Genomic DNA, 461,373 nt, shown 5'->3' with positions numbered 1-461,373 from the left:
CGATACCGAAGGCCGCGATGGCGCCGAAGACGGCGAAGGCCACCCCCAGAGTGGTGCCCAGACCGCCGGGCAGACCGTACTTGAGGTAGTACATCGGTCCGCCGCTCTGCTCACCCTTGGAGTCGGTGCGGCGGAACTTCACCCCCAGCAGGGCCTCGCTGTACTTCGTCGCCATGCCGAAGAAGCCGACGACCCACATCCAGAACAGGGCGCCGGGGCCGCCGAGGCCGATGGCCAGCGCGGCGCCGGCGATGTTGCCGACGCCGACCGTGGCGGCGAGCGCTGTGCTCAGTGCCTGGTAGTGGGAGATGTCGCCCTCGACCGAGGGGTCCTCCTTGCGCCGGACCAGCGCGAGCCACAGCGCGTGCGGCAGCTTGAAGAGCTGGAGCAGTTTGAGCCGGATGGTGAGGAACACGCCGACAAAGAGCAGCAGCGGGATGAGGACGAAGGGCCCCCACACGATGCTGCTGACGATGCCGGCCATCTCAAGGAGTTGATCCATGGGGGATCTCCCTATCACGATCAGGGGCCGGGGGTTGGTCGTGTACCCGCGGTCGGCGGAACAGCGTCCCTCCCAGGAGAACGGGCCCGCGGGCCGCGGGCACACTCAGGGTGCTGTCAGATTTGCAGTGAATCGTCACGGACACGTCACGTTCGCCCGACGCAAGCGTTGCGGGTCGGGTGCTCACGCGTCCTGCGAACCGTCGCCCTGGGCCAGGGCGAGCCGGCTGAGCACGGCGGCCGCGGCCTCGGGGTCCGCGCCCTGGCCCACCGCCACGCCGAGCAGGTAGGTGGTCAGGGGCGCGGCCGGTCGCGCGACGGAGTGGGCGGCGTCTCTGGCCAGGTCGAGCACCCGGTCCACATCGGCTCTGCCCAGCGGTTCCGTCCCCACCAGGTCCAGCTCCGCGCGCACGGCTTCGGCCCATTCCACGAGGGTCACCACAGGACTCCTTAGAGCAATTCATTCGTCACAGAAGGCGATCATAGTCACCGCCGGGCCACTCGGCGGCCACCCGTCCGCACCGGCCGGGTCACCGCGCGCTCCGCGAACCCACGCCTGGCCTTCGGGAACGGTTCTCTCGGGGCCTGACCGGGGTTCACCCCCCGAGCCTAGCGTCGAAGGCAGCCATCCCCCGGCGTTGGGAGCAGCCAGAATGTCCCCCACAGCAACCGACCGCACCGACCGGAGACCGTCCTCGCCTCCCCTGCGCGTGGCGATCGTGACCGAGTCCTTCCTCCCGCAGGTCAACGGGGTGACCAACTCCGTGTGCCGGGTCGCCGACCTCCTCGCGGCCCGGGGCCACCAGGCGCTCGTGCTCGCCCCCGGGCACGGCCCCACCTCCTACGCGGGCTTCCCCGTGGTCCGGATGCCCGCCCTGCCGCTGCCCTTCTACCGTGAATTCCCCGTGGGTCTCCCGGCGCGTCGCACGATGACCGCCGCCATCCGCGCGTTCGCCCCGGACGTGCTGCACCTGGCCTCCCCCGCCCTGCTCGGCCTGGCCGCGGTGGACACCGCGCGCCGCTGGGCGCTGCCGACGGTGGCCGTGTTCCAGACCGACCTGCCGGGTTTCGCGAGCCGTTACGGCCTGCCCGGGTCCGAGGCCCTGTGGTCGCTGATGCGCCGTACGCACGCGGCCGTGGACCGGACGCTGGTGCCCTCGTCGGCGAGCATGGAGGCCCTGTCGGCGCACGGCTTCCCCCGCCTGGACGTGTGGCGGCGCGGGGTGGACACCGTCCGCTTCTCGCCCGAGCACCGCAGCGAGGACCTGCGCCGCCGCCTGGCGCCCGACGGCGAGGTGATCGTGGGCTACGTGGGACGGCTCGCCAAGGACAAGCGGGTGGACATGCTGGCGCACCTGGCCAGGCTCCGCGGGATCCGGCTGGTCGTCGTGGGCGACGGCCCCGAACGGTCGCGCCTGCGGCGCCTGCTTCCGGACGCGGTCTTCACCGGGCAGCGCACCGGGGCCGACCTGTCCCGGCTGTACGCCTCCCTGGACGTGTTCGTGCACACCGGCGCCGACGAGACCTTCTGCCAGGCCGTCCAGGAGGCCCTGGCCTCGGGGGTGCCCGCGGTGGCGCCGGCCGCGGGCGGTCCGCTGGACCTGGTGGTGCCCGAGGGCAACGGTCTGCTGTTCGCGCCCGACTCGGTGCGCGAGCTGCGCGTGGCCGTGGGCCGTCTCGTCCACAACGCGGAGCTGCGCGCGGGGATGGCCGGGCGGGCGCGGCCGTCGGTGGAGCACAGGACCTGGGAGACCGTGGGAGAGCAGCTGCTCGACCACTACCGCGCCGTCATCGCGCCGAGTCCGGAGCTGGCCGCCCGTGCGGAGCGTGAGGCCTCGACCGCTTAGGGCGTGTTCCGCGGATACTCACCCTGCTGCGCGGCGCCCCGGCACGCCTCCCGCCGCGGTCTCATCAGTCGACAGCCACACCGGGACGCCTTCTTCTTCGGCCTTGCGGCAGCCGCACCGGAACGCCGCTCGCGACGGGCGGCATCCACGGAACACGCCCTAGATGCGTACGGCCCTGTGGGGCGCGGGTTCGCCGGGCCCACCTGCCCCGCCGCCTCCTGACCGGTCGGCGGCACCGGCGGCACGCGTGGATCCGGCCGCTCCCGGGCCCGGGCGGCGCGGGAGCGGCCGAACCGCGGTGTGTCCGCCCCGCCCCCTTCACGGGGCGGACACGGGGTGGGTACTGGGGTCGGGCCCGCCCGCCGCAGGTGGCGGGCGGACGGGCGTCAGCGGGACGCCGGCGCGGTCTCGGACTTCGGGTGGGGGATGACCGTGCTCGGAGTGTCGCCAACGACCGCGTCCAGGACCTCGGACAGTCGGTCGAGGTGGGCGCGGATCCAGGGCAGCGCGGTCGGGTCGGTGGCGGCGAGCGCGGCGTAGCGGCGCTCCTCGGTGTCGCCGTAGAGCAGGCTGGTGGCCACGCGCATGCGCAGGGCGTCGGCGCCCTCGCCGAACTCGACGGCGGGCAGGACGCCCATGCCGTGGCGCTCCAGTAGGAGGCCGGTGAGCCCGGCTCCGGTGGTGACCCCGTGCAGGGCCGCCAGGCGGTCGCGGAGCGGCTCGAAGTCGGGATAGAGGTAGAACGCGGCTCGCGGGGTGGCGACCGCGGCACCGGCCCGGGCGAACCGGCGGGACACGGCGGCCGCGACGATCCCGTGCAGTCGGCGGCTGCGGTCGACGTGGTCGCGCAGTTCCCGGGGTTCGGTGAAGGCGTGGGCGGCCGCCTGCTGCACGGGTGCGGCGGGGCTGGACCAGATCTCGCTGGCCACGCCGAGAAGCCCGCCCCGCAGGCGGTGGCCGATCTCGGAGTCGGGCAGGCGGATGACACCGATCCGCCAGCCCCCCAGGGCGAGGTTCTTGCTCAGACCGGTGGAGATGACAGTGCGTTCGGGCGCGTATTCCGCGGGACTGTGCACGCGGGCCTGCTCCTGGCCCTGGGCGACCGGGTGGACGAGGTCGCGGTAGATCTCGTCGGAGATGATGACGAGGTCGAGTTCGCGGGCGACCTGCGCGAGGCGCTGGACGGTCGCGGCGTCGGCCACGGTACCGGTCGGGTTGTCGGGCAGGGTCACGACGACGGCGCTGACGGTGCGGCCCTCGTCCCGGGCGGCGGTCACGGCCGCGAAGAGCAGGTCGGGCTGGGGTACGCCGCCCTGGCCGGCGGCCGTGGGGACCATGACCGGCCGCTGTCCCAGCAGGCGGCTCTGGGCCGCGTAGCTGACCCAGCTGGGCGCGGCGATGGCGGTGTCGCCGCCCACCTCCATCAGCAGGCTGTAGAGCAGCGGCTTGCTGCCGGGACCCGCGATGACCATGTCGGGGTCGGTGGGCAGACCGCGCCGCTCCCAGTACCCGGCGGCGGCGGAGCGCAGTGCGGCGGACCCGGCGACGGGCCCGTAGGCGTTGGCGCCGTTGCCCTCGCAGAGCCGGTCCCGCATGACCGGGTGGACCGGGAGCCCGGCTTCGCCGAAGCCGAGCGGCAGGACGCGCACCCCCTGGCGTCGCTTCTCTGCGAGGGCTTCGTTGACAGCGAGGGTCGCGGACACAGTGACGGTCATCGAGGACTCATCTCCGGCTCATGTTCTGGCTGTTGACCGCGCCTTGGGGCTACGGTCTGTCACCCCCAGCCTGCCCAGACCGCGACATCAGTACAAGCGAGTCTTTTCGATGCTGAGCGTAAGATGTTCTTATGCTCGATCTGCGCCGCCTGCATCTGCTCCGCGAGTTCAGCGCCCGGGGCACCATCGCCGCCACCGCGCACGCCCTGGGATACACGCCCTCGGCCGTCTCACAGCAGTTGGCCGCACTGGAGAGGGAGACGGGTGTGGCGCTCCTGGACCGCTCTCCGCGCGGGGCGGAGCTGACCGACGCCGGACGGCTGCTGGTCCTGCAGGCGGACGAGATCCTGGCGCTGGTGGAGGCCGCCGAGTCGATCATCGCCGAGCAGTCGGACGTGGCGCTCGGTGTGGTGACCGTCACAGCTTTCCCGACGGCCGCCGTGGCGTTCGCGCCGCTGCTCGCGCCCCCGCTGCGCCGTCACGAGGAGATGCAGCTGGTCCTTCGCCAGACGCTCCTGGCGACCGGGACGCAGAAGGTCCGCTCACGCGAGGTGGACGTGGCGCTGGTCGACGACTGGACGGGCCAGCACCCGGGCCGCGGCCCCGACAGCGGGCTGCGGCACGTGCACCTGCTGCGCGACCCGCTGGTGCTGGCGGTCCCCGAGGACCACGCGCTCGCCGATCCGGAGCGCCCGGTCGTGTTGGAGAACCTGTTGGGCGAGTCGTGGGTCGTGGCCCCCGAGGGAGAGCGGTCGCGCTTCGGCACCGACCGCCTGCTCGCCGAGGTGGGCGGACTACCGGGAGCGGCGTGGGAGTTCGAGGGGCTGGGCACCATCCTGAGCCTGGTCTCGCGGGGGATCGGGATCGCCGCGGTGCCCGCGCTGGCGTTGGTGGGAGCGCCCGCGGGGCTGGCCTACCGGCGCCTGCCCGCCTCCGCGCCCGAACGGCACGTGTACGCGGTCCTGCGTCCCGCCTCCCTGCGCCGCCCCGCCGTCCAGGTGACCCTCTCCGCCCTCAGGGACGCCGCGCGCCAGGTCGAGGAGCTCCTGGCCGCCATGCCCGAGGGCCCCGTGTAGGGCGCCCGGACCGCCCCGGGCCCGCGCGGCCCCGGGACACGGCGGTGGGCCCGACCGGCCGGTCGGGCCCACCGCCGTAGGGCAGGCTTCGCTCTCCGGGCGGCCCCGGGCCTGTCCGGTGGATTCCCGCGCCGCCGCGCGGCACCGCCGCGCGCACGCTCCGGTCGTTCCACCGGACACCGCTCAGTCCTCGGCCGCCCTCCGTCTGCTCCGGTCGATCCTGCGGCGCAGTCGGCGGCAGACGTGCAGTGCGCGGTCCCGGTCGTCCCGGGCGTTCCACCACCGCGCGTAGGCCTCCAGCCGCCGACGACGCAGTGCCTCCAGTTCCGCCTCCATTCGGGCCACCCTGTGCTCCAGGTCGATGCGCTCGCGCTGGAACGCCGACATGTCGCGCTCGTGGAACCCGGCCTCTCGTTCGGCTCTGACCAGCCGCTCGGTCAGCCCTTCGGCGACGTTGCCGCCCCGGGCGACTCGGCCGATCCTGGTCTGTGCACTGATGCCCTCGAACCACACAGTGTCTGGTGTTTCCCGAAGTACACCAAGCTCACCGATCGCTACGCAAAGAATACGGAAAGCGACAAAAAGGTACAGAACACCTAAGCGGCTACGACCTTCGCCTTCCGTGACCGTACGGGCTCGCGTCCCTGGAGCCGTCGGTAGACGTCCTCGAACCGCGCGAGGGAACGGTGGTGGTCGTGCCGCAGCGCGATCTCCCGGCTGGCCCGCCCCAGCGCCTCGCGCCGGGAGCCGAGCACCGTGAGCAGCCGGTCGGCCAGGTGCAGAGGGTCCCCCGCGGGGAAGAGGAACCCGTTGCGCCCCTCCTCCACCAGGTGCGGCAGGGCCATCGCGTCGGCCGCCACGACCGGCAGACCGGTCGACATCGCCTCCAGCGTGGCGATGCTCTGCAACTCGGCCACACCGGCGATGGCGAAGACGTCACCCGCCGCGTAGACCAGCGGCAGCTCAGCGTCCGGTACGAAACCGAGGAAGAACACCCGGTCGGCCACGCCCAGCTCGGCGGCCAGCGCGCGCAGCTCGTCCTCGCGCTGTCCGGTCCCCGCCAGCGCCAGCTGCACGTCGCGCTCACCGGAGACTGCGGCCAGCGCCCGGATGGTGTCGTCGATCCGCTTCTCCGCGTCCAGGCGCCCCACGAACACGACCGTGTCCCGCTCGGGCAGCCCGAACTTCGACCGCGCGGCCTCCCGGTCACCGGACCGGGGGTGGAAGCGCTCCAGGTCGATCCCGCACGAGATGTCCTCCACCGTTCCCGCGAACCCCTTCTCCCGCAGCAGCTCGGCCGCGCGCGGCGTCGGGGTGGTCACGTAGTCGGCCTCGGCGGCGACACCGACCATGTCCCGCCACGCCAGCGACCCGGCCAGACCGTGCACGGCGCCGGGCAGGTGGGCGTGCGCGTAGAGGTTGTCCGGCATGAAGTGGTTGGTCAGCACGACCGGGATCCCGGTGGCTCTGGCCCGGCGCTGGGCCGTCCGGCTGAGCGTGAAGTGGCTCTGCACGTGGACGACGTCGGGGTCCAGGCGGGCCAGCAGGCGCGCGATGTGTCCGCGCATACCCAGCGGCAGGGCCGCGCGCATGCTCTCCTGGAACGGGATCGGCGCCGAGCGCAGACGGTGCTCGGTCACCGCGCCGTCGACCGTGACGTAGGGGGCGCCGCGCTCCGACGGGCACACCACGTGCACGTGGTGGCCACGGTCGGCCATCCCCTCCGCCAGCCGGTGGGTGAAGTAGCCGGCACCGTTGACATCGGGCGGGTAGGTGTCCGTGGCGATGAGGACACGCAGTGCGCGAGTGGGCTGGGCCATGGTCGAACTCCTTGGATCCTCAGGTGTTGACGGTGCTGCCGGTGTGCTGGTGCTCTGCTTCGGGGTTGCGGTGGCGCGCCTGCGCCAGGCTCACGGTTCCGACGATGGCCAGTGCGGCGAAGGCGGCCGCCGCGAACTGGGTCGGCGGGGTCTCGGGGGCTCCCTCGCCCAGGAGGAGGGCTCCGATCCCCACGCCGACCACGGGATCGGTGATGAGCAGGGTCGCGTAGGCGGCGGCGAAGTGCCCGGTGCGGTAGGCGTTCTGCATGAGCAGGGCGCCGAAGACCGCGGTGACCAGCGCGAGGGGCGTCAGCCAGCTGAGGACACTGGTCCAGTCCTCGTGCACGCCCGCCGTGATCACCCGGGCCAGGCCCGACGTGGTGCCCATCGCGGTCCCGCCGGCCAGGGCGAGCACGATGCCGCGCGTGCCGTCCGGCATCCAGTGCGCGGTGAGGTAGACCGCCGCTCCGAGTCCGAGCGTGGCCCCGGTCAGGGCCAGCGCCACGGACGTGGGCAGCAACGGGGTGTTCGAGCCGTGCGGGAACAGCCAGAGGACGCCCACGAGGCCGACCATGACGGCCGCACCCGCGATGATCTGCCCGACGCCCACCCGCCGGCGGGTGAACACCGCCGAGAGCACGATCGCGAAGAGCAGGCCGGTCACGCCGATGGGCTGGATGATGGTGAGCGGCGCGCCGCTCAGGGCCACCAGGTGCAGGCAGGCGCCCAGGACCGCCGCGGCGCTGCCGATCACCCAGCGCGGCTGGCGGACCAGGTGCAGGAGGAAGCCGGCCCGGGCGACCCGGTGTCCGGGTGCGCGCACGGCGTCGCGCTCCTGCATGGCGGAGCCGAGTGCCAGGGTGAAGGCGCCGGCGACGGCGATCAGGACGGGCCAGACCATCAGCTCCACCTTCCGTCCGCTCGTGTGCGCGCCTCGTCCGCCTCCGGCCCCGGACGGACCACCGGTCTCCGGAGAGCGCCCGCCGGCCTGCCCGGCCAGGGGTATGCCGAGAACAGTACGGACGGGCGGTCCGTCCCTGCGATCACGCCACCCCCCGGTTCCCGGGTAGTGCTCACCCCACCCCTGCTCAGGGTTCGACCCGTCTGGACACCAGGGACACGTGCCCGTGTCCGCGGGTGCTGTTCCTACGCGTGCCACCACTGATGGGGCGATAAGTCCTTCTCCTAGTCAAATGTCAGCATTTCGGGGCCACCCGTCGGTGCACGGCGGCCAGGGTGTGCGCCGCGCGCGCTCCGTGGCACTATGGCGGGTATTGGTCTAGACCGGATAGGAGCACCTCCCCGTGCCTCACACCTCCCCTCCCTCCCTCCTGCCCCGGCCCGTGTCGGCCTCCACCGGCGAACCGGGCTCGCTGACGCTCACCCAGGCCACCCGCGTGTCCGCCGACGCCCCCGCCGCCGGAGTCCTCGCCTGGCTCCAGCGGGAGGTCGGCGCGGCCACCGGCCTGCCGCTGGCCACCGGCGACGAGGACAGCGCACAGATCCGGCTGAGCGTGGACCCCGGGGCCGGCCTGGGACACGAGGGCTACCGGCTCATCGTGGACGGGGAGGGCGCGATCATCGTCGGGCACGACCCCGCCGGCCTCTTCTACGGCGCGCAGACCCTGCGCCAACTGCTGCCGCCCGCCGCCTACCGCGGCGCCCCGCTGGGGGACACGGCCTGGACGCTGCCGCCGGTGAGCGTCACCGACGCCCCGCGGTTCCGTTGGCGCGGCGTGATGCTGGACGTGGCCCGCCACTTCCTCCCCAAACGCGAGGTCCTGCGGTTCATCGACCTGCTCGCCATGCACAAGCTCAACGTGCTGCACCTGCACCTGACCGACGACCAGGGCTGGCGCGTGCAGATCCGCCGCTACCCCAAGCTCACCGAAGCGGGCTCCTGGCGGACCGAGAGCCAGCAGGGCGCGGGGCGGCCGCCGAGGTTCGACGGGCGTCCGCACGGGGGCTTCTACACCCAGGACGACATCCGCGAGATCGTCGCCTACGCCGAGGCCCGGCACATCGGCGTCGTTCCCGAGATCGACGTGCCCGGCCACTCCCAGGCGGCCATCCACGCCTATCCCGAACTCGGCGAGAGCGGGAACATCCCCGTCGGTACCGAGTGGGGCATCTTCGACGAGGTCCTCGCGGTGACCGACCACGTCCTGGACTTCTACAAGAACGTCTTCGACGAACTCGTCGAGCTGTTCCCGAGCACGTACGTGCACGTCGGTGGCGACGAGTGCCCCAAGACGCAGTGGCGGAACAGCGCGTCGGCCCAGCAGCGCATCCGGGACGAGGGCCTGGCCGACGAGAACGAGCTCCAGAGCTGGTTCATCCGCCAGTTGGACGACCACCTGGCCAAACGCGGACGCCGACTGCTCGGCTGGGACGAGATCCTGGAGGGGTGGCTCTGGGAGGGCGGCGACACCCCCGAGGGCGGTCGGGGGCAGCGGTCGGCGGGGCTGAGTCCGAACGCGACCGTGATGTCGTGGCGCGGGGAGGAGGGCGGGATCGCCGCCGCGCGCGCCGGCCACGACGTGGTCATGAGCCCCACCCGCACCTCCTACCTCGACTACAAGCAGTCCGAGTCCGAGGACGAGCCGGTCCCGGTGGGCACCCTGCTGCGTGTCGAGGACGTCTACCTGGCCGAACCGGTCCCCGCCGGCCTCACCGAGGAGGAGGCCGAACACGTACTGGGCGCCCAGGTGAACGTCTGGACCGAGCACGTGGACACCCCGCGCAGGCTCGACTACATGGTCTTCCCTCGCCTGTCCGCCTTCGCCGAGCAGGTGTGGTCGACCGGCTCGCGCGACTACGCCGAGTTCGAACCGCGCCTGCGCGACCACCTGGACCGGTTGGCGGCACTCGGCGTGGAGTACCGCCCTCTGGACGGCCCGCACCCCTGGCAGACCCGCCCGGGCCTCGTGGGCTGGGGCTCGTAGGCGGAGCGGCCGGGACACGGCCGCCCCCGGTGTGCCCGCGCACCGGGGGCGGCTCACGCCCGTCGGGGACCGGCGCCGCATCAGAAGTAGGTCGCCACGGCGTCCACGACCGTGTCCTCGTCGTCGAGCACCGGCAGGACCCGCCAGCGGTCGAAGGCCGTGCACGGGTGCGAGATGCCGAAGGACACCAGGTCGCCCGGGCGCACACCGAGCTCCGGTGCGACCGTGAGGTAGGCGTGGTGGTCGTTGAGGCCGGTGACCTCCATCCCCGTGGCAGGGACCGTGGCACCGTCCGCGCGCCGCAGCACGCGCGGGACGGGGAACCCCTGGTCGGAGTTGGCCTCCCGGCGGCCCATCCCGGCGATGGCCAGGCCCCGCTCGGGAGTCGAGGTGATCTGCGCCCACAGTTCCAGCGCACCGGCCAGCGCGTCGGGTCCCTCGGGCAGCCTGCGGTAGGGCGTGGTCCGCCGGTACAGGCCGTCGTCGTGCGCCACGTAGGCCCCGCTGCGCAGGATCGGCAGCACGTCCGAGCGGCCGCCGACCTCCTCGGCCACGATGTCGAACCAGGCGCTGCCGCCCACGGACAGCACCGGGCGCCGCACACCGAACCCCGCGGTGATCGCGGCCGCGTCGCCGACCAGGTCGCGGACGAAGGCGCGCACGCCCTCGGCGTCCTTGACCGGACCCTCGTACCCGGCGACACCGGCCAGCTCCAGTCCCGGCGCCCCGGCCACCGCGCGCGCCACGGACAGCAGCTCCTCACGGGTACGGCATCCGGTGCGTCCGCCGGGCGTGCCGCGTTCGACCAGCACTCGCAGCGGACGGCCGCCCCGGGCGTCGGCGGCGGCCCCCGCCGCGGCGGCCACACCCTCCGCGGAGTCGGCGTAGAAGAGGAACTCGAATCCGGGGTCCCGGTCGAGTTCGGTGACGAGCAGGCGCAGCACGCGCGCGTCCAACAACTCGTTGGCCAACAGGACACGGGAGACCCCGAAGCGGCGGTAGGCCAGGACCTGGTTGGCCGTGGCGGCGGTGATCCCCCAGGCGCCGGCGTCGAGCTGGCGCTGCAGGAGCGCGGGCGCCATCGAGGTCTTGCCGTGCGGGGCGAACAGCAGCCCGTGGCGGGCGGTGAAGTCGGCGAGCGCGGCGATGTTGCGGTCCAGGGCCGAGGCCCGCAGCACCATGAGCGGCCAGGTGAACGGCCCCGTGAAGAGCCTGTCGCGCCGGGCGGCGAACTCGTCCAGGGGGATCGCTTCACCCGTCCACCACAGCCCCTTGGTCCGCCAGTCGACGAGTTCGCGGGGGATGGTCAGCCGTTCGCTCACGTGTGTGCCTCCTGAAGGGGGCCCGCCCCGGGACGGCGGTCGTCGCCGTCCCGGGCGGGCCCGTGGTCGGTCACGGGGATCATCCCACCGGAGGCGGGCGCGACCGGGGGCCGGAGGGTGTCCGGCCTCAGGCGAAGGGTCCGGCCGGCGGCACGACGATGGGCGCCCGCGGGTTCCGGTCGCCGGAGAAGTCGTCGATCGCCTCGCGGCCGACGTCCGGGGTGTTGGTGATGAACCCGTCGACGCCCATTTCCAGGACGGCGTCCATCCGGGCACGGTCGTTGATCGTGTACGGCATGATCTCGAAGCCGGAGTCGTGGAGCAGGTCCACGTAGTCGGCGTCGATGGAGTTGTGGTTGGGGTTGATCAGGTGGGCCCAGCCGAACTCGTCGAGGCGGTCCTCGGGGACGCGGCCGAGCAGGGCGTGCGGCACCGACGGCATCAGTTCCTTGGAGCGCTCGGTCACCCGCCAGTCGAAGCTCTGCACGACCAGGTGGCGCGGCTGCCACGGCGGGTTGTGCCGCAGCCACTGACGGCGGTCGGTGAACTCGTCGGCGACCAGTTCCTCCATGCCCGGGTAGAGCGCGGGCTCCTTGAGCTCCAGCAGGAGGTTGAGGTCGTGCTCCTCCAGGCGGTCCAGCGCCTCGCCCAGGGTCGGGACGGGCTCGCCCTCGAAGGAGGCGTCGAACCAGGATCCGGCGTCGAGTTCGCGGATCTCGTCCATGGTGAAGTCGGCGACGTCGTAGGGCGCCCGTCCGGGGAACCGCTCCTCGACGTCCGTGGTGCGCGCGAGCGTGGTGTCGTGCATGATCACCAGTTCGTCGTCCGCGGTCAGTTGGACGTCGATCTCCACGGTCTCCGCTCCGCGTGCGGCGGACTCGTCGATGGCCGCCAGCGTGTTCTCGGGTGCGTACGCCGAGGCGCCGCGGTGGGCGATGGCGTCCAGCGGCCGGACGGGGTTGGGGTGCTCGACTGCGACGCGGGTGCTGGCCGCGATCGTCTGGGGGTGAAGTGTGGGCGCGGCGAGCGCGCTGCTCGCGCTCGTGACGACGATGAACGAGACGGCTCCGACGATACCGATGCGGTGCACCGGACCTCCCAAGTGCGCGTGGACTGGCCAACTGCCACCTCAGGGTGAACGCGCGTGGTGACCCTGCGATGACCGTGTGCGGAGCATCCGGTGATCGGCTGCCCACCATCTGGTGGTACATGGCGTACGTGCCGAGTGACCCCACGGCCACTACCGTATGCATCTGCTTGATCACTTTATGTACGAATTTTGACGACGAATCCCCTCGATAATCACAGGCTGCCCTGAAATCATTACCCCTAGTAGTCGATGGGAAGGAACACGCATGCGCAAGCACCACAAGAGGTGGGTCGCGCTGTTCAGTGCCGCCGCCATCTCCACGACTGGGCTGATGGGCGTTAGTGGGACGGCGGTCGCCGACGACAAGGACTCGCGGTCGCTCAACTGGCCGCTGATCACCCAGGGCGTCTCGACCTACAGCCTTGACGGATACGAGATCGGCTACCTGCCGCCGGGGCTGGAGCGCTACGGCATCAGCGCCTCCTCCACGACCGACCGGCAGGGCAACCGGCAGTCCCAGATCTCCTGGACACAGGGTCCCGACCAGCTCTACGGCCGCGTGGCCGTGGTCCGCTCCGAGGCGTTCCAGGAACTGGACGACCTCCGTCAGAGCCGGTACGGGCACCTTCCCACGGGAGAACTCGACCGTCTGGAGCCGAACGAGACCTTCACCGACGGCGCCTTCCTGTCGGAGGAGTCGGGCGACCTGTTCTGGCTCGAGGAGCCGGGCGTCGCGGTCACCACGCACCTGCAGCCGGACCGGTGGAGCGGGAACGAGCTGGTCAAGTTCGCGACGTCCGTGGAGGAGTCGGAGCGCGGGAGCGAGGGCGCGGAGAACGCGAACGCGGACGCGGAGGACGCCGCCGTGGTCGAACCGGTGGCCGAGGAGCCCGCGGCCGAGGAGCCCGCGCCGGAGCCCGAGGCACCCGCCGAGGAAGCACCCGAAGCGGAGGCTCCGGCAGAGGAGGCGCCCGCACCCGAGGCACCCGAGGCACCCGCCGAGGAGCCCGCGCCGGAGCCCGCACCCGAGGCACCCGCCGAGGACCCCGCACCCGAGGCTCCGGCCGAGGACCCCGCGGCCGAGGCACCGGAGGCTCCGGCGGAGGAGGCGCCCGCCGAGGAGGCACCCGAGGCGGAGGCTCCGGCCGAGGAGGCACCCGAAGCGGAGGCCCCTGCAGAGGAGGCACCCGAGACAGAGGCACCCGCCGAGGAGCCCGCGCCGGAGCCCGCACCCGAGGCACCCGCGGAAGAAGCACCCGCGGAGGAGGCACCCGAAGCCCCGGCGGAGGTGCCCGCCGACGGGGCACCGGAGGGGGAAGCGGTCGACAGCAGCAGCTCCCGCCAGGTCAAGGAGTGCCTCATCGACCAGTTCGTGGACTTCGGTTCCGGCGAGACCGTGCTGGACGCCGAGGCCCTGACCCCGGACTCCGGAGCGTTCGTCGAACGGGCCCTCTCCAAGGGGGACCTGAACGACGCCGAGCGCGACCGCCTTCTCGCGACCGTCTGGTACTACGGCGCCGAGGAGCAGAAGACCTCCGCCACGGGCGAGTGCGCGCAGGCCAACGACATGGACAGGGCCGAGGTGGAAGAGGTGCTGGCCGAGGTGGCGCACCTGATCGCCGCCCTGGTCCAGGAGGCCGAGGACGCGATGACCGAGGGCATGGACCAGGTGTCGCAGACCGGCCAGGGCGGGGAGCTCCCCGAGGAGGCGGAGATCGACCCGGTCGACGCCCAGGAGTGGCAGGAACTGTGGGAGTCGCTGCCCTGGAGCATCCCGGCCGAGGCCGACATGAACGGTTCCTGAGCTTCACGCGGCGGCCGGAACGGAGTGGGACCGACCGGCGGGCAGCCCGAGGGCGGCGGCCCCTGAGGGCCCCATGAACCACGTCGATCCGGGGCTGGTGCCAGGCACCAGCCCCGGTTTCGCGTCTGCGGACGAGGCGACCGGCTCACCGGCCGGCTCGAAACCGCCGGAAACGTCGACCCCATATCGGACATCGCGGACTTGATGTACGGTCGCCTCCATATCCGGTCCCGGAACGTCCACGTCAGCGCGTCCCCGGCACCGGGACGTCCTGCGGCCGTAGACGGCCACGTACGGCCGTGCCCGGTCGCGCGGGCGCCGCCGCCCGCTCCGGCCCGCCGGAAACGGAAGGGCCCGCCACGCCCCGTCCCCCGGCGGCCGGCACCACCGCTCTTCCGACCGCCGCCCGGCTCCCGGCGCCCACTCCCTGGAAAGGCCCCCTCAGATGCCCGGTTTCACCACCCGCCCCCAACTGGTCGGCGACTTCGGCATGGTCGCATCGACCCACTGGCTCGCCAGCGCGGGCGGCATGTCCGTCCTGGAACGCGGCGGCAACGCCTTCGACGCCGCCGTGGCGGCGGGCTTCACCCTCCAGGTGGTCGAACCCCACCTCAACGGTCCCGGCGGCGAGGTGCCCATCATCCTGCGAGCCGCGGGTGGAAGACCCCGCGTCCTGTGCGGGCAGGGGGTCGCTCCCGCGGCGGCGACCATCGACGCCTTCACCGGCATGGACCGCATCCCCGGGGCGGGTGTCCTGGCCGCCACCGTTCCCGGCTCCTTCGACGCCTGGATGCTGCTGCTGCGCGACCACGGCACCATGACCGTCCGCCAGGTCCTGGACCACGCCGTCGGGCTCGCCGAACGCGGCTACCCCGTCCTGGAGCGGATCGCCCTCGCCGTCGAGGCCCTCGCACCCGTGTTCTCCCGTCACTGGCCCGGCTCGGCCGCGGTCTACCTCCCGCACGGCACAGCGCCCGCCGCCGGCTCCCGCCTGCGCAACCCCGCCCTGGCCGCCACCTACCGGCGGATCATCGCCGAGGCGGAAGGCGCCGGTCCCGACCGCGAGGCCCAGATCGAGGCCGCACGCCGCGCCTGGTCCCAGGGCTTCGTCGCCGACGCGGTCGGCGCGTTCCTCTCCTCCCCCGTCCCCGACGGCGCGGGCGTACCCCGGCGGGCGCTGCTGAGCGCCCAGGACATGGCGGACTGGCGGGCCCACTTCGAGGACACCGTGAGCGTGTCCTACGGCGACCACACCGTGCACAAGACGGGACCGTGGGGCCAGGGTCCGACGATGCTCCAACAGCTCCGGCTGGCCGAGGCCCTGGGCACCGGCCACGATGTCCTCGACGGGGTCAGCACGGAGTTCGTCCACCGGGTGGCCGAGTCCGCCAAGCTCGCCTTCGCCGACCGCGAGGCCTGGTACGGCGATCCCCTCCGCACCGACGTTCCGCTCGAGGAGCTGCTGAGCGCCGACTACGCCGCCCGGCGCGCCGCACTCGTGGACGACTCCACCGCGAGCCTGGAACAGCGACCGGGCCGGATCGGCGACCGCCCGCCGTTCCTGCCGCCGGAGTACCTGCCGGGCCGGACGCCGGGCGACCGCACCACAGGGGAGCCCACCGTCCGCGACGCGGCCGGGGCGGCGCCCGCCGACCTGCGCGGGGACACCTGCCACCTCGACGTCGTCGACGCCGCGGGCAACATGGTCTCCGCCACGCCCAGCGGCGGCTGGCTCAGCAGCTCCCCGGTCATCCCGGACCTGGGCTTCCCGCTGGGGACCCGCGCGCAGATGTTCTGGCTCGACCCCGCCTCTCCCAACGCCCTGGAGCCCCGCAAGCGCCCGCGCACCACACTGTCGCCCACCCTGGTCACCCGTGCGGACGGAGAGGCGGTCCTGGCCATCGGCACGCCGGGCGGCGACCAGCAGGACCAGTGGACCTTCACCGCGCTCCTGCGGGTCCTCAACGGCGTGGACGACCTCCAGGAGGCCCTGGACACGCCCATGTTCCACACCAACGCCTTCCCGAGCTCGTTCCACCCCCGCGAGACCGTCCCCGGCGACCTGGTCGTGGAGCCGGGCGTGGGCGAGGACACGATCCGTGGCCTGCGCACCCGCGGCCACCGTGTACAGGTCGCACAGCCCTGGTCCCTGGGCCGGCTGGCGGCCGTGGCACGTGATCCCGAGTCGGGGGAACTGCGTGCCGCCGCCGACGCGCGCGGCGCTCAGGGGTACGCGGCCGGGCGCTGACCAGGAAGGGCTGGGGCCGAAGGCTCTCGGTTGAGGGTGGAAGCCCCGCCTCCCGCGAAGCTCCCGGGGGGGCGATGGCGGGAGACGGGTGGAAGGAGACGAATCGCCCAGGAAGTCGTCGGTGAGATGACCGAGATGAGTGATAGGAACGGGTTGAAGGCGCTTGTTTGCCTTGATCGTGCCTCTTGCCAAATCGTCCGGTCACTGCTTATGTAGGACCTGTGCGACGACCCGCCCACTGACGGCGTGCGTTTCGTCAGAACTCAATACCACGAATAGCAGGGGACCGCTCGCTGTCTCCCCCTCCCTCAGCGGCGCCCCTGTTTCCTCCTCCTCACCGAGGCCTGCCTTCCCCTCCCGGCTGGGTTTTTCGGACAAGGAGAAACGAGTGGGCCGTGGTACCACCGAAGCGGTGGTACCACGGCCCACTCTCGTTATGCCTGTTACTCACGGGATGAATACCAGGAAACAGCGCGGAGACAATTCCGCCCCGCCCCGAGTCGGGGGCGGGGCGGATCGACGGCCTTCGCGCACCGGGGACGCGGGGCTCAGGTGTTGACGCGCACCGCGCCCGCGTAGTTGCCGGTGCGCACGGGCGTGACGCGCACGTCCAGACCGGTGCGCGGGGCTTCCAGCATCTCGCCGTCGCCGAGGTAGATGGCCACGTGGGAGATGTAGTCGGGTGCCGTCGGGTCCGCGCGCCAGAACAGCAGGTCGCCGCGCTCGATGTCGTCGAACGCCACGCGCTCGCCCGCGTTCCACTGGTCGTGCGTCACGCGCGGGATGGACACCCCGGCCTCCCGGAAGGCCCACTGCAGCAGGCCGGAGCAGTCGAAGCCGACGTTCGGCGTCGTGCCGCCCCACACGTAGGGAACGCCGAGCTGGGTCTCCGCGTGCGCGATGACCTCCTCGATCACCGAATCCGGCACCGCGTCGCCGGACACCTCCGGCTCGGGGTCGTCGGCGACCAGTTGGAGTGAGGTGTCCTCGCCGACCGCCTCGCCCAGGGCCTCGTGCAGCTCGTACAGGTCGGCGTCGGGGGCCGAGACGACCAGGGCGTTGCCCTCGGGCATGCCGAGTTCGGCGGCGCGCTCCCGGGAGACCAGGGCGTCGATTCCCGCGATACCGGAGGTGGCGTGCGTCCACACCTCCAGGGGGACGTCGCCGCGGCCGCCCTCGACGGTGACCTCGCTGCCCACGTCCAGCTCGCGTTCGGTGCCGACGGCGTTGGACAGGGCCACGCGGCCCTCGGCGACCCCCTGCCAGATCTCGTCGGACTCGGCGGAGGGCGCGGGGGCGTGGTTGCGGAAGCGGGAGGGGTTCACGCCCAGCACGGAGGTGGGCTCCCCGTCCACGCGCACACGGGCGGCGTCGACGGTCAGGACGTGCTCCACGCCCTCGATGTCGCGGACGGCGTCCACCGTCTCCCGGGGCAGGGTGGTGGGTGCCACGACGAAGTACTCGACGCTGCGCGCCTCGCGGAAGGGGGCCACGTAGGCGTCGCGGCGAAGGTCCTCGGGATCGGCGACGTCGGGGGCGTCGGACGGGGAGTCCCCGGCGTCGGCGCGGTCCCGGGGGTGGGAGCCGCTGGGGGCGCCGGGGGACAACTGCTCGGAGACGGCGGGACGGTCCTCGACCACCGGGTCGGCCCAGGCCGGGGCGGCGCCGAAGGCGGTGAAGGCGACCGCGAACGCGGCCGTGGTGCCCGCGCAAGTTCTCAAACGGCTCCGCACGGGGGGCCTCATCCTCTCCTGGACCGCCGGGGCGGGGGTCCCCGGAGGCGCGATGTCGGTGCGGTACGTTCCGGATCCAAGAATGGGCGCAGCGGCGCCGGTTGGCAAGAAGTCCACGCCGTCCGATACCGGACGTCCACCACACGGCCACGGAAGCGATACGCGCCCTTCCCCGCCCGGGACGGGACGCGGGGCACGCGGTCCTGGCCGCTACCGCTCGTCGTAGGACTCCGTGACCGAGGTGGACAGCGGGAAGCGGACCGGTGTGTCCCCGAACAGCGTCGTGCGGGTGCGGGTCTCGGCCTCGGCGACCGCGCGCACGGTCTCGTCGGCGCACTCGCGGGGCACGTGCAGTACGACCTCGTCGTGCACGAAGAAGACGATCCCCGCGCCCGCGGGCAGCTCCGGCAGGCCCTGGCGCAGCGCCGCCAGCATGACCAGCGCCCACTCGGCGGCGCTCGCCTGGACGACGAAGTTGCGGGTGAAGCGGCCGTGGGCGCGCCGTCGGCGCTCGCCGTCGGGCCCGGCCGTGCGCACCTGCCAGTCGGTCGGCGCGGGCGAGGTCCGGCCCAGCCAGGACCGCACGATGCCCCCGCCCTCCCCCACGCGCGCGGCCGCGTCCACGTACTCCAAGGCGCGCGGGTACAAGCGGCGCATCGTGGCCAGCAGCGGCGCCGCGTCACCGCCGGTCTGGCCGTACATGGCCGACAGCACACCGATCTTGGCGCGCTCGCGGTCCCCGCCCACCTGGTCGGCCAGCCGCGCGTACAGGTCGTCCTCCGCGGCCGCGGCCGCCAGGGCGGCGTCGCCGGAGACCGCGGCCAGGACGCGGGGTTCGAGCTGTCCGGCGTCGGCCCGGACCAGGACCCAGCCGGGGTCGGCGCGCACCGCGCGGCGGACCGCCTTGGGGATCTGCAGCGCCCCTCCCCCACGGGTGGCCCACCGGCCGGAGACGACTCCGCCGACGACGTAGTCGGGCTGGAAGCGGCCGAGGCGGAGCCCGTCGGGTCCGGGGCGCTCGCGGACCCAGGTCTCCAGCCACGTCCAGCCGTTGGCCGAGTGCAGGCGGGACAGCTCCTTGTACCGCAGGAGGAGGGGCACGACGGGGTGGTCGACGCGTTCCAGCTCCCAGGAGCGGGTGGAGGACACGGGGTGGCCGATCCACGCCATGGCCTTGAGGACCTGGGCGGGCGAGTCGGGGTTGACGTCGCGGCCGACGGTGTCGGAGATGCGGGCGGCGAGGTCGGCGAGGACCGCGGGCCGCTGCCCCGCCGGGGGCCGCGGGCCGAGGAGCGCGGTGAGGACCTCGTCGTGCACGTCCGGCCGCAGGGGCAGGCCGTCGTAGCTCATCTCGGCGGCGGCGAGGCCGCCCGCCGACTCCACGGCGGCCAGCAGTTCCACGCGCTCGCGGTCGGGCAGCGCGGCCAGGCGCCGCCGCTGGTCGTCGTGCACCTCCACGAGGGCGGCGAGCCGGTCGGTCCCGGGCGGCAGCGTGGAGCGGTCGGCCTCGAACAGAGCGGGTTGGGCCGCCGTGCCCTCGCCCAGGGGGCGCACGGGGTCCTCGGGCACGGGCCGGTCGTGCAGCCGGGCCCAGGCCGCGCCGAGGGAGTGCGGTTCGGCGTGGCGGACGTCGTGTCCCAGCAGGAGCGCCTCGGTCAGGGCGGCGTCGTGGCAGCGCGACACCCGCGTACCGGCCCGGACGAGGTCGGGGTAGACGTCCTCGCTCGCCGACCAGACCCATCTGGGCGGTTGCGCCCGCGCCGCACCGGCGCCGGGGGCCGTGCGCCGCGGGCGGCGGCCCTCCTCCTCGGTGCGCCGGACCGCCTCCGCGAGGTCGGAGACGCGGTGGACCGGGCCGGGGGTCCCGTCCAGTTCCTGGATCCACCCGCCGCCCTCGCCGTCGGCGACCACCGCGATCCGCATAGGACCAGTGTGGCCTGCTCCGACGACGTTCCGGCCGAGGCCGGCTGCTCAGCGGCCGGGGCGCACCACGTTGGCCAGGGGCCTGCCGGCCGCCCACCGGGCGAGCTGGTCGTCCATGAAGGCGCGGGCACGCGGGTAGAAGGCCGCAGACCCCCCGGCCACGTGCGGTGTCAGGTACACCCCGGGCCGGTCCCACAGCGGGTGCTCCGCCGGCAGCGGCTCGGGGTCGGTGACGTCCAGGGCCGCGCGGACCCGCCCGTTCTGGGCGAGCAGCGCTTCGGTGTCCAGTACCGGGCCGCGGCCCACGTTCACCACGAGCGCGTCGTCGGGCAGCAGGGCGAACTCGGCGGGACCGAACAGCCCGCGCGTGTGGTCGGTCAGCGGGGTGGCCAGGACCACGATGTCGGCGTCGGGCAGCAGGCCGTGCAGTGCGCCGATCCCGTGCACGCCCTCGTCCGGCCTGGCTCGGCCGGCCACCCGCACGACGTCGGTCTCGAACGGCACCAGGCGGCGCTCGATCGCCTGCCCGATGCTGCCGTAGCCGACGATCACCACGCGGCTGTCGGCCAGCGAGCGCTGGGGGACCGACTCCCACCGGTGGTCCCTCTGGTCCAGGGCCCAGCGGGGCAGGTCGCGCTGGGCGGCGAGGATGAGTGCCAGGGCGTGCTCGGCGGTGCTGGCGTCGTGGAGTCCGCGCCCGTTGCACAGGGTCACGTGGTCGGGGACCAGGGGCAGGACCTGCTCGTAGCCGGCCGACACCAGTTGGAGGACCTCCAGGGAGGGCAGCCGGGACAACAGGTCCAGGCGCTCGTCGACGCCCTGCGTGGAGGGCGCGTAGGGCACCTGGTAGAAGGCCACGTCCTCCAGGCCGGTCTCCGGGGCGGGTCCCCCGGCATAGGTGTCGACGTGCAGGGAGCTCGGCGCGTTGTCCCGGTTCTGCTCCCACTGCACGAGTGCTGTGCCGCCCATGAAGCCGCACCCCTCCGCTCGGCTCGGTCCGTGTCGAGGCCACCCTAACCGCACGCCGTGAGGACCCCGGATCGGTCAGCGGGCGCGCCCGGCCAGCTCGTAGCAGGCCACGGCCGCTGCGGCGGTGACGTTGAGGGAGTCGATGTCGCGGTCGGCCATGGGGATGTGGACCCTGGCGGAGGCGCGCTCCAGCCAGCGCGAGGACAGCCCGTCCCCCTCGGTGCCCAGCAGCAGGCCGACGCGGTCGTCGGGGCCGAGCGCGGCCACGGCCTCGCGCAGGGGCAGCGAGTCGGCTCCGGGGGTGAGCGCCATCAGGGAGAACCCCGCGTCGCGCAGGGTGTCCAGTCCTCCGTACCAGTCGTCCAGGCGGGTGTAGGGCAGGGTGAACACCGCGCCCATCGACACCTTGACGGCCCGCCGGTAGAGGGGGTCCGCGCAGCGCGGGGCGAGCACGACGGCGTCGACGCCGAGTCCGGCGGCGCTGCGGAAGATGGCGCCCACGTTGGTGTGGTCCACCAGGTCCTCCAGGACGACGATGCTCCGAGCACCGGCCAGGACCTCGTGCAGCGAAGGAAGGGCGCGGCGCCGGTAGGCGGCCAGCGCGCCGCGGTGCAGGTCGAAGCCGACCAGCCGCTCGGCGGTCTCCTCGCTGACCACGTACAGCGGAGCGTCCGAAGCGGCGACCAGGTCGTCCAGCGCCTCGGCGCGGCGCTCGGTGAGCAGGAAGCTGCGCGGTTCGAAGCCCGCGGCCGCCGCGCGGCGGATGACCTTGTCCCCTTCGGCCATGAACAGGCCGTGTTCGGCCTCCAGGTGGCGGCGCAGGTTCACGTCGCGCAGGCGGGTGTAGTCGGCCAGGCGCGGATCGGCGGGGTCACTGACCTTGATGACGTCCATGTCCACCCATTATCCAGCGGTGGAGCACTGCCCCGGAGGCGGGCAGGGGGGAGGCGTGCGGGGGACGGGTCAGCCGATCCGGTCGGTGACGGCGCGCAGGCGCTGCCAGCGGGCCTCCTCGCAGGAGCCCTTGCGGGAGAGGGTGGTCTCGACCTCCATGCCCTCCCAGGTCCCCACGATGGTCGCCTGCTGGGGACCGTAGACCTTGTCCGTGCAGACGGTGCCCTCGCGCACCTCGGTGAACAGCTGCTCGACGCCGGGGTCGACGGCGGTGGTCGGCTCCCCGGAGCCGTCGGCCTCCCCGTCCTCGTCCTTCGCCCCGCCTTCGGCCGCGCGTGCTCCGGCGTCATCGGCGCCGCCGATGGTGTCCACGGGGTCCGAACCGAGCTCGGCCGCGGCCTCGGCCAGCGCGGCGCAGGTCTCGGGGTCCTCCTCGGCGTCACCGGAGCAGGTCAGGGTCTGTACCCAGGCCCGGTCCCGGTCGCTGACCTGGATCCGCAGGGATCCGACGGGGGCCCGCTGTTCGACCTCCTCGGGCGCCTCCACCACCGGGCCGGACTCCACCGTCGCCGCGGAGGTGGCGGTGTGCGCCTGCTCCGGGGGCAGCATCGAGGGCCCGACCAGTACCGCGTACGCCGCCGCGCCGACGGTGCAGGCGCCGACGAGCAGGTAGGTGCCGAGCGCACCTCGGCCGCGGTGGTCACTGTGCGATGGGGACATGCCAAAACCCTCGGGGGTCGGTGGACACGTGGTCGTCAGTCCGCGCGCGACAGGGGCAGCGCATCGATCTGAAGCCAGGAGCGGGGCCCAAGTGTAACGGTGGGGTCGGTGTGCACTCGGGTGGGCACAGTAACAAAGCGATCACCTCAGCTCGACCACCGGGCGCCGCCACCGAGGGCCGACCGGCCTCTTCCGCTCCGCCATTACCAGCGAGTAAGGTCCTGGTGAAGAATCGTTCGCGACAGGCTCCCGGACGTTCGCGTTCACCCTCGTGTGATGCCTGCCTCCGCGTGAAGGTTCACACACGCCTCCGTGTGCGCCGGGCGCGGCGCCCCGTGGCACCACCGGCGCCTCCGACCGGACGCGCCCGGGAGCAGCCCAGCCAGACCCCGGAGTGCCCGTGTCCAGTGGACGCCACCGCATCGCCTCACCGGCCGTCTCGACCACCCGCCGAGTGGTCAGGTCCCCGTTGGGCTTCACCGTGATCGCCATCGCGCTCATCACGCTGGCCGCGGTCGCCGTCCCGGTCGGCCTGAACATGCTCGGCTGCGGCGACACGCGCTACCTGCGGGTGTCGGCGACCCAGAGCATGGCCCCCGTGCTCCGGGAGGCCGCCACCGAGTTCAACGGGGACCGTCCCATCTACGGCGGCGACTGCGTCTACGCACAGGTCGACGAGATCGCTCCGCACCGGATCATGGCCGCGGTCTCCGGCGGCCGCTCCGGGGACTCCACCATCGCCCCGCACGTGTGGGTGCCCGAGTCCTCCGCGTGGGTGGAGCTGGCGCGCGTGTCCGAGGGCGGCGCGCAGGGCATCGAGACCGACCCGCCGTCGCTGGCCAATTCCCCCGTGGTGCTGGCCGCGCCCGAGGGCGCCGAGGGGCTGCCCGACCCCGGGGACGCGAGCTGGACGCTGGTCCTGCCGGGAGAGCGCGAGCCCGAGCGACCCCTCGTGATGGTCGACCCCAACCGCGGTGCCGACGGCATGACGGTCATGCACGCGGTCCGCCGCCACCTGGGCACCGGCGACGACGCCGACACCGCCATGACCGACTTCGTGCGCGACGTCCAGCTCGACAGCGCCTTCGGGGAGATCGACCTGGGCACCTTCTTCACCGGTTCCCCGGCGGCGCGGGACCGGGTGGCCCCGCTCATCGCCGCACCCGAGCAGGCCGTGGTGTCCTACAACAGCACCCGTGCGCAGAACGCCCCCGCCCTGGAGTCGCTCTACCCGTCCGAGGGCACGGTCGGCCTGGACTACCCCTACGTGACCGTCACCGGCGACGCGTCCCTGCGGTCGGCCGCCGCGGACCTCTACGAGGTGCTCCGCGACGACGCCTACCGCACGCGCCTGCGGGAACTGGGCTTCCGCGACCCCGGCGGCCGGGCGGCGGCCGACCTGGCCGAGCAGCCGGGTGTGACGGCCGAGGAGCCGCCCACGCACGAGGACCTGACCGGCGACGCGCTGCTGGCGTCGGTCACCGACTGGAACCGTCTGTCCATGCCCAGCCGCGCCCTGGTGCTCGCCGACACCTCGGAGAACATGGCGGACGACCTCGACGGCGGCCCGAGCCGGATGGACGTCGCCCGGCAGGCGGCGCTGACGGGTCTGTCGCTCTTCCCCGACGAGACGGACATGGGACTGTGGCTGATGTCCGACGAACTCGGCGAGCGGGGACGCGAGGAGGCCGCCGACCTGCGCGAACTCGGGGTGGCGACCTCGGGCGCCGACATCACCCGCCGGCAGGAGCTCGTGGGCGTCGCCGAGGACATCGAGGTGGAGGGCGGCGGCCCCCGGCTCTACGACAACATCCTGGACGCCTTCGACGAGGTACAGGCCCGCTACGACGAGGACAAGATCAACAGCGTCATCCTGCTGACCGCGGGGGCCGACGACGGCTCCAGCGACCTGTCGCACGGTGAACTGGTGGCGGCGCTCCAGGACCGGTTCGACCCCGACCGGCCGGTGAGCCTGTTCGTCATCGCGTTCGGTGCCCAGGCCGAGGAGGACCGGCTGCGACGGATCACCGCGGCGACGAGTGGCTCGCTCTTCGTCACCGACGACCCGGACGAGATCGGCGACATCTTCCTCAGCTCGATCTCCCGGCGGCTCTGCGTGCCCGACTGCGACAGCTGAGACCGCACGGGCGCGGTCGCCCGGCCGGATTTCGGCTCGGAGTCGTCTCGATTAGATAACGGAACAGAATTTCGGACGAGCCGCTTCATGTTCACTTGGGCGCGAGCCAGGGTTCGGATCACCCGAGGTGACCGGTACTGCTTCGCCCCCCGATCCTCTCCGTCACCGGACGAGCACCCGAAGAACGGACGTAAGCGGCATGCGCTCCACATGACCTGTTGAGTACCGTTCCCACCAGTAACACCCCAGTGGTCGGATGCGTCCCGTTGCGGACCGGACAGATCGGCCGCTCCCCGGACCCCCGGAACACACCCCCTGTACGACTCTCCGGCCGTACACCACCCCGTGAGGAATGCTGTGGGACGTCACCGCGGAAGATACGCAGAAGAGCCCCCGAGCCGGGACAGGCGTCGGCGCGGCCGCGGCGGAGCCTTCGCCGCCCTGGCCGCCGCGATGGTCATCGTGATCGGCCTCGCCGTGGCGGGCGTCTACGTGTTCGGGCAGCCGGACGGATGCCGCGGCGCCGACGTCGGACTCGACGTCGCGGCCGCGCCGGAGATCGCCCCCGCCCTGAACGACGTCGCCTCGGACTTCAACGCCGAGGAGCGACAGGTGGACGGGGCGTGCGTGCGGGTCAGCGTGCGCGCGGTCGACTCCGCCAACGTCGCCTTCGGCATCACCGGCGCGGGCGCGACCATGGGCGACACCGACTCCGACGTCTGGGTCCCCGACTCCAGCGTGTGGACGCAGCTGGTCGAGAGCCAGTCCGGCGACGCCGTCATCACCGAGACCGGCACCTCCGTGGCCCGCTCCCCGCTGGTCCTGGCCGAGCTCGCCGAGTTCACCGAGGGCTCCGGTGAGGACGTCCAGTGGTCGGACGTGATCCCCACGAGCGCCCCCGACGAGGAGGCCGGCCACACGGTGCGCGTGGTCGACCCCGCGCGCAGCTCCACCGGTCTGGGCACGCTCTACCTGCTGCAGGGCGCCCTGGAGGAGGCCAGTCCCGACAGCGACACCTTCAACGCGTACATGACCGCGGCCCTGCAGTCCCTGCACCAGGGCGCGTCCTCCGACGAGGAGGCGGCCTTCCTGGCCATGAGCGGCGGCGGCTCCGAGGCCCCGCCGGTCATGGTCATGTCGGAGCAGGCCGTGTGGCGCTACAACGCCGCGCACGACGACGCCGCCGCCCAGGCCCGCTACCTGCAGGGCGGCACCTACTACCTCGACTACCCCTACGTGGTGCGCAGCGAGGAGAGCGAGATCACCCGCGCCGCGGACCTGTTCCGCGAGGCCGTGCGCACCCCCGGGGCGGTGGAGCGCTACCTCGCCGACGGCTTCCGCGGCTCCGAAGGCGCGGTCGACACCTCCGTGCTCACCGAGGAGGTCGGGTTCCGCGAGGAGGAGCCCGCGGAGCTCGCGGCACCGTCGGGCAGAGAGATCACCGAGCTCACCCGGACCTGGAACCAGCTGAAGATGGAGTCGCGGGTCCTGACGATCGTCGACGTGTCCGGCTCGATGCTCGCCGAGGTGCCCGGAACCGGCATGACCCGGATGCAGGTGACGACCGCCGCGGCGACGGAGGGCCTGCAGATGTTCGCCCCCACCGCCGAGCTGGGCGTGTGGCAGTTCTCCACCAACGTCAACAACAACCTCCACTACCAGGAGATCGCCCCGGTCCGCGAACTCCAGGCGACCGACGAGGCCGGCACCGCGCACCGGGACGTGATCGGCGGCGCCCTGGGACAGCTGCAGCCGCTGCCCCAGGGGGACACGGCGCTCTACGACACCTACCTGGCCGCCTACCAGGAGATGTCGCGCACCTACCAGCCGGACCGGACCAACGTCATCCTGATGCTCACCGACGGGGACAACGACAACCCCGGCGGCATGGAGCTCGACCAGCTCCTGAGCGAGATCGACGGCATCGCCAGCGCGTCGCGGCCGATCCCGATCATCACGATCGCGTTCGGCCCCGACGTGCAGAACCTGGAGCCGCTGCAGCAGATCGCCGCGGCCACGGGCGGTGCCGCCTACATGACCGAGGACCCGACGGAGATCGGCGACATCTTCCTCCAGGCGTTCTCGCTGCGCATCGCGGAGGACGAGGAGAACTGACCCCCGCGGCGGCACCGACCGCCGGCAGCGGCCGGGTCGTGGCATCGCGCCACGGCCAGGCCGTCGTCGTTGGGGCCCGAGTGACGGCCGCGCCGTGTGCGCACACGGCGAGCCGGACCCGGAGGTGACAAGAACCTGTCCCGCCCTCGCGGAGATATGGACTTCTCGCGCCCGGTGGCGTACGCAGGGAGTACGGAGCGTACCCAAGGGCTCCTCCTCGACCCACGGGGCCCATACCGACGACGGGATGAGGGAACTGCGATGGCGCAGGCGTGGATGGCGGCCGCCGAGAGGATCCAGGGCCGGGCCGCGGTGGCTCCGCCGGGACGCGGCGCTCCGCGTGCCGTGTGGAGCGTGACCGGCTCCGATCCCTCCGCCCGGTCGGCCGGCCAGGAGGCCCGGCGGCTGCTGGCGCAGCAACGGGAGACCCATCTCGTCTGGAACCCGCTGACCGGTGAGATCGTGCAGCTGCTGCCCGCTACCCGGCGCGGCCGGATCGACCTCGGCGGCACCCACCATGACGAGTGGCACGTCGACCGCGGCCTGGAGGGGCGCGTGTGCCTGGTGGTCGCCGTGGTCGCCCGCCCGGACGCACCCTTCACCGACGGCCCGATGCACGGCCTGGACCCGGTCCTGGCCTGGTTGGACTCCTGGGGGGTGGCGCGGCGCTGGAACGGCGCGCTCCCGGGTGGGGCGGAGGAGCCGGGGAGCCCCGACGAGGCGTCAGCACGTGCCTGGAGCCGCGGCGGGCACTTCGGCCAGGACCACGTACCCGGCTCCGACGCGGCCGGACCCGGCCACGTGGAGCCCGCCCGCCTGCTCGCCCCGTACCCCGGCGTCGAACGGGACACCGCCACCGACCAGGCCAAGAGTGCTTTCGAGCCTGTGACCACCCCGAACGGGCGTCAACCGTCGGCAATCGCCTAGAGGCGCACCGCACGAGGCAATTCACCCGGCACACCTGGAGCACGAGGTTTCGGGGGATCGCTGGTCAAGCACGGCTCGAAAACCCCTTAGTCTGTCGCCCATGGGTGGATCTATCGAGCCGGGTTGGTATGCGGACCCGCAGGGCGACGCGCAGACGCTCAGATGGTGGAACGGTGACGAGTGGACGCGGCATACCCGTTCACTGAGCGAGCTCCAGGGCGGCGCCGCGAGCGCCGACGACGAGGAAGCCGCCACCGCCTACCTGGGCGGACAGGGTCAGGACGGGCCCACGACCGAGGTGGACGAGGACGAGCCGGGCACGGTCCGCCTCGGCCCGTCGTCCCCCGCGCCGGCGTCCCCCGTGGACGACGAGCCCAGCACCATGCGCATCAACCCCTCCTGGTCGCAGGACACGGCCTCGGCACCACCCAGCCCTGAGCCGTCGCCCGCGCACCTGGACGACGAGCCCAGCACCATGCGCATCAGCCCCTCCTGGTCGCAGGACTCCGCCCACGCCCAGCGCCCCCAGACCCCCCTCCCCGTCGACGACGAGCCCAGCACCATGCGGATCGGCCCGTCCTCGCCCCAGCAGAACTCCTCGCCGCCCGCCCCCACCCCTGTGGACGAGGAACCGGGCACGATGCGCATCAGCCCCTCCGCCCGGGGACAGGGGGCCGAGGACGAGGAGCCCACCGCCGACATGGGCGGGGTCGGCGCCACGATGCGCGTGGACCCGGGCGACCTGCAGGGCCACGGCCACCAGGACGACGAACTGCCGACCGCCGCCTACGGCGACGACGACCTGCCCACCACCGACCTCGGCGGCGAAGCCATCGGCGACACTCCGCGCACCGCCGTGTTCGACCCCGGCACCGCCGACGCGCCCCGCACGGCGGTCTTCGATCCGGGCCAGATCGGTGACAGCCCCGGGACCGCGGTGTTGCCCCCCGGCGGCGGGGACGAGGCTCCCCGCACCGCCGTGTTCAACCCCGACGACCCGATGTTCTCCGACGGTTCCGAGACCGACGAGGACGGCCAGCGCAAGAGCGGCTTCAAGGGTCTGCTCGGCCAGCTCAAGGAGGGGTGGGCCGACCTCAGTGAGGAGCGCCGCGAGGAGCGGCTCAAGGCCGAGGAGGAGGCCGCCAAGCAGCGCGAGGAAGAGCGCGTTCGCCTGGAGGCCGAGGCCAAGCAGCGTGAGGAGGAGGCGAAGCAGCGCTGGGAGGAGGCTCAGAAGCGCGCCGAGGAACAGGGCGAGCCGGCACCCGGCCCCGTCGGCGCGCCGGGCGAGCCCCAGCAGCAGGCCGCCGCTCGGCCGGGCCAGGCCCCCGAGCATCCCGCTCCCGGGCAGCCCTCGCCCGGCCAGCCGGTCTCCGGCCATCAGCCGCCGTCAGGGCCGCAGGAGGGCTACCAGCCCCAGCCTCCGGCTCAGACGCCCCCGGGGCAGCCCGCACCCGGACCGCAGCCCCCGTCAGGGCCGCAGCAGGGCTACCAGCACCCGGGCGCGCCCGGCCAGCCCATGTCCGGACCGCAGCCGGCGTTCGGTGCTCCTCCCGGCGCCCCGCCGCAACACGGCGGGTTCCGACCCCCGGGACCGCCTCCCGGCCAACCGCAGCCTCCGACCGGCGCCCAGCAGGGACACCACCAGCCGCACCGCCCGCCCCCGGGCGGTTACCCGCCTCCCGGCGGCTATCCACCGCCCCAGCAGCACGGCGGCCCGGGCATGCCCCCCGGCCCACCGCCGCACCACCTGCAGGGTCCGGCACCCCAGCCGATGGGCCGACCGCCGCAGGGTCCACCGCCCGGCTTCCCTCCCACGCCCGGTGCCAGGAACGGCCCTCCGGGAGGGCCCCCGCACGGAGGCCCCATGGGCGGTCCCCCCGGCGGGCCGCCGCGCCCGCAGTGGGGCCGGCAGGGCCCGGGCGGCCAGCCGCCGCACGCCGCCCCGCGCCCGCAGCAGCCGCCGCCCCGGAAGAAGAAGCGCGGCTGCGGCTGCGGCTGCTTCACCCTGTTCCTGATCACGGCCGTCATCCTGGCGCTGGCCTACGTGCAGATCTGGGGGGTCTACGACTGGATGTACGAGATCCTCGCCGTCGGCTATCCCGGTCAGTACATCTGGAACTGATCCGCTCCACCCGAGGGGCGGTCGGCCCCCTGTCCGGCCGCCCTTCGGCGATCCCCAGCACTCCCCGGCACGCCTTAGGGTGACCGGTATGAACGACTGTCTGGTGTGGATCGACTGCGAGATGACGGGGCTCGACCTCGAGAACGACGCGCTGATCGAAGTGGCCTGTCTGGTCACCGACGATCAGCTCAACATCCTCGACGAGGGTGTCGACCTCGTGGTCAAGCCGCCGCAGGCGGCGCTGGACCAGATGGGCGACTTCGTCCGCGACATGCACACCTCCTCGGGGCTGTTGGAGGAACTGGACCAGGGCATCTCCCTCAAGGAGGCCGAGGACCGGGTCCTGGAGCACATCCGCCAGTACGTCACCGAGCCCCGCAAGGTTCCGCTGTGCGGCAACTCCATCGCCACGGACCGCACCTTCATCGCGCGCGACATGAAGCTCCTGGACGCCTTCCTGCACTACCGGATGGTCGACGTGTCCTCGATCAAGGAGCTGCTGCGCCGCTGGTACCCGCGCGTGTACTACGCGAGCCCGGACAAGAACGGCGGTCACCGCGCCCTCGCCGACATCACGGAGAGCATCAAGGAGCTGCGCTACTACCGCGCCGCCGCCTTCGTGGCCGAGCCCGGTCCCAGCACCACCACGGCCCGCGCGATCGCCGCCGAGGTCGTGGCCGGCGGCACCGGCCGGGAGGCCCGTGAGAAGGCCGCCACACCAGACGGACCCGAAAACTGATCGAAGCACTCCTCCGAGTCCGCTAAGCTTTCATACGTACGCAGGGCCGCGAGGCCAGGCGCACGTGGTGGGTGTAGCTCAGCCGGTAGAGCACTTGGTTGTGGTCCAAGAAGTCGCGGGTTCAAGTCCCGTCACTCACCCCACAAGCTTAAGCCCCTGACCAGCGCAAACGCGCAACGGTCAGGGGCTTTCGCGTTGCCGGGGGTGCACCAGCGGGTGCACAGGGGCAAAGACCCGCCCGGTGAGTGTGCACCACCCATCCCGTCACTCACTTCACGGGCGGGGGTGCACCCGGGTGCACGAAACGGCAACGGCTTGGCACCGAACCCCCGCATCCCGGGGCATCAGCGGCGACATGCGGATGAGCCGGACACCCCTGCTGGCCTGCGAAAAGACTGTCGAGAACCTTCGCCGATTCCCTTCGCTTCCGCCCACAACCAAGCGATGGTCCACGCATGGCAACCATCAACCAGCGCAAACTAGCCGACGGGCGCACCCGCTACTGGGTCAAATGGCGGCTCGGCGGCACCCGCACCGGGGCACCCCAGTCCGAACCCTTCGACACCCACGCCGACGCCCACACCTTCAAACTCCACGTCGAAGCCGCCGGCCACCAATGGCCCGAGAACTGGATACGACGCCAGGGCTGGGCACAAGGGTGGGTCCCCGGACACGGCTGGGTCACCACCGACGAGGACGACGAACCCGAAGCCGAACCGGTCCTGTTCGCCGACTACGCCCGCGACCTCGTCGACTCCATGACCGGCATCGCCGAACGCACCCGCGCCGACTACCACCGCGACCTGGACATCCACCTGATCCCCCGCTTCGGGAAGGTGAACCTGCGCGACCCCGCCCAGCTCAAACCCAAGGACGTACGCGCCTGGGTCAACCACCTGCGCACCGGAGTCCCCGACCCCACGGCCCCACACAGGACCAGCACGCCCAGCCGGGGCCGCAAGAAGGAACCGGGCTGGCTGCGCAAACCCCTAGCGCCCAAGTCCATCCACAACCTCCACGGGCTGCTGTTCACCGTCTGCGAGGCCGCCGTACGCGAGGACCCGCCCCTGCGGCCCTCCAACCCGGCCTCGCGCACCCGCCTGCCCCGCGTCGACGACGGCGAGGGCGAAGCCGACATGTGCTTCCTGACCCGCGAGGAGTTCACCCTGCTGCGTGACTCCATGGCCGAGGACGTACGGGACATGGTCGAGGTGTTCGTGCGCACCGGAATGCGCTACAGCGAACTCACCGCCCTGCAGGTCCGCGACATCACCCTCACGGCCGCCATCGGCTCCGACGGGCAACCGCTCACCCGGGGCCACCTGGACGTGCGGCGGGCGTGGAAACGCTGCCCCGACAACACCTTCCGACTCGGCGCACCCAAGACCCGCAGCTCACGCAGGCGCATCCCGCTCTCACCGCGCACCATCGACCTTCTCCGCCCCCGGTTGGAGGGCAAGGGCCCTGAGGAGTTCGTGTTCACCACCGACCGCGGGTCCTGGTGGCGGCACTCCTCCTTCTACGGGCGCAGGTGGGCACCCGGCGTCAAGGAGGCCCAACGCCGAGGGCTCGGTAAGAAGCCGCGCATCCACGACCTGCGCCACACCCACGTGGCCTGGCTGATCGAGAAGGACGTGCACGTGTTCAAGATCCAGCGCCGCCTGGGCCACACCTCGATCACCACGACCATGGACCGCTACGGGCACCTGGTCACCGACATCGACGACACCATGATCGAAGCCATCGACGGCCCACCCACTCCCCCGGCCCCGCGCACCGACCCCGGCGGCGAACAGCGCCTGCGCCTGATCTCCTAACACCACTGAACCTGGGCATGCCGGTGGGGCGGGCACACACCCGCCCCACCGGTTCATCGTGTCCTGCCCCCTACCGTGTGTGCGGCCACCCGCTGAAGGAGCGCCGCATGGGGGCGACCTGCTGAGCGGCCCGCTCCACGATCTTCTCCAGATCCCCAGCGCTGAACCGCACGTGCTTGCCGAGCCTGCGATGCGGCACTCGCCGCAACCGGACCCGCTCACGCAACCACGACTCCGGGACCGCCAGCACCCACGCCGCCTCAGGAATCGTCAACAACCGCTCCGGCACCGCCCCGTCAGGCCGCTCGTCCTCCGCCACGAACACCTCCCCCACGTTCGTCCCGAGAAGCGGTGCGGATCTGGCGTCGTTCGTCCTCCGAGGCCCCGCCCCACACCCCGTACACCTCGCCGCGCTTCATCGCCTCGGCCAGACAGTTGAGCTGCACCGGGCACACCCGGCACACCCGTTTGGCCGCGCGCACCGACCCGCCCTGCGCGGGAAACCACAGGTCCGGGTCCCTACCCCAACACGCGGCGTAGGCCTGCCAGCCCCCGCCCCGGGGCTCGGGCCGTGTGGGGCCACCAGACGGCCCGTCCGCGCCCGACACACCGCCCCCGCCCGTGGGGCGCGGCTGCCGCGTGCCAGCCGCCATGTGGCCCACCAGCGCCGTCTGCCGATTCACATCCCCCATGTCCGCCCTTTCACCATCCGTCCGGATCCGTCGTCGCTTCCCCCTGACGAACCCTTATGAAGACCGCCCCACCACCGATGCGACATCTGATCCGAGAACGAGGCGGCGTCCACGCAACGCCGTGAACGCTCGCACAGCAGACCGTGAAGCAAGCCACGGCCACCGAGAAAATGACGCACGAGAATACAATGCGCGCGCGATCCCTCTCACTTAGCTGCGTGATCTTGACTGCAGCATCCCTCCACAGAACACCCACAGAAGAACATCAATAAAAGGAAGGCTGTGATGAACAGGAAGGACTAGAAAGGAGGACAGATACGAATCACGGAAGCCTCACACGGGAGGGTGTGCGGGGGCGTTCACGCCCCCGCACACCCCGGGCCCCGCCCGCCCTACGTGAAGACGACTACCCACCTGGGTATACAGCCGGGGCGGCCGGTGGACCACCCAAAAGCCCGAACGACCTGCACTGTGACTGCCGCCAGGGGTGGTCCACCCAAGGCCGGACCACCACGCGGGCACCCCGCCGGACGACTTACAGGACCAGGTACAGGCCCACCGAACGGACCAGGGGTTCACCCCCACCACGGCCCCCGAGCCCGTGAAGGAACACCGTTGAGGAATGACAAGCCCCAGCGTATACCCGCGTTCAGAACAGTCCTCCCAGCAGCACCCCACAGAAGCAGTCAGTTCACCACTTCCGCTGGCTCAGGTGTCCTCTTTCTCTTTCGTCGGATAAGTGTCCGGGATTTCTTCCAACGCCACCCGTTCACGGCCGTTGGCCAGCCGCCAGATCGGCTCGGCAGCACCGTGGACGGCCAGCCGGCGGTGGGTGGTCAGGTAGATCCCCACCGTGCCGGTAAAGTCCCCGGCGAGCTTGCGGGCCGCGTTGTCCTCGCGCTGGTCGGAGTGGACCAGCACCAGCACGATCGAGGGCAACTCGCTCGCCCTGGCCAGGCGCGCGTACCCGGGCATCTTGTTCTTGAGCTGGGTGAGGGTCTCACTGCCGGTGTCGTACTCCACGAACGCGTCCAAGGACACCTCCTGGTGCTCCCAGCGGATGTAGGCGTCGGGGTGGATGTGCCGCCCCCACCTGCGCTCGCACTCGCGTTCTCCGTCCCAGTGCGCCAAAAGGGCGTCGACTTCCGAGGCGCTTTCCTGGAAGACGGCGCGGGTCTCGGCCAGGCCGAGGATGTGGTCCAGGCGGGGCGAGTGAGCCAGCGCCAAGGCCCGGTCGGAGCGGAAGTTCAAAGCGTCGGGCTCCTTGTCCTGGGCCAAGGCGACCAGCACCGCCCCGGTCGGGGACAGGATCCAATGGTCAGGGGCATTGCGATCATGGGCGTGGCGGCGGAAACGGTTGAGGACCCCGTACCGGTACAGGGTCAACAACCGGCTGCGGGCCCGGCGCGGCCCGGCCGCGGTGAAGTAGATGCGGTGCAAATGGTCGGTGGTCATCACCCGGTGCTCCCACAGCCCGATCAGGATCCGCCGGTCCCGATCGGTGATCCGGGGAGCCAACCTCATCAGTGTCTGCTCGTAGTCGTTCACGCTCGTCCTCCACGGTGGTGGCTCTACTGCGCCTATCACTCCCTAAAAGAGCCACCACGAGCACGCGATGCGACATCCAGGAGCAGAATTTCTCAGCTCGAACCGCCTGGAGGGGGATCGGAAGCGGGGTTCAGAACGGGTTCAGAGCAGGTTCAGTCCGTGGTCCGGCTTCATCCGGGGCACGACCACGGGGTGGCACCGCACCTGCGGCGCCACCCCGCTCCCAGACAGACCCGGCGCTCAGCCGCGCATCTCCAGCCAGGTCCTCACCAAACCGGCCAGCTCATCGAACTCCCCTGCACCGCCCGCAGCCGTAGTTCGCTCCCGCCGGCAAGGGACCCCGTTCGGCTCGCGGAACAGGTAGGGGCGGACTCCGCGCACACCGTCATCGTCCACGCACCAGCCCTGCTCCGAGGGGTGGGGCTTGCGAGGCGGCGGTACCCGCACCGGTCCAGGAGAGGAATCCGCGGCCCGACCCGCCACCGGAACACTCCCCGTTCGTGCCCCTTCCAGCTCAAGCCTCGCCGTCCGGCGCCGAGGCAAGGACCACACGTGCCCGGCCGAACCAGTGCCGCGAGGTGGGGCCTCCAGCCGCTCACGACGGACCCCAGCGGGGCTGCACAGCAGCGCGGCGAGCGCCGCCCTGAACAGCCATCGCATCTGCTGCGCCCACCCCTGGATGGGTTTGCGGTGCCTACCGCTAGGCTTCTCCACGATCTCCTCCTGGTCTTCTCAGGTGGGGATTCAGCCCCGGCCTGGTGCCGTGAACACCGGGCTGGGGCGCCTCCACTTCTTCCTGCTGCGTGCGTTGCGCAGTCAGACGGGTGTCACTGGCCCCGGGGTCGTACGCCACCCGGAACTGCACTTCCCACCCACACCACACAAAGGGCACAAAAGGCCCATCCCCTGCGAAAAATGCGCCATTCCCGCCGGGGTGGTCGATGTTCGCTTGGGTCAACGAGGTTCTTCAATACCTGCCGCTCAGAAACGTCACCGGAGCCGGGATCACACGGGCAGGCGGGTCCGTCCGGAACGGTCGAAGGCGGCACGTACGGTCACAGGCCCGCCCTCACCACCGGTGAAGTCCCAGTACAGGGCCATGGCATCGACCAGCGCCAGGCCGTACCCGCCCTCCGCCAAGGCGGGTTCCCGTTCCTCCGTACCGACCCCGGTGGCGACTTCGGGAACGGTGATCCTCCCGCCCGGCCGGGCACCTTCGTCGGTGACGCGGAGCATGAAGAGGAGCTTGCGGCGCTCGATCTCGATCCTCACCCGGCCGCCGAGAAGCCCCGAGGCCGAGTGCTTCAGGGCGTTGGTGTGCAGCTCTGTCAGCGACACCACCAGGGGATGGGCCAGGCACGGTGTCGTCCGCATGGCCTGCACCGCCCATCGGCGCGCGACCTGGAGGTGCTGCGGATCAGGACCGCACACAAGGCCGCTCTTGTCGGGGTCCGTGCAACGGATACGCCTGGGCAGGTCAAGGGACGGCCGGGTGAAAGACATGGAATCCACGGGTTCCTTTCGTCGTCGCTCTGATGGCTGGAGTGAGCCCGTGGCAGAAAGGATGTGGCCTGGAGAAACGAACCGGCGAGGGTGTCCGGATAACCTGCGAATCTTCCAGGAGGCTCTGGAATTTTCTGGAAAACTCCCACGGGCTTCGGCCGTATGTGGTCCGATGGTCGACATGACCCCCGACGAACGCACCTTGAAGGTTTTCGGGCGCGAAGTACGCAGGCTACGAACCGAGGCCGAGTTGACCCAGGAGGCCGTCGCACGCCGCATCGGCCAGCGCGGCACGGCGGTCAGTAACTCCCACGTGTCTGACATCGAGAAGGGCAAGGCAGTACCGCGACCGTGGCTGCGCCGGGCTCTCGACGAGATCCTGCAAGGCGGTGGACGCCTGGAACGGCTCTGGGAAGAACTCACCGGGTCCGGACGCCGCGCGTGGCTGCACGAGGTGGCCGAGCGCACCCACGGAGCCGACGCCCTGTACGAATACCAGGCCCTGGTGTTCCCGGTGTATCTCCAAACCGAGGCCTACTCGCGCGCCGTGATCCGCTACGGTGCTCCATGGCTGTCCACCAATGAACTCGCCGAACGTGCCCAGCAACGAGCCCGGCGAGCCCAGCAGATGGCCAAGGCTCTCTCCCCCGTCATCTGGCTCGTCGTGGACCAGTCCCTACTCATGCGCCGCTACGGGTCCCCCGGGGTCCAGATGGAACAGCTCCGGTACGTCGAGGACCTCGTGGAGAAGGAACGGATCAACCTCTTGGTCGTCCCCGTGGACGAACCCCGCCATGCGGGGAACAACGGCCCGTTCCGAGTCATCACCTCGGCCGACCAACCTGAAGTGGTCTACGTCGAGTCGGCCCATCAAGGCCAGATCATCACCGCGACCAACGAGGTGGGACGCTACCGCATGTGGTTCGCAGCCCTCCAGGGCGTGGCATGGGGACCAGGTGAGACCCTGAGGGCCATCCGAGACGAGATAAAGAGGATCAACGGTGACTGACTGGCACAAGTCGTCCTATAGCGGCGGCAACAACGAGTGTGTTGAAGTCCGCGAACACAGCGACGGAACAGACGTACGTGACACTCAGAACCGCGATTCGGGACACCTGTCCTTCCGCAGCCCCGAATGGAGCGCCTTCGTCAACACGCTGCGCTCCAACAGCGGATAAGCGCCTACGGTGTCGTCTCGCCGTTCTCCATGTAGATCGTCGCGCCTTCCTGACGGGCGCGTGCGCCATGGACGACCCGCCGCACGAGCCGTGGGATCGTCACCTCCGCGATCGAGGCCACGTCATGGAACTCGTACCCGGTCAGCTCAGCCGGGTCCAGGGCGATCTGGTCCAGCGACCCCTGGTCGAGCACTCCCCCGTCGAAGACGAACAACTGCTTGTCACCCTCGGAGGGGTTGGGTGCCCAGTCGACGACCAAGAGTCGCCCGATCGGCGGAGTGATGCCCAACTCCTCCTTCACCTCCCGAGCCACAGCCTGAGTGGGTGTCTCCCCGTGCTCGATGTAGCCGCCGGGGATGTCCAGGTAGTTCTTGTAGGAGGGAACCACCATCATCACCCGACCGAGGTGGTCGAAGAACAGGGCGCCGGCGGCTACCCGAGGACGGGAAAAGGATTCCGTGGGATCTGAGGCCATGCCCCGACACTAACGATCCCGGCGCCAGGGCGTTCTCCTCCAGCACCCAAGGCTCAACACGTCCAGGCTGCGGTTCATCCCTTCGCATAGAAGTCGGGCGCACCGCGGCCAGCATTCACTCCACGCCGAAGCGCAGATCGGCGATGGCGGACAGGTCGATACCGTAGCGGGCATAGACCTTGGTCGTGTTCACTCCCGTCAGGTCTGCTTCTCTGTATCCGAGCAGGGCCGCGACGCGCACCACCTCAGTGCGGCTGTTTGCCTCGATTTCCAGGTATGCGGGAATGCGCGGCCAGGAGTCGATCTCCAACTGCGCCCCGTCCAGCGAGAAGCTGTGCCTGCGGTTCTCCTGGTACGCCTTGGGTGCGTAACCGAGCTTGCCCAGCAGGGCGTTGGCGGTCTCGAAGTCACCGACTTGCGTCTCAGTCTCGCGGGTGCCGCCGATGGCGTCGGAGTCGATCTCCTTGACCGTCAGCGTGACCTGGCTACCGGTGTCGCGCAGACGTACCCATCGGGAGGCATCCCCGGGTTCGATGTCGTAGACGTAGCGGCGCTGGAGCACCTCCCCCAGATCCTCGCCGCCCTTGTCGAGAATGAGCCCGGCCACCTGGCCAGGATCGATGTCCAGCACCTTGGCCTCGTACTCGATCATGCTCATGTCGTCGGGATCCCTTCCTTGCCCTGCGTCTTCGCCAGATGAGTGGTGAGGGTGCAGCGGTCGGCCACCAGCCTGTCACGCTCGGCTTCGTGGCAATGGACGTAAGGGTCCAGGAACCAAGGAACGCTGCCCAAGGAAGGGCCACTCATCTCGTATATCTGGATCGAACACCGACGCGGGACCATCCGGGACCGTAAGAGCGCGGAGGAGGATCTTGTGGGAGACCACGAGAATTGCCCCCTGCCGATCCGCAAGGGCGATGAGCCGACCACGGATCCGTGCGGCTCGCCCGCCCAATTCTTGCGGTGACTCGCCGTCTTCGTAGCGGCTGGTCGGATCGAGAGTCCGCTTCACTCGCCACTCGGCGTAGTCCTCAGGGAAGTCCTCAGGGGAAATGCCCTGGACCGCGGTCGGACCGCGCCATTCCCGCAGGTCGGGAATGATGTCCAACAGAGAGATCCCGGAGTTCTCGGCCAGGAGTTCGGCGGTCTGGAGCGCACGAGGCAGCGGGCTGGACACGATGCCGACAGCGGGCGGCAGAAGCGGTACCGTCGCGATCGTGTCCCGTCGTCCCTGAGGGGAGAGCTCAGCGTCGTCGGGTGCGTGGTATCCCGGGCTGTGCCCGGCGTAGTGGGCATGGCGCATGAGGTGGACGTCAGCCAAGGAGCCATCCTCCGTCCACCCGCAGGGTCTGACCGGCAATGAATCCGGCTTCGTCGCTGGCGAGGAACGCCACGGCGGAGGCGACGTCCTCGGGGCGGCCGCGGCGTCGGACGCACTGCCGGGCCAGTTGGCGCTCCTCCATGGCCTCGGTATCCGGAACGACCTGGTCCTCGGCGGGTACGCGGATGGATCCCGGTGCCACACAGTTCACGGTGATCCCGTGTTCGCCGAGTTCGCGTGCGAGGGCACGGGTGAGCCCTTCGAGTCCGGCCTTCGCCGCGATGTAGTCGGCCAGGTTGTGTCTGCCGGCGGAGGCGAGCACGCTACCGATGGTGATAATGCGGCCGTGGCGTCGGGAGATCATCGCCGGTACGGCGGCCTGCGCGAGCAGATGGTGGGCGGTCAGGTTGAGGGACAGGCACTCCGACCACCGATCCCGAGTGAGGTCCGCGTGTGGTGTCCTGGGGTAGTCCCCAGCGGCGGTGACGAGGATGTCCGGCGGCCCCATCCATTCGTGCACGCGTGCGTGGAGTTCCGCTGGCGTGGTGGGCGAGCGCAGGTCCGCGTCGAAGACTTCGGCCACGCTTCCCCCATCCGCGATCTCCTGGGCGAGGTCGTTAGCATCGTCGGCGCTGTCGAAGTGGGCCAGCGCGACACGTGCCCCGGAAACCGCGAAAGCACGGGCGATGGCGGATCCGATTCCTCCAGTGGCTCCGGTCACCAGTGCTAGGCGGCCTTTCAACGAGTAGGGCATGAGGACTCCGTCAGACCGAAGAAGCGGGTGGGAGAGAAGTCGGGCACCATGCACAGAGCGAGTTTGGCAAGCAGGTACAGCCGCTGGTCCAAGGGCATCTGGGCGAGGTCGAACACACCGATGATCCGCATCGCCAGGTAGGGGCGTAGCGCCTCGGCGAGGGTGTCTCCAGGGAAATAGCGGGTTGCGAGGGGGCGGACGAACAGCTCCCAGTAACGGGACAGAGCGAGCCGTCGCGCGTGGGTCAGGCGGTCGGTGAACCGAATGTGAAGCGTGTCCGCGTACAGAAGGGAGCTGACACGCGGCGTGTTCGCGGGGACTCGGTCAAACGTGGCGGGGTGTTGGGCGAATGCCTCCGGATTGAGGAGGGGGACCAGCCAGCCTCCGAGCACGGCTGTGTAGAAGCTGAAGTTGGCGATCTCGCCCACGATGGCATTGCGTCCGGCGGTGTCGTAGTCCAGCCAGGCCAGGGGCACGGCGAGATTGACGTCGGTCGGGTCGCCCTGGCTGATCGCGCTCCAGACGGGGGTGCCGAACGCACCTCGCAGCCAGGAGATCGTTGCGTCCCAGTCGAGCCGGTAGTGGCGTCCGTTGATGTACAGGCCAGTCCGCGCCAGGTCGCTGAGTCTGGGCCCGTCCTCAGCATCGGTCAGTGGAAGGTCACGGCCGGCGTAGTAGCGGTCGAGCCGTCCGCCCGGTGCCGCCCGGTCGTGGTACAGCTTGCCGACCACCGCAGATGGAGGGCTCAGCTCGGCGGTCTCGGTGAAGACACGCAGGTAGACGGTCGTCAGTTCCCGCATGTAGGCGTCCAGGGCCGAGTGGTCACCGCCATCGGGGATGTTGAGCAGGTCCAGCAGCAGCCCGCGGTCGGGTCCAACGAGGAGCCGTTCGTACACCAAGACGGCATGGCTCAGGAGCCGGAAGTGGTGGTGCAGGACGGGCACCGGATACCACCCGCGCAGGAGCCGGTGCCCTGTTGTCTCGGCGCGAGCCTCGCCGTGGTCGGGCATGCACTTGGCGATGAGCCGCCGACGCGGGGTGTCGATCGGGTAGAGCCGGTTGTGGGTGTACCGCAGCGGCCGTCCGATCCGCAGAAGCGGTCCAGGCTTCCTCATGAGGATCTACGCTCCAGGGCGAGGACGGCGGTGTCCGCGAGGAGGGTCGGGGAGATCGCGGACAGCGGGGCCCGCTGCTCGTCTGCGGTCTCGTCCAGGCCGTCGCGTACCGGACACATGTCCCAGCGATGCATGTGTTCAGAGAAAGGCGTGGCAAGGGCGTGATGGTGGCCGAGCCCGGTCCGCCACTTGCTGTGGGAGTGCCGTCCGTACAGCCCGATGACCTCGGCCCTGTTCGAGACGAATGCGGCCAGGTGGGTCAGCCCGGTGTCGTTGCCCAGGACCACGTCGCATTGGGCGAACAGTGAGGCCAGCGTCTCCAGATCTGCTCCTGCGACCGAATCCAACCGCACGCCACCCGCGTCGGAGGGCCGGTGCGTTGTTCCATCACGGCCGGACACGAGGATAAGCCGCACACGACGGCCAAGCCGTTCTCCGATGACCCGCGCGGCCATGGTGAACCGCTCGGCTCCGTAGTCCTTGCGTCGGGGCCAACTGGTCGCGGTCACGGCGGCGATCGTCAGCGTCCGCCCGTCGGAGTCACCGGCCTCGCGGGCCAGGGACGGCAGGAACGGCGGACCACCGGGTAGACGGACACCGGCTCGCTCCTCGACTCCCAGGTAGTACCGGGAGGGCAGGAAGGTGTGGACTCGTCGACCGTCGCTGCGACAGTGGGCCTCCTCCGGACGGCAGAGCAGGACGTGGTCGTCGCCGGTCGGTTGAGCCAGCGCTATCCCCGGTTCGTCGCCGACGATGAGCCGGAGCGAGCAACCGTACGAACCGGTCATTCTTCCGGTCGGGTAGAGAGATCCGTACCGGCCGCGCGTGGTGAGAGGGACGCTCCTTCCAAGGAGAGAGAGTGCGTCGGTGATCGCGGTGACGGCGCCGAAGGCCAGGAGGGAGTCGCCCAGCTTGCCGTCGAAGGCCACCACGATCCGCGCGCACCTGTCCAGGGCACGCCGCAACTCGTGGTCAGGATGCCCGGGAAGCGTTTCGCCGACCGGTGTCGCCTCGCGGTCGTAGCCGAGGGGGAGGCTGAGCACCTGCTCTGGGGTATAGACGGTGGTGCTCCCCCAGTGGCGGGTAATCGGGAACAGGCTGTTCGTTGGACTCATTGGTCTCGCCCGATCTGGGTGAGGGAGATCAGCGGGAGACCGAGTTCCTCGATGACCGACCTCGCCTGGTAACGGGTGTCCTCGGCCAGGCATACCGCTGCCACCGGGTGTGCCCCGTGGCGGTGCAGGGCCTGGGCGAGGTTCACCAGGGTGATGCCGGTCGTCACTTCGTCGTCGACCAGGACGTAGCTGTGCCCGGGAGCGATCCCGTAGGCGAACACGTTCGGCCGGTTGGCGTGGCCTTCAACGAAGTGGACGGCGCCGGTGAGGGGAACGCGTACTTTCCACGCGAGCTTGTAGGGGAGTCCGGACGCCAGGCTGATGGCGAGGGCGGGGATGATACCGCCCGCGTCCAGGCCGAGGACCGCGTCGGCGCTGTACACGGTGGGAACCGTTCGGCACAGGTGTTCCCACAGGGTGCGACCAGCGGTGGTGAACTCGGAAGGGGGCACCGCGGATCGGGCGCCATCGAGGTCGTGGAGCACGCGCTCAGGGCGGCTGCTGGGTCCCGCGTCCAGACGAGCGACGATCTCCGCGTGGAAGCCCGCTCCTGGGGTGGCCGTTTCCATGTTTCTTCCTCTCCGGTCGGCTGTCAGGCGGCGCACTGTCGTTGGTGCCAGGTGAGCAGCCGGTCCACGGACGCTTCGATCGCGTCGAGTACTTGGGCCCGGTTCGTGCCCTCCCGGTGAGCGGCGATGATCTCGGCCAGGGGCGGGAGGTCAAGGGGGCCCAGCCCTGGCAGCAGGCGGACCGCTTCGGGAACGATGTCGTCGTTGCCGTTCACCCATACCGACTGCTCCCTGAGCAGAAGTCGGCAGAGCAGGACCAGGTGCTTGTAAAGGGGGCGGATCCGTCCACGTCCGGGGTCATGGCGGAGTCTCCGGGTGGTAGCAACGGCGTCGGCCAGGGCGGCGGGGGTCGCGCGTTCCACCTCTCGTCGGGAGATCACCGGGAGCTCCAGACCAGGGCTGGCGATGAGTGCGGGGGCACCCTCCTGGAGCATGACCAGCGCGGCGAGCACCCGGTTCGGGAGTCGGCGGGTCCGGGCCTCGGCGATGGGAAGGACCGTCGCACCCAGATGGATGTCTCCGTAGTCCAGGAGGGCGTAGCGGTATTCGCCGACAGCACGCGTCACCGCTTCGCTGTGCCCGGTTTCGGTGATGGTGAGCAGGTCGATGTCGGACCACCCCGCTTCCCAACCGCCGTTGACCGAGCTCCCCGTCAGAGCGACGAGGAGCTGTTCGTTGGGGAGCGCGGAAAGCGAGTCCACGAACCGGGAGGTCGCTGTCCGCACCGCAGCGGGCAACCCGAGTTCTTCGGGGAGAATGGTCTTGAATCGCGAGCCGACCGCCGGACTGGCCAGGCGCCGAAGTCCGCTATGCAGCCGGATCACACTGCCAGAGTTGTCCAGGACCGAGTCGGCCGGGATCCGGTCCGCTCCCCTGGCCCTCTTGGTCCGGTCCTTCTCCTCAAGAGTCCGATCGTCACCTCCCGAACGTACGAGCCGAACCGGGTGGGAAGCGTCAACGTAGACCACCCGGAGACGCCCACTCATCATCGCCTTGAGCGCCGCGATCGAATCGGCCCTGTGCACGGATTCGATGGTGATCAGGTCGACGTCCAAGTGAGCGTCGGCGAACCGGTTCAGTTCGTCCAGGAGCAGCTCAGCCTGGCGCGTCGGCGACAGAGCGTAGGGGTCGGCCAGGCCCCTACGGGCGGCGGCCTGGATCAGCAGGTAGCCGATCTTGAACCGGGCGGCGCCCACATCCCGGTTCAGGAAGATCCCCGACGTGCTCTTGCCGCACTCGCTCAGGCCACCCAGTGCGATGACCGGTGGCAAGTTGGGGCTCGGAGTGGGACGGACTTCAGTCCGCGCCGTCGCCCCGTAGAGCTTGAACCGTGCTCCGTTGGGGAGTCGTCTCCGTCCGGCCGCGACCTCCTCGGCCAAGGAGGTAAGCGCCTCGCGCAGGTCGTGTACCTGTGTCTGAATCCCGGCCACCCGAGGGCGGATACTCGGATCACTGTCGGCGGCCTGTCGTGTGTGGTGCAAACGCAGCACCGTCACCGACAACCGGTCGACCGCGGAGCTGAGCGGCTCCGTGTGGAGCGGAGCGGTCAGGGCAGGACGTGGACACGCAGTGCCGATCACCTCGTCGAGGCGCTCGGCGTGGCGGACGCGGTCCATGTTGAGCTGGTCAATGGTGCGCTTGCCATCGGCGATCCGCACCGCGTCAGCCGGGTCGCCGCGCACGCCGTCTTCGGCCAACCACAGGCGGTGGTTCGTGTGGTGGAGCCCTTCGGTGGCTTCGTCGAACCGGACGCGTTCCTTGGGCGGGAGCAGAAAGAGGAGGGCGTTGAGGGGATCGCTGAGGGAGAGGAAGGGAGGGGTCACGGGAATCGTCCGTTCTTCGCGGAATGGCGGATCGTCGGGGGAACTCCGACACCGTGTGCGATCAGGGCCTGGCGAACGAGGTCATGCGTCGCATCGATGCCGTGTGTCTGACCGGACACGACCTCGGCGAAAACGCCCTGCCGCACCATCTTCAGGAGCACGCGGTGCAGGTGCCGCTGATAGTCGAGGTAGACGCCGCTCCACGGGCGCTCCTCCCGCCGCTGGGCGATGGCGATGCTGCGTTCGGTGTCGAGCGAGGGCAGCAACAGGATGGGCAGCTCCGGTGGACGCGGCTCGCCGGTGCCCAGTAGTGAGAGGACACGGGTCCAGGCAGCGTCGAGCGGCAAGGACTCCTTCACCGTGCACGTCGCAACGGCCGTGGCGAGGAGCATGTACCAGCCGCGGTCGAGAATTCCGATCCGGTCGGGAGGACGTGCCCGAGCCCGGGTCTCGTGGCCGGAGAACAGCATGTGCGTGAGTTCCTCCGTCGTGGAGGTGGTGAACCACCAGGTGCTGTATCCCTTTCCGGAGACACGGCCCCAGGGAGCCGGGTCGTGTCGGTGGACAGGACCCAGGTCACAGAACCCCTCCCAGCCGTTCGCCAGGGCACGGACCTGCGTGGACTTGCCGCAGTTGTCCGGGCCGTTGAGGCTGACGAAGTCGGTCACGGCGCCTCGTCCCCCTCGACTGGTTCATCCGCCTGGTCCACCAGCGCCAGCAGGCCGTGAACGCTCGCTTGGGCGAACTCGGCGAGGTGGGGTGGGAGGAGGTTGAGCGCGGAGAGCGCGTCCCGCGTCGCGGGGACACTGACCACCTCGTAGGTACCGCGTCCGGGTTCGGTGAACTCGACCCCCGTGCGACCAGACAGATCCATGGAGGTCAACCGGGCAGCGAAGACGTGCTGGAGACCGATTCCGCCGGGAAGGTCGTCGGTGATGAGGAGGACCTGACGGACCCGGTCGATCCTGCCGCCGAGCTCTTCGAGGACCTCGCGGTGCAGGGCGGCCTCGGCATCGGCGTCCTCGGGTTCCAGTCCGCCTCCCACGGCAACCCAGTAGGGCTCTTGACCGGGCTTGGTGCGCTTGATGAGCACGAGTCGCCGCTCGCTGTCGAAGAGGAGGGCGCGGGCGCTCTGCTTGACGATCTCAGTCACGTTCACTCGTTCCTGATCGTGTGTTCGAGGTCGGGGAGGGATACACGGAATCCGCGATCCAGAGGAAGGCTGGAACGCGGTTCCCCCAGGGCACGCAGCATCACGCGAGGGCCCTGGAAGGAGTGGCGGCCGTGGAGCCAGCGCGCGTTATCGAGGACGAACCCCTGCCCCGGGCCCAGGCGCAGGGTCATCACGTGTCGGTCAATGACCTCCCGAAGGACCTCCATGTGCGGGATCGCGTAGGGCGCGAAGCGGACGAGTTCGTCAAGGCGCAGCCGGATCGACCACCTGCCGGTACCGGTGGGCTCAAAGATCGATCCGGCGTGGCCGGCGGCTCCCCCGAAGTAGGCGGTATACGGGCCCGACAGCACACGCCATGTCTCTGGCTCAGTGCGGACCAGGTCCTCAACGATGGCTTGGCCGTCGGTGAGGAGGGTCTGGCCTCCGTGGTCGGCCGGGGTCAGGCACATGAGCATGAGCAGGCGCGGAGGACTCGGTGTGCACGACCGTTCCGTGTGAGGGAGAAGCTCGGAGTCGGTGAACCCTCGCTTACCTGTTTCTGGGGTCCCCTCTCGTGCGTGCAGAAGGGTGAGTCCATCGGGGTCGCCGTCCGGGTGGGGGTAGAGGGCAGCCAGATCATGGGCCAGACCGGCGAAGGCGGCACGGTCGGGGATTCCGTCAAAGGTGGCCAAACCGCTCTCCATGAGGACGGAGGCCAGATGTCGGTGGAGGTAGCTTCGGCTCAGGTCAACCAGGTGTCGGCCGAAGGAGGAGTCGGCACCGGCGGTCACAGGAGGTGTTGTCTCGTACACACCGCTCAGCTTCACGGACGGTGAGCGAGAAGGCCAGTGACAATCTGTCAAGGCGCGATCCGCCCAAGGGCGGGCGGTTCCCTGCTAGCTTCGCCAGTGTCGAGCCTGTACGCCTTCGAAAGCGAGCCCTCCCGTGTCCGACACCCCCTACGTCCCGCGCACGTTCCCTATCTCGGTCAAGGGCGTCGTCATCCGCGACGACAGGGTGCTGCTGTTGCGCAACGAACGCGACGAGTGGGAGTTGCCCGGCGGCAAGATCGAGATCGGCGAGACCCCCGAGGAGTGCCTCGTCCGGGAGATCGAGGAGGAGACGGGCTGGCCCGTGCAGGTGGCCGGCATCCTCGACTCGTGGATGTACCACATCACCCAGGTGGACCGGCACGTCTTCATCGTCACCTACGGGTGCCGCGTCGGCTCCCAGGCCCCGGTCGTGGTCTCCAGCGAGCACAAGGAGGCCGGGCTGTTCGCCGAGGCGGAGGTGCCCGGCCTGCCGATGCCCGAGGGCTACAAGCGGTCGGTCCTGGCCTGGTACGCCCAGTCGCGCACGTGACCACCGCGCCCGCCGTCCGCTGGCTCTGGCTACTGCCTGAGGCACGCCAGGCCCTGGGGAGCCGGGATCTGGCGGTGATCCTCCGCTGCTACCGAAAGCTGACCGGGTTGTCCCAAGCGGCGATGGGCGAGCTCCTCGGATACGACCCCTCCTACGTCTCTCTGTTGGAGCGGCGCCAGCGCACCATCAACGACCGCCAAGGGCTCTCGCACGTCAGCCGGGTCCTGGCCATCCCACCGCACGCCCTGGGAATCACGGCCGAGGAGGACGCCGACTTCCTCGCCGCTCTCCAGTTTGGGGAGTCGACCGTGCGACTCGCGGAGATCGCCCGGCAGGCGGGCCGCGCTGTTGAGGCAGTCGAAGAGCTGTGGCCGCTGGTGGCCCGATTGGAGGCTCGTCTGAGGGAGGGGCGGGTCGACTACGGGACCGCCTCACTACTGGCTCGCGCGCGAGCAACCCTCGGCACATCGTTGGGGCACGTCCTGGCGGAGGAGCGTCTGTATCTGGCCGCGTACTGGACGGGCCAGGCCATGCGGCTCGCCCGACACCTGGACGACGGCGCCTTCCTCGGGCACGTGCTGCGGATGCACGGCAACGAACTGAGGAAGGTCGACCGCGGCGAGGCCGCCATCGCACGGCTGACCGAGGCGGCCGAACTCTCCCGGGACGAGAAGGAACGCGGTCAGACACTGATCCTGCTCGCCCGGGCAGCGGGGGAACAGGGGAACGCGGGACTGCACGATGACTCCATGGCCGCAGCCGAGCGGTTGATGGACGAGGCAGGGCCAAGCGGAATCCTCTTCACCCCCTTCTCCCTGCGCGAGGTGCGTATGAGGGGTCTGATGGGAACCGGACGCACAGGCATGGCGGCGGAGCTGGCCCAGTCGCGTCCAGGATCGGGCGAAGCTCCAGCCCCTCAATGGGCAGCCATCGAGGCGGTTACCTCAGCCGACGCTCTGTCGGCGGCCGGGGATCTTAGCAGCGCACACGCTCTGTACGACGAAGCGCTGTCGCTCGCCGCGCGCCACAGACTGCCGCACCAGGTTCAACGAATTGTACGGAGCGCGGAGGCGGTCGGGCTCGAGGGGATCCGAACCGACGCCCTGGCGAGTCTGCACGATCTTGATCAACATCGCAGACCTGCTGTTTCCCTCACTAGCAGTACACATCCGAGGCGCAGGTGACGGCAGGCGATCCCGACATTTGATGCTGAGTAGTCGACCTTCGCGAACCTCAGTACAGCCCACCATGGCGGTCTGATGCGGACTCGGTAAGCATCTCCGGCCCCAGCGTCAGGAACCGATCCTTCCCATCCACAGGCGGCGCCCCAACTCGTCGAGCTCAGCGCGGCGCTCCTTCCACTCGGGCAGTGCCCGCCCGAGCAGCCTCCAGAAGTCCGCACCATGCCCCGGCACGCGAACATGGGCTAGCTCGTGGGCGATGACGTAGTCCGCCAGAGGCATAGGGAGCTGGAACAGCGGCCAGCCCAGGCTCATTCGGCCCGTACCCCGACCCTTACTATCCGGGCGGTAGGTTCCCCAACGCCCGCCGAGGTCACGCACAGCCAGATCCGGCTCGGCGACCGCCATACGGGCCGCCCACGGTTGGAGCCGCCCCAATGCCCAGCCCCGCCCCACTCGGCAGTACCAGTCGACCAAGGCGGCTTTACCTCGGCTCGTGTTCTCCAACAAGTCCTCACCCATGACCAAGCGGCCAGCGACAAGCCGCACCGGCGTGTCCGCCGACAAGCCAGGGTCCACCGCGAGCCGGTACGTCCGCCCCAGGTAGCGGAAAATCTCGCCCTCGACCAGGCGCTTGGCCGGGTTCAACGCACGGGTTCTCTCCCGCAGCGCGATTTTGGCGTCCACCCATGACCGATGTGCCTGGACGAACTCCCTCGCCTCAGCCTCCGACCGGCCCTCAGGCACGTGGAGAGTCACGGAGGCATCCGTTTCCACGGTCAAAGCGAAGCGTGTACGGCGTGGGTTAACGCTGACGCGTAGGTCTCGGCTGTCAGTAACAAGTCTGTCGCCATCGGACAGGGGCCCGGAATCGGGATCGGTGGTCGCGGGATTCACCCGACCTATTGTCGCCGACCACTGGCCAGGAACGCCGCACGGTTCTGTGCGGCGTGCGCTGCGAGTCGTTCCGAGACACCATCCACCAGTGTCCACTCAGAAGTAGTGGGCCGCACTCCGTGCTCGACAAGCACCTCGTGGATGCCTCCCGCCAGGATCTTGACGTCCTGATGCTGCCCCTGGTACGACACCTTGCCCATGATTCTGACCGCTGTGGCGCGCACGTCGGCGACCATGTGCCTCATGGCTTCCTCTCCAGGCCTGCGTAGACCCGGGTTCTCCTCCAGCTGCGTGTCGAGCATTCGGTACAGCACCTGTTCCAGAGGGCTGAGCCCGGACAGTCGCGGATCGTCCTCGTCCTCCCGCCTGACTTGGTCCATGAGCGTTTCAAACGCCTCGATCTGGTCCTCGAACCGGTCAGGCGCCTCCCGCAGGATCTCCTCCAGCCGCTGCGAGAGCCTGGCGTACTTCTCAGGGTCCTCACGTTTGACTCGCTCCTCCAGGTGAAAGCGCAGCGCGTGCCGCATCTCAGCTGCGGCCTCCCGCGGCGGCATGTCCTTGACCCGCTCGTCGAAGAGCGGCGAGGTCAGCGACACCGGTGCGATGACCTCGTCTATCTGCGGCCCTTCCAGGTGCTCGGCGATCATCGCCCGGACCTTGCGGCCGTACAGGCGCATCGTGAACGTGCCCCCCGGCCCGTCGCGGTGCAGCGTACGGATGCGCTTCTGCAACATGGTCCAACGTCGTGCCTCGGCCGCGTAGTGGAGGCCATGCTCGTGCGGCAGAACCCGTTCCAGGACGGCTAGGAATTGATTCAGGACCTCGTCGAACCCCAGTCGCACTGCATCGTCCTCGAACTCCAGCGCTGCGGCACGCACCGCTGCTGCGTCGGTGAGCCCGGCGTCGTCCACGTCGAGCCCGGCAAGGTAGCCGCGTACGGCCTCGGCCGCGGGCGCGAGCGCGTTAATCTCCTCGGACATGCTCCGCATGGTGTCGTCGACATCGTCGCGTCGGTAGTCGGCCAGGGCGTCGGCCAGGTGCTCGAAGACACCGTAGTAGTCCACGACGTACCCAATGTCTTTGCCCGGCATCGGCCGATTGACCCGTGCGACAGCTTGGAGGAGTTCGGCGTCCCGGATGGGCCGGTCCAGGTAGAGGACCTGCTCGCGCGGCGCGTCGAAGCCGGTCAGGAGCATGGATTTGACGATGAGGAAGGCGATCGGGCTGTCGGGGTGGACTGGGCCGAAGCCGGTAGCGCTCCTCTCCGGCTGCTCCATGCCCTCCTGAGACCAGGGGTTGTCGCCGGTGGTGCCCGGATCCTGTGTCTCCTGTTCAGGAGCGGAGAAGGGAACGGCAGCAGTCCAGTCGTGATCCGGTGGCGGTGTGGGGAACGGCTGGCGGAAACGGTCGATGTAGGCCGCCTGACTCACCGAGTCGGTCCAATGCAGCCAATGGCCGTGCTTGCGCTCCGCACCCTCGGAGATGATCGGCACGAAGTCGATTTGGCTCAGCAGCGCGCGGTACTGGTACGCAACGAACAGATACCGTGTCCTCCGGGACAGGTTTTCCAACGGGATCCCCGTCACTGACTCCGGCCGGAACTCGGCGAGGTCCTCCATCAGGGCGTCCCGGGCTGCCCTGAGCGCGTGGTGGTACGCAACAGTGGCTCTCCGACTGACCGCCGCCACCTGGGCCTTGAACCCGCCACCGGGTAGGACGGTGGTCACCCAGTGCTCCAGCATGTCCTTGGCCTTGGCCTCGATCATCGACCGAGACTCGGCGACGTCGCGTTCGGTGGGCCAGCGCTTCAGCAGTTGGCGGCGCTCCTCCTCCGACCGGTCGGAGACCAGGTCGTCGAAGGAGCGGTCCAAGCCTTCCGCGTCGGAGACACTGCCCTCGCCGGTGCGGCCCTCGTAACGGATCCGCACGACCACGCCGTCGCGCTCGGCGTCCGACATCCGGTAGGTGTCGAGGAACGCCCCGTCGGGACCGCCGCTGAAGATCCGGCGGGTGTCTTCGGCCCGCTCCGTCATGATCGGTGTTCCGGTGAACCCGATCTTGGCAGCGTTGGGGATCGCCTTGCGCAGGGCCGCGTGCAGCAGGCTGGTGTGCGAGCGATGCGCCTCGTCAACGAGGACGAGGATGTCGGAGGAGGTGTTGCACACGGGCAGGTTGGGCACCGGTGCCGCAGAGCGGGCTCGCCGCTCGTTCCTGGCCTCTTCTGCGTCCTTGTACTCCTCTACCAGGTTCCGGTCGTCGCCGTTCTCCCGGCCCTCGGCGGCGAAGGAGAACCCGGCGGACCCGTACTTCTGGATCATCGCGAAGACAACCCGCCGGCCGCCGTCGCGCAGCAGGCCCTCCATCTGGGTCGCCGTCTCCGCGGTCGCTACATCGGATTCGCTGTGCTTGAGCGTGCGTGCGAGCTGAGTCTGCAGTTGCCTTCGGTCAGTGACCACGACCACCGTGAACTCACTGAGCCGGTGGTGCAGGTGCATCCGGCGCACCAGGAACGTCATCGTGAGGCTCTTGCCGGAGCCTTGGGTATGCCAGATGACCCCGCCGCGCTCGTCCTCCAGGTCGAGCCCGTCCCGTGTACGGCCCGTGAGCAGTTTGCGCACCGCCTTCTCAACGGCGCGGTACTGCTGATGCCGGGCGACGGTCTTGATCATCCGGGTCCCGCCGATCCCGGTGTCTACAGGCAGCGGAATGATGTAGTGCCGGACAAAGGTGAGCAGGCCCCTGGGACGCAGGACGACACCGACGAGTTTGTGCCGCTCGTTAAGCGGACCTGTACCTGATGGCAGCTCGGCAGTGAGCGTCGTCTCGTTCTCAGGCTCGACGCTGCGCCACGGATGGTAGTGCTCGGGTCCGGAGGTGACCGTACCGACGTAGGCGGTCTCCGCGGTGGCTGCCACCATCAACTGCACGGTGCGGAACAGCTCGGGGACCCCGGCGGGCGTTGCCAGGCCGCTGTCCCCACGGGCGTCGTCATCGAGTGGGTCCCCAGCGTAGTGCCGTAGGTCGAGTACGGCACTGTCGAGGGGGTCCGCCAGATCGGGGCGCTTGCACTCGATCACGACGAGGGGGATGCCATTAACGAAAAGGACGAGGTCGAGGACCGAGACGTCGCCGGAGCGATTCTTGACGCGGAGCTGATCAACGACGGTGAAGTCGTTGAGCTCCAAGCGTTCCTCATGCCATTCGACGAACTGCACCGTCGCCGAGGATCCGCCATGCCCGGAGGACGGGCCATGGAGATGGATGCCGCTGAGGAGGAGATTGGTGGCAGCGAAGTTGGCCTTGCTGACACCCTCACCACGGGAAACCGTTGCGAGCTCGGACAGAGAACGACTGACGTCGGACTCGTCCATCCACGGTTCGCCATCCGTCGCGCGACGATTGACACGACGCAGGGCTCTACCAGCGATTTCGGCGAGTACCGGCTGGTCAGCGCTGAGTGTACCGACCTGCTTTCCGGAGATGTGAGTCCATCCCATCGCCGTGAGCTGAGCGATGATGGGAACTTCGACCTCGTCCCGCTCGACCTGTACCCGCGCCATACCGTACGTCCCTCCATCCACTGCGGTCAGCGTACCGGCCCCGGACGGTCCGCTTTACACCACGCAGCGAAACATGCGGATGGACTCGAACCAGCTGATACGCAAGGGAAGGATCACACCTTGCCACTGAGCAAGTTGTCCACGATCCCCTGCTTCAGGCCCTCCAGTTTCTTAAGCTCCAGCTGCTCGCCCGTGATCTTCTCGTCGCACACATACAACGATTCAATGATCCTCCGCTGCTCATCCAGAGAAGTGGGCATGTCGATCTCCAGATCGCGCAGTCGAGTCGGATTAACGTTTACCTGTTGCACAGCTGGAGTTGAGACCGACCGCACCCGCTGCCGAATGAGCGGATGCATAAGCCATTCGACAAGGTATTCAGACATCAGTCGGGACGCATCTGGATTTATCCGCACTAGATAGGAGGCGAAAGACGCCTCTGGGAGCTCACCCCGCCATAGTGCGACCTTGCCAACGTGGTCAATGCTGTTCGTCCGGTTGAAGAGCACATCTCCCTGTTTCAACCGAAGCCGATCAGATACCGGAACAGGACTGTACCTCAAGTCAGACAGAGCCAGGGCACCGTTTTCGAGGTTGTTCATACGGAGGACAGGAAGACCCCGCGGGTCCCGGTCGAGAGCCTCAGAGACACCATACTCCGCCAAGGGCACAACATCGCTGAGTGGAACACGTTCCCAACCGTGCGGGGGCTTCCCTTCCCGCAAGGGAGCCATGGCAGACAAGAGTGTTCCTCGACGAACGCTCCGAAGCTTGGAGATAGATTCCCTAATAGCATGCTCCTGCACAGCAACCGCATCAATCACCTGAACGATCCGCCTCTGTTCTACGACTGACGGCAGCGGAACTTCCAGGTTACCAAACTCATTCGCCGATATCTCCAGGAAGGTGGTACCATTTGCGCGACGTGTCATCTCGCGCACTAGAGCCTTCAAGACATAGAAGTAGAACTCCGGATTAGCGATTTCCTTCTGAAATATGAGGTTTTTGAACCCCTGATTGGTCGCCATGGGAACGCCAGCAATCGCACAAGCGCCCAGGGTAGCCCTTGTCGTCACCATGAGCGCGCCGACCGGGAGCACGACGGCCCCAGAAGACCGAACTCCCCGACTAGTGATCTCTTCTGCAGTGCGCGTAACGACCCGCTCACCCAGGCCGCTCAACTCTCCCGGCGTCAACCAAGGGATCTCCCCTCCCCATAGGGAGAGATCATCACGAGATGGAGTTCCACCGGAACAAATCACAGCGATATCGCGCAGACGCACCAGAGGCCAGCTCATAGTGTCACGCATAACCAAGCTCCCTTAGGAAGCCATCCAGGGTCGCCTCGGCGTTCGCGCGCTGCGTGCGGATTTCCCGCAGCGCGACCGCGTATTTGCCCGTCCACACCTGGTAAGCGTCGATCAGTTCCCGGCGCCGACTCGCCATGTGCCCCTCCAGCTTCGTCGCCAGGTCGTCCCGCAGGAGCTCCAGCACTACCCGGCGCACCTCCTCAGGGTCCTCCACCACCTTGTCTCTTGCTTGGAACAGCCTCGGCTTCTCGTCGTCCAAGGTGGGCGGATCGCTCGGCCACGGGAACCAGAAGTCGGCTTCGAGGCGCCTGATCGCCGCCCCGGCCTTCGTTCGCTCCTTCTTGACCCTGTCCAGCTCGGCTTCCTGCTCCGCGCTCAGTCGGGTACCACTGTTCTGGGACTCGCCGACGTCACCGTCCTGTGCCCCGCCCTCCGTCTCACTGTCCCCGAACAGCTCGCCGTTGAGCTCCTTCCAGTGCGCGTCCAACTCCGCCTTGTGCGCGTCCGCCGCAGCCAATTCTTCCAGGAAGTCCGGCGCGATCACGGCGACCACCTTGTGGTCGTAGGCCTGGCGCCGGTCGGCCGCCGACCGCTTCTTCAACTTACGGGTCTTGGGATCCTGTTCCGGCGCGAGCATGGTCTCGACGTTCTCAACCCAACCCCTCAGCACCCCCTCGAACCCGTTCTCCGACAGAGCGAGCAGGTCGTACTTGGCCTCGTGCCACCACCCGGCGACAGCCCCGGCCAAGGCATAGCGGTCGAGCAGCCCGATCCCACCCAGCCGCTCCACGAACGACTCCATCAGCGACCCGCGCACCGCCATCAGCGCGGCCTTACGTTCTCCCGGGGTAAGGTCAACCAGCCGCTCCGGCGTCCCCGCCACCGACTCCAGGTGCCTGGCCTCCTCCTCCCACCACTTGGCGAACGCTACGCGCAGTGCCTCCTCGCGTGGGCGCACCAATTCGGCCATTCGAGCCGCGTCCGGCCGCTGCCCCTGCGGGAGGAAGTCCACGTACTCCGGATCCACTGGGTCGCGCTCGGTGAACAGGTCGGTGACCCGCACCCCATAGGCATCGAGCAGCTCCTGCTTCTCCTCGATCTCCGCGCGGGGCATCCCGCCCACCAGGTGCGCGCGCACGTCCTGCGGTTCCGGCGGCGGCGTGTTGTCGACGTAGCGGCGGATGTTGAGGTTGTCATCGTTGTCGCGCAGCTCCTCCCGCGTCACCACCCGTGAGAAGCCGGGCACCTCCGCGTACTCGCGAAACGTGGAGACGATCTTCTCAGCGTGCTCGGGTAGCAGCACGTTCTGGGCCCGCTCCGCGTGGAACTCGCGGTCGGCGTTGATGAACAGGACCTTCCCCGCACGCGCGGCGTCCTTCTTGCCTGGCGGGCGCAGGAGCAAGACGCATGCCGGGATGCCGGTGCCGTAGAAGAGGTTGGGCGCCAACCCGATGACCGCCTCCACCGCGTCCTCGTCCAGGAGCGCCGTGCGAATCTCCCGTTCACCGCCACCGCGAAACAGCACACCGTGCGGCATCACCGTGACGACCATGCCCCCGCGTCCGCGCCGCTTGGTGATCCAGAGCATGTGTTGGAGGAACATCAGGTCGGCCTTGCCACGCTCGCTCGTCACGCCGTACTTCGCGCGCTCGTCGGCGTAGGTGAGCTCTCCGAGCTCGTAGTCCATGGAGAACGGCGGATTGCTCAGAACCCCGTCGTAGCGCTCCGCGTCCGAGGCCGGCACGTGCATGGGAGCGGAGAGGGTATCGCCCGTCGCCAGGTCGAACCGAGTGCTCACCCCGTGAAGCACCATGTTCATCGTGGACATGATCCACGAGCCGCTGTTGGCGTCCTGTCCGGCGAAGAACATATCCGTAGAGTCGCCACCGTGCTCCTCCACGTACTCCTTGGCGTGGATGAGCATGCCCCCCGAGCCGACGCACGGGTCGTAGATCCGCGTCCCCTGCTGGGGGTTCAGCAGCTCCACCATCATGCGCACGACCGCACGGGGGGTGTAGAACTCTCCGCCCTTGCGTCCAGCCGAGTCGGCGAACTCCTTGATCAGGTACTCATAGGCGGCACCGATCAGGTCCGGGAACTCGAAGTCGTCAGTGCGGAGCCGTACCCGACCGAAGTGCTCGATCAGCAGTTTGAGCCGCTGGTCGGCCAGCTTGGCCGCCGCTGCGGTCCCCGAGCCCCCGATGCGGTTGAAGTCCAGTTGGTCGAAGAGCCCGTCAAGCTTAGGGTTCTGGCTCTCCAGAGCCTGGAGGGCGGGCCGCAGGTACCTCTCGTTGATGTTGTGGGTACCGGAGGAGATCAACCTCCATCGTGCCATCTTGGGGACGTACAGTGCACCGCGCCCCGAGTAAGGAGCTGGTAGTTCCAGGTAGTCATCCAGATCATCTCCGGTCATACCCAGCTTGTGTTCCGCGTGATGCCGGATCCGTTCCCGGGCCGCCTCGAACTCGTCGTTGGCCCGCTTCAGGAAGAGCAGGCCGAAGATGTAGTCCTTGTACTCAGCGGCGTCCATCGTCCCGCGAAGGATGTCCGCAGCGGCGAACAGATGGCGCTCCAACTGCGCGAGCGTGAGCTTAGCCACGAAGCCCTCTTCCCTACGGCCGACCGGCATGACGTGGAAACCCTATGCCGTGCGCACCCCGAGGTGATAACCGAGCTGAGAACCTCAGTAAGCAGTGATCCCCAGGCCCTCTTCGACGAACTCGTAGACGTCGGTGTACGGGTCGCGCAGGAGCTTGGATACGTGCGGACCGTACTCCTGGTTGATCTGCTTGGCCCGCTTCTTCGCTACGGCGAAGCTGCCCGCCGGGATTTGGTCCGAAAGGACCACCTTGATGTCGTTGGCCTTGCTCGCGAACGGCAGCTTCTGAGCCGCCGCTTCACAGACACCACCGAAGGTGTTCGTCACCGCCTTGTGGTGCAACAATCGCCACAGTTCGAAGCACGGGTGTGAGAAGGCGACCCTCACGCCGCCCTCCTTGGCCTGCTTCAGCGCCGCCTCGATCTTCACGTGCTCGTCCCGGTCGAACAGGCACCAAACGCTCGGCCAGTACTGCTTGGGCCGACCATCACGTTTGGCTTCCCGCGTCTTCTCCCGGCTGAGCTGTACCGCAGCCTCGACCAGCTTGAGGGGCTTGCGCTGGGATCCGGGAGCGGACTCGTTGGCGATGTGGACTTCCACGTCAGGCGCTCCGGCCCGTTTTGTGATGATGTCGATGTACTGAGGTTCGGTGACCTCGCCCTCGGTGAACACGTACACGTCCCTGCGGCGCCGTTGGCTCTTCTTCTTCGCGGGCTTGAAAGAGTCCCTGCCCCGGGTGCGTGCCATCAGCCCTGCTTCACCTCGTCCTCACTGCTCTCGAGTTCACGCCGTGCCTGGTCAAGGAGCAAGGTCCGGTAAACCGTCCCCTCTAGAACCCTAGGGACAGCACCGAAGACCCCCGCCAAGTAGGAGGACGTGAGGTCCTCGTCTTCCCCGGGCGAGGCCGCGGTCAGCGGGTAAAGCTCGCTCGCCCCGTCCTCGTCCTTCTCCGTCAGCCAGACCTGGGCGGGCTCCAGCAGTCGGCCGCCGCTCGGGGTACTGAGCACGGTGGCATCATGGGAGGTGAAAACGAGCTGCGCCCCCTTGGGGTTGGCTCCCGGATCGTGGAAGAGCCGGATGATCTCCGCTGCGAAGCGCGGGTGCAGGCTCGCATCCAGTTCGTCGACGAGCAGGACAGCTCCCTCGTCCAAAGCCAAGAGCAGCGGGCCGAGGAGCGCGAACCAGGAGCGGGTACCGAATGACTCCTGCCGCCAGTCCATGGAGACGGGTCTGGTGGAGGCGGCGTGCTGGAGCCTCACCGTGACTTTTTTCCCTTGCTCAGAGACGAGATCAGCGCCGGTGATACCAAGGTCGGCGACGCGCAAGAGTTCGAGGATGCGCGAGGCCCGGGAACCGCTGAGTTCCCTAGCGGTGAAGGCCTCACGCTGCGTACGCTCGTCCTCCGGATTGATCAGCCACAGGTTGCGGCGGAACCAGTGGAAGAGCGGTGAGAGCTGGGGATGGTTGTCCGTGCCGGCCGTGGACAGCAGGAGCGCGTTTGGACGGGTACGGCGTTCCAGGTGAGCTCGGTCCTTCACCCGACTACCTGGCCAGTCGTATTGCTTCGTCCTTGAAGCGTCCCGGTCGAGCCACACCTGACGGTGCCCACGTGGATAGCTGTGCACCCACTCCGACTCGATACGTTCCGTGCCGAGCTCGAAGCCGTAGGTCCAACGCACGTCGTCCAGGACGATGTCCACTTCGTAGAAGCTTGGCTCATCGGCTGACCTGTCGTCCAAGGCGAAGGAAACACGCTCCGTTCCGGCGAACGACGCCCACTGTGCGTAGGAGTTCAGAACCGCCTTGCGCATGTCGGTGAGTGCGGCCAGGACGTTCGACTTGCCCGATGCGTTGGCGCCGAAGATCCCCACAAGGGGAAGCACACCCACCGAGCGCTTCCCAGCGAGCTCCAGTCGGCGCGCCACCATGGCAGGTTGGTCGTCATCCACAACGAACGAGAGCTCGTGCTCGTCACGGAAGGACCGCACGTTCGCAACTCGGAACCGAAGCAGCACCTGGCCCCCTTTCTTCTCGAGCGCTACCCTAACCGGCTGGCTCTCGCGGTCCCCGCCAGGGCCACGTCGGCCGAAGCGTGCTGCATGGCCTCCCCTTCCCTAGGAAGACCCCCTTGCTCCTCCTAGCCGCCACGGTTGACCAGTATTCCCAGATCTCCGACGGCGCAACAGAAAATAACCAACGCTGTAAAGAGAGGTTCACCCTCCGTGGTGCACCCCCAGGGGTGCGCCAGGCGGGCTCGAAGCGTGCACCCGGAGGGTGCACACCTCCCAGCAGGACGCGGGGCAACCCGGCACAACCAGGGGACGACCTCCCCCACTACCTGCGGATTCTCGTGTTTCCGCAGGTCATGGCACTTCCCCACCACAGTTCAAGTCCCGTCACTCACCCCAGAGGCTTAGGCCCCTGACCAGCGGAAACGCAAAGTGGTCAGGGGCTTTTGCGTTGCCGGGGGTGCACCAGCGGGTGCACGGGGGCCGGGATCCGCCTGGTGAGTGTGCACCACCCATCCCGTCACTCACTTCGCGGGCGGGGGTGCACCCGGGTGCACGATGCAGCGACCGTAAGTCGCCGAACCTGGTCGAGCAGGAGGTCCTCGCACCATCCGGGGAACGCTACGGGCCGGACGACAGCGTTCGCATCATCGTGCCCAGTTCGGCCGCCGAGCACACTGACCTGCTGGTGCAGGGCATGACCGACATCTGGCTCGACATGTCAGGCGCACCTGACCGCAGCTTCGACATCGAAGTGCTGCCGGCGGCCGACGGACAGACGGTGTTCACCTACGGAGCCGAGCGGTCGGACGGCCCCCTCTTTCTTCCCCTGCTGCACGAACCCGTCATCATCGCCCTACCTAACGGCGAGGTCATGTCCGACAGCAGCTACGTCAATCACATGTCCGCACGGGAGACCGTATTCCCCGACCCCGACGTGGTCGAAGAGTTCCGCGCCGACAACCCACAGGCATCCCGCTACATCTCCATGGTCGAAACCCTCACCACCAGCGCTCTGAAGACCCACGCCAACACCTTGATGGCGCTGCGCAGCGAGGTGTTCAACCTGGTGGGTGCCGGCGCCGTGCTTCTCCTGACCGCGGCGGCCGCATGCATCATCCATGTGCGCGCCCGGGCTCAGGCCATCTTCGCCCGGCACATCAGCGGATGGACCTTCCTGGCCACCCATCGGCGGCTGCTCACCATCGAGGCGACGCTCGCGGCGGCCTTCATGGCCTGGGCCACATGGGACACCGCCACCACGCTGGCAGCCATGAACGATCCCAGCCGATCCATGGTCCCCGGTGCGATGACCGCGACCGGGGCCGAACCGTTCTATGCCCTGGGCATCGCTCTGGCCTCCCTCACGATCACCCTGGGCGCGCTCACCGTCTTCCATCGCCGTATCGTCCGTGAAGGCTCCTCGCAGGCCTGACCCGTCCAAGGAACACCATGATCACCCTCAAGAACCTCGCCAAGTCCTTCGGTCAGCGCCGCCTGTGGGAGAACCTGGACCTGACCGTCCACGCCGGGGAGATGCTCGCACTCGTCGGCCCTTCCGGCTCGGGCAAGACCACCCTGCTCAACTGCATCGGCCTCCTGGAGGACCCGAGCGGCGGGGACATCCTCTGTGACGGCAGACGGCTCAACCGCCTCGGCCCCTCAGGACGACGTCGCTTCCGCCGCGACCGGCTGGGATACCTGTTCCAGAACTACGCGCTGATGGAGAATGCCACGGTCAGGGAGAACCTGAGCGTGGCCTCCAAGAACCGCACGCGCCACGCCGAGGCGCTGGAGCGCGTCGGCATGGCCGGACGTGAGAAGGACAAGGTGCACTACCTGTCCGGCGGTGAGCAGCAGCGCGTCGCGCTGGCTCGGCTCATGGTCAAGAAGCCCTCCCTGGTGCTGGCCGACGAGCCCACGGGGGCACTGGACGACGAGAACGGCCGTATGGTGATCGACACCCTGCGCCAGATGGCCCGGGAGGGGTGCGCGGTGGTGATCGCCACCCACAACAACAGTGTGCGCGAGGCCTGCGACGCGGTGTTCGACGTCCAGGACCAGCGTCTCACCGCGGCCGTGTAGGGCTCTGCGCGAGCGCCCCCGTTCAGCCGCCGACCGGATCCAGTCAAGAACCGTCTCCACCGACTCCCGCATGGAGTCGTCCCTCAGGGGATCGGAGCCGCTCGACGGTCACGGACGCGGCCTGCTCCGCAGCCACGGCCGCCGGGCTCCGCACCGTGCCGGCTGCGGCTCCCATCCAGGGCGTGTCCATCCGCACGGCGGTCACACCCCCCTCCGCGAGCGCCTGGTCCACCTCCGCGAACCACCGGAACCTCACGGGGTGGAAGGGGTGCGTACGGCGCGGGCCCGTCGGGGCGCCCCGGCACTCGACCGGGGCGCCCCGACGGGCCTCCTGTTGCCTCCTGCGGACGGCTCCCGAGCGGTCAGCGCCGCCCGGAGCCGACCTCCGACTCGTCGGTGCCCTCGGCCTTGGCACCCGCCTCGCCGGCGGTCGCCGACTCGCCGGTACCGGTGCCCTCCTCGGCGCCGGACGACTCCCGCGCGTGGTCGCGCTCCAGGGCCGATCCCTCGACGTCGATGTCGGGCATGATCCGGTCCAGCCACTTGGGCAGCCACCAGGCCGCGTCGCCCGCCAGGTGCATCACCGCGGGGATCAGCAGCATGCGGACCACGAACGCGTCGATGAGCACACCGAAGGCGAGCGCGAAGCCGACCGAGCTGATCATCGTCATCTCGGAGAAGATGAACCCGCCGAACACCGAGATCATGATGATCGCCGCGGCCGTGACGACCGCGCGGCCGGCGCGGAATCCCTGCACGACGGCGAGCCGGGCCGGGCTGCCGTGCGTGTAGGCCTCCCGCATCCCCGTGCCGATGAACAGCATGTAGTCCATCGCCAGGCCGAACAGGATGCCCACCAGCAGCGTGGGCAGGAAGTTCAGGACCGGCCCCGGGTTCTGCAGGCCGATGAGCCCGCCGAGCCAGCCCCACTGGTACACGGCTACCACACCGCCGAGCGCGGCGAAGTAGGACAGGATGAAGCCCAGCGTGGCCACGATCGGCACGAAGACGGACCGGAACACCAGCAGCAGGATGACCAGGGCCAGGCCCACGACCACCGCGAGGTAGGTCGGCAGCGCCTCGCTGAGCGTCTCGGAGATGTCGATGTTGCCGCTGGCCATACCGGCCACTCCGAGCGTTCCGGTGCCGTGGATGGGCTCCAGGTCCCGCAGGGTGTGCACCAGCTCCTCGGTGGACTCGCTGGACGGGCCCTCGACCGGGACCACCTGGAAGATGGCCTGGGTCTGGTCGTCGGAGACCCCGATCGGCGCCACCGCGGCGACGCCGTCCTGGGCGTGGATCGCGTCGGCGATCTCGTACTGGTACTGCTCCGCGTTGGCCTCGGCGGCCTCGTCGGTGGGCCCGCCGGGCAGGGTGGCGGCGACCAGGAGGGTGCCGTTCTGGCCCTCCCCGAAGTTCTGCGCGATGGCGGAGTAGGCCTCGTACTGGGTGGACTCGGCGGGCTGCGAGGAGCCGTCGGGCATGCCCACCCGCAGGTCCAGGGCGGGCAGCGCGATGACGCCGAGGATCACGACGGCGAGCGCGGCACGGCCGAACGCCCCCGCGTGCGACATCGGCCGGGGACCGGCCTCGTGGGCGGCCCCGTCGACCAGACCCTCAGGAGAGCGACCCGTTCCGGCGGCGAGGCGGGCGATGCGCTCGCGGGGCGACAGGATGCGCCCGCCCACCACCGCCAGCAGCGCCGGGACCAGCGTCACGGCGATCAGCACCGCGACGGTGATGGCGATGGCGCCCACGCTGCCCATGAGGCCGAGGAAGCCGATCCCGGTCAGGTTCAGACCGAGCAGGGCGATGAGGACGGTGGAGCCGGCGAAGACCACGGCGTTGCCCGCGGTTCCGTTGGCCAGTCCGATGGACTCGGTGACTCCGTACCCTTCCATGAGCTGGCGGCGGTGCCGGTTGACGATGAACAGCGCGTAGTCGATGCCGACCGCCAGGCCGAGCATCAGCCCGAGGATCGGTGTCACGGTCGCGATCTCGATCACGCTGGACAGCGACATCGCGGCCAGGGTGGCGATCCCGACGCCGATCAGGGCGGTCGCGAGCGGGAGTCCGGCGCCGATGAGGGTGCCGAGCATGACCACCAGGACGACGCCCGCCACGATGACGCCGATCGCTTCCGCGGCGCTGACCAGGCTGGGGAGCGCCATCGCGATGTCGTCGCCGAAGTCGACCGTGGCGCCGTCCACCGGGTCGTCCTCGAAGACGTCCATCACGGCGTCCTTGGTCTCCTGGGAGACCTCCTCCTGGCTCTCGGTGAAGGCGACGCTGACCATGGCCGTGCTGCCGTCCTCGGAGACGGTGCGGATCCCGGAGGCCATCTCCATCAGGGCCTCGCCCTGGGCGAGCTGCTCGTCGCCGGCCTCCAGCTCCTCCATGCCGGCGTCGAGCTCGGCCTGCTGGGCCTCGAAGGCGGCCCCGGTCTGCTCGTCGAGCGGCCCGGCGGACTCGGCCAGGGCGCGGGCCTCGTCGAGCTGTTCCTGGCCCTCCTCGAGTTCGGCGCGGCCCTCCTCGCTCTCCTCGCGGCCTTCCTCGAGGAGTTCCGCCTGTTCGGCGCGCTCCTCCTCGGTCGCGAACGGGTCGATGACGTCCTCGACCCCGGAGACCTCGGCGGCGCTGTCGACGCGCTCACTGATCTGCGCCCGCTGTTCCTCGGTGAGGGCGGAGCCGTCCTCGCTCTGGTAGACGACGGTGCCCCGGCCGCCGCTCATGGCGGGAAACTCCTCCTTGAGGCTCTGGTTCACCTCGTCGGTGGGCGTTCCGGGGATGGAGAAGCTGTCGGCCAGCTCACCGGAGAAGGAGGAGTAGGCGATTCCCGCCGACACCAGCAGTGCCAGCCAGATCGCGATGACGGTCCGGGCGCGTCTGGCCGACGTACGCCCGAGCCGGTAGAGAAGTTCAGCCATGGTTCCCTGCAAACGGAGTGGGTGGGGTGAGCGGTGGGCTCAGGAAGCGCCGGTGCGGGGGGTCAGGGCCCCGAACCCGGCGCGGTTGACGGAGATCATGCGTTCCAGGAGCTCGTCCCAGACGCGGCGGGACTCGGCGGAGTCGACTCCCCCGGTGCTCTGCTCCCAGTGGCGGACCACGACGAGGGCTCCGCCCACCAGGGCGCCGCACATCAGGTCGACCTCCAGCGGATCGGCCGCGGGGTGGTGGCGCAGGGTGATGGCGGCGATCCGGACGCCGAGGTCGCTGACCGCACGCTCGAAGAGCACCGCCTGACGGGCGTTGAGCCGGTCACTGTCGGGTCCGAAGATCCGGGTGAGCTCGGTGGTGGTGGCGACCAGGTCGGTGGCACGCAGGGCCCCGGCCAGCTGGTCGAACATCGAGGTGTCGTCGGGATGTTCGGCCGCCGCCGCGGCGAAGTTGGCGTCGACGTTGTCCAGGACCGCGCCGAGCATCTCCTGGAAGACCTCGACGGTGATGTCGTCGACCGTCGTGAAGTGGTTGAACACCGTACGGCGGGAGACGTCGGCCCGCGCCGCGAGCTGGTCGACGGTGAAGTCCGTGCCGCCGATCTCGCTCATCAGTTCGGCCGCCGCGACGACGATGGCCCGGCGGTGCCGCGCTTTGAGCGCCTCCCGGCGATCCGGTACGGGCGGGCGCTGTTGGTCTGCCATAGCGCCAGGCTAGGCGGGTGATTGCACCCAGTGCAACGACGCACTCAGTGCAACCAGTCACATCCGCATCGGGGCGCCCCGCCCGAGCCGCTCCCCGGTGCCCGTGAGGCGGTGGGAGCGTGAACGACCGCGGGGCCCGCGGTGGTCGGCTGGACACCGCGGCCCTTGCGGCGCGGGGATCAGGGGCTCACGGACTCCGACCGGGTCCGGCGTATATGGATCGACGACGTCTCGCAGAAGGGAGGGGCGTGAAGGGCCTTCCCCTTCCCAGGCCGGATCCGGGGTCGCTGCTCCAGGAGGCCCTGGGCCTCCTGAGGAGGTCCAGAGCCTCCTGCACAGGGTCACCGCCCGCGGTGCGGGCACCGCACTGAGCGTGGAGCCGGACCACCGTCCGCCCCAACCCCGCCCCGGCGGACGCACCGGGGCGGGGTTGGGGCGGCCCACCGGACGGTCAGGGATCCGTTCCGGGGGAAGGCTCGTCGGAGAGTTCGGGGACGACCTCACGGATCCGGCGCGCGACCTCGTCGAACCCGCCCTGTGCAAGCACGTCGAGCTGCGCGCGGGCGAACTCCAGCCGCCCCGCGCCCTCGTCGACCGAGTCGATGAGGCCGCGGATGATCGCGACCTGCACGTCCCGTTCGGCGGCGTCATGGCCCGGTGTCTCGGCGGGCCACCAGTAGCTCTCGAAACCCTCGTCGTCGACGTCGTTGCCCGGCCCGGGCCCGTCCAGCCCGGCGATGTCGTCCAGATCATCGAGGTCGTCCAGATCGTCCGCCCCGTGCGGTTCCCGCGCCACGAGCCGGCCCCCGACAGCCCGCGGGTCGAACGAAACCGCGGCGCCGCCGTCCGAAGCCTCCTGTGAGGTCCCGCCGAGGTCCGGCAGGGGCGCCCCCGTGGCCGCCCCGACCCGCTCGGCCCCGACCGCGCGGACCGCGTCCCGTACCTCCCGGTCCTTGCGCAGTCCGGCCAGTGAGCGCAACCGCTCGGCGTCCTCGTCCGGCAGTCGCAGCTCCACGTCCTGCGCCCACACCATCACCCCGGTCCCCGTGACCGCCGTCTCCACGGCCAACCGTGCCGCCAGCTCGCACTCGGCGAGGCCGTGGTCGGCCGGTTCGGTGGCGCGGGCCAGTTCGGCGGCCCTGGTCACCACCGCGTACACGGCCGGGGCGAGGGGATTGCGCAGGCTCAGGTCCACGTGCCCGCTCCAGCGCCAGTGCACGACCCCGGAGAAGACCAGGTCGTAGTCCTCCACGGCACTGGGCAGCGCCACCGGCCGGATCCGTCGGCCCGCACCGGCCGCCGGCCGGTCCGGTCCGGTCGGCCCGGTCGTCTCGGGCGCCGTGTCCCCCGACCGCGTGCCGAAGGCGCCGGAGCGCGCTCTGGCCTGGGCATGGGCCCTCGCGCGCAGCACGGCGGCGGACACGGCGAGCAGCACGAGCGGGACCCACAGCAGGGTCCACCGGCCGATGATCGGGAAGAGGGCGAGGGGTACGAGGAGTACCACCACGACGCCGACGGCCACGAGGCGTGCCCTGGTGACGGGAGGGACGGGGGTGAAGGGAGTGACGGGGGCCTCCTCTCGCGGCACGGCCGACGGGGACCGGGCACAGCGGGTGACCGGACACGGTGGAGGGGGTCGCGCACGCGGCCGCGCGGGGAACGCGGCACGGCCGACCGGGTGTGTCCGTACCGACAGTGTGCCGGAGTTCCCGAGTGCGTGCGCCACGAACCGCTCGGTCCGCAGCGCTCCGCCGGATCCCGAATCGACGGGAAGGCGAACTCCCGGCCAAGGGAGCGTGACCGAAGGGATCAGACTGCGCGAACTCCGTCCGCCGAGTCGGCTTGGTGGTCGCCGCGGATCGTCCGAACACAACAGGATCAGTTCATCGCTTCCGTGGCCGACTCCCCCGCGGCCCTTCCTCTACGCCGAATCCGCTCCGGAGTCCACCGCATGCTTGCCGTACCAGCCAGGGCCGAACGCCGTTTCCGTCCCGAGGTCCAAGGCCTGCGCGCCGTCGCCGTCCTGATCGTGCTCGTCTACCACCTGGATCCGTCCCTCCTCCCGGGCGGCTACGTCGGGGTCGACGTGTTCTTCGTGATCTCGGGCTTCCTGATCACGTCGCTGCTCCACCGCGAGGTCACCGCCCACGGCCGCGTCTCGATCAGCGGCTTCTACGTGCGCCGGGTCCGCCGTCTGCTGCCCGCCTCCACGGTGGTGCTGGTGGTCACCGGCGCGGCCGCGTTCGCCGTGCTGCCCGGATCGCGCCTGACCGACACCGCCTGGCAGCTGGTGTCCTCGGCCGTCTACGTCGAGAACCTGTACCTGGCCCGCCAGGCGGTGGACTACCTGGCCGCCGAGGTGCCGCCCAGCCCGGTGCAGCATTTCTGGTCGCTGTCGGTGGAGGAGCAGTTCTACCTGGTGTGGCCGCTGCTCTTCGTCGTGTGGGCCCTCACCTGGCGGTGGCGGCAGAGCACGGGGGTGCTGGCGGCGATCCTGGGGACGGTGTTCGCGGCGTCGCTGCTCTGCTCGGTCCTGCTGACCGGCGGCGGTGACTCAGGCGCCTACTTCCTGCCGACCACGCGGGCCTGGGAACTGGCGGCGGGCGGCCTCCTGGCGGTCTTCATGGCCCACCGGGACCTGCCCGAGCACCTTCGCCGACCGCTGGGTTACGCGGGACCGGTCGCGATCGTGACCGCCGCGGTGCTGTACGACGACGCCACGCCCTTCCCCGGGTGGGCGGCCCTGCTGCCGGTCCTGGGCGCCGTGGCCGTGATCGCCGCCGGCCGGGTCCCCGCCTCGGCGCCGCTGCGCTCGGCCCCGGCCCGCTGGGTGGGCGACATCTCCTACTCGCTGTACCTGTGGCACTGGCCGGTCATCATCCTGCTGCTGGCGGTGACCGGTCAGGAGCGGCTGGGTGCCGTGGGGATCGTGGCGGCGGCCGCGGCGTCCCTGTCGCTGGCGTGGGCGACGAAGGTCTGGGTGGAGGACCCGGTCCGCGACCGGCGGCTGGTGCCGAACGTGCGCCACGCGGCCGTCGTGGTCGCGGCGAGCGTGCTGGCGGCGTCGGTGGTGGGCGGGGCCTCCCTCCTGCGCGTGGAGCGGGAGGCGACGGTCGCCTTCGACCCGGCCGTGCACACCGGGCCCGCCGCCCTCGACCTGGCGTCGGCGCCCGAATCGGCCGCCCTGTACCCGCCGCCGGTCACGGCCGAGGACGACATCCCGGTCGTGTACGACGACGACTGCCACGCCTCGCACAACGACAGCGACCCCTCCGACCCCTGCGTCTACGGCCCCGAGAACGCCGGTCGGACCGCCGCCCTGCTGGGTGACTCGCACAGCGCCCAGTGGTTCCCGGCGCTCGAACGGCTCGCGGAGGAGCGGGGCTGGCGCGTGGCGGTGTTCACCAAGTCCTCGTGCGCGTTCACGGACACACTGATCCGGCGGCCCGACGGCGGCGCGTACACGGAGTGCCGGCAGTGGAACCGTGCGGTCGTGGACGAGCTGGGCGAGCTGCGTCCGGACCTGGTCGTGACGAGTTCGTCGGTGATGAACGGCCCGGTGGAGAGCGTGTCCGAGGCAGAGGACCACCAGGTGATCGCCGCCGGGATGAGCGCGTTGTGGAAGGACGTGCTGGAGGTGAGCGGACACCTCGTGGCGGTGCGCGACACCCCGCGCACGCGCACCGACGTGACGGAGTGCCTGGAGTTGAACGGCGACGACCCGTCCGCGTGCGCGCTGCCCGCGGACGAGGCGTTCATCCGGGACGACCCCCAGGAGCGGGCCGCGGCGGACACCGGCGACGGGGTGACCCTGGTGGACCTGAGCGACCGGTTCTGCGTCGACGGGACCTGCCCAGCGGCGATCGGCAACGTGGTCGTCTACCGCGACTCCCACCACATCACCAGCACGTACGTCGGGATGCTCACCGGCGATCTCGGCGAGCACGTGGACGCGGCCCTGGCCTAGCGTGGATCGGCGTACGCGCCGACCCGCGCGGTTCGGGACGCCCGGAACCTGGCAGGGTTCAGGTGCTTCAACCCTACGACGCGTCCCGAACCCAGGCAGACGGAGAACCCTGACCGAGGCACACGAGGGCACCGCCGATCCTCGGTTGGAGGCCGAGGGCGAGCTGAGCATGGCCCGGCTCGTGCTGGACGGCGGCGACCTGCGCCACGCCACCAACCACGTCGCCACGGCCATCACCTTCGTGCCCGCCCTGCCCGAGATCCACGAGCTGTTGGCGCATCTGGCCCGTCACCCCCCAGGGCGACGCCTGCCTGTTCCCCATGAACGAGCGGGTGTACTCGGGCCCGGTCGTGCGCCACGGCCACGTGCTGCCTTCGCTCGGCGACCAGGTGGGGGCCGTCCGGCTCCTGGTCTCGGCACAGTGCCCAGCCCTGATCAGGCCTGGGCCGACGTGCCCTGGATGTACGATCCCGACCTGGGCACTATCTAGAGGACTGGGGAAAGCCCGAGATCGAGGAAATCTCCCGTTCTGTTCTTAATGAGCATCGAAAAAATGAGTGAATTCGAAGAATCTCTCGACCGCACGAGGTCAATTGAATGGGACTCCTCTTCCGACTCAAAGAGGTCCCAGGTCCGCCTTTTCCAGGAATACCTCAGGAGAGCCGCACTTTGGGCCGCTGAGTTCAAGGCGCCCGAATGGCCGTTCTACGATATCGCAAAGAGTGTAGTTCCGGATTTTCGCGCCCCCGAAACGAGAGTACAGGAAGCGCTCAGTTCCATCCCAGAAGGCGGAACTTTCTATACGTTCAAGACTATTGAGTGGTCCTTGCACTTCGCTGCCCTGCGGGACCGTGAAAGCAGGCTTTCCGATCACCGAAACCCCTTCGAGCCACTTATCTTGATCTACGAAAGGGGGAGCATGGTGAACCTGAGCCCTGCTGGATTCATCGAGATCGGGCATTACTCCCTACCCAAGAAAGATCCAGAAAAGTGCAGACAGCTGAAGCCGATGTCAAATTTGAGCGAGCAATCACTTTCCGAAATCGATAAAAATCAGCACTAATGCTGTCAGGCTTCCATGAAGGCGACATGGGTCCGGTCGAAACGGAATGTGAACCTGGGTGCTGCGCACCAAGCGCGCCGTTGGCCGAACAGGCCTTTGGCCCGGGCCCAGTGCTCGAAACCGCGCTTCGGGAAGGGCAACCGCATGCCTGACAGCCGAATGGACTCCATCAGTTCGGAGGCCTCGCCCACGGTGACTTCCCCGCGGATCTCCCGCAGCAGTCGGCGGGGGCACTCGCGCTTGAGCCAGTCGATGCTGACGATCAGGCGAGGGTAGTGCGTCCACGGGTTCGCGCAGAGCCCGCGCTCACGGCGCAGCCGACGCAGCAGGGCCGTGTCCACCACCAACCGGAACTCCAATCCGAATTTGTCCCGCATCCCGTCGTGCCACTGCGTGGTGAGCCCGGCGGGGCAGACGATGAGCATAGTGCGGGCCCGGTGGCGCAGATTCAGCGCCTGTATGACCAGACCGGCCTCGATCGTCTTGCCCAGACCGACGTCGTCGGCGATGAGCAGGTTGGTGCGCGGCATGGACAGCGCCCGGGGGAAGATCTGGATCGGGTCATCGGCGAGTTGTAGCTTCACGGCGTGGCGGCCCTTGGCGCGAGCAAGCGCTGGAGCACCTTCTACGCCGTCGGCCCGTCCACGGCCCCAAGGACAAGCCGTGGCTGTGCTCATCATCAAGGGCGAGGCGGGCACCGGCGGAGTTCCCGCAGGGCTGCCGCCCGTGGCACACGCCGCCCTGAACAAGGCCCCTCTCGGCTTCACCACCAGTGAACTCCTGCGACGACGCGATGGTCTGCACCTTCTCTGACGGCTTCCCACCTGTCTGTGCCAGCACTGGGGCGGGCGCGGCTGGGCCCATGACGAGCAGCCGGTCCCGGAACGCGGCAGGGGCCCACGCGGGTCTCGCGGGGCCCCTGACGGGTGACGGTCAGTGCCGCGGACGGTCGGCTCGGGCGTCGGCGGTCCCCGGCTCCTCGGCCCTCGGGTCCGTTGCGCCGTTCGGCCCGGCCCCGGGCGGGTTGGCCCGCTGGAAGGCCTGCTGTGCCTGGACGTCGCGCTCCCAGCGCACGAAGCGCTCGCTCTCACCGAGCACCATCGTGGTCAGCCACACCGCGACGCCGACGTCGTCGGCCAGCCCCAGGAGCGGCACGAACAGCTCGGGGACGAAGTCGATCGGCGAGACGATGTAGACCGCCAGCACGAGCATGCCCAGCAGCTTGCCCCCGCTGAGCTGCTGGTAGCGCCCGCGGAACTTGGCGCCGAGCATGCGCGGGACGGCGCCGGCCCGCTGCCACACCGAGACGGGGCTGTCGGTGTTCTGGATGACCTGCCAGGCGGCCGCACCCGCCGCGGAACGGTTTTCCTTGCGCATCGTCGCTCTCCTCAGGGGGTGTGACTTCTCAAGATATGACGCGAAGTCACTCTGATTCGTTCCCCCGGACCCACTGGTCAACCCCGCGGACAGGAGTGATCGTCGCCGCAGGCCGTCCTGTGGAAGCCGTGGAAGCCGTGGGGCGACGGACGGCTGGGGCGCGACCGCCGTCACTCGGGCCCGCTCACACTCCCGCCTTCTCCGCCAGCCGGTCCGCTGCCTCGGCGTCGGCGGCCGTCCGGGCACCCGCGGCCCGACGTCCCCGCGCCAGAAGCGGGTACAGGGCGATCAGCACGCCCGTGAGGGCGACGGCCGTGACGAAGACCAGCGCGGGCCGGAACTGGACGAGCATCTCCTCGGCCCCGCCCGCGGCGCCCTGGCCGGTGGCGTGGTCCACGGCGATGATCGCGGTGGTGACGGCCAGGACCAGCGCTCCGCCCACCTGGGCGGAGGTCTGAACCAGACCGGCCGCGAGTCCCTGCTCGTCGTCGTGGACTCCGGCGGTGGCCTGCACGTTGATCGCCGGGAAGGCGAGGGCGAAGCCGACGCCCAGCAGCAGCGCGGTGGGCAGCATCATGCCGAGGTAGGCGAACTCCGGCTCCACGCGCAGGAACAGCAGGTAGCCCGTGGACAGGGCGATCAGACCGGCGGCGATCAGCCTGGGGGTGCCGAAGCGGCTGATGAGCCGGTCGGCGAAGGGTGCGCTCAGCACCACGAGGATGCCGGCGGGCAGCAGGGACAGGGCCATCTGCAGCGGCGTCTGCCCCAGCGCCTGCTGGAGGAACAGGGTGAGCAGGAACTGGAAGCTGATGAAACTGCCCATCAGCGCGATCGCGCCGACGTTGGCCCGCACCAGGGTTCCGCTGCGCAGGATGCCCAGCCGGACCAGCGGGTGGCGGACACGGTTCTCCACCCACACGAACAGGGTCATGAGGGCGATCACCCCGGCGAAGGAGGCGATCGTGACCGGGTGCGTCCATCCGGCCTCGGGCGCGGTGACGACGGTGTAGACGAGCAGGAGCATGGTGGCGGTCAGCGCGGCCGCGCCGAGGAGGTCGTAGCCGCCGCGGACGTCGGGCCTGTCCTTGGGGATCAGGGCGAGTCCCGCGACGAGGGCCACCAGGGCGAAGGGCGCGCCGAAGAAGAACGTCCAGCGCCAGCCGAGGGACATCAGGAGGCCGCCGAAGAGCAGGCCGGAGGAGAAGCCGCTGGCACCGAACACGGTGTAGACCGACATCGCCCGGTTGCGCTGGCGGCCCTCGGCGAACGTGGTCGTGAGGATGGACAGTCCGGTCGGTGCGGTGAAGGCGGCGGCCACGCCTTTGACGAAGCGGCTGGCGATGAGCAGGGTCCCGCTGTCGACCAGCCCGCCGATCAGGGAGGCGGCGGCGAAGACGCCGAGCGCGATGAGGAAGACGCGGCGGCGGCCGAGGAGGTCGGCGGTCCGCCCGCCCAGGAGCAGGAAGCCACCGAATCCGAGCACGTAACCGCTGATCACCCATTGGAGCGCGGCGGTGGAGAGTCCGAGTTCGGCGCCGATGGAGGGGAGCGCGACGGCGACCATCGACACGTCGAGGCCGTCGAGGAACAGGGCGAGGGACAGGACGATGAGCAGGCCCCAGAGCCGGGGGGACCAGCGGGAGCCGTCGGGCTCCGGGCCGCGCGAGGTCGCGGGTCGGTTCAGTGCTGTGGACATGCCGGGGACATTACATGCACACGCATCTAATGTCCAAGCATTAAATGAGTGTGCATATGATGTCATCGCATGTTAAACTCCCCGGCATGTTCCAGATGGCGGACCCGGACCCTGACCTGGCCGGACAGTGGCGGCAGCTGCTGTCGTGCTACCACGGCACCGCGTGCGCGCTGGAGCGCGAGCTCAGCCAGCGGCACGGCTTGGGCCTGAGCGAGTTCGAGACACTGGACCTGCTGATGAAGGCACCCGAGCGCAAGCGGCTCGTCCACGAGCTGCTCGCCTCCACGCACCTGACGCAGAGCGCCCTGTCCCGCACGGTGGCGCGCCTGGAGAAGCGCGGACTGGTCATGCGCTCGATGTGCGCGGACGACCGCCGATCGGTGGCGGTGACACCCACCGAGGAGGGCCGGCGCGTCCACGCCGAGGCCTTGCCCACCCACCGGGCCGTGCTCGCCGAACACCTGGGAGCACACGGCGCCCGGGCCTGACCCGGCAACGCCCGCGCCCCGCCCTCCGAGGAAGAGCCGCAACGGGCGACCGCCCCCGAGCCCGTCGTCGGCGGCTCCCACGCCCACCCCGGGCGGACCCATCTCCCCCTGCCCCCGGGCCCTGCCGTGCTCGCCGCCCGCGGCACCTCGGGCGGCCCCGCCCACCCCTGCGCACCGAACCTCCCGCGACTGTGATGTGCCACACCCTCCCGCCGCCCCCCGGTGCCGCGCGCACCCCTGGGGCCACCGCGGCCGTGCTCCGCCCGTCCCGCCCGGGGTCCCAGGTGTCCCACCTGACTCAGAAGTCACACCAGACCACCAGTGCACCGCTCTCGCAGGCCGCGCGGCCGCGCCGCCCCCATCGAGTTGTCCACAGATTTCCTCCGCCCCTGGTGACCCGGGTGGCAGAAGGGCATCCTTAGGTGGGAACGACAACTGACGAACAAGGGACGGGAGTGCATGTGCGTGCCATCACCACACAACGAACTCAAGTACGCACAGAACACCCCAACCCCACCTTGTCCACCCCCTGGCCACATACGGCCAGCGCGAGCAGACCCCCACGATGGGTGCACACGCCAACGCGTTCGCGTTCCGAACCGGCTCGGCCAGCACCGCAGTGCCCCGCCCCTCACCGCGCCCCCGCGCACCGGACGTCCCGGCCCCCGCCCTCCGCCCGAACACCCGCCAGGTCGTGACAAACGCGAGCCCTCCCGCGCTCGGGCACACATTCGTTACGATGCGTCCGAGTGTCACATCAGCCCGCGAGGTGCCGCTCCGGTCCACAGAACCCCTCCCCAGCGCGCAGAACCGATGGAGCTTGCCCAGTGTCCACAGCCCTACCGCGGTCGGCGTCGACCGTCGCCCTGTTGGCGGACATCCCCAGCACGGGCCACGTGGGCGAGGTCCGGGCGCGGCGGTTCGCGATGCACGGTGACGGCATCGGCGAACGCAGCACCGCGTTCGTCGCCTTCGCCCGGCACGAGACCGACGCGGGTCGCAAGGTGGTCGCGCTGTATCCGGCCTGGCGGTCGAACGACGCCGAGCGGGCGATCAACTTCGCCCGCGGCTCCCTGCGCACCGACCACATCGCCGGGATCGCCCTCGACCTCTCGCCCCTCGCCCTGTCCCTGGTCGCCGACCAGCTCGCCTACCTCGCTCCCTACCTCCAGCCCGGCATGGTCGCCGCCCTGTGCGGCGAACTGCCCAGGCACCTGCTCGCCGGAGCCTGGCTGCGGACGGTCGCGGGGCTGTCCACCATCCCCACGACGCTGAAGCACCACGTGGGCTCCCTGGCACCCTCGGTGTCCTTCCTCGCCTACTGCGCGCCGACCCAGCAGGTCCAGCGCATGCGGCCCGCCGACGTCGCAGCGACCCTGCCCTTCCGGCCGGTCCAGCCGGTCCAACTGCTGTGCTCCACACCGGACCCGGCCCACACCGGCGTCTTCGACGACCACCTGCCACAGGCCATCCAGCCCGTGGCGACCCGCACCCTGCCCGTCCAACCCCTGGGCCCCGTGTACTGGGGAACATCCAAGTACGTCGAGTTCGTCGCCCTCAGCGCCCACCCCCAGGCCCTGGCCTACGCCGCCGGTTCCATCCGCGCCTCCTCCTGCTCCTGGTGCGGTGAGCCCATGTCCGGCAAACCCTGCCCGTTCTGTGCGGCCAACTCCACCCGGACGCCCGCGCGCACGTCCACCCCGCGCCCCGCGCCGGATCCGCCCCCAGGGCACCTTCCCCGCAGCGGGGGAACCGTCGACGGGCCCCCGGACGGCGGACACACCGCCGCAGCGTCGGCGGCACCGAACGGGCAACGGCCGGCACCGGCGCCGGTCCCCGAACCGGTCCCCGACCCCCTGCGCGGGCCCCGGACCGGGACCGCCGGCCCCTCCAACGGAGTCGTCGGAGCCCCACCGGCCCACCCGCCCGAATCCCCCGGCCGACCGCAGGGGACGCCTCCGCCCACGGGCCGCGCGCCCCTGCCCGAGATCCCCCGGACCTACTCCCGCTAGGGCCGCACACGGCACCACCCACCGGCCCCCACGGCCCACGACGACACTGGAAACGGATACCCCACATGAACCCCCGTCAGCGACGCGGCGTCCTGCTCATGGTCGTGGCCGCCCTCGGTGCCGTCGCCGTGTTCGCGTCCGTGTTCACCTACCTCAGCGCCCAGCAGGACCGGCTGGGCTCCTTCGCCACGGTCCTGCGCCTGGCCGAGGACGTGGACGCCTACCAGGCCGTCGACGCCGACTCGGTCGAGCGCGTGGAGGTGCCGAGCCAGTACTTCGACCCCGAGGTGTTCATCACCGACCTCAGCGAGATCGACCTGCCCGCCGACCAGCAGCTGGTCGCCTCCACCCATCTGGAGGAGGGCGTCTACCTGCAGCGCGGCATGGTGCAGCCGCAGCCGACGCTCACCGACGGGGAACGGGAGATCGCCATCATGGTGGACGCCGAGACGGGCGTGGCGGGCAAGGTCAGGCGCGGCTCGGTCGTGGACATCTACGGCACCTTCCAGCCCCGCGACCACGGCGAGGCCTGTGCCGTGCGCGTCATCACCGAGGTGGAGGTCCTGGACATCGGTGAGCTGCGCACCCAGGAGGACGAGGGCGGCGGCGTCTCCGGGGTGGTCCCGGTGACCTTCCGCCTGGAGCCGTCCTCGGCGCTCCAACTGGCCTACGCCGAGGACTTCGCGACCAAGCTCCGGCTGGCCCTGGTGAGCGCGGAGGGCGGGGGAGCGCCCGGCGACGCAGAGTTCTGCAGCGGCGACTTCGACGAGCTCTTCGACAACACCTCCGGAGGGACCGACCCGACCGACCAGCGGCCCGCGCCGCGAGAGGGGTAGACGTTGAACTTCCGAGTCCTGGCCGGCATGCCCAACTCCGAAACGGAGATGGTCCTGGCGGCGCGCTTCGAGGAGCTGGGCACCACCGACCTCGTGGCCACCCGGTCCACCACGTCGGCTCTGCTCGACGCGGCCGGGGAGTACCCGGAGATCGACGTGGTCCTCATCCACCAGGATCTGGGCCCCGCCCCGGTCTTCGACGCCATACGCGACCTCTCCCACCGCCACCCGCAGCTCGCCATCCTGCTGGTCTCGCCCACGATGGACCCCGACACCTTCACCGGCGCGATGGAGTCCGGCGCCCGCGGAGTACTCCCCGACGACTCCGGGATCGCCGAACTGGAGACCCGGATCGGCAAGGCCGCCGAATGGTCGCGCACCCTGCGCCGCCACCTGGAGTCGGCGTCGCTGGACGTGCCCGCCTCCGGTGTACGCGGCCGGATCGTCGCGCTGAGCGGCGCCAAGGGCGGTGTGGGCACCACGACCTGCGCCGTGCACCTGGCCATGGCCGCCGCGGCCGCCGGCCGCGTGGTGTGCCTGGTCGACCTGGACCTGCAGACCGGTGACCTGCCCGCCTTCCTGAACCTGCGCCACCGCCGCTCCATCAGCGACCTGGCCGACGCCGGCGACGACATCAGTCCGGGCATGCTCGCCGAGACCCTGTACGTGGACGCGCGCGGACCGCACGTGCTGCTCGCCCCCGAGCACGGGGAACGCGGCGAGGACGTCAACGCGCGCGCCACCCGCCGTGTCCTGGGGGCGCTGCGCTCCCGGTACGAGCTGGTCATCGTGGACTGCGGTTCCACCATGAACGACGCCACGGCGATGGCCGTCGAACTCGCCGACAGCACGGTCGTCACCGTCACCCCCGACGTCCCGGCGCTACGCGGCGCCCAGCGCCTGATGGCCATGTGGGAGCGCCTGCAGATCCGCGCCCACGAGGACGTGTTCTCGCTCGTCACCCGGCACAGCCGCAAGAACGAGATCCAGCCGGACTTCCTGCAGCAGCTGCTGGGCACCAAGGTGCTGCGCACGCCGGTCCCGGCCGCCTACCGCGCCCTGGAGCCCGGTGAGAACAACGGCGACCCCTCCAAGGTCACCGACGAGGGGCTGCGCAAGGCGTTCGCGCGCCTGGCCTCCGAGCTGGACCTGCTCAACGCGCCCGCCCAGCCGGGCGGCGGCGGCAAGGGCGGGTCCGGTCCCACACCGCCCGGCGGCCTGACGGCCCGGCTCGCCGCACGCGCGGAACCCCAGCCCTCCACCCGCGACGTCTCCGGTTTTCTCAACGGCTCCGGAGCACCCGCCCGGATGTCCGACAGCAGCGGGCCCGTGCCCCCGACGGGCCGCCCCGGCCCGCCGGTCCCCGGGGCCCCCGGTTCCGGCGGAGGTCCCGGTGGGTTCGGTGGCTGAGCGTCCACCGGCTCAGGGGCCGCGAGAACGTCGGCACGGGAGCGACCGCGGCGGCGTCATCGTGGAGTTCGCCGCGGCGGTGCCCTTCCTCATGTTGGCGTTGGCCCTGGTGTGGCAGGTCCTCCTGCTCGGCCTCACCTCGATGTACGCGTCGCACGGCGCGGCCGAGGCCGCCCGCCAGGCCGCGGTGACCCCCGACGATACGGCGCGTATCGACGAGGAGGCCCGCAAGAGGGTCCGCTCCCCGTGGGACGGCCAGGACGTGATGACCGTGGCGGTGGTCGAACGCGACGGGCGGCGCTACGCGCAGGTGACCCTGGCCATGCCCATATTCCTGCCCGGTGCCGCGGGGCCGTGGGACGTCACCGGTGAGGCCGGTGTGGTGCCCGAGGTCGCGCCCCGGGAAGACGTGCCCGGCCAGGACCAGCCGCCGCAGGAGTCCCCGCCCGAGGTCCGGAACCGGGAGGTGGCCCCGTGAGCGTCCTACGCGTCCGCGGGCGCGCCGCCGACCGGGGCGGCCCGTTGCTGGAGTTCGCCGCGATCTTCCCCATCCTGCTCATCACCGCGGTGGTCGCGGTCGAGGCGTTCCTGGCCTTCGTGGCGGCCGAGCGCCTGGAGTCCGCGGCGCGTGCGGGGGCCCGGGTCGCGGGCACCCAGGAACTCGGCGGTGCCGAGGCCGAGGCGCGCGCGGCCCTGCCGACCTGGTTGGACGACGCCACCGTCACCGCCGCGGCCAACGACAGCGCGGGGTTCTACGTCGAGGTCTCCCACCCGCTGCCGATCGTCTTCTCCGCGGCGGGCTTCGACCTCACACTGACCCGACGCGTGGACATGCCCGATGTGTGAGGACGGGAGGCCGCCCGCCGGCCCGCGCGACGAGGGGGTCGCGGGGGTGCCGTACGAGCGGGCGCGCACCCGACGAACACGCTCCGAGGAAGGGGGACACAGGCCATGGGTCTGAAGGATCGTCTGGAGGAGGACCGCGCCGCCGAGGGGCGGACGGACAGCAGCAGCGTGACGCACTGGCGCCGGCGCCTGCTGGAGGAGATCAACCTGGAGGACCTGACCCGGCTGACCCTGGCCCAGCGCCGGGTCCGGTTGGAGAAGGTCGTCGGGCACATCCTGACCCGCGAGGGCCCGGTGATGTCCGAACGCGAGCGCTCCCTGCTCATCCGCCGCGTCGTCGACGAGGCCCTGGGGCTGGGCGTCCTGGAGCCCCTGCTGGCCGACGAGACCGTCACCGAGATCATGGTGAACGGGCCGGACAACGTGTTCATCGAGCGCGGCGGGCGCATGCAGCGGGTGGACGCGGCGTTCAACGGCGAGGAACAGCTCTACCAGACCATCGACCGCATCGTGTCGCTGGTCAACCGCCGGGTCGACGAGTCGTCGCCGATGGTCGACGCCCGACTGCCCACCGGCGAGCGCGTCAACGTCATCATCCCGCCGCTGTCGCTGTCCGGACCGATCCTCACCATCCGGCGGTTCCCCAAGCCCTATCCCGTCGAGGAGCTCGTGCGGATGGGCAGCCTCGACCCCGCCACCGGCATCCTGCTCGCGGCGATGGTGCGGGCACGGTTCAACATCGTGGTGTCGGGCGGTACCGGCAGCGGCAAGACCACCTTCCTCAACGCCCTGTCGGCGTTCGTGCCCACCACCGAGCGGATCGTCACCATCGAGGACTCCGCCGAGCTCCAGCTCATGCAGGACCACGTGGTGCGGCTGGAGTCGCGCCCACCCAACATCGAGGGGCGCGGGGAGATCGCCATCCGCGACCTGGTGCGCAACGCCCTGCGGATGCGTCCGGACCGCATCATCGTGGGCGAGGTCCGCGGCGCCGAGACCATCGACATGCTCCAGGCGATGAACACCGGCCACGACGGCTCCCTGGTGACCGTGCACGCCAATTCCGCGGACGACGCCATCTACCGCCTGCAGACCCTGGCCACCATGAGCGAGGGCCACGTGCCCTACGACGCGATCCGCGACCAGATCAACAACGCCGTGGACGCGATCGTGCACCTGGGCCGCTGGCCGGACGGATCACGCCGGGTCAACGAGATCGCCGTGGTCTCCTCCCGCCGCCGTGAGGAGTTCCAGCTGGACCCGGTCATGCTGTTCGAGGCACTTCCCATGGCCGCCAACCGGGCCGTCGAGGGCGAGTTCCGCCACTATCCCCTGCCCCGGCACATCGCCGGGCGGATCTACCACGTGGGCGAGACCATTCCCGCGGCGTTCGGCGTGGTCAGCGACGACCGGCTGAGAGGCGGCCACTGAGGGGTGCCCCCGGATGCCCGCCCCGGTCAGCCGCCATCGCTGCGCAGGTCGCTCCGCGCGATGCGGCGCCACCACCCGAACGGCCGACAACCGCCCCCCCCCCCCCCGACCGGACGACCCACTTCCCCCCGATCCGAATGGAGTCCCCGTTGAACTGGCAGATCATGGCGATCCTCGGCGGTCTCGCCCTGGTCCTCGTCCTGGCCCTGTGGGCTCTGTGGGAGTTCGTGTCCAGTGCCGAGCAGCGGCGGCTGATCGCCTCCCGCAGTGCCCTGGCCCAGGCCGAGTACGAGGCCGCGACCCCCTCCGCGCGGCTGGACGCGGCGATCTACCGCACCCAGTGGGGCGCGCGACTGCACCGCCGGATCGCCCGCTCCGGGGCGGAGGTGCGGCTGTCCACGTTCGTGGGAGCGCTGCTGGGCGGTTCCCTGTTGGCGGTCATCGTCGTCTGGCAGGTGCTCGCCCCGTTCTTCGGGCTCCTGGCCGCGGCAGGCGTGGCGTTCCTGTTCTTCTCCTACCTCAACCGGGCCGAGTCCAAGCGGCGCGAGGAGTTCACCTCCCAGCTTCCGGACCTGGCCCGGGTCCTGGGCAACGCCACGTCGGCGGGCCTGGCCCTGCCGACGGCGATCTCGATGGCCGCCGACGAGCTGGACGGCCCCGCGGGCGAGGAGCTGGGCCGCATGGCCGAGTCGATGAAGCTGGGCGCCAGCCTGGAGGACGCCGTCAACGACCTGCGCGAGCGCATGCCCTCGCGCGAGCTCGGTGTGCTGGTGTCCACCCTGGTGGTGGCGTCCCGCTCCGGCGGCTCGCTGGTCACGGCCCTGCGCAACATCTCCGCCACCCTGGAGAACCGCAAGGAGACCAGACGCGAGGTGCAGACCATCCTCAGCGAGACCACCAGCACCGTGTGGGCCCTGGGGTTCATGTCGGTGGGTGCGCTGTTCATGATCAACGCGATCGAGCCGGGCATCATGCGCGTGATGACCACGTCCTTCGCGGGCATCGCGGTACTCCTGACCGTGGCCGCCCTGTTCACCCTCGGTTTCGTCCTGGTGTCGCGCATCACCAAGTTCAACCTGTAGTGAGGCCCTGGTGAGTGACGACCTGCTCTTCCTGTTCCCCCTCGTGGCCGCGCTGGCCGGCGCGCTCGTGGTGCTGGCCGCGTGCTACGGCCTGTACATGGTCATGTCCCACACCCGTGTGCCGGGCAGCGATCCCACCGCGCACCTGCCGCGGACCAAGAGCGAACAGACCTTCATCCTGCACCGGATCACCGAGGCCCTCGGGCGGCCGCTCGCACCCTCGATCATGGACTCCCTCGGGGAACGGCGGCGCAGGTCCATCTCCGAGCGGATCGAGGCGGCGGGCCGCCCCGACGGCCTGACCCTGGAGCGCTACCTCCAGCGCAAGGTCGGCGAGGTGGCCCTGTACGGCACGGTGGGCGTGCTGATGTTCGTCGCGGGCAACCCGTTGATCGGACTGATCGTGCTGGCCTTCGCCGGGCTGACCGATCTCAACCTCTACGTGCAGGGCCAGGAAAGAGCCGACCAGGTGCAGTCGCAGCTGCCCGACTTCCTGGACGTGCTCGCGGTGACGGTGAGTGCCGGCATGTCCTTCCGGGCCGCGGTGGCCCGGGTGTCGGAGTCCATGCCGGGCGTGCTGGCCGACGAGTTCGCGCTGGTCCTGCAACAGATGGACCTGGGCACGTCCCGCCGGGAGGCCTTCGAGACCCTGCGTCGGCGCAACCGCAACGAGGCGCTGAGCAAGTTCGTGACCGCGATCCAGCAGGCCGAGGAGTTGGGATCCCCGCTCAGCGACACACTCGTGGACATCAGCCTGGACATGAGGCGGGCCGACGCCCAGTACATGCGGCGCAAGGCCCAGCGGATGAACCCCAGGGTGACGATGGTGACCGCGGTGACCCTGTTGCCGGGCCTGCTGCTGCTCATCGTCGGATCCATGTTCCTGGGCACCGAGGTCAACATCGGCGCGATCCTCGGCGGCTAGCCGCCGCACCGGCCCGGGGCCCGGCGAACACGTGCGGCCAGGCCCCGGGTGCCGGATACCGACCCTAGGCCGGGGCTCCGGGCGGGAAGGGGATGGCGGACAGCACCGGGAACAGCTCGGCCTCCTCGTAGTCGAGGTGGGCGATCAGTTCCGCCGACATCCGGTCCAGCTCGGAACGGAACCGCTCCGGGTCAGCGGTGGCGAGGTCTGCGATGAGCGCCTCCAATTCACCCCGGAGCCGGTCGACCGTGCGGTGCTCCTCCCGCAACCGGTCCAAAGTCCGGGCCAGGTCCGGGTCGCCCTCCTCCAACCGCGGGAACATCAGCTCCTCGTTGTCGTGGTGGAAGCGCAGCGACTCGCAGAAGGCCAGGCAGTGCTGGCGCAGCTGCAGGCTGAGTCCCGGCGCCGGCGGGACGGAGCCGTCCGAGCGCTCGGCACGGTCAGCGAGGTAGGCCTCGGCCTCCGCTCTCACGTGGTCGAGCTGGCCGCGCAGCCAGGCGTGGATCTCGACGAGCTTCTCGGCGAAGTCGGTGGCGACCTGGGCGCCTTCGTCGTAGCGCTGTTCCAGTGCCACGACCGGCAGGATCCGGTCGGTCCCCTTCTGGTAGTCGCCGTATCCCGGGACCTGTCGCACGATCTCGTCGAACAGGCGATCCCGGTCCGTGCCCTCGGTGGGCACGGCGACGGCACCGAACGTCTCGGTACCCAGCTCCACGGTGACCATGGGGTGGGCGAGGACGTTGCGGTACCAGTCCGGGTGGCGGTCGGACCCCCCTGCGGACGCGACGACCAGGAGCCGGCCCTCGACGCGGACGAATCCCAGCGGGGTCGTGTACTTCGCTCCGGATCGGGCGCCGACGGTGGTGAGCAACAGCAGGTCACCGCCCTCGAAGATGCCGCCGACACGGCCGCCGTCGGCGCGGAACTCCGCCACGACGGGAGCGTTGAAGTCGCTGACGTGCGGTTCGGTCGGGGCCTGCGGGTTCTGGGTCAATGTTCTCCTTCGGGTGTGATCGCTCATGGTGCGGATGGCGCGACCGCCCCGAAGGCACCCGCGGCGACCCGGCACACAGGGGTGCGGAGCGCGGGTGAGGCGTGGGAGTCCCGGGCACACGAAGGGCCGGCAGGTCCGTGGATTCGGGGAGGCCGCGAAGGGTCGGCGCGTCAGGACGTGGTCACAGTGCACAGGTCACTGGCCACGCCACCGGCTCAGATGCGGTGCGCGGTGTGTGTACTCACAGTGCGGCTCCCCGGATGTTCATGGTGCCTCCATGCCCACCGACCGGCCCACTGCTTCTGGTCGGAGGCACGCGACACGCGAACAACGTACACGAACGCCGGCGGTGGGGCCAGACCTCACGACCACAGTCCCGCCCGTGCCATGGGTCGGGCGCTCGATCTCAGCGGCTTCGTGGACACAAGGGTCGAGAAGACCGGTGCTCCTGCCCTGCGCCGTGCGCCGGACGCCGCGGTCCGGCCGAGGCGTTGCTGCGGCGCCTCACCTACGCACGAACGCGGCATGCTCCCGCGCCGTGACCACGGGCGCCGGCTCCGGGCGGCTTCCCGATCCGGCGGGCCGACCGGCGACCCCGACCGCCGATCAGCGGCAGGGGGCGTAGGTGGTGATGAAGTTCCCCTGGCCGGAGACCTGCATCTCGCCACGCAGCCGGGAGTTCCTCGTGCTCGAGAAGTACGCCGAGGTGTAACCCCCGCTGCTCACGCTGCGCCAGGAGGACGGCATGGAGGACCAGCCGCTGTTGCCGTGCACGCGGAACCGGACCGAGATCGTGGCTCCGCTCCTCTTGGAGTAGGAGACCCGGGCCGCCGAGCAGTTCGAGGTGACGATCTTCAGGGTGCCGCTGCTGATGTAGCCCAGACCGGTTCCCAGGGTCGAGACACCCGATCCCCCGGCGTCCTCGGCCTCGTCGGCGTTCTCCTCCAGGTACGCCTCGACGTCCTCGTACTCCTCTTCGGGACCGAGTTCGAGGATCTCGTGGTCGTTGGTCACGAGGATCTCGACCTCCTCCACCGACTCCCCGGACGGCGCCGCCGCGTTCGCGGGGACCGCTGCCAGGGCTGGTAGGAGCAGTGCGGCCGTCGCTGTCACGGTCACACGGCGGGTGAGGGTCTTGATGAGGCTCATCGTCACTTCTCTCAGTCAGGGGGGAACCGCGAGTCGGGTGATCGGGGGGAAGAGCGGGTCGGCCGGTGCCGCATGGAGGATTCCGGCCGCAATCCACCCAGACCACCACGACCGTACGGCATTCGGCGCGAACTCCCCACCACCCCTCGGACCTTCCAGGCATGCCCGCGGATCCCCGCCGCCCACGACAGGGGCACGGAACGACGCAGGCCCCGTTCCCGCCGCAGCGCAAGGGAACGGGCCCGACCGGGACGACGCCCGTGGCTGTGGGCTCGCGAGAAGTCCGGTGGGTCCGGAACCGGCCAGGACGCCTCGGAGGAGGTCCGTGCCGACGTCGAGCTTTCGTCCGTGAGGACCACGGCCGGATCCGCGGGGTCGGCCAGAATTGCGGGAACGGGCAGCGGTTCAGGGCTGGTCGGCGGAATCCTCGAAGGCGTCCAACGCCGCGCGGGCACGCGCGGCGGACTCGGCGTGGCCCGACTCCGCGGCCCGGCCCCACCACGAACGGGCGGCGCCGGTGTCACCGCTGCGGAGTTCGAGCCCTGCGAGGTCGGCCATCGCCCTGGGCGCCCACTCCGCGTGCCCGGACGCGGCGGCGCGGGTGAACCACGCACGCGCCTCCTCGGCCTCGTCCTGTTCCAGTGCCAGGCGTGCGAGCAGGTACAGCGCGCGCGGAGCCGCCTCGGGGTGCCCGGTCCGGACGACGTGCCCGAACCAGGTGCGCGCGTTCTCCAACCACCCCTGGCGGTGGTCCAGCAGCCCGAGAGCCAGCAGCGATTGCGGGGCGAGATCGGCGTGTTCGGTCCTGACCGCGCGGATGTACCATCCGCGCGCCTCGTGAACCTCTCCCAGCTCCTGTTCGAGGGCGCCGATCCGGTTCATCGCCCGGGCCGCGACGTCGGGGTCACCTGACTCTGCGGCCCGGTTGAGCAGGTCTCGGGCCGTGTCCGCCTCGCCCCGCGCGGCAGCGCTCCCGCCCAGGTCGAGGAGGGCCCGCGGATCGCTCGCGACCTCCACGGAGGCGTCGGAGGCACCGGCCTCCCGCGGAGCCGCGGTGTTCCGGGCATGCCCGGAGTGCTCGGGGTTCACGGGCCGCTCGGCCGGGGCACGCGGCTCGGCGGCAGAGCCCTGAGGGCCAGGCGAACCCTCGGCGGCGTCCACCCGGCCCAGCGCATCCAGCCGCGCCCGCGCCCGAGGCGCGGCGGCGGGGTCGCCCGACCGTGCGGCCCGGGCCCACCACGTCCGCGCGCCGTCGACGTCCCCGCGTTCGCGGTCCAGCGTGCCCAGGTCGACCATCGCCTTCGCGGCCACGTCGACGACGCCGGAAGCGCTCGCGTACGTGTACCACTCCCGTGCGGCGACCAGGTCTCCCTCGCGGTGTTCCAGCACCGCGAGGTTGTACATCGCCGAGGCCGCGGCGTCCGAGGCGACCGTGTCCGGCGTCCCCGTAACGGTCCGGGGCTCCCCCTCCGGGCCGGGCCCGTGCTCGACCGCCCCGCCCCCGTCGTCCCCGACCCGCAGCTCCCCGACCCCGGCGGCGCGGGTCCACCAGTGGCGGGCGCTGTCCGTGTCCCCCTGTCGCCAGTCCAGCTCACCGAGGCTGACCATCGCTTCCGGTGCCCACTCGGGGTGCCCGGAGCCGATCGCCAGCGCCCACCACCGCCGGGCGGCCTCGGCGTCGTCGCGGGCATCCTCCAGCCCACCGAGCACGAAGTAGGCCAGCGGCACGGTGTCGGCGGCGTCCTCCCCCTGGTCGGCGACGCGGGTGAACCAGTGCCGCGCGGCGTCGAGGTCCCCCGCGTCCATGAGCACCTGGCCCAGGTAGAGCAGCGCCACCGGATCCATCCGGGTGTCCGTGTGGCTCAGCAGACGTTGGGCGGCCGTCAGCGCCTTGGCCTCGATCGCCGCGTAGCCGATGTCGCGGCGTGCGTCCCCCTCGAAACGGGTGTCGCCGTGCTCCCACATCGGATCTGCGACGGGCCACGCGCAGTCCTGCCCGGAGTCGTCGGCGACGACGGCGAGCAGGGGGTGGGGGCTGTAGTAGGTACCGCTCTCGTCGGAGCGCTCCTCCACCAGGGCGGGACGCTCGCGGGTTGGCCGGGCTGCCCACTTCAGCGCCGCCTCGCAACCGATCGCCGACACTCCCGCGCTCTGCGGCGCTCCGGTCAGCTCCTGGCGGTAGGCGCGGTACAACCGCTCCAGGTCGTCCCAGGTCAGGCGTGTGGGCGGGTCGATACGCCGCCAGTCGGTGACCGCGCGCAGCAGGGCTGTGCGGTTGGTACTGGTCCCTGGCGCCAGATCCGTTCGGAAGGGGGCCAGATCCACCAGGAGCCGGCCCAGGAGCAGGGTGCCGTCGTCGGCGTCCAGCCACGCCTGCAGCTCCGGATCGGCGTAGTCCGTGCCCGCCCGCAACCTCCGGCGCTCCGCTTCGGTGATCGGGCCCAGCTCGATCGGGGCCCCGTGTGCGCGCATGGCTCCCTTGGCCTCGGCCGGTACGCGCAGGCCTCGGACCAGTGCGCTGTCGGCGACGGCCAGGATTCTCAGGCCGTCCGGCAGGTGTCCGGTGTCGGTGCGGGCGAGTTCGGCGTACCGGCGCGCGGAGAGCCGGTCGAGCCACAGCACCGTCCCCTGCGCGGAGACGCCCGGGGGTCCGGTGGTCGCCCCCGCGGCGGCGACCATGTCGGCCAGCTCGACGTCGGGGTCGTCGAGGAACGCCACCACGAGGTGATCGCCCAGCACTTCCTGGGCCGCGTGGGCAAGAGCCCGGGTGGAGCCGGCCAGGCGCGGGCCGGAGACCACCACCACACGACGTCCGCCATCGCGCAGGGCCGCCACGATCGCCTCGTCCGCCTCCCGACGCACGTACGGGGAAGACCCTCCGGCCCCGAACCTGGACCTGTGCACTCCCAGGTCCTCCGGTGTGACCTCGGCGAACCGGCGAGGGCGTCCCTGGTCACCCCGCAGCGACAGCCACCGACGCGGCCGCGCCAGGCGCGAACGGTCGGTGCGCATGGCACTCGGGACTCCGTGGAACACACGGTTCGTTCCGGGGGTTGACACCTGAAACCTCTCAGCCTGGACCTTTCCGTCCCACTATGACGGTATTGCGCGGTTTCCAGTTCCTCGAAGGCCCTCGCGCCTACGCGCCGCTCCCACGGCTCACGACGAGTGACCGGACCGCGTACCGGGACGTGCGCACCCGCACACACAGCGCCGCGGCGCCCACCGCGCTCCTCTCGGCCGTATACCCGCTCTGGCCAGTCAGAACTCGGCGCGGACACCTACCTGAAAGAGTGCCGACGCACGTACCCCGGGCGAAAGGGAGCCGGCCGCTTCCGGCCGCCCCACCCGTGATCGGCGGCCCCCACGCGCCATGGACGCGTCGTGGATCCTGCCGTACACCGCCCTCGTCGGTGGGAGGAGGCGGCCGAGGGCGGCTTGGGCCAGAAGCTGCTCGCCCCGTCCCGCCGGGCCTTCTCCACACACCCGCGGAACCACCGCGCCTTCGGCAAACCTTGAGCCAAGGGCATCAACTCCGCGTTTCCGACACCGACCCGAGGGTGCGTTCCTTGAGCACAGACCAAGTGACGGTTCCGTCTGCGCAGGCGCCCCTGCGCCGCCTGTGGGACTACGCCCGCGCACTGGCGCGTCCTCGTGGTCGGAACCGTGTTCTCCTTCCTCGACGGCGCGACGAGCCTGGCCCAACCCCTCATCGCCCGGTACGTCCTCGACGCCCTCGGCTGCGCGAGTGGGCCCGCCTCAGACCGTCCGGTGCCCGGACGGCAGCCGGACCGTGGCGCTGGCGAGCGGTCTTTGTGCGCCCGGTGTTCCGCGAAGGGTGCCGTCGTTCCTGGCCGTCGCCTCGCCCACCGCCTACGCTGGCACGCACAGTGCCCGGTCACGGCTACCGTCCGGCTGTGACCGGGCGCTGACCTCGAATGATGCGGAGCGGACACCCCGGGCGCGCCCGCTCCCCCTCGGCCGCGCGCGGCGCCCGGGACCACACGGACGGCCCCGCCCTCGCTTGCGCGCGGGAGAGCCCGGAGAGCGGGAGAGCGGTGGCCTAAGTGTCCCGAGGGCCCTCGGGCACCAGACCGTCCCGACAGGACAGGACGGACTCCAACAGCCCGGGGAACCGGCTCTCCAGTTCGTCGTCGCGCAGCGAGATGAAGCAGCGGGTGCCCTCACTCCGGTTCTGGACGAGTCCGGCGTTGCGCAGGATCTTCAGGTGGTGGCTGAGTGTCGACTGCGCGAGGGGCAGATCGATGTCCTTCCACGCCCGCTCGCCCTCCATCGCGGCGAGCATCCGCACGATCCGCAGGCGGGTCGGTTCGGCCAGGGCGGACAGCACCGTGACCAGTTCCACGTCGCAGAGGGCGGGGTGCGCGTGCTCCCTGGGAGCCAAGGCGGTCCTCCTCGTGTCCTGACGGCCTCGTGCGATGTGCACCCGCCCGATGGGGCCCGGCCCGTCGTGCCCGGCCCGTGGATCCGGGCGGCCCGGTGGTGGCCGCCCGGGGCGCGTCGACCAGCACGGTCCCGGCCGACTCCCCGTCGGCGCCGACGGCCGTTCCGGTGCACCGAGAGATTTGGTTCGTGCTCGTGGATGAGTGTACCTTCGTAGATCGATGTTCGTCGATCATCGAACGGGAGGGGCGGTCGGATCGGGTCATCGCCACCCCGCTCCGACCGCCCACCTCACCACCGGAACCCCGTCACTCACAGAGCGGGGACTCGGATCCCGGACCGACGACCAGGAACCGTCCGGCGCCGGAACCGCTCCACGCACCCACGCAGGGGAATGAAGGCCACCATGTCCAACGTGTCCAAGGTCGCGCTGTCCGTGCTCGACCACGCCACCATCGTCGAGGGCTCCACCGCCGGCGACGCGCTCCGCTCCGCCCGGGACCTCGCCCAGCACCTGGAGCGCTGGGGATACAAGCGTTTCTGGCTCTCCGAGCACCACAACATGCGGGCCATCGCGAGCGCGGCCACGTCGGTCTCCCTCGGGTTCATCGCCGAGGGCACGTCCACCATCCGGATCGGCGCGGGCGGCGTCATGCTCCCCAACCACTCCCCCCTCGTCATCGCCGAGCAGTTCGGGACGCTGGAGTCGCTCTACCCGGGCCGTGTCGACCTGGGACTGGGCCGCGCCCCCGGCACCGACCCCCGCACGATGATGGCGCTGCGCCGTGACCAGAGCGCGGCCTCCACCTTCCCGGCCGATGTGCAGGAGCTGCAGGCCTTCTTCGAGCCGGCCGAGCCCGGACAGCCCGTCCGCGCGGTGCCCGGTGAGGGCCTGAGGGTGCCGCTGTGGATCCTGGGCTCCAGCCTCTTCGGCGCCCAGCTCGCCGCTCAACTCGGCCTGCCCTACGCCTTCGCCTCGCACTTCGCGCCCGACGCCCTCTACGAGGCGCTCAAGGCCTATCGAGCCGGATTCCGCCCCTCCGAGCAGCAGGCCGAGCCCCACGTCATGGCGGGCGTCAATGTCTTCATCGCCGACACCGACGCCGAGGCCAAGCGGCTGTTCACCTCGATGCAGCAGGCTTTCCTCGGAACCGTCCGCGGGGCGCGTGGCCTGCTGCAACCGCCCGTCGACAGCCTCGACACGATGTGGCGCCCGGGAGAGAAGGAACGACTGGACTCCATGCTTCGTTACTCCTTCGTGGGATCGCCGGAGACGGTGCGCCCGAAGCTGGAACAGTTCATCACCGACACCGGAGTCGACGAGATCATGGTGTCGTCGATGATCTACGACCAGAAGGCCCGGCTGAACTCCTACGAGGCACTGGCCGAACTGTTCGAGCTCACGGCGTCCGCACCGGAGTCGGCAACCGTCTGATCCCACACCGGTCCCGGGCCGGGAGCTGGTCAAGGGTGGTGGTGCCCCGCGGGCAGGCGAGGCGCCATCTTCTCAGTCCGGGTCAGGCGGGCGGGACCGTGGCAACGGTCCCGCCCTCCCTTGTACCCGGGCCTGCGCCCTCAGCTCTCGGCTACCGAGGACCACCGACGGCGTCAGTCGCCGCCCCCACCTCCGCCACCGTCTCCTCCGCTGGAGCCGCTGTCGCCACCACCGAAGCTCCAGCCCCCTCCACCGGTGCTGCCGCTGTCATGCGTGCTGCTGCTGTTCCCGCCGCCGGTGAACATGCCGCCCCACCCGTCACCGCCGGAACTCGTTCCGCTCCCACCGGTCCCGCCCTGGCAGACCTCGGCGAATCCGCAGAGGGACTCCAGGTGAACGGCATCGTCGTTCGAGGGTTCGACGACCCCGGTGTCCCCGATTCCTCCGGAGGGACCCGGCGCGGCCGACGTGTGCCTGGAGGCGGAGCTGGAGCGGTACGCACCGGGGACCGCCTCGCGCAGGGCGCGAAAGCCGGTCACCGCGGTGTAGCGCACCGCCAGGTCACGGTCCAGTTCCTTCGTGGACTGGGCGACGACCTTGTAGCGCTCCTCGGCCCGGGCGAGGACCGCCCTGCCCGCGGGAGTCGTCGTGAGAAGAGTGGCGCCGCCCGTGGAATCGAGGACGGCCTTGTCCACCGAGAGCATCGCCGAGGCGAAGAAGCCGCCGACCAGGAGACCGAGGGAAACAGTCCCGGGCTCGACGAAGTAGAAGCCTCCCGCGACGATGCCCACGAGCAGGCTCAGTGTCCGCATCCACGTGATGCGGGACGGCACCTTCTCCCGCGATGCCAGAAGCCTGCTCAGTCCGAGCGAGTCCGCCCGCAACCGTGACGCCTTGAGCCCGTCGGCGAGGGCGATCATGCCGCCGCTGGTGGTCGCGCGCCGGATCATCTCCTGTGCGGTCAGGCCCGACCGGTCCCGGTAGGCAAGGACGATGGTCCGCCGAATCAGCGACTTCTCGTGCACGTACGGCGTGACCGGGCCGACCAGGGTGAAGAAGCCCCGGGGGGCCTGATGACGGATTCGCCCGGAGAGGTAGAGGTCCATGATGATGGTCTCCGCCACGCGAACAGGGCCACCGGCGAGGTAGGCGAGTTCCTCGGGCTTGAGGTCGTCGGCGTCGGGCGGGCTCACGCTGGGCGTGCGCTTGACGGCGTTGTTCAGAGCCGCACGGCTGCGGATCACGGTCTGGAGCGGGATCACTCCGACCACGAGCCCCACGACCACCGCGATCACCAGGGACACCAGCGTGCTGCCGTCCAAACCTCGCCACCTTTCCTCGCACCACACGGGCGTGACCGACCATCGGCGTTCGGCCTCCCATGGGCCCATCGCCCAATTCAAGCACCGCCCGGCCCTGCACAGGAATGCGGGTGACCTGGCGTTACCCCCGCACCCATAGCGCCCGATAGGAGCTTCTGCCATCATGGTCACCCGTCGAGCACCGAACGTCACCCCCGGATGGCCTGCCCATGTGCGCCCACGCACACCAAGCCCCACCTGAACCCGGGGCCTCAGTCCGCCTGTGGACAACGTGTGCTCACCCTCGCCGGAGGGCATCATGGGAACACGTGGCCACATCCGGTCAGCCCCGAAGTCAACACAGGTGTTCGTGCCCGATAGTGGGAATCCGTGGTGCGAGTCGCCGACTCAGTGTCCCCTGCTGTCCTCATGACCTCGGTTCAGTGCCCCACGGTCCGGATGCCGCAGCAACCCGGCCACCCCAGGCCACGACGCAGTGGCACCAGGAACACCTGCCCCCAAGGAGTTGACCCGTGAAGAGCCTGACCCACCTGTGGGTAGCCCTCACCACCTACGCGACCCCCCAGTCACGGAAAGCCGACACCGGCGCCACGATGCTGGAATACGCAGCCATCGTCATCCTCGTCGCCGGAATCGTAGCCGCAATCACTGCCCTAGCCATCCCATCACAGATCAGCCAATCCATCATGACATCGATCACAACAATTCTGAGCACAGAACCCTAATGCATTTGCCAGACGATCCCTACAGAGACAGTCGTGCGAAGATTGATTCACCCATATCATCGTAGTGATTTCCCGCCGGGAAAACCATCAAAACTACTGTTTTTAACACTTATTGCAGCGCTCACAACGGGCTGCATCGTAAGTGATGACACACCCAGCCTGCAGGATCCAGGGGGAACTACTGAGTCGCCAGGTGAGACACCTTCAGAAATCCCAAACACCGGCACCGAGGCGCGCTCAATCGCAACGTCCTCAACCACCTCTACTTCCATTGGTGAAGATCTACAGATCGACATCTACGCTCTCGAGAGGCTTGAGTCAAACATACTGAGACTTCGCTTCGGCGTTACCAACAAGTCACAACAAGATTTCATCCTCAATTACGGACTAACCGTCGACCAAAAACCAAACACACCAAGCCGCGTATCACTCATTGATGCCGAGAACCAGAAGAGACTACTCAGCTACGAGAAAAACGACGGAAGCTGCTTCTGTTCAAACTGGAGCGGCCCCATCGGCAGCGGAGAAACCGAATCCATGTGGGTGGCGTTTCCAGTTCCAGAGTCCGACGACGTCGATAAACTAACAGTAACGACTCCACTAAGCCCCCCATTTATCGATATCCCAATCACGGAGAATTCTGAATCCGTCGACATCACTGGATTATCTGAACCAAAGATCCTAGACCTAACTTTCATTTCAGACAACACTGAGGACCAAACCGGAAGAACTGAAAGCGGAGACGAGGTCAGCATTCTCCTGTCTTCGGACGTTCTCTTTGAAACTGACAGCTCGGAACTAAATTCAGATGCCCAGGAAATCCTCGAACAGGTCGCTTTGGAAATCGATGATGCGACTTCTGAAGTTGTCGCTGTTGATGGGCATGCCGACAACACTGGAAATGACTCCCGAAACCAACCTCTGTCGCTTGAACGCGCCCAGGCAGTAGAATCCGTTCTGTCCGATCTCGTCACACGGGGCGGAGTGGCCTTCGATGTCCAAGGGCACGGTTCAACCGAACCTATCGCTGACAACAGCACGGAAGAAGGTCGCGAACGAAACCGGAGAGTCAGCGTCACTTTCGAGAAGTAGGTAATAATCCATGATTATACTTCGACCAATTCTTACGCTTGCCTCCGCAACCGCGCTCACACTGATCTCCACATCGGCGGGCGCCGGCGCCTTCCCTGCACCTCAAAGTCAAGATCTCGACGTACTAGGGACGGGAAATGGAAACGAGCCTAGGTCGAGCCAGCTCACCGCAGAGGTTAATGAAGCCACCAGAAATGAATCAGGGAATCTCCTATCTGTAACTTGGAGCATTACAAACAACGGAAATGAAGACGTTGTCCTTTCTTGGTTTATTGATCAATCGTACGCATACACCGGACGCACTTTCTCAGCTATCACTGCCACCAACACGGACGGCTCCATTCGATATCATCCAATAATGGATGATGAAGGATACTGCCTTTGCTCAGGAGAGTACTCAGCCCAGCTTGACGTCACAGCAAGTTCCGGACAGACCATCACATACTGGTCCACCTTTTCCGTACCAAGTAGCCTTGATTCAATAACGGTGGATATTCCAGAATTTGATCCTATCGAGGATATTCCGATTTCCTGATCCGGAGGCGGCCTTGCCCACCCCTCACCGCGCCGAACCAGCGGATACCCGACGGCCCTCCCCCACTGGGCCGCCTGGGCGCTCTGGCGAGCGCAGTGGACCCCCGCGTGTGGTCGGTTGGCTGTGCCCAGCCCGAAGAGCAGGACTCGACCGCGGAGCTTCCTTCGTCGAGTTGGCTGTTGTGACGATTCTGGCCGCGGCCGTCATGCTTGCTGTCTACGAACTCGAGCTCAGCCAGACTTTCAACAACGGTGTCCGCCAGATGGTGTGCCTGGTCCAAGGACCTGACTGCGGCGACGACACCTGGGTGGACGCCGATCGGCCGGACGAACCCGAGGAATATGAGTGGGGTAGCGGCAACTCCAATCGAGGGGACAACGAGGCGATGGCCTTGGACATGGCCGCAGCGCGGGGTTGGAAGGATGAACAGTGGACGTGTCTACAGAACCTGTGGGCCAACACGTCCAACTGGGACCACACGCTCGTGGATCCCAATACCGGAGCCTCCGGCATCCCTGGTTTCAATCCGGCGGTGCACGGCGCAATGCCCGACGGTTTCGCAGGTGACCCCCGCACCCAGATCTCCTGGGGTCTGGACTACATCGAGAACAACCACACCCTGCCTTGCCTCGCCTGGGAATCCTGGGAGAACACCAAGACGTACTGAGCTCTCCCAGTTCGCCGTGTCGGGCAGGCCTTCTGCATGCGACACGCACACCTCTGTTCGGCCATGAGCATCGATGTGCTCGGCGCTCCCGGACAACCCCGCTGCGACCTCCCCTTCTGAGTAGAGGTGCTGCGCAGGTGCCCTCGGCGAACCAGCCGCTTCCGGACTGGGACAGGGCGGCGGGTCCTACAAACCGGCAACGGTGTCGATACCGAGCAGACGGGTGACGTCGTCCCGGTCCGAGCGTGACCAGGAGCCAGCCGTCGTCGTCGCGGATTTGCAGGACGGTGGTGTCGGCCGTGCTGGTGCGGGCGCAGTTCCTGGTCGACGTCCTGGAGGGCGTCGATGACCGCTTGCTCGTCGCGCTGTCCGGCGACCAGGGCCACCACGCCGTAGCTCAACGGTTCTCCCTCGTGGGGTGGGGGGATGCGGGCGGCTCTATCGGAAACCGGTACCGGTGGCCGCCGTTCCCAGGGGGAGCCTGGCCAGCAACCGTCGCCGACCCGGCCGCGACCCCGATCCCCGGCTCCACTCGTCACCCCCGGTCAGAGCTTCAACGCGTCCAGCGCCGCGCTCTGTCTGAACACTCCGCAAAACCCTCACAAGGGGTCGCAAACCTTCGGGACGAGTAGCACAATCAGGGCTTTTTCCGGAAATCACCCCCATAGCCTGATCCTTCATCCCCGTGCCGCCCGACCACTCGGGGCATGACCGGCGCGGGCCGACGGGGCGGCCCCGTCTCGCGGGGGGCGCGGGGCGGAGCCCACGGATACGGGGGGCTCGGTGAAGATCGCCTATCTGATCAACGACATGTACGGCATCGGCGGAACCGTACGCACGGTCGCCAACCAGGCCTCGGCGCTGTCCGAACGCCACGAGGTCGAGATCGTCTCGGTGTTCCAGCACAGGGCGGAGCCAGTGCTGCCGGTGCCCGCCCAGGTGCGTCTGCGCCCGCTCGTGGACGTGCGTCGGGAGTCCAGGGGCGACGGGTTGGGGGTCGGGGGACGCCCGCTGTACGAGGGGTCGGAACGGGCCGGGCTCCCGCCGCTGCTCTTTCCCCCGGAGGATTCGCGCGGGTCCACCCACAGCCGTCTGACCGACGACCGGTTGGAGGAGTACCTGACGACCACCGACGCCGACGTGGTGGTGGGCACGCGGCCGGGACTCAACGTCGTGATCGCCCGGGCCGCGCCCCGGCACGTGGTGAAGGTCGGGCAGGAGCACCTCACCTACGAGCAGCACTCACAGGCGTTGCGCCGGGTGTTGGAGACCGAGTATCCGAACCTGGACGCGTTCGTCACGGTGACCGAGGCCGACGCGCGCACCTACGCCGACCGGATGGCACTGCCCGGCGTACGGCTGCTGTCCATCCCCAACTCGGTGCCGGCGCCGCCGTTCACCACCGAGGGGCTCGACTCGCGCACCATCGTCTCCGCGGGCCGACTGGCGCCGAGCAAGCGGCACGACCTCCTGGTGCAGGCGTTCTCCATGGTCGCGGACGAGTTCCCCGAGTGGACTCTGCGCATCTACGGGCGCGGGGACCGGCGCGGCGCTCTGGCCCGCCTGGTGGCGTCGCTGGACCTGCACGACCGGGTGTGGCTGATGGGACCCCATCCCCGGGTGGAGGAGGCGTGGGCCCAGGGGGCGTTCGCCGCGGTGACCTCCAGCGAGGAGCCGTTCGGGATGACGATCGTGGAGGCGATGCGCTCGGGCCTTCCCGTGGTGAGCACGGACTGTCCGCACGGCCCCGCGTCGATCATCCGTGATCGCGAGGACGGCCTGCTGGTGCCCAACCGCTCGGCGTCGGGCATCGCCGACGGCCTGGCGGAGCTGATGGCCGACGACGAGCTCCGTCGGAAGATGTCCCAGGCCGCGCTGTTGGACTCGGAGCGATTCGACCCGGTGAACGTCTGCCGACTGCACGAGGAGTTGTTCGCCGACCTGCTGGGCGCTCCCCTGCACCGGGCGAGCGCGCCGCCCGCCCCCAGGATCCCGGCTCCCCGGGCCGAACCGCCGGCCGCCTGCCGTGTGCGGGCCGGCACCGACGGGTACACCGTGCTGGCGTTCACCGACCCGCCCGCGCACGTCGTGCTCACCCGGCCCGGCGCGCGCGTGACTCTGACACCCGACGAGCGCGGTGAAGTCGTCGTCGATCCGGACGCGCGGCGGCTGGCGGCCCGTACCTGGGAGGTGCTGCGGGTCGACGACGGCCCCGACGGGGAGAAGGAGACGCCCGTACGTGACGTGGTGATCCACCAGCACGGGTTCCCGCTCAGCGCCGCGGACGTGGACCGGCTGGCCCTGGTGCTGCCCACCCGAACCGCGAAGGGAAGGCTGGCGCTGCATGTGCGCCGCTCGGCCCACCACGCCGAGGTCGACCACGTGGAGGTCGCCGACGGGCTGATCACCGTGCAGGGGCGTGTCCTGGGCCGCGACCTGGCCGACGCGCGGGCGCGGCTCGCGGTGCGCCTGCGCGAGTCGCCGCAGACCCTGCGGGAGTTCTCCGCGCCGGTGGCCGGCGACGGGCAGTTCACGGCCGTCGTCGACCCGCAGGAGGTCGTGCGCGGGCGCCACGGGGAGTCCGAGACGTGGGAGATCCGGCTCGTGCTCTCCGACGGGACCGAGTGCTCGGTGGGGCGGCACCTGTCGGGAGTGGTGGGCTACAAGGACATCATCGAGTACCCGGCGCAGAAGGTGCACCAGAACCGGGGGTGCGGATCCAGGATCCGCCCCTACTACACGGTCAACGACCGGCTCGGGCTGAAGACGACGCCGCTGGCGCCCACGCTGGAGGTCGAGGAGGTGCGGGTGCGCCCCGTGGGGCGCCGCCGCGACGATCTCCGTCTGGATGTTCGACTGGGCGACGCACTACCCGACGGGGTCGAGTGCGCGGTGGAGGTCGTGCGCGGCTCCGGCGCGGGTCAGCGGTACGCGCTGCGTCTGGTGCCGACCGCGGACCGCTCTCGCCTGACCGGGCGGCTGCCGCTCCTGGGTCGCGCCGAGTTCGGCGGGGTGCCCGGACTGCGGGCGACGTGGCGTTTGCGTCTTCTGGTGGGACCACCGGGTGCTCTGGGGCGTGTGGGGGCCAAGTCGGTGCCCCTGCGCACGGCGCGCCGGTGGGCGCACGGGCCGTTCGTCCGGTCGGTCACCGCCTCGTCCGTCGGATCGGGCGACATCAAGGTGACCGTGGCCGACATCCACGCGGTGGAGGCCCTGCGGCGCCGCCTGTAGCGACCCGTGTCGGGGGCGTGCGGTGGTCCTTGGCACGGCCTCTGGAAGGGGGGAAGGGATCTCGGCCCCCAGAGGCCTCCGCCGCCGTGCGAGAAACAGCCGCGCGGCCGGAGGAGGCCGTCCCGCCCCCGGACGCGCACCCGGGCGTCGATCGTCCTCGGACACCGGCTTCGCCGAGAGTCGGCTTTCCCGGTCCGACCAGCCGTCCCGGAGTCCCCGGACTGGTAATGGGACAAGGGCCGCCCACGGGCCGACCCGCAGACCCGCCCGCCCTGGTCGAACCGGCTCCGAGGCGGGCGGGGCGACCGGAGACCTGTCTCGCGGCCCCGGCCGCTCCCTCGCGTCCGTCCACAGGGCCTACCGGTCACGGACGGGCCCCGATAAGCTACGCCAAGGAACGGTTTCCGTCCCGACACCCCGCCGACCCCTGCCTCACCGCGTACGCGCGGACGACCCCCCGGAACGCGTATGGCACCGCGAAGGTCCCCACGGCGTACGGCCACGGCCGCGCGCTCCCGCCGCCGGCTCCCGTTGGGCCGTGGCGACGCCGGCCAGTCCAACGTCCTGCTCCTGTTCGGCCTGACGCTCGCCCTGCTGTCGCTGACTCTGCTCTTCGTGCGGGTGGGCGCGGCCAACGACCAGCGCAGCCAGGTGCAGACCGCCGCCGACGCCGCGGCGCTGGCCGCGGTGAGCGCGCTGCGGGACCAGGCCGCCCAGGACCTGTTCGACGGGGCCTACCCCATGCCGTGGTTCGACGAGGAGAAGGCCGAGGCGCGCGCGGAGGAATACGCGCGGGAGAACGGCGCGGTCCTCACCGACATCCGGGCCAGCGACAACGTCCAGGGCCGCAACGGCAACATCGTGCGCGTCGAGGTGCGCGGCGCGATCTGCCAGAAGGAACTGGAGGAGGACGGCTCGCTCCCCTGGAACGACGTCAACTGCGACGGCTCGGAGGAGGACGCCGACACCGTGGTGGGCAACGCCTCGGCCATCGCCATCGTGCACCCTCCCAACGAGTGCGGCCGGAGCCCGGACGGCGTCATCGAGTGTGTGAATGGTCCCGTCGACAGCCTCGAGACCGCGTTGTCCATGATCCGGGTCAACCTGGTGGACCAGGAGGGCTCCTACCGGTTCGATCCCTCACGCGTATTCGGAGGCGGCGCCATCATCGACTGTGCCTCACTCGGCCAGCTGCACCCCGTCATGTGCAGCGTCCACCAGGCCCTCCAGGACGAGTTCGGCGGCTTCTACCTCACCGCGGGCGGCTATCGCGCCGAGGCCGGCAGTGACCACTCCACCGGCGAGGCGGTCGACTACATGATGGCTCCGATCGGCCAGGTGCCCTCGGCCGAGATGGACGCCACGGCCGTGACCGTCATCAACTGGCTCATCCAGAACGCCGACCGACTCGGGATCAAGGGCATCATCTACAACCGCTTGATCTGGAACAACACCCGGTTCCCGCCGGACCCGGTGGGCCAGTGGCCCGGCGTCGCCCGCCACTACCCGCACTACGGCAACATCACGCTGGACCACGTCGACCACATCCACCTCGCGGCCGGTGACGGCGCGATGCAGTAGCGCCCGGCCCGCGGCGAGCCGCTCACCTCCGGGGAGCGGTTGTCCACAGGTCCGGGCGGGCTCTTGTCGGGCCGTCGTCCAGCGCCGAACCTGGACGTATGACCGTCAGTGAGGACACCCTCCCCGACCGTTCCCTCCTTCTGCGCACGCTCGTCCCGGTGCTCGGCCTGCTCTCCGCCGATGCCGTCGCGTGCGACGTCACCGCCGCCTACGTGTGGGGGGTGGACGCCTACCCGCACGGCACCCGGGTCACGCGCACACGGCTGCACGTGGCCGTGCCCCGGGGCGTGCGCCGCGTCGGCACCCAGGCGGTGGTGGCCCACCACGAGCTCGTCCCGCCGCACGAGCGGGTCGTGGTGGAGGGGGCACGGGTCACCGCGCCCGCCCGCACCGCCGCCGACATCGCCGCACGGGCGCCCTCGCTGTTCCTGGCCACGTCGCGGCTCGACATGTTCCTGGCCCGTGGCCTGGTGCACCGGCACGCGCTGGTCGCCGCCGCCCGGCGCCGCCGATCCCCGCGCCAGCACGCCAGGCTGCGCGACGCCGTGCGGCTGAGCTCTGGTCTGAGCCACTCCCCCGCCGAGTCGTGGGCCCGGGTCCTGGTGCGCTCGACCCGGCTGCCCGCGCCCGAGCCCCAGTGCCCCGTCCCCACCCGGGAAGGGATCTTCCACACCGACCTCGGCTGGCCGGGCTACCGGCTCGCGTTGGAGTACGACAGCAGGGAACACCACGCGGACCCGCGGGCGCGGGCGCTCGACCGGTACCGGTACGCGGCCATGGCGGACGAGGGGTGGGGGGTCGTGTCCATCGGGATCCACGACCTGTCCGCCCGTCCCGGCCGGCTGCTGCGCCGGCTCCAGCGCGAACTCACCGCGCGGGGCTGGACCTGTTCTCCGGAGGACGAGCAGGCCGTGCAACGGGACGCCCTCAGGTTCGATCGACACCCGCCCCGGCTGCGATGAGGGGGGACGGCGTGGATCGGGGCGGCGTGCTGGTGGAGTACACGGCCCTGCTCCTGGTGGTGGTGTCCCTGGCCGTGGCGGCCTTCTCCTTCGTGCCCAGGACACCGGTGGCGCTGGGTGCCGCCGTCCAACGGATCCTGGGCGGACAGGCCACCGGGACGGAACCGGTCGGGCACGGCCCGGGGCCGGGTGACGGCGGCCCGGAACCCGGCGGGTTCGAGGACGGGGACCCGGCCCGGGACCAACACGGGAACGGGGCCGGAGATGTCCCGGCCGATGGGCGCGGGGATGCCCCGGCTGACGCGGGCGACGGCGGCGGCCGTACCCCCGCAGGTGGCGGCGCGGACGCCGTGGGGCAGGACTCCGCGCCCGGGAACGGCGACGGCCCCGCCTCCGGCCCCGGCCTCGGGCCAGGCTCCGGGCCGGGCTCAGGGGCGGGCTCAGGCCAGGAGTGGACGCTGGATCCCGTGGCGGCCGCCGACGCGGTCCTCAGGTGCGCGCGGGGTCGGTTGTCGGCCGTCGGGCGGGTCGACTGCGCCCTGGCCGTCCTGGGCCTGCTGAACTCCCGGGTGCTGGAGGCGACCGTCCTGCGGTTGGAGGCCGACGAGTGGCTGGAGCTCTTCGCCAGCCGCCGATTCTCCGGCTCCCTGGCATCGCGGGTCGCGATCCGGACGCTGTGGGAGCATGCTTCGGAGGAAACGCTGCGCATACTGGCGCGAACCCGTACCTTCGAGTTCGTCGGACCTGCTCTGGACTCCCCCCACCGCGAATACGTGCTGCGTTTCGTGGCCTCCGGAGGTGAACTCCTGCGAGCGACCCTGGAACCTGCACCTGTTCGCGACCACTCCGCGCCTCCGAGCAAGTACTCTCCGGAATCAACGGATGGCTCTTCGACTCCAGCCTCCGTGCGCGCCCCGGGCCCTGCTCACACCCACGCCCCCCAGAATCGAGGTCCCACCCGTGTCGACGTCGATGCCGGACGCCTCCCCCTCCGATCACAGGCCATCACCCGCCCCGGGGCCCGACCGCCTCCGGCCGGGTTGGTTCCTGTGCCTGACCGTGGTCCTGGCCTGCCTCGGCGCGACCGCGAGCGGGTGGGGTCTGACCCGCATGGCCACGAACGAACCCCTGCCGGACCTCACGGCCTCTTCAGCGCTCACCAACCCGTTCGCCGCCACCGACGGGGGCCCCGAGAACGCCCGCGGGGCCGTACAGGCGGCGGTCGAGCTCGTGGAGGCCGCCTCCTCCTTCCACATCACGTTCACCCTGAGCGACGGTGGCCCCGTGCCCCTGGGCGCGGCGGCGGTGATGGGGAGCGCGATCCCCGTGACGCTCGCCACTCCGGCCCTGGAACACGGTCACGCGATCTACGACGACGGGGCCGACCCCGCCTTCGAGCACTACGTCGACCGCGCGGACGGCGAGGAGGTCTACCGGTACGAGATGGACGGCCAGTACATGATGACCGCGACGAACGCGGTCCCCGGCCTGCTCGTGCTGGATCCGCCCAGCGCCGCGGACCGGTACCTGTGCTCGCGGACCTTCGCGTCGGCCCGGCTGCGCGAGGTGCTCATCTCCTCGCCCGACCTGGCGTTCGCCGGTGGGGAGCAGGCACACCTGGCGTGGCCGGGGAGGAAGGCCGCTCACGCCGCGTATCGGTACACAGGCACGTTCACCGCGATGCGCGCGGACTTCGAGGACGGGGCCAACACACTCCGCGCCGTCGAGGACGCCGAGTTCGAGTTGTGGATCGACCCGCGCGGCTATCCGCGCAGGTTCGACTACAGCTCACCGGACGGGCACAGCGAACGCTACGAGTTCCACGGGTTCGGCATGCCCTGACCGGGACCCCCGCACCCGGGGTCGGGGGCATCCCACCCCGCCCGCATCGCTCACACCGCCTCAGGAGCGCGTGGGTCCCCGCCCCCGGTCCCTCAGGGCCGGGAAGCCGACCTGAGGCCCGCTCCCGCGGAGACGAGGTCGGGCACGTCCACGGTGTCGTCGATCCCGTAGGCGTAAGGGGGGTCCGGAACGTCGCCGCGCAGCTCCGGCTGCTCGGTGTCCACCAGGAGGTTGTCCCTGGTCACCACGTTTCCGGGTTCCTCGTCTCCGGCGGAGACCGACATCGCCGTGTCCTCGAAGTAGTTGCCCTCGACCAGGACCAGGGAGCCGTGTGTGGAGAGCACCCCGTAGTCGGCGTTGCCGCGGAAGTAGTTGTTGAACACGTGCACGTGCTCGGCGTTGCGCGCCCGCGGCTGGGCCCCGGCCGTGCCGTCGAAGAAGTTGTGGTGGATGCTCACCCGCAGGGCGCCGGGTTCGTCGTCCTCGCCCCCGACGACCAGGGCGGACTCGGCGTCGCTGAAGTGGTTCCAGGACAGCGTGACGTAGTCGGACCCGTCGTCCACCGTCACCAGGGGATCGCCGTCGCCTCCGGAGAACGTCGACCCGTCCACCCACACGTGGTGGCTGCCGCCCCGGACGGCCAGGGCCGTTCCGTCGGCGTCCACGCTCAGTCCGTCCAGGACGACGTTGGCCGCGCCGTCCACCACCAGGCGCCCGTCGGTGAGCTCTGCGCCGTCCTCCCCGGCGACCAGGGTCTTGTCCGAACCCACCTCCAGCGATCCGCCGAGATCGATGGTGCCGTTGACCTCGACGGTCAGGGGTTCGTCCGAGGACAGGTGCTCGGCCAGGTCGTCGGCGTCCGAAGCGGTGACCGTCTCGCCGTCCGCGCCCCCCGTCACGCCCGGGTACTCCTCACCGTCCGCCTCGGCCGGGTGGCCGGCCCAGCCCAGTGCGGTGGCCTGCTCCTCGGCCGTCTCGGAGGGAGCGGCGCTCTCCTCCTCGGGCGGGGGAGCGACGTCGGCGTTCACCGGCTCGGTGTCCAGGGGGTCGTCATCGCTGGAGCAGGAGACCAGAGCGGCGCACAGCAGTGCCGCCGCGCCTGCGGCGGCGAACGGGTGAAGTCTCATCGAGGGCTTTCCACGAGCGGGGCGAGGGGGTGTTGTCCGTCCTCCGAGATTGTCACAGCTGGGACCCGAGCCCCAAGCCGACCCCGAACGTCCCTCCCCGGGCAGCCCGGCGAGACCACGCGCCCCGGCCTCGGTTCCGCCCCGCCCGACCCGGCTCTCGGCCTCCGGGCACCGTCCGCCCGGCAGGACAGGAACCGGGGGTGCCGCCTGCGGTGAGAGGCGACGCCCCCGGAAGGTACGTCGTCGACGGAGCTGGTCCCGTCGGCTCGGCGGGCTACTCAGCGGCCCAGCCGATGTCCTCGTACACGTAGTCCGAGGCCAGACCGTACTCGCCCCAGTTGTGCAGGTCCTCGTTCACCACGTACAGGCCCGGGCGCTCGAAGAACGGGATGGTCACGACCTCCTCCCACAGCATGCGGTCGATCTCGTTGGCGATCTCGGCGTAGCGGTCCGGGTCGGTCTCGGAACGCAGCTCGGCGAACGCGTCGTCGATCTCCTGCGTGGACGTGCGCGCGAGGTTGTTGCCCCACTCGCCGTCCTCGTTCGGCATGCCGTAGTTCTCCTGGGAGTCACCCGCGTACGGGTTGGACCCGGTGAGCACGTAGGTGGCGAGTTCGTAGTTGCCCGGGATGATGTACTCCGAGAACAGGGCGTTGGACGGCACCTGCCGGACCTCGACCTCGATGCCGACCTCGGCCAGCATGTCGCGACCGATCTCGGCCTCGTCCTTGGCGATGTCCAGGTCCTCGGAGGCCACCCAGTCCAGCGTCAGCGTCTCGCCGTCCTCGTTGGTGCGGAACTCAGCGCCGTCCTCCAGGGTCCACCCGGCCTCGTCGAGCAGCGTGGCGGCCTGCTCGGGGTCGAACTCGCCGTACCCCTCGCTGTTGTCCCGGTAGCCGTACTGGCTGGAGCGCAGCAGGCGGTTGACCTCGCCCGTGATCGGCCAGTTCACCGCGCCCAGGGCCACCTCGGCCAGAGCGTTGCGGTCGATGGCCAGGGAGATGGCGTGGCGGACGTCGACGTCCTCCAGCTGCGGGCTGGCGCCGTTGAGCGAGGCGGCCCGGTGGCCGTGGTTGACGGCCTGGGTGAAATAGGCGCCGTCGCCCTCGCGGTCCTTGAGGAGCTCGTACCCGGCGGCGTCGTAGCCCAGGTAGAAGCCGTCGACCTCGCCGTTGTTGAAGGCGGCGGCCATGGCGTCGCTGCCCATGGCGTCGAAGACGATCTCGTCCAGCAGGGGTTCGGTGCCCCACCAGTCCTCGTTCTTCGTGATCGTGACGCGCTCGGCGACGTCGTCGAACTCCACGTCCCCGAACGGGCCCGCGGTGACGGGGTAGTCCTTGCGGTAGCCGTCCTTGAACTTCTGGTCGTCCGCCATGTACTCGGCCGGGTACAGGGGGGAGAACAGGGAGGGCCACTCGGCGTAGGGCTCTTCGAACTCCAGGGTGAAGGAGTACTCGTCGTCGCCGGGGACGAACTCCGACACCCGGTCGTAGCCGTCGATGCCGCCGAGTTCCCAGTCGCCGTCGCGCTCGCCGCTGAGGGTCTCGAGGTTGGCCTCGTAGTCGTCGGCGGTGACGGGCTCACCGTCGGACCACACCGCGTCGGGGTTGAGCTCGTAGTGGACCTCGAGGCCGTCGTCGCTGACACCGAAGTCGGTCACGAAGGCGGTGTTGGGAGAGGCCGTGCCCTCACCGTCGTACCGGGCCGGGCTGGGCAGCACGGCGGCGGCCACCCGGCGGACGTTGGCCAGGTTGCCGTCGACGTGGTGCATGTTGTGCTGCTCGTCGTACGCGCTGATGGCCCACACGAAGGTGCCGCCCTCCTGCAGGTCCGCACGGGGAGCGGGGTTCAGGTCCTGGGCGGAGGGAGAGGCCGCCTGGGTGTTGCCGCCGTCGCCTCCGCAGGCAGTGGCCACCAGGGCCAGGGCCGCGACGGGTGCGAGGTAGCGCACCTGCCCGATTCGCATGGGGATTCTCCTCCTGTTGGGTGATCCGGCCGGCGCGCGGGACGGCGCCGACCGTGCCTTTCCGAAACGCCGGGCTCAGACACCCGCCGGCCGCTCCGCGAAGTGACAGGCCGCCGACTGATCACCCCCGTCGACCGACGTGACCCGAGGTTCGATGACCGTGCACTGCTCCCGGTCGGGTTCGGAGAGGGTGCTGAACTTCTGGCACCTGGTCCGGAACCTGCAACCCGAGGGCGGGTCGGCGGGGCTCGGCAGGTCTCCGTCGAGGACGATGTGCGTGCGCGCGCGCTCCTTCTCCGGGTCGGGGATCGGAATGGCCGACAGCAGCGCCTGGGTGTAGGGGTGCGAGGGCCGGCCGTAGATCGATTCGGTGTCACCGATCTCCACGATGCGGCCCAGGTACATGACCGCGACCCGGTCGGCGATGTGCCGGACCACCGACAGGTCGTGCGCCACGAACAGGTAGGACAGTCCGAGCCGCGCCTGCAGTTGCTCCAGCAGGTTGACCACACCGGCCTGGATGGACACGTCCAGGGCCGACACGGGCTCGTCCAGCACGAGCACTCTGGGCTCCAGGGCCAGCGCACGGGCGATGCCGATGCGCTGGCGCTGGCCACCGGAGAACTCGGCGGGGAAGCGTGTGGCGTGCTCGGTGTCCAGACCGACCAGGTCGAGCAGGTCGTAGACCCGCGCGGTGGTCTCGGCCTGGGATGTCCCGTGGGTGCGCAGCGGTTCGGAGATGATCTCGAAGACGGTCATGCGCGGGTCGAGGGAGCTCATCGGGTCCTGGAACACGATCTGCATGTCGCGCCGGAGTCGGAACCGGTCGGTGCTGCTCAGGCTCGCCGTGTCCCGTCCCATCAGCTCGACTCTGCCCCGTTGGGGCGTGTCCAGCTCCATGATCTCCATGAGGGTGGAGGACTTCCCGCAGCCGGACTCGCCGACCAGGGCGAGCGTCTCCCCCTCGCGGATGTCGAAGTCGATGCCGTCGACCGCGTACACGGTCCCCACGCGCCGCTTGAGCACCATGCCCTTCTTCAGCGGGTGGTGCTTGGTGAGATCGGTGACCCGCAGCACCTCAGGACGGTCCTGACGCGGTGTCCGCGACGCCGGCGACTCCGGGATCTCGGGGACGGGATAGATGTCGCGCGCGGTCCACTGGTGCTCGGCGATCTCCTCGGAGCGCAGGCACGCCGATCGATGCGCCTCCCTGTGGGCCGTGTCGTCCACCGCGGGCGCACCCCCGAGGGCGGCACGAGAGTTCCGTACCTCCTCCCGGGAGGGCTGGGAGCCGATGGTCACGAGCGCCGGCTCGCCCATCTCGCACTCGGGCTCGGCGATGGGGCAGCGCGGCGCGAAGGCGCACCCGGTCGGCAGGCCGGACAGCGACGGAGGGTGGCCCTGGATGGGGACCAGCGCGCCCTGGCGTTCCACGTCCATGCGGGGCACGGAGCCCAGCAGGCCCATGGTGTAGGGCATGCGGCTGCCGTAGTAGATCCGGTCGACGCTGCCGGTCTCCACGGGCCGGCCCGCGTACATCACCAGGACGCGGTCGACGAGCCCGGCGACGACGCCGAGGTCGTGGGTGATCATCACGATGGCCGCTCCCGTCTCGCGCCGGGCCGTGCGCAGCAGGTCGAGGATCTGCGCCTGGATGGTGACGTCCAGTGCGGTGGTGGGCTCGTCGCAGATGATGACGTCGGGGTCGTTGGCCATCGCCATGGCGATCATGACGCGCTGGCGCATGCCGCCGGAGAACTCGTGGGGGAAGGAGCGGTAGCGCGACGCGGCGTTGGGGATGCCCACCAGCTCGAGCAGTTCCACCGCGCGTGCGCGTGCCCTGGCCTTGGGCTTCGTGGAGTCGTGCACCAGGACCGCCTCGGCGAGCTGGTCGCCGACGGTGTAGACGGGTGTGAGTCCCGACAGCGGGTCCTGGAAGACCATGGAGATGGCCTTGCCGCGCTTGCGCGCCATGGTGCGGTCGTCCAGGCCCAGGAGTTCCTCGCCGTGCAACCGCACCGAACCGGTGATCCGCGCGTGGTCGGGCAGCAGACCCATCACCGCCATGGAGGACACGGACTTTCCGGAACCCGACTCGCCGACGATGCCCAGCACCTCGCCGCGGGTGACGGAGTAGCCGACACCGCGGACGGCGTGGACGTCGGGACCGCCGTTCGGCCCGGGGAAGGTGACGTGCAGGTCGCAGACCTCCAGGACCGGCGCGTCGTCGGTGTTCTCGCTGTGCGCTGCCTCGTGGTCCGCGACGGTGTCAGTGCTCATGGTGGGCCTCCCCTGAGGCGTGTGCGGTGGGTGCCGCCCGTCGCGGGACGAGGCTCCGCGACGGAGGCGGCAGTGGGAGATCGTGCGGGAGTTGCGGTGGTGGCGTCGCGAGGACGAGGAAGGAGCCGGCCCGGGTTCGGCTGTCGGCTGACGTGAACACGGTGGGGGCGCAGGTGGGGCGCCGCGCGGGGGGGGGTGCGTATCCACTGACCACGCCCTAGGACCGGCGCGAAGCGGACTGCGGGTCGAGGGCGTCGCGCAGGCCGTCACCGACCATGTTCACGGCGAGCACCATCACGATCAGCAGGGTCGTGGGGAAGGCGAACACCCACGGCGCGGTGGTCGCGAACGAGGAGCCCGCCGCGATGACCATGCCGAGGCTGATGTCGGGTGACTGCACGCCCAGTCCGAAGTAGCTGAGCGCGGTCTCCCCGATGATCGCGGCGCTGACCATGATGGTGGCGTCCGCGATGAGCAGGGACGACATGTTCGGCAGGATGTGGCGCAGGATGATCGTGCGCGCGGGTACGCCCATGAAGCGCGCGGCGTGGATGTACTCGCGTTCGCGCAGCGAGATGGTCAGTCCGCGCACCATCTTGGAGGTGACCATCCAGCTGGACGCGGCCAACAGGACGACCAGGACGAGCCAGCCGCCCTCGCCGACGAAGTGCGTCGACAGGATCGCCAGGATGACGAAGTTCGGCAGGACCAGCGCCAGGTCGGCGATCCACATCAGGCCCTGGTCGGTGACTCCGCCGCAGTAGCCGGCGAAGGCGCCGACCAGGGCGGCGAAGCCGGTGGAGACGAGCGCGACGAGCAGCCCGATCAGCAGGGACTTCTGCAGACCGGCCGTGGCCTGGGTGAAGATGTCCTGGCCGGTGCGGTTGGTGCCCATCCAGTGTTCGGGAGTGGGCCCTTCGAGCATGGCGGAGAAGTCGCGTTCGCCCAGCTGCCAGGGGCTGATGAGCGGACCGAGGAAGGCGACCGCGGCCAGCAGGGCGAGGAGGACGAGCCCGACGATGACCCGTCGGGTCCTGATGAGCCGGCGGCCCAGGTCCGTGAGCCGGCTCGGTGCCGGGGGCACGGTCGGTGCCGGTTTCGGCGCCGCACTCTCTTCGGTCGTGCTCATGGCGTGCTCTCCAGCTGGGGCGCCGCTACGGGGCGCGGGGCGTTCGGAAGGCGGTGGAGGTGGGCCCGCGGTCTGTACTGCACGATCACACCCGCACCCTCGGGTCGAGCCAGGCGTAGAGGAGGTCCGAGAGGAACGACGCCGCCATGATGGTGATCGCCATGAACCACGAGACGGCGGCCACCACGTGGACGTCGTGGCGGAAGATGGAGTCGATGAGCCATGCCCCCATGCCGTGCCAGCCGTAGATCTTCTCGGTGAAGGTCGCGCCCGAGACCAGAGCACCGAAGGTGAAGGTGAAGTAGGTGATGGTGGGGATCAGCGCGGTGCGCAGCGCGTGCTTGAACAGGGCCTGGCGGCGGGTGAGCCCCTTGGCCATGGCGGTGCGCACGAAGTCCGCGCCGAGCACGTCCAGCATCATGTTGCGCTGGTAGCGGGCGAAGGCCGCGAACAGCGCGACGGCCAGGACGAAGGTGGGCAGGATCGCGTGGTGCAGGCGGTTGAGCAGGAGCTCCCACCACATGCCGTCGAAGCCCGCCGAGTACTCACCGGAGTAGCGCAGCAGCCGCAGGCCCAGGCCGTCGTTGATGAGGACCGCGATGACCTGCACGACGATCGCGATGACCACCGTGGGGATCGAGAGGACGAAGAAGGACGCGGCGGTGGCGGCCTTGTCGAAGCCGCGGTGCTGGCGCACGGCGGCGCAGGCGCCCACGGCGATGCCCATGGCGCTGCCGAGAATGGTGGCGACCGTGATCAGCCGCAGGGTGACGCCGGCCTTCATCCACATCTGGGCGGTGACGTCGCCGCCCTGGATGTTCCGGCCGAAGTCGCCGGTGAGGACACCGCCCATCCAGGTGACGTACCGCTCGGCCAAGGGAGTCCGGTCATTGAGGTTCAGCGAGTCGAGCTGGTTGTTCACCGCCTCGGGGGACGGCGGTGGCTGCATCTGTTCGAAGTACGCGCGCGGATCCAGATTGGTGGCGGCGAGCAGGTAGGCGAAACTCGTCGCGAGGAAGATGAGCACGACGTAGTTGAGCAGCCGCCTGGCCAGAAACTTACCCAAAACCATCTCCGAACCTCACAGCCGAGTCCGGCGCTTGTCCATTGGTGTGCGCGGTCGTGAGTGGGGCGTCCGTGGCCAGGGGGCCGACAGCTCAGGTGGTGGCCACCGTCAAGCATTCGAGACCCCTCGAGCAACAGGGATGGATACTCCCGGCGACTGGCGGAAAACTCTATTCCCCGATTCACGATCTGTGACCGGAATGCCACGATCTTGCGGGACCGCGGGACACTCGACGGTAACCGCTGCATCAAGAAAAGACAACGCTGAAGATTCTACCCGCCAGTACTGGTCAGAATTCCTTGATATTGACCAGAACGACCATGAAAGTCCGGTACGTCGACATGACCCCTATTTCCACATAGAAATACCCATTCGCGGCACGACAACCACGGCCGACGCCCACCTCACCGCGAAGCTAATCTCCGCGTCAGCCGAAGATAAGAAATGGCTGCAAATACACATGGAAAACAGCAAACCGGCATAGAACCTGCCGTATCTTCGCCACGCCGCGCCGCACGCGCAGGTGCACGGCACCTCCCGGTGCGCCGTCGGCACCGCCCCTCCCGGTGCGCCGTCGGCACCGCCCCTCCCGGTGGCGAGCGTCAACCCCGACCGGCCAGCAGCAGCGACACAGTCCTCACGCGGGAGTGCGATGCGGCGGACTCGTCCTGGACATCCGTCGAGGCGTTCCCCGCTCGAGCCCGTGGCCGCAGGCGCGGGAGCAGCGGCGCCACCGTCCCCGCCCGCGCCGCGCCCCACCACGTTCCGGCCGATCGCGCGGCGTCCCCCGCCATGCCCAGCACCGTCCACGTCAGGGGGCCGACCAGCACCGCGCCACGGTCCGCGCGCCAGGCGGCCAGGTGTGGAAGCACCAGCGCGGCACCGCCCACCAGGGCGATCCGCCGTGCGCCGCGTCCGCGCCGCAGGGCGCACGCCGCCACCACCGACGCGGCCACGGGCCACCAGGCCTCCCGTGCCACGCGCGCCCCCAGGCGAGCCGTGTGCGCCATGTCCCCGGCCACCAGCCGCGCGGTCTCCGGCCAGGGCGGTACCGCGCCGCCGGGTTCCTCCCGCACCGCCGCCACACCCGCGAGCGCCGCGACGACCGCTCCCGAGCCGGGGCGCCCCGACGCCGTCAACGCCAGGCCCACGGCACCCTCCGGGGAGAGCTCGGGCCCGGCTGCTCGGCGTCCGTGCCTGCGGGCCAAGGGGGCTGCCTGTGCCCCCGCGCTGAAGCAGGCGCGCAGGTAGCCGCCGAGGTCGGTCACCGGACGGGTTCGGATCCGGGAGCGGGGTTCGTAGCGAACCGCCCAGCCCTCTCCCGCCAGGCGCCATACCAGGTCCAGTTCGGCACCGGCCCCCAGTTCGGGTCGCAGTCCCCCTCCCCCGGCCGCGGTGCCCCGCCGCGACCCGTGCACGTGCGTCTCCCCAGTGGCCGCGGAACCGCGTTCCAGCGCGGAACGGCGCAGGACCAGAGCGGGCAGGGGCCGCAGGGGATCCGCCGCGGTGTGCTCGTTGCCGACGCCGGGCTGCCCCGGGCCCTGCCCCCACGGCAGTACCGGAGCGGGGTCCGCGCCACGGTCCGGACCCACCCGGCCGGCGGCGACGGCGGCCACGACCCGTCGCCAGTGGCCGGCCCTCCGAGGGCGCTCGGTCAGCACACGCGGGACGACGGCGGCCACAGCGGGGTCGGCGAAGTGTCCCAGTGCGGCGTCGAGCCACCCGGGCCCGGGACGTGATCCGGACTCCAGCAGCACCACGACCTCGGCCGCGCACACGCGCAGGGCCTCAGCGCGTGCCTCGGGGCCGCCGGCGGGGCCGGGCACGATCCGTGCGCCCCGGGCGCGCGCGATCCGGGCGCACGGGCCCGTCGCGCCCACGACCACCGGTCGCACCTCAGGGTGCAGTTCGGCGAGGCGGTCCAGCGTACGGCTCAGGCCGTGCGCGCCGGCCTGGCCCACCACGGCCACGTCCACGTCCGCGGCGGTGCGCCAGGGGAACGGCGGCAGGGGACGCGGGTGGGCGAGCCCGTCCTCGATGAGGGCACGCGCCAGGAGGCGTTCCGACCGGCCGCTGGGAGCGGAACCGCTCGACCAGCGGATCACCGAGCTGAGCTGCGAGGGCGTCAGCCGCAGCGCGCGCGGCGGACTCCCGCCCACCAGGACGTGGCCTTCGTCGGCCAGCCGCACGGCCCGGTCGATCTCGACACCGATGCCGGGCGGCAGGGGGGAGGGGGAAGCCATGCCCCATACCCTGTCTGGTCGGGCATGGGGGCGCAAGACCGGCACATGACCCGGAATTCAGGTCCACGTGATCAGATTGTTACCATATGGCGCAGGCCCCTGCGGGGGCGAAACCCCGCCGGTATCCGGTCCTGACCGGACCTATGACCCGGACAGAGATCCTCTTTAACCAGTTCAAGCGGGGTTATCCTGACCAAGCCAGGTCGGCCGGGTGCCCAGGGAGGTACGGAGCGTATGCTATGCCCGACTACGCCCTTCAGTGTCGCAGGGCTCATGCGACTGCTGTCATGACCCACGATCCCCACCTTCCCACCGGCATCACCCTTCGATGGAAAGCCCGACGGCTTCTCCCACACCGCTCGTCGCCGCCCTCGAACCGCGCACCCCGCGGCACAGCAAAGCATCCCTCCCTGCCCCAGGGGGCTCCGACCTGTGTGTCCAGTCAGCGCCGTGACCCGCACCGTGCGGGCATGGACGCCGCGAGGGCCAGGCGTTCACATGCCATGCCCTACGCGAACACACGTCACCGGGGAGTACACCCACATGTGTGAGACCGCACGACCGCGCAGCACCGTCGTCACCTGCCACGCTCACGACCCGACCTCGCGGGTCGATCCCTCCTGGCCGGACCCCGGCACGTCCGCCCGCCCCTTACAACGTCCGGCGAATTCCATGGAAGAGCGCACCCCGCACAGCACCGAGACCGTCCCCCGGACCCTGAGACGACGGTTTCCCGGGCTGCCCAGCCAGATCGCCTACGCCCGCAGGTTCGTGGCCCGGCAGCTGGCGGACTCACCGGAACTCACCACCGCGACCCTTCTGACCAGTGAGCTCGCCACGAACGCGATCACGCACAGCGCGTCGGGGATGGCCACCGGCAAGTTCGAGGTGTGCGTACATCTGTCGTCGGGATGGGCGCGGGTGGAGGTTCGGGACCTGGGCAACGTGATGGAAGCACCCCAGCCCCAGCACCGGGACCCCTATGACACCGATGAACACGGTCGGGGCCTGGATCTGGTCGAGGCGCTGGCCAGCACATGGGGATCCGAGCCCCGCGTGGACGGCATGGGCCGGATGGTCTGGTTCGAGTTGACGTGGGACGAGGACTGACGGGCCTCGCGACCCCTACTCTTCGGGCTCCTCGTCGTCACCGCCCTCGGTCGGCGTCAGCCGGAAGCGCTCGTACAGCTCGCGTGCGTAGTCCTTCGCCGCCTGCGAGGGCTCCTCACCCAGCTCGGCGCGGACAAGGTCGTCAAGGCTCTTGTTCGTGTCATCCATGAGACGCAGCCTGCCTGTAGTGCGCGGATAGCACAAATCGACGCCCCGTTGAATGTCCTCTTGCTGAACGGCCCGCCTCCACACCCCGCGCGCCGCGCGGGCGGAACGGCCCCGTGCGCAGGGATTGCGAGGGGCACACGGGGTTGTGCGGGACGAGACGGGCCTCAGGGGAAGGCGGAGCCGCAGGCGCCCGTCGGGGGCGTCGGGCGGCGGGCGGGCCCGCGCGGAGGCCGCAGGACGCACCAGGGCGCCCCGTGCTCGGCACGGGGCGCCCCACGGTGAACGGTCAGCGACCCACCGGCTCCTCGGCGCGCTCGGACGCACCGCCTCCGCCACCGGACCTCCCGGCCTCGGCGTCGGTCGCGACCGACCGCGTCCGGCCCCGGCGGGCGGCGCGGCGCTTCTCCCGCTTGGCCGCCCGGCGCTCCTTGCCCCACTCCACCAGCTGGTAGAGGACCGGGACGAGGATCAGCGTCAGCAGCGTGGAGGAGACCAGCCCGCCGATCACCACGATCGCGACCGGCGCCGAGACGAACGCACCGCCGCCGGCCAGGCCGGTGGCCATGGGCAGCAGGGCCGCGATGGTCCCCGCCGCCGTCATCAGGATCGGCCGCAGACGGTGCCTGGCACCCTCCACGATCGCCTCGCCCAGTTCCATGCCCTTGTTGCGGTTCTGGTTGATCAGATCCATCAGGACGATGGCGTTGGTGATGACGATGCCGATGAGCATCACCATGCCGATCAGTGCCGCGGCGCCGACCGGAGTGTCGGTCAGCAGCAGCAGGCCGAGCGAGCCGGTGGCCGCGAAGGGCACCGAGATCAGCAGCAGCAGCGGCTGGATCAGGCTCTTGAACGTCGCCACCATGATCAGGTAGCAGATGACGATCGCGGCGAGCAGCGCCAGTCCGAGCTGCACGAAGCCCTCGGTCTGCTCCTCGCTGACACCGCCGATGGTGGCGGAGGCGCCCGAGGGCAGGTCCAGATCGTCGACGGCCTGCGCGACCTCCGTGCTCACCGCGCCCAGGTCGGAACCGGTGACGGTGGCCGACACGCTCGCGCTGGTGACCCCGTCCACCCGGGTCAGCTCGGGTGCCTGGAGCACCTCTTCGACCTCGGCGACCTCGGACAGCTCGATCTCCTCGCCCGTCGGCGTGACGAGCGGCAGCTCCTCCAGCTCGTTCACGGTCTCCGGCGCCTCCTGGACGCGGACCACCACGTCGTGGCGGGCGTCGTCGAGCGTGGCGGTGCCCACGCGCCGGCCCTGGAAGGCGGCGGTGACCGCCTGCCCGACCATCGCCTCGGACATGCCCAGGTCGGCCGCCTCCTCGGCGTCGACGTGCACCTCCAGGGCGGCCTGGGACGCGGCGACGCCGTTGACGATGTCGGCGAGGCCGTCGATACCGTCCAGCTCCCGAGCGACCTGGTCCGTGGCGTCGGCCAGGGTGTCCTGGTCGTCGGCGGTGACCTGGACGACGATGTCGGACGCGGCGCCCATACCGCCGGACGAGTCCAGTCGCGGCTCGTGCTCGGTGTCGATCTCGGCGAACGCGTCGCGCAGCACGTCGCGGTTGCGCAGCTGGTCGGTGTCGGGGTCGGCGGTGATGGTGTAGGAGATCTCGTCGGAGCCGCCGCCCATCATGGGGTCGTTGCCGCCGACACTGACCTGGTAGGAGTCGATCCAGGCCATCCCGGCCAGGACGTCCTCGACCTTGGCGGCCTCCTCGTCCGCGGCGTCCAGGGACGTACCGGGCTCCAGCTCCTGAACCACCATGTAGGTGTTCTCCTCGGCCTGGCCGAGCCAGTCCGTCTCCGCGGTGGTGGCCATGGCGACCGTTCCACCGACGATGACGACCGCGGCGGCCAGCGTGACCGCCGTGGCGGTCCTGCGCTTGGTGGTGATCCACCGGATGACCGGGAGGTACGCGCGCTGGAGCGGGCGGCGCTTCTCGCGCTCGCTCTCCTGGTGCTCGAGCTCCTCCTGGGAGACGTCGCCGACCTCACGAGGACGCAGGAACCAGTAGCAGAGCACCGGCGTGATGGTGAGGGCCACGAGCAGCGAGGCGGCCAGCGCCAGGCTGCTGGTCACGGCGAAGGGCGTGAAGAGCTCGCCGACCATGCCGCCGACGAAGGCCAGCGGCAGGAAGACGGCGATGGTGGCGAAGGAGGACGAGGCCACGGCGGTGGCGACCTCGCGCACACCGTCCTTGACCGCGGTCATGCGCTCCTTGCCGTAGTCCATGTGGCGGCGGATGTTCTCCAGCACCACGATGGAGTCGTCCACCACGCGGCCGATGGCGATCGTGATCGCCGCCATGGTCAACATGTTGAGGGTGAACCCGAACGCCTGCATGCCCAGGAAGGACACCAGGAGCGAGGCCGGGATCGAGACCGCGATGACCAGGGTGGAGCGGATGGACAGCAGGAACACCAGGATGACGATGATCGAGGCGACCAGGCCGTAGCCGCCGGCCTCGAACATGTCGGTGATGGAGTCGTTGATGAACGGCGCCTGGTCGAAGACGACGGAGACGTTGATGTCGTCGCCGAGCACATCGGCCTGTTCGTCCAGGACGTTCTGGATGCCCTCGGAGATCTCGACGGTGTTGCCGTCGGGCATGGCCATGATCATCAGCGCGATGCTGGGGTCGCCGTCGAGGCGGGCGATGCTGCCGGAGTCCTGGGAGACGAGCTCGACCTCGGCGACGTCACCGATCTGGACGGGCTCGGGCGCCGCGGCCGGGGGTGCCCCGGGGACCGCCGCCGACTGGTCGACGCCCTGCTGGGGCTGCAGCCACACGTCCTCGACCGCTTCGAGGGAGGTGAGCTGCTCGCCCGTGGTGACGCTCAGGGAGCGGCCGTCCTCGTCGATGGAGCCGCCGGCCATGAGCAGGCCGCTGGACTCCAGGGCCTGGCTGACGTCGTTCGAGGTGACGCCGGCGTCCTCCATCTCGTCCTCGTCCAGGACGATCTCCACGTCCTCGCCGGGCACGCCGGTGAGGTTGGCGGCGCGCACGCCCTGCACGGACTCCAGCTCGGGCAGGAGCACGTTCTCGATGGTGGCGGCCATCGCCTGCTCGTCGCCGCTCTCGGTGCTAGCGGCGAGCATGACCACGGGGAACATGTCCGTGCTCATGGACATGACGTTGGTGTCGACCTCGTCGGGCAGGAACCCGGCGGCCTGGTCGACCGCGACCTGGGTCTCGCGCACGAGCGCGTCCTGGTCCTGGCCGTAGTCGAACTCCGCCATGATCTGGGCGGAGCCCGTGCTGCTGGTGGAGTTGACCGAGGTGACGCCCTCGACACCCTGGACGGCCTGCTCCAGCGGTTCGGTGACCTGGCCCTCGATGACCGTGGGGGTGGCGCCCTGGTAGGTCGCCGAGACCATGACCATGGGCAGCGAGAACTCCGGGAAGAGCTCGCGTTTGGCCGACGTGGCCGCGAGGACCCCGAAGAAGAGGATGGCCAGAGTGATGAGGAGGACCAACGCCCGGTTGCCGAGCGATACGACCGAGAGTCGGTTCATGCGGTCGCTCCCTTCGTGGTGTGGCGAGTCGTCACCGCGGGGGGACGACTCGTGCCACGGACCCTGATGGCCGATCTGGACATGAGAGTTTCTCGCTCCTAGTTCGCTGCCGTACGGACCGCTGGACCGGGCCGTGCCGTGGGTATGGTCGCCCGCGCACGCCGGTGTTCCGATCGCGTGACCGGTCCTCGAAAGTTGTGTGGGAGATGCTGGCTCCGAGCCCAGGTGCCAGGCCCGCGGTCGCGGGCGGCGCATTCGCCGGGCGCGCTTCTCACCATACTTCGCGACATATCGGAAGTTGAGCCAGCCGGGCGTGGTTCAGGGAACTCTCAGGGTCGCGTCAGCCTTCTGTCAGGGTCCACCCCGACCAAAGTCGGAGAAGCCCTCCGAAACCCCCGGATTCCCCTGCGTGACGTGGCGCTTCACCGACATCCGGCAGCGCGTCATCGTCGTGCGCGTCACAGGTGTTCTCCACCCTGGAACGCACACTCCCCGTCGCTTCGCAAACCCGAATGACACGGGTCGGAACTCTCTGTCAAAACGCCCCGAGATCGACGTGCGGAGCGAATCGCGCCCTTGGGCCGTTCGCCCGGACCGGGTGGACCGACGGCCGTCAGACCGTCTGCGCCCGCTCCTCGACCGGCGCGTGCGGCTGCGCGGTGCCCCACACCACGCGCAGCAGGTCGTCGAGCGCGTGCGCGAGGGAGTCGTCGACCAGTTCGTAGCTGACCTGGCGCCCCCTGGCGTGGGTGCGCACCAGGCCGCAGTCCCGTAGGCAGGCTAGGTGATTGGAGACGTTCTGGCGCGTCAGTCCGAGCTGGTCGGCCAGCCCGGCCGGATAGTTGGGGCCGTCGAGGAGGGCGAGGAGGAGGCGGCTGCGCGTGGGGTCCGACAGCGCGCGGCCGAGGCGGTGGATGGCGGAGAGGCGCTGCTCGGCGGTCAACATGAAAATCATTGTACATAACTTGCTGTATAGACAGCAGAGGCTGTATAAACAGCCATGACTGAACTGTCCGGGCCAACGGCACGGACACCGACACGGGCATGAGTACGGGAACACGCCCTCAGGACCGAGGCGACGGGGGAACCGATGGGTGCGGGACACGGACACGGCCACGGCATGGCGACGGCGGGGGCGGCCAACCGCTCGCGGCTGGCGATCGTCCTGGGCCTCATGCTCGCCGTCGCCGTCGCCCAGGTCCTGGGCGCCGCGTTCAGCGGCAGCCTCGCGCTGCTCGCCGACGCCGGCCACACCGTGACCGACTCCCTGGGCGTCGCGCTCGCCCTGGTGGCCGTGTGGATCGCGAGCCGCCCGGCCACCACCCAGCGCACGTTCGGCTTCCAGCGCGCGGAGATCCTCGCCGCGGCCGTCAACGCGCTGGTCCTGTTCGTCCTGTGCGGGTTCATCGTGGTGGAGGCGGTCGAACGGCTCCAGTCGCCCGCCCAGGTGTCCGGACTCGGCATGGTGGCCGTGGCCGCGCTCGGCCTGGTCGTCAACGTCATCGGGCTGTTCGTGCTGCGCGGCGGCGCCAAGGAGAGCCTCAACGTCAAGAGCGCCTACGTCGAGGTGCTGGGTGACGCGTTGGCCTCCGTCGGCGTCATCGTCGGCGGCCTGGTCGTCTGGATCACCGGCTGGGCGCAGGCCGACACCCTGGTCTCGCTGGTCATCGCCGCCATCATCGTCCCCCGCGCCTGGTCGCTCCTGCGCGAGGCCGTGCACATCCTGTTGGAGGCGGCGCCCAAGGGCATGGACCTGGACGAGGTCCGGGGCCACCTCCTCGACCACCCCGCGGTCATCGACGTCCACGACCTGCACGCCTGGACCATCACCTCCGGACTCCCGGTCATGTCGGCGCACGTGGTGGTCGCCGAGACCGACCTCAAGGACTCCGGACGGATGCTGGACGAGCTGCACGAGTGCCTGGCCGGGCACTTCGACGTCGAGCACTCCACACTCCAGTTGGAGCCGCCGGGCCACGCCGAGCACGAGGGCGCGAGCCACGCCTGATCCCTCCCGTTCCCGCCCGCGGACTCCGGACTGCCTGGTCGTGGCGTCGCGCCCCGCCCACCCGCCCGCCCGTCCGGCGGGCCCCGTGCCGTTCACCCTCCTCCAACTGGCAGAATCGATCCGGCCGGGAGTGATGACGTGGAGGTTCGGGTGGATACGGGACGATGAGGTGGGTGTCCGAAGCGACGCGCGAGCGCGCCGCACTGTGGACGGCTGTGCTCCGCCGCCGTCTGTCCGAACTACGCTCCGCGCTCCGCCTGCGCAAGCGACGGCGCCACCAGGAGGCGATGGTCCGGCCCCGGTCCGCGTGGGACAAGCCCGCGCGTGCCTTCCTCGTCATGTTCGTCGCCGTCGACGCGCTGGGCACGCTCCTGCTCATGACCCCGGCCGCGTCCACCGGCGAGGGACGGCTGACCTTCGTCGAGGCCTTCTTCACCGCGACCACCTCGCTGGCCGTGTGCGGGCTGTCGGTCATCTCCATCGGCGGCGACCTGACGACCTTCGGACACATCGTCGTCATGGCCCTCATCCAGGCCGGCGGGCTCGGCATCATGACCCTGGCCTCGCTGCTGGGCGTCGCCGTCGTGCAGCGGTTCAGCCTGCGCATGACACTGAACGTGCAGGCGGAGAACCGCGCGCTCGCGGTGGGCGACGTCGGCGGGATCGTGACCCGCGTCGTCAAGGTGTGCCTGGTGCTGGAGTCGCTGGTGTTCGTGATCATCACACCGCGCATGTGGCTGGGTCACGGCATTCCGCTCGGGGAGGCGGCCTACTCCGGCCTGTTCCACTCCATCTCCGCGTTCAACAACGCCGGACTGTCGCTCTACGACGACAGCATGACCCGCTTCTCCGGCGACGGGATCATCCTGTTCACCGTGGCCATGGCCGTCATCCTGGGCGGCATCGGGTTCCCCGTGCTCATCGAGTTGCGCCACCACTGGCGCCTGCCCGAGCACTGGAGCCTGCACACCAAGCTCACGCTCATCACCAGTGGGCTCCTCTTCGCCGTCTCGGCGGTCCTGATCATCCTCATGGAGTGGAACAACCCGGACACGCTCGGCGGGCTGCACTGGTGGGCGCGGATCACCGACGGGGTCTTCCACGGCGTCATGCCGCGCAGCGGCGGCTTCAACGCCACCGACACCGGGGAGATGAACGACTCCACCCTGCTGCTCACGATCATGATGATGTTCGTCGGCAACGGCAGCGCCGGGACCGCGGGGGGCATCAAGGTCGCCACCCTCGCCGTGCTGTTCCTGGTGGTGTGGTCCGAGGTGCGGGCGCACGCCCGGGTGCACGTGTTCTCCCGCAGGCTGGCGCCCGACGTGATCCGGCAGTCGCTGAGCCTGACCTTCCTGTCGATGACCGTGGTCGCCGTCACGACCGTGTTCTTCCTGCAGGCCACACCGTTCGGATTCATGGAGACCCTCTTCGAGGTCGTCTCAGCGGTGGGTGTGGTCGGACTGTCCACGGGCATCACCCCCGAGCTGGCCCCCTGGGCACAGGCCCTGATCGCGGTCCTGATGATGGCCGGCCGGATGGGCCCCATCACGTTCGTGACGGCACTGGCGTTCAGGGAGCGCAAGCGCCGCTACGATTTCGCCGAAGCGCGGCCGATGATCGGCTGAGAGTACGAGGAGAGGCCACGTGCCGCACAGCAAGAAGGTGTCCGACAAGCGCATCCTGGTGATCGGGCTGGGCCGGTTCGGCAGCTCCATGTCCCTGGAACTGGTCAACCACGGCTGGGAGGTCCTGGGCATGGACTCCAGCCCCCGGCTGGTCCAGATGTTCTCCGACGCCCTGACCCACACGGTCATCGCCGACGCCACCGACGACGAGGCGCTCCGCCAGATCGGCGCGGCGCAGTTCAGCCACGCCGTGGTCGCGATCGGCACGCACCTGGAGGAGAGCATCCTGGCGACCTCGCAACTGGTCGACCTGGGCGTGCCCGACATCTGGGCCAAGGCCGTCAGCCGCCGCCACGGCCGGATCCTGGAACAGGTCGGCGCCCACCACGTGGTCCTGCCCGAGCACGACATGGGTGAGCGCGTGGCCCACCTGGTGTCGGGGCGGATGTTGGACTACGTGGAGCTGGAGGAGGGGTTCTCCCTGGGCAAGACCAAGGCGCCCCGGGAACTGCTCGGCAAGTCCCTGCGCGAGACCCGGGTCCGGCACAAGTACGGCATCACGGTGGTGTCGGTCAAGCGGTTGAACGAGCAGTTCACCTACGCGACCGAGGAGACCGTGCTGCACAAGGGCGACCTGATCGTGGTCGCGGGCCGCACCGAGGACGTGGAGCGCTTCGCCGAGTCCAACTGAAGGCCGCCGGTCCGTGCCGACGCGGAGCCGACGGGAGCCGCGCGAATGCGGACAAATTGACAACCATTTTCATTTTCCCGATGATGGACCCATGCGAACTGGGACAACCTTGCGTGCGGCCGCCATCGGCGCCGCCATGATGACACTGGCGGCGTGCGCCGGCGGCGGGCAGGAGTCGTCCGGCGCCGAACCCGCCGACGCCGCCCTGACCGTGGTGACGGGCGTCTACCCCCTGGAGTGGTTGGCCACGGAGGTCGGCGGAGACCGCGCCGCCGTCGTCCAGCTCACCGAACCGGGCGTCGAACCCCACGAACTGGAGCTCACCGGCCGCCAGGTCGGCCAGGTGAGCGAGGCCGACATCGCCCTCTCCGTCTCCGGCCTCCAGCCCGCGGTGGACGAGGCCGTGGAGCAGGAGGCCGCCGACGCCTCCCTCGACGTCGCCGACATCGTCGAACTGCGCCCCGCGAACCCCGAGGAGGAGGCGCACGAGGACGAGGAGGACCACGGCCACGAGGACGAGGCCCACCACGAGGAGGAGGACCACGGCCACGAGGAGGAGGACCACCACGAGGAGGACTCCCACGGGGACGAGGCCGCACACGGAGAGGAGGGCGACGGGCACGACCACGGCGAGTTCGACCCCCACTTCTGGCTCGACGTCGACCTGATGTCCCAGACCGCCACCGCGCTCGCCGAGCGCATGGCCGAGGTCGATCCCGACGGTGCCGCCACCTACGAGGAGAACGCCGAGGCCGTGACCGCCGAACTGGCGGCGATCGGCCAGGAGTACGACGACGGCCTGGCCTCCTGCGCCCACGACGAGGTGGTCGTCGGGCACACCGCGTTCTCGTACCTGACCGACGCCTACGGGCTGGAGCAGATCGGGGTCAGCGGGGTCGACCCCGACAGCGAGCCCTCGCCCTCGCAGATCGCGGCGATCTCCGACACCGTCGAGGAGCGCGGCATCACCACGGTCTTCACCGAACCCCTGATGCCGGACGCGACCGCCGACACCATCGCCGCCGAGTCCGGCGCCGAGGTCGCGGTGCTCGACCCCCTGGAGGGAGTCACCGAGGATTCTCCCGGCGACGACTACCCCTCGATCATGCGCGGCAACCTGGCGGCTCTGACCACCGCCCTGGAGTGCTCCTGACCCATGCCGGGCGGGTCCCACCCGCCCCACGGCACCACTGGTTCCACACCTTGCACGCCCCACCGATCCGTTCGGATCGGTGGGGCTTCGTGTGTGTACGGGCCCGTGCGCTGGGCCCGGCAAGGCGGACGTTCGCGACGCGACGCCCACAGAAGCAGTGTCACCGCCAGACGCCCATCGGGTTACACCGTGCTTACATCAACCCAAAGTCAAGGACAGGTGGTGTTGGTCACGCTAAGCTTGTGAACGTGCCGGTGCTTATGCACGTGCATTTGGCAGTGCATCGGCACGCACGTTCCCCACGCATGCGAAGGAGCAGGACCATGACCGCACACAACGGCATCAGCGCCACCGAGCTCACCGGCGCTGCCTGGCAGAAGGCCAAGCGCAGCAACTCCCAGGGCGCCTGCGTCGAGATGGCCCGTCTGGCCGACGGTTCCATCGCGGTACGGAACTCCCGTTTCCCCTCGGGTCCCGCGCTCGTCTACACGCAGGAAGAGATCGACTGCCTGATCCACGGTGCGAAGGACGGCGACTTCGACAACCTGATCAGCTGAGCCGTGTCCGTTGCGTCGCCCCGCCCACCCGTCGCCCACCATCGCCCACGGGGGCGCTGAGCGCAGCGGGTGGGCTACCACCCTCAACCGACACCTACGGCGCGACCCCGCCCGACCGTCGCCCACCATCGCCCACGGGGGCGCTGAGCGCAGCGGGTGGGCTACCACCCTCGGGCACGGCCGCACCCGACCGGTACCGGGCCGGGAGCGCAGCAGGAACGACGGGCCCTCCGGCGACCCCGGCGCCGCACGCCGCGTCGTATCGGCGACCGCGCCCACGGCGACCGATCCGGAGCACACGGCGGGGGCGTGCTCCGTGCCGGCTCCCGGGAGGCCCCCACGGGCGCTGGGACAGGCACGAGCCCGGCTCGCCGGACGGTTCGGACACGGCGACGGAGGGCTCCGCCCCGAACGGGGAGCCCTCCGCCACGGCCCGAGGAACACGAAGGGCCCGCCATGGCGAGCCCGTACCCTGTGTCACATCCGTCTCCGCCCTCCCAGGGCGACGGATGTCAGTCCTTCTCCAGGTCCTCCAGCATGTCCTCGAGCATCTCCAGCGTCTCGTCCGGTGTGGCCGCGGCGACGCTCAGCCTGGTCATCGCCTTGGTGTAGGCCTCCACCACACTGCGCCGGTCCACGATCTCGCCGTCGGTGAGCTGTTCCAGGTAGAGCAGGTCAGCCAGCTCGAACTCCGAGTAGCGCAGCAGGGTGAAGGAACCCGCCTCCGCCGCGTGCGCGCCCACCTCGAAGGGGATGATCTGGAGCGTGATGTTGTCGTAGTCGCGGCAGAACTCGATGAGCCGCCGGATCTGGCCGCGCATGATCTCCCGGCCGCGGGCCTTGCCACCGATGGGGCGGCGCACGGCCGCCTCGTCGAGGATCACCCACATGCGCATCTCGTGGTCGCGGTCCAGACGTTTCTGTCTCTGCAGTCTGGCGTCGATCCGCTGCTCGGTGACCAGGTCCGTCTCGACACCGCCGGAGATGATCTCCCGCGCGTACTCCTCGGTCTGGAGCAGGCCCGGAACGAACTGCGACTCGTAGATGCGGATGTGGTCGGCGGCCTCCTCGAAGCCCACGTACCGCACGAGCCACTTGTGGAGGGAGTCCCCGTACTCCTTCCACCACCCGGGCTTGTTGGATTCGCGGGCCACTTCCAGGAATTGCTTGATCACCGCGCGGTCGGTGACCCCGTACATCTTGAGGAGGTCCTCGATATCGCGCAGCTTGAATCCGACCCGGCCCAGTTCCATCCGGCTGATCTTCGACGCCGACGCCCGAATCCGGTTCCCCGCGTCCTCGCGTGTGATGCCGCGCTGTTCGCGGTACTTCCGTAGCTCGTGCCCAAGCAGCATGCGACGCACGGTGGGGCCACTCCCCTTGCGCAATCGAGCGATATCCACGTTCGCCGCCTCTCTGTCATTGCCCACAAGAGTATCCGGAACCGCCGGATCCCCCTGCCGTGCGGTCACGACACTACATGTACTCGTTGGACGCATTGTCCCCTCCCGCCACCGCTCCGGAGGTGCGATGCGGCAAGCCGGACGACCGACCTCGGACCCCTCCATCGGTCATCGGTACGCGGCTCCGGGACGACGCCGGCGGCGACGGACCCGGATCACACGAATTGCGCCCAAACGAACTTTCCGCCCGGCGGTGTGGGAATCACACCCCACTCTCGCGCGAAAGCGCTCACCAGGGCAAGTCCCCGTCCCCCCTCGACCGCCGGATCCGGCTCCCTTCTGCTCGGCAGGCGATCTCCACCGTCACGGACGGCACAGATGAATTCGCGCCCGCTGCGCATCAGGGACAGCTGAATACCCTCGGCCCTACGCCTGGTCAAGGCCAGTGGGCCGCCGTGGCGTACGGCATTGGTGACCAATTCGGAAACGACCAGCGCGACATCCCCGGCCAAGTACTCCATGTCCCATTCACGGAGAAGGGCCTCCGAAATCTCGCGTGCGGCCCCCACTGCGTGGGCCTGGGCCTCCAGCCCCCACGTCACCGCGTCATGGCGGTCGCCGCAGACCGGTGTGTTCCAGCGGCGGGAACCGTGCGTCAGGACCTTGAGCCACCATCCCCCGGTCGGCTCCGCCACCGCCTCCGCACACTCCATGCCATCCACTCCTCACTGATGCGACGTGGCCGTCTCCGGCGCGGCGCGGCCGCCGCGGGCGTGTGCTGCTGCACGGATCGAATGCACGTGCATCTTGGTTCTGTTCGGTAATCGTAGGACACCTCCGGCCCATGTGCAGGCAAACCGCGATACCGAAACGGCAGGTTGGCCGAATCCCAGGTGGGAATGCCGAACCGGGCCACCAGGTGGAGTTGTTAGGGCACCCCCGGACGCGTACCGACCGGTAGGCATGCGGATAGGATTCGCACGCGCCCACCACGTGACTTACTGGAGGTTTCACATGTCCCCAACGCCTCGTGTGGCGATCGTGACCGGAGCGGCCCGCGGTATCGGCGCCGCCACCGCCGAGCGCCTGGCGCGTGAGGGCCGGGCCGTCGCCGTACTGGACCTGAAGGAGTCCGACGCCCAGGAGGTCGTGGACCGCATCACGGCCGACGGCGGCAAGGCCGTCGCGGTGGGCTGTGACGTCTCCGACGCCGACCAGGTGACCGCGGCCGTCGCGACCGTCGCCGAGCGGCTCGGCCCGCCCGCCATCCTGGTCAACAACGCGGGCGTCCTGCGCGACAACCTGCTGTTCAAGATGTCCCCGGACGACTGGGACACCGTGATGAACGTGCACCTGCGGGGCTCCTTCCTCATGAGCAAGGCCGCCCAGGCGCACATGACCGAGAACAGCTGGGGACGCATCGTCAACCTGTCCAGCTCCTCCGCTCTGGGCAACCGCGGCCAGGCGAACTACTCCGCGGCCAAGGCCGGTCTGCAGGGCTTCACCAAGACCCTGGCGATCGAGCTCGGCAAGTTCGGCGTGACCTGCAACGCCGTGGCCCCGGGGTTCATCGAGACCGACATGACGCGGGCGACCGCCGAGCGTATCGGGATCGACTTCGACGCCATGAAGGAGTTCAAGGCCAAGGAGATCCCCGTGCGCCGCGCGGGCGTCCCGGCCGACGTCGCCAACACGGTCGCCTTCCTGACCGGTGAGGACGCCGGTTTCGTCTCCGGCCAGGTCATCTACGTGGCCGGCGGTCCGCTCGACTAGAGGGCACGTTCTCGAACACGCCGTGCCCCGCCCGGGCCGTCCGGGCGGGGCACGCGCGCGTCGACGCGGCGACGAAGGCCCCGCGCTCAGGCGCCCCCGAGCCCCCGAGCCCCCGAGCCCCCGAGCCCCCGAGCCCCCGGCGTCAAGCATCCCCGAGCTCACCGGTGACGAGGGTGACGAGTTCCTCGACGAGGCCGACGCCGCTGACGTAGTCGCTGTTGCCGTCGGTGAGGACGGCCACCAGGTACTCGCGTTCGGGACCGGCCACGAAGCCGACGCTGTTGACGTTCCACCGCCCGCCGTTGGACTCGCGCGGCGTCCAGCCGTTTTTCAGACCCACGGTGTCCTCGGGCCCGGCCGCGGCGGACACGCCCCAGACCTGTTCGGGGGCGACCCGCTCCATCAGGCCCAGCACGAAGGCGCGGTCCTCCTCCGACAGCGGGCTGTCCTCGGTGTACAGGGCGCGCAGCAGGCGGAGCTGGTCGGCGGCGGTGGTGACGGTGGCCCCCCACACGCCGACGGGGTTGGGCTCGGTGCCGCGCAGCCCGAAGGTCCGGGTTCCGGCCACGAAGCCGTCGGTGAACCCGTTGCTCTGGTAGAAGGCGTCGGTGACGTGGTTGTCGCTGTAGCGGATCATCGCCTCGGCCTGGGCGCGCTCTCCGGGAGTGAGCTCGCGCCCCTCCTCCTCCACCCGCGCCAGGAGCATGGCCACCAGGGTGAGCTTGACGACGCTGGCGGTGTAGACCGGTTCGTGTCCGCCGTAGCTGTAGGCGGCACCGGTGCGCAGGTCCTGGACGGCGACGCCGACGTCGGTCCCGGTGGAGGCGGCGAGGGCCTCGATCCGCGCGGTGAGGTCGGCACGCTCCTCGGAGGTGAGGGGTGAGCCGCCCGTGGCCGGGGCCGTGGCGGGGGCGAAGGGGACCAGGGTGAACGCGCGCCCGGACAGCAGGCCGGCCAGGTGGCGCGGGTCCGGCTGTGGGGCGCCGGCCGAGGCCGATCCCGCACCCGACACGGTCAACACCATGACGGCGGCGAGCGCGGCGGCCGCCACGGCCAGGGGCCTGACTCGATGAGCGCCGGGAATGCGCCAGGGCACGTGATCACCGATTCGTTCACACGGCGAGGGGAGGGTGTGTGCCTGCGATTATTCACCCGAATACGGACCGGCGAACATATCCGATACTGAATCGGTACTAACCGCACATCATGCGTGTTCAGAACACCGTTCCCGCGTCACACACGGCCGTTCAGGATCGGTCGGGCTCGTCGATCCCCCGGGCGACGAGCGCCTCACCCGTCGCCTCGGCCATCCGCAGCAGCTGCACGATCACCGGTACCACGAGCAGATGGGGCCGTCCGGACAGGCCGCGCGCGACGTAGCCCTCACGGGCCGCCCGCCAGGCCGCGGCGACCATCGGGATGGAGCGGATGGTCAGCGCCAGCACCAGCGCCACCCGGTCCGGATCGGCGCCGACGCGGCGCAGGGGCCGGGCGGCACGCTCGAACAGGTCGAGCATCTCCCGCACCCGCGTGGTGAGCGTGACGACGTTGGCGAGCAGGACCAGTGCGGCCAGTTGGGCGACCAGTCGCACGGCCGTCGGCCAGTCGCCGAACAGGGTCTGGAACACGGCGATGGCCAGCAGGAACGGCCACAGCACCCGGAGCACGTGCCAGGCGCGGCGCACGCCCAGCCCGCTCAGGGGGTACAGGGCCAGGGCCGCGGCCAGGGCGCCGACGGAGACCCGCGCGTCGCCCACGACGATGATCACGACGCTCACGGCCAGGAGCGCGAGCAGTTTGGTCCCGGCGGTCAGGCGGTAGAGCGGCCCGGTGCCGGGCACGTACAGGCCCGTCACCGGTCGGCTCCGTCCCGCTCGTCGTCGAGCAGGCCGTCCGTGTAGGCCGACACGGCGGCGTCGGCAGGGCCGTCGAACACCACCCGGCCGTCGTCGACGACCAGCACCCGGTCGAAGTCGGCCAGCAGGTCGAGGTCGTGCGTGAACAGGATGAGCTGCTGGTCGAGTCCGGTGAGGGTGCGGTGGACCATGCGCGTGTTGCGCAGGTCGAGCAGGGTGGTGGGCTCGTCGCACACCAGGATCTCCGGTTCGGTCGCCATCACCGAGGCCAGGGCCAGCAGCTGCTTCTGCCCGCCGGAGAGCAGGTGCCCGGGGTGGTCGCGGTGGCCGTCGAGTCCGAACCTCTCCAGCAGGGCGTCGACCCGGCGAGCGGTCTCCTCGCGGCCGAGCCGGAGCCGGCGCAGCCCGATCTCCACGTCCTCGGCGACCGTGGGCATGATGATCTGGTTCGCGGCGTCGGAGAAGACGAACCCCACCCGGCGGCGGATCCGCCGGGCGTGGCGCCGGGTGTCCCACTCCCCCAGGGTGACCCGGCCCTCGTCGGGGACGACGAGGCCGTTGAGGGTGCGGGCGAGCGTGGACTTGCCCGATCCGTTGGCCCCGATCACGCCGATGCGGTGCTCGGCGAGGTCGAGGGTGACGTCGCGCAGGACCGCGCGGCCGTCGTAGGAGTGGGAGACACCCTCCAGTCGGAGCATCAGGCGTCCTCGGTCCGTTCCGCGGCGGGACCGACGATGACGGGGCGCCCGGCCGGCGGAACGGGGTAGGCGCGGGCGACCGTGGCGGCGATGGCAGCCGCCAGCACGGCCTTGACCAGGTCGCCGGGCAGGTAGACGGCCATGGAGTATGCGGCGGCGAGGACACCGTCGCCGAGGGCCGCGGCCAGCCACGGGACGCCGATCGCGTAGATCACCACGATGCCGCCGAGCACGTTGATGCCCAGCCCGGCCCAGAAGTTGTAGTTCCTACGGCGGACCATCCGGTCGGTGAGGTAGCCGATGACCAGGGCGGCGAAGATCCAGCTGACGATGAACCCGGCGGAGGGCCCGGCCAGGACGGCGACGCCGCCGCGGCCGCCCGCGAACAGCGGGAGCCCGGCCAGGCCCAGAGCGAGGAAGGCCGCGACGGCGAGGGTGCCGCGCTTCCAGCCCAGAAGGCTGGGCGCGAGCATGACGCCGAGGGTCTGGAGCGTGATCGGGACCGGGGAGAACGGGATCGGAATGGCGACCGTGACGCTCAGTGCGGCGATCAGCGCCGCGAAGACGGCGATGAGCGCGAGGTCGCGGGCGGTCAGGCCCTTGTACTGGACCGATGTCGACGCGAAGGCGGGCATACGTGTGTCCCCTCCGGGGAGCTCTTGGGAGATGATCGCCCCCATTGTCCGTTATGCCGACCTCTCAGCGGGAGTCCAGGGGTGACAGATCCCGGCACCCGAAGCTTGTAGGAATCGCTCCCGCCCCAGGTCACGCGCGTGCGGCGCGGCGGATGCGGGTGATGGGGACCGGGAGCACGCACACGGGGGTGGGGACCGCCAGACGGTGACCGGTGTCGGAGGGCACGCCGGTCTTCGGGTCGATGAGCAGGGCGGCCAGGGAGTCGCCGTTCTGGGCGGCGACCACCAGGTGGTCGGGTTCGTCGCGGTGTCCGCGCACGACGGTGAAGTTGCGCGGCCACGCGCCCGCGGCCGGGGTGTTCGCCAGGTGCTCCAGGCGCGCTCCGCCGTCGCGGACCGCCAGCGTGGAGACGGTGTCCGCGCCGCGGTTGGAGACGTACACGCGGTCGCGGTGGATGAGGATCTCACCGGGGAAGTTCACGCCCGCCGCCCGCTCACCGGTGGCGTGCTCGGAGCCGAGGTACTCGGCGGTGCCGGTGTCGCCGTCCCAGCGCAGGACGTGCACGCGCGAGTCCAGCTCACCCGCCACGTAGACGTACTCCCCCGCCACCGCCGCGTGCCGGGGGCCGGTGCCCGGGGGCAGCACGATGGTGCCGGTCTGTTCGCCGCCCCGGATCACGCGCAGCTCGTCGGTGCCCAGGTCGGCCACGAGCACGTGGAGCGGATCGACCGCGACGGCGCTGTGGGCGTGCGGGCCCTCCTGGCGGTCGGTGACCGGGCCGGAACCGGTGTGCGCGAAGTGCGCCGCCTCGGCGGGAAGGGCCCCGTCGTCGGCGAGGGCGAACACGGCCACCACCCCGTTGGCGTAGTTGGTGACCGTCAGCGCGGTGTCCGCGGCCAGCGCGTGGCAGGGCGAGGCGCCGCCGGTGGGGGCCTGCCCCAGCTCGGTGAGCCCGGCCTCGGCGTCGATCCGCCAGGCGGTGACCGTGCCCTTCTCGCGCTCGTTGACCGCGTACACCGTGGGCGGGTCCGCGCGGTAGGCCAGGAACGAGGGGCCCGGGGTGGGCGCGGCCACGCCCCCGTCCGCCATCTCCCCGGTCATGGGGTCGAACCAGACCCGGTGGACACCCTGCCCTCCGCCGGGCGGCTCGGAGTCGGGGGTGTAGGTGCCCACCAGCAGAAGCCGTCGTCCGTGCACCGAGTCGCCCACCGGGAACCTCGTTCTCATCGCGCATGTACCGAAAGTGGTCTACACCACCAGCGGCATGCTACCGCCTGGCCTGTCCTGTCGGGCTCGCCAGTGTCGAAAAGGCGGCATGAGCAGTCGGTCTCCGTGCCCCACGCCTCCTCGAACGCCAGGCTGGACAGCATCTGGGCTCATGAACCGCGCGATCACACGGCGGCGATTTCACCCAGACTGGCGATCGGGCTCTGATGGAGCCAGCCCGTCCGCATGCTCCACCAGGGCATCGAAACTCGCGGCGGAGAGTGTCATGGTCTGTGCTCCGAGGAGACGCGAGAATGACAGCTGAACCAATCGACCCGGGCCGAATGGCGGCCGAGCTGGCCGATGCGTTGACCGACCGTGGTCTGGTCCTGGTCTCGGCCGCCTATCAGGTTCGCGAGAGCCTCGATGATGCGTTCACGCAACGGCCCGTCGAGCTCGCGAAGCTCCTTCTCAGCCGAGGACTTGATCTCGATCGCTTAGCGGGTCACACGTAGTCCTCGAGCCGGAAAGGGACAGTCTCCTCCCAGTCCGACCGGTCGAGGAACCGGGTTCGGCCGAGCACGGACGCCGACGGCTGTGAAGACCGTGTGACGGCGCCGCCGGGGGCGGCCCGGGCGGCGCCGTCCGCAGGCTACTTCCCGGCGGCCTTGACGGCTTCCAGGGCCTTCATGATGCGCTTGTCCGAGACCGGGTAGGCCGTCCTCAGCTCCTGGGCGAACAGGCTGACCCGGTACTCCTCCAGCATCCAGCGCAGCTCCGCCACGTCGGGGGCGGCGGCCCGGCCCGCAGGCAGGGAACCCACGACCTTGCGCACGGCCTGGCGCATCTGCTCGACCTTGGCCATGTTGACCTGGTCCCGGCGCGGGTTCTCCGGCAGCTTGGTCAACCGGTACTCGATCCCGCGCAGGTACCGGTGCACGTCGTCCAGGCGGCCCGGTCCGGCGGCGGTGGCGAACCCGTCGCCCACCAGGTCGCCGAGCTGGCCCTGCACGTCGTTCAGCGAGGGCAGGACCGCCAGGGACGTGGTTCCCTTGACCTTCTTGGAGACCTTGCGCCACAGCACGAGGACCCGGGCCACCTTGTCCAGGACGTCGGCGAGGGTGTCGCCGAGGTCGGCGCGGACGCGGTCGGCGAGCTTGGCGAAGTCCTCGGCGTTCCACACCGGTCCGCCCTCGCGGGCCAGCAGGTGGTCCACCGCGGCGGTCTCGGCGTCGGCGAGCATCTTCTTGACCGACCCGTGCGGGTTGTCGGCCAGGGCGAGCTTGTCCGGGTTGTTGAGCCCCTTGCTGACCGCGAGCGCCGGGGAGGGCACGGTGAGCAGGAGCAGCCGGCGCGTGCCCGCCCACATGGCGGCGCGCTGCTCGGGACGGGTGTCGAAGATGCGCACCGCGACGCTGTCGCCCTCGTCGACCAGCGCCGGGTAGCCCTTGACCCCGGGGCCCAGCGCCTTGCGTTCGAGCGTCTGCTCCAGGGGACCGAAGTCCCAGGAGGTGATGCCCTTGCGCTCCACGCCCTTGGCCTCGGCGGAGATCGCCTCGCGCAGGCGCGGCTTGAGCTTGGCGCGCAACTGCTCCAGGTCCTTGGACTCGGCCAGGGTCCGGCCCCGGTCGTCCACGGCCCGGAAGGTGATCCGCAGGTGGTCGGGCACCCGGTCCAGTTGGAAGTCGGCGGCGCTGATCCGCTCGCCCGCCATCTGGGTGAGTTCGGCGGCCAGCGCCTCCGCGAGCCGTCCCGAGTAGGGAGTCAGGCCGCCGCGCGCACGAACGGCGTTGTCGGGGACGGGTACGAAGTTGCGCCGCAGCGGCTTGGGCAGGGAACGGATCATCGCGGTGATCAGTTCGTCGCGCAGGCCGGGGATCTGCCAGTCGAACCCGGTGTTCTCCACCTGGTTGAGGTACTTGACCGGGACGCGGGCGGTGACGCCGTCGGAGTCGCTGCCCGGCTCGAACTGGTAGCTGAGCGGGAAGACGAACTCGCCCTGGCGCCACACGTCGGGGTAGTCGTCCTCGCTGACGGTGTCGACGCCGTCGTTGATCAGCTCCTCGCGGGTGAAGTCGAGCAGCGTCGGGTCCTCGCGCCGGGCCTTCTTCCACCACGAGTCGAAGTGCGCGGCCGAGACGGCCGACTCCGGGACACGGCGGTCGTAGAAGTCGAACAGCGCCTCGTCGTCCACGACGATGTCGCGGCGGCGGGCCCGGTGTTCGAGGTCCTCGACCTCCTCCAGGAGCTTGCGGTTGTCGTGGAAGAAGTGGTGGCGCGTCTCCCAGTCGCCCTCCACGAGGGCGCGCCGGATGAACAGTTCGCGGGAGAGCGCCGGGTCGATGCGCCCGTACTGCACCTTGCGCTGCACGACGATCGGCACCCCGTACAGGGTGACGCGCTCGAAGGCCATGACGGCCCCGCGCTTGCGCTCCCAGTGCGGTTCGCTGTAGCTGCGCTTGACGATGTCCCCGGCCAGCTCCTCGGCCCACTCGGGCTCGATCCGGCCGACCATGCGGCCCCACAGCTTGGAGGTCTCCACCAACTCGGCGGCCATGACGAAGCGGGGCTGCTTCTTGAACAGCGACGACCCCGGGAAGATCGCGAAGCGCGCGCCCCGCCCGCCCAGGTACTCGTGCTTGTCGGGATCCTTCAGGCCCACGTGGGACAGCAGTCCGGCCAGCAGCGACTTGTGCACCTCGGCGGGGTCGGCCGCGGCCTCCCGCGGGGCCGGTACCTCGACGTTCATGGTGCGCAGCACCTGGCGGAGCTGGCCGTGGATGTCCTGCCACTCGCGCACACGCAGGTAGTTGAGGAACTCGTCCCGGCACATCCTGCGGAACTGGTTGCCCGACAGCTCCTTCTGCTTGTCGCGCAGGTGGTTCCAGAGGTTGAGGAAGGCCAGGAAGTCCGATTCCTTGTCCGCGAAGCGGGCGTGCATGGCCTGGGCCTGCTGCTGCTTGTCGGAGGGGCGCTCGCGCGGGTCCTGGATGGACAGCGCGGAGGTGATGACCAGGACCTCGCCCAGGCAGTCGCGCTCCTGTGCCTCCAGCACCATGCGGCCCAGCCGGGGGTCGATGGGCAGCTGGGCCAGGGTGCGCCCCCTGGGGGTGAGGCGTCGTTTGGCCCCGGAGGGGTCCGGGTGCAGGGCGCCCAGCTCGGTGAGCAGGTTGACGCCGTCCTTGATCTGGCGGTGGTCGGGCCCGTCCACGAACGGGAAGGCGGCGACGTCGCCCAGGCCCAGGGCGGCCATCTGGAGGATGACCGAGGCCAGGTTGGTGCGCAGGATCTCGGGGTCGGTGTACTCGGGGCGGGACAGGAAGTCCTCTTCGGAGTACAGCCGGATGCAGATGCCTTCCGACACGCGGCCGCAACGGCCCTTGCGCTGGTTGGCCGAGGCCTGGGAGACGGCCTCGATGGGCAGCCGCTGGACCTTGGTGCGATGGCTGTAGCGGGAGATGCGCGCGGTGCCGGGGTCGATGACGTACTTGATGCCGGGCACCGTCAGGGAGGTCTCGGCGACGTTGGTGGCGAGCACGACGCGGCGGCCGGAGTGCGAGGACCACACGCGTTTCTGTTCGGCGACCGACAGGCGGGCGTAGAGCGGCAGCACCTCGGTGCCGCGGAGTTTCTTCTTCTCCAGCGCCTCGGCGGTGTCGCGGATCTCGCGCTCTCCGCTGAGGAAGACCAGCACGTCGCCGGGCGCCTCGCGGCCCAGCTCCTCCACCGCGTCCAGGATCGCCTGCGTCTGGTCGCGGTCCTTGCTCGGCCCCTGGTCGTCGGGGTCGAGGATCTCGTCGTAGATGGGCCGGTAGCGGACCTCGACGGGGAACGTTCGTCCGGAGACCTCGACGATGGGGGCGTCGTCGAAGTGCTGGGAGAAGCGCTCGGGGTCGATGGTCGCCGAGGTGATGATGACCTTGAGGTCGGGGCGCTTGGGCAGCAGCTGCTTGAGGTAGCCGAGCAGGAAGTCGATGTTGAGGCTGCGCTCGTGCGCCTCGTCGATGATGAGCGTGTCGTAGGCGCGCAGCATGCGGTCGTGCTGGATCTCCGCCAGCAGGATGCCGTCGGTCATCAGCTTGACCAGTGTGCTCCCGCTGGAGGAGTCGGTGAAGCGCACCTTGTAGCCGACGGTCTCGCCGAGCGGGGTGCCGATCTCGTCGGCGATGCGCTCGGCGACCGTGCGCGCGGCCAGGCGGCGCGGCTGCGTGTGGCCGATGGTGCCCATGACGCCGCGCCCGAGTTCGAGGCAGATCTTGGGCAGCTGTGTGGTCTTGCCCGACCCGGTCTCACCGGCGACGATCACGACCTGGTGGTCGCGGATGGCCGCCGCGATGTCCTCGCGCCGGGCGCTGACGGGGAGCGCCTCGGGGTAGCTGAGCTCGGGCACCGACTCCCGGCGCACGTCCACGCGCAGGACCGCCTCGTCGATGTCGCGGGCGATCTGGTCGGTGACGGAGGCGCGCCGCCGCTCGTCGCGGATCTTCGCCAGACCGTCGATACGGCGACGGAGCCGGTGCCGGTCCGACGGCATGAGGTCGCGGAGCCGGGAACGGAGTGTGTCCGCGCCGGGCGCGGGCGTGGTGGTGCTCATCAGTTCTCAAGGTTATGAGGGTCGGCAACCGGTTTTTCACCCGGCTCGGGCGGTGCGTGGTCGGGGCGCGTGCCGGTGTCGGCCGCCCTGGGTGCCAACGCTTCGGGGAGGGGGGTTGTTCCGCGCCCGGGGCGGCGCGGCGGCGCACCGCCCCGGGGCGGGTATCCGCCCCACCGTACTGGGGCGCCGTGACAGAGGGTCAAGCCCACGCCCGATCTCCTGACACCCTGGCGCCCGCCGAACCGGGGATTCGCTGGCAGAGTGGCGCCCATGACGACGATCGAACAGCCCCCCGCCCCCTTCGCCCTGCACGTGCCCGACGCCGACCTGGAGCCGGAGCCGCTGGACCCCGCCCAGATCGTCTCCGGCGATCCGGTGGTGACCGGCCGGGTGCTGTGGGAGTCGGCCGACGGCACGCAGCTCCGCGGCCTGTGGCAGATCACGCCCGGCGTCGTCACCGACACCGAGGCCGACGAGTTGTTCGTGGTGGTGACCGGCCGGGCGACCATCGAGGTGGAGGGCGGCCCCGTGCTGGAGGTCGGGCCCGGGGACGCCTGTGTGCTGCGCGAGGGCGACCGGACCACCTGGACCGTGCACGAGACCCTGCGCAAGGCGTACCACATCGCCCTGCCCCGCCCGTGACGTCCTCGGGGCGGCGGCGCCCTCGGGGCTAACCGCTCTCGGGTCGGGCCCCGGACGTGTCCAGGTGGGCCGCGTCCGTGCCCCAGCTGCCCAGCAGGCGCAGGGCGTCGGCGGAGGGTGAGCCGGGCTCCGCGTGGTAGGTGACCAGGTGCTGGCCGGCGTCGTCGGGCAGGGTGAGGGTCTCGAAGGACAGGGTCAGCTCCCCCACCAGCGGGTGCTGGAGCCGTTTGACGCCGTGCCCCTTCTCCTTGACGTCGTGCTCGGCCCACAGGCGCCGGAACTCCTCGCTGTGCACCGACAGCTCGCCCACGAGCGCCGCCAACTCCGGGTCGTCGGCGTGGCACCCCGCCTCCAGGCGCAGGAAGCTGACGATGTCGGCCGCCTTGGCATCCCACTCGACGAACAGGTCGCGGGACTCCGGGTGCAGGAAGACGATGCGCGCCCAGTTGCGCTCCCTGGCCGGGATCCGGCCCCAGTCCCCGAACAGCGACGCCGCCATCCGGTTCCAGGCCAGGACGTCCGAGCGCCGTCCCACCACGTAGGCCGGGACTCCCTCCAGCGCGTCGAGCAGTTGTCTGAGGGCGGGCCGCACCCGCTGCGAGCGCACCGGCGGCTTGCGCCGGTTCCGCTTGGGCTTGGCCAGGTGCGTCAGGTGGGCGTGCTCGGCGTCGGTGAGCCGCAGGGCCCGGGCGATGGAGTCCAGCACCTCCGCGGACACGTTGCGGCCGTGGCCCTGCTCCAGCCGGGTGTAGTAGGCGACCGACACACCCGCGACCTGGGCCAGTTCCTCGCGCCGCAGGCCGGGGACCCGGCGGTAGCGGCCCAGTCGCGGCACGCCGACGTCCTCTGGCGTGAGTCTGGCCCGTCGCGTGCGCAGGAACTCGCCGAGTTCGGCGCGCCGGCGCAGGACCGCCTCCGCGTCGTGGTGTCCCGTCGTGCTCGGTGGGCCCGGTTCGTGATCCATGCACCCAGTATTCCCCGTCCTACGCCCACGAGCCTGACCCCACTGGTCGTAGGCACACCGGTCCTATGCGGCGCAGGGGTCTGGGTGACCGGGCCGGCCCCTGGCAGTGTCGTAGACGTCCCGGCCGGTTCCGGCCGGGAGTCCGCAGCCCCGCCGAGGAGAATCTCAATGACCGTGTCAAGCCGCCACAGGCCTGACCGGTGTGCTGCGCTCGAAAAGGCGACCGTCGCGCAGCAGCGCCCACAACACGTTCACGAGCCTGCGCGCCAGGGCGAGCAGCGCTTGTTTGTGCAGCATCCGCTCACCGCGTTTCTTCCGGTAGAAGGTCCGCGATGGGCCGTCGGCCTTGATCGAGGACAGCGCCGCCATGTAGAACACCCTGCGCAGCCTGCGGTTGTAGCGCTTAGGGCGTCTGAGGTTCCCACTCACCCGGCCCGAGTCCTTGCTGACCGGTGCCAGCCCGGCATAAGAAGCCAGGCGACCCGAGTGGGCAAACGCGGCCAGGTCGCCGCCGGTGACTGTGATGAACTCCGCCCCCAGGATCGGCCCCATCCCGGGCAGGGACTCGATGATCCCGGCTTGGGGGTTGGAGCGGAACACGCCGGTGATGGTCTTGTCCAGGTCCTTGCGCTCGTGGTCCAGCTCCAGCAGTTTGGCGGCCAGGCGCTTGACGAGCGCGGCGGTGCTCGCTTCACCGGGCAGCACGATGGTCTGGGCCTGGGCGGCCTCCAGCGCGGCGGCGGTGATCTTGGCCAGGCTGGGCCGGTGCGCGCCGTGCTCGCGCAGGTGGGCGAGGAGCCCGTCCTCGCCCGCGTCGCGGACTTCGGCGGGGGTGGCGAAGCCGGTGAGCAGGATCAGCGGGGACCGCTGGGTGTAGTCCAAGGCGCGTTCCAGGCCGGGGAAGACCGACCCGAGCAGGTCGCGGAGCCGGTTGACGCCGCGTACCCAGTCCGCGGCCAGGTCCGCCCGGTGGGCGGTGAGCCGGGCCAGCTCGGCCACCTGTTCCGGCGGGGTGGTGACCGTGGCCAGGTCCGGGCGCATGCGGGCGGTCTGGGCGATGACCAGGGCGTCCTTGGCGTCGGTCTTGGACTCGCCGAAGGTGGTGGTCATGGTGTTGACCATGCGGCCGGGGACGTAGACCACTGTCTGGTCGGCGGCTCCGAGCACGGCCAGGAGCAGAGCGGCGTAGCTGTTGGTCAGGTCCACCGCCCAGCGAGCCTGGACGCCGGCGGCGGTGGCCTTGGTGATGAGGGCCTCGATGGCGGCCTGGTCGTTGCGGACCTGCTTGGACCACAGCACCTCACCAGTGGTGTTGACCGCTGTGGCGTGGTGGTTGGTCTTCCCAGCGTCGATGCCGACCCACACGAGTTGACCGGTGTTCATGGGTTCTGCCCGCTCCTCGCTGTTGGTGGTCCCCGTGGACAGCCCCGCCACCAGGTCCCTAAACAGCGACTACATCGCAGATCTCAATCAGAGGTCGGGGAGTCCCGGACGGCGGGGCGGCCATTCCTCTCGAGCCTTCGAGGGCAAGCACCCCATCAGCCACACCCCACCGTCCTGGGCATCCAGAACATTCCATCCTGAACACCCACAACCTTAGGGAACACCCTGTGAGCACCGTCGCCGCCTACGCAGCGCCCGCGGCCAAGGCACCGCTGGAGCGCACGACCATCGAACGCCGACCCGTCGGCGAGTTCGACGTCCTGATCGACATCAAGTACGCGGGTATCTGCCATTCCGACATCCACCAGGTCCAGGAGGGCTGGGGCGAGGCGATCTTCCCCATGGTCCCCGGACACGAGATCGCCGGCGTGGTCGCCGAGGTCGGCCCGGGGGTGACCCGCCACGCGGTCGGCGACCGCGTCGGGGTGGGCTGCTTCGTGGACTCCTGCCGCGAGTGCGGTCCCTGCCGCGCGGGAACCGAGCAGTTCTGCGAGCGGGGCATGACCCCCACCTACAACGGCCTGGACGGCGAGGGCCGCCCGACCTACGGCGGATACTCGACCGCCATCGTGGTGGACGAGAACTACACCCTGCGCATCCCCGACGCGCTGCCCCTGGACACGGCCGCGCCCCTGCTGTGCGCGGGCATCACGTCCTACTCGCCGCTGCGGCGCTGGAAGGCCGGTCCGGGGACGAAGGTCGCCGTGCTGGGTATGGGCGGGCTCGGCCACATGGGCGTCAAGCTGGCGCACGCCATGGGCGCCGAGGTGACCGTGCTCAGCCAGTCGCTGCGCAAGAGGGACGACGGCCTGCGCCTGGGCGCGGACCACTACTACGCGACCGACGACCCGGCGACGTTCGAGGAACTGGCCGGAACCTTCGACGTGATCCTGTCGACCGTCTCGGCGCCCCTGGACTTCGGCGCCTACCTGGCGCTGCTGCGGCCCGACGGCGTGCTGGCCAACGTCGGAGCACCGGAGGAGCCCGTCTCGATCAACCTGTTCTCCCTGATCGGCGGCAACAAGGCCATCGTGGGGTCGATGATCGGCGGCATCGCCGAGACCCAGGAGATGCTGGACTTCTGCGCCGAGCACGGCATCGGCTCGGAGATCGAGGTGATCGGCGCCGGGGAGATCGGTACCGCCTATGAGCGGGTGGTCGCCAGCGACGTGCGCTACCGCTTCGTGATCGACACCGCCACCATCTGACCGGGACCGGCACGCGGTGACCGTCCCACGGCCGCGACGCGTCTCCCGTGCTCCGCGCCACCGGAGCACGGGAGACCCTGCGACTCACATCGGGCGTGCCGCGAGCCGACGGCCCCGTCTCAGACCCGGTTCCTCCTTGCGCGCATCCAGCGCCGGCCCCCGAAGCCCCTCCGTCGCTGCCTCGCGCCGCGCAGGGCCTCCAGAACCGCTTCCGCCGTGGTGTCCGCGTGCGCTTCCAGCATGGTGAGGTGGTCGCCGGGAACCTCGACGCGCTCGTGTCCGCCGGGCCACTCCCATCCCCGGCCCAGCTCCCGTCCGTCCGCCACACGGATCGGGCCGGCCGGCCGGACCTGCGTGGTCGGGCAGGGCAGCGCCGCCGGGCTCCAGTGGGCGAACATGCCCAGGTAGGCGCCCATCGCCGTGAGCCTGGCCGTGTCCATCAGTCCGAACTCCCGAGCGCGCGCGTTCACCGCCTCCGTGACGATCGGCAGCACGCCCGGTTCGTCCGGCAGAGGTGTGTCGAGCAGTACGAGTTTCGACGGTGGCCGTCCCTGGCGGCACAGCTCCTCCGCGGCCACGTGCGCCGCCCACCCTCCGGACGATCGCCCGAGCAGGACGAACGGTTCTCCGTCCGCCGCGCGTAGAGCGGCGGCGGCGAGTCCTCGGGCGACGACCGTCCGATCGGCGGGCAGCGGTTCGCCGTTGAGGAAGCCCGGCATCTCCAGGACCCGGACGCCGTGTCGGCCCCGGAACGCCTCGGAGAAGCGGGCGAACTCCTGGCTCCCCGACGTCATCACCAGTGAGGGGACACAGATCAGCACGGGACGCCGGGGACCTGAGGAGAGCGCGGTCAGCGGGGTCGGCCAGGCGTCGTCTGAGGCCAGGACCGGACGGGTCCGGGCCGCCGTCCGGGCGAGATCGATCGCGTCCTCGGCCCGGCCCGCCGCACAGGCCTCCCGGAACAGGTCCACGAGGTCTTCGGCGTCGTGAGCGGGCCCCGGCGCCGCCCCGGCGCCCGGCCCCGCCAGCGCGTCGTCCACGTGCTTCGCCAGGGTGCTCGGTGTCCGATGGGTGAAGACGACCGCGGCGGGCAGGCGGAGCCCCGTGGCCTCTCCCAGGCGGTTGCGGAGTTCGACGGCCGTCAGCGAGTCGAATCCCGATTCCAGGAAGTCCTGGTCCGGCTCCAGCCGCTGCCCGCCGGTGTGGCCGAGGATCTCGGCCGCACGCTCACCGATCAGTTCGACGAGCAGTGCCCGGCGCTTCCGGCCGGCCGGTGCGTCGCGCAACCGGTCCCCTCCCGCGGGGTCGCCGGCCGTGGCGGCCCGGGCCGGGCCGCCCACCAGCCCGCGAAGGAGGGCCGGAACCGGGCCCGTCGACGCCGATCGCGCGCGGAGCCCCGGTAGGTCGATCGCCGCCGGAAGCAGGTGCGCCCGTCCCGTGGCCGCCGCGGCGTCCATGAGGGCGCATCCCTCGTCGTCGCTCATCCCCTCCATGCCCCAGGAGCGCGCCATGCGAGCGGTCTCGGCGTCCCCGAGGCCGCCGGTCATGCCGCTCCTGCCCTCCCACCGGCCCCAGGCCAGCGACTGGGCCGGCAGGCCGAGGGAGCGGCGGTGGAGCGCGAGGGCGTCCAGGAAGGCGTTCGCCGCGGCGTATCCGGCCTGACCGGCCGAGCCGAACACCCCGGCCGCCGACGAGAACAGCACGAAGGCGTCGAGGTCGTGGTCGACCGTGGCCTCGTGCAGGTTCCACGCACCGTCGACCTTGGGCCGCAGGACCCGCTCCAGCAGATCGGGGCCGAGCCCGGCGACGGTGGCGTCGCCGACCACGCCGGCGGCGTGGACGACCGCGGTCAGGGGGTGCGCCGGAGACAGATCGCTCAGGAGCGCGCGAACCTGCTGCGGATCGGCCACGTCGCATGCCTCGACACGGACCCGCGCGCCCCATCCGGTCAACTCGTCGGCGAGCGCTGAGACACCGGGAGCGTCCGGACCGCGCCGTCCCACCAGGAGGAGGCTGGTGACACCGTGCCGGACCACGAGATGGCGTGCCACCAGTGCGCCGAGCGTCCCCGTGCCCCCCGTCACGAGAACGGTGCCGCCGGGACGGAACCGTGCGGCCATGTCGAGGACGACCTTGCCGACATTGCCGCCCCGCTGCATGAGGCGGAAGGCGTCCACGGCCCGCTCGACGGGGAAGCGGGTGACGTCGACACCGGGGAGCTCCCCCTTCTCCAGAAGGGGAACGATCGCCCCGTAGGCCCGCTGCAGGCGGTCCGCGTCCAGGGTCGAGAGGTCGAAGGTCCGGTACTCGACTCCGCCGTGGTCGGCCGCCACACGGGCCGGATCACGGACGTCGTTGCGCCCCAGCTCCACGAAGCGCCCGTCCGGCGCCATCAGCCGCAGGGACGCGTCGATCGCCTCGCCGGTGAGCGAGTTCAGGACGACGTCCACGGGCGGGGAACCCGCCCGGAGATCCTCCTCGAAATCGAGTCGGCGGGAGTGCGCGAGGTGTTCGCGCGCCACGCCCATCGACCGCAGTACGTCCCACTTCTCCGGGCTGGCGGTGGCCAGCACACGGGCCCCCAGGTGCTGGGCGATGTGCACCGCGGCCTGTCCCACACCACCGGCCGCCGAATGGATGAGTACCCGCTCGCCCGGACGGAGGCCGGCTTCCTCCACCAGGGCGAGATAGGCGGTCAGATAGGCGGCGGGAACGGCGGCCGCCGAGGCGTCGTCCCACCCCTCCGGAGCCCGTACCACTCGTTCGCGCCGGACGACGGCGCAGGGGGCGAAGGCTCCGGGGAAGATCCCCATGACCCGGTCTCCGATCGCGAGGTCGTCCACGCCCGGACCGACCTCCAGGACGGTCCCGGCACCCTCGTTGCCGATGCCGGCCGGTTCCGGGTACATCCCGACGGCCATCAGCACGTCGCGGAAGTTGATCCCGGCGCTGCGCACGGCGACCCGGATCTCGCCCGCGGCCAGAGGCCTGCCCTGTTCGCCGTCGGGCACCGCGACCAGGTCGTCGATACCTCCCGTCCCGCGGAAGTCCAGCCGCCAGTCCGTGCGGCGCTGCGGCAGCCCCAGGCCGCCGCCGTCGGCCTCGGTCTCGGTCTCGGCCAGTCGTGGAGCGTACGCGCGTCCGTCGCGCACGGCCACCCGCGGCTCGCCGGTCTCCGACATGAGGGCGACCAGAGGCTCGTCGACCCGGTCGGAGTCCACGAGAAGGAAGCGCCCCGGGTTCTCCGTCTCCGCGGAGGAGACCAGGCCCCAGACCGCCGCCCCGGCCACGTCCACGTGGCGGGCGTCGCCCGTCCGCTCCGGTCGGACCGCTCCATCGGTGAGGATCGCGATCCTCGTGGCACCGAGGCGGTCGTCGTCCAGGCAGCGGTGCACGAGGTCCAGCACGCGCAGCAGCTCGGCTCTGGTCCGCTCGGGGGCGGCCCCGTCGCCACCGCCCGCCGGCACAACGAGCAGGTCCGGTGCGGGCGCACCGGAATCCAGCGCCGACGCCAGCTCGTCCGCGGAGGCGTACCTGGTCGCGCCCGTCGGCCCGCCGTCGCCCAGCACCGCCCAGGCACCGCCGGGTGCCCGGTCGGCCGCGTCTCCGGTCCACTCCAGTTCGATCCAGTCCTGGTGGAAGAGGGCAGGGGTGGACGTCCCGTCCGGCGCCGGGGCGTGGCGCACCATGAGACTGTCGACGGACATCACCGGAGTACCGTCGGGGCCGGTGAACGCCACGGCCCATGTGTCGGGCCCGGTCCGCGCGGCGCGAACGCGCAGCCGGGACGGCGTCTCGGATGTGTGCAGGCGTACCCCGCTCCAGGAGTACGGCAGTGGCCGGTCCCGTCCACCGTTGGAGCACAGGTGACTCAGCAGGAGCGCCTGCAGTCCCGCGTCGGTCAGGACGGGGTGCGGGCCCGCCATGCGCGCGGCGCCGCGCGGGACGGCTCCCGGTTCGATCTCGGCCCCCAGCCCGGTCCCGTCCTCCCACGCGTCACGCAATGCGCGAAAGGCCGGACCGTACTCGTAACCGTGCTCGGCGAACAGCTCGTAGGCGCCGTCGGCCGGCAGTTCCACGGCACCGCCGCCCCGCGCCGTGTCGGGAGCCGGCCGCTGCCGGGTCTCCGGCACCAGGGCGCCCTCCGCGTGGAGCCTCCAGGTCTGCTCGCCGGGCTCCAGCGACCGCAGGCGCACGGCCCGCCCTCCCGTGGCGTCGGGCGTGTCGACCATGACCTGGATCCGAAGCCCGGGCGCGTTCTCCTCGGACGGGATCTCCACCGGTTCCGTGAGAGTGAGGTCGGCGATCTCGGGGCATCCGCACTCGCGTCCGACGTGCAGGAACAGTTCCACCACGGCCGTTCCGGGCAGGAGCACCCGTCCACCGATCGTGTGTTCGGCGAGCCAGCCCTCCCGGCCGGCGTCGAGCACACCCGTGAACAGCGTCTGTCCGGTGTCGGCGACGGGGACCCTGGCTCCGAGGAGCGGGTGCCCGGCCCCTTCCACCCCCAGAGCGGCGGGGTCGGCCGACGGCCGGGAGTCGGTCAGCCAGTGGCGGCGGCGCTGGAACGGGTAGGTGGGCAGTGCCGGCGCGGGCCGGCTGGCGCCCGCACCTCCGATGACCCGTGCCCAGTCGACGTCGACTCCGGCACAGTGGGCCTCGGCCAGAGCGGTCTGGAGCCGTGCGGCTCCTCCCTCACCGCGCCGCAGCGTGGAGAGCACCGCTCGATCGGTGCGGTCGGCCGACTCCAGCGTCTGCTCGATCGCCAGGGCCAGCACCGGATGCGGGCTGACCTCGACGAAGGCTCCGGGACGGCCGGAGAGCTCCTCGATCACCGGTGCGAGGAGCACCGGATGGCGAAGGTTGCGATACCAGTACTCCGCGTCGAACTCGGTCCCCTCCATCCGCTCACCGCGCGGAGAGGATCCCCGCGACCACTCCGTGGACGGTGCGACCGTCGAACGGATCGGCAGCCGTGCCCTGCGGGGCCGGATGTCCGCCAGGGCCGACAGGAGGTCGTCCCGGATCCGCTCCACGTGGGCCGAGTGCGACGCGTAGTCCACGTCCACCCGCCTGACGTGCACGCCCTCCTCGGCACAGGTGGCGACGAGTTCCGCCACGGCCTCGTCGTCCCCTGACAGGACGGTCGACGCGGGACCGTTCACCGCGGCCACGCCGATCCGCCCCTTCCAGGGAGCGATCATCTCCGCCGCACGGTCGGGTCCGACGGCGACCGCCGCCATGGCCCCGTGTCCGGCCAGGTCCCTCAGCAGTGCGCTGCGCACGGCCACGACCCGGGCGCCGTCCTCCAGCGACAGGGCGCCCGCGACGCAGGCGGCGGCGATCTCACCCTGGGAGTGGCCCACCACAGCGGTCGGAACCACTCCCGCCGATTCCCACACACGTGCGAGCGCCACCATCACCGCCCACAGCACAGGTTGCACCACGTCCACGCGGGCATCCGCGCCGACCACGTCCGGAGCGCCGGGGTCACCGCGCGCAGCACCGCCGTCAGGGACCAGTCGACGAACGGCGCCAGTGCCGCCTCGCAGGTGTCGACGGCCTCCGCGAACACGCGGCAGGACCCCAGGAGCCCGCGGGCCATGTCGGCCCACTGCCCGCCCTGGCCGGGGAACACGAACACGGTCGAGTCGACCCGCCCGGCGCTCCCCGTGACGACACCGCCGGTGGACCGCCCCTCCGACAGCGCTCGGACTCCTTCCGCCAGGGTGTCGCCGGCGGACCCGACGACCACGGCCCGATGCGCGAAGCCCGTCCGGGTCGTGGCGAGGGCGCGGGCGATTCCGGCCGGTTCCGCCTCGGACGCGGTCTCCAGGTGCCCGAGCAGGCGCACCGCCTGGTCCCTCAGGGCCGGCGCGGAACGCGCGGACAGGACCCAGGGCAGGGAACCGTCCGTGAGCGCGGGCGCCTCCGCCGACTCGTCGGGCACCTCCTGCGGAGCCTCCTCGACGATGACGTGGGCGTTGGTACCGCTGATGCCGAACGAGGACACGCCGGCCCGGCGCGTTCGCTCGCCACGGTGCCAGGCCCTCGGTTCGGAGAGCACGCGGACCCGCCCCGACGACCAGTCCACCAGCGGCGTGGCCGCCTCGGAGTGCAGGGACGCGGGGAGGAACCCGTGCTCCAGCGCCAGCACCATCTTGATGAGGCCGGCCACTCCCGCCGCGGCCTGGGTGTGCCCGATGTTCGACTTGAGCGAACCGACTCCCACCGTGCCCGTGCCGCGGTCCGGCCCGAAGACGTCGATGAGGGCCTGGGCCTCGATCGGATCACCCAGTTCCGTGCCCGTGCCGTGTGCCTCCACCGCGTCGACATCGCCCGCGGACAGACCGGCGTCGTCCAGGGCCGCGCGGACCACACGCACCTGTGCGGCCCCGTTGGGAGCCGTCAGCCCGTTGGAGGCGCCGTCCTGGTTGACCGCGCTCCCCCGGATCACCGCGAGGACGCGGTGTCCGTCCCGACGGGCGTCCGCGAGCCGTTCCAGCACCACCACACCGGCGCCCTCGGCGAACCCCGCGCCGTCCGCGTCCGCACCGAACGACTTGCAGCGGCCGTCGCCGGAGAGCCCTCCCTGCCTGGCGAACTCCGTGAACAGCGCCGGAGCCGTCATCACCGTGGCGCCACCCGCCAGGGCCATGGAGCACTCGCCCCGGCGCAGCGCGCGCACCGCGAGGTGGATGGCCACCAGGGAGGAGGAACAGGCCGTGTCGACGGTCAGCGCGGGCCCGTCCAGCCCCAGCGTGTACGCCACGCGACCGGAGGCGACACTCGGGGCGGTCCCCGTCAGCAGGTACCCCTGCGCCTCGTCGGGGACGGGGAGCGCACCCGAGGCCGCGCCTCCCGCGTAGTCGGTGGCGCTGATCCCTGTGAACACGCCCGTCGCGCTCCCGGCCAGGGAGGAGGGGTCGATGCCCGACCGCTCGATCGCCTCCCAGGACACTTCGAGCATGAGGCGCTGTTGCGGATCCATGGCCGCCGCCTCACGGGGCGAGATCCCGAAGAACTCCGCGTCGAACCCGGCCACATCGTCCAGGAAGCCGCCCGCCCGGGTCGCGCCGGGGCGGTCCACCACGGAGTCCAGGTCCCATCCCCGGTCGGCCGGCAGGTCACCGACCGCGTCGACGCGGTCCCGCAGCAGGTTCCACAGCGCTTCCGGTGTGTCCGCCCCTCCCGGGAGCCGGCAGCCCATGCCCACGATCGCGATCGGCTCGGCGTCGCGCGAACGCAGGCTGTCCAGTTCGGCCCGCGTACGGCGCAGGTCGGCGGTGACCCGCTTGAGGTAGTCGAGCAGCCGCGTGTCTTCCGTCATTGATGTCGCCTCACCGATTCGCGTGGTCCACGACCCATGACGGATCGCGGAGAGGTCAGGGGGTCGGGAACACGGTCAGTCACGCAGAGCGTCGTCGATGAAGGCGAACAGCTCTTCCCTGCTCGCGGACTCCAGATCCTTGTCGACCGCGTCCACCCGCTCCTGCCGCGGGGTGAGCCGCTCGAGCAGGTCCTGCAACCGCCGGGCGACGGCCCCGCGGTCCATGGCCGAGTCCTCGTCCTCGGTCAGGGCCTCCTCGATGCTGTCGATCCGCGTCATCACGATGTGCTGGGTATCGCCGAACAGTCGCTCCTCCAGGTGTCGGCCGAGCGCCGCACACGTCGGGTGGGAGTACGCGAGGCCGGCGGGCAGGCTGAGCCCGGTGAGCGCGGACATCCGGTTGCGCAACTCGATGGCGGTCACCGAGTCCATCCCCAGCTCCTTGTATCCGCGGTCGTCGTCCAGCACGTCCCCGGAGGCGTAGCCGAGGATGGCGGCGACCTCACGGCGCACGTGCTCGGTGAGCACCCTCCGGCGCCCGGCCCGGCCGAGCCCGGACAGCTGTTGCTCCAGGCCACCGGTGACGGCCCGGTCGGGGGTCCCGTGTTCGGCGGAGAAGGGGCCGAGGTCACGCAGCAGGGGGCTGGGCCGGTTGACGGTGAACGCCGCGCGGAACCGGGGCCAGTCGACGTCCGCGACGGCGAGCGCGGGCAGATCGCGGTCGAGCGCGCGTTCGAGCATCGTGATCGCGGTGTCCGGATCCATGGTCGGAAGCCCGTGTCGCTGCAGCAGCTCGGCCACGGCCGTGTCCTCGGCCATGCCGCCGCCGGCCCAGGCTCCCCAGGAGATCGAGGTGGCCGGGAGCCCGAGCGAGCGCCGGTGATGCACCAGTGCCTCGCAGAAGGCGTTGCCCGGCGCGTAGTTGCCCTGGCCGGTCACGCCGAAGACCGCGGAGACCGAGGAGTACACCACGAACGCCGACAGGTCCATGCCCTGGGTGAGCTCGTGAAGGTGCACCGCCGCGTCGCCCTTAGCGCGCAGCGCGCACGCCACCTGGTCAGGGGTGAGGTCGTCGATCGCGCCGTCGTCCAGGGAGGCGGCGGTGTGCACCACGGCACGCAGCGGGTACTTCTCGGGCACCCGGTCCAGGACGGCGGCGAGAGCGGCGCGGTCGGCGACGTCGCACGGGGCGATCGTGACCTCGGCCCCCGTCGAACGCAGTTCCGCTTCCAGGGCCCGGGCCCCCGGAGCCTCCGTCCCCCGCCGGCTCAGCAGGAGGAGGTGTTCCGCGCCACGCCGGGCGAGCCAGCGAGCGGTGTGCGCGCCCAGAGCCCCGGTGCCACCCGTGACCAGCACCGTGCCGGAGGGCTCCCACCGCCGGACGGCACGGGTCCGGCCGATGGGGGCCCGCACGAGTCTGCGCGCCAGGATCGCGCCGTCACGGATCGCGAGCTGGTCCTCGGCGTCACCCCTGTGCCCGGTCAGGACCGAGACGAGGGTCTCTCCCGCGTCCGGCGCGTCCGCGGACGGCAGGTCGACCATGCCGCCCCACCGGTCGCCGTGTTCCTGTGCGGCGACCCGGCCCAGCCCCCACACCAGGGCCGACGAGGGGTCGTTCACCGCGCCCCCGGCGGGGACGGCACCTCGGGTCACGCACCACAGAGGTGCCGTGAGCGCGGCGTCACCGAGGGCCTGCAGGAGCAGGACGGTGCTCTGGTGGGCGGTGGAGGCCGTGGGGCGGGTGACACCGTCGCCCCGGTCGGCCGCGTTCAGGCAGTGGAGTGCCACGACACCGGCGATCGTGTCCGTGCTCCTTCGGGCATCGACGAGGAGGTCGGCCAGACCCTCGCGGTCGACGGAGGCCGGCGCGTCCACGACCCGGGCCCGGCACCCCTCGCGCTCGAACGCCGCGACCATGTCGGTGACGACCGGGTCCGACGGCTCCGCGCCGAACAGCAGCCAGGTCCCGGAGGGCGCGACCGGTCCGTCGACCGCGTCGACCGGTACCCAGTCCTCCCGGTAGACCCAGTCCGAGGCGGGGTCGGAACCCGCTCCGCCGTCGGTGGCGGCCGGAAGGGCCCCGGCACCGGTCGCGGAGCCGTCTCCGCCTCCCGCCCTCCAGAAGCGCCGACGCCGGAAGGCGTAGGTGGGCAGGTCCACGACACGGGGGGCCTCACCGAACGCCCCGGTCCAGTCGACGTCGACACCGTGGCAGTGCGCCTCCGCGAGCGAGGCCGTGAAGCGCCGGGAGCCCCCGTCGTCACGGCGGAGCGTGCCCAGGACGACCGTGTCCGGAGCACCGTGCGACTCCGCGGTCTCCTGGACGTGCGCGGCCAGCACGGGGTGCGGGCCCACCTCCACGAACACGTCGTGCCCGTCCCGCAGCAGAACGCGGGTCACCTCGGCGAACTCGACCGGGTTCGACAGGTTCCGGTACCAGTAGTCGGCATCCAGCGCGGTCTCGTCCAGCCGCTCTCCGGTGAGGGTCGAGTACATCGGGATGTCCGGCCGACGCGGGCTGATCCCCGCGAGTTCCCTGCCCAACCGTTCGCGGATCCGGGCGACGTGCGGGGTGTGCGACGCGTAGTCGACCGCGATCGCCCGTGCCCTCACCCCCGTGGCCTCGTACTCCTCGACCAGTGAGCGCACAGCCTCCGGTTCCCCGGCGATCACCGTCGACGCCGGGCTGTTGACCGCCGCCAGATGAACGCTCGCGCCGAGGCCGGCGATGCGCTCGGCGACATCGTCCGGCCCCTGGGCGACCGCAGCCATCGCCCCGGTGCCCGACAACTCCAGCAGTGCCCTGCTGCGCAGCGCCACGACCTTCGCGGCGTCCTCCAACGAGAGTGCGCCGGCCACGCAGGCCGCAGCGATCTCTCCTTGGGAATGCCCGACCACGGCCGTCGGCCGCACTCCGTGGCCACTCCACAGTTCGGCGAGCGAGACCATGACGGCCCACAGCACCGGCTGAACGACGTCCACGCGTTCCGTCGCGGCGGTGCCCGCCCGTTGGCGCAGCACATCCGTGAGGGACCAGTCGACGAAGGGCGCCAGCGCCTCCTCGCACTCGGCCAGCCGCTGCGCGAACCCCGGGGAGGTGTCCATGAGTTCGACCGCCATGCCGGCCCACTGGCCGCCCTGGCCGGGGAAGACGAAGACGGGCCGACGATCACTGCCGGCCCGGCCGAGCAGCGTACTGGAGTCCGGGCGCCCCTCCGCCAAGGCCCGCAGTGACGCGGCGAAGGCCGCACGGTCCTCGGCGACGATGACGGCACGGTGTTCGAGTGGGGCCCGGGTTGCGGCGAGCGACCATCCTGTGTCGGCCGGATCCGTCTCCGGGTGGTCGAGGACGTGGTCCCGCAGGCGGGCCGCCTGCGCGCGCAGCGTCTCGTCGTCCCGTGCCGACAGGATCCACGGCAGGCTCCGCCGAGGAGCGGCGGCACGCACCGGACGCGGCTCCTCCGTCACCTCCGGGGCCTGTTCGACGATGACGTGGGCGTTGGTGCCGCTCATCCCGAACGACGAGATGCCGGCCCGTCTGGGGCGGTCCGTCCGCGGCCAGGTCCGCTCCCGTGTCAGCAGTCGGACCGCTCCCGACTCCCAGTCCACGTGCGGTGTGGGCTCGTCGGCGTGCAGCGTCCTGGGGAGCACCCCGTGGCGCAGGGACTCCACCACCTTGATGAGCCCCGCCACACCCGCCGCGGCCTGGGCGTGGCCGACGTTGGACTTGAGCGATCCCAGCCAGAGGGGGCGGTCGGCCGGCCTCTCCTGCCCGTAGGCGGTCAGCAGCGCCTGCGCCTCGATGGGGTCTCCGAGCGTGGTTCCCGTACCGTGCGCCTCCACCAGATCGACGTCCTCCGGCCTCAGCCCGGCGTCGGCCAGGGCCTTGCGGATCACCCGGACCTGAGAGGGCCCGTTGGGCGCGGTGAGACCGTTCGAGGCGCCGTCCTGATTGATCGCCCCTCCCCGGATGACCGCCAGGACCCGGTGTCCGTTGCGGCGTGCGTCGGACAGCCGCTCCAGGGTCACCAGGCCGACGCCTTCGGAGAAGCCCGCGCCGTCGGCGGTCGCGCCGAAGGCCTTGCAGCGGCCGTCCGCCGCCAGCCCGCCCAGATGGGTGAACTCCGTGAGCGGCCCGGGAGAGGACATCACCGTCGCCCCGCCGGCCAGGGCCAGGGTGCACTCCCCCGCCTGCAGTGCGCGCACCGCCAGTTGCACGGCCACCAGCGAGGACGAGCAGGCCGTGTCCGTGCTGATCGCCGGTCCGGTGAGGCCCAGTGCGTAGGAGATGCGGCCGGAGGCGACGCTGAGGGCGGTACCGGTCATCGCCAGACCGTCCTCCGGCGCCTGGGACAGCCGGGGCCCGTACTCCGGACTGGTCGTGCCGACGTACACCCCCGTGTCGGTCCCCCTGAGCGAGGACGGGCTGATCCCGGCACGCTCCAGGCTCTCCCACGCCACTTCCAGGAGCAGGCGCTGCTGGGGGTCCATGGCTTCGGCCTCGCGGGGGGAGATGCTGAAGAGCCCCGGGTCGAAGTCGGCCGCCGCGTCGAGGAAGGACCCCTGGGCCATCGACGACCTCGGCGCGTGGCCGCCCTCGCCTCGCAGTGCCGCCAGGTCCCACCCGCGGTCGTCGGGCAGCGGTCCCACGGTCTCCCGCCCGTGGACGACCAGATCCCACAGTGCCTCGGGAGAGCCGACGCCTCCCGGCAGACGGCACCCCATCCCCACGATGGCGATCGGCTCGGGCCGCGCGACATGGTCGAGTTCCTCTCGCAGTCGCGCGTTCTCCTTCAGAGCGGACCTGAGCGCCGCGACCAGACGGTGGTCATCGGAAGTCATGTGCTGTCTCCTGTCCACGTTCGGCTGGGGACTCGCTCTGGAGGGCCAGGTCCACGAGAGCGTCCACCCCCATGGAGTCGATGTTCCGCTCCCGCTCACCGGCGTCCGCCGGGGATGCGGAAGAGCGGGGACCGGCTTGCCCCTGCCAGAGGATCTCCTTCTCGTCGGGGGACGGCAGCCCGGTCAGGAAGCGCGCCAGGGCGCGCGGGGTCGGGTGGTCGAAGACAGCGGTGGCCGGGACCCGCACGCCCGTCGCGGCGCTCAGCCGGTTGCGCAGCTCCACACCGGTGAGCGAGTCCAGACCGAGCTCGGTGAAGGGCCGGTCCGGTGCGATCCGCGCGGGCCCGTCCTCCGGTGCGTGGCCGAGCACGACGGCGGTGTGGGCGCGCACCTCGGCGAGCAGGGCGCGTTCGCGGTCGGCCTCGGACAGCCCGGCGAACCGGTCGGCGGGCGCGGCGCCGGACCCGGCGTCCGCACTGGTTCCCGCGCCAGCGGGCGCGTCCGTGCCCGCCGGCGCGAACAGGCCGCGCAGGACCGGGATGTCGGCGGCACCGACGGGCTCCAGCAGCGCGGGGACGCCGTTCGCCAGTCCCCACAGCAGGGCCGTGTCGAACTGGGCCAGCGCGTCCTCGGGCGGCATCGGTGCGAGCCCTCCCCTGCTGAGGACGCCGAGGTCGGTGTCGTCCAGGTGCGCGGTCATCCCGCTCCCGCCCGCCCACAGGCCCCAGGCCAGAGAGGTGGCGGGGAGTCCGCGCTCGCGCCGGTGGTGGGCGAGGGCGTCGCAGAAGACGTTGGCCGCCGCGTAGTTGGCCTGCCCCGGGTTGCCCAGCACGCCCGCCGCCGACGAGTACAGGACGAAGGATCCCAGGTCGGCGTCGGCGGTGAGCTCGTGCAGATTCCACGCGGCGTCGACCTTGGGGCGCAGGACCCGGTCGATGCCCTCGGGGGTGAGGGAGGTGATGGTGGCGTCGTCGAGCACGCCGGCGGTGTGCACCACGGCCCCCAGCGGCCGGTCCTCGGGGAGTTGCGCGAGCAGCGCGCGCAGGGCGGGGCGGTCCGCGGCGTCGCACGCCACGACCTCCACCCGGGCGCCGAGCGCCTCGAGTTCGGCGGTGCGGGCGGCCTGTCCCTCGGCCTCCGGTCCGCTGCGGCTGATCAGGAGCAGGTGCCGTACGCCGTAGCCGGTGACCAGGTGGCGGGCCACCCGGTGGCCCAGGGTTCCGGTGCCGCCGGTGATCAGTGTCGTGCGCTCCTGCGGGTAGGGGGCGGGCACCGTGAGCACCAGCTTGCCGACGTTCTCGCCGCGCTGGAGCGAGCGCAGGGCGTCCTGGGCGCACCGCAGGGGGTGGACGACGGTCGGCGGCGGCGAGAGCACTCCGCTCTCGAGCAGTTCCATGACGCGCGTGAGCATCTGCCCGATGCGTTCCGGGGCGACGTCGGGCAGGTTGAACGCCTGGTATCCGCGGCCCGGGTAGGCGCCGGCGACGTCTTCTGAGGTACGGATGTCGGTCTTGCCCATCTCCACGAACCGGCCGCCGGGGCCGTCGCCGTCGCCCGGGGACCGCAGCAACCGCAGGGAGGCGTCCACGAACTCACCGCTGAGCGAGTTGAGGACGACGTCCATGCCGCGCCCGCCGTTGGCCTCGCGCAGCCGCTCCTCGAACTCCAGGTCGCGGGAGGAGGCCAGGCGCTCCTCGGCGAGTCCGTAGGCGGCGAGCCCGGCCCACTTGTGCGGGCTGGCCGTGCCGAACACGGACGCGCCCATGTGCTGGGCCAACTGCACGGCGGCCGTACCGACACCGCCGGCGGCGGCGTGCACGAGGACGCTGTCCCCGGGACGCACCGCGGCCAGGTCCACCAAGCCGTGGTAGGCGCTCAGGAAGGCCACCGGTACCGCCGCCGCCTGTTCGAACGACCAGCCCCGCGGAATGGCGGCGAGCCTGCGGGCGTCGGCGACCGCGACCGGGCCGAACGCGCCGTCGAACATTCCGGTGACGCGGTCGCCCGGGCTCAGGCCGACCACGTCCGCGCCGGTGTCCAGGACGATGCCGGCGCCCTCGATGCCCATGCCCGTCTCGTTCTCGACCAGGCCCAGCGCCACCACGACGTCGCGGAAGTTCACCCCGGCGGCACGGACGGCGAGACGCACCTCCTGCGGGCCGAGCGGACCGCCGGCCTCCAGCGCGGGCAGCAGGTCCAGGTCCTTCAGGGAGCCGGGGCGGCGGGTGTCCAGCCGCCACAGCGCGCCCGGCGGTGTCAGCCGGTCGTCGGAGTCGGCCCTGACCAGGCGGGGCACCAGGACCGTGCCGGAGCGCAGCGCGAGCTGGGGTTCGCCCAGTCCGACCGCACCCGCGACCACCCGGTGCGAGTCCTCGGACCCGTCGGAGTCCACCAGAACGAGCCGGTCGGGGTACTCGCGCTGGGCCGCCCGCAGCAGGCCCCACACGGGGGCGGCGGCGAGTCCGGTGAGCCGGGTGGCGGGGTCGGTGGCCACGGCCCGCCAGGTCACCACCACCAGGCGGGCGTGCTCGGTGCGGGGGTCGGTCAGCCAGGCGCGGATGGTCGACAGGGCCGAGTCGAGGCCCTGGCGGACGGCGTCGGGGACGTGCGTCTCGTCGGAGTAGACGGCCGCGGCGGGCAGTTCGGTGTAGACCACCGGCGGCACCGTGCCGTCCCGGTCCAGCCCCTCGAGGTCGGGCAGACCGGTGGGGATGGCCGACGATGGCGGGGGCGCGTCGACCTTCTCCCAGACCAGTTCGTACAGGCCCGGCAGTTCGGCGGGATCGCGCGGCGGAAGGACGTCCTCGTCGAGCGGGCGCAGGACGAGCTCGTCGACGGAGACGACCTCGGCCCCGGACTCGTCGGTGAGGGCGAGGCGGTACCGGTCGGGCCCGAGTTCGGTCGCGCGCACCCGCAGGCGACGGGACGCGGCGGCCTCGGCGGCGGGCCGCACGCGCACGCCCGACCAGGCGAACGGCACCAGCAGGGAGCGCTCGTCGCCGCCGTGCAGGAGGAGCACGTGCAGCGCGGCGTCGACCACGGCGGGGTGCGGCCCGTGGAAGGGGCCGCCGGCGGCGGACACCACGGGTGGTTCGACCTCGGCCAGCAGCTCGTTCTCGTGCCGCCACACGCCGCGCAGGCCCCGGAAGAGCGGTCCGTAGGAGTAGCCGCGCCGGACCAGGCGGTCGTAGTCGGGCCACACGGCCAGCGACTCGGCCGCCGTCGGCGGCCAGGGGGAGGCAGGCGCGGGGTCGCCCGCGGTGTCGGACGCGGGGGCGTCGGCCGCGGCCACCGCCCCTGACGCGTGGCGGGTCCACGGCGTGTCCGGAGCCGCGTCCACGGGACGGGCGTGCACGGCCAGTGCGCGTCGGCCCCGCTCGTCCGCGGCGTCCACGGTGACCTGGAGCCTGAGGCCCGGGCCGCGGGACAGGACCAGGGGCGCCTCCAGGACCAGGTCGGCGACGGTGGGCGCGCCCACGCGCGCGCCCGCGTGCGCGGCCAGGTCCACCAGTGCGGTGCCCGGGGCGACGACACGGCCCAGCACACCGTGGTCGCGCGCCCAGGCCTGGCCGTCCAGGTCCACGCGCCCGGTGAAGACCGTGCGCCCGTCGGCCAGGGCGAGCCCGTCGTCGATCAGCGGTTCCGCCGGCGGTGCCTGGACGGCCGCGACCGCGGCGGGCGGCGTGACCCAGTGGCGTTCGCGCCGGAAGGGGTCCTCGGGCACGGTGACGGGCGCGCCCTCGTCGGCCACGCCCTCCAACACCACGTGGGCGTTGGTCCCGCTGATTCCGAAGGAGGACACCGCGGCCCGGCGGGGGCGCCCCGTGTCCGGCCATGGCTCGGCGTCGGAGAGCACGCGTACCCCGCTGCCGTCCCAGTCGACCCGGCCGGTGGGTTCCTCCGCGTGCAGGGTCCGGGGCAGGCGCCCGTGCCGGAGGGCTTCGACGGTCTTGATCACCCCGGCCACGCCGGCGGCGGCCTGCGCGTGTCCGATGTTGGACTTGAGTGATCCCAGCCGCAGGTCCTCATGGGGACCGTCGGTCCGGGCGGCGCCGTACACCGAGATCAGCGCCTTGGCCTCGATCGGGTCACCCAGCCGGGTCCCGGTGCCGTGCGCCTCCACGGCGTCCACCTCGTCCGGCTCCAGCCCGGCCGAGGCCAGCGCCTGGCGGATCACCCGTTCCTGGGCGTCGCGGCTGGGTGCGGTCAGCCCGTTGCTGGCGCCGTCGGAGTTGACCGCGCTGCCCTTGACCAGTGCCAGGACGGGCCGGCCGGCCCGGCGGGCGTGGGAAGCGCGCTCCAGCAGGAGCATGCCCGCGCCCTCGGCCCAGGCGGTGCCGTCGGCCCCGGCACCGAAGGCGCGGCAGTGCCCGTCCGGGGACAGGCCGCGCTGGGCGGCGAACTCCAGGAACATACCGGGGGTGGCCATCACGGTGGCGCCGCCGGCCAGGGCCATCTCGCACTCGCCCCGGCGGATGGCCTGGGCCGCCTGGTGCAGGGCCACGAGCGAGGCGGAACAGGCGGTGTCGATGGTCATCGCCGGTCCGCGCAGGCCCAGGACGTAGGCGATGCGGCCCGAGGCCACGCTCAGGGTGCTGCCGGTCAGCCGGTAGCCGCCGTCGCCGCCGTCGCCCTGGTCGGCCAGGCGCGGCCCGTACTCGGTCGGCATCGCGCCGACGAACACCCCGACCTGGCGTTCACGCAGGTCGTCGGTGCTCATTCCGGCCCGTTGGACGGCCTCCCAGGAGGTCTCCAGCAGCAGCCGCTGCTGGGGGTCCATGGCGTCGGCCTCACGGGGACTGATGCCGAAGAAGTCGGCGTCGAAGAGGTCGGCGTCGTAGAGGAAGCCGCCGGAGCGCGTGTAGGTCCGGCCGGGGGTGCCGGGTTCGGGGTCGTACAGGCCCGGCAGGTCCCAGCCGCGGTTGTCGGGGAAGTCGCCGATCGCGTCCACGCCGTCCTCGACCAGCCGCCACAGCTGTTCCGGCGTGCGTACTCCACCCGGCAGCCGGCAGGCCATGGCCGTGATGGCGACCGGGTCGTCGTCGGGGACGGGTGCCGTGACAGCGGGGGCCGTGCGGCCGGGCCGGACCGTCGGGGGCCGCGCGGCCGGAGCGGAGGGATCGGGGCCCGCGTCCTCCGGGGCGGCGGACGTCAGCGGCACCCTCTCACCCAGCTCCGCGACCAGGTGGTCGGCCAGGGCCGCGGGCGTGGACAGGTCGAACAGGGTCGTCGCCTCCAGGGGCACACCCGTGCGGTCCCTGACCCTGGCCGCGAGTTCGAGCAGCATGACCGAGTCGAAGCCCAGGTCACGAAAGGCCCGTTGCTCGTCGGCGGCGGAGAGCGCGCGCTGTCCGAGCACCCGCACGACGAGCGCGGTGACCAGGTCCCTGGTGCCGTCCTCGGCGGCGTCCCGCTCCCGGGGCTCGGGCTCCGGCTCGGCTCCCGGCCAGAAGCTCCGCCGCTGGAAGGCGTAGGTGGGCAGGTCGATCCGGCGCGCCCCCGTCCCGCGGAACAGGCGTTCCCAGTCCACGTCCACACCCTCGGTGAACGCCTGAGCCGCCGCCGCGAGCAGCTGGGCCCGGTCCCCGCAGTCGCGCCGCAGGGTCTTGAGGACCGCCGCGTCGATCCCGTCCGCGGCCAGTGTGCGCTCGATACCGAACGTCAGGACGGGATGCGGGCCGACCTCGATGAACGACGTGTGCCCGGACCCGCCCGCGGCCCGCACCGCGTCGGCGAACCGGACCGTGCCGCGGAGGTTCCGGAACCAGTACTCGGCGTCCATGGGCGGGTCGTCCGGTGCCGACCGACGGCCCAGGACCGTGGAGAAGAACGGGACCCGGCCGGGCCGGGGCACGACCTCGCCGAGGCGTTCCAGGAGGTCCTGGCGGATGCGTTCGACGTGCGCGGAGTGCGAGGCGTAGTCGACGTCCACGAGCGAGCCGTGCACACCCGCGTCGGCGCAGTGCTCCACGGCGCGGCGCACCGCCTCGGGCGTCCCCGAGACCACGACCGACTCGGGGCCGTTGACGGCGGCCAGGTGCAGTTCGGGGTCGGCGGCGGCCAGCGCCTCGGCGCGGTCGGGCGACAGCCCCAGCGAGGCCATCCCCCCGCTGCCCGCGAGCGCGGTCAGAGCGCGGCTGCGCAGGGCCACCACCCGCGCCGCGTCCTCCAGCGTCAGGATCCCCGCGACGCACGCGGCGGCGATCTCCCCCTGGGAGTGGCCGATCACCGCGGCCGGTTCGACGCCCAGTTCCGCCCATGCCCTGGCCAGGGAGACCATCACCGCCCACAGCACCGGCTGGATCACGTCCACGCGGGCGTCGGTCCCGGTGAGTGGCGGGGACTGGGGCTCGCCGCGCAGCACGCGGGTCAGGGACCAGTCCACGTAGGGGTCCAGCGCCCGTTCGCACTCGCGCAGCCGTGTGGCGAAGGCCCGGGCCAGGGAGCTGTTGTCGTCCAGCAGTTCCCGGGCCATGCCCTGCCACTGCCCGCCCTGGCCGGGGAAGACCATCACGGGCCGGGCCCGTCCCGCGGAGCCGGCGGCCCGATCGGCGCGCACGGCCTCCAGTTCACGTGCCTCCGAGCCGCCGGAGGCGAAGATGACGGCCCGGTGCTCGAAGACGGCGCGGGTCCTGGCCAGGGACAGGCCCACGTCCTGGGCGAGCAGTCCGGGGCGGGCGGAGACGAAGTGGTGCAGAGCCGAGGCCTGCGCGCGCAGCGCCTCCTCCGACCGCGCCGACAGCACCCACGGAACGGGGTCCAGGGCCGTCTCCCCCGTGATGGCGCCCGAGCGGTCGGCCTTGGGCGGCGGGGGCGGTCCGAGGACCAGGTGGCAGTTGGTGCCGCCCATCCCGAAGGAGGACACACCGGCCAGCGGCGCTTCCGCGGGCCACGGTTCGCGACGCGTCTGCGGGCTCAGCCGCAGCGCCTCCAGGTCGATGTCGGGGTGGGGTTCGGCGAAGTTCCGGGTCGGCGGCAGTTGTCCGTAGGACAGGCTCAGCACGGCCTTGACCAGCCCGACGATCCCCGCGGCGCCTTCCAGGTGCCCGATGTTGGTCTTGACCGAGCCCACCCGCAGCGGCTCCTCCCGCCCCTGGGCGAACACCGCGCCGAGCGCGGCCGCCTCGACCGGGTCGCCCGCGGGGGTGCCGGTGCCGTGGAGTTCGACGTAGCCCACCTGGGAGGGGTCGGCCGCGGCCCGCCGCAGCGCGGTGGCCAGGACCTCCCGCTGGCCCTGTGCGTCGGGGTGCGCGAGGTAGGGGGTCCGGCCGGAGTTGTTGACCGCGCCGCCGCGCAGGACCGCGTACACCGGGTCGCCGTCGGCCACGGCCCGGTCCAGCGGTTTGAGGACCACCACGGCACCGCCTTCGCCCCGCGCGTAGCCGTTGGCCCGGGCGTCGAAGGTGTAGCAGTGCGCGTCGGGGGAGAGCCCGCCGAACCGGGCCGCGCTCTCCGTGCCCTCCGGGGTCAGGATCAGGTTGACGCCTCCGGCCAGCGCCGTCGAGCACTCGCCCCGGCGCAGGCTCTCCATCGCCATGTGGACGCTGACCAGGGAGGACGACTGTCCGCTGTCCACGGTCAGGCTGGGACCGGACAGGCCCAGGGCGTAGGAGACCCTGTTGGCGATCATCCCGCGCTGGTTCCCGGCCATCGAGTGGTGGGTGATGCCCGCGCCGCCTGCACTCTGCTGCAGAGCCGCGTAGTCGGAGGAGATCGCGCCGGTGAACACACCGCAGTCCGACCCGCGCAGGGAGTCCGGTGCCGTCTGGGACCGCTCCAGGGCCTCCCAGCTGAGTTCGAGCATGATGCGCTGCTGGGGATCCATGGCCAGCGCCTCACGCGGGGAGATGCCGAAGAAGGCCGCGTCGAAGTCCTCGGGGCGGTCGAGGTAGCCGCCCCAGTGGCCGTCCCGGGTGGCGGAGGAGACGCCGAGTCGCTCGGGTGGCGCGGTGATCGACTCCCGGCCCTCGCACAGGAGCCGCCAGAAGGCCTCGGGGGTCGACGCCCCCGGGAGCCGACAGGAGACTCCGACCACCGCGACGGGGGCCTCCGGGCCCCCCGGCCCGCCGGACGGATGGTCACTGGTCATCGCGTTAGCTCCGATCACGCTTCACGTTCTCGCGTTGTCCGCACGCCGACGGGGCGCCATTGTGCGCGTGCCGTGCAAATGCACGGGCGCGTCGCATATTTCCGCAGGTCAGAAGGGCTACTACTGGAATACGACACGCGGGAGGCCCACGGAACGGGGATCGCGGTCTTCAGGGGCAGGGGAAGTCACGCGGGGCAGGTGCGAGGAGAACGCGCGGGGAGACACGGGGCACCTTCCTGGTCTAGCCGGAAACACCTACCCGAAGGCAGACGCGACAAATAGCCGACATACCACACTTATGCGGGCATCAGACACATACACATCCATATGTCACTTACAGCAACAGACTTCAACACGAGGGATCGTAACCGCTGGCCACAACGCATGACAACGAAGTACCTCTTTTCGGTCAAACGACTCAGGCATTCGGTCATTGACGTAACTCTGATGCCATCCGCCCTCGGACAGCGAGAAGCCCGATGCCACAGGGACATCGGGCCTTCTCGCCGGAGCAGTGGAGGTCAGGAGCCCGACCGCGCTCGAACCTCGGCGACGAACTGCATCGCGCGGTCGGGATCAAGCAGCCAGGTCCCGTAGTCCGGCGGGTAGTCCCACCCCTGGATCCACCGGTCCCCCACTTCGGAGAAGTCCCTGGCCGCGTCGAGGAGATCGTAGAAATAGGGCGGTAGATCACCGCTATCCCACAATGTGGAATTCATTTCGGACCAGAGCTGGTTGTGCAGGCCGAACTCCCAGAAGCGGTCGAACGTCTTGACCAGGAACTCCTCATCGAACTCACGGTCACCGTGCTCGATGATGCTCTCCAGGTAGGCCTTGGCACACCTGGTGGAGTTGTTCCAGCTCTGGCCGACGTACGGGTCCATCGTGACGACCACGTCCGCCATGCCGAGCACGCGCCCGCCGGACGGCAGCACACCGACCGGGTTGCGGACCTGCGGGGTCAACTCCTCGACCAGCGTGCTGTTGCGACCGTCCGACAGGACCGCGTCCTTGGCCCGCTCGAAGTACTCCGGCGCGTACTGGCGCAGCAGGTCCTTCATCCGGCGGAGCTGCTCCTCGGGACCCGGCCGGTCGGGCCAGGCGTCCATGGGGCCGCCGCGCTTGTCCACCATGAGCAGGTTGTGGCAGGGCCCCTCCTGCGTGAGGATCGGGATGAAGATGATGTTGCCCGCGTCGGCCGCGGACGCCGCCCAGCCGATGTTCTCGTCATCGCCGTCCCAGGGCCAGACGTCGAAGATCTGGGCCTGCGCGATCGAGCGGGGCCTGGCCCCGCTGAAACGGCTCTCGTCGTAGTCGAAGAGCTGGCCGAGTTCGCCGTGGCCGACGGCCACGATGATCAGTTCGAACATGCGGGAGAAGTAGTCGAGGTCGGTGACGGTGACGCCGTGGATCACCACCTTGCCCCCGCGGTCCTCGAAGTACTCCAGCCAGTCGGCCATCTTGACACGGCGATCCACCGAGACCGTGTAGTCGTTGCCCTCTCCGGTCCTGCCGGTGAAGGTGCGGACGGCCTCGTCCCCCCTCGGGTACAGATGCACCCTCTGGTTCCTGATCTGCGGGGACAGTGCGCTCCAGAGGTCCAGGTTGTGCTCACGCTCGTAGTTCAGGGCCGTCGGGAAGGTGAGCTGCGAGACCGAGGGCTTGCCGGTCCGGATCTCCATCGAGGACTGCCCCGTGATCACCGTGACGTCATAGCCCTCGGTCAGAAGGCCATGGGCCAGGTGCAGACCGGCGTGGCCCGCGCCGACGATAAGGATTTTGCGCATCTGTCGCTTACTTTCCTGGGGGAATCAACGGTGACGAGGGGACCGGTGCTGGACCCGCTCCCCGCCCGTCAGGCAACGGGTTCGCTCGCGCGGTTGTGTTCGAGGGCGTACCGGAGCAGCGTCTTGAGCACGTCGCCGCCGGAGCTCCGGTGGCGCGCGTCGAAGTCGATGATCGGCACCTCCGGGCTGATCTCCAACGCCTCGCGGACCTGTTCGGGGCTGTACTCGAGGAGGCCCTCGAACTTGTTCAGCGCGACGATGTAGGGGATGCGCTTGGTCGTCTCGAAGTAGTCCACCGCGTCGAAGGAGTCCGCGAGCCTGCGGCAGTCGACCACGACGACGGCGCCGACCGCGCCCCGTACGAGATCGTCCCACATGAACCAGAACCGCGCCTGGCCCGGCGTTCCGAACATGTACATGATCAGTTCGTCGTCGACGGTGATGCGACCGAAGTCCATCGCGACGGTGGTGGTCGTCTTGTGCGGTGTGATCGAGTTGTCGTCGTGACCGATGCTGGCCTCGGTCATGATCGCTTCGGTCGTGACCGGCGGAATCTCCGACACCGAGCTCACCAAGGTCGTCTTGCCGGCGCCGAAGCCACCGGCGATGACGATCTTGCTCGACATCTTCTTGCGATTCGACCTGCTGTCACTGGAAAAGTCGTTCGAGACCACGAAGAGCCCTCTCCAGAACCTGGTTTTCCGATGGACTGCTGCCGGTGATGGTCGGGTGGATGTACACCAGGTCCTGTTCGGCCAGGTCGCTGATCAGGACCTGGGTGACGCCCAGGGGGATGTTCAACTCGGCCGACACCTCAGCGAGTGACCGCGTCTCTCGGCACAGTCGGTAGATGTTGATGGACTCCGGCATGAGGGTGCTCGGTGGTTCCTGGCCCGGCTCAGAGGTCGAGACCAGGGTCTGCACCATCAGCGGATGCCGCGATCGCGTCCGGCCACCTGTGAAGGTGAACGGGCGGACGCGGTTGCTCCTTCGCCTGCGGAAGCTCATTTCAGTGGCAACCTTCTCATGATCCCTGTGAACCGTTTCGGGTCGCCGTCGTCAGCTCTGGATGACTTCCCGCAGCTGCGAGCGCAGCTGCGGGGTCAGCACGTGGGCGACGTTCTCCACGAGCTTGGTCATCTGGAAGCCGACGATCTTCAACTCCGTGCCCGGCGCGGTCAGGACGGCCATGCAGGATCCGTCGCTGATCGCCATGATGAACAGGTGTCCCTGGTTGAAGCGCACCAGGAGCTGCTCGCAGTCTCCGCGCTGGAACAGGTTCGCTCCACCGACGGCGAGGCTGTGCAGTCCGCTGGCGATGGCGGCGAGCTGCTCGGCGTGCTCCTCGGGGAAGTCACTGGAGTGGGTCAGCACCAGGCCGTCGGAGGAGACGACCACGGCGTGCTCGACTCCTCGGACATCGCGGACGAACCTGTCGATGAGCCACGAGAAGTTCTCAACGCTGTCGTTTGCGGGTTCAGTCATCGCGGGTAACCTGCCTCGGCCGTGTGTCGTTGTCGCTGTTGGTCAGTGGTGCGCGTGCGTGCGGGCGTCGCGTCGGTCCGGTGGGGGCTCACGTGGTCCCGCCCTCCTTGCCGTCCGACTCCTCGCGTGCCTCGCGTTCGCCGTCGAGGAAGTCGCCGAGATCGTCGCGGATCTGCTCGGCTCTGGCCTCGCCGGACAGCTTGGGTGTGTCCGACGGCGGCCCGGGCGGAGGGACCGACTTCGGGTGCGGCATCATCCGCAGCGGCGAGCCGTGCGGGGTGGCGCTGCGCCGGGGCAGGCCCGCGGCGGTGACGGAGGAGTCTCCCCCGTTGGTGGGCTTGGAGGCCGAACTGCCGTTCACTCCGTTGGTTCCCGTCACCGGAGGGGGCGTGAGGGCTTGGGACACGGATCCGACCGAGGGACCCGACGTCGAGGGGACGGCCGAGGTCCGGGACTTGCCCGGGGTCGGCGGCGTCGCCACGCGCAACAGCTCCTTGGGGATGATCGTGTAGGCGTTCACCCCACGGAACGCGCGGGACTCCAAGCGGGTCTCCAGGCCGTGCTTGCGACCGATCCGGCTCGCGACGTACAGGCCCATGTGCCGGGGTACGTCGTCGTCGAGCCTCGGGGAGCCGCTGAGCCGGTCGTTGAGTTCACCGAGCTGGTGCTCGGGGATGCCCACTCCCTCGTCCTCGACGATCATCATCAGCCGGCCGTCGTCCATCTCCCGGGCACTGATGACGACCTGGGAGTGCTCGGGCGAGTTGGCCGTCGCGTTGTCCAGGAGTTCGGCCAGGAGGTGGCTGATGTCGTCGGCCGCCATACCGGTGATGGAGGTCTGCGGCAGCTTCCCGAGGCGGACGCGGGGGTAGTCCTTGATCTCGGAGGTCGCGGCGCGGGCGACGTCGAGGAGGGGGACGATCTCGTCGTGGGCGTCGGACTCGCCCCCGTCGTGGCCGGTCAGCACGAGGAAGTTCTCGCCGTTGCGGCGCATGCGGGTGGCGAAGTTGTCGATCTGGAAGAGCTTGTCGAGGAGGTCGGGGTCCTTGGCGTCGGTCTCCAGCTCCTCGACCATCTCCAGGAGCGCGTCCACCAACGACAGGTCGCGCATGGCCAGACCGGCGAGAGCCTCGTTGAGGATCGTCTCCGTCTGTTCGGCGACCGGGGGCGCGGGAGCGGCGGGGGCCTCGGGGGCGGGCGCGCTCCCGACCGCGGGCGCGCTCTCGTCCCCGGTCGCCTCGGGCGCGGGAGCGGGCGCACTCGGTGCCGGGGCGGACGCCTCGGGGCGCGGCAGCGCCCTGGGCTGCTCCGCCGACTCGACGCTGTCGTGCGCGGGCGCCTCGGGACGGTCCTCGCGCTCCGGGCGCTCGGCGCGGTCCTGCACCGGTTCCGCGGTGAGGACCTGCGGCGGCTGGCCGGGGGCGAGCACGATGACGTGCTGGATCGGCTGCCCGTGCGCCTGGTAGGGAACGGGGTAGACCACCGGCTGCCCGGGCAGGACGTAGCCGGGCGGCTGGAAGGGGGCCGGGTAGGCGCTCTGGTAGGTCACGATCGGGTGCGGAGCCGGGTAGGGCATCGGATACTGCGGCATCGGCTGGGGCGGCGGAGGAGGAGCCGCCTGCTGGTACGCGCCGTAGGGGTACGGCGGCGGGTAGCCGTGCTGCTGCTGGCCGTCCTGCCACGGACCGCGCGGGTCCGGGGCGGGCGGGTACTGCTGGGGGCCGTGGCCGTACCCCGCGGGGGGCTGCGGCAGGCCTGTGGGCTCCTGTGGCACCTGGTACCCCTGTCGTCCTGGTGAGGGGGGAGCGGGTTGCTGCCCGTGGGGGCCCCGCCACCCCTGCTCGTCATACGTGTGGTGGGGCCGTCCCGGGGCCGGGGGCCCCGCTGGTCCGGTCGGCCGCTGGCCCCACGCGGTGTGGTCCGCCGCCTGGTGGCTCGTGGGCGCGTCGGCGGCGTGCGGTCTGCGTCGTTCGTGCTCCCCCGGTTCGTCCGAGGTCGTGTGGGTGTGGTCGGCCATGGGCGGAGCTCCCTCCGGGGGCCGGGCCCCGTCCTGTCCGGCCGGCACCCGCGGGGAGCGGGTGCCGTGATGGCCGGAACGGTCGTGGGTGCTGGTGAGGTCGGGCGCTGCGGGCGAGGCGTCGCCCGCACGGGGGGTCGGGTCGGCCGGGGCTCCCGTGCGGTCGCCCCGCTCGGGGCGTGTACGGGTGCGGACGGGCCGAAGAGGCGGAAGAGTGGGCGCCGGTGTCCCGCGTCCGGGCTCAGGGGGGTGCGCGGCGGAGTCCGTGTCGGTCCGGCCGGTCGGAGCAGGCGCCGACGGGGCGCTCTCCTTCCCCGGAGCCGGGGACCGGTCGGCGGAAGGAGAGGGCTCGGCCGGCGTTCGAGCCGTGGGGGCGGAGGCGGCCGGAGCGCTCGGCTCCGCCGGAGCCGGGGGCCGGTCGGCGGCCTTCCGTTCGGCCTGAGCGTCAGTGGTCGGGGCACTCGCCTTCGCCGGAGCGGACTCGGAAGTCCTGGAAGCGGGAGCACTCGGCTTGCCGCCGTCAGCCGTCGGGGCCCCGGTGGCACTGTCCTTGGCCGCGGCCGGAGACCGCTCGGCGGGCTTCTTCTCCACTGGAGCGGCGCCACTCGGAGCACTCCCCTTGGCAGCGGTCGGCGCAACGGGGCCGGAAGCCGAGTCGCTGTCCTTGGCGGCGGCCGGAGACCGCTCGGCGGGCTTCTTCTCCACCCGAGCAGGGCCCGTCGAAGCACTCCCCTTCGCCACCGTCGACTCGACAGGACCGGAAGCCGAGTCGCCGTCCTTGGCCGCGGCCGGAGACCGCTCGGCGGGCTTCTTCTCCACCCGAGCAGGGCCCGTCGAAGCACTCCCCTTCGCCACCGTCGACTCGACAGGACCGGAAGCCGAGTCGCCGTCCTTGGCGGCGGCCGGAGACCGCTCGGCGGGCTTCTTCTCCACCCGAGCAGGGCCCGTCGAAGCACTCCCCTTCGCCGAACTGGGAGCAGCCGGAGCCGGGTCCGCGGCGGGAGGGCTCGGCTTGCGGTCGTCGGCGGCGGGAGCCTGGTCACCCGCGGCGCCGGCCTCGGGCGCGCGCACGGGAACCACGCGCGGCTCGGGCTCGTTGAGGCCCACCCCGCGCCACTGCCCCACCGGGTGGGCACCGGTGTCGACGTCGTCGACCTTGAGCGGCCGCGTGTAGGGGTTGGGAACGTTCACCCTGGCCGCCGGGCGGTATCCGTTCTCGGCCGGGCCGGAGAAGGGGCCGACGGGTGTGGCCGACGAGGCGTCCTCGTTCTTCACCGGCGTGGTCTGGTCCCGCTCCGACGCCGGGTCCGGGTTGTGCGGATGCACGGGCTGATGCACGGGATGTCCTTGTTCGGGCTCCGGGGGTGGGACTTCCTGGGACTTGACGATCCGGGAGATGGCCCTGCGAAACCTGCCTCGGCCCATCCCCGACTGCGCGGGACCTGGGCCGTGTCGTGGTGGCGGCTCCTCTGACACGATCTCGTCTCCTTGGAATCAGCCGGGCGGTGCGGCGCTGGCCCCGCACCTTCGGCCCGTTCGAGGAGAACAGGGGTGACGGGACCGCGCCGGGACCTGGCACTGACGACACATCCCGGGCGCAGGGGAAACGCCTCGACGTCCCCGGAGCGGCACGGGCGCGCGTTCGGATACCCCGGCCGGGGTGGTCGACACCCATCCGGCGACAAGTATCCACGTCCGGAACAATTCCTGTACTTCCACCGAGAACCGTCTTTCGGTTCGTCAGACTAACAAAGGCCGTGGAGCTTGGCAGGCGAATCGGGAAAGCACCGGGAAACACCCCAGCGGGACACGGATGACGTGCGATAACTCAGGAAAAGTCATTTTATGGCTTTTGAGTGTTATGTCTTACTTGTGTCGATCTGTCCGCTTCGCTCGCAGTGGGGAGGATCACATTCATCACTCCAGCAACTTCCGTTCCCACGCACGCCACGGGGGCGGAGGCCGATCGGCCTCCGCCCCCGTCGTACCGGGCTTCCGGTGCTCTACTCGACCGGTTCCAGGTCCCCCTGGATCAGCGACAGCATCACATGGTTGTCCTGGTACTGCTCGTTGTTGGCCGCCGGGTGGTCGGCGGCGAAGTGCTGGACGCGCACCCCCTCGACCGCGGGTGCGAGGTACCGGTAGGTCCAGATCGGAATGCGCGGGAGCAGTTCGTTGAAGATGATCGCCAGCCGTTTGAGCGCGGCGTGCTGCTCCTCCTCGGTCCCGGCCCGCTTGGCCTCCTCGATCAGCTCCTCCACGTCGACCTTCCCCTGGGAGGGGCTGTCCACGTTCAGGTCGAACGACTGGCCGGGGTTGTCCTCGTCGCCGGAGTTCTCCAGCAGGAAGTTCATCTGGAAGGCTCCCCAGTAGTCGGGGATCTCCGGGTTGCCCCAGTGCCGCACCGCGACCTCGAAGTCACCCGCGCCCCAGATGCCCCACGGGTTGTCGGACGGAACGTTGCGGGCCTCGCACCGGATCCCGAAGGAGTTCCACGCCTCCTCCACCTGCGACGCGGTGAGCTCGAAGTCGCCCCAGCCGGCGACGCCGATGATCTCGTAGCTGGCCGGCTCCCCGTCCGGCAGGTGCCAGATCCCGTCCTCCAGGGTCCACCCCGCGTCCTCCAGAAGCTCCGTCGCCCTGTCGGGGTCGTACCCGTAGTGCTCGAACCCCGCCAGCTCCTCCTCCGTCATGATCTCCTCCGCCTGGAGGTCGACCAGCCCCGCGTAGTACTCCACCCCGCTGTAGGCCTCGCCGCGCGCGACCTGGCCGATCGTCTCGGTGTCCAGCAGGTGCGCCAGCGCCTTGCGCACGCGCACGTCCTTCAACTCCGGCTTGGCCGCGTAGTTGAACATCAGCCCACAGCCGTCGTAGCCCGCGTGCTCGACCCACTTGAACCCCTCCACGCCCTGGAAGGCCAGCTGGTCGGCGGCGGAGGGGGCCTCCGTCGAGTAGTCGACCTCGCGCTGCTGGATGAGCAGCGCCGACTGGCGGTTGTCGCCCTTGTGCACGACCACCTCGTCGAAGAGCACCTCACCGCCCTGGTAGCCGTTCTCGTTGCGCACCAGGGTGATGCGGGCGTCCGACATCTGCTCGGCGTCGAACATGTACGGCCCGCTGCACACGATCTCCTCCGGCGCGAACTCCACGAAGTCGGCGACGAACGCGCTCTGCTCGTCGTCGCCGTAGCGCACCCCGGAGCGCACCAGCTCCAGGGCGCGCTCCCCGAACTCCGCGTAGGTGGACCTGGCGACGATCCGGTGCTTGATGATGCTCCGCTCGATGTTGGGGAACGGAGCGTCGAAGCCCAGCCGCACACTCAGGCCGTCGAGCCGCTCCAGCTCCGTGACCTGCGGGAAGCCCACCGTCCACGGCGCGACCTCCAAGATCGCGATCGCGTAGCTCTGGATCATGTCGTCGGCGGTGAGGTCGCTGCCGTCGCTCCACTTCAAGCCGGGGCGCAGGGTCACGACCAGGTCGTCCCCGTCCCACTCGGAGCCTTCGAGCAGCATGTAGTCCCACGTGTGCTCACGCCAGTTGTAGAACCCGCCGGTCATGAGGAACAGGTCCTTGTAGACCGAGTTCAGCAGCAGGGCGCCGTCCTCGACGGCCACGTTGCGGGTGTTGGAGTCCAGATCGAAGTCGAAGACGCCGGCGAACTGCCGGGCCCCGCCGGATCCCCGGTCCCCGCCCGCGCAGGCGCTCAGCGCACCGGTCGCCGCCGTGGCGGCGACCCCGGCCCCCACGGCGCGCAGGACGTTGCGGCGGCTCATCTCCAGGAGGTGTTCGGGGGGTGTGGAGGTCATGGGTGACGCTTCCTTTCCAGGAGGACGGTGAGCAGGCCGAGAACGACGGTCAGCAGGCCGAGACCGGCCGTGACGACGCTGATGACGAACTCGGCCGTGCCCGGGGGGTTGAGGAGTGCCGTGAGGGCGCTGGCCAGCACCAGGAAGGAGCCGACCAGGAGGCCGAAGCGGCCGATGAGCAGCACCGGTTCACCCGCCGTCGACGACGTGGCAGGCCAGCAGGCGGTCCGGTCGGGGCGCCAGCGCGGGCCGCTCGGTGTCGCAGCGGCCCGGCTCGAACATCGGGCAGCGCGGATGGAACTCGCATCCCGACGGCAGGTCCGTCAGGTCGGGGATGTCCGCGCCGCGCAGCCGGACCCGCTCCTTGGTGCGCGCCAGGTCCGGGTCCGGCTCGCACACCGCGGAGACGAGGGCCCGGGTGTAGGGGTGGCGGGGGTCGTTGACCACCCGGCGGGTGGGGCCCTGCTCCACGATCCGGCCCAGGTACATGACCGCGATCTCGCCGTCCCAGGCGAAGTACTTGGCCACGGCCAGGTCGTGGGTGATGAACAGGAAGCCGACCCCGAGGTCGTCGCGCAGCCGGCCCAGCGTGTTGAGCAGGCTGACCCGGATGGAGACGTCCAGCATCGAGGTGGACTCGTCGGCGATGATCACCTGCGGGTCCATCGCCAGGGCACGGGCGACCGCCACGCGCTGGCGCTGGCCGCCCGACATCTGGTGGGGGTACTTGTCCAGGTAGTCCTCGGCGGGGGTCAGCTCGACCCGGCGCAGCAGCGCGATGGTGGCCTCCCGGGCCTCGCGCCGGTCCTTCACGAGCCGGTGGCGGCGCAGCCCGGCGGAGACCGTGGAGTAGACGGTGCGCACCGGGTTCAGGGAGGCGTAGGGGTCCTGGTGGATGTACTGGACGGACCGGCGGAAGGCCGAGCGCTCGGCCCGGCCCATGGCCGCGACGTCCCGGCCCCGGAAGCGGACGGTGCCGGAGGTGGGCCGGGCCAGTGCCGCGGCCATGCGGGCCGTGGTGGTCTTGCCGCAGCCGGACTCCCCCACCAGGCACAGCACCCGCCCCGGGCGCACCCGCAGGTCGACCCCGGCGACGGCGGGGACCTCACCGCGCGGTGTGGAGAAGACCTGGCGGACGCCGTGCAGGCCCAGGACCGCGGTGTCGGCCGCCTCGGGGTCCCGTCCCTCGGCGGACGGATCGTGGTGCACGTACGGGTCGATCATCGGGTGGCCCCCTCGGTGAAGAGTGCGGCGTCCTCGGCGCGCAGGCACGCGGCGGCGTGGCTGAGCCCTGCGGGACGGGCCCTGAGCACGTCCAGCTCGGGGCGGATCCGCGAGCAGCGTGACTGGGCGTGGGCACAGCGCGGCGCGAAGGAGCAGCCGTCGGGCAGCGCTCCGATGCTCGGCGGTCCGCCCGGCAGTGACTCCGGAACGGTCAGGTCTCCCACGACCGGCGGCACGGAGTTGATCAGTGCCCGGGTGTAGGGGTGGCGCGAGCGGTAGAAGATGTCGCGCGTGGTGCCGGTCTCGATCATCCGGCCCGCGTACATCGTGCCGACGCGGTCGGCGAGCTCGGCCGCCAGGCCCAGGTCGTGGGTGATGAAGACCATGGCGAACCGCAGCTCCTCGCGCAGCTCGGTCAGGCGCTCGACGATGGCGCGCTGGGTGAGGATGTCCAGCGCGGTCGTCGGCTCGTCGAGGATGAGCAACTGGGGCCGCAGTGCCAGGGCCAGGGCGATCAGGGCGCGCTGGCGCATGCCGCCGGACAGCTCGTGCGGATACGCGGCCAGGACCCGGGCGGGGTCGAGCCGGACCAGTTCCAGCAGTGCGGCGGAGCGTTCGAGCAGTGCGGCGCGGCTGCGGCGGGTGCCGCGCCCCTCGTGCGCCCGGAAGGTGTCCAGGAAGTGGTCCTGCACCTTCAGCACGGGGTTGAACGCGTTCATCGCGCCCTGGAAGACCATGGCCGCCTCGTTCCAGCGGAAGCGGCGCAGGTCCTCCCTGGCCAGGGCGCGCACGTCGACGCGGCGGCCGTCCTTGCGCCGGAAGAGGATCTCCCCGGCGGAGACGACCCCGGTGCGAGGCAGGAGCCGCAGCAGGCCGAGGCCGAGCGTGGTCTTGCCGCAGCCGGATTCGCCCACCAGGGCCATGGACTGGCCGGGGTAGAGGTCGAAGCCGACGCCGCGGACCGCCGTGACCCGGCTTCTGCGTCCGGTGCGGTAGCCGATGTCGACACCGCGCACGGACAGCAGGGGGCCGTCGTCGGCGGGGTCCGGGGTGGTGGCGGGGCGGTCGTTCACGTGGCTCACCTGTCCCGGAGTCGTGGGTTGAGTGCCTGCTCCAGGGAGCGGGACATGGTGACCAGCCCGATCTGGAAGAGCATGATCATCACCATCGGGGCGATGAGGAAGGGGGCGGCGGTGGGGAGGAGGAACGCGTTGTTGTCCCAGGCCTGCTGGATCATCAGGCCCCAGTTGTCGGCGGTGCTGGGCAGCAGACCGAGCAGGTACATGCCGACGACCGCGTAGATCGCGTTGGTGATGGCGATGATGAAGTTGATGAAGACGTAGCCCGCCATGTTGGGCAGCACCTCGACGAAGAGGATCCGGGCGGTGCCCAGGTCCTGGAGCCGGGCCGCCTCGATGAACTCGCGTTCGCGCAGGCTGAGCACCTGGGCGCGGATGGAGCGCATCAGGTAGGGCCAGGTGACCAGCCCGATGATGAAGGCGACCATCAGCGGTGAGGCGGTGCGGTAGAAGGACGCGATGACCAGCATGAGCACGATGAAGGGGATGGTCATCGTGATGTCGGTCAGCTGGAGCAGGAGGTGGTCGACGCGCCCGCGCACGTAGCCGGCGATCCCGCCGAGGACGACGGCGATGGCCACGGTGATGAGCGCGGCGGCGACGCCCACCCAGATGGGTTCGCGCCCGCCGAGGACGAGTTGGACGAAGGTGTCCTTGCCCTCGTGGTTGGTGCCGAGCCAGTGCTCGGCGTTCATCGGTCCCCAGATGAGGGCGACGTCCGTCGGGTTGCGGGTGTCCACGAGCAGGGGGCCCACGAAGGAGAAGAGCAGCACGCTCAGGACGAGGCACAGTCCCAGGAAGCCGCTGGTGCTGCGGGTCAGCCCCTGCCAGATGGAGCCCCAGACGCCGGCGGGGGGCGAGGTGGTGGCGGTCATGGTGCGTCGGCCCCCTGGTCGCTGATGCGCGGGTCGAGTCGGCTGTAGAGCAGGTCGGCCACGAGGTTGGCGGCCACGACGCAGGCGGTGACGATGATGAGCAGCCCCTGCAGGAGCGGGTAGTCGCGGTAGTTGACGGCGTCCAGGAGCAGGCCGCCGACGCCCTTGTAGACCAGGACCCGCTCGACGAAGACCGCGCCGCCGACGAGGGTGCCGAAGGAGATCGCGATCTGGGCCACCAGCGGCAGCACCGCGTTGCGGCCGACGTAGGCGACGGCGATACGGCCGCCGCGCAGCCCGCGGGCCCGGGCGACGGTGACGTAGTCCTCGCTGAGCACCTCGGTGGTGGAGGCCTTCATGACGAGCATCCAGGTGCCGATGATGGCGAGGACGTAGGTGAGGATCGGCAGGCCGGCGTGGTAGAACGCGTCGCCGACGAACTCCGGGGTGAAGCCGGGTGTGACTCCGGGACTCACGGTGCCGCGCAGGGCGACGGGGTTGAACCAGCCGAGGTAGAGGCCGCCGCCGACCACGAGCAGCATCGCGATGAGGTAGTTGGGGACGGCGCCCAGGACGGAGGCGGCCACGCTCAGCACGTGGTCGAGGAACCGGTTGCGCCGGTAGGCCATCACCATGCCCAGGCTCAGTCCGAGGACGATCGAGACGACCGTGCCCACACCGATGCTGAACAGTGTCCAGGGCAGGTAGGCCGCGATGGCCTCGGCGACGCCGACCGCGGGCCGGGTGATGGTGTTGCCGAGGTCGAGGGTGACCAGGCCGACGAAGAAGTCCCACCACTGCCGCCACAGCGGCGCGTCCGGGTCGAAGGCCAGCGAGTTGGCGGCGATCACCCGCGCCTCGGCCATGCTCATGCCGCCCTGGGTCAGCCGGCCCGCCATGACGTCGATGGGGTCGCCCGGCATGGCCCGTGCGAGGAAGAAGGTCACGTTGGCGACCACGAACACCACGACGGCGGACTTGCGGACCTTGACGAACAGGTGGTGGCGCCAGACGCGCAGTAGCGGGGAGGGCGGGTCGGCGGCCGGCGCCGGGGCGTCGGATGGCGGTGGAGGGGCCGCGATGTCGGTGGCCACGTGGCTCCTTGGGGCGACGAGCGGGGGCAGGAGGGCGCAGTTTTTATTAGGAAAGTTTCCTAATAGAACAGCACGCTAACGGCGGATGTGTGGCGCACGCCACCCCTGTGACCAAACGGCGCCCTCGACGCGACCCGTTCTCCACCGGGCAAGGCTTTTCCAGGGACAAAGACGGACAAAGCTCCAACCGTTTCATGGCCGGATGCGGCCAGATCCCAGCACCCACAACTTTTGTCGGTATCGACCCGCGGCGACCGATTCGTACGGTGACGGCTCACACGCACACAGCCCGGGCTCCTCCAGGACGTGTTCCGTGGACGCGCCGCGCGACAGGGCGTGTCCGGCGGAGCACGCCCGAGCCCGGCCACGGAAGTGGAGGACACGTGCGAGGAGCACGCACGAACACCGCGGTCGCGGTCGCCCTGGCGGCGTCGCTGGCCGCCTCCCTCACGGCGGCCCCGGCCGCCGCCGACCCCCTCACTCCTCCGACCCCCGACGACGCCCTCGCCGACTTCCACGACCAGGAAGTCGACTGGACCCGCTGCGAGGAGGAGGTGCTACAGACACTGGAGTGCGCCGACATCGAGGTCCCCCTGGACTACACCGACCCCGAGGGCCCCCGCGCCACCGTCGCCATCAGCCGCCGCGTCGCCTCGGACCCCGACCGCCGCCGCGGCATCCTGCTCACCAACCCGGGCGGCCCCGGCGGGGCCGGACGCATCGTCCCCGTCTCGCCGGCCGAGGCGAACGGCTCCGGCATCCTCGGCGACGACCGGGTCGCCGAGGTCTACGACCTGATCGGCATGGACCCGCGCGGCACCGGCGCCTCCAGCCCCCGCCTGGACTGCGGGGCCGCCCTCCCCCTGGTCCCGCCCCGGCCCGACGACTCCGAGTTCTCCGGGATCACCCGCGGCACCATCGCCTACCAGCGCGCCTGCGACCAGGCCGACGGCGACCTGCGGCCCCACATGACCACCGCGAACACCGCCCGGGACATGGACGTCGTGCGCGCCGCCCTGGGCGAGGAGACGGTCAACTACCTCGGCTGGTCCTACGGCACCTACCTGGGCGCGGTCTACGGCAGCCTGTTCCCCGGGCGGCTGGACCGCAGCGTGCTGGACTCGGCCGTGCACCCCGACCGGATCTGGCGGGACGTGTTCACCCTCCAGGCCCCCGCCTACAGCCGCAACGTGGAGCGCTACACCGCCTGGGTGGCCGAGCACGACGACCTCTATGACATGGGGGCCACCCCCGAGGAGGTCGTGGCGGCCTTCGAGGAGACCTCACGGCGCCTGGAGGAGGACCCCCGCGAGGACGTCCCCGGGCTTCCCGAGGGGCAGGCCTACGACAACGACGACTGGGACTTCATCGTGGGCGTGGCCGCCCGCTACCAGGGCGACTGGGACGTGTTCACCCGGGACCTGGCCTATTTCGTCCACGACGAGCCCTTCCCCGAGGCCGCGGTGGCGGCGGCCGACGATCCCGAGCCCGCTCCCGAACCCGATCCCGCGCTGACCGGCAACACCGACCTGCTCACGGCGGTCCTGTGCGAGGCCGACTGGCCGGGCCGCCTGTCCGGGTACTACCGCGACATGCGCGGGGTCCGCGAGGACCACCCCTTCGGTATCGGCGTGCTCTGGCACGCACCTCAGCCGTGCACGTTCGACACCGGCGCACCGGTCGAACCGCTGGTGGACCTGGAGCGCGACGGGCACCCGGCCGGGCTGGTCATCGCCGCGGAGTTCGACACCCAGACGGCCTATGAGGGCGGCCCCGCCCTGGCCGACCGGCTCGACGCCCCCCTGCTCACCGTCGAAGACGAGGGCGGCCACGGATTCTACGGTGTCGCGGGGCTGGACTGCGTGACGGAGGCGGTGGACGCCTACCTGGTGGACGGTGCCGAGCCCGAGGACCTCTCATGCCAGGGGAGGCCGGTTCCCGACCCTCGGGCGGGCCACACCTTCTCCGCCCCGGACGGGGACTCCGACGCGGTCGGTGGGGCCATCGCCCGGGCCAGGGCGGAGCGGGAGGCGCCGCCGCTGGGCCTGCCGACGGTCCGCTAGCCGGGGCGTGTTCGCGCACCCCTGGGCCGGGCGGCCCGTGCCGCGGTGGTGGCGCGGGCCGCCCGGTCCCATCGGCCTCAGCGCTCGGAGTCCTCCAGGGTCCCCTCGACCGGGCCCGCCGGGTCGTAGACCAGGCAGAGGTACGCACGGTTGTCGTAGAGGTTCCAGCCCGTGGGGCAACGCCTAGTAGGCGGCGCCCTCAAGGGTGCCGGTGACCATCTCTTCGGGGTCGTACACGTAGCAGAGGATCTCGCGGTCGTCGATACGGTTCCACGAGTCCTCGGTGGGGGTCAGCGGGTAGGCGTAGAGCGCCGACTCCTCCCAGGGGACTCCGACGAACTCGGTGAAGGCATCGCCCTCGCACAGCTCCGTGGCCTCGGCGGTGACGGCCTCGTCGCCCGGGTACTCGCCCTCCGCCATCTGGTGGGACACGAAGAACTCGGAGTCGTGCGGCTCCGCGCAGTCGACCAGGGGGACCTCGGTGACCTCCTCGCCCCCGAAGGCGGCCTCCATCTCGCTGTCGATGAAGCAGTCACCGACGTTGAGGTCGAAGACGTTGTTGTCGGCAGCACCGAGGATCTGCGTGACGACACCGCAACCGCTCAGGACGACCGCCGCACCGGCGGCGAGGGCGGACAGCGAGGCGATGCGCAGAGCGGGGGAACGCGAAGACATGGGGTACTCCGGATGGATGGCAGGGAGAGTCCGCCAGAGATCAGGCGGGAATGGTCAGAATTCACCACATCAGGACCATCTGTCAATTCTGTTCCAGGAAATTGGCAAAAGGCGAAACTCGGACGACGCAGTGTGATCATGGCGCCCCGCGCGGACATCCGTGCTGGCAGCAGGGACGAACCCGCGTGGGGCCAACGCCGGGCGCCGAAATTCCCTACCGCCAAGGCATTGTGCGGGGAGGGCGGAAGGATAGCGCCGGACACCGACAGCCGGCGGCGATCTCGCAGCGACGGGGAACGACGAAGGCCCCGGTCGCGACGACCGGGGCCTTTCGTGGGTGCGCCATCAGGGACTCGAACCCCGGACCCGCTGATTAAGAGTCAGCTGCTCTGACCAACTGAGCTAATGGCGCGTGTGGCGTTGGTGGGAGCGGCACTCCCCCGCAGCGACGTTCTCAACTCTACCGGAGGTGCGGAGCACTCCGTACCGGGTGCCCTGTGTGCCGCGCCACGTGCGGCGGCACCGCCACGCCGCGGACGGCACGGACACCGAGGGCCCCGGCCGTAGCGACCGGGGCCCTCCTGGGTGCGTCATCAGGGACTCGAACCCCGGACCCGCTGATTAAGAGTCAGCTGCTCTGACCAACTGAGCTAATGACGCGCGCTGTTCGCCGGCGCCGCCCGTCGGGGCCGCGCCTCGTGGCGACGTCGATAACTCTAGCAGGGCCGCGAAGGGACCGCGAACCGGTAGCCGTCCAGGCTCAGGTGAAGGCCATCACCAGGGCGACGATCACGGCCACGGCCAGGATCACGCCGACTCCGGCCAGCACGATCGGCAGGACCGGGCGGCGCGCGGTCTCCTCCGGCTGCGGGTTCTCGTCGACGAAACGGCGGAAGTGCTGGGTGTTCCCCGCCGGGTCTTGGGAGGGCTCTTGGTTCTGTGTCATGTGTTCGACACTAGCGACTCATGAGACCCGTGAGCACCCCCCGAGGCCGATCGGGCCGCTTCCCTACGCGGTCTTTGCCGAGTCTCACCCCTCTCACCCAGGCGAAAGCCGAACGAAAGATCCGTCACCCAGACTCGGATCGGGGGGAACACGACCGGTCGGTACTTCCCCGCGACCGTGCCTGACCTCCTCGGGCCCGGCGTGCAGCACCGCGGCCATCCGGGCCGTCGGCGTCCCGCAGCGCGCCGGGTCCACCCCTTCCAGGCGCCGGACGAGATCGGAGCCCGACAGGGACGGGTGGGTGTCGAGCCAGGCCACGGCCATCCGCAGGGGCAGCGGGAGATATCCGGCGAGGTGGGCCACACGGCGCAGCGCGGCCTCGGTGCACCGGTCCTCCCTCAGCAGGGAGCGCAGTAGGACGACCGCGTCGGCCGCGGGGAGCGCACCCACCGGCAGGGCGCGCACCCCGTCGCGTACCAGCAGGTCGGTGAGCCAGTACCGGCTGGTGACCACGGCAGCGCATTCCGGGCAGCCCGGGAGCAGCGGGCGCACCTGGCGGGTGGAGGCGGCGTTGTCCAGCACCATCAGCACGCGGCGCCGGGCCAGGAGGGAGCGGGCGCGGGCGGCCGACTCGTCGACGGAGAGGTCCTCGGTGTCGTTGCGGCCCCCCGACAGGGAGCGGACCAGCCGCCGCAGGACCTCCGTGGGATCGCGCGGGGTGCCGTCGTCGCGGCGCAGGTTGACGTAGACCTGACCGTCGGGGAAGTGCGGGGCGACGGCGTGCGCCCACACCAGTGCCAGCGCACTGCTGCCGGCGCCCGCCGGGCCGCGGACCAGGACGTTCCCCGGTGCCGGTCCCGCCGGGTCGGCGAGGCGGTCCAGTTCGGCCAGGTGCGCACCGCGCCCGACCAGGACCGCGGGTGCCGCCGGGAGTTCGGCCGGTGTCGCCGAGGGCAGGGGCGTCGGCGCCGCCGGGCGAAGGGCGGGGGCGGTGGTGAGCGCCGGCTCGGCGCGCTGGCGGGGCACGCGCGCGGGCCGGTCGGGATCGACGTCGAGGTCGCCGCGCAGGATCGCGTGGAAGGTCTCCTGGAGGTCGCGGCCGGGGTCGGTTCCCAGGCGTTCGGCCAGGACGTCACGTGTGCGCGCGTACAGGCGCAGGGCCTCGCTGGGGCGGCCGGAGCGGTGGAGGGCGACCATCTGCAGGCGGATGAGGGATTCGCGCTCGGGGTGGTCGGCGACGATGGGGCCGATGTGCTCGGCGGCCCGGGCGTGATCGCCGCGGGCCAGTGCGGCACGGCATCCCGCCTCGGCGACCCGCAGGAGCTCTTCGTGCAGGGGCGGGACGTCGCGTTCGTGCAGGACGGGGCTCGCGATGTCGGCGAGGACCGGGCTGCGCCACAGGCGCAGGGCACGCAGCAACAGGTCGGCGTGGCGGACCGGATCGCCCCTGGAGTCGGCTTCGCCCGCGGCGGCGACCAGGGCGCGGAAGCAGAGCAGGTCGGACTCGCCCTCCTCCAGGTCGGCCCGGTAGCCGCCGTCGCCGCCGTGGATGAGGGGCCGACCGCAGTGGTCGTCGAAGATGGCCCGCACCCGGGCCACGTGGACCTGGAGTGCGCTGCGGTTGACCTGGCCCGCCGGTGCGCCCCAGACACGGGCGATGAGGTGGTCCGCCGGGACGGTGTGCCCGGCCCGGAGCAGGAGGGTCGCCAGGACCGTGCGTCTCTTGTCCCCCCGCAGGCGCAGGGGCGCACCGTCGACCTCGACCACGAACTGGCCGAGCAGTCCGACGTACAGCCCTCGGGGGTCCCGCCGCGCCGACGCACTCAGCGACACTTCACCCTCCCGTGCGAGGCGGGCGCGTGTTGGGGAGTGGAGCCGCCTCCGCTCTGACCCCAGAGTGCCCCTTGAGCTGGGATATCGCAATCGGGTCGCGAACACTTGCCGACACGGCCTGCCCTTGAAATCCTGGATTCTCCCGATATTTTCCGTCCCTGCGTTGACTCTGAACCGCGACCGAAAGAAACTTTCCTCCATGGCGCAAACTCCGAAGTCCTCGGGCGATCGCGCACAGCGCGGCGAGGTCTCCTCGTCCTCCGTGCCCACCACGGTCCTGCGGATCCGGTCGCTGATCCCGTCGCTGGCCCCGGCCGAGCGGCGGGTCGCCCAGTACGTCGTCGACGACCCCGAACGGGCCGCGGCCTCGTCGATCACCCAGCTCGCCAAGGACTGCGCCACCTCCGAGGCCACGGTGATCCGCTTCTGCCGCACCATCGACTTCAGCGGGTACCGCGAACTGCGGCTGGCACTGGCCACCGAGGCCGGCCAGGCCCGGGGCGCCCGGTCGGTGACGCCGGAGGTGGCCAGCGACATCGATCCGGACGACACGCTCGTCACGGTCGTGCAGAAGATCGCCTACACCGACGCCCGAGCGGTGGAGGAGACCGGGGCCGCTCTGGACGTGGACGCGCTGCGCACCGTGGTCGACGCGATGGCCGGGGCACGGCGGATCGACGTGTACGGGGTGGGGGCCAGCGCCTTCGTGGGCGCCGACCTGCAGCAGAAGCTGCACCGGATCGGCCTGACGTCCTTCGCGTGGTCGGACGCGCACGTGATGCTGACCAGCGCGGCCGTACTGGACGAGCGGGACGTGGCGATCGGGATCTCGCACAGCGGGGCCACCACCGACACGGTGCAGGCGCTCACGGAGGCCAAGCGGCGCGGCGCCCGGACCGTGGCCATCACCAACTTCCCGCGCTCCCCGATCGGTTTCGCCGACCACGTGCTCACAACGGCGGCCCGCGAGACCACGTTCAGGTCGGGCGCGACCGCCAGTCGGCTGGCCCAGCTGACCGTGGTGGACTGCCTGTTCGTGGGCCTGGCGCAGATCCGGTACACCGAGAGCCGGACGGCGCTGGAGACCACCTACGAGGCGGTGCGCGGGCTGCGGATCAACGACGACCGCCGACGCCGCCGGAGTGCGGCACCGCCGGAGGAGCCGGACGGGGCCTGAGGGGTGCTCCGCGCCGCCGGGGAAAGGTCCGGCGGCGGTTCGATCGCGACGAGCGGGACGAGCGGAAGGGAACGGCACGGGTGCGGACCGACCAGGAGGGCGCTGTGCACGCAGACACCGGAGACGGGCCGCGGGCTCGGAGCGGCGGTGAGGCCGTGATCGTGCGCGCCCCGACCGAGGCCCGCAACTCGGGGACCTACGACATCGACCTGCTCCCGGCGCTCGACGTCCTGCGGCAGATCAACGCCGAGGACACCACGGTTCCGGCCGCGGTGGGCGCGGTGCTGCCGGAGCTGGCGCGAGCCGTGGAGCTGGGGGTGGCCGCCTTGGAGAGCGGGGCGGCCATCCACTACTTCGGCGCGGGCACCTCGGGGCGCATCGCCGCGCAGGACGCCGCTGAGCTGCCGCCCACCTACGGGATCCCCCCGGAGTGGGTGGTGGCGCACCACGCGGGCGGCGGCGACGCCCTGGTCCACGCCGTGGAGGGCATCGAGGACGACTGGGAGGCCGGTCGGGCCGACGCGGCCGGCGTTCGGCCGGGCGCGCTGGCTGTGGGCCTGGCGGCCAGCGGCCGGACGCCCTACGTGGGCGGGGCGCTGGCGGCGGCCCGTGAGCAGGGGGCGACCACGGTGCTCATCAGCGCCAACCCGGACGCGCCGCTGGGGCGCGACGTGGACGTGCACGTGGGGATGAACACGGGTGCGGAGGTCATCGCGGGTTCGACCCGGATGAAGGCGGGAACGGCGCAGAAGCTCGCGCTCAACGCGTTCTCCACGGCGGTCATGGTCCGTTTCGGACGCACCTATTCCAACCTCATGGTGGGCGTGGACGCGAGCAACGCCAAGCTGCGCGGACGTGTGGTCACGATCCTCGTGCAGGCCACGGGCATGCCGGAACAGGCGTGTGCCGACGCGCTGACCGCGGCGCAGGGCGACACCCGGGTGGCGCTGGTGTCGCTGCTGGCCGATGTCGACGCGGCCGACGCGGCGCGGGCACTGAACGCGTCCCGGGGCCGGGTGCGGCCGGCGCTCGCCGACCTGGGAGTGGCCGCCGACCCGCGCTAGCAGTGCCGGCCGCAGGGGGCGCGGGCGTACCGGCGGCGGGTGAGAGCGGGCTAGAGCTTCACCGAGGCGAGGAACAGGCTCCACTCACCGGAGACGAAGGACAGGTGCCCCAACTCGGGCTGCTTGGAGTCCCGGATGAGGGCACCGGACTCCATGTCCGCCACCTCCACGCACTCCCCGCTGGCTGTGGAATGACTGCTCTTGCGCCAGCCAGCCACCTCCATACAAGCCCCAGTGTTGGAGCTGTACGACGACTTCCACCAGCTAGCCACTTCGATGCAGTTGTTCCCTGCACCGCTGTAGGACGACTTACGGAAGACCAGATCTCCGAACAGGGGAACCGCCCGCCCTCGCTACTCCTTGACCGATGTAACGAACACGTTCCACTCGCCTGAGTGGAACGTCAAGTGCCCCAGCTCAGGCTGCTTCGAGTCCCGGATGAGAGCACCGGACTCCACGTCCGCCACCTCGACGCACTCCTTGCCCGCTCCGCTGTAGCTGCTCTTACGCCAAGGCCCCTGCATGGACTCGAATGTCATCTATTCCGTCTCCTTCAACAAGCCGCGCATCAGGGTGAGACTCGCGTCCGTGTCCATCGCCACCCCGGCAGTTTTTGCGGCTGCCAGCCTATACCGCGCTACATCTGCCGAGTCCTCCACATAGACGTCGCCGAACAGGCCCTCCTGATAGACGACCGGCGCGTCTTCAGGGTCGGGGAACTCAAAGATCGTGAACTGCCCGGACTGAGCCATGTAGACGCCCGCGCCAAAGGGAACGACTCGAAGGTGAACATTGGGTCGCTCAGCCAACTCAACGAGCCTGCTCAGCTGGTCCCGCTGCACCCTGGGATCACCCACGGCCCTTCGGAGAACTCCCTCATCAAGAACCGCAATGAGTTCTGGTGGCTTCGACCGAGCAAGGATCCCCTGACGCTCTATCCTGACCGCGACCTGACGCTCAACTTCAGCATCCTGTCCCTGCGGATCCAGCGCTGCGATGACCTCCCTCGCGTATTCCTCCGTCTGGAGGAGACCCGGAAGCAGGTTCGGCGCGAAGACGCTGATCCTGGCCGCGTCGTTCTCCATCACGAAGAAGCTCTCGCCCTGGTAGAGGTCCCGGTACGCCAACCACCAGCCGCGCTTCCAGGCGTCCTTGCCCAGCTTGAAGAGCGACTCGCGTTCGGGTGAGCGCACCCCGTACAGCTCCAGCAGCTCATCCAGGTCGTCGAGGATCAGTCGGCTCTCGCCCCGCTCGATCCGGTAGAGCTTCGTCTTGTGCCAGCCGAGCTGCCCGGCCACGTCCTCGGGACTCATCCGGCGCTCGTCCCGGAGTCGGCGCAGCTCGCGCAACAGGCGTTTGCCCCGCACTGACAGGCTGAGCCGGGTCCTCATACTCACTCCACTCGGTGCGTCGTTCACTGTGCGTCGGTTCATCCTGCCAGCCTCCAGCTACCGTGCGCGAACTAAAAATGCGACGAACTATTAAAGATGCCTTGCGTTAACCCTCTGTAGTGATGATGATAGAGACCAAGCGCACGCCGCAGGGGTGACTTCTCGAAGTCCGTGACTGTCCGTGTGCAACAGAACGGCCCTGGTCAGGTGTGTCCGCACCTGGCCAGGGCCTCAGCCCTCGAACCTGATAGGAACAGGTGAGGACCTATGTACGAGCGTAGTACCACTGCGCCCGAAACCGCCCAGTGGCCGGGCATGCGGCGCTTCCTGGGGCTCTTCCCCAGCCGGCCGACTTCCGTCCGGGACGCCCGCGACTGGCTGCGTCAGCGACTCGACCTCGTCCGAGTACCCGCGTATCTGACCCACGACGCGCTGCTCATCCTCAGCGAACTCACCACGAACGCCCTGCTGCACGTCCCCGAGAGGGAGCCCAGCAGGGCGTTTCTCGTTTCGGTGTTCACCTTCCGCAACAGTCTCCGGATCAGCGTGCGCACCACCCGCAACACCGCCACCATCCCCTGTCTGGAGGTGGTACGAGCGGACCCGGAGGCCGAGCACGGGCGCGGCCTCTTCCTCGTCGACGCTCTGGCCGCCACCTGGGGCGTCGAACGCACCCGCTCCGGACCGGCCGTCTTCTTCACTCTGGAATGGGACGGCCCCGAGCCAACACCGGCAACACCAGTCCCCCGGCCCCGGTCGTCGCAGCACGACGCTCTCGGGAGGTAGGCGTGTCCGGCTACGCCCTCTATCCCAGCCGCGAGGTCGAACTCCTGCGGGCCGAGTTCCCCGACCACTTGATCTGCGAACTCCACGACGAGACCGGCCGCCCGGTCCTCACCGCGACCCTGCGTCGCCGCCGCTGCCCCTGCCCGTCCGACCTGGTCACCGCCGGAACCCCGGCCGACCTGCGCCGGTCCCTGACCGGGCCGGAACGGGAGGCACGGTGATCGTCATGGACCGGCCCCGGCGACCGGACGCCTTCCCGCGGTGGCCGAGCCGCATCACCCGACCCGAGGAGGTCCCCGGACCCGAACCCGCGACCGGGCGGCTCACCCCCGACCCGCGTGCCCGGCTCGCGGACCTGGCACGCCAGGGCTGGACGGTCTGGTTCGGTCGGCACACCCGCCAGTACTGGGCCGCGCACACCGGTCGCATGCGCCTGGTCTGCGCCGACACCCCCGAGGAACTGCTCCACACGATCCGCCGGGGCGCGGAAACGGGATAGGGAGGAGGCTGCGGTTCCGCGAGGACAGCTCACGGAACCGCCGCACGCCCTGGGCCCGGCCGGGCTCCCCCAGGAGGGCCCGGCCGGGGCCCGCTGTCACTTCCGCCAGAAGAGGTGGTGCGTCACGCCGCTCGGGCTGGGCACCACGTCCAGGTGGAACCGGTCGAGCAACTCGTCGGGCGACTCCCACAGCCGCACCCCGGATCCGAGCTTCACCGGCGCGACCGCCACATGCAGGGTGTCGACGAGGTCGGCTTCGAGGAACTGCCGGATGGTGGTGGCCCCGCCGCCGAGCCGGACGTCCTTGCCCTCCGCCGCTTCCTTCGCCTTCTCCAGAACCGTGGCCGGATCGTCGTCGACGAAGTGGAACGTGGTGTCGGAGAGCGAGAACGACGGACGCGGATAGTGGGTCATCACGAACACCGGGGTGTGGAACGGCGGCTCGTCACCCCACCAGCCCTGCCAGTCGTAGTCCGGCCAGGGCCCGCGCACGGGCCCGAACTTGTTGCGGCCCATGATCTCGGCGCCCATGTTGTGCGTGAAGTCGCGCGCGAGGTAGTCGTCCAGGCCGCGGCTCCCCCCGGGGGCGGTGCGATTGGGCCAGCTCGCCGTGGCCCCGGCCCAGGCGATCAACTCCCGGGGGTCGGCGTCTCCGAACGGTCTTTCCAGCGTCTGGTTCTCTCCCGCGGCGAAGCCGTCGCTCGACACGGTGAAGTTCTGCACCTTCAGAAGCTGTTGCACGCGGTTCCTCCGTCTGTCGTCCGTCGTCTGCCGAGGGGGTAGACCTGTCGGCCGAAGGAAACTCATCGCGGACGGCGAGGTCGGCACGGGATGCGGCTCCGTCCCCGCTCAGCCGGGCTGGTCGCTGTCCTTCATCGCGCCCCAGCCGTGCCAGCGCTCGACCTCGATCCAGGCGCTGAACCGGCCGCGCTCACGGTCGGGATAGCGACCGCCGAGGTAGTGCTGGGCGAGCCGGTCGATGTCGGTCAGGCCCTCGTCGTCGCGCCACTCCACGACGCGCCCGAGGAGGGTGACGTGGGTGTACCAGTCGTCCCGGTCGAGCACGGTGAGGGAGACGCGCGGATCGCGGCGCAGGTGCTTGATCCGCACCCGGCCCTCGTCCATGTTGATCAGCGCCCGGCCGTCCTCCCACAGGTACCAGGTGGGTGTGGACACGGGCGCGCCGTCCGAGCGCAGGGTGGTGACGGTGGCCGGATTGGGACGGCGCAGCAGGTCGACGGCCTCGGCGGGCAGGGATGGCCTGGACATGGGCTCTCCTCCATGGTGCGTCGTCGGCGCGCGGCCGACCGAGCCGGACGGCCGCCGGTCATGGCCGAGCCTACGGACTCGGGCAGCGTTGTCCTCGCCCGTGCGAGCCGTGTCCACGGCCCCGCTCGCACGGATCGATCGGAGCCCCGTCGACCTCGTCCCCACGCCGACTCGCGTCACGCACCGGCCTCGTCCTGGTCCTGGCGGCCTGTGGCGGCCCCGAGGCGCCCCTCCGGGCGGGCGGCGAGCGGTCCTCGCCCGTACCGGTCGGCGGGAGTCAGTCGGCGAGGGCGGCGGTTCCGCGCAGCCGGTTCGCGGGCCGGTCGAGCGGCCGGTAGCCCCGCACGTGGTCGACGACGAAGTGCTTGGGGTAGGCGGCGGCCGGTTCCCGGGGCTCGGTGGGGAACTCGTAGATGTTCAGCATGAGCTGCATCGGATAGTCCGGGGACTGGTCGAGGCTGCGTTGGAGGCGACCGTCGACGAAGAACGAGACGCGCTCGGGAGTCCACTCCACGGTGTAGGTGTGGAAGCGGCGGGCGTCCATGGGGACCTGGACCTGGGTGAAGTCGTCGCGCAGAGCCGGGTCGTCGAAGGGGTGGATGCCCATGCCGACCGCCGCCGACTCCGGTGTGACGTCGCGGCCGAAGATCTCGGCGACGCAGATCTCACCCGAGTGCTCGGGGACCTCCTCGTAGCCGATCAGCCACAGCGCCACCATGCAGTTCTCGTCGGCGATGGCCTTGGCGCGCATCTCGATGACGCCGAAGTGCGGCGTGTAGAGCCGCTGGTTCTCCCATTCCTCGCGAACACGGGCCTGTGCGTGGACGCCGTGCTGGCCGATGTCACTCCCGACCGGCCCGGCGAACAGGCCCGTCTGGAGGTTGGAGACGCGCATGGGGCCGTCCAGGTCGTACTCCCACGGCGCCTGGTCGGCCTCGATACGCAGGTCCAGGTGCCCGCCGCCGACCCGGTGCCGAGCCGCGGACGCGGCACGGCTCGACCACTGCGGCAGGTAGTGGGGGATCCACCGGGTCGTGTCGAGCCGGTCTCCGGCGAAGTCCTCGTCGAATTCCAGTACGTAGCCGACCTTCGTGATCGGGTCGGGTCGCGAGCCGCGTTCGGGCATGGCTGTCATCAGACACCTCTCGATCGGTGCCGACGAGCGTAGACCGCGCCTACGACAGGCGCGTGGCCCGCGGACGCGGAGCCTGGCGGTTCCCGTACGGCTATCCTCGCCCCTACGCGCCCCGTGCCCCGGACCCCTCCCACACGGACCGATCGGAGCCCCCGTTGTCCCCCCACCGACTCGCACCGCTCGCCGGCCTCCTGCTCTTCCTGGCGGCCTGCGGCAACGACCCCGCTTCTCCGCCGCCGGATGGGACCGGCGAGGGCGACCCGGAGGAGGTCCGGGAGTACGATGCGGGGTCCGTGCCCGAGGGCTCCGGCAGTGACACGGCCGACGACGTCAACGGCGACGGGTTCGCCGACCTGCTCTTCCTCACGGACTACGACGCCGAGAACCCGGACGCCGACGGCCTGGCCGCCCGGGACGAGCTCCGGCGCCTCATGATCGTCTACGGATCCGAGGACGGCCCGGACCCGGCCACGCGCACGGTCCTTCCCCCGAAGGCAGTGCTCGCCGTGTCCGCCTCCGGCCGCGGCGGTCCCCAGCGTCCTGGCACCGCCGATCTGGACGGGGACGGCTTCACCGACATCCCCGTCCGCGCCGACCTCGGCGGCGATCCGCGCGGCGGCCACGCGGTGGTCTGGGGCGGCCCGACCGGGCCCGACCCGGACGCCGCCCCCACCCCCCTGGCCCCGCCCTTGGACGAGGACTGGCTGGACTCCCTCCTCCCGGCCGTCGCGGGCGACGTCGACGGGGACGGCGCCGCCGACCTCGTAGTGGTCCAGGAATCCGTGACGGAGGCAGGCGGGTCGCTGCTGCGGGTCCTGTACGGTCCCTTCGACCGCGACGGCGTCCCGGCGCGCACCGGCCGGCGTCCGCTCGACGGGTGGGTCGGCGCCCTCATCTCGGAACCCCTCGCCATCGACGGCGGACCGACCCGGTTGCTCATCCGCTGGGGCGACGACGGGGAACAGCCCCGCAACAGCCTGCTCCGGACCGGCGCGGAAGATCCGGCGGCCTGGGAGGAGTCGGACCTGCGCGCGGGCGCCCTGGCGGCGTTCGCCGACCTGGACGGCGGCGGCGGAACCGACCTGGCGCTGGCCGACAACGGTTCCCGCAACAACGAACCCGGGTTCGGGACCGAGGCGCCCGAGGTCGACCACAGGGTGAACGTCTACCCCGGACCGTCCACCGCGGCGCCCGGCGACCCGGTCTCGGGTGACCTGCCCGTGGCGGGCGCGGAGTCCACCGGCTACTCGGCACACGGCCTGGCCGCCTGCGACCTGGACGGCGACGGGCGAGGAGAACTCGCGATCGGCATGAACGGGCTCGGCGTCGACCTGATGCACGTCGAGGACGGCCGGATCGAGGTGGACTCCGACGCGCGCCTGGTGCGTCATGGCCCCCAGGGCGGTCCGATCGGCACCGACGACGAGACCGCGCGGGCAGCCCGCCTGTTCTCCTGCGCGGACTACGACGCGGACGGCTCCGACGAGCTCGTCCTGGTCCACGGCGTCGGACCGTACGACAACTCCCCCGTGCGGTGGTGGGTCACCGACGGGGCGCAGGACGAGTCGTCCTTCGACAGCGCGGACTTCACGTCCTGACGGAGTCGCCGAGGCGCGGGGCCGAGCGGCCCTCTCCTGGGCGGGCCGCCGCGCCGTGCGCGATCGTGTCGTAGGTGTCCGTGGTGCGCTCCAGTGCGACGCCGAGCCCGTCCGCCCAGGCGTCGAGGTCGGCCTGGACGGCCGCGGCGTCGCGGTCGTCGTCGACGACGCGCTCCAGCTCCAGGAAGGCGCCCACGCCCTCCACCACGTCGACGCACACCGTGATCTCCCCGGCCGTGCCCGTGCGCCGGTGCTTGACGATGCGCACGTGCGGCACGAAGCCCATGGCCACGACGGCTCGGTGCATCTCCTCGCGGTCGGCCACGACGGTCTCGTGTTCGCGGTACTCCATGGCGTTGGCCAACGGCGTCTTCGTCGTGAACACGTGCACGCCGCCGTCCACGCTCCGCAGCCGGGCGAAGGTGTGCCCCGGCTTGCCCATGGCCGGTTCCCAGCCCGCGGGCGCGTAGGCCAGGTCGTCCTGGAAGGCCGGGCCACCGAGGTCCACTCCGGCCGCTTCGAGGGCGCCGAGGAGCGCGCCGAGGCTCCCCACCCGGTACTTGGTCTCGATCTCCCGCATCAGGCGCCCCTCGTGTCTCGGCTGGACCGTCGTCGGGAGCTTACCGAGATCGTGTCATCACGATGGGTGATACGACAGATCGGGGCGACGCGGACCACCGCCGGTGCCCGGCCCGGGGCCGGACACCGGCGCGCGACCGGTCGCGGAGGGGGGTCGCCTATCCCCGGTCCACGGCGGCGCCGATCAGGCCCAAGGGCGGCGATCCCAGGTCGAGCAGGGCCTTGTGGAACCGGGGCAGGGAGAAGTCCGCGCCCCACTCCCGCCGCGCGCGCTCGCGCAGGGCGAGGATCTCCAGCTTGCCCCACGTGTAGCGCCCGTAGGTGGGGTCGAACGTGGCCCGGCGGGCCTCGGACAGCGCCGCGGGGCCCTGGAGGGGCGTGTCCTCGGCGAACCGCGCCGCCGCCTCCTCGACGGTCATCCCGCCGGTGTGCACCCCGATGGCGGCGGACAGCCGCGTCACGCGGATGAGCGCCTCCACCCACACGCCGATCTCGTAGTGCGTCGCGGTCCACTCCGGGTCCCCGAGCCGCTCGGCGGCGAACGCGCCGAAGCCCTCCTCCAGGCACATCTCCTCGGCGTAGTGCGCCCACCCCTCGGCGAAGGTCATCGAGTGCAGCGCCTGGCGGACCTGCCCCGGCGCCCGCCGCAGGGCCCGCCCGTGCGAGAAGTGGCCGGGCGCGACCTCGTGGACGCTGATCGCGGGCAGCGTGGTGTGGCTGAACATCTCCAGCCACTCCCCCGCCTCCTCCTCGGTCCACGAGGCGTCGGGCGGGGTGACGTAGTAGAAGGACGGGGTGTCGGCCTCCCAGGGCCCCGACCAGGCCATCATCGCCGTCGCCCACCGCTGGGAGGGCGGTGAGACGTCGATGCGGCACTCGCCGTCGCCGTAGGGCACCAGCCCGCGCTCGGCGGTGAACTCCAGGGCCAGCGCGGTCCACCGTCGGGCCGCGTCCAGGACCCCGTCGGCGTCCGGGTGCAGCCGGGTCAGGCCGCGGGCGACCTCCATCGGTTCGCTCCCCGGTTCCAGCCGGGCGGTGGCCTCGGCCAGACGGGTGCGCAGGCGGTCGCGTTCGGCGTCGGCGCGGGCCGCCAGGTCCGCGAGGTCCACGTCCATGGCCTCACCGGTGCCCATGAGCGCGCTGAGGTCGGCCGCGCCCAGCGCCGCGCTCTCCGGGCCCTGCTCGGCGGCGCGTTCGACGTGGGCGAGCAGTCGCGCGTGGGCCGCCAGCGCGGCGGTGCGCACGTCCTCGGGCAGGTCCGCGGGAAGCCCGTCGGCGGCGCCCGCGATCGCTCCGGTCAGGGAGCGCGCCACCGGTGCCGGAACGCGGTCGAGGGCGGCGATCGCGTTCTCGACCAGCTCCGGCCACCGGGACAGGTGGGCGAGGCGGGCCCGGTCGCGGGCCTCCTTGGGGGCGTACTCGCGGTCGTAGCCCGACACGTCGAGTTCGCCCAGGTGGTAGATCGGGTTGGACCGGTGCAGTTCGAGTTCGCCCAGTTCCAGCCGCAGCGCCCGTTCGAACGCGGCCAGGTGGGCCTCGTCGTGGGCGTCCTCCAGTACCTGCCCGCCCAGCCGCGACAGCGCGGATCGCACGCCGTCCGGGGACAGGTCGGCCACCTCCCCGTCGTACTCGTGCAGGCCGGCGCCCTCGCGGGTCGCGCCGGGGGTGAGGTCGGTGATGGCGCGCAGCCGGGGGTGGAGTGCGTCTCTCTGTGATGGCATGCCGTGACTCTAACCAGGCCCTGCGGATGTCCGCACCCCGCTTTCCGGTCGCGTGGGTGCCCCGAATCCGGAACTCACTGGCCGCCCCGGGCGTCTTCCCGTGTGTGACGACCTCCGACCCGGCCACCCCCGGGACCGACCCCGACGACGCTCACCGCGCGGCCGACCGGCCCGGAACGGACCGGTCCAAGGCCGACCGACGCCCCCGCAGGCGTGTGCGACTGGTCGCCGCCGTGGCCGCGGCCGCCGTCGTGCTGGCCTTCCTGCCGTTCGTGTGGACGGTCGCGTCCACCGCCGGGCACCGCCACACGGCCGACACCGTGCCCGACCGGCCGGTCGCCCTCGTGCTGGGCGCCGGTGTACGCCAGGACGGACAGCCGACCCTGCTGCTGGCCCGGCGCCTGGACACCGCGGCCGATCTCTACTTCGACGATCGGGTGTCGGTCATCCTCGTCACCGGGGACAACAGCGTCGAGCACTACAACGAGACCGACACCATGGCCGACTACCTGGTGGCGGCGGGCGTGCCGGCCGACCGGATCGTGGGCGACTACGCGGGCTTCTCCACGTGGGAGTCGTGCGTGCGCGCCCGCGAGGTGTTCGGTGTGGAGGCGGCCACGGTCGTCACCCAGGACTTCCACCTTCCGCGCGCGGTACGGCTGTGCCGGTCGGCGGGGATCGACGCGGTGGGCGTGGCCGACTCCAGCCTGCGCGAGCGCACGTTCGCCACCGTCTACGGGTGGCTGCGGGAGGTGCCCGCCGCCGTCGCCGCCGCGGGCACCGTGCTGCTGCGGCCCGACCCGACGTTCCTGGGCGACGACGAGACCGGCGTCCAGGACGCCCTCGCGGACGACACCGCCGACACCGGCGGGAGGCAGGACTAGTGTTCTGATTGGTTATTTCGTTTATGGTTGCAGGATGAGTGCTCCTGGACCGAAGCTGCCCCCGCTGGAGCTGAGCGACCAAGAACGCGCCGAGCTCCAGCGGTGGGTCAGACGACGCAAGACCGCACAGGACCTGGCCCTGCGGGCCCGGATCGTGCTCGCCTGCGCCGAAGGCCTGTCCAACGCCCAGGTCCGCCGCGCGGTAGGAGTATCGGCGCCCACGGTGACCAAGTGGCGCCAGCGCTTCATCGCGCACCGCTTGGACGGCCTGACCGACGAACCCCGGCCCGGACGGCCGCGCACGATCACCGACGCCCAGGTCGAGGCGGTGGTGGCCGCCACCCTGGAGAGCACACCCGCCCCTGACACCCACTGGTCCACGCGCTCCATGGCCCAGCACACCGGCATGACCCAGAACGCGGTGTGGCGCATCTGGAACGCCTTCGGCCTGCAGCCCCACCGGCGGGAACAGTTCAAGATCTCCACCGACCCGTTCTTCATCGACAAGGTCCGCGACGTCGTCGGCCTCTACCTCGACCCGCCCGAACGGGCGGTGGCGCTGTGCGTGGACGAGAAGTCCCAGATCCAGGCGCTCAACCGCACCCAGCCGGTGCTGCCGATGATGCCCGGCACCCCCGAGCGGGCCACCCATGACTACGTGCGTGCCGGGGTGACCAGCCTGTTCGCCGCGCTGGACACCGCCACAGGGCAGGTGATCACTTCGATCCACCGCCGCCACCGCGCCATCGAGTTCAAGAAGTTCCTGGCCAAGATCGACCGCGAGGTCCCCGCGGACCTGCAGGTGCACCTGGTCCTGGACAACTACGCCACGCACAAGACCCCCGAGATCCAAAGGTGGCTACTGCGCCACCCCCGGTTCCACCTGCACTTCATCCCGACCAGTTCCTCCTGGTTGAACCTGGTCGAGCGGTGGTTCGCCGAGATCACCAACCGGCTGATCCGCCGCGGCACCCACCGCAGCGTCCAGGCCCTGGAGAAGGACATCCGCACCTGGGCCGCGTCCTGGAACGAGAATCCCCGACCCTATGTGTGGACCAAGACCGCAGAGGAGATCCTCGACAGCATCGCCTCATACTGCCAACGCATCAGCAAGTGAACTAACCAATCAGAACACTAGGGCGTGTGTGGCGGATGGCGGGCGCGCCGTGGCCGCGCGCCCGCCACCGGCGGACTCAGCGGCGCCCGCCACCGCCGCCGAACAGGCGCCCGAGCAGCCCGCCGATCTCGGGTGCGGCCGGGGCCTGCGCCTGCGCGGGGGCGTCCTCGGCCTCCTCCGCGTCGGGGTCCACGCCGACCAGGGCGCAGAACTCCTCGCGCTCACCCGGCAGCGCCCAGGCGCGCAGGGTGTCGGTGAACTCCTCGTCCGACCACGCCGGTTCCGGCAGTTCGGCGATCGCCCACAGGACCTTGAGCGTGTCCTCGTCGTACTCGGCGTTGGCGTGCTCCTCCTCGGAGTACCCCTTGGAACGCGGGCCGAGCACCATCTCCAGACCGACGCCGGTCACGAGCGCGCGCGAGTCGTCCTCGCCCTGGAGCAAACCGGGCAGGATGTCCAGGCGCAGCCGCCGGGCCCGGTCCCCGGCGCGGCCGAGCGCCAGGAAGCCCAGCACCCGCGGCGACCGGACGCCGCAGTGGGGCCAGGACTCGTTGAACAGGCCCTCGTAGCCCATGGAGGTGCCGCCGCCGCGCCCGATACGCCGGAGCCCCTCGCGCGGGGTGTTCTCACCGTGGATCAGCACCACGGCGACCGACGCGGCGAAGGAGTTGTACAGGTTGCCGCCGGCCATCTGGTGGGTGAGGGCGACGGTCGTGTCGACGTCGTGGGGGCTGGCGGTCAGGCCCAGGGCGAAGATCTCGGCGGGCAGCGGATCGCCGCCGTCGTCCAGCGCCCCGGCCATGGCGTCGCGCAGGGAGGTCGGCGCCTGCGGCGCCGGACGCAGGTCCTTGGCCAGCAGGAACTGGGACGCGCCGGTGATCTCGGCGCTGACACGCGCGGCCTCGGGGGCCAGGAAGGCCAGCAGGTAGCTCACCCACTCGCCCGCGCGGTCCAGGCCGCGCCGGTTCACCGCGCCCTTGAGCAGCCCGACCAGGTCGGGCACGCGTGCGCACACGGCCTCGAAGGTCTCCAGCTCGGCCCGCAGCACCGCGGTGCCCGCGGGACCCTCGATGGCCGTGAGACGGTTGCGCATGCGCAGGTAGTGCTGTTCGTCGGGCGCCTCCTCGGCCCAGGCCCGGTACTGCTCGCGGACCTTCTCGATGTCGTTGGAGGTCGCCCAGGCCACCTCGTCGCGCCACTGGTCGAGGTCGCGCGGCTGCGGGAAGCGGTCCTCGGCGTGCGCGGTCACCAGTTCGAGCAGGAGGCTGAGGGGCCGCCAGCGGTCCGTGGGCGGCGTCTCCTCGTCGCAGGCGATGTCGACGAGGAAGTCCACGGCCGCGGGCGCGGCCAGGTGGCCGGGCGCGGGGAACTCGATGAGGTCGTGGAGTTCGGAGAGCGCGGCGTCGCTGCCGGCGAGCTGCCCGAGCAGCTCGGGGACGCGCTCACCGCCCTCGGGGGCCAGCGCCGTCCAGTTCACTGCGGCGGCGCCGCCGTCGGCACCGTCGTTGGAGTCGTTGTCCGTGGTCGCGTTCATGGGGCGATTATCCCGCCAACGGCCGTTCGGGCGCACCCGCGCGACCGCCGGAGCCGACATCGGCCGTGTCACCGGGCCCGCGGGAACCGGTGCCGGGGCGGGCTCAGCGCTCGGTGCTGGCGGGCGCTGGACGCGCGACGACGTCGCGCAGCGCCTTGAGGGCGGCGCCGAGCTCGCGCGCGTAGCCGATGAGGGTGGAGCGGCGGCGCGCGCCCAGGCTGGCGTCCCCCACCCCGACGGCGTCGATCCCGGCGGCACGGGCGAGGGCGACCGTGCGCGGCAGGTGGAAGGACTGGGTGACCATGACGGCCGCGCGCACCCCGAACAGGTCGCGCACGCGCACGCAGGTGTCCCAGGTGCGGTAGCCGTGGCGGTCGGCGTCGATCCGGTCGGCGGGCACCCCGCGCTCGACGAGATAGGCGGTCATGACGTCGGTCTCCCGCCGTGAGACCTCGCGGTTGTCGCCGGAGACGATGACGCGGCCGACCCGGCCGTCCCCGTACAGGCGCACGGCCAGGTCCAGGCGGCGGGCCAGCAGCGGCGAGGGGCCCTCCGGCCAGGCCGCGGCGCCCAGGACGACGGCCACCGGCCGGGCGGGAACGGTCTCCACACGGCGGCGGCGTCCGGCGCTGGCCAGGTAGGGCCAGGTGAAGGGGGCCAGTGCCAGTACACAGCCGCCGACGCCCGCCGCGACGATCCAGATGCCCACACCCGCCGTCCTCTCCGTACGCCCCGTACTCGGCCGCACGGGGTCACGCGGGACACCATCATGGCCTACCGCGGGAGCGGCCGGATCCGCCCTCGGCGGGCACGGGGGCGGACGCGCGGGCGACCGCGGGGCGGGCACGGGCACGGCGGCACAGGCGGGCGGGCCCGTCGGTCAGACGTCGAACATGTCCCAGAAGGCCCCGCGACGGTAGCGGATCTTGAAGCCGCCGCCCTGGCAGGTGCCGGTGACGACGAAGTGCGGTGCGCCGGGAGTGCGGATGGTGTCGACGTCGACCTTCAGGCTGCCGAACCAGGAGCTGTCGACGTCGACCTCGGCGGTGGCGTTCTCGGGAAGGAGCAGGTCCGCCTCACCCCAGGAGGCGTCGACGAAGACCTCCACGACCGGCGCGGTGAGGGCCGCCTCGCGGAAGTCGAGCTTGGTCGACCCGTACTTGTTGGTGACCTCCACCCGGGGCGGCACCTGCCAGCGGCCGTTGCGCTTGATCGTGCCGCCCATGGCGTCGAGCACGAGGACGCCGCCGCCCGCGGGCCGTGGCGCCGCGATCGGGTCCGGTCGGACCACCGACGCCCGGGGGCCGGAGGCGGTGCCGGCGACGGACCAGCCCGGCAGGTCGGCGGTGAGGGGTTCGAGGTCGGCGTAGGTCTTGGCCGCGTAGGTGCCGTCCAGGCGCTCGTCGAGCTCATCGAGGGTGATCCGACCCTCCGCGGCCGCCTCACGGAGGATCTCGGCGACCTGGTCCCGTTCCGCGTCGGAAACGCGCATGCGGTTCATGTCATTGGGGGCCACTGTGCTCGTCCCGGTCCTTTCCGCTCTTGTCACACCCACGGTAGAGCATGGGGTCGAGACGGTCGCGGCGAGACCGAAGCCGGAACGCCCGGCCCCACCGACGTTTCGGGGGGCGGGGGCGCTTTGGGCAGGTCCGGGACTGGGTACCGCTCCTCTGGAGTGGTTGAGGACTCTGCCGGGGCAGGACGGACCCCGGCAGAGTCCTGAACCACTGTGGTGCCGTGTTCCCTCCCGCCCACGATCTCGCGTCGGGGCGCCCCTGCACAGGCCGTGTCCGCAACCGGCCAGGGCACCCGCTCCTCCCCCGCCGCGGCCCGACCCGCACCCCGCACCCCGGGACGGGTTTCGGTCGTTCCGGTCCCCTGCGAACGATGCGCCACAGGTGTCCCATGGATCCCGCTCGGAACTGGCCTTCCCGCGCGCGGGGCCGGATTTCGGGCAGTCACCTAATGCGCTTTCGGACATCGGCGTCGGCCACAGAACCGCAGGTCACGGAGACCCCCGCACCCGCCCCGAAGAATCTTCGCGAGAGGACTCGAACGCACTTCCGGAATCACCATCCTGACCTGCACAGACGCAACATTCGACCCGAGCCTGATTTCTGGCGTTCATCGCCTGTGTGACGGCGTTTGCCGGAATTACCCAGCGAGCATCTTCACCGTGCACGCGAAACCAAGCCTGGCCAGCAGCTACGCGCGCGCGACCATCCGCTCCGACCGCACAGCACCGCAGACACCACCAGGTCGAAGACCGGAGGAAACCACGACGTGTCCGCCCTCGCGATCACCCCGACCTTTCTCGACGACTTCTCCCGCCTCACGCCCGAGGTCCAGCTCAACACCCTCGCGGCGATGCGCGCCTACCAGACCGGCGACCTCGCCGACCTGGAATCCGTCGCCGACGCCGCGGATCCGCGCGTCCGCGTCGTCGCCATCGACCCCGACTGGTCCGGCGTCGTCGTCCCCGCCCCCCGCGCACCCGAGGACCGGCCCGAGCCGTCCGACGGGACCCAGTACCGCCTGATCACCGTACGGCCGCGCGACGAGGCGCTCCGCTACGCCCGCGGCCTGCGCGCGGACGCTCCCGTCGACACCGGCACCGCCGCCCGCGTCGACCCGCCCACGCCCACCGGCCCGCCCGAGCTCGCGGGTGCCCTCGACGCGCCCTTCGACCAGTGGCAGCTCACCCTGCACCCGGACCAGCACCGGATCACCGGGGCGCACTACAAGGGGGCCACGCAGATCACCGGAGGACCCGGTACCGGCAAGACCGTGATCGCTCTGCACCGCGCCGCGCACCTGGCCGAACTCGACGCCGCCGCGCACCCGGCGGACACCCGCGAGTCCGTTCTGCTCACCACCTACAACCGGGCACTCGCCCAGTCCCTGGCCGACCGGCTCGACCGGCTCCTCCCCGATCCCGCCGTCCGCTCCCGGGTCCGCGTGGTGACCATCGACAGCCTCGCCCGGTCGGTCGTCCAGGCCCACAGCAGCGTGGCGCCCCGCATGATCGGCAAGGACGAGCTGGCCCGCCGCTGGCGCGCGGTCGCCGTCGCCGACGGCCTGCCCTTCTCCGGGCGCTTCCTGGTGGACGAGTGGGAGCAGGTCATCCTCGCCCAGGGCCTGGACCTGATGCCCGCCTACATCCGCTGCGAGCGCAGCGGGCGGGTACAGCACCTGGCGCCCGAGCACCGCCGCCAGGTGTGGGAGACCGTGCGGCGCTACGTCGGAGCGATGCGGGTGGAGGGGCTGTGGGCCTACCCGCAACTGGCGGCCGAGGCCGCACGGCTGCTGGCGGCCGACGGCCCGCTGTTCCGGCACGCGGTGGTCGACGAGGCGCAGGACCTGCACCCGGCCCAGTGGCGGATGCTGCGGGCGGCCGTCCCCGAGGGCGAGGACGACCTGTTCATCGTCGGCGACCCGCACCAGCGCGTGTCCGACAACCGGGTCTCACTGGCCTCGCTCGGCATCAACGTGCGCGGGCGCGGGCACCGGCTGCGGGTCAGCTACCGGGTCACCCAGGAGATCCTGGACTGGAGCATGCCGATCCTGGGCCGCCGCTCGGCCCTGGGCATGGACGACAACGCCGACACCCTGGCCGGCTACCGCTCACTGCTGCGCGGGCCCGCGCCGGTGGTGCGCGGCTGCGCCGACCGCGCCGAGGAACTGACCGCTCTGGGCGACTGGGTCCGGGTGTGGCTGGAGGCGGGCGTACGTCCGGCCGACATCGCGGTGGCCGGACGCAACCACTGGATCGTGCGCGGGATCGCCAAGGAACTGGAGGCGCGCGGCGTGGCCACCACGCCGCTGGAGGGCGCCGGCCGGGCCGAGGCGGTACGCGTGGGGACCCTGCACCGGCTCAAGGGCCAGGAGTTCCGCTGCGTGGCCCTGGTCGGGGTCAGCGACCACCTGCTGCCGCCCAAGGCGGCCATCGAGGCGGCCGACGGCGACCAGGTCGCGCTGGAGCACGCGGTCCAGCAGGAGCGCACCCTGCTGTTCGTGGCGTGCACCCGGGCCCGCGACGCGCTGTACGTCTCGCACGTGGGGCGGCCCAGCCGCCTGATCACCGAACAGTGGTGACCGGCCGTCGGTGAGGTGGCGCCGCCCGCGGGCGGCGCCACCGCGTGTTCTCGGGGCCTCGGCCCGTCCGGGGCGCGGCCGGTTCGGGGCGCGGCCGGTTCGGGGCGCGGCCGGTTCGGGTCAGGTGCCCGCGTGCTGGGAGTTGAGGCCCGGGATGATCATGGTGTCGGTGGAGGCCAGAGGGCTGTCGACGTCCACGTCGGTGACGATCATGTACGGCAGCAGCAGCGGCGGCGGGAAGTCGGGGGTGAACGTCAGCGGAATGCCCAGGATGCGCACGTGCATGCGCGTGATGTGCATCTGGACGTCGCCGTTCATCTCCATCGTGGGCAGGCCCAGCGACATCCGGACGCCGGCGTCCTCGAACCACAGTTCGGCGTCGGTGAAGTCGGCCCGGCTCATGGTCAGCCTGAGGTAGCGCCGCGGACCGTCGGCGGTCGGGCACTCCACCACCCCGTCGTAGCTGGCGCCGCTCATGACGAGCCTCTCCGAGGTCAGACCGGACGTTCGGACCGAACCGCGGGAACAGTCGTAGGCCGCTTCGACCGGCACCTCCGGCAGCTCGCCCTCGTCGTCCGCGGCCTGGCAGGCGCGGACGGCGTCCAGGAGCTCCTCCTCGGTGTCGGCGAGCGCGCTCTGGCCGGTGAGCAGCGCGCAGTCGGCCGCCTCGGCCTCCGGCTCGCCGGTCTCCTCGACCCCGTCGTCCTCGGCTCCTTCCTCTCCTTCCTCGGCGTCCGGTTCCCCGCCGTCGGGCGCCTCCTCGTCCCCGGGCGAGGCGGACGGCTCGGGCGTCGGTCCCCCGGAAGGTGCTTCGGTGGGCTCCTCGGCGGGCTCCTCGTCACCGCCCGGGGGTGTGAACCAGTCCCACGGCCAGCCGATGGTCGTCGCGGGTGCCGCGGCCAGGAGCAGCGCCAGGGCCAGCGGGGCGGCCACGGCCGCCACGGAGTCCGGGCCCGGGCGGCGGACCGCCTCGTCCTCGTCGGCGGGCGGGTCGGCCCGCCTCCGTCCCCGGCGGCGGGAGCGGGCCGCCGACCGGGGACCCCACGCGAACACGAAAGCCCCCCCGATGATGCCGAGCAGCATCCCGATGACGAACCCACCGAAGTTGGAGGTCACGAAGGACACCAGTGCCAGCAGCAGGCCGACCAGCCCGAAGAAGCTGTTCTGCGCGGGCTGGAACCAGCTCAGCACGCCGATCGCGATCAGCAGCAGGCCGATGAGGCCGCCGGAGATCCCGGCGATGCCGGAGTAGATGATCAGGTCGATCGGCAGGACCAGGGTCTGCGCGGCCGGCGCCACCAGGATCTCGACGCCGGCCGCCAGCAGGAGGAATCCGCCCAGGAACGGTCGCCGGCTCCGCCACGTGCGGAACCGGCCCCACCAGGCGCGGATCAGGGTGAGTGCGTGGGCCATGGGATCAGAAGCACTCGTGGTTGCCGGGTTTGACCACCAGGCTCAGCCCGGACAGGCGCAGCGAGCCGGACGTGACCGCCCACGTGGTCATCTCCATGTCGGTCACGGTGATGCTGTCCGACTGCAGGCCGAAGCCGCCCGCGGGGCCCTGGCCGCCTTCGGCCTTGTCCAGGGTGCTGGCGTCGCGGCCGATCTCGATCGCGCTGAACTCGGCGTTGCCCTGGAGCTGTTCGATGTCGATGACGAGGTTGGTGCCCTCGACCGGGGTGCTCTCGCCGGCGTTGATGACCAGCGTGGCCTCGCCGATCGGCAGGTCCCACAGGGAGGACATGCACAGGTTGTCCAGCTCGGCGCTGTTGACCGTGGACAGCCCGATCGGGCGTGCGGAGCCGTCGACCGAGTTGGCGACGTCGCCGTACTGCGAGAAACCGTCGCCGACGAGCTCGTCGGCCGACATCTTGAAGTTGTCGCCGGAGACGGCGAAGGACGCGGCCAGCAGACCCTGGGTGGTCATGCCGCCCAGGACGGCCGCGGCCGCGAGTCCGGGGACCGCGACCAGGGCGAACCTGCGCCACCGCGTGCCGGCGGCGCCCGTGTTCTGCTCAGGCGCGTCCTCAGGCGGTGTGAGCGCCTCGTCGGGGGCCTTGGGCATGAGTACCTCCAGTGTTCCGCCGCTGATGGGGGTGCGGCGAGGGGGGAGTTGACTTGCGCCGATGCACGCCTCGTGTGTTACTTGTGACACACCTTACTCGGCGGTAGTGACGAACATTACAATAGTCAATGTCGCATTTCCAGATGACAGCGTGAATATTGCGGACTCGTATCCGGCGCAGTACGGGCTCCCCGCATCTGACCAGGAGAGAGACCACACCGTGGCCAACGAGCGCATCGGCACCCCCACCGCCCCGGACCCCGTTCCGGCCGAGCACGACGACGACCGGTTCGACTACGACGTGATCGTGGTCGGCTCCGGCTTCGGCGGCTCCGTCAGCGCCCTTCGCCTCACGGAGAAGGGCTACCGCGTCGGCGTCCTGGAGGCCGGCCGCCGCTTCACCCCCGACACCCTCCCCTCCACCTCCTGGGATCTCCGCAACTTCCTGTGGGCGCCTCAGCTCGGCATGTACGGCATTCAGCGCATCCACCTGCTCCGGGACGTCATGATCCTCGCGGGCGCGGGCGTCGGCGGCGGTTCCCTCAACTACGCCAACACGCTGTACCACCCGATGGACCCCTTCTTCGACGACCCCCAGTGGCGGCACATCACCGACTGGAAGTCCGAACTCGCCCCCTTCTACGACCAGGCGCGGCGCATGCTCGGCGTGCGCACCAATCCCACCGTCACCCCCTCCGACGAGCACCTGAGGTCCGTCGCCGAGGACATGGGGGTCGGCGACACGTTCCGGCTCACCCCGGTCGGCGTGTGCTTCGGGGACGGACAGGACGGCGACGGCACCAAGGCCGCTCCCGGCGAGACCGTCGGCGACCCCTACTTCGGCGGAGCCGGACCGGAGCGGAAGGCGTGCACCGAGTGCGGTGAGTGCATGACCGGCTGCCGCCACGGCGCCAAGAACACGCTGACCGAGAACTACCTGTACTTCGCCGAGCGCGACGGCGCCGAGGTCCACCCCCTGACCAGTGTCGAGCGCCTGCGCGAACTGCCCGGCGGCGGCTACGCCGTCGACACCGTCCGCACCGACGCCCCGCGCCGCCGCGAGAACGCCCGCACGTTCACCGCCCGCCAGGTCGTCGTGGCCGCGGGCACCTACAACACCCAGACGCTGCTGCACCGCATGCGCGACTCGGGTCTGCTGCCGCGGCTGTCGGAGCGGCTCGGCACGCTCACGCGCACCAACTCCGAGGCACTCGTCGGCGCGATGAGCAAGCAGGTCCCGCCGCCGGAGGACCTCACCCGGGGCGTGGCGATCACGTCCTCCATCCACCCCGACGCGAACACCCACATCGAGCCGGTCCGCTACGGCAAGGGCTCCAACGCGATGGGGCTGCTCACCGCGATGCAGGTGCCCGGCGGTGGGAAGGTCCCCCGCTGGCTGCGCTTCCTCGGCCTGGCCCTGCGCCACCCCGCGGTGTTCGCACGCAGCTTCTCCAACCGCCGCTGGTCCGAGCGCGTCATCATCGGACTGGTGATGCAGTCGCTGGACAACTCGCTGACCACGTCGGTCAGGCGCGGACTCCTCGGCGGCCGCGCGAGGCTCACCTCCCGGCAGGGCCACGGCGACCCCAACCCGACGTGGATCCCGGCGGGCCAGGAGGCGGCCACCCGGCTGGCCGAGCGCATCGACGGCCATCCCGGGGGCACCTGGGGCGACGTCTTCAACATCCCCATGACCGCGCACTTCCTGGGCGGCTGCCCGATCGGGGACAGCGCGCGGCAGGGCGTCATCGATCCCTATCACCGGCTCTACGGGTACCCGGACCTGCACGTGGTGGACGGTTCGGCGGTCACCGCGAATCTGGGGGTCAACCCGTCGCTGACGATCACCGCGCAGGCGGAGCGCGCGATGTCGATGTGGCCCAACAAGGGCGAGCCGGACACCCGCCCCGCCCAGGGCGCCGGGTACGAGCGGGTCCGGCCGGTGTTCCCGCACGCGCCCGCGGTACCGGCGGGCTCCTTCGCCGAACTGCGCCACACGACGCCGCTGCCGCTGTCGGTGGTCGAGCCCGCGGCCGACACCGGGAACCCGCCCGCCGCCCCACAGGACTCCTGAGGAGGCGTCCGGCAGCGCCGGACGCACAGGAAGGGCCCCGCCGCAGGCGTCCGTTGAGGGCGGAAGCCCCCACACCGCCGCGAAGCGACCCCCGGGGGCGATGGTGGGTGACGGGAAAAAGGGGCCCCGCCGCAGGCGTCCGTTGAGGGCGGAAGCCCCCACACCGCCGCGAAGCGACCCCCGGGGGCGATGGTGGGTGACGGGTGGGAGGGCCCGAACAGTGTTCGGGCCCTCCAGCGGGGTGCGTGTACGTGGGCCTCAGGGCGAGCCCGGTAGGCCGCCGGCTCCCCGCTGGAGGTCCTTCTCACCGCGCAGGTGCTCCATCGCCTGCGCGAAGTGCTCTCCCATGACGTCGTTGAGGTGGTCGGCCATCGCCTGGGCCAGGACGGCGTCCACCGCCTGCTGCGCGAGGGGGCGCACCCGGCGGATGAGTTCGGCGATCTCGGCCGTCTCGTCGCTCCGGACGACCGTGCCCGGAGCGTGCTCGGCGATGATGTGGTCGGCCACGAGGCGGACCATGTGCTCGGCGACGTGCCCGACCTTGTCGCGCAGGTTCTCGGCGATGTCGAGCACCGAGTCGACGCTCATGCCCAGGCGCACCAGCTCGACCCCGGCGTGCAGCAGGCGCGGGCTGGGTACCCGGAAGCGCAGGCCGTCGCGTTCGAGCACACCGAGGTCCAGGGAACGCTTTATGGTCCTGGGCGTCACCCCCTTGCCGAAGAGCTCGCGCAGGTCCCCCAGTGTGATGTAGTCGGCGATCTCGTCGGTCCAGGCGTCCCCTATCGCGGACTCGAAGCCGAGGATCTCGGAGAGGTCGCCGCCGCGCTCCCACACCTGGAACATCTCACCGATGTTGGCGAAGGTGTAGCCGCGACGCAGCAGCTGGCCGATCAGCCGAAGACGCGCCAGATGTGCCTCTGAGTAGATCCCCACGCGCCCCTGACGGCGCGGCGGCGCCAGCAGACCTCTGTCCTGGTACACCCGCACGTTGCGCACAGTCGTGTCCGCGAGCCGGGCGAGTTCGTCAATGCGGTATTCGGCCATGGACCAAGACTAGAGACCCCGCCGGACGCTACTCGTCAGTAAATTTCCGACGACAGCCCATTGCATTGTGACAATGCTCGTTGTAACGTTCCGGCAATGACTGTGGAGGAGATCACATGACGACCCCCCTGCCGCGCCACCTGCGGCGCCTGCCCGGCCAGAACGCCATCGTCACCGGCGCGTCCGGCGCCTTCGGCAGCGCCACCGTGGCCGTCCTCCGCCACCTCGGCGTGAACGTCGTCGGTATCGACCGCAAGGCCGCCCCCGGTGTCGTCGAATGCGACATCACCGACGACGCCCAGGTGCGCGCGGCGGTGGCCGAGGCGGTCGACCGGCTCGGCGGGACCCTGGACCTGCTGATCCACTACGCCGGGGTCGGCCCGGCCGTGGACGTCGGCGGCGAGCCCGACGTCCACGCGCACCAGGCCCTGGAGGTCAACCTCCTCGGCTCCTGGCGGGTCACCGCCGCCGCGATGCCCGCCCTGCTCAACAGCCGGGGCCGTATCGTCCTCACCTCGTCGCTGCTGGCCCACCTCCAACTGCCCTTCGCCGGCGCCTACACCGTGTCCAAGCGGGCCGTCGCCGCCTACGCCGACTGCCTGCGGGCCGAGTACGGCTCCCACATCGGGGTCACCACCGTTTACCCCGGCTACGTCGACACCCCCATCCACGACAGCTCCCGTGCCACGGGCGTCGCGCTGGACGGCCTCGTGCCCGCCGAACGCGAGCGCGACACCGTGATGAGCGTGGTCCGGGCGGCGGGCGCCAGGCGCGCCCCCCGTGACGTGGCCTCCACCGCCCTCGGCACGGTCGCGCTCCACCTGACCCGGCACTTCCCGGGCACCACCGAACAGATCGTGTCGCTCCAGGTCGGCCTGCTCCTCGCGGACGGGGCCTTCGGCGACGCGGAGATCGCCCAGGGACTCCACGAGCGGCACCGCGGCACCGTCCAGCGGCCCGCCGCGTCCTGAGGAGGAGAGGAACAGATGACCGTCCAGACCACGGCCAAGCCCAAGCTCACCGACCGCGAGGACATCGCCAAGCGCCTGCTGCGCGGCTCGGCGAAGGCCTCCTTCGACCCCCTCGTCGAGATCGACTGGGACGCCCCCGTCGACCCCGACATGTGGGCCATCCGCCCCGAGCGCGTGTCCCTCTACGGCACCTACCTGTGGGACCGCCTCGACGACGCCCAGCGCAAGGAGCTCTCCCGCCTGGAGGTCGCCAGCGTCGCCACCATCGGCATCTGGTTCGAGACGATCCTGATGCAGATGCTGGTCCGCCACGCCTACGACCACGACCCGACCACCAACCACGTCCAGTACGCCTACACCGAGATCGCCGACGAGTGCCGGCACACGGTCATGTTCGCCAAGATGATCGAGAAGCTCGGGTCGCACGCGCACAAGCTCGACCCGGCCGCCCACCACCTCGGGCGCCTGTTCAAGACCATCGCGCACGGTCCGCTGATCTTCGCCGGGGCCCTGTTCGTCGAGGAGGTCCTCGACCAGATCCAGCGCGAGGCCGTGCCGGACGAGCAGATCCTGCCGCTGGTGCGCTCCGTGGCCCGTATCCACGTGGTGGAGGAGGCCCGGCACATGCGCTACGCCCGCGAGGAGTTCGCCCGCGACTGGGCCGGCCGCGGCCCCATCAACCGGGCCTACAGCCGGATCATCCTCGGGCTGGTCACCTACTACTCGGCGACCCGGCTGATCAACCCGAAGGTCTACGCGCAGGTCGGCCTCGACCCCAAGGAGGCCTACCGCGTGGCCAAGGCCAACCCCCACTGGATCGACACCAAGACCTGGGCCGCCCGCAAGGTGGTCGGGACGCTGAGCACCGCCGACGCGATCACCGGCCTGGGACGGTACTTCTGGCGCAAGGCCGGACTGCTCGGCCGCTGACGCCGCCCCGGGGCGCTCCTCCCGCGCCCCGGGCACCGCACCGGCGCGCCACCACCCCGGACCGGCCTCCGCGCCGGCTCCGCACGAACTCCCCCGGAGACGAAACGCGCCACGTCTTCGGGGGGCCTCACCCCTCGGGGGCGTACGCGCCCGCCCGTCTCCCACCACCGCCCAAGGCCGCGCCGCGGCGAGGTGGGACACCCTCGACTGACGCCTACGGCGCAGTACTCCATCCCGAGGTCTCGCTCCCCGGGGGACGCAACGCGCCACGTCCCCCGGGGTCCCACTCCCCGGGGGACGGAACGCGCCACGTCCCCCGGGGTCTCACCCGCACCGGTGCCCGATCGCCGGTTCGCACGAAGGGACCTGAACTTGACCGACGCACCACCGCACTACAGAGTGGCCGTCATCGGCACCGGCTTCGCCGGTATCGGCATGGCGGTCCGGCTCCGGCAGGCGGGGCTGGCGGACTTCACCGTCCTGGAGCGGGCCCACGACCTCGGCGGCACCTGGCGGGACAACGACTACCCCGGTGCCGCGTGCGACGTCCCCTCGCACCTGTACTCGTTCTCCTTCGCGCCCAACCCCGGCTGGAGCCGCTCCTTCTCCCCGCAACCGGAGATCTGGGAGTACATGAAGCGGGTCGCCCGCGAGCACGGCGTCGACCGGCACGTGCGCTACGGCCACGACGTCACCGCCGCGCACTGGGAGCCCGACCGCAACCGGTGGCGGATCGAGACGACCGCGGGCACGGTCACCGCGCAGTTCCTCATCAGTGGCGCCGGCCCCCTGGCCGACCCCTCCTACCCCGACATCAAGGGGCTGGACACCTTCGAGGGACGGATCTTCCACTCCGCGGAATGGGACCACGGCCACGACCTCACCGGGCGCCGCGTCGCGGTCATCGGTACGGGAGCGTCGGCCATCCAGTTCGTACCGAGGATCCAGCCCGAGGTGGGCGCGCTGAAGCTCTTCCAGCGCACCGCGCCCTGGGTGATGTTCCGCCACGACCGCGACATCACGCGCGCGGAGCGCTGGCTGTACCGGAACATCCCCCTCGCCCAGCAGGTCGCCCGCAAGGGCATCTACTGGGGCCGGGAGAGCTACATCCTCGGCTTCGCGAAGCACCCGGGCCTGCTCAAGGTCGTGGAGCGGCTCGGCCGGGCCAACATCCACCGCAGCGTCAAGGACCCGGAGCTGCGCGCCAAGCTCACCCCGGACTTCCGCGCGGGCTGCAAGCGCATCCTGATGTCCAACGACTACTACCCGGCGCTGGCCCGCCCCAACGTCGACGTGGTCACCGACGGCATCGTCGAGGTCCGCCCGAACGCCGTCGTCACCCGCGACGCCGAGGGCCGCGAGACCGAGCACGGGGTCGACACGATCATCATGGGCACCGGCTTCCACGTGAGCGACCCGCCGGTGGCCCAGCGCATCCACGACGCCGACGGCGTCTCCCTCGCCGAGCACTGGGGCACGACCGCGCAGGCCTTCCGCGGCACCACCGTGGCCGGGTTCCCCAACGCGTTCATCCTGGCCGGGCCCAACACCGGTCTGGGGCACACCTCCCAGGTGTTCATGATCGAGGCCCAGATCCGGTACACGATGCAGGCCCTGAAGTACGTGTGCCGCAACCGGATGGACCGGCTGGACGCCCGGCCCGAGGCCCAGCGCGCGTACAACGAGAAGATCGCCGAGTCCATGGAGGGCACCGTGTGGGTGTCCGGCGGCTGCGACAGCTGGTACCTGAACGAGGAGGGGCGCAACACCACACTGTGGCCCACCTTCACCTGGGACTACGCGCTGCGGACCCGCTGGTTCGACCCCCACAACTACGACCTCCGCAAGAGCCGCCGCGCCGCGGGCGTCCGTTGAGGGCGGAACGCACCGAAGGCGTCGGGCGGTCCGCAGGAGTCTGAGGAGGAGCACATGAGCGGGTTCGGCGACGACGAAGAGGAGTACCGGGGACCGGTGACGGTCGTCCTGCCCGGCGACACCGGGGGTTCCGGGGACTCCGGCGGTGGCCCGCCCGGGACCGGCGGTGTCGCGGAGGGCGCGGAGGGCACGGAGAGCGCCGCCCCGGCCGCACCCGTGCCGGTCGAGGTCCAGGCGCACCTGGCGGGCCACTTCTCGCCCCTGACCGGCGACTACCGGTGGCGGGGACGGCTGTCGCCGTCCGAGGCGGTCACCGCCGCCTTCGAGGACGGCGTGCGCACCGTCCTGGTCCGCACCCCCGACGGCTTCGAGGGCAACGGTGTCCTGGACGACCCCAACCTCTGGGGCGGACACCCCGTCCGGGGTGCCGGCACCCCGCCCTTCGCCGTCCCCCGGATCGAGATCGACGACTGACCGCGGCCGCGGTTGCGACCGCCGCCCCGCCCCCGGCCGCCCGCCGCTCCGCGCCGCCCCGATCGCGCCCGGCGCCGGACGCCACCACCCCCCGCCCCCAACCCCCGAGTGAGAGGTCTTCTGCGATGGCAACCCGACACCTGGGCCGGGCCCGCGAGCTCCAGGTCCCGTCCGCCGACGGCACACTGCTGCACGTCGAGGTACGCGGCCCCGAGGACGGCCCGACCGTCCTGCTGTCCCACTGCTGGGCGACGTCACTGGCCGCGTGGGGACCGGTCGTACGCGCGCTCGACCCCGCGCTGCGCGTGGTGATGTACGACCAGCGCGGGCACGGACGCAGCCAGGCACCCCTGACCCGGGCCGGGTACGGCACGGAGAAGCTGGCGGACGATCTGTGCGCGGTCCTGGAGGCCACCGTGCCCGAAGGCGGCAAGGCGGTCGTGGCCGGGCACAGCATGGGTGGGATGTCGGTCATGGCGTCCGGGCCCCGTGCGGCGTTCGCCGAGCGCGCGGCCGCCGTCCTGCTCACCAACACCGGTTGCACGGAGCTGGTGAAGCGGTCGACCGCCATCCCGCTGCCCGGCCCGCTGGGCACCCTGGGGTCGAGGCTGTTCCTGACCGCGGCCCTGCCCCTGGGCCCGGCCAACCCGGTCACGGCCCAGCTGCTGAGATTCATCGTGCTGGGCGGCGCGGCCGACCCGCAGACGGTGCGGCTGTGCGCCAGGCTCGTCCACGACTGCCCGACCGTACCCCGTGCCCGGTGGGGCAGCGTCCTCTCCGCTCTGGAGCTGGACGACGCGGCCCGGCGGATCACGGCCCCGACCGTGGTCGTGGCGGGTGCGCAGGACAAGTTCACCCCGCCGTGGCACGCCCACCACATGGCCGAAACCATCCCGAACGCCGAGCCGGCGATCGAGGTCCCCGGGGTCGCCCACATGGGACCGCTGGAGTGCCCCGAGGTCCTCGCCGGGCACCTGGAGCGCCTGGCCGTCGACCACCTCAAGGCCGAGCTGGCGGGGGCCTGACCCGCCGTCGGGCGGGCAGGCCGGAGCGCGCCGGGAACCCGCCGAGCCCGGGGTCCGGCTCCCGGGCGGACCGCGGCTCAGGCGGGGTCGCGCAACAGCGTGGGAACCACGTGCTCGGAGACCTCCGAGTGCACCTGGTGCAGTCGCGTCTGCACCGCGCGGCGCAACTTGGCCAGGCACTCCACCAGCGTGATGTCGTCGCCGACCAGCCCGCCCTTGGCCACGATCGGGGTGCCGTCCAGCGGCCCGCCGCCGACGTGCCCGTGGACGGCGAGCGGCACGACCTCGCCACCGATGTCCACGGCGTGCACGTCCAGTTCGTCCAGCAGGCTGGCGACCAGGTCCCCGCCGGTGAGGAAGAGGCCGCTGGGCAGGGCGTGGGTGCCCGTGGTGTCGGCGACCTCGTTGACCACGTCGGCGACCAGGCTCGCCACCTTGCCGGGCAGCTCGGCACGGGTCTGGGCGGGCAGCGCGCGCACGCGCTCGGACGTGGTCACCACCCGCAGTACGCAGAAGTCCGGGAAGCCCGATGACGTGAGCTGGTGGGCCAGTTCGGCGGCCACGGTCTCGGCGTGGTCGCTGTCGGGGTCGCTCAGCAGCACCGCGTCCAGGTCGACGAACCGCACGGCGCCGGTCCGGGCCACGGTGGCCAGCTGGCGCCGGGTCAGGTCGGTGGTGCTGCCCGCCACTCCCAGCAGCGGCCCGCGCGATCCGGCCTGACCGCGCAGGCGCAGGGCGTAGGCCAGCAGCGCACCGGTGGGACCGGGGTCCACGGCGAGCCAGACGGTGCCGTCCTCGTGATGGGCCGCGGCCGCGGCGTCGGCGATGTCGGTCAGGTGCTGCTCGGTGCTGGCGTCGCACACCACGACCGGCTCGTCCCCCGCCAGGAGTTCGGCGGTGAGCATGGTCTGGGTGACTTGTCGGACGGGGACGTGCCGGACAGCGAGGGCGGTCTGCTCGGCGAGGATGTCGGCGACCACGCTGGTGGACATGGGGCAGAGGGGGTCCTGTGCGAGTTCGGTGTGCTCCAGGGGCCTGCCGTGCAGGAGCTGTACGCCGTCCTCGGTGATGCGGCCGGACCCGGGGAAGGCGGGGACGAACAGGACGCGGACCCGGGTCTCGGCGGGCACCCGTTCCCGCACGGCGTCATAGGCCGCCTCCAGTTCCGCCCCGATGTTGCCGCGCAGCGTGCTGTCGGTGCGCTTGACGACCAGCCCCACCGGCCAGACGGCCTCGATGACGTCGGTGACCAGGTCGGCGGCCTGTTCGGCGGGGACGTGGCGGCTGTCGAGGTTGGCGACGACCACGTCGTAGTCGTCGGCCACTCTGCTGACGTGCTCGGGCGTCACCGTGGCCACGCGCATCCCGGTCCGGGCGAACCTGGCACCGGTGGCGTTGGCGCCGGTGAGGTCGTCTGCCACCACGAGGACCTGGGCCACGGCACGTCTCCTTCGGTCGGTCGGCGAAACGCTGGAGTAACCTCCCTCCAACATAGGCCCAAAGGAAGGCTACGAGTGTGCCCGGAGCACGGCGAACCGGCCCGCGGGGGCCGGCCGAGGGGCCGTCCGAGGGGCCGTCCGAGGGGCGGTGGCGGGCGATGGGAGGGGTGAACCCCTCAGGGCGGTACTAGAGCTTCTGCACCGTTCCGCTCTCGGCGCCGCGCATCGCCGCCTCGATGACCTCCAGCCCGTGGATCACCTCGTGGGGGTCGACGGGCAGCGGCTCGCCCTCGCCCACGGCGTCGCGTACGCCGGCGTAGAACTCGGGGTAGGCGCCGCGCGCGCTGGGCACCGGGCGGGTGTCGCCGTCGGCCCCGAGCACGCCCCAGGAGGCCTCCGGCAGCACGCCCCAGTCATCGGCGTCCGGGCGCTCGCCCGCGACCAGGCGTTCCTCCTGCCCGTCCATGCCGTGGCTGGTGAACGCGCCCTGGTCGCCCAGGACGTGGAAGCGCGGGCCGACCTGGGCGGCGAGCGCGCTCATCCACAGGTGCGAGCGGGCTCCGCGGCGGTGCGCGAGTGCCAGGAACACGTCGTCGTCGGCGTTCGCGCCGGTGCGCCGGGAGTCGATCTCGGCGTAGACGGACTCCACGGGACCGAACAGGTTGATCGCCTGGTCGATGAGGTGCGGCCCCAGGTCGTAGAGGATCCCCGCGCCGGCGCTGACCGCGCCGCTCTCCCGCCAGGTGCCCTTGGCCCGGGGACGCCAGCGCTCGAACCGCGACTCGAAGCGGTGCACCCGCCCCAGGGCGCCCTCCTCGATCAGGCCCCACAGGGTCAGGAAGTCGGCGTCCCAACGGCGGTTCTGGTACACGGTGAGCACCTGGCCGGCGCGTTCGGCGTGGTCGGTCAGGTCCCGCGCCTCGTCCGCGGTGAGCGCGAACGGCTTGTCCACGACCACCGCCAGACCGGAGTCCAGCGCGGCCCTGGCCAGAGGGGCGTGGGTGTCGTTGGGGGTGGTGATGACGGCGATCTCGTAGCGGTCGGCGTCGGCCCACAGGTCGGCCGCGGTGGCGTAGACGGTCACTCCCGGGTAGCGGGCCTCCGCCGCGGCACGGCGCTCCGGGTTGCCCGTGACGATCGCCGCCAGTCGCAGTCCGGGGACCGCGTCGATGAGCGGGGCGTGGAAGACCTCGCCGCCCTTGCCGTAGCCCACCAGGGCGACGTGCAGTTCCGGTCCGTCGGGTGCGCCCAGGTCAGGGCGGTGCGATGCGTCAGCCATGTGCCCCAACCTACGACCTGCGTCGCAGGGCCGGTTCCACGCTCCCTCGGCCGGCGCCGGCCGTGCGGACGGCCGGGCCGCGGCCTCGTGCGGCGGCAGGGTCGGCACGGCGGTGGGACGGACCGACGGCCCGCCCCACCGGGCCTACCGGCGGTGTTCTGCCGCCGATGCCTGCAAGTTTTCGTATCGTTACGCAAGATATTGCAGAAACTCTGGACATTGAGCGGAAATCAGACTTTCATCTTCACAATGGATGACGTGGGTCACACCCCACGTCCGAACTCGCGCCTGAATCTTGGCCGGGCGAGCGATGAAAGGGCCTCCATGGGAAGAACGAACGACCGGACACCCACCCGTCACGCGATGGTCGCGGCGGCGAGCGGTCTCGCCCTCCTCGCGTCGGGTTGCGGCTACCTCAGCGGGGAAGGCGGCTCCAGCGGCGGCACGGACACCGCGGACGTGGACTGCTCCCCCTACGCCGAGTGGGAGGACATCGGCGGCACCGTCGACATCTACTCCTCGATCCGCGACGAGGAGGCCGAGCGGATGGACCGCTCCTGGGCCGACTTCGCCGCGTGCACGGGCATCACCATCGAGCACGAGGGCAGCGGCGAGTTCGAGGCCCAGCTGCCCATCCGGCTCGACGGCGGCAACGCCCCCGACCTGGCGCTGATCCCCCAGCCCGGCCTCCTGCAGCGGGTGGTCGAGGACGGTCACGCCCTGCCCGTCTCCGACGGCGTGCGCGAGAACGTCGAAGCCGGATGGGGCGAGGACTGGCAGGGCTACGCCAGCGTCGACGGGGAGATGTACGGCTCCCCCTACGGCGCCAACATGAAGTCGATGGTCTGGTACTCCCCGACGTACTTCGCCGACAACGGCCACGAGGTCCCCACGACCTGGGACGAGATGGTCGAGCTCAGCGACACCATCGCCGCGGACGGCACCAAGCCCTGGTGCGTGGGCTTCGAGTCCGGTGACGCCACCGGCTGGCCCGGCACCGACTGGATCGAGAACGCGCTGCTGCGCACCTCGGGCACCGACGTGTACCACGACTGGATCTCCCACGACATCGCCTTCGACTCCCCCGAGGTCGAGGAGGCCTTCGACCTCACCGACGGGATCATCCGCAACGAGGACTACGTCAACGGCACCTTCGGCGGAACCGACAGCATCGCCGTCACCTCCTTCCAGGAGGCCGGCCTGCCCCTGCTCGACGGCGGCTGCGCCATGTACCTGATGGGCTCGTTCTACGGCGCCCAGTTCGAGGAGGACGTCGAGATCGCCGAGGACGGCGACGTCTACGGCTTCGTCCTGCCCCCGCTGGAAGAGGGCGGCGAGGTCCCGGTCATGGGCGGCGGCGAGTTCGCGGTGCCCTTCGCCGACCGGCCCGAGGTCGTCGCGGTCCACGAGTACCTGTCCACGGCCATGTACGCCGACAGCCGCGCCTCCGAGGGCGCCTGGGTCTCGGCGCACCAGGAGCTGGACCCGGCCAACCTGGCCGACCCCACCGACCAGTTCGCGGCCGAGGTGCTCAACAACCCGGACACCGTCTTCCACTTCGACGGCAGCGACGCCATGCCCTCGTCCATCGGCACCAACGTGTTCTGGGGCGGGATGGTCGACTGGGTGACGGGCAGCTCGACCGACGAGGTGCTGGAGGGCATCGAGTCGGCCTGGTAGCCCCCGCTCCCGGCGCCCCCGCCCGCACGACCGCGTGATCGGGGCGCCGGGAGGCCGGTGTTGTCCGGTGTCGGCGGGCCCGCCCGTCGACCGTCCCCACCCCGGACGCCCGTCGCCCCGCAGAACACCGGCGCGCCCTCCGCGACCCCCCGGGGTCGCGGAGGGCGCGCCACCTCACGGTCCACGCCGCACCCGATTCCCATGACCCGACGGGGGCCCGGTTCACACCGGATTCCCGTTCCACGGCACTGACAAAGGGCTCCCCATGGAGTACTCGTTCCTCAACGACCTGCCCAAGGTCGTGTGGATGCTCATCGGTATCGCGGGCTTCCTCGCCGTCATCGGCCTGATGCTCGTGGTCATCGACATCCCGCGTACACGACGCGACCGCTGGCAGGCCGCCCTCTTCCTCGCGCCCGCGCTGATCCTGCTGGTCGGCGGAGTCGTCTACCCGGTGCTGCGCACCACGATGCTGTCCTTCTTCGACCGCTCGGGCACCGAGTTCGTCGGACTGACCAACTACCTGTGGATGTTCCAGCGCCCGGAGATCCTCCTGGTTCTGCGCAACACCCTGTTGTGGGTGGTGTTCGCCCCGGCGCTGGCCACCGCCGTCGGACTGCTCTACGCGATCCTCATCGACCGGTCGCGCTTCGAGTCGATCGCCAAGTCCCTGGTGTTCATGCCGATGGCGATCTCGTTGGTCGGCGCGAGCATCATCTGGCGGTTCGTGTTCGCCTACCGGCCCGCCGACCAGGAGCAGTACGGGCTGTTCAACCAGATCGTCGTCTGGCTGGGCGGTGAACCACAGCTGTGGTTGCTCAACCAGCCGCTCAACACCTTCCTGCTCATCCTGGTCCTGATCTGGGTCCAGGCCGGTTTCGCGATGGTCGTCATGTCCGCCGCGATCAAGGCCATCCCCTCCGAGATCATCGAGGCCGCGCGGATCGACGGCGCGGGGGCCTGGCAGCTCTTCGCACGGATCACCCTGCCGTCCGTGTGGCCGACACTGCTGGTCGTCCTCATCACCATCACGGTGCAGACCCTGAAGGTGTTCGACATCGTCCGCACGATGACCGGCGGCAACTACGGCACCAGCGTCATCGCCAACGAGATGTACAGCCAGGCCTTCCAGCAGGGCCAGGTCGGTCAGGGCTCGGCCCTGGCCGTGTTCCTCTTCGTGCTGGTGATCCCGCTGGTCATCGTGCAGATCCGACGTACGCGCAAGGCGAGGGAGCTCGCATGACCCCGACGACGACACCCACCGCGCAGGCCCCCGCGCGCACGCGGGAGCCGGACGGCGGCGCGGCCGCCCGGGTCCGGCGGCGGTTGAGCGGCTCGCCCGCCGGGATCGCGGCGATCGTCATCGCCGTGCTGTGGACCGTGCCGACGGCGGGCCTGCTGGTCTCCTCGTTCCGCCCGGCCGAACAGATCCGGACCACCGGCTGGTGGACGTTCTTCGCCTCGCCCGAGGTCACCCTGGACAACTACCGGGACGTGCTCTTCGGGTCGAGCAGCGACGGGCAGTTGGCCACCCACTTCGTGAACTCGTTCGTCATCACGCTGCCCTCCACGGTGTTCGTACTCGTCATCGCGGCCCTGGCGGCGTACGCGCTGTCGTGGATCGACTTCCGCGGCCGGGACTGGATCTTCCTGGGGATCTTCGCCCTCCAGATCGTCCCGCTGCAGATGTCGCTCGTGCCGCTGCTGAGCTTCTTCTCCCAGGGCGTGTCCCTCGGCGAGGTCCAGATCCTTCCCGCCTGGGAGCTGAACGGCGCGATGGCCTTCACCAACGTGTGGGTGGCGCACACGATCTTCGGGCTGCCGCTCGGCATCTTCCTGCTGCACAACTTCATCTCGCAGCTGCCGAGCACGCTGTTCGAGGCCGCGCGCGTGGACGGTGCCGGGCACGGCACGATCTTCCTGAGGATCGTGCTCCCGCTCATCACCCCCGCACTGGTCTCCCTGGGCATCTTCCAGTTCCTGTGGGTGTGGAACGACCTGCTGGTCGCCCTGATCTTCACCGGGGGCGACAACGCGACGGCACCCCTGACGGTGCGCCTGGCCGAACTCGCGGGCACGCGCGGCGAGGCCTGGCACCGCCTGACCGCGGGAGCCTTCGTCTCCATGGTCGTGCCGCTGATGGTGTTCTTCCTGCTGCAGCGCTACTTCGTGCGCGGCCTGCTGGCGGGCAGCGTCAAGGGCTGACGGCCCCCTGGAGGCCGTCAGCCGCCGCGTAGAGCGGTGCGGGCGGCCTCCAGGGCCGTGGTGCGGTAGGCGGCACCGAACAGGCACACGTGCACCAGCAGCGGGTGCATCTGGTGCAGGGCCACACGCGACCGCCACCCCGCGGCCAGCGGCGCCACCTCGTTGTAGGCGTCGCGGACGCGGTCGAGGTAGGGGAGCCCGAACAGCGCCAGCATGGCGAGGTCGGCCTCCCGGTGGCCGCCGTGCGCGGCGGGGTCGACCAGGACCGCGCTCCGCGACCCCCACAGCACGTTGCCGCTCCACAGGTCGCCGTGGATGCGGGCCGGCGGCTCGGGCGCGCCGGACAGGTCCTCGACACCGTCGACCACCCGCTCGATGATCCGGGCGTCGGTCGGCGTCAGGCCGCCGCTGTCCAACGCCAGGCGCAGGTAGGGGCGCAGGCGCTGCTCGGCGTAGAAGCGCGGCCAGTCCCGTGCGGGGGTGTTGTCCAGGGGCAGCGGGCCGATGAAGCCCGGCCAGGGAGCTCCGAAGGCGTCCGCTCCGGCCAGGTGCGTCCGGGCGAGGCGGCGGCCCAGCCGTTCGGCGGCCTGCGGGGTGGGTTCGCACTCGTGCACCCACGGCAGGACCACGATGCGCTCGTCCCAGGCCAGGGGTGCCAGCACCGGGGAGTCCGGGGCCTCGCCCAGCCACTCCAGACCCCGGGCCTCGGCGGTGAACACCCCGCTGGGCTCGGCCTCGCGCGGCAGCGCCTTGACGAACAGGCGGGTGCCGTCGGCCAGTTCGGCGTAGGCGATGTCCCAGTCGTGGCTCCCCCCGGCCCGCGCGGCGCGCCGGACCTCACGCCCCAGCAAGGCGGTGAGGCGTTCGGCCATGGTGCCGGTGACCGGGTCCCGGCGGCGCTCTCCCGCACCGTCGCCTCCGTCGTCCCCGCCGCCGACGGGTCGCATCGCCGGGTCCCCGTTCACCCGCGCAGCCGTGCGACGAGTTCGCCGGTCAGCCCCTTGGCGGCGGACTCCAGCATGTTCAGCACGGCCGTGAAGCCGTCGTCACCGCCGTAGTACGGGTCGGGCACCTCGGGGTTGGCGCCGCTGGCGGGCGCGAAGGAGAGGAAGAGGCGCAGACGGGAGATCTCGAAGCCGAACTCCTCGCCCCGCTCGTCGACCACCCGCCGCACGACGTCGAAGTTGTCCAGGTCCATGACCAGGACCAGGTCGCGGTCGGCCAGGTCGGTCGGTTCGAACTGGCGCGCGGTGTGCTCGGTGAGGTAGCCGTGGACGCGCAGCGTCGAGGCCGCACGGGGGTCCATGCCCCCGCCCACGTGCCAGTCACCGGTCCCGGAACTGTCCACCTCCACCAGATCGCCCACGCCCGCCCGTTCGAGATCGGCGGTGAGGACCTTCGCTGCCATCGGCGAACGGCAGATGTTTCCCAGGCACACGACGCTGACGCGGTAGGGACCTGTGGGATCACGCGGTTCCGGCAAGCTCATACCTCTTACCGTAACGAAAAACCGCGCCCGCCACCTGCTTCGAAGCCGCGAGTTCGCGCCCTGCCCGTCCCGCGGCCCGCCACGACCCAGAGGGTTCAGGGGTGCAGGGGGCACGCAGAGCCCTCACCCCGCGGGGTCGGAACGTGAGGAACGAGCGGAGGCCCAAAGCAAGCACGGCGAAGGGGCGCGCCGGGGCCCGCAGGAGGAGACGTTGCCGCCAGCGAGCTTGCGAGCCAGGCGAGTCGACGACGAAGGACCCGGCATCAAGCGCCCCGAGCACTAGCCCTTGGGCAGCCGTACCACCGTCACGAAGAAGTCGTCGATCTGCCGCACGACCCTGATGAACTGGTCGAAGTCGACCGGTTTGGGCACGTAGGCGTTGGCGTGCAGCCGGTAGCTGCGCAGTACGTCCTCTTCGGCCTCGGAGGTCGTCAGGACGACGATGGGGATGTGTGCCAGGTCGTCGTCGGCCTTGACCTCCTCCAGCACCTCACGGCCGTCCTTGCGGGGCAGGTTGAGGTCCAGCAGGATCAGGTGGGGGCGGGGGGCGTCGGCGAACTCGTCCTCGCGGCGCAGGAAACGGAGGGCCTCGACGCCGTCGGACACCACGTGCAGCCGGTTGCCCAGCTTGTGTTCCTCGAACGCCTCCTTGGTCATCAGGACGTCGCCAGGATCGTCCTCGACCAGCAGCACCTCGATGGGATGCACCAACATGACCTCGCTCAAACGTCCAGACCCCTGTCAGGGCCCCACCCGTGACCGGGGGGAACCGTACCGCCGCCGTACGCGGTCCGGGCGGAGGGCGTCCCACCGGACTCCTCGTCCGGCGCGTCGCCGTCTCCTCCCGGTACGTGCGTACCAGCGGACCGTTGTTCGGCCGTGGAGGCCGACTCCGCGGGGGCGGATCCGGCCTGCTCGGTACCCTCGACTCCACTGTCGGAGTTAACGCCGTCCTCGGGCTCGGCGGTTCCCTTGGCCGCTTCCCCCTCGGGACCGTCTTCCGACTCGGTGTCGGCGGGCAGAGCCCAGCATATGCGGGTTCCGGTCGGTCCGGAGCGCGTCGCGACCGTGGTTCCGGTCTGTTCGTCCCGCTCCGGTCCGGTGTCCAGCCAGATCCGTCCGCCGTGGAACTCGATGATCTTCTTGCACATCGCCAGGCCGATGCCGGTCCCGGTGTACTTCTCCCGCGTATGCAACCGCTGGAAGATCACGAAGATGCGCTCCGCGTACTGCGGTTCGATCCCGATCCCGTTGTCCGCGCAGCAGAACACCCACTCGTCGCCCTGGCGCTCCACGCTGATGTGGACCCTCGGGTCCTCCTCCCCGCGGAACTTCACGGCGTTGCCGACCAGGTTGAAGAACACCTGGGTGAGCAGGGTCCGGTCGCCCTGGATCGTGGGCAGGGGGTCGCCGGTCACCTCCGCCCCCGCCTCCTCCAGGCGGGTGGACAGGCTGCTCAGGGCGTCGCCGAGGGCGACGTCCAGGTCCACAGGCGCGAAGTTCTTGGTGCGCCCGACCCGGGAGAAGGCGAGCAGGTCGTTGATGAGCGTCTGCATGCGCTTGGCGCCCTCGACCGCGAAGTCGATGTAGGCGTCGGCGCGCTCGTCGAGCTGCCCCTGGTAGCGCCGCTGGAGCAGCTGGCAGAAGCTCGCCACCTTGCGCAGCGGCTCCTGGAGGTCGTGCGAGGCGACGTAGGCGAACTGCTCCAGCTCCAGATTGGACCGGCGCAGTTCCTCGGTCTGGTGTTCCAGCAGCGAGGACTGCTCCTGGAGCTTGCGCCGCGCGGAGGCGACCTCGTCGAGGTCGTGCACGATCCGTTCGCGCATGGAGTCGACGTCCTGGCCCAGGCGGACGATCTCGGGCGGCCCGTGCAGGGAGATGCGGTGGGCGTAGTAGCCCTCCGACACCTGGCGCATGTGCCCGGCGAGCTCCTCCAGGGGGCGCAGCACCCACTGTTGGAGCATCACCCACAGGAACACCGACAGGAACACCACGACCAGGCCCACCAGCACCAGGAGCGCGACGACCTGCTGGGTGGCCATGGTCAGGCCGCTGCGGGCGTCGTCGATCTCCGACTGCAGCTGCGCCGCGGCGCTGTCGCTGACCCGGTTCAGCTCCAGGAACAGCACCCGGCCGCGCTGGAGCTCCTCCTGGGTGGGTGTCTCGCCGGCGTTCACCTTCTCCAGTGCCGGCTCGGCGAAGTCCTCGGTCCACACGGTCCCGGCGGTGAGCAGCTCGTCGATGCTGTCGGCCACCTCGGGGTTGGACTCGGCGAGCGCGGTGAGCTCGGCGCGGCTCTCGGTGAGCTGCAGCCGGGCCTCGACGAAGGGCTGCAGGAAGTCGCGGTCCTCGGTGAGGATGTAGCCGCGCAGGGCGTGGTCCTGGCTGAGGTAGGCCGACCGGGTCTGTTCCACGGCGGAGACCGCCGGCGTGAGCGACTCGACCTGGAGTTCCAGGGAGTCGCGGGCGTTGAGCGCGGCGAGGGTGATGACCGAGACCGCCACCACGAGGACGACCGCGACCACGGTCAGCAGGCTGGTGACGCGGCGGCGCAGGGTCCACGACTCGTGCCCGGCACGGACGCGCCGCTGGAGGGATCCGCCGTTGACGAAGGCGTCGCCCCCGGGGGGCGCCCCGGCGGCCCGGGCGGTGCCGGTGCCGGGCACACCGGTGTCCGGGGACGGCCGCCCGGACTCTCCGCTGTCGGGCTCCATGGTCGTCCCCTCCCCCGTATGTCTCACTCCGGATCCCCGTGCGTGATGAGCAGCATGGCGACGTCGTCCTGCAGCGGTCCGCCGTTGCTGCGCTCGGCCTCGTCCACGAGGTGCTCGGGCAGCCTCGACAGGGACACGCCCTGGTCCAGGATGCCCGAGACCATGCGGCGCAGCCCGGCGACCTCCAACCGTGCGGGCGGTCCGCCGTCGTAGGCGTCGACGAGGCCGTCGGTGTAGAAGAGCATGCTGGCGCCCCGGGGGAGGACGACCTCGTCGGTGTCGGACTGCTCGACCGGGAAGACGCCCAGCGGGGGCTGCGGGGTGGCCGGGACCTCCTCGACGACGCCGTCCTGCACGATCATGGGCGGGGGGTGGCCCAGGACCCGGGTGCGGACGCGGTCGGTGCCGGTGTCCAGGCTGGCCATGCACAGCGTCGCGTACATCTCCTCCTGGGCGCGTTCACTGACGAGGATGTCCTCGAGGTTGGGCAGGACCTCGTCCTCGGCGACGCCGGCCATGATGAACGCGCGCCAGGCGATACGCAGGCTCACGCCCAGGGCGGCCTCGTCGGGCCCGTGCCCGCTGACGTCGCCGATGATGACGTGCGTGGTGCCGTTCTTCTCGACGGCGTCGTAGAAGTCGCCACCGACCACGGCGCGCTCCCGGCCGGGACGGTAGTAGGCGCGGTGGCTCAGCGGAGAGCGCTGGAGGAGGACCTGGGGCAGCAGCCCGCGCTCCAGGCGCATGTTCTCGCGGGCGTGGATCCGTGCCTCGTGGAGCTGGCGGGCGTTCTCGTCGGCGCGCCGCCGCTCCAGGGAGTAGCGGATGCTGCGGCCCAGCAGGGAGCCGTCGACCTGGCCCTTGACGAGGTAGTCCTGGGCTCCGGCGGAGACGGCGGCGATCCCCTCGTGCTCGTCGTCCAGGCCGGTGAAGACCACGACGGCGGCCAGGGGAGCGCTTTCCAGCACCTCGCGCAACAGGTCCAGGCCGTGGGCGTCGGGCAGGTTGAGGTCGAGCAGGACGCAGCCGCGGAATCCCTTGAGATGGTCCCGGGCCGCTTGGAGTGTGGGAACCCAGGTGATACGCGTGGCGAGGACGGTGTCGGCGAGCAGTTCCTCTGCGAGGAAGGCGTCACCGGGGTCGTCTTCGACCAGCAGGACGTCAACCGATTCGACGGGAGCCTCCACTCGATCGTCCGGCGCGGTGTGGTCACCCAGGGTCGTCGACCGGTGTCCGGCGTGCCCGCTGACGGGGACGGCGGCCGCCGTCTCCCCACTGATCACCGACACGGGCTCGTGCCCCGTTCGCCTGTTATCCACTCATCGCCTTTGGTCTGCCGTCCGTCAGGTGCGTTTGCCCCGCCGCGGAGCCCAGGTGGACTCCTGGGGCCTTCCCGGCGGTTCGGACCGCACGACATGCAAACGATAATCGCCCGGAAGACCTGTTGACCAGCGGGCGTAACGAGACACATCCAACGATGGCGGACGGAACCGCTACCCCTTCGCGCGCGGGAGAGCGCCCGTCCGGTCCCAACGGCCACGGCACGGTGGTCATTCCACGAACCAGACAGATCGGGCATTTGCGCATGCAGGAGCATGTGCAGCATGTGACGCGAGGCACGGGCGCGTCGCAACCGGCGGCTCGCGCCGACCGGAACCCGTCACCACTCGTAGTCGAGCGAAGACCGCGTTCCACTTTTTTCTGACATGATGTCGTAAAAGCCTTGACAGCAATGACTCTCTAAATGACATCATGTCAGAAAATGTCACGAATGGAAGGCGGACAGCGCAGATGAGCGCGACGGCCGAGGCCTCCCTCTCCCTTTCCCCCGAGCTGTTCTCCGAGCGCCTCAAGGCCGCCACCTGGGGCGACCACGAGACCGCCGAGCACCACGGCTTCACCCGGGCCCTCCTGGACGGCACCCTCTCCCTCGACGGGTACACCGCCATGGTCGCCCAGCACTACTTCGCCTACGCCGCCCTGGAGGACCTGGGCTCCCGCCTGGCCGACCACCCGGTGGCCGGCCGGTTCGTCTACCCCGAACTGCTGCGCGTGCCCGCGCTGGTCCGCGACCTGGAGCACCTGCTGGGCCCCACCTGGCGCGACCGGATCTCCCCCAGCCTCGCCACCCGTACCTACGTGGCGCGCATCGAGCAGATGGCCGACCACCCCGAGGGGTTCGTCGCCCACCACTACACGCGCTACATGGGCGACGTCTCCGGCGGCCAGTTCATCCGCCGCGTCGTCGCCGAGGCCCATGGGCTCAGCGACGACCACGGGGTCTCCTTCTACGTCTTCGACCGACTCGGCAGCCTGCCGAAGTTCCGTGCCGGGTACCGCGCCCGCCTCGACGCCCTGGAGCTGGACGAGTCCACCGCCCAGCGGCTCATCGACGAGACCCGGCTGGCCTACCAGCTCAACACCGAGGTACTCGCCGACCTCGGACGCGCCTACTGCTGACTCGGCACCGTCCGGCCGGGCACCCGGAACGCGAAGCGGTGGACGCTCTGCCGGACGGGCCCGAGCCGGACACCCGGGTTCCGGCCCCCTGGCGCCCCGCGGAGGGACGGTCCGTGCGGGCCGCCAGGGGTGTCGGTCGTGACACCATAGGAGCATGCCCAAGATCACGGCCCCCACCATCGCCGCGCACCGCGCCCAGACGCGGGAGCGCATCATGGAGGCTGTCGACGAGCTGATCAGGTCGCAGGGGATCGACCGTGTCTCCATGACCGACGTGGCCAACGCCGCGGGCATCACACGCACCGCGCTGTACAACTACTTCCCCGACAAGCCGGCACTGCTCCTGGCCTTCACCGAACAGGTCAACACGGCCTTCGTCGAGCGGTACCGGCGGGAGCTCCCCTCGGGGGTGTCGGCGGCTCGGCGGCTCTCGGCCTTCCTCCGCCTCCAGCTGGAGGGCATCGTCGCGCATCCCCACCCACCGGCGGCCGAACTCGGCGCCAGCCTCGGGCCGGACGCCTACCAGGCGCTCGCCGCCCACGTGGCGCCGATGCAGAGACTGCTCACCGAGATCCTGGAGGACGGCACCGCCGCCGGGGAGTTCGACCCGCTGCCGGCCGAGGCCACCGCCGGGCTCACACTGTCGATGGTGGGCTCCCAGCGCATCCCGCTCGTCAACGGCGACGTCGACCTCGACGGCACCCACGCCCTGGTGACGAGATTCGTGCTGCGGGCGCTCGGCGTGGCGACCGAAACCGTCGACACGGTCCTTCCCCCCTCCACCACGTACGGTGGCGCATCATAAGCTCTGCGCGATAAGGGCGCGTCCGTAACGGGCGCCCTTACGTACGCGAAGCGAGACCGACTCGATACAGCGCGGCGATGTCGGCGAGAATCGGGCAGCCCCTTCCGCCCCCTCGAACCGTGAGGTCCTCCCCGACGTGTCCCTCGTGCTGATCGTCGTCGGCGCCGCACTGGTGTCGACCGCCCTGTTCAACAAGGTGCCCCGGTACGTCCCGGGCCGACTCCCCGCCCCACGCGGCCCGGGGGTCGCGACCGCGCGGCGCACGGCCGTGCCTCCCCGCCTTCACTGGGCCTCCGCGCGGCTGACCGAACAGGGCCGGGCCCTGCTCACCACGGTCGGGGGCAGCGCACTGATCGTGGCGTTCTTCCTCACCCTGTCGGGCCTCTGAGCCCTCGGGCACGCAGGCGGCGGCCCACCCGAGGGGCGCTACGCGCCGAGCCGGGCCACCGCCCTCAACGGAGGCCTACGGCCCATCCCACCCGCCACCCGCCAACGCCCAGAGGGGCGCTTCGCGCCGGGCCGGGCTACCGCCCTCAACGGAGGCCTACGGCCCAGTTTTTGCCGAGCCTCGCGAGGAGGCCGCCCGCGACCGTGGCGGCGATGCCGCCCGTCACCGCGGCGGCGGTCGCCACACGCTCGCGCAGGCGCGTGTCCCGCTGGGCGGCCAGCTCCGCGATCGCCCGGTCGGTGGTGCCGAACGAGCCACCGCACAGCAAGGGGTCGAGTTCCAGCGCGCGCCAGCGGGCACGCCACGCGCGCAGCGGTTCGAGCCCGCCGGGCGGCGGCGCCGTGCGCGGCTTCCAGCGTGTGGGCCCGGCCGCCGGATCGGAGGGGATCGGTAGCAGCCGCGGCGCGGGCCCGGCGTAGCGCAGCTCGCCCGGGGCGTTGGCGATCATCTCCACGAGCAGCTTCGCGCAGGCCCGCGCGTCGCCCAGCGCGGTGTGCTGGCCGGTCGGCCAGTCCCCGCTCAGCTGGTAGGACGCCTTCGGCAGCGAGTAGCGGTCCAGGCTGAGCTGCGAACGCAGCGCCCGAAGCGTGCACAGTCCGGACTGACCCGCGGGCAGCCCGGCCGGCACCAGTTCCGCGGCCAGGAAGCGCTGCTCGAAGTCCAGGTTGTGGCTGACCACGACGGCTCCGGACAGCAGTCGCGCCAGGCGCGGCGCCAACTGCGCCACCGTCGGCGCACCCACCGTGTCGCTGTCCCCGATGCCGTGGAACTCCTGTCCCCGGACCTCGGCACGCGGATCGACGAGCGTGCTGAACTCCTCGACCACCTTCCCGTCGCCGCGCACCCGCACGACGGCGACCTCGACGATCCGGGCCCCCGTGCGCGGTTCCAGGCCCGTGGTCTCGGTGTCGAGCACCGCGTACTCCAGGTCCGCCGCCCGCATGCCGACCCGGCGTCGGGTCAGCGCGCCCATCCGCAGCGTTCCCATCGTGTGTCCTACTTCCCGTCTCATCCGTCCCACCAGCGCATCCAGCGCCTGCCGGGCGTCCGCATCGACCCTACTCCCCGTTCCCGACACGGCTCCCGCCCGGAAGAACAGGTCGTTATGTAACGTTCTTACGCGTGTCCGCCCCTCAACGGACACCCCCGCACAGAACGACCTCAACGGCGAGGAGAGCCCGCATGACCCAGACCGCCCTTCCCGAGTACGTCCCCCTGGCGGAGGTCATCCGGTCGGGGATGCGCGAGAGCGTCCACTACGGGGCGGTCGTCGGCCTGTCCGCGTCCGGCCGCATCACCCACGCGCGCGGCCCCGTCCACCAGCCGATGTTCCCGCGCTCGGCGGCCAAGCCCTTCCAGGCGCTGGCCATGCTCCGCGCCGGCGCTCCCCTGGAGGGCCCGTCCCTGGCGATCGCCGCGGGCAGCCACGGCGGCGAGGACATCCACGCCGCCCAGGCCGAGCGCATCCTCGCCGCCGCCGGGCTCACCCCCGACGCCCTGCGGTGCCCGGCCGACGTCCCCGGCGGCAAGGACGCGAGGCTGGCCTTCCTCCGTGCGGGGCGCGAGCCCGAGCGCCTGCTGATGAACTGCTCCGGCAAGCACGCCGGCATGCTGGCGGCCTGTGCGCACCGCGGCTGGAGCACCGAGGACTACCTCGATCCCGCCCACCCCCTCCAGGTGCTCGTCCGCGAGACGATCGAGGACGTGTGCGAGGAACCGGTCGCGCACACCGCCGTGGACGGCTGCGGAGCACCCCAGCTGGCCGTCTCCCTGGCCGGGCTGGCGCGCGGGCTGTGGCGGATGCGCACGGCGCCCCCCGGCGGCCACGAGCGCGCCGTCGTCGACGCCATGAGCTCGCACCCCGAGTACGTGTCGGGTACCGACCGGACCGACACCGAACTGATGACCCGGATGCCGGGCCTGGTCTCCAAGATCGGCGCGGACGGCGTCCTGCTGCTCGGCGCCGCCACCGGCGAGACCGTCGCGGTCAAGATCAGCGATGGCGACGCCCAGGAGCGGGCGCGTACGCTGGTCGCGCTCGACGCTTTGCGGACCCTCGGAGTGGACGTGTCCCCCGTCCAGGACCGGCTGCGCGTCGACGTCCTCGGCGGTGGCGCCCCCGTGGGCGAGGTCCGGCCGGTCTAGGGAGCCCACGGGGAACGACCCGAGATCCGGGTCCGGGCCCATCCCCGAATCCACGAGCGAAGGGAGTGCACGGTGCCGTCCACCCTGAAGGACGTCGTGATCGCCGGTGCCGGCATGGCCGGTCTGCACGCGGCCGAGGCGCTGCGCCGGAAGGGGTTCGAGGGGCGGGTGACGCTCGTCGGAGCGGAACCGCACGCGCCCTACTCACGACCGCCGCTGTCCAAAGAGGTCCTCACCGGGATCGGCATGGAGCCCTCCGGCGGCGATCCCGGCTGGCTGGTGGGCCACCGCTCGCTCCGCCTGCTCGACGACGCGGAGGTGGCCGGCCTGGAGCTGGACTTCCGGCCGGGCACGCGGGCCGTGGGCCTGGACCCCGCCGCCCGCGAGGTGGCCGTCACCGGGCCCGACGGCCGTACGGCGCCCCTGCGCTACGACGGGCTGATCATCGCGACCGGCGCCCGTGCGCGGCGCCCCGACACCGGCCTCGCGGGCGTGCACGTGCTGCGCACGCTCGACGACGCCGAGGCGGTACGAGCGGAGTTCGACTCCTCGGGCCACGTGGTGGTGGTCGGAGCCGGGTTCGTCGGCGCGGAGGTGGCCGCGAGCGCCCGCGCGGTGGGCATGGACGTCACGCTGATCGAAGCCGCGCCGACCCCGCTGACGCGGGCGATCGACCCCCGGATCGGCGGTGTGTTCACCGAACTGCACCGGGAGAACGGCGTGGACGTGCGCCTGGGCGTCGGCGTGGCCGGTTTCGAGGGCGGCGACCGGGTGGAGCGGGTCCGGTTGGCCGACGGCACCGCGATCGAGGCGTCGCTGGTGGTGGCGGGCCTGGGCGTGCGGCTGAACACCGAGTGGTTGCGCGGGTCCGGGGTCGAACTGCTGGGCGACGGCGCCGTGCGCTGCGATGAGCACTCGGAGACCTCCGTGCCCGGCGTGTACGCGGTCGGCGACCTCGCGAACTGGCCGCACCCGCGCTTCGGCGGGCGGATCCGGCTGGAGCACTGGACCAACGCGAGCGAGCAGGGCACGGCGGCCGCGCACAACCTGCTCGCCGGGCAGGGGCGCGTGCCCTTCACCCCGGTGCCCTACTTCTGGTCGGACCAATACAAGAAGAAGATCCAGCTGCTGGGACAGGGTGCCCCGGCCGATGAGGTCGCCTTCGTGCACGGTGCACCGGAGGACCGAAAGTTCGTGGCCTTCCTGGGTCGCGGCGGCATGCTCACGGGCGTGCTGGGGCTGCGGTCCACGCCCCGCACCATGCGCTACCGGGGGCTGTTGGAGAAGCCCACGACATGGGACGAGGCGCTGGAAGCGGCGGGCGTCAGTCCCGCACGGTGATGGCGCGCTTGGGGCAGAGCCGCTCCGCCTCGCGTACCCGCTCGTGCAGCTCGGCCGGGGGTTCCTCGGTCAGCAGGTAGAGGAAGTCGTCGTCACGGACCTCGAAGACCTCGGGCGCGACCCCCATGCACAGGGCGTTGCTCTCGCACTCGTCGAAGTCGACCTTGACTCGCATGGTTCTCCACTCCTCGCGCGGACTCTGTCGGCCGTTCGACCCTAGCGCGCCAGGGCCCGCGACGAACGGCACCGGCGTTCTGTGAACCGATTGCGGCCGGTTCCGGTCTTAACTGCAGTAGACGACGGCGGGCGGCCGCCGTCCGAGGAGAGGACCACGTGACCGCTACTGACGACAGCACAGGACGGCAGGACCCCGGACAGGGGTACGCCAGACCCCACGACGGGACGGGATACGACGCCTACGGGCGCCCGATCCACCCTGGGTGGGCCGGGCCACCCGCGCCCTACGACCGGCCCCGGCCACCGAGAGTGCCCCTCCCCCACGCCCCCGTGTGGCTCCCGATGGCGGTGGTGGGCGTCGGCGTGGTGGCGGCGTTCCTGGCGACGCTGAACCGTCCCGGGCTCGGCCTGGTGATCACCGGTATGGTCGCGGGCCTGACCGCCCTGGCCGCCCTCATGGTGCGCCCGGCCATCCCGGAGAGCGGTGTCGCGCCGGAGGCCTTCGAGGACGGGGTCCCTGGCGTCGGTGATCCGGGCGGGGTGCCCGCTGCCGAGGCGCCGGAGGAACCGGGCGAGACGGTCGGCTCGGCAGGGCCGGATGAGCCGGGTGAGCCGGATGAGCCGGGTGAGCCGGGTGAGCCGGATGAGCCCGAAGAACGGGGCGGGACTCCCGGCACGTCCGAGACCGACGACGCCTCCCCGGAGGACGAGGGCGCCACCGAGGACGACGCACCGGCCGACGACACCCGCCCCGAGGACCACGGAGCCGCCGCGGGCCCCGAGGCCTCAGGACCGTCGTGGAGCGGCCCGCAGCCCGCGCCGCAGTACGCCGCGTCCACCCCACAGGGCCCCGGCCACCCCGACCGCAGCCACCCGGGCCTCGCCGCACCCGCCTGGCACGGCTACGGCGGGCCGGCCCACCCGCAGCACCCCGGGTGGACGGGCCCGGCGCACACCGGCTACGCCCACCCCGGCTACGCGCGCCCTGAGCACGCCCACCCGGTCAACGCCGACCGGTTCCACCCCGACCACGCCCAGTGGGCCTCCACCGGTCCTGGACACCGGCCCCCGTACGATCCGACGCCCGCCGCGCCCGCGCGGCCCGACCGGTACGCCTACACCTGGTCGGCGCTCTTCGGCGTCCTGGCGACCGTCCTGCTGGCCACCGCGGCCCTGCGGGACGCGGGCTGGGTCCTCGTGTGGACGCTCACGGGCGCCTTCCTCCTCGCCTCGATGGCGTTCGCCACCCGCAACCCCGCCGCACGGCAGAGCGCCGTCGGCGTGGCGACCGGCGCCTTCGCACTGCTCCGCAACCTGCCCGCCACTCCGCGGTTCCTGCTCAGCCCCATGAAGACGAAGCGCACCTCCGGGCTCGCCCTGCCGATCGTCCTCACCTCGATGGTCACCGTCGGCCTCCTGCTGGTCTTCGGGCTGCTGTTCGCCCTGGCCGACCCCGTGTTCGCCGCCTATCTCGGGCAGATGTTCACCTCCGTCGGAACGGGCTCGGGCCTCCTGCGCCTGGTCGGCATGCTCGTGACCATCCTCCTCACCGGCGCGGCCGTCCTGACCGCCCGCCGTCACCACCGCCGTCCGCGGCCCCGCCCGGCCGCACCCGCCCCCGACCCGCTCTGGCCGGTGTGGGTCTGGACCGTCCCCCTCACCGCCCTGATCGCCCTGTTCGTCGCCTTCGTCGGTGTACAGGCCGCGGTGATGTTCGGCGGGGACGACTACGTTCAGCGGGTCTCCGGAGTCATCTACGCCGAGTACGCGCGACAGGGCTTCTTCCAGCTCGTGGTGGTGAGCGTGCTGGTCCTGGGCGTCATCGCGGTCGCGGTCCGGCTGCTGCCCTCGCGGATCGCCTCGACGCGGACCCTGCGCAACGCCCTGCTGGGGCTGCTGTGCGTACTCACCCTGGTCATCCTCGCCTCCGCGATGATGCGGCTGCAGCTCTACATCGACACCTTCGGCCTGACCCGCCTGCGTGTCAGCGCCGAGGCGTGGATCCTGTGGAGCGCGGGCGTGTTCGGCCTGGTCATCGTCGCCGGGATCTGCAACACCCTGGGGCGCTCGGCCGCCTGGCTGCCCCGGGTGACCGTCGCCTTCGGCGCTGTGGCACTGGCCGTGTTCGCCTACGCCAATCCCGACCTGCGCATCGCGGAGAGCCACCACGACCTCGACCTGGCCGCCGTGGACACCTGGTACCTGAGCGACCTGTCCGCCGACGCGGTCCCCGGACTGATGGGACTGCCCGAGCACGAACGCGACTGCGCCCTGGTGGGGCTGCGCGACCGGTTGGAGGACCCCGACGGCCGCGGAGTGGCCGCCTGGAACCTCTCCCGGGTCCAGGGGCGGCAACAGCTCGCCGAACTGGGCCTGTTCAACGACGTCAGCGGCCTCGACTGCGGTGTCCGCGACTACGTCGAGTGGTGACACCGCCGCAACACCGCCCGGGGGCGCGCCGCGGCGCGCCCCCGGGTGCGGTCACTTCGCGAAGCGGTCGGTGGCCTCGACGAGCCGGTCGAGGATGCCGGGCTCGCTGAACGCGTGGCCCGCGTCGTCGATGATGTGGTACTCCGCCTCCGGCCACGCCTTGTGCAGGTCATAGGAGGTACGCACCGGCGTGCACGTGTCGTAGCGGCCCTGCACGATCACCCCGGGGATGTGCCGGATCTTCTCGGCCCCGTCGATGAGCTGGTTCGGGGTGAGGAAGCCCTTGTTCGTGAAGTAGTGGTTCTCGATCCGCGCGAACGCCAGCGCGTAGTCCTCGTCCGCGTGGTGGGCGCGCAGCTCCGGGTTGGGCAGCAGCGTCACCGTCGAGCCCTCCCACACGCTCCACGCGCGGGCCGCGGCCAGGCGGACCGCACGGTCGGGGTCGTTCAGGCGCCGCGCGTAGGCGGCGATGAGGTCGCCGCGCTCCTCCTCGGGGATGGGCTCCAGGTAGGACTCCCACAGGTCCGGGAAGAGCATCGAGGCGCCCTCCTGGTAGAACCAGCGCAGCTCCTCGTCGCGCAGGGTGAAGATCCCGCGCACGATCAGTTCGCTGACCCGGTCCGGGTGCGTCTGGGCGTAGGCCAGGGCCAGGCAGCTGCCCCAGGATCCGCCGAAGACCTGCCAGGTCGAGGCGCCGATCATCTCCCGGAGCCGCTCCATGTCCTCCACCAGCGACCACGTGGTGTTCGTGGACAGGTCGGAGTCCATCTCACTGGCGTGCGGCGTCGAGCGGCCGCAGTTGCGCTGGTCGAACAGCAGGACGCGGTACTTCTCCGGGTCGAACAGCCGGCGGTGGTCGGGGGTGCAGCCGCCGCCGGGACCGCCGTGCAGGAACACCGCGGGCTTGCCCGCGGGGTTGCCGCACAGCTCCCAGTACACGCGGTGTCCGTCGCCGACGTCGAGCATGCCCGAGTCGTAGGGGTCGATGGGCGGATACAGGGTGCGCACAGCCGTGCCTTTCGTGTCGCGTCGGCCCCGGGTGTCTCCAGGGGCCTCGTCCCGGGGTGACCGGAGCGGACGGGGCCGCCGGCCCCCGGTCGGGACCGGCGGAAGCGGTTCGGGAGCCGATCCGGGTCAGAGGCGGTCCAGGAGTTCGGCCTTCTTGGCGCTGAACTCCTCGTCGGTGAGCAGGCCCTCGGCGTGCAGGCGTCCCAGCTCGCGGATCTTGGCGAAGACGGACTCCTCCTCCGCGCTGACGCCGGGGGCCGCGGACAGCGCCGGGGCGGTCTCCTCCGCGGCCGCGTCGGCGGGCGCGGTGTAGGCGTTCAGGGTCGCCGCCATCAGCAGCGTCTCCTCACTGCCCTTCGTGCCGTGGGAGGCCAGGGTGAAGAAGTCGTTCTCCAGCTCCGTCGCCTCGGGGATCGTCACGCCGCGCAGCACGATGCGCAGGTACCCCTCCGTGACGTCCACCGGCGGGTACCAGGTGGCCGACTCGATCTCCGACAGCCGGTACTCACGCGACTTCTCCCGCTCCTTGGCGGTGCTGGAGAGCCAACCGTCCCACTGCAGCCGCACACGCGTGCCGTCGAAGGAGGCCGAGCCCTCGGCCGTGCGCACCTGCACGGGCGGCCGGGCGACCAGCCCCCGGGCGACCTCGACCGAGTCCGGGGGGCGGTCCGCCAGCTCGCGGGCGTACCGGGACGCCGAGGCGAGTTGGTCGGAGAAGTACTCGGCGAGGAGTTCCCTGTCGTGCGGGCCGGTCAGCACCAGCGGTGTCGGCGCCTCGCTGCCGGGGCCGCCCAACTGCGCATAGGGGTCGGTACCGTCGGCCAGCCGCACCCGCAGGCGCCAACCGCGCTTTCGGTCGCCCTGGTCGAACTCGACGTCGGTGACGGCCGCCAGCGGAACCGCGCAGCTGCCCAGTGACTTGAACAGCGTCGGCACCTTGCGGCCGGAATCGAAACGGATGCGCACCGTCTCGTCGTCGAGCCGCCAGGTCCCGTGGTGTCCGCGCAGTTCCTCCATAGCGTCCAATCCTAGAGCCGCGCGGCCCTCGGGGGTGGAAGCGTCGGAGCCGCCCCGCGCGGGTAGGACTCGCAGAGCACACCCCACCCGCCCCACCAGGGCGGACCCGTGGACGGTGCGGTCGCCGTGCCGTCCCGAAGCGGAGGTCGCCAGCGATGTCGAAAGAGAAGGCCGCCGCGGGTGCGGCGGAGTTCCGGGCCGCGCGGGATCTGCTCCTGGAGCACCGCACGGACCAGGAGAAGGCGCACCGAGAGTTCACCTGGCCCCGGTCGGAGCATTTCAACTGGGCCCTGGACCACTTCGACGCCGTCGCGCGGACACGCCCGGACCGGACCGCCCTCTGGGTCGTCACCGAGGACGGCACGGACACCAAGTACACCTACCGCCACCTGTCCGAGCGCTCCAACCAGGTGGCGAACTGGCTGATCGGGCAGGGCGTGCACCCCGGCGACCGGATCATGCTGATGCTGGGCAACCAGGTGGAGCTGTGGGAGACCATGCTGGCCGCCATCAAGCTCGGCGCCGTGGTCGCCCCCACCGCGCCGATCCTGTCCGAGGGCGACCTGGTGGACCGCCTGGAACGCGGCGACGTCCAGCACGTGGTCTGCGGCGTCGAGGAGACCGGGAAGTTCGCCGACCTGCGCGGCCACTGGACGCGCATCTGCGCCGGGTACATGGAAGGCTGGCTCAACTACGCCGACTCCGAACACGCCGGACTGGACTTCGCCCAGCCCCACGCCACCACGCCGGACGACCCCCTGCTGCTGTACTTCACGTCGGGGACCACCGCCCGCCCCAAGATGGTCACCCACACCCAGAGCTCCTATCCCGTCGGCCACCTGTCGACCATGTACTGGCTCGGTGTGCGCCCAGGCGACATCCACCTGAACGTGTCCCAGCCCGGATGGGCCAAGCACGCCTACAGCAGCGTGTTCGCCCCCTGGAACGCCGAGGCGACGGTGCTGGCTCTGGACCAGGCCCGCTTCGACCCCGAACGGCTGCTCGACGAGGTGGTGCGCCGGGGCGTCGACACCCTGTGCGCGCCGCCCACGGTGTGGCGGATGCTCCTGCAGACCGACCTGGCGTCGTGGCGGGTGGGGCTGCGCGAGGCCCTGGCCGCGGGCGAGCCGCTCAACGCCGAGGTCGTGGACCGGGTCCGCGAGGCCTGGGGCATCACCGTCCGCGACGGCTTCGGGCAGACCGAGACCACCATGCTCGTCGGCAACGGTCCCGGGCGGCCCGTGGTGCCTGGCTCCGTGGGCCGTCCACTGCCCGGCTACGACATCGTCATCGTGGATCCGGTCACCGGGGAGCCCGCCGACACCGGGCAGATCGGCGTGGACATGACCGACGAACCCGTCGGCGTGATGCGGGGCTACGCCGACTCCGACGACGCCGGCGGAAGGGTCCGCCGACACCTGTACCTCACCGGTGACATCGCCGGCCGGGATTCCACCGGGAACATGCGCTATATCGGCCGCACCGATGACGTCTTCAAAGCCTCCGATTACCGCATCTCACCATTCGAACTCGAAAGCGTCCTCGTCGAACACGAATATGTCGCCGAGGCAGCGGTGGTCCCCTCGCCGGACCCGCTGCGACTGTCGGTCGCCAAGGCCTACGTCGCCCTCGCCGACGGGGTGGCGCCCGACGCCGCCACCGCGCGCGCGATCCTCTCCCACGCCCGCGAACGCCTCTCGCCCTACAAGCGCGTCAGACGCCTGGAGTTCGCGGACCTGCCCAAGACGGTCTCGGGTAAGATCCGCCGTGTGCAACTGCGCCGGGCCGAGGCCGAACGGGGCGCGGTCACCGATGGAGCGCGCCACCCGCGCGAGTACTGGGAGGAGGACCTCCCCGGGCTGACGGACTGATCCCGGCGGCCCGCACCCGCTCCGGAATGACCACGGAAATGCGTCTCGCATTATGAGACTATGCGCCGGGATAATCCCGGTGTGGTGTTTCCCATCGTGTGGACCCGTGCCGATTCTTCTGCGGCACTATGTCGCCCCGCCCGGCCGCGCTACTGTTTTTCGTGGCCACTGCTGGCCAGACCGGACGGATCTAGGGGAAGACCATGCCCAGCACCAACGACACCAGGGTGGCCAGTTACCAGCCGCTCATCGCCCCCGAGGACCTGCTGGCCGAGCTACCTCTGGGTCCCGAACGCAGCGCTCTGGTGGAGGACTCCCGCGCCGAGGTGACGCGGGTCCTCAACGGCGAGGACGACCGCCTGCTCGTCGTCGTCGGCCCCTGCTCCGTGCACGACACCGAGTCGGCCATGGACTACGCCGAGCGGCTCAAGGCCCTCGTGCCGTCCCTGAACGACGACCTGTGCGTGGTCATGCGCGTGTACTTCGAGAAGCCGCGCACCACGGTGGGGTGGAAGGGCCTGATCAACGACCCCGGCCTGGACGACACCTACGACGTGCACCGCGGCCTGCGCACCGCCCGCAAGCTGCTGCTCGACATCAACTCCCTGGGCCTGCCCGCCGGGACCGAGTTCCTCGACCCCATCACCCCGCAGTACATCGCCGACGTCGTCTCCTGGGGCGCGATCGGCGCGCGCACCACGGAGAGCCAGGTGCACCGCCAGCTCAGCAGCGGCCTGAGCACCCCGGTCGGCTTCAAGAACGGCACCGACGGCGACGTACAGGTCGCCGTGGACGCGGTCGGCGCGGCCGCCGCGTCCCACACGTTCTTCGGCGTGGACCCGCACGGCGCCGGCTCGGTGGTCGTCACCGACGGCAACCCCGACTGCCACGTGATCCTGCGCGGCGGCCGCAGCGGCCCCAACTACGAGGCCGGTCCGGTCGGGGACGCCCTCGACGTCATCGAGAACTCGGGGCTGCCGCGCCGCCTGATGATCGACGCCAGCCACGCCAACAGCGGCAAGGACCACACCCGCCAGCCGGGTGTGGCCGCGGCCATCGCGGCCCAGGTCGCCGAGGGCCAGAAGGGCATCATCGGCGTGATGCTGGAGAGCTTCATCGTCGAGGGCGCCCAGAAGCTCGGCGACCCGTCCGCGCTCACCTACGGCCAGTCCATCACCGACAAGTGCATGGGCTGGGAGACCACCGAGCACGTGCTGTCCGAGCTGGCCGAGGCCGTGCGCCGACGCCGCAAGACCACCGCCTGACCGGCACCGCACCGCGAACCGCCGGAGCGGCCGGGTACCCCTCGGGGGCCCGGCCGCTCCGTGTGCCGGGGTCCGCCGCCGCGCCGCGTCCGAGCACGATGTCGCCCGGGGCGCCGCCCGGTTCAGGCAGCTTCGGGCGGCAGGACCTCCAGCTCCGCCAGCAGGTCGCGGGCGAGGGGCTCGCGCAGTTCGGCGTCGGCGTCCTCCTCGATCTCCACCCGCAGCGCGAAGGTGTGCAGGTCGGAGCCGCTCTGGACCCAGCCGACCCACCAGCCGGGCGCGGGGTCGGCGTCGGCGCCCCACCCGCTCTTGGCGTACAGGCGGTAGTCCCGCGTCTCCTCCACCAGGGCGATCTCGTGCAACGCCTCCTGGTGGGCGGTGTCCACCGGCAGTTCCTTGCGGGCCAGCAGGGACAGGAACTCGGTCTGCTCCTGCGCCGAGATCTCCAGCGGGCCCTCCAGCCAGAACCGGTCGACAGCGTCGGCGCCGCCGATCTCGCGGTTGCCGTAGTCCAGGCGGTCCACCCACGCCGCCATCGGCTCGTGCCCGACGCGCCGGGCCAGCTCCTGGTAGACGGGGACGTTCGAGACGGGGAAGGCGTCGCGCAGACCCATGTCCCGCTCCCACTCCTCCACCGGCTGCGGCTCGCCCCCGTAGGGCAGCACCTCGTCCACGTCGGCCACGGCACCGGTCTGCAGCCCGATCAGCGTGTTGGGGATCTTGAACGTCGACGCCGGGACCTGGCGCACGGCCGCCTGCTCGACGTCGACCACGGTGGACACCCGCGAGTCCGCGTCGTAGAGCACGAAGGTGCCCTCCAGCCCCGCGTCGGCGAACCGGGATTCCAGGTCGTCCCGCTCGACGGTGGTCACGTCCCCCCGCACACTGCCCGAGTACTGCTCCGGCCGCGGCTCCGGCTCCTGCTCCCCGGCGCACGCGGACACGGCGGCGACCGTCAGCGCCAGAGCACAGCCCGCGGTCACCACGAGTCGGCTCCGACGACCCACCGGTCGGCCCGCACGGTCGATGTCGGTACCCACGCCAGTCCCTCCGTGTCTTCGCGTAGGGCCCCCGCCGGGCCCTGTACCGCCCACACGCTAGTCCCTCCGATCACGCCGTGGGGCGGCCTCCCGCGATCGTGTCCTCGCACACGCGTCGGGCAGCCTTGGGGGCCGACTGTGCCCGCTGCTAGGCTGAACGTGTTGCTGACCCCGTACGGGAGAGCGTCCGCGTAGCCAACACGGACCGCCGAAGGAGCAATCCCTCCCCACAGACAACCTCTCAGGCACACGGACCGTACGGGCGAGACCACTCTGGAAAGCAGGGACCGACGTCCCTCGCCGAAGGTGCAAGCCACGCCGGGCGCGCGGTGAAGCTCTCAGGCACCGATGACAGAGGGGGAGGATGGCAACGCCACGCACGTCACGACGCCCATCCTCTCGGGAGTGCCCATGTCAGAGCCCGCCTCAGTTCCGCGTGCCACCGCACTGCGCGAGATCCACGAGAAGGCCGGGGCCACCCTGGTCGACTTCGCCGGGTGGCTCATGCCGCTGCGCTACGGCAGCGAGACCGCCGAGCACAAGGCGGTCCGCGAGGCCGCCGGCCTCTTCGACCTCTCCCACATGGGCGAGATCCGCCTGAGCGGACCCCAGGCCGCCGCAGCCCTCGACTACGCGCTGGTCGGCCACCTGTCCAAGGTCAAGGTCGGCCGCGCCCGCTACACCATGATCACCGACGCCGACGGCGGCGTCCTGGACGACCTCATCGTCTACCGGCTCGGCGAGCAGGAGTACCTGGTCGTCGCCAACGCCGCCAACGCGCCCGTCGTGTCCGCCGCGCTCGCCGAGCGGGCCGAGGGCTTCGACGTCCAGGTGAGCGACGAGTCCGCCGACCACGCCCTCATCGCGATCCAGGGGCCGCGCGCCGTCGAGATCCTCGCGCCGCTCACCGACGCCGACCTCGACTCCATCCGCTACTACGCCGGCTACGAGCACACCGTCGCCGGACAGCCCGTCCTGCTCGCCCGCACCGGCTACACCGGCGAGGACGGCTTCGAGATCTTCGTCCGCCCCGCCGCCGACGCTCCCCGGGTCTGGGAGGCGCTCATGGCGGCCGGCGCCGACCACGGGCTCGTGCCCGCCGGGCTCTCGGCCCGCGACACCCTCCGCATGGAGGCCGGCATGCCGCTGTACGGCCAGGAGCTCACCGCCGAACTCACCCCCTTCGACGCCGGTCTGGGCCGCGTGGTGAAGTTCGACAAGGACGGTGACTTCGTCGGCCGCGCCGCGCTGGAGAAGGCCTCGCGCACCGCGCGCGCACGGCGCCTCATCGGCCTGGTCGCCCAGGGCCGGCGCCCGCTGCGCAGGGGCCAGGAGGTCCAGCGCGACGGCGTCACCGTCGGCACCATCACCAGCGGCGCGCCCTCCCCGACCCTGGGCCGCCCCATCGCCATGGCCTACGTGGACGGCGACCTCGACACCGCGACCGGCACGTTCACCGTGGACGTGCGGGGCCGGGGCGAGGCCGTCGACGTGGTCGAGCTGCCGTTCTACCAGCGGCAGCCGTAGGACTGGGGCCTTCACACCCCGAAGGCCTGCCCGCCCCGCCCGGTGGGATCCCCGCACAGGGACCTGCACGGACGAGGCGGCACCAGGCGTAGGCCGGGCCGGGCCGCCCGAGGGCGCGCGGCAGGAAATGGAACACCTCCAAGGAGAGTTGAAGTGAGCGTTCCCACGGAGCTGGGTTACACCGCCAAACACGAGTGGGTCGTGGTGAAGGACGGGATCGCCACGGTCGGGATCACCGCGTTCGCCGCCGAGTCCCTCGGCGACATCGTCTACGTCGAGCTGCCCGAGTCGGGCACCGAGGTGACCGCGGGCCAGGCGTGCGGCGAAGTCGAGTCCACCAAGTCCGTCAGCGACGTCTACTCGCCGGTCTCCGGCGAGGTGATCGAGGTCAACGGCGCACTGGAGGACGCGCCGGAGACCATCAACACCGCCCCCTTCGAGGACGGGTGGCTCTTCCGGGCCCGGCTCTCCGAGGAGCCCTCGGGACTGCTCTCCGCCGAGGAGTACACCAAGCTGACCGAAGGCGAGGAGTAGGCCGAGATGGCTAACGACAACACGCTCGACCAGGCACTGAGCGAACTGGACCCCGAGGTGTCGGCCGCGGTGGACGCCGAACTGGCACGCCAGCGCGACACCCTGGAAATGATCGCCTCGGAGAACTTCGCCCCCCAGGCCGTTCTCGAAGCACAGGGCACCGTCCTGACCAACAAGTACGCCGAGGGCTACCCCGGCCGCCGCTACTACGGCGGCTGCGAACACGTCGACGTCGTCGAACAGCTGGCCATCGACCGCGCCAAGGCGCTGTTCGGAGCCGAGCACGCCAACGTCCAGCCGCACTCGGGCGCCCAGGCCAACACCGCCGTGTACTTCGCGCTGCTCAAGCCCGGCGACACGATCCTGGGCCTGGACCTGGCCCACGGCGGCCACCTCACCCACGGCATGCGCATCAACTACTCCGGCAAGATCCTCAACGCCGTGGCCTACCACGTACGCGAGCACGACGGCACCGTCGACTACGACGAGGTCGCCGCCCTGGCCAAGGAGCACCAGCCCAAGATGATCGTCGCGGGCTGGTCCGCCTACCCGCGCCGGCTCGACTTCGAGCGCTTCCGCCAGATCGCCGACGAGACCGGCGCCCTGCTCATGGTCGACATGGCCCACTTCGCGGGCCTGGTCGCGGCCGGGCTGCACCCCAACCCGGTGCCGTTCGCCGACGTGGTCACCACCACCACGCACAAGACCCTGGGCGGCCCGCGCGGCGGCATGATCCTGTCCACGGCCGCCCTGGGCAAGAAGATCAACTCCGCCGTCTTCCCCGGCATGCAGGGCGGCCCCCTGGAGCACGTCATCGCCGCCAAGGCGGTCGCGTTCAAGATCGCCGCGAGCGAGGCCTTCGCCGAGCGCCAGCGCCGCACCGTGGCCGGCGCCAAGCTCCTGGCCGAGCGCCTGACCCGCCCGGACATGACCGAGGCCGGTGTGAAGGTGCTCACGGGCGGCACGGACGTGCACCTGGTCCTGGTGGACCTGGTGGACTCCCCGCTCAACGGCCAGGAGGCCGAGGACCGCCTGCACTCGGTCGGGATCACGGTCAACCGCAACGCGGTGCCCAACGACCCGCGCCCGCCGATGGTGACCTCGGGGCTGCGCATCGGCACCCCGGCCCTGGCCACCCGCGGCTTCGGCGAGGAGGACTTCACCGAGGTCTCCGACATCATCGCCGAGGCCCTCAAGCCGGACTTCGACGCCCAGGCGCTGAGCGCCCGCGTGCGGGCCCTGGCCGCGAAGCACCCGCTCTACCCCAACCTGTAGAGCCCTGCCGTGCGGGGCCCCGTGCCCCGCACGGCAGTTCTGTACCAGGGCCCTGTACTCAACGAGGAGGACAGCCATGGCCATCAGCGTGTTCGACCTGTTCAAGATCGGTATCGGACCGTCGAGTTCGCACACGGTCGGCCCGATGAAGGCCGCGCGGACCTTCGCGGGGCGCCTGAGCGAGGACGGAGTCCTGGACGCCACGGCGCACGTGCGCGCCGAACTGTACGGTTCGCTGGCGCTCACCGGCAAGGGCCACGGCAGCGACACCGCGGTCATCCTGGGACTGATGGGACACACGCCCGAGCACGTGGACGTGGACGCGGTCCCCGGCCTGGTCGGGCGGGTGCGCGAGGAGCGCGCCCTGGAACTGGGCGGGCCCCAGGGCCCGAAGGTGGCCTTCGACCCGGCCGTGGACGTGGACTTCCGCCGCAAGGAGAGCCTGCCCGACCACCCCAACGGCATGCGCTTCGTGGCGCTGGACGCCGCCGGCGTGGAGCTGGCGGCCAAGGTGTACTACTCCGTCGGCGGCGGGTTCGTCGTGGACGAGCGGGCCGCGGGCGCCGACCGGATCAAGGCCGACGACACCGAGGTCCCCCACCCCTTCAACAGCGCCGAGGAGCTGCTGTCGATCTGCGCGGACACGGGGATGTCGATCAGCGCCGTCATGCTCGCCAACGAGCAGGCCTTCGGCCGGACGGCCGACGAGATCCACGCGGAGCTGCTCACCATCTGGACCGCGATGCGCCAGTGCGTGCGCCGCGGGGTCATGACCGAGGGCAGCCTGCCCGGCGGGCTCAAGGTGCCGCGCCGCGCGCACCGGCTGTACCGCCAGCTGGGCGGGACGTGCGACGACGCGGGGCTCCTGGCGCCCACGGCCGCCGACCCCGATCCGATGCGGGGCAGCGACTGGATCACCCTGTACGCGCTGGCGGTCAACGAGGAGAACGCCGCGGGCGGGCGGGTGGTGACCGCGCCGACCAACGGCGCGGCGGGCATCGTCCCGGCGGTGCTGCACTACTACCTGCACTTCAGCCCGGGCGCCGGGGACGACGGGGTCGTGCGGTTCATGCTGACCGCCGCCGCGATCGGCCTGCTCTTCAAGCAGAACGCGTCGATCTCGGGCGCGGAGGTGGGCTGCCAGGGCGAGGTCGGCTCGGCGTCCTCGATGGCCGCCGCGGGCCTGGCCGAAGTGCTGGGCGGCACACCGGCCCAGGTGGAGAACGCGGCGGAGATCGCGATGGAGCACAACCTGGGCCTGACCTGCGACCCGATCGGGGGCCTGGTGCAGGTGCCGTGCATCGAGCGCAACGCGCTGGCCTCGGTCAAGGCCATCAGCGCCGCCCGGATCGCGCTGCGCGGCGACGGCAGCCACTTCGTGTCGCTGGACAAGGTCATCCGGACCATGCGCGACACCGGCCGCGACATGATGGACAAGTACAAGGAGACCTCGCGCGGCGGCCTCGCCGTCAACGTCATCGAGTGCTGAGGCGCCTCGGGGAACCGCGTGCGCCCCTGCCGAACAGGCCCGGATCATGCTCCACCGCCTGGCCCACGGGCAGGCGGGTGCCCGGTTCCGAACCCGCTACGGGGCGCGTCGCCCGTCCAGGCCCGCGGAGGCCCGGGTCACCCGCGCGGCGATCGCCATGACGCGGTGCTGTTGCAGACTCGACAGCACACTCTCGTGCGCCAGCTTCGTGACGCTGGTCTCCTCGGCCGCGGCGGCCTGACGGATCTGTTCCATCTCCTCTTCCGTGAACTCGATGTTCACAGCGGGCACGGGCCCTCCCCTCGTCGGTACCACTCCGGTACCTGACTACCCGAGGGCTCCGGGCCGCACCGCATTGTCACCGCATTTGGCGTGGCGGGGATGCACGCGCGTGGAGAGCCGCTGTCGGAGGGGGCGAGTCCTCTGATCCGGCACGGTGAGCCGTCAGGAGGCGTCCGCGGCGCCCATGTCCATGTGCAGGAACTCCCACAGGTGCCCGTCCGGGTCGGCGATCATGCGCGAGTACATCCCGGATTCGTCCATGGTGGACACCGCCCGTCCCCCGGCGGCCGACGCCGTCTCGGCCAGGGTGTCGGCCTCCTGTCGGCTGCCGACCGAGACCGCCGTGATCAGCTCCGATCCGGCGGCGGCGATCGAGTCCCCCTCGGGCAGGAAGCTCCGGAAGAAGGAATCCTCCAGCAGCATCACGAAGGAGGCGTCGCTCACGATCATGCACAGGGCCTTCTCGTCCGAGAACTCGGGGTTGAAGGAGAATCCCAGCGACGCCCAGAACGCGTGCGTGGCACCGATGTCGCGCACGGGCAGGTTCATGAAGGTCAGTCTCGTCATGGCGCCAACGTAACCCCGAGGTGCGCTCCCGGAGGGCCCTCCCACACCGACTTTGCCAAGCCGGTCCGATCGGCACCGCCAGGAGTCAGGCCAGGCTGCGGCGCGGGTTCTTGGCGGGGGCGGTCATCGACATCCGCACCACCGCCGGAATCCGGTCCCGTTCCAGGGCGTGGCGCAGGTTGGCCAGGGCCTCGGACCGCACGCGCCGCCACACCCCGGCCACGTCCGCGTCGTCCTCCAGTGTCAGTGCCAGGCGCAGGTGCGGCTCGTCGCTGGACTCGGTCAGCCGTGCCCGGGCCCGGCGCACGCCCGGATACCCGGCGACCTCCTGCTCCAGGGCGCCGCGCGCCACGCTCTCGCTGATCTCCACCCGGCCGTCGGACCCCTGTTCCAGGACCAGTCGGCTCAGGGTGTCGTTCATGCCCTGCACGAGCAGCCAGCGCAGAGCGAGGAAGGCCGCGACGAAGGACAGCGCAACCGCGGCGTAGGGGACCCACTGCCGGCCGAGCGTCTCCATGGCCGCGGAGCCCAGGAGGGCCCCTCCCGCCAGATCCGCGCCGAGCACCCCCCGCCCCAGCGCGAGCGCGGCCAGCCCGCCCGCCAGGAGCACACCTCCCACCAGCGCCAGACCGAGCCGGTTGCCACGCGCCGACCTGCGATTCCTGTCCCGCGCCATCGTCAACCCTCCGCGTGCCGCACGTGCGTGACGATCCGCATGCTGCGCAGCGGCGCCAACTCCTCCAGCCGCCGCTCCACCGCCGCGGTCACCTCCTCGGCCAGCCCTTCCGACGTCCGCATTCCGGTGCGGACGTGCACTCGCAGCCGGTGGCCGCGGACCACCACGTGCGCGCCCTCGACGCCGCCGACCTCCTGGGCCGCCGCGCTCACCGTCCGGCGCAGCGCGGGCCGCGTCAGGCCGACCACCAGTGCCGGATCGCCGGTGCGCAGGGCCGTCCACCGGCTCCGGCCCGGAGCGAGGGCCAGGACGATCAGTGCCAGCCCGATCAGTGCCAGGGCCGCGGAGGCGATCTGCACCGACGGCTGCGACCAGGTCGTGGTGGCGGCGAACTCCCCGGCGCGTCCGACGGGGATCAGCCGCAGCGGGCTCCCGGCCAGGGCGGAGATGACCTCGGCGGCCGACACCACGGCCGCCGTCAGGATCGCCAGCCCCGTGATCACCGCGGGCCACGACCGGCGGGGACGGAAGGTGTGGACCGCCACCCGTGTCGCCTTCCGCTCCATGCCGTGGTCCGGGCGGCCGAGCACCTCTTCGACGGTGGTCATGTCAGCGCACCAACTCCGCGATCTCGATGTCGATGTGGTGGACGGTCATGCCGGTCGTCCACTCGACCCGGTCCTTGACGTGCTCACGCACCCGGGCCGCGACCTCGCGTGTGGCCCGGGGGTAGCGCACGGCGATCCGCAGCCGCAGCAGGACGACGCGGCCGCTCGTCCTGGCGCGGACGGGTCGGGCGCGGACCGCGCTCGCCCCGTCCACCTCGCGCACGGCGCGGGCCGCCGCCTTCTCGATCACGCCCGAGGCGATGTCGGTCCGGCCGCCCGGGTCCCGGGCGGCACCGCTCTCGCGGTGCCGCCCGGCCGATCCCGGCGGCTCCGTCTCGACACGCTGGCGGGGTACCGCGTCGGTTCGTGTTCCGGCCACTGTGCCCCTCAGGCCGATCGCCGCGTGAACATCTCGGCCAGGTCGATCTCGCCCTCCATCGCCCGGCCCGCGACGAAACCGACCAGTCCGAGGACCAGGACCAGCGCGAAGGCCGTGAAACCGCCGAACGCGCCGGCCAGACCCAGTACCGTCCCGTAGGACAACCCAACGATCGGCCACATGGCTTCCCCCTCTTGTCCAGCTGTGTCCAGCACCCTGTCACCCTCAGCCGCCCGTGCGGCTACCCCCTCCGAGCCCGGCGACCACGTCCTCGACATAGACGTGGACGGCCCGGCCGACCGCCATCGGTGCCAGGGTGGCCCGGATCTCGGCGGTGATGTCCGTGATCGGGCGGCCGAAGCGCACGACCACGCCGACCTCGACGTGGTCGCCCCGGACCGCGACCCCGCGCACCCGCCCGCCGGGTACGGGCGTCTGGAGGGTTCCGAACCCTCCCGTGGACAGCGCCACGACGTCCGGGCAAGTGGCGACGGCCTCCGCCATGCCCCGGGCCACCTCGCCCGGGTCCCGGGCGTCGGCCTCCACTACTGGACCCGCGGCTCGGAGGCAGCGTCCTCGTCGCCGTCGTCGTCGGGCAGGTGGATGTCGTCCACCTTGATGTTGATCTCGGTGACCTCCAGCCCGGTCATCCGTTCGACCGCCGAGGTGACGTTGCGGCGCACCGCCGCGGCCAGGTCCTGGATGGCGGCGCCGTACTCGACGACCACGTCGATGTCGACGGCCGCCTGGCGCTCACCGACCTCGACCGCCACCCCGCGCGCGACCGAGGTGTCCCCCCTGGTCATGGCGTCTCTGACGGCACCGACCGCGCGGGCCGCCCCGCCGCCCATGGCATAGACCCCGCCGATCTCGCGGGCCGCCATGCCGGCGATCTTGGCCACGACGCCGTCGGCGATCTGGGTTCGGCCCGCGCCATTGTGCGACGCGGTGTCCCTGCGTCCGCCGGTGCGCGCTTCCGGCACTCCGGCCTCGGTCCTCGTATCCGACACTGGTTCCCCTTCCGCGGTGGTCAGACGGTCTGTGACGGTGTCAGCGGTCGAAGGTGTCCTTGATCCGCTCGGCGGCCTTGCCCTTGAGCTCCTCGGCCTTGTCCTTGACCTTGTCCGCGGCGTCCTTGGCCTGGCCCTTGGCCTGGTCGACCTTGCCCTCGGCCTCGGTGCCCTGGTCCCCCGTGACCTTGCCGAACGCTTCCTTGCCCTTGCCGACCGCGTCGTCGAAGTGCTTGCCCATGAGTGCCCCCTGCCGGGTCACACGACCCGGAATTAGCTGACCGAAACCCGCAGACCGCGTACTCCACGCGACCGCACGGGTATGGAACCATTCACACCATATACACACTCTGAGTTACAGGCAAGGTACTCTAAGCGATAATTCGCAGGTCACGAAGGTCATGTCAATACCATCTGTGCCCCAATTCCTGTCCGGAAACCCACCCGGGCCCAGAAACGACGACGGGGCGCCCGAAGGCGCCCCGATGTGTCCGAAAAAACTCCCCGGCCGCGGCCGTGTGGAGGTCAGGCGAAGATGACGGTCTTCCCACCGTTCATCAGGACGCGGCGTTGCGCATGCCAGTTCACCGCGCGCGCCAGCGCCACGGACTCCAGGTCCCGGCCGATCGCCGTCAGCCGCTCCGGGCTGTCGGTGTGAGCCACCCGGGACACCTCCTGCTCGATGATCGGCCCCTCGTCGAGATCGGCGGTGACGTAGTGGGCGGTCGCACCGATGAGCTTGACCCCGCGCGCGTGCGCCTGGTGGTAGGGACGGGCGCCCTTGAAGCTCGGCAGGAACGAGTGGTGGATGTTGATGATCCGGCCGGACATCTTGGTGCACAGCTGCTCCGAGAGCACCTGCATGTACCGGGCCAGGACGACGAGGTCCACGTCGTAGGAGTCGACCAGCTCCAGCAGCCGCGCCTCCTGCTCCGGCTTGGTCCGGGCGTTGACCGGCAGGTGGTGGAAGTCCACACCGTAGGAGTCGGCCAGGAACTCCAGGTCCGGGTGGTTGGAGACCACCGCCGCGATGTCGACGTCCAGCAGGCCGCTGCGCTGGCGGTAGAGCAGGTCGTTGAGGCAGTGCCCGAACTTGGACACCATCACGATCATGCGGGGGCGCGCGTCGGTCGCCTGCAGGCTCCACTCCACGACCGGGTCGCCGGACCCCTCGCCGAAGTCCCCGGCCAGGGCGGCGAACGCCCCTCGCAGGACGTCCTCGCCCACCACGCCGTCCGCACCTGACTCCGCGAGGAACTGCATCCGCAGGAAGAACCGGCCGGTGTAGTGGTCGCCGTACTGCTGACTCTCGGTGATGTTGCAACCGTGGTCGGACAGCAGGTTGGCCACCGCCGCGACGATGCCCCGGCTGTCGGGGCACGAAAGGGTCAGAATGTACTCGCGCTCACTCATGGAAAGGTTCCACTCCTGGGATCGGACCGGCTGATCAGCCGTGACATACCAGGGTATCGACCCCGCGCAAGCCGTGGGCCCGATCCCGCACCGCGGCGACCGGCGACCCGCTCACGGCGGCGAACGCCCCATCAAGGAGAAATCGTGCACTCCGGACAATATGAAAAACATTCACGTTCTGGCATCCTCGTGCCATGACAAGCCTGCGCGAGACCTACGACGCCGCCACACGCGACCTGGAGCCCCCCTTCGCCATGGTCGACCTCGCGGCGTTCCGCGCCAACGCCGCGGCGCTCACCCGGCGCGCGCACGGCCGACCCGTGCGCGTCGCCAGCAAGTCCGTGCGCAGCCGTGACCTGCTCCGGACCGTCCTGGAACTGCCCGGCTACGCGGGGATCATGGCCTTCACCCTCCCCGAGGCCCTCTGGCTCGCCTCCGGCGGCCCGGACGACCCCCTGGCCCAGGACATCCTCGTCGCCTACCCCACGGCCGACCGCCACGCCCTGGTCCGGCTCGCCCGCGACCCCGGCGCCGCCCGCGTCATCACCCTGATGGTGGACGACACCGCCCACCTGGACCTGATCGCCTCCGCCGTCGCCGAAGCCGCCTCCGACACCCCGCGGCCCCCGCGCATCAGGGTGTGCCTGGACATCGACACCAGCTGGCAGCCGTTCGGCTCCGCCGCGCGCATCGGCAGCTACCGCTCGCCCATCCGCACACCCGCACAGGCCTCCGCTCTCGCCCTGGCCGTCCAGCGCCGCCCGGAACTGGTCCTGGACGGCATCATGGCCTACGAGGGCCAGATCGCCGGAGTCGGCGACGCCCCGCCCGGACGGCCCCTGTACGGCCGCCTCCTGCGCGGTATCCAGCGCCGCTCCGCCATCGAGCTGGCCCGGCGACGCGCCGCGATCGTACGGGCCGTGCGCGCGGTGGCCGACCCGCGCTTCGTCAACGGCGGCGGCACCGGCAGCCTGCACACGACCGGCCGGGAGCGGGCCGTCACCGAACTCGCCGCCGGGTCCGGGCTCTTCCACCCTCACCTGTTCGACCACTACCGGTCCTTCGACGGGCGCCCCGCCGCGCTCTACGCGCTCCCCGTCGTGCGCCGCCCCGCCCGAGGGGTGGCCACGGTGCTCGGCGGCGGATACCCCGCCTCCGGCCCCGCCGACCGGTTCCGGGCACCGCTGCCGCACCTGCCCGCGGGGCTGTCCCTCACCGCCAACGAGGGCGCGGGCGAGGTCCAGACCCCCCTGCTGGGCGCGGCGGCCGACCGGCTCGGAATCGGCGACCGCGTGTGGATGCGCCACGCCAAGGCCGGGGAGCTGTGCGAGCGCTTCGACACCCTGCACCTGGTCGACTCCGACACCGGCGCCTACCTGGGCACGGCACCCACCTACCGGGGCGAGGGCCGGACCTTCCTCTGACGCGCCCGCAACGAGTACATCAGCGGGATGCGCGGATGGCTGGGCGGGAAGCGGTACAGCCCGGCCCCGTCACGCCGCAGTCCGGGGTAGCGCTGGAACAGCGTGGCGTCGTGCTCGTGCAAGAACTCGATCCGCAGCCCGGCGTCCGCCAGGGCGGTCACCACGTCCCCGAGAGGGTGGCGCCACTCGACCGTCACCGTGCTGGCGAGTTCACCGCCGCCCGTGTAGGTGAAGGGGAAGTCGCTCACCTCGGCCCCGTCGTCGAAGTAGCCCTCCTCCACGCTGAGGCCGTCGTCGCCCAGGATGTCGGTCAGGGGGTGGAACTCCGCGAGGTAGAGGAAGCCGCCGACGTCGAGCGAGGCGGCCACCACCTCCGCCCAGCGGGTGAGGTCGGGCAGCCACACCAGGGCGCCGATCCCCGTGTAGACGATGTCGAAGCGCTCACCGCCCAGGGCATCGGGCGCACCGTAGACGTCGGAGACCACGAACCGGGCCGACCTCCCGATGTCCTCGGCAGCCCCCGGGCCGTGCGGATCGCGGGTTCGGAGAAGTCCACACCGGTCACCGCCGCCCCGCGGCGCGCCCAGGACAGCGTGTCCTGGCCCATGTGGCACTGCAGGTGCAGAAGGCTGCGGCCGGAGACGTCCCCGACCTCGGCAAGCTCGAACTCCCGCAGCGTGCAGGCGCCCGCGCGGAACCCGGGCAGGTCGTAGAAGTCGCTGTCGGCGTGCACACGCGCCCGGTCGTCCCAGTTCTCCCGGTTGAGGCGGAGCCAGTCCTCGGTCATGGCCGCGACGCTACCCAGCCGCCCGAGCGCCGTACAACGGGTTTTCGCCGAACACGCCGAAGGGCCCGCGCCGGTGCACGGGCCCCTCCCAGCGATGTTCTAACCGCGCCTGCGGCGTACAGCCCAGGCAACCACGCCCACGGTGACGACCGCGCCGATGCCGGCCATCAGCAGCAGGGCCTCGGTCGACATCTTCCCGCGGGACTCATAGGTGGCCACCACCTCGTCGTCGCCCTTGAGGCGGATGCTGCCCTGTTCGGGCTCCACGAGGTGGCTCTCCACGCGGACGGTGCCGCCGACCACCAGGGCGCGTGCCTCGTCCACCAGACGGGTCCCCCGCTCCTTGGCCCTGGCGACCTGTCGGCGCGCGATGTTCGCGGGGCGGGCCTGCTCGCCGAGTTCGTCCAGGGTCTCGGCCAGTCGCCGCTGTTCGCGGTCGATCTCGGCCTGGACCTCGGCCGGGGTCTGGCGCGGTTCGGTGTCGCGTGCCGTCATGGGCAGCCTCTCTCCATCAGCGCATCGTGGTCTGGGAACCCGTGTCCGAGCCGGTGCCCCGGCCCTCATCCTCCGCGCCGTCGGACGGACCGGAGAACCTCAGCGCGCCGTCGATTCCGTCGACCACGCGGAAGAAGTCCCGCGTGGACAACCACAGTTTATAGATGATGGCGATCTCGAACGCGAGAAGCAAAACGCCCGCGACCGCAGCGATCCAGCCGACCAGCGACGGCATAGCGAAGACCGCCATCGCCAGCGGCGCGATCACGAACACCGCCATCTGGAACTCGATGCCGCCGACCAGGTGCGTGCGGATCCGACGGGCGTTCAGCGCCCCCCAGAACCGCTGGTACCAGGGGAAGCGGGTCCGGAACTCCTGGTGCAGGTCGACCTTGGGCAGGGTCAGGTCCGGCTGCTTGCCCGCCGTGCGGTGGTTGCGCGCCTCACGCTCGTTCTGGCTGTGCAGGATCTGCTCCAACACACTGATGCCGTGCCGCAGGACGGCCTGCTCGCCCCCGTCGCTCATCGGCCGCTCCCCCGCCCGGTCGTCGGGCTCCAGCATCGACAGCGTGGCACGCGCCCGCTCCAGAGCGGCGGCCAGGTGCGAGCGCATCTCGCGGCGCAGCTTGTACACCTGCAGCGCGTTCAGGTAGCGCAGCATGTCGATGAAGACCACGGCCAGGGCCAGCCACACGTAGACCACGGGCGCGGAGTCGGGGTTCTCCTCCTGGGCCAGCACGTACTGACCGCCCATCAGCGCGACCGCGCACACCAGCACGCGGAAGCGGTCGGACACGTAGTCCATCCACGCGCCGATGAGGGACTCCGACCCGGTGAGCCGCGCGAGCTTGCCGTCCACGCAGTCCACGACGAAGCACAGGAAATAGAGCACGGCGCCCAGGGCCAGCGCCTGGCGGTAGCCCAGCGCGAAGCAGACCGCGGCGCCCAGCCCGAGGAAGAGCGCGGCCACCGTGAGCTGGTTGGGCGTGACCGACGTCCGGTTCGCCACCACACGCACGAGCCGGATCGCCATCGGGTCCACGAGGAAGACCGTCCACCAGGAGTCGCGCTCCTTGAGGGTACGGGTCCTGACCTCGTCGAGTGTGAATCCAGGCATCGTCGCCAATACTCCCCAACGCGAAGCGGATGTGTTCCGGAAACCTGCTGCTGGAGGTCATCTGCAGCCAGAACATGAGTGCGGTCAACAATAGGTGATCAGAGGGCTGGTCACCGCCCCGGAGAACCAACCGAACCGGAATCGCAACAGACCGCGAGCGCCCGCTCCGACAGGATGGCTAGTGTGAGGGGCACACGACCCCGAGAGGAACGGAACACCACGTGAGCGACCCGATCCGTCTGGAGACCGGAGACCCGGCACCCGACTTCACCCTCGACGACGCCGACGGCAAGCCCGTGACCCTCAGCGAGGTCCTGGCCGAGACCGGCAAGCGTGTCGTGCTGTACTTCTACCCCGCGGCCATGACGCCCGGCTGCACCACGGAGGCCTGCGACTTCCGCGACAACCTGCGCGACTTCGACTCCGCCGGGTTCACCGTCCTGGGCGTCTCCCCCGACACCGCGGACAAACTCGCCAGGTTCCGGGACAAGGAGGGCCTCACCTTCACCCTGCTCGGCGACCCGGACAAGGAGACCCTGCGCGCCTACGGCGCCTTCGGGGAGAAGAAGAACTACGGCCGCGTCGTGCAGGGCGTGATCCGCTCCACCATCATCGTCGGTACCGACGGCAAGGTCGAGCGGGCCTTCTACAACGTGAAGGCGACCGGCCACGTCGACCGCATCAAGCGGGAACTGGGCGTCTAGCCGCCGGACTCCGGGCCGCACGCCCGAGTCGGCTCTCCGCCAGGGGACGGTAAGGTGGTCCCCGGCGGGGCCGTAGTCCAATTGGCAGGAGACGCCAGCTTTAGGTGCTGTACAGTGCGGGTTCGAGTCCCGCCGGCCCCACGTCGCACGAGGCGCGCGGACCCGGTCCGCGCGCCTCGCCGCGTTCCACCCGCCCCCGCAGGAAACGCGGGCCCCCTCCCCCACGTGACAGCCAAGGGGCGAACGTCGGCGTTGAGCCCACAGGTGCCCAGGGGGTCGAACGTCGGCGTTCAGCCCACCCCGACCCCAGGGGGGTTGATCGGGCCAAACCAGGAAGGACTGCGCCGCAGGCGTCCGTTGAGGGTGGTGGCGGGCGACGGTGTGGGCACGAGCGGAGGCCCAAGGAAAGCACGGCTGAAGGGCGCGCCGGGGCCTGCAGGAGGAGACGGGGCCGCAGCGAGCTTGCGAGCAAGGCAAGTCGACGACGAAGGACCCGGCGCGCCCTTCAGCGCCCCATCAGCGCCCACAGCACGATGGCCAGCAGCACCGCGACTCCGAGGACCACGGCGGCCACCACCGGCAGACGGCTCTGCTCGGCGTGCCGGCCCGAGTGGGTCAGCCCCAGTGTGTCCGTGGACTCGCGGATCGAGGTCATGATCGAGTTCATCGCCTCGGGGCTGTGCCGCAGCCGTTCGTTGAGCGACTCGGCCAGCACCCGGCCCCCGGCTCGGAAGTGCTCCCGGGCCTGATCGCGCGCGGACTCGTGGCCCTCGTCCTCCTCGTCCTCGACGTCCTCGTCGGCGTCCACACCCTTGCCGACGGGCCTGGACGCGGCGCCCCGGCCCGGCCGCGGCTCGGCGGGGGTCGCCTTGCCCTCGGCCGCCGTCTCGGGGCTGGTCTCGGGCGCCCACGGCGCCAGCGCGGCGATCCGCAGCATCTTGGTGGCGTTCTCCGCGGTCAGACGCTCCCCCGGCTCCACCTTGAGCAGGCCCGCGAGCACCGGCGCCAGCGGACCGGCGCTGGCCGCCTCCGCGGGCTCGTCCAACTGCTCCTGGCGCAGGATCTTGATGTAGCCCTTGCGGTCGTAGGGCGGGTGGCCCTCCACCGCGGCGTACAGGGTGGCGCCCAGCGACCACAGGTCCGACTCCGGGCCGACCGGTCCGGCCTTGGCCCGCTCCGGCGGAATGTAGGCCGGTGATCCGATGATGCGGCCCGACTCGCTCAGCGCGGACTCGCCGTTCCAGGCCGCCAGCCCGAAGTCGGTGAGCACGACCCGCCCCTGCGGGCTGATCATCACGTTGTCCGGCTTGACGTCGCGGTGCACGATGCCCTCGGCGTGCGCGACCTTGAGGGCGTCGATGAGCTGCAGTCCGATCTCGGCCACCCGCTGGTAGGGCAGGGGGCTCACCCTGAGGAGCTCCTCCAGCGTGGAGGCCTCCACCAGTTCCATGACGATCCACGGCCGGTCGTCCTCGTCCACCACGTCCAGGACGGTGACCAGGCTGGGGTGCGTGAGCCGGCCGGCGACGCGGGCCTCGCGGGTGGTGCGCTGGAGCAGTGCCTCGCGCTCGGAGCGGCTCAGGTCCGCGGGCAGCCGCAGCTCCTTGACCGCGACCTCGCGGTCGATGACCAGGTCGATGGCGCGCCACACCGTACCGACACCGCCCCGGGCGATCTCCGAGGTGAGCTGGTAGCGCCCCTTCAGCAGTCGGCCGTCAGCTCCGGAGCCGTCCATGGTGGCACCTTCCGGGCGTGCTGAGCCGGGCGACGCCTCGGGTCGCCGGGTGTGGGGGTTGTCTAGGGAGGACACGGTTATCCACGGGTCCATTCACCGGCCATGGTGGCCTCCTGCGGAGCATTGCGGTCGCTGTCACCACGTAGGTGCACGGATCACTCGTTATACCAGCAGGACGTCTGGTCCACGTTGGTAGTTGCCATAACACTGGCACATAGGTTCGCTTTCGTTATGTCCAACGAAACCCTGTGTATGCAGTGACGTGCCTCTCCCTTACCCTGCCTTGCCCACCAGCGGAAAGAGGGGCCGACGGCGGTGCGGTGCGGGCCCCGGCGCAGCGCCGCCGGGGCCCGCACGGCACCGGATCACGTCAGGGACAGGCTCCGGTTCAGGACCACAGGGACTCCGGGCTGCGGACCTCGACCGGTCCGGCGCCGGTGTCGGCGAGCGGCCCCCTCAGGCGCTCGGCGTCGCCGACGACGACCACGACCGCCTCCTCCGGGTGCAGGTACTCCTGCGCGGCGCTGTTGAGCTTCTCCTCGGTGAGCGCCTCGTACCCGGCGCGGTGGCGGTCCACGTAGTCGTCGGGCAGGTCGTGCACCACCATGTCGACCAGGGCGGAGGCCATGGCGCGAGCGGTGGAGTAGCTGACCGGGAGGCCCACCGTGTTGGAGTCGCGCACCGAGGCCAGCTCCTCGGCGGTGACGCCGGAGGAGCGCAGCTTGGCGATCTGCTCCAGCGACGCGGTGATCGAGTGCGCCGTGGTGTCCGCCTCCACCTGCGTGGACGCGAAGAACACCCCGCAGTCGCGGCGCAGGTCGAACCGGGACCCCGCCCCGTAGGTGTAGCCGAGGCGCTCGCGCAGCTCCATGTTGAGCCGGGAGGTGAACAGCCCGCCGAGCACCTCGCTGATGCCCTCGGCCCGGGGAAGGTCCACCTGCGACCGGGACGGGGCGCGGTGCGCGATGACCAGGGCCGACTGCACCGAACCGGGCCGGTCCACGATGAGGACGCGGGGCAGCTCGCCCGGCGGCGGCGCGGGAGCCTCGACCTCGCGCACCGGCGTGGCGATCGCGTCGCCGAACACGGTCTTGCCCAGGTCCTCCAGGTCGACCCCGGACAGGTCGCCGACCACGACCAGCGTGCCGGCCACGGAGGCGATCGAGTCGGCGTGGAAGGCGGCGACGGCCTCGGGGGAGACCTCGGCCAGCTTGACCGGACCGCCGGCCAGCGGCGTGGCGTAGCGGCCGGTGAAGAGCTGGCCGCCCAGGCTGCGCATGGCCAGGGTCGAGGCGGAGGCCGCCTCCAGCCAGAACCGCTCCAGGAGCTGGTCGCGGCGTCGGACGATGTCGTCGGCGGTGAGCGCGGGGCGGCGCACGGCGTCGGCGAACAGGCGCACGGCCTCGCCCAGGCGGTTGGCCGGGGCGTCGAGGCCGGTGATGAACCCGTCCCAGTTGACCCGCGACACCCACTCGGCGCCGTGGCGCTCCAGGGCGGGCGCCAGGGAACTGTTGCCGTCGGGGCCGTCCTCCAGCACCTCGCTGGTCAGGGAGCTGACGCCCATGGCGTCCAACGGTTCGACGGCGCCGCCGTAGGGGTGGACCAGGCGCAGCGACGCGAGCCGCTGCCCGGGCACGTCGATGGCGACGACGGTGCCGCCTCCGACGGTGATCCGCTGGGGCTTGGGAAAGGTGTAGGACGCTGGGGTACCGAGGTCGGGACGGAGCATGCTCTGTGGCTCTTTCTGCGGCTAGCGGTGACGCGGTGACAGGGCCAGGGGGCGGCGGGGCCGAGGGCCCCGCCCGCACGGCCTACGGGGCGGTGTCGGCTCCGGCCGTCTCGGGGTCGAAGCGGACCACGAGCAGGTTGTCGTCGACCAGCAGGCGCTCCGCCGCGGCTCGCACCTCCTCCGCGGTGATGTCGGCCCAGCGCTCGGGCCAGGTGTAGGCGAGTTCGGGGTCGTCGAACAGCTGGGTGCAGGAGCCGATGGAGTCGGCCAGCCCGGAGGGGCTGGAGATGGACTGCAGGTGGTCCCGCTCCAGGACGGCGCGCGCCCGGTCGAGCTCCTCCTCGGTGATGCCCCCGGCGAGCTTGGCGAGCTCCTCGCGCATGGCCTCCTCCAGGACGTCGCCGCTGACGCCCTCACGGGCGAGCATGTTCACCAGCAGGAGGCTGTCGGTGTACCGGAACGGCAGGATGTCGGCCGCGCCGCCGCCGTCGTCGGCGGCGATGGGCCGGTCGACCACCAGGGAGCGGTACAGGCGGCTGCCCTGCCCCTGCCCCAGGACGGCCGAGGCCAGGTGCATCACGTCGAACTCGCGCTCGCCGTAGGCGGCCACGCGGTAGCCGAGGAACACCCCGGCGGCGGGCACCGTCTCGGTGACGGCGTCGCGGACGGGCCCGCCCAGGGGCTCGGGCAGCGACGCGTCGGGAGCCTCGGGGACGAAGTCGCGGGCCGGCAGGTGGCCGAAGTACTTCTCCACACGCGCCAGCACGTCCTCGGAACCGAGGTCGCTGACCACCGTGAGCACGCAGTTGTCCGGCCCGTAGTGGGCCTTGTGGAACGACTTGACGTAGTCCAGGTCGGCGGCGTCCAGATCGGCCATGGATCCGATCGTGGGGTGGTGGTAGGGGTGGCCCTCGGGGTAGGCCAGCCGCAGGATGCGCTCCAGGGCCGTCCCGTAGGGCTGGTTGTCGTAGCGCTGGCGGCGCTCGTTCTTGACGACGTCGCGCTGGTTGTCCAGGACCTCCTGCGTCATGCCGTCGCGCAGGGTCTCCAGGCGGTCGGCCTCCAGCCACAGGACGCGGTCCAGGGCGTGCTCGGGGACCGTCTCGTAGTAGTTCGTGCGGTCGGTGGAGGTGGAGGCGTTGATGTCGCCGCCGAGCCGCTCGACCTCCTCGAAGTGCTCGCCCTTGGTGACGTTGCCGCTGCCCTGGAACATCAGGTGCTCGAACAGGTGCGCGAAACCGGTGCGGCCCGGTACCTCGTGGCGGGAGCCGACGCCGTACCACAGGTTGACGGAGGCGACCTGGCCGGTGGAGGCCGGCGCGGTCACCAGACGCAACCCGTTGTCGAGCGTGTACTGACCTACCCGTCCCGCTGCTCCGATGGTCGTCACCAGTGCTGCACCCCGATTCCCCGCCGTAGCCGAACTGCCGTCGTCACCGCCGAACGCCGTGTGACGCCTACGACCCTACGGCCTCACCGGAGCGTTGGGACACCCGAACGAACAATCGGACACCGTTCGCCCCGAACGTCCCCCGCACGGACCCGCCGGGCTCAGTCCTGGTACCCGGTGGTGTCCATCGAGGCGGCGATCTGGTCGTAGACCGCGTCGTACTGGGAGTCGGCCGACCACACGTACAGCAGGACGTCACTGATGGGCAGGAACCACATGCGCACCTCGAACGCGTCGTCATTGACGCACGTCACGTTCCACAGGGTGTGGTTGGACTTGAGCCCGTCGGCGTGCTCGAACAGGCCCTGGTAGGAGATGGCGGCCGAGTCGACACCGATGTCGCCGGAGGCGGCCGTGTTGAGGCTGCGGCACTGGTCGGTCTCGTGCGCCCAGCCGTCGTCGTCATGGAAGGCGTCGCCCTTGCTCGGCCAGTCCTGCGGGTGGTTCTGCGCGGCGTGGGGGGTCAGGCGGACCGAACCGTAGGCGCACGCGGGCTGCCCCGGCGGCGTCATGCACAGCGACCCGCCCTCGTTCTGCGTCTCCCAGTCGTCGGGGACGTCGACGGTGACACCCGCGACCTCGGTGTTCGTGAAGCCCTCCGGTCCGGGGCGCTCGAGCGCGGGCATGACCCCGCTCTCGCCGCGTTCGAGTTCGGCCCCGCCGTCCTCCGAACCGCCGGAACAGGCGCTGAGCACCAGCACCGCGGCGGCCGCCGCCGCTCCCGCACCGGCGCGTGCGCCGTGCGCCCGGAGCCGCCGCCCCTGGACGTGCCCGTCCGTCGTGCCAGCCATGCCTCGTCCCTCTCAGCCGTGCCGGTGCTCGAACCACAGTTGACCTTAGGGCATCGGGGACCGGGGCGCGCCTGGAGAGGCCCGCACCCGCGCACGTCCGGCGGCGGCCGGCGGCCCCGTCCGAACCGGCCCGTCCGCTCGTGCGGTTCGAGGCCGGGGAGTGTGGACGCGGGCTACTACGCTGGGCCCATGGTCGACCTCTCGAAGATCACGGAACCCTTGTCCCTCGCCCGGTTCGGACCGCGTGCCCACGGGCCTCTGGTCCTCGAACTGGACCTGACCGAAGGGGTCGCCGACGAAGCCGCGCCCGACCCGGTCAGCCAGATCATGAACCGCCGCCGGCAGCACTACCTCGACGTCGTCGAGGGGATCCGCCGCGGCGCCCGGGACTCCGAGGTCGCAGCCCTGATCGTGCGGGTCGACGCGCGTTCGCTCGGGTTCGCCAAGGTCCAGGAGCTGCGCGACGCCGTCGCCGACTTCCGCGCCACCGGCAAGCCCGCCGTGGCCTGGGCCGACTCCTTCGGCGAGGCAGGCACGGGCAACCTGCCCTACTACCTGGCGTGCGCGTTCTCCCGGGTGGTCATGGCGCCCACCGGGGTCCTGGGGCTGACCGGCCTGATCATGCGCAGCACCTTCGTCAAGGGCGCGGTGGACAAGCTCGGCGTGAGCTTCGAGGTCGGCACGCGCCACGAGTACAAGAACGCCGCCAACGGCGTCACCGAGACCGGCTTCACCGACGCCCACCGCGAGGCCAGCGACCGCATCGTCACGTCGCTGGGCGACCAGATCGTCGAAGCCGTGGCCCGGGCCCGCGACCTCACCGAGGAGAGGGTCCGCGCCCTGGTCTCCAGCGGGCCCCTGCTGGCCGGCGAGGCGGTCGAGGCCGGCCTCCTGGACGGTCTCGCCTACCGCGACGAGGTCTACGCCGACCTGCTGGGCACGGTGCGCCGACGGCACCCCGAGGCCCCCGCCCCGGAACTGCGCTTCGTCACCCGCCACCACCGCAAGCACGCGCCCGTGCCCCGGCCGCGGATCTCGGGCGGCCCCGGGTACATCGCGCTGATCAGCGCCAACGGGACGATCAGCCTGGGCCGCTCCCGACGCTCGCCGCTGGGCGGCGGCACCGTCATGGGCTCGGACACCGTCGCCGCGGCCTTCCGCGCCGCGCGCCGCGACCCGCAGGTCAAGGCCGTGGTGTTCCGGGTCGACAGCCGGGGCGGCTCGCCCACCGCCTCCGACGCGATCCGCCGCGAGTCCGCGCTGACCAGTGAACAGGGCATCCCGGTCATCTCCGCGATGGGCGACTTCGCCGCTTCGGGCGGCTACTACGTGACCCTGGGCTCGGACGCCGTCGTCGCCCAGCCCGGGACGCTGACCGGCTCGATCGGCGTCATCACGGCCAAGCCGGTGCTCGGACCCCTCATGGAGCGCTTCGGTGTGACCACCGACTCGGTGAGCACCGGCGAGCACGCCGGGATGTTCCACACCGACCGCCCCTTCACCGAGTCCGAGTGGGAGCGGGTCAACGCGCTGCTGGACGAGATCTACGAGGACTTCCTCACCAAGGTCGGCCACGCGCGCCGGATGACCCGCGACGAGGTGCACGAGGTGGCCCGCGGACGGGTCTGGACCGGCCAGGACGCCCACCAGCGCGGTCTCGTCGACGAACTCGGCGGGCTGGAGACGGCCGTGCGCCTGGCCAGGGAGAAGGCGGACGCCGGCGCGCTGCCCCTGCGGGCGTTCCCGCGCGCGCACCCGCTGGACCGGTTGCGGCCGCACGAGTCGAGCGAGGACCTGGCGTCGGCGCAGCCGCAGAGCACCCTGGAGGCGTGGAGCGCCTGGGGGCCGCTGGAGCACGCCGCACGGGCGCTGGGCCTGCCCGCCGGGGGCGCTCTGACGATGGCTGGCGACTGGGAGGTCCGTTGACCGGCACCTACCTGGACGCGATGTCGGCGCTGGCGACCGGCGTCGCCGTGGTCACGGTCGCCGACGGCCGTGACGACGTCGGCGCCACCGTGAGCGCGTTCTCCTCGGTGTCGGCCGACCCGCCCGTGGTCTCGGTCAGCGTCTCCGCCGACGGCTACATGGCCGAGGTGATGGAGGAGGTCGGCGCGTTCGCCGTGAGCGTGCTGGGCGCCGGCCAGCGCGCGCTGGCGGGCCGCTTCTCCGCCGAGGGCCGACCGAGCGCCCGGCTGCTGGTGACAGGGCAGCCGCACCACCGGGGCGAGAACACCCGCGCGATCGTCCTCGACGACGCCCTGGCCGCGCTGGAGTGCTCGGTGCGCCGGCGCGTGGAGGTGGGCGACCACGTCGTCTTCTTCGCCGACGTGACAGGGCTCCCCGAGGTCCGCGGCACCGGCCCGTCCCTCGTCCGCTGGTCAGGCCGCTACCACACACTGGGCTGAGCACCGAGTACCTGGAGGGGGCCCAGCGAGGCCTGGAAGGCCCGGAAGGGCCAAAGGGGCCTGGTGGGTCCGCTCATTCCTCGCGGACCCACCAGGCCTCGGTCTGAAGTGCCCCGAACCCTACCCGAGCCCCTCCTCCTCCAGCCACTCCTGGGCGACGTCGGCGGCGTTCTCGTTGTCCACGACCACGCGCTCGTTGAGCGCGGTGAGCGCCTCGGTCGTCAGCGCGGCCGAGACGGAGTCGAGCGCCTCGCGCGCGGTCTCGTCGACCTGCTCGGAGTGGATCAGCGGCGTGATGTTCTGCGCGCCGAAGAGGTTCTCCGGGTCCTCCAGCACCACGAAGTCCTCCACCGCGATCTGGGGGTCGGTCGTGAACAGGTTCGCGGCCTGGATGTCACCGTCCAGCAGCGCCTGGGTCAACAGCGCGACCTCCAGCGAACGGAACTCCTGGAACTCGACCCCGTAGACCTCCTCCAGGCCCACCACGCCCTGGTGGCGGGTCTCGAACTCCGGCGGCCCGCCCAACACCAGCTCGTCGGCGACCTCGGCCAGGTCCTCGAGGCTGGCCAGGCCGTACTCCTGCGCGGTCTCCCTCGTGACGGTCACCGAGTCCTTGTTCTCGGCGCTGGAGGACTCCAGGATCTCCAGGGAGTCCGGCAGCGCCTCCTCCACCAGCGCGTTGGTCTCCTCGCTGCTGCCGGTGGGCGCGTCCTCGTCGAGGTAGGCCAGGGTCGCGCCGTTGTACTCGGGGAACACCGACAGGTTGCCCGACTCGATCTGGGAGTAGTAGACCTCCCTGCTACCGATGTTGAGCTGGTACTCGACGTCGACGCCCTGCGCCTCCATCGCGCGCCCGTAGATCTCCGCCAGCAGGGTGCTCTCGGGGAAGTCGGCGGAGCCGATGACGACGGTGCCGGCCCCGCCGCCACCGCCCTCCCCGGACTCCTCCTCGTAGGGATCGCTTCCACCGCACGCGCTCAGCATCAGCGCCAGGGGAAGCCCGACGAGGGCGATCCTCTTGTGCATGTCCCAACCTCTCTCTCGTCACCGTCACGGCCTTGGGGCCGGGATCGGCTCGGCTAACGGGCCGACGCGGTCTCGGCACGCAGTCCCGGAGCGACCAGCGCGCGGCGCAGCCCGGCGAACAGGAGCGTGGTGGCCACGGCCAGCAGCACCACGAGGATCGAACCGCCCAGCATCATCGACAGGTCCTGCCGGGCCTGGCCGTCGACGATGTAGCGCCCCAGTCCGCCCACGCCCACGTAGGCGGCGATGGTCGCGGTGGCCACCACCTGCACGGCCGCGGTGCGCATACCGATGAGGACCAGCGGCGTGGCCACCGGCAGCTCCAGCTTGAACAGGACCTCGCGGCCGCGCATCCCCATCCCCAGCGCCGCGTCCCTGAGCCGCGGCTCGACGCCGCGCACGCCCTCGTGGGTGTTGACCAGGATCGGCGGGACCGCGAGCGCCACCAGCGCGCACAGGACCGGCACGAGACCGATCCCGGCCAGCAGCACGATGAGGAAGAGCACCCCGATGGTGGGCAGCGCCCGGGCGAAGTTGGCCAGGCTCGTGGTGAGGAAGCCGCCCACGCCGGTGTGCCCGGTCAGCAGGCCCAGGGGCACGGCGATCACGGTCGCCAGCAGCAGCGCCAGCGCGGAGTAGTACACGTGCTCGGCCAGCCGCGCCGGAATGCCCGCCGGGCCGGCCCACTGGGCGGGGTCGGTGAACCACCGCTCGACGCCGCACAGCACGCCCGTGTCGATCGCGCACAGGATGTCCATGGCTATCCCCTCCCCGCGGCGGCCGTCAGGTCGGCGGCCACGGCCGCGTCCTCGGCCGGCACCGCCGCGGCGGTGCGCCGCCGGCGCCCGTTCGCGCGGACCCCCCGCCCGCCGCGCGCGCCGCCGTCACGGCGCGTCCAGGGCGTGAGCAGGCGCTGGGCGAGCACGAGCACGGCGTCGGTCACCAGTGCCAGCAGCACCGTCAGCACGATGCCCACGACGATGGGCGCGTCGAACTGTCGGCGGAAGCCCTCGCTGAGGATGAGCCGGCCCAGCCCGCCCAGGCCGATCAGCGACGCGACGCTGACCATGCTGATGGTGGCCACCGAGGCCACCCGCAGCCCGGCGATGATCACCGGGACCGCCACGGGCGTCTCCACGAACACCAGGCGGCGCAGCGGGCCGAAGCCCATGGCCACGGCCGCCTGGCGCACGTGCTCGGGCACCTGGCGCAGCCCGTCGACCACGTTGGGCAGCAGGATCACCAGGGTGTACACGGTCAGCGGTACCACCGCCGTCCAGTCACTGAAGCCGGTGTAGGGCAGCATCAGGAAGAACAGCGCGATCGAGGGCACCGCGTACAGGACGTTCACCCCGGTCAGCACCGGCGGGTACAGGCGCTTCCAGCGGACGCACGCCAGTCCGAGCGGCAGGGCCACGAGCAGGCCCAGCAGGATGGGCGCGTAGGCCAGGCGCATGTGCTCCAGCAGACGGGGCAGGATCCCGCGGTCGGGCTCGCCGGGGTAGCTCCAGTTGGCCACGGCCCAGCCGATGACGCCGAGGACCCAGTCCCACGCCGCGTTCACTCCGACACCGACCAGATCGCGGCGCCCAGGTCCTCCTGGGACACGAAGCCCACCACGCACCCGTCCTCGTCCACGCCGACGGCCCGCCCCGCCGGGGAGAGCACGGCCGCGTCCAGGGCGGCGCGCAGGGAGTCCGTGGCGACGTCGAAGGTGTGGCCGTAGGGCGCCAGGTCCAGGCCGCCGAGCACGACCCCGGTGGGCGCCTCGGCCAGCTGCCGGTCGCTCACCCATCCCACAGGCGTACGGTCGCGCGCCACGACCAGGGCCCAGGGCAGGCCGGTCGCCTCCAGCGCCGTGCGGGCGCGCTCGACCCGGTCCTCCTCCTCGAACACGGCGCCGTCGTCCAGCGTCAGATCGCGCGCGGGGAAGAAGGACAGGCGGCGCACGCCGCGGTCGTAGCCGATGAAGGACTCCACGAAGCCGTCGACGGGGGCGGCGAGCAGCCGCTCGGGGGCGTCGTACTGGGCGAGCACTCCGCCCGGCCGGAACACCGCGATGCGGTCGCCCAGGCGCACGGCCTCGTCGATGTCGTGCGTGACGAAGACGATGGTCTTGCGCAGGTCCTTCTGCAGGCGCAGGAGTTCGTCCTGGAGGCTGGCGCGCACGACCGGGTCGACCGCGCTGAAGGGCTCGTCCATGAGCAGGACGGGCGGATCGGCCGCCAGGGCGCGGGCCACGCCCACCCGCTGCTGCTGCCCGCCGGAGAGCTGGTGGGGATAGCGGCGCCCCTGGGAGGGCTCCAGGCCCACGAGTTCCATGAGCTCGGCGGCGCGCGCCCGCGCCCGGCGCCGCCGCCATCCGAGCAGGAGGGGCACGGTGGCGATGTTGTCCAGGACGGTGCGGTGCGGGAAGAGGCCGGCCTGCTGGATGACGTAGCCGATGGAGCGCCGCAGGACCGCCGGGTCCTGCCCGCGGATGTCGTCGCCATCGATGCGCACGGTCCCGGCGGTGGGTTCGACCATGCGGTTGATCATCCGCAGGGAGGTGGTCTTGCCGCTGCCGGAGGGCCCCACGAAGACCGTGGTCCGCCCGGTCTCGACGGTCAGGTCGAGGCCGGCGACGGCGACGGTGCCGTCGGGGTAGTGCTTGGCCGCGCCCTCGAACGTGATCATCGGGGTCGTCTCCATTCGGGGCAGGGGTGCGGGAGGTCCGCCTCTGGGGGCGGTGTGGCGCCCGCAGATCCGCACGTTACCCACGCTTAGGGGGATCAAACGGTCGACACGCCGCTCACCGCGGAGAAGGCGGACAGGTGTTCGTACGCGCCCGGGGCGATCCGGTCAGGGCCGCTCGGCGATCCACGAGGTGAGCTGGTGCAGGTCGTCCAGGACGGCGTCGGCGCGCCCGGCGTCGGGCGCGGCGGCGTGGCGGTAGCCGTACAGGCCGCGCCGCAGCAGGACGGTGCGCATGCCGGCGCGTCCGGCGGGCAGGACGTCGTTGTCGACGCGGTCGCCGACGTAGAGGACCTCGTCGGCGGAGAGGCCGGGCCGCGACCGCGCGGCCAGTTCGAGCGTCCGGTCGAAGAACGCGGAGTCGGGCTTGGCCACGCCCCAGTCGTCGGAGATGCCGATCCCGTCCACGCCGAGCTCCATCGCGGCCAGGACCGGACCGGCCTCGACGGGCTGGTTGCCGGCGATCACCAGGGAGAGCCCGGCCTCGCGCATGGCCTTGAACGCGGGCCGCACGTCGGGGTAGAGGTCGCGCTCGTCGAAGTGCTCGCGCTCGCCGTCGGGGTCGTCGGCCCGCCAGCGCTCGCTCTCGACCGCCAGGTCGAACCCGGGCACGAGCAGGCGGAAGCCGTCGGTCAGGGTCCCGCCGGAGGCGATGACACCGCCGATGGTGCCGAAGAACGCCATGTGCGGGATGCCGAACCTGTCCGCCCAGCGCGCGAAGATCCGCGTCTCGTCGACCAGAGTCTCGCCGACGTCGAACACCACAGTACGAATTGCCACAGTCGCAGAGTCTAGGCCCTGTTCGTCCCTTTCCCTTGCCCGGGTACGGCGGGGCGTCCGGGCGGACGCGCGCCCGGAGCCCGCGACGGGCGGCATCCGCGGAGCACGCCCTAGTGTTCTGATTGGTTATTTCGTTTATGGTTGCAGGATGAGTGCTCCTGGACCGAAGCTGCCCCCGCTGGAGCTGAGCGACCAAGAACGCGCCGAGCTCCAGCGGTGGGTCAGACGACGCAAGACCGCACAGGACCTGGCCCTGCGGGCCCGGATCGTGCTCGCCTGCGCCGAAGGCCTGTCCAACGCCCAGGTCCGCCGCGCGGTAGGAGTATCGGCGCCCACGGTGACCAAGTGGCGCCAGCGCTTCATCGCGCACCGCTTGGACGGCCTGACCGACGAACCCCGGCCCGGACGGCCGCGCACGATCACCGACGCCCAGGTCGAGGCGGTGGTGGCCGCCACCCTGGAGAGCACACCCGCCCCTGACACCCACTGGTCCACGCGCTCCATGGCCCAGCACACAGGCATGACCCAGAACGCGGTGTGGCGCATCTGGAACGCCTTCGGCCTGCAGCCCCACCGGCGGGAACAGTTCAAGATCTCCACCGACCCGTTCTTCATCGACAAGGTCCGCGACGTCGTCGGCCTCTACCTCGACCCGCCCGAACGGGCGGTGGCGCTGTGCGTGGACGAGAAGTCCCAGATCCAGGCGCTCAACCGCACCCAGCCGGTGCTGCCGATGATGCCCGGCACCCCCGAGCGGGCCACCCATGACTACGTGCGTGCCGGGGTGACCAGCCTGTTCGCCGCGCTGGACACCGCCACAGGGCAGGTGATCACTTCGATCCACCGCCGCCACCGCGCCATCGAGTTCAAGAAGTTCCTGGCCAAGATCGACCGCGAGGTCCCCGCGGACCTGCAGGTGCACCTGGTCCTGGACAACTACGCCACGCACAAGACCCCCGAGATCCAAAGGTGGCTACTGCGCCACCCCCGGTTCCACCTGCACTTCATCCCGACCAGTTCCTCCTGGTTGAACCTGGTCGAGCGGTGGTTCGCCGAGATCACCAACCGGCTGATCCGCCGCGGCACCCACCGCAGCGTCCAGGCCCTGGAGAAGGACATCCGCGCCTGGGCCGCGTCCTGGAACGAGAATCCCCGACCCTATGTGTGGACCAAGACCGCAGAGGAGATCCTCGACAGCATCGCCTCATACTGCCAACGCATCAGCAAGTGAACTAACCAATCAGAACACTAGCCGCGCTCGGGTGGGCGGAGGACGGCGAAGGCGTCGGTGACCTCCAGCCCCCGCACGCGGAAGCGGAACAGCGCGGCGGGGCGCCCACCCGAGCGGCCGGAGGGGACCGAGCGGCCGGTCTCCTCGATCTGGCCGCGCCGCAGGAGGACCCGCCGCAGGTTCGTGGCCGCCACGTCGTGCCCGAGGGCCGCCCGGTAGTAGCCCGACAGCTCCGACATCGTGAACTCCGGCGGCGCCAGCGCGAAGCCCACGTTGGTGTAGCTCAGCTTGGAGCGCAGCCGCTGGCGTCCCGAGCGCACGATCGAGGCGTGGTCGAAGGCCATGGGCGGCAGGTCGGCAGCCGCGTGCCAGCCGGTGTCGGCGGGCACCACCGGGTCGATGTGGGCGGGCGCGAGTCCGAGGTAGGCCGTGGCCAGCGTGCGCCGCAGCGGGTGCCGGTCGGGGTCGCTGCGCGTCTCCAACTGCTCCAGGTGGGACAGATCACGCACGTCGACCTTCTGGGCGAGCTGACGTCGGATGGAGGCGCCCAGGCTCTCGTCCGGCCCGAGCCGGCCGCCGGGCAGCGCCCACTCCCCCTCGCACGGGGGCAGGGCCCTTCGCCACAGCAGAACGCACAGCTCACCGGCCCGAATCTGCAGCACCACCGCCAGCGCCTCATGGGCGGACAGCATCGCCCCGCCGGCCGTGGTTCGTGCGGGATCCGCCGCCTGTCCGTTTGCTTCCGGGATATCCACCCTGTCCCTTCCGTTCCCCGCCATGTTATTCTTCACTAGGTTTGTGCCTGACAGACGAAAACCGCTCAACTGCACAGACCGCCCACGGCACGGCGCCAGTACGGCGTGCCCACAGCCTCGAGGAAGTAGTAGGACATGGCACCGGTCACCGCTACCGCGGACACCATGACCAGGCAGGAATGGGCCGCCGAGGTCCGTCGCCTGGCAGACGAGCGCGACGCCGTCATCCTCGCGCACAACTACATGCGCCCGGAAATCCAGGACGTCGCCCACCACACCGGCGACTCCCTCGCGCTGTCCCGCCTCGCCGCGAGCGTCGACGCCGGCACCATTGTCTTCTGCGGCGTGCACTTCATGGCCGAGACCGCGAAGATCCTCGCTCCGGAGAAGACCGTCCTGCTGCCCGACGTCAACGCCGGGTGCTCGCTCGCCGACACCATCACCGCCGAGGACGTGCGCGCCTGGAAGGCCGAGCACCCCGGCGCGGTCGTCGTCGCCTACGTCAACACCACCGCGGCGGTCAAGGCCGAGACCGACATCTGCTGCACCTCGTCCAACGCCGCCGACGTCATCCGCTCCATCCCCGAGGACCGCGAGATCCTCTTCCTCCCGGACCAGTTCCTGGGCGCCCACGTCAAGCGGGTCACCGGCCGGGAGAACATCCACATCTGGATGGGCGAGTGCCACGTGCACGCGGGCATCGACGGCCACACCCTGCGCGAGCGCGTGGCGGCCGAGCCCGACGCCGAGGTCTACGTCCACCCCGAGTGCGGCTGCGCCACCTCGGCCCTCTACCTCGTGGGCAGCGGCGCGGTGCCCCAGGACCGCGTCAAGGTCCTGTCCACCGGCGGCATGCTCACCGCGGCGGAGAACACCACGGCCTCCAAGGTCCTCATCGCGACCGAGACCGGCATGCTGCACCAGCTGCGCAACGCCAACTCCACCACGACCTTCGAGGCGGTCAACTCGCGCGCCGAGTGCCACTACATGAAGATGATCAACGCCGACAACCTGCTCGACTCGCTGCGCCACGGCACGACCGAGATCACGGTCGACGAGCTCACCGCCGAGCGCGCCCGCCGGTCGGTCGAGCGCATGGTCGCGATCGGTTCGCCCTCCCGGGGCGGCGAGTAGCGGGGCAACCGCCCTGGTCAACGCGGCCCACAGGGGTGTTTCGGGGCCGCGCGGACGGGATTCGGGTTACAGAAGGCTTACCTTCAAGCCACAGCTCGCCATTTCACCCACGTCGCACGCTTCCCCCCGCTACCTTCACGGAAGGAAGCGGGGGAGAAACGTGACCAGAGTTAACGAATCCGACGAACCGGCGGAAGTCGAGGCGCTCTACGACGCCTTCGCACCCGCGCTGTACCGGTACGCCTGGTCACTGCTGGGCGGCGGCGCCGACCCCGCGCGCGCCACCGCGCCCCTCCACGCCGGGTCCGCGCCACAGGACACCGGCGACCCGGTCGCCGAAGCCGTCCACGACGCCCTGGTCGCGGGCGTGGTCCTGGAGCGCGAACGCACCGACCCCGCCGACCGCGGCCCCTGGCTCTACGCACTGACCCGCTCCGCCTGCCAGCGGCGCGGCTTCGCGCACACCTGCCCCTACACCCGTCTGGCCACCGTGCCCGCCGAGGCGCCCGTCGCCCGCATGTTCTCCCGGCTGCCCGCCAGCCACCGCGAACTGGTCGAACTCAACCTGCGCCACGCCCTGTCCAACGGCGCCGTCGCCCGCGTGCTGGGCCTGGACGACCAGATCTGCGGCGAGCTCTCCCGGTCGGCGATCCGCCGCGCCGCCGAGGGTCTGGAGGGCATCGACCCGCACCAGCGCCCCCTGGCCCTGGGCGAGGAGGACCCCGCCACCACCGGATGGCGCACCAAGGTCCACCAGGTCTCCTCCGCCCTGTCCCTGCTGCGCCCGCCCGGCCCGCCGCCCGCACTGCGCGCCCAGATCGTGCTCACCAGCACCGACCCCGCGCTGGCCGAGGAGCGCGACCGGATCGCCGCGACCATGCACCCGCTCACCAGCGACGGCTACCCACTGCACCGCTCACGCCTGACCAGGCCGGTGGAGGAGGAGGCCGCCGCGCCCGCCGAGCCCGTCGTCGAACCTCTGCCGCGCGCCCTGCCCGGGGACCGTCTCACCACCCGCGACCACCCCGTGCGCACCGAGACCGTCACCCGGCTCGCCGGCCCCGACGACTCCGCGCACGGCACCGACGAGGAGGGGACGACCCGCCGCAGGTGGCCGCTCCCCGCCGTCTCGGGCGTGGCGACGGTCGTCATGGCGGTCGCCCTGTGGTCGTGGGCCAGCGCCGTCGGCGGGCCCACCGCCGTGATCGGAACCGGCCCGGCCGACACCCGGCCGAGCCCGTCGACGGAGGTGGAAGCCGTCTCGACGGCCTCGGACGGCAAACCGGCCGCCGGCCCCGTCGACCGGACCACCCAGGCACCCGGCACGGTCACGACCCAGGACACCGCCGATCAGGCGCCCACGGAGGGCGCGAGCGACCCGTCGCCGTCCGCGCAGGAGGAGCCCCGGGCACCCGAGCGGGACGGTGAGCAGGGCGGATCGACGGAACCGACCGCCCCGGCAACCCCCAGCGAGTCGCCCTCGGACGAGCCGCCCGAAGGCGCCGGGGACGGGGCGGGCGAAGGAGACGAGGGCGAGATCCCCTCGGACGACCCGGGCGGCGGCCTGCTGACCGGGCTGTGGGAGTTCCTCGCGGGCGGTGGCTGACGCCCGGGGATCCGGGGTCCGGACGGGACCCGCGTCAGAAGGAGGCGAGCAGGCGTTCGGCGGCCGCGTGCAGGCGGCGCTCCACCTCGTCGACGTCGCGGCGCCCCTTGAGGATCTCCACCAGCTCGAAGATCCACACGCTCGTCAGTGAACTCACCAGTACGTAGCCGGTGCTCTCGCGGTCGACCCCGCCCTCGGCGACGGCGCCGGACTCCCCGTCACCCTCGTTCCCGGCCGCCTCAGCATCCTCCAGGGACCCGGTGGCCACCCGCCACACGAGGTCGGAGATGCGCACGTCGAGCTCCATCTTGACCTCGGCCATGATGAGCGAGCGGACCAGCGCGTCGGCGAGTTCGGGCTCACGCATCAGCCCCCGGGTGGCGCGCAGGAAGACGTCGACGGCGCGGCCCGCGGGGGTGTCGGCGGTGGGCGGACGGCGGACGATCCCGCCCTCCAACAGGTCGAGCTCCTCGGTGACCACGGCCACCACGAGGTCCATCTTGGAGGGGAAGTACCGGTAGAGGGTGCCCAGGGCGACCCCCGCGCGCTCGGCGACCGAACGCATCTGCATGGCCTCCACACCGCCGCGTACGGCCAGCGCCGCCGCCGTCTGGACGATGCGCTTGCGGCGCTGGGTCTGAGTTCGCGACATCGCTCCACTCGGTGATGCGTGCACCGCCACAGGATCTCTCCCCTTCGTCGTCGCCCCGGGCACCGCCAACCCGGCCCGGACGATCCACCAGCTGTCGTGGCCGACGCCCTGGGAGGAACACCAGCCTGATGAGAACACGTTATCCAACGCATTCCCTCTGGTGCAGCCGTTGGAACCCATGACGCGCGCCTCATTGCCCGACGTAGCAGTAACAATACGAAGCTTCGCCCCGGAGTTTCGGGTCACCCTGGAAGGCTTTGTAGAATATGTTCTAATTGTGCGGGATCAGGTGACTTGCCCACTCGTCGCCGGCCCTCGCCCCCCGTGCCCCGGGAGTGCTCCAGCACCCCGACACCGGGACCGCGAACGGCGCACGCCTAGTATCGAACCAGATTCGGTTTCTAGTGGAGAGGGTGCCCCCCGCATGCCTGACGTTCCCCCGGTCGAGGATATCGGCGACGGCGTGTGGAGCCTGCCGGTCCCCATCCCCGGCAACCCCCTCGGCTTCACCTACGTCTACCTGCTCACCGGCCCCGAGGGCCCCGTCCTCGTCGACACCGGCTGGAACCACGACGAGTCCTGGGACGCCCTCGTCGAGGGCGTCAAACAGACCGGCCACACCATGGACCAGATCCGCGGGGCCGTCCTCACCCACTTCCACCCCGACCACACCGGGCTCGTCGGACGGCTGCGCGAACACTCCGACGCCTGGACCGCCATGCACCCGGCCGACATCGCCGTCATCGAACGCCTGGCCTCGGCCGACGAGGCCGAACGCGCCGACTCCATCGCCGACCAGCTCCTCCGAGCCGGCTTCCCCGCCGAGGACCTCGACGCCTTCCGCGCCGACCCCCACGTCCTCGCCCCACCCGCCGTCCCCGACCGCGTCCTGGCCGACGGCGCCACCGTCGACCTGCCCGGCCGCGACCTGCGCGCGGTGTGGACACCGGGCCACACCCCCGGCCACCTGTGCCTGCACCTGCCCGAGGACCGGCTCCTCTTCACCGGCGACCACGTCCTGCCGCGCATCACACCCCACGTGGGCCAGTTCCCCCTCCACTCCCCCGACGGCGACCCGCTGGGCGACTTCCTGCGCGCCCAGGAACAGGTGGGCCGCCTGCCCGACGCCGACCGCCTCCTGTGCCTTCCCGCACACGAGACCCGCTTCCGCGGCACCGCCGCACGCGCGGCCGAGATCACCGCCCACCACGAGGAGCGCCTCGACCAGATCGCCGCCCTGCTCGACGACGGCCCCGCCACCCTGTGGGAGCTCACCACCCGGCTGCCCTGGCGGCGCCCGTGGGCCGACATGCGATTGCTGGCGCGCCACATGGCCGCCTCCGAGACCGCCGCCCACCTCCGCACGCTGGAGGAGCGGCGCCGCGCCCTCCGCACCGACACGGAACCCTGCGCCGCGACCCACCCGACCTCGCCGCCCACCGGTGCACAGGTACCGCGCTGGGGCGCCGTCCACCCGCCCGGGCTCCCCGCATAGGATCCGTGTACCAACCAGCCCGGCGCCGACCCGGACATGACTGCCGAGTAACATATGGGGCGCCCACGCCTGTTCAACGGCGAACACGCGCACTCGCGCCGGCGGTGACGACCACCCCGCCGACGCTCCCGCGACGCACGGCGGCGACCGGGCCCGCGACCCAACGAAGAGGTGGACTCTTGACCCAGTCGGGCCACAGCACGGGACCGACCCCCCGGCCTGCCGACGACCGCCCCCTGCGCGTCGCCCTGCTCTCCTACCGGAGCAAGGAGCACTGCGGCGGGCAGGGCGTCTACGTCCGCCACCTCTCCCGTGAACTGGCCGCGCTCGGCCACCAGGTCACCGTCTTCTCCGGCCAGCCCTACCCCGTCCTCGACGAGGGCGTGACCCTGGAGAAGGTCCCCTCCCTGGACCTCTACAACGACGCCGACCCCTTCACCACCCCGCCCCTGCGCGAGTGGCGCGACTGGATCGACGTCCTGGAGGTCGCCACCATGTGGACCGCCGGCTTCCCCGAACCCCTCACCTTCTCGCTGCGCGCCAACCGCGAGCTGCGCCGACGCCTGGCCGACTTCGACGTCGTCCACGACAACCAGACCCTCGGCTGGGGCCTGCTCGGCATCCGGTCCGCCGGCCTGCCGCTGGTCACCACCATCCACCACCCCATCAGCGTGGACCGCCGCATCGAACTCGACGAGGCCCGCGGCCTGCAGAAGCTCTCCAAGCGCCGCTGGTACGGGTTCGTGTCCATGCAGGCCAAGGTCGCCCGCAGACTCGACCCGATCCTGGTCCCCTCCCGTTCCTCCGCCGACGACATCGCCCGCGAGTTCGGCGTCGACCCCGCCACCATGGAGGTCACCCCCCTCGGCGTCGACACCCGCTACTTCCACCCGCGCCCCGAGGTCGAACGCGTCCCCGGCCGCATCGTGTGCACCGCCAGCGCGGACAGCCCCCTCAAGGGCGTGGGGACACTCCTGCGCGCCGCCGCCAAACTCGCCACCGAACGCGAGGTCTCGCTGACCATCGTCAGCCGACCCAAACCGGGCGGCCCCACCGACCGGCTGGTGGACGAACTCGGCCTGCGCGACCGCGTCGAGTTCGTCAGCGGCATCGACGACACCGCCCTGGCCACCCTCATCGCCTCCGCCCAGGTCGCGGTCGTCCCCTCCTTCTACGAGGGCTTCTCCCTACCCGCCGTGGAGGCGATGGCCTGCGCGACCCCGCTGGTCGCCAGCCACGCCGGAGCCCTGCCCGAGGTCGTCGGCACCGACGGCGACGCCGGGCGCCTGGTCCCCCCGGGCGACCCCGACGCCCTGGCCGGGGTGCTCGGCGCGCTCATGGACGACGACCGCGAGCGCGCCCGCATGGGCGCCGCCGCCTGGCGGCGCGTCCAGGAACGCTTCACCTGGAGCGCCGTCGCCGAACTCACCGCCCAGCGCTACACCAGCACCATCGCCGCCGCCACCGGCCGCCGACCGGTCGACGGCGACGCCCGGCCCGCCTCCGTGCGGGCCCGCGCGAACGGCGCCTGACCCCGGCGGGCCGCCCAGCACGTCCCGCACCATCCACGAGGAGCCTCCACTGATCACCGTCGACTTCAACCTGTTCCCCGTCGGCCCGGGCCGGCGCGTGCTCGACCTGGGATGCGGCGGTGGCCGCCACGCCTTCGAGATCTACCGCCGCGGCGCCGACGTCGTCGCCTTCGACCAGAACGTCGGCGACCTCGCCGAGGTCGACACCATGTTCGCGGCCATGCGCGCCGAGGGCGAGGCCCCCGAGGGCGCGACCGCCGAGACCGTCAAGGGCGACGCCCTGGACCTGCCCTTCGACGACGCGAGCTTCGACCGCGTCGTGGCCGCCGAGATCTTCGAGCACCTGCCGCACGACACGGCCGCGATGCGGGAACTCTTCCGGGTGCTCGAACCGGGCGGCATCGCGGCGGTGACGGTACCGAGCTTCCTGCCCGAGCGCCTGTGCTGGGCGCTCTCGGAGCAGTACCACACCAACGAGGGCGGACACATCCGCATCTACACGCGCGCCGAACTGGAGGCCAAGCTCAAGGCCACCGGGTTCGAGATCGGCCCGCACCACCACGCGCACGCCCTGCACGCTCCGTACTGGTGGATCAAGTGCGCGGTGGGCACCGACAACGACGACCACCCGCTGGCCCGGGCCTACCACCGGATGCTGGTGTGGGACATGCTCCAGGCCCCGAAGGTCACCCGCGTGGCCGAGCGACTGCTCAACCCGGTGATCGGCAAGAGCGTCGTGGTGTACGTGCGCAAGCCGCGTACCGCAGCCTGATGGGGGCCGCCCCCGCCGTCGAGGCGCTGCGCCTGCCGGGAATGCTCAGCGCCGAGGAGCTCCTCCGGTCCGCCGACTACCTGGTGCGCAGCCAGGAGCCCGACGGCGCGCTCCCGTGGTTCCCGGGCGGACACACCGACGTGTGGGACCACGTCGAGTGCGCCATGGCCCTGACCGTGACCGGGACGACCGTGCCCGAGCACGCCGAGGCCGCCCGCCGCGCCTACCGGTGGTTGGAGCGGGCCCGGCACCCGGGCGGCGGCTGGCCGGCCAAGTTCCGCCAGGGCACGGCCGTGACCGGGCTGCGCGAGGCCAACCACGCCGCCTACCCCGCGGTCGGCCTGTTCCACCACCTGCTCACCACCGGTGACACCGCGTTCGCCGCACGGATGTGGCCCGTGGTGGACAGCGGCCTGGAGTTCGTCCTGGCGCTGCGCGGAGAGCACGGCGAGATCCTGTGGGCGCGCGACGAGAACGGCTCCGCGGGCGACCACGCCCTGCTCACGGTGTGCGCGAGCGTGCACCACGCCCTGCGCTGCGGTGCGGCGCTCGGCGCCCGGCTCGGCCACGACCGCCCCGAGTGGACGGCCGCCGCCGACACACTGGCCGTGCTCATCAACGACCACGAGGACCTGTTCGCCGACCGCGCCCGCTTCTCGATGGACTGGTTCTATCCGATCCTGGGCGGCGCCGTGCGCGGCGTGGCCGCCAAGGAGCGCATCCAGGACCGCTGGGACCGGTTCGTCGTGTCGGGTCTGGGCGTGCGCTGCGTGAGCGACGAGCCCTGGGTCACCGCGGCCGAGTCCTCGGAACTGGTCCTGGCCCTGGCCGCCATGGGCGAGCACGAGACGGCGGTCCGGATCCTGCGGAACGTGCAGCACCTGCGGGACGCCGACGACGGCGTCTACTGGACGGGCTACCAGTTCGCCGAACAGGTGCGCTGGCCCGTCGAGCGGAGCACCTGGACGTCGGCCGCGGTGATCCTGGCGGTGGACGCCCTCACACGCACCACGGAGGGCTCCCGGGTGTTCCTGCACACCTGGGACGACGACCCGCGGGAGTAGTCGGCCGCCGGCCAGGGGACGACACCGACGCCCCCGCCCCGCCGGAAGGCGGTGGCGGGGGCGTCGGTGTCGGGGCGGCATCGCCGCCCGCTACTCCTCTTCCTCACGCGGCGGCGGGAAGATCGTCCCGCCGTCGCCGGGCTCACCCGTGCCCGGATCCTCGGTTCCCCCATCACCGGGGCCCGGGTCCGGCGGGACCGGTTCGACCGGCACCTCCGGCTCGGGCTCCACCGGGACTTCCGGCTCGGGCTCCACGGGCGGCTCCGGCACGTCGTCGTCCTCCACCGGCGCGTCCGGGGCTTCCGTGGACACGTCCGGCGCCCAGTTCTGGTCCGTGCCGACGTGGGCCGGACCGGGGAAGGAGGCCGGTTCGAGATCCGCCACCACCGCCGACATGTAGGCCTTCCAGATCTTGGAGGGAAGACCGACACTGGAGATGTTCTGCCCCGGGATGGTGAAGCTGCGGTTGTTGTCGCTGTACACACCGACGGACGTCGACAGCTGCGGCGTGAACCCCACGAACCAGGCCGCGGCCGTTCCGCCGCCCAGCTCGTCCCTGACGGTTCCCGTCTTGCCCGCGGTGGGGTGGTTCGGGTCCCACAGGTTCGCGTTCCGGCCGGTGCCGCTGTTGGCGACGCCCTCCAGGGCGTAGGTGAGGTCGGCGGCGACGTCCTCGGAGAAGGCCCGGTTGCTCTCCACCTCCGGGCGCTCGTCCTCACCCTCGGAGTTGACGATCTCCCGGACCACGTGCGCCTCGACGTGCGTGCCGCCGTTGGCGAAGGTCGCGTATCCGCTCGCCTGGTCGACCGGCCGGACGCTGTTCGCTCCCAGGGGCATGACCGGGACGAGCTGGTTGTCCTTGATGCTGCCGTCGGGCAGGCCCGCGTCGTAGGCGGTCTCCCGGATCTCCTCGAAGCCCACCCGCTGGGCGAGCTCGATGTATCCGAGGTTGTTGGAGACCTGGGTCGCCTGGCTGAGCGTCATGACGCCGCCCGGCGCGTTGCCCGCGTTCTGGATGGACTGGCCGTTGATGGTCTGCGGGCCGCGCCCGTCCACGGTGGTGTTGAGGCCGATGCCCTGCTTCAGCGCGGTGGCCAGAACGTAGGGCTTGAACGCCGATCCGGCCTGCGCCGAACCGAGGAACGAACTGTCGTACTGGTTGTCGTCGTAGTCGTGTCCACCGAAGAAGGCGAGCACCTCACCGGTCGCCGGATCGACGGTGCTCACACCGATGTTGATGCCCTCGGGCAGGTCCTCCTCCGACACGATCCCGGAGACCGCGTCGTAGGCGGCGTCCATCATGCCCTTGTCGAACGTGGTGACGATCTTGTAGCCCTGCCGGTTGATCATGTCCTCGGTGTAGCCGAGCCGGTCGAGCTCGCTCATCGCCTCCTGGAGCATGTATCCCCGGTACCCGCTCAGGTCCATCCCCGGAGTGGCGCGCTCGACCTCAGGAGTCGGGAACTCCATCTCGTCGGCCTCGGCCTGGCTGATGCTGCCGGTGGTGACCATGCCGTCGACGACGTACTGCCAGCGCTGCTCCATCTCGGGCGTGGTCTCCACGTCCGCCGAGCCGAAGTGGCTGGGCTGCTGGATCGCGGCCGCCAGGAAGGCGGACTCACCCCGCGTGAGGTCCTGGACGTCCTTGTGGTAATACGCCTCCGCGGCGGCCTGCACACCGTACGCCTGGCGACCGAAGTAGATGGTGTTGAGGTACTGCTCCATCACCCACTCCTTCGTCTCGCTCTGGTCGATCTTGATGGCGATGATGATCTCTTGGATCTTCCGGCCGACCGTCTGCTCGCGCGAGACGCCCTCGTAGTAGTTGCGGACCATCTGCTGGGTCACGGTGGACCCGCCCTGGACCTGCTGGCCGGTGATGGTGGACCACACGGCACGGGTGGTGCCGCGCACCGAGACACCGGGCTCCGTCCAGAAGCCGCGGTCCTCGGCGGAGATGACCGCGTCGACGATGTGGTCGCCGCCCTCGGTCATCTCGTCGTAGGAGATGATCTCGCGGTTGTCACCGCGCTCGGCGAAGGCGGTCTCACCGTCGGAGTAGTAGAAGGTCGAGCTCTCCGTGAGCGCGTCGGCCTTGGCCGCGTCGGGCACCTCGATCGTGCTGTAGAGGTAGGCGAAGACCGCGCAGCCGGCGATGACGCCCAGGCCCGTGACGATGAGGACCACGCGCAGGATCCGCCACCACAGCGCCTTCTTGGCCTTGCCCTTCCGGCTCTTGGCGCCCTTGGGACCTCCCGGACCCGTCGGACCTCCCGGACCGCCGGGACCCTTGGTGCCGCCCGGCCCGGTGGGCCCACCGGGCCCGTCGGGCGGGACCCCGGCCCCGGCCGCCCCTGAGGCGGCCGAAGCGGGTGTCCCGGAGGCAGCGTGTCCTTCGGGGGAACTGTGTCCGCCGGAGGCGCTCGAGGCACCGGGGCCGGTGGAGTCCGCGGCGTCGGGGGCGTCCGGGGTGCGCGGCGTGTCCGCGGTGCCGGGCGCCCCGGAGGCGCCCGAGTACGAGGCCGCGCCCACGACGCCGGGCAGACCCGCGGCACCGGCCGCACCGGCCGCCGAGGCGGGTCCCATGGCGTCCGTGGCGTCCGTGGCTGCTCCGGCCCCGGGGCCGGACTCCGAGGACGTCTCCGCGCGGTTCGGGACCTCGGGCGGAGTCGAGGGGTACTCCGAGAGCCGTCGGGGCTCAGGCCACAGCGAGGGCTCCGCGTTCTCCGGGGCGGCGCTGGAGGACGGTGCGCCCTCGGCGGGTGTGGCGGACGCGCCGCGTCCGCTCACCTGCTCCCCCGCGTCAGCGGCGGATCCTGTCTCGGCCGCCGTCTCGGGCTCGTCGTGAGCCGGAACCGCCTCGGTCGCGTCGGGGAACGCCGGGGCGACGGCGGTCGGCGCGGTGTCGGACGGTTCAGGGTCTGACGGTTCAGGGTCTGACGGTTCGGAGCCGGACGGCCCCGCATCGGCCTTCTCCTCGACGGGAGCCGGCTTGGAGAACCAGTCGTTGCCGGGAGGGGTGGGTTCCGGCGCCGCGGGAGCGGTCGTCTGCACCGAAGCGTCCCGCCCAGCCGGCGCGGACGCCGAAGTGTCCGGCGCAGCCGGTCCGGCCGTGTCGTCCTCACCGGCCGTGCCCGCCCCGATGACGGGAATCTGCTCCGTGGCGGGTTCGGTATCGGCGTCGCGGGCGGCGTCACCGGAATCGGGCACGGCCGTGGAGGAGGGGGCGCCTCCGGACTCGTCCGTGTCGTCGGGCTCCCGCGCCGATTCGGTGTCCGAAACGGCCTCCGGGTCGGCGTCGGCCCCGGTGTCGGTCCCGGCCTCACCGTGGGCATCGGCGTCGAATCCCTGCTCGGCAAGACTGCGAGCGACCCGCTCCCGGAAGAACGAACCGCTGGTCTTGAAGGTGATCGGGCTGACGAACTCGGGCTCCGGCGGCTCGGGCCGGTCATCCGCGGAGTCGTCGGAGTCCGCTCGCGCGGATCGTTCCTCCTCGGCGGGGGACGCCCCGGCCTCAGGAGTGTGCTCTGCGGACAGTGCCTCAGCAGAGGTGTCTCTCGTCTCCGGCGTGTGCTCCTCGGGACGCTGTCCGTCCGTCCCGTCCGCGCCGTGTGTGCTCTCGCTCAGCTCCCCGCCCCCATGGCAAATCACGTCCGGCACCGTGCCGTCCTGATGTTTGACGCGCGGGTACCCCGGATCGGTTCAGTTCGAGTGTGGGCTGAAGCGGTATTTCGGGGATTTCGCCAACGTCGCTTCACCCTCGTCGCCACGATACCCGCCCGTAACCCTCACGAGGCCGAGTCCATAACCACACAGCCACTTCTTACCGAAGGCTTACCCTGCGTCAGAGTGTATTGCCCTGGGGCTGGTGTTCAGGGGTTCGGGGGCACGGCGCGAGTCGCCGTCGCCCGCGATCACGTGTGCGGTGACGAGCATCTCGGCACGAGGTCCTCGTCACCGCGTACGGATCCGCGTGCAGATCCGCTCGGAGTCAGGCGGCCCGCCGCAGGACACGCATGGACCCCTCCACACGCACCTCCGTGAACAGCCCCGACTCCAGCGCGCGGCAGTAGATGTTGTACGGCGGCCGGCCGCCGTCCTCGGGGTTCGGGAAGACGTCGTGGATGACCAGGGCGCCCCCCGGGGCCACGTGGGGGCTCCAGCCCGCGTAGTCGGCCTGAGCGGCCTCCTCGCTGTGCCCGCCGTCGATGAACAGCATGCCGATCGGAGTGCCCCAGACACTCGCCACGTCCGACGACCGCCCCACCACCGCGATCACCTCGTCGTCCAGGCCCGCGCCGGTGATGGTGCGCCGGAAGTGCGGCAGCGTGTCGAACTTGCCGGTCTCCTCGTCGACGAGCGAGGTGTCGTGGTACTCCCAGCCCTCCTGGTGCTCCTCCGATCCCCGGTGGTGGTCCACCGTGAGGACCTTGCCACCCGTCGCACGCGCGGCGGCGCCCAGGAAGATGGTGGACTTCCCGCAATACGTCCCGATCTCCACGATCGGCCCCAGATGGGCGTATTCGCACGCGGTCTCGTAGAGAACCGTGCCTTCATCGGTGGGCATGAAGCCCTTCGCCGCTTCCGCGGCGGCGAGAAGGTTCACCGGAATCGTTGTCGTCATGCCCGAATTCTCCCACCGAACAGAATTCGGTGGTCGGTCACCCCCGCGATCGGTACACGGAGTTGTCGGTAGGCCGGTGGCCCGCCCCCGACCACACCCACCCCGCAACCACCCGGCGTCCAGCACCAACCCCCGACCCACCCCCGACCACCCCCGGCCGTTCACAAACGCACAAACCCAGACACAAAAAAGGGGAGGAACCGTCAAAAGACGACCCCTCCCCCAAGAAAAACCGTGGCAGCAACCTACTCTCCCACCCCACCACAGGGCAGTACCATCAGCGCAAGGAGACTTAACGACCGGGTTCGGAATGAGACCGGGTGTGACCCTCCCACCATAACCACCACGGAAACCAACACCCATCCACGACCACGACCCACACCCCACCAACCGGCAAGGGGATCACAGCCACAACGGGAAAACCGTAGATCATGTGAAAAATATGCGCGAGCACCCAATTATCTGCAGCGGACAAGCCCTCGGCCTATTAGTACCGGTCAGCTCCACCCCTCACAGGGCTTCCACACCCGGCCTATCAACCCCGTCGTCTACAGGGAGCCTTACCCTCTCAAAGGAGGCAGGAGACCTCATCTCGAAGCAAGCTTCCCGCTTAGATGCTTTCAGCGGTTATCCCTCCCGAACGTAGCCAACCAGCCATGCCCTTGGCAGGACAACTGGCACACCAGAGGTTCGTCCGTCCCGGTCCTCTCGTACTAGGGACAGCCCTTCTCAAGTCTCCAACGCGCACAGCGGATAGGGACCGAACTGTCTCACGACGTTCTAAACCCAGCTCGCGTGCCGCTTTAATGGGCGAACAGCCCAACCCTTGGGACCAACTCCAGCCCCAGGATGCGACGAGCCGACATCGAGGTGCCAAACCATCCCGTCGATATGGACTCTTGGGGAAGATCAGCCTGTTATCCCCGGGGTACCTTTTAGCCGTTGAGCGACACCGCTTCCACACGCCGGTGCCGGATCACTAGTCCCAGCTTTCGCTCCTGCTCGACACGTCCGTCTCACAGTCAAGCTCCCTTGTGCACTTACACTCAACACCTGATTACCAACCAGGCTGAGGGAACCTTTGGGCGCCTCCGTTACTCTTTGGGAGGCAACCGCCCCAGTTAAACTACCCACCAGACACTGTCCCCGAACCGGATCACGGTCCAAAGTTAGATGCCCGAAACAGTCAGAGTGGTATTTCACCAACGCCTCCACCGCCACTAGCGTGACAGTCTCACAGGCTCCCACCTATCCTACACAAACCATCCCAAACACCAATGTCAAGCTATAGTGAAGGTCCCGGGGTCTTTCCGTCCTGCTGCGCGAAACGAGCATCTTTACTCGTAGTGCAATTTCACCGGGCCCATGGTTGAGACAGTGGGGAAGTCGTTACGCCATTCGTGCAGGTCGGAACTTACCCGACAAGGAATTTCGCTACCTTAGGATGGTTATAGTTACCACCGCCGTTTACTGGCGCTTAGATTCCTAGCTTCGCGGGCCGAAACCCACTAACCAGTCCTCTTAACGTTCCAGCACCGGGCAGGCGTCAGTCCGTATACAGCGTCTTACGACTTCGCACGGACCTGTGTTTTTAATAAACAGTCGCTTCCCCCCGCTATCTGCGACCCCACCCAGCTCAAGACGCAAAGGTCCATCACCAGACAGGGCTCCCCTTCTCCCAAAGTTACGGGGACAATTTGCCGAGTTCCTTAACCATGGTTCACCCGAACGCCTCGGTATTCTCTACCTGACCACCTGCGTCGGTTTAGGGTACTGGCCACACACGAACTCGCTAGAGGCTTTTCTCGACAGCATGGGATCACTCACTTCACCAAAAACGGCTCGGCATCACGTCTCAGCCACACGGTGTGCGGATTTGCCAACACACCGGCCTACACGCTTACCCCCGGACAACCACCGCCGGGTAGAGCTACCCTCCTGCGTCACCCCATCACTTACCTACTACAACATCGGTTCCCAGACCGATCCAGAGGCCGTCCCCGAAGGGACCGCCAAGGACCAGCGTGGTTAGCATCCGTCGCCTCGATACTGGACGCTCGTGCACGGGTACGGGAATATCAACCCGTTATCCATCGACTACGCCTGTCGGCCTCGCCTTAGGTCCAGACTCACCCTGGGCGGATTAACCTGCCCCAGGAACCCTTAGTCAATCGGCGGCAACGTTTCTCACGTTGCTTTCGCTACTCATGCCTGCATTCTCACTCGCACACCCTCCACCACACGATCACTCGGCAGCTTCTCCGGATGCACGACGCTCCCCTACCAACCCAGGTAAACCTGGGCTTCACAGCTTCGGCGGTGTACTTAAGCCCCGCTACATTATCGGCGCAGAACCACTTGACCAGTGAGCTATTACGCACTCTTTAAAGGATGGCTGCTTCTAAGCCAACCTCCTGGTTGTCTCAGCAACTCCACAACCTTTCCCACTTAGCACACGCTTAGGGGCCTTAGCTGATGATCTGGGCTGTTTCCCTCTCGACTACGAAGCTTATCCCCCGCAGTCTCACTGCCACGCTTCACTTAACCGGCATTCGGAGTTTGTCTGACGTCAGTAACCTTGTCGGGCCCATCAGCCAAACAGTAGCTCTACCTCCAGCAAGAAACACGTGACGCTGCACCTAAATGCATTTCGGGGAGAACCAGCTATCACGGAGTTTGATTGGCCTTTCACCCCTACCCACACCTCATCCCCCAGGTTTTCAACCCTGGTGGGTTCGGGCCTCCACGAGGTCTTACCCCCGCTTCACCCTGGACATGGGTAGATCACTCCGCTTCGGGTCCACAGCATGCGACTCAAATCGCCCTATTCAGACTCGGTTTCCCTACGGCTACCCCACCCGGGTTAACCTCGCCACACACCATGACTCGCAGGCTCATTCTTCAAAAGGCACGCCATCACCAAAGACAAGCTTCAGCTCTGACGGCTTGACAGCACACGGTTTCAGGTACTATTTCACGACCCCTCACCGGGGCACTTTTCACCTTTCCCTCACGGTACTAGTGCACTATCGGTCATCAGGACGTATTTTGGCTTAGCAGGTGGTCCTGCCAGATTCACACGGAATTTCACGGGCTCCGCGCTACTCGGGAACACACCAACACCTAGCCGGAAACTTCGTCTACGGGACTCTCACCCACTACGGTACCGCTTCCCAACGGATTCAACTATCTCCGGCATCAGCGCTCCGGGCCGGCAGGCCCGAACAGATGCGCCCCACAACCCCGCACACGCAACGACTGCCGTCTATCACACGCATGCGGTTTAGCCTCTTCCCCGTTCGCTCACCACTACTAGGGGAATCACTGTTGTTTACTCTTCCTACGGGTACTGAGATGTTTCACTTCCCCGCGTCACCACCAACCACCCTATACATTCAGGTGGCGGCAACCCGACACAACTCGGGCTAGGTTTCCCCATTCGGACACCCACGGATCAAAGCTCGGTTGACAGCTCCCCGTGGCCTATCGCGGCCTCCCACGTCCTTCATCGGCGCCTGATGCCAAGGCATCCACCGTGTGCCACTATCACTTGGCCACTACAGATAATAAGATGCTCGCGCACACTATTCACAAATCAAAACACCAACCGCAGGCCCTCATACCACTCCAACACAACACGGAGAGTTCTTCGGGGCGGTCCGCGGGAGACAACTCGACCGCCCAACCCTGAGGGTCAAGGCGGTCAGAGGTTGCTTCCTCAGACACCCAACAGCGCGCCCCCCAGCGCTTCTAGTCGCTGGAGGTGAAGTTCGTTTTCTTCAAGCCACTCCCGACCACCCATCCGCTAGGGGATGGTGCCGGGTCCACTTTCGAGTCCGACCAACCATAGGAAAGAGTTGGTCTGAATAAGACTCCTTAGAAAGGAGGTGATCCAGCCGCACCTTCCGGTACGGCTACCTTGTTACGACTTCGTCCCAATCGCCAGCCCCACCTTCACTCATTCCCTCCCCGAAGGGTTAGGCCACAAGTTTCGGGTGTTGCCGACTTTCATGACGTGACGGGCGGTGTGTACAAGGCCCGGGAACGTATTCACCGCGGCGTTGCTGATCCGCGATTACTAGCGACTCCACCTTCATGGGGTCGAGTTGCAGACCCCAATCCGAACTGAGACCGGCTTTTAGGGATTCGCTCCACCTTACGGTATCGCACGCCCATTGTACCGGCCATTGTAGCATGTTTGCAGCCCAAGACATAAGGGGCATGATGACTTGACGTCGTCCCCACCTTCCTCCGAGTTGACCCCGGCAGTCTCCCATGAGTCCCCACCATTACGTGCTGGCAACATGGAATAAGGGTTGCGCTCGTTGCGGGACTTAACCCAACATCTCACGACACGAGCTGACGACAGCCATGCACCACCTGTCACCCACCAACTAAATGACCCCACATCTCTGCAGGTCCACGGGTGATGTCAAACCTTGGTAAGGTTCTTCGCGTTGCGTCGAATTAAGCAACATGCTCCGCCGCTTGTGCGGGCCCCCGTCAATTCCTTTGAGTTTTAGCCTTGCGGCCGTACTCCCCAGGCGGGGCGCTTAATGCGTTAGCTACGGCGCGGAAACCGTGGAAAGTCCCCACACCTAGCGCCCAACGTTTACGGCATGGACTACCAGGGTATCTAATCCTGTTCGCTCCCCATGCTTTCGCTCCTCAGCGTCAGGTAAGGCCCAGAGACCCGCCTTCGCCACCGGTGTTCCTCCTGATATCTGCGCATTTCACCGCTACACCAGGAATTCCAGTCTCCCCTACCTACCTCTAGCATGCCCGTATCCACTGCAGAACCGGAGTTAAGCCCCGGTCTTTCACAGCAGACGCGACACGCCGCCTACGAGCTCTTTACGCCCAATAATTCCGGACAACGCTCGGACCCTACGTATTACCGCGGCTGCTGGCACGTAGTTAGCCGGTCCTTATTCCCCACCTACCGTCAACCCCCAGAGAACTGGGAGCCTGCGTTGGTGGTAAAAGAGGTTTACAACCCGAAGGCCGTCATCCCCCACGCGGCGTCGCTGCGTCAGGCTTTCGCCCATTGCGCAATATTCCCCACTGCTGCCTCCCGCAGGAGTCTGGGCCGTGTCTCAGTCCCAGTGTGGCCGGTCGCCCTCTCAGGCCGGCTACCCGTAATCGCCTTGGTAGGCCTTTACCCCACCAACTAGCTGATAGGCCGCGAGCCCATCCCCAACCGAGAAAACTTTCCACCGGCCGCCATGAGGTGGCCGGTCGTATCCGGTATTAGACGGCGTTTCCACCGCTTATCCCGGAGTCGGGGGCAGGTTGCTCACGTGTTACTCACCCGTTCGCCGCTCGTGTACCCCGAAGGGCCTTACCGCTCGACTTGCATGTGTTAAGCACGCCGCCAGCGTTCGTCCTGAGCCAGGATCAAACTCTCCATAAAGGTCATACAACCCTGTCCCGGCCACCGCGAACGGGGCCTGGGCGGGTAAACCTAGAAGTAATCCTGACCGACCATCTTCCGATGGTCAATCAAAGGAACCCTTCACACCGAAGTGTGACGGGGCCAAAACAAACATGGCTTAAAGAAAATCAAACACGCGCTGTTGAGTTCTCAAGAAACAACCGCTCATCCCGTACAAGCTCCGAACCGTTTGACCGGCCGGTGTGCTCTTCCGTGGAAGGCTGTCTGCGTTTCCGCTTCGTTGTGTCTTTACTTTATCAGGTGTTCCGTGTTCCGCCAACTCGGCGGTTTCGGAGCAATTGATCGGGGTAAAGCCCGTTCTGCTTCGTTGGCCCGGCGAATTCGCCGGGCTTGTGAAGCAACTCCCCGAGCCTACCGGAACCGAATCAGTGCTCGGACCAGTAAGGCCGTGAGTGGAGATGGTGTCGCTTGTTACCGAAGAGGTCCGGTCCGGTTCTGAGCCTCACCCTGAGGGCAGCTCGCCGTCCCGTTGCGACTCGGTGAAGTCTAGACAAGAGACCCGGCGGCGTCAAATCCGTCCGTACGGCGAGGAGACCCCGTCGCGGGGACGTTCCGCGTTGGCTGTCCTCTGAGGGGCAGGTCCGCGGAGTGACGCCTCCGGGCTACTCGATCCCCTGCCGGGGACCGGGTGTCTAGTGTCTAGCGAGATGTGCTTGTCAGACATGGGTGGTCCTCCCCCGGGTGTCCGGGGCCCAAACACATCAGGCCGGATTTTCTGCCGAGGTCCCTCCACCGGCCCGGGCGCCACCCACCATCCCTCAGCCGGCGCCGTCTCCCCGGTCACACGTGCTCCCGGGACTCCGTGTCCGCACGAGTCCCGGGAGCACCCGGTGTCACGTCGAGCCGGCTCCGACCGTCAGATCATCTCCGCGAGGTCGTCGGCGAGCTTGCGGAAGGCGATGCCCCGGTGGCTGATCGCGTTCTTCTCCTCCGGGGAGAGCTCGGCGCTGGTGCAGGACTTTCCCTCGGGGACGAACACCGGGTCGTAGCCGAACCCGTTCCGGCCCCGCCGCTCGGTGATGATCCGTCCTCGCAGCACGCCCTCGGCGACCGCCTCGGTCCCGTCCGGCATCACCAGGACCGCCGCGCACACGAACTCCGCGCCGCGGCGCTCGGCCGGTGTGTCGGCCAGTTGGTCCAGTACCAGGTCGAGGTTGGCGCGGTCCTGGTCCTGACCGCCGAACCGCCCCGCCCAGCGCGCGGACAGGACACCGGGCATCCCCCGGAGCTCGTCCACGCTCAGACCGGAGTCGTCGGCCACGGCGGGCAGGTTCGTGTGGGCGGCGATCGCGCGCGCCTTGAGGAGCGCGTTGCCGATGAAGGTCGGTTCGGTCTCGGGAACCTCCGGCGCGTCCGGGAAGGCGTCGAGCCCCAGCACCTCGGCGGTCACCCCCGCCTCCGCGAGGATGGCCCGCATCTCCGGGACCTTCTTGGCGTTACGGGTCGCCAGGACGATCTTCACCCTTCCCCCTTCACGTGGAACAACGCCGATCCTGGGGCCGACGCTGTTCGTCGCGGTCACTCCGACAGAGCCTTCTTCTGGATGGCGGTCAGTTCCTCGCAGCCGCCGGCCGCCAGATCGAGCAGCTGGTTGAGCAGTTCGCGGTCGAACGGCTCGCCCTCGGCGGTGCCCTGCACCTCCACGAACCGGCCGTCGCCGGTCAGCACGACGTTCATGTCCGTCTGGGCGACCGAGTCCTCCAGGTAGTTCAGGTCCAGGCGCGGCTGACCCTGGACCACACCGACACTGATCGCCGACAGCGATCCGGTGAGCGGGTTGTTCTTGAGCTTGCGGCGCTTGCGCAGCCACTTCATCGCGTCCGCCATGGCGACGTAGGCGCCGGTGATGGCGGCGGTACGGGTACCGCCGTCGGCCTGGAGCACGTCGCAGTCCAGCGTGATGGTGTGCTCGCCCATCGCCTTGAAGTCGACGACCGCCCGCAGGGAGCGGCCGATGAGGCGGGAGATCTCGTGGGTGCGTCCGCCGATCTTGCCGCGCACCGACTCGCGGGCGCCGCGGGTGTCGGTGGCGCGGGGCAGCATCGCGTACTCGGCGGTGACCCACCCCTCACCGGTGCCCCGGCGCCAGCGGGGCACACCGTCCTCGACGGTGGCGGCGCACAGCACGCGGGTGTCCCCGAACTCGATGAGCACGGAGCCTTCCGCCTGGCGGAGCCAGTTGCGGGTGATGGTCACGGGGCGGAGTTGGGTCGGAACACGTCCGTCAGGTCGGGCCATGTCATCGAGCGTATATCCGCGGGCGTCCGCCCGGTGCGCGAGCCGGGAACTCGCCGCGCGCGACCCGGTCCCACCGGAGACCGGCCGGGGTCCCGCGCGGTCAGGCTCCGACGAGGTGCACCTGGCCGCTGCGGGCCAGGTCGATGGGGCCGCCATAGGTCGAGCGGGCCTCAGTGAGCGTGACCTCGTCGTCGTTCCACGGCACCAGGTGGGTGAGCAGCAGTCTGCGGGCGCGTGCGCGGCGCGCGTGGTCGCCCGCCTCGCTCCCGGTCAGGTGCATGTCCTTGGGGTGTTCCACGTGGTCGTGGAAGGCGGCCTCGCACAGGAACAGGTCGGTGTCGGTGGCCAGGTCCACCAGTGAGTCGCAGGCCCCGGTGTCCCCGGAGTAGGTGAGGCTCGACCCCTCGTGCTCCAGGCGGATGCCGAAGGCGTCCACCGGGTGGTTGACGGTGTCGACACGGGCGGTGAAGGGGCCCAGCTCGAAGGTGCCCGGGGTGAGCTCGTGGAAGTCGAAGACCTCGGTCATGCCGGGATCCGGGTCGAGCCCGTAGGCCTCGGCCACCCGCTGCGCGACACCCTTGGGGCCGTACACGGGGATGCGCGGTTTGGGTCCGCCCGGCGGGAACATCCGGGCCACCCAGTACGAGCACAGGTCGAAGCAGTGGTCGGCGTGCAGGTGGCTCAGGTAGACGGCGTCGACCGAGTAGATGTCGACGTGTCGCTGCAGCGTGCCGAGGGATCCGTTGCCCATGTCGAGCAGAAGCCGGAACCCTCCGGCCTCGACCAGATAGCAGGAGGCCGGGCTGTCCGGCCCCGGGAAGCTCCCGGAGGACCCGATAATCGTGAGTCGCACGTCGTCGTCGCCTTCTCGATGGGCCGCGCGGCGTCCGTGGCACTCGTCGTCGGACGTGTCCGGGGAGTGCGGATGGCGGCTGGTTCTGCGGATGTCCCGTTGTTACGGGTGTACCCCAATGACCGGCCGGGTGGTACAAAATGTGGCCCGCATCTCAGGCGACGAGGATCACGTGTGAAATTTTCACACACATTGACCATGTGTGTCCGGTTCGTTGGATCCGCGTTTCAGGTGGGTCACCTCCCCGCGCACGACCCCGCGACCGCGGTTCCGCGCCCCCGCGTCCGCCCTCTCGGACCCCCGGCGACCGGAGGCCGGCACCCCGCGGGGTGCCGGCCTCACGCCGGTCGTCCGGAACGGTGGCGCCCGGACCGGTCGCCGTTCTTCGTGCCTCAGGCCCAGAGCTGTCCGTCGAGGCGTTCCTCCGCCTCTTCGAGGGTGCCCTCGTAGGCGCCGGTGGACAGGTACTTCCACCCGGCGTCGGCGATGATGAACGCGATGTCGGCGCGCTCCCCCGCCCGCTCCGCCTTGCGGGCCATGCCCAGGGCGGCGTGCAGGGCGCCGCCGGTGGACACTCCCGCGAAGATGCCCTCCTGGTCCAGGAGTTCCCGGGTCCGTCGGAGGGCGGCGTCGGAGGGCACGGAGAACCGCGTGGTCAGGATCGACTCGTCGTACAGCTCCGGGACGAAGCCCTCGTCCAGGTTGCGCAGGCCGTACACCAGTTCCCCGTACCGGGGTTCGGCGGCCACGACCTGCACGTCCGGCTTGTGCTCGCGCAGGTACCGGCCGACACCCATCAGGGTGCCGGTCGTTCCCAGCCCGGCGACGAAGTGCGTCATCTCCGGCAGGTCGGCGAGCAGCTCGGGACCGGTGGTCTCGTAGTGGGCGAGGGCGTTGGCCGGGTTGCCGTACTGGTAGAGCATCACCCAGTCGGGGTTCTCCCGGGCCATCTCCTTGGCGACGCGGACGGCCTCGTTGGACCCGCCCGCGGCGTCGGAGAAGTGCACCTGCGCGCCCCACATCGCCAGGAGCTGCTTGCGCTCCGCCGAGGTGTTCTCCGGCATCACGCAGACCATCCGATAGCCGCGCAGCTTGGCGACCATGGCCAGGGAGATGCCGGTGTTGCCCGACGTCGGCTCCAGGATGGTGCAGCCCGGGGAGAGCAGTCCGTCCTTCTCGGCCTGCTCGATCATGTAGAACGCGGCGCGGTCCTTGATCGAGCCGGTGGGGTTGCGGTCCTCCAGCTTCGCCCAGACCCGTACGTCCGGAGAGGGCGAGAGCCGCGGCAGCCCGACGAGGGGCGTGCCGCCGAGGGAGTCCAACAGGGAGTCGTAGCGCATGCCAGTCCTAGGTCTGTGGATGCTGCCCGTCGGGAGCTATCGGCTTCCGCCGGCCACGGCCGGCAGGACGGTGACGTTGTCGCCGTCGTTGAGCTTGGCTTCCAGACCACCGACGAAGCGCACGTCCTCGTCGTTGAGGTAGACGTTGATGAAGCGGCGCAGCTTGCCGTCGTCCACGATGCGCTCGCCGATGCCCGGGTACTTGCTGTCCAGGTCGCTGAACAGCTCACCGAGCGTGGTGCCGGCGCCCTCGACGACCTTGGCGTCGCCGGTCAGGTTGCGCAGGATGGTGGGGATGCGGACCTCGATGGCCATGAAGGTGTCTCCGTAAAAGTTCGTTGTCGTGCGTACAGTCCCAACAGGGGGTGCGCCGGGCCCATTCCGTACCGGCGTTCCTGGGGGCGCGGAGGCTGCTACTGGTCGGGGCCGCCCGCGGACCCGGTGATCTCCACCGGTTCCTCGGTGACCTCGCCGTCGATGATCCGGTAGGAGCGGAACTCGACCGTGTCGGGGTCGCGCGTGGACACGAGCACGTAGTGGGCCTGGGGCCACTGGGCGTAGGTGATGTCGGTGCGCGAAGGGTAGGCCTCGGTCATGGTGTGGGAGTGGTAGATCACCACGAAGTCCTCGTCGCGGTCCCACAGTTGGTCGTAGACCTGCTTGTACTCGGTGGAGTCGAACTCGTAGAACGTGGGCGAGCGCGCCGCGTTCATCATCTCGACATACCGCTCGGGTCGGTCGGAGCCCTCCGGTCCGGCCACGATCCCGCACGCCTCGTCCGGGTGGTCGCGGCGGGCGTGGGCGACGATCTTGTCGTAGATCGAGCGATCAATGCTGAGCATGCCACCAGGGTACCCAAGACAAGATCCCTACCAACCAAATGGGTATTGTTGGTTCGCGCCTCGTCCGGGGATTCATGGGGCGGATCCGCCGCGGCGTGGTGTTCGCCACTCCCGTGCTCGCGCGGCGCCGCACTAGGCTCGTCGGCATGAGCGAGGACAGCAGCAGCGCGCTGCTCACCGACCACTACGAACTCACCATGCTCCAGGGCGCCCTGCACAGCGGCGCCGCGGATCGCCGGTCCGTTTTCGAGATGTTCGCCCGACGGCTCCCGGAGGGGCGCCGGTACGGCGTCGTGGCCGGGACCGGGCGGTTCCTGGACCTGCTGGAGCGCTTCCGCTTCGGTACCGCCGAACTGGACTTCCTCTCCGACCACGGTGTCGTGGACGAACCGACCCTGGAGTGGCTGTCAGAGTACCGGTTCAACGGGAACGTGTGGGGCTACGGCGAGGGCGAGACCTACTTCCCCGGCTCTCCGATCCTGGTGGTGGAGGGCTCCTTCGCCGAGGCCGTGATCCTGGAGACGCTCGCCCTGTCGGTGTACAACCACGACAGCGCGATCGCCTCGGCCGCCTCGCGCATGGTGGTGGCCGCGGGCGACCGGCCGCTGATCGAGATGGGCTCGCGCCGCACGCACGAGCAGGCGGCCGTGGCGTCCGCGCGGGCCGCCTACATCGCCGGGTTCGCGACCTCCTCCAACCTGGCGGCCGGGCGCGCCTACGGCGTGCCCACGGGCGGAACGGCCGCACACGCCTTCACCCTGCTGCACGACAGCGAGAGGCACGCCTTCCGGACGCAGGTGGAGTCCATGGGCGCGGGAACGACCCTGCTCGTCGACACCTTCGACGTCGAGCGCGCTGTGCGCACCGCCGTGGAGACGGCCGGCCCCGACCTGGGCGCGGTCCGGCTCGACTCCGGTGACCTGGCCGCGACCGCCGGGCGGGTCCGCAAGGAGCTGGACGACCTGGGTGCGGTCAACACCCGGATCCTGGTGACCGGCGACCTGGACGAGCACTCGGTGCAGGCGCTGGCCGTGGCTCCGGTGAACGGCTACGGCGTGGGGACCTCGCTCGTGACCGGCTCGGGCGCGCCGACCGTCTCCCTGGTGTACAAACTCGTGGCGCGGGCCCGGTCCCTGGACCCGCGGGCGGTGCTGGAGCCGGTGGCCAAGCGCTCGGTCGGCAAGCCCAGCCGGGGCGGCCGCAAGTGGGGGGCGCGCCGGCTCGACGACAAGGGCACGGCCGTGTGCGAGGAGGTCTTCCCCCACCATCCGCCCGTGGAGACGGGCCTGCGTCCGATGCTGCGGCCCTTGGTGGCCGACGGGGAGGTCGTGGGCCGGGAGTCCACGGCGGACGCCCGGGAGCGGCACCGGGCGGCCCTGGCGGAGCTGCCCGAGGAGGCGCTGCGGATGTCGCGCGGCGACGTCGCGCTGCCGACCGTCTTCCACTGAGGCCGGAACGCCGCCCCCGGTTCCCGCGCCGGCTCCACGCCGTCCCGGGCCCCGGCGATCGCGGCCGCGACGAACCCGGCGGTGTGTCCGGCTGCCCTGACCATCACATCGAACGACAGCTGTGTTCGCCGCGCGCAGGGGGCAGACTGGTCAGTGAAGGGAAGTGATGCGCAGATGCGAGCACTCATCGTGGTGGACGTACAGAACGACTTCTGTGAGGGCGGGAGCCTGGCCGTGGCCGGCGGCGCCGCCACCGCCGCCGCCGTGACCGACCACGCGCGGGACAACGCCCACGACTACGGGGTGGTGGTGGCCACCCGCGACCATCACATCGACCCGGGTCCGCACTTCTCCTCCGAGCCGGACTACGTCAAGAGCTGGCCCGTGCACTGCGTGGCGGGCACGGTGGGCGCCGAGTTCCATCCGGGCTTCGACGCCTCGCTCACCGACGCGGTGTTCAGCAAGGGACACTACTCGGACGGCTACAGCGGCTTCGAGGGCACGGCCGAGGACGGCACCGCCCTGGCGGACTGGCTGCGCGAGCGCGACGTGGACGCGGTGGACGTGGTGGGCATCGCCACCGACCACTGCGTGCGCGCCACGGCCCTGGACGCGTCCGCCGAGGGGTTCGAAACGCGCGTGCTGCTCGGGCTCACCGCGGGCGTGGGGGCCGCCACCGTGGAGTCGGCGCTGGAGCAGCTCCGCGGCGCCGGTGTGGAACTGCGGGGCGAGCCGGTGGTGGCCTGAGCGCCGTCGACCGATCAGAGCGGCGCCCTGGTCCGGAGAGGAGGAGTCCTCCTCTCGCCGGACCAGGGCCCACCGGGGCCGTCCGGCCCCACAGGACCGATCCCCACCGTCCCGTGGTCGGAACCGTGTCCCCGGCGTCGACCGCGCCGCGTGGGTCAGGCGACGCCGATGGCCGCGCGCACGCGGTCGATGACGACGCGGGCGCGTTCGCGGGCGCGGGCCGATCCGGCGTCGAGGATCGCGTCGATCCGAGCGGGGTCGGCCATCAGCTCCTCGTAGTGGGCTCGCTTGGGCGCGAGCTCGGCGTTGACGGCCTCGAAGAGCTCGTTCTTGAGGTCGCCCCAGCCCATGCCGCCGGCCTCCAGGCGCTTGCGCACGTCGGCGGCCTTGTCCTCGTCGGCGAAGTGGGTGAGGAGCTGGAAGGGCACCGAGGTGTCGGGGTCCTTGGGGTCCTCGACCGGGGTGGAGTCGGTGGGGATGCGGCGGATGACCTTCTTGAGCTTGTTCTCCGGCAGGAACAGCGGGATGTGGTTGTCGTAGGACTTGCTCATCTTGCGGCCGTCGACACCCGGCAGGATGCTGGCGTCGCTGTCGTCGATGACGCCCTTGGGCAGCGGGAAGCTGTAGGACGCGCCGAAGCGGTGGTTGAAGTACCCGGCGATGTCGGCGGTGTACTCGATGTGCTGGGACTGGTCGCGGCCGACGGGGACGCGGGTGGCCTCCATGATGAGGATGTCCGCGGCCATGAGGATGGGGTAGTTGTACAGCCCCATGTTGATCCCGGCGTCGAGGTCGGTGATCCCGGCCTCGTTGTTGCGGTCGCGGGCGGCCTTGTAGGCGTGCGCACGGTTCATGAGGCCCTTGGGGGTCAGGGCGCTCAGGATGGTGGTGAGCTCGAAGGTCTCCGGGACGCTGGACTGCCGGTAGATGACGGTCTGCTCCGGATCGAGCCCGCACGCGAGCCAGGTGGCAGCGCCTGACCGGATGCTGTGGCGGAGCTCGTCGGCGTCCTTGATGGAGTTGAGGGCGTGGTAGTCGGCGATGAAGTAGTACGAGTCGTACTCGCGCGCGGCCGCCAGGGCGGGCTTGATCGCGCCGATGTAGTTGCCCAGGTGGAAGTCACCGGTGGGCTTGATCCCGGTCAGGTAGATGTTCGCTGCCATACCCCTAGCCTAGCGGCGTGCCCGGCGGCTGCTCGCCCTGGCGGGGCTCACGCGCCCGTCCGTGTGCGGCACCGGTCGGGGCCGCCAGCTGTTCGGTGAGCAGCGCCAGCCTCCGGTCGCGGTCGGCCCCGGGGGCAGTCGGCCGTCCCTGGCCAGGGTGACGAGCCCGTGGATGCTGGACCAGCCGACCTCGGCGAGGAGTTCGGGGTCACGGCCGTCGGCGAAGGGGCTGAGGACGCGCAGGACCGCCTCGAAGACGGCTCGCAGGGGGCGGGAGTGTCCGGCTGCCCGAAGGGCACCCAGCAACGCTAGGCATGGGAACCGCCCCGGTGTCTCGCATTGGTACCCCCGGTTAGGCATACTGGGGGTATGAGTTCTACGGATACCACGATCAAGGTCCCCAGAAGACTACGTGACCGAATCAGCGAACGGGCCAAGCGCGAACACGTGACCCTCGCGGTGGCGATCGAGCATGCCCTGGACGAGGCCGAGGAGTTGGAGTTCTGGGGTGACGTCCGCCGCCACCACGCTTCGCTGTCCGACGCGGACCGCCAGGACCACCTGGTGGGCCACGCCCTCCGGGACGACCTGGACGACCCTTCGGACGACGCGTTGAGCGACAGGGAGGCCTGGTGAGGCGCGGCGAGATCCACATGGCGGATCTGGGCGATCCCGTCGGCCACGGGCAGGCGCTCCGAAGGCCCGTTCTCCTCGTCAACGCTCAACCCTGGCTGGAGTCCCGCCCTCCCGTGGTGATGGTCCTCCCACTGACACGCACCCGCCGGCCCGGTCCCACGCACGTCGAGATCGAACCGGGAGTCTCGGGGCTGAAGGAGATCAGCTACGTCAAGTGCGAGGACCTGCGAGCCATCTCGCCTCTCCGGTTGGAGCGCCGGTTCGGCAGCGCCGAGGACACTGTGATGTGGCGGATCGACGTCATTCTGCGGCGGCTCCTGTCCTTGTGAGCGCGCGCGGGTCGCCGCCGCGGAAGGCCGCCCAGTGCTCGGCCATCCGCTCGGCCTGGCCCGACGTGAAGGACGTCATGCAGGCGTCGTCGCTGTAGTTCATGAAGTTGTGGACGGGGTCCAGCCCCCTCCGGGTCCGGCAGGTGTCGCGCCCCTTCGGGCAGCCGGTGGCCGCCTCCCGCTCGTAGGGGGTGTCGGACACGTAGTCGCCCGGAGCCTCGCAGCCGTTCTGGAAGGTGTGGAACAGGCCCAGCCAGTGGCCGACCTCGTGGGTGGCGGTGTGGCCCAGGTCGAAGCGCCCGCGCCCGCCGCCCGGCAGGGTGTCGTGGGCGACCACCACCCCGTCCTGGTCGGGAGCGGCCGCGTAGTCCTGCGGGAAGCTGGAGAAGCCGAGGAGCCCCGGCCCCAGGTCGGCGGTGTAGAGATTGAGCGTCTCGGGTCCGCCCTGGCGCAGGTGCGAGCGGATGACGTTCCTGTGGTCGTTGAAGCTGGAGAACCAGTCGTCGTCGACGGTACGGGTGATGCCGCTGAGCGTGAAGCGGAACCCGGTGTCGGTGGACTGGGGACCGGTGGCGAAGCGGCCGCCGTAGGCGGCGTTGAGGGTCTCGATCTGGTCGCGCACGCGCTCGCCGGAGACCCGGCCCTCACCGTCCTCGCCCTCGATCACGTGCACCACCACGGGAACCTCACGCGGCGGGGCGACGTCCTGCGCGCGCAGGGGTTCGAGCGCCTCACGGAGCCTCTTCTCGTACTCCGCCGCCTGACCGGGGGTCAACTCCCCTCCCTCGGAGAGGAGCCCCGGCAGACCCGGATCGCTCAGGCGGGCCTCCAGGCCCGGCGGGCACGGCTCAGCGGCGTCCTGCCGTGCGGAGGCCGCGGGGCCCGCCGCCGTCGGAGCGGTGTCCGGCAGGCTGCTCGCCACGAGTCCCGTCAGCGCGGCACCGCACATCACGAGTCCGGACCAGAGCGCGGTGTTCGCGCGAAGACGTCGTCCCATCATCTGACGGACAGTAGCGACGCTCTGACGGAGCGCCGACTGGGCATGCGCGAACTTGCGAAGTATTTGCCCGAATCACGCTATTTGCGGCCGACCGCCCAGGTGCGCAGTTTGGCGATGCGCTCACGGATCTGCGTCGGGGACGCCTGCGCCACGGGCGGACCTCCGCACGCGCGGCGCAGTTCGTTGTGGATGACCCCGTGCGGCTTGCCCGTGCGGTGGTGCCACGCCCCCACGAGTCCGCTCAGCTCACGGCGCAGTTCGGCGATCACCTCGTGCGTGGGCCCCTCGTCCCGCTCCGGCTCGGCCTTGGACCTGACCTTGCGCTGGTTGGCCTGGATGTCGGCCTTGCGCTTGCGCAGCAGCTGGGACACCTGCTGGGGGTCGAGCAGCCCCGGCAGCCCCAGGAAGTCCTCCTCCTCGGAGGAGCCCGGCGATCCGCCGTACTCCAGGCCGTCGTAGAGCGCGCGGTCGAACTCCGCCGCCGACTCCATCGTCTCGAAGGGCAGCTCCTCCCCCGCGTCGGGGGTGTCGCGCTTCTTGTTGGCCTCCTTGAGGAGGTCCTCCTCCGGGTACTCGTCGTCGGTCGGGGTCCGGTCCAGGACGTGGTCGCGCTCGCGCTCCATCTCACCCGCGTACTCCAGCAGCGTGGGCACCGACGGCAGGAACACCGACGCGACCTCGCCGCGCTGGCGCACCCGCACGAAGCGGCCGATGGCCTGGGCGAAGAACAGGGCGGTACTGGTGGAGGTGGCGTACACCCCCACCATGAGCCGGGGCACGTCCACACCCTCCGACACCATGCGCACCGCGACCATCCAGCGGTCGTCGCTCGCCGCGAAGCGGCTGATCTTCTTGGAGGCGGTCGGGTCGTCGGAGAGCACCACCGTGGCGCCCTTGCCGGTGATCTGGCGCAGGATCCGCGAGTAGGCGCGGGCGTTCTCGTGGTCGCTGGCGATGACCAGGCCGCCCGCGTCCGGGTGCGTCTTGCGGACCTCGGTCAGCCGCCGGTCGGCGGCCTGCAGGACCTTCTTGATCCAGTCGCCCTTGGGGTCCAGGGCCGCGCGCCAGGCCTGGGACAGGGCGTCCTGGGTCAGCGGCTCGCCCAGGCGGGCGGCGAGTTCGTCGCCCGCGCGCGTACGCCAGCGCATCTCACCGGAATAGGCCATGAAGATGACCGGGCGCACGACCCCGTCCTCCAGGGCGGGGGCGTAGCCGTAGCTGTAGTCCCACGAGCAGCGGCGCACCCCCGAGCTGTCCTGGACGTAGTCCACGAACGGGATGGGGTTGATGTCGGACCGGAAGGGCGTACCCGTCAGCGACAGCCTCCGGGCGGCCGGGTCGAAGGCCTCGCGGGCCGCGTCGCCCCAGGAGAGCGCGTCGCCGGCGTGGTGCACCTCGTCGAAGATGACCAGGGTCCTGCGCGCCTCGGTGCGGTTGCGGTGCAGCATCGGGTGCGCGGCGACCTGCGCGTAGGTGACGGCGACGCCGACGTACTGGCGGCCGAGCGCGCCCTGGCCGTTCTTGAAGTCCGGGTCGATGGGGATACCGAACCGCGCGGCGGCCTCCGCCCACTGCTTCTTCAGGTGCTCGGTCGGGCAGACGATGGTGATCGCGCGGATCCGGTGCTGCTGGAGGAGTTCACTGGCGAGGGTGAGGGCGAACGTGGTCTTGCCCGCGCCGGGCGTGGCCACCGCCAGGAAGTCCCGGGGATCCCTGCGGAAGTACTCCTCGAACGCCTCCCGCTGCCAGGCCCGGAGCCCGCGCAGGCGGTCCTCCATCGTGGTCTGCGTTACCGTCATCCGTCCCGTCCCCCGTTGCTCACCTGCTTGAGGGTAGCGGGAGGAACCGACCGATCAGAGTGACCCCGGGGTGGTGCCGCGCACACCCCGGGGCCGCCTCCGCGGAGGGCACGGCGGTTCGCCCCGCTACTGGTCCTCGTTCTCAGCCCTGGCCGTCGGTCGCGTCGTCGACCAGACCCTCCTGCGGTGGGGCCTCCCCGTCGGCGGGTTCCTCCGCCGGCGCGCCCTCCCCGGCGGGGGCGGGCCCGCCGCCCTCGACCGCGCCGTCGTTGAAGGGCATGTGGGGCGACAGCGCCGGGAAGGCGAACATCCACAGCAGTACGGCGGTGCCCACCAGCAGGCCCAGCGCCATGATCAGCTTGGACACCCACGGGCCGGGCAGGATACGCCAGATCAGACCGTACATTCGCGTTCCTTCCCTACTCTTGGTCGGCGTCGGGGGCCATGTGCGCGATGGAGTCGGGCATCCCCTCGGACTTGGGCGTGGTCTCGGTCAGCTCGGCCCACACGATGAGCCGGTGGGTGTTGTTGAGCTTCGGTGCGCACGTGGTGAGGGTGAGCAGGGACCGCTCCGGCTCCTCGTCGGTGGCGTCGTCGAAGGGATCGGGGTCGACCACCCACACGTCGTCGGGCAGCACGGTCTCGTCGCGGAACACCTCGTAGGTGTAGAAGTTCTCCGCGTCCTCCAGCACCATGACGTCGCCCGACCCCAGCTGGTCCAGGTCCCAGAAGAGGCCGGGCGTGCGGTGCGCGGCCACGCCGTAGTTGCCCGCCTGGCCGGGTTCGCTGTCGAACCAGGTGTAGTGGCCGGGGCTGAACTGGATGTCCTCCTGGGTGGTGCCGTTGACCACCACCCAGTCGAGGTCGAGGCTGGGCACGTACAGGCGGCTGTCGGCGCTGCCCGGCAGCGGGGCCGAGTCCGGTCCGGTCTCGTCCACGGCCGCCCAGCTCTCCTCCAGCCCGTCGGCCAGGTCCTGCTGTTCCCTGTCCGTCTCCCACTGGGACCCGTAGACCTCGTAGGCGGCGTAGAACAGCATGAGAAGGCCCGCGGTCAGCAGGAGCTCACCGATGGTCCTGACGATGCCCCGGACGACGTCGCCGGGGGTGGCGCGTGGCCTGCGCTGACGGGGGCGGCGCCGCCGTCCGCCCTGGTTGCGCCCCCGGCCCCGGGGTCGGTCCTCGTCCAGCGGCTGCCGATCAGTTGCGGACACCAATACGACCTACTCCTGTCGACCTAGGATGCTCACAGCGGTTACCGGAGGGCACGACCAGCGGGACCCCGGTGCGGGGTGGGGGACGACCTCGACATCGTGCCGGTACACGATGCTGAGCAGCGACGCGGTGAACACGTCGGCGGTGCGCCTCGCGCGGCCACCCGCTCCTGGGACAGTATCGCCACACGATGGGCGTAGGCAGTCGCAAGCCCCAAATCATGCAGGACCACGATAACCGCCCACCGCCGTCCGCGCGTGGACGCGCGGCGGAAAGGCCCCCGCTTCCCGTCGGCCGGACACCCCGGACACGGTGAAGGGCCTTGGCGCGCATGGTCCGCCAAGGCCCTTCACCCGTCCGAGGACGGGTACCTACTTCATCATGTCCTCGTAGGCCTGCTTGCACTCCGGGCACACGGGGAACTTCTTCGGGTCCCGGTTGGGCACCCACACCTTGCCGCACAGGGCGATCACGGGGTCGCCGGTCACGGCGCTCTCGGTGATCTTGTCCTTCTGCACGTAGTGCGCGAACCGCTCGCGGTCCCCGTCACCGTGCGAGATCTCCGGTTTGGTCTCACTGTCCGGCAGAACCTTGTTCACGACATCCATCGCCATCGTGACTCACACCTTTCCACGTCTGTGTTCCACGGTATCGGGGAATCGGTTCTACTCCGACTGGCGCTCAGTTCAGCGTGGGATCGTCCGGATAGGTCGACAGCAGCGCGAGGTCCCCGCCCTGACGGCGCAGCACCCGCGACCACAGGCGATCCGGCTCGGTCGTGAACACGTCCTGTGCCAGCGCCGGCACCACGTACCAGGCGCCCTCGTCGATCTCACCGGACAACTGCCCGGCACTCCAGCCCGCGTAGCCCGCGAACACGCGGAACGCCCCGAGGGCGCCGCCCATCTCCAGGGCCGGCCCGTCGAGGTCGACCATACCGACCCGGCCCAGTCCGGCGTCCGGTTCCAGCCCCTCCAACGGCGCCCAGCCCTGCGGAGCGGTGTCGCGCACGGCGATGCCCAGTGCCAGCCCGGAACCGGAGCCCACGGGGCCTCCGGAGAACATCACCGCGGGTTCGCTGGCGTAGGGACCCCAGTCCGCGACGACCTCGTTCACGGGCATACCCAGCGGACGGTTCAGGATCACTCCGAGGGCGCCGTCGTCGGTGTCGTCGACGACGAACACCACCGACCGGCGGAAGGAGTCCTCTTGGAGGATGGGGGCGGCCACCAGGAGCCGCCCCGTGAGTGTTGGCTGGTCCATGCCACACCTTTACCCAGTTCCGGCGCCCCGCCGCAGCCGCACTCCCCGGCCGGGGCCCGCACTGTCTGTCGTCACTGTCGTTCGGCGAGGAGGCCCGGGGTCTCCCCGCCCAGTCCGACCCGGGCATGGAGGGCGAACCGACGCGGCCTGGAGCGGTCGGGCCGGGCGGGGAGACCCCGCGGACACCGCGGTTCCGCCCGGTCCCGCGCCCTAGTCGAGCGTGGACCGCGAGGCGACCTCGCGCACCGCCGTGGCCACGTGGTGCGACAGGTCGGAGTGGAAGACGCTGGGGATGATGTAGTTCGGTCCCAGCTCGTCCTCGGTCACCACGTCGGCGAGGGCCTCGGCCGCGGCGACCATCATGTCCGAGGTGACGTCGTGGCTCTGGGCGTCCAGCAGGCCGCGGAAGAAGCCCGGGAAGACCAGGACGTTGTTGATCTGGTTCGGGTAGTCGCTGCGCCCGGTGGCGACCACGGAGGCGTGCAGGTGCGCGACCTCGGGGTCGACCTCTGGGTCGGGGTTGGCCAGGGCGAAGATGATCGAGTCCTCGTTCATCTCCGCGATGTCGTCCCCGCCGAGCACGTTGGGCGCGGAGACGCCGATGAACACGTCGGCCCCGGCCACCGATCCCCTCAGGTCGCCGCTGTAGCCCGTGGGGTTGGTGTGGTCGGCGATCCAGCGCAGGTTGGAGTCGAGGTCCTCGCGGCCCTGGTGCACGGCGCCGTGCACGTCGCTGACGATGATGTCGCGGGCACCGGCGTGCATGAGGAGCTTGAGGATGGCGGTCCCGGCCGCGCCGGCGCCGGACATGGCGATGCGGACCTCGCCGAGCTTCTTGCCGACCACGCGCAGGGCGTTGCGCAGGGCGGCGAGCACGACGATCGCGGTGCCGTGCTGGTCGTCGTGGAAGACCGGGATGTCGAGCAGCTCGCGCAGGCGGGCCTCGACCTCGAAGCAGCGGGGCGCGGAGATGTCCTCCAGGTTGATACCGCCGAAGCCCGGGGCGATCACCTGGACGGTGCGGACGATCTCGTCGACGTCCTGCGTGTCCAGGGCGAGGGGCCAGGCGTCGATGTCGGCGAAGCGTTTGAACAGGGCGGCCTTGCCCTCCATCACGGGCATGGCGGCCTCGGGGCCGATGTTGCCCAGGCCCAGTACGGCGGAGCCGTCGGTGACCACGGCGACGCTGTTGCGTTTGATGGTCAGGCGGCGGGCATCGTCCTTGTTCGCGGCGATGGCCTGCGAGACGCGCGCCACACCGGGGGTGTAGGCCATGGACAGCTCGTCGCGGTTGCGCAGCGGCACCTTGGACTTCATCTCGATCTTGCCGCCGAGGTGCATCAGGAAGGTGCGGTCGCTGACCTTGTGGACGACGACCCCGTCGACCGCGCCGAGGGCGTCGACGATGGCCTGCGCGTGCTCGGTGTCGCGCGCCGCGCACGTGACGTCGATACGGATGCGCTCGTGTCCGGCGGCCGCGACGTCCAGCGCGGTGATCATGCCGCCCACCTGCTCGACCGCGTTGGTGAGGCTGCCGACAGCGCTGCCTCCGGCGTCCAGTTCGAGACGGACGGTGATGGAGTACGAAACGCTGGGAAGGGTGGCCACGTAATGCTCCTTGGTCTTACTCGGGGTGGTGCCTGCGCGGGCACGCCGGCAACCCTTCCCGCGTGCGTGCGCTGACGCCGGGGAACACTCCCACACGGACCGGAGCGCAAGCGCGCTCCGCTGGCGGCCCGCCCGCAGCGGTGGCTTCGGTGGGCGGCGCTGGGCGACGCCCGCGTCGGCGCGAGCTCGGGGTGGAACGTCCTGCGGACCCGGGACGACCGGTGGCGGCACACCGTCACCGACGCAGCGGGGCCCAAGATGGAGGGCTGGTCTGGACCCGTAATCGGGTCGCCTCACCTTACCTGAGTCAAGGCCTCGCCGTCAGCACAAGGTGACAATTACCGCCTTAGTAAAGAATCGCATAAATTACGACGCCGCTTGAGTGTCCGGGCGGCCGCCGGAGGGGGTCTCTCAGGGTTCCGCTCCGTCGCTCGCCCTGTCCTCGGCGGCGCGGACGATGACGTCCACACACGCCTGGGGCGTCAGGGCGGTCCCGTCGAGCACGATGTGGTAGTGCTGCGGCGAGGCGGGATCGGTCCGGTAGAAGCGCCGCACGTAGGCGTGGCGGGCGCGGTCGTTGTCGTCCAGCGTGCGGAGGGTGGGCTCGCCCTCGCCCCAGCCCTGCCCGCCGACCTCCTCGCGGTCGCCGGACGCCCACAGCCGCCGGGCGCGGCGCAGGCGTGCGTGGCGGTCCCCGTCGAGCCGCACGTGCAGGGCGGTGGGGTGGTCGGCGAGCACGATCGCGCCCGCCCGGCCCAGGACGACGCCGCCCCGGTGCGCGAACTCGCCGATGACCTCTTCGGTCCGCTCGACGAACTCGTGGTCGTAGAGGAGCCGGCCCTCCTCGTTGGTGGTGCCGATGAAGGCGGTGTCGACGCTGCCGAGCGTCACGGTGGGCAGCCGGGCGGCACTGGAGAGCAGGCGCTCGATGCCGCCGGGGGCGCGATCGTCGCGTTGGAGCACCTCGTCCAGGGAGCAGCCGATGCGCCCGGCGACGGCACTGGGGATCGCGCGGTTGAGGAAGGGCACGCGCAGACGGGCGGCGACGGCCGGCCCGATCACGCTGCCGCCGGCGCCGAAGGTCGCCGAGATCGTGACGACGGGCGCGTTCGCGCCTTCGTCAGGGGCGTCGTTGGCCATGGGGCACCTGCCGTGTCACCACGCGGGCCGAGCTGGACCGCTGTTGACCGACTTCTACCCGGCCCGCGGCGGATCTCACGCGTGCCCGTCCGCGCGAAAAAACGTGACGATTTGCCGTTTTGTCCCATGAAGGGATGAAAACGGAGAAAAAAGAATGCCGCCCCGGACGAGGAATCTGTCCCGCCGCCGACACGGCCCGGGGTCCGTGCCCGTGTCGGCGCCGGGGGGCCGCCCCGGCGCCGACACGGGTCCGCGTTGTCGTGCGGGAGTGGATCAGAACAGTGCCGCGGTCAGCTTGCGGCGTGCCGCACCGACCCGGGGGTCGCCCGGGGGCAGCAGCTCGAAGAGCCCGAGCAGGTGCGTGCGGGCCTCGTCGCGGTCGTCGTCGCTGGTCCGCCGGACCGTGTCGATGAGCCGGTCGAAGGCGTCCTCGAACTTGCCGCCGTACATGTCGATGTCGGCGACCCGGCACTGGGCCGCGACGTCATCGGGACGGTCGGCCGCCGCCTGGCGGGAGCTGTCGGGGTCCACGTCCTGGAGCCGGCCGATGAGGCGCACCTGGGCGAGCTTCATCTTGGACTCGGTGTCGCCGGAGTCGGCCTTGACCGCGTTCTCGTACACGGCCGCGGCCGCCTCGAAGTCACCGCGCTCCAGTGCCTCCTGGGCCTCGGAGTCCACCGGGCGGACCGAGGGGTCCCCGGGCTGGTCACCCTGCGCGCCCGGCTGCTCCGCCTCGGCGCCCGGCTCGCCCTCGACGGTGCCGGGGTGCCCGGGGGGCAGCATGCCCTGCTCGGCCAGGGCCCCGAAGACCTGCCCCAGCCAGTCGCGCAGCTGGGCCTCGGTGGCGGGACCGGCCGGGCCGGGCATGATCTGGCCCTGGACGGCGACGATGATCATCGGGGTGGAGGGCACGCGCAGGGCCTGCATGAGCTGGGGGCTGGCCTCGCTGTCGAGCTTGGCCAGGAACCAGTTGCCGCCCGAGCGCGCGGAGATGCCGTCCAGCGCGCTCTCGACCTGCTGGGACTGCTCCGACCAGCCCGCCAGGACGGCCAGCACGACCGGAACGGACATCGACCGTTCCAGCACCTCGGCCTGGAAGTTGGACTCGTCGACGTTGACGGCGTAGGGGTTGGTTCGACCCGCCGACTCCGCCGCGCGCTGTTTGGCCTCGCGTTCCATGGCCGCCTTGCGCGCGCCGAGGTCAACGGCACTGTTCGGTGAAAAGTCCGAAGGCTGCATGGTTCCATCCTGCCGCATGCGGGACGGGGTGGGTGACGCTCCCGGGCGCCTGCGCGGAATCCGTCGCCGAAGGGGTGTTGTCCACGGGGCCGCGCCGTCCTACGGTGGGTCGCTCATCGGGAGGCGCAGCGCCCCGGCTGGCCGGGAAAGCGCTTCCTTCTCGGGATCGGGAGTGACCCGCTCTGATCTCACCATCACCGAGACGAACAGGACCCCCATGCACACGACACGACACCTCAGGCCCCCCGCATCCCTCAGAGTCGGAATCGCGACGGCCGCCCTGGCCCTGGCGGCCGGGCTCAGTGGCGGCGCGGGCGCCGCCCCGGCGGAGGCGGCCTCCGCCGTGAACGCCATGGATCGCCGGTGCGAGGCCTTCGCGGAGATCCCGATGGGCCGCTACTGGATCAACAACAACCTGTGGGGCCAGGACGCCGGGTCCGGCACGCAGTGCGTCGAGGACCTCTACCGCAACGGCGAGGCCATCGGCTGGCGCACCGACTGGGACTGGACCGGCGGCCCCTACCAGGTCAAGTCCTACGCCAGCGCGGTACTCGGCTGGCACTGGGGCTGGAAGTCGGACCGCACCGGCCTGCCGGTCCGGCTCTCCTGGGGCACCCCGGTCCCGAGCGCGTGGGACTACGACGTCTCCACCGACGGGACCGCGGCCGTCAACTACGACCTGTGGCTGCACGACACCGCCGATCCCGGCTGGGAGGACGACCCCGCGGACGAGGTGATGATCTGGCTCTCGGCGCACGGCGGGGCCGGACCCATCGGCGGCAGGGTCGCGACCGTGGACGTGGCGGGCCAGAGCTGGGACCTCTACCGCGGCGAGATCCTGGACGACGCCGGGAACCACATGTGGTGGGTGCACTCGTTCGTGCACACGGAGGGGACGACGTCCTTCGACGCGGACCTGACGGACTTCACCGGCGCCCTGGTCAGGCGCGGCGACCTGCGCGAGGGACAGTACCTGAGCAGTGTGCAGGCCGGGGTCGAGGTCTTCCGGGGGTCGGGAGAGCTGACCACTCGGGCCTACCGCACGACGGTCGGGTGACCTGACGCCCGTCCCCGCGTCGACGGCCCCCGGCGGGAGGTCTCCCGCCGGGGGCCGTCGACGCGGGCGGGCCCGGGGCCCGCCCGCGTGGCGGGTCTCCGCGTCCCGGGTCGGCCCGGGTCAGAACTGCGGGTCCTCCGTGTAGGTCCCGAACTCCTCGCCCATGGTGGCGCAGATCTCCCCGAGGGAGGCTTCCGCGCGGGCCGCGTCCATGATGAGCGGGATCAGGTTCCCGTCGTCGGCGCGCACACCCTCCAGGAGCCGGGCCAGGGCCTTGTCCACGGCGGCGCCGTCGCGCTCGCGTCGGCGCTCGGTGAGCGCCCTCTTCTGCTCGTGCTCCACCTCGTGGCTGATCTTGAGGATGTCCAGCTCACCGGAGACGGTGCTGGTGTGGCAGTTGACGCCGACGATGCGCTTGTCGCCCTTCTCCAGCGCCTGCTGGTACTGGAAGGCGGACTCGGCGATCTCGGAGCTGAAGTAGCCGTTGTCGATCCCCGCGAGGATGCCCGAGGTCATCGGGCCGATCGCGTGCTCGGCGTCCATGCCCCCACCCATCCGGAGGATGTGGGTGAAGATCTTCTCCGCCTCCGCCTCGATCTCGTCGGTGAGCGACTCCAGGTACCACGACCCGCCCAGCGGGTCGGCGACGTTGACGACGCCGGTCTCCTCCATGAGGACCTGCTGGGTGCGCAGGGCGATCTCCGCCGACTGCTCGGTAGGCAGGGCGAGGGTCTCGTCGAGCGCGTTGGTGTGCAGGGAGTTGGTTCCGCCCAGCACGGCGGCGAGCGCCTCCACGGCCGTGCGCACCACGTTGTTGTACGGCTGCTGCGCGGTGAGCGACACCCCCGCGGTCTGCGTGTGGAAGCGCAGCCACTGGGCCTTCTCGCTCGTGGCCCCGTAGGTGTCGCGGATCCAGCGCGCCCAGATCCGGCGGGCGGCGCGGAACTTGGCGATCTCCTCGAAGAAGTCGATGTGGGCGTCGAAGAAGAACGAGAGACCCGGCGCGAAGCGGTCGACGTCCAGTCCGCGCGAGAGACCCAGCTCCACGTACCCGAACCCGTCGGCCAGCGTGTAGGCCAGCTCCTGCGCGGCCGTGGCCCCCGCCTCGCGGATGTGGTAACCGGACACCGACAGCGGCTTGAACGCCGGGATGTGCTCGGCGCAGTACTCCATCAGGTCGCCGATGAGCCGCAGATGCGGCTCGGGCGGGTACAGCCACTCCTTCTGGGCGATGTACTCCTTGAAGATGTCGGTCTGCAGCGTGCCGTTGAGCGTGCCGATGTCCACGCCCTGGCGCTCGGCGGCGACCAGGTACATGCAGAACGCCGGGATGGCCGGGCCGCTGATCGTCATCGACGTGGTGGTCTCGCCCAGCGGGATGCCGTCGAAGAGCAGGTCCATGTCGGCGACCGAGTCGATGGCGACACCGCAGTGCCCGACCTCGCCCAGGGCCTGCGGTGAGTCGGAGTCGTAGCCCATGAGGGTGGGCATGTCGAAGGCCACGGAGAGCCCGCCGCCGCCGTTGGCGAGGATCATCTTGTAGCGCTCGTTGGTCTGGCGCGCGTTGCCGAAGCCGGCGAACTGCCGGATCGTCCAGGCCCTGCCCCGGTAGCCCGTGGGGTACAGGCCGCGCGTGTAGGGGTACTCCCCCGGCCAGCCGATGCGTTCGAAGCCGGGGACCTCCGCGCCCGGGCGCGGCCCGTAGACCGGCTCCAGCGGGCGTCCGGACAGGGACGTGAAGTCGGCGTCGCGCTTGCGCGCGGCGTCGTAGCGGCGCTGCCAGCGCTCGCGCCCGGCCTCGATGCCGTCGGCCCCGCCACCGTTGGAGGGGTCGCTCGTGGTGTTCGCCATACCCAGATAGTAGGACGTCCAACTAAGTATGTACAGAGGCGGAGCCCCTGGCCCCACGCGGACCGGAAGGGGGCCTCAGCGCCGCTCGGCGGACCCTGCGACGGGCTCGGGGAAGTCGCCGAAGTCCACCCTGAGCCTGGTGAACATCTCGTGCATGCGCCAGAGTTCGTCGTCGGAGTAGCAGCTCAGACCGAACTCCATGCCCAACAGGGCCTGCGTCGCCTGCTCGGTGACCTCGCGCCCGGTGTCGGTGATCTCGGCCAGCACGCCGCGCCCGTCGCTCGGATTGGGGAGGCGGCGCACGAAGCCCTGCCCCTCCAGCCGGTCGATGGTGTTGGTGACGCTGGTCGGGTGCACCATGAGGCGTTCACCGATCTTGCCCAGCGGCAGCGCCCCGGTGGAGCTGAAGGTGAGCAGGACCAGCGCCTCGTAGCGGGCGAAGGTCAGGCCGAACGGCTTGAGGGCGCCGTCCAGCTCCCCGATCAGGATCTGCTGCGCACGCATCACGGAGGTGACGGCCGCCATGGCGGGCGAGGCCCCCCAGCGGTGCGTCCAGTTGTCGTGTGCGCGCTCGATCGGGTCGAACGGAAGATTCAACGGGTTTCCCACGTCGTCACTCTAGTCACCCGGGTGGTGCTAGCACTCAAACGCATGGGAGTCAACGACCACGCGTGGCCACAAGGGGACAACTCGTCGGTCAAGCACTGGCCTACCCCGCCAGCTCGACTGGTCCGGTCCGCGGTCGGCCGTGGGCCGGAAAAACCGCGTGAGGGCGTTGACGGGACCCGTAATTATTAGTTAAGTTTCCTAAAAATTAATTGCCCCACGTCAGAGGCTTCGGGTGACGCGTCGAGCCCGCCCGGCCCACTTCCGATCACCTATCCCCCAGCAGGAGATCCGCCCGACGTGAGTACTCACCGCCTTCCGGACCCACGACGACGCGGCGCCCGCGCCCTGGCCCCACGGACCCCCGGTCCGGTCACCCCGGACCGGGTGGTGTCGGTGCTCTGATCCGGGGAGCACCGCCGCCGGGGTCGGCGCGGACCGATGTGCGACGGACCGCGCCGACCCCCCACCCCCACTCCCGGCCCCTCCCTCCCCTGACCGCCGGAGGAACGATGCTGCCCCAGCCGCGTACGCGCTCCAGAGCACCGCCCCGCCCCGTGACCCCTCCGGCTCCGGCCGAGCCGGGACACCGCGGTCCGCCCCGCGAGGGCGAACGCGCGTGGGAGTCCCGCGCACCGGAGCATCCGCCGCATTCTCGGACGCACACCCCTCCCCCGACGCCACCGGCATCTGGCGCCCCGGGGCTCCCCGCACCCGCTCACGTACCAGGAGAGACCCCCACGTGAGAGCAGCACGACTCAGGACCCGGCTGGCGGCCCTCGCCGCGGCCGTCCTCATCGCCCCCGTGGGCCTGGCGGCCACCCCCGCCGCGGCCGACACCACCGGCATCACCGTGACCTACGTCGAGACCAGCCGCTGGGACAGCGGCTACGGCGGCCAGCTCACCATCGACAACGGCTCCGACGCCGCGCTCGACGAGTGGACCATCGACCTCACCCTCCCCGAGGGCACCACCATCACCAGCCTGTGGAACGCCACCCACACCAGTTCCGGCGGCACCCACACGATCTCCAACCCCAGCTGGGGCGCGAGCGTGCCGGCCGGCGGAACCTACTCCATCGGCTGGAACGGCACCCACTCCGGTGGGGAGACCGCTCCCCTGGACTGCTCCCTCAACGGCGGCTCCTGCTCCGGGGAGCCCGGGACCCCCGACACCGAGGCGCCCAGCGCGCCCTCCGCCCCGGCCGTCACGGGGACCACCTCCAGCACCGTGTCCCTGGAGTGGGGCGCGGCCACCGACAACGTGGCCGTCGCCGGGTACGAGGTGCTCTCCGGCGGCGAGGTCGTGCGCGCGGTGAGCGGGACCAGCGCCACCGTCACGGGACTGGACCCCGAGACCGAGTACACCTTCACCGTCCGCGCCTACGACTCCTCCAACAACCGCGGCGCGGAGAGCGGACCGGTCACCGCCACCACCGACGAGGCGGGCACCGGCACCCCGGTGGACGAACGCCGGGTGGCCTACTTCACCCAGTGGGGCATCTACGACCGCGGCTACCTGGTGCGGAACCTGGAGACCTCCGGCACCGCGGAGAAGCTCACGCACATCAACTACGCCTTCGGCAACATCAACGCCAACGGCGAGTGCTTCATGGCCAACCAGCTGGGCCAGGGCGACGCCTGGGCCGACTACGGGCGCTCCTTCACCGCCGACCAGAGCGTCGACGGCGTCGGTGACACCTGGGACCAGGACCTGCGCGGCAACTTCAACCAGCTGCGCGAGCTCAAGGAGCTGTACCCGGACCTGAAGGTCAACCTGTCCCTGGGCGGCTGGACCTGGTCCGAGAACTTCTCCGACGCGGCCCTGACGGCGGAGTCGCGCGAGCGGATGGTCTCCTCGTGCATCGACCAGTACCTGCGCGGCAACCTGCCGCTCTTCGACGGCGCGGGCGGCCCGGGCGCGGCCGAGGGCGTCTTCGACGGCATCGACCTCGACTGGGAGTGGCCGGCCTCCGCCGGGCACGAGCACAACACCGTGCGCCCCGAGGACCGGGAGAACTTCACCGCCCTGGTGCAGGAGTTCCGCGACCAGATGGACGCGCTGGAGGCCGAGACCGGCCGCCAGTACGAGCTGACCTCGTTCATGCCCGCCGACCCGGAGAAGATCGACCTGGGCTACGAGCTGGACCAGCTCATGCCCAACTTCGACTTCATCACGGTGCAGGGGTACGACTTCCACGGCGGCTGGGAGAACACCACCAACCACCAGTCCAACCTGCTGGAGACGCCGGGCGACCCGGGCCCGGACATCTTCTCCACGGAGACGACCATCCAGACCTACCTCGACTACGGGGTGAGCCCCGGCGACATGCTGCTGGGCGTGCCGTTCTACAGCCGCGGCTGGACGGGCGTCCCCGCCGGCCCCGACGGGAACGGGCTCTTCCAGACCGGCACCGGCCCCTCGGGCGGCACCTACGAGCAGGGCATCGACGACTGGAAGGTGATCAAGGACCTGAGCGGCTTCGACCTGTACAGGGACGACGCCTCGGGTACGGCCTGGCTCTACGACGGCACCACCTTCTGGACCTACGACGACGAGACGTCGATGACCCAGAAGACCGACTGGGCCCAGGCCAACGGCCTCGGCGGCGTGATGATCTGGTCCGTCGACGGTGACGACGCCGACGGCAGCCTGATGACCGCCATCGACGGCGCTCTGGCCGACTGACCCTCGGGAGCCGCGAGGCTCCCCTCGCAGTGCCCGGGCCGACGCGGAACCCCGCTCCGCGTCGGCCCGCCCCATGTGTGTGCGAGAGGCCGCTGTGTCTCCTCCACTCCCGCACCGAGAGCGCCCGGGCCAAAGCGAGGAACGAGCGGAGGCCCAAAGAACACACAGGGCGAGGGCGCCGACGGGTCCTGGAGGGCCTGGAGGTGCACTCCCGAGGAACGAGAGAGTACACCGGAAGGACCGAAGGCCCCGTCTTCAAGGCGCCCGGGCCAAAGCGAGGAACGAGCGGAGGCCCAAAGAACACACAGGGCGAGGGCGCCGACGGGTCCTGGAGGGCCTGGAGGTGCACTCCCGAGGAACGAGGGAGTACACCGGAAGGACCGAAGGCCCCGTCTTCAAGGCGCCCGCAGCCGCCTCAGTCCCGGGGCTCGGTGCCCAGTTCCTTCAGGAGCAGGTCGGCGGCGGTGTAGGGGTCGTGGCGGCCCTCGGCCACGTCGCGGGCCAGGGCGTCGATCCCGCCCGCCGCGCCCACACCGCCCAGGCGCGAGCGCAGCCGCTCCAGGGCGATCGCCTGGATCTCGCCCCGGGCGCGCGCCCGGCGGCGCTCGGCGAGTTCACCGTTGGCCTCCAGGTGGGCGTAGTGCTCCTCCACCCGGGACCACAGTTCCGCGACGCCCTCGTCCCTGGCCGCGACGGTCATGACGATCGGCGGCTTCCACTCCTCGTCGGTGCGGTCGACCATGGCGACCATCTGGCGCAGCTCGCGCAGCGTCACCCGGGCGCCGTCGCGGTCGGCCTTGTTCACGGCGAACACGTCGGCGACCTCCAGCACGCCGGCCTTGGCCGCCTGGACCGAGTCCCCCATGCCCGGCGCGCACAGCACCACGGTGGTGTCGGCCTCGCCGGCGATCTCGACCTCGGCCTGGCCCACGCCGACGGTCTCCACCAGGATGACGTCGAACCCGGCCGCGTCCAGGACCCGCAGGGCGTGCGGGGTGGCCCAGGACAGCCCGCCCAGGTGGCCGCGGTTGGCCATGGAGCGGATGTAGACGCCCGGGTCGGTGGCGTGCTCCTGCATGCGCACGCGGTCGCCCAGCAGGGCGCCGCCGGTGAAGGGCGAGGAGGGATCGATGGCCAGCACCGCCACGCTCAGGTCCCGCCCGCGAACGGCGCGCACGACGGCGTTGGTGGTCGTGGACTTGCCGACGCCCGGCGACCCGGTGAACCCCACCACGCGGGCCCGCCCGGTGTGGGGCGCCAGGCCCGACATGATCTCGCGCAGTTCGGCCGACCCGTTCTCCACCAGCGTGATGGCGCGGGCCAGTGCACGGCGGTCGCCGTCACGGACCCGTTCGACCAGTTGGGCGGTGTGCATCGAACTCCCTTGTTCGTCGACGTGCTCGCGGCGGGCTCCGGGGTCTGCCGGGGCCCACCGGGTCGGGGCCGGTGTGCCCAGGCCCGCGACGGGGCGGAGGGTTCGTGGCCCCCCGCCCCGGAAAACGCGTACGTCCCGCCGGCTACTCGGCGGGGACGGTGAACAGCAGGGCGTCGCCCTGGCCACCGCCACCGCACAGGGCCGCGGCGCCGAGGCCGCCGCCGCGCCGACGCAGTTCGGTGACCAGGTGCAGGGCCAGACGGGCGCCGGAGGCACCGATCGGGTGGCCGATGGCGATGGCTCCGCCGTCGACGTTGACGATGTCCTCGGACACCCCGAGGTCACGCACGGACTGCAGGCCCACGGCCGCGAAGGCCTCGTTGATCTCGATCAGGTCGAGGTCCCCGACGGACCGGCCCGCCTTGGCCAGCGCGTGCTGGATGGCGTTGGAGGGCTGGGAGTGCAGTGAGTTGTCGGGTCCCGCGACGTTGCCGTGCGCGCCGATCTCGGCCAGCACCGGGGCGCCGAGCTCCTCGGCCTTGGCGCGGCTCATCACGACCACGGCGGCGGCGCCGTCGGAGATCTGCGAGGACGAGCCGGCGGTGATGGTGCCGTCCCGGTCGAAGGCCGGACGCAGCCGGGCCAGGCTCTCGGCGGTGGTGTCGGGGCGGATGCCCTCGTCGGCGTCGAAGACGATCGGGTCGCCCTTGCGCTGGGGGATCTCCACCGGGACGATCTCCTCGGTGAAGCGGCCCTCGGCCGCCGCGGCGGCGGCGCGCTGGTGCGAACGGGCGGCGAAGGCGTCCTGCTCGGCACGGCCGATGCCGAGCTTGGCGTTGTGCCGCTCGGTGCTGGCGCCCATCGAGTCGCCCTCGAAGGGGTCGGTCAGGCCGTCGTGCGCGGTGGCGTCCAGGACCTCCACGGACCCGTACTTGTAGCCCTTGCGCGACGCGGGCAGCAGGTGCGGGGCGTTGGTCATGGACTCCATGCCGCCCGCGACGACGATGTCGAACTCGCCGGCGGCGATGAGCTGGTCGGCGAGGGCGATCGCGTCCAGGCCCGACAGGCACACCTTGTTGATGGTCACGGAGGGCACGTTCATGGGGATGCCCGCCTTGACGGCCGCCTGCCGGGAGGGGATCTGGCCGGCGCCGGCCTGGAGCACCTGTCCCATGACCACGTATCCGACCTGTTCGCCGCTGATGCCGGCCCGCTCCAGCGCGGCCTTGATCGCGAAGCCGCCGAGATCTGCGGCGGAGAACCCGGCGAGGGAGCCGAGGAGTCGGCCGGTCGGGGTCCGAGCCCCACCGACGATGACGGAACCGGGCATCGTAACTGGCCTCCATGTGATCGGTGACGCACCTGGTCTGCCACGATACCCACACGGCCCTCGTCCATCTCCGGGAGGTTCACCCATGGGCTCCGCGCCCGGCCCCAGCGGCCCGTTCTCCGGCCTGACCCGTCTCGACCACGTCGGAATCGCCTGCCGCGACCTCGACGCCTCGATCGACTTCTACCGCTCCACGTACGGCTTCGTGGTGGAGCACGAGGAGGTGAACGAGGAGCAGGGCGTCCGCGAGGCGATGCTCCGAATCAACGGCACCGACGACGGCGGAGCCACCTATCTGCAACTCCTCGAACCGACCAGGCCCGACTCACCCGTGGCCAAGTTCCTCGACCGCAACGGCGAGGGTGTCCACCACATCGCCTTCGGCACGGGCGACGTGGCGGCCAGCGCCGCGGGTGTCGGCGAGCGGGGCGTGCGTGTGCTGGACAAGGAGCCGCGGCACGGCACGCTGGGGTCCAGCATCGTCTTCCTGCACCCCAAGGACTGCGGCGGCGTGCTCACCGAACTCGTCCAGGCGGCGGAGCACCCGTAGGCGGACGCCCTATGGCACACTCAGGGGCCCATCGGGGCGAGGGACACGCTCACACGACGTCACGAGGACGTTCCGGACACATCACATCTTGGGCACCCAGAGAACCCTTGACCTTCCCGCCCACCGGAAGTTACCCGAAACCCTCTTCCCAGGGGTGCGGCGCTTGATAAAGTCGGCTAGCTGCCGGATCCGATTTCCGGCGTGGTCCATGTCTTGCCGCCCGGTGGTCGAGCCTTGGTCAACGTGCCGCCGTGCCACCGCGTCGTGAATTTCGACCGGTGCCCGCCCACGTCGGACGGAGGAGGTCGGGGAGTGACCGGTCCCGTCGTCCCGGCCCACCGCCAGGTCCGCACACCACCGGACACCGCACCGTCCACGGGGGTGGAAGCAGCCGCCCTCCCGCCGCTCTCGGCCGAATGCAAGTAGCCGTCTCGCACCCGTTCAGGATTCCGCCACATGTCGTCAAACAACATTGACACCCAGCTCAACAACATCTTCGACGAGGACAACACCCCGCCAGAATTCGACGTGGTGCTGCGTGGCTTTGACCGCACCCAGGTGCTGGACTACCTGGAGGGTCTGCGCAACGAGGCCAAGCAGTCCAGCAAGCAGGTCGAGAAGTTCAAGTCCGAGCTCCAGGCGAAGAACCGCCAGCTCCAGGAGCGTGAGCGCCCCTCCTACGCCGGTCTGGGATCGCGGATCGAGGAGCTGCTGCGCCTCGCCGAGGAGCAGGCCAACGAGCTCGTCCAGAGCGCCCAGATCGACGCCAACGACATCAAGTCGGCGGCCAAGATCGAGGCCGCCGAGATGCGCGCCGCCGCCGAGTCCGAGGCCACCGAGGTCCGCACGCTCGCCCAGCGCGAGGCCGACGAGCAGCGCCAGGCCGCCGAGTCCGAGGCGGAGGAGATCTCCACCACGGCCCGCCGCGAGGCCGACGAGCTCACCTCCACCACCGAGCGCGAGGTGCAGAAGAAGCGCTCCGCCGTCGACCACGAGATCGCCGAGAAGCGGGCGACCTTCGAGGGCGAGATCGCCAAGCTGCGCACCACCACCGAGCGCGAGTGCGCCCAGGCCCGCGCCGCCGCCAAGCGCGAGCGCGACGAGACCATCCAGGCCGCCAAGAGCCAGGCCGAGGAGCTGCGCAAGAACGCCGAGCGCGCCTACGCCGAGTCCGAGGCCCGCCGTACCGAGGCCGAGGACCAGTTCGAGCTCCAGCTCGCCGACCGCCGCGCGGAGGCCGAGCGCCAGGACGCCGAGCGCCTGGCCGCCGCCCAGGCCGCCACGCAGAAGATGGTCAACGAGGCCGAGGAGCGCGCCTCCAGCGCGGAGCAGCGTGCCACCAAGGCCAGCCAGCAGGCCGAGCAGACCCGCCGCGACGCCGAGAACCACGCCAAGCAGCTGGTCAACAACGCCAAGAAGAACGCCGGCCAGATCGAGGCCGAGGCCAAGTCGAAGGCCGAGCACCAGCTCGCCGACGCCAAGTCCGAGGCCAACCGGATCATGACGGCCGCCACCAAGGAGGTCGAGGAGCTCAACGCCCAGCGGGACAGCATCCAGTCGCACCTCCAGCAGCTGCGCCAGCTGCTCGGCGGTGGCGGCGGCGCCCCCGCCCCGGCCGCTCCCGCCGCCCCCGCACCGGCGGCCATCTCCCAGCCGGAGCCGGCCGCCAAGCCCGCTGCCAAGCCCGCCGCGGAGGAGACCAAGCAGCCCGCGCACACCGGCAAGGGCAGCGACGACGAGGACTGGTGGCAGGAGTAGCGTCCCGGTCGTCCTCTGACGGCTGAGCGCTCCGCGTCCACGACGAGGGGCCCGTTCCCGGGAACGGGCCCCTCGTGTCGTGTGCGCGGCGGTCACCGCCCCCACGCGCCCGCGTCCGGTTCGGCACGGGAGGCCGACCGGCCGGCCAGGCCGTCCCTAGCGGAGCGGCTGGACGTCCTTCTCGTAGGGGCCGTCCCACTCCGTCGGCAGGGGATGGGCGGCGGGGTTGACGCGCTGGACGATCTCGTCGAGCACGCGTCGCACGTAGGTCTCGCCCACCCACAGGTGCTTGGCGCCGTCGACACCGATCACCTCCGCCTGGGTGAGCGGTTTGAAGCGCTCGGCTGCCTCGTCGGGGCGCAGGAAGTCGTCGTGCTCGGGGACCAGGGCCACGACGGGCTTCCCGGACTCCGCCCACACCCGCATGTCGGCCTCGTCCGCGCGGTGCAGCGGGGGCGAGAGCAGCAGCGCGCCCTTGATCTGCGGGTCGCAGCCCCACTTGAGCGCCAGTTCGGTGCCGAACGACCAGCCGAGCAGCCACGGCTCGGGCAGGCCTTCGAACTCGGTGAACTCGATCGCCGCGACCACGTCGTGCTGTTCGGTCTCGCCCTCGCCGAACTCGCCCTGGCTGGTGCCGTGCCGCGAGGTGGTGCCGCGCGTGTTGAAGCGCAGCACCGCGATGTTCGCCAGGGCCGGCAGCCGGAACGACGCCTTGCGCAGGACGTGGCTGTCCATCATGCCCTCGGCCGTGGGCAGGGGGTGCAGACACACGAGGGTGGCCACAGGCTTCCCGCCCTCGGGCAGGGCGAGCTCACCGACCAGCTCCAGTCCGTCGGCGGTGTGCAGGGTGATGGGGCGTCGCACGGCGGGCAGCACCGTGGTGGCTCGGATCTCCATGGCTCCTCAGTGTCCGGATGGTCCTCGGGCGGATGTCAGTAGCGGGGGGCGCGCGAACGCCGGTCCCAACAGGAGGAGTGCCAGTGGCGGCGGTCGCCGCCGTCGCCGTAGGGGCGCCAGGCCACGACGTGCGCCATCCCGGCGGGGATCTCCTGCACGCAGCCCGGGCAGCGGTAGACCTTGGTGGCGGAGGCCCCGGGGATGCGCCGCGTCACCCACTCCCCGTCGGCTCCGGTCTCCCGGCGCTGGCCGCCGGTGATGCGCAGCATCAGGGCGTCCTCGTCGGGGGGACCGTTCGACGGTCCGCGGCGACGGGAGGACTGGCGACGGGAGGAGTTTCGACGCGGGCTCACGCCGTCCAGGGTAGGAGAAAAGCGGCAGTGGCCGCCGCCACACGCGCGACGGCGGCCACTGCCGCTCGGGATGATCAGCCGTGGCAGGCGCAGCCGCCGCCCTGCCCCGAGCCCTCCTCGGTGTCGGGCAGCCGGTCCATCAGCAGCGGCGCGGGCACGGTGACGCTGGTCAGGCCGTACTCGCCCATGGCCACCAGGGTGGTGACCACCGACTCGGCTCCGCGCTTCTCCAGGAGCTCGGTCGGGCCCTCGGGGTAACCGCACCCGAACCGCATGGCGGTGTCGACGTCACGGGCGGAGGCGTAGCCGTCTCCGATCATGCGCATCGCGTCGTCGATCTGCGGCGCGATGAGGATCTCGCCCAGGTCCAGGGTCTCCTCCTCGCGGATCATCTCCGCGAAGCGGCCCGTGGGCTGGGGCTCCTCCTTCTCCTCCGTGCCCGCGTAGAAGCCCTGGCCGCTCTTGCGGCCCAGGCGTCCGGCCGCGACCATGCGCCGCAGCAGGGGCGCGGCGACGTAGCGCGGGTCCCGGTACTCCTCCCACAGCACGTCCATGACGGCCAGGCACACGTCCAGGCCGACCAGGTCGGCGAGGGTGAGCGGCCCCATGGGCAGCCCGGCGGCCTTCTGCACGGCGGCGTCGATCTCCTCGCGGCCGGCGACCTTGCGCTCGTAGAGCCGGATGGCGTCGTTGATGTAGGGCACCAGCAGGGCGTTGGCCACGAAGCCGGCGCGGTCGCCCACCGCGATCGGGGTCTTGCCGATGCGCTTGGCGACCTCGGTGACGACGTCCACGGTCTCGGCGGTGGTGGAGACCGTGGTGATGACCTCGGCCAGCTTCATGACCGGCGCCGGGTTGAAGAAGTGCAGACCGACGACCTTGTCCGGGCGTCCGGTGAGCGCGGCGATCTCGGTGACCGAGAGCGAGGAGGTGTTCGTGGCCAGGATCGTGCCGGGCGGGCAGATCCGGTCCAGGTCGCCGAAGACGTCCCGCTTGATGTCCATACGCTCGGGCACGGCCTCGACGACGAAGTCCGCGTGCGCGAGGTCCTCGCGAGAGGTGGTGAAGCTGAGCCGGGCGTCGATCCCGGCGCGTTCCTCCTCGGTGAGTTTGCCCCGGCTGACCGCACGGGAGAGGGACTTGTCCACGTGACCGCGACCGCGGTCGAGGGCGGCCTGGTCGATCTCGACGCCGATGACGTTGAATCCAGCGCGGGCGAACACCTCGGCGATGCCCGCGCCCATCGTGCCGAGTCCGACGACTCCGACCTTGTCAAATTCCTGCACCATGTGCCCCACCTTAGACGGCCGTCCTTTCCGCCCCGTACGTGACCGCCGCGCTCCGGCCCCGGGCGGCCCCGGAAGGCGGTAACGTGACGCCGTGCGTCTCGTCATCGCGCGGTGCAGTGTCGACTACGTCGGCCGTCTCACCGCACACCTGCCCATGGCTCCCCGGCTCGTCCTGATCAAGGCCGACGGGAGTGTCTCCATCCATGCCGACGACAGGGCTTTCAAGCCGTTGAACTGGATGAACCCGCCGTGCAAGCTCCGTGAGGAGACCGTGGCGGACGGCCCCGACGTGTGGACGGTCACGCACACCAAGTCCGGCGAGAAGCTGGTGCTGACCGTCGAGGAGGTCCTGCACGACTCCTCGCACGAGCTCGGCAAGGACCCCGGCCTGCAGAAGGACGGGGTGGAGTCGCACCTGCAGGAGCTGCTGGCCGAGCACATCACCACGCTCGGCGACGGCTACACGCTCATCCGCCGCGAGTTCCCCACCGCGATCGGGCCCGTCGACATCCTGTGCCGCGACGCCGCCAACGCCACGGTGGCGGTCGAGCTCAAGCGGCGCGGCGACATCGACGGCGTCGAGCAGCTCACGCGCTACCTGGAGCTGCTCAACCGCGACCCGCAGCTGGCCCCCGTGCGCGGGGTGTTCGCCGCCCAGGAGATCAAGCCGCAGGCGCGCGTGCTCGCCGAGGACCGCGGGATCTCGTGCGTGGTGCTGGACTACGACGAGCTGCGCGGCATCGAGCCGGACACCCTGCGCCTGTTCTGATCCCCGGGCCGCGGGGCCGGTGTCTCCGCCTCCGGTGTCCTCCGAACGGAGGACACCGACGCGCCCCGGTGGCCGATACCACGGCGGGCGCCGCCGCGGGACGCTCGGACCATGAGCGACGCAGCGATCGAGGCCGTCGGCCTCCACAAGTCCTACGGCGGCACGGCGGCCGTCGCGGGCATCGACCTCAGCGTGCCGCGCGGCGAGGTGTTCGCCCTCCTGGGCCCCAACGGCGCGGGCAAGAGCACGACCGTGGAGATCCTGGAGGGGTTCCGCCACCGTGACGGCGGGGCGGTCCGGGTCCTGGGCGAGGACCCGGGGACGGCCGGGCGTGCCTGGCGCGCCCGCATCGGCATCGTCTGGCAGCGGGAGACGCTCGTCCCCCAACTGTCCGTGCGCGCCGTGGTCCGCCACTTCGCGGGCTACTACCCCGCCGCCGACGACCCCGACGAGGTGATCGAGCGCGTGGGCCTGGCGGAGAAGGCCGGCGCACGCGTGAACTCCCTCTCCGGCGGCCAGCAGCGCCGGCTCGACGTGGCCCTCGGTATCGTCGGCCGACCGGAGCTGCTCTTCCTCGACGAGCCGACCACCGGGTTCGACCCCCGTGCCCGGCGCGACTTCTGGGGCCTGGTGCGCGGCCTCGCCGACGGCGGCACGACGATCGTGCTGACCACCCACGACCTGGAGGAGGCCGAGGCGCTCTCCGACCGGGTGTGCGTCCTGGCCGGCGGCCGGATCAGGGCGGTGGACTCCCCCGCGTCCCTCGGCGGCCGGGCGACCGCGCGGGCCACGGTGGGCTGGGCGGACGGCGGGCGCCGGCGCACCGTCCGGACCGCCGAACCCACCCGCGTGATCGGCGTGCTCGCGGACGCCCACGACGGCGAGATCCCCGAGCTGACGGTGCACCGCCCGACCCTGGAGGACGTGTATCTGGACCTGGTGGGCGGCGGGACCGCGGAGGCGACCGCGTGACCGCCTCGCCGACCGGCGGCCCGCGCCCCTCCGCCACCGACACCTCCGCCACCGGGTCCGACGCGGTATCCGCGGCCGCCCCGGCCCGCCTGCCCGGACCGATACGCCTCGGGCTCTCGCGTGGCTGGTTGGAGGTGCGCGAGTTCGTCCGCGAGTGGGAGAGCGTCGTCTTCACCTTCACGCTCCCCTCGCTCGTCCTGCTGCTGTTCGGCGCGGTCTTCGACGGCGCCTTCGACGCCGGCATGCCCGCCGTGGACTTCTACCTGCCGGGCCTGATCGCCATGGGTCTGATGTCGGTCAGCTTCCAGACCCTGGGCACGGGCATCGCCGTCGAACGCGAGCGGGGCGGCCTGCGCCGACTGCGCGGGACCCCCATGCCGCCGACCGCGTACTTCCTCGGCAAGACCGTCCTGGTCCTGGTCCTCGCTCTGGCCCAACTGGTCCTGCTGCTCGGCGTGGCCGCCCTCGTCCATGACGCCGCGATGCCCCGGAACACCGCCGCGTGGGCCACCCTGGCGTGGGTGTTCCTGCTCGGCACCGTGTCCGGTGCACTGCTCGGCACCGCGGTGAGCTCCCTGGCCCGCAACGCGCGGACCGCGGCCGGGGTCGTCGTGGTCCCGTTCCTGGCCCTGCAGTTCATCTCCGGGATCTTCGTCCCGGTGGCCCTGCTGCCCGACTGGCTGCTCGACACCGCCTCCCTGTTCCCGCTCAAGTGGATGGCCCAGGGCATGCGCGCCGCCTTCTACCCCGACGGGTTCAGCGCCGTCGAGCCCTCGGGGGCCTGGGACCTTCACCTGGTGGCCCTGGCCCTGGGAGTCTGGTGTGCGGGGGGACTGCTGCTGGCACTGACCACGTTCCGGTGGAAGACGCGGAAGGACGGGTGATCGCGGTGGAGGAGCGCCACGCGTGGAACACCGGTGTGTGGTGGGACATCTACTTCACCGCGGTCATGGCGGCCGTCGCGGTCCTGGCCGCGCTCACCACCGGCCCCGCGTGGCGGTGGACCGCCGTCGCGCTCGTGTGCGCGGTCGTCGTCGTGTACTTCGGCTACGGCCGATGGCTCCTGCGGAACCCGGTCCACCGCGCCAGCGGCCGCTCCGTGGTCCTGCTCGTCCTCCTCCTGGCCGCCGTCCTGCCCGCCGTGACACTCAACCCGACCCTCACGTTCATGATCGTGGCGGTCTCCCCGCTGTGCTTCATGGCGGCCGGGACCGTCCAGGCCGTCCCCGCGATCACACTGGTCCTGGTCGTCCCCGTCCTGTACCGGACGCTGACGGGACAGCAGGGCTGGGACACCACCGCGGTCGCCCTGGTGGTCTACGCGGTCATCATCGCGTTCGCCGCCTGGTTCGGCCGCTGGTTCGAGCGCATCGTCGAGCAGAGCTACGAGCGCTCCGAGCTCATCCGGCAACTGCGCGAGAGCCGGGAGGAGGCGGCCCGGCTCTCGGAGCAGGCCGGCGCGATGGCCGAGCGCGAGCACCTGGGCCGCGAGCTCCACGACACCCTGGCCCAGGGTCTCACCAGCGTCATCGCCCTGACCCAGGCGGTGGAGTCGGAGATGGCCTCCGACCCGGCCCTGGCCCGCCGCCACCTGGCGCTCATGCGCGAGACCGCCGCGGACAACCTCGCCGACGCCCGCGCCATGGTCGCCGCGCGCCAGGCGGTCCGGCCGGAGGACGGCGGATCGCTCGACGCCGCGCTCGCCCGCGTCACCGGCCGGCTGGCCGCCGAACTCGGTATCGGAGTCGACCTGACCGTGCGCGGCACCCCCGCCCCGCTCGCGGGCGACGTGCAGGTCTGCCTCCTGCGCACCGCCCAGGAGGCGCTGGCCAACATCCGCAGACACGCCGGCGCCGGACACGCCGACGTCCTGCTGGAGTACTCCCCCGCGGCCGTCTCCCTGACCGTGTCCGACGACGGCCGGGGCTTCACTCCCGCCGCCGCTCCGGGCCACGGACTGGGCAACATGCGCCACCGCGCGGAGAGCGCGGGCGGCACCCTGACCGTGGACAGCGCGCCCGGCACCGGGACGACCGTGCGCGCGTCCGTCCCCCTGCGCGCGGAACCCGCGCGGCCGATCCCAGAGGAGCCCGCCCGGTGATCAGTGTCCTGTTGGTCGACGACCACCCCGTGGTGCGCGAGGGCATCCGCGGCATGCTCGGGGCCGAGGCCGACCTGACCGTGGTGGGCGACGCCGCCTCCGGCCCCGAGGCCGTCGCCCAGGCCGCCGCGCTGCGCCCGGACGTCGTGCTCATGGACCTGCGTATGCCCGGCGGCGACGGGGTCGAGGCCACCGAGCGCATCAGCTCCGGGCTCCCGGGCACGCACGTCCTGGTGCTCACCACCTACGACACCGACGCCGACATCCTGCGCGCGGTCGAGGCGGGCGCCACCGGCTACCTGCTCAAGGACACCCCGCGGGCGGAGCTGGCGGAGGCGGTGCGCTCGGCGGCGCGCGGGAAGACCGTGCTCAGCGGAGGGATCGCCGGAGCCCTGCTGACCGGGATGCGGCGGCGTTCGGTGCCGGAGCCCCCCGCCCTCTCGTCGCGCGAGGCCCAGATCCTGCGCCTGGCCGCGGACGGGCGGACCAACACCGCCATCGCGAGCACGCTGCACATCAGCCCCACCACCGTCAAGACGCATCTGGCGCGGGCCTACGAGAAGCTGGGGGTGCGCGACCGCACGGCCGCGGTCACCCGGGCCCTGCGCCGCGGCCTGCTGCCGGAGGACTGATGCGGACGACCGAACCGGACGCACCTCAGGGCCGTGTCAGGGTGGTTCCCGATACCGCCGAGGCCCCGCGAGGGCGGATAATCGAACCATGGTGGACCCAATGAGTGAACCCAACGGCCCTGGAGCAGGGCGGATGCGCGCCTCCGACGCCGACCGCGACTCCGTCGCGCACCGCCTGCGCGAGGCGCTGGCCGAGGGCCGACTGAGCCCCGACGAGCACAGTGAGCGCCTGGACGCGGTCTACAGCGCCAAGACACTCGGCGAACTCGTCCCGCTCACCGAGGACCTGCCCGAACCCGGCGCCGGCCACGCCCCGGCCCACGTGCCCGGCGACTTCCACTCGCCCCGCCCGGTCTACGGAGGCGGCCGGGTGACCAAGGACGCCGAACCCACCAGCACCGTGGCGGTGGCCGTGATGGGCGGCGCCGACCGCTCGGGCGGCTGGGTGGTCCCGGCGAACTTCTACGCCGGCGCGCTCATGGGCGGGGTGGAGCTGGACCTGCGCGAGGCGCGCTTCACCCAGCGCGAGTCCACCATCTGGGCCTGCACGGTCATGGGCGGGATCGACATCACCGTGCCCGACGACGTCCAGGTCCGGGTCCACGGCCTGCCGGTGATGGGCGGGTTCGGCGCCACGGGCGCACCGCCCAGCGTCATGGACCCCCAGGCTCCGATCGTCCACGTGCGGGGCCTGGCGGTCATGGGCGGCGTCGACGTCAAGTACCGCCGGCGCAAGCACCAGAAGGAGATCGGCGACTGAGCCTGGGTCGCAAAGACTCACATTCGAGACGATTGGTGCGATTCACCGCCCCCAAAGGCCACAGTTCGCATGGAACGGGTCAGAGCCGTGGCTGATTGTGGCAATCTCCCCTACCCCTCCTTGCCGTCGCACCCCCGACGGTGGAAGGCTGCTCCGGTAGTTCGCTCACAGTGTCCATCCCCCGACGCCACGGAGTGGTGGACCCCCAGACACCGGAGGAACATCGTTGCGCCCCATCAGTCGACGTGCCGCTTCCCCCAGACCGAGTGCCTCCCCCCGTCGGCGCGGGACGGCGGCCACCGCCGGACTCGCCGCCGCCATCGTCGCCGCCGGGACGCTCGCCGCGTCCCCGGCCCAGGCCGAGCCGGGTCCGCCCGGCCACGCGGGCCCGCCGGAGCACTCCAACGCCCCTGAGCACGCCGGTCCGCCGCGCTCGGACGAGGCCGCCCTCCCCGACCGGGTGACCGCCGAGGCGATCGAGGAGCACCTGGAGAACCTCAGCACCATCGCGCGCTACAACGGCGGCAACCGCGCCTCGGCCACCCCCGGCTACGACGTGGCCGCCCTGTACGTCGAGGACCAGCTCGAGCGCGCCGGGTACGAGCCGTACCGCCACGAGTACGAGTACCTCGACTGGCAGGAGCACTCCGACGCCGTCCTGGCCATGACGGCCCCGCGCGGAGCCGACTTCGAGGTCGGCGTCGACTTCGCCACCATGAGCTACTCCGCGGCGGGCGACGTGAACGCCGCGGGCGTGCTGGTGCGGACCGAGGCCGGGGACAGCGGATGCTCGCCCGAGCACTTCGAGGGCTTCCCCGAGGGCGCGATCGCCGTCACCATGCGCGGCGCCTGCGCGTTCGCCGACAAGACCCAGAACGCGGCGGACGCGGGAGCCGCCGCGGTCGTGGTGATCAACAACGTGGAGGGACTCCTGCAGGGCACGGTCTCCGAGCCTTCGGACATCCCGGTCGTGGGCATGTCGCAGCATGCGGGCAACACCCTGCTGGAAGCGGGCGAGGGCCTGGAGCTGCGCGTGGCGGTCGACTCCACCGCCGAGACCAGCACCTCCTACAGCGTGCTGGCCGAGACCCCCGGCGGACGCGACGACAACGTCGTGGTCGTCGGCGGCCACCTCGACAGCGTCGAGGAGGGCCCGGGGATCAACGACAACGGCAGCGGCACCGCGTTCATCCTGGAGACCGCGATCCAGCTCGCCGCCCAGGAGGACCCGAACAACAAGGTGCGGTTCGCCTTCTGGGGCACGGAGGAGAGCGGCCTGGTGGGTTCGACCCGCTACGTCGAGAGCCTCACCGAGGAGCAGATCGACGACATCGCGCTGTACCTGAACTTCGACATGGTCGGCTCGCACAACTACGCGCGCTTCGTGCTGGACGGTCGGGGCGAGCTGCCCGACTCCAGCGGGGCGCCCTCGGGCTCCGGTGCCATCGCCCAGGTCTTCGAGGAGTACTTCGAGGAGCAGGGCCAGGTCAGCGAGCCGGGTGTGCTGAGCGGCCGCAGCGACTACCGGCCCTTCATGCTCGCCGGGATCCCGGCCGGCGGCCTGTTCAGCGGCGCCGACGGCACCAAGAGCGAGGAGCAGGTCGAGTGGTACGGCGGCACGGCCGGTGAGCTGTTCGACCCGTACTACCACACGGCCGAGGACACGCTGGACAAGATCAACACGGACGCGCTCGACGAGCTGTCCGCGGCCGGTGCCCACGGCGTGGAGTTCTTCGCCGACACCACCCTGCCGGTGAACGGCGTGACTCCGCTGTCGAGCCCGGTGGTCTCCTTCGACCGGATCGGCGAGGAACTGGTCCGCTAGCGCGGGCCCGAGGAGAGCACAGCGAGGGGCGGAAGGCGTGAACCCCCCGGTTCCACGCCTTCCGCCCGAGCGGTGTCCCCCCTCCGCGACCCGGCCCGAGTGGCCCCCCTCTTCCCACACGGGAGCGCGAACGCGTGCACCGCCGGAAACTACTTTGAGTAGCTCCCGTGTGCCCCAATGTATCAGTGAGGTGTGTCACCTTCACCTGCTGAGACTGAACAGTTATCCTCTGTCACTCCCGGTGACCTGGCCCGGCTCCCACCCGGGCGCCCGTGCGACACTTCGCACCGCCCGAACCCTAGGGTGGGGACCATGACCAAACGGGACACGGACAAGCCGGTCGTACTGTCGAAGATCTACACCCGGACGGGCGACACGGGGACCACGGCGCTCGCCGACATGAGCCGGACGAGCAAGAACGACACGCGCCTCGTGGGCTACGCCGACACGGAGGAGGCCAACGCCGCGATCGGCCTGGTGCTGACACTCGGTGACGTCCCCGACGACGTCCGGACGCTGCTCGGCCGCGTCCAGAACGAACTCTTCGACCTGGGCGCGGACCTGTCGACACCGATCACGCCCGACCCCGCCTATCCTCCGCTGCGGGTCGAGCCGGACTACGTCGCCCGCCTGGAGGAGGCCTGCGACACCTACAACGCCGACCTGCCGACCCTGCGCAGCTTCCTCCTGCCCGGCGGGTCCCCCACCGTGGCGCTCCTGCACACGGCCCGGATCGTGGTCCGACGGGCCGAGCGGGCCGTGTGGGCGGCGATCGAGGAGCACGGCGACACGGTCAACCCGCTCACCGCCCAGTACCTCAACCGGCTCTCGGACCTGCTGTTCATCCTCGGCCGGTACGTCGCGGAGGAGGGCGACGAGGTCCTGTGGAAGCCGGGCGGCGAACGCTAGGGAGCGTGCGCGTGCCTGGCCGCGAAGGACGCCTCCCGGCCGTCAGGCGGCCCCGGACGGCTCGGGCACGAGAGCGACGCGCGGGATCATTCCAGGGAGTCCAGCTCGCGTTCGAGGTCCTCGACCTTGCTCCGCAGTCCGTCGGTCACGCCCTCGCGGATGTCGGCCTTGAGCGTCAGCGACACCCGGGAGGAGCCCTCCCCGGCGGCCGCCACCGCGCGCTTGACGACGTCCATGACCTCGTCCCACTCACCCTCGACGCTGGTGAACATGGACGTGGTCTCGTTGGGCAGCCCGCTGTCCCGCACGACCTTCACCGCACGTGCGACGGCGGGGGCGACGGACTCACCGGAACCGAGCGGAGACACAGAGAACGCGACGATCATGGGGCCCATGCTCCTCACGGCGGACGGGCCCGTCAAGCCGCCGTGCGGGACCGGCTCAGGCCTCCCAGCGGGTACCCGGGGGCATCGACTCCATCCAGGACAGGAACCCGGTGAGCGTGCTGTCGTTCATCGCGATCTCGAACGACACGTCCTCGGGATCACCGTCGCCGCTGGAGGACCACCCCACCTGGAGGACGGTGACGTCGGCCGGCAGGTAGGACAGGTCGGCGGTGTCGGGGGAACGACGTCCCACAACGACGAGACCGCGGCGCGACAGCATCGCTGTCGGCCGCGGTCTGAGCGAGAAGAGGGGGAACCAGCCGAGGCTCTCCGTGCCGTACCGGCCAAAGCCGATCCGCCACGCGCCCCGACGGCCCCTCTCCTCGGGAGCACGCAGGTAACACTCCACCGCACCACCGCGCCGTTTGAGCACCGCGCGGCGTACGACGGCGGCGAGGACCACCGCGACGAGGACGAGGAACAGGGCGATGAGCGCCCACTGCGTGGCGTCGAACCACGTCGTGCCAGGCAGCAGTCGATCCATCGTTGCCGTCCCTCTCGTTAGGCGACTTCCTCGCCGGCGGCGCGCAGACGGCTGCGGGCACGTCCCAGGGCGGTGTTGTCGCCGCCCTCGGACGCGGACGCCAGCGCCGTACGCGCGCGGTCCACGTCGATGTCCTCGGCCAGCTCGGCGGTCTCGGCGAGAATCGACACCCGTCCCTCACCGGAGACGGCGACGAACCCGCTGTGTGCGGCCGCCACGACCTCACCGGTCTCCCGAGCCCCCAGGACGCGAACGACCGCGTCGTGCGCCAGCATCGCGAGCACGGGGACGTGCCCGGGCTGGACACCGATCTCACCATCGACGGTCTTCGCGATGACCATGTCACCCTCGCCGGCCCAAATCTCACGTTCGGGCGAGACGATCTCGACGAAAAGCTTCTTCGACACTGCCACAAACTCCTCGGCTCGTGGGCGGGTTCAGGCGGTCCGGCCCCCGCGGACGGGGGCCGGACCGGTCAGAACCTACTCGCCCTGCAGCTTCTTCGCCTTCTCGACGACCATGTCAATGTTGCCGACATCGAGGAAGGCCTGCTCGGGCAGGTGGTCGTACTCACCGTCGCACACCGCCTTGAAGGAGGAGATGGTCTCCTCCAGCGGCACGAACACGCCCGGGGTGCCGGTGAACTTCTCCGCCACGAACATGTTCTGCGACAGGAAGCGCTCGAGCCGACGGGCGCGGTTGACGACGATCTTGTCCTCTTCGGACAGCTCGTCCATACCGAGGATGGCGATCTGGTCCTGCAGGTCCTTGTTGCGCTGCAGGATCTCCTTCACGCGCTGGGCCACCTGGTAGTGCTCCTCGCCCACGTACTGCGGGTCCAGGATGCGCGAGGTGGAGGCCAGCGGGTCCACCGCCGGGTAGATGCCCTTCTGCGAGATCGGGCGGGAGAGCTCGGTCGTCGCGTCCAGGTGGGCGAAGGTCGTCGCCGGAGCGGGGTCGGTGTAGTCGTCCGCGGGAACGTAGATCGCCTGCATCGAGGTGATCGAGTGACCACGCGTCGAGGTGATCCGCTCCTGCAGCTGACCCATCTCGTCCGCCAGGTTCGGCTGGTAGCCCACGGCCGAGGGCATACGGCCCAGCAGCGTGGAGACCTCCATACCGGCCTGGGTGAAACGGAAGATGTTGTCGATGAACAGCAGCACGTCCTGCTTCTGGACGTCGCGGAAGTACTCCGCCATCGTCAGAGCCGACAGCGCCACCCGCAGACGGGTGCCCGGGGGCTCGTCCATCTGGCCGAAGACGAGCGCGGTGTCCTGGAGGACGCCCATCTCGTCCATCTCCAGGAAGAGGTCCGTACCCTCACGGGTGCGCTCACCGACACCGGCGAACACGGACACACCACCGAAGTTGCGGGCGATACGGGTGATCATCTCCTGGATGAGCACCGTCTTGCCGACACCGGCACCGCCGAAGAGACCGATCTTTCCACCACGCACGTACGGCGTGAGGAGGTCGATCACCTTGATACCCGTGACCAGCATCTCGGTCTTGGACTCAAGCTCGTCGAAGGACGGGGCCTTGCGGTGGATCGGCCAGTACTCGGTCGCACCCAGCTCCGAGGAGGGCACGTCCATGGACTCGCCCAGGGTGTTGAACACGTGGCCCTTGACGACGTCGCCGACGGGCACGCTGATCGGCGCGCCGGTGTCGCGCACCTCGGCGCCGCGGACCATACCGTCCTGGGGCGCCAGGGAGATGGCGCGGACCAGGTTGTCGCCGAGGTGCTGTGCGACCTCGAGCGTGATGGTCTTGGACTCGCCGCCGATGCTCACGTCGGTGTGCAGGGCGTTGTACATGGCAGGCAGGGAGCCGACGGGGAACTCCACGTCGACGACCGGGCCCGTGACTCGGGCGATCCGGCCGGTGGCGGTGCCAGCCCCGGCCGTCCCTTCAACAGTCGCAGTCACTTTTGTTACTCACTTCCCGCGCTGGCAGCAGAGAGCGCGTCGGCACCGCCGACAATCTCACTGATCTCGTTGGTGATCTCGGCCTGACGCGCCTGGTTGGCCAGTCGGGTCAGGTTCTTGGCGAGTTCCTCGGCGTTGTCGGTCGCGGCCTTCATGGCCGCGCGACGGGACGCCTGCTGGGAGGCGGAGGACTCAAGGAGGGCGAAGTAGATCCTGTTGGTGACGTACTGCGGAAGCAGCTGGTCCAGGGCCTCCTCCGCGGAGGGCTCGAACTCGTACAGCGGCAGGGCCTCGCCCCCGTGGGCGGCCTTGAGCTCCTCCAGCGGCACCGGGTAGACCTCCAGCGGCAGGGCCCGGACGGCCTGGGCCCGCTGGGTCAGCATCGAGACGAACTCCGTCGAGACCACGTGGATCTCGTCGACACCGCCGTCGGCGGTGTCCATGGCGAACTTCTCCATGAGGGCGGAGCCGATCTCCTGGGCGTGCGCGTAGGTCGGACGCTCGGTGAAGCCCTCCCACGCGGCCTCGACCGGACGGTCGCGGAACTTGTAGAAGCCCACTCCCTTGCGGCCCACCATGTAGGTGATGACTTCCTTGCCCTGCTCCCGCAGGAGCTGGGACAGGGAGTCGGCCTCCTTGAGGGCGTTGGTCGAGAAGGCCCCGGCCAGACCCTTGTCACTGGTGATGACCAGGACGGCCGCACGGGTCGGGTTCTCCGACTCGGTCAGCAGCGGGTGATCGGTCACCCGGCCGGCCAGAGCGGAGACCGCCCGCGTGATCTCCCGCGCGTAGGGTCCGGCAGCCTCCGCCGCACGCTGCGCCTTGGTGATGCGCGTCGTTGCGATGAGCTCCATCGCACGGGTGATCTTCGCCATCGACTTCGTCGAGCGGATCCTCCGGCGATAGACGCGAAGCTGTGCACCCATGGGTTACTTCCCGCCCTTGGCGACCTTGATGGTCTCCTGGCCGACCTCGTCCTCTTCCAGCGCCTCGGCCTCGGCCTCGGCGCCCAGCAGAGTGCCGGCGGAGGTCTGGAAGCCCTGCTTGAACTTCTCGATGGCGCTCTCGAGCGCCTGCTGGGTCTCCTTCTCGAACTTCCCGCTCTCGCGGATGTTGTCGAGAATGCCCTTGTGCTCACGGTCGAGGTAGGCCAGGAAGTCCTCCTCGAAGCGGCGGACGTCCTCCACCGGGACCTCGTCGATCTTGCCCGTGTTACCGGCCCAGATCGACACGACCGTCTTCTCCATGGAGAAGGGCGAGTACTGGCCCTGCTTGAGCAGCTCCATCATCCGCGCGCCGCGCTCCAGCTGCTGCTTGGACACGGCGTCCAGGTCGGAACCGAAGGCGGAGAACGCCTCCAGCTCGCGGTACTGGGCCAGGCCCAGGCGCAGCGTGCCGGACACGCCCTTGGTGGCCTTGGTCTGCGCCGCGCCACCGACACGGGAGACCGACACACCGACGTCGATCGCCGGACGCTGGCCCTGGTTGAACAGGTCCGAGTCCAGGAAGACCTGACCGTCGGTGATGGAGATGACGTTGGTGGGGATGTAGGCGGAGACGTCGCCCGCCTTGGTCTCGATGATCGGCAGCGCCGTCATCGAGCCCTTGCCCAGCTCGTCGGAGAGCTTCGCGCAGCGCTCGAGGAGCCGGGAGTGCAGGTAGAAGACGTCACCCGGGTAGGCCTCGCGGCCCGGCGGGCGGCGCAGCAGCAGGGAGACCGCACGGTAGGCCTCGGCCTGCTTGGTCAGGTCGTCGAAGACGATGAGGACGTGCTTGCCCTGGTACATCCAGTGCTGGCCCAGGGCCGAACCGGTGTACGGGGACAGGTACTTGAAGCCCGCCGGGTCCGAAGCGGGGGAGGCGACGATGGTGGTGTACTCCATCGCGCCGGCCTCTTCGAGCGCGCCGCGGACGCCGGCGATCGTGGAGCCCTTCTGGCCGATCGCGACGTAGATGCAGCGCACCTGCTTGTCGGGGTCGCCCGACTCCCAGTTGGCCTTCTGGTTGATGATCGCGTCGATACCGACCGCGGTCTTACCGGTCTGCCGGTCACCGATCAGCAGCTGGCGCTGGCCGCGGCCGATCGGCGTCATGGTGTCGATCGCCTTGATACCGGTCTGCAGCGGCTCGTGGACCGGCTGCCGCTCCATCACGGTCGCGGCCTGGAGCTCCAGGTCGCGACGCTCGGTCGTCTCGATCTCACCCTTGCCGTCGATGGGGGCACCCAGGGGGTCCACCACGCGGCCGAGGAAGTTGTCACCCACCGGCACCGAGAGGAGCTGTCCGGTGCGGCGCACCTTCTGGCCCTCCTCGATGCTGGTGAAGTCACCCAGCACCACGACACCGATCTCGCCGACCTCAAGGTTCTGGGCCAGGCCCAGGGTGCCGTCCTCGAACTTCAGCAGCTCGTTCGCCATCGCCGAGGGAAGGCCACCGACGCGGGCGATGCCGTCACCGGAGTAGGTGACGGTTCCGACCTCTTCCGCGCGGGTGGCATCAGGCTCGTACGACTGGACGAAGCGCTGTAGCGCGTCCCGGATCTCGTCCGGCCGGATCGTCAGCTCCGCCATCTCTACGTTGTCCTTGCTCTCAAATGGCGCCGGGCCGGCGCCGTGCGTGCTTGCTTTGCGTTGTTCGCGTGTGTCAGCCAGCCAGACGGCGCTGGACCTCAGCGATGCGCCCGGCGATGGTGTCGTCGATGACCTCGTCACCCACCTGGATGGAGAGACCGCCCAGGACCTCGGGGACGACGTCGATGTTCAGGTGGATCGCGCGACCGTACTTGCGGGTCAGGACGTCCTTCAGACGTGCCTGCTGCGCCTCGGTCAAAGCCTGCGCCGTGCGGACCACCGCGACGTAGCGCTGGGCCCGCTCGGAGACCAGCTGACCGAAGTGGTCGAGCGCCTGTTCCAGGGTACGACCCCGCGGACGGGTGACGGCTTCACTGACCAGGGCCAGCGTCGCGGAGTTCACCTTGCCCGAGAGGAGGTTCTCGACCAGGGTGTTGAGCTGCCCGGCGGACACACCGTCACGCGTCAGGGCCGAGCGCAGCGCGGGCTCGGCGGCGAGGATCCGCCCGAAGCGGAACAGCTCGTCCTCGAGCTCGTCGAGGCGCGTGCCCTCCAGCGAGGCGACGGTCGCGTAGACCGCCATCCGCTCGACGGCGTCGACCATGTCACGCGGGGTGGACCAGTCCTGCTGGACGACGTCGTTGACCACGATGACCGTGGACGGCGACACCTTCTGCTCCAGCAGCTGCCCGACCAGGGCGGTCTTGTGCTCGGTCGGGTTGGACTGGTCGGCCAGCCAGCGGCGGAGGGAGTGCTCGCCGCTCAGCAGGGCGACGACCTCGAAGAGCTCGCCGCCGAGGGAGACCGCGTACTGGCCGGCGCCCGCCGACGCCAGGACGTTCTCGTCCAGGCGCCGGGTCACCTCGGCCAGGGAGGAACGGCTGATACCACGCATCAGCGCACCTCGGCTTGCTGCGCGCTCTCGCTCTGCTCCAGTTCCTCCAGGAACCGGTCCACCACGCGCGAACGGGCCGCGTCGTCGTTCAGCGTCTCACCGACGATGCGCGTCGCGAGCTCGGTGGACAGCGCCCCGATCTCGCTGCGGAGCTGGACCACGGCCTGCTGGCGGTCGGCCTCGATCTGGGCCTGGGCGGCCTCGATGATCCGACGCGCCTCGACCTGGGCCTCCTCGCGAGCCTCGGCGATGATCGCCGCGCGCTGCTCCTTGGCCTTCTCCAGCTCCTGGGCGTACTCGCGGTGCGCCTCTTCGAGCTTCTCCTTGTACTGCTGGCGGATCTCGTCCGCCTCGGCCTCGGCCTTCTGAGCGCGAGCGATGCCACCCTCGATCTGGTCGGCACGCTCGTCAAGCGCCTTGGTCAGCCTCGGCCACATCTTGTAGACGACGCCGAGGATGATGAGGAAGGCGATGAGACCGAAGGTGAACTCGTCCCAGTGAATACGCAGGACGTTCTCTTGTTCAGCTGCCAAATACATGGTTGGCATCCCCTTCGCGTTCGTATGACCTTGCGACTAGACGGCGAACGCGAGAACGAAGCCGAGAATGGCCAGCGCCTCGATGACCGCGAAGCCGAAGATCATCTGGCCCTGGAGGATGCCGCGGGCCTCGGGCTGACGGGCGATCGCCTGGACGCCCATGCCGAAGACGAGACCGACGCCGATGCCGGGGCCGATGGCGGCGAGACCGTAACCGATGGAGTTCAGGCTGCCAGCGATTTCCATTTGATATTCCCTTTACTACACGCCGACGATCATGGTCGATGCCGGACTGACGAGATGAATTGAACGGGGTCGTGCATACGCGACTGAGTCGGCCGGAGGCCGCACCCTAGTGCGCGCCCTCCAGGGCCTCACCCAGGTAGATGGAGGACAGGAGGACGAAAACGTAGGCCTGCACCGCCATGATGAACAGCTCGAAGCCCGTGAAGACCAGGAAGCCGAGCAGGGCCATGGCGGAGTAGCCGACCGAGATCGCGCCGAAGCCGGCACCCATCTCGGAGAGCGGGTTGAACATGTAGAAGCCGGCCGCGGCGAACAGTGCCAGGAGCAGGTGCCCGGCGAACATGGTCGCGAACAGACGGATCATGTGCGTGGCCGGTCGAATGATGAAGTTCGACAGTGCCTCGATCGGAACGACGATGGGCAGGATCCACAGAGGGACACCACTGGGGATCAGTCGTGCCTTGAAGTGTCCGGCCGCGCCGTGGCGGCGGATGCCCACGATGTTCCAGAGCAGGAAGATGAAGATGGCCAGGACCGCGGGGAAGGCCAGGTTGGAGGTCACCGGCAGCTGGAGGCCGGGGATGAGACCCATGACGTTCATCGAGAAGATGAAGATGAACAGGGTCACCATCAGGGGGAGGAACTTGTCCCCCTCCTTGCCGATCGCGGTCCGGGTGACCTGGTCGCGCAGGAAGGTGACCAGCAGTTCGGCCACACTCTGACCGCGGCTGGGGACGACCTTGGACTTGCGCGTGGTGAAGTACCAGAAAGCCGCGGCGATCAGCAGTGCGACGACCGCGACGAGGTAGTACTTGTTCAGGCCGGAGGTACCGGGAAGGCCGAAGTCGAGCCACGGCGTGGGGAAGAAGAGGCTGACACTCGGAGCCTCGAAACCACAACCGTCGCCGAAAATCTTGCAGCTTGATTCGGACGCCGCGACGACGCTCACGTCAGCACCCACGGCGATCCCTTTCGTCGTGACGCAACTCAATCCTCGATGTTGTGTTCAGTGCGGTTCCGCGCTCGACGCGGGCGAACGCAGCTGGATGTTCGGTCAGGACCGGACGTGCTGGGTGTAGATGAGGTAGATCGACCCGACAAAGCCGAGCCCCAGACCGATGGGCAGGAACAGGGCGGAGAATCCCAGGAACTGATCCGCGACCCAGCCCACGCCGCCCCAGAAGGCGAGGCCCCCCAGCAGATACGAGACGAGAGTGATCCCGTTGGCGCTCGACGGCTCCGTGTCGGAAGCGGCGTCCTTCGCGCTTCGGTGCTCGTTCATCTCGCTCCGGAAGATAGCAGTAGGTCAGAAGGCCGTGCACACCGCCCCGCCAACGCGGGCTCACCGGTGTGCCTCACTGTCCTCGGTGACCGGCGCGTCGTCTTCGCTCGCGGGGACGATCGTCGGCTGCTTGCTCCGCTTCACCGCGACCGCTTGCGCGGCCAGCCACGTGATGATGCAGGCCAGAGCCGTCCAGACGAAGACGTCGGTGTCCAGAGCCGTCGTTCCCTTGAACATGAGGAGGATGACGAAGAGGATGCCGAGCTTCGTCGTGTAGACCAGGAACGCCACCGGGAGCAGCAGCTCCGGTCGGCGGCCGCCGGTCCACGAGATGACGAAGGCGGAGACGGCGAAGGCACCGATGACCAACCCAACCCCGAAGAGCCCGCCGTACACTCCCTGGAGTCCAGAGAGAGCGAAGCCGACGATCATGGCGACCACGCCGACGACGGCCGTCGGAAGCGCGGCGCCGCGGAGAATCCGGGCGTCGTGTTCCTGCATGCGAGAGCTCCGTGGGGTTCAGTGGGTACCTGCTCGTGAAAGCTATCACAAGGTTTTTGGTGCCATATCCCAGGGTTCCTTAACGAGACCTTAACGCTCCCCGAAGGCGCCGCTCCAGGCGGCTTCCGCCGCGATTGTCGCCTTGGCCACATTCGTCCCGACGGTGATCTTGCAGGTCAGACGTGTCCGCTTCGGCACCGGCCGTCACCGCTCGTTCAGGCATCAGATGACGAATCGTGATCTGCCGTCGCCCGTGCCGTGTCCCGCCGGTCCCAAGGGAGCAGACCGCGACGACGCAGTCGGGGCAGGGCGATGAGCCCCACCGCGCACACCCCGACCAGCGCGGTCACCGTCAGGACGATCACCGGGGAGTCGAAGACCGACAGCGACACCGCGGCGAAGGCCACGATCCCCGCCCACAGGTACATCAGCAGCACCGCGCGCACGTGGCTGTGCCCCATGTCGAGCAGCCGGTGGTGCAGGTGCCCGCGGTCGGGCGCGAACGGGGACTTCCCGGCCAGGAGCCGGCGCAGCACGGCGAGCACGAGGTCGGCCAGCGGCAGCGCGATGACCAGCAGCGGCAGGGCCACGGGCAGGAACACCACGAGGCCGGAGCTGAACCCCTCCCGCGCCGTGTTGGCGTCGAACTGACCGGTCACGGTGATGGTGATGGAGGTCAGCAGCAGGCCCAACAGCATCGACCCGGTGTCGCCCATGAACACGCGCGCGGGGTGGAAGTTGTGGAAGAGGAACCCGGCGCAGGTGCCCGCCAGGATGATCGCGATCATCGCCGGGTAGGACTGGCGGACGAAGCCCTGCTCCACCGCGACCACGTAGTAGTAGGCGAAGAACGCCGTGGACGAGATGCCGACGATGCCCGCGGCCAGGCCGTCCAGGCCGTCGGCGAAGTTGACCGCGTTGATGGTCACCACGATGAGCAGCACCGAGATCATCGCGCCCAGCCACGGGCCCAGGGAGAGCTGGGTGCCGGGCAGCGGCAGCCACAGCAGCTGCACGCCCTGGGCCACCAGGATGCCCGCGGCGGCGACCTGCCCGGCGAGCTTGCTCAGCGCGTCCATGCCCCAGCGGTCGTCGATGACGCCGATCACGGTGATGAGTCCGCCCGCCAGCAGCAGGCCGAGCCAGGTGTCGGCGACGAACACGTTCTGCAGGTGCGGGAGTTGCGCGGAGATCAGCAGCGCCGCCGCGAAACCGCCGTAGATGGCCAGGCCGCCCAGCCGCGGGATCGGTTCGGAGTGCACGTCGCGGTCGCGCACCGGCGGGGTGGCGCCGAAGGCGATCGCGAAGCGCCGGACGATCGGCACGAGCAGATAGGTCACCGCGGCCGCGATGACGAAGGTGAGCGCGTACTCCCGCACCGCTGGGCCCCTCTAGTTGTCGGAACGTTCGCCGTTCGGGGCCTGCCCTGCCGCGTCCTGGTCCCCGCGGCCGTCGGCGTCGCCCTCGGGGCCGACGGGCGCCGAGCCGGGGGAAGCCGACTCCGCGGAGGCGGTCTCCTCGGCGCTGGGCTCGCTGGTCCCGGGCTGTTCGGCCGCGGCCCGGGGCTCGGCCCCGGCGGCCGCCGCGTCGGCCGTCTCGGCCTCGGCTCCGGACTCCTCGGACTCCACCGGCTTGGGCTTGGTCCGGCCCTTGCGCAGTTCGCCGATGACCGTACCGCACACACCGCGCAGCTGCTCGATGGAGATCGCGCCGGCACGCAGCACGCGCGGGACCGCGTAGGTGAGGTCCACGATCGTGGAGGCCACGGGGGCCTCGCTCTCACCGCCGTCCAGGTAGACCGCGATGTCCTGGTCCCCGAGCTGCTCCAGGGCCTCCTCCATGGTGGCCGCCGCGGGCTGCCCGGACTTGTTCGCGCTGCTCACCGCCATCGGCCCCACCTCCTTGAGCAGCTCCAGGGCGACGGGGTCCATCGGCATGCGCACGGCCACGGTGCCCTTGGTGTCGCCGAGGTCCCAGGACAGGCTCGGGGTCGCGGTGCACACGAGGGTCAGCGGACCGGGCCAGAACTCCTCCATCAGGTCCCGGCCGTGCGTGCCCAGGTCGTCGATGAGCGCGGTGGCCGCGCGCATGGACCCGACCAGCACCGGCGGCGGCATCTCCCGGCCGCGGCCCTTGGCGGCCAACAGGTCGGCCACCGCCTTGGGGCTGAAGGCGTCGGTCCCGATGCCGTACACGGTGTCCGTGGGAAGAACCACGAGCTCACCCTTGCGTACCGCGGACGCGGCGTCGACGATGCCGTCCTTGCGGGCCGTCTCGTCCGCGCAGTCGTAGATGCGGCTCACCTAGAACTCCTTGTGTGGAAACCCGGTACAGGTCCGGGAGGAAACGTGTCCCCGGCCCGTGGCACGTCAGCCGTCCCCGTCGGCGCGGCGCATGACCACGAAGCGGTCGCGCCGGGCCATGTCCTTGCGGTTGAGGACGTCGCGCCAGCCCTGGTCCTCGGGGAACAGCCGGGGGATGTCGATGCCCTGCCCGTCGTGGTGCTCGACCGCCATGGCACCGCCGGGACGCAGCAGCCTGCGGCCGACGGCCTCCAGGTCGCGGATCATGTCGAGCCCGTCCTCACCCGACCAGAGCGCGGGCGCGGGGTCGTAGTCGCGGACCTCCGGCGGGATCGCCCCGGCCTCGCGGGTGGGGACGTAGGGCGGATTGCTGATGAGCAGGTCGACGCGTCCGTTGAGCTCGGGCAGGGCGGTGCGCAGGTCGCCCTGATGGGCGGTGACCCGGTCGGCGTGGCCGCTGGAGTCGATGTTGCGGCGGGCCCAGGCCAGCGCTCCGGGGTCGATCTCGACGGTGTGCACGCGCGAGCGCGGCACCTCCTGGGCGATGGAGATGGCGATGGCCCCCGAACCGGCGCCGAGATCGACGACCAGCGGGTCGGCCACGTCCATGGCGCGCAGGGTCTCGATCGCCCAGTCGACCATGATCTCGGTCTCCGGCCGCGGCACGAACACTCCGGGGCCGACCTGGAGTTCCAGGTACCGGAAGTAGGCGCGGCCGGTGATGTGCTGGAGGGGCTCGCGTGCTTCCCTGCGGGCCACGCACTCCCAGTAGCGGGCGTCGAAGTCGCCGTCGCCGACCGAGTGCAGCTCCCCTCGACGGACACCGTGCACGAACGCCGCGAGCTCCTCGGCGTCCGTCCGGGGCGATGCCACTCCGGCCTCCGCGAGCCTCAGTGTGGCGCGGGCGACCTCGTCGAGCAGGAAGTTCATGATTGAGCTGCTTCGAGCCTCTCCTTGGTGTCCGCGTCCACCAGGGCCTTGACGACTCCGCTCAGGTCCCCGTCGAGGACCTGGTCGAGGTTGTAGGCCTTGTAGCCGACCCGGTGGTCGGAGATGCGGTTCTCCGGGAAATTGTAGGTGCGCACGCGCTCGGACCGGTCCACGGTGCGGACCTGGCTCTTGCGCTCGGCGGCGGCCTCGGCGTCCGCGCTGGCCTGGGCCTCGGCGTAGATGCGGGCGCGCAGGATGCGCATCGCCTGCTCCTTGTTCTGGAGCTGGCTCTTCTCGTTCTGGCACGAGGCGACGATGCCGGTCGGCAGGTGCGTGATGCGGACCGCGGAGTCGGTGGTGTTGACGGACTGTCCACCGGGCCCGGAGGAGCGGTAGACGTCGATCCGCAGGTCCTTGTCCTGGATCGCGACCTCGATCTCCTCGGCCTCGGGGACCACCAGGACGCCCGCCGCGGAGGTGTGGATGCGGCCCTGGGACTCGGTGACGGGGACACGCTGCACACGGTGCACGCCGCCCTCGAACTTGAGCTGGGGCCACACGCCGGAACCGGGCTCGGGGGTGCCACGGTTCTTGAAGGCGATGGTGATGTCCTTGTAGCCGCCGAGGTCGGAGTGGGTGGCGTCGATGATCTCGGTCTTCCACCCCTGGCGCTCGGCGAAGCGCAGGTACATGCGCACGAGGTCGCCCGCGAAGAGCGCGGACTCCTCACCGCCCTCTCCGGCCTTGACCTCCATGATGAGGTTCTTGTCGTCGGAGGGGTCGCGGGGGACCAGCAGGACGCGCAGGCGCTCGGTGAGCTGTTCGGCCTCGATGGTCAGGCGGTCGGCCTCCTCTGCGAACGAGGAGTCCTCGGCGGCGAGCTCGCGCGCGGCCTCGATGTCGCTCTCGACCTCCCGGAGCGCGCGATAGGACTCGATGATGGGCGTGAGCTGGGAGTAGCGCTTACCCAGTGTCCGAGCCTTGCCCTGGTCAGCGTGCACCTCGGGGTCGGCGAGCTGTTGTTCCAGCTCGTAGTACTCCCCCAGGAGGTCGTCCAGCTTCAGTTCTGCCACATCTGCCGCCTTGTTCGCTTGCCTGCCCTGTGTCTCGCCCCGTGCGGGGCCGATCCGGTCCCCGTGGCGCCGACGCGGTCGGCGCCACGGGGGCAGCGGGCGGCGCTACTTGCGCTTGCCGAAGCGCTTCTCGAAGCGGGCGACGCGGCCACCGGTGTCCATGATCTTCTGCTTGCCGGTGTAGAAGGGGTGGCACTCGGAGCACACGTCGGCGCGCAGCTTGCCCTCGGTGATCGTGCTGCGGGTGATGAAGTGGGCCCCGCAGGTGCAGGTCACCTCGGTCGCCACGTACTCGGGGTGGATGTCGGCCTTCATGTGCTTCTCCTTGCTTGGGCGGCCGCCGGACGCATGCCGCGCGCACCACCACCGGTCGGGTGGTGCGATCGCTTGCGGACACGCGCGAACCGGTGCCGCGCTGTTCCAGGTGGTGGGGCCGGCGGGCCGTCCCCTCGCGGGGAGGCAGGCCGAGTCCCTGCTACCAGTTTGCCAGACCGACAACCATGCCGGGACCAGTCCCTATTCCCACCGCCGTCGGTGGACGCCCGCCCCGGACGGGCGGGAGCACGCGTGACGGCCCCCTCCCCGGTTCGGGAAGGGGGCCGTCGACGGACTGCGGGCTAGCGGTCGCGCTCGGGCCCGACGGTCGTCTGCTGGATCTGCATCAGGAACTCCGCGTTGCTCTTGGACTCACGCATCTTGTCCAGGAGCAGCTCGATGGCCTGTTGGGTGTCCAGGGCGTGCAGCACCCGGCGGAGCTTCCAGACGACGGCCAGCTCCTCGCGCGACATCAGGATCTCCTCCTTACGGGTGCTGGACGCGTCCACGTCCACGGCCGGGAAGATCCGCTTGTCGGCCAGGCTCCGGTTGAGCTTGAGCTCCATGTTGCCGGTGCCCTTGAACTCCTCGAAGATCACCTCGTCGGCACGGGAGCCGGTCTCCACCAGCGCCGTCGCCAGGATGGTCAGCGAGCCGCCGCCCTCGATGTTGCGGGCCGCGCCGAAGAAGCGCTTGGGCGGGTACAGCGCCGTGGAGTCCACACCACCGGACATGATGCGCCCGCTGGCCGGAGCGGCCAGGTTGTAGGCGCGGCCCAGGCGGGTGATCGAGTCCAGCAGGACGACGACGTCCATGCCCATCTCCACGAGGCGCTTGGCCCGCTCGATGGCCAGGTCGGCGACGACCGTGTGGTCCTCGGCCGGACGGTCGAAGGTCGAGTGGATGACCTCGCCCTTGACCGTGCGCTGCATGTCGGTGACTTCCTCGGGCCGTTCGTCGACCAGGATCACCATCAGGTAGCACTCGGGGTTGTTCTCGGTGATCGCGTTGGCGATCGACTGCATCACCATCGTCTTGCCGGCCTTGGGCGGCGAGACGATGAGACCGCGCTGGCCCTTGCCGATAGGCGCGACGAGGTCGATGATGCGGGTGGTGAGGATGCCCGGCTCGGTCTCCAGGCGCAGGCGCTCCTGCGGGTACAGGGGAACGAGCTTGGAGAACTCCTGGCGGCCCTTGGCCTGGTCCGGCGACATGCCGTTGACCGAGTCCAGCCGCACCAGGGCGTTGAACTTCTCCTTGCGCTCGCCCTCCTTGGGCTGGCGGACCGCACCGATGATGTGGTCGCCCTTGCGCAGGCCGTGCTTGCGCACCTGGGCGAGCGAGACGTAGACGTCGCTCTGCCCGGGCAGGTAGCCGGTGGTGCGCACGAAGGCGTAGTTGTCCAGGATGTCGAGGATCCCCGCGACCGGCAGCAGGACGTCGTCCTCACCGATCACCGGCTCCGGCTCCTGGCCGCCGCCTCCGCGCCCGCGCCGGTCACGACGGTCGCGACGCCGTCCGCGGCGGCGTCCGCCGCCGAAGTCGTCATCGTCGCTGGGGCCGCCTCCGCCGCGGCCCTGGTTCTGGCCGCCGCCCTGCTGGCCGCCGGAGGAGCTTTGCTGGTCGTCACCACCCCGGTTGCGGTTGCGACGGTTGCGCTGGCGCTCTCGACCCTGCCCGGACCTGGTGTCACGGTCCTCGGAGGTGTCGGGGCCGTTCTTCTGGGGGGTGCTGGATGTCTTGGTCACGCTGCTCGCGGTGGTAGAGGAGTCGGTGCCGTCCACCGATCGGGCCTTCTCGCCGGACTCGTCGCCGCGCCTGCGGGACGACCGACGGTTGCGGGGCGGCTTGTCGCCCCGCGCGCCCTGGGAGTCGGTCACGGCCTGGTCCGACGGACGCTCGTCCGCGCGCTTGCGCGGCGCTTCGTCCGTGCCCGACGTGTCGGGGGTACGAGCCTCGGTCTGGCCGTCGGTTTCCTCGACCTTACCGGTCTTGGGCGCCGCGTCGGCTTTCTTTGGGGATTTGGCCTTGGCCGGAGCCCCGGCGGGGCCTCCCCCCTTGGCCTCGATCGCCGCGATCACGTCGCTCTTGCGCATGCGCCCCGTACCGGTGATGCCCAGGCTCGACGCGAGCTTTTGCAGCTCGGGGAGCTTCAGCGCCGCGAGCCCGGTACCGCGCGACGCGGCGCGGGACCGCGACGGCGCCGACGCACCAGTTGGCGCGGCATCGCCAGCCTCCGCCGCGGAAGCGTCGGTGGTGGCTTTGCTGTCGACCGCCGCGTCCGTGTGGAGTTCGGTGGTGTCGCTCACTAAGGGTCCTTCCCAAGGAGCGGGCTTCGGCCGTCAGCTTCTGCTGGAGCGGCCGGCCCGATGGTGCGAACCGGCAGGCAGCCGGGTAGGGCGTGCCCCACGTGGATGTCGGAAACCGGCGGTAGACGGTCCCCTACCCAATCGCGGCGGGCTCTGGGTACAGCCAGACGTCGGGGCGGATGGCTCGGTGGTGTTGCCGGTCAACCCTGGTGGCACGCTCATCCGGGGAGAAGCGCACTGGGGAGACATTGGCACAGTCGCGGGGAAACCGCTGACTCGACACAGTGGCCGCCGCTTCCGGAAGGTCGTGAGAACGGACCACCGGAGTATGGGACGCGGAAGCCGCTGTGGCGGATGAGCACTTGCCCCGCAACGGGGCATCTGGTGCTTCACCTAGCCTAACATCACCAGAGGCCACGGCTATTCCTCGACACAGGTGCTACGAATGGGGAGATGGGGTCCGCACCCCCGCCGGCTCAACGAGCAGGGGGCGTATGTCCCAATCATTACCCGTCCTGCGACTGATCGAATCAATCTGCTGGACGATTTCCGGCGATTCCTCACTCGCGATTCCCTCGCCCACCGTGCAGAGCACCAGCACCGTGGGCCCCGCCCCGGAGACCACCGCGGGCAGACCCTCCCGTTCGCGCAGGTCACGAACCAGTTCCAGGGTCCTGGGCATCGCGGGGGCCCGGTAGGACTCGTGTAGCCGATCCTCGGTGGCCGCGTACAGGTCCGCGACATGGCCACAAACGGCCGCGGTGAGCAGTGCGGCGCGCCCGGCGGTGAAGGCCGCGTCCCCGTGGGGGACGGTCTCCGGGAGGAGCCCGCGGGCCCGCTCGGTGGACAGCCGCCACTCGGGCACGCACAGCACCGGCAGGACGCGCGGGTCGGGCGTGAGCGAGACCGCGCCCCACCGGTCGCCGTCGCGGTAGGCCACCGTGTAGCCGCCGAACACGCACGGGGCGACGTTGTCGGGGTGGCCCTCGATGTCCGCGGCGATCTGGTAGATCCCGTCGCGGTCAGGTCCGCCGTCGGGCCCCGTCCGGCCCAGCAGGGCGCTGGCGGCGGCGACGCCGCCCACGATCGCCGAGGAGGACGAGCCGAGGCCCCGGGCGTGCGGCACCCTGTTGACGCAGACGAGGTCGAGGCCGGGGAGCTTCTCCCCCGCCCGTTCGAAGGTCTCGCGCATCGCACGCACCACGAGGTGGCGCCGGTCCAGCGGGACCTCTCCGGCGCCCTCCCCCGCGACCTCGACGCGCAGGTCGTCGTCCTCGCGCCGACGGACGTCGAACTCGTTGTCCAGCCGCAGCGCCAGGCCCAGGGCGTCGAAGCCCGGACCGAGGTTGGCGCTGGTGGCCGGCGCGCGGACGACCACCCTGGTGGGTCGTGTTGGGTTCACTTCGTCCTTTCAGAGCCGGTGCCCGCGGAGCGAAGCGAAGCCGCAAGCACAGTGAGGGCGCCGGCCGGGCCGCAGGTTCCCGTGCTCAAGGCGCCCGGACCTCAGACGAGGTCGAGGGCCTTGGCCGCGGCCAGGGCGTCGACGGGGACGGTGGTGGCGGAGGAGGCCCCGGCCAGCGCCCAGTCGGGGTCCTTGAGGCCGTTGCCGGTGACGGTGCACACGACCCGGCTGCCGCGCTCGACCTGGCCGGCCTCGACGGCCTGGAGGAGTCCGGCGACACTGGCCGCGGAGGCCAGTTCGACGAAGACGCCCTCCTCGGCGGCGAGGAGCTTGTAGGCGGCCATGATCTGGCGGTCGGTGACCTTGTCGATGAGCCCGCCGGACTCGTCGCGGGCCTGTTCGGCCAGCTTCCACGAGGCCGGGTTGCCGATGCGGATAGCCGTGGCGATGGTGCTCGGGCTGGTGACGGGCGCCCCGTCGACGATCGGCGCGGAACCGCTGGCCTGGAAGCCGAGCATCCGGGGGCGGCGCGTGGAGACGCCGTCGTCGGCGTACTCGCCGTAGCCCATCCAGTACGCGGTGATGTTGCCCGCGTTGCCCACGGGGATGCAGTGGACGTCGGGGGCGTCGCCGAGGGCGTCGACGATCTCGAAGGCCGCGGTCTTCTGCCCCTGCAGGCGGTAGGGGTTGACCGAGTTCACCAGGGCGACGGGGTAGTCGACGCTGAGCTTGCGGGCCAGTTCCAGGCAGTCGTCGAAGTTGCCGTCGACCTGGAGCAGGCGCGCGCCGTGGACGAGGGCCTGGGCCAGCTTGCCCATGGCGATCTTGCCGCGGGGCACCAGCACCGCGCACGTCATGCCCGCTCGGATGGCGTAGGCGGCGGCGCTCGCGCTGGTGTTGCCGGTGGAAGCGCAGATGACCGCCTTGGCGCCGTCCTCGGCGGCCTTGGTGATGGCCATCGTCATCCCGCGGTCCTTGAAGGACCCGGTGGGGTTGAGGCCCTCCACCTTCAGGAACACCTCGCAGCCCGTCAGGGCGGAGACGCGCGTGGCAGGCAGCAGGGGCGTGCCGCCCTCCTGAAGGGTGACGACGGGGGTGTTCTCATTGACGGGAAGGCGGTCGCGGTACTCCTCGACGACCCCTCGCCAGGCCCGTGCCATGCTCACGACTGTGTCCTTTTCGGGTGAGATGCGGCTTCGCTTGACGCGCTGGAGTCGGTTGCGCCCGCCTCGCCGGCGGCGCCCCGACCTGCCACGAGTCTATGACCCCGTGGCGGGTATCTCGAATCCCGGCCCCCACGTCTCAAAATGTGAGAACGAGGGCCGGGGGCTCAGTCGGCGAAGGTCTCCACGCGCATCACGCTGGCGACCTCGCGGACCATGTCGTGGCCGCGCAGCCGCTCCACCGTGCTGCTGAGAGCGGAGTCCGGAGCCGGGTGGCTGACCAGGACCAGCTGGGCGTCGTCCCCGCTGCCCTCCTGGCGCACGTTCTTGATGGACACGCCGTGGTCGGCGAAGACCTCGGCGACCTTGGAGAGCACACCGGGGCGGTCCGCCACGTCCAGGGAGACGTGGTAGCTGGTGATGGTGTGGCCCATGTCGTGGACCGGCAGGCCCGTGTCGTGGGCGCCCTCGGCCACCGAGGTGTCGGCAATCCGGTTGCGCACCACGGCGACCAGGTCGCCCAGGACCGCGCTGGCGGTCGGCGTGCCCCCGGCGCCCGCGCCGTAGAACATCAGCCGGCCCGCCGACTCGGCCTCCACGAACACCGCGTTGTAGGCCTCCTTGACCCCGGCCAGTGGGTGCTCGACCGGCAGCATCACCGGGTGGACGCGCACGCCCACGGACTCCCCGTCCTGCGAGCGCTGGCAGATGGCCAGGAGCTTGACGACGCACCCCATGTCGCGCGCGCTGGCGATGTCGGCGGCCGACACCCCGGTGATGCCCTCGCGGTGCACGTCGGCCGCGGTGACCCGCTGGGTGTGGAAGGCCAGGCGGGCCAGGATCGCGGCTTTGGCCGCGGCGTCGAAGCCCTCGACGTCCGCGGTGGGGTCGGCCTCGGCGTAGCCCAGCGCCTGGGCCTCCTCCAGCGACTCGGTGAACCCGGCGCCGAGGGAGTCCATGCGGTCCAGGACGTAGTTCGTGGTGCCGTTGACGATGCCCAGCACCCGGTCGACCCGGTCCCCCGCCAGGGAGTCGCGCAACGGGCGCAGCAGCGGGATGGCGCCGGCCACCGCCGCCTCGTAGTACAGGTCCACCCCGGCGTCACGCGCCGCGGCGTGCAGCGTCTGGCCGTCCTCGGCCAGCAGCGCCTTGTTGGCGGTCACCACGGACTTGCCCGCCTTCATCGCGGCGAGCATCAGCGAGCGCGCCGGCTCGATGCCGCCGATCACCTCGACCACTACGTCGATGTCGGGGCGCGTCACCAGTCCCGTGGCGTCGGTGGTCAGCAGCGCCGGATCGACACCGCGGTCGCGGTCCATGCGCCGGACCGCGATCCCGCCGATCTCGATCGGCGTACCCACGCGCGCGGCCAGTTCCTCCGCCTGCTCGTTGACCAGGCGCACGACTTCCGAACCCACAACGCCGCATCCGAGCAGCGCCACCTTCATCGCCATTTGGGCGTGACTCCCAGTTCTCTCGTGTCCGACGGTCGCGCGGCGGTGCCGCGGGCGCCGGACGGTTCAGCCTACGTCGAGGCGGAGCAGGTCCTCCTCGGTCTCCCTGCGCACGATCACGCGTGCCTCGCCGCCGCGGACCGCGACCATGGCGGGCCGGGGCAGGTGGTTGTAGTTGCTCGCCATGGAGTAGCAGTAGGCGCCGGTCGCGGCGACGGCCACGAGGTCCCCGGGCCTGAGGTCGGCGGGCAGGTGGAGGTCGTGCACGATGATGTCGCCGCTCTCGCAGTGCTTGCCGACCAGGCGCGAGAGCATCGGCCCGGCGTCGCTCTCGCGCGAGACGAGACGGCCGGTGTACTCCGACCCGTACAGGGCGGTGCGGATGTTGTCGCTCATGCCGCCGTCGACGCTGACGTAGGTGCGGATGCCCTCGACGTCCTTGACGGTGCCGACCTCGTAGACGGTGATGCCCGCGGGCCCGGCGATCGCGCGGCCGGGCTCGACGGCCACGCGGGGCTGGGGCAGGCCCGACTCCTCGCACTCGCGGCGCACGATCGCGGTGAGGCTCTGGGCGATCGTCTTGGCGTCCAGGGGGTCGTCGCCGGAGGTGTAGGCGATACCGAGACCGCCTCCGAGGTCGAGCTCGGCCAGGGTGACGCCCTGGTCCTCGTGGACGCCCGCGAGGAAGCGGGTGACCCGCCGGGCGGCCACCTCGAAGCCGGAGGTGTCGAAGATCTGGGATCCGATGTGCGAGTGCAGGCCCACGAGGTCCAGATGCGGCGCGGCCAGGACCCGGCGGACGGCCTCGGCGGCGGCGCCGGTGCTCATCGCGAAGCCGAACTTCTGATCGTCGTGCGCGGTGGCGACGAACTCGTGGGTGTGCGCCTCCACACCGGTGGTGACGCGGATGAGGACCTTGGGCCGGCGGTCGAGTTCGGCCGCGACGCCCTCCAGGCGCTCGATCTCGTCGAGGGAGTCGATGATGATCCGGCCCACGCCGACCTCGACGGCCCGGCGCAGCTCCTGGGTGGACTTGTTGTTGCCGTGCATGCCGATGCGCTCGCCCGGGACCCCGGCGGCCAGGGCGACGGCCAGTTCGCCGCCCGAGCACACGTCCAGCTTCAGGCCCTCCTCCATGACCCAGCGGGCCACGGCCTTCGTCAGCAGTGCCTTGCCCGCGTAGTAGACGTCGGCCTCGGTGAAGGCGGTGCGGAAGTCGCGGGCCCGGCCGCGGAAGTCCTCCTCGTCCATGACGAAGAGGGGTGTCCCGTAGGTGCGGGCGAGGGTGGCGACGCCGACGCCGCCGACGGTGAGCTCACCGTCGTCCCGGCGGGACGTGGCGGGCCACACACGGGGGTCGAGGCCGTTGAGGTCCTCGGGCGGAAGCGGCGGATTGTCCTCGGGCAGGACCTCCGCGTGGCGGGATCCTGCCGGGTGGGCGTAGCGGCTCATAGCGGGCTTTCGACTGGGATACGGCGGTGTGGGTGTCGGCGGGCACCCGCACCCATTGTCCACCAACCCGATCGGAACTCAGGGGTTGGGTGCGGTGCGCCGGGATCCGGCACAGGTGTGTCTACAGCCTTGTGGGCGCTGACACTCCGAGCAGGAAGAGCCCGGTGCGAAGGACTCCGGCGACGGCGGGTGGTAGCGCCGGCTCCGGGACGGCCCGCTCAGGTGACGAGGAGGCGGCCGGACAGGTCCGCCACTCATCGTAGGCACTGGCCAGCGCTTCCAGGTATCTGACCAGGATATGCGGTTCCTCTCTGCGCGCGGCGGTGTCCAGGACGCTGGGGCCGTCGAAGAGGAGTCCGCGGGGGGCGGCGGTGTGCTCGGCGCAGGCGGCGTGGGGCACGGCCCCCTCCTCGGCCCAGCGCGACAGGCTGACCGCGTGGGCGTGGGCGTAGCGCAGCCGGAAGGCGGGATTGGCGTCGGTGAGCCGTACCCAGGCGCCCGGGCGGCCCTCGGAGGGCAGGACGGGCAGGTCGCCGCCGGTGGTCTCGGACTCGCGGGGGTGCTCCGGGATCGAGCGGCAGAACGCCACCCGGGCGCTCGCTTCCCCGACGGTGCCCAGGGCGCGCCCGGCGGGTGTGAGGAGATCGCCGGGGTCGCCGTCCAGGTAGGGGTCGCGCCAGCCGGAGGCGCCGTCGCCGGGGCCGGGGGGCGGTGCCGTCCCGCCCGTGGCCAGGGCGATGCGGTCGCGGGCGTCGGCGCGGGCCAGCCGCCGGGCCTGGGCGACGGGTCCGGCCTCGTGCAGGGCGGAGGAGGGCCAGGAGCCCTCGCCGTCCCAGGAGCGCCCGGTGAGGTAGTGGGGGGCGTCGGCCGCGGCGGCGGAGAGCAGGGCGTGGCGCTGGCCCTCCGTGAGGGTGACGTTGAGGAAGCCCCGGGCGTCGCCCAGCAGGTGGGCGAAGTCGCACCGGCCGTCGTCGCGCATGGCGGTCAGTTCGGCCGCGATGCGGCCGCAGACCAGCAGTCGGGGGTCGCCGCGGCCGGGCAGGCGGTCGCGCACGGTCGAGACCAGGCGCGGCGGAAGCGCGGTGGCGGCGTCGGCCCCCCGGTCCGCGTGGTCGTGGCGCGGCCACACGAACGGGATCTCGGCCGGATCGAGTCCGAGCGCGCGGGAGGCAGCCTCACGGGCGAGCGCTTCCAGGCCCCAGGGTGTCACCGCTGTCCCCCCTCGGCGGCGATGAGCTCGCGGATGGTGTCGATGAGGACGTCGGGATCGAAGGGCTTGGTGAGGTAGGCGTCGACCCCGATGCCATCACCGCGGCGGTGGTCCTCCTCCTGTGCGCGTGCCGTGACCAGGATGAGCACGCGCCGGGGCGCGGCGTGGTCCTCGCGCAGGCGCTCCGCGGTGGTCCAGCCGTCCAGGCGCGGCATCATCACGTCGAGCGTGACGACGTGGGGGTCGATGTATCCGACGCGGTCCAGGCAGTCCTGCCCGTCCACGGCGGTGAAGACCTCGAACCCCTCCAGTTCGAGGTTGAGGCGGATCAGTTCCCGGATCACCTCGTCGTCCTCGACGACGAGAACCCGTGTGGGTAGGGCGTTCACGGGCGCGACACTACCGTCGCGCGGTGACACCGCACCACCGGATCGGTCGCATCCGACCGGGTGCGCCCGGCGCGCCCCAAACGAGTGGACGAACCGCCCGAGGCCCCTGCTACAGTTGTTCTCGCAGCACGCCCCCTTAGCTCAGGGGATAGAGCATCGGCCTCCGGAGCCGGGTGCGCAGGTTCGAATCCTGCAGGGGGCACAGCGCGACAAGGGCAGGGCACCGACACGGTCGGGGCACCTGCCCTTCGTCATGTCCGGACGCCGAAGCGATCCCGTCCACCGGAACCGCAGAGGGCTGAAGCCCAACGATCCCGCCCGCCGCAACCCCAGGGGGTTGAAAGCGAGCGGTTCGGCCCGTGGGGTCCACAGGGGGTTGAAGGTGAGCGGTCCAGGCTGCCCGCGCCACAGGGGGTCTATCCGGGCCAAAGCGAGGAAGGACTGCGCCGCAGGCGTCCGTTAAGGGTGGTGGTGGGCGACGGCGCGGGCACGAGCGGAGGCCCAAAGAAGGCGCGGCGAGGGCGCCGACGGGTCCTGGAGTGCTTGGAGGTGGGGTTCGTGAGGAACGAGCGGGCCACACCGGAAAGCGCGAAGGCCCCGTCTCAAAGGCGCCCGAGCACCGGCGTGCTCTCCCGCAGGACCACGTGGCCGCGCAGGCGGACCACCCTGGGTCCGGTGTCGACGGGCTCGGCCACCAGGTCCAGGGCCGCGCGCCCGGCCTCGGGCCAGGGCAGGCGGACCGTGGTCAGGGCCGGGGAGACGTCCCGCAGGGCGGGGACGTCGTCGATGCCGGCGACGGCCATGTCGCCCGGAAGGTCCACGCCCGCCTCACGCAGGCGCGCGATGGCGCCGACGGCGACCGCGTCGCTGATCGCGAAGACCAGCTGGGTGGGTGCGCGTCGGCGCAGGCACTCGCCGGCCGCGGCGTAGCCTCCGTCGCGGTCGAACCCGCAGTGGATGACGCGGTTCTCCCCGACCTCGATCCCGCGTTCGGCCAGGGCCGCCCGGAACCCGGCCACCCGGTCGTGGGCGGTGCGCGCCTGGGCGGGGCCCGCGAGGACGGTGAACTCGCGGTAGCCGAGGTCGGCGAGCTGCGCGGCCAGGTCGGCGCCGGCCGCGCGGTTGCCCACGGCGACGGTGTCGAAGGGCAGCCCCTCCTCGCTGATGGCCACGACCCGGCCCCCCTCGCCTTCGAACAGGGTCAGTTCGTCGACCAGGCGCGCGTCCCACGCACCGGCCGTCACCGAGCGCCCGCCCGCCAGGATGATCGCGCGCGGGCGCTGGGCCCGCAGCGAGGCCACGACCCGGGTGGCCTGCTCGGGGCTGTTGCGGCTGGAGATCATAGTGACCATGCGGTCGTCGGCCTCGGCGGCGTGCAGGACGCCGGAGGCCACGGGTGAGAAATAGTCGTCGTTGATCCCGTTGACGACCAGGGCGACGTGCTCGCCCCGGCCCCGGGCCACCGCCTGGGCGGCGGAGTTGACGATGTAGCCGAGCTCGGCCGCGGCCGCCAGGACCCGCCTTCGCAGCTCGGGCCGCACGTTGCGGGTGCTGCCGTTGAGGGCCCGTGAGGCCGTCGCGTGGGACACCTCGGCCCGCCGCGCGACGTCGGCCAGGGTGGCCCGGCCGTTCGAGCCCTTCGCCACTGCTTCCCCTCTCGTTCCGGTTGTCCCGCGCCGGGGGCGCCGGAGCCGTGGACCCGGCGCCCGTTCCGCGGCGTGTTCCGTGGCCACCCGTGCCGACCGCGCCGGAAGCCCGCCCGGCACGGGTGGCCCCCACGGAACACGCCCCGACCGGCCTCAGTCGATCTGGAATCCCTGCGACTCACCGTACGAGCGCAGTTCCTCGCCCCAGGCCTCCACTCCGGCCTGGATGGAGCCCGCTTCCTCGATCTCCGGTCCGACGCTGTCGCCGAAGACCGAGTTCGCGTACACCTGGTAGGGAAGGTACTGCCAACCGTCCGCGACCCCGTCGGAGGCGGCCACGAGGACCTCGTTGGCCTGCTGGCCGCCGAAGTAGTCGTACTCGGCCGCGAGGTAGTCGGGGTCCTCCAGCACGGACGTCTGCGCGGGGAAGGATCCGGCCGCGACCTGGGCGTCCAGGGAGGCCTCGTTCGTGGAGAACCACTCCAGGAAGCCCATCGCCAGGGCGGTGTTCTCCGAACCGCTGACGACGGAGAATCCCGATCCGCCGTTCTCCGCGTTCTCCGGGGCGGCCTCGTCCCAGACGGGTGCGGGCGCGACGCGGAAGTCACCGGCGTTGTCGGTGAGAGTGTTGGAGATGTTCCCGAGCGCCCAGGCCCCGGTGATCCAGGTGGCGAGGGAGCCGTCGCCCAGCGCCCGCCACCACTCGTCGGTCCATCCGGGCTGGGAGGCGGCGAGGTCGCGCTCGACCAGGTCGCTCCAGTAGGCGGTGACGCGCTGGGTGCCCTCGTCGGTGAAGTCGACCGTTCCGGCCTCCCCGTCGAACTGGAACGGGCGTCCGCCGCCCTGCCAGATGAGGCTGTCCACCCCTCCGGCGTCACCGGGGTCGATCGAGGCGATGTGGGCGCCGCTGTCCTCCTGGATCAGCTCCGCGGCCTCGGCGAACTCCTCCCAGGTCGCGGGGATCTCCGCGCCCGCGTCCTCGAAGACCTGCTGGTTGTAGATCATCACCAGCGGCCCGGTGTTGTTGGGCAGGCCGTAGGTGCCCTCGCCGTAGGACATCTGCTCCCACGAGGAGGCGGTGAACTCCGGCTCCAGCGAGTCCAGGCCCCATGCGCCGACCGGCACCAACTGCTCGGAGAGCGCGAGCTGGGGCAGGGCGAAGTACTCGACCATGGCGAGGTCGGGGACGTTCTCCCCCGCGCTGATCGCGTTCTGCAGCGCGGTGTACTGGTCGGCGGACTGCCCGGCGTTGACGAGTTCCACGCTGACCTGCGGGTGCTCCTCCTCGAAGGCGGCGACCGCGTCGTCGAACTTGGTGCTCCAGGTCCACAGGGTCAGTTCGCCGCCCTCCTCCAGGGCGGCCTGGATCTCGGCGGAGCGGTCGGTGGAGCCGGCCTCGTCGTCCTGCGCGCCGCCCCCGCCACAGCCGGTGGCGAGGAGGACGGCGCAGCAGGCCGCCGCGGGGACTTTCAGGCTCGTGGGGGGTGTGCGCATGGTGCATCCCTTGTCGTGGTGCGGACTCTGTGGACTCACTGCTTGACGCTTCCGGCGGCCAGACCCGACTGCCAGTAGCGCTGAAGGAAGAGGAAGGAGACGATCAGCGGAACGATCGCCAGGAGGGAGCCGGTCAGGACCACGTTGTAGACCGGTTCGAGGTTGGCCCCCGTGGTCACCTGGCTGTTGAGCTGGTTCAGCCCGACGGTGAGGGGGTAGAGCGTGGGATCGCTGAGCATGATCAGCGGGAGGAAGTAGTTGTTCCAGGTGTGGACGAGGTTGAAGAGCAGGACGGTGGCCACGCCCGGGGCGAGCAGCCGGAACGCGACCCGCCAGAACGTGGTCCAGGCGCCGGCGCCGTCGATCCGGGCCGCCTCCAGCAGCGAGTCCGGCACGGAGTCGGCGGCGTAGACGGTCATGAGGTAGAGGCCGAAGGGGCTGACCAGGGCCGGGATGATGATCGCCAGGCGGGTGTCGGTGATCCCGAGTTCGGCGAAGAGCAGGAACGTGGGGATGGCCAGGGCGGTGGCGGGGATGGTGATCGCGCCGAAGACGACGGCGCGGACCGCGCGCTTGCCCGGGAAGTCGAACTTGGCCAGGGCGTAGCCGCCCAGGGCGCAGATGAGGGTGGCCCCCACGGCGCCGGCGACCGAGTACAGGGCCGTGTTGAACAGCCAGGTCAGGTAGATGCCGTCCTGGTAGGTGACCGTGGTGACGATGTTGTCCCACAGGGCGAACTCGGAACCGAACCAGAGCCCGTTGGAGGTGAACAGCTCGCCGTTGGTCTTGGTCGAGTTGACGGCGAGCCAGTACAGCGGCAGCAGGGTGTACAGGACCATCAGCGCCATCACCGCCTGGAGGAGGAGGCTGGTCCGGCGGCGGCTCCGGCGCCACCTGGTGCGGGCGGGCGCGGAGGGCCGGCCGCCGCCCCGCGGGGGCTCGGTGCGTGCGGCCGCGGGCGGCCGGGGTTCGGTGGTCGCGCTCATCGACCTCATCGCCTGTTCCCCCGTTCGGTCAGCCGCTGGGCGACGTAGGCCACGATCACGGTGATCGCGCCGAGCAGGACGGCCACGGCGGCGGAGTAGGTCACCTGGTTGGCGTTGAAGGCCAGCTGGTAGGCGTACATGTTCGGTGTGTAGTAGGTGCTGATGGCCGCGGGTGCCAGGGACTGGAGCACGTTGGGCTCGTTGAACAGCTGGAAGCTGCCGATGATCGAGAACAGCGTCGCGACCCACAGGGCGGGCCGCAGCGCGGGGATCTTGATGCTCAGCGCGACGCGGACCTCGCCCGCCCCGTCGATGGCGGCGGCCTCGTAGAGCTCCTCGGGTACGGCCCGCAGCGCCGCGTAGAGGATCAGCATGTTGTAGCCGACGAACTCCCAGGTCACGACGTTGCCGATGGCGGCGAGGACCCAGGTGGAGGACAGCGGGCTCGGCAGGGCCGCTCCGGTCGCCTCGTTGAGCTGGGCGACCAGGCCGAACCGGTCGCCGTACATGAACCCCCACATCAGGGCGGCGACGACGGAGGGGACGGCGTAGGGCATGAAGATGCCGATGCGCATGAAGCGCATGGCGCGCACCCGCCCGGAGTCCAGGATCAGCGCGGCCAGGAGGGCGAGGCCGATCATGATCGGGACCTGGACGCCCAGGAAGAGCGCGACCCGGGAAAGCCCTTCCAGGAACCTGGCGTCGGTGAGGGCCTCGGCGTAGTTGCCCAGACCGACGAAGGACCGTCCTCCGATGAGCTGGTCGCGGAACAGGCTCAGCCCGCTCGCGTACACCAGCGGGGCGACGATGCCGACGGTGAAGACGACCAGGAAGGGGGTGACGAAGACCAGGCCGGTCCAGTCACGGCGCCGGCGCCGGGCCGGGTGCCGCAGGGCCGCCGGTGGGGCTGTGCTCATCCGCTCCTCTTTCGCATGGGGCTGTGGTCCTCCTTCGCCCTGGTGTAGCCTCAGTCACACGGAATGCGCTTTCCAAAGTAGATGTGACCCAGGCCACGGTCAAGGCCGGGGCACGAAATCGTCAGGAAGAAGCAGGAGGCCCCGTGCGGAACGGCGTGGTCCAGGCGAGTGGAGGCGGTGCGATGGGCATCGGCGAGGACACTGACGAACGGCGCGGCGGCGCGCCCGAAGCGAGGACGAAACGGCGGCCGAGAACGCTGCTGTGCATGGACGACCGGACCTTCGGCCTGCAGTTCCCGACACCGATCCTGGCCCGACTGACAGAGTCGGCACAGGTGGGGGACCCCGTGCGGGTGCGAACGCTGGACAGCGCGGAGGCCCGCGCCGGGCTCGCCGACTGCGAGGTGCTCCTGACGTCCTGGGGCTGCCCGCCCGTCACCGGCCGGGTCCTGGACTCCGCTCCGCACCTGCGGGCGATCATCCACGCGGCGGGGAGCGTGCGCGGTCACGTGTCCCTGGAGACCTTCGACCGCGGCATCCTGGTGACCACGGCGGCGGCGGCCAACGCGGTTCCGGTCGCGGAGTACGCCCTCGCCATGATCCTGGCGGCCGGAAAGCGCGTTCCGTTCCTGGCGCGCCAAGCCCGCTCCTTCCGGTCCGACTGGTCCTACGCCTCGTCCCACGGAGACCTGTCCAACCGCGGGCGGACGGTGTGCCTGGTCGGGTGGTCGCGGACCGGCCGGCTGCTGGGAACGCTCCTGCGGCCGTTCGACATCGAGGTCCTGGTGGTCGACCCGCACGCCGACGCCGACGACGTCGCCGGCCAGGGCGGGCGGCTGACCACGGCGGCGGACGCCTTCCCCCGGTGCGACGTCCTGAGTCTGCACGCGCCGATGCTGCCCTCCACACGGAACATGATCGACGCCGCCGCGCTGGCGCTGCTGCCGGACGGCGCGACCCTGCTCAACACGGCGCGCGGCGGGCTCGTGGACACCGGTGCGCTGGAACGCGAGTGCCGGACGGGGCGCCTGTACGCGATCCTCGACGTGACCGAGCCCGAGCCCCTGCCCGACACCAGCGACCTCTACGACTGCGAGAACGTCCTCATCACCCCGCACGTCGCCGGCTCGCTGGGGCCGGAGACCGAGCGGATGTCCCTGGCCGCGCTGGAGGAGCTCGACCGGTACCGGTCCGGCCGACCGCCGCTGGACGAGGTCACCCGGAGCGCGTTCGGGGTGATGGCTTGAGCGGACACGAGCTGCGGCTTCCCCCCGAGGACCGGGACCTGTCCCCCTACACCGGCTGGACCCGGCGGCACTGGTCGGCGGTGGCCGAGCACCTGCTGCTGTCGGTGCGCCCGCATGTGTCCCCCGGCCTGGCCCGCATCGACCTGCCCGGCCCCACCAGCGCCTACGGGCGCGACAGCGACGGCCTGGAGGGCTACGCCCGCACGTTCCTGCTCGCCGCGTTCCTCGTCGCCGGCCAGGACGGGGACGATCCGCACGGCTTCCTCGACCGGTACCGCGCCGGGCTGCTCGCGGGGACAGATCCCGGCGGGTCCGAGCGCTGGCCCCGCCCCGACGAACTCGACCAGGCCAAGGTCGAGGCCGCCTCGGTCGCGCTCGGCCTCATGCTCACCCGCCCCTGGCTCTGGGACCGGCTCTCCCCCGCCGAGCAGGGACGGGTGACCGCCTGGATGTCCACGGTGATCGGGGAGTCCTACCCGCCGATCAACTGGGTGTGGTTCCAGATCGTGGTCGAGGAGTTCCTGAGGTCGGTCGGCGGCCCCTGGGACGCGGCCGACATCGACCGCGGCCTGGCCGTCCACGCGGGTCTGCGCCGCGAGGACGGCTGGCTCTCCGACGGCCCCGAACGCGCCTACGACCACTACTGCGGCTGGGCGCTGCACTTCTACCCGCTGGTGTGGTCCGCGCTCTCCGCCGATCCCCCGGCACCCGACCTGCGCGACCGGTGGCGCGCTGACCTGCGGCGCTACCTGGACGACCACGTCCGGCTGATCGGCGCCGACGGCGGCCCGCTTTTCCAGGGGCGCAGTCTGACCTACCGGATGGCGGCCGCGGCGCCCCTGTGGGTCGGGGCCTGGTCCGGTGCCACCGACCTGTCGCCCGGTCTGCTCCGCCGGGCCGCCTCCGGAGTGCTGCGGCACTTCACCGACCACGGCGTCCCGGACTCCGGCGGCCTGCTGACGCTGGGCTGGCACGGGCCGTGGCCGGGCATGCGCCAGTCCTACTCCGGTGCCGGTTCGCCCTACTGGGCGGCCAAGGGCTTCTTCGGGCTGCTGCTGCCCGAGGACCACCCGGTGTGGACCGCGCGGGAGCGGCCCCTGCCGGTCGAGGAGGGCGACGTCCGCGCGGTGGTGCGGGCGCCCGGCTGGATCGTCAGCGGCACCGCGGCCGACGGCGTGGTCCGCGTGGTCAACCACGGCACCGACCACGGCACCGAGGGGCGGCCGACCGGGGACTCGCCCCTCTACGCGCGTCTGGGGTACTCGACCGCCACCGCGCCCCCGCTGGTGGGGCCGACCGTCGGCTCTCCCCTGGACAACAGCGTCGTGGTGCTGGACACCGAGGGCAGGGCGACCCACCGCACCGGGTTCCGCGCGCTGGGCGTGCACGACGACGGCACGGCCGCGGTCGGGCACTCCCGGTGGAGGGCCCACTGGGTCGCGGTCGAGGAGGACGCGGCGCCCGACCACGGCTCGGGGCGGCGCGGCGCCACCCGGCCGGGGCCGCTGCTCGACGTGTGGTCGGCCGTGCGCGGCGCGGACGAGGTGCGCGTCGTACGCGTGGGCCCCGAGCCGGCACCCGGACCGGACGGCGCCTGGCGGCTGCGCGTCGGCGGCTGGCCGGTGGTCCCCGGCGGTGCCCTGGTCTCGACGGTGGAGGTCCTGGCCTCCGACCGTCCGGGGCGCAACGGCGTCGAGGAGTTGGCGGAGGCCGCTCCGCTGGGTCCGGCGACGACCGTGCCCTGGGCCGTCGTGAGGGCGGCCCCCGGGAGCGCGGTGGCGTGCCTGGTCCGGCTCTCCGCCGCTCCCGGGAGCGGCCGGGGCCCGCGGCCGCGGGTCGGGATCGGCACCGACGGCGCTGTCGTGACCTGGGCGGACGGAGCCACGACCCGGATCGGTTGAGCGACGGCCACGCGGACGCGGGACGACCGGGTGGGGCCGCCGCGTCAGCGGGCGGTCCCCTCGGTTCTCATCCGGCCGGGGCCGGCGGGATGTTCTGGTTGAGGTGGAACACGTTGTCGGGATCGACCGAGCGCTTGATCGCGGCGAGCCGGTCGTACTTGGCCTGCCCGTAGGCGGCGCGGACGCGCTCGATCCCCTCCTCCATGAGGAAGTTGACGTAGGCACCGGACTCGTGGGGCGCCAGGTCGGACCAGAAGCCGCGGGCCCAGGCGCGCTCCTGCGCGAAGCCCTCCTCGGTCGCGCAGGTCGCGTTGATGTTGAAGGTGTGGCCCGACGATCGCCCGGAGAACGCGGTCTCCTCCTCCCCGACGCGGGCCAGCGCGCCGCCGCGCTGGAAGATCGGGAAGGCGGTCAGCGGCGAGGTGAAGCTGGTCGCGCGGTCCGCGGTCAGGTCGATCACCTCGTCGGTGAGCACGTCGACGTCCCTGGACTTGAAGTAGTACCAGCGGCCGTGGGGGAAGGAGGGGTCGAACATGGCCTGGAACCGGGTGAAGGGCTGGGGCGCGCACAGGTCGAGGACGGGCGGCCCGAACCGGCGCAGCGCGGCGAGGAAGCGCTCGCCCGCGTCGATCGGACCCGCCCAGCAGCAGACGACCATGACGACGGGGGCGCCCCACAGTTCGGCCGGAAGGTAGTCCACCGCCGGGGCGCGGCGGTGCACGATCGCGGTGGTGAGGTCGTCGGGTGCCTCGTCGATCCAGTCGCGGTAGAAGCGCATGAGACGGGCGGAGTCGGCCATCCGCCACACCACGGGACCGGCCAGCACGATGGGGCCGACCGGGTTGAGCCGGAACTCGAACTCGGTGACGATGCCGAAGTTGCCCCCGCCGCCGCGCACGGCCCAGAACAGCTCGGAGTTCTCCGTGGCGTCGGCGCGGACGACCTCGCCGCCGGCCGTCACCATCTCCACCGCGGTGAGCTGGTCGACGGTGAGCCCGTACTTGCGCATGAGCCAGCCGATGCCGCCGCCCAGGGTGAGCCCGGCCAGGCCGGTGTGGGTGACGATGCCGGCGGGCACCGCCAGCCCGAAGAGCTGGGTTGCGGTGTCGAGTTCACCGATGAGCACCCCGGCCTGGACCCGGGCCGTCCGGGTGTCGGGGTCCACGCGCAGCCCCCGCATCCCGGACAGGTCGATCACGACGCCGCCCTCGCTCAGCGACTGGCCGGGGAAGCTGTGGCCGCCGCTGCGGACGGCGACCTCCATCCCCAGGCCCGTGGCGAACCGCAGCGCCTCGACGACGTCGGCGGTGTCGGTGCAGTAGGCGATCAGGGCGGGCCGGCGGTCGATGGACCCGTTCCAGACCCGGCGCCCCTCCTCGTAGCCGGGGTCCTCGGGGCCCAGGAGGCGGCCGTGGAAGGTTCGCCTCAGGGACCGCAGGTCGGTCGGTGCGATGTTGGTGTGCGCTGCGACGTTCATCGTCCATCCCCCGTACAGGGCGACGCACCGCCCCGGGACAGGCGGTGTCCACTGTGTCCACTGTAGGCACACGGGACCACACGGAAGTGACTCAGGCCACATTTGGCCACGAGCGAGGCCAGAAACCGGCCCATCCGACGGGTCGCCGTCGCCGATCCCCCGGTGCGTGGGGGCGGGCTGCGCCCGGGTCAGCGCTCGCTGTCGAGCATGGCCATCTGCGGCGCCGCGTAGCGCTCCCCGGCCGCCGAGCCGGGCGGGACCGCCCGTTCGATCGCGGCCAGGTCGGCCGCCGACAGGGAGAGCTCTCCGCCGGCCAGGGACTCGGCCAGGCGGTCGCGGCGACGGGCGCCCACCACAGGCACGATGTCCTCGCCCCGGGAGAGCACCCAGGCGACGGCGACCTGGGCGACGGTGGCGCCCAGCGGCTCGGCGACCGCCCGCAGCGCCTCGACCAGGCGCAGGTTGGCGGCGAGGTTCTCGCCCTGGAAGCGGGGGCTGAAGCCGCGGAAGTCCCCGGCGGACAGGTCGCGCTGCGGACTCCAGTGGCCCGAGAGCAGGCCGCGGGAGAGGACCCCGTAGGCGGTGACCGCGGTACCCAGTTCGCGCGCGGCGGGCAGGATGCGGTCCTCCACACCGCGCGAGAGGAGGGAGTACTCGATCTGCAGGTCCGCGATGGGGTGCACGGCGGCCGCCCTTCGCAGGGTCTCGGCACCGACCTCGGACAGCCCGATGTGGCGGACGTACCCGGCTTCGACGAGTTCGGCGATGGCGCCGACGGTGTCCTCGATGGGCACGTCGGGGTTGAGGCGGGCGGGCCGGTAGATGTCGACGTGGTCGGTGCCCAGGCGCCGATAACACGAGCCGTGCGGCCCCTCCGCAGCCGCCGGTGGTCCGAGCGGGGCCGGACACTCGCCGCGTGGGCGGCCCCGGACACACGAACGGCCCGCCGGACCGACGGGCCGTTCGCGGGGGCCGCGGCTCAGTGGCCGCCGTTGAGGGTCCCCGTCAGCTCCTGGTGCAGCGAGGCACTCGGCTCGTTGAGGCCGATGATCTCGACCTCGACATCGTGCTTGCGGAAGTGCTCGGCGACGTGGTCCAGGGCGGCCACCGCGGAGGAGTCCCACACGTGCGCCTCGGACATGTCCACCACGGCCTTGTTCAGGCCCTTCTCGGCGTAGTCGAACCGGCCGATCAGCTCATTGGTGGAGGCGAAGAACAGCTCACCGTGGACCGTGTACACCCGCGTACCGCCCTCGGGGTCGAGCACGCTCGTCACGTCGGCCTGGGTGGCGGCCTTGCGGGCGAAGGAGACCATCGAGACGATCACGCCGACGATCACGCCCAGGGCCAGGTTGTGGGTGGCCACCACGACCGCCACCGTGACGACCATGACCAGAGTCTCCGACCAGGGCATGCGCCGGATGGTCCTGGGGGCGATGCTGTGCCAGTCGAAGGTCACGATCGCGACGAAGAACATCACCGCGACCAGGGCGGCGATCGGGATCATCCCGACGATGTCGCCCAGCCCCACGCACAGGATCAGCAGGAACACCCCGGCCAGGAAGGTCGAGATCCGGGTGCGGGCGCCGGACTTGACGTTGATCATGGTCTGGCCGATCATCGCGCAGCCGGCCATGCCGCCGAAGAAGCCGACCAGCACGTTGGCGATGCCCTGACCGCGCGCCTCGCGGGCGTGGTTCGAGGAGGTCTCGGTCTGGTCGTCGACGACCTTGGCGGTCATCAGCGACTCCATCAGCCCCACCAGCGACAGCGTCACCGCGTACGGCGCGATCAGCGTCAGCGTGTCCAGGGTGAAGGGCACGTCCGGGATCAGGGGGACGGGGAAGGCGTCGGGCAGGTCGCCCATGTCCCCGACCGTGCGGGCGTTGATGCCCATCCCGATCGCTGCGACGGTCAGCACCACGATCGCCACCAACGGCGCCGGGACCGCCTTGGTCAGGTACGGCAGGCCGAAGATGATGACCAGGCCGATCGCGACCATGGCGTAGATCGGAACGCCGACCCCGGCCAGGTGCGGCAGCTGGGCCATGAAGATCAGGATGGCCAGGGCGTTGATGAACCCGGTCATCACGCTGGGCGGCACGAACCGCATCAGCTTGGCCACGCCCAGCAGCCCGAGCCCGACCTGGATGAGTCCGGCCAGGATCGTGGCGGCGATGAGGTAGTCGACGCCGTACTCGATGGACAGCGGCGCCGCGACCAGGGCCATGGCGCCGGTGGCGGCGGAGATCATCGCGGGGCGACCGCCCAGGAACGCGATGGACACGGCCATCACGAAGGAGGCGTACAGGCCCACGCGCGGGTCGACCCCGGCGATGAGGGAGAACGCGATGGCCTCGGGGATGAGCGCCAGTGCGACGACCAGCCCGGCCAGGACGTCGGCGCGGATCTGGGCGGGGGCGGGAACGCGGGACTTCAGCGACCCTCGTCGGGTCTTCACCGGCAGATTCAACGAGAACCCATCTGGTTTCGGGCAGCCCACAGCGAGGGCCGCGGTGATCAGGTCAGGTGTGACGGCGACGGCGCGCGGACAACAGGCGTGCCCTGCGCTCGGGCGGTGCGTGTGTCGGTCCCGGAGCGGCACCGGAGGTGCCCCGGGGCGCGGCCGCGTCGCCGCGGCCCGACCGTGTCCGTCGCGAACGGCCGGGAGGAACGGGGTGTCGCCGCGTGGGATGGCCACGGGCGCCAACGGGTTGAACTTTACCGTTACGTGAGAGTTGGTGTCACGCTGCGCGACTGAGACAACTCTCACAAGCCCTGGCCTGGATCCGTTTTTCCTGACAAGAGTCGTATTCGCGACCCCAGCCGTCCCGACCCGATGATGACCCACCGTGACGCATGTGGACCCATCCCTCGGATGTTCACACTCTCGGTCCACGATCGGGTAGCGCGGCCCTAGTCCCGCGCCGGAGGCCCACCCGCTTCCTCCCCGTTCTTCGGGTCTTCCTCGTCGTCGGGCACCGGTGTGCCCTGGTGTGAACGCGGCCGCGGGCGGCGGGCGAACAGGACGGCGACGGCCACGACCGCGCACAGCAGCGCCAGGCCCATGAGCCCGGGCCGGTAGGACCCCGCCCACTGGTGGGCCAGCGACAGCAGGATGGGGCCGACCGCCGTCGAGGCGACCACGACCGACTGGGTCAGGCCGCGCAGGGAGCCGAGGTTGGCGGTCCCGAAGTAGTAGGGCGGCGCGGCACCCAGTCCGGCGACCGTCTGCGCCAGGAAGTTGGTGGCGGCCTGGGTCACGGTGAGCCCTTGTTCGCGGGGTCCCCCGATCCCCGGACCGAACGGAGCAGTGCGCCCTCTGGCGGCGGAGCGAACCGGTGCTCTAGCTTCGGGTCATGAAATTCCTCGTACGCGAACGCGTCTTCGACATCGGTGACGACTTCTGGGTGACCGACGAGCAGGGGAACCGGGTCTACCTCGTCGACGGCAAGGCCATGCGCCTGCGCACGACCTTCGAGCTCAGGACCCCCGACGGCACCGAGCTCATGACGATCCGCAAGAAGCTGTTCAAGGTGCGCGACCAGATGCGGATCGAGCGGGACGGGGACACCGTGGCCACGGTCCGCAAGCGCCTGGTCAACCCGCTGCGCGACAAGCTGCTGGTGGACGTGGCCGACGGCCCGGACTGGGAGGTCACCGGCGACTTCCTGGGCAAGGAGTTCGTCATCGGCGACGAACACGGCACGGTCGCCGTCGTCTCACGGAAGTGGTTCCGGGTCCGCGACACCTACGCGGTCGACGTCAACACGCACCGCGGCGACATCGGCGGGGACCCCGCGCTGGTCATCAGTGTCGCCGTCGCGGTCGACGCCCTGACCGGGGACGAGGGCGGGGAGGAGGACGAGGACTGACCCGCGGCCGCCCCGGAGGAGGCCCACGCGCCGATGGCGGAGGGGGTGGGCAACGGCGAGACCGCCGTGCGGATCGCGGCCGCGCAGAACGCCGTGCACGAGCACATCGGCACCGTCGTCGCCAGCTCGGGCCGGCCCCACCGACAACGGCAGGCGGTGGCGCGGTGTCCGCCCACCACGACCGCAGGTGGGCGCCGCACGGCCGGTCACGGCACGGGAGGGGCCGCCTCCCGCGCGGCGTCGTCGCGGACCGCGCGCCGGTTGAGCAGGAGTCCGGTGGCGGCGGCGGTGAACAGCATCAGGATGCCGTACACGGCCGAGGGGACCGCGATCTCGGTGTTGCCGAGCAGGGCGGGGCTGAGCGCGATGGCCAGGGAGAGCGTGGTGTTGTGCAGGCCGATCTCCATGCAGGAGGCGATCGCCTCGGGGCGGCCGGTGCCGACGGCGCGCGGTGCCCAGTAGCCGATGGCCAGGCTGGCGAGGTTGAACAGCACGACCATCAGTCCCACGGAGACGATGTAGCCGCCGATGTTGTCGATCTCCTGGTACACGGCGGTGAGGATGACGCCGACCAGGACCGCGACGGAGGCCGCCTTGACCGGGCGCTCCATGCGCTGGGCGAAGGCCCGTGCCCGCGCCCGGAGCACCATTCCGATCGCCACGGGGACGAGGATGATCGCGAAGACCTGGAGGACCTTGCCGGCCTGGAGGCCGAGGGTGTCGCCGTCGCTCATGAAGTGGGCGAGCGCGAGGTTGGTGATCAGCGGCAGGGTCACCATGGCGGTGAGGGAGTTGAGCGCGGTCAGGGAGATGTTGAGCGCGACGTTGCCGCGGAACAGGTAGCTGTACAGGCTCGCGGTGGTGCCGCCGGGCGAGGCCGAGAGCAGCATCATCCCGACCGCGAGCGCCGGCGGCGGCTGGAAGAGCAGGACGAGGCCGAGGCACAGCAGCGGCAGGACGACGATCTGGCAGCCCAGGATGAGCGCGACCGTGCCGGGAACGCGGAGGAGGCGGGCGAAGTCGGCGGTCGTCAGGCTGAGCCCGAGGCCGAGCATGATGACGGCCAGGGCCGCCGGGAGCGCGATGGTGGCGATGCTGGAGTCCAAGGAGGCACCTCGGGTGGGGCCGCCGGGGCGGCTGGGGGGACTTCCCTCAGGTGGACAGGGGGTGTCCGGCACCGCGAACGCGCGGAGTCGCGCCGCTCCGTGGTCCGCGTCGCGGTGACGTACTGGTCGGTATCGTGGCACGCCGCCGACCCCCTGACAAGGCCCGCTCCCCCACCGGTCCCGGCCCCGCGGCCCGACGGGTCAGGCCGCGGGCCAGGAGCTCCCGGTCAGGTCATAGGCCAGGTGGAACCACACCTTGCGGATGCTGGGGTGGCCGTTGTCGCCCCACGCGGTGGCGAAGCTGTCGACCAGCGCCAGACCGCGCCCGTTCTCGGCGGTGAGCTGGTCCCCGGCCAGGGCTCCGGCGCTGAGGGGGCCGTCCTCCCCCGCCGCCGCCCGGCTGGGGGCGCCGCTGTCGCGGCAGACCAGGGTCAGTCCGTTGGGGCCGCGGTTCACCCGCAGCACGAAGGTCTGGCCCTCCTCCCCGGACCGGCTGTGCCGGATCGCGTTGGTGGCCAGCTCGGTGCCCAGGAGCGAGAACACGTAGCGGAACTCGCTGTCCCGGCAGGCCGCGCACGTGTCCAGGAAGGCGCGGGCGAGCGGGACGCTCGCCGGCTCGCCGGGGAACTCCCAGTGCCGCTTGGTGAAGGGCACGGGCGGGCGCCCGTTGAAGTAGTGCCGGTACTCGTCCGGTACCCCCGAGAGGACGGAGCCCTCCGCCTGGGCCAGGGTGGGCACGGAAACGAGCGTGGGCATGGGTGACTCCTTGGCGACGGCCGGAGCCCTGGGCTCGCGGTCGAGGGTGGTGGCGGGCGGCGGACAGGGGGCTGGTGACCGGGCACACCGAAGGAGGGGCCGGCTGGGGGAGCGTCCTGCGCCGGTGGGGGCAGCGGCGAGCGACGGCTACGACCTTACGCGATGATCTCCTTACGGGACAGGGGATGCGGGTGTGGCGCGTATCCGAATGCCGGCCCCGCCCGGGGCGCGGGCCCGGCCCGACGGGCCCGGATGCCTCACCGGATCTGCGCCAGGGCTGTCTCGGCCGCGGTCCGCGCGGCCTCGCGGTCGGCGTCCACCAGGGCGATCCTGGTCCGGCGCTCCAGGAGGTCGTCGACGTCCAGCGCTCCCTCGTGGCGCACGCCGAAGCGCAGTTCGGCGCCGGTCACCCCGCACGCGACCGGCTCCAGCAGAGCCGGATCCTCCTCGGCCCCGGCCAGGACCGCGGGCGCCTCGGCTCCGTACCGGGCGACCAGCCGCCGGGGTGCCGCCAGGTCGGCCAGCTCCGATCGGTCGGCCGCGCCGACCAGCGGCAGGTCGCGGGTACGGCAGGGGCCCGCGTTCAGCCGGCGTTCCCGCACGGCCGTGTCCACGGCCTCCTCCGCCATCGCCCGGTAGGTGGTCAGCTTGCCCCCGACGACGGTGACCGCGCCGTGCTCGGAGACGGTGACGGCGTGCTCGCGCGACAGGTCGGCGCTGTCGCCCTCCGCGCGCAGCAGCGGTCTGAGCCCGGCGAAGGAGCCGCGCACGTCGTCCCGGACGAGCCGGGTGCGCAGCGCGCGGTTGATCTGCGCGAGCAGGAAGTCGACGTCGTCCTCGGGGACGGTGGGCACGTGCGGCGGAGCGCCGTCCACGGGTTCGTCGGTCAGTCCGACGTAGACGCGGCCGTCCGCCTGGGGAAGGGCGAACACGAACCGGGCGGTGCCGCCGTCCACGGGCACGGTCAGGGCGGCCCGGGGGTCGCCGAGGGCGGCGGAGTCCACGACCAGGTGGCTGCCGCGGCTGGGGCGCAGGCGCACGCCCGGGTCGAGTTCCCCCGCGTGCACCCCGGTGGCGTTGACGACCGCGCGGGGACGTACGGGCACCAGTCGCCCGGTGCGTTCGTCGCGCAGGAGCACGCCGTCGGCGGTGATGCTCTGGGCCGAGCAGCGGGTGATCACGCCGGCGCCGTGCCCCGCGGCCGTGCGCGCCAGGGCGACCACGAGCCGGGCGTCGTCGACCAGCTGGCCGTCGAAGGACAGCAGGCCGCCGCGCAGCCCGTCGACGGCCACGCCGGGCAGCAGGCGTCGGGTCTGGGCGGCGGTGAGCAGGCGCGGGGGCGGCAGGACCGCCGAGCGCGTGCCCGCGGCCCGGCGCAGGACGTCGCCCAGCCCGGTGCCCGCCCACATCAGCAGCGCCTGGGCCGCGGGGGTGTCCCGGTGGACGGGGATCACCATCGGCAGGGTCCGCACCAGGTGGGGCGCGGTGACGGTCATCAGCAGATCGCGTTCGCGGGCGCTCTCGTAGGCGATGCCGAACTGGCCCTTGGCCAGGTAGCGCAGTCCGCCGTGCACGAGTTTGGAGCTCCACCGGCTGGTGCCGAAGGCGAGGTCGTAGCGCTCCACGAGCACGGTGGACAGCCCGCGCGAGGCCGCGTCCAGGGCGGCTCCGGCCCCGGTGACCCCGCCGCCGACGACCAGCACGTCGACCTCAGGGCACTCCTCCAGACGCGCGAGGTCGGCGGAACGGCGGGCGGCGTTGAGCGAGGTCGACTGGGTCGGGTGCACGGGAACACGGCCTTTCTGACGGAAGACGGGTGGCGGGCGGCGGCCCGCCGGGGGCGGGCGAGAGCGGCGTCGGGGCGGAGGCGCCCGCCGGGCTCCCCCGGTGGCGGCTCCCGTGGCCTTGCGGGCTCGCGGCCGCAAGGCTCCGCGGAACATGCCCTAGCCGCGACCCTCGGCGAGGTAGCCGTCCAGGAGGGTGGCCAGTTCGTCGACCAGGGCGTCCTCGTCGAGGAGGTCGGCGAACAGGCGGCGGGAGGTGACCGTGTCCTGGACGGTGACGAGGACGAACCGTGCCAGCACCGCCGGATCGCCCGCGCGGACGGAACCGTCCCGCTGGCCGTCGGCGACCACCGGCTCGACGATGTCGAGGGCGGCCCGGTGGCTGGTGCCCAGGCGGTGGAAGGTGTAGGTCGCCAGGAGTTCGGGCTCGGTGTCGACGATCCGGGTGAACAGCGGGTGGGCGAGCAGTGCGCGCGCGACTCCGGCGGCGTGCCGGACCAGCCGGGCGCGGACCGTCCCGCCGTCCGGCCCGGCGTCGGACGCCTCCTGGGCGAGCAGGATCCGCCGGAGTTCGCGGGTCAGGAGGTCGGCGACGAGCGCGGTGACGTCGGGCCAGCGGCGGTAGACGGTCGGCCGACTGACCTCGGCACGGCGGGCGACGTCGGTCAGGGTCGTCCGGCGCACCCCGAACGACTCGACGCAGACCAGGGCCGCGTCCATGATCCGGTCCTCAACGTTACGTTTTGACACCATGTGTAAAACTGTAGAGCATGGCTCACGACGACACGAACACCCCCCGCCGCACGGTCGGCGCCCCGGAGATGAGCTGGTTCGGCTGGGGCGACCCCGCCCGGGCACGCTCCCTGGACCCGGGCCTGCGCGACCTCATCGCCCAGGTCCTGCGCGCCCGCCCCCAGGACATGCCACCGGTCCCCGAGGGCGAGGTCCGCCTGCCCGCGCCACGCCTGGACCCGCGTGTGCGCGCCCGGCTGGCCGCGGTGACGGGCGAGGCCCACCTGGCCGACGACGACGCCACCCGCCTGCGCCACTGCGGCGGCAAGAGCACCCCCGACCTCCTGCTGCGCCGCGCCGGGTCGGCGGACCCCGCTCCGGACGCGGTGCTCTACCCGGCCGACCACGACGAGGTCCTGCGCCTGCTGGAGGTGTGCTCGGACGAGGGGGTGGCCGTGGTCCCCTTCGGCGGCGGCACCAGCGTGGTGGGCGGGCTGACCCCGCTGCGCGGCGGCTTCGACGCCGTGGTCGCCCTGGACCTGCGGCGCCTGGACCGGCTGGTCTCCTTCGACCCCGTCTCGATGACCGCCGTCCTGGGCGCGGGTGTGCGCACCCCGCGCGCCGAGGCCGTACTGGCCGAGCACGGCTGCACCCTCGGGCACATGCCGCAGAGCTACGAGTACGCGACCATCGGCGGGTACGCCGCCACCCGGTCCAGCGGCCAGGCCTCCTCCGGGTACGGCCGCTTCGAGGACATGGTGGTGTCCCTGCGCGCGGCGACTCCGCGCGGCACCCTGGCCGCGGGCGGTCCTCCGGCGTCGGCCGCCGGCCCGGACCTGCGGCACCTGCTGCTGGGCTCGGAGGGCACCCTGGGCGTCATCACCGAAGTGGGCGTGCGCGTGCGGCGCAGGCCGGAGACGGTCCTGGACGAGGCCTGGTCCTTCCCCGACTTCCCCACCGGGGCCACCGCCCTGCGCGCCCTGGCGCAGTCGGACACCCGCCCCACCATGGCGCGGGTGCTGGACGAGTCGGAGACCTTCGTGGGAGCCGCCCTGGCCGGCCGCGAGGCCACACCCGGCTGCCAGGCCGTCGTCGGCTTCGAGGGCACGGAGGCGGAGGTGGCCGCGCGCGCCGCGGCCGTCGGCGCCGTCCTGGCGGCCGCGGGCGGCACCCGGCTCGGTCCGGAGCCGGTGGCGCACTGGCGGGAGAACCGCTTCTCCGCCCCGTACCTGCGCGACACCCTGCTCTCGGCGGGCATCCTCGCCGAGACCCTGGAGACCGCGGCGAGCTGGACCGACCTGCTGCCGCTCCACGCGGCCGTGTCCGACGCGCTCACCTCCGCGCTGGAGGGCGACGAGGGAGGAGCCGTGGTCATGTGCCACGTGTCGCACACCTACTCCACCGGCGCCTCGCTGTACTTCACGGTGGCGACCGCGGCGGGCGCGGCGCCCCTGGACCGCTGGGAGCGGGCCAAGCGCGCCGCCTCGGACGCGATCGTCGCCCACGGCGGGACGATCACCCACCACCACGCCGTGGGGACCGACCACCGGCCGTGGATGGCCGAGGAGATCGGTGCGCTGGGCGCCGACGTCCTGCGCGCCGCCAAGAGCGCGCTCGACCCGCGCGGCGTCCTGAACCCGGGCAAGCTCATCCCCGGCCCCCAGGAGTGACCGCGGCCCCTCTCCCGGCCCGGCCGCTCCCCGGAGGACCGACAATGGATCCGTGGCACGAGGCAAGCTCCGTATCTACCTGGGATCGGCTCCCGGGGTCGGCACCACCCACAGCGCGCTGGCCGAGGCGCACCGCCGGTCGTCCAGCGGCACCGACACCGTGGTCGCCGTCGCCCACACGCACCGCCGTCCCGGCACCGAAGCCCTGCTCCAGGGCCTGGAGGCGATCCCGACCCTGGCCTCAGGCGCCGTCGACACCGGCGCCGTCATCGCCCGTGCCCCCGCCCTGGCGATCGTGGACGACCTGGCGCACGCCAACGCCCCCGGCTCGCCCAACCCCGCCCGCTGGCAGGACGTGCAGGAACTCCTGGCGGCCGGGGTCAACGTGGTGTCCACCGTGGGCATCCACCAACTGGAGTCCCTCAACGACGTCGTCAAGCAGATCACCGGCGCTCCCCCCGTGCGCTCGGTCCCCGACCGGGTGGTGCGCGCGGCCACGGAGATCGAACTCGTCGATCTGACACCGCAGGAGCTCCGCCGCCGGATGGCGCACGGCGACATCCACCCGGCGGAGCGCGTGGACGCGGCCCTGTCCGACTTCTACCGCGAGGGCAACCTGGCGGCCCTGCGCGAGCTGGCCCTGCTGTGGACCGCCGACCGGGTCGAGGAAGGGCTGGCCCGGTACCGCGGCGAGCACAAGATCCGCAGCACCTGGGAGGCGCGCGAACGCGTCGTCGTCGCGCTGACCGGAGGCCCCGAGGGGGAGACCCTCATCCTGCGGGCCGCCCGGGTCGCCGCCCGCTCGCGCGGCGGGCACCCCCAGCCCAGCCACCTCATGGCGGTGCACGTGGTGCCGCCCGACGGCATCGCCCAGTCGCCCACCGACGACCTCCTCCGCCAGCGCCGACTGCTCGCCGAACTCGGCGGCACCTACCACCAGGTGGTCGGCAACGACGTCCCCACCGGCCTGCTGGAGTTCGCCCGCGGCGTGCACGCCACCCAGATCGTCCTGGGATCCTCGCGCCGCAGCGCGTGGCAGTACGTGTTCGGTCCGGGGGTCGGCACCATCGTGGCGCGCGAGTCCGGCGACATCGACGTGCACATCGTCACCCACGAGCAGGTCGGAACCGGGCGCTGGCCGCTTCCGCCGCCGGGCCGCGGCCTGGGACCGCACCGCAGGGTGGTGGGCTGGGCGTTGGCGGTGGTGGCCCCGTTCCTGTTGTCCCTGGTCCTGACGGTGCCGCCGCTGCGAGGGGTGGGCGCGGCCTCGGACGCCCTGCTCCTGCTGCTCATCACCGTCTCGACCGCCGCCGTCGGGGGCCTGTGGCCCGCGCTGTCCTCCGCCGTGCTGAGCGCGCTCCTGCTCACGTTCGTGCTCTCACCTCTGCACGGACGACCACCGGTGTCGCTGGACAACATGCTCGCCCTGACCGCGTTCGCGCTGGTGGGGACGCTGGTCGCCGTGGTCGTGGAGATGGCGGCGCGACGGTCGGCCCAGGCCGCGCGCGGCAGGGCCGAGGCCAAGGCGGTGACACTGCTGGCGGGGAGCGTGCTCTCGGGCAGCGAACCCCTCCAGGCGCTGCTCCGGCGCATCCGCAAGACCTTCGCACAGCGGTCGGCGACCCTCCTGGAGCAACTGGACGAGGGCCGGTGGCGGGTGGTCCACAGCGTCGGCGCTCCCGCGTGCGAGACCCCGGACGAGGCCGACGTGCAGGTGTCGATCTCCGACACCCTCACCCTGGCGCTGCGGGGGCGGGTGCTGCCCGCCGCCGACCGCGGGGTCCTGCGGGCCTTCGCCGCGCACATCGGCATCGCCCTGGAGCACCAGCGGCTGGAGTGGGACGCCGCCGAGGCGCGCGGCCAGGCGGCGGGCAACCGCATCCGCACCGCCCTGCTGGCGGCCGTCTCGCACGACCTGCGCTCGCCGCTGACCTCGATCAAGGCGAGCCTGTCGACCCTGCGCGCCACCGACATCGAACTCGACCCCGAGGACCGCGAGGCGCTCCTGGAGACGGTGGAGGAGTCCACGGACCGGTTGAACCGGCTCATCGACAACCTGCTGGACATGAGCAGGGTCCACACCGACAACGTCCGTCCCCGGCTGCGCGCGGTCGGGCTGGAGGAGGTCGTCCCCGTCACGCTCCTGGGCCTGCCGCACGGCTCGGTCACCGTGGACGTCCCCGACTCCCTGCCGCGGGTGCGCGCCGACGCGGGGCTGTTGGAGCGATCGATCGCCAACGTGGTCACCAACGCGGTCCGACACAATCCCGACCCCAGCAGCCCGGTGCTCGTCGCGGCCAGCGCCCACGGCGAGAACGTGCAGCTGCGCGTCGCGGACCGGGGCCCGGGGGTCTCCGACGAGGGCAAGCACCGGATGTTCGAGGCCTTCCAGCGCCTGGGCGACGCGCCCCAGGGCACGGGGGTCGGTCTCGGGTTGGCGGTGGCGCGTGGTTTCGTGGAGGCGATGCACGGGACGCTCACGCCGGAGGACACACCCGGCGGCGGACTCACGATGGTGTTCACGCTGAAGGCGGCGGATCCGAACGAGGCAGGCGAGGAGAGGTCCGATGCGGGTCCTGGTCGTTGACGACGACGTGCAGATCATCCGGGCGATGCGGATCAACCTGAGGGCGCGCGGGCATGACGTGGACACCGCGGCGGACGGTGCCGCGGCGCTGCGGCTGGCCGCCGACCGGCACCCGGACGTGGTCCTGTTGGACCTGGGGCTGCCCGACATGGAGGGCATGGAGGTCATCCAGCGGCTGCGGGGCTGGTCCCAGGTGCCGATCATCGTCCTGTCCGCTCGGCACTCCGCCGGGGAGAAGGTGCGCTGCCTGGACTCGGGGGCCGACGACTACGTCACCAAGCCGTTCGGGATGGACGAGCTGCTGGCGCGGATGCGCGCGGCCGAGCGCCGGTCGGTGCGCTCGGAGGAGGCGCCCGTGGTGCGCACGTCGTGCTTCACCGTCGACCTGGGCGCCAAGCGCGTGGTGCGCAACGGCGAGGAGGTGCGGCTCACTCCGACGGAGTGGCACATCCTGGAGATCCTCGCCCGCAACTGCGGACAGCTGGTGAGCCAGCGGCGCCTCCTCCACGACGTGTGGGGCCCCTCGTACCAGAGTGAGACCAACTACCTGCGCGTCTACATGGCACAGCTGCGCCGGAAGCTGGAGCCCGATCCCGCGCATCCCCGGTACCTCATCACGGAGGCGGGCCGCGGCTACCGGTTCGAGACCCCGGCCTGAGCGGTCGGGCCCCGGGCCGGCCGGGGCGTGGCCGGTGGAGCCCGCCCGTCGCGGTCAGGGCGGGGCGCACCACGTCCTAGCGCCTGGCGAAGGCGACGCCCTCGGCCATCTCCATCAGGACGTCGAACTCCTCGGTACCGGTCTGGCCGCGGTTGGCCTTGGCGACGACCATGCAGGGCGCGAAGGCGCGGGACCACTCCATGAGCCGGTCCCCGTCCACGTCCATGACGCGGGACAGCACGTCCACCCGGCGCTCCACCTCCCGCAGGCTGCTGGCCTGCCACACCGTCCAGTCGACCGCGTCGACGGCGCCGTCGCCGAGGCACGCGCGCGGGTCCAGAGCGACCAGCCCGCGCGGGCCGCCGTCGATGACGTTGCCGGGGTGCAGGTCGCCGTGCAGGGGGACCACTCCGACCTCGCCGTGGGCCAGGTCGCGGGCCCGGCACAGGCCCTGGTGCATCACGGGGGCGGGAACGATCTCCGCGGCGGGGCCCTCGGCGCGTTCGCGGGACCACAGGTCGAAGATGAACTGCACCCGCGATGTCAGGGGGCGCAGCTCCATGAGCTCGGCGCGCGGCACCTCGACGGCGTGCAGTTGGGCGATGAGGGAGCCGACGGTCTCCATCGCGGGGACCACACCGGTGGCCGCGACGGTCTCGCCGTCGACGCGCTCCATGAGGATGGCGCCGCGGTCGGGGTCCAGGCCCCAGACCTCCGGAACGCGGTGCGAGGGCGCCCACATGCGGAGCAGCCGGGCTTCGGAGACGGCCAGCCCACCGTCCGGGCTGAGTTTGAGGACCCCCTCGCTGCCGTCGGCACGGCTGACCAGGAGGACGACGGACGTGCGGCCGTGCGGGGCCGGCCCCTCGACCGTCAGCCCCCATTCGGCGGCGAGCTTCTCCACGATCGAGGGGACTTCGGTCAGCCATTCGCCGACATGCGCGCCGAAGCGCCGTTCCAGACGTCGGCGCTGCCGATCGTCGACGAACCGCGCTGTGACGTCGTTCATGAGTTCCACCTTCGGGTCGCGCGCGTCGGTGTCCGGCAGGGTTCGGCCCCCGACGCCGACGGCCGACGCGTTGGTCCGTTGGCGGCGACCGCGCGGGGAGCCCGCACGGGCGCGAGGCTGTCGCGGCCGGGAGGGAGTCCGGGTCCGGAGAGGGGGCCGCTCCCGGTCCGTGCCACTCCGCGCGGTCGGCGGCGGGGCACGGTGCCACATTGTGGGTGCGGGGAGTTCCCGCCCGTTCGGACCCCTACCCACCCCGGCACCTCCGGTAACGGCGCGCCTACCCTCACAGCACCGTTTCCCGGCACGGGACCCCGGCGGACCGTGTCGCGGTCCGCTCAGGCCAGTCGGCCCTTGACCGCCCGGTGCTGGGCGAGGAGCGTGTCCACGACCAGCTCGGAGGGCCACAGCGGCGCGGTGATGGCGGTGACGTCCAGCCCGCGCAGCAGCTCGAAGTCGGGGCCGTCCACCAGCCGCCAGGCCGCCACGGCGACGCGCTCCCGGCCGTCCCGGCGCAGGCGGTCGACGGCGTCGAACACCGAGGGCGCCCAGGTGCGCAGGTACCCGACCTGGACCGGGGAGCCCAGGCGGCGGCTGAGCATGCGGGCCACGTCCATGACCACCTGGCGCTCCTCGGTGCCGGTGGTGCCGTCGGCGGCCAGGACCACGCCGTCGTCCCGGCTCCACCCCGACTCGCCCAGGCGTCCGGCGAGGTCGGCGACGATGGACGGGACCGCGCCGAGGGGCGCGGTCTGGCAGACGTTCTCCAGCCGGCCGAGGCCGATGCGGGAGAGGAGGTGGGCGCTCGCGACGTCGCCACCCGCGACGAACGCCGGGACGACCACCTTGGGGCCGTCGACGGAACGGAGGGTGGCGGTGACTTCGTCGGGGCTGCCGAAGGCGGCGGTCACAGGGACCTCTCCACGGCTGGCCACCGCCGCCGCGAGGCCGCACAGGGCCTCGCGTCTGTGGGCGTCACGCGCGTCGTCGGCTACGAGGACCATGGTCGGGACCATTCCGGCTCCTTGGAATCGCTGCGAGATCTGCCGTTCTCCCCAGACGGTAATGAGGCACAGTTTCGGGAGGGTGCTCTCGTGTTACACGGATGAAAACAAAGAACAATGGCTGTGATGGGTATCACCTGGGGGAGGCTTGGTGAATCCTAACAATCGCCGAAAAGATGGGGCGTGTCCACATCTGCGGCCTGTGCTGTGCACCGCCTTCCGGCGAACGGCCGGGAGTGCCCGCGCATACGGCAGGTCCGATGACGCCCCGACCAGCGAACACGAGCACGGATCCCTTGCGGTTACGGTGTTACCGACGAGTAGAACATGGCGGACGCCACACTCGGAATGGCCTCCGCGGACCGCCCCGCTTTCACGCAGAGTTCTCTAGCGAAAAGCCACGGCAAAAGAATCCCATGCAAAGAACCGTGCGTATGCACGTGCGGAGGATTGCGCACGCCGACGCGCGAACCGACCCCGCCCCGCGCGCCGGAGGAACGGGCACGAAGCACCCCGGCGATATCGCCCCGGGCCCATCGCTCGTGGCGCGCCCGCTTCGCGCCCGCGCGAGGGCCACAGCAGCCCTTTTGCATACGGGCCGCGGATCTGTCAAGGGTGCGAGCTCCCCCTCTCCGGCATAGCCGTACACCACGTGACGTGGGGAGACAGGATGCAAGTCCGGCGTGATCACTTGCCATCATCAGCGCACCCGCCCAGACTTGGGGAGAGAAGGCGATAGCCCCAGCGGCCCCAACAGGCGCAGGGCCGAGCCCGAGCCACAGCGAGCCGGTCCTACCCACACCAGGTCGCGCGCACGAACCCACCATCAGACTGGAGTGAGCATGGCCGTCCACCCTCGGGTGCAGACGCTGGCCCAGACCTTCCTCGCCAACGCGGACCAGGAGGCCCCCGGCCTGGTCGAAGGCCTCTATCTGACCGGTTCGGTCGCCCTCGGCGACTACCGACCGCACACCAGCGACGTCGACTTCGTCATCGTCACCGCGGACACCCCCGGCACCCGCGAGATCGAGCAGCTGCGCCGCGCGCACGCGCGTACCCGCTCGGACCTGCCGCGGCCCCAGTTCAACGGCGTCCACGTCACCTGGGACCACCTCACCCGCGACTCCGCCTCCTGCGGCCCCCTCCCCTCCGTGGTCGGCGGCCGCTTCCGCGAGCGCGCCAGCTCCGACGTCAACCCCGCCACCTGGCACATCCTCGCCGAACGCGGCGTCCCGGTCCGGGGCCCGCACCCGGTCGAACTCGACGTGTGGGACGAGCCCGAGAGCCTGCGTGCGTGGTCGCTGGGCTCCCTGGACGAGCACTGGCGGCGCTGGCGCGAACGGGCCGGAAGACTCGTCACTCCGCGCGGCCTCGCGGTCCTGGGCTCGCTCGCCCCCTCCTGGAGCGTGCTCAGCGTCAGCCGTCTGCACTTCACCCTCAAGACCGGCGAGATCACCTCCAAGTCAGGCGCGGGCGCCTACGCACTGCACGCCTTCCCCGACCGCTGGCAGCGGATCGTCAACGAGTGCCTGCGCGTGCGCCGCGGCGTCCAGGCGCCGTCGCTGTACGAGAACGCCCTGGCGCGCCGCCGGGCCGCCCTGGACTACATCGAGATGGTGCTGGACGAGTCGCTGCGCCCCAGCCTGGCCGCCTGAACCCCGCCGTACACCCGCATGCCGCACCGCCCCCTCCCCCGGCCCGGCTACTCTGTGGGGCATGAGCATGCGCCCCATCGTCCGGTTCGGCGACCCCGTCCTCGTCACCCGGACCACGCCCGTCACCAAGTTCGACCAGCACACCGCGGCCCTGGTCCAGGACCTCCTGGACACCGTGGACGCCCCCGGTCGTGCCGGGCTCGCAGCCACCCAGATCGGTGTGGGACTGCGCGTGTTCAGCTACAACGTCGACGACCGCATCGGCTACGTGATCAACCCCGAGATCGCCGAACTGTCCGAGGAGACGCAGGAGGACGAGGAGGGCTGCCTGTCGGTGCCGCGTCTGTGGTATTCCACACGCCGGGCCGAGCGCGCCGTCGTCACCGGCGTCGACCTGCGCAACGAGCCGGTCACCGTCGAGGGCACCGGCCTGATGGCGCGGTGCCTGCAGCACGAGACCGACCACCTGGACGGCATGCTCTACCTCGACCGCCTCGATCCCGCGACCCGGCGCCGGGCCCTGCGTGACGTCCGTCGCTCCGACTGGTTCATGCCCGCCGAGACGCCCGAGCCCGCCGGCGTCCAACTGCCGAGTGCCTTCGGCGGCACCGCCTGAGGACCGCCCGTTCCCCGTGTCCGGCCACGTGCGGTCACCGACTCCGGGTATCTTCGGACACATCCCCGCTCTTGCCCCCGAACACCTGATTGAGCACCAGACGCCAGAGATCTCGCAAGGTCTGCTGAGCATCTCCCGCCCCACGGCACCCCATGTGTCGCCGTCGGCCCACCGAATGCGCTCAGACCGTCCACGGAGCAGATGATGACACCCAGCCCCCGATTCCGAGTCCCACGCGCAGGCCGAGCCGCGCTCTCCGTCGGCGCGGTCTCCCTGGCACTGCTGCTGACCGTGCCCGGAGCCGCCTACGCCGAGCCGGACGACGAGATCGACATCGACGCGCTGAACGAGCGCGCCGAGGAGCTCGAGGAGAGCTACGGCGGCGAGCTGCTCCAGTACAACGAGATCAAGGACCGGGTCGAGCGGGCCCAGGAGGACCTGGAGGAGGTCGAGGAGCGCCTGGAGGGCTCCCGATCGGGCGTCTCGGGCATCGCCTCGGCCCAGTACAAGAACAACAGCGGCTTCGATCCGGCGCTGCAGGTCGTCTTCTCCAGCGATCCCGAGGACATGTTCTCCGACGCCGCGACGCTGACCTATCTGGGCCAGAGCCAGGCCGATCAGATCTCCGAGCTCATCGAGACGCGCGACGAGCAGGAGGAGGTCACCACCGAGCTCACCGAGGAGCTGGAGGAGGCCGCCGAGCTCGTCGAGTCCCTGGAGGACCAGCGCGAGGAGGTCGAGGCCGAGATCGAGGAGTACGAGGAGTCACAGATCCCGGAGACTCCCGGCAACGGCACGATCCCCGAGAGCGCCATGGGCGGCGGCTGGGGGTCGACCACGGCCCGTATGGCCGGGATCCGCGACGACATCATCATGACCTATGGTGCGCCCTACCCCGTCGGCTGCTGGCGGCCCAGCGCCGACGACCACGGCGACGGCCGCGCCTGCGACTTCATGATGAGTTCCGGTGGCGCCATCCCGTCGGGCGAGAACAACGCGCTCGGCGACCAGATCGCCCAGTACGCGATCAACAACGCCGACCGCCTCGGCGTGGACTACGTCATCTGGAAGCAGCGGATCTGGCACCGGAGCAACCGCCAGTGGGTGTTCATGAACGACCGCGGCGGCGCGACGGCCAACCACTACGACCACGTGCACATCTCGTCGGTCAACTAGGGCGTGTGACGGACGCCCGCGGCGCAGCCCCTCCTGCCTTGGCCCGATGTGGGCCCTATCGGGCCTTCGTCCCGGGTGCGGGCGCGGGTGCGGGGCGTTCCCGGCCGGTGAGGGCCAGCGGGAGGACCCCGGCGAGCAGCACCGCCAGCAGGGCGAACGCCGGGCCGTAGCCCATGAGCTGGATGACCAGCCCCATGCCCATCGCGCCCACGCCAGAGCCGGCGTCGAAGCCGATGTTCCACACCGCGCTGGCCCGCCCGTACCCGGCGGGGCCCGCGCGGTTGAGCATGAGCATGACGGTCTCGTTCTGCACGGCGCCGAACCCGAGTCCGAAGAGGGCCGCTCCCGCCAGTACCAGGGCCGCGGCGGCCGGACCGGGCGCCGGACCCTCCCCGGTCACGGTCCACAGCCCCGCGGTCACCAGCGCCAGGCCGATGACCGCGCCGGCCACGCCCGGCAGGAGCAGCAGCGCGCGCCGGTGGCGGTCGTGCAGCATCCCCGCGGTCCACCGGCCCGCGACGACGGCCAGTGCCAGGGCCGCCAGCGTGCCGCTGACCAGCCACGCGGCCTGCTCCAGCGGGATGGCCAGGAACGTGATGACCGTGCTCGCCGACGTGGCGGCCACGAGCATGATGGCCAGGGGCGCCGCCAGGACCAGCAGGAGCGGGAGTCCGACGGGGCCGACGTCGCCCGCGCCTCCACGGCGCGGGGCCGACCGCAGTGCCGACCGGTTGCGCCCGCCGTCGGCGAACCAGATCCCGGCGGCCAGCGCGGCCCCCGCCACGGAGCAGGCGCCGGTGATCCAGAACGCGGTGTCGAAGCCGATCTGCAGGGCCAGTGCCACCCCGCCGGGCAGGATGACGACCTGCGGGAGGCCGACGGCCAGTCCGTAGTAGCCGGTGGCCCGCCCGACCTGCTCGTTCGGTACGAGTCGCGCGGCCAGGGCCGTCCCGGCCACGCTGACCATGCCGAACCCGACACCCCGCAGCGCGGAGACCGCGATCAGCGGAGCCAGGTCGGCCGTCGCGGCGAAGAGGGGTGTGGGCAGCCCCATGATCAGACAGCCCACGGGGAAGGCCCACCGGTAGCCGCCCCGCTCCAGCATCCAGGGCATGGTGAGCTGTGTGAGGACGGTGGTGAGCATGAAGGCCGCCGTCGTACTCCCGGCGCCGAACTCGCCCGCGCCGCCCCGGCTGGCCCAGAGGGGGACCAGCGGCAGCACGGCGGCGAACCCGCACAGGCCCACAGCGGTCGCCGCGATCAACAGCGCGAACCCCCGGCCGCCCAGACCTGGCAGCCGATCGCGGGAGGCGTCCTGGGCGCCCGCTCCGCGGCGGGACGAGGGCGTACGGGGTCGGGTCATCCCTCCTTTGTAGTAGACCCTGGCGGTCCTGTCGACGCCGCCCCCGCCCGTCCCGTGCTCAGCTCTCGGAAGGACCCAGCCGTTCGCGGAGCCAGTCGCGCAGACGCGCCGACAGCTCGGGGGTGACGGCCCGTTCCGCGTGCCCCATGCCCGGAACGATCCACAGGTCCCGGGGTTCGCCGGCGGCCTCGTGGATGGCCAGGGCGTGCGCGATCGGGAAGTAGGTGTCGGCGTCACCGTGCACCACGAGCAGCGGAGTCGGACTGATCTCCCCCGCGACCTCCCGCGGCTCGGCCGGGCGGGGGTCCCAGCGGCGGTCGGTGACGCGCACCTTGCGGAAGCGCTCGAGGAAGAAGCGCCCGGCGGTGCGCCCGATGCCGACGTGGAGCAGGCGCATGCGGCGGGTGCCCCGGTAGTACCAGCGACTGGGCGCGCTGACCGAGACGACGGCGTCGACCCCGCCGAAGATGGCGGCGTGCCGGACGGCCACGGCCGCGCCCATGGAGAAGCCGACGGTGGCCACGGTCGTGTAGCCGAGCGTCCTCAGCCGGGCGACGACGGCCTCCAGGTCGTGGATCTCGGCGTTGCCGACGGTGCTGTGGCCACCGGAGCCGTGGTGGCCGCGGAAGTCGAACGTCATCACGTCGCCGACCGGCAGCAGGGTCTCGGCGATGGCCCGCGTGTGCGGGTTGCGGTAGGTGCCGGTGAACCCGTTGGCGAGGACGACGGCCGTGTCACTCGGTTCGGCGCCGCGCCGCAGAACGGCGTCGATACCGACGCCGTCGGACGTCGTCAGCCAGAACCGGCGGTCCTGGGGCCGGGACAGTGGATGGTCGATTGCGTCAGACACCCGTCCATCCTGCCCGACGCGCGCCGAGCGTGTGGATCCGGCCCGGGTGTGTCGCGGTCGCGGACGCGATCAGGGCCGGTCGCGGAAGGACTGCTCGTACTGGTCGCCGTAGGAGGACTGCTGCCCGTCGTGGAAGCCGGGACCCGGCGCGTACGGGTTCGGTGGGGCCGGGCGGTCGCCGTAGCGCTCCTCGTAGGGGCGCGGGTCCGTCGCGGGAGCGGGCGCGCCGTAGGGCGGCTCGGGGTACAGCGGGGCCTGCCCGTGGCCCCGGCCGTCGCCGCCACTCGGCTCGCCGTAACCGTGGGCGTCCGCGCCCCGCTCGCCGTGGGGGCGCTCGTCGTAGGGCCGGTCCCCGTCAGGCTGCTCGTCGTAGGGACGGTCGTCATAGGTCGCCGCTTCGTCCGGGTACTCGTCGTACCCGTCGTACTCGTCGCCGTCGTCGAGGTCGGCGCGGGCGGAGGCGGGCGGGAACACCAGGGAGCGCAGGTTCAGGGCCACGTGCACGGCCATCGGCACCCACAGGCTCTCCGTGCCCAGGTAGAGGATCGTGAACAGGGCGCCCGAGGCGCCGGCGCTGACCAGGCCCCACCAGCCCTGGTAGACGTGGGCGACCGAGAACAGCAGCACGGACAGGACCGCGGCGATCCACAGCGGTACGCCCATCCCCGCCACCAGGACGATGAACAGCCCTCGGTAGAGCAGCTCCCCGAACACGCCGCCGGTCACCGCCGCGCCGCCGGCCAGCAGGCGCTCGACCGTCGTCCGCGGCACCAGGAGGCCCTGGGGGTGGCGCCCGGGCTCGGGGAGTGACACGGGCGCGTTCGACGCCCGGCTCCCCCGGTGGCCGGACCCCCTGCGCCCGCTCCTCCTCCCCTGGCCGGACCGCCGGAACGGCAGCCCGTGGGTGAGGATCCACAGCACGGCCAGCGCGAGGAGTCCGCCGACGGCGCCGCCCGCGATCGGCCCCCAGGCTTCGGGGACCCGCAGGCCGAGGTCACCGGCGCCCAGCCCCGGTGAGAGCAGCAGGACCGCGAGGACCAGCAGCCCCCACAGGACATGGGTCGCCACCGTGACGGCGTACAGGCGCCGCAGGGCTCGCCCGCCGTCGTGGCGGCTGCGGGCCAGGCGGGCGAACGCGAGCCGACCGAGGAAGGGTTCGCCGAACGCCGCGAAGAGGAGCAGCAGGACCGTCAGCACGGTCCCGGCGAGGCTGAACTGAGGGAGAGTCTCCGACCAAGGCACGGGGCAATAGTAGGGCTCCCAAAGCCCGCATTGCGCACATGACGGATTCCGGACCCGATGACCTCTTGTGGACGGGGGGATGAACAGCGACCGTAGAGAGTGTCACAGGTCACATCGTGGGCGGTGGCACGTACCACCCCGTGCGTCGCCCCGAACGCGCCGAAGGGCTGGGCAGCAGGGATGGTAGATCGAGCCGTAGCCGTACCGAGGGCCGATCGGCCCGAGAACATCCGCAACATCGCACTCGTCGGTCCGACGGGCGCCGGGAAGACGAGCCTGGTCGAGGCCCTGCTCTTCGCGGCCGGGGAGATCTCCCGGCCCGGTCGCGTGGAGGACGGCACGACCGTCAGCGACCACGACGAGATCGAGACCCGCCAGAAGCGCTCGGTCCACCTCACCGTCAACCCGGTCATGGTGGGCGACGTCAAGGTCAACCTGCTCGACACCCCCGGATACGCGGACTTCATCGGCGCCATGCGCGCCGGGCTGCGCGGCGCCGACGCCGCCCTGTTCGTCGTCTCCGCCCTGGACGGCGTGGACGGACGCACCCGCGTGCTGTGGCAGGAGTGCGCCGCCGTGGGCATGCCCCGCGCCGTGGCCGTGACCAAGATCGACCACCCGCGCGCCGACTACGACGACGTGGTCGCCCAGTGCCAGGAGGCTTTCGGCAGCGGCGTCCATCCCGCCTACGTGCCCGCCGTCGAGGGCACCGGGGACGACCGCCACGTGGTGGGCGTGTGGGGCCTGGTATCCGAGCGCTACTACGACTACTCCGACGGGGGCGGATCGGGATCCGCCCCCGAGCCGCGTCCGGTCCCCGACTGGCTGCGAGGGACCGCCGGCCCTCTGCGGGAGACCCTCATCGAGGAGGTCATCACCGAGAGCGAGGACGAGGCCCTCATGGAGCGCTACATGGAGGGCGGCGAACTCGACCCCGACCTGCTCATCGCGGACCTGAAGCAGGCCGTGGCCGCCGGCGGCTTCCATCCCGTCCTGGCGCTCAGCCCCACCCGGGGCGTGGGCGTGCGCGAGCTGCTGCGCGAACTCCCGCTGTCGTGCCCGGACCCGACCCGGGGCTCCTTCCCTGAGGTGGTCGCACCCGACGGCCGTCCGGTGCACGGACTGTCCTGCGACCCCGACGGCCCGCTGGTCGCCGAGGTCCTGAGCACCACCAGCGATCCCTACGTCGGTCGGGTCAGCACCGTACGCGTCTTCTCCGGCACGCTCACCTCCGACAGCCCGGTCCACCTGCACGGCCACGGCGTGCCCAGCGGCATGACCGGTTCCGACGAGCACGACCGCAGTGGCGAGGACGAGCGCCTGGGCGCGCTGCACGTCACGCTGGGCAGGGACGCGTGGCCGGTGGGCCAGGTCGTCGCCGGTGACCTGTGCCAGGTCTCCAAGCTGCCCGCGGCCCGGACGGGCGACACGATCTCCGGCCGGGACCGGCCGCTGCGCGTCTCGCCCTGGCGCTTCCCGCAGCCGCTGCTGCCGGTGGCGGTCAGCGCCGCCTCCGCCGCCGACGAGGACAAACTGTCGCAGTCGGTGTCGCGCCTGGTGGCCGAGGACCCCTCACTGCGGGTCGAGGTCAACGCGGAGACCCACCAGATGGTCCTGTGGAGCCTGGGCGAGGCCCACCTGGACGCCGCCCTGGACCGGCTGGAGCACCGGCACGGCGTGCGCGTGCGGACGGGTCCGGTACGGGTGCCGCTGCGCGAGACCTTCGCCGTCCCCGCGCAGGGCATGGGCCGCAACGTCAAGCAGAGCGGCGGCCACGGCGAGTTCGGCGTCTGCCGGATCAGGGTGGAGCCGCTGGAGTCGGGCTCGGGCCTGGAGTTCGTCGACGAGATCGTCGGCGGGGTCGTCCCGCGCCAGTTCGTCCCGTCGGTGGAGAAGGGCGTGCGCGCGCAGATGGCCGAGGGCGTGGACTCCGGGTACCCGTTGGTGGATCTGCGCGTGACCCTCTACGACGGCAAGGCGCACTCGGTGGACTCCTCCGACATGGCCTTCCAGAAGGCGGGCCGCCTCGCGCTCAAGGACGCCGCGACCGCCGCGAAGCTGTCGGTGCTGGAGCCGGTGGACGAGGTCACCGTGGAGATGGACGAGTCCTACCTCGGCACGGTGATGAGCGACCTGTCCGCCCGCCGCGGACGCGTGGTCGGCACCGAGGCCGCCGACGGCGGCCGGTCCGTGGTCCGCGCCGAGGTGCCCACGCTGGAGATGACGCGGTACGCGGTCGAGCTGCGCTCCATCTCCCACGGCACCGGCGTGTTCACACGGTCCTACCTGCGCCACGAGACGCTGCCCCCGCAGGTCGCCGCCCGCCTACCCGCCAGACAGGAGTGAGCCCCACGCAGCCCCGCAGAACCACAGGGCCCCAGGCCCCCAGGGGAGTTGGACGTATGCCGTTCCACTGACAGATCCGCAGGGGGTTGAAGGTCAACGGTTCGACCTGCCAGGACCAGGACCACAGGGGGTCGGACGCAAGCCGTTCCACTGACAGATCCGCAGGGGGTTGAAGGTCAACGGACCTGCCGGGACCACAGGGGGGTTGATCGGGCCAAAGCGAGGAACGAGCGGAGGCCCAAGGAAAGCACGGGTGAGGGGCGCGCCGGGGCCTGCAGGAGGAGACGGGGCCGCAGCGAGCTTGCGAGCAAGGCAAGTCGACGACGAAGGACCCGGCGTGAAGCGCCCCGAACCACCCCGGCGTGAAGCGCCCCGAACCACCCCACCCCCTCAGAGCACCCGCCCCGGTCGGCTGCGGTCGGCCAGCGCGGCAAACCGGAACGTGTTCACCGGGTGGCTGGAGAGCAGGTTGACCAGCAGGACGAAGAACCCGGTGTCGGTCCGGGCGCGCGCGGCGACGGCGTCGAAGTCCACCGCGGTGTAGAGGTACTTGCCCGCCACGAACGTCCGCAGCCCCTGCGCGCCCTCGGGACAGTACAGGTGGGCGTGGTTGTCGGCGGTGTACTCCTGCGCCCGCCCGAGGGTGCTGCCCACCCCGGGGACGACGTTGGCCACGGAGATGCCGAAGTGCCGGAGGAACGACGTGTGCCCGGCGGCGATGTGGCCGACCTCGTGGCCGATGACGAACCGCAGCGCGTCCGGGTCGGCGAGGCGGCCGCCCAGCTCGAACAGGTCGCTGTTGATGGCCACGTAGCGGCGGCTGCCGTGCCCCGACGCGAACGCGTTGAGCACGCCGTTGCCCAGGACGACGTAGGCCTCGGGCACACGGCGCATGTTGAACACCGCCGCGGCCTCGACGACCATCCGGTGCGCCTCGGGGAACTGGTCCTCGGTGATGCGTACCCCGTTGATCCGCTGGCGCGCGAAGAGCTGGCCGCGCACGAAGTACACGAGCGCGGGGATGCTCAACAGCAGCAGCGGTTCGCCGGGCTCGCCCGCGTAGGCGCGGCTGAGCGCGCCCACGACCGCCAGGCACGTGACGGCCACGCACACGAACAGGAGCCTGTTCTCCAGCGGATGGCGCAGTTCCCGCGCCAGACGGGGATCACCCCAGCGCCGGGCGATGATCCCCATCCGGGGTCACAGGCGGTACTCGGAGTCGGGCAGGTCGTCGTCGGGGCCGGGCGGGGGCGCCTGGTGGGCGTCGCCCCTGGGCGGCGGCCCGCCGAACGCCGGGCCCGAGGGCTGCCCGTGCGGCGGCCCCTGGGGCGGGGGACCCTGGGGGTCGTCGTCCAGGATGGCGGCCATGTCCGCCGACAGCGTGGACTCCTCGGCCTTCTCGCCGCGCCACTCCTCGCGCAGTTCCTCGTCCTGTGCCCCGATGACGGCGTCCATGTCGGCGTCATGGGTGGACTTGGCCGGGTCCTCCTGTCCCGGCTCGGGCCAGGAGGAGGCCAGGAACGCGCTGTCGTAGGCGTCGTTGGCCTCCTGCGGCGCGCCGCCCTCGGCCCGGGGCGCGTACGGCTCGCCCTTGGGCGGGCCGTGGGAACCCGCGGGCTCGTCGTAGGAGTCGCCGGGCGCCGCCTCTCCCGGCACCGGGCCGTAGCCGCTGGGGTGAGCAGGTTCACCGGGCGGCGGACCGTAGGGGTCGGCCGACTGCCGCGGACCCGCCGGGGGCGGGCCGTAGGAGTCGTCGGAGGCCCCGACGGGGTCGCCGGCCGGCGGCGGGGCGTCGTGGACGGGGAAGGGGTCCCCGACCGGCTCGGGCCCGCCGTCGTAGGGGTGCTCCTGGTAGGCCCCGCCCATGGACGCCGCGCCCGGCGTCGGCGCCGGCTGCGCGGACCGCTCGCTGCCGAGGTAGGACAGCGCGGCGACGGTGATGGCCGCGAGTCCGGCGCGCAGCGTGGGTTCGCGGGAGGGCGCGAAGAACGGCGAGTGGTTGCTGGGGACGTTGCCCATCTTCTCGTAGGGGGTGTCGCCCGGGGCGGCCTCCCACACGTCGTGCGGGGTGGCGCCCACGAACCAGAACACGTACGGGATGGGCTGCGGGTCGCCGGGCAGGCCGAAGCAGCTGAAGTCCTCCGTGCCCGGGAAGGGGTCGGGCAGGTGGATGACGTAGTCGTCACCGAAGTAGGCGTGGTGGGCTGCGGCCACCTCGGCGGTGCTGGTGGGGTCGTTGACCGTGATGCCGGCGCCCTCGAAGCGCTCGATCTCGGGTTCGCGGGTGGCGCCGGAGGCCGCGGCCTCGGCGCGCACGATGCGCTCGATGGCCGCTTCGAGCTGCCGGGCCACGTTGTCGTTGAGGGCCCGGGTGTTGACTTCGAGGTAGGCCTCGTCCGGGATGATGTTGGCCTTGGTCCCGGCCTGGATGCGCCCGACCGTGAGGACGGCCATCTCGCTCGGGCTGATCTCCCGCGAGACCACGCCCTGCAGGCGCGTGACGATGTGCGCGGCGACGAGCACCGGGTCGATGGTGGTGTGCGGCTGGGAGGCGTGGCCGCCCTCGCCGAAGATGCGCACCCGGTAGGAGTCGGCGGCGCCCAGGATGACGCCGGCGCGGTGGGAGATGAGTCCGGCGGGCTGCGGACCCAGGTGCTGCCCGAGGATGACGTCGGGGCGGCCGAAGCGCTCGTAGAGCCCGTCGTCGAGCATCGCCTGGGCTCCGTCGAGGGTCTCCTCGGCGGGCTGGGCGACGACCATGACGGTGCCGGCCCACTCCTCACGGGTCTCCGACAGCAGGTCGGCCGCGCCGACCAGGCACGCGGTGTGGGCGTCGTGGCCGCACGCGTGCATGACGGGGACCTCCTTGCCCTCACCGTCGGTCGCGTGCGCCGTGCTGGCGTAGGGCAGCCCGGTCCGCTCCTCCAGGGGGAGGGCGTCCATGTCGGCGCGCAGCATCACCGTGGGGCCGGGGCCGTTGCGCAGCACACCGACCACGCCGGTGCCGCCGACGCCCTTGTGGACCTCGTAGCCCGTGCGGGTCAGCCACTCGGCGACGCCGCTGGCGGTGCGATGTTCGGAGTGGGAGAGCTCCGGGTTCTTGTGCAGGTCGACATAGAACCCCTCGACGAGCGGAAAGATCTCGTCGAGGAGTCGCATGACCACACTGCCGTGCTGGGCTGCACGGTTGGGGTCCACCGCGTGCGGCACGGTTTCCACCGCCTTCTTCGATCTCGACTGGGCGAACGCCTGCGCGGCGCCTCGGCCTGTGTGCAGCCTATCTGCGCGGCCGTCGCCGCCCCACACTGCCATGGTCACCCAAGGCACACGACTCCGCACCCATGGGTTACCATCCCCTGATGGTCGGCGCCCGGCACGAGGGTGAGCGACGCCACCGCCCTTTCTCCCGATTTGGCGAAACCCCTGGCGTGCTCCACGATGTCTCAGTAGGGTAACGACGCACGAGTCGAATTCATCCGACCTTCGGTGTCCTCCTCCCGGGCCATCCGCCACGCGGCACCGACCAGCGTTCCGACATCCCCCGCCGGTCTCGGCCCACCACTCGGGCCGTGGGCCCAGCGCACACCGTCATACCGCACCCGTCGTCTCGGAGACCGTTCGTGGCCTCATCCACCGTCAGTTCAGCGTCCCATCAGCCAGGGTCGGGGTCGGCCCCGGCCACTCTTCCCGCCGCGCCCGGGGGTCCGGTGTCCGAACGCGCGCCCGGACGTGACGCGCGGCTCGACAACGCCAAGTTCATCCTGATCGCGCTAGTCGTCGTCGGCCACGCGATCGAACCGCTGCGCGACTACGGGCCCGCCAGTGCCCTCTACTACTGGATCTACTTCTTCCACATGCCCGCGTTCATCATGATCAGCGGCTACCTCTCACGGTCCTTCGACGCCTCGTCGCGCCGCGTGGAGAAGCTGGTCGTGTCGCTGGCCGTGCCCTACCTCGTGTTCTGGACCATCCACCAGACGATCTACGGCATCGAGCGCGGAGGGCTGCCCGACTCCCTGTCGGTGCTCAGGCCGACCTGGACGCTGTGGTTCCTGGTGGCCCTGTTCATGTGGCGGCTGAGCGTGCCCGTGTGGCAGCGGCTCCGCTGGCCGGTGGCCATCGCGGTGCTCATCTCGGTGTTCGCCTCCACCACCGACCTCGGCGGAGGCACCCTGGCCCTGGGCCGTGTACTCAGCTTCCTGCCCTTCTTCGTGCTGGGCCTGAGCCTGCGCCGCGCGCACTTCGCCTACCTCGACCGGGTCTGGGTGCGGGTCCTGTCCGTGGCCGTCCTCGTCTCCACGGCGGTGCTCGCGGTCCCCATCTCCGACCGGCTGAGCCGGGACTGGCTGTTCTGGAAGGACAGCCTCACCGACCGGGACATCGACCCGATCATGCCCAGCATGGGCATCCGGCTGGCGTTCATGGGCCTGGCACTGGCGATGACCATCGCGGTGCTCGCGCTCACGCCCAAGCGCCGGATGTGGATCACGTCGCTCGGCGCCTACACGCTCTTCGTCTACCTCGGCCACTCCGTGGCCCTGATCCTGCTCAAGGCCACGCCCTGGTACGAGGAGATGGACGGAGCCGTGGGGCTGGCACTCGCCATCGGGATCGGCATCGGCATCACCCTGCTCCTGTGCACCCCGTGGGTCCGCAAGGCCCTGCAGTGGGCGGTGGAACCGCGCCTGAGGTGGCTCCTGCGAGGGGACGCTCCGGCCCACGGCGCCGTGGCCCGTGAGACTCCGGCCGACGACGCCGGCGGCGCGCCCGCGGTCGAGAAGAAGGCCTGACCCGGGTCGGCGGCGGTCCGCGGTACGGACCCGGGGCGTCGGCCGAGTACCGACGCGAAGGCCCCCGGGCCCCTCCGCAAGGGGGCCCGGGGGCCTTCGCACGCGCGGGATCAGCTCTCGCCGACCGCCAGGGGGGCGGAGGAGGCCGTCTCCCGGCGACGGGCCTCGAAGCGCCGCGTCTCACGCCACAGGCGCAGCACCAGGACGACCTCGAAGAAGGCCAGGGCCAGGCACGACAGCACCGCGACGGGGATGATGAGGCTGTTGAGCGGCGTGAAGAAGGACACCAGGACGGTCACCGGGGCGACCACGCACACGAACATCTCGAACTCGATGCCGCTGAACAGGTGCGGCCGCACCCGGTGCCGGAGCAGGACGTCCCGCACGCGGGCGTAGAGGGAGCCGCCGCCGGCGGCGGGACGCGCCGGGGCGTCGGTGTCGGAGTCCTCGTTCTCGGGGTCGTCGTCGCCGACCGCCGCCGCACGGATCTGCGCTTCGTCGCCCGAGTCCTCCGCGAGCACCCGCCGCATGGTCTTGCGCGTCTTGGCGACCTGGGCGGCGTTGAGGTAGCGCAGCAGGTCGAAGAAGACCACGACCGGCGCCACGACCAGGTAGGCGACGTTCCCCGTGGCCGCCCACTGGCCGACCAGCAGCGCCATCAGGCAGCCGAAGAAGCGGATCCGGTCGAAGACGAAGTCCACCCAGGCCCCGAACACCGTCCCGTTGCCCTTGAGGCGGGCGATCTTGCCGTCCATGCAGTCCAGAACGAAGCTGAGGTGGAACAGCAGACCGCCCAGCACGAGCCACGCCCAGGAGGCGGGAACCTGCCAGCCGGGCAGCGCGAAGCACACGGCGGACGCCAGGCCCAGTACGCCGGCACCGAGCGTGAGCTGGTTGGGTGTCATGTTGGTGCGGTTCGCGGTCCAGACCACGAGACGGCCCGCGAGCGGGTCGACCAGGAAGACCGTCCACCAGGCGTCCCTGGGCTTGTAGGTCTCTTCCTTGACTTGCGCGAACGTGAAACGCGACATTCGGGATCTCCAGAAGTGCCCGTTCCCACACGCCATCGTCCGGTCGCGCTCAGGCACAGACCGTGGACACGGGAAGGGGCCGAGTAGGCGGGAATCGAGTCATCATGCCAGATCGGGTGTCGCCCGGCCTAATCGATGACGGCATACTTGACTGGTAAGAGGGGGATCAACAGGCGGCCGCGTGCGGGAGCAGCGGATGGTCCACCCCCTTCGGTCTCGACCGAGGTAGAGGCATTGCGCTTTCTCAACGACCAGGTCCCGCAGCAGGACCTCACCTACAGCGACGTGTTCATGGTCCCGAGCCGCAGCGCCGTGGGGTCGCGCCTGAGCGTCGACCTCTCGTCGCCGGACGGCACGGGCACCACCATCCCGCTGGTCGTGGCGAACATGACCGCGGTCGCCGGACGCCGGATGGCCGAGACGGTCGCCCGGCGCGGCGGCGTCACCGTCATCCCGCAGGACATCCCCTTCGAGGTGGTGGCGGACGTCGTCGCCTGGACCAAGCGGCGCCACCTGGTCTACGACACCGCGATCACGCTCAACCCGGCCAGCACCGTCGGCGAGGCGCTCAACCTGCTGCCCAAGCGCGCGCACAACGCCGTGATCGTGGTCGACGAGGCCCGCCGGCCGCTCGGCGTGGTCACCGAGGCCGACTGCGCCGGCGTCGACCGCTTCGCGCAGCTGCGCGACGTCATGTCCACCGAACTGCTCACCATCCCGGACGGCACGGAGCCCCAGGAGGCGTTCGGGATACTGCACGACTTCCGGCACCGGCTCGCCCCGGTGGTGGACACCGACGGCGGCCTGGTCGGCGTGCTCACCCGGACCGGCGCGCTGCGCTCCACCCTGTACGCGCCCGCGGTGGACGGCGCGAACCGCCTGCGGATCGCGGCGGCCGTCGGCATCAACGGCGACGTGGCGGGCAAGGCCGCCGAGCTGCTGGACGCCGGCGTGGACACGCTCGTGATCGACACCGCGCACGGCCACCAGGAGAAGATGCTCGCCGCGGTCGCCAAGGTGCGCGGGCTCGCGCCGAACGTGCCGATCGTGGCGGGCAACATCGTCACCGCCCAGGGCACCCGCGACCTCGTCGAGGCGGGCGCGGACATCGTCAAGGTCGGTGTCGGCCCCGGCGCGATGTGCACCACGCGGATGATGACGGCCGTGGGCCGCCCGCAGTTCTCCGCGGTCCTGGAGTGCGCCGAGGCCGCGCACGAGCTGGGCGCCCACGTGTGGGCCGACGGCGGCGTACGCCACCCGCGCGACGTCGCCCTGGCGCTGGCCGCGGGCGCGTCCAACGTCATGGTGGGCTCCTGGTTCGCCGGGACCTACGAGTCGCCGGGCGACGTCATGCGCGACGCCCAGGGCCTGCAGTACAAGGAGAGCTTCGGTATGGCGTCGGCGCGTGCGGTGCGGCTGCGCACGGCCGACGACACCCCCTTCGAGCGCGCCCGCAAGGCGCTGTTCGAGGAGGGCATCTCGACCGGGCGCATGTACCTGGACCCCGAGCGGCCCAGCGTGGAGGACCTGATCGACCAGATCATCGCCGGTGTGCGCAGCTCGATGACCTACGCGGGCGCCACCTCGCTCGCGGAGTTCCGCGAGCGCGCGGTCGTCGGCGTCCAGAGCGCCGCGGGCTACAACGAGGGCCGCCCGGTTCCCACCAGCTGGTAGAGGACTGTGTTCCTCGGGGCCTCCGCTTCGCTTCGGCCCGTGCTCGGGGGTCACCCCACCCGTGGGTGGCGGTCGGGGGCTACTGTGAGCCGTTCCGTGCGGCGAGGACCGCTTTGCGGTGCTCGCCGCACAGACGGTCGGCGTGCCGGACGGGTTCGGGCACCCGGTACCTGGGGGACAGGCGCAGCACGAGGTCGGCGGCGCCCGCCAGGTCCACCCGGTGCCCCACCGACACGTAGACCGGCTTGACCCCGGCGCGGGTGCGCAGCACACGGCCGATGACCTCGGCCCCGTCCGCGGCCAGGGCGGCGGAGTCCGCCACCACCTCCGAGCGCCCCGCGACCATGGGCGTCCACGAGCCCCTCGCGTCGCCGGGCACGGAGTGCCTTCCGTAGAGGACGGACTTCGCCGAGCCCACCACGGGCAGGTCCAGCAGCACGCCCAGATGGCAGGCGACGCCGAACCGCCGCGGATGGGCCAGGCCGAACCCGTCGCACAGGTAGACGTCAGGGGTGACCGTGAGCCGCCCGAGCGCCTCCAGGACGGGCGGCGACTCCCGGAAGGCGAACAGCCCGGAGATGTAGGGGAAGGAGGGCTCGGCCGAGATGACGGCGGAGTCCACCACCTCCATCGTCCGCACGTCCAGTACGACGGCCGCCGCCGCGAGCGCGGAGTCGTCCCTGGCGTAGCTGACGTCCAGCCCGGCGACGAACCGAACGGCGTCGGCGTCCAACGGCTCCTCACGCACCCGGCCGGCCATCTCGCGCTGCAGCGCGGTGGCCTCCCTCGGCTCCCGCGGCCACAGCCCCGGGTCGTCCAGGACCCGCCTGACGCGCTCGGCGATCTCCGACATCCCGTTTCCTTCCGTCAGCCACGGCCAGTCCGCTCCCATCCTCGCCTATCCCGCCGCGAGCTCGCGAGCGCGTAAAAAGCACGGCAGCTCCGCGCGCGGTGCGTTGTGCCCGAGCCCACAGTCGCCAACGCTCGAGCGGAGGGGTTCGCGGGAGTACCGTGGACCCGTCGCTTTTGTACTGACTGGTCAGTTCAAAAATGGAGGGAGGCCATCAGAATGCGTCGGGCCACCGGAGCTCGCGTCCACGCCGAGGACGTCACACTCGGCACTCGCGAAGGCACCGTCTACTCGGGCGTGGGGTTCACCGCCCGGCCGGGGACGCTCACCGTCTTCCAGGCCGATTCCGGCGGCGGGCGCAGTGCCCTGCTTCTGACGCTCACCGGCCGGATGAAGCCCAGTTCGGGCACCCTGCACGTCGACGGCTTCCAGCTGCCCCGGCAGGCGCGCCGGGCCCGGCGGATCAGCGCACTCGGCCTGATGGAGGGCGTCAACGACCTCGACGACCGGCTCCGGGTCCGCGAGCACCTCGCCGAGGGCCTGCTGCTGCGGATGCGCCCCGCCGCCCGCGGCACCACGGACGAGGCCATGGCGGCCGCCGGACTCGCCGACCTCGACCGCTCGACGCTGGTCAAGGACCTGCCGATGCTGGAACGGCGCCGCTTCGGCACGGCTCTGGCCCTGGTCAACGAACCCCGGCTGCTGGCGGTCGACGACGTCGACGCGGGACTGTGCCGCGAGCACCAGGCGGAGATGTGGCGGACCCTGCGCGACCTCACCACCGCCGGGCTCACCGTGATCGCCACCTGCGCCGACCCCACCGCGCTGGTCGAGGGCCCCGTCACGGTCGACCGCGACGTACAGGGCCCCTTCCCCCTCCGGCAGGGATCCGACGCCCGAGCCGGCGCGGCCCCCTCCCCCGCCGGCACCGCCGGAACGATCGACACGGAGCGCGGCGGACGGGGCAGGCACGCGGCGCCGAACTCGATCCCCCTCGACGAACTCCTCCACGACCGGACCGAAGGGAACCCCACCAGTGGCCAGGCGTAGACTCCCGCGCGCCGAGCGCACGAGGACGCGGAAGGCCCCGCGCTACCGCCCCTTGGCGGTGCCCCGGCTCGGACTGCTCACCATGCGGTCCTTCCTGCGCTCACCGCTGCCGACCGCGGCTCTGGCGGCGCTCCTGATCATCCCGCTGCTGTACTCCGGCATGTACCTGTGGTCCTTCTGGGACCCCTTCGGCCGGATGGAGCACCTGCCCATCGCCCTGGTCAACGAGGACGTTCCGGTCCAGGTGGGCGACCGCGAGGTCGCCGCCGGCGACGAGCTCGCCGACACCCTCCTGGACGGCGCCGACCTGGACTGGCGGCTGGTCGACTCGGACGAGGCCGCCCAGGGCGTGGCCGACGGCACCTACTACGTGTCGCTGACCATCCCGTCACAGTTCAGTGAGAACCTGACCTCCCCCTCGCGCGACCGGGAGGACCCCGTCCCGGCCATGCTCGTGGCCAACTACAACGACGCCAACAGCTACATCGTCCGGTCCCTGGCCGGAGCCGCGTTCAAGGAGGTCCGCGAGGCCGCCGCCGAGTCGGCGGTCAGCGACTACCTCGACGAGATGTTCCTCGGCTTCAACGAGATCCACGGCTCCACCGAGGAGGCCGCCGAGGGCGCCGACGAGCTGGCGGGCGGCACCGACTCCGCTGAGGAGGGCTCCGGCGAGCTGTCCACGGGGATCGACTCCGCCCACACCGGCGCCGGGTCGCTCAGCAGCGGCCTGGACGAGCTCTACGCCGGCTCGCGTGAACTGGCCACCGGCGCCACGACCGCCTCCGACGAGGTCTCCACCCAGGTCGAGAAGCTGGACGAGCTGGCCGACGAGTGGCTCCCCCAACTGGAGGAGGACCTGCCCGCCCTCCAGGAGCGCGCACGGACCGTGTCGCGGATCGCGGGCGACCTGTCCACCGCGCTGGACTCCCTTCCCGAGGAGATCGACACCACCGAGCTCGCCGCGGTGGACCAGCGCCTGACGGAGTACCTGGAGGACAACCCCGACCTGGAGACCGAGCAGCCCGAGCTGTACACGCTGCTCACCGACGTCCAGGGCGCGCTGGACGTCGGGCTGACCACGGCGGAGTACGTCAACGACAACCGCGAGGACATCCGGACGGCCTCCGAGGAGGCCGCGGAGCTGAGCACGGACGCCGCGAACCTGGCCGAGGACCTGCCGGACATGGTGGACCAGGCCGAGGGGGCCCGCGACCAGGTCGACGAACTGGCCGAGGGGCTGGAGGAGATCGCCTCGGGCGCGCGCACACTGCGCGACGGCCTCAGTGACGCCGTCGGCGGCGCCGAGGACCTCGACGCCGGGCTGGGCGAGCTGAGCGGCGGCGCGGGCGACCTGCACGACGGGCTGGGCGACCTGTCCGAGGGGTCGGACGAGCTCGCCGACGGCCTGGCCGAGGGAGCCGACGAGATCCCCACCTACTCCGACGAGGGCCGGACCACGGCGGCCGAGATGATGACCCGTCCGGTCCGCCTGGACACCGAGGTCGACAACGAGTCGCCCAACTACGGCACCGGATTCGCGCCGTTCTTCGTGCCGCTGTCGCTGTGGGTGGGCGCCATGGTCGTGTTCATGGTCCTGCCCGCCCTGTCGTCGCGCGCCCTGTCCTCGACCGCCGCCTCCTGGCGGGTGGCGCTGGCCGGACGCGTGGTCCCGCTGTTGCTGGGCGCGGGACAGGTCGCGGTGATGCTGACGGCCCTGCACCTGCTGCTGGGGCTGGAGGCGGAGCGATGGCCGCTGATGATCGCGTTCCTGCTGCTGACCTCCGCCGCCTTCACCGCCACGGTGCAGTACCTGAACGTCCGGTTCAACGCGGCGGGGCGGGTGATCGCGCTGGCCCTTCTGGTCCTGCAGCTGACCTCGGCCGGCGGCACCTACCCGATCGAGACCAGTCCCTCGTTCTTCCAGGTCATCGGGCCCTACCTGCCCCTGCACTGGGCCGTGACGGCGATGCGCCACCTCATCGGCGGCGGAGACATGGTTCTGGTGTGGCAGGCCTTCGGGGTGATGTCGTTGTGGCTGGTGATTCCCCTGCTGCTCACGTGGGTGGCCGTCGAACGCAGGAGGACCTGGACCATGAGCGCCCTCTACCCCGCGCTCAAGCTCTGACCGTGTGGCCGAACGCACCGGGCGGCCGACCGCGCGCGGGTAGCGTGGGGGTACGCCGCCCGGTGTGGACCCGGGCGCGGCTCCCGCGCCGCCGGACCGCCGTGGACCACGGGCCGGCCGTCGGCCGCCGGCCGGTGACGAGTCGTAGGAAGGAGACGGACGCGCCCGCCCCCCAGGCACGGGGGCCGCGTCCAACCCCCAGATGAGTGTGCGCACCCCGAGCGGGGACCGCCCGATGAGCAGACGCCGCGAGGCCACGCGCCAGCGCCTGTTCGAGGCGGCGATCACGCTGATCTCGGAACAGGGGTACGACGCCACGACCGTCGACGAGATCGCCGAGCGGGCCGGGGTCGCCAAGGGCACCGTCTACTACAACTTCGGCGGCAAGAGCGAGCTGTACACGGCCCTGATGGAGTGGGGCGTGACCCGGCTGGCCCAGACCCTGGCCGAGGCGGTGCCCGCTCCCGACGCCGGCGTGCCGCCGCGCGCGGCCCTCGCCGGCGTCCTGCGCGCCGGTGTGGTGTTCATCGGCGCCCACGAGGCGCTGGCGCGCATGCTCATGGCCGAGGCCTGGCGCACCAACCGGTCCTGGTACACGGCCGTCCACCAGATCCGCACCGAGGCGATCGGGGTGATCACCGCCCTGCTGGACGACCTCGCACGCGACGGGCTGGTCAGACCGGACCTGGACACCGCCTTGGCGGGCTCGGCGCTCTTCGGCATGGTGGTGAGCGTGGCCCTGGACTGGCGTACGCTCCAGCCCGAGCGCCCGATCGAGGACATCCACGCGACCCTGGCGCACATGGCGGACGGCCTGGTCGGCCCGCCGACGGCCCCGCTGTCCTAGGCGGGCCGCCCGGTGGACACCCGCCCCGGCGCCCCGCCCTCAGCGACCTTCCCGAGAGGACATCCCCCACGATGGCCGAGCTCTACCCCCTGATCCCCATCCTGGCGGGCGCCGTCCTGCTGTGGTCGGTCACGCGCGAGACCCGGCTCGAACTGCGCCTGGTGCGGCACGGTGTGCGCGCCAAGGGCCGGATCATCGGCTACCACGAGACCTCGACCGCCTCGCGGATGATCGTGCAGTTCCGGACCGAGGACGGCCAGGAGGTCCACGCCGAGCACGAGAGCTCGGGCTGGACCGCCTCCCGGGCCGGTGAGATCGTGACCGTCTCCTACGACCCGGAGGTGCCCGAGCTGGCCCGGATCGTCTCCGGTCCCTGGCTCTCACGCTACGTGCGGGTGATGTTCGGCGGGCTCGGAGCGCTCCTGGTGTTCATCGGCCTGCTGCTGGGCTACCTGGCATGGAACTGAGCCCGGCCCCGGCGCCCTCGACCGGGGGTGCGTAGCGGACCAGGCGGTCGGGCAGACCGCCGTCCAGAGTCGAGCGGGTCCGGACCCGGACCCCGCACACCAGGTCGGCCAGCCCCGCGCGGTCCGGCCGGACGACCGCGGTGCTGCCGTGGAGGGCGATCACGGCGAGCGCGCCCCAGGCCGGGCCCAGGGCGATCAGCAGGGCGACCGGGACCTGGAGCAGCAGCGTGCGCACCAGGACCCGCCAGCGGTCGGCGGATCGCGGCGCGGCGGGCGCGGTCACGGCCAGGTGCAGAGCGGCGGCCCCCAGCGTGGCACGGTCGCGGCGCAGCTGGGGCAGGACCAGGACGAAGACGGCGGCGCATCCGAGCAGCGCCGCGATCCGGACCTGGTCGACGGCGGTGGGCCGGACCACCTCGTAGGCCCGCAGGAGCGCCACCAGGGTTGCCGCGCCGTACCACCACAGGCCCAGATCGAGCAGTGCGCCGAGCATCCGGCGCCCGAGGTCGGGGACCAGGCGGTCGGGCAGGGCGGCGGGCCAGCCCCGGGCCGGCCCCGTGGGCCACAGCGGGAGGACCCAGCGGGCGAGCAGCCAGCCGGTGAGGGTCCCGGCGGCTCCGAGGCCCACGAGCACCGGCGAGGTGTCCGCGTACGCGCACGGGTACAACCCCAGCAGGCCGGTGGCGCGCAGGAGCGCGGCCGCCACGGCCAGGCCGGACCCCAGTGCCAGCGTGAGCGCCCAGCCGCGGCGGAAGCGCCAGCGGGCCAGGAACCCGACCGGCAGGAAGAGCGCGAAGGCCAGGACCATCGCGCGAAGCGTGTCGGCCGGGGCCGGCCACGGGAGAGCGGAGCCCGGCCGCGGTCCGGCCGAGGACGGGTCGAGGGCGCACAGCCCGTCGGCGCTCGCGGGCAGCGGCCAGACGGCGTAGAGCGCCAGGCCCGCGCCGGCGGCCAGCGCGGCCGTGGTGAGCCGCCCCGGCCAGCCGTACTGGCGCCCGTAGCGGCGGTGCTGGTCGCGCAGGTAGAGCGCGGCGCCGAGGACGACGATCAGGGGCACGGCGGCGACCGCCACGTCGATGGCGGCCTGTCCTCCGCCGAACGGTTGGCCCATCAGTGGGTTGGGGCGCACGCCCCTCGCGGCCGGACCGGCCGCGGCGGGGGGAGGCGCCCTCCTCCTTCCGAGAAGTGGTACCGCGTACCGCGCGGTGCGGCCGCCGAGGACGGGACACGGGGCGGCCCGCGGTGCCCGGTCGACCCGGGGACCCGCCTACTCCGAGCGGCAACGCTAGTACGCCGCGTCGCAACACAGGGGCGGAACAGCGAATTCCGGCCCTTCCGCCCGCCCCGGCCGGAGCGAATCCCGCCACACCCCTGTTGACTCTTATGACCTTTGTCCTATTCTGCAGTGGCCGTACCTCGTGAGTAACCACCTGATGACTGGACATATCTGCCCAACGTGGCAGACTGCCTCAGCACGCGGAACCCACGCCCTCCACGCCCTGGTCGCCGACCCGCGACGCCGAGCGGATGCGCGAGTGGTTACCCTGCGGTAAGTCCGCGTCACCTAGCCCGCACGCGGACACGGCTCCGAGAGGCGTCCCGCCCCGCCCCCGCGCGGTTGGACGTCTCCTCCCCCAGTTACCAGCGGCCACCCCCGGCCCCCGAGGAACACCCGTGACGCGGATCGACAGGAGAACCGTGCAGGCAGCACCCGAGCGACGCAGGCGGACGATCACCGCCCGGCTCCGCACCATGGTCATGATCCCGGTGGCAGCACTGATCGCCCTGTGGTTGATCCTCACCGTCGCCCTCGCCGGAAACGCCGTCATCCAGATCATCCAGGCCAAGGCCACCGAGGACATGATCGCCCCCGCCGCCGTCGGCCTCGTGAACGTGATGCAGGAACGGTCCCAGACGATCGCCTACATCGAGAACCCCCAGGACCGGACGCTGCAGCAGGAGCTGGCCGAGTCCCGCACCCGCTCCGACGAGTCGATGGGCGCGGTCATCGACGACCTCTTCGAGTTCGTCGACCTCGCCCCCGACGGAACCGCCGCGCGCATCAGCGAGCTGCACAGCCAGTACTCGGACATCGGCGGCATCCGGGAGGCCGTGGACGAGGGGTCCGCCTCCAGGTCCGACGTGCTCACCTACTACAACTCCCTGATCGTGGCCGGCTCCGACACCTTCGACACGCAGACACGGGAGGGGACCGAGGGCTCCGCGGTGAGCCCCGCCTACACCGCCACGACCCTGTTCCGCGCCGTGGACCTGTTCGCGCAGAGCGACGCCCAGCTCGCACGGGCCTTCGCCACCGAGGAACTGGGGCACGAGGACCAGCACGAGTTCGGTCGGCTGGTCGGCTCCTACCAGGGCTTCCTGGACGCCTCCGCCCCCTATCTGGAGGGGGAGGGCCAGCAGGAGCGCGTGACGGCCCTGCTCGACAGCCCCGAGTACTCGCGCCTCCTGGACATGCAGCAGCAGATCATCCACCGCCAGATCGAGACGGAGACCGTCACCGATCCGCTCACGTTCCAGGCGGAGACGGTCCAGGACCTGTCCCTGCCGGTGGACGCCGACCAGTGGTCGGCGGACTACTCCTACGTCCTCTCCGAACTCACCGACATCGGTTCCGACGAGGCCCTGTACGCCGCGTCCCTGACCCGTGAGGACGCGAACAGGGCCGTCCTCACCGCGGTGCTGGGCAGCCTCGGCGTCGCCGCGGTGACCGGGCTCGCCTTCCTGCTGGCCACCCGCTCCGCCCGCCTGCTCACCGCCCGCCTGCTGGACCTGCGCGACGGCGCCACCGACCTGGCCGAGACACGGCTGCCCGCGCTGATGCGCCGCCTGCACGAGGGCGACTCGGTCGACACCCACACGGCCGTCCCCCAGCTGACCACGACCGACGACGAGATCGGCGACGTCGCCCGGGCGTTCAACACCGCCCAGCGCGCCGCCGTCGACGAGGCCGTCCAGCAGACGGAGCTGCGCCAGGGCGTCAACCGCGTGTTCCTCAACATCGCCCACCGCAGCCAGACGCTGGTCCACCGCCAGCTGCGGCTGCTGGACAAGATGGAGCGCGAACAGGAGGACCCCGACCAGCTGGCCCAGCTGTTCAAGCTCGACCACCTCGCCACGCGCTCGCGCCGCAACGCCGAGAACCTGCTGATCCTGGGCGGCGAGGCGCCGGGCCGCACCTGGCACCGGCCGATGCCGCTCATCGACGTCCTGCGCGGCGCCATCTCCGAGTCCGGCGACTACACCCGGGTCAAGCGTGAGCGGATCGCGCGCGTGCACCTGAACGGCCCCGCCGTCGCCGACGTCATCCACCTGGTCGCCGAACTGGTCGACAACGCGGCGATGTTCTCGCCGCCGCACACCCAGGTCCGGCTGAGCAGCGACGACGTGCCCAACGGTGTGACGGTCGAGATCGAGGACCGCGGCCTGGGCATGACGGAGGGCGAGTTCGAGTCGGCCAACGCGCTGCTGGCCGACCCGCCCGAGTTCGACGTGATGCGCCTGAACGAGAAGATGCGCCTCGGGCTGTTCGTCGTCTCGCACCTGGCGCACAGGCACGGCATCCAGGTCCACCTGCGCCAGTCCCCCTACGGCGGTGTGCAGGCGATCGTGCTGCTGCCCCACAGCCTGATCTCGGGCGAGCGCCGACCGGTCCCCGGGCAGGACGGCGACGAGGACATCTGGGAGGTCCGGGAGATCGTCGGCCGGTCCCGGGACGCCATCGAGGCCCCCTCGAACAGCGGTAACGGCACGAAGCCGGTGCTGACGTCGGTCGCTCCGCCGACCGACGTCACCGACGAGACCGAGGCCGCCGACGGCACCGGGAACACGGCGGACGGGTCGGCCTCCCCGGCCACCGGTCTGGCCTCGCTGTTCTCCGCCGCCCCGGCGCCCGCGGCCGTGCCGGACGGTGACACGCGGGGCGACGGGGCCGGTGACCGCGACGACGCGTCCGGGACCGGCGGCCGGTCCGGCGACGTCGGCACCGAGGACCGGCCCGGAGCGCCCGGCGGCACCACGGACGGTGCCAACGGCACCGGACCGCTGCCCCGGCGCACCCCGGCTCCGGGCGGCGGCCCGGCTCCGTCCGGCGCGGAGGCCCGGCCTCCGCTCCCCACCCGGCGGTCGGCGGCCGACACGGCGACTCCGCCGTCGGAGCCGGCGTCCGACCGGGCGCAGACGATGGTCGAGGCGGGCGGAGGCCGCCCGCCCCTGCCCAAGCGGCGCCCGCAGGAGAACCTGGCACCGCAGCTGGCGACCGACCACGACGGCGACGTCCTGGGCGGCCCGGCGGCCGGCGGCACGCCCTCAGGAGACCCCACCGTCTCCTCGGACCGCCTGGCCCGCCTGCGCCAGAACATGTCCGCCTTCCAGAAGGGCACCGACCGTGGACGGCGCGAGAGCAAGCAGCAGACCGACGACACCGACAAGGACGCGTAACCGTGACGAGCACCCCCGATAGCACCGGAACCAAGGACATCGACTGGCTGCTCGACGAACTGCTCGAACGAGCGGTCGGATCGCGGCACGCCATCGTGCTCTCCGCCGACGGTCTGCTGATCGGCAGTTCCCGCGACCTGGTCAAGGAGGACGCCGAGCACCTGTCCGCGGTGGCCTCCGCGTTCCAGAGCCTGGCGCGGGGCACCGGACGCCACTTCGGCGGCGGCGAGGTCCTCCAGACGGTCGTCGAGATGGAGAGTGCCTACCTGTTCGTCACGGGCGCCGGACGCGGCGCGTGCCTGGCCGTCCTGGCCGAGGAGAGCGCCGACGTCGGACTCATCGCCTACGAGATGAACGTCCTGGTCGATCAGGTGGGTCGGTACCTGGACGCCGCACCCCGGCACGAGGGCGCGACCGGGGAATCCACGCGATAGGAAACGGTTATGCCAGCCAACCACGAGGAACGGCCTGACGGAGCGGACGATCCGTCGGTGCCCGCGGGGGCCGAGGAGGCGGGCCCCCTCGTCCGCCCGTACGTGATCGCCCAGGGCCGCGACCACGCCGACGCCGTCAAGCTCGACATGATCAGTGTGGTCATCGCCGCCAAGCGGGCCGAGATCGACGAGATGGCGCTCGAACCCGAACAGCTCCGGATCCTGGAGCTGTGCCGACGCCCCCTGTCGGTGGCCGAGGTGTCCGCGCACCTGGACATCCCGGTCGCCGTCGTCAAGGTCCTGCTCAGCGACCTCCTCAACCGCGGCCTGGCCCTGGCCCGCGCACCCTACACGGCAAAGAGCCCGGTCAGCCGGGACGTACTCCAGGCGGTTCTCGATGGCATCCAGCGACTCTGACGACACCCAGGCCCCGGTCCCGTCGGCGCTCAAGATCCTGGTGGCGGGCGGTTTCGGCGCCGGTAAGACCACGATGGTCGCCTCGGTGAGCGAGATCGCCCCGCTCAGCACCGAGGAGGTGATGACCGAGGCCAGCTACGGCATCGACGACCTGTCCGGGGTCGAGGCCAAGACGACCACCACGGTGGCGCTGGACTTCGGGCGCATCACCATCAACGACCAGCTCGTCCTGTACCTGTTCGGCACGCCCGGGCAGGAGAGGTTCTGGTTCATGTGGGACGAGCTCTCCGCGGGCGCGCTCGGCGCGATCGTCCTGGCCGACACCCGCCGCCTGGAGACCTGCTTCGCGGCCGTGGACTTCTTCGAGCGGCGCGGTGTGCCGTTCGTGGTGGCGGTCAACTGTTTCGAGGGCGCCCACGCCTACGAACCGTCGGAGGTGCGCGACGCCCTCAGCCTGGACCCGGGGATCCCGGTCATCCTGTGCGACGCGCGCGAGCGCCAGTCGTCCAAGGAGGTCCTGTTGGCCCTGGTCAGCCGGGTGGCGGAGCGCATGGCCGCCTGACCCGTTCCGTGCCGACCCCCTCCGCACCCGACCGGCCGCCTCACGCGCTTCGGCAGCACCCGCCCCGGCGGCACCTCGCCGGGGCACCGCAACCCTTGTACACACGGGGCTTCCCGGTAAAGTTCGGGCCGTGAAACGTTCAACCACGGGACGATTCGCAGCGCAGACCACCGCCCGACCGGGCGGGCCACGAAGGTGACGGGAGTTCTCCATGAAGCGGTTCGAGTGGCGTGACCGGATAGCGGCCATGGACGCCGAGTCCGAGTGCCGGGAGATCGTCCTCATCCTGGGCAGCCACGAGTTCCCGTGGGACTTCGAGCAGGCGCTGGGGCTGGCGCTGTACCGCACCTACGCCGTGCCCAGTATCGGTCGGCTCCTGGCCGACACCAAGGAGTTCACCGAGCGCACGCAGCACAGGTACGACGACACCGCGCTGATCCTCAACGACATCATGGAGTTCGGGTTCGGACCGGGCCGGGGGCGGGACGCCCTGCGCCGGATGAACCAGATGCACCGCTCCTACGACATCGGCAACGACGACTACCGCTACGTCCTCAGCACCTTCGTGGTGATGCCGGTGCGCTGGCTCAACGACTACGGCTACGGCTGGCGCCGGCTGACCGACCACGAGATCGCCGCGAACACCAACTACTACCGCCGCCTGGGCAAGCACATGGGGATCAAGGACATCCCCGGGACCTACGAGGAATTCTACGAGCTGTTCGACTCCTACGAGCGCGAGCACTTCGCCTACACCGACGGCGGACGCGCGGTCTCCGACGCCACCCTCGCGCTGATGGTGGACTTCTACCCGGCCTGGCAGCGGCCCCTGGTGCGCCCGTTCACCCGGGCGCTGCTGGACGACCGCCTCATCGAGGCGTTCGGGTACCCGGAGCCCTCCGCGACGTGGCGGAAGCTGGCCGACACGGCACTGCGGCTGCGTGCGAAGGCCGTGCGCCGGATGAGACCGCGCGTGGAGCCGCGCCTGGCCCGGCAGAGCCCCAACATCCGCAGCTACCCGACCGGCTACGACCCCTCGCGGATCGGCACGTTCCCGCAGGGCTGCCCGGTGCCGCACGGGCTGGCCACCCAGGAGGTGCCGGGGACCGGGGCCCAGGTGCCCGCCCCGGGCCAGGCGGTCGCGAGCGCGTCCGCGGCGCCGACGGCCGAGGACACCGCCGAACGGTAGTCGGCCGCCCCCGCGGTCCCGCCCCTCCTCCGCTCACGCCCCCGCCCCCGCTCATCCGAGGACCCCCATGAAGCGTTTCGACTTCCGCGACGAGATCCACCGCCTGGACGCCGAGGCCGACTGCGTGCGGATCATGCAGATCCTGCAGTCCCACGAGTTCCCCTGGGACATGGGACGCGCCCTGGGCATCGCCCTGTACCGCACCTACGCCGTGCCCAGCATCGGCCGCCTGCTCGGGGAGACCGACGAGTTCACCGGCAGCACGCAGAAGCGCTACGACGACACCGCGCTGATCCTGGGCAACATGGTCCAGCACGGGTTCGAGCCCGGCCCCGGCCGTGACGCCCTGCGCCGGATGAACCAGATGCACCGCTCCTACGACATCGGCAACGACGACTACCGCTACGTCCTCAGCACCTTCGTGGTGATGCCGGTGCGCTGGCTCAACGACTACGGCTACGGCTGGCGCCGCCTCTCCGCGCACGAGATCTCCGCGATCACGCATTACTACCGCCGTCTGGGCCGCTACATGGGGATCAAGGACATCCCCGGGACCTACGAGGAGTTCCGAGACCTCATGGACGGCTACGAGCGCGAGCACTTCGCCTACACCGACGGGGGACGGCGCGTCTCGGACTCGACCCTGGACCTGATGGTGTCGTTCTATCCGCCGCGCCTGTCCGGAGCCGCCCGCAGGTTCTCCATGGCCATCCTCGACGACTCGCTCATCGAGGCCTTCCGCTACGAGCCGCCGAGCAGGTCCTGGCGCCGGGCCGCCGATCTCGCCCTGAAGCTGCGCGCGAGGATCGTGCGCCGGATGAAACCGCGCGAGGAGCCGCTGTGGGCGGAGAACAACCCGAACATCCGCAGCTACCCGCGGGGCTACGACGTCAACCGGATCGGTACGTTCCCGGCGGGCTGCCCGGTGGCGCACGGCGTCGACCCGGTCGGCAACGAGGAGCTGGACCGCCCGGGGACCGCCGCACGCGAGTGAGCCCGAAGGTGTGAAGGGTAGGCCGTTCAGCCTGCCGTGATCCCAGGGGGGTTGGCCGGGCCAAAGCGAGGAACGAGCGGAGGCCCGAAGAAAGCACAGATGAGGGCGCCGACGGGTCCTGGAGTGACTGGAGGTGCACTCCCGAGCAACGAGGGAGTGCACCGGAAGGCGCGAAGGCCCCGTCTCAGAGCCCCCGAGTGATGCCAGGGGGTGTGGAGTGAGCGGCCCCGCTCACGGGGACCCCAGGGGGGTTGGCCGGGCCAAAGCGAGGAACGAGCGGAGGCCCAAAGAAAGCACAGATGAGGGCGCCGACGGGTCCTGGAGTGACTGGAGGTGCACTCCCAAGGAACGAGGGAGTGCACCGCAAGGCGCGAAGGCCCCGTCTGAGGGCGCCCGAATCAACGGCCCAGTCGGCGCCACAGGGCGCGCGGCATCAGCCGCATCCCCGCGAACACCGGCTGGAGGACGCGCGGCGCCCACACGGTGGTGGCGCCCGAACGCAGCCCGGTCGCCACGGCGTCGGCGACCTGGCCGGGGGTGGCGGGGAACGGCGCGGGCTCCACGTGCGCCGACATCCGCGTCGGCACGTAGCCCGGGCGCACCACGAGGACACGGGCGCCGGAGCCGTGGAGGGAGTCGGCCAGGCCCTGGGCGAAGCCGTCCAGCCCGGCCTTGGCCGAGCCGTAGACGAAGTTGAAGCGGCGGACGCGCACCCCGGCCACGGACGAGACCACCACCAGGGCTCCGTGGCCCTGTTCGCGCAACCGCGCCGCGACGGCCAGGCCCGCCGACACGTGCCCCGTGTAGTTCACCGCGGCGGCGCGCGCGGCCGCGGCCGGGTCGGCGTCGTAGTCGGCCTGTTCCCCCAGTACACCGAAGGAGTCGATCACCACGTCCAGGTCGCCCACGAGTCCGACGGCCCGCCGGACCGTCTCGGTGTGGGTGTCGGGGTCCCGGGCGTCGAACTCCAGCGAGTGCACGGTGGCGCCCAGAGCCGTCAGGGCGCTCGGTGGCGCCGTCCCGCCGCGCGCCGCCAGCACGACCTCCCTCGCGCCGTCGCGGACGAGCCGCTCGACGACGGCCAGGCCGATCTCGCTGCGGCCGCCGAGCAGCAGCACGGTGCGTACCGAACCCACGGAGTCACGCATGGCGGTCCCTTCGAGTCGAAGCGTTGGTGGCGGCCCGGACGGTCTCCGGGGCCGGCGGTCGGCTCGCGCTCACACGAGCCGCAGACGCCGGGCCAGGTCCGAGACCAGGATCCCGGCCGGATCGGCCCTGGCCCGGACCGCGCGCCAGGCGGGCAGGTCGGGATACATGGCGTGGACGGTCCCGGCCCGCGCGCGGCTGTCCTTGGCCAGGTACAGGCGCCCGCCCGCGCCCAGCACGCGCTCGTCGAACCCGTTGAGCAGGCCGGCGAGCCCGGGCAGGGTGGCGGGCAGGTCCATGGCCAGCGACCACCCCGGACGCGGGAAGGAGAGCGGCCCCGGTGTGGGTTCGCCCATCCGCTTGAGGACGGCGAGGAAGGACGGCGCCCCCGCGCGGGACAGCTCCCGGGCGATGCCGGTGAGCACGTCCTCGGCGCCGAAGGGCACGACGAACTGGTACTGGACGAACCCGTGCGGACCGTACATCCGGTTCCAGCCCCGGACCGCGTCGAGCGGGTGGAAGAACGACGGCAGGGGCTGCGCCTGGCCGCGTCTGCGCTCGGGCGCACCGTGGAAGCGGGCGGCGTTGAACGCTGCCGCCGTCCAGCGGTTGAGCAGCCCGGACGGGGCCCACGGCGGTGCGCTCAGCCGGTGGGACGGACTCAGCCGCAGCGGGTCGGCGCGCAGGGCCCGGGGCAGGTCCGCGGGCCGGGCGTGGTGGGCGCGGGTGAGCACGCCCCGCCCCAGGGCGCCCCCGCGCGCGAGCAGGTCCACCCAGCACACGGAGTAGGGGGCGCCGTTGTCGCGCGACATCAGCTCCAGCGTGGCGTCGAGGTCGCCGGTACGGTCGGTGTCCACCCGCATGTGGGCGGTCTCCACGGGCCGGACGGCCACGGTCGCCTCGGTGACCACCCCGGTGAGGCCCATACCGCCGACGGTCGCCCAGAAGAGGTCGGCGTCCGCGCCGTCGGGGGCGAGGACGCGGGCGCGGCCGTCGGGGGTGAGCAGGGTCAGGGAGCGGACGTGCGCCCCGAACGAGGAGTCGCGGTGGTGGTTCTTGCCGTGGACGTCGGCGGCGATCGCCCCGCCCAGCGTGACGTACCCCGTGCCGGGCATCACCGGCAGGATGTGGCCGCGGCGCAGCAGGTGGGCGGCCAGTCGGCCCAGGGCGGTGCCCGCGGGCGCGGTGACCGTACCGCGGTCGGCGTCGAGCCGCACGGGGCCGGTCAGCTCACGGCAGTCCAGGACGAGCCCTCCGGCGGCCTGGGCGGCGTCACCGTAGGAGCGGCCGAACCCGCGCGGCAGGGCACCGCGCGGCCCGGTCCGGGCGAGGGCGTCGGCCACCTGCGCGGCGGTGCGCGGTCGGACCACGCGGGCGGCGGTGGGCGCGGTGCGGCCCCACCCGGTGAGCAGCGTCGGATGGTTCACGGGGTTCCTCCGGGGGTGCCCCGGCCCCGAGCCCGCGGACGCGGGCGCGGGCTCGGGCGGCGACGGGTCACAGGTAGATCCCCAGACCGACCAGGGTCACGAGGGCGACGAGGACGGCCTGGATCGGCCGGTCGCGCAGCGCGATCTCCTCGGGCTCCTCGCCGACGCCGCGGTCGACCAGCAGGTTGTAGCGGAGCACGAACATGATGAAGGGCACGATACTGACCGCGTGGAAGGTGGTGTGCTCCGCCGGTTCCAGGGCCCACACGCAGTAGGTGACGATCATCGCGGCGGAGACGGTGGTGCGGGTCTGGGTGAGGTAGGAGACGGAGTAGCCGCACAGCGTCTCGCGGGCCGCCAGGAACACGGCGGCCGGGTCGGCGGGCGCGGTCGGCGCGACGGCGTCGGCCGCGACGGCGTTCGCGGCGCGCAGCTCGGCCTCGCGCTTGCCGACCACCACGAGCAGGGCGGCCAGGGACACCACGATGACGAACCAGGTGGTGAGGGGGACCCCGACGGCCACCGCGCCCGCGACGGCGCGCAGGACATGGCAGGCGGAGACCGCGACCAGGTCGCACACGACGACGTCCTTGAGGAAGCGCGTGTAGGCGAGGGTGAGGACGACGTAGCAGGTGAGCAGGGCGGTCAGCCCCGGGTTGCCGAGCAGCAGGGAGGCGGGAGGGACGACCGCGACCAGCACGGCGCCCGCCGTCACTGCCACGGGGACGGGCAGCTCGCCCGAGGCCACCGGCCGACCGCGCTTGCGTTTGTGAGCGCGGTCGCGTTCCACGTCCCTGACGTCGTTGAGCAGGTAGGTCCCGCCGGCCGCCAGGCAGAAGAGGACGAAGGCCGCCGCGCAGGCGGCCAGGGCCCACGGCTGGCCGAGCGCCCCGGCGGCCGCCGGGGCGGCGAAGACGAGGAGGTTCTTGAGCCACTGGCGGGGGCGGCAGGCGCGCAGCAGGGCGAAGGGGAGCGAGCGCGCGGCCCGGGGGGACCGGGGGTCCGGACCGGGTGCCGCGGGCACGACGGATTCGGCGGGCACGACGGGGTCCGCGGGCACGGTGCCGGTGTGCCGGGCCCTCCGGTGGCCCACTGGTGAGGACATGTCCGCTCCCGTCGTCGTCGCTACCGGAGACGGCCGCGCCGCCGGTACACCGGGGGGATGTACCGGCGGCCGGCCGCCGGGGGGAGAGAGTGCGGTGTCCCTAGTGGGCGCCGCGGCGTCCCACGATCAGCAGGACGGTCGCGATGCCGATGAGGCCGACGCCGATGATCAGGGACCCCACCGGGATGGTGGTGCGCAGCAGGGGCAGCAGTGTCCGGCCCTGTTCGGTGCTGGCGATCTTGTCCTGCACGCTCGCCTCGTCGAAGGTGAGCTCACCGCTCAGCAGGGTCAGGACCTCCTCGCCCTCGTAGACCACGGCGCGGTGCTGGTCCTCGCTGACCTTGATCGGGGTTCCGGTCACGGCGTCGACCCAGTAGGTGCGCACGATCGAGAACTGCTCATCGCCGGTGATGTCGCCGTCGCCCTCCAGACCCGCCACGGAGCGCGGGATGGTGCGCTCGCCGACGGTGGTCGGCTCGACGGTCTGGACGTAGCGGTAGGTCTCGATACCCTCGACGTCCTCGACGCCCTGGAACTCCATGGGGACGACTTCCTGGACGGTGGTCTCGAAGAAGTCGTAGTCGCGCTGCTCCGGGAAGAAGGGGAACTTCCACAGGATTCCGGCCTGGGTGGTGGCCTCGTCGTTGATCATGGCGTCGCAGCAGTCGACCGCCTCGCCGGTGACCCGGTCGTGCCCGGCACGACGGCTGGCCGACGAGATGCCGAAGTCGGTGTCGGCGTCCTTGATCCAGGTGAACTGGTCCCAGACGACGGTGTCGTCCGTGCTGGAGGCCACGTCGGCGCGGATCGTCGAGTGCGCCTCCACCCGGGCGTTCTCGACCGCCTCCACGTCCTCGATGTTGAAGTAGTCGACCTCTCCTTCGTTGACGGTTTGACTGTAGTAGTCCAGAGGAGTCTTCATCAGGGAGCTCGACATCCACGTGCGCATCATGGGTGCGAAGGCAAGAAAGAAGACCCCCAGCGCGATGAGAACGACCGCAACGGTACGGCGCATGTGCCCTCCTGGGCGGATGAGAGTCCGGTTCTGGATCTGGAACTGGGTGGATCGGATCGAAGTCAGCGGGGGCGAGTGGAACTAGCTTCAGTTCCGGTAGAGTACTGCCCAGTAGTGAACGACGTCACCAGGGCGTGTCTGAATTTTTATAACACGTTCTAGTGAGACGCGTTTCGACTCGCCCCCGCGCTGGAAGGCCCCATGGAGCGCACCCTCTCCCCGACCGCCGACCGCCGGCTGCCCCAGGTCGGCGGCCGCCACGAGACCCTCGACGGCATCCGCGCGGCGGCCGCCCTGATGGTCCTCTTCTTCCATGTGGCCACCGAGACCGGCGACTCCCTGGCCCCGGGCGTCGTCGGCGGCCTGCTGGGCGCCCTCGACCTGGCGGTCCCCCTCTTCTTCGCGCTCTCCGGCGTCCTGCTCTTCCGGCCGTGGGCCCGCGCCGTCCTGGACGGCGAGCGGGGGCCGCACGCGCTCCCCTACCTCTGGCGACGCGCCGTGCGCGTGTTCCCCGCCTACTGGGTGGTGGCCCTGACCGCCCTGCTGGTCCACTCGCGCGCCGAACTCGACCTCCGCCACTGGTTGGAGGTCCTGACGCTGACCTTCACCTTCGACACCGACCCGCCCTGGCTCGGCACCGGCCCGTACGGCCTGGGGCAGATGTGGAGTCTGTCGGTCGAGGTGAGCTTCTACCTGCTGCTTCCGCTGCTGGCCCTGGCACTGTCGCTGTGGGCGCGGCGCGGCCCCACGGTGGACGCCCGCGGCCGACGCCTGCTCAGCGGCCTGGCCGTCATGGCGCTGCTGGGCTTCGCCGCCCTGGTGCCGCAGTTCTATCCGGAGTCGCGCGAGTACATGCACGCGTGGCTGCCCCGGGCGCTGGGCCTGTTCGCGGCCGGGATGGCCCTGGCGGTCGTGTCGGAGTGGGCCCATCGCGAACCCGGCCCGGACGGACCCGTGCGGCGCGTGTGCCGGACGGTCGCCGCCTCCCCCGGGGTCTGCTGGATGGCGGCGGGCGCGTTCCTAGCGCTCAACGCCACACCGGCCGCCGGCGGCCGCTTCATCGGCGCCGGGGACGTCTGGAGCTCGGCGGTGGACTCGGCGACCGGCATCGGCTTCGCGTTCCTCGTCCTGGCCCCCGCCGCCCTGGCACCGCGCCCCACGGGCGCACCGCTCCCCCTGCGCCGGGCCGAGGCCTGGGAGCGGGGGCGGTGGCTGGACTCGCTGCTGCGGCACCGCACGGTCCAGTTCCTCGCCCGGATCTCCTACGGGGTGTTCCTGTGGCAGTTCGTGGTCCTGTACCTGTGGCGCGACTTCACCGGCCAGGAGATCTTCACGGGGTCCTTCCTCCTGGACGCGGTCCCGGTGACCGCCGGCACGATCCTGCTGGCCATGGCCACGCACCGGTGGGTGGAGGAACCCTCCCGGCGGTGGTCGCGGCACCACGGACCCGGCTCCGTGCCGAAGCGGGCGGTCGTCCCGAGCGAATGAGCCGACGGCGCCCCGAACGGCGCCGCGGGACCGTCCCTCAGTCCGCGGCGGGGTCGGTGCGGCCGCCCTCGTCCGGGTCCCACGGGTTGCCCTCGACCGTCGGGGCCATCGTGCCGATCGACACCCAGCTCACGCACACCTCGTCCGCCGACGTGTACAGGGCCAGCTGGTCTCCGGCCGCTCCCACGGGCACGTACCAGGTGCTGTTCTCCTCGGCGGCCGGCAGCTCCACGTCGAGCCAGTCGTCTCCCAGCGCCACGGCGACCTCGGTCCCGTCCTCGGACGTGTAGCCGATGGTGACGATCTGGGGCGGCCCGCCGTCCGCCCTGACCGGCCAGGCCATCAGGCCGTCCCAGGACTCGATGCACTCCTCGCCGGCGGCGGGGCCGAACACGTGGCTGTCGTCGGACGGGCGGGCCGGGACCAGGTAGCCGCCGTCGTTGAACACGTACGCCAGATCGGACTGCTCCGGCGAGCTCATCCGCTCGGCCGTGTCCGGATCGGCCAGCGGCGCCAGGACGTACGAGCTCATCCGCCGGTGCCCGTTCCACTCCAGCACGATGTCCTCGGGGACCGGGCGGGAGTAGAGTCCCCCCTCCTCCGGCACGCCGTCCATCGCCACGCGCACGGTGTCGAGGTACCACTGGAGCCGGTCGCCGCTGAGGGTGTCCGCGTAGGCGACGGTGGAGTACACCGCCGTACCGGCGTACGCCGCCGTGGCCAGCACGGCGGCGACCCGGGTGGTGCGGCCCGGGGCCGCGGGCGGCGCCTCGGGGCCCACGGCGGAGCGGGCGCGCTCCTCTCGGGTCGGCAGGAAGGCCATGGCCAGGCACAGCGCGAACACCAGGGCGGCGTCGGCCACGTACCGGGGGTCGGCGGCGGCCACCTCCTGGAAGCGTCCGCGCGCCACGATCGTGGGGACCACGTCCACGACCACGACGTAGCCGAGCAGCACGGTCCAGGCCCGCCACGCGCGGCGGCGCAGCCACAGGCTCGCGAGCACGATCACGCCGAACACCGCCCACGACACCAGCACGATCTCCCCGCGCGCGTCGATCAACCCGCCGGTCGGGGTCACGGGCGACCATTCCAGGGGACCGCCCAGCGCGCCGACCGGGAAGACCTCGGTGAGCAGTCCCCGGACCATGGCCATGGCGGGCCCGTACTCCGGCACGCCGGCGCCCTCGCCGCCGTTCCCCGCGCGCATCCGGGCCAGGTACAGGACGGTGTAGGCGCCGAAGAGGACCGCCATCGCCGTCCAGAAGGACCGGTGCAGCGCCCACGCGCGGCGGGCGGCGGTGAGCGGGCCGCCCGGGTAGAGCACGGCGACGGCGACCGCGAAGAGCAGCGCCGGCAGGAACATCGCCTTGACGTTGAACAGCATCGCGAACCCGACGGCGATCCCCGCCCACAGCGCGAACCGGCGGTCCGACGTGCGCAGGTAGCGGACCGTCCACAGCAGCGCGAACACCATGCCGAGCTGGAGCGGGACCGCGTTGAGCGCCGCGGACCACCACCCCAGGACGGGAATGGTCAGCGGGGCCAGGGCGTACACGGTCACGGGCACCAGGAGCGCCCAGCGCCGGCCGAACAGCTCCCACAGCAGCCACAGGAAGCCGAGCAGCGCCGCCGTCTGCAGGACGAGCATGATCCCGGCGCTGACCCACCAGTTGAACGGCCAGAACGACGTCTGGAGGTAGACCAGGAACAACCCGCCCGGCATCAGGTGGCCCTTGTGCAGGCCGAACAGGTACTCCGGGCTCAGGTCGGTGGCGTGGGCACCGGCGAAGAACAGGAAGTCGTCCTCGACGAAGTAGGACGCCTGGAGCAGGTAGACCTTGAGCCCCACCGCGGCGGCGATCAGGAGAAGGGCGACCAGGAGGACCCGGTCGCGTACCAGCGCGAGGGCGGAAGCAGGCAGCATCGGTCTCTCCACGCCATAGGTTGGCCTACCCGGACAAGGGATGACAGAATACAACACGTTCCAGTTTTGTCCTTGACTGTTGCCGCAGGCCGTGACGTTCCGTTCAGACGGAACGAGAACAAGCTTCAGAAACGTGGAGGTGAGGCCGGTGGGGCTCGAACAACTGCGCCGGGACTGGACCCGGCTGGGTTCCGCCGAGCCGCTGTGGGCGGTGTGCGTCGACCCTGGTAAGCGCGCCGGCGGCTGGGACGACGACGAGTTCCTCGCCTCCGGCCGCGCCGAGATCGATCCCGCCCTCGCCCGTCTCGAAGAACTGGGCGCCCAGCCGGGCCGCGGGCGCGTCCTGGACTTCGGCTGCGGCGCGGGACGGCTGTCCAACGCGCTGGCCGCGCACTTCGAGCGCGTCGACGGCGTCGACATCTCCGCGCCCATGCTGGCGGAGGCCCGCCGCCTGGACCGGACGGGCGGCCGGATCACCTTCCACCTCAACGAGCGCCCCGACCTGTCCCTGTTCGAGGACGACTCCTTCGACCTGGTCTACACCGACCTCGTCCTCCAGCACCTGCCGCCCGAGCTCGCCGAGGGCTACCTGCGCGAGTTCGCCCGGGTCGTACGCCCGGGCGGCGCGCTGGTGCTCGGCGTCCCCGAATCCGAGCGGCGCACGTTCAAGGGCCTGGTCTTCCGGTACGCCCCGTGGCCGCTGGTGGCGCTGGCCCAGCGCGTGATCCTGCGCTACCCGGCTCCGATGCGGATGCACACCCTGGCCACCGAGCGGATCGCCGCGCTGGTGCCCCAGGGCCGGATCCTGGCCTCGGACGAGTACTGGGGCGGTGACCACTGGCGCCACCTGCGCCACTACGTCGCACTGGAGGGGGAGGGGACCTCGTGAGCACGACCGGCACCCGGGCCGACGGCACGGTCCCCTTCCGTGCCACGCTCGGCCGCTCGGTGGGTCTGTTCTCCGCCTTCCGCAGGGAGCAGACCGACCCGGCGTTCTTCTACGGCGCACTGGCCCGCGACACCGTGGCCCAGCTGCGCTCCTACACACCGCTGGACGGCCGCCTGGTGGTGGACGTCGGCGGCGGCCCGGGCTACTTCGCCGACGCGCTGCGCGAGGCCGGGGCGCGCTGCCTGTGCGTGGACGCCGACGCCCACGAGATGCGGCTGCACGGCCGCGACGCCGACCTGCACGCGGTCCAGGGGAGCGCGCTCGACCTCCCGCTGCACGACGGCTCGGTGGACGTGTGCTTCTCCTCCAACGTGCTGGAGCACGTACCCGACCGGACCCGGATGGCCGACGAGATGGTCCGCGTGACCAGGCCCGGCGGCCTGGTCTACCTGTCGTACACGCTGTGGCTCTCACCGTGGGGCGGCCACGAGACCTCCCCCTGGCACTACCTCGGCGGCACCTACGCGGCCGAGCGCTTCGCCCGCAAGCACGGCCGCCGCCCCAAGAACGACTTCGGCCGCAGCATGTACGCCGCCCACGCCAAGGAGATGATCCGCTGGGCACGCGGCCGCGGGGACGTGACGGCGGTGGACGTCAGGCCGCGCTACCTGCCCGACTGGATGCGGCCGATCGTCCACGTGCCGTTCCTGCGCGAGGTCGTCACCTGGAACCTCCTCCTCGTCCTGCGCAAGCACTGAGCGGCCCCGGCGGCCTCGCGGCCGGGAACAGAGCCCCATGGCCGCTCCCGCCGGGGCGGTGAAGAGCTGGTGCGGTCGGCAGACGCCGATGGTGGTCTCCCCGGGGGCGGGCGTGCCCGGTGTGTGCTGATCCCGGTCGTCACGGGGCCGGAGGCGGCACGACACCACGACGCGCACCTCCGTTAGGCTGACGCGGTTCCGTGTCTCCTCCCCTGATGGGTGCGGTCATGCCCGAGTCCCCCGCGCGTTTCTCCCGGCCCGAGGAGTCCGCTCGCGATGCCCTCCTCTGGTGGGGTCCGCGCGTGTTCGCCGTGGCGGGTTGGGCGTGGACGCTGTGGCCCTACTCGTCGGTCCTGGCCGTCACCGCCGCCACGGCCCTGGCCGCCCTGCTCTTCGTCCTCCGCGCACCGCACGACCTGCCCGACCTGCCCGTCCGCACCTCCCTGCGGGCGGTCCTCGCGGGCGACCTGCTCACCACCGCGGCCGCGGTCACGGCGGTCTGGGGCGCGTGGTCGCCGTTCCCCGCGCTCCTCGCCCTCATCGCGGGCGTGGTGGTCCTGACGGCCCTACCGCTCCGCCTCCAGGTGTGGTCTGACTTGCGCTCCGCCCCCGAGGGGCCCGCGCCGCACCGGCTCACCGTGTCCACCGCAACCCTCGCCGCTCTGCTCCTCATCACGGGACAGGTCGGCGTGCTCGCCTCCGATCCGTTCCGCGACGCACTCACCTGCACCACGTACCGGCCCGGAGGCGACCCGGAGCCGTGGGAGACCTCCGAACCGGCGGCCTCCGCGCCGACCGCGGAGCACTTCCCGGGGGAACCCGTATGGAGGGTGGAGCCCCCGAGCCGGACCCGGGTGGTCGGCGGCTCCTCGCGCACGGTGACCGTCGCCGACCCCGGGGGCTTCACCGCGCTCTCCACGACGGACGGACGGGCACTGTGGCGGGTGGACGCGGCGGACCTGCGGCGGCTGCACCCCGACGCGGACCCGGACGCGTACGAGCCCGCGGGGGTGCACCACGTCGACGCGACGGTGCTGGTGGACTTCGCCGGGGCGCTGGTGGCCTTCGAACAATCGACCGGCGCCGCGGTCTGGTGCGCGGACGGGCCATCCGAGATCCTTCCGGCGGCACCGCACCGGTTCCTCGGCCTCATCGACTCCGCGGACGCCCGATGGGGCCTGTTCGACCTCGCGGACGGATCCCTCGTCGCCGAACTGCCGGACCGCTCCGCGTCCGCTCGGGTCCTGCCCCAGGAAGAGGACGACGAGGCCCAGGTTCGGGCCGGGGACGGGCGGGTCGCCGTCTGGCGCGGCTCCAGTCTGTCCGTCTACGGCCTGGACGACGGCGAACTCCTGTTCAGCCTGGACGACGCACGTCCCCGGGCTGACGAGGACCGGGAGGAGCCCTACCACCGGTCCATCCGTGCGGTCCGCACCGTCGGCGGGGTGACCGTGGCCTCCTTCGAGGCGATGATGTCCTACGACGTTCGAGAACGCGACCGCCCTGGCGATGCCACCGACAACGGCGGAGTGCTCGCCGCCTACGACGACGACGGCACCGAACTGTGGAACTCGGCGGGCAGCGGGAGGATCGAGACGGGCGGCCCCGTGGTCGGCACCTCGATCGGCCCCTGCCCCTCTGGCCTGGGCGGCGTGTTCCTGACCGAGCGCACCGACGCCGACGATGAGGCGTACGTCTACGCCGTCCGGGCCGAGGACGGGACCGTGGCCTGGTCGTCCTCCACAGAGGAAGAGGAGGAGGGGGAACGGTACTTCTCGTGCGCTGCGGGAGGGACGGTGATCGACGGGCGCCTGTACCGGCCCGACGGCGCCACCGCCGACGCGGAGGGCCACACGCGGACCCGCCACCTCGGCGACGTCGAACGGCTCGAACCCGTCGGGGACGGGCTCCTGGTCGTGGACCGCGACGGTTTCACGTTCCACGCCCCGCCCGAGGACACGGACCGCACCGAGGGGTAGCCCGGCGGCCCTCCAGGCGGGTGGGTTCCGCCCGGCGCGGTGGACGCGGTGGACGCGGGGCCGCGGCCGCACCGGCGACCGGTGTCAGAGGCGGTCCAGCTTGGCCAGGGCCTTGCGGGGCGAGCGGGCGTGGCGGCCCATCCCGGCGAAGGGGCACGTCTCGCGCCGCAGGTCCAGGGAGAAGACGCGCGGCGATTCCAGGCCCTCCAGCTCCTCCCAGGTGATCGGCGCCGCGACCGGCGCACCCGGCCTGGCTCGCACCGAGTACGGAGCCACCGCGAGCTGCTCGCGGCCGTTGCGCAGGTAGTCCACGAACAGCCGACCGCGCCGAGCGGCCTTGCGGAACCTGGTCGTGCGCTCCTGCGGCCGCCGCGCGGCCACCCGGTCGGCGATCGTCCCGGCCAGGTCGCGCACCTCCTGGTCGGTGAACTCCGGGCGCAGCGGGGAGTGCACGTGCAGTCCCTTGGACCCCGTCGTCATCACGTAGGCGGCCAGCCCCACGGCGTCCAGCTCCTCCCGCACGTCCCGCGCGGTGGCCTTGCAGGCCTCGAAATCGGCGGCCGTCGCCCCGGACGGGTCGAGGTCGAGCACCATGCGGTCCGGCATGCCCAGGTTCGGCTCCTTGGACAGCCACATGTGGACCTCGATCGCCGCCTGGTCGGCGCACCACACCAGCGCGGCGGCGTCCTGGCACTCCATCATCGTCCCGCTGCCGGTCTCGACCGTGCGCACCCACGACGGCGTCGAGGGGTGCTTGACGAAGAAGCCGGCGGCGTCGATCCCGTCCGGGAACCGCTGCAGGGCGACAGGCCGGTCCCTGACCTGCGCCAGCATCAGCGGCGCGATCCGCGCGTAGTACTCGGCGAGGTCCGCCTTGGTCTCCCCGCCCTCGTCGAACAACGGCTTGTCCGGCCTCCGCACCTTCACGGTCCGGCGTCCGGCCCTCACGGCAGTACTCATCGCTCCCCCGCTCGGAGTCGGCGTGCGACCCGAGTACCCGGCCGGCACGCCGGGAAACACCGCGGGCGGGTACCGGGGCGCCGCCCGGCCCGAGGGCCCACCGGACGCCCGAACGCACGACGCCCGGCCGGGGAACCCGGCCGGGCGTCGTACTCGAAGCGCGTGCGACTACTTACGCTTGTTGATCTCCTCGGTCAGCTGCGGCGCGACCGTGTGCAGGTCGCCCACGACACCGAAGTCGGCGAGCTCGAAGATCGGCGCCTCGGGGTCCTTGTTGACCGCGACGATGTTCTTCGAGGTCTGCATACCCGCGCGGTGCTGGATCGCACCGGAGATACCCAGGGCCACGTACAGGTTCGGGCTGACCGTCTTACCGGTCTGGCCGACCTGGAACTGGTTCGGGTACCAGCCGGAGTCGACGGCGGCGCGGGAGGCGCCGACGGCGGCACCGAGCGAGTCGGCCAGCTTCTCGACGACCGTGAAGTCGTCCGAGCCGACGCCGCGGCCACCGGAGACCACGATCGCGGCCTCGGTGAGCTCGGGACGCTCGCCCTGCTCCTGGGCGACGCGCTCCACGACCTTGGCGGACTTGGCGGCGTCGGAGATCTCGACCGCCACGGCCTCCTCGGCGGCGGCACCGGCCGCGGCCTCGGGAACGACCGAGTTCGGGCGGACCGCGACGATCGGCACGCCGGTGGTCACACGGGCGTGCGTGACCGTGGCGCCACCGAAGATGCTGTGCTCGGTGACCGCCTCGGCGGTGACGTCGACGACGTCGGTGAGCACACCCGAGCCCAGCTTCACGGCGGTGCGGCCGGCGATCTCCTTGTTCTCGGCGGTGGCCGAGACGAGGATCGCGGCGGCCGACTTCTCCTGCGCCAGCTTGGCGAGCAGCTCGGCCTTGGGCGCGACGACGTAGTCGTTGAGCTCGGCCGACGCGACGTAGACCTTCTCCGCGCCGAACTCGGCCAGAGCGGCCTTGCCGGACTCGACGCCGTCGCCGACCCACACCGCGGCGGGCTCGCCGATGCGGCGTGCGGCGGTCAGCAGCTCGGTGGTGACCTTCTTGACCTGTCCGTCGACGTGGTCGACGAGGACGAGGACTTCAGCCATAATCCTTGAACCTTCCTGAGTCTCTCGTCGGACCTAGACGAACTTCTTCTCGGCGAGGAAGTCGGCGAGCTTCGCGCCGCCGTCGCCCTCGTCCTTGACGATCGTGCCCGCGGCCCGCGGCGGCGCGGGGGCGAAGTCGACGGTCTCGGTCGTGGCGTTGGCCAGACCGACCTTGCCGGTGTCGATGCCCGCGTCGGCGGCCGACTTCTTGTCGACCGGCTTCTTCTTCGCCTGCATGATCAGCTTGAAGGACGGGTAGCGCGGCTCGTTGATCTTCTCGACGACCGAGACGACCGCCGGGAGCTGCGCCTCGACGACGTCGTAGCCGTAGTCGGTCTGACGCTGGATCTTGACGGCGCCGCCGTCGATGTCGACCTTGCCCGCGAGCGTGAGCTGCGGCAGGCCGAGGTACTCGGCGAGCGCCGCGCCGACGACACCGGTGCGCGCGTCCGTGGACTCCGAGCCCAGGACGACCAGGTCGAACTCCAGGGTGCCCAGGGCCTGCGCGAGCGCGTAGGCGGTCTGGAGCGCGTCCGATCCGTGGAGCGCGTCGTCGTTGACGAAGACGGCCTTGTCCGCGCCCATGGACAGGGCCTTGCGGATGGAGTCCGTGGCCTGGTCCGGCCCCATCGTCAGGATGGTGACCTCGCCGCCGTGCTTCTCCTTGAGCAGCAGCGCCTCTTCGATGGCGTACTCGCAGAGCTCGTTGATGACGCCGTCCGACGCTGCGCGGTCGAGCGTCTTGTCCGCGTCGCTGAGCTTCCGTTCGGTCGCCGTGTCCGGGACCTGCTTGACCAAAACGACAATATTCATGGCCGGTGGCCGACCTCCCTGCACTCGCATGATCCGCCGTCAGGCGGGCGGACGCTGGCGCGCCCCGTACTGCCAACAATGCCGAATGCCGTTCGGTCACTCGACGGCGGGGTCCGGTCTTTCGCGTGCGGACCGGCCCCGCGATGTGCTGATACCCAGATGTTACTGGCTAGTAGCTTCAAAGGCCAAGCCACACCGGGGTGTAACTGAGGTAACCCTGACCACGTTGGCCCCGCGGCCTCGCCAGGGCTCCGCCGGGGCGCGGACCACCAGCACGGATGAGCGCGCCCCCAACGCGTACCCCCACCATAGTCACCGCCCCGGGCGCGGCGGCTGGCGCACCACCGCCCAACGGCCGTCGCCCTCCTCCCGAGGCGGGAGGAGGGCGACGGCGTGGGCACGGGCGCGGGCCCCGGAGAACTAGGAGAACCAGTCCGACGGACCCTGGAGCGGCCCCAGCTCCCACACGGGAGCGGCGGTCAGCCCGATGGACAGGATCAGCATCGTCAGCAGGATGATGCCGACGATCACGCCGATGTACAGGTACAGGTTGCGGAACCTGGCGCGCTCCACCAGCCACACCGCCTGGTGCCGCGCCTCGCGTCCGCTCGGCATGATGTAGCTGAGCAGGATCGTCACGAAGATCGCGAAGCCGCCGGTGTAGTTGGCCCCCTCACCCGGCACGTCCATGACCGAGGCGTAGACCATCCCGACCAGGATGCCGGCCAGCAGGTAGATCAGCCCGAACCCGATCGTGCGCAGCACGCTGCGGCCGAAGGCCACCGGATAGCTCAGCACCATCATCATGGCGTCGGAGCGGCCCGGACCGCGCTTCTGGACGCGTTCGGCCTGCTGGATCTTGACCTTGTCCAGGGCGCTGAGCCCCGCGATCATCACGATCCCCAGGATGACGCCGAACCACGGGAACCACAGCGCGACACCGGCGAGCGCGAACATGACGGGGATCAGCACGAGCGGATGCATCCGCCAGACCGCGTCCTCGTACTCCTCGTCGTCGTACTCGTCGTCCCCGCCGCGGAAGTAGTCGCCGAGCCGGTCGTGGCTGCCCCGGCGGAACCGGTTCAGCAGACCTCCGCGCGGCTCCTGCTCGTACCCGTCGTCGTAGTGCTCCTCCGCGAACTCCTGCGTGCGGTGGGAGCGCCCGCCGTCGCCGACCGGGGTGAGGATGTCGCCGAAGTCGCCCTTGGACAGCGGCGTGTTGAAGAACTGCGTCTGCGGCGCCTGGTTCGAGTAGTCGTCCCCGTACTCGTCCACACGCCCGCGCCCCCGCCCGTTCTCGACGGGGTCGAACATCATCGTCCCCTGCGGGTCCTCGCGTTCGGCCGGACCGCTCGGCTGGATGCGCTGCGTCCCCGCGGCGTGGTCGCCGACCGGGTCCATCATCATCGTGCCCTGGGGGTCCTCCAGGTCGTTGGACCCGACCGGGCTGATGCGCTGGGTCCCCGCGACGTCGTCGCCGAGCGGCTCCTGCCGTGCGCCGAAGGCCCGGTGCCCGCCCGACAGGTCGTCAGTGGCCTCGTCGTCGGTCTGCCACCCCGCGGCCGCACGACGCCCGCCCGACAGGTCGTCGGTCGCCTCGTCGTCGGTCTGCCACCCCGCGGCCGCACGGTGCCCGCCCGACAGGTCGTCAGTGGCCTCGTCGTCCGCGCTCCAGCCGCCCGAACGGGCGGCGTGCGTACGCGGCTGTTCCGGGGGCACCGACCAGGCGCCGGCGGTGGGCGACGGGTTCGGTCCGCTGGCGGAGTGCGAGGGACCCCAGCCCTCGCTCCCCCGGGCCCCGTGGCTGGCCAGGTACCCCGCGGCGCCGCCCAGGGCGGCGCCCGCCGCACCGGCCGCACCCGCGGCACCCGCCGCGCCGGCCCCCCGTCCACGACCCTCGGAGCCCGCGACCGAGTCGGCCGCGTCGGTGGCGGCCGGACCGAGTCCGGACGAGGGGCTGACGACGGTGTGGGCGCCGGTCATCCCCGTGGGGCCGCCTTCGGGGCCCTCCGTCCACGGCAGGTCCAGGTTCAGCCGGCCCGTCTCGGCGACGAGTTCGGCGGCGGTCGGGCGCTGGCGCATGCTCCGCGAGACCGCGCGGGTGACCAGCGGGCGGAGTGCCTCGTGCATCCCGTCCATGTCGATCTCGCCGTTGAGGATACGGAAGAAGATCACCTCGAAGGAGCCCGCGCCGTAGGGCGGGCGTCCGGTGGAGGCGAAGGCGACCGTGCCACCCCAGGCGTGGATGTCGGTGGCCGGACCGAGGTCCGTCCCCTCGATGACCTCGGGCGACAGGTAGCTGGGCGTGCCGACGAACGTGCCGGTCTGGGTCAGCTTGGCGCCGTCGACGGCGTGCGCGATGCCGAAGTCGATGACGATCGGCTCGCCGTTGGAGATGATGACGTTGCCGGGCTTGAGGTCGCGGTGGATCACGTCCACCGCGTGGATGTCCTTGATCGCCCGGGCCAGTCCGGTGATGAAGCGGGTCAGAGCGCGTCCGCGCAGGGGTCCGTGGTCGGTGACGGTCGCGTCCAGCGTGGGTCCGGGGATGTACTCCGTGACCACCCACGGCAGCTCGGCCTGTGTGTCCGCGTCGATGACCTCGGCCACGTTGGGGCTCTGCACGCTGCGCATGGTCTCGACCTCGCGCGCGAGGCGGGCCCGCGCGATGTGGTCGCCGGCGACCTCGGGCTTGAGGACCTTCACGGCCACGAACTGCTCGGTCCGGGGATCCTCGGCCTGGTACACCACGCCCATGCCGCCCTGGCCGATACGGCGGCGGATCACGTAGTGGCCGATGCGCTCCGGCAGCTCCTCGCCCGTGGGGAAACCTGCCGACATTGCCATCGAGAACTCATCCCCTCAAAAGACCGCATACCGCCACGTCCAGCTTATCGGCCGGGGGGATGGGTCAACATTGGCTTGTGCGGCCCGTCCAGGGCCGTGGTGGTCTTCCAGGTCCACCGAGAGGTGGGGGCTCCGGCGACCGCTCCGTCCTCGGACGGCCACCACGAGTATGACGGAAAATCCGGCCCTGCGGTTCCCTCACAGGGCGGCGCCCCGGCCGGAACCGGCCGCCGGGGCGACCGCGGGCGACGCCCGGTTCGATCCCGTCGGTCACGATCATGCCAAAAACGGCGGGATCGGACGAGTGCGCGGGTGTGGGGAGGGTCGCACCGTGCCGCGGCACGCCCCGTCCCCACCTCCGCGCGGTCGGTCAGCGCCCCTCGAAGGTCGCCTTGCCCGGCCCGTGCTCGATGAAGCTCCGCATCCCGCTCTTCTGGTCCTCCGTGGCGAACAGCCCGGAGAACTGCAGACGCTCGATCTCCAGACCGGTGTCCAGGTCGGTCTCCAGTCCGCGGTCGACGGCCTCCTTGGCGGCGGCCAGGGCCACCGCCGGGCCGCCCGTGTACCGGGCCGCCATCGCCATCGCCGCGGAGTAGACCTCGGCGTCGGCGACGACCTCGTCCACCAGGCCGATCCGCAGCGCCTCCTCGGCGCGCACGTGCCGACCGCTGAAGATCATCTCCTTGGCCCGGGCCGGTCCCACCAGGCGCGGCAGGCGCTGGGTACCGCCCGCGCCCGGGATGACGCCCAGCTGGATCTCCGGCTGTCCCAGCCGGGCCTTCTCGCCCGCCACCCGGAAGTCCGCGCACAGCGCCAGCTCGCAGCCGCCGCCCAGCGCGTACCCGCTGATCGCCGCCACGACGGGCTTGGGGATCCTGGCGACGGAGGTCAGGGCGTTCTGCAGCGCCCGGGAGTACTCCAGCATCTGCGCGTGGGTCAGCTCCGCCATCTCCTTGATGTCGGCACCGGCCACGAACGCGCGCTCACCGCCGTAGAGCATCACGGCGCGCACGGACGGGTCGGCCGCCACGCGGGTCGCCGCGACCGCGATCTCCCCCGTCACCTGGCCGTTCAGCGCGTTCAGGGCCTTGGGCCGGTCGATCCGCACGACGGCCACGGCCGGGTGGTCCGGATCGGTCTCCACCCGCACGAACTCGCCCACGAGCTTCACCTCTTCACCTTCGACGACTGTGTCCCTGGCTGTCCTACCACTCGGATCACGAGAACAGCAGCACCAGGGTGCCCAGCCGCGCGGAGCACCCGTAGGCCGCCGCGAGCAGGAGCGCCGACCCGATGATCAGCAGGGTGTCGGCCGCCCGCCAGCGGCTGCGGCGCGCGTGCGAGCGCGGCCCGGTCCCGAAGGCCCGGGCGTCCATGGCCATTGCCAACAGGGTCCCGGTCCGGATGGAGCGCACGAGCAGCGCGAACAGTCGCCCGAAGAACAGCCGCACCACCGCCACGGGGTTGGCGCCGGCCTCCAGCCCGCGCGCCCGTCTGGCCAGGGTGATGGTCCGCCACTGGTGGGCGAGCAGCGGGATGAGGCGCAGCGCCGCCAGCACGCCCATGGCCGGACGCTCGGGCAGCCGGAGCCGTTGCACGAGGCCGTCGGACATCTCCGTGGGGTCGCTGCTGACCGCCGCCAGCAGGCCGGGCAGGGCGATCGCGAGCAGCCGGACCGCCGCCCCCACCGCACCGGAGACGCCCTCCTCGCCGTAGAGGTAGTTGACAGCCCCGCTGGAGATGCCCATCAGGACGAAGGGGCCGCCCAGGACGAACAGCGTGCGCCGGTCGATCCCGCTGAACGGGACCACCAGGACGACGGCGGCCAGCACCACGCCGCCGGTCACCGCGTCCACGGCCGGGACGAGTCCCAGGGCCAGGACGAGTGCGGCGAGCAGTTTGGCCGCCGGGTTCAGGCCGGTCAGCCAGGCGCGGGCACCGCCGTGCACGGGCACGCCGACGGTCGGGGCCTCACCCGCCCCCCGCGCCTCCCCCGACACGGCTCCTGCCTCCGGTGCGTCCGGCACCCCCGGCACGCCCCGCGGCTCCGGAGCGGCCTCGGCCTCCGGCCCGGTACGCCGCCCGCTCATCGGTCCTCCTCAGTCGCGGTGGCCGCGGTCGGCACCGCGACCGTCTCGGCCCGCCCGTCGGCCACCCGCACCCGCGTGTCGGCGAACCGGCGCAGGAGCAGCTCGTCGTGCGTGGCCATCACCACGGCCCGGCCCTGGGCGCGCAGGACACCGAGCAGCTCGACGAGTTCGGTCCACGTCCGGGTGTCCTGTCCGAAGGTGGGCTCGTCCAGCACCAGGACGTCGGGGGCGCGGGTCGGCCCCGAGCTGAGCGCAGTGGCCACCGACAGCCGCCGCTTCTCCCCTCCCGAGAGCGTGTAGGGATGCACGTCGGCCAGCGCGGTCAGCCGGAGCCGCTCCAGCAGCTCGTCCACCCAGGCCGTGGTCTCGGCCTCGCCCACCCCGGCCCGCCGCGGGGCGAACCGCAGCTCGTCGCGCACGGTGGCGGTGACGAACTGGTCCTCCGCGTGCTGGAACACCGTCCCCACGTGCCGGGCGAGCCGCGCGGCGGGCCAGCGCCGTAGCGGGCGCCGGTCCGCCTCGGCCAGCGGCCCGCGCGGCAGCACGGACCCGCGGTGCGGTTTGGCGAGCCCGGCCAGCAGCGTCAGCAGGGTGGACTTGCCCGCCCCGTTGGGTCCGGTGAGCGCGGTCGCCGTCCCCGCCCGCACGTCCACGTGGACGTCGGAGAACACGCTCCGCGGTGCGGCGGAGCGAGCGCCCAGTTCGGGGGGCGTGCGCGCGGCCACTCCGACCGCCTCCAGCACGCCCCCGCCGCCCGGTGCCGGGTCCAGCCGGGGTCGCGGTTCGGCACCGGGCACCCAGACGCCCTGCCCGGCCAGCGACCGCCCGTGCTCGGCGAACACGGCATCCGGCGATCCGTCGGCGACCACGCCGCCGCCCGGTTCCACCACCACGACCCGGTCGACCAGGTCGACGACGTCGGCCACCCGGTGCTCGACCAGGACCAGCGTGGCCTCGGTCGCGGCGAGCACCCGTGCCAGCACCTCCCGCACCAGCGCGGCCCCGTCCGGGTCGAGGTTGGCGGTCGGCTCGTCCAGGAGCAGCAGCCGTGGACGCATCGCCAGCGCGCCGGCGATGACCAGGCGCTGCTTCTCACCCCCGGACAGGGCGCCGGTGGAGTGGCGCGGCCCGTAGGGAAACCCGACGTCGGCCATCGCCCGCTCCACACGCGGCCAGATCAGCGCCGGGTCCATCCCGAGGTTCTCCGCCCCGAAGGCGACGTCGTCGCCCGCCCGGGCCATCACCAGCTGGGTCTCGGGGTCCTGGCTGACCAGGCCGACGGTGCCCCGGCGGCGGTCGGCGGGTTCGCCGTCCACGCGCAGGTCGCCCTCCTGGTCGCCGCTGATGGCGCTGTCGGGGCCGGTCAGCCCGGCCAGGGAGTGCAGCAGGGTGGACTTGCCCGCGCCGGAGGCACCGAGCAGGAGCACCCGCTCCCCCGGTTCGATGACCAGGTCCACGCCCCGCAGGGCGTAGGACCCCCGGCCGGAGTGCCGCCAGCCCCATCCGGTGAACTCGACGCGCGCGCCCTGGGCCCGCTCCACGCTCAGTCCCTGGCCGACGGGAAGGGCGCCAACGCGCCCGACTTGGCCAGGGCCGTGGTGAGCAGGCGGGCGCCGACGCCCGCGATGACGGCCGCGCTGAGGATGACGATCACGCCGTAGGCGAGCTTCAGGTCGAGCGACCAGGTGACGTTGTAGGTGATGTTGTCGCGGATCGCGGGCGAGATCCCGGCGACCGCGGCGGCCAGGACGGCCACGCCCATGTTCCAGCGCCGGTAGCCGAAGGCGAGGAAGACCAGTTCGGGCAGGATCCCCTGCAGCGTGCCGTCGAGGATCACCATGACGCCCCACTGGGTGCCCAGCACCGCGGACACGGACGCGGCGGCGATGGCGGTGAGCAGGGCGGCGCCGGGCTTGCGGATGATCAGGCCGCCCAGCACGCCGGAGATCAGCCACATGCCGTAGATGACGGCCTGCCCCGGGGGGAAGAGGACGAACAGCGGTGCGGTGATCGTCCAGAGGATGCCCCAGGCCCAGAAGACCACGCCGATGCCGACGCCGATGACGGCGGCCACGACGATGTCGACGGTGCGCCAGCTGCGCAGCCGGCCCAGGATGTCCTTCCAGAAGCCCGGTGTCTCGGTCTCGGTGCTCATGAGATGTCCCTTCGTGGGGGGACGAGGGGCTCTTCCGGGGCGTGCGGCGTCCACCGCACGCACCCTGGCCAAGAGCGCCACCGCGAACATGCCGTCGGTGGCGGTTCTTACGACTTCCTTCGCTGGCATGACCCAGATCAGGTGTGTAAGGGTCTGCGGCCCTGTGCCGCACTCTCAGCGCTCGCGCGCTCCCCTGTCGGTTGATCCCAGTATGGGGCATGGACGACCGAAGAGTCGCATGTCACCCCCCACATGTGCCCCGCCGGGGCCTCACGTGCCCTCCGTGCCTCCGTCGCCGTCGCCGTCCCGGGGCTCGGGCGGCCGGGCGTCGGGGTCTCCGAAGGCCGAGGGAGACGACGGGAAGGACTCCTCGGGCAGGTCGGCCGTCGCCCCGCGCATGGTCGCCTGCCAGATCGGCCCGGGCAGCGTGCCGCCGTAGACGATCCCGTAGTAGCGGCCGCCGATCTGTACGCCCTGGAGCGGATTCTCCTCGCCGCCCCGTATGTCGCCGACGGCCACCGCAGCGGCCAGGTTGGGCGTGTACCCGGCGAACCACGCGTAGGCCGCGCTGTCGGTGGTGCCGGTCTTGCCCGCCGCCGGGCGGCCGATCCCCAGGCCGTTGGCGGTACCGCCCTTGAACGTCTGCTGGAGCAGGTGGCTGACCCCGTCGGCCACGCGCCGGTCCACGGCCCCCTCCTCACAGGTGTTGCCGACCACGATCCGCCCGGACTCGGGGTCGACGGGGTTCTCGGAGACGACCTCGACGGGCCGGGGCTCGCAGCGCGTGCCCCGGGCGGCGAAGGTGGCGTAGGCGCTGGCCACGGTCAGCGGGGAGACCTCCTGGTCGCCGAGGGTGAAGGAGCTCCACACGCCCAGTGGCTCGCCGTCGGCGCGCGCGATCCCGGTGTCCTCGGCCATCCGCGCGGTCTCGCACAGCCCCACGCGCCGCTGCAGCTGGGCGAAGTAGGTGTTGACCGACCCCTTGGTCCCGCTGATCATGTTGTGTCGGCCCTCGTCGCTCTCCCCGGCGTTGCGCACCTTCCAACCCGACATCCGCCCGCCGTCGCAGTTGCGCATTCCGCTCACGGTCAGGGACTTGGGCGCGGAGAAGCTCGTGTCGTAGCCGAGTCCGGAGTCGAGAGCCGCCGCCAGGGTGAACGCCTTGAACGTCGAACCCGCCTGGTATCCGTTCGATCCCCCGTCGGCGCGGTCCACGGCGAGGTTGATCGAGGTCGTGCCGGTGTCCTCCTCGTCGAAGCCGTAGCGCAGGTTCTGCGCCAGCGCCCGGACCTTGCCGTTACCGGGTTCCACGACCGCCTCCGCCGCGAACTTCGTGGAGTCCTCGTGGGGGACGTACCGGTCCACGGCCTCCTGGGCGGCCGTCTGCGCGTCGCGGTCCAGGGTGGTGCGGACGGTGAACCCGCCCTGCTCCAGGACGCGGGCCCGGTCCTCCTCGGTCTCACCGAGGAACTCGGAGTTCTCCAGCCACCGCATGACGTAGTCGCAGAAGAAGGGGTAGTCGCTGCTGTAGCAGCTGCCGCCGCGCTCGGTGGGTTCCAGGTCCAGCCCGGTGGCCTTGTACTCCTCGGCCTCCGCCGCGGTGAGGTGCCCGGTCTCGGCCATCCGGTCGAGCACCATGTCGCGGCGTTGGACCGCGGCCTCGGGGTTGGTCAGCGGGTCGTAGTAGGACGGCCCGCGCACGAGGCCGACCAGCAGCGCGGCCTGGGCCGGGCCGAGCTCGTCGGCGGGGACGGAGAAGTAGCGCCGGGCGGCGATCTCGATGCCGTGCGCGCCCGAGCCGAAGTAGGAGAGGTTGAGATAGCCCTCCATGATCTCGTCCTTGGTCATGCGCTCCTCGATGCCCATGGTGTGGCGCAGCTCCACGAGCTTGCGCGCCACGGTCCGCTCGTTGGCGCGGGCCAGCTCCTCCTCGGTGTCGGCGCCTTCGATGAGGAGGTTCTTCACGTACTGCTGGGTGATGGTGGACCCGCCCTGGAGGTCGCCCTGGGCCGTGCGCACCAGCGCTCGCAGGACGCCGCGCAGATCCAGTCCGTTGTGCTCGTAGAAGCGCTCGTCCTCGATCGCCATGAGCGCCGCCGGCACCCACGGGCTGATCTCGTCCAGGGCGACCAGGTCGCGCTCGCGCTGAGCGACCTCGGCGATCGTCCGGCCGTCGGCGTCGGTGAGCAGGATCCGCTCCGACAGGGGCGGGGGCTCCAGGTCGTCGGGCAGGGCCATGAACGCCGAGGCGACGTCGCGTCCGGCCAGTCCGATCGCGCCCACCCACGGCAGGACCAGCGCGGCGCACAGCACTCCGGCCAGTGCCGCGATCCCCGTCAGTCGCAGGAGCGCGGTCGTCCGGGTCTCCTCGCGCTCGCCGTCCCCACTGGACTCGGTCACGTCTCCCCCTCGGCCGTGCCTCCCGTTCCGCCGCGGGACGGAACGAACACTGCGCCGACCACCCTCCCAGGCGGGTCGCAAAGGGAGCCCTGACACGACGCGCGTGTTACCGAAAAGCTTCACAAATCAACGGCAAAGCACGCAGACCGAACATCATGCGTGAGTCCGCACGAAACAGACTCTTCAATAACTCGACATCAAGAGGAATCCACGCGGACGTCTCCCGCCCGGCCGCGTCGGCGCCGAAACCCGACCGCCGACCTTCACGGCGGATCTGATCGATCACGGGAGACACGAGAGCGCGTCCGGAATGGCGGACGCCCCTCCTTGGCGACATTTGGTCATCCCTACCCAATCGAACGCCCCCCGCAACCCGGCGCTCAAGTTTTCCGACTTTTCGCGAGAAGGAATAGGAAAACAACCACAGAGACCCCTGAATCTGGTGCTGCCCTATGCCCGATTTGAGAGGTTTACAGGGGAGAAACCCGTCAAATACCAGCTCCAGACCCTGACGGCCAGTGTGAGGAGGATCACATTAATTATTCGGCCCCGACGCTCAGCCAAACCCCATGAGAGGGCAGACGATAGAGAGCGGAGGGCGCCGAAGCCGCAATCCGGACAGTTGTTGTTCCGGACCCTTCGTTAACTCCGGCTTGCCTTCGATGAAATCATTGTTATTCACGTTCCGAATACCGGCATGCCAGCCGAACCAGCCATAACACCCGAAACACGACAATTGCGGTGTAACCAGTGATCGGACGCCTTCCCATACTCGGGATCTCTCCAGACAACGACCTCGGACCCGTGAAAGCGGTCCCCGGTGAACGCTTCACCGTGGGAGCGACGGTGATCCGCGAGGGCCACGACTCCCTCGCCGCCGGTGTGGTCCTCTACTCGCCCCAGGGCAAGCGCAGGGAACTCGTCCCCATGCGCGAAGCCGCTCCCGGAACGGACCGCTACGAGGCGGAGATCAGCCTGCCCTCCGAGGGCACGTGGTCCTTCGCCGTGGAGTCCTGGACCGACCCGTTCACCACCTGGCGGCGAACGGCCCGGATCAAGCTGCCCCTGGACCAGGACACGGACCTCGTCCTGGAGGAGGGCGCCCGGCTGCTGGCGCGCGCCGGACGCCGCGTGCCCCGCAGGCCCGCACTGACCAGGGCCGCGGCCGTCCTGCGCGACGACTCCCTGGCACCGGTGGACCGCCTGGCGGCCGCACTGACCGACGAGGTCCTGGCCGAGATGGAGCGCACCCCCGTGCGCGAGCTCGTCACCAGGTCCAAGCGGCGGAGCGTCGTCGTCCACCGCGAGCGCGCCCTGTTCGGCTCCTGGTACGAGTTCTTCCCCCGCTCGGAGGGAGCCCAGGTGGACACCGCCCCGGGCCAGGAGCGCTCGGGCACCTTCCAGAGCGCCGCCAAGCGGCTGCCGGCCATCGCCGACATGGGCTTCGACGTCGTCTACCTGCCGCCGATCCACCCGGTGGGCACCACCCACCGCAAGGGCCGCAACAACGCCCTGACCGCCGCGCCCGGCGAGCCCGGCTCGGTCTGGGCGATCGGCTCGGCCGACGGCGGCCACGACGCCGTCCACCCGGACCTGGGCACCCTGGCCGACTTCGACGCCTTCGTCTCCGAGGCGGCCGAGCACGGCCTGGAGGTCGCGCTCGACCTGGCCCTGCAGTGCTCGCCCGACCACCCGTGGGTCACCGAGCACCCCGAGTGGTTCGTCCACCGCGTCGACGGCTCCATCGCCTACGCGGAGAACCCGCCGAAGAAGTACCAGGACATCTACCCGCTCAGCTTCGACGCGGACTTCGACGGCCTGTACGCCGAGGTCCTGAGGATCGTCCGGCACTGGATCGACCACGGAGTGCGCATCTTCCGGGTCGACAATCCGCACACCAAGCCGGTGGCGTTCTGGGAGCGGCTGCTCGCCGACGTGGCCCGCAGCCACCCGGACGTGCTGTTCCTGGCCGAGGCGTTCACCCGCCCCGCCATGATGCGGACGCTGGCCAAGGTCGGCTTCCACCAGTCCTACACCTACTTCACCTGGCGCAACAGCCGGGAGGAGATCGAGGACTACCTCACCGAGCTCTCCCGGGAGACCGCCCACTACCTGCGCCCGAACCTGTTCGCCAACACCCCGGACATCCTGCACGCCTACCTCCAGCACGGCGGTCGGCCCGCCTTCGAGGCGCGCGCGGTCCTCGCCGCGACCCTCTCCCCCACCTGGGGCGTCTACTCCGGGTTCGAGCTGTGCGAGAACGTCCCCGCGGCCCCCGGCAGCGAGGAGTACCTCGACTCGGAGAAGTACCAGTACCGCCCGCGGGACTGGGCGGCGGCCGAGGCCTCCGGCGGCACCCTCGCCGGGCTCATCGGCCGGCTCAACGCGCTGCGCCGATCCCACCCCGCCCTGCGCGAGCTGCGCAACCTCCGCTTCCACCACGTCGACCGGCCCGAGCTCGTGTGCTTCTCCAAGTACCGCCCCGGTACCGGACCCGACGAGCCCGACGACCTCGTCGTCGTGGTCGTCAACCTCGACCCGCACCACGCCCGCGAGGCGACCGTGCACCTCGACCTGCCGTCCATCGGCCGTGACAGGGAGGAGGAACTCGCAGTGACAGACGAGCTGACCGGACGCTCCTACACCTGGCGCGCCGCCAACTACGTCCGGCTCGACCCGGCGACCGGACCCGCGCACGTGTTCACGGTCAGCGGCAGATAGCGCCCGCGGACGGCGGCGGGGCCGCCCTGTCCGGCCCCGCCGCCGTCCGAAACGCCCGTTGATCCGATGTCGAACATTCTTGGTGGGGAGCAGTAGATGAGCAATGACGAGCCCGGACCCGTGCAGCACGGTCCGCTCGCCCCAGCCACCGGGGCCGCCACCGGCCCGCTCATGTCATCCGGCGGTACCAGCGATCCCTACTGGTACAAGCACGCCGTCTTCTACGAGGTCCTGGCCCGGGGCTTCTTCGACTCCAACGGCGACGGCACCGGCGATCTCGCCGGACTGGTGCAGAAACTGGACTACCTCCAGTGGCTCGGCATCGACTGCGTCTGGCTGCTGCCGATGTACGAGTCGCCGCTGCGCGACGGCGGCTACGACATCTCCGACTACTTCAAGATCCTGCCGGAGTTCGGCCGCACGGCCGACTTCGTGGAGCTCCTCGACGAGGCGCACCGGCGCGGTATCCGGGTGATCACCGACCTGGTCATGAACCACACCAGCGACCAGCACCCGTGGTTCAAGGCCTCCCGGGAGGACCCCGACGGCCCCTACGGCGACTTCTACGTGTGGTCGGACAGCGACGACCGCTACGACGAGGCGCGCATCATCTTCGTCGACACCGAGAGTTCCAACTGGACCTACGACGAGGTGCGCGGCCAGTACTACTGGCACCGGTTCTTCTCGCACCAGCCGGACCTCAACTTCGAGAACCCGGCGGTCCAGGAGGCCATCCTGGAGGTCCTGCGCTACTGGCTCGACCTGGGCATCGACGGCTTCCGCCTGGACGCCGTGCCCTACCTGTACGAACGCGAGGGCACCAACTGCGAGAACCTCAAGGAGACCCACGAGTTCCTCAAGCGGGTGCGGGCCGAGGTCGACCGGCTCTACCCCGACCGGGTGCTGTTGAGCGAGGCCAACCAGTGGCCCTCCGACGTCGTCGACTACTTCGGCGACTACGAGGCCGGCGGCGACGAGTGCCACATGAACTTCCACTTCCCGCTGATGCCGCGGATGTTCATGGCCGTCCGCCAGGAGCAGCGCTTCCCGATCTCGGAGATCCTCGCCCAGACACCGCCGATCCCCCGCAACTGCCAGTGGGCGATCTTCCTGCGCAACCACGACGAGCTGACCCTGGAGATGGTCACCGACGAGGAGCGGGACTACATGTACGCGGAGTACGCCAAGGAACCCCGCATGCGCGCCAACGTGGGGATCCGCCGGCGGCTGGCACCGCTGCTCGACAACGACCGCAACCAGATCGAGCTGTTCACCGCACTGCTGCTGTCCCTGCCCGGATCCCCCGTCCTGTACTACGGCGACGAGATCGGCATGGGCGACAACATCTGGCTGGGCGACCGCGACGCCGTGCGCACGCCGATGCAGTGGAGCGCGGACCGCAACGCCGGGTTCTCGCGGGGCGACCCCGCACGGCTGTACCTGCCGCTGATCATGGACCCCGTCTACGGCTACCAGGCGCTCAACGTCGAGTCCCAGCGCGACAACCCGGGGTCCCTGCTGCACTGGACGCGCCGGATGATCCAGATCCGCAAGCGGCACCCCGTCTTCGGCACCGGTGAGTTCACCGAGCTGGAGGCCACCAACCCGAGCGTGCTGGCCTTCATCCGCGCGCACGGCGACGACCGGATGCTGTGCGTGAACAACCTGTCGAAGTTCCCGCAGCCCGTGGAGCTGGACCTGTCCGGCTACACGGGGGTCGCCCCTGTGGAGTGCGTGGGCGGCGTCCGCTTCCCGGAGATCGGTGAACTGCCCTACCTGCTCACCCTGCCCGGGCACGGCTTCTACTGGTTCCAGCTCCCCGCGGCCACCGAGGCCGCACCGGCCGCGCGCGACGAGGACGGCCTGCCGACCTACGGCCTGCCCGCCGCCGGCGTGGGACCGCGGCCGGTCTTCGAGGGCCTCTCCGGCCACCCGTCCGGCCCGCCGGCCCGCGACGCGCACCACCGCACACCCACCATGGCGTCCAGCACCCCGAACGGTGACGTGGCCGGCCCGCGCGAGGGCGCGTCCGGGCCCTCCCCGCGTCCCGCCGTCCCCGCCCCGAGCCTCGCGGGGCAGCCGACGGCGCACTCCGGGCGGGATGGTGGAGGGAAGGGAAACAGGCCGTACTGACATGTCTCAACTCGAAGAGCTCCTCGCCGCCTGGCTGCCCCGACAGCGTTGGTTCTCCGGAAAGGGAATCCCCATCCAGCAGATCCGGATCGAGAGCAGGCACCGGCTGGTGTCCTCCGGTCACGGCGGACCCGAGCTGTACCTGCTCGTCGTCCAGGCGGGCCAGCGCGGCCGCAGCTCCCGCTACCAGGTCCTGCTGGGCGCGCGTCCCCCGCGGGACCTGCCGCCGGAGCTGGCCGGCGCCGCGATCGGCGTGTGCACGGTGGCGAGCGGACGCCCGCGGGTGGTCTACGACGCCACCCACGACGCCGAGCTGACCGGTCTGCTGCTGGAGTGCTTCGTTTCCGGACATCCGGAATCCGGCGACGGTCCGGTGCGCTTCCGAACCGTGCCGGGCACCCGGGTGCGCACCGGGGCGCGCGGCCGGCTGCTGACCGGAGAGCAGTCCAACACGTCGCTGGTCTTCGGTGACGACTACGTGCTCAAGGCCTTCCGCAGGCTCTGGCCCGGCCACAACCCGGACCTGGAGCTCAACGTCGCTCTGGCGGGGTCGCCGTACGTGGCACGCCCGTGCGGGTGGATCGAGGCCGACCTGCCGGGTCACCCGGTACCGGCCACCCTGGCCCTGCTCCAGGAGTACGTGCCCGGTGCCACCGACGGCTGGGTCCTGGCGACCGCGAACGTGCGGTGCCTGTTGGGGGGCGGTGGCGGACAGCGCGAGTCGGCCTTGCCGCCCGTCTCCCGCCTTCGCACCCGGGCGCTGCGCGAAGGGAGGGGGCTCTCCCCCTCAACCGAGAGCCTTCGGCTCCGGTCCTTCGCGGAGGAGGCCGAGCGCCTGGGGCGTACCACGGCCGAGGTCCACCGCTCCCTGGCGCAGGCCCTGCCCACGGACGTGCTCTCACCGGCCGCGGCCGCCGAGCTCGCCGACGCGATGGTCGAACGCCTGGCGATGGCCAGCGCGGAGGTCCCCGAGCTCGCCGAGCACGCGCCGCGGGTGCTGGAGGCCTACGCCGACTTCGCCGAGGTGGACGAGCCGCTGCCGATCCAGCGGGTGCACGGTGACTACCACCTGGGCCAGGTCATCCGGACCGGTTCCACGTGGGTACTGCTGGACTTCGAGGGCGAGCCGACCGTGCCCGTCCGCGACCGCCAGCAGCTCTCCAGTCCGCTGCGGGACGTGGCCGGAATGCTGCGCTCCTTCGACTACGCCGCCGGGTTCCTGCTCGTCGGCGAACCCGCGGACCCCGACCTGGAGTGGTCGGCCCGGACGTGGGCGCGCACCAACCGGGAGGCCTTCTGCGCCGGGTACGCCGACGGCGGCGGGCCCGACCCGGACAAGCACCTGACCGTGCTGCGCGCGTTCGAGTTCGACAAGGCCGTGTACGAGGTGCTCTACGAGGCCCGCAACCGGCCGGACTGGCTGCGGGTGCCGTTGGAGTCCATCGCCACGGCCACCGCCGCCCGGCCCGTACCCGGCTGACCGGCGACCGGGCGGCCCGCCACGCGGGTGTCGGGCCGCCCGGGGCGCGTATCCGCGGAACACGCCCCAGCACCCCCGCCACCGCGCGGAGCCGGCCCCGGCCGCCGTCCGCGCCCGTACCGCCCCACACCAAAACGATCCCGACGGAGCCGATGTGACCTCGCCCCGCAGCCAACCCCGACCGCGCCCGCGTCGCCGCACCGCGTCCGACCCCGCGCTCCTGGCCGAACTCGACCGCGTGGTGGACGGGCACCACCACGACCCGCACTCCGTGCTGGGCCTGCACGGCCCGACCGGCCGGAACCTGCGGGTCCTGCGCCCGGGCGCCGTGGAGGTGGCCGCGGTGCTGCCCGACGGCGCCCGCACCGAACTGGCCCACCTGCACCGCGGCGTGTTCTCCGGGAACGTTCCGCGCGGGACCCGCGACTACCGGATCGCGGCGCGCTACGAGCCCGACGGTCCCGAACACGTCACCGCCGACGCCTACCGCTTCGCCCCCACCCTGGGCGAGCTCGACCTGCACCTGATCGGCGAGGGCCGGCACGAGGAGCTGTGGCGGGCGCTGGGCGCCAACACGGCCGAGCCGGAGACCCCGATGGGCGAGGTGCCCGGCACGGGATTCGCGGTGTGGGCACCCGACGCCCGCGGCGTCCGGCTGATCGGCGACTTCAACTACTGGAGCGGTGTCGCACACCCCATGCGCAGCCTCGGCTCCAGCGGTGTGTGGGAACTGTTCGTGCCCGGCGTGGGCGAGGGCGACCTCTACAAGTTCCAGGTGCTGGGCGCCGACGGGCACTGGCGCGACAAGGCCGACCCCATGGCGCGGCGCACGCAGGTCCCGCCGGCGACCGCCTCCGTGGTCACCTCCTCCGCCCACGTGTGGAGCGACCAGGAGTGGATGGCCGAGCGCAAGGGCGTGGAACCGCACCGGGCGCCGATGAGCGTCTACGAGGTGCACCTGGGGTCGTGGCGGCCGGGACTGCGCTACACCGAGCTCGCGGAACAGCTGGTGGAGTACGTGACCGACATGGGCTTCACGCACGTGGAGCTCCTGCCGGTGGCCGGACACCCCTTCGACGGGTCCTGGGGCTACCAGGTCACGTCCTACTACGCGCCGACACCGCGCTTCGGCTCGCCGGACGAGTTCCGGTACCTGGTGGACTCGCTGCACCGGGCGGGCGTCGGCGTGTTCCTGGACTGGGTCCCCGCGCACTTCCCCAAGGACGAGTGGGCGCTGGCCCGCTTCGACGGCTCGGCGCTGTACGAGCACCCGGACCCCAGGCGCGGTGAGCACCCGGACTGGGGCACGCTCATCTTCAACTACGGGCGGACCGAGGTCCGCAACTTCCTGGTCGCCAACGCCCTGTACTGGCTGGAGGAGTTCCACATCGACGGGCTGCGCGTGGACGCGGTGGCCTCGATGATCTACCTGGACTACTCGCGCGACTCCGACCAGTGGGAGCCCAACGTCTTCGGCGGGCGGGAGAACCTGGAGGCGATCGACTTCCTCAAGGAGCTCAACACCACCGTCTACCGCCGCAACCCGCACGTGGCGATGATCGCCGAGGAGTCCACCGCCTACACGGGGGTGACGCGGCCGGTCGACATGGGCGGGCTGGGTTTCGGCCTGAAGTGGAACATGGGCTGGATGCACGACTCCCTGGAGTACGTGAAGAAGGAACCGGTCCACCGCAGCTACCACCACAACGACATCACGTTCTCGATGGTCTACGCCTACAGCGAGAACTACGTGCTGCCGCTGTCGCACGACGAGGTGGTGCACGGCAAGCAGTCGCTGTTCAACAAGCCGCCCGGCGACGAGTGGCAGCGCTCGGCGACCCTGCGAGCCCTGCTCGCGTTCATGTGGTCGCACCCGGGCAAGCAGCTGCTGTTCATGGGCGGGGAGATCGCCCAGGGCGACGAGTGGTCACACGAGCAGGGCGTGCCGTGGTGGCTGTTGCAGTTCGAACACCACGCGGGTGTACAGCGGCTGGTCAGAGCACTCAACACCGCCTACCGGCCGCGCCCGGCCCTGTGGTCCCTGGACACCGACCCCGCGGGCTTTCGCTGGTTGGACGGGGGCGATCACGAGGGCAACACGCTCACGTACCTGCGCCACGGCGAGGACGGGTCGGTGCTGGCCTGCGGCGTGAACTTCTCGCCGGTTCCGCGACCCGAGCGGCGCGTGGGCCTGCCCGCCGGGGGCTGGTGGGAGGCGGTGCTCAACACCGACGATCCCCGCTTCGGCGGTTCGGGCTTCCCGGCTCCGGTCCGCGTCGAGGCCGAGGAGCTCCCCTGGGACGGACAGCCCTTCTCCGCCGAGATCACCCTGCCGCCGCTGGGCGCGGTGTGGTTCGAGCCCGAACGCCGTTAGGCAACAGAACGGCAACGCACCACCGAACGAGGCCGTTGCCTGGGCGGGGAAGGTCCCCGTCCAGGTGAACGGACTCCCAAGGTACTCCCGACTTCTCCTCCTCCCCCTTTCACCGTGGGGATCCTGGGCACGTAGCCAGTGCGCCTCCCGGTTCCGACCGGAGAGCCGCCCGGGGCGCCCCGGGCGCCGGCCCGCAAGCGACGTGGCACGAGGCCCCGACCGCGCGGACGGAGGAGACGGAGGAGATCGCTTTGAGCCCGCTCACCCGAGGCGAAGGGCCCACGGAGAGGTCCGGCCACCGCCGCACGCGCGAGCACGACCCGATCGAGGGCGAGGCGTCCGCGGACGCGGCCCTGCGCGAGATCGGCGCGCTGCCGAAGGACGACGCACGCGCCGCCCGGCTGCGCGAGCACGTCGTCCTGGTCTACGCCCCCTTCGTCCGACGGGTCGCGCTCAGGTACCGGGGACACGGCGAGCCCTACGAGGACGTACGCCAGACCGCCATGGTCGGACTGCTCAAGGCCGTCCACGGCTTCGACCCGGATCGCGGCAGCCCCTTCGTCTCCTACCTGCTGCCCACGGTCCTGGGCGAGATCAAGCGCCACTTCCGCGACCACACGTGGGCGATGCGCGTGCCACGGCAGCACCAGGAGAACCGCGCCCGTCTCCGCGTCGCCATCGGCGCGTTCGAGCAGGAGCACGCGCGCGAGCCGACGACCCGGGAGATCGGTGAACTCCTCGGCCTGCACGAGCGCGAGGCCGTCGAACTCCTCAAGGCGGACCAGACCTACCGTGCCCTGTCACTGGACGTGCCCGACAGCTGGGACGGAGACGGTTCGCAGAGCACCAGTCCCGAGGACCGCCTCGGCTGCGAGGAGGAGGAGCTGGAACTGGTCGAGGAGCGCGAGTCGCTGCGGCCCGTCCTGGCACGTCTGCCCGAGCGTGAGCAGCGTCTGCTCGTGCTGAGGTTCTTCGGGGACAAGTCGCAGTCGGAGATCGCCGCGGAGCTGGGATGCTCCCAGATGCACGTGTCCCGCCTCCTGGCGGCCCTCCTGCAGCGGCTCCGCGAGGACGTGGGCGCGAGCGAGCCGGAGGAGGGGTGAGGCTCCCGGGTCGGCCCCGGGCCGGTCCGGGGATCGACGGTCCGCACGGGCACCGTGGCGTCCGCCTGCCATGTTTGGGCCGGAGCGATCCGGCTAGTGGGACGGGTGAGGGACCGAGTACTTCTCTGGGGAGGCGGACCATGCTGAGGAACATCTCCGACGTGATGACCAGCCCGGCGATCACCGTCGAGCCGGACGCCTCGCTCCGCGAGGCCGCCGAGATCATGCGCGGCTCCGACGTGGGCGACGTGATGGTGGCCGAGGACGACAGGCTGGTGGGTGTCCTGACCGACCGGGACATCGTGCTGCGGTGCGTGGCCGAGGGCACCGACCCGGACACGGCGACGGTCCGGTCGGTCTGCAGCTCGGACGTGGCGACCGTGCCCGCCCAGAGCAGCCTGCGCGACGCCGTGGACGTGATGCGCGCCGACGCCCTGCGCCGCCTGCCGGTCGTGGAGGGCGAGCGGGTCGTCGGCGTCGTGACGATGGGCGACCTGGCGGTGGCGATCGACCCCGGCTCCGCCCTGGCCGACGTCAGCGCTGCCCCGCCCAACCACTGAGGCCGCGCCCGGTGCGGTGCCCGCCTCCGCCCCGGGGCGGAGACGGCGCGGGCACCGCACTGGTGTTCTACGGGGACCACGGCGTCCGCGACCGTCCGCCACGCCGCGCTACCGTCCGCAAACATCCGCTCACAGGACGACACTCCCTGAACACGCGGGACACCGTCCGCGTCCGAGACGGGCACGGACGGCGGCGTCCCGGGGCTGCCACGGGCACGGCGTTCTCATGCACGCCGCGCCGACGGCACGGTCAGGAGCGCCGGTGCCAGCCGGTGAGGCGGTTCACCGCCTCGTCGAGCACCTCGTCCCGCTTGCAGAAGGCGAAGCGCAGCAGGTGGGCGCCCTCCTGCTGGTGGTCGTAGAAGACCTGCGCCGGCACGGCGGCGACACCCGCCTCGCGAGGCAGGGCGCGGGCCACGGTCACCCCGTCGGCGTACCCGAGCGGGCGGATGTCCGCCATGAGGAAGTAGGTCCCCTCGCACACGCTCACGTCGAACCCGGTGCGGGTCAGACCCTGCCCCAACCGGTCGCGCTTGCGCTGCAGGGCGGTGCGCTGCTCCTCGATCCACGCGCCCTCGTGGTCGATGGCGTCGGCGATCGCCAACTGCAGCGCGCCGTTGGCGGAGAACGTCAGGAACTGGTTCACCGTCCGCACCGCGCGCACGAGCGGTTCGGGGCCCATCACCCAGCCGGTCTTCCACGCGGTGACGGCGAACATCTTGCCCACCGACGACACCGAGAGCGTGCGCTCACGCATGCCCGGCAGAGTGGCCAGCGGCACGTGCGGACGGTCGTCGAAGGTGAGGAACTCGTAGACCTCGTCGGTGAGGGCGATCAGGTCGTGCTCGCGGCACACCCGGGCGACCTGCTCCAGTTCCTCGGCGGTGAAGACGGTGCCGGTGGGATTGTGCGGCGTGTTGACGATGACCATGCGCGTGCGCGGGCCCACGGCGGCACGCAGCTCGTCCGGGTCGAAGGTGAACCGGCCCGACACCGGGTCCGGGCGCAGCGTCACCGACCGGCGCACGCCCCCCGCGAGGGAGATCATCGCCGCGTAGGAGTCGTACATCGGCTCGAAGACGAGGACCTCGTCCCCTGGCTCGACGAGCGCCAGCAGCGACGCGGCGATGCCCGCGGTCGCGCCGACGGTCACGTACACCTCGGTGTCGGGGTCCAGGTCCAGGTCGTAGTGGCGCGCCCGGTACCGGCTCACGGCACGGCGCAGCTCGGGTCGTCCGGGACCCGGAGGGTACTGGTTCACCCCCTCCAGGATGTGGCGGGTCGCGGCCTCCAGAAGGGACCGGGGCCCGTCGGTGTCCGGGAAGCCCTGCCCCAGGTTGACCGACTCGGTGTCCACGGCCAGCTGCGTCATCTCGGCGAAGATCGTCTCGCCGTAGGCGCGCATTCGTTCGATCAGCGGTTCGTCCACGCGTCGAGCGTACCCACCCACCCGTCACCCGCCACCGTCCCGGGGCCGCTCCGCGGAACAGGGGGACTTCCACCCTCAACCGACGCCAACGGCGCAGCCCCACCCACGCGTCACCCGCCACCGTCCCGGGGCCGCTCCGCGGAACAGAGGGACTTCCACCCTCAACCGACGCCAACGGCGCAGCCCCACCCACGCGTCACCCGCCACCGTCCCGGGGCCGCTCCGCGGAACAGAGGGACTTCCACCCGAAAGCGAACGGGGCGGACCGCGAGGTCCGCCCCGTTCGGTGCCACGCGGCACCGGCGGCTACAGCAGCAGGCTCAGCACGATCCAGACCACCGGCCCGGCGATGAGCAGGGAGTCCAGGCGGTCCATCAGCCCGCCGTGGCCCGGCATGAACCGGCCCATGTCCTTCACGCCGAGGTCGCGCTTGAACATCGACTCGATGAGGTCCCCGACCGTCGCACCCAGCACGACCGCGAGTCCCAGCACCACGCCGACCCACCACGGGCCGTCCAGCATCAGCACCACGCACAGCGCCCCGGCGACGGAACAGCCGACGACGGAGCCGCCGAAGCCCTCCCAGGTCTTGTTGGGGCTGATCACCGGCGCCATCTTGTGCCGACCCAGCAGGATCCCGGCGAAGTACCCGCCGATGTCGCTGGAGATCGTCACCACGATGAACGTCACCAGCCGGTACTGGCCGTCGTCGGGGTGCGCGATGAGCAGCATCCACGTGCCCAACAGGAACGGCAGGTACACCAGGGTGAACAGGTTCGCCGACGCGTCCGACACGAACCCGTCGGCCCCGCCGCGCAGCCGCCACGACAGCACGGCGATCGCGGTGAGCGCGGTGGCACCCACCAGCCAGTCGGCACCGCCGAAGTAGGCGAAGGACTGCATGGCCACGCCGCCGACGGCGAGCGGCACCACGGCCAGGGTCATGCCCTTGCCGGAGAACGCCCGGTTGACCTCGCGCAGGCCGATCAGGACCGCCAGGGAGGTGATGATCGTGAACAGCTGCGGCCAGGGAAAGATCGAGAAGAACACGAGCGCGCCCAGGACGCACCCGCTGGCGATGGCCACCGGGAGGTTGCGGCCGGTCCGGACCGGCTCACCTCCCGGTTTGTGCAGCACGAAGCGCTGCCCGTCGGCACTGTCGGAGCCGCCGGGCGGCCCCTCGGGTCTGTGCTCCGGCGAGTGGTCATCGCCTCCGGAGCCGCTGGAAGAAGTGGTCACCGGCTAAACCTCGAGCAGTTCCGCTTCCTTGTGCTTCAACAGCTCGTCGATGGCGGCGACGTACTTGTGGGACAGCTCGTCCAGTTCGACCTGGGCGCGGTGCGCCTCGTCCTCGCCGAGCTCGCCCGCCTTGACACCCTTCTCGAAGGAGTCCTTGGCGCGGCGGCGCACGTTGCGGATGGAGACCTTGCTGTCCTCGGCCTTGGTCCGCGCGACCTTCACGTACTCCTTGCGGCGCTCCTCGGACAGGTCCGGGAACACCACGCGGATGACCTGGCCGTCGTCGGACGGGTTCACGCCCAGGTCGCTGTTGCGGATCGCGTTGATGATGTCGGTGCGGGAGTTGACGTCGAACGGCGAGATGACGACCATCCGCGGTTCGGGAACCGAGAAGGAGGCCAGCTGGTTGATCGGCGTACGCGCACCGTAGTAGTCGACGGTGATCTTGTTGAAGGTCGCGGGGGTGGGACGACCCGTGCGGATCGTCGCGAAGTCCTCCTTCGCGACCGTCACGGCCTTCTCCATCTTCTCCTCGGTCTCAAGGAGGGTCTCTTCGATCATTGGTGGCGCTCCCGGAACTCGACTCTGGTGTTCGTGGCTTGGCTGACGTCGTCGCGGCGTCTCAGGCGGTGGTCGGCCCGACGATGGTGCCGATCTTCTCACCGCGGACCGCGCGCAGGATGTTGCCCTGGCTCATCAGGTCGAACACCACGATCGGCAGCCCGTTGTCCATGCACAGGCTGACCGCGGTGGCGTCCATGACCTTGAGGCTCTTGGTGAGGACCTCGTTGTAGTTGAGCTTGTCGAACTTGACGGCGTCGGGGTTGCGCTGCGGGTCGGAGTCATAGACCCCGTCGACCTGGGTGCCCTTGAGGACGGCCTGCGCACCGATCTCCAGCGCGCGCTGGGCGGCGGTGGTGTCGGTGGAGAAGAACGGGGCGCCCAGTCCGGCACCGAAGATGACCACGCGGCCCTTCTCCAGGTGGCGCACGGCCCGGCGCGGGATGTAGGCCTCGGCGACCTGGCTCATGTGGATCGCGGTCTGTACGCGGGTGTCCACTCCGAGCCGCTCCAGGAAGTCCTGGAGGGCGAGGCAGTTGATGACGGTGCCGAGCATGCCCATGTAGTCGGCGCGGCCGCGCTCGATGCCGCCCTCGGTGAGCTGCGCACCGCGGAACATGTTGCCGCCGCCGACGACGACGGCGACCTGGATGCCCTCGGAGACCGCCTCGGCGATGGATTCGGCCACGTACTGCACGACCTCGGGATCGATGCCCAGTCCGCCACCGCCCGCGAACGCCTCCCCGGAGAGTTTGAGCATCACACGCTTCCAACCGGAATCGTGCATGGCGGGTTCGGTGCTCGTCGCTTGGTTCTCCGACACGGCCTGTGGCCTCCCTTGTTGTCCCCGAGTGGCACAGGGTCCCCCGAGTGCTGCTGCTGCGGGCGGACGGGCCGCTTGCGGAGCCCGAATCCGCCCATATCCACCGAAGGTGCCGGGGAGAGATCTCCCCGGCACCTCCATCATCTCAAAACCCTAGGCCTGGCCGACCTTGAAGCGGACGAAGCGCTTGACGCTGACGCCGGCCTCGTCGACCACCTTCTGGACGGTCTTCTTGTTCTCCTTGACGAACGGCTGGCCGAGCAGCGTGGCCTCCTTGAAGAAGCCGTTGAGGCGGCCCTCCACGATCTTGGGGATCGCCTGCTCGGGCTTGCCCTCCTCGCGGGTCGTCTGCTCGGCGATGCGGCGCTCGTTCTCCACGACGTCGGCGGGGACGTCGTCCTTGCCCACGTACTGCGGAGCCAGGGCGGCGATCTGCTGGGCGAGGTCCTTGCCGACCTCGGCGTCGGCCTTGTCCAGCTCGACCATGACGCCCATGGTGGGGGGCAGGTCCGGGTCGGACTTGTGCAGGTAGCTGGCGACGTAGGCACCGTCGAACTTGGCGACGCGGCGGAGCTCCAGCTTCTCGCCGATGATCGCGCCCTTCTCGGCCACGAAGTCCTGCAGGCTCTTGCCCGGCTCGATCTCCGCGGCGGCCACGGTGGCCAGGTCGTCGCTGTCGACCGAGACGACGAACTCGGCCACCTGGTCGGCCAGCGCGATGAACTGGTCGTTCTTGGCGACGAAGTCGGTCTCGCAGTTGAGCTCGATGAGGGTCGCCTTGCCCTCGCTCTGCTGCTTGAGGACGACCGTGCCCTGGGCGGCGGTGCGCTCGCCGCGCTCGGCCTGCTTCTTCGCGCCCTTGATGCGCAGGGCCTCGACGGCCTTGTCGAAGTCGCCGTCGGCCTCGGTGAGGGCCTTCTTGCAGGCCATCATGCCGGCGCCGGTCATGTCCCGCAGCTTCTTGACGTCCGCGGCGGTGAAGTTCGCCATGACTGTTCTCGAATTCCCTTGGAGTGGAGAGTCGGTGTCTTGGGGTGAGGGCCGTTGACCCGGCACGGCCGCCCCGCCGTGGTGGCGGGGCGGCTGTACCGGGACGGTGAGGCGGTCCTACTCGGCGGAGCCCTCGGCGGGCGCCTGGGCCGGAGCCTCGGCGGGCGACTCGGCGGCGGTGGCCTCGCCCGGAGCCTCGGCGGCGACCTCGTCGGCCGGGGCGACCGTGGCGGTCTCGGCGGGAGCCTCGGCGGCGGCCGCCTCCGCGGCGGCGGCGCCCTCCTTGCCCTTGCCCTCCAGGAGCTCGCGCTCCCACTCGGCCAGGGGCTCCTCGGCGGGCTTCTCGGCGCCGGCCTCGGTGGAGGCGCCGGAGCGGGCGAGGAGACCGTCGGCGACGGCGTCGGCGACCACGCGGGTCAGCAGGCTGACACTGCGGATGGCGTCGTCGTTACCCGGGATCGGGTAGTCGACCTCGTCCGGGTCGCAGTTGGTGTCGAGGATCGCGACGACCGGGATGTTCAGCTTGCGAGCCTCGCTGATCGCGATGTGCTCCTTCTTGGTGTCCACGATCCACACGGCGCTCGGCACGCGGGCCATGTCGCGGATACCGCCAAGGGTGCGCTCCAGCTTCTCCTTCTCACGACGGAGGTTGAGGAGCTCCTTCTTGGTGAGCGAGGAGCCGGCGACGTCGTCGAAGTCGATCTCCTCCAGCTCCTTGAGGCGCTGGAGCCGCTTGTGCACGGTGGAGAAGTTGGTGAGCATGCCGCCCAGCCAGCGCTGGTTGACGAAGGGCATGCCGACGCGGCGGGCCTGCTCGTCGATGGCCTCCTGCGCCTGCTTCTTCGTGCCGACGAACAGAATGGTGCCGCCGTGGGCGACCGTCTGCTTGACGAACTCGTAGGCGCGGTCGATGTACGCCAGCGACTTCTGGAGGTCGATGATGTAGATGCCGTTGCGCTCGGTGAAGATGAAGCGCTTCATCTTGGGGTTCCAGCGACGCGTCTGGTGCCCGAAGTGGACGCCGCTCTCCAGGAGCTGGCGAATTGTCACGACTGTGGCCATGACCTGGTCCTCCTTGCGGTGGCGGGGAGGGGTTCCCCGCCTCGGTTGTGCCTGACGCCCCGGCCGCACCGCCACACCGCCGAAGCGGAGTGGACCGTAGGTACGACCCCTCCCGAGGAAGGCTCGGGGACGTGCGTAGTGTTGTTGGCCCGGTGGGCCACAGACGATTCTATCCTCCGTCCGGGGCACACAGGACCTGCGCTGCGTGTTCGGATCGCACGGACTGTTCCGGCCCGTCGTCCACAGGTTCCCGGACCCCCTGGCGCACCCCTCCCCCCGCGTCGACCCTGGATGCATGGGACCCGCCCGCATCACACCCGTGTTGCTCGTATCGCTCCTGCTGTTCCCCTTCTGCCTCACCCGAACCGCCGTCGCCGACACCGTCTGGCACTGGCCGCTGGACCCGCCCGTGCAGGTCGTGCGCGGGTTCGACCCGCCCGCACAGCGCTGGCTGCCCGGGCACCTGGGCGTGGACCTGGCCGCGGAGCCGGGCTCGCCGGTGCGTGCGGCCGGCACCGGCCGCGTGCACTTCGCCGGCAGCGTCGGTGGAACACCGCTGGTCAGCGTGGCGCACGGCGATCTGCGCACCACCTATCTCCCGGTGGAGTCGCCGCTCGCCCGAGGCGACCCCGTCGCAGCGGGCGACCCCCTGGGCGTCCTGGCCGCGTCACCGACGCACTGTCCGCACCGCTCCTGCCTGCACTGGGGCCTGCTGCGCGGTGGCACCCACCTCGACCCGCTCGGCCTCCTCGGGCGCGGCCGCGTCCGCCTGCTGCCGCTGGACCCGGCGCCGCACCCGTGGTGAACGCCCCGAGCGGACGTGATCACGCGCGGGGGTGGGCCTGGCGGTAGGTGTCACGCAGACGCTCCACGGAGACGTGGGTATAGATCTGTGTGCTGCGCGGACTGGCGTGGCCGAGGAACTCCTGCACGCTGCGCAGGTCCGCGCCACCGTTGAGCAGATGGGTGGCGGCGCTGTGCCGAAGTCCGTGCGGAGCGCTGTCCACCCCGGCCGCGCGCAGGAACGCGTGCACGTCCTCCCGCGCCTGGCGTACGCCCAGACGGCCGCCCCGGGCGCCCAGGAGCAGGGCGGCCCCGCTGGCGCGGGTCGCGAGCTCCGGGCGTCCGCCGACCAGCCAGGCGTCGAGGGCGTCCAGGGCGGGCGTGCCCACGGGGACGGTGCGTTCCTTGGCACCCTTGCCCAGGACCCGCACGGTGTCGCGGGCACGGTCCACGTCCTCCAGGTCCAGGGCGCACAGCTCGGCCACGCGTACACCGGTGGCGTAGAGCAGTTCGACCACCGCGCGGCGCCGCAGGTCCACGGGAGTCTCGGCCGGTCCCCGCGCGAGCGCCGAGGCGGCCTGCTCCTCGTCGAGGACGGTCGGCAGCCCGCGCTGCTGGGCGGGCGCGACCAGACGGGGCCCGGGATCGGTCTCCAGCACGCCTTCGCGGTGCAGGAACCGCGTGAACGCCCGCACGGCCGCCACCCGGCGGGACAGGCTCGCGCGACTGATCCCCTCGTCGCGGGAGCGGGCCAGCCAACCGCGCACCAGGAGGACGTCCAGGTCCTCGAACCCGTACCCCCGACCGCCGGACCCGTCCGGGGTCTCCGGGGCCGACCCGCCCCCGCCTCCCCCGCCCTCGGCGTGCCCGTCCCGGGCGCGTCCGGCCTCTCCGTCCGGCGGTGCCCCCGGCGCGGGGCCGCCCTGGGCCAGGAACGCGCGCAGTGAGCGCAGGTCGGCGAGGTAGGCGCGCACGGTGTGCGGTGAGCGGCCGAGTTCCCCCGACAGGTGGGCGGCGAAGCGGTCGAGCACGGTCAGCTCCGGGGCAGGCAGGCGACGGCGTCGATCTCCACGAGGAAGCGGGGATCGACGAACCCGTTGACCTCCACCAGCGTGCCCGCCGGGCGGGGCCCGTCCGGCAGGCAGTCGATCAGGGCCGGACGGAGCCCGTCCAGATCCGCGACGTGCCGCAGGTAGTAGGTGAGCTTGACCAGGTGGGTGAGGTCGGCGCCGTGGGCGGCCAGCACCGTCTCCATGTTGCGAAAGATCTGCCGGGTCTGGCCGACGATGTCGCCGGCGATGCCGCCGTCGGGTGCCTGAGGGGTCTGTCCGGAGACGAAGAGCAGGGGGCCGTCCGCCACGCGGGCATCACTGTACGCTTTGGCCATAAGTCCAACGTACCCATTTCCCGCGGCCCGGCCCGGGTCACCGGTACCGGGTTCCGACGCCGGGCGAGGCGCGCCCGTGTCGGCGCGCGGCCGTACTCGGCCCTCACCGCGAGGTCCGCCAGCCGGTCGGGCACCGCTCCACCAGGCCGGCGGCGGCCAGCATCCCCAGCGCGCGCATCGTGCCCTCCAGAGTGCCCTCGCTGCGCGCCGCGATCGTCGCGGTGCCCGCGCCCCTGCGGGGCACCGCGTGCAGCACCCGTCGGGTGTCGGCGTCCAGCGCGGCCTCCAGGCGGGGCGTCCCCGCTCGCTCCTCCCCCAGCGGCACCACCTGGGCGACCACGTCGTCGGCGCAGGTCACGCAGGTGGCCTGCCAGTCGCGCAGGAGCATGTGGCAGCCCACGGACAGCGCCGAGGTGACCGGGCCGGGAACAGCCATCAACGCACGGTTGAGCTCCGTGGCGTGCGCGGCGGTGTTGAGCGCTCCGCTGCGCCGACCGGCCTCCACCACCACGGTGCCCGGGGTGAGCGCCGCGATCAGCCGATTGCGGATCAGGAAGTCCGGGGCCCGCGGCGTGGAGCGCACCGGCCGCTCGCTCACCAGCACCCCGCGCCGTGCCACGTCCGCGAACAGTCCGGCGTGTCCGCGCGGATAGCTCACGTCCAACCCGCAGGCGAGGACCACCACGGTGGTTCCGGCGGCCTGCGCGGCCCGGTGCGCGGCACCGTCGATGCCGTACGCCCCGCCGGAGACCACGACCACGGAGCGCTCGGCCAGCCCGTAGGCCAGCTCCGCGGCGACGTGCTCGCCGTAGGGCGTCGCCGCCCGCGCCCCCACCAGCGCCGCCGAGCGCAGGCACAGGTGGCGCAGGTCGCCCCGGCCGCGTACCCACAGGCCGTGCGAGCGCCGTCCGCCGGGCAGGTCCAGCGACTCCAGCCGTCCCGGCCATTCCGGGTCGCCCGGCGCCACGAAGCGGATCCCCGCCTCCGCCGAGTCGCTGAGCAGGCCGTCCGGGTCCACCCGTCCCGCTCGGGCACTCCAGCGTGCCCAGCGCCGCTCCAGCCGCGCCGGCTCCTCCGGGCCGCCCGGAGCCCCCTCCTCGTGCGGTGCCGGCGGCGCGGGCCCGCCCGCCACGAGGTCGGCCCACACCCGCGCCGCGCCGTATTCCGCGAGCAGCTCCCCCAGCCACGGGTCCCCCGGTGGCGCCACCACCGTGAGGCACGCCCGTGCCCGGGCGTCGGCCTCCTCCTCAGCGCGTACCGTCACGTCACTCCCCCCGTCTCCCGCACCGTCACCCCGTGCCCTGACCCTGACCCCGGCACCGTCTGTCCGTCCCCGCCGCACCACGCCGGGCCGCCCACCGAACCCGGGGCACACCCTCACCAGGCCCGGCCCGACCACAGGGCGAAGGCATAGGTCACCTCCGCCTCACCGGGTCGGTCGCGTTCGGCGAGGTCGGCTAGGGTCCAGGCGACCCTCAACGCACGGTCGACGCCCCGCGCGCTGATCAGTCCCTGGTCCATGGCACGGCCCAGCACCCGCACGGCGGCCGGCTCCACCGGGAACTCCCGGCGCAACCGGGCCCCCGGGATCTCCGCGTTGGTCGACCACGGAGTATGCGCCAGGCGAGCGGCGGCTCTGCTCCGCGCCTTCCCCACCCGGGCCGCGACCACCGCGGAGGACTCCGCGAAGGCCCGGTCCGCGAGCAGCTCGGCGCGGGCCACCGGTTGCAGCTCCACCTTGAGGTCGATCCGGTCCAGCAGGGGCCCGGACAGGCGGGAGAAGTACCGTCGGCGCTCTCCCGCCGGGCAGGTGCACAGGGTCCCCGGTTTGGCGCACGGACAGGGATTGGCCGCCATCACCAACTGGAAGCGGGCCGGGAACGACACCGTGGAGGCGGCCCGGGCCAGGACGACCTCTCCGCGTTCGAGCGGTTCGCGCAGGGAGTCCAGGACGCCGCGGCCGAACTGCGGGGCCTCATCGACGAACAGCACGCCCCGATGGGCCTTGGACACCCATCCCGGACTGGGGTAGCCGCTGCCGCCGCCGATGATCGCGGCCCGGCTGGAGGTGTGGTGCGGGGCCGCGAACGGCGGCCTGGTGACCAGGGGCGAGCCCGCGGGGAGCATGCCGGCCACCGAATGGATGGCCGTGGCCTCCAGCGCCTCCGCGGGGCCCAGCTCCGGCAGGACCGTGGGCAGCCGTTCGGCGAGCAGGGACTTCCCGGTCCCCGGTGAACCGAGCATCATCAGGTTGTGCCCGCCCGCCGCGGCGATCTCCACGGCGCGCCGGGCCACCGGCTGCCCCAGGACGTCGGCCAGGTCCGGCCCGCCGTCGGCGGCCTCGCGCGGGCGGGGCACCCCGGCCCGCGGCGGGTCCGGGGGCGGTTCGCCGCCGCGCAGCCAGTCGCACAGCTCCATCAGGTTGCCCACCGGGACCACCTCGGCGTCCGGCACCAGCCGGGCCTCCTCCGCGTTGCCGTGCGCGACGACGAAGCGGCCGTGGCCCTGCTCGATGGCCGACACCACCGCCGGGAGCACGCCGGGAACCGGCCTGGCCCGGCCGTCAAGGCCGAGCTCGGCGATGAGGACGGTGCCCTCCAACCGGTCCGGGGGCACCTCTCCGGCGGCGGCGAGCACCGCGCCCGCGATGGCGAGGTCGAAGAGGCTGCCGGACTTGGGCAGGCTGGCCGGGGACAGGCTGACGGTGATCTGGCCGGTGGGCCAGGACTCTCCGCTGTTGACGAGGGCGGCGCGGACCCGGTCGCGGGCCTCCCTCAGAGCCGTGTCCGGCAGACCCACCATGGTCACCCCGGGATCCCCGCCGCCCAGGTGGACCTCCACCTCGACGACGTGGCCGCGTACGCCCAGCAGGGTGACGCAGTGGGTGCGGGCGAGCGTCATCACGTCATCCCCCGCTCATGGGAGACGAACACGCGGCCGTCCAGGATGAGCACGCCGACGCCGTCCACCCTCAGCGGCCGGGCGGGAACGCGGTGCCGGTCGGCCCACGCGCGACCGAGACGGCGCAGTCTGCGCCGCCGGGTGGGGGTGACGGCCTCGACCGGGTGGCCGTACCGCACCGAGGTACGCGTCTTGACCTCGGCGACGACCAGTGTGCGGCCGTCCCGGGCGACGATGTCGATCTCCCCCGCGGGGATCCGCCAGTTGCGGTCCACCACGCGCAGGCCGACGCGTTCGAGGAAGGCCACGGCCACGTCCTCGCCGCGCCTGCCCAGTTCCTGTCGGCCCCTCGCCCGTCGGTCCACCGGCGACCACCTCCCGTTACCACGGTCGGTGATCGCCGTCCGGCGCGCCAGAGGAAATGTGGACCTGTGGACAACGCCGGTCGCGGAGGCGTGGAGATCAGTCCGCGGGGCCCTCGGTGGGCGGCAGCTCCAGGTCGGCCTTGGTGATCTCCTCGACGTTGACGTCCTTGAACGTCACCACGCGGACGTTGCGGACGAACCGGGCCGGACGGTACATGTCCCAGACCCAGGCGTCCTCCATCCCGACCTCGAAGTACATCTCCCCGTTCTCGGTGGAACGCGGCTGGAGGTCGACGTGGTTGGTGAGGTAGAAGCGCCGTTCCGTCTCCACCACATAGCTGAACAGCCCGACGACGTCCCGGTACTCGCGATAGAGCTGGAGCTCCATCTCGGCCTCGTACTTCTCCAGGTCCTCAGAACTCATCCACGCGCTCGCTTTCGTCAGCACTCTCCGCTGGTGGTGTGCCTTTCCCCTCATCACATGGACACCGCCGTCCCCCGGCTTGTTCCCACCGGGCGGCGGCCCCACGCTCCGGGTACGCCAATACGGTCCGAGATCCATGATGCGTCACCGGACGGCCTTTTGTACCCGGTCGGGAGGAATTCGTTGGACGGCGGTCGGCCGGAGGGCCGCCACGGGCCCGCGCAGGGACCGTGCTCGCTACTCTTCGTCCTCGTTGAGCTGGTCGAAGGTGTCGGGGACACCCAGCCCGCCCGCCTGGCCGAACGGCCAGATGATCACGAAGGCACGCCCCACGACGTGGTCGATGGGCACCGCTCCGCCGCCGGGGTTGTTCTGGTTCAGCCGCGAGTCGTAGGAGATCGCGCGGTGGTCGCCCATGACCCACAGGTGGTCCTCGGGCACCTCGATCGGGCCGAACTCGGTGTGGCTGGCCACGCTGCCCGGATAGAGGTACACGTCCTCCTCCAGCGGAACCCCGTTGACCAGTACCCGGTTCTGCTCGTCGCAGCACTCCACGACGTCGCCCGGCAGGCCGATCACGCGCTTGATGTACTCCTTGCCCGTGGGAGCGGCGCCCAGCTGCTGCTGCACCCACGTGAACCCGCGCGCGACCGGGTTGCTCGACTCCGGGATCACCACGGTGTTCGGGTCGTCCCATGACCCGTCGCCGTCGAAGACGACCACCTCGCCGCGGTCGATGTCGCGGACCTGGTACACCAGCTTGTTCACGAGCACACGGTCCCCGATCAGGAGCGTGTTCTCCATCGAGGACGAAGGGATGTAGAACGCCTGCATCACCCAGGTCCTGATCACGAACGCCAACACCAGGGCGATCACGATCAGGATCGGGAGTTCCTTCCAGAACGACCCCTTCTCGGCACTGTTCTGGGACTTGGTCATCTCGGCGTCCGCCCTCTCCTCAGGCTCCCGGCCATCGGCATCGGAGACACCACTGGCTCCCGAGTGCGGTGGCACTCGGGAGCCAGTGGCGGAGCTGTGCTCCTCCGGGCCGCCGTGGTCGGAGTCCGCGTCGGACTCCCCGTCGGCACCGGGGCCCCTGTCGTCATCACTCATCGACGGAAGCCTATCCTGCCTCCCCGCCGGGAGCGGCGCGGTTTCCGTCGACGGCGCGGAAGACTACTTGGAGATGGGCTCGCGGCGCTCGCGGATACGGGCGGCCTTCCCGCGCAGCTCGCGCAGGTAGTACAGCTTGGCGCGACGCACGCGTCCGCGGGCGGCGACCTCGTACTTGTCGATGGCCGGGGTGTGGATCGGGAAGGTGCGCTCCACGCCCACGCCGTAGCTCACCTTGCGAATGGTGAAGGTCTCGCGGTTGCCCGCGCCCTGACGGCGGATGACGACGCCCTTGAAGACCTGGACACGGGTACGGGTGCCCTCGGTCACGCGCACGTGAACGTTGAGCGTGTCACCCGGACGGAACTCCGGGACGTCGGTGCGAAGCTGAGCCTTCTCCAGCTCCTGAATGGCGGTGTGCATCTCGCGAATCCTCATCGGTAGCGCTCCGCGGCCTGATCCCCTGTGTGCAGGGGTGCGCGGGCGAGGGCCCTGGAATGGGTCTGAACTTTCGAACCGCCCGGGTGACCGTCACAGAGGCCGACGTCCTGCCGCCGGCATGCGGATGCCGCCGGTCACCAAGGGGGAACTCACCTAGTTTGCCACATGTTCGTCGGCGTCCCGAACGGGCTGCTCGGCGAGGACCTCCCGGTCCCGCCGGTCCCATGCCTCGTCCGGGGTGGCCGCGACCAGGTCGGGCCGGTTGCGGGCGGTCTTGCGCAGCGCCTGGTCGCGCCGCCAGCGGTCGACCGCGCCGTGGTTGCCGGACAGCAGGACCGGCGGTACCTCCTGGCCGCGCCAGGTCGCCGGCTTGGTGAACACCGGCCCCTCGACCAGGTGTTCCATACCACCGGAGGCGAACGAGTCCTGGACCGCGGACTCCTTGTTGCCCAGCACCCCGGGCAGCAGACGTGTGATCGCCTCCACCATCACCAGGGTGGCCGACTCGCCCCCGTTGAGCACGTAGTCGCCGATGCTGACCTCCTCGACCGGCATGTGCCGGGCGGCGTCCACCGCGACACGCGAGTCGATGCCCTCGTAGCGCCCGCATCCGAAGACCAGCCGGGGCTCGGCGGCCAGGCGCTCGGCGTCGGCCTGCCGGAACGTGCGACCGCTGGGCGTGGGCAGGATCAGCCGTGCGGGCTCCCCGCCGACGACCTCGTCGAGGGCCTCGCCCCACGGCTCGGGCTTCATCACCATGCCGGGCCCACCGCCGTAGGGGGTGTCGTCGACGGTGTTGTGCCGGTCGTGCGTCCACGAGCGCAGGTCGTGGACGCGCACGTCGAGCCGTCCGGCCGCGCGCGCCTTGCCGATCAGCGACAGGTCCAGCGGCGCGAAGTAGTCGGGGAAGATGCTGATGATGTCGATGCGCACGGCGTACCCGTTCAGTCGGCTGTGTGCAGGTCGAGCAGGCCGGGCGGCGGGTCGATGACGATGTGCCCCTGCTCGGTGTCGACCTCGGGGACCAGCGCGGCCACGAACGGCACCAGCACCTCGTCACCCTCGGCGGTGGTCACGACCAGCAGGTCCTGGGCGTGGTGCAGGACGTCGTCGACGGTACCGACGGCGGCACCGGCGGCCGTCCGGACCGCGAGGCCGATCAGCTCGTGGTCGTGGAACTCGTCCGGGTCGTCCAGGGGGGCGATGTCGGCGGAGTCCACCAGGAGCGCGGTACCCCGCAGCGCCTCGGCCGCGTCCCGGTCGTCGATCCCCTCGAAGCGCACGAGCAGGCGGCCGCTGTGGCGCCGTGTGGATCTGACGCGCAGCGGCCCGGCGGCGGCCGGGTCGGTGTCCAGAGCCGCTCCGACGGCGAACCTGGCCGCGGGGTCGTCGGTGCGCACGTCGACGGCGACGTCGCCGCGGATACCGTGCGCGCGGCCGATCCGGCCCACCACGAGTCGCATGGGAGTTCCGTCCTTCTGTGAGATCCGCCCTCGGTCGGCCGGGTGCCGCCGGGGTCACCCGGAGGCGGGGTTCGGGTCCGCGACCCGCCGCCCCGGCCTCGGGAGGCAGTGTGCCCGGGGTCGGAACGACCCCGGGCACGGCTGTGGGGCGCCGACCCTGACGGTCGACGCCCCGAGAGGCGCGTCAGCGCACTTCGTGCAGGTCCAGCAGGTCCACCCGGACGTACCGGCCGCCCGCGAGCGAGCCGATGACCGTCCTGAGGGCCTTGGCGGTGCGGCCGTTGCGGCCGATCACCTTGCCCAGGTCGTCGGCGTGGACGCGGACCTCCAGGACCTTGCCCTTGCGGAGCCGCTTGGCTCTCACCTGGACGTCCTCGGAGTTCGCGACGATCCCCTTCACGAGGTGCTCAAGCGCCTCTTCCAGCACGTCAGGCCTCGCCCTCGGACTTCTCGGCCTCGGCGGTCTCGGCCGGCTTCTCAGCCGGCTTGTCCGCCTTCTTCTCGGTCTTCTTGGCCTTGGTGGCCTTCTCGGCGCCCGGGAGCACGAGCTCCTTCAGAGCGGCCTGGAAGGCGGCTTCCTTGGCCTCGGGGTCCTTCGCCTCGGCGACCTTGAGCGGAGCCGGAGCGGCGAGGCCCTTGAACTTCTGCCAGTCGCCGGTCTTGCGCAGGAGGACCTTGACCGCGTCGGAGGGCTGGGCGCCCACGGACAGCCAGTACTGGGCCCGCTCGGAGTCGACCTCGATCAGGCTCGGGTGCTCCTTGGGGTGGTACTTGCCGATCTCCTCGATCGCCTTGCCGTCCCGCTTGCTGCGGGCGTCGGCGACGATGATGCGGTACTGGGGCGTACGGATCTTGCCCATACGCTTGAGCTTCAGTTTGACAGCCACTGGAGTGGTCTTCTCCCGATGAACGGTGTTCGGCGTCCGACGGTTCGACGCGTGGGGTTGCGAAGCCCGTCGAGACTGACGTGGGCGGCTGGCTAGTTAGAGGGCTGGCCCGCCACCGTTAGTCGACTACTCATTGTGCCAGACACCGGCGAGTTCCTCGGCCAGGAGGAGCGGCGTGTGCGGTCACAGTGCCGACACGTCCGGCCCGCTTCCACGTGGGAACGGGCCGGACGGGCGCCGGATCGCGGGCCGCCGCGGGGTGCGGAACCCCGGACCGCGCGCGGTGCGCCTACTTCTTGGGGAACTTGAAGTCCGACAGGTCCGGCATGGCGGGACCGCCCAGGCCGGGCGGGAGCTGCGACTGGCCGGCGCCGCCCAGGCCCGGGGGCAGCTGCGGCATCTGCTGGCCGCCCTCCTCCTGCCTGCGCTGGCGCTCCGCGGCGCGCTCGGCCTCCTGCTGGCGGGCCTTCATCGGGTTGCCGCTGCGCTGCTTGCCCTTCTTCGCCTTCTTGGCCTGGGCCTTGGCCTTCTTCTTGTTGCCACCGCCCATGCCTGGCATCCCCGGCATACCGGGCATCCCGCCGTTCTTCATCTTGCGCATCATCTTCTGCGCCTCGAAGAAGCGGGTGACCAGGCCGTTGACGTCGCTGACCTGCGTGCCCGAACCGTTGGCGATGCGCAGTCGGCGCGAGCCGTTGATCATCTTGGGGTTCGAGCGCTCGCCGGGGGTCATCGACCGGATGATGGCCTGGATGCGGTCCAGGTCCTTGTCGTCGATGTTGTCGATCTGCTCGCGCATCTGGCCCATGCCGGGCATCATGCCCAGCAGGTTCCCGATCGGGCCGAGCTTGCGGACCATCGACATCTGCTCGAGGAAGTCGTCGAGCGTGAAGTCGTCGTCCGAGGCGATGGTCGAGGCCATCTTCTCGACCTCGGCCTCGTCGAACGTGCGCTGGGCCTGTTCGATGAGCGTGAGGACGTCACCCATGTCCAGGATGCGCGAGGCCATCCGGTCCGGGTGGAAGAGGTCGAAGTCCTCGAGCTTCTCGCCGGTGGAGGCGAACATGATCGGTCGCCCGGTGATGTGCCGGATGGACAGCGCGGCACCACCGCGGGCGTCGCCGTCGAGCTTGGTGAGCGCGACCGCGTCGTAGCCGACCCCGTCCAGGAAGGCCTGGGCGGTGTTGACCGCGTCCTGACCGATCATGGCGTCGACGACGAAGAGGATCTCGTCGGGGGAGACGGCGTCGCGGATGTCCGCCGCCTGCTGCATCATCTCGGTGTCCACACCGAGACGGCCGGCGGTGTCGATGATGACGATGTTGTGGTTGTTGCGCTGCGCGTGCTCCACCGACTCGCGCGCGACCGCGACGGGGTCGCCCACGCCGTTGCCGGGCTCGGGCGCGAACACCGGGGTCCCCGCGCGCTCGCCGACCACCTGGAGCTGCGTGACGGCGTTGGGGCGCTGCAGGTCCGCGGCCACCAGCAGGGGCGTGTTGCGCTGGTCGCCGAGCCACTTGGCGAGCTTGCCCGCCAGGGTGGTCTTACCGGCGCCCTGCAGGCCCGCGAGCATGATCACGGTGGGCGGGTTCTTGGCGTACCGGATCTGCCGGGTCTCGCCACCGAGGATCTCGACCAGTTCCTCGTTGACGATCTTGATGACCTGCTGTGCCGGGTTCAGGGCCTTGGAGACCTCTTCGCCGCGGGCGCGCTCCTTGACCCGCGAGATGAACTCGCGGACCACCGGCAGCGCGACGTCCGCCTCCAGCAGCGCGAGGCGAATCTCGCGAGCGGTCGCGTTGATGTCCTCCTCGGACAGCCGCCCCTTGCCGCGCAGCGAGGAGAAGACCGATGTCAGCCGGTCGGAAAGCGTCTCGAACACGAGTGTGGCCAGTCCTTCGTCTCGGAATTGGTTTCCCAGCCTACCCCCAACCCGTCACCCGCCACCGCTCACGTGGTGTGCTGCGTGACGTCCCGGGGCCACGGCCCCCGGCCGGCGCCTCCTGTGCGGCCCCACCGCACCGCGGCCCGCCACCGGTCCGGGTGTCCGCCGCGCGGAGAGGACGGAGCCGCCGCCCTCGGACGGAGCCGCCGCGCACGCCCCGAAGCCAGGGGACCCTCCCGCCGGACCGCTCGAGGCGGCCGGTGGGAGGGTCCCGGACGTCGCGCGTGCCGGACCCGACGCGCTAGTCGCCGCCGGTCTCCTCGGTCTCCTCCGGTGACTCGGATCCCTCCGTGCCCTCGGTCTCCTCCTCGGAGCCGCCCGACGCCGTCGCGGCGCGCTGCTCGTCCAGAGCCGCCAGCATCTCCTCCTGCTCGCCGCTGGTGAGCCCGCGCGTGGACAGCTGGGCGGACCCGTCGATCGTGTACGTCTCGTCGCCGACACTGTCGTAGTTGGCGCTGCAGGACATCTCCAGCGTCCCGCCCGCCTCCAGGCCGCCGCTGTCACTGCACTCCTGGTTGCCCAGGGTGTCATTGCTGAAGGTGACGGCCATCTGCACGGCCACCGTGCCGCTGCTCGCGCCGCCCGCGTCGCGCACCGTGCCGGACCAGGTGCAGTCGGGGCCGGGCTCGCAGTTCATCGCGGGCTGGCCGTCCCAGGCCACCTCGATCCGCGCGTCCCGGGAGCCGGTCAGCTCCTCCTCGGCCAGACCGGTCAGGGTGTCGTAGACCTCTCCGGCGGCCGCCGTGTCGGCCTGCGCCAGGTCCAGGCGGACCTGGGGGCCGCTCTCGGCCTCCGGCGGGACCAGTTCCTCGATGGCGATGCGCTGGACCTGCCCGCTCTCGGCGTTGATCCACATCTGGTTGCGCTCACCGGCCAGGTCGATCCGGTAGGTGAGGACGTCGTCGAGGTTCTCCTCGGTCGCCTCCTCCGAGTCGAGCTCGAGCCCGCCGAGGATCTCGGCCAGGACCGGCGGCGCGAGTGTGGAGGCCGGGTTGATCCCCGCCTGCGCGCCGGTGGCACGGACCCAGTTCTCGTCGAAGTCGTCGAAGTCGGGCCCGAACACGCCCTGGTCGAGCCAGAAGTCCTCCTCGGCCCGGATGAAGAGCTTGCCGTCCGCGCTGACCAGGTCGCCCTCGATGCCGTTGGCGCTCACCGTGCCGTTGGCGGCTCCGGCGTCGGTGACCGTCAGGGACGTGTCCCGCACGTCGCCGCCGACGCTCGCGGCCACCTGCCCGGAGGCGGTGAGCGCCGGGTACTCGGCCAGGTCGGCCAGGGCGTCCTCCAGCAGGGGCACCGCGTCCACCGGCTCTGCGGCCTCGGGGGTGGGCTCCTGCTCGCCCCCGCTTCCGGGGCGCAGGTCGTCCAGGAACGAGCAGCCGGTCGCTCCGAGCGCGAGCGCGGCACCCGCCGCGGCGAGCGCCCAACGCCCGGACCTGCGACCCCTGATGTGACTAACCGGCGCCATCATTCCTCCTGACCCCGACCTGTGGGGCACTGTTACGAGTCCGCGTGCGTTCATGGGATGGGCTGTGGGGATCGATCGGCCCCCGGCCCTGTCGGCGTGAGACGCGGCTGCCCGGTCCGTGGTTTCGATCCCTCCGGACCCGGCCGGGACGCGGTCCGCCGTCCGGTCGCCGGACCGCCGCGCGGGCCCGGTCCCGCGGCACTCGGCCGCGGCCGCCCGACTGCGCGGCCCCACCGCTTCGAAAGCGTATCCAACCCCGGCACGGACCACGGCCAACAACGCTCCTTGAAACGGCACAAAGAGTGTGCCGCACGCGGCCGTGCCCCCGGCGCGCCGCCGATCCGGCGGCGCGCCGGGCCGCACACGAACGAGACCGGCGGGGATCACTCCCCGCCGGTCTCTGGGTCACCTCACCGCGTCAGCGGCCAAGACCCACGGCCTCGACGTTGAAGACTAGGCCTTGGCCTGCGATGAGGCCGTCTCCTCGCCCGGAGGCGTCGACGAGGAGACCGCTTCTGCCTCGAGCTCGTCCAGTTCGTCGAAGGCGTAAGCCGTTTCGGCGTGCAGCTCGTGGTCCAGGCCGTTGGTCTCGACCTCTTCCGGGATACGGAAGCCCATGATGAGGTCGATGATCTTGGCGATGATCCAGGTGGCGATGAAGGAGTAGACGATCGTGGCGGCCACGGCGATCAGCTGGACGATCAGCAGCGAGACGCCGCCGCCGTCGAACAGGCCGCTGGAGCCGGAGGTGATCTCGGCGGCCACGAGACCGATCATCAGGGAGCCGATGATGCCGCCGACCATGTGGATGCCGACGACGTCGAGCGCGTCGTCGAACTTGAACTTGAACTTCCAGCTGATGGCGTAGGCGCAGACCGCACCGGAGACGGCGCCGACCGCGATCGCGCCCAGCGGGGTGACGTCCGCGGCGGCCGGGGTGATGGCGACCAGGCCGGCGATGGCACCGGAGGCGAAGCCCAGCGCGCTGGCCTTGCCGTAGCGCAGCTTCTCCACGATGATCCAGGCGATGATCGCGGCGGCGGTGGCGACCTGGGTGTTGACCAGGGCGAGCGCGGCGGTGCCGTCGGCGGCGTAGGCGGAGCCGGCGTTGAAGCCGAACCAGCCGAACCACAGCAGGGCGGCGCCCAGCAGGACGAACGGCAGGTTGTGGGGGCGCATGGACTCCACGCCGAAGCCCTTGCGGCGGCCGAGCACGAAGGTCAGGGCCAGGGCCGCGGCACCGGCGTTGATGTGGACGGCGGTACCGCCGGCGAAGTCGACCACGCCCGCACCGCCGATGTTGATCAGCTCGAACCAGCCGCCGCCCCAGACCCAGTGGGCCACGGGGAAGTAGACCAGGGTGGCCCACACCGGGACGAAGATCAGCCAGGCGCCGAACTTGGCGCGGTCGGCGATGGCACCGGAGATGAGCGCGACGGTGATGATCGCGAACATCATCTGGAACCCGGCGTCGACCAGCAGCGGGTAGCCCGCACCACCCTCGCCGTCGGAGGGCTCGATCTCACCGATGAGGCTGCTCAGCCCGACGTAGTCGAAACCGCCGATGAAGTGGTTGAGTGCGCCGGGGCCCTCGGCGTAGGTGAGCGAGTGGCCGATGGCGACCCACAGCACGCTGACGATCGCGATGCTCGCGAAGCTCATGAGCATCATGTTCAGGACGCTCTTCGCCCGGGACATGCCTCCGTAGAAGAAGGCCAGACCTGGGGTCATGAGCATCACCAGCGCGGCGCTCACCAGCAGCCACGTGGTGTTGCCAGTGTCAATCATGTCGTCGCCTCCGTAGGACAGACGGGGGATGGTCGTGCAGGGGCGGCGTCAGCGAGCACGTCATCGGGCCGTGCAGATCACCACACAGGCCACTTTCTGAGCTGGGTGTTTCTCCATGGGAGCTGCCATGTTGCACCCATGTAAAAGGACAGCCAGAAGTGTTAAGCCGTCATGAACGGAGACCCCAGCACGTGCGATCGCTCGTGCACGCGTACAGAACGCGACCCGCGCCGTGAACAGAGGGCTACGCGATCACCACACAGAGTCAGATCTCACCCCGGTAACGGTGCCGGGGTCAGGTTTCGCGGCCCCGTGTTGCGGTGCCATGACGCACACATGAAGTGGGTCACACCACCGTCCGTCCGCCCGTCCCGTCCCCGGGACACGCCGGTGGCCGGGCACCCTCGTCGGATACCCGGCCACCGGTGTGCCGGCGTCGGCCGCCCTCCGCGCTCCCGCACGGGAGCGGCGGCCACGGCTCAGGAGCCGCCGAGGACGGCGTCCACGAAGACCTCGGGGTCGAAGGGGGCCAGGTCGTCGGGCCCCTCGCCCAGTCCGACGAGCTTGACCGGCACACCCAGCTCCCGCTGGACCTGCACGATGATGCCGCCCTTGGCGGTGCCGTCGAGCTTGGTCAGCGCGATACCGGTCACGTTCACGACCTCGCCGAACACCCGTGCCTGGCGCAGGCCGTTCTGGCCGGTGGTGGCGTCCAGGACCAGGAGGACCTCGTCCACCTGGCACTTCTTCTCGACCACGCGCTTGACCTTGCCCAGCTCGTCCATGAGCCCGGTCTTGGTGTGCAGGCGCCCGGCGGTGTCGATGATGACCGTGTCGGCGCCGTCCTCGATCCCCCGGGAGACGGCGTCGAAGGCCACGCTGGCCGGGTCGGCGCCCTCCTCCTTGCGGACGACCGGAGCGCCCACGCGCCCGCCCCAGGTCTGGAGCTGCTCGGTGGCGGCGGCACGGAAGGTGTCGGCCGCGCCGAGCACCACGCTGCGGCCGTCGCCGACCAGGGAGCGGGCGAGCTTGCCGGTGGTGGTCGTCTTCCCGGTGCCGTTGACACCCACGACCATGATCACCGCGGGCCGGTCGCCGTGCGGCTGGGTGCGCACGGTCCGGTCGGTGTCGGCGCCGATCTGCGCCAGGAGCTCCGCGCGCAGCAGCCCGCGCACCTCGTCCACGCCCCGGCTTCCGAGCACCTTGACCTTGGTCCGCAGGCTCTCGACGATCTGCGCGGCGGCGGTCACGCCGATGTCGGCGGTGATCAGGGTGTCCTCGATCTCCTCCCACGCGTCCTCGTCCAGGGAGTCGGAGGAGAGCAGGTTGAGCAGCCCCTGGCCCAGCGAGGTCTGCGAGCGGGCCAGGCGGGCGCGCAGGCGCACCATGCGCCCCGCGGACGGCGGCGGTGTCTCCAGCTCGGGTTCGGCGGGCGGGGCGGCCTCGGCCGGAGGGGCCTGGGCGGGCGGTGTGGCGACCGCGCCCCCGGCCCGTTCGCGGTCCTCCTCCGGGGCGGCCGTTCCCGGCTCCCCGGTGACCTCGGGCTTGGTCTCCTCCTCGCCCGGCTCGACCGGACGCCGGGTCTTGACCAGGAAGAACCCGCCGACCGCCAGAAGCAGGACCAGGACGACGATGACTGAGGTTGCGAGCACGGTGATGTCCATAGCGCTCCCCAGTCTCCCAGAACGCGCGACGCGTTCGCGTCACGGCCGGATGGCGTGCCGGGAACGAACGGGGGTACGGCGGCCCGCCTTCCCGCGGCTCGGGATCACGTCGTGCGGTGGCGGGTCGTCCTCAGGATGAGCAGGAAGAACGGTGCGCCGAGGAAGGCGGTCACGACTCCGATGGGCAGTTCGGCGGGGGCGACCACGGTCCGGGCGACGATGTCGACCAGGACCAGGAACGCGCCGCCGAAGAGCACGGTGACGGGCAGGATCGCCCGGTAGTTGGCCCCCACGAGGCGGCGGACCACGTGGGGGACCACGATGCCCACGAAGCCGATCAGCCCGCTCACCGCCACCGCGGCGGCCGTGGCCAGTGACGCGGCGCTGATCACGATGATCCGGACCACCCCCGGGTTCAGGCCGAGGCTGATCGCCTTGTCGTCGCCCAGGGCGAGCATGTCCAGCAGGTAGCCGCAGGCCAGCAGGACGACCAGGCTCACCAGCGCGTAGGGCCACACCAGCCGCACGTCGTCCCAGCCGTCGCGTCCCAGGCCGCCGAGCAGCCACGAGTAGACGCGCTGGAGCTGGTCGACCCCCATCTGCTGCACGAGGGTCTGCGCCGCGGACAGGAACGACGAGACGGCCACGCCCGCCAGGACCAGCGACGCGGTGCCTCCGCCGCCCGCGGTGGAACCCAGGAGGTAGGCGGCGGCCACCCCCGCGAGCGCGCCGACGAAGGCGGCGAACGGGACGGCGGCGCGCGGTGTGTCGGTGAGCTCCTGGCCGAAGACCATGACCAGGGTGGCGCCCAGACCGGCGCCGGCCGCGGCTCCGAGCAGGAAGGGGTCGGCCAGGGCGTTGCGGAAGACACCCTGGTAGGCGCCGCCCGCGGTGGCCAGGAGGGCGCCGACGATGGCGCCCATGACGACTCTCGGCAGGCGCAGTGCCACCAGCAGCGCCGCCTCGCGCTCGTTGAGCGGTGACTCCACTCCGGCGAACGGCAGGTGGCTGAGCAGGTGGCGGACGATGTCGGCCGCCGAGATGGCGGCCGCCCCCGCCGAGACGCCGAGGAGGCCGGCGGCGACCAGCAGGGCCGCTCCGCCGACCAGCCATCCGACGGGTGGGGCGGTCCGCGCCGAGGGCGCCCGTCGAGGGCGCCCCTCCCCCGCGCGACGTGCCCGCCGGAGACGCACCTAGGCGCCCGCGTGCTCTCGGACGGCGTCGCCGACGAGCTCGGCGAAGTCGACCACGCGCGGGCCCCAGCGCGAGGCGACGTCCGCGTCGAGCAGGTACACCGCGTCCTCCTCCACGGCCGTGACCGTGTCGAAGGCCGGACGCTCGCCCACCGACGCCAGGGTCTCCTCGTCGCCGTAGGACAGGAAGATCATGTCCGGGTTCTCGTCCACGACGTACTCCGGGGACAGCTGCGGGTAGCCGCTGTCGGCGCCGTCGGCCGCGTCGGCGATGTTCTCCAGCCCGAAGGACTGGTAGATCTGGCCGACGAACGTGCCGGAGGTCGCGGTGTACAGGCTGTCGTCGAGCTCCTGGTAGAAGGTCAGGTCCACCTCGCCGACGTCCTCGCGCACGCTCTCCACGACCGCGTCGAACTCGGTCCGGACGCGCTCGGCCTCGGCGTCGGCCGAGTCGGCGTTGCCGGTCGCCTCGCCGAGCGTGCGCATCTGGGCGTAGGCGTCCTCCAGGGTGTGGGCGTCGTCCAGCACGATGACGGGCACGCCGACGTCCTCCAGCTGCGGCGCGGTGTCCTCGGAGGACCGGGCGAGCAGGACCAGGTCGGGGTCGTACTCCACGATCGACTCGACGTTGGGCGTGAAGCCGCTGAGGTCGGTGGTCGGGGCGTCCTCGGGGAAGTTCGAGTACTCGTCGGCCGCCTCGACCTGGTCCCCCGCGCCGATGGCGAAGAGCATCTCCGTCGCGGTCGGCGAGAGCGAGACGATCCGCTCGGGCCGCGCCGCGATGGTGACCTCGCCGAGGGCGTCGTCGACCGTGGCGGGGAAGCCGCCGTCGGACGCCGCGTCGGGGGCGGTCTCGGACCCGGGGTCCGGGGCACCGCAGGCCGTGGCCGCGAGGGTGAGGCCCAGGAGTGCGGCGGACAGCAGGGGCGGGGCCGAAGCCCCGTGTTGGCGTCGGTCGCCCTGGGCGAGGGGTCGGGGAATCCGCACGGTGCTCCTTGGTGGGACGGGGAAGGAGCGCGGTCCGGGCTGGGACGGCCTGTCCTTCCCACGAGGACGGGGACGTCGGTGCCGCCGAGGCGACCTGGCTCGTCCCCGCGCGGCGCGGGGCTCCACAGTTGCGGGACAGCGCCGGGTTGGGCGGACGTGGCCGCCGGACCGGACTTCGCTCGTTTCGGCACCGGTCGGGGGAGCGCCCCGACCGTCCCACTGTACTCGGCGCCCGTCGGGCCCTCGTCGTGTTCTCGCGACCCCCGCCACCTGCGGTTATTCGAATCGAATGGCGGCAGCGGGGGCCCGGGCGCCCCTTTCGCGCACCGCGGCGCGGCGTTTCCTTTGCCCCGGAGAATGATTCCGACTTGGCGTTTGTCCGCTTATGGCCCTAGTGAGAGACATTCACCTCTCTGGCCACATTATTCCGCCACGTATCCAGATTGAGTCTTTATCAACATTGACACGGATATCGCACACAGCAATGATCTCGTTGCCGTGCGCGTCGAACAACCGAATTCGGACGTCCTGCGTCGCATCCCCCGGCGGCCACCCTCGCCACCGGTGGGCTGCCCGCTCCCCCGGTGTCCGCGGCGCGTACCGAGAAGGGATGTGTTCACAAGGTGGTATCCCACCGCTCACGCCTGGCCTCCCTCGCCGGGCTGACGCTTCTGGCGGGCCTGACCGCGGCCGCACCGGCCGGCGCCGACGACGACGCGGAGCTGGCGCCCCTCCACCCGGCCCCCTCGGCCGAAACCGGCGAACTGACACACCAGGCCGAGAACATGTGGTTCATCGAACTGGAAAGCCCCCCGGCGTCGGAGGGCACCTCCCCCTCCCAGGTCGAGGACGAACAGGAGGACTTCCGCGCCGACGCCGACGAGCAGGGACTGGAGTACACCGAACGGCTCGCCTTCGGGGAACTGTGGAACGGCCTCTCGGTCGAGATGGACGACTCCCAGGTCGGCAACGCCCGGGAGATCCCCGGCGTCAACGCGATCTACCCCGTCATGCGCTACGAGATCCCCGAGGCCGACGGCTCCGCCCCCGACCTGGACACCGCGCTGGGGATGACGGGCGCCGACATCGGACAGAACGAGCTCGGGCTCACCGGTGAGGGCCTGCGTGTGGCCGTCATGGACACCGGGATCGACTACACGCACCCCGACCTCGGCGGCCCCGGCTCCTTCCCCACCGGCCGTGTGGTCACCGGACACGACTTCGTCGGTGACGACTTCGACGCGAGCCACCCGGCCACCAGCACCCCCGCCCCCGACGGCGACCCCCAGGACTGCCACGGGCACGGCACCCACGTGGCCGGGATCGTCGGAGCCGAGGGCCAGGTCACGGGCGTGGCCCCGGACGTGGAGTTCGGCGCCTACAAGGTCTTCGGCTGTTCGGGCTCCACCACCGCCGACATCATGATCGCCGCCATGGAGACCGCGCTCGCCGACGACATGGACGTGCTCAACATGAGCATCGGATCGGCGCACTCCTGGCCGCAGTACCCGACGGCGACCGCCTCGGACAACCTCGTCGACGAGGGCATGGTCGTGGTCGCCTCCATCGGCAACGAGGGCGACACCGGGCTCTACTCGGCCGGGGCCCCCGGCCTGGGCGCCAACGTGATCGGTGTGGCCTCCTACGACAACACCCACGTCCAGGCGGCGTCGGTGGTCGCCGCCCCGAGCGGTGAGTCGCTGGCCTACATGGAGATGGGCGACGCCGCTGCGCCGCCCGCGTCCGGCACGACCGACGAACTCGTGTACGTCGGCCGGGGATGCCTGTCCGAGGGAGACACCCTGGAGGGCGACCCGGCGGGCGCGACCGCGCTCATGGTCCGCGGCGCGTGCACGTTCGCGGAGAAGTACGACACGGCCGTCGACGCCGGCGCCACCGGCGTGGTCATGTACAACAACGTGCCCGGGATGTTCGCCGGCGGCGGCATCACCGACCGCGGCCCGTTCTCCATCGGTATCTCCGACGAGTCCGGGGCTCACCTGCTCGGACTCCTCGAGGCCGGTGAGACCGTCACCCTCGACTGGTCCGACGAGTCCGTCTCCACGCCCAATCCGACCGGCGGCCTGATCAGCTCGTTCAGCTCCTACGGCATGTCCCCCGACCTGGAGCTGAAGCCGGACATCGGCGCCCCCGGCGGCCTGATCAACTCCACCTACCCGATGGACCAGGGCGGCTACGCCACGATCAGCGGCACGTCGATGTCCTCGCCACACGTGGCCGGCGGCGTCGCGCTGCTCCTGCAGGGCCGCCCCGACCTGGAGGCGCACGACGTGCGCACCGTGCTGCAGAACAGCGCCGACCCCAAGAACTGGTGGGGCAACCCCGACCTCGGGCTGCTCGACAACGCCCACCGCCAGGGCGCGGGCATGCTCGACATCCCGGGCTCGGTGCTGGCCGCCACGACGGTCACCCCGGGCAAGCTGTCGCTCGGCGCCACCGAGGGCACGATGAGCGAGACCGTCACCATCACCAACGACGGCGACGAGGAGG

382 protein-coding genes, 5 tRNA genes, 3 rRNA genes, 1 pseudogene and 2 riboswitches (2 of these 393 running past the window's edge) are annotated in these 461,373 nt (G+C 71.2%); of the genes and pseudogenes, 143 read left to right on the top strand and 248 right to left on the bottom strand.

Annotated elements, in window-relative coordinates; genetic code table 11:
* Together M1P99_RS18980 and M1P99_RS18975 are read right to left on the bottom strand one after the other, a co-directional pair.
* A protein-coding gene (locus M1P99_RS18980; protein WP_304453943.1) for a sodium:alanine symporter family protein crosses the window boundary here: on the bottom strand, positions 1-502 show its start. The gene continues 917 nt to the left of window position 1, outside the view; only the first 502 of its 1,419 coding nucleotides appear in the window; the start codon lies at positions 500-502; its stop codon lies off the left edge, out of view.
* A gap of 183 nt (positions 503-685) precedes the next feature.
* The gene (locus M1P99_RS18975) at positions 686-940 is read right to left on the bottom strand and encodes a DUF6457 domain-containing protein (protein WP_304453942.1); all 255 of its coding nucleotides are present in this window, start codon (positions 938-940) and stop codon (positions 686-688) included.
* Between the two features lie 214 nt (positions 941-1,154).
* Here M1P99_RS18975 and M1P99_RS18970 point away from each other — a divergent pair, with 214 nt between their 5' ends.
* Complete coding sequence (locus tag M1P99_RS18970; protein ID WP_304453941.1) at positions 1,155-2,348, top strand: glycosyltransferase family 1 protein; 1,194 nt, start codon at positions 1,155-1,157, stop codon at positions 2,346-2,348.
* Between the two features lie 386 nt (positions 2,349-2,734).
* Here the strand turns inward: M1P99_RS18970 and M1P99_RS18965 are convergent, their stop codons facing one another.
* Positions 2,735-4,063: a pyridoxal phosphate-dependent aminotransferase gene (locus M1P99_RS18965; protein ID WP_304453940.1), complete on the bottom strand. Its 1,329-nt coding sequence runs from the start codon at positions 4,061-4,063 to the stop codon at positions 2,735-2,737.
* Positions 4,064-4,194: 131 nt separating this feature from the next.
* On the opposite strand from M1P99_RS18965, the gene M1P99_RS18960 reads away from it, so the two are divergent.
* A complete protein-coding gene (locus M1P99_RS18960) occupies positions 4,195-5,139 on the top strand; it encodes a LysR family transcriptional regulator (RefSeq protein ID WP_304453939.1) in 945 nt (314 codons plus the stop codon).
* A 183-nt stretch (positions 5,140-5,322) separates the two neighbouring features.
* On the opposite strand, the gene M1P99_RS18955 is transcribed toward M1P99_RS18960, so the two are convergent.
* The 3 genes from M1P99_RS18955 to M1P99_RS18945 all read right to left on the bottom strand — a co-directional run bounded on the left by M1P99_RS18955 (position 5,323) and on the right by M1P99_RS18945 (position 7,860).
* Entirely contained in the window at positions 5,323-5,652 is a 330-nt protein-coding gene (locus tag M1P99_RS18955; RefSeq protein WP_304453938.1) for a hypothetical protein, read from the bottom strand.
* A gap of 83 nt (positions 5,653-5,735) precedes the next feature.
* Complete coding sequence (locus M1P99_RS18950; RefSeq protein ID WP_304453937.1) at positions 5,736-6,959, bottom strand: glycosyltransferase; 1,224 nt, start codon at positions 6,957-6,959, stop codon at positions 5,736-5,738.
* 19 nt (positions 6,960-6,978) lie between these two features.
* A complete protein-coding gene (locus tag M1P99_RS18945; RefSeq protein WP_304453936.1) occupies positions 6,979-7,860 on the bottom strand; it encodes a DMT family transporter in 882 nt (293 codons plus the stop codon).
* 403 nt (positions 7,861-8,263) lie between these two features.
* Between M1P99_RS18945 and M1P99_RS18940 the strand changes: the two genes are divergently transcribed.
* Entirely contained in the window at positions 8,264-9,904 is a 1,641-nt protein-coding gene (locus M1P99_RS18940) for a beta-N-acetylhexosaminidase (protein ID WP_304453935.1), read from the top strand.
* Between the two features lie 80 nt (positions 9,905-9,984).
* Here M1P99_RS18940 and M1P99_RS18935 read toward each other — a convergent pair whose 3' ends face one another.
* Together M1P99_RS18935 and M1P99_RS18930 are read right to left on the bottom strand one after the other, a co-directional pair.
* The gene (locus M1P99_RS18935; protein ID WP_304453934.1) at positions 9,985-11,226 is read right to left on the bottom strand and encodes an alanine racemase; all 1,242 of its coding nucleotides are present in this window, start codon (positions 11,224-11,226) and stop codon (positions 9,985-9,987) included.
* Positions 11,227-11,353: 127 nt separating this feature from the next.
* Complete coding sequence (locus M1P99_RS18930; protein WP_304453933.1) at positions 11,354-12,316, bottom strand: glycerophosphodiester phosphodiesterase family protein; 963 nt, start codon at positions 12,314-12,316, stop codon at positions 11,354-11,356.
* A gap of 265 nt (positions 12,317-12,581) precedes the next feature.
* Between M1P99_RS18930 and M1P99_RS18925 the strand changes: the two genes are divergently transcribed.
* Positions 12,582-14,120: a hypothetical protein gene (locus M1P99_RS18925; RefSeq protein WP_304453932.1), complete on the top strand. Its 1,539-nt coding sequence runs from the start codon at positions 12,582-12,584 to the stop codon at positions 14,118-14,120.
* A 445-nt stretch (positions 14,121-14,565) separates the two neighbouring features.
* Positions 14,566-16,368 carry a gamma-glutamyltransferase family protein gene (locus M1P99_RS18920; protein WP_304453931.1) on the top strand — a complete coding sequence of 601 codons (1,803 nt, stop codon included), beginning with the start codon at positions 14,566-14,568 and terminating at the stop codon, positions 16,366-16,368.
* 548 nt (positions 16,369-16,916) lie between these two features.
* Here the strand turns inward: M1P99_RS18920 and M1P99_RS18915 are convergent.
* The 5 genes from M1P99_RS18915 to M1P99_RS18895 all read right to left on the bottom strand — a co-directional run bounded on the left by M1P99_RS18915 (position 16,917) and on the right by M1P99_RS18895 (position 22,607).
* The gene (locus M1P99_RS18915) at positions 16,917-18,101 is read right to left on the bottom strand and encodes a C40 family peptidase (protein ID WP_304453930.1); all 1,185 of its coding nucleotides are present in this window, start codon (positions 18,099-18,101) and stop codon (positions 16,917-16,919) included.
* A 210-nt stretch (positions 18,102-18,311) separates the two neighbouring features.
* Positions 18,312-20,024 (bottom strand): bifunctional 3'-5' exonuclease/DNA polymerase, encoded by a 1,713-nt coding sequence (locus tag M1P99_RS18910; protein WP_304453929.1) that lies wholly within the window; start codon positions 20,022-20,024, stop codon positions 18,312-18,314.
* A 48-nt stretch (positions 20,025-20,072) separates the two neighbouring features.
* On the bottom strand, positions 20,073-20,993 hold the full coding sequence (locus M1P99_RS18905) for a 2-hydroxyacid dehydrogenase (protein ID WP_304453928.1): 921 nt from the start codon (positions 20,991-20,993) through the stop codon (positions 20,073-20,075).
* Positions 20,994-21,068: 75 nt separating this feature from the next.
* Complete coding sequence (locus M1P99_RS18900; protein WP_304453927.1) at positions 21,069-21,887, bottom strand: RNA methyltransferase; 819 nt, start codon at positions 21,885-21,887, stop codon at positions 21,069-21,071.
* A gap of 69 nt (positions 21,888-21,956) precedes the next feature.
* The gene (locus M1P99_RS18895) at positions 21,957-22,607 is read right to left on the bottom strand and encodes a hypothetical protein (protein WP_304453926.1); all 651 of its coding nucleotides are present in this window, start codon (positions 22,605-22,607) and stop codon (positions 21,957-21,959) included.
* A 400-nt stretch (positions 22,608-23,007) separates the two neighbouring features.
* Here M1P99_RS18895 and M1P99_RS18890 point away from each other — a divergent pair, with 400 nt between their 5' ends.
* The 7 genes from M1P99_RS18890 to M1P99_RS18860 all read left to right on the top strand — a co-directional run bounded on the left by M1P99_RS18890 (position 23,008) and on the right by M1P99_RS18860 (position 32,464).
* Entirely contained in the window at positions 23,008-24,744 is a 1,737-nt protein-coding gene (locus M1P99_RS18890; protein ID WP_304453925.1) for a substrate-binding domain-containing protein, read from the top strand.
* 357 nt (positions 24,745-25,101) lie between these two features.
* Positions 25,102-26,859 (top strand): substrate-binding domain-containing protein, encoded by a 1,758-nt coding sequence (locus M1P99_RS18885; protein WP_304453924.1) that lies wholly within the window; start codon positions 25,102-25,104, stop codon positions 26,857-26,859.
* A 261-nt stretch (positions 26,860-27,120) separates the two neighbouring features.
* Positions 27,121-27,786 (top strand): hypothetical protein, encoded by a 666-nt coding sequence (locus M1P99_RS18880; protein ID WP_304453923.1) that lies wholly within the window; start codon positions 27,121-27,123, stop codon positions 27,784-27,786.
* A 100-nt stretch (positions 27,787-27,886) separates the two neighbouring features.
* Entirely contained in the window at positions 27,887-29,908 is a 2,022-nt protein-coding gene (locus M1P99_RS18875) for a hypothetical protein (RefSeq protein WP_304453922.1), read from the top strand.
* Positions 29,909-29,996: 88 nt separating this feature from the next.
* On the top strand, positions 29,997-30,647 hold the full coding sequence (gene orn / locus M1P99_RS18870) for an oligoribonuclease (protein WP_304453921.1): 651 nt from the start codon (positions 29,997-29,999) through the stop codon (positions 30,645-30,647).
* A gap of 67 nt (positions 30,648-30,714) precedes the next feature.
* Positions 30,715-30,790 (top strand) — tRNA-His (locus M1P99_RS18865).
* Positions 30,791-31,102: 312 nt separating this feature from the next.
* Positions 31,103-32,464, top strand: a complete 1,362-nt coding sequence (locus M1P99_RS18860; RefSeq protein ID WP_304453920.1) for a site-specific integrase — start codon at positions 31,103-31,105, stop codon at positions 32,462-32,464.
* Positions 32,465-32,534: 70 nt separating this feature from the next.
* On the opposite strand, the gene M1P99_RS18855 is transcribed toward M1P99_RS18860, so the two are convergent.
* From M1P99_RS18855 to M1P99_RS18840, 4 genes are all read right to left on the bottom strand, one after another.
* The gene (locus tag M1P99_RS18855; RefSeq protein WP_304453919.1) at positions 32,535-32,783 is read right to left on the bottom strand and encodes a helix-turn-helix domain-containing protein; all 249 of its coding nucleotides are present in this window, start codon (positions 32,781-32,783) and stop codon (positions 32,535-32,537) included.
* Positions 32,761-33,117 carry a WhiB family transcriptional regulator gene (locus M1P99_RS18850; RefSeq protein WP_304453918.1) on the bottom strand — a complete coding sequence of 119 codons (357 nt, stop codon included), beginning with the start codon at positions 33,115-33,117 and terminating at the stop codon, positions 32,761-32,763. The genes M1P99_RS18855 and M1P99_RS18850 overlap by 23 nt, the downstream gene beginning before the upstream one ends.
* Positions 33,118-33,864: 747 nt before the next feature.
* Complete coding sequence (locus M1P99_RS18845; protein ID WP_304453917.1) at positions 33,865-34,704, bottom strand: replication-relaxation family protein; 840 nt, start codon at positions 34,702-34,704, stop codon at positions 33,865-33,867.
* Positions 34,705-35,709: 1,005 nt separating this feature from the next.
* Positions 35,710-36,207 carry an ATP-binding protein gene (locus M1P99_RS18840; protein ID WP_304453916.1) on the bottom strand — a complete coding sequence of 166 codons (498 nt, stop codon included), beginning with the start codon at positions 36,205-36,207 and terminating at the stop codon, positions 35,710-35,712.
* 181 nt (positions 36,208-36,388) lie between these two features.
* On the opposite strand from M1P99_RS18840, the gene M1P99_RS18835 reads away from it, so the two are divergent.
* Positions 36,389-37,216, top strand: coding sequence for a helix-turn-helix transcriptional regulator (locus M1P99_RS18835; protein ID WP_304453915.1), 828 nt, complete (start codon positions 36,389-36,391; stop codon positions 37,214-37,216).
* Positions 37,209-37,385, top strand: coding sequence for a DUF397 domain-containing protein (locus M1P99_RS18830; RefSeq protein ID WP_304453914.1), 177 nt, complete (start codon positions 37,209-37,211; stop codon positions 37,383-37,385). The genes M1P99_RS18835 and M1P99_RS18830 overlap by 8 nt, the downstream gene beginning before the upstream one ends.
* 4 nt (positions 37,386-37,389) lie before the next feature.
* Here M1P99_RS18830 and M1P99_RS18825 read toward each other — a convergent pair whose 3' ends face one another.
* From M1P99_RS18825 to M1P99_RS18775, 11 genes are all read right to left on the bottom strand, one after another.
* Positions 37,390-37,860, bottom strand: coding sequence for an NUDIX hydrolase (locus M1P99_RS18825; protein ID WP_304453913.1), 471 nt, complete (start codon positions 37,858-37,860; stop codon positions 37,390-37,392).
* 115 nt (positions 37,861-37,975) lie between these two features.
* Positions 37,976-38,518, bottom strand: a complete 543-nt coding sequence (locus M1P99_RS18820) for a class IV adenylate cyclase (RefSeq protein ID WP_304453912.1) — start codon at positions 38,516-38,518, stop codon at positions 37,976-37,978.
* A gap of 75 nt (positions 38,519-38,593) precedes the next feature.
* The gene (locus M1P99_RS18815; protein WP_304455749.1) at positions 38,594-39,163 is read right to left on the bottom strand and encodes a histidine phosphatase family protein; all 570 of its coding nucleotides are present in this window, start codon (positions 39,161-39,163) and stop codon (positions 38,594-38,596) included.
* A gap of 10 nt (positions 39,164-39,173) precedes the next feature.
* Positions 39,174-39,935, bottom strand: a complete 762-nt coding sequence (locus M1P99_RS18810; RefSeq protein WP_304453911.1) for an SDR family NAD(P)-dependent oxidoreductase — start codon at positions 39,933-39,935, stop codon at positions 39,174-39,176.
* The gene (locus M1P99_RS18805) at positions 39,920-41,050 is read right to left on the bottom strand and encodes a hypothetical protein (RefSeq protein ID WP_304453910.1); all 1,131 of its coding nucleotides are present in this window, start codon (positions 41,048-41,050) and stop codon (positions 39,920-39,922) included. Before M1P99_RS18805 ends, M1P99_RS18810 begins: the two co-directional genes overlap by 16 nt.
* A complete protein-coding gene (locus tag M1P99_RS18800; protein WP_304453909.1) occupies positions 41,047-42,093 on the bottom strand; it encodes a glycosyltransferase family 9 protein in 1,047 nt (348 codons plus the stop codon). The genes M1P99_RS18805 and M1P99_RS18800 overlap by 4 nt, the downstream gene beginning before the upstream one ends.
* 68 nt (positions 42,094-42,161) lie before the next feature.
* Positions 42,162-42,734 (bottom strand): phosphoribosyltransferase, encoded by a 573-nt coding sequence (locus tag M1P99_RS18795; RefSeq protein WP_304453908.1) that lies wholly within the window; start codon positions 42,732-42,734, stop codon positions 42,162-42,164.
* Between the two features lie 23 nt (positions 42,735-42,757).
* A complete protein-coding gene (locus M1P99_RS18790; RefSeq protein WP_304453907.1) occupies positions 42,758-44,557 on the bottom strand; it encodes a DUF4254 domain-containing protein in 1,800 nt (599 codons plus the stop codon).
* Positions 44,554-45,225: a hypothetical protein gene (locus M1P99_RS18785; RefSeq protein ID WP_304453906.1), complete on the bottom strand. Its 672-nt coding sequence runs from the start codon at positions 45,223-45,225 to the stop codon at positions 44,554-44,556. Before M1P99_RS18785 ends, M1P99_RS18790 begins: the two co-directional genes overlap by 4 nt.
* Complete coding sequence (locus M1P99_RS18780; protein WP_304453905.1) at positions 45,222-45,710, bottom strand: NUDIX domain-containing protein; 489 nt, start codon at positions 45,708-45,710, stop codon at positions 45,222-45,224. The genes M1P99_RS18785 and M1P99_RS18780 overlap by 4 nt, the downstream gene beginning before the upstream one ends.
* Before the next feature lie 2 nt (positions 45,711-45,712).
* The gene (locus M1P99_RS18775; RefSeq protein WP_304453904.1) at positions 45,713-46,501 is read right to left on the bottom strand and encodes a TauD/TfdA family dioxygenase; all 789 of its coding nucleotides are present in this window, start codon (positions 46,499-46,501) and stop codon (positions 45,713-45,715) included.
* 154 nt (positions 46,502-46,655) lie between these two features.
* Between M1P99_RS18775 and M1P99_RS18770 the strand changes: the two genes are divergently transcribed.
* Complete coding sequence (locus M1P99_RS18770; protein WP_304453903.1) at positions 46,656-47,072, top strand: NUDIX domain-containing protein; 417 nt, start codon at positions 46,656-46,658, stop codon at positions 47,070-47,072.
* On the top strand, positions 47,069-48,256 hold the full coding sequence (locus M1P99_RS18765; RefSeq protein ID WP_304453902.1) for a helix-turn-helix domain-containing protein: 1,188 nt from the start codon (positions 47,069-47,071) through the stop codon (positions 48,254-48,256). Before M1P99_RS18770 ends, M1P99_RS18765 begins: the two co-directional genes overlap by 4 nt.
* A gap of 108 nt (positions 48,257-48,364) precedes the next feature.
* Here M1P99_RS18765 and M1P99_RS18760 read toward each other — a convergent pair whose 3' ends face one another.
* From M1P99_RS18760 to M1P99_RS18735, 6 genes are all read right to left on the bottom strand, one after another.
* A complete protein-coding gene (locus M1P99_RS18760; RefSeq protein ID WP_304453901.1) occupies positions 48,365-49,150 on the bottom strand; it encodes a M48 family metallopeptidase in 786 nt (261 codons plus the stop codon).
* Between the two features lie 5 nt (positions 49,151-49,155).
* Entirely contained in the window at positions 49,156-52,710 is a 3,555-nt protein-coding gene (locus M1P99_RS18755; protein WP_304453900.1) for a type I restriction endonuclease subunit R, read from the bottom strand.
* 113 nt (positions 52,711-52,823) lie between these two features.
* The gene (locus M1P99_RS18750) at positions 52,824-54,020 is read right to left on the bottom strand and encodes a restriction endonuclease subunit S (protein WP_304453899.1); all 1,197 of its coding nucleotides are present in this window, start codon (positions 54,018-54,020) and stop codon (positions 52,824-52,826) included.
* Positions 54,013-56,649: a class I SAM-dependent DNA methyltransferase gene (locus M1P99_RS18745; RefSeq protein WP_304453898.1), complete on the bottom strand. Its 2,637-nt coding sequence runs from the start codon at positions 56,647-56,649 to the stop codon at positions 54,013-54,015. The genes M1P99_RS18750 and M1P99_RS18745 overlap by 8 nt, the downstream gene beginning before the upstream one ends.
* A gap of 54 nt (positions 56,650-56,703) precedes the next feature.
* A complete protein-coding gene (locus M1P99_RS18740) occupies positions 56,704-57,366 on the bottom strand; it encodes an RloB family protein (RefSeq protein ID WP_304453897.1) in 663 nt (220 codons plus the stop codon).
* Positions 57,366-58,634 carry an ATP/GTP-binding protein gene (locus tag M1P99_RS18735; protein WP_304453896.1) on the bottom strand — a complete coding sequence of 423 codons (1,269 nt, stop codon included), beginning with the start codon at positions 58,632-58,634 and terminating at the stop codon, positions 57,366-57,368. Before M1P99_RS18735 ends, M1P99_RS18740 begins: the two co-directional genes overlap by 1 nt.
* 646 nt (positions 58,635-59,280) lie before the next feature.
* Here M1P99_RS18735 and M1P99_RS18730 point away from each other — a divergent pair.
* Together M1P99_RS18730 and M1P99_RS18725 are read left to right on the top strand one after the other, a co-directional pair.
* Positions 59,281-60,063, top strand: a complete 783-nt coding sequence (locus M1P99_RS18730) for a hypothetical protein (RefSeq protein ID WP_369696565.1) — start codon at positions 59,281-59,283, stop codon at positions 60,061-60,063.
* A gap of 17 nt (positions 60,064-60,080) precedes the next feature.
* Positions 60,081-60,713 carry an ATP-binding cassette domain-containing protein gene (locus M1P99_RS18725; protein WP_304453895.1) on the top strand — a complete coding sequence of 211 codons (633 nt, stop codon included), beginning with the start codon at positions 60,081-60,083 and terminating at the stop codon, positions 60,711-60,713.
* Between the two features lie 362 nt (positions 60,714-61,075).
* On the opposite strand, the gene M1P99_RS18720 is transcribed toward M1P99_RS18725, so the two are convergent.
* The 3 genes from M1P99_RS18720 to M1P99_RS18710 form a co-directional block, all read right to left on the bottom strand.
* Positions 61,076-63,640: an MMPL family transporter gene (locus M1P99_RS18720; protein WP_304453894.1), complete on the bottom strand. Its 2,565-nt coding sequence runs from the start codon at positions 63,638-63,640 to the stop codon at positions 61,076-61,078.
* Between the two features lie 39 nt (positions 63,641-63,679).
* On the bottom strand, positions 63,680-64,354 hold the full coding sequence (locus tag M1P99_RS18715) for a TetR/AcrR family transcriptional regulator (RefSeq protein ID WP_304453893.1): 675 nt from the start codon (positions 64,352-64,354) through the stop codon (positions 63,680-63,682).
* A gap of 451 nt (positions 64,355-64,805) precedes the next feature.
* On the bottom strand, positions 64,806-65,942 hold the full coding sequence (locus tag M1P99_RS18710) for a hypothetical protein (protein ID WP_304453892.1): 1,137 nt from the start codon (positions 65,940-65,942) through the stop codon (positions 64,806-64,808).
* Between the two features lie 363 nt (positions 65,943-66,305).
* On the opposite strand from M1P99_RS18710, the gene M1P99_RS18705 reads away from it, so the two are divergent.
* On the top strand, positions 66,306-68,321 hold the full coding sequence (locus M1P99_RS18705) for an acyltransferase family protein (RefSeq protein WP_304453891.1): 2,016 nt from the start codon (positions 66,306-66,308) through the stop codon (positions 68,319-68,321).
* Positions 68,322-68,874: 553 nt separating this feature from the next.
* Positions 68,875-69,384: a hypothetical protein gene (locus M1P99_RS18700; protein WP_304453890.1), complete on the top strand. Its 510-nt coding sequence runs from the start codon at positions 68,875-68,877 to the stop codon at positions 69,382-69,384.
* Positions 69,385-69,389: 5 nt separating this feature from the next.
* Here M1P99_RS18700 and M1P99_RS18695 read toward each other — a convergent pair whose 3' ends face one another.
* Positions 69,390-69,968 carry an SNF2-related protein gene (locus M1P99_RS18695; RefSeq protein ID WP_304453889.1) on the bottom strand — a complete coding sequence of 193 codons (579 nt, stop codon included), beginning with the start codon at positions 69,966-69,968 and terminating at the stop codon, positions 69,390-69,392.
* A gap of 79 nt (positions 69,969-70,047) precedes the next feature.
* Between M1P99_RS18695 and M1P99_RS18690 the strand changes: the two genes are divergently transcribed.
* Positions 70,048-70,197, top strand: a complete 150-nt coding sequence (locus tag M1P99_RS18690) for a hypothetical protein (protein WP_304453888.1) — start codon at positions 70,048-70,050, stop codon at positions 70,195-70,197.
* A 120-nt stretch (positions 70,198-70,317) separates the two neighbouring features.
* Here M1P99_RS18690 and M1P99_RS18685 read toward each other — a convergent pair whose 3' ends face one another.
* Positions 70,318-70,761, bottom strand: coding sequence for a YkvA family protein (locus M1P99_RS18685; RefSeq protein ID WP_304453887.1), 444 nt, complete (start codon positions 70,759-70,761; stop codon positions 70,318-70,320).
* Between the two features lie 184 nt (positions 70,762-70,945).
* Positions 70,946-72,457 carry an MFS transporter gene (locus tag M1P99_RS18680; protein ID WP_304453886.1) on the bottom strand — a complete coding sequence of 504 codons (1,512 nt, stop codon included), beginning with the start codon at positions 72,455-72,457 and terminating at the stop codon, positions 70,946-70,948.
* A gap of 86 nt (positions 72,458-72,543) precedes the next feature.
* Between M1P99_RS18680 and M1P99_RS18675 the strand changes: the two genes are divergently transcribed.
* The 9 genes from M1P99_RS18675 to M1P99_RS18635 all read left to right on the top strand — a co-directional run bounded on the left by M1P99_RS18675 (position 72,544) and on the right by M1P99_RS18635 (position 81,487).
* Complete coding sequence (locus tag M1P99_RS18675; RefSeq protein ID WP_304453885.1) at positions 72,544-72,945, top strand: MarR family winged helix-turn-helix transcriptional regulator; 402 nt, start codon at positions 72,544-72,546, stop codon at positions 72,943-72,945.
* Between the two features lie 827 nt (positions 72,946-73,772).
* Positions 73,773-74,957 carry a hypothetical protein gene (locus tag M1P99_RS18670; RefSeq protein ID WP_304453884.1) on the top strand — a complete coding sequence of 395 codons (1,185 nt, stop codon included), beginning with the start codon at positions 73,773-73,775 and terminating at the stop codon, positions 74,955-74,957.
* A gap of 65 nt (positions 74,958-75,022) precedes the next feature.
* The gene (gene cpaB / locus M1P99_RS18665) at positions 75,023-75,793 is read left to right on the top strand and encodes a Flp pilus assembly protein CpaB (protein ID WP_304453883.1); all 771 of its coding nucleotides are present in this window, start codon (positions 75,023-75,025) and stop codon (positions 75,791-75,793) included.
* A gap of 3 nt (positions 75,794-75,796) precedes the next feature.
* The gene (locus M1P99_RS18660) at positions 75,797-77,203 is read left to right on the top strand and encodes an AAA family ATPase (protein WP_304453882.1); all 1,407 of its coding nucleotides are present in this window, start codon (positions 75,797-75,799) and stop codon (positions 77,201-77,203) included.
* A gap of 91 nt (positions 77,204-77,294) precedes the next feature.
* Complete coding sequence (locus tag M1P99_RS18655; RefSeq protein WP_369696585.1) at positions 77,295-77,681, top strand: pilus assembly protein; 387 nt, start codon at positions 77,295-77,297, stop codon at positions 77,679-77,681.
* Positions 77,678-78,049 carry a TadE/TadG family type IV pilus assembly protein gene (locus M1P99_RS18650; protein ID WP_304453880.1) on the top strand — a complete coding sequence of 124 codons (372 nt, stop codon included), beginning with the start codon at positions 77,678-77,680 and terminating at the stop codon, positions 78,047-78,049. The genes M1P99_RS18655 and M1P99_RS18650 overlap by 4 nt, the downstream gene beginning before the upstream one ends.
* Before the next feature lie 105 nt (positions 78,050-78,154).
* Positions 78,155-79,480: a CpaF family protein gene (locus M1P99_RS18645; RefSeq protein WP_304453879.1), complete on the top strand. Its 1,326-nt coding sequence runs from the start codon at positions 78,155-78,157 to the stop codon at positions 79,478-79,480.
* Positions 79,481-79,629: 149 nt separating this feature from the next.
* Positions 79,630-80,562: a type II secretion system F family protein gene (locus M1P99_RS18640; protein ID WP_304453878.1), complete on the top strand. Its 933-nt coding sequence runs from the start codon at positions 79,630-79,632 to the stop codon at positions 80,560-80,562.
* Positions 80,563-80,572: 10 nt separating this feature from the next.
* Positions 80,573-81,487 carry a type II secretion system F family protein gene (locus M1P99_RS18635; protein WP_304453877.1) on the top strand — a complete coding sequence of 305 codons (915 nt, stop codon included), beginning with the start codon at positions 80,573-80,575 and terminating at the stop codon, positions 81,485-81,487.
* Positions 81,488-81,551: 64 nt separating this feature from the next.
* On the opposite strand, the gene M1P99_RS18630 is transcribed toward M1P99_RS18635, so the two are convergent.
* From M1P99_RS18630 to M1P99_RS18615, 4 genes are all read right to left on the bottom strand, one after another.
* Positions 81,552-82,481 (bottom strand): nitroreductase/quinone reductase family protein, encoded by a 930-nt coding sequence (locus tag M1P99_RS18630; RefSeq protein WP_304453876.1) that lies wholly within the window; start codon positions 82,479-82,481, stop codon positions 81,552-81,554.
* A gap of 606 nt (positions 82,482-83,087) precedes the next feature.
* Entirely contained in the window at positions 83,088-83,630 is a 543-nt protein-coding gene (locus M1P99_RS18625) for a hypothetical protein (protein WP_304453875.1), read from the bottom strand.
* Between the two features lie 405 nt (positions 83,631-84,035).
* Entirely contained in the window at positions 84,036-86,642 is a 2,607-nt protein-coding gene (locus tag M1P99_RS18620; RefSeq protein WP_304453874.1) for a tetratricopeptide repeat protein, read from the bottom strand.
* 1,051 nt (positions 86,643-87,693) lie between these two features.
* Positions 87,694-88,035 (bottom strand): helix-turn-helix transcriptional regulator, encoded by a 342-nt coding sequence (locus M1P99_RS18615; protein ID WP_304453873.1) that lies wholly within the window; start codon positions 88,033-88,035, stop codon positions 87,694-87,696.
* A gap of 405 nt (positions 88,036-88,440) precedes the next feature.
* On the opposite strand from M1P99_RS18615, the gene M1P99_RS18610 reads away from it, so the two are divergent.
* Complete coding sequence (locus M1P99_RS18610; RefSeq protein ID WP_304453872.1) at positions 88,441-89,469, top strand: LLM class flavin-dependent oxidoreductase; 1,029 nt, start codon at positions 88,441-88,443, stop codon at positions 89,467-89,469.
* Positions 89,470-89,642: 173 nt separating this feature from the next.
* Here M1P99_RS18610 and M1P99_RS18605 read toward each other — a convergent pair whose 3' ends face one another.
* Positions 89,643-90,791: a TIGR04222 domain-containing membrane protein gene (locus M1P99_RS18605; RefSeq protein ID WP_304453871.1), complete on the bottom strand. Its 1,149-nt coding sequence runs from the start codon at positions 90,789-90,791 to the stop codon at positions 89,643-89,645.
* A 512-nt stretch (positions 90,792-91,303) separates the two neighbouring features.
* Here M1P99_RS18605 and M1P99_RS18600 point away from each other — a divergent pair.
* The 8 genes from M1P99_RS18600 (at position 91,304) to M1P99_RS18565 (ending at position 101,426) form a co-directional block, all read left to right on the top strand.
* Positions 91,304-91,516 carry a hypothetical protein gene (locus tag M1P99_RS18600; RefSeq protein WP_304453870.1) on the top strand — a complete coding sequence of 71 codons (213 nt, stop codon included), beginning with the start codon at positions 91,304-91,306 and terminating at the stop codon, positions 91,514-91,516.
* A gap of 33 nt (positions 91,517-91,549) precedes the next feature.
* Entirely contained in the window at positions 91,550-92,608 is a 1,059-nt protein-coding gene (locus M1P99_RS18595; RefSeq protein WP_304453869.1) for an OmpA family protein, read from the top strand.
* Between the two features lie 10 nt (positions 92,609-92,618).
* Positions 92,619-93,143 (top strand): hypothetical protein, encoded by a 525-nt coding sequence (locus M1P99_RS18590; protein ID WP_304453868.1) that lies wholly within the window; start codon positions 92,619-92,621, stop codon positions 93,141-93,143.
* A 181-nt stretch (positions 93,144-93,324) separates the two neighbouring features.
* A complete protein-coding gene (locus M1P99_RS18585; RefSeq protein ID WP_304453867.1) occupies positions 93,325-93,810 on the top strand; it encodes a hypothetical protein in 486 nt (161 codons plus the stop codon).
* A 783-nt stretch (positions 93,811-94,593) separates the two neighbouring features.
* Positions 94,594-97,041, top strand: a complete 2,448-nt coding sequence (locus tag M1P99_RS18580) for a glycosyltransferase family 4 protein (protein ID WP_304453866.1) — start codon at positions 94,594-94,596, stop codon at positions 97,039-97,041.
* A 468-nt stretch (positions 97,042-97,509) separates the two neighbouring features.
* Positions 97,510-98,622: a pilus assembly protein TadG-related protein gene (locus M1P99_RS18575; RefSeq protein ID WP_304453865.1), complete on the top strand. Its 1,113-nt coding sequence runs from the start codon at positions 97,510-97,512 to the stop codon at positions 98,620-98,622.
* Positions 98,623-98,720: 98 nt separating this feature from the next.
* Positions 98,721-99,584 (top strand): hypothetical protein, encoded by an 864-nt coding sequence (locus tag M1P99_RS18570; RefSeq protein WP_304453864.1) that lies wholly within the window; start codon positions 98,721-98,723, stop codon positions 99,582-99,584.
* Between the two features lie 1,110 nt (positions 99,585-100,694).
* Complete coding sequence (locus M1P99_RS18565; RefSeq protein WP_304453863.1) at positions 100,695-101,426, top strand: hypothetical protein; 732 nt, start codon at positions 100,695-100,697, stop codon at positions 101,424-101,426.
* A gap of 92 nt (positions 101,427-101,518) precedes the next feature.
* Here M1P99_RS18565 and M1P99_RS18560 read toward each other — a convergent pair whose 3' ends face one another.
* The 6 genes from M1P99_RS18560 to M1P99_RS18535 form a co-directional block, all read right to left on the bottom strand.
* Positions 101,519-102,553: a polysaccharide lyase family 1 protein gene (locus M1P99_RS18560; RefSeq protein ID WP_304453862.1), complete on the bottom strand. Its 1,035-nt coding sequence runs from the start codon at positions 102,551-102,553 to the stop codon at positions 101,519-101,521.
* 274 nt (positions 102,554-102,827) lie between these two features.
* Positions 102,828-104,519 (bottom strand): ABC transporter family substrate-binding protein, encoded by a 1,692-nt coding sequence (locus tag M1P99_RS18555; RefSeq protein WP_304453861.1) that lies wholly within the window; start codon positions 104,517-104,519, stop codon positions 102,828-102,830.
* Between the two features lie 75 nt (positions 104,520-104,594).
* Positions 104,595-106,799, bottom strand: a complete 2,205-nt coding sequence (locus M1P99_RS18550; RefSeq protein WP_304453860.1) for an ABC transporter ATP-binding protein — start codon at positions 106,797-106,799, stop codon at positions 104,595-104,597.
* 217 nt (positions 106,800-107,016) lie between these two features.
* On the bottom strand, positions 107,017-107,928 hold the full coding sequence (locus M1P99_RS18545) for an ABC transporter permease (RefSeq protein ID WP_304453859.1): 912 nt from the start codon (positions 107,926-107,928) through the stop codon (positions 107,017-107,019).
* An 85-nt stretch (positions 107,929-108,013) separates the two neighbouring features.
* Positions 108,014-108,994: an ABC transporter permease gene (locus tag M1P99_RS18540; RefSeq protein ID WP_304455748.1), complete on the bottom strand. Its 981-nt coding sequence runs from the start codon at positions 108,992-108,994 to the stop codon at positions 108,014-108,016.
* Positions 108,995-109,596: 602 nt separating this feature from the next.
* Positions 109,597-111,237: a family 2 glycosyl transferase gene (locus M1P99_RS18535; RefSeq protein WP_304453858.1), complete on the bottom strand. Its 1,641-nt coding sequence runs from the start codon at positions 111,235-111,237 to the stop codon at positions 109,597-109,599.
* 672 nt (positions 111,238-111,909) lie between these two features.
* On the opposite strand from M1P99_RS18535, the gene M1P99_RS18530 reads away from it, so the two are divergent.
* Positions 111,910-112,347, top strand: a complete 438-nt coding sequence (locus tag M1P99_RS18530; protein WP_304453857.1) for an ATP-binding protein — start codon at positions 111,910-111,912, stop codon at positions 112,345-112,347.
* A 15-nt stretch (positions 112,348-112,362) separates the two neighbouring features.
* Here the strand turns inward: M1P99_RS18530 and M1P99_RS18525 are convergent, their stop codons facing one another.
* From M1P99_RS18525 to M1P99_RS18515, 3 genes are all read right to left on the bottom strand, one after another.
* Positions 112,363-112,515 carry a hypothetical protein gene (locus tag M1P99_RS18525; RefSeq protein WP_304453856.1) on the bottom strand — a complete coding sequence of 51 codons (153 nt, stop codon included), beginning with the start codon at positions 112,513-112,515 and terminating at the stop codon, positions 112,363-112,365.
* Between the two features lie 286 nt (positions 112,516-112,801).
* Entirely contained in the window at positions 112,802-116,038 is a 3,237-nt protein-coding gene (locus tag M1P99_RS18520; protein ID WP_304453855.1) for an efflux RND transporter permease subunit, read from the bottom strand.
* A gap of 613 nt (positions 116,039-116,651) precedes the next feature.
* Complete coding sequence (locus M1P99_RS18515; protein WP_304453854.1) at positions 116,652-116,984, bottom strand: helix-turn-helix transcriptional regulator; 333 nt, start codon at positions 116,982-116,984, stop codon at positions 116,652-116,654.
* Between the two features lie 144 nt (positions 116,985-117,128).
* On the opposite strand from M1P99_RS18515, the gene M1P99_RS18510 reads away from it, so the two are divergent.
* The 5 genes from M1P99_RS18510 to M1P99_RS18490 all read left to right on the top strand — a co-directional run bounded on the left by M1P99_RS18510 (position 117,129) and on the right by M1P99_RS18490 (position 122,075).
* Positions 117,129-118,046 (top strand): cation diffusion facilitator family transporter, encoded by a 918-nt coding sequence (locus M1P99_RS18510; protein ID WP_304453853.1) that lies wholly within the window; start codon positions 117,129-117,131, stop codon positions 118,044-118,046.
* 287 nt (positions 118,047-118,333) lie between these two features.
* On the top strand, positions 118,334-119,674 hold the full coding sequence (locus M1P99_RS18505) for a TrkH family potassium uptake protein (protein ID WP_304455747.1): 1,341 nt from the start codon (positions 118,334-118,336) through the stop codon (positions 119,672-119,674).
* Positions 119,675-119,693: 19 nt separating this feature from the next.
* Positions 119,694-120,365, top strand: coding sequence for a TrkA family potassium uptake protein (locus M1P99_RS18500; RefSeq protein WP_053614947.1), 672 nt, complete (start codon positions 119,694-119,696; stop codon positions 120,363-120,365).
* Between the two features lie 91 nt (positions 120,366-120,456).
* Positions 120,457-121,518 (top strand): metal ABC transporter solute-binding protein, Zn/Mn family, encoded by a 1,062-nt coding sequence (locus M1P99_RS18495; RefSeq protein ID WP_304453852.1) that lies wholly within the window; start codon positions 120,457-120,459, stop codon positions 121,516-121,518.
* A gap of 323 nt (positions 121,519-121,841) precedes the next feature.
* On the top strand, positions 121,842-122,075 hold the full coding sequence (locus M1P99_RS18490; protein ID WP_304453851.1) for a DUF397 domain-containing protein: 234 nt from the start codon (positions 121,842-121,844) through the stop codon (positions 122,073-122,075).
* Between the two features lie 512 nt (positions 122,076-122,587).
* Here the strand turns inward: M1P99_RS18490 and M1P99_RS18485 are convergent.
* On the bottom strand, positions 122,588-123,430 hold the full coding sequence (locus tag M1P99_RS18485) for a helix-turn-helix transcriptional regulator (RefSeq protein WP_304453850.1): 843 nt from the start codon (positions 123,428-123,430) through the stop codon (positions 122,588-122,590).
* 263 nt (positions 123,431-123,693) lie between these two features.
* Positions 123,694-124,191: an ATP-binding protein gene (locus tag M1P99_RS18480; protein WP_304453849.1), complete on the bottom strand. Its 498-nt coding sequence runs from the start codon at positions 124,189-124,191 to the stop codon at positions 123,694-123,696.
* 301 nt (positions 124,192-124,492) lie between these two features.
* Between M1P99_RS18480 and fabG the strand changes: the two genes are divergently transcribed.
* Positions 124,493-125,251, top strand: coding sequence for a 3-oxoacyl-ACP reductase FabG (gene fabG / locus M1P99_RS18475; RefSeq protein ID WP_304453848.1), 759 nt, complete (start codon positions 124,493-124,495; stop codon positions 125,249-125,251).
* A 142-nt stretch (positions 125,252-125,393) separates the two neighbouring features.
* Here the strand turns inward: fabG and M1P99_RS18470 are convergent, their stop codons facing one another.
* The 5 genes from M1P99_RS18470 to M1P99_RS18450 form a co-directional block, all read right to left on the bottom strand.
* The gene (locus M1P99_RS18470; protein ID WP_304455746.1) at positions 125,394-126,275 is read right to left on the bottom strand and encodes a serine hydrolase; all 882 of its coding nucleotides are present in this window, start codon (positions 126,273-126,275) and stop codon (positions 125,394-125,396) included.
* A gap of 223 nt (positions 126,276-126,498) precedes the next feature.
* Complete coding sequence (locus M1P99_RS18465; RefSeq protein WP_304453847.1) at positions 126,499-127,107, bottom strand: energy-coupling factor transporter transmembrane protein EcfT; 609 nt, start codon at positions 127,105-127,107, stop codon at positions 126,499-126,501.
* Entirely contained in the window at positions 127,104-127,805 is a 702-nt protein-coding gene (locus M1P99_RS18460) for an energy-coupling factor ABC transporter ATP-binding protein (protein ID WP_304453846.1), read from the bottom strand. The genes M1P99_RS18465 and M1P99_RS18460 overlap by 4 nt, the downstream gene beginning before the upstream one ends.
* Positions 127,805-128,440, bottom strand: coding sequence for a biotin transporter BioY (locus M1P99_RS18455; RefSeq protein ID WP_304453845.1), 636 nt, complete (start codon positions 128,438-128,440; stop codon positions 127,805-127,807). The genes M1P99_RS18460 and M1P99_RS18455 overlap by 1 nt, the downstream gene beginning before the upstream one ends.
* 130 nt (positions 128,441-128,570) lie before the next feature.
* Positions 128,571-129,668 carry a lactonase family protein gene (locus M1P99_RS18450; RefSeq protein WP_304453844.1) on the bottom strand — a complete coding sequence of 366 codons (1,098 nt, stop codon included), beginning with the start codon at positions 129,666-129,668 and terminating at the stop codon, positions 128,571-128,573.
* 293 nt (positions 129,669-129,961) lie between these two features.
* On the opposite strand from M1P99_RS18450, the gene M1P99_RS18445 reads away from it, so the two are divergent.
* Positions 129,962-130,162, top strand: a complete 201-nt coding sequence (locus M1P99_RS18445) for a hypothetical protein (RefSeq protein WP_304453843.1) — start codon at positions 129,962-129,964, stop codon at positions 130,160-130,162.
* 137 nt (positions 130,163-130,299) lie between these two features.
* On the opposite strand, the gene hrpA is transcribed toward M1P99_RS18445, so the two are convergent.
* The gene (gene hrpA / locus M1P99_RS18440) at positions 130,300-134,241 is read right to left on the bottom strand and encodes an ATP-dependent RNA helicase HrpA (protein ID WP_304453842.1); all 3,942 of its coding nucleotides are present in this window, start codon (positions 134,239-134,241) and stop codon (positions 130,300-130,302) included.
* A gap of 270 nt (positions 134,242-134,511) precedes the next feature.
* Here hrpA and M1P99_RS18435 point away from each other — a divergent pair, with 270 nt between their 5' ends.
* Entirely contained in the window at positions 134,512-134,883 is a 372-nt protein-coding gene (locus tag M1P99_RS18435; protein WP_304453841.1) for a cupin domain-containing protein, read from the top strand.
* A gap of 28 nt (positions 134,884-134,911) precedes the next feature.
* On the opposite strand, the gene M1P99_RS18430 is transcribed toward M1P99_RS18435, so the two are convergent.
* Positions 134,912-135,847, bottom strand: a complete 936-nt coding sequence (locus M1P99_RS18430; protein ID WP_304453840.1) for a helix-turn-helix domain-containing protein — start codon at positions 135,845-135,847, stop codon at positions 134,912-134,914.
* Positions 135,848-136,024: 177 nt separating this feature from the next.
* Positions 136,025-137,230: an IS110 family transposase gene (locus tag M1P99_RS18425; RefSeq protein ID WP_304453212.1), complete on the bottom strand. Its 1,206-nt coding sequence runs from the start codon at positions 137,228-137,230 to the stop codon at positions 136,025-136,027.
* 227 nt (positions 137,231-137,457) lie between these two features.
* Here M1P99_RS18425 and M1P99_RS18420 point away from each other — a divergent pair, with 227 nt between their 5' ends.
* Positions 137,458-138,498, top strand: a complete 1,041-nt coding sequence (locus M1P99_RS18420) for an NAD(P)-dependent alcohol dehydrogenase (protein WP_304453839.1) — start codon at positions 137,458-137,460, stop codon at positions 138,496-138,498.
* Between the two features lie 119 nt (positions 138,499-138,617).
* Here M1P99_RS18420 and M1P99_RS18415 read toward each other — a convergent pair whose 3' ends face one another.
* The 15 genes from M1P99_RS18415 to M1P99_RS18345 all read right to left on the bottom strand — a co-directional run bounded on the left by M1P99_RS18415 (position 138,618) and on the right by M1P99_RS18345 (position 172,126).
* Positions 138,618-143,951, bottom strand: a complete 5,334-nt coding sequence (locus M1P99_RS18415) for an SDR family NAD(P)-dependent oxidoreductase (protein ID WP_304453838.1) — start codon at positions 143,949-143,951, stop codon at positions 138,618-138,620.
* Positions 143,918-145,828: a type I polyketide synthase gene (locus M1P99_RS18410; RefSeq protein WP_304453837.1), complete on the bottom strand. Its 1,911-nt coding sequence runs from the start codon at positions 145,826-145,828 to the stop codon at positions 143,918-143,920. Before M1P99_RS18410 ends, M1P99_RS18415 begins: the two co-directional genes overlap by 34 nt.
* A 75-nt stretch (positions 145,829-145,903) precedes the next feature.
* Positions 145,904-150,670, bottom strand: a complete 4,767-nt coding sequence (locus tag M1P99_RS18405; RefSeq protein WP_304453836.1) for a type I polyketide synthase — start codon at positions 150,668-150,670, stop codon at positions 145,904-145,906.
* The gene (locus M1P99_RS18400) at positions 150,657-158,759 is read right to left on the bottom strand and encodes a type I polyketide synthase (RefSeq protein WP_304453835.1); all 8,103 of its coding nucleotides are present in this window, start codon (positions 158,757-158,759) and stop codon (positions 150,657-150,659) included. The genes M1P99_RS18405 and M1P99_RS18400 overlap by 14 nt, the downstream gene beginning before the upstream one ends.
* 521 nt (positions 158,760-159,280) lie before the next feature.
* Positions 159,281-160,546, bottom strand: coding sequence for a styrene monooxygenase/indole monooxygenase family protein (locus M1P99_RS18395; protein WP_304453834.1), 1,266 nt, complete (start codon positions 160,544-160,546; stop codon positions 159,281-159,283).
* A 68-nt stretch (positions 160,547-160,614) separates the two neighbouring features.
* Positions 160,615-161,172, bottom strand: a complete 558-nt coding sequence (locus tag M1P99_RS18390; protein WP_304453833.1) for an ATP/GTP-binding protein — start codon at positions 161,170-161,172, stop codon at positions 160,615-160,617.
* A 22-nt stretch (positions 161,173-161,194) separates the two neighbouring features.
* A complete protein-coding gene (locus M1P99_RS18385; protein ID WP_082376014.1) occupies positions 161,195-161,554 on the bottom strand; it encodes a DUF742 domain-containing protein in 360 nt (119 codons plus the stop codon).
* Between the two features lie 51 nt (positions 161,555-161,605).
* The gene (locus tag M1P99_RS18380) at positions 161,606-162,031 is read right to left on the bottom strand and encodes a roadblock/LC7 domain-containing protein (protein ID WP_304453832.1); all 426 of its coding nucleotides are present in this window, start codon (positions 162,029-162,031) and stop codon (positions 161,606-161,608) included.
* 88 nt (positions 162,032-162,119) lie between these two features.
* Positions 162,120-165,386 carry a sensor histidine kinase KdpD gene (locus tag M1P99_RS18375; RefSeq protein WP_304453831.1) on the bottom strand — a complete coding sequence of 1,089 codons (3,267 nt, stop codon included), beginning with the start codon at positions 165,384-165,386 and terminating at the stop codon, positions 162,120-162,122.
* Positions 165,387-166,051: 665 nt separating this feature from the next.
* Complete coding sequence (locus M1P99_RS18370; protein WP_304453830.1) at positions 166,052-167,854, bottom strand: ABC transporter substrate-binding protein; 1,803 nt, start codon at positions 167,852-167,854, stop codon at positions 166,052-166,054.
* Positions 167,851-168,039: a hypothetical protein gene (locus M1P99_RS18365; RefSeq protein ID WP_304453829.1), complete on the bottom strand. Its 189-nt coding sequence runs from the start codon at positions 168,037-168,039 to the stop codon at positions 167,851-167,853. The genes M1P99_RS18370 and M1P99_RS18365 overlap by 4 nt, the downstream gene beginning before the upstream one ends.
* A gap of 4 nt (positions 168,040-168,043) precedes the next feature.
* Positions 168,044-169,078 (bottom strand): ABC transporter ATP-binding protein, encoded by a 1,035-nt coding sequence (locus M1P99_RS18360; RefSeq protein ID WP_304453828.1) that lies wholly within the window; start codon positions 169,076-169,078, stop codon positions 168,044-168,046.
* Positions 169,075-170,151, bottom strand: a complete 1,077-nt coding sequence (locus M1P99_RS18355; RefSeq protein ID WP_304453827.1) for an ABC transporter ATP-binding protein — start codon at positions 170,149-170,151, stop codon at positions 169,075-169,077. The genes M1P99_RS18360 and M1P99_RS18355 overlap by 4 nt, the downstream gene beginning before the upstream one ends.
* A 5-nt stretch (positions 170,152-170,156) precedes the next feature.
* Positions 170,157-171,032 (bottom strand): ABC transporter permease, encoded by an 876-nt coding sequence (locus M1P99_RS18350; RefSeq protein WP_304453826.1) that lies wholly within the window; start codon positions 171,030-171,032, stop codon positions 170,157-170,159.
* A complete protein-coding gene (locus tag M1P99_RS18345) occupies positions 171,029-172,126 on the bottom strand; it encodes an ABC transporter permease (protein ID WP_304453825.1) in 1,098 nt (365 codons plus the stop codon). Before M1P99_RS18345 ends, M1P99_RS18350 begins: the two co-directional genes overlap by 4 nt.
* A 383-nt stretch (positions 172,127-172,509) precedes the next feature.
* Here M1P99_RS18345 and M1P99_RS18340 point away from each other — a divergent pair, with 383 nt between their 5' ends.
* A complete protein-coding gene (locus M1P99_RS18340) occupies positions 172,510-174,189 on the top strand; it encodes an alpha/beta fold hydrolase (RefSeq protein ID WP_304453824.1) in 1,680 nt (559 codons plus the stop codon).
* 183 nt (positions 174,190-174,372) lie between these two features.
* Here M1P99_RS18340 and M1P99_RS18335 read toward each other — a convergent pair whose 3' ends face one another.
* The 5 genes from M1P99_RS18335 to M1P99_RS18315 all read right to left on the bottom strand — a co-directional run bounded on the left by M1P99_RS18335 (position 174,373) and on the right by M1P99_RS18315 (position 177,643).
* Positions 174,373-174,864 carry a septum formation family protein gene (locus tag M1P99_RS18335; RefSeq protein ID WP_304453823.1) on the bottom strand — a complete coding sequence of 164 codons (492 nt, stop codon included), beginning with the start codon at positions 174,862-174,864 and terminating at the stop codon, positions 174,373-174,375.
* 338 nt (positions 174,865-175,202) lie between these two features.
* A tRNA-Lys gene (locus M1P99_RS18330) sits at positions 175,203-175,276 on the bottom strand.
* Positions 175,277-175,450: 174 nt separating this feature from the next.
* A tRNA-Lys gene (locus M1P99_RS18325) sits at positions 175,451-175,524 on the bottom strand.
* A gap of 100 nt (positions 175,525-175,624) precedes the next feature.
* Positions 175,625-175,810, bottom strand: coding sequence for a hypothetical protein (locus tag M1P99_RS18320; RefSeq protein WP_304453822.1), 186 nt, complete (start codon positions 175,808-175,810; stop codon positions 175,625-175,627).
* 93 nt (positions 175,811-175,903) lie between these two features.
* The gene (locus M1P99_RS18315) at positions 175,904-177,643 is read right to left on the bottom strand and encodes an AfsR/SARP family transcriptional regulator (protein ID WP_304453821.1); all 1,740 of its coding nucleotides are present in this window, start codon (positions 177,641-177,643) and stop codon (positions 175,904-175,906) included.
* 199 nt (positions 177,644-177,842) lie between these two features.
* Here M1P99_RS18315 and M1P99_RS18310 point away from each other — a divergent pair, with 199 nt between their 5' ends.
* The gene (locus M1P99_RS18310) at positions 177,843-178,820 is read left to right on the top strand and encodes a MurR/RpiR family transcriptional regulator (protein ID WP_304453820.1); all 978 of its coding nucleotides are present in this window, start codon (positions 177,843-177,845) and stop codon (positions 178,818-178,820) included.
* Positions 178,821-178,924: 104 nt separating this feature from the next.
* On the top strand, positions 178,925-179,884 hold the full coding sequence (locus M1P99_RS18305) for an N-acetylmuramic acid 6-phosphate etherase (protein ID WP_304453819.1): 960 nt from the start codon (positions 178,925-178,927) through the stop codon (positions 179,882-179,884).
* A 50-nt stretch (positions 179,885-179,934) separates the two neighbouring features.
* Here the strand turns inward: M1P99_RS18305 and M1P99_RS28650 are convergent, their stop codons facing one another.
* From M1P99_RS28650 to M1P99_RS18290, 3 genes are all read right to left on the bottom strand, one after another.
* Positions 179,935-180,108, bottom strand: a complete 174-nt coding sequence (locus M1P99_RS28650) for a DUF397 domain-containing protein (protein ID WP_369696564.1) — start codon at positions 180,106-180,108, stop codon at positions 179,935-179,937.
* Positions 180,109-180,237: 129 nt separating this feature from the next.
* Positions 180,238-180,408 (bottom strand): DUF397 domain-containing protein, encoded by a 171-nt coding sequence (locus M1P99_RS18295; RefSeq protein ID WP_304453818.1) that lies wholly within the window; start codon positions 180,406-180,408, stop codon positions 180,238-180,240.
* Between the two features lie 15 nt (positions 180,409-180,423).
* Entirely contained in the window at positions 180,424-181,275 is an 852-nt protein-coding gene (locus tag M1P99_RS18290) for a DUF5753 domain-containing protein (protein WP_304453817.1), read from the bottom strand.
* A 267-nt stretch (positions 181,276-181,542) separates the two neighbouring features.
* Here M1P99_RS18290 and M1P99_RS18285 point away from each other — a divergent pair, with 267 nt between their 5' ends.
* The 3 genes from M1P99_RS18285 to M1P99_RS18275 are packed head-to-tail and all read left to right on the top strand — an operon-like array spanning position 181,543 to position 182,560.
* On the top strand, positions 181,543-182,061 hold the full coding sequence (locus M1P99_RS18285) for an ATP-binding protein (RefSeq protein WP_304453816.1): 519 nt from the start codon (positions 181,543-181,545) through the stop codon (positions 182,059-182,061).
* A gap of 2 nt (positions 182,062-182,063) precedes the next feature.
* Complete coding sequence (locus M1P99_RS18280; RefSeq protein ID WP_304453815.1) at positions 182,064-182,282, top strand: hypothetical protein; 219 nt, start codon at positions 182,064-182,066, stop codon at positions 182,280-182,282.
* A gap of 5 nt (positions 182,283-182,287) precedes the next feature.
* Positions 182,288-182,560 (top strand): hypothetical protein, encoded by a 273-nt coding sequence (locus tag M1P99_RS18275; protein ID WP_304453814.1) that lies wholly within the window; start codon positions 182,288-182,290, stop codon positions 182,558-182,560.
* A 96-nt stretch (positions 182,561-182,656) separates the two neighbouring features.
* Here the strand turns inward: M1P99_RS18275 and M1P99_RS18270 are convergent, their stop codons facing one another.
* The 3 genes from M1P99_RS18270 to M1P99_RS18260 all read right to left on the bottom strand — a co-directional run bounded on the left by M1P99_RS18270 (position 182,657) and on the right by M1P99_RS18260 (position 184,964).
* The gene (locus tag M1P99_RS18270) at positions 182,657-183,301 is read right to left on the bottom strand and encodes a dihydrofolate reductase family protein (RefSeq protein ID WP_304453813.1); all 645 of its coding nucleotides are present in this window, start codon (positions 183,299-183,301) and stop codon (positions 182,657-182,659) included.
* A 108-nt stretch (positions 183,302-183,409) separates the two neighbouring features.
* Positions 183,410-183,829 carry a PPOX class F420-dependent oxidoreductase gene (locus tag M1P99_RS18265; RefSeq protein ID WP_304453812.1) on the bottom strand — a complete coding sequence of 140 codons (420 nt, stop codon included), beginning with the start codon at positions 183,827-183,829 and terminating at the stop codon, positions 183,410-183,412.
* A gap of 277 nt (positions 183,830-184,106) precedes the next feature.
* Positions 184,107-184,964, bottom strand: a complete 858-nt coding sequence (locus M1P99_RS18260) for a glycoside hydrolase family 16 protein (protein ID WP_304453811.1) — start codon at positions 184,962-184,964, stop codon at positions 184,107-184,109.
* A gap of 155 nt (positions 184,965-185,119) precedes the next feature.
* Between M1P99_RS18260 and M1P99_RS18255 the strand changes: the two genes are divergently transcribed.
* Positions 185,120-186,562 (top strand): VCBS repeat-containing protein, encoded by a 1,443-nt coding sequence (locus tag M1P99_RS18255; protein ID WP_304453810.1) that lies wholly within the window; start codon positions 185,120-185,122, stop codon positions 186,560-186,562.
* Here M1P99_RS18255 and M1P99_RS18250 read toward each other — a convergent pair.
* On the bottom strand, positions 186,552-187,142 hold the full coding sequence (locus tag M1P99_RS18250) for a class IV adenylate cyclase (protein WP_304453809.1): 591 nt from the start codon (positions 187,140-187,142) through the stop codon (positions 186,552-186,554). The genes M1P99_RS18255 and M1P99_RS18250 overlap by 11 nt on opposite strands.
* A gap of 157 nt (positions 187,143-187,299) precedes the next feature.
* On the bottom strand, positions 187,300-188,862 hold the full coding sequence (locus tag M1P99_RS18245) for a DUF885 family protein (RefSeq protein WP_304453808.1): 1,563 nt from the start codon (positions 188,860-188,862) through the stop codon (positions 187,300-187,302).
* Between the two features lie 104 nt (positions 188,863-188,966).
* Here M1P99_RS18245 and M1P99_RS18240 point away from each other — a divergent pair, with 104 nt between their 5' ends.
* Both M1P99_RS18240 and M1P99_RS18235 read left to right on the top strand, forming a co-directional pair.
* Positions 188,967-189,746, top strand: coding sequence for a vancomycin high temperature exclusion protein (locus tag M1P99_RS18240; protein WP_304453807.1), 780 nt, complete (start codon positions 188,967-188,969; stop codon positions 189,744-189,746).
* 34 nt (positions 189,747-189,780) lie between these two features.
* Complete coding sequence (locus M1P99_RS18235; RefSeq protein ID WP_304453806.1) at positions 189,781-190,863, top strand: IS630 family transposase; 1,083 nt, start codon at positions 189,781-189,783, stop codon at positions 190,861-190,863.
* A gap of 76 nt (positions 190,864-190,939) precedes the next feature.
* Here M1P99_RS18235 and M1P99_RS18230 read toward each other — a convergent pair whose 3' ends face one another.
* The 3 genes from M1P99_RS18230 to M1P99_RS18220 form a co-directional block, all read right to left on the bottom strand.
* Positions 190,940-192,397: a hypothetical protein gene (locus tag M1P99_RS18230; protein ID WP_304453805.1), complete on the bottom strand. Its 1,458-nt coding sequence runs from the start codon at positions 192,395-192,397 to the stop codon at positions 190,940-190,942.
* Positions 192,398-192,500: 103 nt separating this feature from the next.
* Positions 192,501-193,106, bottom strand: a complete 606-nt coding sequence (locus M1P99_RS18225) for a vancomycin high temperature exclusion protein (protein ID WP_304453804.1) — start codon at positions 193,104-193,106, stop codon at positions 192,501-192,503.
* 171 nt (positions 193,107-193,277) lie between these two features.
* Entirely contained in the window at positions 193,278-193,889 is a 612-nt protein-coding gene (locus tag M1P99_RS18220) for a DUF1707 domain-containing protein (protein ID WP_304453803.1), read from the bottom strand.
* A 791-nt stretch (positions 193,890-194,680) separates the two neighbouring features.
* On the opposite strand from M1P99_RS18220, the gene M1P99_RS18215 reads away from it, so the two are divergent.
* Complete coding sequence (locus M1P99_RS18215; RefSeq protein WP_304453802.1) at positions 194,681-196,492, top strand: UvrD-helicase domain-containing protein; 1,812 nt, start codon at positions 194,681-194,683, stop codon at positions 196,490-196,492.
* A gap of 120 nt (positions 196,493-196,612) precedes the next feature.
* On the opposite strand, the gene M1P99_RS18210 is transcribed toward M1P99_RS18215, so the two are convergent.
* Both M1P99_RS18210 and M1P99_RS18205 read right to left on the bottom strand, forming a co-directional pair.
* Positions 196,613-197,905: a DUF6114 domain-containing protein gene (locus M1P99_RS18210; RefSeq protein ID WP_304453801.1), complete on the bottom strand. Its 1,293-nt coding sequence runs from the start codon at positions 197,903-197,905 to the stop codon at positions 196,613-196,615.
* 4 nt (positions 197,906-197,909) lie between these two features.
* Complete coding sequence (locus tag M1P99_RS18205; RefSeq protein WP_304453800.1) at positions 197,910-198,557, bottom strand: DUF6230 family protein; 648 nt, start codon at positions 198,555-198,557, stop codon at positions 197,910-197,912.
* A gap of 235 nt (positions 198,558-198,792) precedes the next feature.
* On the opposite strand from M1P99_RS18205, the gene M1P99_RS18200 reads away from it, so the two are divergent.
* Complete coding sequence (locus tag M1P99_RS18200; RefSeq protein WP_304455744.1) at positions 198,793-200,631, top strand: GMC oxidoreductase; 1,839 nt, start codon at positions 198,793-198,795, stop codon at positions 200,629-200,631.
* Positions 200,632-200,889: 258 nt separating this feature from the next.
* Here M1P99_RS18200 and M1P99_RS18195 read toward each other — a convergent pair whose 3' ends face one another.
* The gene (locus tag M1P99_RS18195) at positions 200,890-201,675 is read right to left on the bottom strand and encodes a MerR family transcriptional regulator (protein ID WP_304453799.1); all 786 of its coding nucleotides are present in this window, start codon (positions 201,673-201,675) and stop codon (positions 200,890-200,892) included.
* 116 nt (positions 201,676-201,791) lie between these two features.
* Between M1P99_RS18195 and M1P99_RS18190 the strand changes: the two genes are divergently transcribed.
* From M1P99_RS18190 to M1P99_RS18170, 5 genes are all read left to right on the top strand, one after another.
* On the top strand, positions 201,792-202,646 hold the full coding sequence (locus M1P99_RS18190; protein WP_304453798.1) for an SDR family oxidoreductase: 855 nt from the start codon (positions 201,792-201,794) through the stop codon (positions 202,644-202,646).
* A 15-nt stretch (positions 202,647-202,661) separates the two neighbouring features.
* Positions 202,662-203,576, top strand: coding sequence for a diiron oxygenase (locus M1P99_RS18185; RefSeq protein ID WP_304453797.1), 915 nt, complete (start codon positions 202,662-202,664; stop codon positions 203,574-203,576).
* 372 nt (positions 203,577-203,948) lie between these two features.
* Positions 203,949-205,451, top strand: a complete 1,503-nt coding sequence (locus tag M1P99_RS18180) for an NAD(P)/FAD-dependent oxidoreductase (protein ID WP_304453796.1) — start codon at positions 203,949-203,951, stop codon at positions 205,449-205,451.
* A gap of 54 nt (positions 205,452-205,505) precedes the next feature.
* Entirely contained in the window at positions 205,506-205,925 is a 420-nt protein-coding gene (locus tag M1P99_RS18175; protein WP_304453795.1) for a DUF4873 domain-containing protein, read from the top strand.
* Positions 205,926-206,050: 125 nt separating this feature from the next.
* Positions 206,051-206,950 carry an alpha/beta fold hydrolase gene (locus tag M1P99_RS18170; protein WP_304453794.1) on the top strand — a complete coding sequence of 300 codons (900 nt, stop codon included), beginning with the start codon at positions 206,051-206,053 and terminating at the stop codon, positions 206,948-206,950.
* A gap of 77 nt (positions 206,951-207,027) precedes the next feature.
* Here M1P99_RS18170 and M1P99_RS18165 read toward each other — a convergent pair whose 3' ends face one another.
* Positions 207,028-208,389: a four-carbon acid sugar kinase family protein gene (locus M1P99_RS18165; protein WP_304453793.1), complete on the bottom strand. Its 1,362-nt coding sequence runs from the start codon at positions 208,387-208,389 to the stop codon at positions 207,028-207,030.
* Positions 208,390-208,576: 187 nt separating this feature from the next.
* Entirely contained in the window at positions 208,577-209,668 is a 1,092-nt protein-coding gene (locus M1P99_RS18160; protein ID WP_304453792.1) for a Gfo/Idh/MocA family oxidoreductase, read from the bottom strand.
* 324 nt (positions 209,669-209,992) lie between these two features.
* On the opposite strand from M1P99_RS18160, the gene M1P99_RS18155 reads away from it, so the two are divergent.
* The 3 genes from M1P99_RS18155 to M1P99_RS18145 all read left to right on the top strand — a co-directional run bounded on the left by M1P99_RS18155 (position 209,993) and on the right by M1P99_RS18145 (position 213,553).
* On the top strand, positions 209,993-211,348 hold the full coding sequence (locus tag M1P99_RS18155; RefSeq protein ID WP_304453791.1) for an ABC transporter substrate-binding protein: 1,356 nt from the start codon (positions 209,993-209,995) through the stop codon (positions 211,346-211,348).
* A gap of 265 nt (positions 211,349-211,613) precedes the next feature.
* Positions 211,614-212,591: a carbohydrate ABC transporter permease gene (locus M1P99_RS18150; protein WP_304453790.1), complete on the top strand. Its 978-nt coding sequence runs from the start codon at positions 211,614-211,616 to the stop codon at positions 212,589-212,591.
* Complete coding sequence (locus tag M1P99_RS18145; RefSeq protein ID WP_304453789.1) at positions 212,588-213,553, top strand: carbohydrate ABC transporter permease; 966 nt, start codon at positions 212,588-212,590, stop codon at positions 213,551-213,553. The genes M1P99_RS18150 and M1P99_RS18145 overlap by 4 nt, the downstream gene beginning before the upstream one ends.
* Positions 213,554-213,570: 17 nt before the next feature.
* Here M1P99_RS18145 and M1P99_RS18140 read toward each other — a convergent pair whose 3' ends face one another.
* The 5 genes from M1P99_RS18140 to M1P99_RS18120 all read right to left on the bottom strand — a co-directional run bounded on the left by M1P99_RS18140 (position 213,571) and on the right by M1P99_RS18120 (position 218,973).
* Entirely contained in the window at positions 213,571-214,500 is a 930-nt protein-coding gene (locus tag M1P99_RS18140; RefSeq protein ID WP_304453788.1) for a fructosamine kinase family protein, read from the bottom strand.
* Positions 214,501-214,514: 14 nt separating this feature from the next.
* Positions 214,515-215,042 (bottom strand): low molecular weight protein-tyrosine-phosphatase, encoded by a 528-nt coding sequence (locus M1P99_RS18135; protein ID WP_304453787.1) that lies wholly within the window; start codon positions 215,040-215,042, stop codon positions 214,515-214,517.
* Positions 215,043-215,321: 279 nt separating this feature from the next.
* Positions 215,322-215,756, bottom strand: a complete 435-nt coding sequence (locus M1P99_RS18130) for a response regulator (protein ID WP_053615061.1) — start codon at positions 215,754-215,756, stop codon at positions 215,322-215,324.
* Between the two features lie 8 nt (positions 215,757-215,764).
* Positions 215,765-217,756, bottom strand: coding sequence for an ATP-binding protein (locus M1P99_RS18125; RefSeq protein WP_304453786.1), 1,992 nt, complete (start codon positions 217,754-217,756; stop codon positions 215,765-215,767).
* 23 nt (positions 217,757-217,779) lie between these two features.
* Entirely contained in the window at positions 217,780-218,973 is a 1,194-nt protein-coding gene (locus M1P99_RS18120) for a PP2C family protein-serine/threonine phosphatase (RefSeq protein WP_304455743.1), read from the bottom strand.
* Positions 218,974-219,547: 574 nt separating this feature from the next.
* Between M1P99_RS18120 and M1P99_RS18115 the strand changes: the two genes are divergently transcribed.
* The 3 genes from M1P99_RS18115 (at position 219,548) to M1P99_RS18105 (ending at position 221,409) form a co-directional block, all read left to right on the top strand.
* Positions 219,548-220,216, top strand: coding sequence for a heme oxygenase (biliverdin-producing) (locus M1P99_RS18115; protein ID WP_304453785.1), 669 nt, complete (start codon positions 219,548-219,550; stop codon positions 220,214-220,216).
* A 154-nt stretch (positions 220,217-220,370) separates the two neighbouring features.
* Positions 220,371-221,021 carry a TetR/AcrR family transcriptional regulator gene (locus M1P99_RS18110; RefSeq protein ID WP_304453784.1) on the top strand — a complete coding sequence of 217 codons (651 nt, stop codon included), beginning with the start codon at positions 220,371-220,373 and terminating at the stop codon, positions 221,019-221,021.
* 136 nt (positions 221,022-221,157) lie between these two features.
* Positions 221,158-221,409 carry a hypothetical protein gene (locus M1P99_RS18105; protein ID WP_304453783.1) on the top strand — a complete coding sequence of 84 codons (252 nt, stop codon included), beginning with the start codon at positions 221,158-221,160 and terminating at the stop codon, positions 221,407-221,409.
* 145 nt (positions 221,410-221,554) lie between these two features.
* Here the strand turns inward: M1P99_RS18105 and M1P99_RS18100 are convergent, their stop codons facing one another.
* Complete coding sequence (locus tag M1P99_RS18100) at positions 221,555-222,457, bottom strand: PolC-type DNA polymerase III (RefSeq protein WP_304453782.1); 903 nt, start codon at positions 222,455-222,457, stop codon at positions 221,555-221,557.
* A gap of 194 nt (positions 222,458-222,651) precedes the next feature.
* Here M1P99_RS18100 and M1P99_RS18095 point away from each other — a divergent pair, with 194 nt between their 5' ends.
* Both M1P99_RS18095 and M1P99_RS18090 read left to right on the top strand, forming a co-directional pair.
* Positions 222,652-223,614: an asparaginase gene (locus M1P99_RS18095; RefSeq protein WP_304453781.1), complete on the top strand. Its 963-nt coding sequence runs from the start codon at positions 222,652-222,654 to the stop codon at positions 223,612-223,614.
* 72 nt (positions 223,615-223,686) lie between these two features.
* The gene (locus tag M1P99_RS18090; RefSeq protein ID WP_304453780.1) at positions 223,687-224,955 is read left to right on the top strand and encodes an NAD(P)/FAD-dependent oxidoreductase; all 1,269 of its coding nucleotides are present in this window, start codon (positions 223,687-223,689) and stop codon (positions 224,953-224,955) included.
* Here the strand turns inward: M1P99_RS18090 and M1P99_RS18085 are convergent.
* Entirely contained in the window at positions 224,939-225,130 is a 192-nt protein-coding gene (locus tag M1P99_RS18085) for a ferredoxin (protein ID WP_304453779.1), read from the bottom strand. The two genes, M1P99_RS18090 and M1P99_RS18085, sit on opposite strands and share 17 nt — an antisense overlap.
* A 158-nt stretch (positions 225,131-225,288) precedes the next feature.
* On the opposite strand from M1P99_RS18085, the gene M1P99_RS18080 reads away from it, so the two are divergent.
* Positions 225,289-227,562 carry a DUF4153 domain-containing protein gene (locus M1P99_RS18080; protein WP_304453778.1) on the top strand — a complete coding sequence of 758 codons (2,274 nt, stop codon included), beginning with the start codon at positions 225,289-225,291 and terminating at the stop codon, positions 227,560-227,562.
* 51 nt (positions 227,563-227,613) lie between these two features.
* Here the strand turns inward: M1P99_RS18080 and pip are convergent, their stop codons facing one another.
* Together pip and M1P99_RS18070 are read right to left on the bottom strand one after the other, a co-directional pair.
* Complete coding sequence (gene pip / locus M1P99_RS18075; RefSeq protein ID WP_304453777.1) at positions 227,614-228,570, bottom strand: prolyl aminopeptidase; 957 nt, start codon at positions 228,568-228,570, stop codon at positions 227,614-227,616.
* 126 nt (positions 228,571-228,696) lie between these two features.
* A complete protein-coding gene (locus M1P99_RS18070; RefSeq protein WP_304453776.1) occupies positions 228,697-229,587 on the bottom strand; it encodes a DUF4429 domain-containing protein in 891 nt (296 codons plus the stop codon).
* Between the two features lie 155 nt (positions 229,588-229,742).
* Between M1P99_RS18070 and M1P99_RS18065 the strand changes: the two genes are divergently transcribed.
* On the top strand, positions 229,743-231,458 hold the full coding sequence (locus tag M1P99_RS18065) for an AMP-binding protein (protein ID WP_304453775.1): 1,716 nt from the start codon (positions 229,743-229,745) through the stop codon (positions 231,456-231,458).
* Positions 231,459-231,661: 203 nt separating this feature from the next.
* A complete protein-coding gene (locus M1P99_RS18060) occupies positions 231,662-232,723 on the top strand; it encodes a 3-deoxy-7-phosphoheptulonate synthase (protein WP_304453774.1) in 1,062 nt (353 codons plus the stop codon).
* A 122-nt stretch (positions 232,724-232,845) separates the two neighbouring features.
* Here the strand turns inward: M1P99_RS18060 and blaOXA are convergent, their stop codons facing one another.
* A complete protein-coding gene (gene blaOXA / locus M1P99_RS18055; RefSeq protein WP_304453773.1) occupies positions 232,846-233,763 on the bottom strand; it encodes a class D beta-lactamase in 918 nt (305 codons plus the stop codon).
* A gap of 166 nt (positions 233,764-233,929) precedes the next feature.
* Positions 233,930-234,030, top strand: a riboswitch (glycine riboswitch).
* Between the two features lie 144 nt (positions 234,031-234,174).
* On the opposite strand from blaOXA, the gene gcvT reads away from it, so the two are divergent.
* The 4 genes from gcvT to M1P99_RS18035 all read left to right on the top strand — a co-directional run bounded on the left by gcvT (position 234,175) and on the right by M1P99_RS18035 (position 238,588).
* Positions 234,175-235,290, top strand: coding sequence for a glycine cleavage system aminomethyltransferase GcvT (gcvT, locus tag M1P99_RS18050; protein WP_304453772.1), 1,116 nt, complete (start codon positions 234,175-234,177; stop codon positions 235,288-235,290).
* Positions 235,291-235,443: 153 nt separating this feature from the next.
* Positions 235,444-235,824 carry a glycine cleavage system protein GcvH gene (gene gcvH, locus M1P99_RS18045; protein ID WP_304453771.1) on the top strand — a complete coding sequence of 127 codons (381 nt, stop codon included), beginning with the start codon at positions 235,444-235,446 and terminating at the stop codon, positions 235,822-235,824.
* Positions 235,825-235,830: 6 nt separating this feature from the next.
* A complete protein-coding gene (glyA, locus tag M1P99_RS18040; RefSeq protein WP_304453770.1) occupies positions 235,831-237,099 on the top strand; it encodes a serine hydroxymethyltransferase in 1,269 nt (422 codons plus the stop codon).
* Between the two features lie 76 nt (positions 237,100-237,175).
* Positions 237,176-238,588 carry an L-serine ammonia-lyase gene (locus M1P99_RS18035; protein WP_304453769.1) on the top strand — a complete coding sequence of 471 codons (1,413 nt, stop codon included), beginning with the start codon at positions 237,176-237,178 and terminating at the stop codon, positions 238,586-238,588.
* A 96-nt stretch (positions 238,589-238,684) separates the two neighbouring features.
* Here M1P99_RS18035 and M1P99_RS18030 read toward each other — a convergent pair whose 3' ends face one another.
* From M1P99_RS18030 to purU, 10 genes are all read right to left on the bottom strand, one after another.
* Positions 238,685-238,879: a hypothetical protein gene (locus M1P99_RS18030; RefSeq protein ID WP_304453768.1), complete on the bottom strand. Its 195-nt coding sequence runs from the start codon at positions 238,877-238,879 to the stop codon at positions 238,685-238,687.
* 153 nt (positions 238,880-239,032) lie between these two features.
* The gene (locus tag M1P99_RS18025) at positions 239,033-239,437 is read right to left on the bottom strand and encodes a VOC family protein (RefSeq protein WP_304453767.1); all 405 of its coding nucleotides are present in this window, start codon (positions 239,435-239,437) and stop codon (positions 239,033-239,035) included.
* Between the two features lie 85 nt (positions 239,438-239,522).
* Positions 239,523-240,113 (bottom strand): alkaline shock response membrane anchor protein AmaP, encoded by a 591-nt coding sequence (locus tag M1P99_RS18020; protein WP_304453766.1) that lies wholly within the window; start codon positions 240,111-240,113, stop codon positions 239,523-239,525.
* Positions 240,114-240,115: 2 nt separating this feature from the next.
* Positions 240,116-240,721, bottom strand: coding sequence for a DUF6286 domain-containing protein (locus M1P99_RS18015; RefSeq protein ID WP_304453765.1), 606 nt, complete (start codon positions 240,719-240,721; stop codon positions 240,116-240,118).
* A 1-nt stretch (position 240,722) separates the two neighbouring features.
* Positions 240,723-241,100, bottom strand: coding sequence for an Asp23/Gls24 family envelope stress response protein (locus M1P99_RS18010; protein WP_304453764.1), 378 nt, complete (start codon positions 241,098-241,100; stop codon positions 240,723-240,725).
* Positions 241,101-241,108: 8 nt separating this feature from the next.
* Positions 241,109-241,282 carry a hypothetical protein gene (locus tag M1P99_RS18005; RefSeq protein ID WP_179822257.1) on the bottom strand — a complete coding sequence of 58 codons (174 nt, stop codon included), beginning with the start codon at positions 241,280-241,282 and terminating at the stop codon, positions 241,109-241,111.
* A 43-nt stretch (positions 241,283-241,325) separates the two neighbouring features.
* The gene (locus M1P99_RS18000) at positions 241,326-241,604 is read right to left on the bottom strand and encodes a hypothetical protein (protein WP_304453763.1); all 279 of its coding nucleotides are present in this window, start codon (positions 241,602-241,604) and stop codon (positions 241,326-241,328) included.
* Between the two features lie 41 nt (positions 241,605-241,645).
* Positions 241,646-242,110: an Asp23/Gls24 family envelope stress response protein gene (locus tag M1P99_RS17995; protein WP_304453762.1), complete on the bottom strand. Its 465-nt coding sequence runs from the start codon at positions 242,108-242,110 to the stop codon at positions 241,646-241,648.
* A gap of 40 nt (positions 242,111-242,150) precedes the next feature.
* A complete protein-coding gene (locus M1P99_RS17990; protein ID WP_304453761.1) occupies positions 242,151-242,351 on the bottom strand; it encodes a CsbD family protein in 201 nt (66 codons plus the stop codon).
* Between the two features lie 284 nt (positions 242,352-242,635).
* The gene (purU, locus tag M1P99_RS17985; RefSeq protein WP_304453760.1) at positions 242,636-243,523 is read right to left on the bottom strand and encodes a formyltetrahydrofolate deformylase; all 888 of its coding nucleotides are present in this window, start codon (positions 243,521-243,523) and stop codon (positions 242,636-242,638) included.
* Between the two features lie 194 nt (positions 243,524-243,717).
* Here purU and M1P99_RS17980 point away from each other — a divergent pair, with 194 nt between their 5' ends.
* Positions 243,718-244,947, top strand: coding sequence for an alanine racemase (locus M1P99_RS17980; protein WP_304453759.1), 1,230 nt, complete (start codon positions 243,718-243,720; stop codon positions 244,945-244,947).
* Here the strand turns inward: M1P99_RS17980 and M1P99_RS17975 are convergent.
* From M1P99_RS17975 to M1P99_RS17965, 3 genes are all read right to left on the bottom strand, one after another.
* A complete protein-coding gene (locus tag M1P99_RS17975) occupies positions 244,917-245,432 on the bottom strand; it encodes a hypothetical protein (protein WP_304453758.1) in 516 nt (171 codons plus the stop codon). The two genes, M1P99_RS17980 and M1P99_RS17975, sit on opposite strands and share 31 nt — an antisense overlap.
* Before the next feature lie 401 nt (positions 245,433-245,833).
* Positions 245,834-246,229 carry a DUF3618 domain-containing protein gene (locus M1P99_RS17970; protein WP_304453757.1) on the bottom strand — a complete coding sequence of 132 codons (396 nt, stop codon included), beginning with the start codon at positions 246,227-246,229 and terminating at the stop codon, positions 245,834-245,836.
* 16 nt (positions 246,230-246,245) lie between these two features.
* Positions 246,246-247,346, bottom strand: a complete 1,101-nt coding sequence (locus M1P99_RS17965; RefSeq protein ID WP_304453756.1) for a CDP-alcohol phosphatidyltransferase family protein — start codon at positions 247,344-247,346, stop codon at positions 246,246-246,248.
* A gap of 221 nt (positions 247,347-247,567) precedes the next feature.
* On the opposite strand from M1P99_RS17965, the gene bcp reads away from it, so the two are divergent.
* Positions 247,568-248,050 carry a thioredoxin-dependent thiol peroxidase gene (gene bcp / locus M1P99_RS17960; protein ID WP_304453755.1) on the top strand — a complete coding sequence of 161 codons (483 nt, stop codon included), beginning with the start codon at positions 247,568-247,570 and terminating at the stop codon, positions 248,048-248,050.
* A gap of 66 nt (positions 248,051-248,116) precedes the next feature.
* A tRNA-Leu gene (locus M1P99_RS17955) sits at positions 248,117-248,191 on the top strand.
* A gap of 364 nt (positions 248,192-248,555) precedes the next feature.
* Here the strand turns inward: M1P99_RS17955 and M1P99_RS17950 are convergent.
* From M1P99_RS17950 to M1P99_RS17935, 4 genes are all read right to left on the bottom strand, one after another.
* A complete protein-coding gene (locus M1P99_RS17950) occupies positions 248,556-249,785 on the bottom strand; it encodes a serine/threonine-protein kinase (RefSeq protein WP_304453754.1) in 1,230 nt (409 codons plus the stop codon).
* 388 nt (positions 249,786-250,173) lie between these two features.
* Positions 250,174-251,514, bottom strand: coding sequence for a pitrilysin family protein (locus tag M1P99_RS17945; protein WP_304453753.1), 1,341 nt, complete (start codon positions 251,512-251,514; stop codon positions 250,174-250,176).
* Positions 251,515-251,596: 82 nt separating this feature from the next.
* Positions 251,597-252,904 carry a pitrilysin family protein gene (locus M1P99_RS17940; RefSeq protein ID WP_304453752.1) on the bottom strand — a complete coding sequence of 436 codons (1,308 nt, stop codon included), beginning with the start codon at positions 252,902-252,904 and terminating at the stop codon, positions 251,597-251,599.
* Positions 252,905-253,065: 161 nt separating this feature from the next.
* Positions 253,066-253,755: a hypothetical protein gene (locus M1P99_RS17935; RefSeq protein WP_304453751.1), complete on the bottom strand. Its 690-nt coding sequence runs from the start codon at positions 253,753-253,755 to the stop codon at positions 253,066-253,068.
* A gap of 189 nt (positions 253,756-253,944) precedes the next feature.
* Between M1P99_RS17935 and sppA the strand changes: the two genes are divergently transcribed.
* Together sppA and M1P99_RS17925 are read left to right on the top strand one after the other, a co-directional pair.
* Positions 253,945-255,681, top strand: a complete 1,737-nt coding sequence (gene sppA / locus M1P99_RS17930; protein WP_304453750.1) for a signal peptide peptidase SppA — start codon at positions 253,945-253,947, stop codon at positions 255,679-255,681.
* 20 nt (positions 255,682-255,701) lie between these two features.
* Positions 255,702-256,160, top strand: a complete 459-nt coding sequence (locus M1P99_RS17925) for a flavin reductase family protein (RefSeq protein ID WP_304455742.1) — start codon at positions 255,702-255,704, stop codon at positions 256,158-256,160.
* A 120-nt stretch (positions 256,161-256,280) separates the two neighbouring features.
* Here the strand turns inward: M1P99_RS17925 and M1P99_RS17920 are convergent, their stop codons facing one another.
* The 5 genes from M1P99_RS17920 to M1P99_RS17900 all read right to left on the bottom strand — a co-directional run bounded on the left by M1P99_RS17920 (position 256,281) and on the right by M1P99_RS17900 (position 260,699).
* Positions 256,281-257,186 carry an ABC transporter substrate-binding protein gene (locus M1P99_RS17920; RefSeq protein ID WP_304453749.1) on the bottom strand — a complete coding sequence of 302 codons (906 nt, stop codon included), beginning with the start codon at positions 257,184-257,186 and terminating at the stop codon, positions 256,281-256,283.
* Between the two features lie 53 nt (positions 257,187-257,239).
* Positions 257,240-257,944: an ABC transporter permease gene (locus M1P99_RS17915; protein ID WP_304453748.1), complete on the bottom strand. Its 705-nt coding sequence runs from the start codon at positions 257,942-257,944 to the stop codon at positions 257,240-257,242.
* A gap of 2 nt (positions 257,945-257,946) precedes the next feature.
* Positions 257,947-258,750, bottom strand: a complete 804-nt coding sequence (locus M1P99_RS17910) for an ABC transporter permease (RefSeq protein ID WP_304453747.1) — start codon at positions 258,748-258,750, stop codon at positions 257,947-257,949.
* On the bottom strand, positions 258,747-259,862 hold the full coding sequence (locus M1P99_RS17905; protein WP_304453746.1) for an ABC transporter ATP-binding protein: 1,116 nt from the start codon (positions 259,860-259,862) through the stop codon (positions 258,747-258,749). The genes M1P99_RS17910 and M1P99_RS17905 overlap by 4 nt, the downstream gene beginning before the upstream one ends.
* 165 nt (positions 259,863-260,027) lie before the next feature.
* Complete coding sequence (locus tag M1P99_RS17900; RefSeq protein ID WP_304453745.1) at positions 260,028-260,699, bottom strand: HAD family hydrolase; 672 nt, start codon at positions 260,697-260,699, stop codon at positions 260,028-260,030.
* Positions 260,700-260,847: 148 nt separating this feature from the next.
* Between M1P99_RS17900 and M1P99_RS17895 the strand changes: the two genes are divergently transcribed.
* Entirely contained in the window at positions 260,848-261,930 is a 1,083-nt protein-coding gene (locus tag M1P99_RS17895) for an IS630 family transposase (RefSeq protein ID WP_304453744.1), read from the top strand.
* A 17-nt stretch (positions 261,931-261,947) separates the two neighbouring features.
* On the opposite strand, the gene M1P99_RS17890 is transcribed toward M1P99_RS17895, so the two are convergent.
* Positions 261,948-262,622: an NUDIX domain-containing protein gene (locus tag M1P99_RS17890; RefSeq protein ID WP_304453743.1), complete on the bottom strand. Its 675-nt coding sequence runs from the start codon at positions 262,620-262,622 to the stop codon at positions 261,948-261,950.
* A 198-nt stretch (positions 262,623-262,820) separates the two neighbouring features.
* On the opposite strand from M1P99_RS17890, the gene nadA reads away from it, so the two are divergent.
* Positions 262,821-263,819, top strand: a complete 999-nt coding sequence (gene nadA, locus M1P99_RS17885) for a quinolinate synthase NadA (protein WP_304453742.1) — start codon at positions 262,821-262,823, stop codon at positions 263,817-263,819.
* 160 nt (positions 263,820-263,979) lie between these two features.
* Complete coding sequence (locus M1P99_RS17880) at positions 263,980-265,425, top strand: sigma-70 family RNA polymerase sigma factor (RefSeq protein ID WP_304453741.1); 1,446 nt, start codon at positions 263,980-263,982, stop codon at positions 265,423-265,425.
* A 34-nt stretch (positions 265,426-265,459) separates the two neighbouring features.
* Here M1P99_RS17880 and M1P99_RS17875 read toward each other — a convergent pair whose 3' ends face one another.
* Positions 265,460-266,107: a TetR family transcriptional regulator gene (locus tag M1P99_RS17875; protein WP_304453740.1), complete on the bottom strand. Its 648-nt coding sequence runs from the start codon at positions 266,105-266,107 to the stop codon at positions 265,460-265,462.
* A 394-nt stretch (positions 266,108-266,501) separates the two neighbouring features.
* Between M1P99_RS17875 and M1P99_RS17870 the strand changes: the two genes are divergently transcribed.
* From M1P99_RS17870 to M1P99_RS17855, 4 genes are all read left to right on the top strand, one after another.
* Positions 266,502-267,572 carry an MBL fold metallo-hydrolase gene (locus tag M1P99_RS17870; RefSeq protein ID WP_304453739.1) on the top strand — a complete coding sequence of 357 codons (1,071 nt, stop codon included), beginning with the start codon at positions 266,502-266,504 and terminating at the stop codon, positions 267,570-267,572.
* A 179-nt stretch (positions 267,573-267,751) separates the two neighbouring features.
* Entirely contained in the window at positions 267,752-269,104 is a 1,353-nt protein-coding gene (locus M1P99_RS17865) for a glycosyltransferase family 4 protein (protein ID WP_304453738.1), read from the top strand.
* 106 nt (positions 269,105-269,210) lie between these two features.
* Positions 269,211-269,876 carry a class I SAM-dependent methyltransferase gene (locus M1P99_RS17860; RefSeq protein WP_304455741.1) on the top strand — a complete coding sequence of 222 codons (666 nt, stop codon included), beginning with the start codon at positions 269,211-269,213 and terminating at the stop codon, positions 269,874-269,876.
* Positions 269,876-270,940, top strand: a complete 1,065-nt coding sequence (locus tag M1P99_RS17855; RefSeq protein WP_304453737.1) for a prenyltransferase — start codon at positions 269,876-269,878, stop codon at positions 270,938-270,940. The genes M1P99_RS17860 and M1P99_RS17855 overlap by 1 nt, the downstream gene beginning before the upstream one ends.
* A 90-nt stretch (positions 270,941-271,030) precedes the next feature.
* Here the strand turns inward: M1P99_RS17855 and M1P99_RS17850 are convergent, their stop codons facing one another.
* The 11 genes from M1P99_RS17850 to M1P99_RS17800 all read right to left on the bottom strand — a co-directional run bounded on the left by M1P99_RS17850 (position 271,031) and on the right by M1P99_RS17800 (position 286,292).
* Positions 271,031-274,600: a transglycosylase domain-containing protein gene (locus M1P99_RS17850; RefSeq protein WP_304453736.1), complete on the bottom strand. Its 3,570-nt coding sequence runs from the start codon at positions 274,598-274,600 to the stop codon at positions 271,031-271,033.
* A 331-nt stretch (positions 274,601-274,931) separates the two neighbouring features.
* Positions 274,932-275,564, bottom strand: a complete 633-nt coding sequence (locus M1P99_RS17845) for a class I SAM-dependent methyltransferase (protein WP_304453735.1) — start codon at positions 275,562-275,564, stop codon at positions 274,932-274,934.
* 232 nt (positions 275,565-275,796) lie between these two features.
* Positions 275,797-275,912: ribosomal RNA gene (gene rrf, locus M1P99_RS17840) — 5S ribosomal RNA — on the bottom strand.
* A gap of 118 nt (positions 275,913-276,030) precedes the next feature.
* A 23S ribosomal RNA gene (locus tag M1P99_RS17835) occupies positions 276,031-279,121 on the bottom strand.
* A gap of 323 nt (positions 279,122-279,444) precedes the next feature.
* Positions 279,445-280,977, bottom strand: a 16S ribosomal RNA gene (locus M1P99_RS17830).
* The 16S, 23S and 5S rRNA genes sit together here, the layout of an rRNA operon.
* 898 nt (positions 280,978-281,875) lie before the next feature.
* Positions 281,876-282,481, bottom strand: coding sequence for an RdgB/HAM1 family non-canonical purine NTP pyrophosphatase (gene rdgB / locus M1P99_RS17825; protein WP_304453734.1), 606 nt, complete (start codon positions 282,479-282,481; stop codon positions 281,876-281,878).
* 56 nt (positions 282,482-282,537) lie between these two features.
* Complete coding sequence (gene rph, locus M1P99_RS17820; RefSeq protein ID WP_304453733.1) at positions 282,538-283,257, bottom strand: ribonuclease PH; 720 nt, start codon at positions 283,255-283,257, stop codon at positions 282,538-282,540.
* A gap of 100 nt (positions 283,258-283,357) precedes the next feature.
* A complete protein-coding gene (locus M1P99_RS17815; RefSeq protein ID WP_304453732.1) occupies positions 283,358-284,110 on the bottom strand; it encodes an MBL fold metallo-hydrolase in 753 nt (250 codons plus the stop codon).
* A gap of 392 nt (positions 284,111-284,502) precedes the next feature.
* On the bottom strand, positions 284,503-285,450 hold the full coding sequence (locus M1P99_RS17810) for a PLP-dependent cysteine synthase family protein (protein ID WP_304453731.1): 948 nt from the start codon (positions 285,448-285,450) through the stop codon (positions 284,503-284,505).
* 36 nt (positions 285,451-285,486) lie between these two features.
* On the bottom strand, positions 285,487-285,765 hold the full coding sequence (locus M1P99_RS17805) for a MoaD family protein (protein ID WP_304453730.1): 279 nt from the start codon (positions 285,763-285,765) through the stop codon (positions 285,487-285,489).
* Between the two features lie 98 nt (positions 285,766-285,863).
* Positions 285,864-286,292, bottom strand: a complete 429-nt coding sequence (locus M1P99_RS17800; protein ID WP_304453729.1) for a M67 family metallopeptidase — start codon at positions 286,290-286,292, stop codon at positions 285,864-285,866.
* Positions 286,293-286,438: 146 nt separating this feature from the next.
* On the opposite strand from M1P99_RS17800, the gene M1P99_RS17795 reads away from it, so the two are divergent.
* Together M1P99_RS17795 and M1P99_RS17790 are read left to right on the top strand one after the other, a co-directional pair.
* Positions 286,439-287,740: a nicotinate phosphoribosyltransferase gene (locus M1P99_RS17795; protein ID WP_304453728.1), complete on the top strand. Its 1,302-nt coding sequence runs from the start codon at positions 286,439-286,441 to the stop codon at positions 287,738-287,740.
* Between the two features lie 174 nt (positions 287,741-287,914).
* The gene (locus tag M1P99_RS17790) at positions 287,915-288,487 is read left to right on the top strand and encodes an isochorismatase family protein (protein WP_304453727.1); all 573 of its coding nucleotides are present in this window, start codon (positions 287,915-287,917) and stop codon (positions 288,485-288,487) included.
* Positions 288,488-288,642: 155 nt separating this feature from the next.
* Here M1P99_RS17790 and M1P99_RS17785 read toward each other — a convergent pair whose 3' ends face one another.
* Positions 288,643-289,650, bottom strand: a complete 1,008-nt coding sequence (locus M1P99_RS17785; RefSeq protein ID WP_304453726.1) for a tryptophan--tRNA ligase — start codon at positions 289,648-289,650, stop codon at positions 288,643-288,645.
* Positions 289,651-289,659: 9 nt separating this feature from the next.
* Entirely contained in the window at positions 289,660-290,010 is a 351-nt protein-coding gene (locus M1P99_RS17780) for a TetR-like C-terminal domain-containing protein (RefSeq protein WP_369696563.1), read from the bottom strand.
* A gap of 9 nt (positions 290,011-290,019) precedes the next feature.
* On the opposite strand from M1P99_RS17780, the gene M1P99_RS17775 reads away from it, so the two are divergent.
* Positions 290,020-290,286, top strand: coding sequence for a hypothetical protein (locus M1P99_RS17775; protein WP_304453724.1), 267 nt, complete (start codon positions 290,020-290,022; stop codon positions 290,284-290,286).
* Entirely contained in the window at positions 290,283-290,615 is a 333-nt protein-coding gene (locus tag M1P99_RS17770) for a type II toxin-antitoxin system PemK/MazF family toxin (RefSeq protein ID WP_304453723.1), read from the top strand. The genes M1P99_RS17775 and M1P99_RS17770 overlap by 4 nt, the downstream gene beginning before the upstream one ends.
* Here the strand turns inward: M1P99_RS17770 and M1P99_RS17765 are convergent.
* From M1P99_RS17765 to M1P99_RS17725, 9 genes are all read right to left on the bottom strand, one after another.
* Positions 290,587-291,564 carry a zinc metalloprotease gene (locus tag M1P99_RS17765; RefSeq protein ID WP_304455740.1) on the bottom strand — a complete coding sequence of 326 codons (978 nt, stop codon included), beginning with the start codon at positions 291,562-291,564 and terminating at the stop codon, positions 290,587-290,589. The genes M1P99_RS17770 and M1P99_RS17765 overlap by 29 nt on opposite strands.
* Positions 291,565-291,692: 128 nt before the next feature.
* A complete protein-coding gene (locus M1P99_RS17760) occupies positions 291,693-293,414 on the bottom strand; it encodes a DEAD/DEAH box helicase (protein ID WP_304453722.1) in 1,722 nt (573 codons plus the stop codon).
* A 142-nt stretch (positions 293,415-293,556) separates the two neighbouring features.
* On the bottom strand, positions 293,557-293,820 hold the full coding sequence (locus M1P99_RS17755) for a hypothetical protein (RefSeq protein WP_304453721.1): 264 nt from the start codon (positions 293,818-293,820) through the stop codon (positions 293,557-293,559).
* Positions 293,821-293,833: 13 nt separating this feature from the next.
* Positions 293,834-294,628: a class E sortase gene (locus M1P99_RS17750; RefSeq protein WP_304453720.1), complete on the bottom strand. Its 795-nt coding sequence runs from the start codon at positions 294,626-294,628 to the stop codon at positions 293,834-293,836.
* 369 nt (positions 294,629-294,997) lie between these two features.
* Entirely contained in the window at positions 294,998-295,240 is a 243-nt protein-coding gene (locus M1P99_RS17745) for a DUF3039 domain-containing protein (protein WP_053618320.1), read from the bottom strand.
* A gap of 67 nt (positions 295,241-295,307) precedes the next feature.
* Positions 295,308-295,889, bottom strand: a complete 582-nt coding sequence (locus M1P99_RS17740; protein ID WP_304453719.1) for a YqgE/AlgH family protein — start codon at positions 295,887-295,889, stop codon at positions 295,308-295,310.
* 210 nt (positions 295,890-296,099) lie between these two features.
* Positions 296,100-297,497: an NAD-dependent malic enzyme gene (locus M1P99_RS17735; RefSeq protein WP_304453718.1), complete on the bottom strand. Its 1,398-nt coding sequence runs from the start codon at positions 297,495-297,497 to the stop codon at positions 296,100-296,102.
* Positions 297,498-297,908: 411 nt separating this feature from the next.
* Positions 297,909-298,637, bottom strand: coding sequence for an AAA family ATPase (locus tag M1P99_RS17730; RefSeq protein ID WP_304453717.1), 729 nt, complete (start codon positions 298,635-298,637; stop codon positions 297,909-297,911).
* Positions 298,638-298,910: 273 nt separating this feature from the next.
* Positions 298,911-299,876, bottom strand: a complete 966-nt coding sequence (locus M1P99_RS17725; RefSeq protein ID WP_304453716.1) for a tetratricopeptide repeat protein — start codon at positions 299,874-299,876, stop codon at positions 298,911-298,913.
* Positions 299,877-300,093: 217 nt separating this feature from the next.
* On the opposite strand from M1P99_RS17725, the gene M1P99_RS17720 reads away from it, so the two are divergent.
* Positions 300,094-300,933 carry a hypothetical protein gene (locus M1P99_RS17720; protein WP_304453715.1) on the top strand — a complete coding sequence of 280 codons (840 nt, stop codon included), beginning with the start codon at positions 300,094-300,096 and terminating at the stop codon, positions 300,931-300,933.
* A 120-nt stretch (positions 300,934-301,053) separates the two neighbouring features.
* On the opposite strand, the gene M1P99_RS17715 is transcribed toward M1P99_RS17720, so the two are convergent.
* Both M1P99_RS17715 and M1P99_RS17710 read right to left on the bottom strand, forming a co-directional pair.
* Positions 301,054-302,784, bottom strand: coding sequence for a methylmalonyl-CoA mutase (locus M1P99_RS17715; protein WP_304453714.1), 1,731 nt, complete (start codon positions 302,782-302,784; stop codon positions 301,054-301,056).
* A gap of 75 nt (positions 302,785-302,859) precedes the next feature.
* Complete coding sequence (locus M1P99_RS17710; protein WP_304455739.1) at positions 302,860-303,381, bottom strand: MarR family transcriptional regulator; 522 nt, start codon at positions 303,379-303,381, stop codon at positions 302,860-302,862.
* A 751-nt stretch (positions 303,382-304,132) separates the two neighbouring features.
* Between M1P99_RS17710 and M1P99_RS17705 the strand changes: the two genes are divergently transcribed.
* Entirely contained in the window at positions 304,133-306,079 is a 1,947-nt protein-coding gene (locus M1P99_RS17705; RefSeq protein WP_304453713.1) for a glycoside hydrolase family 18 chitinase, read from the top strand.
* Between the two features lie 415 nt (positions 306,080-306,494).
* Here M1P99_RS17705 and meaB read toward each other — a convergent pair whose 3' ends face one another.
* Positions 306,495-307,454 (bottom strand): methylmalonyl Co-A mutase-associated GTPase MeaB, encoded by a 960-nt coding sequence (gene meaB, locus M1P99_RS17700; RefSeq protein WP_304453712.1) that lies wholly within the window; start codon positions 307,452-307,454, stop codon positions 306,495-306,497.
* Between the two features lie 142 nt (positions 307,455-307,596).
* Positions 307,597-308,784, bottom strand: coding sequence for an acetyl-CoA C-acetyltransferase (locus M1P99_RS17695; RefSeq protein ID WP_304453711.1), 1,188 nt, complete (start codon positions 308,782-308,784; stop codon positions 307,597-307,599).
* Positions 308,785-308,869: 85 nt separating this feature from the next.
* On the opposite strand from M1P99_RS17695, the gene mce reads away from it, so the two are divergent.
* Positions 308,870-309,334 (top strand): methylmalonyl-CoA epimerase, encoded by a 465-nt coding sequence (gene mce / locus M1P99_RS17690; protein ID WP_304453710.1) that lies wholly within the window; start codon positions 308,870-308,872, stop codon positions 309,332-309,334.
* Positions 309,335-309,790: 456 nt separating this feature from the next.
* On the top strand, positions 309,791-311,092 hold the full coding sequence (locus tag M1P99_RS17685) for a DivIVA domain-containing protein (RefSeq protein ID WP_304453709.1): 1,302 nt from the start codon (positions 309,791-309,793) through the stop codon (positions 311,090-311,092).
* A gap of 156 nt (positions 311,093-311,248) precedes the next feature.
* Here M1P99_RS17685 and M1P99_RS17680 read toward each other — a convergent pair whose 3' ends face one another.
* The 3 genes from M1P99_RS17680 to M1P99_RS17670 all read right to left on the bottom strand — a co-directional run bounded on the left by M1P99_RS17680 (position 311,249) and on the right by M1P99_RS17670 (position 313,631).
* The gene (locus M1P99_RS17680) at positions 311,249-311,989 is read right to left on the bottom strand and encodes an alpha/beta hydrolase (RefSeq protein WP_304453708.1); all 741 of its coding nucleotides are present in this window, start codon (positions 311,987-311,989) and stop codon (positions 311,249-311,251) included.
* Between the two features lie 35 nt (positions 311,990-312,024).
* Positions 312,025-312,342 (bottom strand): ATP/GTP-binding protein, encoded by a 318-nt coding sequence (locus M1P99_RS17675; protein ID WP_304453707.1) that lies wholly within the window; start codon positions 312,340-312,342, stop codon positions 312,025-312,027.
* 74 nt (positions 312,343-312,416) lie between these two features.
* Positions 312,417-313,631: a 3-hydroxybutyryl-CoA dehydrogenase gene (locus tag M1P99_RS17670; RefSeq protein ID WP_304453706.1), complete on the bottom strand. Its 1,215-nt coding sequence runs from the start codon at positions 313,629-313,631 to the stop codon at positions 312,417-312,419.
* A gap of 91 nt (positions 313,632-313,722) precedes the next feature.
* Between M1P99_RS17670 and nucS the strand changes: the two genes are divergently transcribed.
* From nucS to M1P99_RS17630, 8 genes are all read left to right on the top strand, one after another.
* Positions 313,723-314,400, top strand: a complete 678-nt coding sequence (gene nucS, locus M1P99_RS17665) for an endonuclease NucS (protein WP_053618299.1) — start codon at positions 313,723-313,725, stop codon at positions 314,398-314,400.
* Positions 314,401-314,511: 111 nt separating this feature from the next.
* Positions 314,512-315,372: an ABC transporter ATP-binding protein gene (locus M1P99_RS17660; RefSeq protein ID WP_304453705.1), complete on the top strand. Its 861-nt coding sequence runs from the start codon at positions 314,512-314,514 to the stop codon at positions 315,370-315,372.
* Between the two features lie 89 nt (positions 315,373-315,461).
* A complete protein-coding gene (locus tag M1P99_RS17655; protein ID WP_304455738.1) occupies positions 315,462-316,256 on the top strand; it encodes an ABC transporter permease in 795 nt (264 codons plus the stop codon).
* Positions 316,232-317,473: a sensor histidine kinase gene (locus M1P99_RS17650; RefSeq protein ID WP_304453704.1), complete on the top strand. Its 1,242-nt coding sequence runs from the start codon at positions 316,232-316,234 to the stop codon at positions 317,471-317,473. The genes M1P99_RS17655 and M1P99_RS17650 overlap by 25 nt, the downstream gene beginning before the upstream one ends.
* The gene (locus M1P99_RS17645; protein WP_304453703.1) at positions 317,470-318,105 is read left to right on the top strand and encodes a response regulator transcription factor; all 636 of its coding nucleotides are present in this window, start codon (positions 317,470-317,472) and stop codon (positions 318,103-318,105) included. Before M1P99_RS17650 ends, M1P99_RS17645 begins: the two co-directional genes overlap by 4 nt.
* Before the next feature lie 88 nt (positions 318,106-318,193).
* Positions 318,194-318,865 carry a DUF1707 domain-containing protein gene (locus M1P99_RS17640; RefSeq protein WP_304453702.1) on the top strand — a complete coding sequence of 224 codons (672 nt, stop codon included), beginning with the start codon at positions 318,194-318,196 and terminating at the stop codon, positions 318,863-318,865.
* A 235-nt stretch (positions 318,866-319,100) separates the two neighbouring features.
* Positions 319,101-320,690: a M20/M25/M40 family metallo-hydrolase gene (locus M1P99_RS17635; protein ID WP_304455737.1), complete on the top strand. Its 1,590-nt coding sequence runs from the start codon at positions 319,101-319,103 to the stop codon at positions 320,688-320,690.
* Positions 320,691-321,002: 312 nt separating this feature from the next.
* Positions 321,003-321,599, top strand: a complete 597-nt coding sequence (locus M1P99_RS17630) for a cob(I)yrinic acid a,c-diamide adenosyltransferase (RefSeq protein ID WP_304453701.1) — start codon at positions 321,003-321,005, stop codon at positions 321,597-321,599.
* Between the two features lie 86 nt (positions 321,600-321,685).
* Here the strand turns inward: M1P99_RS17630 and M1P99_RS17625 are convergent, their stop codons facing one another.
* The 24 genes from M1P99_RS17625 to M1P99_RS17510 form a co-directional block, all read right to left on the bottom strand.
* Positions 321,686-321,985, bottom strand: coding sequence for an MTH1187 family thiamine-binding protein (locus tag M1P99_RS17625; RefSeq protein WP_304453700.1), 300 nt, complete (start codon positions 321,983-321,985; stop codon positions 321,686-321,688).
* A gap of 55 nt (positions 321,986-322,040) precedes the next feature.
* Positions 322,041-322,529 (bottom strand): DUF2550 domain-containing protein, encoded by a 489-nt coding sequence (locus M1P99_RS17620; protein WP_304453699.1) that lies wholly within the window; start codon positions 322,527-322,529, stop codon positions 322,041-322,043.
* Positions 322,530-322,546: 17 nt separating this feature from the next.
* Positions 322,547-322,936: a F0F1 ATP synthase subunit epsilon gene (locus M1P99_RS17615; protein ID WP_304453698.1), complete on the bottom strand. Its 390-nt coding sequence runs from the start codon at positions 322,934-322,936 to the stop codon at positions 322,547-322,549.
* 75 nt (positions 322,937-323,011) lie between these two features.
* Positions 323,012-324,457, bottom strand: coding sequence for a F0F1 ATP synthase subunit beta (gene atpD / locus M1P99_RS17610; protein WP_304453697.1), 1,446 nt, complete (start codon positions 324,455-324,457; stop codon positions 323,012-323,014).
* 5 nt (positions 324,458-324,462) lie between these two features.
* Positions 324,463-325,383, bottom strand: coding sequence for a F0F1 ATP synthase subunit gamma (locus M1P99_RS17605; RefSeq protein WP_304453696.1), 921 nt, complete (start codon positions 325,381-325,383; stop codon positions 324,463-324,465).
* Between the two features lie 3 nt (positions 325,384-325,386).
* Positions 325,387-327,027 (bottom strand): F0F1 ATP synthase subunit alpha, encoded by a 1,641-nt coding sequence (gene atpA / locus M1P99_RS17600; protein WP_304453695.1) that lies wholly within the window; start codon positions 327,025-327,027, stop codon positions 325,387-325,389.
* A 73-nt stretch (positions 327,028-327,100) separates the two neighbouring features.
* A complete protein-coding gene (locus tag M1P99_RS17595) occupies positions 327,101-327,922 on the bottom strand; it encodes a F0F1 ATP synthase subunit delta (protein WP_304453694.1) in 822 nt (273 codons plus the stop codon).
* On the bottom strand, positions 327,922-328,461 hold the full coding sequence (locus tag M1P99_RS17590; protein WP_304453693.1) for a F0F1 ATP synthase subunit B: 540 nt from the start codon (positions 328,459-328,461) through the stop codon (positions 327,922-327,924). Before M1P99_RS17590 ends, M1P99_RS17595 begins: the two co-directional genes overlap by 1 nt.
* A 36-nt stretch (positions 328,462-328,497) precedes the next feature.
* Positions 328,498-328,707, bottom strand: coding sequence for an ATP synthase F0 subunit C (gene atpE, locus M1P99_RS17585; protein WP_053618290.1), 210 nt, complete (start codon positions 328,705-328,707; stop codon positions 328,498-328,500).
* Between the two features lie 106 nt (positions 328,708-328,813).
* Positions 328,814-329,668 (bottom strand): F0F1 ATP synthase subunit A, encoded by an 855-nt coding sequence (atpB, locus tag M1P99_RS17580; RefSeq protein WP_304453692.1) that lies wholly within the window; start codon positions 329,666-329,668, stop codon positions 328,814-328,816.
* Between the two features lie 93 nt (positions 329,669-329,761).
* The gene (locus M1P99_RS17575; RefSeq protein WP_304453691.1) at positions 329,762-329,989 is read right to left on the bottom strand and encodes a hypothetical protein; all 228 of its coding nucleotides are present in this window, start codon (positions 329,987-329,989) and stop codon (positions 329,762-329,764) included.
* Between the two features lie 60 nt (positions 329,990-330,049).
* On the bottom strand, positions 330,050-330,490 hold the full coding sequence (locus tag M1P99_RS17570; RefSeq protein WP_304453690.1) for a hypothetical protein: 441 nt from the start codon (positions 330,488-330,490) through the stop codon (positions 330,050-330,052).
* A 215-nt stretch (positions 330,491-330,705) separates the two neighbouring features.
* Positions 330,706-331,869 carry a glycosyltransferase family 4 protein gene (locus M1P99_RS17565; protein WP_304453689.1) on the bottom strand — a complete coding sequence of 388 codons (1,164 nt, stop codon included), beginning with the start codon at positions 331,867-331,869 and terminating at the stop codon, positions 330,706-330,708.
* 12 nt (positions 331,870-331,881) lie between these two features.
* Positions 331,882-332,793: an L-threonylcarbamoyladenylate synthase gene (locus M1P99_RS17560; RefSeq protein ID WP_304453688.1), complete on the bottom strand. Its 912-nt coding sequence runs from the start codon at positions 332,791-332,793 to the stop codon at positions 331,882-331,884.
* A gap of 66 nt (positions 332,794-332,859) precedes the next feature.
* On the bottom strand, positions 332,860-333,723 hold the full coding sequence (gene prmC, locus M1P99_RS17555) for a peptide chain release factor N(5)-glutamine methyltransferase (RefSeq protein ID WP_304453687.1): 864 nt from the start codon (positions 333,721-333,723) through the stop codon (positions 332,860-332,862).
* On the bottom strand, positions 333,720-334,787 hold the full coding sequence (gene prfA / locus M1P99_RS17550) for a peptide chain release factor 1 (protein ID WP_304455736.1): 1,068 nt from the start codon (positions 334,785-334,787) through the stop codon (positions 333,720-333,722). Before prfA ends, prmC begins: the two co-directional genes overlap by 4 nt.
* 114 nt (positions 334,788-334,901) lie before the next feature.
* Positions 334,902-335,111 carry a 50S ribosomal protein L31 gene (gene rpmE / locus M1P99_RS17545; protein ID WP_053618285.1) on the bottom strand — a complete coding sequence of 70 codons (210 nt, stop codon included), beginning with the start codon at positions 335,109-335,111 and terminating at the stop codon, positions 334,902-334,904.
* A gap of 302 nt (positions 335,112-335,413) precedes the next feature.
* On the bottom strand, positions 335,414-337,420 hold the full coding sequence (gene rho / locus M1P99_RS17540; RefSeq protein ID WP_304453686.1) for a transcription termination factor Rho: 2,007 nt from the start codon (positions 337,418-337,420) through the stop codon (positions 335,414-335,416).
* A 439-nt stretch (positions 337,421-337,859) separates the two neighbouring features.
* Positions 337,860-338,798, bottom strand: a complete 939-nt coding sequence (thrB, locus tag M1P99_RS17535) for a homoserine kinase (protein WP_304455735.1) — start codon at positions 338,796-338,798, stop codon at positions 337,860-337,862.
* 125 nt (positions 338,799-338,923) lie between these two features.
* Positions 338,924-339,982 carry a threonine synthase gene (thrC, locus tag M1P99_RS17530; protein WP_304455734.1) on the bottom strand — a complete coding sequence of 353 codons (1,059 nt, stop codon included), beginning with the start codon at positions 339,980-339,982 and terminating at the stop codon, positions 338,924-338,926.
* Between the two features lie 170 nt (positions 339,983-340,152).
* Positions 340,153-341,439, bottom strand: coding sequence for a homoserine dehydrogenase (locus M1P99_RS17525; protein WP_304453685.1), 1,287 nt, complete (start codon positions 341,437-341,439; stop codon positions 340,153-340,155).
* A gap of 66 nt (positions 341,440-341,505) precedes the next feature.
* Positions 341,506-342,891: a diaminopimelate decarboxylase gene (lysA, locus tag M1P99_RS17520; RefSeq protein WP_304453684.1), complete on the bottom strand. Its 1,386-nt coding sequence runs from the start codon at positions 342,889-342,891 to the stop codon at positions 341,506-341,508.
* Positions 342,892-343,012: 121 nt separating this feature from the next.
* Positions 343,013-344,101, bottom strand: a complete 1,089-nt coding sequence (locus tag M1P99_RS17515) for a DALR anticodon-binding domain-containing protein (RefSeq protein ID WP_304453683.1) — start codon at positions 344,099-344,101, stop codon at positions 343,013-343,015.
* Positions 344,098-344,490: a response regulator transcription factor gene (locus M1P99_RS17510; protein ID WP_304453682.1), complete on the bottom strand. Its 393-nt coding sequence runs from the start codon at positions 344,488-344,490 to the stop codon at positions 344,098-344,100. The genes M1P99_RS17515 and M1P99_RS17510 overlap by 4 nt, the downstream gene beginning before the upstream one ends.
* Before the next feature lie 130 nt (positions 344,491-344,620).
* On the opposite strand from M1P99_RS17510, the gene M1P99_RS17505 reads away from it, so the two are divergent.
* Positions 344,621-344,692: transfer RNA gene (locus M1P99_RS17505), tRNA-Arg, on the top strand.
* Between the two features lie 400 nt (positions 344,693-345,092).
* Here M1P99_RS17505 and M1P99_RS17500 read toward each other — a convergent pair.
* The 4 genes from M1P99_RS17500 to M1P99_RS17485 all read right to left on the bottom strand — a co-directional run bounded on the left by M1P99_RS17500 (position 345,093) and on the right by M1P99_RS17485 (position 349,533).
* Positions 345,093-346,136, bottom strand: a complete 1,044-nt coding sequence (locus M1P99_RS17500; RefSeq protein ID WP_304453681.1) for a LacI family DNA-binding transcriptional regulator — start codon at positions 346,134-346,136, stop codon at positions 345,093-345,095.
* A gap of 153 nt (positions 346,137-346,289) precedes the next feature.
* Positions 346,290-347,630 (bottom strand): extracellular solute-binding protein, encoded by a 1,341-nt coding sequence (locus tag M1P99_RS17495; protein WP_304453680.1) that lies wholly within the window; start codon positions 347,628-347,630, stop codon positions 346,290-346,292.
* Positions 347,631-347,665: 35 nt separating this feature from the next.
* The gene (locus tag M1P99_RS17490) at positions 347,666-348,616 is read right to left on the bottom strand and encodes a carbohydrate ABC transporter permease (RefSeq protein WP_304453679.1); all 951 of its coding nucleotides are present in this window, start codon (positions 348,614-348,616) and stop codon (positions 347,666-347,668) included.
* Between the two features lie 5 nt (positions 348,617-348,621).
* Positions 348,622-349,533, bottom strand: coding sequence for a carbohydrate ABC transporter permease (locus M1P99_RS17485; protein ID WP_304453678.1), 912 nt, complete (start codon positions 349,531-349,533; stop codon positions 348,622-348,624).
* A gap of 266 nt (positions 349,534-349,799) precedes the next feature.
* On the opposite strand from M1P99_RS17485, the gene M1P99_RS17480 reads away from it, so the two are divergent.
* Positions 349,800-350,780, top strand: coding sequence for a hydroxyacid dehydrogenase (locus M1P99_RS17480; RefSeq protein ID WP_304453677.1), 981 nt, complete (start codon positions 349,800-349,802; stop codon positions 350,778-350,780).
* Entirely contained in the window at positions 350,777-352,681 is a 1,905-nt protein-coding gene (locus M1P99_RS17475) for a DUF2264 domain-containing protein (protein WP_304453676.1), read from the top strand. Before M1P99_RS17480 ends, M1P99_RS17475 begins: the two co-directional genes overlap by 4 nt.
* A 67-nt stretch (positions 352,682-352,748) precedes the next feature.
* Here the strand turns inward: M1P99_RS17475 and M1P99_RS17470 are convergent, their stop codons facing one another.
* The 4 genes and pseudogenes from M1P99_RS17470 to M1P99_RS17455 form a co-directional block, all read right to left on the bottom strand.
* Positions 352,749-354,158 carry an FAD-binding oxidoreductase gene (locus M1P99_RS17470; protein ID WP_304453675.1) on the bottom strand — a complete coding sequence of 470 codons (1,410 nt, stop codon included), beginning with the start codon at positions 354,156-354,158 and terminating at the stop codon, positions 352,749-352,751.
* Positions 354,159-354,346: 188 nt separating this feature from the next.
* Positions 354,347-355,003 (bottom strand): aldo/keto reductase, encoded by a 657-nt coding sequence (locus M1P99_RS17465; RefSeq protein ID WP_304455733.1) that lies wholly within the window; start codon positions 355,001-355,003, stop codon positions 354,347-354,349.
* Between the two features lie 134 nt (positions 355,004-355,137).
* Complete coding sequence (locus M1P99_RS17460) at positions 355,138-356,619, bottom strand: SulP family inorganic anion transporter (protein ID WP_304453674.1); 1,482 nt, start codon at positions 356,617-356,619, stop codon at positions 355,138-355,140.
* Positions 356,620-357,074: 455 nt separating this feature from the next.
* Positions 357,075-357,437, bottom strand: a pseudogene (locus tag M1P99_RS17455) (hypothetical protein); the annotation flags it as partial.
* An 80-nt stretch (positions 357,438-357,517) separates the two neighbouring features.
* Between M1P99_RS17455 and M1P99_RS17450 the strand changes: the two are divergent.
* Complete coding sequence (locus M1P99_RS17450; RefSeq protein WP_304453673.1) at positions 357,518-358,033, top strand: LURP-one-related/scramblase family protein; 516 nt, start codon at positions 357,518-357,520, stop codon at positions 358,031-358,033.
* 206 nt (positions 358,034-358,239) lie between these two features.
* On the opposite strand, the gene M1P99_RS17445 is transcribed toward M1P99_RS17450, so the two are convergent.
* From M1P99_RS17445 to M1P99_RS17430, 4 genes are all read right to left on the bottom strand, one after another.
* The gene (locus tag M1P99_RS17445) at positions 358,240-359,139 is read right to left on the bottom strand and encodes a bile acid:sodium symporter family protein (protein WP_304453672.1); all 900 of its coding nucleotides are present in this window, start codon (positions 359,137-359,139) and stop codon (positions 358,240-358,242) included.
* A 201-nt stretch (positions 359,140-359,340) separates the two neighbouring features.
* Complete coding sequence (locus M1P99_RS17440; protein WP_304453671.1) at positions 359,341-359,895, bottom strand: ATP-binding protein; 555 nt, start codon at positions 359,893-359,895, stop codon at positions 359,341-359,343.
* Between the two features lie 257 nt (positions 359,896-360,152).
* Positions 360,153-361,682 carry a glycerol-3-phosphate dehydrogenase/oxidase gene (locus M1P99_RS17435; protein WP_304453670.1) on the bottom strand — a complete coding sequence of 510 codons (1,530 nt, stop codon included), beginning with the start codon at positions 361,680-361,682 and terminating at the stop codon, positions 360,153-360,155.
* A 156-nt stretch (positions 361,683-361,838) separates the two neighbouring features.
* A complete protein-coding gene (locus tag M1P99_RS17430) occupies positions 361,839-362,432 on the bottom strand; it encodes a TetR/AcrR family transcriptional regulator (RefSeq protein WP_304453669.1) in 594 nt (197 codons plus the stop codon).
* A gap of 17 nt (positions 362,433-362,449) precedes the next feature.
* Between M1P99_RS17430 and M1P99_RS17425 the strand changes: the two genes are divergently transcribed.
* Genes M1P99_RS17425 through M1P99_RS17415 form a run of 3 tightly spaced genes read left to right on the top strand, consistent with a single transcriptional unit; the run spans position 362,450 to position 367,326 of the window.
* Positions 362,450-364,081: an FAD-binding oxidoreductase gene (locus M1P99_RS17425; RefSeq protein ID WP_304453668.1), complete on the top strand. Its 1,632-nt coding sequence runs from the start codon at positions 362,450-362,452 to the stop codon at positions 364,079-364,081.
* A 52-nt stretch (positions 364,082-364,133) separates the two neighbouring features.
* A complete protein-coding gene (locus tag M1P99_RS17420; protein WP_304453667.1) occupies positions 364,134-366,668 on the top strand; it encodes an ATP-binding protein in 2,535 nt (844 codons plus the stop codon).
* Positions 366,649-367,326 carry a response regulator gene (locus tag M1P99_RS17415; RefSeq protein WP_304453666.1) on the top strand — a complete coding sequence of 226 codons (678 nt, stop codon included), beginning with the start codon at positions 366,649-366,651 and terminating at the stop codon, positions 367,324-367,326. The genes M1P99_RS17420 and M1P99_RS17415 overlap by 20 nt, the downstream gene beginning before the upstream one ends.
* A 76-nt stretch (positions 367,327-367,402) precedes the next feature.
* Here M1P99_RS17415 and M1P99_RS17410 read toward each other — a convergent pair whose 3' ends face one another.
* Together M1P99_RS17410 and M1P99_RS17405 are read right to left on the bottom strand one after the other, a co-directional pair.
* Positions 367,403-368,335: an aminoglycoside phosphotransferase family protein gene (locus M1P99_RS17410; RefSeq protein WP_304453665.1), complete on the bottom strand. Its 933-nt coding sequence runs from the start codon at positions 368,333-368,335 to the stop codon at positions 367,403-367,405.
* Between the two features lie 335 nt (positions 368,336-368,670).
* Positions 368,671-369,348: a sirohydrochlorin chelatase gene (locus M1P99_RS17405; protein ID WP_304453664.1), complete on the bottom strand. Its 678-nt coding sequence runs from the start codon at positions 369,346-369,348 to the stop codon at positions 368,671-368,673.
* An 830-nt stretch (positions 369,349-370,178) separates the two neighbouring features.
* Between M1P99_RS17405 and M1P99_RS17400 the strand changes: the two genes are divergently transcribed.
* The 3 genes from M1P99_RS17400 to M1P99_RS17390 all read left to right on the top strand — a co-directional run bounded on the left by M1P99_RS17400 (position 370,179) and on the right by M1P99_RS17390 (position 372,783).
* Entirely contained in the window at positions 370,179-370,991 is an 813-nt protein-coding gene (locus M1P99_RS17400; protein WP_304453663.1) for a nucleotidyltransferase domain-containing protein, read from the top strand.
* Between the two features lie 61 nt (positions 370,992-371,052).
* A complete protein-coding gene (gene def, locus M1P99_RS17395) occupies positions 371,053-371,607 on the top strand; it encodes a peptide deformylase (protein WP_304453662.1) in 555 nt (184 codons plus the stop codon).
* 204 nt (positions 371,608-371,811) lie between these two features.
* Positions 371,812-372,783 carry a hypothetical protein gene (locus M1P99_RS17390; protein WP_304453661.1) on the top strand — a complete coding sequence of 324 codons (972 nt, stop codon included), beginning with the start codon at positions 371,812-371,814 and terminating at the stop codon, positions 372,781-372,783.
* A gap of 55 nt (positions 372,784-372,838) precedes the next feature.
* Here the strand turns inward: M1P99_RS17390 and M1P99_RS17385 are convergent, their stop codons facing one another.
* From M1P99_RS17385 to M1P99_RS17375, 3 genes are all read right to left on the bottom strand, one after another.
* Complete coding sequence (locus M1P99_RS17385; protein WP_304453660.1) at positions 372,839-374,146, bottom strand: MFS transporter; 1,308 nt, start codon at positions 374,144-374,146, stop codon at positions 372,839-372,841.
* 58 nt (positions 374,147-374,204) lie between these two features.
* Positions 374,205-374,996, bottom strand: a complete 792-nt coding sequence (locus M1P99_RS17380) for an alpha/beta hydrolase (protein WP_304453659.1) — start codon at positions 374,994-374,996, stop codon at positions 374,205-374,207.
* 69 nt (positions 374,997-375,065) lie between these two features.
* Positions 375,066-376,238 carry a CPBP family intramembrane glutamic endopeptidase gene (locus M1P99_RS17375; protein ID WP_304453658.1) on the bottom strand — a complete coding sequence of 391 codons (1,173 nt, stop codon included), beginning with the start codon at positions 376,236-376,238 and terminating at the stop codon, positions 375,066-375,068.
* 180 nt (positions 376,239-376,418) lie between these two features.
* On the opposite strand from M1P99_RS17375, the gene M1P99_RS17370 reads away from it, so the two are divergent.
* Positions 376,419-378,584, top strand: coding sequence for an elongation factor G-like protein EF-G2 (locus M1P99_RS17370; RefSeq protein WP_304453657.1), 2,166 nt, complete (start codon positions 376,419-376,421; stop codon positions 378,582-378,584).
* 390 nt (positions 378,585-378,974) lie between these two features.
* Here M1P99_RS17370 and M1P99_RS17365 read toward each other — a convergent pair whose 3' ends face one another.
* Together M1P99_RS17365 and M1P99_RS17360 are read right to left on the bottom strand one after the other, a co-directional pair.
* Positions 378,975-379,778 (bottom strand): M48 family metallopeptidase, encoded by an 804-nt coding sequence (locus M1P99_RS17365; RefSeq protein ID WP_304453656.1) that lies wholly within the window; start codon positions 379,776-379,778, stop codon positions 378,975-378,977.
* A gap of 6 nt (positions 379,779-379,784) precedes the next feature.
* Positions 379,785-381,803, bottom strand: coding sequence for an amidohydrolase (locus M1P99_RS17360; RefSeq protein ID WP_304453655.1), 2,019 nt, complete (start codon positions 381,801-381,803; stop codon positions 379,785-379,787).
* 488 nt (positions 381,804-382,291) lie between these two features.
* Between M1P99_RS17360 and M1P99_RS17355 the strand changes: the two genes are divergently transcribed.
* Positions 382,292-383,374, top strand: a complete 1,083-nt coding sequence (locus M1P99_RS17355) for an acyltransferase family protein (RefSeq protein WP_304453654.1) — start codon at positions 382,292-382,294, stop codon at positions 383,372-383,374.
* A gap of 110 nt (positions 383,375-383,484) precedes the next feature.
* Here M1P99_RS17355 and M1P99_RS17350 read toward each other — a convergent pair whose 3' ends face one another.
* A complete protein-coding gene (locus M1P99_RS17350; RefSeq protein WP_304453653.1) occupies positions 383,485-384,405 on the bottom strand; it encodes a CDP-alcohol phosphatidyltransferase family protein in 921 nt (306 codons plus the stop codon).
* 234 nt (positions 384,406-384,639) lie between these two features.
* Here M1P99_RS17350 and M1P99_RS17345 point away from each other — a divergent pair, with 234 nt between their 5' ends.
* Complete coding sequence (locus M1P99_RS17345) at positions 384,640-386,079, top strand: GuaB1 family IMP dehydrogenase-related protein (protein ID WP_304453652.1); 1,440 nt, start codon at positions 384,640-384,642, stop codon at positions 386,077-386,079.
* 79 nt (positions 386,080-386,158) lie between these two features.
* Here M1P99_RS17345 and M1P99_RS17340 read toward each other — a convergent pair whose 3' ends face one another.
* Complete coding sequence (locus M1P99_RS17340; protein ID WP_304453651.1) at positions 386,159-386,932, bottom strand: endonuclease V; 774 nt, start codon at positions 386,930-386,932, stop codon at positions 386,159-386,161.
* Between the two features lie 216 nt (positions 386,933-387,148).
* Between M1P99_RS17340 and M1P99_RS17335 the strand changes: the two genes are divergently transcribed.
* The 4 genes from M1P99_RS17335 to M1P99_RS17320 all read left to right on the top strand — a co-directional run bounded on the left by M1P99_RS17335 (position 387,149) and on the right by M1P99_RS17320 (position 391,418).
* Positions 387,149-387,979, top strand: a complete 831-nt coding sequence (locus tag M1P99_RS17335) for an ATP-binding cassette domain-containing protein (RefSeq protein WP_304453650.1) — start codon at positions 387,149-387,151, stop codon at positions 387,977-387,979.
* An 82-nt stretch (positions 387,980-388,061) separates the two neighbouring features.
* Entirely contained in the window at positions 388,062-390,104 is a 2,043-nt protein-coding gene (locus M1P99_RS17330; RefSeq protein WP_304455732.1) for a YhgE/Pip domain-containing protein, read from the top strand.
* A gap of 202 nt (positions 390,105-390,306) precedes the next feature.
* The gene (locus M1P99_RS17325) at positions 390,307-390,951 is read left to right on the top strand and encodes a TetR/AcrR family transcriptional regulator (protein WP_304453649.1); all 645 of its coding nucleotides are present in this window, start codon (positions 390,307-390,309) and stop codon (positions 390,949-390,951) included.
* Positions 390,952-391,022: 71 nt separating this feature from the next.
* A complete protein-coding gene (locus M1P99_RS17320) occupies positions 391,023-391,418 on the top strand; it encodes a DUF3592 domain-containing protein (RefSeq protein ID WP_304453648.1) in 396 nt (131 codons plus the stop codon).
* Here M1P99_RS17320 and M1P99_RS17315 read toward each other — a convergent pair.
* Positions 391,381-392,529, bottom strand: coding sequence for an antibiotic resistance protein VanZ (locus M1P99_RS17315; RefSeq protein WP_304453647.1), 1,149 nt, complete (start codon positions 392,527-392,529; stop codon positions 391,381-391,383). The genes M1P99_RS17320 and M1P99_RS17315 overlap by 38 nt on opposite strands.
* A 587-nt stretch (positions 392,530-393,116) precedes the next feature.
* On the opposite strand from M1P99_RS17315, the gene M1P99_RS17310 reads away from it, so the two are divergent.
* The 6 genes from M1P99_RS17310 (at position 393,117) to M1P99_RS17285 (ending at position 399,472) form a co-directional block, all read left to right on the top strand.
* The gene (locus tag M1P99_RS17310; protein ID WP_304453646.1) at positions 393,117-395,876 is read left to right on the top strand and encodes a nitrate- and nitrite sensing domain-containing protein; all 2,760 of its coding nucleotides are present in this window, start codon (positions 393,117-393,119) and stop codon (positions 395,874-395,876) included.
* Positions 395,877-395,878: 2 nt separating this feature from the next.
* Positions 395,879-396,310: a roadblock/LC7 domain-containing protein gene (locus M1P99_RS17305; RefSeq protein WP_304453645.1), complete on the top strand. Its 432-nt coding sequence runs from the start codon at positions 395,879-395,881 to the stop codon at positions 396,308-396,310.
* A gap of 9 nt (positions 396,311-396,319) precedes the next feature.
* Positions 396,320-396,727, top strand: a complete 408-nt coding sequence (locus M1P99_RS17300) for a DUF742 domain-containing protein (RefSeq protein WP_304453644.1) — start codon at positions 396,320-396,322, stop codon at positions 396,725-396,727.
* Positions 396,708-397,289 carry an ATP/GTP-binding protein gene (locus M1P99_RS17295; protein ID WP_304453643.1) on the top strand — a complete coding sequence of 194 codons (582 nt, stop codon included), beginning with the start codon at positions 396,708-396,710 and terminating at the stop codon, positions 397,287-397,289. Before M1P99_RS17300 ends, M1P99_RS17295 begins: the two co-directional genes overlap by 20 nt.
* Positions 397,290-397,500: 211 nt before the next feature.
* On the top strand, positions 397,501-398,478 hold the full coding sequence (locus M1P99_RS17290; RefSeq protein ID WP_304453642.1) for an oxygenase MpaB family protein: 978 nt from the start codon (positions 397,501-397,503) through the stop codon (positions 398,476-398,478).
* Positions 398,479-398,545: 67 nt separating this feature from the next.
* Positions 398,546-399,472 (top strand): oxygenase MpaB family protein, encoded by a 927-nt coding sequence (locus M1P99_RS17285; RefSeq protein ID WP_304453641.1) that lies wholly within the window; start codon positions 398,546-398,548, stop codon positions 399,470-399,472.
* Positions 399,473-399,870: 398 nt separating this feature from the next.
* Here the strand turns inward: M1P99_RS17285 and M1P99_RS17280 are convergent, their stop codons facing one another.
* The 4 genes from M1P99_RS17280 to M1P99_RS17265 all read right to left on the bottom strand — a co-directional run bounded on the left by M1P99_RS17280 (position 399,871) and on the right by M1P99_RS17265 (position 404,165).
* Positions 399,871-400,620: an SDR family NAD(P)-dependent oxidoreductase gene (locus M1P99_RS17280; protein ID WP_304453640.1), complete on the bottom strand. Its 750-nt coding sequence runs from the start codon at positions 400,618-400,620 to the stop codon at positions 399,871-399,873.
* A 69-nt stretch (positions 400,621-400,689) separates the two neighbouring features.
* A complete protein-coding gene (locus M1P99_RS17275; protein WP_304453639.1) occupies positions 400,690-402,045 on the bottom strand; it encodes an FAD-binding oxidoreductase in 1,356 nt (451 codons plus the stop codon).
* 67 nt (positions 402,046-402,112) lie between these two features.
* Positions 402,113-403,150, bottom strand: a complete 1,038-nt coding sequence (locus tag M1P99_RS17270; protein ID WP_304453638.1) for a decaprenyl-phosphate phosphoribosyltransferase — start codon at positions 403,148-403,150, stop codon at positions 402,113-402,115.
* A gap of 100 nt (positions 403,151-403,250) precedes the next feature.
* Positions 403,251-404,165 carry a DUF3068 domain-containing protein gene (locus tag M1P99_RS17265; RefSeq protein ID WP_304453637.1) on the bottom strand — a complete coding sequence of 305 codons (915 nt, stop codon included), beginning with the start codon at positions 404,163-404,165 and terminating at the stop codon, positions 403,251-403,253.
* Positions 404,166-404,366: 201 nt separating this feature from the next.
* On the opposite strand from M1P99_RS17265, the gene M1P99_RS17260 reads away from it, so the two are divergent.
* On the top strand, positions 404,367-405,653 hold the full coding sequence (locus M1P99_RS17260) for an acyltransferase (RefSeq protein ID WP_304453636.1): 1,287 nt from the start codon (positions 404,367-404,369) through the stop codon (positions 405,651-405,653).
* A gap of 37 nt (positions 405,654-405,690) precedes the next feature.
* On the opposite strand, the gene M1P99_RS17255 is transcribed toward M1P99_RS17260, so the two are convergent.
* Positions 405,691-407,577: a hypothetical protein gene (locus M1P99_RS17255; protein WP_304453635.1), complete on the bottom strand. Its 1,887-nt coding sequence runs from the start codon at positions 407,575-407,577 to the stop codon at positions 405,691-405,693.
* Between the two features lie 148 nt (positions 407,578-407,725).
* Here M1P99_RS17255 and M1P99_RS17250 point away from each other — a divergent pair, with 148 nt between their 5' ends.
* The 3 genes from M1P99_RS17250 (at position 407,726) to M1P99_RS17240 (ending at position 411,203) form a co-directional block, all read left to right on the top strand.
* Positions 407,726-408,466 (top strand): class I SAM-dependent methyltransferase, encoded by a 741-nt coding sequence (locus M1P99_RS17250; protein ID WP_369696562.1) that lies wholly within the window; start codon positions 407,726-407,728, stop codon positions 408,464-408,466.
* Positions 408,463-409,224: a bifunctional 2-polyprenyl-6-hydroxyphenol methylase/3-demethylubiquinol 3-O-methyltransferase UbiG gene (locus M1P99_RS17245; RefSeq protein ID WP_304453633.1), complete on the top strand. Its 762-nt coding sequence runs from the start codon at positions 408,463-408,465 to the stop codon at positions 409,222-409,224. Before M1P99_RS17250 ends, M1P99_RS17245 begins: the two co-directional genes overlap by 4 nt.
* 227 nt (positions 409,225-409,451) lie before the next feature.
* On the top strand, positions 409,452-411,203 hold the full coding sequence (locus M1P99_RS17240) for a PQQ-binding-like beta-propeller repeat protein (RefSeq protein ID WP_304453632.1): 1,752 nt from the start codon (positions 409,452-409,454) through the stop codon (positions 411,201-411,203).
* 84 nt (positions 411,204-411,287) lie between these two features.
* Here M1P99_RS17240 and ligD read toward each other — a convergent pair whose 3' ends face one another.
* The 10 genes from ligD to M1P99_RS17190 form a co-directional block, all read right to left on the bottom strand.
* Positions 411,288-412,163: a non-homologous end-joining DNA ligase gene (gene ligD, locus M1P99_RS17235; protein WP_304453631.1), complete on the bottom strand. Its 876-nt coding sequence runs from the start codon at positions 412,161-412,163 to the stop codon at positions 411,288-411,290.
* Positions 412,164-412,331: 168 nt separating this feature from the next.
* Positions 412,332-413,276 carry an electron transfer flavoprotein subunit alpha/FixB family protein gene (locus tag M1P99_RS17230; protein WP_304453630.1) on the bottom strand — a complete coding sequence of 315 codons (945 nt, stop codon included), beginning with the start codon at positions 413,274-413,276 and terminating at the stop codon, positions 412,332-412,334.
* Positions 413,277-413,309: 33 nt separating this feature from the next.
* Positions 413,310-414,089: an electron transfer flavoprotein subunit beta/FixA family protein gene (locus M1P99_RS17225; RefSeq protein ID WP_304453629.1), complete on the bottom strand. Its 780-nt coding sequence runs from the start codon at positions 414,087-414,089 to the stop codon at positions 413,310-413,312.
* A 420-nt stretch (positions 414,090-414,509) separates the two neighbouring features.
* On the bottom strand, positions 414,510-416,936 hold the full coding sequence (locus M1P99_RS17220) for a protein kinase (protein ID WP_304453628.1): 2,427 nt from the start codon (positions 416,934-416,936) through the stop codon (positions 414,510-414,512).
* A 370-nt stretch (positions 416,937-417,306) separates the two neighbouring features.
* Positions 417,307-418,107, bottom strand: coding sequence for an enoyl-CoA hydratase/isomerase family protein (locus M1P99_RS17215; RefSeq protein WP_304453627.1), 801 nt, complete (start codon positions 418,105-418,107; stop codon positions 417,307-417,309).
* Between the two features lie 46 nt (positions 418,108-418,153).
* The gene (locus M1P99_RS17210; protein ID WP_304453626.1) at positions 418,154-419,026 is read right to left on the bottom strand and encodes an energy-coupling factor transporter transmembrane protein EcfT; all 873 of its coding nucleotides are present in this window, start codon (positions 419,024-419,026) and stop codon (positions 418,154-418,156) included.
* Entirely contained in the window at positions 419,023-420,573 is a 1,551-nt protein-coding gene (locus M1P99_RS17205; RefSeq protein WP_304455731.1) for an ABC transporter ATP-binding protein, read from the bottom strand. Before M1P99_RS17205 ends, M1P99_RS17210 begins: the two co-directional genes overlap by 4 nt.
* Positions 420,570-421,181, bottom strand: a complete 612-nt coding sequence (locus M1P99_RS17200; protein WP_304453625.1) for an ECF transporter S component — start codon at positions 421,179-421,181, stop codon at positions 420,570-420,572. Before M1P99_RS17200 ends, M1P99_RS17205 begins: the two co-directional genes overlap by 4 nt.
* Positions 421,182-421,278: 97 nt before the next feature.
* A riboswitch (TPP riboswitch) is annotated at positions 421,279-421,386 on the bottom strand.
* Positions 421,387-421,451: 65 nt separating this feature from the next.
* Positions 421,452-423,581 (bottom strand): transglycosylase domain-containing protein, encoded by a 2,130-nt coding sequence (locus M1P99_RS17195; protein WP_304453624.1) that lies wholly within the window; start codon positions 423,579-423,581, stop codon positions 421,452-421,454.
* Positions 423,582-423,687: 106 nt separating this feature from the next.
* On the bottom strand, positions 423,688-423,867 hold the full coding sequence (locus tag M1P99_RS17190) for a hypothetical protein (RefSeq protein WP_304453623.1): 180 nt from the start codon (positions 423,865-423,867) through the stop codon (positions 423,688-423,690).
* A 464-nt stretch (positions 423,868-424,331) separates the two neighbouring features.
* Here M1P99_RS17190 and M1P99_RS17185 point away from each other — a divergent pair, with 464 nt between their 5' ends.
* The 6 genes from M1P99_RS17185 to M1P99_RS17160 all read left to right on the top strand — a co-directional run bounded on the left by M1P99_RS17185 (position 424,332) and on the right by M1P99_RS17160 (position 433,952).
* The gene (locus tag M1P99_RS17185) at positions 424,332-426,302 is read left to right on the top strand and encodes an alpha-1,4-glucan--maltose-1-phosphate maltosyltransferase (protein WP_304453622.1); all 1,971 of its coding nucleotides are present in this window, start codon (positions 424,332-424,334) and stop codon (positions 426,300-426,302) included.
* A gap of 96 nt (positions 426,303-426,398) precedes the next feature.
* Complete coding sequence (treS, locus tag M1P99_RS17180) at positions 426,399-428,435, top strand: maltose alpha-D-glucosyltransferase (RefSeq protein WP_304453621.1); 2,037 nt, start codon at positions 426,399-426,401, stop codon at positions 428,433-428,435.
* A 1-nt stretch (position 428,436) separates the two neighbouring features.
* Positions 428,437-429,915 (top strand): phosphotransferase, encoded by a 1,479-nt coding sequence (locus M1P99_RS17175; RefSeq protein WP_304453620.1) that lies wholly within the window; start codon positions 428,437-428,439, stop codon positions 429,913-429,915.
* A 241-nt stretch (positions 429,916-430,156) separates the two neighbouring features.
* The gene (gene glgB, locus M1P99_RS17170; protein WP_304455730.1) at positions 430,157-432,289 is read left to right on the top strand and encodes a 1,4-alpha-glucan branching protein GlgB; all 2,133 of its coding nucleotides are present in this window, start codon (positions 430,157-430,159) and stop codon (positions 432,287-432,289) included.
* 251 nt (positions 432,290-432,540) lie between these two features.
* Entirely contained in the window at positions 432,541-433,392 is an 852-nt protein-coding gene (locus M1P99_RS17165) for a SigB/SigF/SigG family RNA polymerase sigma factor (RefSeq protein WP_304453619.1), read from the top strand.
* Between the two features lie 140 nt (positions 433,393-433,532).
* The gene (locus M1P99_RS17160; RefSeq protein WP_304453618.1) at positions 433,533-433,952 is read left to right on the top strand and encodes a CBS domain-containing protein; all 420 of its coding nucleotides are present in this window, start codon (positions 433,533-433,535) and stop codon (positions 433,950-433,952) included.
* Between the two features lie 250 nt (positions 433,953-434,202).
* On the opposite strand, the gene M1P99_RS17155 is transcribed toward M1P99_RS17160, so the two are convergent.
* From M1P99_RS17155 to rpsB, 6 genes are all read right to left on the bottom strand, one after another.
* Entirely contained in the window at positions 434,203-435,381 is a 1,179-nt protein-coding gene (locus M1P99_RS17155; RefSeq protein ID WP_304453617.1) for a pyridoxal phosphate-dependent aminotransferase, read from the bottom strand.
* A gap of 306 nt (positions 435,382-435,687) precedes the next feature.
* A complete protein-coding gene (locus tag M1P99_RS17150; RefSeq protein WP_304453616.1) occupies positions 435,688-436,620 on the bottom strand; it encodes a phosphatidate cytidylyltransferase in 933 nt (310 codons plus the stop codon).
* A 3-nt stretch (positions 436,621-436,623) separates the two neighbouring features.
* Entirely contained in the window at positions 436,624-437,181 is a 558-nt protein-coding gene (gene frr / locus M1P99_RS17145; RefSeq protein WP_053616021.1) for a ribosome recycling factor, read from the bottom strand.
* A 61-nt stretch (positions 437,182-437,242) separates the two neighbouring features.
* On the bottom strand, positions 437,243-437,968 hold the full coding sequence (gene pyrH / locus M1P99_RS17140) for a UMP kinase (protein ID WP_304455729.1): 726 nt from the start codon (positions 437,966-437,968) through the stop codon (positions 437,243-437,245).
* Positions 437,969-438,157: 189 nt separating this feature from the next.
* A complete protein-coding gene (tsf, locus tag M1P99_RS17135) occupies positions 438,158-438,994 on the bottom strand; it encodes a translation elongation factor Ts (protein WP_304453615.1) in 837 nt (278 codons plus the stop codon).
* A gap of 117 nt (positions 438,995-439,111) precedes the next feature.
* Entirely contained in the window at positions 439,112-440,056 is a 945-nt protein-coding gene (gene rpsB / locus M1P99_RS17130) for a 30S ribosomal protein S2 (protein WP_304453614.1), read from the bottom strand.
* 319 nt (positions 440,057-440,375) lie between these two features.
* On the opposite strand from rpsB, the gene M1P99_RS17125 reads away from it, so the two are divergent.
* Positions 440,376-440,861: a M23 family metallopeptidase gene (locus M1P99_RS17125; protein WP_304453613.1), complete on the top strand. Its 486-nt coding sequence runs from the start codon at positions 440,376-440,378 to the stop codon at positions 440,859-440,861.
* 19 nt (positions 440,862-440,880) lie between these two features.
* Here M1P99_RS17125 and M1P99_RS17120 read toward each other — a convergent pair whose 3' ends face one another.
* From M1P99_RS17120 to M1P99_RS17035, 18 genes are all read right to left on the bottom strand, one after another.
* On the bottom strand, positions 440,881-441,870 hold the full coding sequence (locus M1P99_RS17120; protein WP_304453612.1) for a tyrosine recombinase XerC: 990 nt from the start codon (positions 441,868-441,870) through the stop codon (positions 440,881-440,883).
* A gap of 2 nt (positions 441,871-441,872) precedes the next feature.
* Positions 441,873-442,226, bottom strand: a complete 354-nt coding sequence (locus tag M1P99_RS17115; RefSeq protein ID WP_304453611.1) for a RidA family protein — start codon at positions 442,224-442,226, stop codon at positions 441,873-441,875.
* Between the two features lie 103 nt (positions 442,227-442,329).
* Positions 442,330-443,490: a DNA-processing protein DprA gene (locus M1P99_RS17110; protein ID WP_304453610.1), complete on the bottom strand. Its 1,161-nt coding sequence runs from the start codon at positions 443,488-443,490 to the stop codon at positions 442,330-442,332.
* Between the two features lie 113 nt (positions 443,491-443,603).
* Positions 443,604-445,127 carry a YifB family Mg chelatase-like AAA ATPase gene (locus tag M1P99_RS17105; RefSeq protein ID WP_304453609.1) on the bottom strand — a complete coding sequence of 508 codons (1,524 nt, stop codon included), beginning with the start codon at positions 445,125-445,127 and terminating at the stop codon, positions 443,604-443,606.
* Positions 445,127-445,492, bottom strand: coding sequence for a YraN family protein (locus tag M1P99_RS17100; protein WP_304453608.1), 366 nt, complete (start codon positions 445,490-445,492; stop codon positions 445,127-445,129). Before M1P99_RS17100 ends, M1P99_RS17105 begins: the two co-directional genes overlap by 1 nt.
* Before the next feature lie 97 nt (positions 445,493-445,589).
* Positions 445,590-445,916, bottom strand: coding sequence for a DUF2469 domain-containing protein (locus tag M1P99_RS17095; RefSeq protein ID WP_304453607.1), 327 nt, complete (start codon positions 445,914-445,916; stop codon positions 445,590-445,592).
* A gap of 237 nt (positions 445,917-446,153) precedes the next feature.
* Positions 446,154-447,029 carry a signal peptidase I gene (gene lepB / locus M1P99_RS17090; RefSeq protein ID WP_304453606.1) on the bottom strand — a complete coding sequence of 292 codons (876 nt, stop codon included), beginning with the start codon at positions 447,027-447,029 and terminating at the stop codon, positions 446,154-446,156.
* 63 nt (positions 447,030-447,092) lie between these two features.
* On the bottom strand, positions 447,093-447,452 hold the full coding sequence (rplS, locus tag M1P99_RS17085) for a 50S ribosomal protein L19 (protein ID WP_304453605.1): 360 nt from the start codon (positions 447,450-447,452) through the stop codon (positions 447,093-447,095).
* A 171-nt stretch (positions 447,453-447,623) separates the two neighbouring features.
* Positions 447,624-448,403 (bottom strand): tRNA (guanosine(37)-N1)-methyltransferase TrmD, encoded by a 780-nt coding sequence (trmD, locus tag M1P99_RS17080; RefSeq protein WP_304453604.1) that lies wholly within the window; start codon positions 448,401-448,403, stop codon positions 447,624-447,626.
* A gap of 11 nt (positions 448,404-448,414) precedes the next feature.
* The gene (rimM, locus tag M1P99_RS17075; RefSeq protein ID WP_304453603.1) at positions 448,415-448,933 is read right to left on the bottom strand and encodes a ribosome maturation factor RimM; all 519 of its coding nucleotides are present in this window, start codon (positions 448,931-448,933) and stop codon (positions 448,415-448,417) included.
* 184 nt (positions 448,934-449,117) lie between these two features.
* Positions 449,118-449,360, bottom strand: coding sequence for an RNA-binding protein (locus tag M1P99_RS17070; RefSeq protein ID WP_053616035.1), 243 nt, complete (start codon positions 449,358-449,360; stop codon positions 449,118-449,120).
* Between the two features lies 1 nt (position 449,361).
* Complete coding sequence (rpsP, locus tag M1P99_RS17065; protein ID WP_304453602.1) at positions 449,362-449,820, bottom strand: 30S ribosomal protein S16; 459 nt, start codon at positions 449,818-449,820, stop codon at positions 449,362-449,364.
* A 289-nt stretch (positions 449,821-450,109) separates the two neighbouring features.
* The gene (ffh, locus tag M1P99_RS17060) at positions 450,110-451,702 is read right to left on the bottom strand and encodes a signal recognition particle protein (RefSeq protein WP_304453601.1); all 1,593 of its coding nucleotides are present in this window, start codon (positions 451,700-451,702) and stop codon (positions 450,110-450,112) included.
* A 304-nt stretch (positions 451,703-452,006) separates the two neighbouring features.
* Positions 452,007-453,230, bottom strand: a complete 1,224-nt coding sequence (locus M1P99_RS17055) for a hypothetical protein (protein WP_304453600.1) — start codon at positions 453,228-453,230, stop codon at positions 452,007-452,009.
* Between the two features lie 453 nt (positions 453,231-453,683).
* Positions 453,684-455,018: an ammonium transporter gene (locus M1P99_RS17050; RefSeq protein ID WP_304453599.1), complete on the bottom strand. Its 1,335-nt coding sequence runs from the start codon at positions 455,016-455,018 to the stop codon at positions 453,684-453,686.
* A gap of 479 nt (positions 455,019-455,497) precedes the next feature.
* On the bottom strand, positions 455,498-456,682 hold the full coding sequence (gene ftsY / locus M1P99_RS17045) for a signal recognition particle-docking protein FtsY (protein ID WP_304453598.1): 1,185 nt from the start codon (positions 456,680-456,682) through the stop codon (positions 455,498-455,500).
* 104 nt (positions 456,683-456,786) lie between these two features.
* On the bottom strand, positions 456,787-457,791 hold the full coding sequence (locus M1P99_RS17040) for an iron ABC transporter permease (protein ID WP_304455728.1): 1,005 nt from the start codon (positions 457,789-457,791) through the stop codon (positions 456,787-456,789).
* 84 nt (positions 457,792-457,875) lie between these two features.
* On the bottom strand, positions 457,876-458,799 hold the full coding sequence (locus tag M1P99_RS17035; RefSeq protein WP_304455727.1) for an ABC transporter substrate-binding protein: 924 nt from the start codon (positions 458,797-458,799) through the stop codon (positions 457,876-457,878).
* Positions 458,800-459,485: 686 nt separating this feature from the next.
* On the opposite strand from M1P99_RS17035, the gene M1P99_RS17030 reads away from it, so the two are divergent.
* Positions 459,486-461,373, top strand: partial view of a S8 family serine peptidase gene (locus M1P99_RS17030; RefSeq protein ID WP_304453597.1) — the 5' portion only. 770 nt of this gene lie beyond the right edge of the window; only the first 1,888 of its 2,658 coding nucleotides appear in the window; it begins with the start codon at positions 459,486-459,488; its stop codon lies beyond the right edge, outside the window.

It is taken from the genome of Nocardiopsis sp. YSL2 (assembly GCF_030555055.1).
Lineage (GTDB): Bacteria > Actinomycetota > Actinomycetes > Streptosporangiales > Streptosporangiaceae > Nocardiopsis.
The sequence above is the reverse complement of the archived record's forward strand: the minus strand, read 5'-3'. Positions and strand labels throughout refer to the sequence as shown.

Bases quoted from the DNA above. Each gene is read 5' to 3' on its own strand.
- M1P99_RS17525 (WP_304453685.1), bottom strand. From the start codon at position 341,439: ATGGCGATGAAGGTGGCGCTGCTCGGATGCGGCGTTGTGGGTTCGGAA.
- M1P99_RS18020 (WP_304453766.1), bottom strand. From the start codon at position 240,113: ATGGCGCGGGACAGGAATCGCAGGTCGGCGCGTGGCAACCGGCTCGGT.
- M1P99_RS18125 (WP_304453786.1), bottom strand. From the start codon at position 217,756: ATGGAGCCCGACAGCGGAGAGTCCGGGCGGCCGTCCCCGGACACCGGT.
- M1P99_RS18515 (WP_304453854.1), bottom strand. From the start codon at position 116,984: ATGTTGACCGCCGAGCAGCGCCTCTCCGCCATCCACCGCCTCGGCCGC.
- fabG (WP_304453848.1), top strand. From the start codon at position 124,493: ATGTCCCCAACGCCTCGTGTGGCGATCGTGACCGGAGCGGCCCGCGGT.
- M1P99_RS17335 (WP_304453650.1), top strand. From the start codon at position 387,149: ATGCGTCGGGCCACCGGAGCTCGCGTCCACGCCGAGGACGTCACACTC.
- M1P99_RS18385 (WP_082376014.1), bottom strand. From the start codon at position 161,554: ATGAGCTTCCGCAGGCGAAGGAGCAACCGCGTCCGCCCGTTCACCTTC.
- M1P99_RS17410 (WP_304453665.1), bottom strand. From the start codon at position 368,335: ATGAACGACGTCACAGCGCGGTTCGTCGACGATCGGCAGCGCCGACGT.
- M1P99_RS18015 (WP_304453765.1), bottom strand. From the start codon at position 240,721: ATGACCACCGTCGAAGAGGTGCTCGGCCGCCCGGACCACGGCATGGAG.
- M1P99_RS18085 (WP_304453779.1), bottom strand. From the start codon at position 225,130: ATGCGAGTCAAGGTCGACTTCGACGAGTGCGAGAGCAACGCCCTGTGC.
- M1P99_RS18840 (WP_304453916.1), bottom strand. From the start codon at position 36,207: ATGTCTTTCACCCGGCCGTCCCTTGACCTGCCCAGGCGTATCCGTTGC.
- M1P99_RS17805 (WP_304453730.1), bottom strand. From the start codon at position 285,765: ATGGCCATCGAGGTCCGCATCCCCACCATCCTGCGCAACCTGACCGGC.
- M1P99_RS17295 (WP_304453643.1), top strand. From the start codon at position 396,708: ATGGCATCCAGCGACTCTGACGACACCCAGGCCCCGGTCCCGTCGGCG.
- meaB (WP_304453712.1), bottom strand. From the start codon at position 307,454: ATGCACACCGCCCAACTGGTCGAACGGGTCCGTGACGGCGACCGCCGT.
- M1P99_RS18400 (WP_304453835.1), bottom strand. From the start codon at position 158,759: ATGACCAGTGACCATCCGTCCGGCGGGCCGGGGGGCCCGGAGGCCCCC.
- M1P99_RS18005 (WP_179822257.1), bottom strand. From the start codon at position 241,282: ATGTGGCCGATCGTTGGGTTGTCCTACGGGACGGTACTGGGTCTGGCC.
- pyrH (WP_304455729.1), bottom strand. From the start codon at position 437,968: ATGCACGATTCCGGTTGGAAGCGTGTGATGCTCAAACTCTCCGGGGAG.
- purU (WP_304453760.1), bottom strand. From the start codon at position 243,523: ATGAGTGAGCGCGAGTACATTCTGACCCTTTCGTGCCCCGACAGCCGG.
- M1P99_RS18370 (WP_304453830.1), bottom strand. From the start codon at position 167,854: ATGACCTCCACACCCCCCGAACACCTCCTGGAGATGAGCCGCCGCAAC.
- M1P99_RS18035 (WP_304453769.1), top strand. From the start codon at position 237,176: ATGGCCATCAGCGTGTTCGACCTGTTCAAGATCGGTATCGGACCGTCG.
- sppA (WP_304453750.1), top strand. From the start codon at position 253,945: ATGGTCGACCTCTCGAAGATCACGGAACCCTTGTCCCTCGCCCGGTTC.
- M1P99_RS18170 (WP_304453794.1), top strand. From the start codon at position 206,051: ATGGCAACCCGACACCTGGGCCGGGCCCGCGAGCTCCAGGTCCCGTCC.
- M1P99_RS17255 (WP_304453635.1), bottom strand. From the start codon at position 407,577: ATGCTGCCTGCTTCCGCCCTCGCGCTGGTACGCGACCGGGTCCTCCTG.
- M1P99_RS17200 (WP_304453625.1), bottom strand. From the start codon at position 421,181: ATGAGCACCGAGACCGAGACACCGGGCTTCTGGAAGGACATCCTGGGC.
- M1P99_RS18815 (WP_304455749.1), bottom strand. From the start codon at position 39,163: ATGCGCCATGCCCACTACGCCGGGCACAGCCCGGGATACCACGCACCC.
- M1P99_RS18535 (WP_304453858.1), bottom strand. From the start codon at position 111,237: ATGGCTTCCCCCTCCCCCCTGCCGCCCGGCATCGGTGTCGAGATCGAC.
- M1P99_RS18395 (WP_304453834.1), bottom strand. From the start codon at position 160,546: ATGCGCAAAATCCTTATCGTCGGCGCGGGCCACGCCGGTCTGCACCTG.
- M1P99_RS17365 (WP_304453656.1), bottom strand. From the start codon at position 379,778: ATGGGGATCATCGCCCGGCGCTGGGGTGATCCCCGTCTGGCGCGGGAA.
- M1P99_RS18430 (WP_304453840.1), bottom strand. From the start codon at position 135,847: ATGGATCACGAACCGGGCCCACCGAGCACGACGGGACACCACGACGCG.
- M1P99_RS18530 (WP_304453857.1), top strand. From the start codon at position 111,910: ATGGAAGAGCGCACCCCGCACAGCACCGAGACCGTCCCCCGGACCCTG.
- glyA (WP_304453770.1), top strand. From the start codon at position 235,831: ATGGCTAACGACAACACGCTCGACCAGGCACTGAGCGAACTGGACCCC.
- gcvT (WP_304453772.1), top strand. From the start codon at position 234,175: ATGTCAGAGCCCGCCTCAGTTCCGCGTGCCACCGCACTGCGCGAGATC.
- M1P99_RS18135 (WP_304453787.1), bottom strand. From the start codon at position 215,042: ATGAGCTTGCCGGAACCGCGTGATCCCACAGGTCCCTACCGCGTCAGC.
- M1P99_RS18025 (WP_304453767.1), bottom strand. From the start codon at position 239,437: ATGACGAGACTGACCTTCATGAACCTGCCCGTGCGCGACATCGGTGCC.
- M1P99_RS18205 (WP_304453800.1), bottom strand. From the start codon at position 198,557: ATGCCCAAGGCCCCCGACGAGGCGCTCACACCGCCTGAGGACGCGCCT.
- M1P99_RS18575 (WP_304453865.1), top strand. From the start codon at position 97,510: ATGGCACCGCGAAGGTCCCCACGGCGTACGGCCACGGCCGCGCGCTCC.
- M1P99_RS18675 (WP_304453885.1), top strand. From the start codon at position 72,544: ATGTTCCAGATGGCGGACCCGGACCCTGACCTGGCCGGACAGTGGCGG.
- M1P99_RS18435 (WP_304453841.1), top strand. From the start codon at position 134,512: ATGACGACGATCGAACAGCCCCCCGCCCCCTTCGCCCTGCACGTGCCC.
- M1P99_RS17160 (WP_304453618.1), top strand. From the start codon at position 433,533: ATGCTGAGGAACATCTCCGACGTGATGACCAGCCCGGCGATCACCGTC.
- M1P99_RS18470 (WP_304455746.1), bottom strand. From the start codon at position 126,275: ATGGTGTTGACCGTGTCGGGTGCGGGATCGGCCTCGGCCGGCGCCCCA.
- M1P99_RS18275 (WP_304453814.1), top strand. From the start codon at position 182,288: ATGGACCGGCCCCGGCGACCGGACGCCTTCCCGCGGTGGCCGAGCCGC.
- M1P99_RS18425 (WP_304453212.1), bottom strand. From the start codon at position 137,230: ATGAACACCGGTCAACTCGTGTGGGTCGGCATCGACGCTGGGAAGACC.
- M1P99_RS18900 (WP_304453927.1), bottom strand. From the start codon at position 21,887: ATGGACGTCATCAAGGTCAGTGACCCCGCCGATCCGCGCCTGGCCGAC.
- M1P99_RS17855 (WP_304453737.1), top strand. From the start codon at position 269,876: ATGGGGGCCGCCCCCGCCGTCGAGGCGCTGCGCCTGCCGGGAATGCTC.
- M1P99_RS17495 (WP_304453680.1), bottom strand. From the start codon at position 347,630: ATGCGCACACCCCCCACGAGCCTGAAAGTCCCCGCGGCGGCCTGCTGC.
- M1P99_RS18545 (WP_304453859.1), bottom strand. From the start codon at position 107,928: ATGAGCACGACCGAAGAGAGTGCGGCGCCGAAACCGGCACCGACCGTG.
- orn (WP_304453921.1), top strand. From the start codon at position 29,997: ATGAACGACTGTCTGGTGTGGATCGACTGCGAGATGACGGGGCTCGAC.
- M1P99_RS17695 (WP_304453711.1), bottom strand. From the start codon at position 308,784: ATGCCCGGTTCCGTCATCGTCGGTGGGGCTCGGACCCCGACCGGCCGA.
- M1P99_RS17765 (WP_304455740.1), bottom strand. From the start codon at position 291,564: ATGTGCGGTGCCGCGCTGACGGGACTCGTGGCGAGCAGCCTGCCGGAC.
- M1P99_RS17980 (WP_304453759.1), top strand. From the start codon at position 243,718: ATGACAAGCCTGCGCGAGACCTACGACGCCGCCACACGCGACCTGGAG.
- M1P99_RS18645 (WP_304453879.1), top strand. From the start codon at position 78,155: ATGGGTCTGAAGGATCGTCTGGAGGAGGACCGCGCCGCCGAGGGGCGG.
- M1P99_RS17965 (WP_304453756.1), bottom strand. From the start codon at position 247,346: ATGCCTGGATTCACACTCGACGAGGTCAGGACCCGTACCCTCAAGGAG.
- M1P99_RS17415 (WP_304453666.1), top strand. From the start codon at position 366,649: ATGCGGGTCCTGGTCGTTGACGACGACGTGCAGATCATCCGGGCGATG.
- M1P99_RS18700 (WP_304453890.1), top strand. From the start codon at position 68,875: ATGAGTGAATTCGAAGAATCTCTCGACCGCACGAGGTCAATTGAATGG.
- M1P99_RS17950 (WP_304453754.1), bottom strand. From the start codon at position 249,785: ATGGACGGCTCCGGAGCTGACGGCCGACTGCTGAAGGGGCGCTACCAG.
- M1P99_RS17385 (WP_304453660.1), bottom strand. From the start codon at position 374,146: ATGACCCGACCCCGTACGCCCTCGTCCCGCCGCGGAGCGGGCGCCCAG.
- M1P99_RS17425 (WP_304453668.1), top strand. From the start codon at position 362,450: ATGGCTCACGACGACACGAACACCCCCCGCCGCACGGTCGGCGCCCCG.
- M1P99_RS17220 (WP_304453628.1), bottom strand. From the start codon at position 416,936: ATGGCAATGTCGGCAGGTTTCCCCACGGGCGAGGAGCTGCCGGAGCGC.
- M1P99_RS18295 (WP_304453818.1), bottom strand. From the start codon at position 180,408: ATGCAGGGGCCTTGGCGTAAGAGCAGCTACAGCGGAGCGGGCAAGGAG.
- M1P99_RS17230 (WP_304453630.1), bottom strand. From the start codon at position 413,276: ATGGCTGAAGTCCTCGTCCTCGTCGACCACGTCGACGGACAGGTCAAG.
- M1P99_RS17575 (WP_304453691.1), bottom strand. From the start codon at position 329,989: ATGAACGAGCACCGAAGCGCGAAGGACGCCGCTTCCGACACGGAGCCG.
- treS (WP_304453621.1), top strand. From the start codon at position 426,399: ATGAGCAATGACGAGCCCGGACCCGTGCAGCACGGTCCGCTCGCCCCA.
- M1P99_RS18250 (WP_304453809.1), bottom strand. From the start codon at position 187,142: ATGCGGGAGATCGAGACCAAGTACCGGGTGGGGAGCCTCGGCGCGCTC.
- M1P99_RS18000 (WP_304453763.1), bottom strand. From the start codon at position 241,604: ATGGCGGAGGCCGTCGCCACTTGCCCGGACGTCGTGGCGCTGTCCACG.
- M1P99_RS17915 (WP_304453748.1), bottom strand. From the start codon at position 257,944: ATGGACATCCTGTGCGCGATCGACACGGGCGTGCTGTGCGGCGTCGAG.
- M1P99_RS17440 (WP_304453671.1), bottom strand. From the start codon at position 359,895: ATGCCCACGCTCGTTTCCGTGCCCACCCTGGCCCAGGCGGAGGGCTCC.
- nadA (WP_304453742.1), top strand. From the start codon at position 262,821: ATGGCACCGGTCACCGCTACCGCGGACACCATGACCAGGCAGGAATGG.
- M1P99_RS17405 (WP_304453664.1), bottom strand. From the start codon at position 369,348: ATGGTCCCGACCATGGTCCTCGTAGCCGACGACGCGCGTGACGCCCAC.
- M1P99_RS17300 (WP_304453644.1), top strand. From the start codon at position 396,320: ATGCCAGCCAACCACGAGGAACGGCCTGACGGAGCGGACGATCCGTCG.
- M1P99_RS18175 (WP_304453795.1), top strand. From the start codon at position 205,506: ATGAGCGGGTTCGGCGACGACGAAGAGGAGTACCGGGGACCGGTGACG.
- M1P99_RS17740 (WP_304453719.1), bottom strand. From the start codon at position 295,889: ATGGACCAGCCAACACTCACGGGGCGGCTCCTGGTGGCCGCCCCCATC.
- M1P99_RS18285 (WP_304453816.1), top strand. From the start codon at position 181,543: ATGTACGAGCGTAGTACCACTGCGCCCGAAACCGCCCAGTGGCCGGGC.
- M1P99_RS18795 (WP_304453908.1), bottom strand. From the start codon at position 42,734: ATGGAAACGGCCACCCCAGGAGCGGGCTTCCACGCGGAGATCGTCGCT.
- M1P99_RS18185 (WP_304453797.1), top strand. From the start codon at position 202,662: ATGACCGTCCAGACCACGGCCAAGCCCAAGCTCACCGACCGCGAGGAC.
- M1P99_RS17240 (WP_304453632.1), top strand. From the start codon at position 409,452: ATGCCCGAGTCCCCCGCGCGTTTCTCCCGGCCCGAGGAGTCCGCTCGC.
- M1P99_RS17450 (WP_304453673.1), top strand. From the start codon at position 357,518: ATGAAATTCCTCGTACGCGAACGCGTCTTCGACATCGGTGACGACTTC.
- M1P99_RS18925 (WP_304453932.1), top strand. From the start codon at position 12,582: ATGCGCAAGCACCACAAGAGGTGGGTCGCGCTGTTCAGTGCCGCCGCC.
- M1P99_RS17210 (WP_304453626.1), bottom strand. From the start codon at position 419,026: ATGAGCGGGCGGCGTACCGGGCCGGAGGCCGAGGCCGCTCCGGAGCCG.
- M1P99_RS18945 (WP_304453936.1), bottom strand. From the start codon at position 7,860: ATGGTCTGGCCCGTCCTGATCGCCGTCGCCGGCGCCTTCACCCTGGCA.
- M1P99_RS18380 (WP_304453832.1), bottom strand. From the start codon at position 162,031: ATGACTGAACCCGCAAACGACAGCGTTGAGAACTTCTCGTGGCTCATC.
- M1P99_RS18360 (WP_304453828.1), bottom strand. From the start codon at position 169,078: ATGATCGACCCGTACGTGCACCACGATCCGTCCGCCGAGGGACGGGAC.
- M1P99_RS18610 (WP_304453872.1), top strand. From the start codon at position 88,441: ATGTCCAACGTGTCCAAGGTCGCGCTGTCCGTGCTCGACCACGCCACC.
- M1P99_RS18320 (WP_304453822.1), bottom strand. From the start codon at position 175,810: ATGACACAGAACCAAGAGCCCTCCCAAGACCCGGCGGGGAACACCCAG.
- M1P99_RS17595 (WP_304453694.1), bottom strand. From the start codon at position 327,922: ATGCGTGGTATCAGCCGTTCCTCCCTGGCCGAGGTGACCCGGCGCCTG.
- M1P99_RS18755 (WP_304453900.1), bottom strand. From the start codon at position 52,710: ATGGCGCGGGTACAGGTCGAGCGGGACGAGGTCGAAGTTCCCATCATC.
- M1P99_RS17105 (WP_304453609.1), bottom strand. From the start codon at position 445,127: ATGACGCTCGCCCGCACCCACTGCGTCACCCTGCTGGGCGTACGCGGC.
- rpsB (WP_304453614.1), bottom strand. From the start codon at position 440,056: ATGGCCACAGTCGTGACAATTCGCCAGCTCCTGGAGAGCGGCGTCCAC.
- M1P99_RS17775 (WP_304453724.1), top strand. From the start codon at position 290,020: ATGAGTTCTACGGATACCACGATCAAGGTCCCCAGAAGACTACGTGAC.
- M1P99_RS17780 (WP_369696563.1), bottom strand. From the start codon at position 290,010: ATGCCTAACCGGGGGTACCAATGCGAGACACCGGGGCGGTTCCCATGC.
- M1P99_RS18060 (WP_304453774.1), top strand. From the start codon at position 231,662: ATGCCCAGCACCAACGACACCAGGGTGGCCAGTTACCAGCCGCTCATC.
- M1P99_RS17800 (WP_304453729.1), bottom strand. From the start codon at position 286,292: ATGCTCAGCATTGATCGCTCGATCTACGACAAGATCGTCGCCCACGCC.
- M1P99_RS17630 (WP_304453701.1), top strand. From the start codon at position 321,003: ATGACCAAACGGGACACGGACAAGCCGGTCGTACTGTCGAAGATCTAC.
- rph (WP_304453733.1), bottom strand. From the start codon at position 283,257: ATGGCCCGACCTGACGGACGTGTTCCGACCCAACTCCGCCCCGTGACC.
- rimM (WP_304453603.1), bottom strand. From the start codon at position 448,933: ATGCGACTCGTGGTGGGCCGGATCGGCCGCGCGCACGGTATCCGCGGC.
- M1P99_RS17225 (WP_304453629.1), bottom strand. From the start codon at position 414,089: ATGAATATTGTCGTTTTGGTCAAGCAGGTCCCGGACACGGCGACCGAA.
- M1P99_RS17470 (WP_304453675.1), bottom strand. From the start codon at position 354,158: ATGAACGTCGCAGCGCACACCAACATCGCACCGACCGACCTGCGGTCC.
- M1P99_RS17570 (WP_304453690.1), bottom strand. From the start codon at position 330,490: ATGCAGGAACACGACGCCCGGATTCTCCGCGGCGCCGCGCTTCCGACG.
- M1P99_RS18950 (WP_304453937.1), bottom strand. From the start codon at position 6,959: ATGGCCCAGCCCACTCGCGCACTGCGTGTCCTCATCGCCACGGACACC.
- M1P99_RS17350 (WP_304453653.1), bottom strand. From the start codon at position 384,405: ATGTCGCGTTTCACGTTCGCGCAAGTCAAGGAAGAGACCTACAAGCCC.
- M1P99_RS18445 (WP_304453843.1), top strand. From the start codon at position 129,962: ATGACAGCTGAACCAATCGACCCGGGCCGAATGGCGGCCGAGCTGGCC.
- M1P99_RS17685 (WP_304453709.1), top strand. From the start codon at position 309,791: ATGTCGTCAAACAACATTGACACCCAGCTCAACAACATCTTCGACGAG.
- M1P99_RS17260 (WP_304453636.1), top strand. From the start codon at position 404,367: ATGGAGCGCACCCTCTCCCCGACCGCCGACCGCCGGCTGCCCCAGGTC.
- M1P99_RS18555 (WP_304453861.1), bottom strand. From the start codon at position 104,519: ATGCGAATCGGGCAGGTGCGCTACCTCGCACCCGTCGCGGCCCTGGCC.
- M1P99_RS18565 (WP_304453863.1), top strand. From the start codon at position 100,695: ATGGCCACGAACGAACCCCTGCCGGACCTCACGGCCTCTTCAGCGCTC.
- M1P99_RS17605 (WP_304453696.1), bottom strand. From the start codon at position 325,383: ATGGGTGCACAGCTTCGCGTCTATCGCCGGAGGATCCGCTCGACGAAG.
- M1P99_RS18905 (WP_304453928.1), bottom strand. From the start codon at position 20,993: ATGGGCGGCACAGCACTCGTGCAGTGGGAGCAGAACCGGGACAACGCG.
- M1P99_RS18150 (WP_304453790.1), top strand. From the start codon at position 211,614: ATGGAGTACTCGTTCCTCAACGACCTGCCCAAGGTCGTGTGGATGCTC.
- M1P99_RS18220 (WP_304453803.1), bottom strand. From the start codon at position 193,889: ATGCGCGTTTCCGACGCGGAACGGGACCAGGTCGCCGAGATCCTCCGT.
- prmC (WP_304453687.1), bottom strand. From the start codon at position 333,723: ATGAACTTCCTGCTCGACGAGGTCGCCCGCGCCACACTGAGGCTCGCG.
- M1P99_RS17640 (WP_304453702.1), top strand. From the start codon at position 318,194: ATGGTGGACCCAATGAGTGAACCCAACGGCCCTGGAGCAGGGCGGATG.
- M1P99_RS18130 (WP_053615061.1), bottom strand. From the start codon at position 215,756: ATGTTGGTGCATCCCATCGAGGTGCTGCTGGTCGAGGACGATCCTGGC.
- M1P99_RS18860 (WP_304453920.1), top strand. From the start codon at position 31,103: ATGGCAACCATCAACCAGCGCAAACTAGCCGACGGGCGCACCCGCTAC.
- M1P99_RS18110 (WP_304453784.1), top strand. From the start codon at position 220,371: ATGCCCAAGATCACGGCCCCCACCATCGCCGCGCACCGCGCCCAGACG.
- M1P99_RS18235 (WP_304453806.1), top strand. From the start codon at position 189,781: ATGAGTGCTCCTGGACCGAAGCTGCCCCCGCTGGAGCTGAGCGACCAA.
- M1P99_RS18620 (WP_304453874.1), bottom strand. From the start codon at position 86,642: ATGCGCACCGACCGTTCGCGCCTGGCGCGGCCGCGTCGGTGGCTGTCG.
- M1P99_RS18335 (WP_304453823.1), bottom strand. From the start codon at position 174,864: ATGTCTTCGCGTTCCCCCGCTCTGCGCATCGCCTCGCTGTCCGCCCTC.
- M1P99_RS18405 (WP_304453836.1), bottom strand. From the start codon at position 150,670: ATGACTTCCGATGACCACCGTCTGGTCGCGGCGCTCAGGTCCGCTCTG.
- M1P99_RS18520 (WP_304453855.1), bottom strand. From the start codon at position 116,038: ATGAACCGACTCTCGGTCGTATCGCTCGGCAACCGGGCGTTGGTCCTC.
- M1P99_RS18495 (WP_304453852.1), top strand. From the start codon at position 120,457: ATGCGAACTGGGACAACCTTGCGTGCGGCCGCCATCGGCGCCGCCATG.
- M1P99_RS18835 (WP_304453915.1), top strand. From the start codon at position 36,389: ATGACCCCCGACGAACGCACCTTGAAGGTTTTCGGGCGCGAAGTACGC.
- M1P99_RS18880 (WP_304453923.1), top strand. From the start codon at position 27,121: ATGGCGCAGGCGTGGATGGCGGCCGCCGAGAGGATCCAGGGCCGGGCC.
- atpE (WP_053618290.1), bottom strand. From the start codon at position 328,707: ATGGAAATCGCTGGCAGCCTGAACTCCATCGGTTACGGTCTCGCCGCC.
- M1P99_RS17115 (WP_304453611.1), bottom strand. From the start codon at position 442,226: ATGGCCAAAGCGTACAGTGATGCCCGCGTGGCGGACGGCCCCCTGCTC.
- rplS (WP_304453605.1), bottom strand. From the start codon at position 447,452: ATGCACACCGCCATTCAGGAGCTGGAGAAGGCTCAGCTTCGCACCGAC.
- M1P99_RS17810 (WP_304453731.1), bottom strand. From the start codon at position 285,450: ATGCGCTACGACTCCCTGTTGGACTCCCTCGGCGGCACGCCCCTCGTC.
- M1P99_RS18155 (WP_304453791.1), top strand. From the start codon at position 209,993: ATGGGAAGAACGAACGACCGGACACCCACCCGTCACGCGATGGTCGCG.
- M1P99_RS18245 (WP_304453808.1), bottom strand. From the start codon at position 188,862: ATGCCATCACAGAGAGACGCACTCCACCCCCGGCTGCGCGCCATCACC.
- M1P99_RS18450 (WP_304453844.1), bottom strand. From the start codon at position 129,668: ATGAGAACGAGGTTCCCGGTGGGCGACTCGGTGCACGGACGACGGCTT.
- M1P99_RS18725 (WP_304453895.1), top strand. From the start codon at position 60,081: ATGATCACCCTCAAGAACCTCGCCAAGTCCTTCGGTCAGCGCCGCCTG.
- M1P99_RS17845 (WP_304453735.1), bottom strand. From the start codon at position 275,564: ATGACGACAACGATTCCGGTGAACCTTCTCGCCGCCGCGGAAGCGGCG.
- M1P99_RS18230 (WP_304453805.1), bottom strand. From the start codon at position 192,397: ATGAACGCGACCACGGACAACGACTCCAACGACGGTGCCGACGGCGGC.
- M1P99_RS17945 (WP_304453753.1), bottom strand. From the start codon at position 251,514: ATGCTCCGTCCCGACCTCGGTACCCCAGCGTCCTACACCTTTCCCAAG.
- M1P99_RS17870 (WP_304453739.1), top strand. From the start codon at position 266,502: ATGCCTGACGTTCCCCCGGTCGAGGATATCGGCGACGGCGTGTGGAGC.
- M1P99_RS17270 (WP_304453638.1), bottom strand. From the start codon at position 403,150: ATGTCCTCACCAGTGGGCCACCGGAGGGCCCGGCACACCGGCACCGTG.
- M1P99_RS17670 (WP_304453706.1), bottom strand. From the start codon at position 313,631: ATGGTGCAGGAATTTGACAAGGTCGGAGTCGTCGGACTCGGCACGATG.
- M1P99_RS18265 (WP_304453812.1), bottom strand. From the start codon at position 183,829: ATGTCCAGGCCATCCCTGCCCGCCGAGGCCGTCGACCTGCTGCGCCGT.
- M1P99_RS18525 (WP_304453856.1), bottom strand. From the start codon at position 112,515: ATGGATGACACGAACAAGAGCCTTGACGACCTTGTCCGCGCCGAGCTG.
- M1P99_RS18655 (WP_369696585.1), top strand. From the start codon at position 77,295: ATGTTGGCGTTGGCCCTGGTGTGGCAGGTCCTCCTGCTCGGCCTCACC.
- M1P99_RS18485 (WP_304453850.1), bottom strand. From the start codon at position 123,430: ATGCTGCTTGGGCACGAGCTACGGAAGTACCGCGAACAGCGCGGCATC.
- M1P99_RS17625 (WP_304453700.1), bottom strand. From the start codon at position 321,985: ATGATCGTCGCGTTCTCTGTGTCTCCGCTCGGTTCCGGTGAGTCCGTC.
- M1P99_RS17325 (WP_304453649.1), top strand. From the start codon at position 390,307: ATGAGTGTGCGCACCCCGAGCGGGGACCGCCCGATGAGCAGACGCCGC.
- M1P99_RS17660 (WP_304453705.1), top strand. From the start codon at position 314,512: ATGAGCGACGCAGCGATCGAGGCCGTCGGCCTCCACAAGTCCTACGGC.
- ftsY (WP_304453598.1), bottom strand. From the start codon at position 456,682: ATGGACATCACCGTGCTCGCAACCTCAGTCATCGTCGTCCTGGTCCTG.
- M1P99_RS18310 (WP_304453820.1), top strand. From the start codon at position 177,843: ATGGCGCAAACTCCGAAGTCCTCGGGCGATCGCGCACAGCGCGGCGAG.
- M1P99_RS17990 (WP_304453761.1), bottom strand. From the start codon at position 242,351: ATGGGCAAGCACTTCGACGACGCGGTCGGCAAGGGCAAGGAAGCGTTC.
- M1P99_RS18195 (WP_304453799.1), bottom strand. From the start codon at position 201,675: ATGGCCGAATACCGCATTGACGAACTCGCCCGGCTCGCGGACACGACT.
- M1P99_RS17725 (WP_304453716.1), bottom strand. From the start codon at position 299,876: ATGCAGCCTTCGGACTTTTCACCGAACAGTGCCGTTGACCTCGGCGCG.
- M1P99_RS18745 (WP_304453898.1), bottom strand. From the start codon at position 56,649: ATGCCGGTCGGCCGTAGGGAAGAGGGCTTCGTGGCTAAGCTCACGCTC.
- M1P99_RS18570 (WP_304453864.1), top strand. From the start codon at position 98,721: ATGACCGTCAGTGAGGACACCCTCCCCGACCGTTCCCTCCTTCTGCGC.
- M1P99_RS17730 (WP_304453717.1), bottom strand. From the start codon at position 298,637: ATGGCCAACGACGCCCCTGACGAAGGCGCGAACGCGCCCGTCGTCACG.
- ligD (WP_304453631.1), bottom strand. From the start codon at position 412,163: ATGAGTACTGCCGTGAGGGCCGGACGCCGGACCGTGAAGGTGCGGAGG.
- M1P99_RS17745 (WP_053618320.1), bottom strand. From the start codon at position 295,240: ATGGCGATGGATGTCGTGAACAAGGTTCTGCCGGACAGTGAGACCAAA.
- rpmE (WP_053618285.1), bottom strand. From the start codon at position 335,111: ATGAAGGCCGACATCCACCCCGAGTACGTGGCGACCGAGGTGACCTGC.
- M1P99_RS17970 (WP_304453757.1), bottom strand. From the start codon at position 246,229: ATGACGGCACGCGACACCGAACCGCGCCAGACCCCGGCCGAGGTCCAG.
- M1P99_RS17315 (WP_304453647.1), bottom strand. From the start codon at position 392,529: ATGGGCCAACCGTTCGGCGGAGGACAGGCCGCCATCGACGTGGCGGTC.
- M1P99_RS17290 (WP_304453642.1), top strand. From the start codon at position 397,501: ATGAAGCGGTTCGAGTGGCGTGACCGGATAGCGGCCATGGACGCCGAG.
- M1P99_RS18100 (WP_304453782.1), bottom strand. From the start codon at position 222,457: ATGGGAACGCTGCGGATGGGCGCGCTGACCCGACGCCGGGTCGGCATG.
- M1P99_RS17680 (WP_304453708.1), bottom strand. From the start codon at position 311,989: ATGGAGATCCGAGCCACCACGGTGCTGCCCGCCGTGCGACGCCCCATC.
- M1P99_RS18095 (WP_304453781.1), top strand. From the start codon at position 222,652: ATGACCCAGACCGCCCTTCCCGAGTACGTCCCCCTGGCGGAGGTCATC.
- M1P99_RS18740 (WP_304453897.1), bottom strand. From the start codon at position 57,366: ATGGCACGCACCCGGGGCAGGGACTCTTTCAAGCCCGCGAAGAAGAAG.
- M1P99_RS18910 (WP_304453929.1), bottom strand. From the start codon at position 20,024: ATGCGGATCGCGGTGGTCGCCGACGGCGAGGGCGGCGGGTGGATCCAG.
- M1P99_RS17715 (WP_304453714.1), bottom strand. From the start codon at position 302,784: ATGGCGAACACCACGAGCGACCCCTCCAACGGTGGCGGGGCCGACGGC.
- M1P99_RS18210 (WP_304453801.1), bottom strand. From the start codon at position 197,905: ATGGCCCACGCACTCACCCTGATCCGCGCCTGGTGGGGCCGGTTCCGC.
- mce (WP_304453710.1), top strand. From the start codon at position 308,870: ATGGGCTCCGCGCCCGGCCCCAGCGGCCCGTTCTCCGGCCTGACCCGT.
- M1P99_RS18850 (WP_304453918.1), bottom strand. From the start codon at position 33,117: ATGGCGGCTGGCACGCGGCAGCCGCGCCCCACGGGCGGGGGCGGTGTG.
- thrC (WP_304455734.1), bottom strand. From the start codon at position 339,982: ATGGCACGGGCCTGGCGAGGGGTCGTCGAGGAGTACCGCGACCGCCTT.
- M1P99_RS17920 (WP_304453749.1), bottom strand. From the start codon at position 257,186: ATGCACAAGAGGATCGCCCTCGTCGGGCTTCCCCTGGCGCTGATGCTG.
- M1P99_RS18590 (WP_304453868.1), top strand. From the start codon at position 92,619: ATGATTATACTTCGACCAATTCTTACGCTTGCCTCCGCAACCGCGCTC.
- tsf (WP_304453615.1), bottom strand. From the start codon at position 438,994: ATGGCGAACTTCACCGCCGCGGACGTCAAGAAGCTGCGGGACATGACC.
- M1P99_RS18140 (WP_304453788.1), bottom strand. From the start codon at position 214,500: ATGCGACCCGTCGGCGGCGGGGACGACGGAGGCGACGGTGCGGGAGAG.
- M1P99_RS18970 (WP_304453941.1), top strand. From the start codon at position 1,155: ATGTCCCCCACAGCAACCGACCGCACCGACCGGAGACCGTCCTCGCCT.
- M1P99_RS18625 (WP_304453875.1), bottom strand. From the start codon at position 83,630: ATGAGCCTCATCAAGACCCTCACCCGCCGTGTGACCGTGACAGCGACG.
- M1P99_RS18350 (WP_304453826.1), bottom strand. From the start codon at position 171,032: ATGACCGCCACCACCTCGCCCCCCGCCGGCGTCTGGGGCTCCATCTGG.
- M1P99_RS18720 (WP_304453894.1), bottom strand. From the start codon at position 63,640: ATGGCTGAACTTCTCTACCGGCTCGGGCGTACGTCGGCCAGACGCGCC.
- M1P99_RS18480 (WP_304453849.1), bottom strand. From the start codon at position 124,191: ATGGAGTGTGCGGAGGCGGTGGCGGAGCCGACCGGGGGATGGTGGCTC.
- M1P99_RS18550 (WP_304453860.1), bottom strand. From the start codon at position 106,799: ATGAGCACTGACACCGTCGCGGACCACGAGGCAGCGCACAGCGAGAAC.
- M1P99_RS17720 (WP_304453715.1), top strand. From the start codon at position 300,094: ATGCACACGACACGACACCTCAGGCCCCCCGCATCCCTCAGAGTCGGA.
- M1P99_RS18190 (WP_304453798.1), top strand. From the start codon at position 201,792: ATGACGACCCCCCTGCCGCGCCACCTGCGGCGCCTGCCCGGCCAGAAC.
- M1P99_RS18510 (WP_304453853.1), top strand. From the start codon at position 117,129: ATGGGTGCGGGACACGGACACGGCCACGGCATGGCGACGGCGGGGGCG.
- M1P99_RS17785 (WP_304453726.1), bottom strand. From the start codon at position 289,650: ATGGCAGCGAACATCTACCTGACCGGGATCAAGCCCACCGGTGACTTC.
- lepB (WP_304453606.1), bottom strand. From the start codon at position 447,029: ATGAGTGATGACGACAGGGGCCCCGGTGCCGACGGGGAGTCCGACGCG.
- M1P99_RS18805 (WP_304453910.1), bottom strand. From the start codon at position 41,050: ATGAGGAAGCCTGGACCGCTTCTGCGGATCGGACGGCCGCTGCGGTAC.
- M1P99_RS18685 (WP_304453887.1), bottom strand. From the start codon at position 70,761: ATGCGCAAGGAAAACCGTTCCGCGGCGGGTGCGGCCGCCTGGCAGGTC.
- M1P99_RS17790 (WP_304453727.1), top strand. From the start codon at position 287,915: ATGCGAGCACTCATCGTGGTGGACGTACAGAACGACTTCTGTGAGGGC.
- M1P99_RS17480 (WP_304453677.1), top strand. From the start codon at position 349,800: ATGGACGACCGGACCTTCGGCCTGCAGTTCCCGACACCGATCCTGGCC.
- M1P99_RS17095 (WP_304453607.1), bottom strand. From the start codon at position 445,916: ATGAGTTCTGAGGACCTGGAGAAGTACGAGGCCGAGATGGAGCTCCAG.
- M1P99_RS17175 (WP_304453620.1), top strand. From the start codon at position 428,437: ATGTCTCAACTCGAAGAGCTCCTCGCCGCCTGGCTGCCCCGACAGCGT.
- M1P99_RS18810 (WP_304453911.1), bottom strand. From the start codon at position 39,935: ATGCCCTACTCGTTGAAAGGCCGCCTAGCACTGGTGACCGGAGCCACT.
- M1P99_RS17925 (WP_304455742.1), top strand. From the start codon at position 255,702: ATGTCGGCGCTGGCGACCGGCGTCGCCGTGGTCACGGTCGCCGACGGC.
- M1P99_RS17320 (WP_304453648.1), top strand. From the start codon at position 391,023: ATGGCCGAGCTCTACCCCCTGATCCCCATCCTGGCGGGCGCCGTCCTG.
- M1P99_RS17390 (WP_304453661.1), top strand. From the start codon at position 371,812: ATGACACCCAGCCCCCGATTCCGAGTCCCACGCGCAGGCCGAGCCGCG.
- M1P99_RS18965 (WP_304453940.1), bottom strand. From the start codon at position 4,063: ATGACCGTCACTGTGTCCGCGACCCTCGCTGTCAACGAAGCCCTCGCA.
- M1P99_RS17490 (WP_304453679.1), bottom strand. From the start codon at position 348,616: ATGAGCGCGACCACCGAACCCCGGCCGCCCGCGGCCGCACGCACCGAG.
- lysA (WP_304453684.1), bottom strand. From the start codon at position 342,891: ATGAGCCGCTACGCCCACCCGGCAGGATCCCGCCACGCGGAGGTCCTG.
- M1P99_RS18750 (WP_304453899.1), bottom strand. From the start codon at position 54,020: ATGCGTGACACTATGAGCTGGCCTCTGGTGCGTCTGCGCGATATCGCT.
- M1P99_RS17890 (WP_304453743.1), bottom strand. From the start codon at position 262,622: ATGCTGTCCGCCCATGAGGCGCTGGCGGTGGTGCTGCAGATTCGGGCC.
- M1P99_RS17055 (WP_304453600.1), bottom strand. From the start codon at position 453,230: ATGGCGCCGGTTAGTCACATCAGGGGTCGCAGGTCCGGGCGTTGGGCG.
- M1P99_RS17755 (WP_304453721.1), bottom strand. From the start codon at position 293,820: ATGTACGGTCTGATCTGGCGTATCCTGCCCGGCCCGTGGGTGTCCAAG.
- M1P99_RS18680 (WP_304453886.1), bottom strand. From the start codon at position 72,457: ATGTCCACAGCACTGAACCGACCCGCGACCTCGCGCGGCCCGGAGCCC.
- M1P99_RS17265 (WP_304453637.1), bottom strand. From the start codon at position 404,165: ATGCGCCGTACCGTTGCGGTCGTTCTCATCGCGCTGGGGGTCTTCTTT.
- M1P99_RS18065 (WP_304453775.1), top strand. From the start codon at position 229,743: ATGTCGAAAGAGAAGGCCGCCGCGGGTGCGGCGGAGTTCCGGGCCGCG.
- M1P99_RS18705 (WP_304453891.1), top strand. From the start codon at position 66,306: ATGCTTGCCGTACCAGCCAGGGCCGAACGCCGTTTCCGTCCCGAGGTC.
- M1P99_RS18290 (WP_304453817.1), bottom strand. From the start codon at position 181,275: ATGAGGACCCGGCTCAGCCTGTCAGTGCGGGGCAAACGCCTGTTGCGC.
- M1P99_RS18960 (WP_304453939.1), top strand. From the start codon at position 4,195: ATGCTCGATCTGCGCCGCCTGCATCTGCTCCGCGAGTTCAGCGCCCGG.
- M1P99_RS18820 (WP_304453912.1), bottom strand. From the start codon at position 38,518: ATGAGCATGATCGAGTACGAGGCCAAGGTGCTGGACATCGATCCTGGC.
- M1P99_RS18825 (WP_304453913.1), bottom strand. From the start codon at position 37,860: ATGGCCTCAGATCCCACGGAATCCTTTTCCCGTCCTCGGGTAGCCGCC.
- M1P99_RS18460 (WP_304453846.1), bottom strand. From the start codon at position 127,805: ATGCTCCGACTGGAGGGTGTCTCCCACTCCTACGACGGCCGCGCGGTC.
- M1P99_RS17430 (WP_304453669.1), bottom strand. From the start codon at position 362,432: ATGGTGTCAAAACGTAACGTTGAGGACCGGATCATGGACGCGGCCCTG.
- M1P99_RS18410 (WP_304453837.1), bottom strand. From the start codon at position 145,828: ATGACGGAAGACACGCGGCTGCTCGACTACCTCAAGCGGGTCACCGCC.
- M1P99_RS18070 (WP_304453776.1), bottom strand. From the start codon at position 229,587: ATGGAGGAACTGCGCGGACACCACGGGACCTGGCGGCTCGACGACGAG.
- M1P99_RS18260 (WP_304453811.1), bottom strand. From the start codon at position 184,964: ATGACAGCCATGCCCGAACGCGGCTCGCGACCCGACCCGATCACGAAG.
- M1P99_RS17485 (WP_304453678.1), bottom strand. From the start codon at position 349,533: ATGAGCACAGCCCCACCGGCGGCCCTGCGGCACCCGGCCCGGCGCCGG.
- M1P99_RS18505 (WP_304455747.1), top strand. From the start codon at position 118,334: ATGGTCCGGCCCCGGTCCGCGTGGGACAAGCCCGCGCGTGCCTTCCTC.
- M1P99_RS18875 (WP_304453922.1), top strand. From the start codon at position 27,887: ATGGGTGGATCTATCGAGCCGGGTTGGTATGCGGACCCGCAGGGCGAC.
- M1P99_RS17400 (WP_304453663.1), top strand. From the start codon at position 370,179: ATGGCCGTCCACCCTCGGGTGCAGACGCTGGCCCAGACCTTCCTCGCC.
- M1P99_RS17370 (WP_304453657.1), top strand. From the start codon at position 376,419: ATGGTAGATCGAGCCGTAGCCGTACCGAGGGCCGATCGGCCCGAGAAC.
- def (WP_304453662.1), top strand. From the start codon at position 371,053: ATGAGCATGCGCCCCATCGTCCGGTTCGGCGACCCCGTCCTCGTCACC.
- M1P99_RS18490 (WP_304453851.1), top strand. From the start codon at position 121,842: ATGACCGCACACAACGGCATCAGCGCCACCGAGCTCACCGGCGCTGCC.
- M1P99_RS18895 (WP_304453926.1), bottom strand. From the start codon at position 22,607: ATGTCCCCATCGCACAGTGACCACCGCGGCCGAGGTGCGCTCGGCACC.
- M1P99_RS17935 (WP_304453751.1), bottom strand. From the start codon at position 253,755: ATGGCTGGCACGACGGACGGGCACGTCCAGGGGCGGCGGCTCCGGGCG.
- M1P99_RS17330 (WP_304455732.1), top strand. From the start codon at position 388,062: ATGCGGTCCTTCCTGCGCTCACCGCTGCCGACCGCGGCTCTGGCGGCG.
- cpaB (WP_304453883.1), top strand. From the start codon at position 75,023: ATGAACCCCCGTCAGCGACGCGGCGTCCTGCTCATGGTCGTGGCCGCC.
- M1P99_RS17895 (WP_304453744.1), top strand. From the start codon at position 260,848: ATGAGTGCTCCTGGACCGAAGCTGCCCCCGCTGGAGCTGAGCGACCAA.
- M1P99_RS18920 (WP_304453931.1), top strand. From the start codon at position 14,566: ATGCCCGGTTTCACCACCCGCCCCCAACTGGTCGGCGACTTCGGCATG.
- M1P99_RS17590 (WP_304453693.1), bottom strand. From the start codon at position 328,461: ATGTATTTGGCAGCTGAACAAGAGAACGTCCTGCGTATTCACTGGGAC.
- M1P99_RS17285 (WP_304453641.1), top strand. From the start codon at position 398,546: ATGAAGCGTTTCGACTTCCGCGACGAGATCCACCGCCTGGACGCCGAG.
- atpA (WP_304453695.1), bottom strand. From the start codon at position 327,027: ATGGCGGAGCTGACGATCCGGCCGGACGAGATCCGGGACGCGCTACAG.
- M1P99_RS18390 (WP_304453833.1), bottom strand. From the start codon at position 161,172: ATGTCGAGCAAGATCGTCATCGCCGGTGGCTTCGGCGCCGGCAAGACG.
- M1P99_RS17620 (WP_304453699.1), bottom strand. From the start codon at position 322,529: ATGGATCGACTGCTGCCTGGCACGACGTGGTTCGACGCCACGCAGTGG.
- hrpA (WP_304453842.1), bottom strand. From the start codon at position 134,241: ATGAGCACCACCACGCCCGCGCCCGGCGCGGACACACTCCGTTCCCGG.
- M1P99_RS17340 (WP_304453651.1), bottom strand. From the start codon at position 386,932: ATGTCGGAGATCGCCGAGCGCGTCAGGCGGGTCCTGGACGACCCGGGG.
- M1P99_RS17050 (WP_304453599.1), bottom strand. From the start codon at position 455,018: ATGATTGACACTGGCAACACCACGTGGCTGCTGGTGAGCGCCGCGCTG.
- M1P99_RS18160 (WP_304453792.1), bottom strand. From the start codon at position 209,668: ATGGCTGACGCATCGCACCGCCCTGACCTGGGCGCACCCGACGGACCG.
- M1P99_RS28650 (WP_369696564.1), bottom strand. From the start codon at position 180,108: ATGGAGGTGGCTGGCTGGCGCAAGAGCAGTCATTCCACAGCCAGCGGG.
- M1P99_RS17760 (WP_304453722.1), bottom strand. From the start codon at position 293,414: ATGACGGTAACGCAGACCACGATGGAGGACCGCCTGCGCGGGCTCCGG.
- M1P99_RS18715 (WP_304453893.1), bottom strand. From the start codon at position 64,354: ATGGCAGACCAACAGCGCCCGCCCGTACCGGATCGCCGGGAGGCGCTC.
- M1P99_RS17795 (WP_304453728.1), top strand. From the start codon at position 286,439: ATGAGCGAGGACAGCAGCAGCGCGCTGCTCACCGACCACTACGAACTC.
- frr (WP_053616021.1), bottom strand. From the start codon at position 437,181: ATGATCGAAGAGACCCTCCTTGAGACCGAGGAGAAGATGGAGAAGGCC.
- M1P99_RS18560 (WP_304453862.1), bottom strand. From the start codon at position 102,553: ATGAGACTTCACCCGTTCGCCGCCGCAGGCGCGGCGGCACTGCTGTGC.
- M1P99_RS17905 (WP_304453746.1), bottom strand. From the start codon at position 259,862: ATGATCACGTTCGAGGGCGCGGCCAAGCACTACCCCGACGGCACCGTC.
- M1P99_RS18145 (WP_304453789.1), top strand. From the start codon at position 212,588: ATGACCCCGACGACGACACCCACCGCGCAGGCCCCCGCGCGCACGCGG.
- M1P99_RS18455 (WP_304453845.1), bottom strand. From the start codon at position 128,440: ATGCCCGCCTTCGCGTCGACATCGGTCCAGTACAAGGGCCTGACCGCC.
- M1P99_RS18115 (WP_304453785.1), top strand. From the start codon at position 219,548: ATGAGCGCGACGGCCGAGGCCTCCCTCTCCCTTTCCCCCGAGCTGTTC.
- M1P99_RS17280 (WP_304453640.1), bottom strand. From the start codon at position 400,620: ATGCGTGACTCCGTGGGTTCGGTACGCACCGTGCTGCTGCTCGGCGGC.